The sequence below is a fragment of the Psychrobacter okhotskensis genome (assembly GCF_965638355.1).
Lineage (GTDB): Bacteria > Pseudomonadota > Gammaproteobacteria > Pseudomonadales > Moraxellaceae > Psychrobacter > Psychrobacter okhotskensis.
Genome location: NZ_OZ281822.1, coordinates 1,614,800 through 2,076,172, shown reverse-complemented (window position 1 = coordinate 2,076,172; position 461,373 = coordinate 1,614,800). Strand labels below are relative to the sequence as shown.

At 43.7% G+C, this 461,373-nt stretch carries 355 protein-coding genes, 1 tRNA gene and 2 pseudogenes (1 of these 358 running past the window's edge); 178 read left to right on the top strand and 180 right to left on the bottom strand.

Annotated features, from left to right (window positions below):
* The first annotated feature begins 9 nt into the window (after window positions 1–9).
* From ACSUPM_RS08630 to ACSUPM_RS08600, 7 genes are all read left to right on the top strand, one after another.
* Entirely contained in the window at window positions 10–414 is a 405-nt protein-coding gene (locus ACSUPM_RS08630) for a hypothetical protein (protein WP_025653323.1), read from the top strand.
* Window positions 415–566: 152 nt separating this feature from the next.
* Window positions 567–1,577, top strand: a complete 1,011-nt coding sequence (locus tag ACSUPM_RS08625; RefSeq protein ID WP_227693146.1) for a DUF2931 family protein — start codon at window positions 567–569, stop codon at window positions 1,575–1,577.
* 227 nt (window positions 1,578–1,804) lie between these two features.
* Window positions 1,805–2,206 (top strand): hypothetical protein, encoded by a 402-nt coding sequence (locus ACSUPM_RS08620; RefSeq protein ID WP_156915678.1) that lies wholly within the window; start codon window positions 1,805–1,807, stop codon window positions 2,204–2,206.
* Between the two features lie 116 nt (window positions 2,207–2,322).
* Window positions 2,323–3,090 carry a hypothetical protein gene (locus ACSUPM_RS08615; protein WP_025653326.1) on the top strand — a complete coding sequence of 256 codons (768 nt, stop codon included), beginning with the start codon at window positions 2,323–2,325 and terminating at the stop codon, window positions 3,088–3,090.
* Window positions 3,091–3,445: 355 nt separating this feature from the next.
* Window positions 3,446–4,693: an NAD(P)/FAD-dependent oxidoreductase gene (locus ACSUPM_RS08610; RefSeq protein ID WP_201566241.1), complete on the top strand. Its 1,248-nt coding sequence runs from the start codon at window positions 3,446–3,448 to the stop codon at window positions 4,691–4,693.
* A gap of 75 nt (window positions 4,694–4,768) precedes the next feature.
* Complete coding sequence (locus ACSUPM_RS08605; protein ID WP_025653328.1) at window positions 4,769–5,107, top strand: RidA family protein; 339 nt, start codon at window positions 4,769–4,771, stop codon at window positions 5,105–5,107.
* Between the two features lie 355 nt (window positions 5,108–5,462).
* The gene (locus ACSUPM_RS08600; protein ID WP_025653330.1) at window positions 5,463–5,720 is read left to right on the top strand and encodes a hypothetical protein; all 258 of its coding nucleotides are present in this window, start codon (window positions 5,463–5,465) and stop codon (window positions 5,718–5,720) included.
* A gap of 140 nt (window positions 5,721–5,860) precedes the next feature.
* Here ACSUPM_RS08600 and ACSUPM_RS08595 read toward each other — a convergent pair whose 3' ends face one another.
* Window positions 5,861–6,997, bottom strand: coding sequence for a glycerate kinase (locus tag ACSUPM_RS08595; RefSeq protein ID WP_436879849.1), 1,137 nt, complete (start codon window positions 6,995–6,997; stop codon window positions 5,861–5,863).
* 118 nt (window positions 6,998–7,115) lie between these two features.
* Here ACSUPM_RS08595 and cobT point away from each other — a divergent pair, with 118 nt between their 5' ends.
* From cobT to ACSUPM_RS08580, 3 genes are read left to right on the top strand one after another with little or no spacing between them, the layout of a single operon-like run.
* Window positions 7,116–8,174, top strand: coding sequence for a nicotinate-nucleotide--dimethylbenzimidazole phosphoribosyltransferase (gene cobT, locus ACSUPM_RS08590; protein WP_201566239.1), 1,059 nt, complete (start codon window positions 7,116–7,118; stop codon window positions 8,172–8,174).
* Window positions 8,174–9,061: an adenosylcobinamide-GDP ribazoletransferase gene (cobS, locus tag ACSUPM_RS08585; protein WP_201566238.1), complete on the top strand. Its 888-nt coding sequence runs from the start codon at window positions 8,174–8,176 to the stop codon at window positions 9,059–9,061. The genes cobT and cobS overlap by 1 nt, the downstream gene beginning before the upstream one ends.
* A 35-nt stretch (window positions 9,062–9,096) precedes the next feature.
* Window positions 9,097–9,687: a histidine phosphatase family protein gene (locus ACSUPM_RS08580; RefSeq protein ID WP_201566237.1), complete on the top strand. Its 591-nt coding sequence runs from the start codon at window positions 9,097–9,099 to the stop codon at window positions 9,685–9,687.
* A gap of 35 nt (window positions 9,688–9,722) precedes the next feature.
* On the opposite strand, the gene ACSUPM_RS08575 is transcribed toward ACSUPM_RS08580, so the two are convergent.
* From ACSUPM_RS08575 to ppsA, 6 genes are all read right to left on the bottom strand, one after another.
* Window positions 9,723–9,947: a hypothetical protein gene (locus ACSUPM_RS08575; RefSeq protein ID WP_025653335.1), complete on the bottom strand. Its 225-nt coding sequence runs from the start codon at window positions 9,945–9,947 to the stop codon at window positions 9,723–9,725.
* A 488-nt stretch (window positions 9,948–10,435) separates the two neighbouring features.
* Window positions 10,436–10,951, bottom strand: a complete 516-nt coding sequence (gene rplI, locus ACSUPM_RS08570) for a 50S ribosomal protein L9 (protein ID WP_101210960.1) — start codon at window positions 10,949–10,951, stop codon at window positions 10,436–10,438.
* A gap of 20 nt (window positions 10,952–10,971) precedes the next feature.
* Window positions 10,972–11,202, bottom strand: a complete 231-nt coding sequence (rpsR, locus tag ACSUPM_RS08565) for a 30S ribosomal protein S18 (RefSeq protein WP_025653340.1) — start codon at window positions 11,200–11,202, stop codon at window positions 10,972–10,974.
* Window positions 11,203–11,218: 16 nt separating this feature from the next.
* The gene (rpsF, locus tag ACSUPM_RS08560; protein ID WP_025653341.1) at window positions 11,219–11,623 is read right to left on the bottom strand and encodes a 30S ribosomal protein S6; all 405 of its coding nucleotides are present in this window, start codon (window positions 11,621–11,623) and stop codon (window positions 11,219–11,221) included.
* A 236-nt stretch (window positions 11,624–11,859) separates the two neighbouring features.
* The gene (locus ACSUPM_RS08555) at window positions 11,860–12,846 is read right to left on the bottom strand and encodes an RDD family protein (RefSeq protein ID WP_227691712.1); all 987 of its coding nucleotides are present in this window, start codon (window positions 12,844–12,846) and stop codon (window positions 11,860–11,862) included.
* Window positions 12,847–12,985: 139 nt separating this feature from the next.
* Window positions 12,986–15,370, bottom strand: coding sequence for a phosphoenolpyruvate synthase (ppsA, locus tag ACSUPM_RS08550; protein ID WP_025653345.1), 2,385 nt, complete (start codon window positions 15,368–15,370; stop codon window positions 12,986–12,988).
* A gap of 600 nt (window positions 15,371–15,970) precedes the next feature.
* On the opposite strand from ppsA, the gene ppsR reads away from it, so the two are divergent.
* The 3 genes from ppsR to sthA all read left to right on the top strand — a co-directional run bounded on the left by ppsR (window position 15,971) and on the right by sthA (window position 19,114).
* A complete protein-coding gene (gene ppsR, locus ACSUPM_RS08545) occupies window positions 15,971–16,867 on the top strand; it encodes a posphoenolpyruvate synthetase regulatory kinase/phosphorylase PpsR (RefSeq protein ID WP_025653347.1) in 897 nt (298 codons plus the stop codon).
* A gap of 117 nt (window positions 16,868–16,984) precedes the next feature.
* On the top strand, window positions 16,985–17,392 hold the full coding sequence (locus ACSUPM_RS08540) for a DUF4377 domain-containing protein (protein WP_201566235.1): 408 nt from the start codon (window positions 16,985–16,987) through the stop codon (window positions 17,390–17,392).
* Window positions 17,393–17,470: 78 nt separating this feature from the next.
* Window positions 17,471–19,114: a Si-specific NAD(P)(+) transhydrogenase gene (gene sthA / locus ACSUPM_RS08535; RefSeq protein ID WP_217271548.1), complete on the top strand. Its 1,644-nt coding sequence runs from the start codon at window positions 17,471–17,473 to the stop codon at window positions 19,112–19,114.
* A gap of 270 nt (window positions 19,115–19,384) precedes the next feature.
* Here the strand turns inward: sthA and ACSUPM_RS08530 are convergent, their stop codons facing one another.
* The 5 genes from ACSUPM_RS08530 to ACSUPM_RS08510 form a co-directional block, all read right to left on the bottom strand.
* Window positions 19,385–20,581, bottom strand: coding sequence for an ABC transporter permease (locus tag ACSUPM_RS08530; RefSeq protein WP_025653350.1), 1,197 nt, complete (start codon window positions 20,579–20,581; stop codon window positions 19,385–19,387).
* Complete coding sequence (locus ACSUPM_RS08525; RefSeq protein ID WP_025653351.1) at window positions 20,581–21,891, bottom strand: ABC transporter permease; 1,311 nt, start codon at window positions 21,889–21,891, stop codon at window positions 20,581–20,583. The genes ACSUPM_RS08530 and ACSUPM_RS08525 overlap by 1 nt, the downstream gene beginning before the upstream one ends.
* A gap of 3 nt (window positions 21,892–21,894) precedes the next feature.
* Window positions 21,895–23,094, bottom strand: a complete 1,200-nt coding sequence (locus ACSUPM_RS08520) for an HlyD family secretion protein (RefSeq protein ID WP_025653352.1) — start codon at window positions 23,092–23,094, stop codon at window positions 21,895–21,897.
* Window positions 23,095–23,157: 63 nt separating this feature from the next.
* Window positions 23,158–24,021 (bottom strand): YihY/virulence factor BrkB family protein, encoded by an 864-nt coding sequence (locus tag ACSUPM_RS08515; protein ID WP_201566234.1) that lies wholly within the window; start codon window positions 24,019–24,021, stop codon window positions 23,158–23,160.
* Between the two features lie 130 nt (window positions 24,022–24,151).
* A complete protein-coding gene (locus tag ACSUPM_RS08510) occupies window positions 24,152–25,876 on the bottom strand; it encodes a TolC family protein (protein WP_201566233.1) in 1,725 nt (574 codons plus the stop codon).
* A gap of 626 nt (window positions 25,877–26,502) precedes the next feature.
* Here ACSUPM_RS08510 and glpK point away from each other — a divergent pair.
* The 5 genes from glpK to ACSUPM_RS08485 all read left to right on the top strand — a co-directional run bounded on the left by glpK (window position 26,503) and on the right by ACSUPM_RS08485 (window position 32,611).
* A complete protein-coding gene (glpK, locus tag ACSUPM_RS08505) occupies window positions 26,503–28,107 on the top strand; it encodes a glycerol kinase GlpK (protein ID WP_025651775.1) in 1,605 nt (534 codons plus the stop codon).
* Window positions 28,108–28,376: 269 nt separating this feature from the next.
* Complete coding sequence (locus ACSUPM_RS08500; RefSeq protein ID WP_025651776.1) at window positions 28,377–28,889, top strand: hypothetical protein; 513 nt, start codon at window positions 28,377–28,379, stop codon at window positions 28,887–28,889.
* A gap of 239 nt (window positions 28,890–29,128) precedes the next feature.
* On the top strand, window positions 29,129–30,460 hold the full coding sequence (locus tag ACSUPM_RS08495; RefSeq protein ID WP_025651777.1) for a hypothetical protein: 1,332 nt from the start codon (window positions 29,129–29,131) through the stop codon (window positions 30,458–30,460).
* A gap of 214 nt (window positions 30,461–30,674) precedes the next feature.
* Window positions 30,675–31,703, top strand: coding sequence for an endonuclease/exonuclease/phosphatase family protein (locus ACSUPM_RS08490; RefSeq protein ID WP_025651778.1), 1,029 nt, complete (start codon window positions 30,675–30,677; stop codon window positions 31,701–31,703).
* 215 nt (window positions 31,704–31,918) lie between these two features.
* Complete coding sequence (locus ACSUPM_RS08485; protein WP_025651779.1) at window positions 31,919–32,611, top strand: TetR/AcrR family transcriptional regulator; 693 nt, start codon at window positions 31,919–31,921, stop codon at window positions 32,609–32,611.
* 226 nt (window positions 32,612–32,837) lie between these two features.
* Here the strand turns inward: ACSUPM_RS08485 and ACSUPM_RS08480 are convergent, their stop codons facing one another.
* The 5 genes from ACSUPM_RS08480 to ACSUPM_RS08460 all read right to left on the bottom strand — a co-directional run bounded on the left by ACSUPM_RS08480 (window position 32,838) and on the right by ACSUPM_RS08460 (window position 44,174).
* Window positions 32,838–33,614 carry a hypothetical protein gene (locus ACSUPM_RS08480; RefSeq protein WP_201566232.1) on the bottom strand — a complete coding sequence of 259 codons (777 nt, stop codon included), beginning with the start codon at window positions 33,612–33,614 and terminating at the stop codon, window positions 32,838–32,840.
* Window positions 33,615–33,751: 137 nt separating this feature from the next.
* On the bottom strand, window positions 33,752–39,064 hold the full coding sequence (locus tag ACSUPM_RS08475) for a hypothetical protein (RefSeq protein ID WP_436879848.1): 5,313 nt from the start codon (window positions 39,062–39,064) through the stop codon (window positions 33,752–33,754).
* A gap of 118 nt (window positions 39,065–39,182) precedes the next feature.
* Window positions 39,183–41,351, bottom strand: coding sequence for a beta strand repeat-containing protein (locus tag ACSUPM_RS08470; RefSeq protein ID WP_436879847.1), 2,169 nt, complete (start codon window positions 41,349–41,351; stop codon window positions 39,183–39,185).
* Between the two features lie 66 nt (window positions 41,352–41,417).
* Window positions 41,418–41,882, bottom strand: coding sequence for a hypothetical protein (locus ACSUPM_RS08465; protein ID WP_436879846.1), 465 nt, complete (start codon window positions 41,880–41,882; stop codon window positions 41,418–41,420).
* A gap of 270 nt (window positions 41,883–42,152) precedes the next feature.
* A complete protein-coding gene (locus tag ACSUPM_RS08460) occupies window positions 42,153–44,174 on the bottom strand; it encodes a hypothetical protein (RefSeq protein ID WP_436879845.1) in 2,022 nt (673 codons plus the stop codon).
* Between the two features lie 591 nt (window positions 44,175–44,765).
* Between ACSUPM_RS08460 and aceE the strand changes: the two genes are divergently transcribed.
* Together aceE and ACSUPM_RS08450 are read left to right on the top strand one after the other, a co-directional pair.
* A complete protein-coding gene (aceE, locus tag ACSUPM_RS08455) occupies window positions 44,766–47,579 on the top strand; it encodes a pyruvate dehydrogenase (acetyl-transferring), homodimeric type (protein WP_436879844.1) in 2,814 nt (937 codons plus the stop codon).
* Window positions 47,580–47,604: 25 nt separating this feature from the next.
* The gene (locus ACSUPM_RS08450) at window positions 47,605–49,374 is read left to right on the top strand and encodes a 2-oxo acid dehydrogenase subunit E2 (protein WP_201616271.1); all 1,770 of its coding nucleotides are present in this window, start codon (window positions 47,605–47,607) and stop codon (window positions 49,372–49,374) included.
* 133 nt (window positions 49,375–49,507) lie between these two features.
* Here the strand turns inward: ACSUPM_RS08450 and ACSUPM_RS08445 are convergent, their stop codons facing one another.
* On the bottom strand, window positions 49,508–50,140 hold the full coding sequence (locus tag ACSUPM_RS08445; RefSeq protein ID WP_173239503.1) for an OmpW/AlkL family protein: 633 nt from the start codon (window positions 50,138–50,140) through the stop codon (window positions 49,508–49,510).
* Window positions 50,141–50,787: 647 nt separating this feature from the next.
* Between ACSUPM_RS08445 and ACSUPM_RS08440 the strand changes: the two genes are divergently transcribed.
* Window positions 50,788–51,771, top strand: coding sequence for an ion transporter (locus ACSUPM_RS08440; protein ID WP_201566225.1), 984 nt, complete (start codon window positions 50,788–50,790; stop codon window positions 51,769–51,771).
* 260 nt (window positions 51,772–52,031) lie between these two features.
* On the opposite strand, the gene ACSUPM_RS08435 is transcribed toward ACSUPM_RS08440, so the two are convergent.
* The 3 genes from ACSUPM_RS08435 to ACSUPM_RS08425 all read right to left on the bottom strand — a co-directional run bounded on the left by ACSUPM_RS08435 (window position 52,032) and on the right by ACSUPM_RS08425 (window position 56,935).
* Window positions 52,032–52,679, bottom strand: coding sequence for a TerD family protein (locus ACSUPM_RS08435; RefSeq protein WP_025651789.1), 648 nt, complete (start codon window positions 52,677–52,679; stop codon window positions 52,032–52,034).
* A 116-nt stretch (window positions 52,680–52,795) separates the two neighbouring features.
* Window positions 52,796–53,917: a helix-turn-helix transcriptional regulator gene (locus tag ACSUPM_RS08430; RefSeq protein WP_201566224.1), complete on the bottom strand. Its 1,122-nt coding sequence runs from the start codon at window positions 53,915–53,917 to the stop codon at window positions 52,796–52,798.
* Between the two features lie 165 nt (window positions 53,918–54,082).
* Window positions 54,083–56,935: an ATP-binding protein gene (locus ACSUPM_RS08425; RefSeq protein ID WP_227693153.1), complete on the bottom strand. Its 2,853-nt coding sequence runs from the start codon at window positions 56,933–56,935 to the stop codon at window positions 54,083–54,085.
* 441 nt (window positions 56,936–57,376) lie between these two features.
* On the opposite strand from ACSUPM_RS08425, the gene rsmG reads away from it, so the two are divergent.
* The 10 genes from rsmG to ACSUPM_RS08375 all read left to right on the top strand — a co-directional run bounded on the left by rsmG (window position 57,377) and on the right by ACSUPM_RS08375 (window position 67,717).
* Window positions 57,377–58,054 (top strand): 16S rRNA (guanine(527)-N(7))-methyltransferase RsmG, encoded by a 678-nt coding sequence (gene rsmG / locus ACSUPM_RS08420; RefSeq protein ID WP_374190023.1) that lies wholly within the window; start codon window positions 57,377–57,379, stop codon window positions 58,052–58,054.
* 260 nt (window positions 58,055–58,314) lie between these two features.
* Window positions 58,315–59,088 (top strand): ParA family protein, encoded by a 774-nt coding sequence (locus ACSUPM_RS08415; protein ID WP_037025999.1) that lies wholly within the window; start codon window positions 58,315–58,317, stop codon window positions 59,086–59,088.
* Window positions 59,089–59,350: 262 nt separating this feature from the next.
* Window positions 59,351–60,496 (top strand): ParB/RepB/Spo0J family partition protein, encoded by a 1,146-nt coding sequence (locus tag ACSUPM_RS08410; RefSeq protein WP_201575783.1) that lies wholly within the window; start codon window positions 59,351–59,353, stop codon window positions 60,494–60,496.
* Between the two features lie 91 nt (window positions 60,497–60,587).
* Window positions 60,588–61,328: a MotA/TolQ/ExbB proton channel family protein gene (locus tag ACSUPM_RS08405; protein ID WP_173239498.1), complete on the top strand. Its 741-nt coding sequence runs from the start codon at window positions 60,588–60,590 to the stop codon at window positions 61,326–61,328.
* Window positions 61,329–61,409: 81 nt separating this feature from the next.
* Window positions 61,410–61,841 carry an ExbD/TolR family protein gene (locus tag ACSUPM_RS08400; protein ID WP_025651795.1) on the top strand — a complete coding sequence of 144 codons (432 nt, stop codon included), beginning with the start codon at window positions 61,410–61,412 and terminating at the stop codon, window positions 61,839–61,841.
* A gap of 156 nt (window positions 61,842–61,997) precedes the next feature.
* Complete coding sequence (gene msbA, locus ACSUPM_RS08395; RefSeq protein ID WP_101211435.1) at window positions 61,998–63,785, top strand: lipid A export permease/ATP-binding protein MsbA; 1,788 nt, start codon at window positions 61,998–62,000, stop codon at window positions 63,783–63,785.
* 79 nt (window positions 63,786–63,864) lie between these two features.
* Window positions 63,865–65,055, top strand: coding sequence for a tetraacyldisaccharide 4'-kinase (gene lpxK, locus ACSUPM_RS08390; protein ID WP_201575782.1), 1,191 nt, complete (start codon window positions 63,865–63,867; stop codon window positions 65,053–65,055).
* A gap of 36 nt (window positions 65,056–65,091) precedes the next feature.
* Entirely contained in the window at window positions 65,092–65,907 is an 816-nt protein-coding gene (gene kdsB, locus ACSUPM_RS08385; protein ID WP_350588150.1) for a 3-deoxy-manno-octulosonate cytidylyltransferase, read from the top strand.
* Between the two features lie 166 nt (window positions 65,908–66,073).
* A complete protein-coding gene (locus tag ACSUPM_RS08380; protein ID WP_350588151.1) occupies window positions 66,074–67,210 on the top strand; it encodes a DNA polymerase III subunit delta' in 1,137 nt (378 codons plus the stop codon).
* A gap of 159 nt (window positions 67,211–67,369) precedes the next feature.
* Window positions 67,370–67,717 (top strand): PilZ domain-containing protein, encoded by a 348-nt coding sequence (locus tag ACSUPM_RS08375; protein WP_201566215.1) that lies wholly within the window; start codon window positions 67,370–67,372, stop codon window positions 67,715–67,717.
* A gap of 258 nt (window positions 67,718–67,975) precedes the next feature.
* Here the strand turns inward: ACSUPM_RS08375 and ppk2 are convergent, their stop codons facing one another.
* The gene (ppk2, locus tag ACSUPM_RS08370; RefSeq protein WP_240990777.1) at window positions 67,976–69,055 is read right to left on the bottom strand and encodes a polyphosphate kinase 2; all 1,080 of its coding nucleotides are present in this window, start codon (window positions 69,053–69,055) and stop codon (window positions 67,976–67,978) included.
* Window positions 69,056–69,247: 192 nt separating this feature from the next.
* Complete coding sequence (locus tag ACSUPM_RS08365; protein ID WP_201566214.1) at window positions 69,248–70,867, bottom strand: acetyl-CoA C-acetyltransferase; 1,620 nt, start codon at window positions 70,865–70,867, stop codon at window positions 69,248–69,250.
* A gap of 652 nt (window positions 70,868–71,519) precedes the next feature.
* Here ACSUPM_RS08365 and ACSUPM_RS08360 point away from each other — a divergent pair.
* The 4 genes from ACSUPM_RS08360 (at window position 71,520) to ACSUPM_RS08345 (ending at window position 76,485) form a co-directional block, all read left to right on the top strand.
* Window positions 71,520–72,920 carry a 3-oxoacyl-ACP reductase gene (locus tag ACSUPM_RS08360; RefSeq protein ID WP_201566213.1) on the top strand — a complete coding sequence of 467 codons (1,401 nt, stop codon included), beginning with the start codon at window positions 71,520–71,522 and terminating at the stop codon, window positions 72,918–72,920.
* Between the two features lie 421 nt (window positions 72,921–73,341).
* On the top strand, window positions 73,342–74,253 hold the full coding sequence (locus ACSUPM_RS08355) for a MaoC family dehydratase (RefSeq protein ID WP_025651804.1): 912 nt from the start codon (window positions 73,342–73,344) through the stop codon (window positions 74,251–74,253).
* 87 nt (window positions 74,254–74,340) lie between these two features.
* Window positions 74,341–74,913, top strand: a complete 573-nt coding sequence (locus ACSUPM_RS08350) for a beta-lactamase hydrolase domain-containing protein (protein ID WP_025651805.1) — start codon at window positions 74,341–74,343, stop codon at window positions 74,911–74,913.
* 180 nt (window positions 74,914–75,093) lie between these two features.
* A complete protein-coding gene (locus ACSUPM_RS08345) occupies window positions 75,094–76,485 on the top strand; it encodes a serine hydrolase domain-containing protein (protein ID WP_350588152.1) in 1,392 nt (463 codons plus the stop codon).
* A 51-nt stretch (window positions 76,486–76,536) separates the two neighbouring features.
* Here ACSUPM_RS08345 and ACSUPM_RS08340 read toward each other — a convergent pair whose 3' ends face one another.
* From ACSUPM_RS08340 to ACSUPM_RS08330, 3 genes are all read right to left on the bottom strand, one after another.
* Entirely contained in the window at window positions 76,537–77,784 is a 1,248-nt protein-coding gene (locus ACSUPM_RS08340) for a cation:proton antiporter (RefSeq protein ID WP_201577822.1), read from the bottom strand.
* A gap of 250 nt (window positions 77,785–78,034) precedes the next feature.
* Complete coding sequence (ilvD, locus tag ACSUPM_RS08335; protein ID WP_101211026.1) at window positions 78,035–79,921, bottom strand: dihydroxy-acid dehydratase; 1,887 nt, start codon at window positions 79,919–79,921, stop codon at window positions 78,035–78,037.
* A 185-nt stretch (window positions 79,922–80,106) separates the two neighbouring features.
* On the bottom strand, window positions 80,107–80,895 hold the full coding sequence (locus ACSUPM_RS08330) for a hypothetical protein (protein WP_350588153.1): 789 nt from the start codon (window positions 80,893–80,895) through the stop codon (window positions 80,107–80,109).
* Window positions 80,896–81,123: 228 nt separating this feature from the next.
* On the opposite strand from ACSUPM_RS08330, the gene ACSUPM_RS08325 reads away from it, so the two are divergent.
* The 4 genes from ACSUPM_RS08325 (at window position 81,124) to dusB (ending at window position 87,340) form a co-directional block, all read left to right on the top strand.
* Window positions 81,124–81,567 carry an HIT family protein gene (locus tag ACSUPM_RS08325; protein WP_025651810.1) on the top strand — a complete coding sequence of 148 codons (444 nt, stop codon included), beginning with the start codon at window positions 81,124–81,126 and terminating at the stop codon, window positions 81,565–81,567.
* A gap of 282 nt (window positions 81,568–81,849) precedes the next feature.
* The gene (locus tag ACSUPM_RS08320; protein ID WP_025651811.1) at window positions 81,850–83,895 is read left to right on the top strand and encodes a BCCT family transporter; all 2,046 of its coding nucleotides are present in this window, start codon (window positions 81,850–81,852) and stop codon (window positions 83,893–83,895) included.
* A 231-nt stretch (window positions 83,896–84,126) separates the two neighbouring features.
* A complete protein-coding gene (locus ACSUPM_RS08315) occupies window positions 84,127–86,169 on the top strand; it encodes a BCCT family transporter (protein WP_201606726.1) in 2,043 nt (680 codons plus the stop codon).
* A 133-nt stretch (window positions 86,170–86,302) separates the two neighbouring features.
* Entirely contained in the window at window positions 86,303–87,340 is a 1,038-nt protein-coding gene (gene dusB / locus ACSUPM_RS08310; RefSeq protein WP_427647090.1) for a tRNA dihydrouridine synthase DusB, read from the top strand.
* Between the two features lie 32 nt (window positions 87,341–87,372).
* On the opposite strand, the gene ACSUPM_RS08305 is transcribed toward dusB, so the two are convergent.
* Entirely contained in the window at window positions 87,373–87,762 is a 390-nt protein-coding gene (locus ACSUPM_RS08305) for a DUF1622 domain-containing protein (RefSeq protein ID WP_025651814.1), read from the bottom strand.
* A 211-nt stretch (window positions 87,763–87,973) separates the two neighbouring features.
* On the opposite strand from ACSUPM_RS08305, the gene ACSUPM_RS08300 reads away from it, so the two are divergent.
* Window positions 87,974–88,861, top strand: a complete 888-nt coding sequence (locus ACSUPM_RS08300) for an SDR family NAD(P)-dependent oxidoreductase (RefSeq protein WP_173239484.1) — start codon at window positions 87,974–87,976, stop codon at window positions 88,859–88,861.
* A gap of 173 nt (window positions 88,862–89,034) precedes the next feature.
* On the opposite strand, the gene ACSUPM_RS08295 is transcribed toward ACSUPM_RS08300, so the two are convergent.
* Window positions 89,035–89,427: a hypothetical protein gene (locus tag ACSUPM_RS08295; protein WP_025651816.1), complete on the bottom strand. Its 393-nt coding sequence runs from the start codon at window positions 89,425–89,427 to the stop codon at window positions 89,035–89,037.
* Window positions 89,428–89,672: 245 nt separating this feature from the next.
* Complete coding sequence (locus ACSUPM_RS08290) at window positions 89,673–90,659, bottom strand: SEL1-like repeat protein (RefSeq protein WP_350588154.1); 987 nt, start codon at window positions 90,657–90,659, stop codon at window positions 89,673–89,675.
* Between the two features lie 213 nt (window positions 90,660–90,872).
* Here ACSUPM_RS08290 and ACSUPM_RS08285 point away from each other — a divergent pair, with 213 nt between their 5' ends.
* Window positions 90,873–91,178, top strand: coding sequence for a hypothetical protein (locus ACSUPM_RS08285; protein WP_201578504.1), 306 nt, complete (start codon window positions 90,873–90,875; stop codon window positions 91,176–91,178).
* Between the two features lie 113 nt (window positions 91,179–91,291).
* Here ACSUPM_RS08285 and ACSUPM_RS08280 read toward each other — a convergent pair whose 3' ends face one another.
* The 3 genes from ACSUPM_RS08280 to lipB all read right to left on the bottom strand — a co-directional run bounded on the left by ACSUPM_RS08280 (window position 91,292) and on the right by lipB (window position 93,569).
* Entirely contained in the window at window positions 91,292–91,765 is a 474-nt protein-coding gene (locus tag ACSUPM_RS08280; RefSeq protein WP_350588155.1) for a hypothetical protein, read from the bottom strand.
* Between the two features lie 199 nt (window positions 91,766–91,964).
* Window positions 91,965–92,495: an inorganic diphosphatase gene (locus ACSUPM_RS08275; protein ID WP_025651820.1), complete on the bottom strand. Its 531-nt coding sequence runs from the start codon at window positions 92,493–92,495 to the stop codon at window positions 91,965–91,967.
* 168 nt (window positions 92,496–92,663) lie between these two features.
* Window positions 92,664–93,569 (bottom strand): lipoyl(octanoyl) transferase LipB, encoded by a 906-nt coding sequence (lipB, locus tag ACSUPM_RS08270; protein ID WP_025651821.1) that lies wholly within the window; start codon window positions 93,567–93,569, stop codon window positions 92,664–92,666.
* Window positions 93,570–94,009: 440 nt separating this feature from the next.
* On the opposite strand from lipB, the gene ACSUPM_RS08265 reads away from it, so the two are divergent.
* The 4 genes from ACSUPM_RS08265 to msrAB all read left to right on the top strand — a co-directional run bounded on the left by ACSUPM_RS08265 (window position 94,010) and on the right by msrAB (window position 101,137).
* A complete protein-coding gene (locus ACSUPM_RS08265; protein WP_201578002.1) occupies window positions 94,010–95,491 on the top strand; it encodes a coniferyl aldehyde dehydrogenase in 1,482 nt (493 codons plus the stop codon).
* 361 nt (window positions 95,492–95,852) lie between these two features.
* Window positions 95,853–97,805 (top strand): glycine betaine ABC transporter substrate-binding protein, encoded by a 1,953-nt coding sequence (locus tag ACSUPM_RS08260; protein ID WP_352287984.1) that lies wholly within the window; start codon window positions 95,853–95,855, stop codon window positions 97,803–97,805.
* 18 nt (window positions 97,806–97,823) lie between these two features.
* Window positions 97,824–98,786 carry an ATP-binding cassette domain-containing protein gene (locus ACSUPM_RS08255; RefSeq protein ID WP_201578010.1) on the top strand — a complete coding sequence of 321 codons (963 nt, stop codon included), beginning with the start codon at window positions 97,824–97,826 and terminating at the stop codon, window positions 98,784–98,786.
* A gap of 527 nt (window positions 98,787–99,313) precedes the next feature.
* Window positions 99,314–101,137, top strand: coding sequence for a bifunctional peptide-methionine (S)-S-oxide reductase MsrA/peptide-methionine (R)-S-oxide reductase MsrB (msrAB, locus tag ACSUPM_RS08250; RefSeq protein WP_201578012.1), 1,824 nt, complete (start codon window positions 99,314–99,316; stop codon window positions 101,135–101,137).
* A gap of 109 nt (window positions 101,138–101,246) precedes the next feature.
* On the opposite strand, the gene ACSUPM_RS08245 is transcribed toward msrAB, so the two are convergent.
* Window positions 101,247–102,173, bottom strand: a complete 927-nt coding sequence (locus ACSUPM_RS08245) for an IS30 family transposase (protein WP_350588508.1) — start codon at window positions 102,171–102,173, stop codon at window positions 101,247–101,249.
* 370 nt (window positions 102,174–102,543) lie between these two features.
* Between ACSUPM_RS08245 and pncB the strand changes: the two genes are divergently transcribed.
* A complete protein-coding gene (gene pncB, locus ACSUPM_RS08240; RefSeq protein ID WP_350588263.1) occupies window positions 102,544–103,761 on the top strand; it encodes a nicotinate phosphoribosyltransferase in 1,218 nt (405 codons plus the stop codon).
* A 15-nt stretch (window positions 103,762–103,776) separates the two neighbouring features.
* Here pncB and xseB read toward each other — a convergent pair whose 3' ends face one another.
* The 3 genes from xseB to ACSUPM_RS08225 form a co-directional block, all read right to left on the bottom strand.
* Window positions 103,777–104,022: an exodeoxyribonuclease VII small subunit gene (xseB, locus tag ACSUPM_RS08235; protein ID WP_025653249.1), complete on the bottom strand. Its 246-nt coding sequence runs from the start codon at window positions 104,020–104,022 to the stop codon at window positions 103,777–103,779.
* A 67-nt stretch (window positions 104,023–104,089) separates the two neighbouring features.
* Window positions 104,090–105,622 carry an exodeoxyribonuclease VII large subunit gene (gene xseA / locus ACSUPM_RS08230; protein WP_436879840.1) on the bottom strand — a complete coding sequence of 511 codons (1,533 nt, stop codon included), beginning with the start codon at window positions 105,620–105,622 and terminating at the stop codon, window positions 104,090–104,092.
* A gap of 347 nt (window positions 105,623–105,969) precedes the next feature.
* Window positions 105,970–106,338, bottom strand: coding sequence for a hypothetical protein (locus ACSUPM_RS08225; RefSeq protein WP_201566202.1), 369 nt, complete (start codon window positions 106,336–106,338; stop codon window positions 105,970–105,972).
* Window positions 106,339–106,714: 376 nt separating this feature from the next.
* On the opposite strand from ACSUPM_RS08225, the gene ACSUPM_RS08220 reads away from it, so the two are divergent.
* From ACSUPM_RS08220 to purF, 11 genes are all read left to right on the top strand, one after another.
* Window positions 106,715–107,371 carry an alpha/beta hydrolase gene (locus ACSUPM_RS08220; protein WP_436879839.1) on the top strand — a complete coding sequence of 219 codons (657 nt, stop codon included), beginning with the start codon at window positions 106,715–106,717 and terminating at the stop codon, window positions 107,369–107,371.
* 136 nt (window positions 107,372–107,507) lie between these two features.
* Window positions 107,508–108,614, top strand: coding sequence for a cell division protein ZapE (zapE, locus tag ACSUPM_RS08215; RefSeq protein WP_436879838.1), 1,107 nt, complete (start codon window positions 107,508–107,510; stop codon window positions 108,612–108,614).
* A gap of 210 nt (window positions 108,615–108,824) precedes the next feature.
* Window positions 108,825–109,574, top strand: a complete 750-nt coding sequence (locus ACSUPM_RS08210; protein WP_352288228.1) for a nitroreductase family protein — start codon at window positions 108,825–108,827, stop codon at window positions 109,572–109,574.
* Window positions 109,575–109,722: 148 nt separating this feature from the next.
* A complete protein-coding gene (locus ACSUPM_RS08205; RefSeq protein WP_025653255.1) occupies window positions 109,723–111,039 on the top strand; it encodes an NAD(P)H-dependent glycerol-3-phosphate dehydrogenase in 1,317 nt (438 codons plus the stop codon).
* Window positions 111,040–111,178: 139 nt separating this feature from the next.
* On the top strand, window positions 111,179–111,637 hold the full coding sequence (gene sixA / locus ACSUPM_RS08200) for a phosphohistidine phosphatase SixA (RefSeq protein WP_025653256.1): 459 nt from the start codon (window positions 111,179–111,181) through the stop codon (window positions 111,635–111,637).
* 325 nt (window positions 111,638–111,962) lie between these two features.
* The gene (gene gspL / locus ACSUPM_RS08195) at window positions 111,963–113,267 is read left to right on the top strand and encodes a type II secretion system protein GspL (protein WP_201578094.1); all 1,305 of its coding nucleotides are present in this window, start codon (window positions 111,963–111,965) and stop codon (window positions 113,265–113,267) included.
* A 139-nt stretch (window positions 113,268–113,406) separates the two neighbouring features.
* Entirely contained in the window at window positions 113,407–113,955 is a 549-nt protein-coding gene (gspM, locus tag ACSUPM_RS08190) for a type II secretion system protein GspM (protein WP_101211005.1), read from the top strand.
* A 209-nt stretch (window positions 113,956–114,164) separates the two neighbouring features.
* Window positions 114,165–114,593, top strand: a complete 429-nt coding sequence (locus tag ACSUPM_RS08185; protein ID WP_201578090.1) for a DUF4870 family protein — start codon at window positions 114,165–114,167, stop codon at window positions 114,591–114,593.
* A gap of 178 nt (window positions 114,594–114,771) precedes the next feature.
* Window positions 114,772–115,806 (top strand): quinone-dependent dihydroorotate dehydrogenase, encoded by a 1,035-nt coding sequence (locus ACSUPM_RS08180; protein WP_025653261.1) that lies wholly within the window; start codon window positions 114,772–114,774, stop codon window positions 115,804–115,806.
* Between the two features lie 27 nt (window positions 115,807–115,833).
* Window positions 115,834–116,331 carry a CvpA family protein gene (locus ACSUPM_RS08175; RefSeq protein ID WP_025653262.1) on the top strand — a complete coding sequence of 166 codons (498 nt, stop codon included), beginning with the start codon at window positions 115,834–115,836 and terminating at the stop codon, window positions 116,329–116,331.
* A gap of 318 nt (window positions 116,332–116,649) precedes the next feature.
* Window positions 116,650–118,185 carry an amidophosphoribosyltransferase gene (gene purF, locus ACSUPM_RS08170; protein ID WP_201566198.1) on the top strand — a complete coding sequence of 512 codons (1,536 nt, stop codon included), beginning with the start codon at window positions 116,650–116,652 and terminating at the stop codon, window positions 118,183–118,185.
* Between the two features lie 154 nt (window positions 118,186–118,339).
* Here purF and ACSUPM_RS08165 read toward each other — a convergent pair whose 3' ends face one another.
* The 7 genes from ACSUPM_RS08165 to yajC all read right to left on the bottom strand — a co-directional run bounded on the left by ACSUPM_RS08165 (window position 118,340) and on the right by yajC (window position 126,297).
* Window positions 118,340–118,873, bottom strand: coding sequence for a DUF2058 domain-containing protein (locus ACSUPM_RS08165; protein ID WP_025653264.1), 534 nt, complete (start codon window positions 118,871–118,873; stop codon window positions 118,340–118,342).
* 544 nt (window positions 118,874–119,417) lie between these two features.
* Window positions 119,418–119,774, bottom strand: coding sequence for an AzlD domain-containing protein (locus ACSUPM_RS08160; RefSeq protein ID WP_025653265.1), 357 nt, complete (start codon window positions 119,772–119,774; stop codon window positions 119,418–119,420).
* Window positions 119,764–120,495 carry an AzlC family ABC transporter permease gene (locus tag ACSUPM_RS08155; RefSeq protein WP_025653266.1) on the bottom strand — a complete coding sequence of 244 codons (732 nt, stop codon included), beginning with the start codon at window positions 120,493–120,495 and terminating at the stop codon, window positions 119,764–119,766. The genes ACSUPM_RS08160 and ACSUPM_RS08155 overlap by 11 nt, the downstream gene beginning before the upstream one ends.
* Window positions 120,496–120,886: 391 nt before the next feature.
* Window positions 120,887–122,308, bottom strand: a complete 1,422-nt coding sequence (locus ACSUPM_RS08150) for an MATE family efflux transporter (protein WP_025653267.1) — start codon at window positions 122,306–122,308, stop codon at window positions 120,887–120,889.
* Window positions 122,309–122,543: 235 nt separating this feature from the next.
* Complete coding sequence (gene secF / locus ACSUPM_RS08145) at window positions 122,544–123,812, bottom strand: protein translocase subunit SecF (RefSeq protein WP_436879837.1); 1,269 nt, start codon at window positions 123,810–123,812, stop codon at window positions 122,544–122,546.
* Between the two features lie 9 nt (window positions 123,813–123,821).
* On the bottom strand, window positions 123,822–125,699 hold the full coding sequence (gene secD, locus ACSUPM_RS08140; protein ID WP_025653269.1) for a protein translocase subunit SecD: 1,878 nt from the start codon (window positions 125,697–125,699) through the stop codon (window positions 123,822–123,824).
* A gap of 271 nt (window positions 125,700–125,970) precedes the next feature.
* Window positions 125,971–126,297: a preprotein translocase subunit YajC gene (yajC, locus tag ACSUPM_RS08135; protein WP_025653270.1), complete on the bottom strand. Its 327-nt coding sequence runs from the start codon at window positions 126,295–126,297 to the stop codon at window positions 125,971–125,973.
* A 1,410-nt stretch (window positions 126,298–127,707) separates the two neighbouring features.
* On the opposite strand from yajC, the gene ACSUPM_RS08130 reads away from it, so the two are divergent.
* The 3 genes from ACSUPM_RS08130 to ACSUPM_RS08120 all read left to right on the top strand — a co-directional run bounded on the left by ACSUPM_RS08130 (window position 127,708) and on the right by ACSUPM_RS08120 (window position 133,073).
* The gene (locus ACSUPM_RS08130; RefSeq protein WP_350588275.1) at window positions 127,708–128,982 is read left to right on the top strand and encodes a hemolysin family protein; all 1,275 of its coding nucleotides are present in this window, start codon (window positions 127,708–127,710) and stop codon (window positions 128,980–128,982) included.
* 308 nt (window positions 128,983–129,290) lie between these two features.
* Window positions 129,291–129,785, top strand: a complete 495-nt coding sequence (locus ACSUPM_RS08125; RefSeq protein WP_025653272.1) for a hypothetical protein — start codon at window positions 129,291–129,293, stop codon at window positions 129,783–129,785.
* A 276-nt stretch (window positions 129,786–130,061) separates the two neighbouring features.
* A complete protein-coding gene (locus ACSUPM_RS08120; RefSeq protein ID WP_025653273.1) occupies window positions 130,062–133,073 on the top strand; it encodes a LysM peptidoglycan-binding domain-containing protein in 3,012 nt (1,003 codons plus the stop codon).
* Window positions 133,074–133,253: 180 nt separating this feature from the next.
* Here the strand turns inward: ACSUPM_RS08120 and ACSUPM_RS08115 are convergent, their stop codons facing one another.
* Complete coding sequence (locus ACSUPM_RS08115) at window positions 133,254–134,462, bottom strand: transglycosylase SLT domain-containing protein (RefSeq protein WP_025653274.1); 1,209 nt, start codon at window positions 134,460–134,462, stop codon at window positions 133,254–133,256.
* A 1,034-nt stretch (window positions 134,463–135,496) separates the two neighbouring features.
* Entirely contained in the window at window positions 135,497–136,330 is an 834-nt protein-coding gene (locus ACSUPM_RS08110; protein WP_025653275.1) for a Nif3-like dinuclear metal center hexameric protein, read from the bottom strand.
* 424 nt (window positions 136,331–136,754) lie between these two features.
* On the opposite strand from ACSUPM_RS08110, the gene ACSUPM_RS08105 reads away from it, so the two are divergent.
* Entirely contained in the window at window positions 136,755–138,083 is a 1,329-nt protein-coding gene (locus ACSUPM_RS08105; RefSeq protein WP_025653276.1) for a S1C family serine protease, read from the top strand.
* Between the two features lie 118 nt (window positions 138,084–138,201).
* On the opposite strand, the gene yfaE is transcribed toward ACSUPM_RS08105, so the two are convergent.
* From yfaE to ACSUPM_RS08055, 10 genes are all read right to left on the bottom strand, one after another.
* Window positions 138,202–138,468, bottom strand: coding sequence for a class I ribonucleotide reductase maintenance protein YfaE (gene yfaE, locus ACSUPM_RS08100; RefSeq protein WP_160020842.1), 267 nt, complete (start codon window positions 138,466–138,468; stop codon window positions 138,202–138,204).
* 37 nt (window positions 138,469–138,505) lie between these two features.
* Complete coding sequence (gene nrdB / locus ACSUPM_RS08095) at window positions 138,506–139,639, bottom strand: class Ia ribonucleoside-diphosphate reductase subunit beta (protein ID WP_025653278.1); 1,134 nt, start codon at window positions 139,637–139,639, stop codon at window positions 138,506–138,508.
* Between the two features lie 67 nt (window positions 139,640–139,706).
* Window positions 139,707–140,090: a hypothetical protein gene (locus ACSUPM_RS08090; protein WP_101211035.1), complete on the bottom strand. Its 384-nt coding sequence runs from the start codon at window positions 140,088–140,090 to the stop codon at window positions 139,707–139,709.
* A gap of 40 nt (window positions 140,091–140,130) precedes the next feature.
* Window positions 140,131–140,418, bottom strand: coding sequence for a type II toxin-antitoxin system RelE family toxin (locus ACSUPM_RS08085; RefSeq protein ID WP_436879836.1), 288 nt, complete (start codon window positions 140,416–140,418; stop codon window positions 140,131–140,133).
* A complete protein-coding gene (locus ACSUPM_RS08080) occupies window positions 140,408–140,659 on the bottom strand; it encodes a type II toxin-antitoxin system Phd/YefM family antitoxin (RefSeq protein WP_436879835.1) in 252 nt (83 codons plus the stop codon). The genes ACSUPM_RS08085 and ACSUPM_RS08080 overlap by 11 nt, the downstream gene beginning before the upstream one ends.
* A gap of 827 nt (window positions 140,660–141,486) precedes the next feature.
* On the bottom strand, window positions 141,487–143,253 hold the full coding sequence (locus ACSUPM_RS08075) for a GmrSD restriction endonuclease domain-containing protein (RefSeq protein WP_436879834.1): 1,767 nt from the start codon (window positions 143,251–143,253) through the stop codon (window positions 141,487–141,489).
* 169 nt (window positions 143,254–143,422) lie between these two features.
* Window positions 143,423–145,699, bottom strand: a complete 2,277-nt coding sequence (gene nrdA, locus ACSUPM_RS08070) for a class 1a ribonucleoside-diphosphate reductase subunit alpha (protein ID WP_436879833.1) — start codon at window positions 145,697–145,699, stop codon at window positions 143,423–143,425.
* 514 nt (window positions 145,700–146,213) lie between these two features.
* Window positions 146,214–146,570 carry a YbeD family protein gene (locus ACSUPM_RS08065; RefSeq protein ID WP_025653284.1) on the bottom strand — a complete coding sequence of 119 codons (357 nt, stop codon included), beginning with the start codon at window positions 146,568–146,570 and terminating at the stop codon, window positions 146,214–146,216.
* A gap of 258 nt (window positions 146,571–146,828) precedes the next feature.
* Window positions 146,829–148,748, bottom strand: a complete 1,920-nt coding sequence (gene rpoD / locus ACSUPM_RS08060; RefSeq protein ID WP_025653285.1) for an RNA polymerase sigma factor RpoD — start codon at window positions 148,746–148,748, stop codon at window positions 146,829–146,831.
* Window positions 148,749–149,242: 494 nt separating this feature from the next.
* Window positions 149,243–151,435 (bottom strand): DNA primase, encoded by a 2,193-nt coding sequence (locus ACSUPM_RS08055; RefSeq protein ID WP_025653286.1) that lies wholly within the window; start codon window positions 151,433–151,435, stop codon window positions 149,243–149,245.
* Between the two features lie 532 nt (window positions 151,436–151,967).
* Between ACSUPM_RS08055 and ACSUPM_RS08050 the strand changes: the two genes are divergently transcribed.
* Window positions 151,968–153,599 (top strand): alkaline phosphatase, encoded by a 1,632-nt coding sequence (locus ACSUPM_RS08050; protein WP_025653287.1) that lies wholly within the window; start codon window positions 151,968–151,970, stop codon window positions 153,597–153,599.
* Window positions 153,600–153,951: 352 nt separating this feature from the next.
* Here the strand turns inward: ACSUPM_RS08050 and ACSUPM_RS08045 are convergent, their stop codons facing one another.
* Window positions 153,952–155,187, bottom strand: a complete 1,236-nt coding sequence (locus ACSUPM_RS08045) for an outer membrane protein assembly factor BamD (protein WP_025653288.1) — start codon at window positions 155,185–155,187, stop codon at window positions 153,952–153,954.
* A gap of 815 nt (window positions 155,188–156,002) precedes the next feature.
* On the opposite strand from ACSUPM_RS08045, the gene ACSUPM_RS08040 reads away from it, so the two are divergent.
* The 6 genes from ACSUPM_RS08040 to ACSUPM_RS08015 all read left to right on the top strand — a co-directional run bounded on the left by ACSUPM_RS08040 (window position 156,003) and on the right by ACSUPM_RS08015 (window position 163,983).
* The gene (locus tag ACSUPM_RS08040) at window positions 156,003–157,316 is read left to right on the top strand and encodes an RluA family pseudouridine synthase (RefSeq protein WP_025653289.1); all 1,314 of its coding nucleotides are present in this window, start codon (window positions 156,003–156,005) and stop codon (window positions 157,314–157,316) included.
* A 62-nt stretch (window positions 157,317–157,378) separates the two neighbouring features.
* A complete protein-coding gene (locus ACSUPM_RS08035; protein WP_201566697.1) occupies window positions 157,379–158,395 on the top strand; it encodes a polyphenol oxidase family protein in 1,017 nt (338 codons plus the stop codon).
* Window positions 158,396–158,478: 83 nt separating this feature from the next.
* Window positions 158,479–159,096, top strand: coding sequence for a flavodoxin family protein (locus ACSUPM_RS08030; protein ID WP_101210993.1), 618 nt, complete (start codon window positions 158,479–158,481; stop codon window positions 159,094–159,096).
* Between the two features lie 902 nt (window positions 159,097–159,998).
* Entirely contained in the window at window positions 159,999–161,453 is a 1,455-nt protein-coding gene (locus ACSUPM_RS08025; protein WP_101210992.1) for a cytochrome c, read from the top strand.
* A gap of 206 nt (window positions 161,454–161,659) precedes the next feature.
* Complete coding sequence (locus ACSUPM_RS08020; protein WP_025653293.1) at window positions 161,660–163,261, top strand: flavin monoamine oxidase family protein; 1,602 nt, start codon at window positions 161,660–161,662, stop codon at window positions 163,259–163,261.
* A gap of 89 nt (window positions 163,262–163,350) precedes the next feature.
* The gene (locus ACSUPM_RS08015) at window positions 163,351–163,983 is read left to right on the top strand and encodes a c-type cytochrome (RefSeq protein WP_173240384.1); all 633 of its coding nucleotides are present in this window, start codon (window positions 163,351–163,353) and stop codon (window positions 163,981–163,983) included.
* Window positions 163,984–164,201: 218 nt separating this feature from the next.
* Here ACSUPM_RS08015 and ACSUPM_RS08010 read toward each other — a convergent pair whose 3' ends face one another.
* The 4 genes from ACSUPM_RS08010 to tolQ form a co-directional block, all read right to left on the bottom strand.
* Window positions 164,202–165,428 (bottom strand): translocation protein TolB, encoded by a 1,227-nt coding sequence (locus ACSUPM_RS08010; RefSeq protein ID WP_350588272.1) that lies wholly within the window; start codon window positions 165,426–165,428, stop codon window positions 164,202–164,204.
* Window positions 165,429–165,577: 149 nt separating this feature from the next.
* Window positions 165,578–166,600, bottom strand: a complete 1,023-nt coding sequence (locus tag ACSUPM_RS08005; RefSeq protein ID WP_350588273.1) for a cell envelope integrity protein TolA — start codon at window positions 166,598–166,600, stop codon at window positions 165,578–165,580.
* Window positions 166,601–166,653: 53 nt separating this feature from the next.
* The gene (gene tolR, locus ACSUPM_RS08000; RefSeq protein ID WP_025653296.1) at window positions 166,654–167,112 is read right to left on the bottom strand and encodes a protein TolR; all 459 of its coding nucleotides are present in this window, start codon (window positions 167,110–167,112) and stop codon (window positions 166,654–166,656) included.
* Window positions 167,109–167,837 carry a protein TolQ gene (gene tolQ / locus ACSUPM_RS07995; RefSeq protein WP_025653297.1) on the bottom strand — a complete coding sequence of 243 codons (729 nt, stop codon included), beginning with the start codon at window positions 167,835–167,837 and terminating at the stop codon, window positions 167,109–167,111. The genes tolR and tolQ overlap by 4 nt, the downstream gene beginning before the upstream one ends.
* Window positions 167,838–168,110: 273 nt before the next feature.
* Here tolQ and ACSUPM_RS07990 point away from each other — a divergent pair, with 273 nt between their 5' ends.
* The 4 genes from ACSUPM_RS07990 to ACSUPM_RS07975 all read left to right on the top strand — a co-directional run bounded on the left by ACSUPM_RS07990 (window position 168,111) and on the right by ACSUPM_RS07975 (window position 175,408).
* Window positions 168,111–169,073: an IS30 family transposase gene (locus tag ACSUPM_RS07990; protein ID WP_201583582.1), complete on the top strand. Its 963-nt coding sequence runs from the start codon at window positions 168,111–168,113 to the stop codon at window positions 169,071–169,073.
* 316 nt (window positions 169,074–169,389) lie between these two features.
* Complete coding sequence (locus ACSUPM_RS07985; protein ID WP_025653299.1) at window positions 169,390–170,685, top strand: NCS2 family permease; 1,296 nt, start codon at window positions 169,390–169,392, stop codon at window positions 170,683–170,685.
* Between the two features lie 746 nt (window positions 170,686–171,431).
* The gene (gene putA / locus ACSUPM_RS07980; RefSeq protein WP_436880325.1) at window positions 171,432–174,707 is read left to right on the top strand and encodes a bifunctional proline dehydrogenase/L-glutamate gamma-semialdehyde dehydrogenase PutA; all 3,276 of its coding nucleotides are present in this window, start codon (window positions 171,432–171,434) and stop codon (window positions 174,705–174,707) included.
* Between the two features lie 11 nt (window positions 174,708–174,718).
* Window positions 174,719–175,408, top strand: a complete 690-nt coding sequence (locus tag ACSUPM_RS07975; protein ID WP_101210990.1) for a 1-pyrroline-5-carboxylate dehydrogenase — start codon at window positions 174,719–174,721, stop codon at window positions 175,406–175,408.
* Window positions 175,409–175,551: 143 nt separating this feature from the next.
* On the opposite strand, the gene ACSUPM_RS07970 is transcribed toward ACSUPM_RS07975, so the two are convergent.
* The gene (locus ACSUPM_RS07970; RefSeq protein WP_350588483.1) at window positions 175,552–176,724 is read right to left on the bottom strand and encodes a cupin domain-containing protein; all 1,173 of its coding nucleotides are present in this window, start codon (window positions 176,722–176,724) and stop codon (window positions 175,552–175,554) included.
* A 153-nt stretch (window positions 176,725–176,877) separates the two neighbouring features.
* On the opposite strand from ACSUPM_RS07970, the gene ACSUPM_RS07965 reads away from it, so the two are divergent.
* Window positions 176,878–177,063, top strand: a complete 186-nt coding sequence (locus ACSUPM_RS07965; protein WP_025653303.1) for an NF038104 family lipoprotein — start codon at window positions 176,878–176,880, stop codon at window positions 177,061–177,063.
* A gap of 46 nt (window positions 177,064–177,109) precedes the next feature.
* Here the strand turns inward: ACSUPM_RS07965 and ACSUPM_RS07960 are convergent, their stop codons facing one another.
* The 5 genes from ACSUPM_RS07960 to mnmA all read right to left on the bottom strand — a co-directional run bounded on the left by ACSUPM_RS07960 (window position 177,110) and on the right by mnmA (window position 182,934).
* Complete coding sequence (locus tag ACSUPM_RS07960; protein ID WP_173240446.1) at window positions 177,110–177,757, bottom strand: DUF2238 domain-containing protein; 648 nt, start codon at window positions 177,755–177,757, stop codon at window positions 177,110–177,112.
* 43 nt (window positions 177,758–177,800) lie between these two features.
* Entirely contained in the window at window positions 177,801–179,192 is a 1,392-nt protein-coding gene (gene purB, locus ACSUPM_RS07955; RefSeq protein ID WP_350588485.1) for an adenylosuccinate lyase, read from the bottom strand.
* A gap of 401 nt (window positions 179,193–179,593) precedes the next feature.
* Window positions 179,594–180,502, bottom strand: a complete 909-nt coding sequence (locus ACSUPM_RS07950) for a hypothetical protein (protein ID WP_436879832.1) — start codon at window positions 180,500–180,502, stop codon at window positions 179,594–179,596.
* 164 nt (window positions 180,503–180,666) lie between these two features.
* On the bottom strand, window positions 180,667–181,461 hold the full coding sequence (locus tag ACSUPM_RS07945; protein WP_201577679.1) for a hypothetical protein: 795 nt from the start codon (window positions 181,459–181,461) through the stop codon (window positions 180,667–180,669).
* A gap of 354 nt (window positions 181,462–181,815) precedes the next feature.
* Complete coding sequence (mnmA, locus tag ACSUPM_RS07940; protein WP_436880324.1) at window positions 181,816–182,934, bottom strand: tRNA 2-thiouridine(34) synthase MnmA; 1,119 nt, start codon at window positions 182,932–182,934, stop codon at window positions 181,816–181,818.
* Between the two features lie 392 nt (window positions 182,935–183,326).
* Between mnmA and ispF the strand changes: the two genes are divergently transcribed.
* The 7 genes from ispF (at window position 183,327) to ACSUPM_RS07905 (ending at window position 189,660) form a co-directional block, all read left to right on the top strand.
* The gene (ispF, locus tag ACSUPM_RS07935) at window positions 183,327–183,830 is read left to right on the top strand and encodes a 2-C-methyl-D-erythritol 2,4-cyclodiphosphate synthase (protein ID WP_037025748.1); all 504 of its coding nucleotides are present in this window, start codon (window positions 183,327–183,329) and stop codon (window positions 183,828–183,830) included.
* Between the two features lie 135 nt (window positions 183,831–183,965).
* Complete coding sequence (gene grxD, locus ACSUPM_RS07930; RefSeq protein WP_025653310.1) at window positions 183,966–184,316, top strand: Grx4 family monothiol glutaredoxin; 351 nt, start codon at window positions 183,966–183,968, stop codon at window positions 184,314–184,316.
* Between the two features lie 198 nt (window positions 184,317–184,514).
* The gene (locus ACSUPM_RS07925) at window positions 184,515–185,102 is read left to right on the top strand and encodes a hypothetical protein (protein ID WP_350588353.1); all 588 of its coding nucleotides are present in this window, start codon (window positions 184,515–184,517) and stop codon (window positions 185,100–185,102) included.
* 66 nt (window positions 185,103–185,168) lie between these two features.
* Window positions 185,169–187,067: a tRNA uridine-5-carboxymethylaminomethyl(34) synthesis enzyme MnmG gene (gene mnmG / locus ACSUPM_RS07920; RefSeq protein ID WP_025653312.1), complete on the top strand. Its 1,899-nt coding sequence runs from the start codon at window positions 185,169–185,171 to the stop codon at window positions 187,065–187,067.
* A gap of 216 nt (window positions 187,068–187,283) precedes the next feature.
* On the top strand, window positions 187,284–187,493 hold the full coding sequence (locus tag ACSUPM_RS07915; protein WP_025653313.1) for a ChaB family protein: 210 nt from the start codon (window positions 187,284–187,286) through the stop codon (window positions 187,491–187,493).
* A 109-nt stretch (window positions 187,494–187,602) separates the two neighbouring features.
* Window positions 187,603–188,562, top strand: a complete 960-nt coding sequence (locus ACSUPM_RS07910) for an AEC family transporter (protein WP_201577554.1) — start codon at window positions 187,603–187,605, stop codon at window positions 188,560–188,562.
* A 66-nt stretch (window positions 188,563–188,628) separates the two neighbouring features.
* Window positions 188,629–189,660 carry an ornithine cyclodeaminase family protein gene (locus tag ACSUPM_RS07905; protein WP_350588352.1) on the top strand — a complete coding sequence of 344 codons (1,032 nt, stop codon included), beginning with the start codon at window positions 188,629–188,631 and terminating at the stop codon, window positions 189,658–189,660.
* Window positions 189,661–189,930: 270 nt separating this feature from the next.
* Here ACSUPM_RS07905 and ACSUPM_RS07900 read toward each other — a convergent pair whose 3' ends face one another.
* From ACSUPM_RS07900 to katG, 4 genes are all read right to left on the bottom strand, one after another.
* Window positions 189,931–190,077 carry a hypothetical protein gene (locus ACSUPM_RS07900; RefSeq protein WP_156915630.1) on the bottom strand — a complete coding sequence of 49 codons (147 nt, stop codon included), beginning with the start codon at window positions 190,075–190,077 and terminating at the stop codon, window positions 189,931–189,933.
* A 30-nt stretch (window positions 190,078–190,107) separates the two neighbouring features.
* Window positions 190,108–191,127, bottom strand: coding sequence for an LLM class flavin-dependent oxidoreductase (locus ACSUPM_RS07895; protein WP_025652793.1), 1,020 nt, complete (start codon window positions 191,125–191,127; stop codon window positions 190,108–190,110).
* Window positions 191,128–191,623: 496 nt separating this feature from the next.
* Window positions 191,624–192,556, bottom strand: a complete 933-nt coding sequence (locus tag ACSUPM_RS07890) for a LysR substrate-binding domain-containing protein (RefSeq protein WP_436879831.1) — start codon at window positions 192,554–192,556, stop codon at window positions 191,624–191,626.
* 300 nt (window positions 192,557–192,856) lie between these two features.
* Window positions 192,857–195,049 (bottom strand): catalase/peroxidase HPI, encoded by a 2,193-nt coding sequence (gene katG / locus ACSUPM_RS07885; RefSeq protein ID WP_436879829.1) that lies wholly within the window; start codon window positions 195,047–195,049, stop codon window positions 192,857–192,859.
* Window positions 195,050–195,871: 822 nt separating this feature from the next.
* Between katG and ACSUPM_RS07880 the strand changes: the two genes are divergently transcribed.
* From ACSUPM_RS07880 to ACSUPM_RS07860, 5 genes are all read left to right on the top strand, one after another.
* Window positions 195,872–197,695: an AmpG family muropeptide MFS transporter gene (locus ACSUPM_RS07880; protein ID WP_201577670.1), complete on the top strand. Its 1,824-nt coding sequence runs from the start codon at window positions 195,872–195,874 to the stop codon at window positions 197,693–197,695.
* A gap of 27 nt (window positions 197,696–197,722) precedes the next feature.
* Window positions 197,723–198,583 carry a peptide chain release factor N(5)-glutamine methyltransferase gene (gene prmC / locus ACSUPM_RS07875; RefSeq protein WP_201583599.1) on the top strand — a complete coding sequence of 287 codons (861 nt, stop codon included), beginning with the start codon at window positions 197,723–197,725 and terminating at the stop codon, window positions 198,581–198,583.
* A gap of 47 nt (window positions 198,584–198,630) precedes the next feature.
* On the top strand, window positions 198,631–199,425 hold the full coding sequence (locus tag ACSUPM_RS07870) for a HesA/MoeB/ThiF family protein (protein ID WP_201583601.1): 795 nt from the start codon (window positions 198,631–198,633) through the stop codon (window positions 199,423–199,425).
* 71 nt (window positions 199,426–199,496) lie between these two features.
* The gene (locus ACSUPM_RS07865; RefSeq protein WP_201577932.1) at window positions 199,497–200,849 is read left to right on the top strand and encodes an ABC1 kinase family protein; all 1,353 of its coding nucleotides are present in this window, start codon (window positions 199,497–199,499) and stop codon (window positions 200,847–200,849) included.
* Window positions 200,850–200,951: 102 nt separating this feature from the next.
* Entirely contained in the window at window positions 200,952–202,202 is a 1,251-nt protein-coding gene (locus ACSUPM_RS07860; RefSeq protein WP_201583604.1) for a YbfB/YjiJ family MFS transporter, read from the top strand.
* On the opposite strand, the gene ACSUPM_RS07855 is transcribed toward ACSUPM_RS07860, so the two are convergent.
* A complete protein-coding gene (locus tag ACSUPM_RS07855; protein ID WP_101211969.1) occupies window positions 202,199–202,687 on the bottom strand; it encodes an Lrp/AsnC family transcriptional regulator in 489 nt (162 codons plus the stop codon). The genes ACSUPM_RS07860 and ACSUPM_RS07855 overlap by 4 nt on opposite strands.
* Before the next feature lie 218 nt (window positions 202,688–202,905).
* Between ACSUPM_RS07855 and leuA the strand changes: the two genes are divergently transcribed.
* Both leuA and ACSUPM_RS07845 read left to right on the top strand, forming a co-directional pair.
* Window positions 202,906–204,702: a 2-isopropylmalate synthase gene (gene leuA / locus ACSUPM_RS07850; protein ID WP_025652785.1), complete on the top strand. Its 1,797-nt coding sequence runs from the start codon at window positions 202,906–202,908 to the stop codon at window positions 204,700–204,702.
* Between the two features lie 284 nt (window positions 204,703–204,986).
* Window positions 204,987–205,607, top strand: a complete 621-nt coding sequence (locus ACSUPM_RS07845; RefSeq protein WP_025652784.1) for a hypothetical protein — start codon at window positions 204,987–204,989, stop codon at window positions 205,605–205,607.
* 162 nt (window positions 205,608–205,769) lie between these two features.
* Here the strand turns inward: ACSUPM_RS07845 and accC are convergent, their stop codons facing one another.
* From accC to ACSUPM_RS07820, 5 genes are all read right to left on the bottom strand, one after another.
* Complete coding sequence (gene accC / locus ACSUPM_RS07840) at window positions 205,770–207,131, bottom strand: acetyl-CoA carboxylase biotin carboxylase subunit (RefSeq protein ID WP_025652783.1); 1,362 nt, start codon at window positions 207,129–207,131, stop codon at window positions 205,770–205,772.
* 139 nt (window positions 207,132–207,270) lie between these two features.
* A complete protein-coding gene (gene accB, locus ACSUPM_RS07835; protein WP_025652782.1) occupies window positions 207,271–207,699 on the bottom strand; it encodes an acetyl-CoA carboxylase biotin carboxyl carrier protein in 429 nt (142 codons plus the stop codon).
* 369 nt (window positions 207,700–208,068) lie between these two features.
* Window positions 208,069–209,436, bottom strand: a complete 1,368-nt coding sequence (locus ACSUPM_RS07830) for an MATE family efflux transporter (RefSeq protein ID WP_350588347.1) — start codon at window positions 209,434–209,436, stop codon at window positions 208,069–208,071.
* 652 nt (window positions 209,437–210,088) lie between these two features.
* Window positions 210,089–211,129 carry a hypothetical protein gene (locus ACSUPM_RS07825; RefSeq protein ID WP_025652780.1) on the bottom strand — a complete coding sequence of 347 codons (1,041 nt, stop codon included), beginning with the start codon at window positions 211,127–211,129 and terminating at the stop codon, window positions 210,089–210,091.
* A gap of 195 nt (window positions 211,130–211,324) precedes the next feature.
* On the bottom strand, window positions 211,325–211,798 hold the full coding sequence (locus tag ACSUPM_RS07820; RefSeq protein WP_025652779.1) for an EVE domain-containing protein: 474 nt from the start codon (window positions 211,796–211,798) through the stop codon (window positions 211,325–211,327).
* Window positions 211,799–212,490: 692 nt separating this feature from the next.
* Between ACSUPM_RS07820 and hemW the strand changes: the two genes are divergently transcribed.
* Complete coding sequence (gene hemW / locus ACSUPM_RS07815; protein WP_037025603.1) at window positions 212,491–213,810, top strand: radical SAM family heme chaperone HemW; 1,320 nt, start codon at window positions 212,491–212,493, stop codon at window positions 213,808–213,810.
* 122 nt (window positions 213,811–213,932) lie between these two features.
* Here the strand turns inward: hemW and ACSUPM_RS07810 are convergent, their stop codons facing one another.
* Window positions 213,933–214,073 carry an entericidin A/B family lipoprotein gene (locus ACSUPM_RS07810; protein ID WP_037025595.1) on the bottom strand — a complete coding sequence of 47 codons (141 nt, stop codon included), beginning with the start codon at window positions 214,071–214,073 and terminating at the stop codon, window positions 213,933–213,935.
* 376 nt (window positions 214,074–214,449) lie between these two features.
* Between ACSUPM_RS07810 and ACSUPM_RS07805 the strand changes: the two genes are divergently transcribed.
* Window positions 214,450–215,013 carry a tRNA (cytidine(34)-2'-O)-methyltransferase gene (locus tag ACSUPM_RS07805; RefSeq protein ID WP_025652776.1) on the top strand — a complete coding sequence of 188 codons (564 nt, stop codon included), beginning with the start codon at window positions 214,450–214,452 and terminating at the stop codon, window positions 215,011–215,013.
* 75 nt (window positions 215,014–215,088) lie between these two features.
* Here the strand turns inward: ACSUPM_RS07805 and ACSUPM_RS07800 are convergent, their stop codons facing one another.
* The 4 genes from ACSUPM_RS07800 to tusD all read right to left on the bottom strand — a co-directional run bounded on the left by ACSUPM_RS07800 (window position 215,089) and on the right by tusD (window position 216,669).
* Complete coding sequence (locus ACSUPM_RS07800; protein ID WP_025652775.1) at window positions 215,089–215,451, bottom strand: TusE/DsrC/DsvC family sulfur relay protein; 363 nt, start codon at window positions 215,449–215,451, stop codon at window positions 215,089–215,091.
* On the bottom strand, window positions 215,448–215,777 hold the full coding sequence (locus ACSUPM_RS07795; RefSeq protein WP_436879827.1) for a hypothetical protein: 330 nt from the start codon (window positions 215,775–215,777) through the stop codon (window positions 215,448–215,450). Before ACSUPM_RS07795 ends, ACSUPM_RS07800 begins: the two co-directional genes overlap by 4 nt.
* Window positions 215,778–215,846: 69 nt before the next feature.
* Window positions 215,847–216,170 carry a hypothetical protein gene (locus tag ACSUPM_RS07790; protein WP_201578153.1) on the bottom strand — a complete coding sequence of 108 codons (324 nt, stop codon included), beginning with the start codon at window positions 216,168–216,170 and terminating at the stop codon, window positions 215,847–215,849.
* 64 nt (window positions 216,171–216,234) lie between these two features.
* Window positions 216,235–216,669: a sulfurtransferase complex subunit TusD gene (tusD, locus tag ACSUPM_RS07785; RefSeq protein ID WP_201608585.1), complete on the bottom strand. Its 435-nt coding sequence runs from the start codon at window positions 216,667–216,669 to the stop codon at window positions 216,235–216,237.
* A 733-nt stretch (window positions 216,670–217,402) separates the two neighbouring features.
* Here tusD and glnE point away from each other — a divergent pair.
* From glnE to ACSUPM_RS07760, 5 genes are all read left to right on the top strand, one after another.
* The gene (gene glnE, locus ACSUPM_RS07780) at window positions 217,403–220,252 is read left to right on the top strand and encodes a bifunctional [glutamate--ammonia ligase]-adenylyl-L-tyrosine phosphorylase/[glutamate--ammonia-ligase] adenylyltransferase (protein WP_436879826.1); all 2,850 of its coding nucleotides are present in this window, start codon (window positions 217,403–217,405) and stop codon (window positions 220,250–220,252) included.
* 408 nt (window positions 220,253–220,660) lie between these two features.
* Window positions 220,661–221,590 (top strand): branched-chain amino acid transaminase, encoded by a 930-nt coding sequence (locus ACSUPM_RS07775; RefSeq protein WP_201566728.1) that lies wholly within the window; start codon window positions 220,661–220,663, stop codon window positions 221,588–221,590.
* A gap of 116 nt (window positions 221,591–221,706) precedes the next feature.
* Window positions 221,707–222,543, top strand: coding sequence for a glycosyl transferase (locus tag ACSUPM_RS07770; protein ID WP_201577869.1), 837 nt, complete (start codon window positions 221,707–221,709; stop codon window positions 222,541–222,543).
* Between the two features lie 101 nt (window positions 222,544–222,644).
* Window positions 222,645–223,511, top strand: coding sequence for a glycosyltransferase (locus tag ACSUPM_RS07765; RefSeq protein WP_101211958.1), 867 nt, complete (start codon window positions 222,645–222,647; stop codon window positions 223,509–223,511).
* A gap of 60 nt (window positions 223,512–223,571) precedes the next feature.
* A complete protein-coding gene (locus tag ACSUPM_RS07760; RefSeq protein ID WP_201566726.1) occupies window positions 223,572–224,654 on the top strand; it encodes a glycosyltransferase in 1,083 nt (360 codons plus the stop codon).
* A 16-nt stretch (window positions 224,655–224,670) separates the two neighbouring features.
* Here the strand turns inward: ACSUPM_RS07760 and ACSUPM_RS07755 are convergent, their stop codons facing one another.
* The 4 genes from ACSUPM_RS07755 to ACSUPM_RS07740 form a co-directional block, all read right to left on the bottom strand.
* Entirely contained in the window at window positions 224,671–225,438 is a 768-nt protein-coding gene (locus ACSUPM_RS07755) for a hypothetical protein (protein ID WP_201566724.1), read from the bottom strand.
* An 86-nt stretch (window positions 225,439–225,524) separates the two neighbouring features.
* Window positions 225,525–226,538: an NAD-dependent epimerase gene (locus ACSUPM_RS07750; protein ID WP_201566721.1), complete on the bottom strand. Its 1,014-nt coding sequence runs from the start codon at window positions 226,536–226,538 to the stop codon at window positions 225,525–225,527.
* Window positions 226,538–227,704: a nucleotide sugar dehydrogenase gene (locus ACSUPM_RS07745; protein WP_101211954.1), complete on the bottom strand. Its 1,167-nt coding sequence runs from the start codon at window positions 227,702–227,704 to the stop codon at window positions 226,538–226,540. The genes ACSUPM_RS07750 and ACSUPM_RS07745 overlap by 1 nt, the downstream gene beginning before the upstream one ends.
* A gap of 38 nt (window positions 227,705–227,742) precedes the next feature.
* Window positions 227,743–228,753 carry a Stealth CR1 domain-containing protein gene (locus ACSUPM_RS07740; protein WP_101211953.1) on the bottom strand — a complete coding sequence of 337 codons (1,011 nt, stop codon included), beginning with the start codon at window positions 228,751–228,753 and terminating at the stop codon, window positions 227,743–227,745.
* Between the two features lie 225 nt (window positions 228,754–228,978).
* On the opposite strand from ACSUPM_RS07740, the gene ACSUPM_RS07735 reads away from it, so the two are divergent.
* Window positions 228,979–229,728, top strand: a complete 750-nt coding sequence (locus ACSUPM_RS07735) for a hypothetical protein (protein ID WP_227687645.1) — start codon at window positions 228,979–228,981, stop codon at window positions 229,726–229,728.
* Complete coding sequence (locus tag ACSUPM_RS07730) at window positions 229,644–229,982, top strand: glycosyltransferase (RefSeq protein ID WP_227502373.1); 339 nt, start codon at window positions 229,644–229,646, stop codon at window positions 229,980–229,982. The genes ACSUPM_RS07735 and ACSUPM_RS07730 overlap by 85 nt, the downstream gene beginning before the upstream one ends.
* Window positions 229,983–229,998: 16 nt before the next feature.
* On the opposite strand, the gene ACSUPM_RS07725 is transcribed toward ACSUPM_RS07730, so the two are convergent.
* The 3 genes from ACSUPM_RS07725 to aspS form a co-directional block, all read right to left on the bottom strand.
* A complete protein-coding gene (locus ACSUPM_RS07725; RefSeq protein WP_025652762.1) occupies window positions 229,999–230,799 on the bottom strand; it encodes a hypothetical protein in 801 nt (266 codons plus the stop codon).
* Window positions 230,800–230,925: 126 nt separating this feature from the next.
* Window positions 230,926–231,900, bottom strand: coding sequence for a lysophospholipid acyltransferase family protein (locus ACSUPM_RS07720; RefSeq protein ID WP_350588420.1), 975 nt, complete (start codon window positions 231,898–231,900; stop codon window positions 230,926–230,928).
* A gap of 79 nt (window positions 231,901–231,979) precedes the next feature.
* The gene (gene aspS, locus ACSUPM_RS07715) at window positions 231,980–233,794 is read right to left on the bottom strand and encodes an aspartate--tRNA ligase (protein WP_350588424.1); all 1,815 of its coding nucleotides are present in this window, start codon (window positions 233,792–233,794) and stop codon (window positions 231,980–231,982) included.
* Between the two features lie 507 nt (window positions 233,795–234,301).
* Here aspS and sohB point away from each other — a divergent pair.
* From sohB to ACSUPM_RS07690, 5 genes are all read left to right on the top strand, one after another.
* Window positions 234,302–235,276, top strand: a complete 975-nt coding sequence (sohB, locus tag ACSUPM_RS07710) for a protease SohB (RefSeq protein WP_025652760.1) — start codon at window positions 234,302–234,304, stop codon at window positions 235,274–235,276.
* Between the two features lie 258 nt (window positions 235,277–235,534).
* Window positions 235,535–236,785: an acyl-CoA dehydrogenase family protein gene (locus ACSUPM_RS07705; RefSeq protein WP_350588425.1), complete on the top strand. Its 1,251-nt coding sequence runs from the start codon at window positions 235,535–235,537 to the stop codon at window positions 236,783–236,785.
* Window positions 236,786–236,986: 201 nt separating this feature from the next.
* Window positions 236,987–238,270, top strand: coding sequence for a phosphotransferase family protein (locus ACSUPM_RS07700; protein WP_101211951.1), 1,284 nt, complete (start codon window positions 236,987–236,989; stop codon window positions 238,268–238,270).
* Window positions 238,271–238,318: 48 nt separating this feature from the next.
* Window positions 238,319–239,083 (top strand): histidine phosphatase family protein, encoded by a 765-nt coding sequence (locus tag ACSUPM_RS07695; protein ID WP_101211950.1) that lies wholly within the window; start codon window positions 238,319–238,321, stop codon window positions 239,081–239,083.
* Between the two features lie 340 nt (window positions 239,084–239,423).
* Window positions 239,424–240,125: an SDR family oxidoreductase gene (locus ACSUPM_RS07690; protein ID WP_244951994.1), complete on the top strand. Its 702-nt coding sequence runs from the start codon at window positions 239,424–239,426 to the stop codon at window positions 240,123–240,125.
* A gap of 541 nt (window positions 240,126–240,666) precedes the next feature.
* On the opposite strand, the gene ACSUPM_RS07685 is transcribed toward ACSUPM_RS07690, so the two are convergent.
* The 5 genes from ACSUPM_RS07685 to ACSUPM_RS07665 all read right to left on the bottom strand — a co-directional run bounded on the left by ACSUPM_RS07685 (window position 240,667) and on the right by ACSUPM_RS07665 (window position 247,902).
* On the bottom strand, window positions 240,667–242,367 hold the full coding sequence (locus tag ACSUPM_RS07685) for an AMP-binding protein (protein ID WP_436879825.1): 1,701 nt from the start codon (window positions 242,365–242,367) through the stop codon (window positions 240,667–240,669).
* A gap of 750 nt (window positions 242,368–243,117) precedes the next feature.
* Entirely contained in the window at window positions 243,118–244,815 is a 1,698-nt protein-coding gene (locus ACSUPM_RS07680) for an AMP-binding protein (RefSeq protein ID WP_101211947.1), read from the bottom strand.
* A 417-nt stretch (window positions 244,816–245,232) separates the two neighbouring features.
* Window positions 245,233–246,024 (bottom strand): ABC transporter permease, encoded by a 792-nt coding sequence (locus ACSUPM_RS07675; RefSeq protein WP_025652753.1) that lies wholly within the window; start codon window positions 246,022–246,024, stop codon window positions 245,233–245,235.
* Between the two features lie 390 nt (window positions 246,025–246,414).
* Window positions 246,415–247,272 (bottom strand): ABC transporter ATP-binding protein, encoded by an 858-nt coding sequence (locus tag ACSUPM_RS07670; RefSeq protein WP_201583626.1) that lies wholly within the window; start codon window positions 247,270–247,272, stop codon window positions 246,415–246,417.
* Between the two features lie 9 nt (window positions 247,273–247,281).
* Window positions 247,282–247,902, bottom strand: a complete 621-nt coding sequence (locus tag ACSUPM_RS07665) for a hotdog domain-containing protein (protein ID WP_201608096.1) — start codon at window positions 247,900–247,902, stop codon at window positions 247,282–247,284.
* 204 nt (window positions 247,903–248,106) lie between these two features.
* Between ACSUPM_RS07665 and xthA the strand changes: the two genes are divergently transcribed.
* The 4 genes from xthA to ACSUPM_RS07645 all read left to right on the top strand — a co-directional run bounded on the left by xthA (window position 248,107) and on the right by ACSUPM_RS07645 (window position 252,051).
* The gene (gene xthA / locus ACSUPM_RS07660; RefSeq protein ID WP_201617466.1) at window positions 248,107–248,931 is read left to right on the top strand and encodes an exodeoxyribonuclease III; all 825 of its coding nucleotides are present in this window, start codon (window positions 248,107–248,109) and stop codon (window positions 248,929–248,931) included.
* 68 nt (window positions 248,932–248,999) lie between these two features.
* Entirely contained in the window at window positions 249,000–250,223 is a 1,224-nt protein-coding gene (gene argJ / locus ACSUPM_RS07655) for a bifunctional glutamate N-acetyltransferase/amino-acid acetyltransferase ArgJ (RefSeq protein WP_025652748.1), read from the top strand.
* A gap of 187 nt (window positions 250,224–250,410) precedes the next feature.
* Entirely contained in the window at window positions 250,411–251,337 is a 927-nt protein-coding gene (locus tag ACSUPM_RS07650) for an IS30 family transposase (RefSeq protein WP_160020909.1), read from the top strand.
* Window positions 251,338–251,652: 315 nt separating this feature from the next.
* Window positions 251,653–252,051, top strand: a complete 399-nt coding sequence (locus tag ACSUPM_RS07645; protein ID WP_025652729.1) for a DUF4377 domain-containing protein — start codon at window positions 251,653–251,655, stop codon at window positions 252,049–252,051.
* Between the two features lie 189 nt (window positions 252,052–252,240).
* On the opposite strand, the gene ACSUPM_RS07640 is transcribed toward ACSUPM_RS07645, so the two are convergent.
* Complete coding sequence (locus ACSUPM_RS07640) at window positions 252,241–253,674, bottom strand: L-serine ammonia-lyase (protein ID WP_227692096.1); 1,434 nt, start codon at window positions 253,672–253,674, stop codon at window positions 252,241–252,243.
* Window positions 253,675–254,210: 536 nt separating this feature from the next.
* Between ACSUPM_RS07640 and ACSUPM_RS07635 the strand changes: the two genes are divergently transcribed.
* The gene (locus ACSUPM_RS07635) at window positions 254,211–255,632 is read left to right on the top strand and encodes a solute carrier family 23 protein (protein ID WP_201576598.1); all 1,422 of its coding nucleotides are present in this window, start codon (window positions 254,211–254,213) and stop codon (window positions 255,630–255,632) included.
* A 133-nt stretch (window positions 255,633–255,765) separates the two neighbouring features.
* Here ACSUPM_RS07635 and ACSUPM_RS07630 read toward each other — a convergent pair whose 3' ends face one another.
* Window positions 255,766–256,698, bottom strand: a complete 933-nt coding sequence (locus ACSUPM_RS07630) for a DMT family transporter (protein ID WP_201576599.1) — start codon at window positions 256,696–256,698, stop codon at window positions 255,766–255,768.
* Between the two features lie 286 nt (window positions 256,699–256,984).
* Here ACSUPM_RS07630 and ACSUPM_RS07625 point away from each other — a divergent pair, with 286 nt between their 5' ends.
* Window positions 256,985–258,022, top strand: a complete 1,038-nt coding sequence (locus ACSUPM_RS07625; protein WP_025652733.1) for a WG repeat-containing protein — start codon at window positions 256,985–256,987, stop codon at window positions 258,020–258,022.
* Between the two features lie 125 nt (window positions 258,023–258,147).
* Here ACSUPM_RS07625 and ACSUPM_RS07620 read toward each other — a convergent pair whose 3' ends face one another.
* Window positions 258,148–259,182 (bottom strand): alpha/beta fold hydrolase, encoded by a 1,035-nt coding sequence (locus ACSUPM_RS07620; RefSeq protein WP_173239644.1) that lies wholly within the window; start codon window positions 259,180–259,182, stop codon window positions 258,148–258,150.
* Window positions 259,183–259,209: 27 nt separating this feature from the next.
* Entirely contained in the window at window positions 259,210–259,374 is a 165-nt protein-coding gene (locus tag ACSUPM_RS07615) for a rubredoxin (RefSeq protein ID WP_010201990.1), read from the bottom strand.
* A 329-nt stretch (window positions 259,375–259,703) separates the two neighbouring features.
* Here ACSUPM_RS07615 and ACSUPM_RS07610 point away from each other — a divergent pair, with 329 nt between their 5' ends.
* Window positions 259,704–260,273: an adenine phosphoribosyltransferase gene (locus tag ACSUPM_RS07610; RefSeq protein ID WP_201567728.1), complete on the top strand. Its 570-nt coding sequence runs from the start codon at window positions 259,704–259,706 to the stop codon at window positions 260,271–260,273.
* Between the two features lie 76 nt (window positions 260,274–260,349).
* On the opposite strand, the gene ACSUPM_RS07605 is transcribed toward ACSUPM_RS07610, so the two are convergent.
* Window positions 260,350–260,817, bottom strand: a complete 468-nt coding sequence (locus tag ACSUPM_RS07605) for a hypothetical protein (protein WP_025652736.1) — start codon at window positions 260,815–260,817, stop codon at window positions 260,350–260,352.
* A gap of 108 nt (window positions 260,818–260,925) precedes the next feature.
* Window positions 260,926–261,867, bottom strand: coding sequence for a transaldolase (locus ACSUPM_RS07600; protein ID WP_201576603.1), 942 nt, complete (start codon window positions 261,865–261,867; stop codon window positions 260,926–260,928).
* 661 nt (window positions 261,868–262,528) lie between these two features.
* Between ACSUPM_RS07600 and pheA the strand changes: the two genes are divergently transcribed.
* The 8 genes from pheA to ACSUPM_RS07560 all read left to right on the top strand — a co-directional run bounded on the left by pheA (window position 262,529) and on the right by ACSUPM_RS07560 (window position 272,899).
* Complete coding sequence (pheA, locus tag ACSUPM_RS07595; RefSeq protein WP_025652738.1) at window positions 262,529–263,704, top strand: prephenate dehydratase; 1,176 nt, start codon at window positions 262,529–262,531, stop codon at window positions 263,702–263,704.
* Between the two features lie 249 nt (window positions 263,705–263,953).
* Complete coding sequence (gene hisC / locus ACSUPM_RS07590) at window positions 263,954–265,084, top strand: histidinol-phosphate transaminase (RefSeq protein ID WP_201617640.1); 1,131 nt, start codon at window positions 263,954–263,956, stop codon at window positions 265,082–265,084.
* Window positions 265,085–265,392: 308 nt separating this feature from the next.
* Window positions 265,393–267,741: a bifunctional prephenate dehydrogenase/3-phosphoshikimate 1-carboxyvinyltransferase gene (locus ACSUPM_RS07585; protein ID WP_436880323.1), complete on the top strand. Its 2,349-nt coding sequence runs from the start codon at window positions 265,393–265,395 to the stop codon at window positions 267,739–267,741.
* 289 nt (window positions 267,742–268,030) lie between these two features.
* Window positions 268,031–268,993 carry an EamA family transporter RarD gene (gene rarD, locus ACSUPM_RS07580; protein ID WP_173239647.1) on the top strand — a complete coding sequence of 321 codons (963 nt, stop codon included), beginning with the start codon at window positions 268,031–268,033 and terminating at the stop codon, window positions 268,991–268,993.
* A gap of 80 nt (window positions 268,994–269,073) precedes the next feature.
* The gene (gene folB / locus ACSUPM_RS07575) at window positions 269,074–269,511 is read left to right on the top strand and encodes a dihydroneopterin aldolase (protein WP_436879824.1); all 438 of its coding nucleotides are present in this window, start codon (window positions 269,074–269,076) and stop codon (window positions 269,509–269,511) included.
* Window positions 269,501–270,034 carry a 2-amino-4-hydroxy-6-hydroxymethyldihydropteridine diphosphokinase gene (locus ACSUPM_RS07570; RefSeq protein WP_436879823.1) on the top strand — a complete coding sequence of 178 codons (534 nt, stop codon included), beginning with the start codon at window positions 269,501–269,503 and terminating at the stop codon, window positions 270,032–270,034. The genes folB and ACSUPM_RS07570 overlap by 11 nt, the downstream gene beginning before the upstream one ends.
* 182 nt (window positions 270,035–270,216) lie before the next feature.
* Window positions 270,217–271,473, top strand: a complete 1,257-nt coding sequence (locus ACSUPM_RS07565) for an RCC1 domain-containing protein (protein WP_436879822.1) — start codon at window positions 270,217–270,219, stop codon at window positions 271,471–271,473.
* 139 nt (window positions 271,474–271,612) lie between these two features.
* Window positions 271,613–272,899: an RCC1 domain-containing protein gene (locus ACSUPM_RS07560; protein WP_436879821.1), complete on the top strand. Its 1,287-nt coding sequence runs from the start codon at window positions 271,613–271,615 to the stop codon at window positions 272,897–272,899.
* A 279-nt stretch (window positions 272,900–273,178) separates the two neighbouring features.
* On the opposite strand, the gene cysE is transcribed toward ACSUPM_RS07560, so the two are convergent.
* From cysE to ACSUPM_RS07510, 10 genes are all read right to left on the bottom strand, one after another.
* Window positions 273,179–274,093: a serine O-acetyltransferase gene (gene cysE, locus ACSUPM_RS07555; RefSeq protein WP_436879820.1), complete on the bottom strand. Its 915-nt coding sequence runs from the start codon at window positions 274,091–274,093 to the stop codon at window positions 273,179–273,181.
* Between the two features lie 161 nt (window positions 274,094–274,254).
* Window positions 274,255–274,698 (bottom strand): YtoQ family protein, encoded by a 444-nt coding sequence (locus tag ACSUPM_RS07550; protein WP_201577060.1) that lies wholly within the window; start codon window positions 274,696–274,698, stop codon window positions 274,255–274,257.
* A 103-nt stretch (window positions 274,699–274,801) separates the two neighbouring features.
* On the bottom strand, window positions 274,802–275,641 hold the full coding sequence (locus ACSUPM_RS07545) for an RNA methyltransferase (RefSeq protein ID WP_436879819.1): 840 nt from the start codon (window positions 275,639–275,641) through the stop codon (window positions 274,802–274,804).
* Window positions 275,638–276,024, bottom strand: a complete 387-nt coding sequence (locus tag ACSUPM_RS07540) for an Hpt domain-containing protein (protein ID WP_025651023.1) — start codon at window positions 276,022–276,024, stop codon at window positions 275,638–275,640. The genes ACSUPM_RS07545 and ACSUPM_RS07540 overlap by 4 nt, the downstream gene beginning before the upstream one ends.
* Window positions 276,025–276,251: 227 nt before the next feature.
* Complete coding sequence (gene dnaE, locus ACSUPM_RS07535) at window positions 276,252–279,956, bottom strand: DNA polymerase III subunit alpha (RefSeq protein WP_436879818.1); 3,705 nt, start codon at window positions 279,954–279,956, stop codon at window positions 276,252–276,254.
* Between the two features lie 306 nt (window positions 279,957–280,262).
* Window positions 280,263–281,711 (bottom strand): alanine/glycine:cation symporter family protein, encoded by a 1,449-nt coding sequence (locus tag ACSUPM_RS07530; protein ID WP_025651020.1) that lies wholly within the window; start codon window positions 281,709–281,711, stop codon window positions 280,263–280,265.
* An 89-nt stretch (window positions 281,712–281,800) separates the two neighbouring features.
* On the bottom strand, window positions 281,801–283,297 hold the full coding sequence (locus tag ACSUPM_RS07525) for an aldehyde dehydrogenase (protein WP_025651019.1): 1,497 nt from the start codon (window positions 283,295–283,297) through the stop codon (window positions 281,801–281,803).
* 111 nt (window positions 283,298–283,408) lie between these two features.
* Window positions 283,409–284,290 carry a 4-hydroxy-tetrahydrodipicolinate synthase gene (dapA, locus tag ACSUPM_RS07520; protein WP_201583634.1) on the bottom strand — a complete coding sequence of 294 codons (882 nt, stop codon included), beginning with the start codon at window positions 284,288–284,290 and terminating at the stop codon, window positions 283,409–283,411.
* Window positions 284,291–284,394: 104 nt separating this feature from the next.
* Window positions 284,395–285,642, bottom strand: a complete 1,248-nt coding sequence (locus tag ACSUPM_RS07515; RefSeq protein WP_201583635.1) for an NAD(P)/FAD-dependent oxidoreductase — start codon at window positions 285,640–285,642, stop codon at window positions 284,395–284,397.
* Between the two features lie 131 nt (window positions 285,643–285,773).
* Window positions 285,774–286,760, bottom strand: coding sequence for a proline racemase family protein (locus tag ACSUPM_RS07510; protein ID WP_201567236.1), 987 nt, complete (start codon window positions 286,758–286,760; stop codon window positions 285,774–285,776).
* 375 nt (window positions 286,761–287,135) lie between these two features.
* Here ACSUPM_RS07510 and ACSUPM_RS07505 point away from each other — a divergent pair, with 375 nt between their 5' ends.
* Entirely contained in the window at window positions 287,136–287,951 is an 816-nt protein-coding gene (locus ACSUPM_RS07505; protein ID WP_227687582.1) for an AraC family transcriptional regulator, read from the top strand.
* 10 nt (window positions 287,952–287,961) lie between these two features.
* Here the strand turns inward: ACSUPM_RS07505 and ggt are convergent, their stop codons facing one another.
* Complete coding sequence (ggt, locus tag ACSUPM_RS07500; RefSeq protein ID WP_436879817.1) at window positions 287,962–289,908, bottom strand: gamma-glutamyltransferase; 1,947 nt, start codon at window positions 289,906–289,908, stop codon at window positions 287,962–287,964.
* 261 nt (window positions 289,909–290,169) lie between these two features.
* On the opposite strand from ggt, the gene ACSUPM_RS07495 reads away from it, so the two are divergent.
* Together ACSUPM_RS07495 and ACSUPM_RS07490 are read left to right on the top strand one after the other, a co-directional pair.
* Window positions 290,170–292,224 carry a hypothetical protein gene (locus tag ACSUPM_RS07495; protein ID WP_201616976.1) on the top strand — a complete coding sequence of 685 codons (2,055 nt, stop codon included), beginning with the start codon at window positions 290,170–290,172 and terminating at the stop codon, window positions 292,222–292,224.
* 44 nt (window positions 292,225–292,268) lie between these two features.
* Window positions 292,269–294,002, top strand: a complete 1,734-nt coding sequence (locus ACSUPM_RS07490; protein WP_436879816.1) for a hypothetical protein — start codon at window positions 292,269–292,271, stop codon at window positions 294,000–294,002.
* A 141-nt stretch (window positions 294,003–294,143) separates the two neighbouring features.
* Here the strand turns inward: ACSUPM_RS07490 and ACSUPM_RS07485 are convergent, their stop codons facing one another.
* Window positions 294,144–294,677, bottom strand: coding sequence for a Spy/CpxP family protein refolding chaperone (locus ACSUPM_RS07485; protein ID WP_436879815.1), 534 nt, complete (start codon window positions 294,675–294,677; stop codon window positions 294,144–294,146).
* A gap of 267 nt (window positions 294,678–294,944) precedes the next feature.
* Here ACSUPM_RS07485 and ACSUPM_RS07480 point away from each other — a divergent pair, with 267 nt between their 5' ends.
* From ACSUPM_RS07480 to ACSUPM_RS07470, 3 genes are all read left to right on the top strand, one after another.
* Window positions 294,945–295,631: a response regulator transcription factor gene (locus tag ACSUPM_RS07480; protein ID WP_025651010.1), complete on the top strand. Its 687-nt coding sequence runs from the start codon at window positions 294,945–294,947 to the stop codon at window positions 295,629–295,631.
* Window positions 295,632–295,672: 41 nt separating this feature from the next.
* Window positions 295,673–297,205: a sensor histidine kinase gene (locus tag ACSUPM_RS07475; protein ID WP_436879814.1), complete on the top strand. Its 1,533-nt coding sequence runs from the start codon at window positions 295,673–295,675 to the stop codon at window positions 297,203–297,205.
* Window positions 297,206–297,703: 498 nt separating this feature from the next.
* Window positions 297,704–303,706 (top strand): YadA-like family protein, encoded by a 6,003-nt coding sequence (locus ACSUPM_RS07470; protein ID WP_436879813.1) that lies wholly within the window; start codon window positions 297,704–297,706, stop codon window positions 303,704–303,706.
* Between the two features lie 221 nt (window positions 303,707–303,927).
* Here ACSUPM_RS07470 and ACSUPM_RS07465 read toward each other — a convergent pair whose 3' ends face one another.
* The 3 genes from ACSUPM_RS07465 to ACSUPM_RS07455 all read right to left on the bottom strand — a co-directional run bounded on the left by ACSUPM_RS07465 (window position 303,928) and on the right by ACSUPM_RS07455 (window position 307,235).
* A complete protein-coding gene (locus ACSUPM_RS07465; protein ID WP_201577838.1) occupies window positions 303,928–305,112 on the bottom strand; it encodes a hypothetical protein in 1,185 nt (394 codons plus the stop codon).
* Between the two features lie 537 nt (window positions 305,113–305,649).
* Window positions 305,650–306,858: an aromatic amino acid transaminase gene (locus ACSUPM_RS07460; RefSeq protein ID WP_025652906.1), complete on the bottom strand. Its 1,209-nt coding sequence runs from the start codon at window positions 306,856–306,858 to the stop codon at window positions 305,650–305,652.
* A gap of 164 nt (window positions 306,859–307,022) precedes the next feature.
* Complete coding sequence (locus tag ACSUPM_RS07455) at window positions 307,023–307,235, bottom strand: hypothetical protein (protein ID WP_101210674.1); 213 nt, start codon at window positions 307,233–307,235, stop codon at window positions 307,023–307,025.
* 63 nt (window positions 307,236–307,298) lie between these two features.
* Between ACSUPM_RS07455 and nhaC the strand changes: the two genes are divergently transcribed.
* Entirely contained in the window at window positions 307,299–308,732 is a 1,434-nt protein-coding gene (nhaC, locus tag ACSUPM_RS07450; RefSeq protein WP_201567209.1) for a Na+/H+ antiporter NhaC, read from the top strand.
* 533 nt (window positions 308,733–309,265) lie between these two features.
* A complete protein-coding gene (gene ppc, locus ACSUPM_RS07445) occupies window positions 309,266–312,046 on the top strand; it encodes a phosphoenolpyruvate carboxylase (RefSeq protein ID WP_436879812.1) in 2,781 nt (926 codons plus the stop codon).
* A gap of 534 nt (window positions 312,047–312,580) precedes the next feature.
* Here the strand turns inward: ppc (ACSUPM_RS07445) and ACSUPM_RS07440 are convergent.
* A complete protein-coding gene (locus tag ACSUPM_RS07440) occupies window positions 312,581–313,120 on the bottom strand; it encodes a peroxiredoxin-like family protein (RefSeq protein WP_265088238.1) in 540 nt (179 codons plus the stop codon).
* Window positions 313,121–313,315: 195 nt separating this feature from the next.
* On the opposite strand from ACSUPM_RS07440, the gene ACSUPM_RS07435 reads away from it, so the two are divergent.
* Window positions 313,316–313,972: a TetR/AcrR family transcriptional regulator gene (locus ACSUPM_RS07435; protein ID WP_265088485.1), complete on the top strand. Its 657-nt coding sequence runs from the start codon at window positions 313,316–313,318 to the stop codon at window positions 313,970–313,972.
* 205 nt (window positions 313,973–314,177) lie between these two features.
* Here the strand turns inward: ACSUPM_RS07435 and ACSUPM_RS07430 are convergent, their stop codons facing one another.
* The 8 genes from ACSUPM_RS07430 to ACSUPM_RS07395 all read right to left on the bottom strand — a co-directional run bounded on the left by ACSUPM_RS07430 (window position 314,178) and on the right by ACSUPM_RS07395 (window position 324,210).
* Window positions 314,178–314,831: a DsbA family oxidoreductase gene (locus ACSUPM_RS07430; RefSeq protein ID WP_201567520.1), complete on the bottom strand. Its 654-nt coding sequence runs from the start codon at window positions 314,829–314,831 to the stop codon at window positions 314,178–314,180.
* 48 nt (window positions 314,832–314,879) lie between these two features.
* Window positions 314,880–315,698: a sterol desaturase family protein gene (locus tag ACSUPM_RS07425; RefSeq protein ID WP_436879811.1), complete on the bottom strand. Its 819-nt coding sequence runs from the start codon at window positions 315,696–315,698 to the stop codon at window positions 314,880–314,882.
* A complete protein-coding gene (locus ACSUPM_RS07420; protein WP_025652898.1) occupies window positions 315,691–316,359 on the bottom strand; it encodes a CDP-alcohol phosphatidyltransferase family protein in 669 nt (222 codons plus the stop codon). The genes ACSUPM_RS07425 and ACSUPM_RS07420 overlap by 8 nt, the downstream gene beginning before the upstream one ends.
* A gap of 206 nt (window positions 316,360–316,565) precedes the next feature.
* Window positions 316,566–317,210: an ATP-binding cassette domain-containing protein gene (locus ACSUPM_RS07415; protein WP_350587960.1), complete on the bottom strand. Its 645-nt coding sequence runs from the start codon at window positions 317,208–317,210 to the stop codon at window positions 316,566–316,568.
* Window positions 317,211–317,395: 185 nt separating this feature from the next.
* Window positions 317,396–319,174 (bottom strand): ABC transporter permease, encoded by a 1,779-nt coding sequence (locus ACSUPM_RS07410; protein ID WP_436879809.1) that lies wholly within the window; start codon window positions 319,172–319,174, stop codon window positions 317,396–317,398.
* Entirely contained in the window at window positions 319,171–320,478 is a 1,308-nt protein-coding gene (locus ACSUPM_RS07405; RefSeq protein ID WP_025652895.1) for an ABC transporter substrate-binding protein, read from the bottom strand. The genes ACSUPM_RS07410 and ACSUPM_RS07405 overlap by 4 nt, the downstream gene beginning before the upstream one ends.
* Window positions 320,479–320,692: 214 nt before the next feature.
* Window positions 320,693–322,879, bottom strand: coding sequence for an FAD-dependent oxidoreductase (locus ACSUPM_RS07400; protein WP_025652894.1), 2,187 nt, complete (start codon window positions 322,877–322,879; stop codon window positions 320,693–320,695).
* A gap of 446 nt (window positions 322,880–323,325) precedes the next feature.
* Complete coding sequence (locus ACSUPM_RS07395; RefSeq protein WP_201567505.1) at window positions 323,326–324,210, bottom strand: LysR family transcriptional regulator; 885 nt, start codon at window positions 324,208–324,210, stop codon at window positions 323,326–323,328.
* 186 nt (window positions 324,211–324,396) lie between these two features.
* Between ACSUPM_RS07395 and ACSUPM_RS07390 the strand changes: the two genes are divergently transcribed.
* The 10 genes from ACSUPM_RS07390 (at window position 324,397) to ACSUPM_RS07345 (ending at window position 336,445) form a co-directional block, all read left to right on the top strand.
* Window positions 324,397–325,524, top strand: a complete 1,128-nt coding sequence (locus tag ACSUPM_RS07390) for an alkene reductase (RefSeq protein WP_265088538.1) — start codon at window positions 324,397–324,399, stop codon at window positions 325,522–325,524.
* 77 nt (window positions 325,525–325,601) lie between these two features.
* Window positions 325,602–325,823, top strand: a complete 222-nt coding sequence (locus tag ACSUPM_RS07385; protein WP_201567501.1) for a hypothetical protein — start codon at window positions 325,602–325,604, stop codon at window positions 325,821–325,823.
* 117 nt (window positions 325,824–325,940) lie between these two features.
* The gene (locus ACSUPM_RS07380) at window positions 325,941–326,792 is read left to right on the top strand and encodes an SDR family NAD(P)-dependent oxidoreductase (protein ID WP_436879808.1); all 852 of its coding nucleotides are present in this window, start codon (window positions 325,941–325,943) and stop codon (window positions 326,790–326,792) included.
* 89 nt (window positions 326,793–326,881) lie between these two features.
* Window positions 326,882–327,187, top strand: coding sequence for a putative quinol monooxygenase (locus ACSUPM_RS07375; protein WP_025652889.1), 306 nt, complete (start codon window positions 326,882–326,884; stop codon window positions 327,185–327,187).
* 880 nt (window positions 327,188–328,067) lie between these two features.
* Window positions 328,068–329,219: an acyl-CoA dehydrogenase family protein gene (locus tag ACSUPM_RS07370; protein ID WP_025652888.1), complete on the top strand. Its 1,152-nt coding sequence runs from the start codon at window positions 328,068–328,070 to the stop codon at window positions 329,217–329,219.
* A 133-nt stretch (window positions 329,220–329,352) separates the two neighbouring features.
* A complete protein-coding gene (locus tag ACSUPM_RS07365; RefSeq protein WP_436879807.1) occupies window positions 329,353–330,561 on the top strand; it encodes an acetyl-CoA C-acetyltransferase in 1,209 nt (402 codons plus the stop codon).
* Window positions 330,562–330,616: 55 nt separating this feature from the next.
* Window positions 330,617–332,797, top strand: coding sequence for a 3-hydroxyacyl-CoA dehydrogenase NAD-binding domain-containing protein (locus tag ACSUPM_RS07360; protein WP_025652886.1), 2,181 nt, complete (start codon window positions 330,617–330,619; stop codon window positions 332,795–332,797).
* Window positions 332,790–333,905, top strand: coding sequence for a CaiB/BaiF CoA transferase family protein (locus tag ACSUPM_RS07355; protein WP_227502365.1), 1,116 nt, complete (start codon window positions 332,790–332,792; stop codon window positions 333,903–333,905). The genes ACSUPM_RS07360 and ACSUPM_RS07355 overlap by 8 nt, the downstream gene beginning before the upstream one ends.
* Before the next feature lie 61 nt (window positions 333,906–333,966).
* A complete protein-coding gene (locus ACSUPM_RS07350; protein WP_025652884.1) occupies window positions 333,967–335,652 on the top strand; it encodes an AMP-binding protein in 1,686 nt (561 codons plus the stop codon).
* Window positions 335,653–335,743: 91 nt separating this feature from the next.
* Window positions 335,744–336,445, top strand: a complete 702-nt coding sequence (locus ACSUPM_RS07345; RefSeq protein ID WP_436879806.1) for an IS1 family transposase — start codon at window positions 335,744–335,746, stop codon at window positions 336,443–336,445.
* Between the two features lie 14 nt (window positions 336,446–336,459).
* On the opposite strand, the gene kdpA is transcribed toward ACSUPM_RS07345, so the two are convergent.
* Together kdpA and kdpF are read right to left on the bottom strand one after the other, a co-directional pair.
* On the bottom strand, window positions 336,460–337,557 hold the full coding sequence (gene kdpA / locus ACSUPM_RS07340) for a potassium-transporting ATPase subunit KdpA (RefSeq protein ID WP_227675036.1): 1,098 nt from the start codon (window positions 337,555–337,557) through the stop codon (window positions 336,460–336,462).
* Window positions 337,557–337,637: a K(+)-transporting ATPase subunit F gene (gene kdpF, locus ACSUPM_RS07335; RefSeq protein WP_193005043.1), complete on the bottom strand. Its 81-nt coding sequence runs from the start codon at window positions 337,635–337,637 to the stop codon at window positions 337,557–337,559. The genes kdpA and kdpF overlap by 1 nt, the downstream gene beginning before the upstream one ends.
* Before the next feature lie 243 nt (window positions 337,638–337,880).
* Between kdpF and ACSUPM_RS07330 the strand changes: the two genes are divergently transcribed.
* Window positions 337,881–338,177 carry a hypothetical protein gene (locus tag ACSUPM_RS07330; protein ID WP_201567826.1) on the top strand — a complete coding sequence of 99 codons (297 nt, stop codon included), beginning with the start codon at window positions 337,881–337,883 and terminating at the stop codon, window positions 338,175–338,177.
* 83 nt (window positions 338,178–338,260) lie between these two features.
* Window positions 338,261–338,638 carry a hypothetical protein gene (locus ACSUPM_RS07325; protein WP_201567825.1) on the top strand — a complete coding sequence of 126 codons (378 nt, stop codon included), beginning with the start codon at window positions 338,261–338,263 and terminating at the stop codon, window positions 338,636–338,638.
* Between the two features lie 309 nt (window positions 338,639–338,947).
* Here ACSUPM_RS07325 and ACSUPM_RS07320 read toward each other — a convergent pair whose 3' ends face one another.
* Window positions 338,948–339,832, bottom strand: coding sequence for a LysR family transcriptional regulator (locus ACSUPM_RS07320; RefSeq protein ID WP_436879805.1), 885 nt, complete (start codon window positions 339,830–339,832; stop codon window positions 338,948–338,950).
* 164 nt (window positions 339,833–339,996) lie between these two features.
* On the opposite strand from ACSUPM_RS07320, the gene ACSUPM_RS07315 reads away from it, so the two are divergent.
* Both ACSUPM_RS07315 and ACSUPM_RS07310 read left to right on the top strand, forming a co-directional pair.
* On the top strand, window positions 339,997–341,136 hold the full coding sequence (locus tag ACSUPM_RS07315; protein ID WP_436879804.1) for an alkene reductase: 1,140 nt from the start codon (window positions 339,997–339,999) through the stop codon (window positions 341,134–341,136).
* Window positions 341,137–341,307: 171 nt separating this feature from the next.
* On the top strand, window positions 341,308–341,529 hold the full coding sequence (locus ACSUPM_RS07310) for a hypothetical protein (RefSeq protein ID WP_201576436.1): 222 nt from the start codon (window positions 341,308–341,310) through the stop codon (window positions 341,527–341,529).
* Window positions 341,530–341,686: 157 nt separating this feature from the next.
* On the opposite strand, the gene ACSUPM_RS07305 is transcribed toward ACSUPM_RS07310, so the two are convergent.
* The 12 genes from ACSUPM_RS07305 to urtA form a co-directional block, all read right to left on the bottom strand.
* Window positions 341,687–342,361 (bottom strand): HupE/UreJ family protein, encoded by a 675-nt coding sequence (locus ACSUPM_RS07305; RefSeq protein ID WP_025652879.1) that lies wholly within the window; start codon window positions 342,359–342,361, stop codon window positions 341,687–341,689.
* A gap of 117 nt (window positions 342,362–342,478) precedes the next feature.
* Window positions 342,479–343,132, bottom strand: coding sequence for an urease accessory protein UreG (gene ureG / locus ACSUPM_RS07300; RefSeq protein WP_025652878.1), 654 nt, complete (start codon window positions 343,130–343,132; stop codon window positions 342,479–342,481).
* Window positions 343,133–343,170: 38 nt separating this feature from the next.
* Window positions 343,171–343,986, bottom strand: coding sequence for an urease accessory protein UreF (locus ACSUPM_RS07295; protein ID WP_025652877.1), 816 nt, complete (start codon window positions 343,984–343,986; stop codon window positions 343,171–343,173).
* Complete coding sequence (ureE, locus tag ACSUPM_RS07290; RefSeq protein ID WP_025652876.1) at window positions 343,979–344,500, bottom strand: urease accessory protein UreE; 522 nt, start codon at window positions 344,498–344,500, stop codon at window positions 343,979–343,981. The genes ACSUPM_RS07295 and ureE overlap by 8 nt, the downstream gene beginning before the upstream one ends.
* 82 nt (window positions 344,501–344,582) lie before the next feature.
* Window positions 344,583–346,709 (bottom strand): urease subunit alpha, encoded by a 2,127-nt coding sequence (gene ureC / locus ACSUPM_RS07285; RefSeq protein WP_227687572.1) that lies wholly within the window; start codon window positions 346,707–346,709, stop codon window positions 344,583–344,585.
* A 79-nt stretch (window positions 346,710–346,788) separates the two neighbouring features.
* The gene (gene ureA, locus ACSUPM_RS07280; protein ID WP_025652874.1) at window positions 346,789–347,091 is read right to left on the bottom strand and encodes an urease subunit gamma; all 303 of its coding nucleotides are present in this window, start codon (window positions 347,089–347,091) and stop codon (window positions 346,789–346,791) included.
* A 136-nt stretch (window positions 347,092–347,227) separates the two neighbouring features.
* Window positions 347,228–348,238: an urease accessory protein UreD gene (locus tag ACSUPM_RS07275; protein WP_101211061.1), complete on the bottom strand. Its 1,011-nt coding sequence runs from the start codon at window positions 348,236–348,238 to the stop codon at window positions 347,228–347,230.
* A gap of 163 nt (window positions 348,239–348,401) precedes the next feature.
* Complete coding sequence (gene urtE, locus ACSUPM_RS07270; protein WP_101211062.1) at window positions 348,402–349,100, bottom strand: urea ABC transporter ATP-binding subunit UrtE; 699 nt, start codon at window positions 349,098–349,100, stop codon at window positions 348,402–348,404.
* Window positions 349,101–349,165: 65 nt separating this feature from the next.
* Window positions 349,166–349,972, bottom strand: coding sequence for an urea ABC transporter ATP-binding protein UrtD (gene urtD / locus ACSUPM_RS07265; RefSeq protein ID WP_413786715.1), 807 nt, complete (start codon window positions 349,970–349,972; stop codon window positions 349,166–349,168).
* A 113-nt stretch (window positions 349,973–350,085) separates the two neighbouring features.
* The gene (urtC, locus tag ACSUPM_RS07260) at window positions 350,086–351,156 is read right to left on the bottom strand and encodes an urea ABC transporter permease subunit UrtC (RefSeq protein ID WP_025652870.1); all 1,071 of its coding nucleotides are present in this window, start codon (window positions 351,154–351,156) and stop codon (window positions 350,086–350,088) included.
* A gap of 10 nt (window positions 351,157–351,166) precedes the next feature.
* Window positions 351,167–352,969: an urea ABC transporter permease subunit UrtB gene (urtB, locus tag ACSUPM_RS07255; protein ID WP_201566783.1), complete on the bottom strand. Its 1,803-nt coding sequence runs from the start codon at window positions 352,967–352,969 to the stop codon at window positions 351,167–351,169.
* Window positions 352,970–353,108: 139 nt separating this feature from the next.
* Window positions 353,109–354,419 carry an urea ABC transporter substrate-binding protein gene (urtA, locus tag ACSUPM_RS07250; protein WP_101211103.1) on the bottom strand — a complete coding sequence of 437 codons (1,311 nt, stop codon included), beginning with the start codon at window positions 354,417–354,419 and terminating at the stop codon, window positions 353,109–353,111.
* Window positions 354,420–355,128: 709 nt separating this feature from the next.
* Between urtA and ACSUPM_RS07245 the strand changes: the two genes are divergently transcribed.
* From ACSUPM_RS07245 to ACSUPM_RS07235, 3 genes are all read left to right on the top strand, one after another.
* A complete protein-coding gene (locus tag ACSUPM_RS07245; protein ID WP_051404154.1) occupies window positions 355,129–355,653 on the top strand; it encodes a zinc-binding dehydrogenase in 525 nt (174 codons plus the stop codon).
* Between the two features lie 65 nt (window positions 355,654–355,718).
* Complete coding sequence (locus ACSUPM_RS07240; protein WP_025652866.1) at window positions 355,719–356,024, top strand: putative quinol monooxygenase; 306 nt, start codon at window positions 355,719–355,721, stop codon at window positions 356,022–356,024.
* A 247-nt stretch (window positions 356,025–356,271) separates the two neighbouring features.
* Entirely contained in the window at window positions 356,272–357,888 is a 1,617-nt protein-coding gene (locus ACSUPM_RS07235) for an NAD(P)/FAD-dependent oxidoreductase (RefSeq protein WP_436879803.1), read from the top strand.
* 242 nt (window positions 357,889–358,130) lie between these two features.
* Here the strand turns inward: ACSUPM_RS07235 and ACSUPM_RS07230 are convergent.
* The 3 genes from ACSUPM_RS07230 to ACSUPM_RS07220 all read right to left on the bottom strand — a co-directional run bounded on the left by ACSUPM_RS07230 (window position 358,131) and on the right by ACSUPM_RS07220 (window position 359,759).
* Window positions 358,131–358,206: transfer RNA gene (locus ACSUPM_RS07230), tRNA-Arg, on the bottom strand.
* A 73-nt stretch (window positions 358,207–358,279) separates the two neighbouring features.
* Window positions 358,280–359,107, bottom strand: a complete 828-nt coding sequence (locus tag ACSUPM_RS07225) for a hypothetical protein (protein ID WP_025652685.1) — start codon at window positions 359,105–359,107, stop codon at window positions 358,280–358,282.
* A gap of 91 nt (window positions 359,108–359,198) precedes the next feature.
* Complete coding sequence (locus ACSUPM_RS07220; RefSeq protein WP_201578027.1) at window positions 359,199–359,759, bottom strand: hypothetical protein; 561 nt, start codon at window positions 359,757–359,759, stop codon at window positions 359,199–359,201.
* 360 nt (window positions 359,760–360,119) lie between these two features.
* Between ACSUPM_RS07220 and ACSUPM_RS07215 the strand changes: the two genes are divergently transcribed.
* The 3 genes from ACSUPM_RS07215 (at window position 360,120) to recD (ending at window position 371,622) form a co-directional block, all read left to right on the top strand.
* Window positions 360,120–364,724 (top strand): exodeoxyribonuclease V subunit gamma, encoded by a 4,605-nt coding sequence (locus ACSUPM_RS07215; protein ID WP_436879802.1) that lies wholly within the window; start codon window positions 360,120–360,122, stop codon window positions 364,722–364,724.
* Between the two features lie 92 nt (window positions 364,725–364,816).
* Entirely contained in the window at window positions 364,817–369,319 is a 4,503-nt protein-coding gene (locus tag ACSUPM_RS07210; protein ID WP_436879801.1) for a UvrD-helicase domain-containing protein, read from the top strand.
* 89 nt (window positions 369,320–369,408) lie between these two features.
* Entirely contained in the window at window positions 369,409–371,622 is a 2,214-nt protein-coding gene (recD, locus tag ACSUPM_RS07205; protein WP_350587980.1) for an exodeoxyribonuclease V subunit alpha, read from the top strand.
* 224 nt (window positions 371,623–371,846) lie between these two features.
* Here recD and ACSUPM_RS07200 read toward each other — a convergent pair whose 3' ends face one another.
* Both ACSUPM_RS07200 and ACSUPM_RS07195 read right to left on the bottom strand, forming a co-directional pair.
* Complete coding sequence (locus tag ACSUPM_RS07200; protein WP_201616603.1) at window positions 371,847–372,410, bottom strand: hypoxanthine-guanine phosphoribosyltransferase; 564 nt, start codon at window positions 372,408–372,410, stop codon at window positions 371,847–371,849.
* A gap of 102 nt (window positions 372,411–372,512) precedes the next feature.
* The gene (locus ACSUPM_RS07195) at window positions 372,513–373,181 is read right to left on the bottom strand and encodes a hypothetical protein (protein WP_101211089.1); all 669 of its coding nucleotides are present in this window, start codon (window positions 373,179–373,181) and stop codon (window positions 372,513–372,515) included.
* 352 nt (window positions 373,182–373,533) lie between these two features.
* Between ACSUPM_RS07195 and ACSUPM_RS07190 the strand changes: the two genes are divergently transcribed.
* From ACSUPM_RS07190 to ACSUPM_RS07180, 3 genes are all read left to right on the top strand, one after another.
* A complete protein-coding gene (locus ACSUPM_RS07190) occupies window positions 373,534–375,219 on the top strand; it encodes a carbon starvation CstA family protein (protein WP_025652694.1) in 1,686 nt (561 codons plus the stop codon).
* A 254-nt stretch (window positions 375,220–375,473) separates the two neighbouring features.
* On the top strand, window positions 375,474–375,755 hold the full coding sequence (locus ACSUPM_RS07185) for a cory-CC-star protein (RefSeq protein ID WP_051395134.1): 282 nt from the start codon (window positions 375,474–375,476) through the stop codon (window positions 375,753–375,755).
* 82 nt (window positions 375,756–375,837) lie between these two features.
* Window positions 375,838–376,878 (top strand): ArsA family ATPase, encoded by a 1,041-nt coding sequence (locus ACSUPM_RS07180; protein ID WP_350587982.1) that lies wholly within the window; start codon window positions 375,838–375,840, stop codon window positions 376,876–376,878.
* Between the two features lie 51 nt (window positions 376,879–376,929).
* Here the strand turns inward: ACSUPM_RS07180 and ACSUPM_RS07175 are convergent, their stop codons facing one another.
* Together ACSUPM_RS07175 and ACSUPM_RS07170 are read right to left on the bottom strand one after the other, a co-directional pair.
* The gene (locus ACSUPM_RS07175) at window positions 376,930–378,603 is read right to left on the bottom strand and encodes a DUF3482 domain-containing protein (protein WP_350587983.1); all 1,674 of its coding nucleotides are present in this window, start codon (window positions 378,601–378,603) and stop codon (window positions 376,930–376,932) included.
* 66 nt (window positions 378,604–378,669) lie between these two features.
* Window positions 378,670–380,034 (bottom strand): DUF2868 domain-containing protein, encoded by a 1,365-nt coding sequence (locus ACSUPM_RS07170; RefSeq protein WP_350587984.1) that lies wholly within the window; start codon window positions 380,032–380,034, stop codon window positions 378,670–378,672.
* 269 nt (window positions 380,035–380,303) lie between these two features.
* Between ACSUPM_RS07170 and ACSUPM_RS07165 the strand changes: the two genes are divergently transcribed.
* Window positions 380,304–381,065 (top strand): SDR family oxidoreductase, encoded by a 762-nt coding sequence (locus tag ACSUPM_RS07165; RefSeq protein ID WP_201566801.1) that lies wholly within the window; start codon window positions 380,304–380,306, stop codon window positions 381,063–381,065.
* Window positions 381,066–381,205: 140 nt separating this feature from the next.
* Here ACSUPM_RS07165 and ACSUPM_RS07160 read toward each other — a convergent pair whose 3' ends face one another.
* The 3 genes from ACSUPM_RS07160 to ACSUPM_RS07150 form a co-directional block, all read right to left on the bottom strand.
* Complete coding sequence (locus ACSUPM_RS07160) at window positions 381,206–382,708, bottom strand: bifunctional 2-methylcitrate dehydratase/aconitate hydratase (protein WP_201566803.1); 1,503 nt, start codon at window positions 382,706–382,708, stop codon at window positions 381,206–381,208.
* Window positions 382,709–382,856: 148 nt separating this feature from the next.
* Window positions 382,857–383,483, bottom strand: a complete 627-nt coding sequence (locus ACSUPM_RS07155; RefSeq protein ID WP_101211096.1) for a GNAT family N-acetyltransferase — start codon at window positions 383,481–383,483, stop codon at window positions 382,857–382,859.
* 85 nt (window positions 383,484–383,568) lie between these two features.
* The gene (locus ACSUPM_RS07150) at window positions 383,569–385,422 is read right to left on the bottom strand and encodes an ABC transporter ATP-binding protein (RefSeq protein ID WP_350587985.1); all 1,854 of its coding nucleotides are present in this window, start codon (window positions 385,420–385,422) and stop codon (window positions 383,569–383,571) included.
* A 123-nt stretch (window positions 385,423–385,545) separates the two neighbouring features.
* On the opposite strand from ACSUPM_RS07150, the gene ACSUPM_RS07145 reads away from it, so the two are divergent.
* Window positions 385,546–386,010: a DMT family transporter gene (locus ACSUPM_RS07145; RefSeq protein WP_101211098.1), complete on the top strand. Its 465-nt coding sequence runs from the start codon at window positions 385,546–385,548 to the stop codon at window positions 386,008–386,010.
* On the opposite strand, the gene prpF is transcribed toward ACSUPM_RS07145, so the two are convergent.
* The 10 genes and pseudogenes from prpF to ACSUPM_RS07095 form a co-directional block, all read right to left on the bottom strand.
* The gene (gene prpF / locus ACSUPM_RS07140) at window positions 386,007–387,248 is read right to left on the bottom strand and encodes a 2-methylaconitate cis-trans isomerase PrpF (RefSeq protein ID WP_436879799.1); all 1,242 of its coding nucleotides are present in this window, start codon (window positions 387,246–387,248) and stop codon (window positions 386,007–386,009) included. The two genes, ACSUPM_RS07145 and prpF, sit on opposite strands and share 4 nt — an antisense overlap.
* Window positions 387,249–387,328: 80 nt before the next feature.
* Window positions 387,329–387,589, bottom strand: coding sequence for a Txe/YoeB family addiction module toxin (locus ACSUPM_RS07135; RefSeq protein ID WP_037025847.1), 261 nt, complete (start codon window positions 387,587–387,589; stop codon window positions 387,329–387,331).
* A gap of 104 nt (window positions 387,590–387,693) precedes the next feature.
* Window positions 387,694–387,951 (bottom strand): annotated as a pseudogene (locus ACSUPM_RS07130) (type II toxin-antitoxin system Phd/YefM family antitoxin); the annotation flags it as partial.
* A 100-nt stretch (window positions 387,952–388,051) separates the two neighbouring features.
* On the bottom strand, window positions 388,052–389,464 hold the full coding sequence (locus ACSUPM_RS07125) for an NAD(P)/FAD-dependent oxidoreductase (RefSeq protein ID WP_025652710.1): 1,413 nt from the start codon (window positions 389,462–389,464) through the stop codon (window positions 388,052–388,054).
* A gap of 255 nt (window positions 389,465–389,719) precedes the next feature.
* Complete coding sequence (gene acnD / locus ACSUPM_RS07120; protein ID WP_436879798.1) at window positions 389,720–392,377, bottom strand: Fe/S-dependent 2-methylisocitrate dehydratase AcnD; 2,658 nt, start codon at window positions 392,375–392,377, stop codon at window positions 389,720–389,722.
* Between the two features lie 199 nt (window positions 392,378–392,576).
* Window positions 392,577–393,716 carry a bifunctional 2-methylcitrate synthase/citrate synthase gene (gene prpC / locus ACSUPM_RS07115; protein ID WP_025652712.1) on the bottom strand — a complete coding sequence of 380 codons (1,140 nt, stop codon included), beginning with the start codon at window positions 393,714–393,716 and terminating at the stop codon, window positions 392,577–392,579.
* Window positions 393,717–393,803: 87 nt separating this feature from the next.
* Entirely contained in the window at window positions 393,804–394,436 is a 633-nt protein-coding gene (locus ACSUPM_RS07110) for a DUF2059 domain-containing protein (RefSeq protein WP_025652713.1), read from the bottom strand.
* Between the two features lie 90 nt (window positions 394,437–394,526).
* Complete coding sequence (gene prpB / locus ACSUPM_RS07105; RefSeq protein ID WP_025652714.1) at window positions 394,527–395,417, bottom strand: methylisocitrate lyase; 891 nt, start codon at window positions 395,415–395,417, stop codon at window positions 394,527–394,529.
* 353 nt (window positions 395,418–395,770) lie between these two features.
* Window positions 395,771–397,069, bottom strand: a complete 1,299-nt coding sequence (locus ACSUPM_RS07100) for an NRAMP family divalent metal transporter (protein WP_025652715.1) — start codon at window positions 397,067–397,069, stop codon at window positions 395,771–395,773.
* A gap of 326 nt (window positions 397,070–397,395) precedes the next feature.
* Window positions 397,396–398,445: a LysR family transcriptional regulator gene (locus ACSUPM_RS07095; RefSeq protein WP_025652716.1), complete on the bottom strand. Its 1,050-nt coding sequence runs from the start codon at window positions 398,443–398,445 to the stop codon at window positions 397,396–397,398.
* 256 nt (window positions 398,446–398,701) lie between these two features.
* Here ACSUPM_RS07095 and ACSUPM_RS07090 point away from each other — a divergent pair, with 256 nt between their 5' ends.
* Together ACSUPM_RS07090 and ACSUPM_RS07085 are read left to right on the top strand one after the other, a co-directional pair.
* The gene (locus ACSUPM_RS07090; protein ID WP_025652717.1) at window positions 398,702–399,757 is read left to right on the top strand and encodes a hypothetical protein; all 1,056 of its coding nucleotides are present in this window, start codon (window positions 398,702–398,704) and stop codon (window positions 399,755–399,757) included.
* A gap of 254 nt (window positions 399,758–400,011) precedes the next feature.
* Window positions 400,012–400,716 carry a hypothetical protein gene (locus ACSUPM_RS07085; protein ID WP_201577198.1) on the top strand — a complete coding sequence of 235 codons (705 nt, stop codon included), beginning with the start codon at window positions 400,012–400,014 and terminating at the stop codon, window positions 400,714–400,716.
* Window positions 400,717–400,919: 203 nt separating this feature from the next.
* On the opposite strand, the gene nirD is transcribed toward ACSUPM_RS07085, so the two are convergent.
* Together nirD and nirB are read right to left on the bottom strand one after the other, a co-directional pair.
* Complete coding sequence (gene nirD, locus ACSUPM_RS07080; protein WP_025652719.1) at window positions 400,920–401,315, bottom strand: nitrite reductase small subunit NirD; 396 nt, start codon at window positions 401,313–401,315, stop codon at window positions 400,920–400,922.
* A gap of 104 nt (window positions 401,316–401,419) precedes the next feature.
* Window positions 401,420–404,008 (bottom strand): nitrite reductase large subunit NirB, encoded by a 2,589-nt coding sequence (gene nirB / locus ACSUPM_RS07075; RefSeq protein WP_101211336.1) that lies wholly within the window; start codon window positions 404,006–404,008, stop codon window positions 401,420–401,422.
* A 591-nt stretch (window positions 404,009–404,599) separates the two neighbouring features.
* Between nirB and ACSUPM_RS07070 the strand changes: the two genes are divergently transcribed.
* The 5 genes from ACSUPM_RS07070 to cobA all read left to right on the top strand — a co-directional run bounded on the left by ACSUPM_RS07070 (window position 404,600) and on the right by cobA (window position 414,091).
* A complete protein-coding gene (locus ACSUPM_RS07070; RefSeq protein WP_025652721.1) occupies window positions 404,600–406,111 on the top strand; it encodes a NarK family nitrate/nitrite MFS transporter in 1,512 nt (503 codons plus the stop codon).
* Window positions 406,112–406,113: 2 nt separating this feature from the next.
* Window positions 406,114–408,147, top strand: a complete 2,034-nt coding sequence (locus tag ACSUPM_RS07065) for a bifunctional protein-serine/threonine kinase/phosphatase (RefSeq protein WP_201567763.1) — start codon at window positions 406,114–406,116, stop codon at window positions 408,145–408,147.
* Window positions 408,148–408,220: 73 nt separating this feature from the next.
* Window positions 408,221–409,711 (top strand): NAD(P)/FAD-dependent oxidoreductase, encoded by a 1,491-nt coding sequence (locus tag ACSUPM_RS07060; protein WP_025652723.1) that lies wholly within the window; start codon window positions 408,221–408,223, stop codon window positions 409,709–409,711.
* Window positions 409,708–413,064 carry a nitrate reductase gene (locus ACSUPM_RS07055; protein ID WP_350587989.1) on the top strand — a complete coding sequence of 1,119 codons (3,357 nt, stop codon included), beginning with the start codon at window positions 409,708–409,710 and terminating at the stop codon, window positions 413,062–413,064. Before ACSUPM_RS07060 ends, ACSUPM_RS07055 begins: the two co-directional genes overlap by 4 nt.
* Window positions 413,065–413,179: 115 nt before the next feature.
* Window positions 413,180–414,091: a uroporphyrinogen-III C-methyltransferase gene (gene cobA, locus ACSUPM_RS07050; RefSeq protein WP_025652725.1), complete on the top strand. Its 912-nt coding sequence runs from the start codon at window positions 413,180–413,182 to the stop codon at window positions 414,089–414,091.
* 80 nt (window positions 414,092–414,171) lie between these two features.
* Here the strand turns inward: cobA and ACSUPM_RS07045 are convergent, their stop codons facing one another.
* From ACSUPM_RS07045 to ACSUPM_RS07035, 3 genes are all read right to left on the bottom strand, one after another.
* Window positions 414,172–415,122 carry an EamA family transporter gene (locus ACSUPM_RS07045; RefSeq protein WP_025652726.1) on the bottom strand — a complete coding sequence of 317 codons (951 nt, stop codon included), beginning with the start codon at window positions 415,120–415,122 and terminating at the stop codon, window positions 414,172–414,174.
* A gap of 465 nt (window positions 415,123–415,587) precedes the next feature.
* Window positions 415,588–416,715: a zinc-binding dehydrogenase gene (locus ACSUPM_RS07040; RefSeq protein ID WP_025652727.1), complete on the bottom strand. Its 1,128-nt coding sequence runs from the start codon at window positions 416,713–416,715 to the stop codon at window positions 415,588–415,590.
* 86 nt (window positions 416,716–416,801) lie between these two features.
* Entirely contained in the window at window positions 416,802–417,479 is a 678-nt protein-coding gene (locus ACSUPM_RS07035; protein ID WP_025652728.1) for a glutathione S-transferase family protein, read from the bottom strand.
* 177 nt (window positions 417,480–417,656) lie between these two features.
* On the opposite strand from ACSUPM_RS07035, the gene ACSUPM_RS07030 reads away from it, so the two are divergent.
* Together ACSUPM_RS07030 and ACSUPM_RS07025 are read left to right on the top strand one after the other, a co-directional pair.
* Window positions 417,657–417,845 carry a LysR family transcriptional regulator gene (locus ACSUPM_RS07030; RefSeq protein ID WP_198015451.1) on the top strand — a complete coding sequence of 63 codons (189 nt, stop codon included), beginning with the start codon at window positions 417,657–417,659 and terminating at the stop codon, window positions 417,843–417,845.
* A gap of 46 nt (window positions 417,846–417,891) precedes the next feature.
* Window positions 417,892–418,530 (top strand): substrate binding domain-containing protein, encoded by a 639-nt coding sequence (locus ACSUPM_RS07025; protein WP_350587992.1) that lies wholly within the window; start codon window positions 417,892–417,894, stop codon window positions 418,528–418,530.
* On the opposite strand, the gene ACSUPM_RS07020 is transcribed toward ACSUPM_RS07025, so the two are convergent.
* Window positions 418,506–419,030 carry a transposase gene (locus tag ACSUPM_RS07020; protein WP_201583697.1) on the bottom strand — a complete coding sequence of 175 codons (525 nt, stop codon included), beginning with the start codon at window positions 419,028–419,030 and terminating at the stop codon, window positions 418,506–418,508. The two genes, ACSUPM_RS07025 and ACSUPM_RS07020, sit on opposite strands and share 25 nt — an antisense overlap.
* Before the next feature lie 12 nt (window positions 419,031–419,042).
* Window positions 419,043–419,348, bottom strand: coding sequence for an IS630 transposase-related protein (locus tag ACSUPM_RS07015; RefSeq protein ID WP_350587993.1), 306 nt, complete (start codon window positions 419,346–419,348; stop codon window positions 419,043–419,045).
* Window positions 419,349–419,900: 552 nt separating this feature from the next.
* On the opposite strand from ACSUPM_RS07015, the gene ACSUPM_RS07010 reads away from it, so the two are divergent.
* From ACSUPM_RS07010 to ACSUPM_RS06975, 8 genes are all read left to right on the top strand, one after another.
* Complete coding sequence (locus ACSUPM_RS07010; protein ID WP_025652007.1) at window positions 419,901–420,158, top strand: molybdopterin-dependent oxidoreductase; 258 nt, start codon at window positions 419,901–419,903, stop codon at window positions 420,156–420,158.
* A 501-nt stretch (window positions 420,159–420,659) separates the two neighbouring features.
* Entirely contained in the window at window positions 420,660–421,553 is an 894-nt protein-coding gene (otsB, locus tag ACSUPM_RS07005) for a trehalose-phosphatase (protein ID WP_201578501.1), read from the top strand.
* Entirely contained in the window at window positions 421,550–423,127 is a 1,578-nt protein-coding gene (locus ACSUPM_RS07000; protein ID WP_350587994.1) for a trehalose-6-phosphate synthase, read from the top strand. The genes otsB and ACSUPM_RS07000 overlap by 4 nt, the downstream gene beginning before the upstream one ends.
* Before the next feature lie 18 nt (window positions 423,128–423,145).
* Entirely contained in the window at window positions 423,146–424,228 is a 1,083-nt protein-coding gene (locus ACSUPM_RS06995; protein WP_350587995.1) for an acyl-CoA dehydrogenase, read from the top strand.
* Complete coding sequence (locus tag ACSUPM_RS06990; protein ID WP_025652012.1) at window positions 424,216–425,076, top strand: PIG-L deacetylase family protein; 861 nt, start codon at window positions 424,216–424,218, stop codon at window positions 425,074–425,076. Before ACSUPM_RS06995 ends, ACSUPM_RS06990 begins: the two co-directional genes overlap by 13 nt.
* Entirely contained in the window at window positions 425,060–425,857 is a 798-nt protein-coding gene (locus ACSUPM_RS06985) for a class I SAM-dependent DNA methyltransferase (protein WP_025652013.1), read from the top strand. Before ACSUPM_RS06990 ends, ACSUPM_RS06985 begins: the two co-directional genes overlap by 17 nt.
* A gap of 40 nt (window positions 425,858–425,897) precedes the next feature.
* Entirely contained in the window at window positions 425,898–426,572 is a 675-nt protein-coding gene (locus ACSUPM_RS06980; protein WP_101211586.1) for a glycosyltransferase, read from the top strand.
* A 265-nt stretch (window positions 426,573–426,837) separates the two neighbouring features.
* Window positions 426,838–427,518, top strand: coding sequence for a DUF421 domain-containing protein (locus ACSUPM_RS06975; protein ID WP_350587996.1), 681 nt, complete (start codon window positions 426,838–426,840; stop codon window positions 427,516–427,518).
* Between the two features lie 143 nt (window positions 427,519–427,661).
* Here ACSUPM_RS06975 and ACSUPM_RS06970 read toward each other — a convergent pair whose 3' ends face one another.
* Window positions 427,662–428,567, bottom strand: coding sequence for a LysR family transcriptional regulator (locus tag ACSUPM_RS06970; RefSeq protein ID WP_025652016.1), 906 nt, complete (start codon window positions 428,565–428,567; stop codon window positions 427,662–427,664).
* Window positions 428,568–428,860: 293 nt separating this feature from the next.
* Here ACSUPM_RS06970 and ACSUPM_RS06965 point away from each other — a divergent pair, with 293 nt between their 5' ends.
* From ACSUPM_RS06965 to ACSUPM_RS06945, 5 genes are all read left to right on the top strand, one after another.
* Window positions 428,861–430,564, top strand: a complete 1,704-nt coding sequence (locus ACSUPM_RS06965; protein ID WP_436880304.1) for an L-lactate permease — start codon at window positions 428,861–428,863, stop codon at window positions 430,562–430,564.
* Between the two features lie 65 nt (window positions 430,565–430,629).
* A complete protein-coding gene (dld, locus tag ACSUPM_RS06960) occupies window positions 430,630–432,336 on the top strand; it encodes a D-lactate dehydrogenase (protein WP_436880322.1) in 1,707 nt (568 codons plus the stop codon).
* Between the two features lie 127 nt (window positions 432,337–432,463).
* Window positions 432,464–433,606 (top strand): FMN-dependent L-lactate dehydrogenase LldD, encoded by a 1,143-nt coding sequence (lldD, locus tag ACSUPM_RS06955; RefSeq protein ID WP_068408375.1) that lies wholly within the window; start codon window positions 432,464–432,466, stop codon window positions 433,604–433,606.
* 270 nt (window positions 433,607–433,876) lie between these two features.
* Window positions 433,877–436,657, top strand: coding sequence for a phosphoenolpyruvate carboxylase (gene ppc / locus ACSUPM_RS06950; RefSeq protein WP_436880303.1), 2,781 nt, complete (start codon window positions 433,877–433,879; stop codon window positions 436,655–436,657).
* A gap of 883 nt (window positions 436,658–437,540) precedes the next feature.
* Window positions 437,541–438,227 carry a hypothetical protein gene (locus ACSUPM_RS06945; protein WP_436880302.1) on the top strand — a complete coding sequence of 229 codons (687 nt, stop codon included), beginning with the start codon at window positions 437,541–437,543 and terminating at the stop codon, window positions 438,225–438,227.
* Between the two features lie 130 nt (window positions 438,228–438,357).
* On the opposite strand, the gene ACSUPM_RS06940 is transcribed toward ACSUPM_RS06945, so the two are convergent.
* Together ACSUPM_RS06940 and rhuM are read right to left on the bottom strand one after the other, a co-directional pair.
* Window positions 438,358–439,101, bottom strand: a complete 744-nt coding sequence (locus tag ACSUPM_RS06940) for a zinc-dependent peptidase (RefSeq protein WP_173240290.1) — start codon at window positions 439,099–439,101, stop codon at window positions 438,358–438,360.
* Between the two features lie 110 nt (window positions 439,102–439,211).
* A complete protein-coding gene (rhuM, locus tag ACSUPM_RS06935) occupies window positions 439,212–440,204 on the bottom strand; it encodes a RhuM family protein (protein WP_173240289.1) in 993 nt (330 codons plus the stop codon).
* 312 nt (window positions 440,205–440,516) lie between these two features.
* Here rhuM and ACSUPM_RS06930 point away from each other — a divergent pair.
* The 3 genes and pseudogenes from ACSUPM_RS06930 to ACSUPM_RS06920 form a co-directional block, all read left to right on the top strand.
* Window positions 440,517–442,043: pseudogene (locus ACSUPM_RS06930) on the top strand (circularly permuted type 2 ATP-grasp protein); the annotation flags it as partial.
* Between the two features lie 865 nt (window positions 442,044–442,908).
* Window positions 442,909–443,694 (top strand): transglutaminase family protein, encoded by a 786-nt coding sequence (locus tag ACSUPM_RS06925; RefSeq protein ID WP_025652025.1) that lies wholly within the window; start codon window positions 442,909–442,911, stop codon window positions 443,692–443,694.
* A 69-nt stretch (window positions 443,695–443,763) separates the two neighbouring features.
* Entirely contained in the window at window positions 443,764–444,504 is a 741-nt protein-coding gene (locus tag ACSUPM_RS06920) for a peptidase (RefSeq protein WP_436880301.1), read from the top strand.
* Window positions 444,505–444,721: 217 nt separating this feature from the next.
* Here ACSUPM_RS06920 and ACSUPM_RS06915 read toward each other — a convergent pair whose 3' ends face one another.
* The 4 genes from ACSUPM_RS06915 to yghU form a co-directional block, all read right to left on the bottom strand.
* Window positions 444,722–445,981: a DUF819 family protein gene (locus ACSUPM_RS06915; RefSeq protein WP_025652027.1), complete on the bottom strand. Its 1,260-nt coding sequence runs from the start codon at window positions 445,979–445,981 to the stop codon at window positions 444,722–444,724.
* A 254-nt stretch (window positions 445,982–446,235) separates the two neighbouring features.
* Entirely contained in the window at window positions 446,236–447,900 is a 1,665-nt protein-coding gene (locus ACSUPM_RS06910; RefSeq protein ID WP_201566881.1) for a DEAD/DEAH box helicase, read from the bottom strand.
* Between the two features lie 562 nt (window positions 447,901–448,462).
* Window positions 448,463–449,542: a DUF1176 domain-containing protein gene (locus ACSUPM_RS06905; protein WP_436880300.1), complete on the bottom strand. Its 1,080-nt coding sequence runs from the start codon at window positions 449,540–449,542 to the stop codon at window positions 448,463–448,465.
* Between the two features lie 434 nt (window positions 449,543–449,976).
* Window positions 449,977–450,834, bottom strand: coding sequence for a glutathione-dependent disulfide-bond oxidoreductase (gene yghU, locus ACSUPM_RS06900; RefSeq protein WP_025652030.1), 858 nt, complete (start codon window positions 450,832–450,834; stop codon window positions 449,977–449,979).
* A gap of 344 nt (window positions 450,835–451,178) precedes the next feature.
* On the opposite strand from yghU, the gene ACSUPM_RS06895 reads away from it, so the two are divergent.
* Complete coding sequence (locus ACSUPM_RS06895; protein WP_201577187.1) at window positions 451,179–452,555, top strand: DHA2 family efflux MFS transporter permease subunit; 1,377 nt, start codon at window positions 451,179–451,181, stop codon at window positions 452,553–452,555.
* A 143-nt stretch (window positions 452,556–452,698) separates the two neighbouring features.
* Here ACSUPM_RS06895 and bfr (ACSUPM_RS06890) read toward each other — a convergent pair whose 3' ends face one another.
* The 3 genes from bfr (ACSUPM_RS06890) to ACSUPM_RS06880 form a co-directional block, all read right to left on the bottom strand.
* On the bottom strand, window positions 452,699–453,181 hold the full coding sequence (bfr, locus tag ACSUPM_RS06890; RefSeq protein ID WP_025652032.1) for a bacterioferritin: 483 nt from the start codon (window positions 453,179–453,181) through the stop codon (window positions 452,699–452,701).
* 61 nt (window positions 453,182–453,242) lie between these two features.
* A complete protein-coding gene (bfr, locus tag ACSUPM_RS06885) occupies window positions 453,243–453,731 on the bottom strand; it encodes a bacterioferritin (protein WP_025652033.1) in 489 nt (162 codons plus the stop codon).
* Between the two features lie 415 nt (window positions 453,732–454,146).
* Window positions 454,147–454,338, bottom strand: coding sequence for a (2Fe-2S)-binding protein (locus ACSUPM_RS06880; RefSeq protein ID WP_025652034.1), 192 nt, complete (start codon window positions 454,336–454,338; stop codon window positions 454,147–454,149).
* Between the two features lie 353 nt (window positions 454,339–454,691).
* On the opposite strand from ACSUPM_RS06880, the gene ACSUPM_RS06875 reads away from it, so the two are divergent.
* Window positions 454,692–455,021 (top strand): ArsR/SmtB family transcription factor, encoded by a 330-nt coding sequence (locus ACSUPM_RS06875; RefSeq protein WP_025652035.1) that lies wholly within the window; start codon window positions 454,692–454,694, stop codon window positions 455,019–455,021.
* Window positions 455,022–455,264: 243 nt separating this feature from the next.
* On the opposite strand, the gene ACSUPM_RS06870 is transcribed toward ACSUPM_RS06875, so the two are convergent.
* The 5 genes from ACSUPM_RS06870 to ACSUPM_RS06850 form a co-directional block, all read right to left on the bottom strand.
* Window positions 455,265–455,987: a sulfate/molybdate ABC transporter ATP-binding protein gene (locus ACSUPM_RS06870; protein WP_025652036.1), complete on the bottom strand. Its 723-nt coding sequence runs from the start codon at window positions 455,985–455,987 to the stop codon at window positions 455,265–455,267.
* 96 nt (window positions 455,988–456,083) lie between these two features.
* Window positions 456,084–457,019, bottom strand: a complete 936-nt coding sequence (gene cysW / locus ACSUPM_RS06865) for a sulfate ABC transporter permease subunit CysW (RefSeq protein WP_025652037.1) — start codon at window positions 457,017–457,019, stop codon at window positions 456,084–456,086.
* 1 nt (window position 457,020) lies between these two features.
* The gene (cysT, locus tag ACSUPM_RS06860; protein WP_025652038.1) at window positions 457,021–457,905 is read right to left on the bottom strand and encodes a sulfate ABC transporter permease subunit CysT; all 885 of its coding nucleotides are present in this window, start codon (window positions 457,903–457,905) and stop codon (window positions 457,021–457,023) included.
* Between the two features lie 181 nt (window positions 457,906–458,086).
* Window positions 458,087–459,184: a sulfate ABC transporter substrate-binding protein gene (locus ACSUPM_RS06855; RefSeq protein WP_025652039.1), complete on the bottom strand. Its 1,098-nt coding sequence runs from the start codon at window positions 459,182–459,184 to the stop codon at window positions 458,087–458,089.
* A gap of 243 nt (window positions 459,185–459,427) precedes the next feature.
* On the bottom strand, window positions 459,428–460,564 hold the full coding sequence (locus tag ACSUPM_RS06850) for a sulfate ABC transporter substrate-binding protein (protein WP_025652040.1): 1,137 nt from the start codon (window positions 460,562–460,564) through the stop codon (window positions 459,428–459,430).
* 478 nt (window positions 460,565–461,042) lie between these two features.
* Between ACSUPM_RS06850 and ACSUPM_RS06845 the strand changes: the two genes are divergently transcribed.
* Window positions 461,043–461,373, top strand: the 5' portion of a protein-coding gene (locus tag ACSUPM_RS06845; protein ID WP_436880299.1) for a hypothetical protein. Its footprint extends 197 nt past the window's final position; the window shows 331 of its 528 coding nt (coding positions 1–331); its start codon is at window positions 461,043–461,045; its stop codon lies off the right edge, out of view.

Below are 461,373 nucleotides of genomic sequence, written 5' to 3'. Positions count from 1 at the left end.
GGAGCTACTATGAAATCAATAAAACTATTTACACTCTCTATTTGCACCTTAAGCTTAACCGCGTGTTTTACGCCTACAGGTCAACTCTTTGGCGAGCAAAAAGACTATCTAAAAAATGATCTAGGTCAAATTGTCAACGAATGCACTGACGAGATAAATCCTATGACTGGAGAAATAACTTTTAATGGCGTTGCTAAAAGTAAAGCTAATGCATTTTGGATAAGAAACAATTTGCCTAAGGGTACTTTATACTATGTATGCGAAGGTGCTCAAACAGTCCTGCCTAAAGACTGTCAGGGTAAACCACTGACCACACCTGAGATACGTCGCTACTGGAAGAAATACAATCTACCAGTAGGAACAACTGAATTTAATTGTAGTAGCGGTGTGCCAAAAGTAGCAAATGATAGCTAGGTTTATCAAATTAATCGTAACCGATATGAAGTCTAAAGAGACAGCACATGAAATCAATCCTATTAATCGCGCTCTCCGCTGTCGTTCTCTTATTATCGGCGTGTCTATCATCGCAGGGCAAAACCTTAGCCACCTCTATAAAGGATAAGTTTATGAATGAGCAAAAGACCCCATGGGAAACCTTTATATTTGCACCGCGTCATTATCCAGTAGAGCTGGTGGCAGGTGAATCCTTTTGGATGTACGACAATGGCGCAAGAATAGGATTTACAGCTCACGCAAATGGCGGTTGGCGATCAGCAGGGGCACAAGCAGGTGGTGGATCGATGCTACCTGACGGTATTAATCTAACTTGGCTGTCGCCTACCGAAGGTAAGTACTATCATGTCAGAGCGAGAATACCTAAAGAAATAATTCTACGAGAGTTTAATCGAAAATTAAGTATGGATATAGAAAACAAGTTAAAAACAGAAAAATTTAAGGAGATTCATTTCGCCTTAGCTCCTGGTGGTTTTGTCTCTATGCGCCTTGGCTGGGCACAAGTAGAAGAAGTGGCACAGTTTCAGGCTAAAGAAGTGGACATCTCATGGGAGTACTTCGCAGAGGCTAATCACTTCAATCCTGAGGGATTAAGTGAAGAAAAATATTTAGCAGGCTTTACTGACAAGCTACCTGAGCATATTCAAGTGCAAAGAGCTGATGGCACTGTTCCGTACGATAGATGGAAGGCGTTTAACACCCAAAAGTTTCCTTGGCATTTAGCCACTACGCTTGACTTACATGGTTATACTGAGTTTTTAATAAATGGGAATATGTCGTTCATAGCAAAACCTGAACTTGATTTATCAGTCTATACTGACAAACAAACAGTCCCTGCATGGTATCGAATATACTTTAAAAGAGAGGGCAAGCGTTATAGAGGCAACATCATTGTTACTCAAAACGATCCAGATCAAAGAGAACAACCTGAGGGTGATGTAGAGATATTTAATATCTTTAGACAGTATTTTGCAGAAGATAAAAGACCTGCCGCTTTGGTTATAGATATAATAGACGGTCAAATCGTCGCCTATCTGGACAATGGTATAACTAAAAGAGATCTACCCCTATACGATAGTGACTATCGGGTACTTAAGGATGATGAATATCCTTGGTTTAAATAAATTATGTCTAAAGACAACAGCACTTCTTTTATTAAGAGGTGCTTTTTTTTAGATATTTAACGAATGGCGTGAATCAGACTAAAAAATCTACGTACAATGATAAAATAAAGTCGGGCAAAAAGTTTCAAGGAGGAGCTCATACCAGTTGGTATCCTAAGAATCAATCCGTATACCTGTCAATTTTACCGTACAGTTATCTCTGGTTAACTATTAAAAGGGAATTAGTTGTGAAATCATTTAAGTTAGCATTGTTGTCAGCAAACATAGTTTGGTTATCGGCATGTCTACCTCCTTCTGGAGTCTTTTCAGGAGAACAGACTGAATATCTCACTAACGATATAGGTGTGTTAAGCGAGTGTACAACTCAAACAAGTTGGAAAACAGGAGAACGTCGTTTCAATCCAGTGCCTAAATCGCAAGCAAACTTTTTTTGGAAAGAAAATAACTTACCTAAGGGCACTTTATATTATGTCTGTGAGGGTGATAAAGCAGTGCTCCCTAGGGACTGTCAAGGTAAATCACTGACAACTCCTGAGCTTCGGAGCTATTGGAAAAAATATGACTTACCTGTTGGTTTAAAAAAATTCAACTGTAGTAGTGGTGTGCCTAAAGATCCTAGACTTACCTAATTATATTTATAAAGTAGGTGCCATCGTTGATAGGATATGAACAATATCTTAATCCGTCACGTTAGATCACTCCCAAACTATTTTAGGTCTTTATTTATGAGAGATAAAAAAATCAATTGGACTACGATTATATTTGCACCACGCTACTATATGATTATGCGGTGTTTAAAACGCCAGAGGAATATCGTCTTGTGGCTGGTAGTAAAACGCTAGGCACGCTACCTGTTACAACTGTGCTCATACCTAAACAGTACATTATTTTTGGCGGTAGGCGCTGGCAAGTAGCAGATATAGATATGGATAAAAAAGTCGTCTATGTCGTTGCCGCTAAAGGTGGCGGTGTGCCTCCCGCTTTTGACAGCGGCGGTATGTCGATACATGACCGAGTGCGTCAAGAAATGTATGACATATTAATTAGTGGCGATTATCGTATTGCAGTCGGTGATAAAAAAGTCGATTTCGCTGATAAAATAGCACGCGAGCTGTTCGCAGAAAGCCTTGATACTTTTGATAGGTGTCAACTGCGTCATCGACCACTTATAGACCAAGATGGTAATACTTATATCTTTATGTGGCGCGGTGATAAAATTGTCAACACCTTAGCAGCCCTGCTGATGCAACATAATTTCTCTACTGAGAGGTATGCGGGCGTGATATGTGTTAATAAAACCGATTCAGTGCAAGTTATGAAATTCTTACAAGCGTTAACTCATAAACCTTTGCCAATTGCGACTGAACTTTCCGAGAATGTACCCAATAAGATAATCGAGAAGTTTGATGAATATCTGCCTGAGGATTTACTAAGTATTGGTTATGGTGCAAAAGCCTTTGATATTAATGGTCTCAGTGACTGGTTGCAGCTATTTGCTAAAAACGAGCCGTAAAATGAAGTTGTTTTCTAATTACTTTAAAATTATTTTTTAAGTCTATTTTACCTAGAGTTATATGGTCTAATTGACTATATTAATGAGAAAAATACGAATCAAATGATAAGAAGGTATCTATTTCATTAAAGGTATAACTGATTATCTAAATACGTTTTTTCTTGAAACGATGACGATTTCTTCACTACTCACTACTAACCTTATTCCATTCCAAAATACTTTGTATAAAATCCTATAACCAAAAGTATCTGATAACAAAAAAATCCGTTAGATATGGGTTTATTAATTGTCAGGTTCGCGTTATTATCACCCCCTATTAAGCAAGACTCTACTACCTATCAGGAAAGGATATTCTATGCGCTATGAGGTTATTGTTATTGGTGCTGGTATGGTTGGCACATCGATTGCGTGGCATCTACAAAAGAACGGTTCGCAGGTGTTGTTGTTAGACAAAAAGCTACCCGGGTCAGAGACCTCATATGGCAATGCAGGCCTCATCCAGCGCGAAGCGATTCATACGCATCCATTTCCGCGTCAGTTGACTGAGATGATCAGAGTATTACCCAACCAAGGGACGGATATTCGCTATCGTATCCCAGCTATCTTGCGTTATCATCAAGCGCTATTGCAGTATTGGAAGTACTCTGCGCCTGCGACTGTTAAGCAGATCGAAGCAGAGTGGCAAACGCTGATTGCGCATTGTACCAGTGAGCATCAGAACATGATTACAGCGTCTGGCGCTGATGAGCTTATCACTCGTGATGGTTGGTTACAGCTGCATCGTTCTGAAGAAACCTTTAAAGAAGCAATTGCTTCAGCCATCGCTGCACGTGAGCAAGGCGTTGAGCATAATGTATTGAACGTTGAAGAATTAAAAGCGATGGAGCCTAGCGCTAATTTTGAAGGTTTCGTCGGTGCGATTCATTGGTTGAACTCGTGGCAAGTATCAAACCCAAGCTCGCTTGTAAAAGCCTATGCGAAAAACTTCCAAGACATGCAGGGCACGATAAAAGAGAGTGATGTAAAAGAAATCGTGCAAGACGGTGAAGGTTGGAAAGTCATCACTGATAATGACACTTACTATAGTGATAAGTTGGTGATTGCAGCAGGCCCTTGGTCTAATGACTTGATCAAACCACTTGGCTACAATTTACCCTTGTTCCCGATGCGTGGCTATCATCAGCACTTTAAAGTGACGGATAAAAACAATATCAATCACAGTATGTTTGATATGGATAAAGGCTTTGTCATGGGGCCAATGCAGCAAGGTATTCGCATCACGACCGGTGCCGAGATGACCACAATGGATGCACCAAAGAACTTCGGTCAATTAAAAACGGTATTGAAGTTTGCTCGCAAAATCTTACCATTAGAAGATGCGGTTGAGAGCGAAGCGTGGGCAGGATCACGTCCTTGTATGCCGGATATGAAGCCAGTTATTGGGCCTGCAGACAAGCATGACAAACTATGGTTTGCGTTTGGTCACAGTCATCAAGGCTTTACATTAGGGCCGATGACAGGTCGTTTGGTTGAAGAGATGATTCATGACAAGCCGGTACTGGTAGATGTAGCGCCCTTTAGCGCTCAACGTTTTTCTAACTAAGCTCATATCAGATTAATAGCATATCTGAATAGCTCAACAAAGACTTAAATTCATAAATTGAAGGTATACAATATGATAAAAAAGCTACATAGCAATCAGCGTATGAGTAAAATTGTCGTTCATAATCAGACCGTTTATTTGTGTGGTCAAGTAGGCAATGCGGAAGATGACATCAAAGCACAAACCTTGACTTGTTTGGAAAAGATCCAAACGTTGTTAGAAGAAGTGGGTAGCGACAAGTCAAAACTGCTATCAGTGACAGTCTGGATAAAAGACATGTCGGACTTTGCTGAAATGAACGAAGTATGGGATAACTGGTTTGAGGGTATCCAGCCGCCCGCGCGTGCTTGTGGCGAGTCAGCATTGGCGCGTCCTGAACTACTGGTTGAGATGATAGCCATCGCGGCTGAGTAATAGACTGATTGTAGTATAGGTATGAATAAAGAGGGCATGATAGCAATATCGTGTCCTTTTTTATTTGTCAGATCGCTAAAGTTAAGCGTACTTTCTAACATTCAGTAGTATGAATAAGCCGCTTTTTTAGCGGATTTATTAATATCTATTGTTTTGTGCTTAATGCTTGCAACCTGTACGACGCCAAAGTCAAAGAATATATAGTCAGTGAAAAGTAATATCGATAAGTAAGCTCGATTAAATTTGTTGCACATATGTCTAATATTATTGTACATTCTCTAAGTCAGCTGTTATTATGTTTCAGCAATAAATCTGATAGTTTACTTTACATAAAGATGTCTTTGAGGAGTGCAGTATGGGAATCGTAGGAATTGCTTTATTTTTTATCGCTTTAATTATATGTATAATTTACGGGATTAAGTTGATTATCATTGCCTTTCAAGAGTCGACTGCTTGGGGACTCATGTACTTATTTGTACCTTTTGCTAATTTGTATTTCGTTTTTACCAGATGGGAAAAGACCAAGTCTCCATTTTTGAAAACCTTAATCGCCATCCCGTTATTGATTATAGGCGCTATGCTAATGCCAATGCAGTCAGCTGTTGGATATTAGAGCACGTCCTCAATTAAACCGATAGGGCTCTAAATGGGCGCGCTTTGGAATGAGTAGCGCCCATTGATTGATAGTCAAGAAATTGGCTTTATATTGTTGCTTGCGGTTATCATCGAGTAGTAATTGAGACGTATTAACAGCTACTTCATACTTTGACCCAAGCGTATCGCTGCGGCAATATTGACCGCAGTCGTTTCGATATTTTTATAAGCGTTTTTAAATACCTTATCGATAGAATCTAATTTTTGAATACTAGGCATGACAACATCGAATTGGCTGGTCTGAGCAGGGTTGAGTCCGTCAACGCTACCACAAATAGCAATCACAGGTTTGTGACTAGACTTGGCGAGTTGACTAATACCGCTAGCTACTTTGCCCATAGCAGACTGCACGTCAAGCTTACCTTCGCCAGTAATAGTCAGATCAGCATTTGCAATATGCCGTGATAACTCGACAGTCTCGGCTACGGTGTCAAAACCTGATTTTAACTCAGCTTGGCAAAAGCTCATTAACGCATAGCCAAGACCACCTGCAGCACCAGCACCCGCTATGTCTTGGTAATTCTGATAGCCATGTTGCTCACATACACTCGAAAAATGCGTTAGCGCTTTATCCAAATCATTGATTTGTTGCGGGCTGGCGCCTTTTTGAGGGCCAAATATTGCACTGGCACCCAACTCGCCACATAAAGGGTTGGTGACATCACAGGCTACTTCAAATACTGTCTCCAGCACACTAGTATGGAAGTTTGTCGCATCTAATCGTTGCAAGTTGGCCAGCGCGCCGCCGCCTTGGGCTAACGTATTGTCGTCACTATCATGAAACGTCATGCCAAGCGCCATCAACATACCAAGACCGGCATCGTTGGTGGCACTACCGCCCAGACCGATAATGATGCGTTTAACGCCTTCATCTAAAGCATCCGCAATAAGTTCGCCAACGCCGTAACTGCTGGCAATGAATGGATTTCTTTCTTCAGTCGTTAATAAATGCAGACCACAGGCTTGAGCGATTTCAATTACGGCTGTCTCATTTTTTAATAGCAGGTACTTGGCAGTAATTGGTCGCATGAGTGGATCGTTCACCACCACGTTTTTCCAGCGCCCACCTAGTACATAAGACAATACTGCAGAAGTTCCTTCACCGCCATCTGCCATAGGTAGCAGCTTATAGTCAGCGTCAGGAAACACTTGACTGAATCCAGACTGGATAGCGTGGCAGACATCCAATGCTTCTAGGCTTTCTTTAAATGAGTCAGGGGCGATTAAAATTTTCATGAAATACTCTACGATTATGCAAGTTGGAATTGTGCAATTAGGCCAATCATATCATTATAAATTGGATAATCTGCTACCATAGTCTCCTGTTTCATTTATAACCTTTAGGATGATTGCCTTGACCACCTTTACCGCGCCCACTATTGCCAATATAGAAAACAATGACCTACGTCAGCAGCTACAACAAATTATAGATCTAAAAACCAAACCACTTGGCGCACTGGGTCGCTTAGAGACACTGGCACTGCAATTGGGCATGATCCAAGGGACGCTTACACCGAATATTACCCAACCACAGATTCGAGTGTTTGCCGCCGATCACGGTCTAACCAAGCATGGCACATCCGCGTATCCTAGTGCGGTCACTGCGCAGATGGTTTATAACTTTTTGCAGGGCGGTGCTGCTATCAACGTTTTGGCGCGTCAGCACAATATCGAGCTAAGGGTAGTCGACACTGGTGTAGATGCAGACTTTGCCAGTTCTCCTTTTAAAGACCATCCACAATTGCTCGATTACAAAGTCCGTCATGGTAGCCGAGATGCGCTAACAGAACCTGCCATGACAGATCAGGAATGCTTAGCTGCGCTAGAAAACGGTATGAACGTAGTAAAGGATATGGTTGGCAACCTATTAATTGTCGGTGAGATGGGTATCGGTAATACTTCAGCGGCGAGTCTTTTATTGGCACGATTGGGTAATGTAGCAATTGCTGATTGTATTGGTCGTGGTACTGGTCTTGATGATGCAGGGCTACAGCATAAGACAGATATTTTAACGCAAGTATTAGCGCGGCACAGTGAAGTGCAAGCACCATTTGATATACTTGCGGCATTAGGCGGACTTGAGATAGCCATGATGGCAGGTGCGCTGATTCAGGCCGCCAGTGAACGCCGCATTTTATTAATCGATGGTTTTATTGCTAGTAGCGCGTTGTTGGCTGCTGAGCGCCTAGCGCCCGGTGTTGCTCAATATGCTATCTTTGCCCATCATTCGGTTGAACCGGGGCATGCGCATTTATTAAAGCTGCTGAATGCTGAGCCATTACTCAATATGGGTATGCGCTTGGGCGAGGGTAGTGGGGCCGCGCTTGCATACCCGCTATTGCAGTCAGCTTGTGCCATTATCAATGAGATGGCAAGCTTTAGTGAGGCGGGTATTAGTGAGCAAAATAACTAATGTCAAAGCCACTAAAGCAAGAATCAAAAAAGCTATCAAATCAACCAGAGCCTTCACAGCAGTCATTGTCTAAACTAAGTGTTGGGCAATTTATAAAGCATGAATGGCTATTATTACTGGTTGCCACTCAGTTTTTGACACGATTGCCTGTACCGTCATTCAAAAACTATAATCCGCAGTGGCTACACGAGAGCAGCCGTCATTTCCCCGCAGTCGGTTTGTTGGTTGGGTTACTTTGCGCTGGCGTGTTTTGGCTCGGTAGTATTTTATTTACGCCTCTAGTTGCTGCAGTACTGAGTACGGCTTTTGGGATTAAGCTTACGGGCGCTTTTCACGAAGATGGTCTTGCAGATAGCTGCGATGGTTTGGGCGGTGGTCTGACTCGCGAGCGCACGCTGACTATTATGAAAGACTCGCGCTTGGGCACCTATGGCGTGTTAGGTTTGGTGTCAGCATTACTGCTAAAGATTTCCTTATTAGCCAGCATGTCATTATCGGTGGCTATCGTCGCACTGATTATCGGACATACGGCTTCACGTTTGCTATGTATTAGCCTGCTTGCTCTATTGCCTTATGGCGGTGAGATAGAGCATGCCAAGGCCAAACCTATGGCGCAGCAGCTGACAGCGTTACAAGGATTGTTCAGTAGCGGCTGGTTACTGGTGGCAGGCGTTTTAATGATGGTTATATTTCCTAATGCCATACAGCAGATTGGCATCGCTCAATGGCTATTGGCCTTAGTGTTGGCTTTAGTTGCCACTGAGTATATGCGGCGCTTATTACGTAGGCGTCTGGAGGGCTATACGGGTGATGGACTAGGGGCGACACAACAGCTTAGCGAAGTTGCGATATATGCTGGGTTGGCAGCGGCTATACCTTTTTTATAATTCAAAAGAAATCTTTAGAAAAGGCTAATCAATCAATGGTTCTTTATATCTGGCGTCATCCAAAGCCTATTGCAGCTAATGGGTTTTGCATCGGACAGACGGATATCAATGTCGATAAACGCAAAATTAAGCGTCTGGCTAATAAAATACAGCGCTTTGCCCGTTTGCATCAGTTGCCTAAAGTCATTTGGGTAAGCCCATTACAACGCTCATTGAAAGTTGGGCAGATATTAGTGCAACGAGGTTTTCACTGTCGAGTCGCGCCTGAGCTTGCTGAGATTGATTTTGGCGAATGGGATGGCCGACCTTGGGAGCAAATCGCAAAGCAAGAGATTGATGACTGGTGTGATAATTTTGCAGACTTTGCGCCCGATAATGGGGAAAGTTTGCAGGAGTTATTTGACCGTGTTGAAGGCTGGTTAAATAAAGCTTCAGCCGTACAAGACCACACATCAATACTAGCTGTCGGTCATGCTGGCTGGATAACAGCAGCTAAGATGATTGAAGCTGGACAGAGTGTGCCAAAGATAGCAGCTGATTGGTCTCAACCTGTAAGCTATCAGCAACGTAGTAGATTAGATTTTCATCCAAAAAAACTGGCCATATATGATGACCAGTCCTTGTAAAAAGCTATGATATGTACTCATAAATGAGCGTTTTATTAAGCTATCTTATCGAACCAAGCTTTTTTGCTTTGAGCAGTCATAGAATCGAAGCTGACATAAATACCTTTATCATCTAAAGTCGCATACCAATGATCGTCATTGCTACCCGTTAATAATTGAAAGTATTTATCATTAACGATCCGACCTACCGTATAGGTTTCACCTTCTAAATAAAAGTCATTACCTTGTGTGCAAAGTAACTTATCGTTAGTGCTTATCATATGATCCTGTCTTATCTATAAAAAAGATAGAATTATAATATCAACTTAATCAGTGACAATAAAGAGGCTTTCATAGGGAGTATCTTATTGTTAAGTATATGTTTTTAGGTTATTTGTTGCTGAATACTATCAACATAGACTTTGGTATGACAAAGAAGATTTGAATGCGGGTTTTAGTCAGATATCAGCTGTATGAGGATCGCATCGTTATGGTTGCTTCATCTCTATACTATTAAGAAAACAAAGGAAAGGACAAAAAAAGCCAGCAACATAAGTTACTGGCTCTTTTTTAGACTTGAACTAGGGTGTGTCTTCAATTCACTCGATAGTCATCTAAATGGGCTAAAAATGGCTAAATCTTGCCAAACATCGTCAAATAACTGGTTAATATCCTGATATTATCTACGCTATTTTTCTTGTTTGACGGCAATTTATCTCATTTTTATCGCCATTTTTGAAATGAAGACACGCCCTAGATATTTTGAAGATTACTCTTCAGAATAGTTTTCGTTCTCGTCTTGTGCTTCGTCTTCTTCAGCTGAATCTTCGTTATCACCATCTTCAGAAAGAATGGTCACTAAGATGCTAGCAGTAACGTCATGGTGTAGTTGAATATCAACATTATATTCACCAATTTGACGTAAAGTGCCTTCAGGTAGCTTGATTTCAGCACGGTCTACTTCTAGACCTGAGTTAGTCAATGCTTCAGCGATATCGCGAGTACCGATAGAGCCAAATAGCTTGCCTTCGTCACCTGATTTAGCGCGCATGATAACATTAACATCAGTCAATGCATCAGCACGTTCTTGAGCGATAGCGACTTCTTTAGCTTCTTCAGCTTCAAGCTCAGCACGACGTGCTTCGAACTTTTCAATGTTAGCTTTAGTAGCAGGTAGTGCTTTGCCCAAAGGGATAAGAAAGTTACGTCCGTAACCTGGTTTTACATCGACAGTTTCACCGAGTTTACCAAGGTTGACGATACGCTGTAACAAAATAATTTGCATGAGTCACTCCTAGTTAACGGTTAACCCTGATGGTTGTCAGTGTACGGAAGTAGCGCAAGATAGCGAGCTTGCTTGATAGCAGTCGCCAGCTGACGCTGGTATTTAGTAGACGTACCGGTAATGCGGCTTGGTACGATTTTGCCATTATCACTGATGTACTGTTTTAGCAATTCAACATCTTTATAATCGATGTGAGTGATGCCTTCAGCAGTGAAACGGCAGAATTTGCGACGGCGATAGAAACGTGCCATGAGTATTCTCCTTTAATTAGTCTTCACTGTTGTCGTTGTCGTCATTATCGTTTTCACGACTGTCTGGACGACGAGTAGTTGCTTTGCGTGCGCGTTTTTCATCGGCATTCTTGGCTAACTGCGACTCTTCAGTGACAGCGTCGTCACGGCGCATAACTAGGCTACGAATGATCGCGTCGTTATAACGGAATAATTCTTCAAGTTCAGCTAAAGTCTCACCGTCAGTTTCAACGTTGAAAAGAACGTAATGAGCTTTGTGGATCTTGTTGATTGGGTAAGCCAGTTGACGACGGCCCCAATCTTCTAGACGATGGATAACACCGCCATTGTCTTGAACCAACTTGATATAGCGTTCGACCATGCCGACCACTTGGTCGCTTTGGTCTGGGTGTACAATTAACACCAGCTCGTAATGTCTCATTTGGACTCCTTACGGATTAGTAGCTATTAACCCTATGTTAATAGCAAGGAGATTTATAAGGTAAACTCATTCTCATAAAGAGAGGGTAAGCTTAGGTTATAAAGCGCCGTATTATAGCAGTAGTCAGGCACGAAAACAAAGGTTAATACGCGACTACTGCTAATAAACGAAAAAAGCAACGGCTAAGCGCTGCTTTTCTAATGATATCTGTATTTTTGAGATGCGATATTTTTTGACTATTTGACTTTTGGCTGTTTGACCAATTGACTGCTATCTGCTTTTACCACTAACGTCTTGGCAAGCTTATCATGCCAACCGATGTTTTGCGGGCTTTTAGACGCCATATAATAATGAATGGCAACAATCACAAAGCCTAAGAAGCTGGTGAATGAAAACAATAAGTTGTAAATGATAAACAACAGCAAAGTACGCGTGCCGATAAGCTTAAGAAAAGAAGGCAAGCGGTGCGTGTTCTGATCCACTACTCGAATACCCGTAATCAGCTTACCTAATGATTGACCACGCAAAGTGATAAATACCAATTGTAGCGCAAACAAACCAAAGACCATGACTTGCGATATCATCAATGTGCTACTAGGAAGACTCTCCATCAGCGTCATCGAATATTGATAAGCGGTGTCCATATCTTGAATATTTTGGAATTTGCTATAATCCACATCCATTTTGGTCAATGCCAACACCAGTGGAAAGATAGCTAATAGGTATAATAAGCCATTGAGTGCAGTCGCCAATACGCGCGACATAATAGGCGCAAGCACCACATTGCCAACGACTTTGTCTTTGGCTGTACTTTTCTTATTGGTAGCCGTTTTATCTAAGGACACGTTATTATGCGGTGTATGATGACGGTTGCTTGTCATATCTACTTTCGCATTTTTAGCGTTATCTTTTGGACGTTCAGGCTTGCCATATAGTCTGTCTAATGACACGCTTTTTCCGTCTTTAGCGCTGCTGGTTTCAGCATCTTCGGGAAACACGGTGACATTATTGATAATAGAGTCATTAACTTCAGGGCTGCTGATATTAGCAGGTCGATACGCCCGTTGGTTGTTGGTTAAATTGCCAACTCGCTGCCATTGGTCTAAGCCGTCGTGCCAGATCAAATCATCCAGCAAAACCTCACCAGATGTCAGCATAATATTGAGCTGATCCAAAGTGTATGGACCGGCTTGTACGTTATTTCGAGCTAGGAAAATCTGCATAATTGCCTGCATAGTTAGTCATATATTAAGTCGCTACTGTAAGACATAGTATTAGGGTCTATTCAAGATTTTTCAAATAGACCCTAATGGTTGTATCTTCAATGACTGTGTGAATTACCGCTGTGACTTAAGTTACGGCTTACTTTGCTTCTTCACCAGCTAAGAAGAACCACGTATCTAATACTGAATCAGGGTTCAATGACACTGAGCTGATACCTTGCTCCATGAGCCAGAACGCAAGATCTGGATGGTCTGATGGGCCTTGACCGCAGATACCGATATACTTATCAGCTTTGCGGCAAGCATCAATCGCCATAGACAGTAGTTTCTTAACAGCAGGGTCACGCTCATCAAATAGATGCGAGACGATACCTGAGTCACGGTCAAGACCAAGCGTTAACTGGGTCAAATCGTTTGAGCCGATTGAGAAACCATCGAAGTGTTCTAAGAACTCTTCTGCCAATAGCGCGTTGGTTGGTAGCTCACACATCATGATAATGCGTAGACCGTTTTCACCACGTTTCAGACCATTCTTCTCGAGCAACTCAATCACTTGAGCGGCTTCATCAACGGTACGCACGAATGGAATCATAATCTCGACATGGGTCAGACCCATCTCGTCACGTACGCGCTTAAGGGCTTTACACTCAAGCTCAAAGCAATCGCGGAAGTTGTCAGAGACGTAGCGGCTAGCACCACGGAAACCAAGCATTGGGTTTTCTTCTGATGGCTCGTATAACTTACCACCCAACAAGTTAGCGTATTCGTTTGACTTAAAATCTGACATACGAACGATAACGGGCTGATCCATAAATGCTACAGCTAGCGTTGAGATGCCTTCGACCAATTTATCAACATAGAAATCAACTGGTGAGGCATAACCTGCGATACGCTCATTGATTGCTTGTGATATTTCACGTGGCAAGCTGTTCATATTTAGCAAGGCTTTTGGATGCACACCAATCATACGGTTGATGATGAATTCTAGACGTGCAAGACCAATACCTTCGTTCGGCATTTGGGTGAAAGAGAAGGCGCGATCTGGGTTACCAACGTTCATCATAATCTTAAAGGCAAGCTCTGGCATAGATTCAACAGAGTTGGTCTGTATTTCAAAATCAATCTGACTCTCGTAGATAAAGCCGGTGTCACCCTCAGCACAAGAAACGGTGACGTCTTGACCATCAACCAACAGTTCAGTGGCATTACCACAACCAACGATAGCTGGAACACCAAGCTCACGCGCAATAATAGCGGCGTGACAAGTACGACCACCACGGTTGGTGATGATGGCAGAGGCACGCTTCATGACTGGTTCCCAATCAGGATCAGTCATATCTGAAACTAAGACATCGCCATCTTGGACTTTGTCCATCTCATTTAAGTTGCTAACGATACGTACTTTGCCCGCACCAATGCGTTGACCAATTGAGCGGCCTTCACACAAGATTTTTGCATCAGTTGTATTGATGATATAGCGTTCCATGACATTGCTGTCTTGGCGGCTTTTTACGGTTTCTGGACGGGCTTGAACGATAAAGATTTCATTGGTATCGCCATCTTTGGCCCATTCGATATCCATCGCTTGACCGTAATGCTTTTCAATGGTCATTGCTTGCTTGGCAAGTGAGGTCAGCTCTTCGGTAGATAATGAGAACTGCATACGATCTTGTTTTTCGACATCGACGGTTTTGACAGATTTAGTCGTGCTGCCTTCGTCACCATAGATCATTTTCTTATGTTTGCTGCCTAGGTTACGGCGAATAACCGAAGGCTTGCCATTGGCTAGCAATTTCTTAGAGATATAGAATTCATCTGGGTTCACCGCACCCTGTACGACCATTTCACCTAGGCCATAGCTTGAAGTGATAAAGACGACTTGATCAAAGCCACTCTCGGTATCTAGGGTGAACATCACACCAGCGGCGCCAGTTTCTGAACGTACCATGCGTTGTACAGCAGCAGATAGCGCAACGCCTTCATGCTCAAAGCCTTTGTGCACGCGATAAGAGATAGCACGGTCGTTATAAAGAGACGCAAAAACTTCTTTAATCGCGATTAGGACGTTATCAATGCCGCGAATGTTTAAAAAAGTCTCTTGCTGACCGGCAAATGAGGCATCTGGCAAATCTTCGGCAGTCGCAGAAGAACGTACAGCAACGGCGATGTCTTCGCCGCCACTCATGGTTTCGAATGACTGACGCACTTCTTGCTCTAGATCGCTTGGCAGCTCTTGCTCAATAATCCACGTACGGATTTTTTTACCCGTAGCAGCCAGCTTATTCACATCATTCACATCTAATGTTTTTAGCTCGCTATTGATTTTGTCAAGTAAGCCTGTTTCTGTCAAAAAGCGATTGAACGCATTTGATGTGGTGGCAAAGCCGCCTGGAACGCTGACACCCAAATCAGATAAATGGCTGATCATCTCGCCAAGCGAGGCATTCTTGCCGCCGACCATCTCAATGTCGTCTTTTCCTAGCTGATCAAGATTGATTACAAGTGCTGTAGATTGCGCTGCCATGATAACTCCAGAAAATAAGGTTATTTAGTAAAGATTATAACGGTCGATTATACCCCTATATTTAAAGAATTTCGAGACCTTGAACCAAAAAATTCGTCAAAAAGATACAAATTGTCGGGATTGCTACATAATTTATGGCAGCCGCCTGAGTATTTTACTTTTGAGATCCCTCTAAAATTTTAATATTACTGGCATAGCAGGGTGTCATTATGGTTATTTAAATGTCTAAAAATGAGTAAATGCTGGCCAAAATCGCTTTTACCGTTTTCATACTTATATTTTTCATACCTATATATAAGACACAATCTATAAAATATAAAACACAATCCATAAAATATAAAGTTAGGTTTTATATAGTCGATGAATAAAATCATGCAGCGCAATACAGACCGTAAAGGCGCGGGTGTGTCACTGTTTGCCGACAACATTGATTTCTATTGAGCCGCTATTATGCGTATAATGAAGTGTGCAATGACTTGCATAAATAACCTAACAAATAATTAAAATAGTAATATTGATTAAAAGACGAGCAAAAAGCGACAAGCTAACTCTAGGCCACTATTAGGGTTTTAACCGAGGTGTTAAAGAGGTGTTAAAGTTATGTACTCAAGCAATCTATCCGAACAAGATAAGCCCACGATTCAAAATCATGATGCGTTAAACTTAGACAATTCACAAACCATAAGAAGTGCGTTTTTTATCTCTGATGGTACGGCTATTACGGCTGAGACCCTTGGACGCGCTATTTTAAGTCAGTTTGCCTCAGTGCCTTTTGAGACCCGCGTGCTGCCCTATGTTGATAGCTTGGAGCGGGCTGAAGATGCCGTTGAGCAAATCAACATGGCTTATCAGCGCGATGGTGTGCTGCCTTTGGTGTTCGATACCATTGTCAGCCCTGAAATTCGCGAAAAAATTAACTCAGCAACCAGCTGTAATCTAGACATGTATGAGGGTTTGATTGGGCGTGTCGCTGAAGAGACTGGGGTAGAGCCAGACGGACATTCAGGTCATGCACACGATGATGTCGACTCTGAGACTTATAAAGAACGTATCGACGCGGTTCATTTTGCCTTGGATAATGATGATGGCGCACGTACGCGTCATTATAATGCTGCTGACATCATTTTGGTGGGCGTGTCACGCTCGGGTAAAACCCCAACGTCATTATACTTAGCCTTACAATTCGGTATCCGTGCGGCCAATTATCCGTTGACCGAAGATGACTTGTACGACAACCAATTGCCAAAAGCATTGCGTGAGCACAAAGACAAATTGTTCGGTCTGCTTATTGATACCGATCGTTTGGTCAAAATTCGTCAAGAGCGCCGTGCTGGTAGTCGTTACTCAAGCTATCAGCAGTGCCAGCAAGAGCAACGGGCGATACAAGGGATTTATATTACTCACGGTATTCCGAGCCTAGATGTCTCAGAGATGTCGGTGGAAGAGATTGCCACGCGTATCTTACAGATGACGGGTCTTAAACGCCGCATTGGCTAACGCTAGCGGCTGGTCATACGTCAGCGTTGACCAAAAAAATTTGTACCACTTTATATATGACAGTCTCATCTAAAACCATTTCACTTAAAACCATGCCTTTATCATATAGAGAATATTATGAGTTCACCTTATAAGTCTAGAAAGACACCTTTATTACTTACTAGCCTGTTGTTAAGCGCGGCTACTTTGCTTAGTGCTTGTCAGACGTCACTATTTGCACGCGAGCCGGTACCTGAGCCACGTTATATTCCAACTATCGTGTTGGGTGAAGCGCAAACGCTTACCGTGACGCCAAATCGTGTGGCATGTGCTTCGGCCTTACCGATGCAGTGCCTGCTGGCTAAATCGAGCAAAGATGGTAGCGTGTTTCAGATTCCTTATGATTGGATCGATGATTTTAAACCAAGCCTTGGCACTGAGTATGTGATTAGCGTGCGTCCACAAATAGATGAAGGCAAGCAAAGCTTGACAGGGCATTGGACATTGCAAAACATCCTATCACAACGTATGGTGGGCACTCCTTAGCAGCATGACCATGGCTCATCTAAGCAGTGATTCACTCATAGCCTAAAGACAGATAAATAAAGAAATAAAGAGGACACGATGGGAAGCAAAAAACCAAACGACGCTACCAATGATATCGGTGAAGACATTCATACTGAAGTGTCTAATAAAGAGAGCGGCACAGCGCCGACGCCTGAACGCACAGAAGGGCAAAACAAAAAAGAAAAAATCGAACAAACGCATGAGCAAGTCAACGATGACATCATGCACCATCCTGACTTAGTCAACCCGCTAGATGATACTCGTATTGATGTAAAGTCAGGCTTTACCAAAGACTCTGAGCGTATCAAGGGTGATAAGCATCAGTTTGAATATGATGCGGTGGTATTGGGCGCAGGTCCCGCTGGTGAAGCGGCTGCCATGAAGCTTGCTAAATCAGGCAAAAAAGTTGTAGTCATCGATCCACGTGAGCAAGTCGGGGGCAACTCTACTCATGTCGGCACGATTCCGAGTAAAGCCTTACGCCAATCGGTATTTAACTTGATTAACTTTCGCCGTGATCCGATGTTTACCAAAGCGATGGAGTATCATCAAGTACCGCTAAATAAGGTGCTCGCCAACGCCCGCAAAGTGATACGCAATCAAGTCAGTACCCATACCCGCTTTTATGAGCGCAATCAGATTGAAGTGATTCATGGCTGGGCAAGCTTTACCGACGCGCATACCATCCGTGTCGAACTCGACGAAAATGTCTTTGAAACCGTTACTTTTAATAAAGCCATTATTACGGTCGGTAGCCGTCCTTATCGGCCAGAGATTTTAGACTTCAATCATCCACGCGTTTTTGACTCAGATAAAATCCTGCAAATGGATTATGTGGTCAAAAAAATCATCATCTATGGTGCTGGGGTCATTGGCTGTGAGTACGCCTCTATCTTTACTGGTCTGGGCTATAAAGTCGACTTGATCAACAATCAGAGCAAGCTACTCAGCTACTTAGACAGTGAAATCAGTGATGCGCTAGCGCATGACTTTAGACAATTTGGCGTTCTGATTCGCAACAATGAAGAGATCGATCATCTTGAAACTCACGATGATTGTGTCATTTTGCACTTAAAAAGTGGTAAGAAAATCAAGTCTGATGCGATCCTTTGGTCCAATGGTCGCTCAGGGAATACGGAAGGCTTAAACTTAGAAGCTATCGGCTTAGAAGCCAATAGTCGTGGTCAGCTAAAAGTGGATGATACCTACCGTACTGATATCGAAAATATCTATGCGGCTGGCGATGTGATTGGCTGGCCATCTCTGGCTTCTGCCGCTTATGACCAAGGTCGCTGTGCGGCAGCCTTTATGGTTGGTGATAGTGACGCAGAGCCAGTCTCGAGCGTCCCTACTGGTATTTATACCATTCCAGAAATCTCTAGTATCGGTAAGACCGAGCAGGAGCTAACGGATGAGCAAGTCCCTTATGAAGTAGGACAGGCTTTCTTTAAGCATCTAGCCCGTGCTCAGATCATCGGTGAGCGCACAGGTGTATTAAAGATACTATTCCACCGTGAGACCCTTGAGATATTGGGGATTCATTGCTACGGCAACCATGCCTCAGAGATTATCCATATTGGGCAGGCGGTCATGAAATGTAATAATACTCTTGAGTATTTCGTTAATACGACCTTTAACTATCCAACGATGGCAGAGGCTTATCGCGTCGCGGCACTCAATGGTCTTAACCGCGTTTTCTAAGCGGTAATAAAGACTGAGTTCATAAGTAAGAAAGCGCCTAACTATAATGTAGGCGCTTTTTTTATGTGTTAGGGCGTGTCCTCATTTTAGAAATGGTGATAAAAATGAGGTAAGTTGCAGTCAAACAAGGAAAATAGTGCAGATAATATCGATACATGATGCATTGCTGATATCCATTTTTCTTGCTTGCTGTGCCTGCGCAGACAGAGGCTGCAAAAAATTGATATCAGCAATACCGTTGTGTTTTTAGGATATTTTGACTGTATAAAGCTATAAGGCACTTATTTTTTGTGAGGTGCGCCAGCGAAATAGCAGCAGTAATGCAAAGTAAAATGCCCACAAGCCTGCCAGCGCATAAAAGCTCATAGCGACTTGAGCGATACTCGCGCCCATTTGATTAAGCTGCACAGAGGTATTGATAGCGGGGGTAGTCGGTATCAACCAACGTACAAACTGCAGTATTTCTGGTAGTTGGTCGGCAGGCCAAGGATAGCCACTGATAAAAAATAACGGTAGCGAGCTAAAGATTAAAATTTGCAAACTGCGCTCACGTTGCCGGAACCATAGTCCGAGCAAGCAGCCAAGCGTCGCGACGGTCGGACAAAATAATAGCAAGAATAACAAACTGCCAGCCATGTTTTGTCCGCGTGCATAATGATGTAGCTCAAACGCCCAGCCATAATAAAAGCAGCCGATGATAAAGCTTAGCGTGCTGAGCGCAGCAATACGTCCAAGCCAGCCGCGTATCGTAGTCCTGTGGCGGCGCTGCTCATACCAAGTACCGATCAGCATCGCAGTGGCCATGAGTAACGTCTGCTGCAAGATAATAATGGATACCGCTGGCACTACGTAAGCACCATAACCTTCGGTTTGGTTATATAAAGGAATAATCTGTAGCGGTACGGCTTGGGTGTTTTTGGCAGCGGTAGGCGAATACGCGCCTTTTGCCACGTTTTTTTTCACTTCAATGCCAGCGGATACTGTACTGACCGCTTTTAAAAATCCTAACTGTACGTTTTTATTTAAAATAAAATAACCACCATTACCCAGTACGCTCACGCTAGCCGCTTTACCCGATAGCACTTGCTGTTCAAGGCCACTGGGTATAACCATGTAACCGGCGATTTGATCCGACCATATGGCCTCAATGGCATCTTGCTCATTGACAAAGCGCTGGGTATTTAATTGCGGGCTGGCACTCGCATAACGGACAATTGTCCGAGATAAGTTGCTATTGTCTTTATCGATAATACCAACGGGTACGTGATTGACTACTTCAGTGGAATACGGCCATGGATAAAAGAAGCCATAAATAATAGGGGCGATAATCAACATCAAAACCACGCCTTTATCGGTAAAGATGTCTTTGAGAGTCTGTAAAAAACTGCCCAAGAAGCTCTGTGACGATGACAACGTGGCTGATTGCGCAGGCGTCTTTAGTGGCTTGTTTTTCGGTAATGATGACATTAGCGTGCTCCCCAACGTTCAGGATGTGCCAGTGCGCGTTTGCTTAACACAGCAGTCAGACCCATAGCAATAATGGTCGCTAGTGTTAGTCCGTAAATGATTGGCAGCGATATGGCAACAGGGGCGTTCATCTGTAATTGGGCGATATGTAGTTTTAAATAATGGGTGAGCGGTAGGGCATTTGACCAGTGCTGGGCGCTATCACTAATGGCGATATAAGGAAAAGTGACGCCTGCAAAAGCGTAAGAAGGTGCCGAAATAAAGCCTGTAGATGACAAGCCCATGCGCAACGAAAATGAGCCTAAGGTAAATATGGCTCCCAGCCAAAATGACAGCATCATCAGTAATACTAGACCGATATAAGTGACAATAATTGAAGCGAGAGCGACCGCTTGTTGCGGCGTGGCGAGCCATAGCGCCAATGCGGACCAAATACTGTAAGCCAACATCGGCCAAAAATATTTGCCTAATAAGCCAAATACTAGGACGGCAATACTCACTTGCTGAGTTTTTTTGATCGCTGCTAATGGTTTGGTTGCATCGCTACGGCTTTGCTTATGGTCTAGTGTAGAGACTGTGTCACTGTCTACGAGTGCCGTCAAATCGGGTCGACCGGTATCAATAAAAGTGTACCAGCGTCCGATGCGTCTATCCCGCAACTCGCGTCCAATCGTCGTTGCGCCAATAACCATCGCCAAAATATGAAGCAGCGCAGGAATCACGGTGGAGGCTAAGAACTGCTGATAATCGGTTGCCGCATTAAACAAACTGATGCGCTGAATACTGATTGGTGAGTAAGCAATCGCCGCTTGCGAGGGTGCCATGCCTTGTTTAACCAACCGCTGTATCTCAACGCCAGCAGATAAGGTACCAGCGACAGACTGAACGCTTTTTTGAATGATACCCGAGTGTGTACCATACTGGGCATTTACTTGTAAAATCAGCGGTGCTGGTTTGCTAGACAAAATATTACGCGAAAAATCCTCAGGGATAATCACGACTGCATAAATATCTCGTTGCAGGATTGCCGCTTCAGCAGCGGCGGGCGAGTGATAAAGTTGTCTGACAGTGATATCAGGACTGGCCTCAAGGTAGCGCACAGCGGTATTGGCAATCGGGCTATTGTCTTGATCAATTACCCCAATCGGCAAGTTGGTAATTTGCGTTTGCGAAAAAATCCACCAAATCAGCAGCACCGTGACCAAGGGTATCCAAATCACCATGGCAAAATCCCAAGGATTTTTGGCTAAAAATCGCCGCTCGTACACGGCACTACGTACAAAAGCATCCCTGAGCTGAGCTTTACGCATGGCTTACTCTTGGCTCTGATTGGCAGCGGTTGGATTGATACGGACGATGACACTCATTCCCGAACGAATCCGCGCATCAGGTTTGCTCGGTCGCGCCTTGACCTCAAAGGTACGTACATCAAAGCCATCATCATTATTGGTGGGTCGCCACGTTGCAAAGTCAGACAATGTAGACGTTGCATAGACAGTAAACTGTTTGCTGTAAGGCTTGTCCGCTGATGATAATGCGGGAATAGTACCGGTAAATTGCTGACCAATGGCAAACTGGTTCAAATAGGTTTCAGTGACATTCAGTACCACCCATTGATCGTTGGTATTGACCAACGTTAATAGCGGTACACCTTGACCAATAACTTCACCGGCACTGACTATTACGTTATCCACGATACCAGCAATCGGACTTTTTAAGTTGGCTTCTTTTTTTGCAGCCAGTGCCTCGTCTAACTGAGCATCGACTTGCGCCACTTGGGCGCTAGCGGCAGATTTGTCTTCACTGCGCGCACCTTCCATTGCCAAGTCGTACTGCAAACGTGCGGCCTCGGTTTGATCTTGGGTTGCAAGATACTGGGCATAAGCTTCATCGCGCTTCTGTCTTGCCATGAGACCTTCTTCATAAAGGCGATTGACACGCTGATAGGTATTTTCTGCCAAGTCAGAGGCCGCTTTATTGGCTTGCCACGCCGCCTTTGCTTGGGCAATCTCTTGCGGACGTGCGCCATTTTCGGCTTTGTCCAGCTGACTTTGTGCCATCTGCTTACCAGCCTCAGCCTGATTAATCTTTGCATTAATCTCAGGCGAATCCATCTCAATCAATTGCTGGCCAACCGTCACCTCATCCCCTTCAGTGACCATAATCTGAGCGATACGCCCTGGTACTTTTGCAGCGATGGAGGTTTGCTGCATTTGCATTTGCCCTTGTAGGGTAATGATGTCAGGTTCGCTGCTTTGGTTACTTTTATACAAACCATAAGCGATAACGCCTAAGGCAATCAGCACGAATAAGGCAAGCAACGCCTTTTTTATCATGGCCGACTTATCAGATTTAGGATTATCACGATAAGTAGGCGTTGCCTGTTCTGGTTCCACGTCAGGTATGTCTTCTGCAGAATCGACTGACGGCTGATCATTATGAGACAGCGTTGACTCATCAGTCGAACCAGTTGATTTGCGTGAGTCGTCTGATTCGTTTGGAAATTCAGTCATGACAGTGAGATTCCTAAAGCAATAAAGTTGAGAGTGAAAAGGGTAGGGTAAATTCGTTTTGACCTAGTACACTCGAATAGCATAAGGCTTGGCGTTTTCTATGGTTTCAAAATTAAAAATAGCACCAAAAGCGACAATAAATGCTGAGTAATAAAGCCACAGCATAATGACTACCGCTGCTGAAAGTGCACCAAATTCAGCGCTATAGTTATTAAAGTTTTGCACATAAATCGAAAATAACACAGACAATAGAATCCAGAGAACGGTAGCTAAGGCAGCGCCTGGCACTAGATTTTTTAGCGCTACGGCGTCACGGTTTGGCGCAAAACGATATAGGCTTAAGAAGCTTAAGAATATAATACTAGCCAATATCGGCCATCTACTCCAAAGCGCAATGGTCTTAGCGATTTGCGGAAAAGGAAAATAAGCCGCCGCCAAAGGAATAATAGCGATAGAGGAGATGGCTATAATCAAGACCACAACGGCAGCAAAGGTTAAACTAAGTGCTCGAATGGTGCCCTGTATAAAGCTGCGCTCTTGAGTGATATGAAAGGCAATATTAACTAGGATAATTAAGGATTTTATGCCTTTGGAGCCTGCATACAGGGCTAGTAGCGTCGATACAATCAAACCAAAAGTCAGTTTGGATGCGGTGTTCGAAGCCAGCTCGCTTAAGCGTGAATTAAGAATCTCATAGACAGACTCAGGGATAAACGGACGTAAAAGTGAAATCTGCTCTTGCATCTCAGCAGGTGAAAAAGCGAGACCATAAAGCAGTACAAACACGGCCATTGCTGGAAAAATAGATAAAAAACCAAAAAATCCTACGTTCGCGCAATGTGCCCAAACATTAGAATTGTTTGCTATACGCCATGTTTGAAGCAAGTGCGGTAGCCAATGGGTTACTTTAGAAGTCAGTTTTTTCATAAAACGCTTATTCACAGTAGAGCTAGGGTTAGTAGTATCGTAAGGTCAGTAACAATATAGCCATTAGCCATTTAATCATCATCAGCATAAGCGCTTATCAAAACGCTCTATTACTCATCACACGAGATTATTATTCACTATATAAGGTAGGTAACTGAATATCTGCTGCATTAAGATAGGCGTTAAAGGCCAGTGGCGTCCCGCAACTTTGCATAAGGGCGGCAAGCGCTTGCACATAACTGTTGGCTGCCTGAGCTTGTTCAGTTCGTGCTTTGAGAGACTGGGTTTGTGCCTGCACCACGTCAACCGTTGTATTTACGCCTTCTTGAAGACCTAACTGACGCAAGCGCAATACTTCTGCTGCCAAGTCAACATTGCTCTGTAATGCCTGATAACGTGACTGGGCATTATTGACATCGTGCCAGTTTTTTTCGACCAGCAGTAGTAGATTGTCACTGACTTCAATTTCAGAAAGATCTGCTTGGCGTATTTGTGCATTGCTTGATGCCAATGATGCTGTTTTATCGAGTCCGCCCCATAGCTTCCAAGTGGCAGAAATACCAGCGACCCAACTGGGATCTTTTTCGACTTGTCCGTAGCCGTATAGCATGACGGTCGGCTTGTAACCGGTATCTGATAGCGCATGCAGTTGCTGAGCCTGTGCGCGTTTGGCGGCGACTTTTTGTAACCCCGGATGATTGCTAAGTGCCAAGTCTTGGAAGTAGCTCACATCAGGTAGGGGGCGACTGGAAACAAACAAAGGCGTCGTCGGTTTGATACGATAGTCGGTACGCAATAACCGCTGCAAAGCAATCATCGCAAGGCGAGCATCGTTATTGGCATTGACCGATTCGCTTTTGGCATCGGCTAAGGCAGACTGCGCTTCTAGGCGATCCACACGTGAGATAAAACCTTCTTCAAACAGGCGCTGCGCCATATGGTCGGTCTGCTGCAAGGTATCATAAGCGTCTTCACGCAAGTAGGCGGCAATGATGGCGAGCTGCGCCTTAAAATAGCGCTCAATCAAGGTGTTATAAAGCTCGTTCTTATCGAGTAGGCTATCTGCGACTGCTTCTTGGGTGCGGGCATCGGACGCGCCTGTTAACGCTGTTGTCCGCCCAGCAGTATAAATAGGCCAAACAACGCCAATACCTGCGCCCGTCGTTGAGCCTGAACGATTAAAATCATAAGAATTTGGGAGGCGTTCACCGACCAATTCACCAAAATTTGGCAAATCTGTGGTTGGCGGAGCGGGGATAACGTCATCGACGCCATTATTGATCTCATTGACGATGCCGTTTTTGAGCGATGATAAGTCAATGTCTTCTTCTACATGGTAGGCACTGGCCGATACGCGGGCGAACACCAATGGGTTGTCTATGGTCTTGAGGGCATCAGTTTGAAATTGACTGGCAGCAATAGCGGCTTCATTGGCCGCAAGCTTTGGCGAGACTTGTAATAAGATGTTTTGCGCCTGCTCAAGACTTAAAAAGCTAGAGACTTCTAAAGGGTAGCTATTATCAACCGCTTTGTGCGTGATGGGATCTATCAGTGTGGTTAAATTGCTTTTCTGCTCAATGCCTTTTAGCTCAATGCTTTGGTTATGAATAGTCGTCGCAGTGTTATTGACTACAGATTGATTATCTGCTGGCGCGATGGTATTGGTCTGGACGGCTGCCGTATGGCCAGTCTGCAACGGATTGTCAGCGTCAACGATTTGGGTTACCGTGACTGCTGGCACGTCATTCTGTGGCTCAACGTCATCCACGTTAGCGCTTACTGAGGTGGCGACGGACATCCCCATGAGCATAACCGTAATCACAGCAGTAGACAGAGTTGATAATGCAAATTTCATAAGTCACATAAGCCATTAATTAGAATGCAAAGTTTTTTAAAACAACGCGCTATATTCAGCATTTTGATCGATCACACAATAGCGTCGTTACGCTATTATAAACTATCCGGCAGCCAGCAAATTAATAGCGCTCGAATAAATTTTAAGCAAAAAACATGAATAAAATACGAGAAAAAAGATGAGGATAAATAATAACTGAAATATTGTTGTACGTAATACGAAGCACACTTTAGAGCCACAACCGTGACGGGTCAAGCCTCAGTATCTTGCCGTCGTCTATTGTATAATCAGTGCTGATGTGATAAAGAAATGATTTCGACTTTTATCATAGCGTTATTATTTATTTCCCAACAAGAACATTGTCGTCATCATATACTGAGTTTTTGAGCTGTGAGTGCCTTGATATTGCAGGGATTTTTTGTACTTTGATATTTCGATTTTATTGCTGACGAATCATAATGAGCGCCATGTTTTGACTATTAACCCGATGAATCGGTGCTTAATTAAGCGCGTTAATTTAGTTATAGAAGCCGCTGAAAATAAAAAGAAACCGCTGACTATAAAAATATGAGAGTGATATAAACTATCAACCATAGAATAAATAAGACCAGTAAAGGATATGAGTGATGGCAGGATATATTTTGGCTTTAGATCAAGGCACCACTTCGAGTCGCGCGATACTATACGACGATCATGCCCGACCGATAAAAATGGCGCAACAGCCAACCACATTACAGACACCCAAAGCTGGTTTTGTGGAGCAAGATGCCCAGCAGATTTGGCAAACTCAGATTAGCTGTGCGCATGACGTCATTAACCAAGCAGGGCTGCTCGCTACCGATGTGACTAGTATCGCCATCACCAATCAGCGTGAATCTATTGTCATGTGGGACAAAAAAACGGGCAAACCCTTAGCGCCTGCGATTATTTGGCAAGATCGCCGTACCGCAAACTATTGCAAAACCCTTGCAGCTGAAAGTGCGAGTACTGGTGTTCATAGCGATGAGACGGATGACGGTGATGATATGGCACATCGAGTGCAACGTATCACCGGGTTACGTTTAGATGCTTATTTTAGCGCCAGTAAAATCGCATGGTTGCTGGAAAACCATCCAAAGCTTAGCGTGCGTGCGAGCAAGGGTGAGATAGCTGTTGGCACTATTGATAGTTGGCTTATCTATAAATTGACAGGCGGCGAGCATGTCATCGATATTACCAATGCTTCTCGCACGCTGTTATACGATATTCATAAGCTGGAATGGTCAGAGGAGCTGTGCGCCCGCTTTGCTATTCCGATGAATATCTTACCTAAAGTTTTGCCCTCTGATGGGGATTTTGGTAAGACTAAAAAAGGCTTGTTTGCCAAGCAGATTCCTATTCAGGCGGTATTAGGCGATCAGCAAGCGGCACTTTTTGGCCAAGGCTGCCTCGATGCTGGTATGGCCAAAAATACCTATGGGACGGGCTGTTTTATGCTGATGAATATCGGTCAACAGCCCAAACTTAGCGAGCATCAGCTGTTGACGACGATAGCGTGGCAACGCAAATCGGCAACACTGCGCCCAGACAATTTATCCTTTGATCAAATCGTGCAGTCTGGCAAGCGTATGCTACAGCCGCCCAAAAAAGAAGTCACCTACGCGCTAGAGGGTAGCGTATTTATGGCAGGGGCAATCGTCCAGTGGCTGCGTGATAATCTGGGAATGATTCAACAGAGCGGTGAAGTCGAAGACTTAGCGCGGCAGGTTGATAGTAGCGAAGGCGTGGTATTGCTCCCTGCATTTACGGGACTTGGCGCACCATATTGGCGCTCGGACATCAGTGCAAGTATTACAGGTATGAGTCGCGGCACGACCAAAGCGCATATCGCCCGAGCGGCGTTAGAAGCGGTCGCCTATCAAACCTATGATGTCTTAATCGCTATGCAAAAAGACAGCCCGCACCCTTTAACCGAATTGAGGGTCGATGGCGGCGCTGCCAATAATGATTTGCTCATGCAGTTTCAGGCAGACTTATTGGGCGTCCCCGTACTGCGTCCTAGAGATACAGAAATTACTGCCAAAGGTGCTGCGCTGCTTGCTGGTCTAAAAACGGGGTTATACGATGCGGCCACTATGAAAGCATCTTGGCAAGTCGATCGCATTTTTGAGCCAAGCATGTCTGCTGACGAGCGCGAGCAACACCTGCACAAATGGCAACAAGCGCTTGAAAGAGCATTAATGAAGGTCTAAAAAGAGCGGCAATAAAGCGTCGATTCAATTCTTGCATTCAGTCTGTTTTATTAATAAGTTTGTTTAAAATTACTGAAATGCCTAGGCCAGTGTACACAATCGTCATAAAGATACAGGCTGTAACGCAAGACAATCGAGATTTGGACACAGTTTACATAATCTGCCTATCTGTCTTTGTCCTTAAGTTTCTATACTTTAGATGAATGGAGCAACACTGCTAACTTTCAATCATAAATCTAATATATAACAAATAATTTAAGGAAAATATTATGAGTAACCATGACGGTATTGATCGTAGTGAAGTAAAGCACATGTCTAAAGAGACTAAGCATGACCTAAATGCTGACATCATCACTGGTGAGCCAGGATCACATCCAGTAGGTACAGGCATAGGCGGCATAGGCGGCGCAGCAGCAGGTGCGGCTATCGGTACGATGGCAGGACCACTCGGCACACTCATTGGTGGTGCTATTGGCGCTATCGTCGGTGGCGGTGCAGGTCATGCGGCCGCTGAAGCTATTGACCCAACGCGCGAAGAAGCTTACTGGCGCGCAGAGTATGCGAATGCAGACTATTATAAAGAAGGTCATGATTTTGACCGTGATTTACATCCTGCCTACGCAGTCGGTTACGCCAACCGTGCCCGTTATCCTGCAGATGCTCGCTTTGAAGATCATGAAGCAGACTTAGAAAACTCATGGCATGAAGTAAAAGGTGAGTCACGTATGGAGTGGAATGAGGCACGTCGAGCATCACGTGATGCATGGAATCGTGTATCGTAATATTGGGAAATAGAGAATTTCGGCATCTTAATCAGTACCATCATTTTTATTGATAGCTTAGTCAGTATCATCGATAGTATGACTGATTAACGATACAGTATTTTTATAGCCGAGTTCTTACCCTTGATAATTGCAGTTATATAAAAGCTTCTAGAGTATGCTCTAGAGGCTTTTTTACATGTTGCACCTTTGATAGTTGTGGTAATCTTAACGATGTCTCAATAACCCATAGAGCGACCATGACTGACTCTTCTTCTGAAACGTATGAACTTGCCCCTGATATCGCCAGATTTTATCAAGGCAAGTCTTTACAAGGTCAGCCACCCAGTCTTTGGACATTGATATTGTCTCAGGTTACTACTTGGATATTTGCACGGTCGCTCATGAATGCGGCCGTTTTAGGTTTTTTCTACGGTATCGCTGGTACTTTGGCTTATGGGATGTACTATTTTAGTTTTATCACTGGCGCACATATTGTTGATAGCTTACGATTCAAACATGGTTTTAATAACATACAGACGTTCATGCAAGTCAAGTTTGGGGCAACTGGTGAGCACCTTTATAATGCAGTGATTGGTTTTCGATTAGTGAGCGAGGTATTTAGCAACTTACTGGTGTTTGGGTTTATCACAACCTTGTTCGTGGGCTTTAATGAGAATTATTTAATACTGATTATAGCGGTCGCTACCTTAATTTATTCTTCAATTGGTGGGCTACACACTGCGCTGAAGACAGATGTGGCTCAAGCGCTATTGACGATCTTCGCCATTATTGTTTTAGCGGTTGCCATGTTTGCACATCCCTTGTTTTCTTTTAATGCCATCATTAGCTCCTCCAATTCCGCTGACAACAAGGGATGGATATTAATGATAGTTGCATTTATCCAAATATGGAGCTATCCCGCTCATGATCCTGTCATGACTGACCGAGGATTTTTAGCAGATAGAGCGACTACTAAAAAGTCATTTTACTATGCCGCGCCTATTTCGATGGCTTGCATCTTGTTATTTGGTTTGCTAGGTGTGTTTGCACAGCTGAACAACGCGGGAGGGGTCACTGAAGTGACGCAAACGCTGAACACTCTATTTTCACCAGCGGTAATGATGTTGTTTAGCTTCGCGCTGATTATTTCAGCGATATCGACCTTAGATTCTACCTACGCCAGTGCCGCAAAATTGATAGCCATTGATATGAAACTTGTCAAACCAACTGTAAAAAATGGCAGGCTGATTATGCTAGGGTTTTTGCTGGCAGGCTTGGCCTTCATTGCAACTGGCAGCAAAGACCTATTCGATGCGGTCGCTATTAGTGGTACCGCTTCCCTGTTTTTAGCACCTGTCGTATTTTTTAGCATTTGGTCAAGTTGGGAAGTCAAACCTTGGGCCATTGTAGTCAGCTTTGTATCAGCGCTCATGGCAGGTATTATTTATATGTTAGAAAACGGTGGCTATATTGCAGTGATGGCGCCAGTGTTTGGCGCAGAGCACAAATACGTGCAGCTGTTAGTATTGTGTGTCATCGCTTCTATGATTGGCAGCGCCGCCTTTGTACTGGCTCATAAACGAGTATGATCAACCAATATTTAGTACAAGGGCTTTGATAGAGTGCGCGTTAATAGAGAAAGCGTTCTCTACATTATCAATGAACCCAGTTTTTCTAGCTATGAAATAGTAGGATAAAACAATACGAAACACTACAGATTTAGTGGAGGCGGTCTATTATTATGAACAGCTTGCGTTGTTTATTCATAATAATGCATACTATCCAAATAGCACTAGGAGTTTTATGAGTTACTCTGCCAATAAAGGTAGCGATAAACAGTTTTATATCGCTACTGCCAATTTGCTAAATTTTGCCAATCCTAATCGCATGTATTATGAAAATGCTGAGCCGTACAGTAATAAAGAGTATGAAAGTAAATTGCGTGGCATCAGCGACTTATTAGCAAAAGCCCATGCCGACATTATTGCCGTACAAGAAGTATGGGACAGCGAGGCGCTAGAGGCATTGGCAGTATCGTTAGGATTTAAGCCCGAACATGTGGTTATTCCGCTAGCAAGCAATGACAGTTCGAGTGCTTATACTCAAGGTAGAGGGGCGCAAAATACACCTGCCGTAGGTATTATTAGTCGCTTTGAACAATTAGAGACGACTTTATTAGAGCAAGTGGCGCCAAAGGCGGTGATTGATATTCCTGATATTGGTCCTTATGAGCGTTTTAACCGTCCACCCTTGGTATTGCGAGTAGATGCATTCGGGCAGCCCATTACTATTATTACAGCTCACCTTAAAAGTAAGCGCGCTTTTTTCTTACGAGATGAAGCCGGCAATTTGTTAGAAGATATGGATGACCCCAATATTCGCATTCGTGCCAAGCTTCGTAGCTTATGTATGCGGGCAGCAGAAGCGGCATCTATTCGAATGTTTATCATCGAACGCTTGAAGCATACTCGTGAGCCCTTAATCTTACTTGGTGATATGAACGACGTCACCGGTAGTGTGACCACGCAACTAATGACCGAGACTGGCGAAGTCAATTATGATAAAAGCATGCGTGATGTTGCCTTGTTCGACGCCGCTCGCATTCAAGCGCGTTATGGTTGGATGAAAGACGTGGCATATACCCACATTTATCAAGGTATGCCAGAAGTAATTGATCAGCTGTTCGTTTCAGAGGAATTTTTGCCTGATAGCAAGTTTGCAATCGGTCAGGTTGAGCGAGTTGACTATTTTAATGACCATTTAAAGTGGGATTATGCCGATAGAGTCATCGATCATGGTATTATAAGGGCGAAAATAAAACTTCATTATTAACCCTAATATACTGTTAATCGATACATTATTTTTTAACCCATGCACGTCCCTTGCTTGATAGTGTACAAGCGTTTATGATGCCTCTTCATTGAGCATAGAGCGGTAATATTAGCCCGTATTACCAACTAACAAACAGTCGTTCTTAAATTTAGAATGAATACTGTCCAATGAAGACCATATTTATAAAGATAGGGCACAACATTAAGAGACTTACAATGAGTGAAAATAGAGACGACAAAATTGAAGATGTACTGGTAGATTCGGAACTGGCAAAGAAGCTGGTACCTAATAAATTTAAATTTACCAGTCAGCAAGGTCGCGCGCGCCGTCAAAAGCTATTGATGGGTGCCAAAAAACTGAGTGAAACGCAGTCTATCAATGATATTACCTTGGCTGCTGTTTGCGAAGAAGCTGGCATTCCAAGAGCATCTGCTTATCATTTCTTTCCGAATATCGAAGCCATATTTTTAGCATTGCGCTTTTTGAATGCTATCGAGATTTTAGAGATTTTGACAACTGTAGAAACGGTTGATTACGACAGATGGCAGGGATATTTAACAGCACTTATCGATCGCTGTGTGCATATCTTTCATGAAGATCAGACCAAAGCAAAATTGATCTATGGTACGAATACACCTGATTTTGAAGGTGATAGTTTCGGTGAAGATATGGATCATCAAGTGGTTGAACTGGTATATAAACGTTTAGCAGAACGGTATGAAGTGCCAAAATTTGAAGATATCCAAGATGTTCTTTTGGTCACTTATAGTATTATCAACGCTATCTTTACGGTTTCTTACCGCCGTCATGAGAGCATTACAGAGAAGTATCTGCAAGAAGCAAATACTGCGTCAATTGCTTATCTGCGCTGTTATTTACCAGAAAAGCTACCACGTAAAAACCGCTAATTTATTTTGTGCTAAACGTGGATGATATTATAAAAGTTAACTGAAATTTTAATACAAAAAAGCCGACTATTTATGAGTCGGCTTTTTTAATTTCTATTTTTGTGACGGTCTTTTGTTTGCCTAGGTTCAATAATAACGAAAATATTGACAAGTAGCTGTCAGAAAATATCTAAGATGAGCGACATTTGGTGCCAAAAACACCTTGCTCATTTTTGCGATTGCTAGGTTATTGAGCGATAGAAAACAGTTTTTGCCCTTGGCAAACATCCTCACTCGGATCCAAAGGGGCATATTGCTTGTAATAACGCACGATCAGATTCTCTAAGGCGACGTTAGCTTGCGAATCATGGGCGTTCACATAGGCCTCACGCGCTTGCTCTAGCCAGCGATCTGCCATGCGGAAGTGACTGCCTGACTCTTTTGAGCCACGCTCACACTGATTGGTTGCTGCCCATATTAAAGCCACTTCACTAAATGCCATTTCACGTGGCGCAGTACCAATACCGTCGCTGTCTTTTAAAGCACTCAAAGTTGCCCAAAGATCAGGACGCATCAAAGCAGATTCAGACGGGATATCCTGATATAGGCTTATGTCTTGTGCGGTATCATTTTTTAGCGCTTGCAATATCGTCTCTGCCGACTGCGCTGCGTATGTACCAGCCGGTGAGCGGCTATTAATACTGTCTTGATGAATAGCATAGTTAATCCACGCTTGCGCTTTATACGCTAGATACTGCTGCTGCGCTGTCATGTCTTTTTGCTGATAAGCTTGTAGTTGCGTCAACAGGCAACTCAGCGCTCGTTGCTGCGTACTTTGGTATTTATAAGCAGAGGGTTGTGTCTGCAAATCACCATGGCAATAGTTAGAAGCTTGTAGAGTAATAGCTGGAGCCTCTTTGGCTACTGCCAGCGCTGATGAAGCAGTCGTCAGGAGCAAGACTGCTGCGAGCGTAGTATAGATAGGCTGTTTATTGGTTACAGCTTTGATCGCAGAGTACAACATAATGCGAACCTTGTATAAAGGTAATGAGTGTGGATATTGGTTTTTATTAGCACTGACTTTATAAGCCCTTAATCGATAAAGGACTGTAAATCGGCGAGCAAATTATCATAAGCCATGCCTATGATAATTTGGCTAAATTATAACGTAGAATCGCTGGTTAAACGTTTATTTTTGCGTGGATCTTCACGTTTGAATAAATCTTCATCAAATTTGAAGCGTAGTCTAAAATAAGCGCCTTCTTGCGTGCTGTCATCATAAGCGATGTCTTCATCTTCAAAGCCCATAAAGTTGTAGCCGAGTGATAACCACAGGTTGGTCATCGGGCTGTAGCCAACTTCTGCACCAACCAGATAAGCCAAGTCATCCGCTTGTTTATTCCAGTAAGTACCTGCTTGTAGACCAATATCCCAACGCTCGCTAATGTCATATAAGCCGCGTGCATAGACCGCGTGAGCCGTGTTATCGCTTACGATATTGTCAGCATCATATTCTGTATATTTACCCGCATAGCGACCTGATAACGTTAATGGGCGCGTCGGATGATAGTTGCCGCTCCATGACCAGACAATCGCATCTTTTTGATAGGGATCGTTACCGGTAGCGTTATCATCTAAACGGTACTCAAGCTTGGCAAGCATATCGAGCTGATTGCTATCATAATCACGGTAAGCGGCACCAAGCTGGAAACGATTAATAGTGCGATGACCATCGTCATAATCCACTTGCGAGTAGATATCTTTTGCTAATAGAGTAATGTCATCGGTGTAACGATAAGCAATGCCAGCGCTACCGAGAAGGGTATCACTGGTGTCACCCCAGCGTTTTTCTAGACGCCCTGAAGCCTTGTAGTTTTCTTTGGCTAGGTATTCAACCCCGACGCCAGCTGCAGTTGCCGTACTGTCTTCGTCACCTTCTAAAGACTCAACACGCTCAAATAGTGTGCTTAAGGTCAGACCTTCTTGTACATACCATTTGTTTTTTAGACCGATAGCGGCTTCTGCTTCGCGGGCACTGATCGCATCGCTCATACGGTATTCGCTGTAGACTTTACCGTCTTTCATATAAGTGGCATCGAAGCCTACGACGGTACGCTGGCGTTCTTCTGTATCATCTAAACCGTAGCTACCTGATAAGCTGTTAATTAAGTCATGACGCACATATAAGCGACCTAAGTTACCCAGTGGTGTCTCGCCACCGATAGAGGTTGCATTACGCTCGCTATTGTCAATATCTTGCTCATATTCGGCAAATACCAAAGAGTTATTTAGTTTTGGCAAACGCGCTGTCAGACGAGCGCGGGCAGTCGTTCCCTCGATATCTTTGTCAGCGTTACTGACGCCATTAAGCGCTGATTGATTAATGATGTCATCATTGAATATTGTATCATCAGTAACATCTAGCACATCAGTGGCTGCTTGGGTATTGCGTGAGGCGGCGGTCGCATCTTGTTTGTAGTAGCGCACCCCAATTTCACCAACGATATTTTGACTGAGACGCTGCTCAATGCTTGCTTCTACACCTTCGCGACTGGCCTCTGTTGTATGATCTTCTGTACGTACGCCTTCAAGTTTAAGCGCTGTCTTTTTATCATTCAGAGTGTGAGTGACTTCTACGCCAGATTCAGTACGACCCGCAGTTAGCGGTGATGCGCCAGTGACAAAACCTTCTTCAGCATCATTATAATAAGCTTTGGCACGGGTGTTTGATTTATTGTCGTAATCTAATTCTATACGTAGCGCATCACCTTTGGCATCGCGGCCTTCTAAGAGATCCGCATTAATCTGGTTACTTGGTTGAAAGTTTGGATTTTCTGCTTTGTTTTTGGCATATTCTGCGACCAGTTTTAGCTTATCGTTGAACTTGATAACGCTGTTAACACTCGCGAGCTCTTCTTTATTTAGTGGGTCATCACTATTGACATAGCTGCCACCGATGGCGATTTTGGCAGTCAGTTGTTGCTTGGCTGCAATGCCGCCCACCCAATATTTTTCGCCGCCTTCGTCTACTTCTACGGTAACGCGTAGATAAATAGGGTTGCCTTCCAAATCTTGACTGGCAATCGGCGCTTTTAGGTATAAACTGCGGCTGATAGGGTCGATTTCATAATCAGCAAATCGTGTCAGCGTCTCACGGCGTACGATAAGTCCAGGGTTATTCGCATCGCGAGTAATGACCTCAATGGTTTCGGAGTTCTCTAGTACCGCATCGAAGTCGTTAGCCAGTGGATAAGGACCGGAAATGCCAAGACCACGAGTCTCGTTGACGCGTTGTGATGAGCTGGTTTCGGAGATAAAGGTGGTGATACGGGTATTATTGTCTTCGTATTGAGCTTTGGCACCAGTTAACGTACGATTATACTGACCAAGTTCGATACCTTCATCGTTATCGATCTGAGTCTTGAGATCGCCGTACATGGCAAATGAGCGACCTTTATCTACGCGTACGTAGAGCTTGCTAGTAGACTGGGCGTCAAAGCCTTTTGCCGATGAATCGCCATAGACGGGATAGTATTCGCCTGGATCGATATCACGGAATAGGCGCTCGCCTTTTTTGTCACTGTCATAGGCAAGGGTTAGTAGATAATCACCGCGCACTTTGCCTTTTAGGAACATTGCTGCACGACCAGTGGCTGAATAATCGTCACCGCCAGCAATCTCATTCAATTCTTGCTCAAAAGCCCCTTGAGCATCGGTAATATTACTGCCATCAAAGTCTTTAAGCGATATAGCCCCTTCGACAATACCCACAGCAATCAATGGACGTAGTTTAGCGGTGAACTGTAGCGGAATTACTTGCTTGCTGCTACCAGTATCAATGACTAGTTCACCTTTGCCTGGCGCACTTGGGGCGGTAACAGGTATCAATAACTCGCCACCAGAGACGATAACTTGAGTACCGGCTTGATCTTTACTGGTATCGCTAAGATTAATACGACCAATATTGGTATCGATAGTGATTGGTGTTGAGGCGATATAAGGACGACCATCCCGATCCTTTAAGCTGATAACCACTTGATAGTCGCTAACACCATCTGCGGCAACCAACTGCGCTTGAGTACGATAGTCTATAGATTGGAGATTGTCTGGTGTAAAGACATCAAGCGTCTGCTCAGAGATGATTTTTCCATTAATATCAGTCGCTACAGCATGTAGGACGTTACGACCACGTTTAAGCTCAACGCCATAATAATCAAATGCTGTCACATTTTGTTTTTCTTGCTCAGCAGTTTTACCAATTTTATCTTCTGATACGGCTGTACCATTGGCATATAGCGTGAAATTGCTACCCAGTGGCGCTTGTACTTGTACCATTTGCTTATAAGAATTGAGCTGTTGACCTGCGCTCAGATTAATAAAAGTCACATCGTTATTAGCGACTTCTTTTAGGTATTCTTCTAGCACTTTTTCGACAGGGGGAGCAACAGTAGTCACTTCCATATTTATGTTAGTAGATGGATTGACCATCTCATTAACGATAGCAGAGTCGCAGTTACTACCAAGGTCTAAATCACCATTGATATTACAACCGCTGGCGTCCACATTATCATTGTAGTCGCGATTGTAGTCAGGCTCTAAAGTCAGCTCGGTTTTTACGGCTTGCTCAAGAGTATCATTCTTTGCGCTCACTGATTTGCTACGAGCTACCAACTCTGCGTTCAAGCGTTCAGTGCTATCGCCCATACCACCGACGATAGCGAAATCAGCACGATGTAGCTCACCGTATTTTAAGTCGACAAAACGGCTGCCAGCATCACCAGCGTTACGGTTGGTTTGGATGACCATTTCGGTCGCGTTAGGAATGGTCGTGCGATCAACTTTTAATACGTGAGTTTTGGCACTAACCCCATAAAAGTTATACTTACCTTCAGGATCGGTGACGATAAAGTTACCGTTTTCCATATAGATGCGCACGCCAGCAACGCCTAGCTCGCCATCTTGTTTTTGTTGAATGCCGTCACGGTTGATATCGTGGTATACCTTACCGACGATGATGCCATCAGTATTCATGACGCCGCGCTCAACCTCAATTTTCCACTGCGCTTCTCTTGATACTAGGCTTTGACCTTGCTCATTGCTCGCAACGGCAGTCGCACGGTTGATACCATCACCACCTAAAGAGGTAGCACCGACTAATACACGATAAGTGATTTTTTTACTTTCGCCAACCGCCATGTTACCTAACTTTAAAACCTGATACTTACCATCCGCCTTAAACTCAGTGGTTTGCGTCTGATTGATATCGATATTAGCAGTTTTACCAACACGCACACTACCATCGACGTAGTCAAAACCACGGGGTAAGGCATCTTTTAGCTGAACATCATAAGCGGTAGAGTTGCCGCTGTTGGTTATATTAATGGTATAGCTAACATAGTCACCAAGCTCAGCTGTTTTAACGTCACTTTCTTTGGTCACGACTAAGCTTGGGTTGTCATCAACGATATTGATTTGTGTGTCCAAGTCGTCGATACGTACGGTCAAGTCACCTGCGCTTGGCAATTGCTCAGCGCCAGTGCCGACAGAAGGTGCGATACAAGCGTCTAGGTTGGCAGTCAAGGTATCATTTGCCAACGTCTGAATGATCTTGTCATCAATAGCATTGGCATTACTTTGGGTTGGCGCTGATAGGTGATATTTGCCCGTGCTATTACCAGTCTCTATGCCTTTTAGAGAGTACTTATCACCTGTCAATAATGAAGTAATCGTAACCCATACTTGATCAGGCTTATCTAATTGAACATTACATTGTGCGTAGTTGGCATCGATATAGACGTTTTCATCGATTTGAGAGGTGGTTTTATTGTCATCAAATGTAGGCGTGGTGAAATTGATCTCAGGCTCGACGATAACGAGTTTATCGGTGATATTAGCCGTTATAGAAGGGTCTTCTAGGACAATAGCACCAAGCTGAATCTCGGCAGTATCGTCAGTTTTACCGTTAGGATCTGACAAAGCTTGTACGATAAGCTGGATGCTTTCACTGTGCCCAAGCAAGATCTGAGCACTTAAGTTATTAAAGATAACTTCGCTGTCAGCACTGTCAATGATGCCGTTTTTATTCAAATCTTGATAGATTTTGATGTTAGATAGCGTTGGTGCTACATCAAGCGTCAACTCAACCGTTTGGTTGCTATAGCTGGTATTGCTTAAAACATTGACCCAACTAACTAAAGCATTAGGCATGACTGTCTGTACAGGCTGCTTAGTTAAGCCAATACCATATTCAGGAAGGGCAGAGACTTTGACTTGTACTTGGTTTGAAGTACCATGCTGCTTAACAGCTGCTACGTCATAATCGACGTTTGCTAGATTATCAATGATTTGCACAAGTGGATTGACTGCGGCGAATGCCATATTCGATTGCATAAGCAACATTGCCACTGACAGCGCAGAAATCTTTGCTGTGCACAATGCGGTACGATTAGACGGTGTCATTGTAGATCGGGTCATAAGTCGCTTATCCAATAAAACATAAAGAGGTAATAAGTCTCTAGCTTGAATAATATGTGCACAATTCAAGCTAGAGGATTGAGCTATAAGCAACTTGTGCTGCCTATAACTTCTTCAATTAACGAGCGTTTTTAATCTTAACTTTAAAGGTCAAACTGGCAACGCCTTGAGGAGCCAAAACATCTGTACTAGACATGGTGGCAGTAATAGCACTGGTATTTACAGCAGCAGCACCAATAGAAGAGTTATTAGTAGCAGTAGAAGCAGCTGTATCAGGTACGTAAGTAGCACCAGCTGAGAAGTTAGATAACAAATCCGAAATCGTTAAGCCTGTAATGTTAAAACCAGAAGCTGCTGCTGGATTTGCAGTTTGTATAGCAGAAGACGTATTAGTCGCCTGAATACGATAAATAACACACTGATCAGGTTTTGCATTCTCAATTGCAGTTTGAACAAAAGTAGCTGCAGAAGCGTCAGCATTACAGGCAGCATCTAATGATTGAGATTTCACTAAAGTTAGACCTCTCACATTAGTTCTATCTGTCACTGAAGTAGCAGCAGGTGCACCAGTACCAGCAGGCGTTAAAGTGACGATAGTAGCTTCGGCGCTACCAACAGCTGCCGCATCAGCAACAGTTGCAGGAGTAGTGACATTGCCTGAAGACACTTTATAGTTAATCGCTACTACGCCACCAGTTGCGATACCACCAGGTAATGAAGCAGCATTAATGGTATAGATACCATTAACAGGAGTAATGGTTCTAGTAACAGGTACTGGGTTGGCGCCAGGCGGCGTATAAGTAATACTGACAGGACCAACAACAGGTCTGACAGCTGTATTTGCGGTATCATCGGCAATAGTGAAAGTCAATGGGGCAGCATCTGTACCTTCAGTATCTTGACCGTTGTTAGTAATGTTAGTTGAGTGAGTCACTTGACCAGCAGTACCTGAGGCAGGGGCAATCTCTCTAGTGGTTGAATAGCTTAATACAACTACTCGTCTAGTGAAGGTAGTCGTTGCAGCTGTATCTACACCAGCGCCGTTAGCTTGATCAGCAGCATCAGGCACTCTAGTAGTTTCACTACCAGGAGCAGGTGTTAGTGTATTATCTAAAATGTCATAATCAGTACCGACTGTAGGAGTGTCAGATAACGTGCCAACAGCACCAACGAATTTATCATAAACCGCTACGTTGTTAGTAACTGAACTATTAGCACCAGTGAACTGAGCTTTATCAACATTAACCGTAAAAGTGATAGTGCGACTTTCACCAACTGGCAAGTTGGCGACTGGAACATCGATAGCTCGTCGACCACTGATAGTGGAAATCCTAGGTGTACCAGCGCCACCACTTACGGTCACGTCTGTTGTAGCATTATTAGGCAGAGATAGACCTGCAGGAAGGACATCTCTTATAACAAAATCAGTGGCATCAGCACTATAGTCAGTATTCGCATTAGTTACGGTAATAGTGTAAGCAATCTGAGGAGTAGTCGCTGTCAAATCGACGCTACTAGCCCCTGTTTTTACAATACTAAAAGTAGGCAATCTAACGATCGTTTGGTTTTCATTAACTAATGTAGGAACTTTAGTACCTGTTGTAGTTGCAGTAGTAATAAAGCTACTAGTAGCAGTTAGAGTACCAACAGCAATATCGCCACCAGTACGGCCAGTAGGTGTTAGTGACGTATAGCTAAGAGCTGCTTGTAAACCTGGCAACAGTTTAATATTTCTAGTAGTAGTGTTTGCGCCACCTGTTAAATTGCCACTCTGAGCTTGACCAAGTGCTTGCAATGCATTTGCTTGGTCAGCTGTTAGAGCAGCACCACCTTTTTGTCGAATTACGAAGGCAACATCTGTATTTGCTGGATGAGCATACCCTTGCGTAGGTGTGGCTGTCTCAATATTAGCGTCGTTATTAGCAGTCGTATTGATGTTATAAGTATCGCTCACGTTACCTTCATTTATCAATATATGATTGAAAGTAGCAGTAGCACCTGGAATAGTCGCTATGTTTTCGTTTTTGTCATCAGTAGCACTGTTACCATTAGTAGCGTACAGTATGAAGTTAGCTGTTTCGCTAACATTCACGGTCACTATATTAGAAGTCGCAGTTTGAGTGACCCCTGCAACATTATAACTTGCAGTTGCTACGTTATTAATAGCAGGAGTCGTAGAATTAGTCGTAGATCCTGAAGTTATAGACGCCATAGCGCCAGTCGATAGGCCCATCACTGCGGCGACGCCGACAGCTAGCAAACTATAATTAAAAGTGTTTGATTTCATGTAATGCTCCAGAGTTAAAATTAAAAATTGAAACGTTAAAAGCGTGAAGGTTTAATGTCTATTGAACTAATTAACGGTGGTATTGAGAGCAACGGCAGCTGACTTTTTCGCTGGTAGTAATTTGATGTTCCAACGCAAAGTACGGTACTCAGAGTATGGAACCTTGATCATCTTGCCATCGACTTTGCGCATCAGCGGCATATCAGCATAGTTTTTACCATCAGTGCTGGCTTGTGCGCTTGCAGGCATCGCATCACCAGTAAATGTCATGTTGGCAGGGATAGGTAGCGTCACCATCAAGTCGTTAATGTCTTTATTAATGGTATTGGTATAATTCGCTTTATACTGAATCACAGTACCTGCTGGTGCAGTACGTACTGGTGTATAGACCGTTTTACCTTCCACATTCTTTATGACTTGATTAGCTGTTAGTTCCATTTTTAGAGCGTCTTCAGCATGCGCCATATTTAGTAAAGAGCTAGAAGCTATAGTGGCTAATAGAACATTGCGTAGAATCTTGAAACGTTTCATATAAAATCCTTTCTTATACCGTTGCTATCATTGGGATACAGGTGCTTTGGGCTACAGTGAAACTGTCTATAATTTGATATCAGGATCGTCTGTAAAAAGCATACATTTCCCCTTTAAGCTATTGTCACGTAACCAATACAAATATTCATTATAAAGACGACAAATGGTATTTCGAGATGACCAAACGGTAAAAGCCCCGTCTAAGAAGACAGGGCTTTTTTTGTATTAGAAAAGGAAATAGTAATAATCTAGAGTTGCAATAGATAATAGCTACTGAGAGTTTACAGTACTATCGTATTTAGTATTGAAACGGATAGCTTGGCGACGATTAGAGGTGGAGCTGCCTAAAGAAAAACTGTTGGTTATAACCTTTCCATTATTGCCAATAGCTACTGAATTAGAGGCAAAGGATGGAACACTGTTGTTTTCTCCAATAGGGGTAGGACTGGCTAAAGTAGAAGTCACAAGCGAACCATTAGAGTCTCCCTTACTCTGTAGAATATCCGTAATGACAATATCTGTTAAAGGAACATTACCTCGATTGACGGCCTCAATTCTATAAGCGATACATTGTCCTGGTACGATGTTAGATATCGGTTTTTTACTATATGCAGCGTCAGCATTACCATCGTAATTGACACCAATGGTAGATAAGTCTTTTAAGCTACAGTTATGGACATATTGGCTCTTTATGAGCACTAAAGAGGCATTCTCTTGAATGACATCACCGAAGTTGTTATTTGGATAGTTGTATTGACTGTTAATAATATCTATTTGTCGCACATCGCTTGTCGTGTCTACAGAATAAGCATAATTACTAGGTTCATTCTGAGTGACACAGAATCTTGTGTAACTACCAACTTGTGCAGATGTCAAATTAAAGCTGTAGGTGCCATCACTATTGATATTCACCGTTTGAGGTGAAAATGTGCCACTATCACCTGTACATTTATTTAGAGTAATGGTGTGGCCAGTAGTAAATGGAATACCAGATTCAGTTGGTGAATCATACTTACCGTTAAAGTAAAGGCTATTATTTAGATATGTATCAGATACATCATCTTTGGTTGGAGATGTAATTTTGCCGTTATCATTAAATACGATACCTGAAAAGACATAATTAGATCTATCATTTGTGATTGTACACGTCCAGTTATCTCCGTAAGTTAGCTTGAGGTTTTTTGGGTCTAAAGTGCTAATGGATGTACCATCGGATCTTCTACATGCATATAAGGCAGTATAATCTGCTAAATTTGTCGATCCTGAGACTGCTTCTGTCAATGTATAGGTCTTGGTAGGATTAACCTTGAAAGTTCCTGTAGTACCTGTGCCAGTCGTGACAGTATTATTCGTCCCCGTTGTAGTAACAGAAGTAATACCGCTCGTAACTACCGAATTATCTGCATTGTCTTTAATCTGAACAGTAAATTGATCTGTATTCGTTTTACGAGAAGTCGAAAGCGCTTTTGTGTATGTTAAACGCGGCTGCGGTTGATAGCAGTAGTTATCAAATTTAATTTTAACAATTTGCGCGCTAGGGTCGTTATTAGCAACTCCATTATTAGTGTAATTCAGATCAGTATTGTTTCCATAAACCACCTCCACACCAATTACAGGTTTATCGAAAGATACTGAAACTTTACAGTTCTCGTCTAAACCACTACATGCAATACTGCTTGCTGTAACTTTTTGACGATAGGGCGCAGAATCAGTTATTCCGCTACCTTTTGATTGCAGAATAGGAGATATTTTTCCTGTACTGGTTATTCCAGTTATTGTCACTTGATCAAACCATCTAAAATATGCATTTCTTTGGGAGTCATAACCATAAAGATTAGTATCTATATCATAAATGCTTAAGCTGAGTTTATCTAAAGCTTGAGATTGGTTAGTAAATTTATTATTAAAAGTATAAGAGACAGTACGTGTTGTTTCCTTAGTAGCGTAGTCCTGAGTGAACTGAAATAATGGAACATTATCAGATTGGGATATTTGATAAATATTTGTTGATCCTGGACTTAAGGACCCATTAGTAACTAGTGAGTTTGATGCAATCAAGTAGCTTTCAGTACCTGTACCGTCTATAGTTTGATTGGTTCTAGGATTAGGTGTCACTGAAATAGGAGCTAATCTTTCATAGTCAGGAGCAGAAAAGTTGTCAGCTATAAAGCCAGCATCACAAGCTAGTGCTGCAAAAGCTAAGTAATTAGGCAGCAGTATTAATAGGGATGGTAGAGCTATCCAACGCGTTACTCTTGACTTTAGAGTCGATGGTGTAATAGACGGGTTCATAATAGCTCCAGGAGCAAGAATGGAATTTGGATATGGTTTTGTGACAAGCATAATGTTTAAATGACAATTAATATACAAAAATGAGACGAAAGTCTATTTATAGGGTATGAATAGCAGAAAATTTTTCTTAAATAAATATCTATCTAGAAACCCGAACCGCTACTATAAAAACGATATTGATTTTTATGCATCCAGTAAGGTTGAATAAATACAATTTAGTGAGTGATCAATAGTCATTTTTAAAAAAACTAATCATTATTTATTTAAAAAATACTTGTTATTTATCCATTTCTCTACAGCCATAAACAATTCCCTCGCAAACGCTTATAATAGAGTGTCAAAATCATCCATGACTGAATATACAGGGACAACAGTATGATCTGTTTTGTAGTTTCGTCCATTTGACGCATATGTCAATTCTCAGTGGCACTATTTTGTATAATCTAGCTGTACCTCACCGTATGAAACAAGGGAATGCTTGGACATAGCAAGGAAGTCATAAGTAAACCGATATCTCACTTCACACCAGTATTTAACAAAGCCCTACCGTCTAGATAGGTAGGTATGACTGATATAAAAGGACAAACAAAGATGAATTATTACAAGGATGCCGATAGCACCGAAACACAGGAATGGCTGGCCGCCTTTGAATCTGTGGTTAAACACGCAGACAAGGACCGTGCTCAGTTTCTCCTAAAAGCCTTATACAATATGGCGGTTCAAGAAGGACTGCCGTTCAACAGACTAGACACTGCGTACGTCAATAGTATCGCTGTTGAAGATGAGCCGATGTACCCAGGCGACCTAGGCATGGAGCGTAAGATACGCGCTTTGATTCGTTATAATGCACTTGCTATGGTCATGCGCGCCAATAAAAACGACGATGATCTAGGTGGTCACTTAGCGACATTTGCCTCTAGTGCGACACTTTATGAAACGGGATTCAACCATTTTTTCCGTGCGGCAAGCGATCACTTCGGTGGCGATATGATTTACTACCAAGGTCACTCTGCACCCGGTATCTATGCCCGCTCATTTTTAGAAGGTCGCTTGACCGAGGAGCAGCTTGAGAATTTCCGTCGTGAAGTCGGTGGCAAAGGCTTATCAAGTTATCCGCATCCTTATTTGATGCCCGACTATTGGCAGTTCCCTACGGTATCAATGGGCCTTGGTCCTATCATGTCGATCTATCATGCGCACGTGCATAATTATATGATCAATCGCGGATTGCTCGAAGATGAAGGTCGTAAGATTTGGACCTTCTTGGGCGATGGCGAGACAGATGAGCCAGAAAGCTTAGGGGCTATTTCTCTAGCGGGCCGCGAAAAGCTAGACAACCTAATTTGGGTGGTCAACTGTAACTTACAGCGTCTTGATGGACCAGTCCGTGGTAATGGTAAGATTATTCAAGAGTTAGAATCTGTGTTCCGCGGTGCTGGCTGGCGAGTTATCAAAGTCGTTTGGGGTGGCAACTGGGATACCTTGCTAGCCAATGATGACTCTGGCGCGCTTAAATATCGCATGGAAGAAGCGGTTGATGGTGAGTATCAGTTATATGAAGCTCGTGATCCTGAGTTTGTTCGCACTGAGTTTTTTGGCAAATATCCTGAGCTAGCAGAAGTCGGCAAGTCGTTGTCTGATGATGATATCGCACGCTTAAATCGTGGTGGTCATGACCCAGTGAAGGTTTACGCCGCCTTTAGTGAAGCGATGAAAACTAAAGGTCAGCCAACGGTGATTTTAGCCAAAACCGTGAAAGGCTATGGCTTGTCGGATCAAGCCCAAGCCGTTAACAAATCGCATCAGATCAAAAAGCTGGATCAAGAGGGCTTGATGTACTTCCGTGATCGCTTTGATTTGCCTTTTACGGATGAGCAGCTAGAGACGCTACCGTTTTATCGTCCAGAAGAAAACTCAGCAGAGATGAAATATCTAAAAGGGCGCCGCGAAGCTTTGGGCGGTCATTTACCCAATCGCCGCAGTGGGCATATCCCCTTAAATATCCCTGAATTGTCCATCTTTGACCGCGTATTAAAAGGTAGTAATGGCAAAGAGCAATCGACGACGATGGTGTTCGTACGCCTGCTGGCAGCCATGCTAAAAAACAAAGATATCCAAGATCGAGTAGTACCCATTGTCCCTGACGAAGCGCGTACTTTTGGTCTAGAAGGTATGTTCCGTCAATTGGGTATTTATTCTGCTATCGGTCAAACCTATACGCCAGAAGATAGCGAAGCATTGATGGGCTATAAAGAAGCCAAAGACGGTCACATGCTAGAAGAAGGCATCAACGAAGCTGGGGCGATGAGTGCTTGGATTGCGCTCGCGACCAGTTATTCGATCAACGCCTTACCGATGATTCCGCTATATATCTATTATTCTATGTTTGGTTTCCAACGTGTGGGCGATTTGGCTTGGGCGGCAGGGGATTGCCAAGCACAAGGTTTCTTATTGGGTGCGACCGCTGGTCGTACGACACTGAATGGCGAAGGCTTGCAGCATCAAGACGGTCATTCGCAGATATTGTTCAACGTCGTACCAAACTGCGTCAGCTATGACCCCTGCTTTGGTTATGAGCTGGCCGTTATCATGCATGATGGCTTGCGCCGCATGTACGCAGAAGGCGAGCGCGTCTATTATTACTTGACGCTTATGAATGAAAACTATGAGCAGCCTGCCATGCCAGAAGGGGTGGAAGAAGGTATCAAACGCGGTATGTATTTGCTAGAAGACAATGGCTCAAGTCAGGTTCAGCTCTTGGGTTCGGGCGTTATCTTACGTGAAGTGCAAAAAGCAGCACAGATTCTAAAAGATGAGTTTAATATCACCTCCAACGTCTGGAGTGTGACCAGCTTTAACGAGCTGACTCGAGATGGTATGGCGTGTGATGATTACAATCGCTTGCATCCAATGGACGAAGAAAAGGTGCCTTGGGTCACTGAGCAATTGGCCCAGCACGAAGGTATCGTAGTGGCAGCGACGGACTATATGCGTAACTATTCGGAGCAGATTCGTGGTTGGTTACCTGACAGTCGTCCTTATACCACGCTAGGAACAGATGGTTATGGTCGTTCAGACTCACGTGAGAAATTGCGCAGCTTCTTTAACGTCGACGCCGCTCACATTGTGGTAGCGACGCTAAAACGCTTGGCTGATGAAGGTGAAGTCGAAATGCGCTTGGTCAAAGATGCCATTTCTAGCTTCGGTATCGATGTAGATCATCCACCTGCATGGCAGCAACAGCCTCATTATGATCATTTCCCAGATGCGCCAGCGCCTGATAATGTCAACCCGCATCCTGTCCCTGAGTTCGTTGGGGAAGAGGATGACGAAATCAGTAGTGAAGGCCGTTCTGAAGATCAAGCCGATGCGACTTTACTCAATGATGGTGATGTCAAAGAATAATAACCATAAGACAAGGAGATAAATCATGGACATTAAAGCCCCCGATTTGGGTGTTGATAGCGCCGAAGTCAGCGAAATTATGGTAGAAGTTGGCGACGTCATCGAAAAAGACGACAACATTATTTTATTAGAATCTGACAAAGCCTCAGTCGAAGTACCTAGCTCTGCCGCTGGTACAGTCACTAAAATCAGCGTTGCAGTTGGCGATCAAGTCAGTGAAGGCATGGTACTGATTGAGTTAGATAGTGATACTGGCACTGATAGTGAAGACAGCGGTAATGAGAGCAATGATGCTGAGGCAGATGATCAGCAAGCTCCTGAAAATAATGCGGCAAGTGCGGATAGTGTAGATGCCGAAAACGACGATAAAGAAAAAGCACAGGAAGACGAGCAAGCATCTTCTGTCTCCGATAGCGCTGCTGACTCTGCGCCAAGCTCAGGGAAAGCGACCACTCATGCACTGCCTGATTTAGGTGTGGATGAAGCGCAAGTTTCTGAGATCATGGTGAGTGTCGGTGACATGGTTAGCGCTGACCAATCTATTTTGCTGATTGAGTCTGATAAGGCATCGGTTGAAGTACCGGCACCAGAAGCAGGGAAAATTGAGAAAATACTGGTCGAAGCTGGTGATATGGTTGCCAATGGTCAAGATTTTATCGTCATCATTAGTAGTGGCTCAGAGGCGGATAGTGCCAATAAATCAGCAAATGAATCAAAAACTGAGTCAAAAACCGACAAACAAACCAGCTCAAATGACCAAAAGCAGGCGGCGGCTGAGCCAAAGCAAGCATCTGTAAAAGAGACGTCAACCAGTACACCGACTCAATCAGCGGACAATAAACTGACTGAAACTCAGGTGAATGAGAAGTTGGTCGATGTTTATGCTGGTCCTGCCGTGCGTAAGTTGGCAAGGCAGCTAGGTGTAGATATCAGTCAAGTGACGGGTTCTGCAATTAATGAACGTATCTTAAAAGAAGACTTATTTGCCCATGTGAAGCAAAGCCTGACCAATAAGCAAGCTGCACCTGCTAGTAGTGGCACTGCGTCCAGAGCAAGCCTACCAAGCTTACCTGATATGAGTAATGCAGAAATCTGGGGCGAGACAGAAGTGCAGGATCTGAGCCGTCTACAAAAAGTCTCGATACCGCAGCTCAATTACAATACCTATCTACCACAAGTGACGCAGTTTGACTTGTCCGATATCACTGAGACAGAAAAGCTACGCGGTGAGCTAAAAGGCGGTATGAAGGCGGAAGGTATCGGCTTTACTATCTTGGCATTTGTGGTAAAAGCAACCGCCTATGCCTTGACCCAGCATCCTCGCTTCAATAGTCACTTAAGCGATGACAATAGCCAAATTATCTTACGCAAAAGCGTCAATATGGGTATTGCAGTGGCAACTGATGACGGGCTTATCGTACCTGTCATCAAAAATGTGCAAGACAAGGGTCTTAAACAAATCGCGATTGAGATTGGCGAGCTGGCAGTCAAAGCCCGTGATAAAAAGCTGAGCACCAAAGATTTACAAGGCGCAAGCTTTACCATATCAAGCCAAGGTAATTTAGGTGGGACGGCATTTACACCATTGGTAAATTGGCCACAAGTAGGTATCTTGGGTGTGTCTGAAGCCAGTATGCAGCCACGTTGGAATGAGAGTAGCCAGAGCTTTGAGCCACGCCTCATGCTGCCATTATCTTTATCTTATGATCACCGCGTGATTAATGGTGCAGATGCGGCAGTATTCACCCGATATATTGCGACCTTGCTTGCTGATCCACGCCGTATTTTACTGTAGAGATTTTTGGTTTTTAACCTGTATAAACAATAAAAAGACTGTCTACGGATGGTCTTTTTTTGTGCTTAAATTTTAAGCATAAAAAAACCAGCGATTAATCTGGCTTTTTTATTGGCGATATTTTGACTATAAATTAAAACTGTTTAACGAAAGCGACGCCATATACCCAAGGACTGATGTCGACCTCGCCGATGTCATTACCATTTAGGCTAGCATCTGTTTTGATATCCATATAGCGTGCATCAATACGGAAGGCTTCAGTCGGAGCAAAAGGTATGTCAAGACCGACATGACCGGCTACGCCGACGCTATCATCAAGCTCTAAATCGTTACCATTACCAAGGTAAATTCTTTCTTTAAAGAAAGTTGTATAATTGACCCCCACACCAACAAATGGCTTGATATTCATTGGTAGGTCATAGCCATCGAAATGATATTGTATAGATAAAGTAGGTGGGAGATGCTGAGTTTTTGCATCAATTTTATTGCCATCAGCATCGGTTAGAGTGATGTCGTGATGGAATGGAATCGCCGCTAGCAGTTCGACACCGACGTTATCAGCAAAGAAGTACTCACCGCTGATAGTTGGACGGATATCATCATCAACTTCTACAGAAAGTGTACCATCTGCAAGTGTGCCGTTATTGCTTTTAGGGTCGACCATATGAGCGCCAGCAGCCACAGACCATGTGCCCGCAGGTACGGCAAAAGCAGTGGTCATGGCTAAAAAAGTTGTAGCAGCTAAAACTAGGGATTGTAGTTTCATCGTTTGATTCCTCAACGCAATAATAGGTTATCGATAAGCATTTAATGAGGGATGGCATTAAGTGCTGATACACAATGTTATCATTATAGATTGCCTTGTAACATTGTAACGCTATTGTAGCATTAAAACCATTTTAACAGTAAGGTTTTTAACTAAAAAACCCTTAATAATTTTAAGGGAATGAAAGGTTATGGTGTAAATGACAGGTTCATCAAAACATATTTGTTAAACAGTTCTCGTTACTGTAAGTTAGTAGTCAGTTTTATACGGCTGGTATAAATTAATATAAAGGGACAATTAACGACGACGGATAGGGTGTATTATGCTGGGCTACTGTAGTAACTCGCCGCTGCGCTGCGGACAAGCACGTTCAATGACTTTATTAAACCAAGTGGATTCTTGTTGCCCAGAATGCGGTGTTTTTTTATTGCCTGCTCAAAATCTCAGTCGTCAATTACGTGCCGATGAGCGATTTTTACAATACACCTTTCTTACGACGGGGTTAATGTTGCTGGCTTGCGTCTACATTTATTACGTAAATTTTGTATAATGATACTGCTTTTCATTATGTCATTTAGCGCGATAATCAGGCTTTAATACTTTTATTTCATTATCATAAGATCGGTGTTACACCGTATAGGGACCGCATGCAATTCCAACATATACGGCGCTTGCGTACTTTCGTTTATAACATTTTGCAAAATGATGAGCATGACACGCTTTTTAGCCGCTACGTCGATTATTTTCTGATATTTCTAATCATGACCAACGTGGCAGCCGTGATTGCGGAGTCTGTAGACAGTTGGTACTACCCTTATCAAGATTATTTTACATGGTTTGAAAACTTCTCCATCGTAGTGTTCTCTATTGAGTATCTGCTACGTTTGTGGAGTGTTGCCGAAGCGAAGCCCGATCACACCACTTGGCGTCAGCGTTGGCAATGGTTAAAAAGCCCCTCGGCATTGATTGATTTGGTTGCTATTGTGCCGGCGTTCTTGAACTTCTTTGTCACAATTGATTTACGCTTCTTACGTATTTTGCGCCTCTTCCGTATTCTTAAACTAACGCGTTATTTTGCGTCGATGCGTATTTTATTGGTGGTAATCAGTAAAGAGAAAGGCTCATTTCAAGCCGTTATTTTTATTCTAATTATCATGATTGTGACCGCTTCTAGTGGTATTTATCTGGTGGAGAACCATGCCCAGCCAGAAGAGTTTGAGTCTATCCCTAAAGCCATGTGGTGGGCGGTAGTGACGCTGACGACAGTGGGTTATGGTGATGTGACACCTATTACCAATGCCGGTAAAATATTGGGCGCGATCATTACGATACTGGGTGTCGGTCTGGCCGCATTGCCTGCAGGTATTCTAGCCACGGGTTTGGCAAATGAGCTGAACCAGCGCCGTGAAGAGCTAGAGCAGCACTTTCGTGAGCAACTGGTCGATAGCGATTTTGATTTGATACAGAACCAGATGATGGTAGAGAAAATACGTCGTGAGCTTGAGCTAGATAAGGAGCAGGCGCAAAACATCGTACTACAGGTATTGCGCGAAAAAGAACTGGAACGCCGTGAAAATGAAGTCGATGAGCGGCAAAAGAATTTTTGTCCGCATTGCGGTGAGGCTTTGTAAGTAATATAGTTAGGATATCTTAAAAATGTGACGGTATTGCTGATATCAATTTTTTGTAGCCTCTGTCTGCGCAGGCATAGCAAGTAAGAAAAATGGATATCAGCAGTGCGTGATATATTGATATTACTTTTCACTCACTATATTCGTAGTAATTATTTTGAATTTGCAAAAATCAGAGTTTACAAAAAGGGTGCAACGTTTAGAGAACGTCGCACCCTTTTTTATCACATGAGATTGTGTCCATTATACCTGATTTGATGTTACACGCCTTGTGGAATAGGCAGCGCACGTGCCAATTCATGAGCGACTTGCTGCGCTGCTGTGGCTAAGTCTTCGGCGGCAAGCGGTAGGTTTTGCAATGTCAGATGCCAATCATCTACTTCTCGGCGCAAATGGGCGACCCAAAGCGTAGAGCAATCTCGCGGCAGTTGCTTTAGATTAACCTCAAAACAGCGGTTGCCTTCATCATCACTTAAATGAATCTCACCTTTTTTGACTCGAAAAAAAGCATGACCGTGGTAAGAGTTAGCAAGCAAGGCAATATGGGTGATATGTGCTGGAATCTTGTCCAAGTAGAGTCTGATTTGCTCTTGGTCAAGTGGGGCTAGGTACATTGCTTGGTCGCCACGGTCTTTGCCGTTCAGACTGTCCCCTTGATGGCGTACTGATTCGGCCTTATCGCGTAGCTGTTTGAACCAGACGATATCGCTAATAGTACAGTTATCGTCATACAAGGCGCACGCTAAGTCGATATCAATCGCCCCTTCATTCTTTTTAAAACGCTTCAACATACCTTTGGGTTCAGTCTTGGTAAACTCGTAGTTGAGCGCAAAAAATAACGTGCCCGCATCCAAACCTAATCCTTTTAAACTGTCTGATAGTAGTGGTGACGGGGCAGTGGTCGACATAATATTCCTTGTTATTTTTTGATGATTTAAATGATTTGATATTAACTGAGTATTGCTCCGGATAAAGAGAACTCAAAATAAAGAAGGATCAAATTAAAAAGTGTGCTTTATCCGCGTCATTGATTATCCAAGGCTTTATCCAAGACAGCTTGATATAGCAGCTCAGGTTTGGCATTTAAGAGACCATTGCCAAAACCGCGCAACCACCAGACCAGCTGGGAGGTCAAATTCACTGTTGCCTGAATGGTCAGTGTGTCATCGTCATTCAAGGTAACCGTTTGATCATCGCTAAGCTTGCTTTCAGTTAGGCTTTTGCCCGCTTGTTTGGTGAATTGTAGCTCAATAGGCATATTTTTGCCATGATCGGACAGCTCACGAAATAATGGATGGCTAAAGCCCATACCACCGGCGTCCAAATAACTGTCAAGGTGAAAATTATCGGGAGTCTTTGCGGCAGTTTCTAAAATCTCGACGCTGGCAAATCGATGCAAGGCAAATGTGCGAATGACAGTCTCTGGATCATCCGTGCGAGTTGCCAGTAGGTAAATGATGACGCCGCGTTGAATGATAGCGATGGGATTTAGGATGTATTCACCGGCTTGCGATTTATTGCTACGGGTATAGCAGGCTTTAATTTGTAATTGATAAAACAGCGCGTGGTAAATATTGTCTTTGCTATCCAAGTCAATATGTGGGGCGATTAATGGCTGAGTGGCAGGCTCAATGCGCACTCTGTCTATCCATGAATGGGTGACTTTGCTGTTTTTTAGCTGCCGCCGTGCTAGGTCAAACCACGGAAATAACTCATCTAAAATAACAGGCGGTAATAGCTGGGTCAGATTGGCCTCAACCATATTAAAGGCAACCGCTTGTGAGAGATTCATGTGCGGTAAGCTTTGTAATGGTGCATCATCACGCCAGCGCCAGCCTTGCGGATTGGCATTGTTTTTTTCGATAGGGAAACGTTTCGCCAGCGCATTTAGGTCGCGCTGTACCGTGCGCAGGCTAATATCAAAGCCTGCCATCATCAACTGCTCATAAATATGCGTGGTACCCACCCAGCGATTGCGCTGTAGTTGTGATAACACTTGCCACTGCCGCGCCGTCGTTGCTGCGCCGTGGCGATTATCGCTGCTGTCTTCTGAGACATTGTTGCCCGCAGCCGCTACGCTATTGGCTTGCTCAATAGCATCTGTTTGAGTTTGGAGTAGGTTGGCATTAGCAGGATGTACAGTCATTAAGCGATAACCTTTATGAAGTCACGAGTCAGTTTTTAGGTATCTTTATCGAGTCACTAGCCGTTTATCATCGCAGAAAAGCATCGTAGCGTCTAGGGCATCCCATCAATTAACCTATTGATTCATTAAGTGGTTTTAAATGGCTAAATTTCGCTATACATCAGCCTATATGGCATTAATGGACATTTTGGTATCATCAGTATCCACACTCTGATCGATGCTTTGATTGATACTAGGATCATCATCCATCACAGCTTCATTATTGTCTTTCTTGTTTTTACGTTTCTGTTTTTTTCTCTTGTCTGCTTTTTTCTGACGTTTTGCTTTCTGCTGCTTTTTATCTTTCTTTTTGGATTTTTTTTCGTCAATGTCATCGTCATTGTTATCTTGATTTTCATCCCATAACATCAAACGGCTTAGGACTTTGCCAAACAATGTCTCTTTACGATAGCGACCTTTTTTATTCACGGTATCGATAGGTAGACCAGTCATTAACGTCAGTGCTTCACTTAGAGTATGCACACCATAAATATGAAATTCGCCTGCTTTGACAGCGGCAATGATATCGTCGCGCAGCATGAGCTGTTTAACATTGGCCATCGGAATGACCACGCCTTGCTGCCCAGTCAATTCTTGCTCGCGGCATGCATCAAAGAATCCGGCAATTTTGGAATTGATGCCACCAACCGCTTGCACTTCGCCCAATTGGTTCATAGAGCCAGTAATGGCAAATGACTGATCAATCGGCACATTTGCTAAAGCGGACAATAGCGCACAGCCTTCGCTAACGGTGGCACTATCGCCATCGATATGCGCGTAGCTTTGCTCAAAAGCAAGTGAGGCACTAAAGTTGAGCGCATGATGTTGGCTAAATAAGGCGCGCAAATAGCTGGTCATAATCAGCATGCCTTTGGCGTGTAAGCTACCACCCAAATCCACGTCGCGCTCAATGTCGAGAATCTCACCCGTACCGATATTTGGTTGAATAACGGCAGTCAGGCGGGCGGGCATGCCAAACTCACTATCGGCATAGCTGACCACTGTCAGCGCATTGACTTGTCCGACAGCGCTGCCTGTGGTTTGGATAAGCTGTTGACCGTTTTTGAGCTCATCCCAATAGAGGTCACGCAGGTATCCTGAGCGCTCGTCCATATCATCGATGGCTTGCGTGACATGATGAGCATTGACAATGTTGTTACCGCTCAAACGTGCATGACGGTTGGACTCATGCAATAGCTTAATCAGTAAATCACTGTGCAAACTTAAGCGATCTTGGTCTTCTGCTTGCAGGCTTAAATGCTCGAGTAGGGCGGCTTGTGCACTACGATCAAACGGGTAGAGGTCGGCATAATCAATAATGTCGGCCATTTTTGCGACCAGTGCCAATTCGTGCTCACTGCTGCGAGGCACATCATCATGAAAGTCAGCACGTACTTTAAATACCGCATCAAACTCAGGCTCAAGCTCTAATAGCTCATAATACAAGTCTGCTTCGCCAAGCAAAATCACCTTAGTATCAAGGTCAATGGGCGCAGGTGCTAATGATAAGCTTCCTGTTAAGGTTAGCATCTGCTCAAGACTTGAGAGTTTGATTTTACGCGATTGTAGTGCGCGCTTAAGACCCTGCCATGCATAAGGATGCTCAAGTAAATGACTGGCTTCTAACAATAAATAGCCGCCATTGGCACGATGCAGGGCGCCCGCTCGAATCATACTGACATCGGTGGTCACCGTGCCCAGTTGGGTGATTTGCTCAACATGACCCAATAAGTTCAAATGCGTCGGCAAATCTTCAAAGACAACGGGTGCGCCGCTGTCTGGTGTGTGACTGACAATGACATTGACCGCGTAACGGCTCGGAGTCGTCGCCAGAACTGCCGTCACAAACTCTTCATCATCGCCATTTACGATGCGCTCGACATGCGTAACCATGTCGGCAAATACCGCTTTGAGATAATCAACGACCAGCGGATGACTGGCAAACTGCTCATAAATAGGGGTAAACAAAGGTTGCAGTGCACGACGTGCAATATTGCGATGTAATGCTTCTATGGCGTCATTGGCTTCGTCTTCTAACTGCTCTAAGGCGATGGTCAGCTGACTCAAGCGTTTTTGCATATGGTTCTTTTGCACGAAGTTACTTAGCTCAGCTTCGTATTCACTATTGCCATATTCGTTGTCGTTACCGTCAGTAGCATCTTTGCTAGAAATAGTCGTTTTCTTACTTTCTCCGATTACTGATGTGTTTTGACTGTTGATAGATGTTTTGGCATCTTTATTATCCGCATTATTGTTTTCAGTCGCGACTTGATCGGTTTCTGTTGTCAGTTGGCTTGGATGGACAAACACGGCTTTGTTATCAAAGGAGCGAAACGTCAATGCCAAATCATATTGCTTACCCTCAGCATTGAGCACATCATAAGCCTGACTTTCTTTTTGATGCGTGTCGTTTTTGATGGCTTCAATCTTGCTTTGATACTGGTCGCTACGAAAGCGCTGGCTCAGGCGTTTTTTGGCCTGTTGCCATAGACTATTAACTTGCTGCTGCAGTAGCGAGGCTTGACCAGCAGGAAGGCGCAAGGCGAGCGGTGTGCGTGGATCGGTGAAATTATGTACATAGACCCAGTCATCAGGTGTCGGCGCATCGGCAGCGATACGGGTCAGTAAGCGGCTGATAACGGTGCGTTTGCCCAAGCCATTTTCACCAGCCGCAAACACATGATAGCCACTGGCTTTGATATCCAAAGCCGTCTGCAACGCTTTTAACGCACGCTGTTGACCAAAGCCCACGTCCAAATCTGGCGCGGTACGTGTGTCCGTCGGCAGCTCATCGGCATTGCTATAGCGCTTTAATTGCTCAGCGCTGACAAGGCAGTGCTGTTTTACCTCAGTAAAGAGGGGATGCGGCGTATCTAGTGTTGTTTGCGTGCCGTCTGTCGTTTGGTCGGTCAATTCAGCAATGGGTGTTACCATATTAGTCGTGTCTTTTATATTAGCGTCATTTGATGTTTTGGACATAGGGGCATGTTTCTGTTCGGTCATAGGCGTATGGTGTGTCGTCTTAAAAAATGAATTGTTTTTAAAGGGTAGAGTAGGTATTAATTTTTTTACACAGTTTCTTTATGCTTAATTTTTAATGAGTAATTTTTTAATTGGTAATAAGACATCTTACAAGATATGGCGGTGTTTTAAATAAGTCATTAAACGCAGATTTGTATCATAATTGGATGCGTCACTGAAAATAATCAATAAAAGAGCAACAGATAGAGGGTCAGTTTAATGCCATCAAAGCAGAATAACGCCTCAATAGCCGCGCAGATAGTATAAGATGTCTCACATTGGCGCAATCTGCAACTATTCAATAGGCAGACTGCATGATAAAATAGACGGTTCACATGTCAAAACTGGATAACTCGTTGTATGTCAGCTTCCGCTAAAAAAACTTCATCGCCTGCCAACATGGGTAATATCCATATCGACCCGACTGGCTTTGTAAAGCTTGGCGCGCAATTGCCAGCGCTAGCTAATACCTTGGCACAAGCGATTAATGAGCTAAGTCTACCGTTAAGTGAGACGCAGCAGCGCACGTTATTATTGTACTTAGACCAGCTTTTATTGTGGAATAAAGCGTATAATCTGACCGCTATCACCGATCCAGAAGAGGCGCTGATTAAGCATGTGATTGATTGCTTGGCTATTATAACGCATTTGCCGTCGGGGTCACTGCTAGATATCGGTACAGGGGCTGGCTTGCCCGCCGTAATAATTGCGATTTGTCAGCCTGAGCGGCAGTGTACGGCGCTTGATAGCAATCAAAAAAAGATTCGTTTTATTAAGCAAATCAGTAGCGAGCTGGGCTTGAGCAATATGCAGCCTATCGCCTCTCGTATTGAAGCGCATGAGGCCAGCTATGACGTGGTCACCTCTAGAGCCTTTGCCAGTCTAATCGATTTTGTTGAGGCCGCGCAGCCAAGACTGGCGGATAATGGTTATTTATGTGCGATGAAGGGTAAAGCGCCAAGTGATGAAGAGTTACAAGCGCTAGATAACGACTGGCATATTAAGACCATTAAGCTTAACGTGCCACGTCTGCATGACAGTCGTCATTTAATTGAATTGTCTGCTAAAAATGTCTAAGCTATGAGCACCTTGTAGTCGTGAAACATCGTTTACCTTGATATTTAAATAGCATAATATCTAAAAAAGCCTTATGCAAAGCGAGCCATTTATATTATAAGTATCATGTGTATTATAGTGATAAGAAGCTGAACGCCAAAGATTGCGATTGCTAAAATGACTATTAATAACAGGCAATTATTAAAAGTAGGCAGTCACAGATACATAGTACAGACAGTCGGTAAAATACAGTAAAGACCCTAATTAAATTGAGTGAGTGTATGGAAATCATAGCAATTGCGAATCAAAAAGGCGGCGTGGGTAAAACCACAACGGCAGTAAATTTGACCGCCAGCTTGGCTGCTAAGCGCAAGCACGTACTGCTGATTGACCTAGACCCACAAGGCAATGCGACCAGTGGTACTGGTGTGGACAAAAACGACTTAGCGCTGACGATAGCCGATGTGTTGCTGGATGGTGTCTCGCTATCTGATGCTATTGTTAACAGCCCAGCAGGGTTCGATGTGATCGGGGCCAATCGTGATTTGGCTGGTATGGATATCACCTTAATGAGTAAAACCAACAGTCATGAGCTGTTTAAGACAGCGATGGCAGCGTTGGTCAATGATCAGATCGCGGCTAACAAACCTGCTTATGATTATGTGATTATAGATTGCGCCCCAAGCTTAAACTTGCTGACGATTAATGCCTTGGTCGCCACCGACGGGGTTATTATTCCTATGCAGTGTGAGTATTATGCATTAGAAGGCTTAGCGGACTTGTCGCAAACGATTGAACGTCTAACAGAGCTCAATCCGAAGCTATATATTCGCGGCGTCGTCAGAACGTTATTCGATGCGCGCAATACATTGGCTCGCGATGTCTCTGCTGAATTAGAAGCGCACTTTGGCGATATCATGTACAAGACACATATTCCAAGAAACATCCGCTTGGCAGAAGCACCCGCACATGGCTTGCCAGTTATCGCGTACGAGCGCTGGTCAAAAGGGGCGCGTGCTTATCAAAAATTGGCTGCTGAAGTGATGAAACAGTAATAAAAAAGCCAATAGTTTTGTGTGTATAAGCACCAAAAACTAGTCATAATGGAAAATGACCAAACAGAAAATAGTATTAAACATCGTATTTATTATCGTCAGTCCAAAATAATATCAATACAAGACAACTGAGTGCTAGCGATACATTAGTATGGTCAGCGGGGTTGAGTCTGTAGTGATTTATAGTGGGCAGGCTGTAGCAATGAGTAAGCCGCAGTAACAATTATTTGGCTTTTATTTTAGCGTTAGAGGATAGGTAATCATGGCGAAGAAAAGAGGATTGGCTGCTAATCGAGGCTTGGATGCCTTGTTAGGGTCAATCAAAAAAGAAAAGCAAATTACCGCCTCTGCCTTGCAAGATGATATGGCTGCGCGTGACAACACTGTGCCAGCTGAAGCGCTAGAAGCTGATAGCGAAGAAGCCAGTGCGCCTGCCAAAACTGCTCGCGCCAAAGCCAGTGAAAAACCGGCTGCAAAAACTACAGCGTCTGTCGCGACTGATGGTAGTCGTACCGCCCGCTCGCCGCGTACGGCAAGCAAAATACCTGCCAATAAGTCTCGTGCCGTTGGTACAGACAATAATGGAGCAGAAGACCAAATCAGCTTGGTGCAAATCGATGTGACACGTCTACAAGCGGGTAAATATCAACCGCGCCGTGATATGAGCGAGACTGCCCTAATGGAATTGGCCTCTTCTATCGAGCAGCATGGCGTGATGCAGCCCATTGTTATCCGTCCACTATTAGCCAACGAAGACAAAAGCGAGGCATTCGTCACCCACGAAATCATCGCAGGTGAGCGGCGCTGGCGTGCAGCAAAAATGGCGGGCAAGTCTGTCATTCCTGCCATTGAGCGTGCCCTATCAGATGAGCTGGCCATTGCGCTGGCATTGATTGAAAATATCCAACGTGAAGATTTATCAGTGATTGAGCAAGCCGCTGCACTACAGCGCTTTCATACAGAATTTGGCATGAGTCATGCGATGATTGCCGAAGTCGTTGGCAAAGCCCGCACGACGGTATCGAACCTGCTGCGCCTGAATCAGCTACACGATACGGTAAAAGATCATTTGGCTAACAGTGCCTTAGATATGGGGCATGCGCGCACGCTTTTAGCATTATCCTCAGAACAACAGCCGATTATCGCGCAAAAAATTATCGATGGCGGCATGACCGTACGCGACGCTGAAAAACTGGTCAAATCGATCTTACAGCCTGCACCTAAAGTCAGTCGTACCGAGCAATCTCACTCTCGTGATGCAGAGCGTTTGACACAGCGTTTGACCGACATGCTAGGTGCTGAAGTCAAATTGAAACATAAGAAAGATGGGCAAGGAAGTGTCGAGATATTCTTCCATAGCCAAGATCAGTTAGCCGCCTTGATAAAGCATATAGAAGCGCAAGCTTAAGACGCTGCATAAGTGCGACTACGGCTTAAATGCTTAGATATAGAGCTATCCTTGTAACAACCATTTTATAAGTATATAGAAGAGAGTCAGTATGTGGGAGTTGGTAAAGGCGGGCGGTTGGTTAATGACGCCGATTGTAGTGTGTTCAATACTGGCATTAGTCATCATCATCGAGCGTAGCCATACCTTACAGTTTAATAAAATTGTACCGGGCAGATTGCGCGAACAGCTAATCACCCGCCTACGCGAAAACGGCGATATTGGCCGTACCCAGTTGATGAATGTTAAAGAAAAGACACCCTTGGGTGATATTTTAGCCACTGGTTTGCTCTATCGTCAGTATGGTTTGGACTCGATGACCATGCATATGCAGAATCGTGCCAGTGTGCAGGTACATCAGTTAGAAAAGAACATCAATATGCTCGGTACCATAGGAGCGATTGCGCCGCTACTCGGATTATTGGGGACGGTATTGGGGATTATCTCATCGTTCTTAGCGATTACTGATGGCGCGATGCAAGACCCAACGATGCTCGCCGCTGGCGTGTCCCAAGCACTAATCACTACAGCAGCGGGCATGATTGTAGCTATACCAGCGTTGGTTGCCTATCGTTATTTTCAGCGTCGTATCATTGATATCAACGCCCAGTTTGAGACCCAAGCAGGTCTGATGATTCAAGAGTTGTATGATTATCAATTGCTTGAAAATACTCATAATACTCATTTGAAGAAGCCAATACAGGGTGCATCACCTGCCGAAAATGAAGACAATAAGCATGTAGTGGATGCGCTAAGTTTAGATAATAGTACGGCAGCAACGTCATCGTATTAACAATGGTATGAGTCGTATTCGCAATAATATGAACAGTCGTTCATTAAGAAAATAAGTATTAAGTCAATTAAAGAGAGTGATATGCGCTTTAGAAAACCAACGGTTGAGCCGCTCGAAATTAATCTAACGCCAATGATTGACTGCTTATTATTCTTAATTGTGTTCTTGCTACTGGCGACGTCGTTTAATCATTTTAGTCGCTTAAATATCATTCTGCCCGAAGCAGAAGGTGTGGCACTGACAGAAGAGAAAAACAGTATCGAGGTGGCGGTACAAGAGGATGGCAGTTATTTGGTTAATGGTATTACTCTTGCCAGCAGCAATGAGGCTGAGTTGACCAGTATGTTACAGCAAGAGGCGGGCAGTAATCGTGACATGCTATTTGTTATTGCAGCGGATGCCAATGCTACCCATCAATCAGTGGTGCGGGTCATGGATATTGCCGGTAAGCTGGGTTTTTTAAACCTAAATATTAGTACCGTCGTACCACTCGGTCAGCCTTTGCCACAATAACTTTTACCACAATAGCCTTTGTTTTTGCACCATAATTTCTAATTGTACGATTTAAAAAATGTCAGCTTTGCACCGCTGTTGTATAACATCAAAATCCTATAAAATTGTGCCATCAGCACAGTCCATTCATGTCACAACACCCAAATTGAGGCTTTTATGAGCCAAGCTTATCAACCTGACTCTACAAAAACTTCTACTAAGAGCACATTAGTGTCGCCAGCCAACACGCCTAAGCGCAAAACATTATTGCGTCTACTCAGTTATCTAAAACCCTATTGGTGGGCACTGTTACTAACAGTTTTGGGTTTTTCGATTAACGCCGCGACAGAGATTTGGATTGCCAAGTTACTGCAATATATCACTGATGCCATCAACCAAAACGATCAAAGCAAGCAAGATTTATTTCCGCTTTTGATTGTCGGGCTATTCTTTGTGCGCGGTATTGGTAGCTTTTTAGGTAATTATTACTCTGCTTTGGTCTCTCGTAATTTGGTATATGAGCTGCGAGTGGAAGTCTTTAATAAACTACTGCGCTTGCCAAGCTCGTTTTATCTGGCCAACCCAGCTGGCACCATCTCGTCAAAGCTCATCTTTGATGTTGAGCAGGTCACCGCTGCCAGCACTGATTCGATGAAAACGGTATTGCGCGATGGTTTGACGGTCATAGGATTGATTGGCTTTTTGCTATACAGTAATTGGCGTTTAACCTTGATTCTGTTTGTCGTTTTGCCGCCGATATTATGGCTGATTCGTATCGCCTCCAAGCGTTACCTTAAGCTTTCTAAAGGTATTCAACAGACGATGGGTGATGTCAGTCATATCACCAATGAAGTCATCGGTGGCTATCAAGTGGTCAAAAACTACGGTGGACAAGCGTACGAATCCAAGCGGTTTGATCTGACTTCAAAAAAGAACTTACGCCAAGGCATGAAAGTTGTCATCACTAACAGTATTAACACACCAGCGGTACAGTTACTGATGGCGATGGCCATGTCGGTCGTGGTGTGGCTCGCGCTGCGTCCTGCAGTGATAGATAATATTTCAGCTGGTGAGTTCATTTCTTATATTGCGGCAGCAGGGCTATTGAGTAAGCCGGTACGTTCACTAACTGATGTCAATCAGAAATTGCAAAAGGGTATCGCAGCAGGGGTGTCTATCTTTGCTTTACTGGATGAGCCAGAAGAAGAAGATACTGGCGTGTTAAACCCAGCACTATCTGGTGAGATTCGCTTAGATAATGTCAGCTTGGTTTATCCTGACTCGACGGTGGCCCTACGTGACTTTACGTTGGATATCCGAGCAGGTGAAACGGTTGCACTTGTAGGACGAAGTGGCGCGGGTAAGTCGTCCTTAGTGAACTTACTAACGCGTACCTTATCGACTTCTTCTGGGCAAATTACCTTAGATGGTATGCCGATAGAAGATATTACCTTAGAGAGCTTGCGCGCCCAGATTGCTATGGTCAATCAGCAAGTGGTGCTATTTAATACCACAGTATTTAATAATATTGCCTATGGTGGCTTGGCCAATAAAACCCAAGCTCAAGTTGAGCGGGCCGCAAAAGATGCCTTTGCCCATGACTTTATTGTGAAGATGCCAAATGGTTATCAAAGTGAGATTGGTGCTGAAGGTCTGCAGTTATCTGGCGGTCAACGTCAACGTTTATCGATTGCCCGTGCGCTATTAAAAGACGCGCCGATTTTAATATTGGATGAAGCAACCAGCGCTTTGGATAACGAATCTGAGTATTACATTCAGCAAGCGCTTGATAACGTGATGAAAGATCGTACCACGCTAGTTATTGCCCATCGATTAACCACCATTGAATCGGCTGATCGTATTGCAGTGATGGATGGCGGTCAGATCGTTGAGTTAGGGACACACGACGAATTGATAAGATTGCAAGGTCATTACGCACAAATGTATGAGCGCGATTTTGAGTAAGAGTGTGAAGGGTTTTGCTAAGATTTGAACGACGGGCTGCTGAGCGAGCATTAAGATAATGGAAAAGTGACCAATACCAATGAGCATTGAGACGACAGTGACGCGTGCATGGCAACGTCAAGCCGCTTGGTTATGGCTATTATTGCCGATTAGCTGGTTGTATGGGCTCATTACCATGCTGCGCCGTCAAGCTTATAAGTTTGGATTACTAGCCAGTTACCGCGCCCCCGTTCCTGTGATGGTGATTGGTAATATCAGCGTGGGCGGTAGCGGCAAAACGCCATTAATTATTGCTCTGGTCGACTATCTCCAAGCGCAAGGTATTAAAGTAGGGGTAATCAGTCGTGGTTACGGTGGCGATAGCAGTCAGATGCCAGCCTTGGTCGATGCCGCCAGTCTACCCAGTGTGGTAGGGGATGAGCCTTGTTTAATTGTCAATATGACGGGTGTACCAATGGCGGTCTGCCCGAATCGTAAGCAAGCGATTACTACTTTATTGGCTGCTCATCCAGACCTACAATTAATCATCGCCGACGATGGTTTGCAGCATTATGCGTTGCAACGTGATATTGAATGGATTGTGGTCGATGCAGCACGGGGCTTTGGCAATGAGCAGTTATTGCCGACCGGGTTTTTACGTGAGCCGATGTCGCGCTTGCAAGGCGCCACTGTTATTTACCATGAAGAGCCAAAGACCAGTTCAGCTTCTGATACTAAAAATATCCAACAGTCACAAGCCGAGCGTCTGTCCATGCACCTGCAAGCGGACGACATGCAACTATTGTGGCAACCGGTATTGGCTGACGCTAAAATGACGAGTTTACAAATAACTGATTTGCGACCCTCTGATTCGCAAGTTGGTGATTTTCAATTAACAGATTTTGAAGTAAATAACAAAGCACCTGAAAAGGGCAGCAAAGTCCACGCTGTAAGCGGTATTGGCTATCCGCAGCGGTTTTTTGATACTTTACACGCGCTTGGTTTTGAGGTCATTGGTCACCCTTATCCTGACCATTATGAGTTTAGTATGGCTGAGCTGCTGCAATATCGCGAATATCCCATCGTGGTAACCACTAAAGATGCGGTAAAACTAAGAGCCTTACTATTGCAACTAACTGCTCAACAACCACTAAGTGCTGAGTATAAAGTCCTCATAAGTAGACTTTGGGTATTGCCGGTGACCGCAGTATTGTCGGATAGTTGTTATGATAATTTACAGCAGCAATTAAAAGTTTTAAATATTGATATCTGTAATAGTGAAAAGCCGTAAAGCCTAAAATTCAAATGATTTTTGTAGGAATAAACCATGTCGCCCACCATTACGCCCGCCAAAACGCATATTGTCGTTCCTGCTCGTTTTAAGAGTACGCGATTACCCGGCAAGCCATTATTAAACATTCATGGCAAGCCGATGATTCTTTGGGTCGCTGAAAAGGCACAGGCAGCACACTTCGCTGATGATATGTGTATTGCGACCGATGATGAGCGTATTGCCAAAGTATGTATAGATGCAGGTTTTGATGTGGTGATGACCAGCGCAGAGCATGCTTCGGGGACTGACCGTTTGGCAGAAGTTGCTGCGATTAAAGGCTGGGCTGAGCATGATATTGTGGTCAATATGCAAGGTGATGAACCGTTGGTACCGCCGCTATTATTAGAGCAGGTGAAGGCGCTGTTGGTAGCAGACAATGACAGCGTGATGGCTACTTTATGTGAGCCTATTGATGACCACGAGACTTTTATGCGTCCATCAGTGGTAAAGGTTGTCAGTCAGCATGCTAATGATTTGCAGCGAGCGCTATATTTTAGTCGAGCACCGATTCCTTGCGATCGCGATGTCTTATTGGCTAATGAAAGCCAGAAACAGCCGCCCAAAAATGCTTATCGTCATTTAGGGTTATATGCTTATCGCGTCAGCCTATTGCAGCAGTTTGTGCATTGGCCGCAAACACCGCTTGAAATACTTGAAAGCTTAGAGCAATTACGCGTTTTAGAGAATGGTGGTCACATTGCTATTGCCACCGCCGCTTGCCAGCTACCAGCAGGTGTCGATACGCAAGAAGATTTAGACCGTTTAAATAGCATGAGTTTGGCAGATTTTCAGAATCCTATGGCTAAATAGCCTAAGTAAAAATATGATTTTTGCCAAGCAATATTATTGTGACGCCTAGCAATCGCACTATCTACTAATCGCGCTATTTACCAATTCATCAAACGCAGTTGTTAAATACGGCCGTGGAATATGATCGTGAAACACAGTCATCAAGCATCGCTATCGAGCAAAATTTATGAGTGACCTCACAGAAAATACAGGTGCATTAGATACCTCAGATGGCATTTATTTTGCACCGTTACTGCCGTGGCAGCAAAGTCTGTGGTCGCAGTTGACCAATCGGGTATCAACGTCGCAGCAGTCTTTGCCTCATGCCCTGCTCGCAGCAGGGATGCAAGGCATGGGTAAGCGCGCGTTTGTATGGCGCTTAGTCGCTTGGTTATTGTGCCGCAAGCGCGATACTCATCCATCTGGCGCTTGCGCAGAATGCGAGAGCTGTCAGTGGCTCAGATCCGGTACCCATCCAAGCCTACAAGTGCTTCCTCTCGTCAGTATGCCAGTCAGTGCAGAAAATATAAGCAATAGAGAAACTGCCAATAGTAACGCTAAAGACAAAAAATCTGCCAAAGCCGCCAGCAACAGTGCTCTTAAAATAAAAGTTGATGATATTCGTGCGTTGCAGCCTTTTATTTATCAAGGCGGGCAGGGGATGCGCATCTGCGTGTTAGATCATGCCGAGCAAATGACCGTTGCTGCTGCCAATGCGCTACTTAAGACGTTGGAAGAGCCACAAGCGCAAGTCCATTTATTCTTAATCAGTGATACGCCAGCGCAGCTATTACCCACTATCAAAAGTCGGGTTCAGCAGCTAGCTCTGCAAACTATTGAGCCTGCTAGCGCTGTTGACTATGTCACACAAGCGCTTGGGTCTACAGTTAATCGTGAAGCGGTCGCTACGTCGGCGATTGAGCAGCTTATCCAATTGGCAAACGGTGCGCCTTTAGCAGCAATAGCGTTGGCGCAAGCACCTTGGTACAGTAAGCGCGCGTTATGGCTGACAACATGGCAAGCGTTACGTAGTGGCAAACGAAGTAGCGTGGCAGCCAGCGATTATTGGCAAACCCAGCTGAGTATCGCAGAGTTTATCCAGCTGTCTGAGCTGATGCTGCTTGATATGCGCCGTGTCTGCTTAGGATTGAGCGAGCTGCAAAAAGACATCAGTCTCTCAGTAGCATTAGACACTTATCAACCTACTGACAGTGGTTTAGAGGGCTTTGCGACTAGCCTACAACAGACTAAAATTGCGCTACAACAAAATGTGCAAGAAAAATTCGCCTATGATAAGCTAATGCAAGAGTTGGCCTATCTATAGTCAATCCACCATAGAAAGTAAGTAGAGCATGACTAAGAAGATTAAGATGCTTAATGATCATTTGGTGGTTTGTTAATGTACTGGTCTCTTTATTATTTATTATGTATTATTTATTACTCATAAAAATATCTCAAACCTCATTTATAAAGGAAGCGGACTATGGCAATGCCAGGGCGTGGCGGGATTCTAACCTGCCATATGGAAGATATCGAAACGTTGTACGCCAGCTATTTATCCTTTGTCAATAATGGGGCATTATTTATTCCCTCTGACCGCGTGCAAAAGCTGGGCGATGAGGTGTTTATTGCGGTGACTTTACCCAACTCTAGCGAGCGTTTACCGATGAATGGTAAGGTGGTATGGATTAATTCTAAAGCCCAAAGCGGTCGTCCAGCCGGTTTTGCCGTGCAGATTGGCACTGATATCGCAGGCCAAAGAATTAAAAACGAAGTCGAGCGTTTATTGGCTGGTAAGATTGACAGTTTACAGTCTACTTATACTATGTAGCATGTATATAGTCAGAGCACTTTTAAACCGCTACGGTGTTACCCGCCCTAGATGTACTCAGTGTACTATCTGCGGTCGGTCGCCTTGTAGCGATTCTAAAATTCCTTGACTATATCTATCCATACGCTTATCTGTTGAAATAATAATGAGTTTCAAAATAAATAGTGGGATAAAAAACGCCGCCTTATATATAAGGCGGCATTTTTTTAAGTAAAATAAGGCTGGATTAAGTAAGACTAAGTAAAGAAAAAAGATATGTTAATAACGCGGTGGTACATACATATCGTCTGGAATTGGCTCACGATAGTATTCATCATCACGCTTGCGTTCGGGCAATTCTACTTCATCGCGTGGCACTTCTTTATAAGGAATTTGCTCAAGCAGATGAGCAATACAATTTAATCTCGCCCGTTTCTTGTTATTGCCTTCGACCACCCACCAAGGTGCTTCAGGAATATGAGTACGCTCGAACATGGTTTCTTTGGCCTTGGTATAATCCTCCCAACGCCGCCGTGATTGCAGGTCCATCGGTGAGAGTTTCCACTGCTTAAGCGGGTCATGAATGCGGCTCATAAAGCGCGAATGTTGCTCATCATCAGTAATCGAAAACCAGTATTTGACCAAGCGAATGCCGGAGCGCACTAGCATACGCTCAAACTCGGGCACCGACTGAAAAAACTCCTCATACTGCGCATCCGTACAAAAACCCATAACGTGCTCGACGCCGACGCGGTTATACCAACTACGATCAAATAGGACAATTTCACCAGCGGCAGGTAAGTGCGCCACGTAACGTTGAAAATACCATTGTGATTGCTCACGTTCCGTTGGTGCAGGTAGGGCAGCGACTCTACAAACGCGCGGGTTTAAGCGTTGGGTGATACGCTTAATGGCACCGCCTTTGCCCGCCGAATCACGACCCTCAAATATCACCACAATACGCTCACCGCGAGCCACTACCCAATCTTGTAGCTTGATAAGCTCACGTTGCAAGCGCACCAACTCTTGGAAATAAGTACGCCGATCGAGCTTTTCTTGTGCGCTCATCTCACGGCCATCAAAACGAAAATCGCGCATATAGTCATCGATTTCGTTCTCAAGCTCTTCATCATAGGTATCAATTAAGTCTTCATGCATTCTACGACGCAACGTATCGTCAAAGACTTCTTTGTCGATACGTTCAATAATAGTGGTTTGTTCTAGCTGGTTCTGATCACCGCGTTCTTCCGTTCTTAAAGGTTGGGGGTCAATCGTTGAGAATGTTTTCGTCACATCAAACTCCTCAGGGCTAAAAATGGCTTGCTTAAGCTTTTTTAACAAATACTTTGTCATACCCATAAACGTTACCTTTGATCGGCTAAGTGGTTTTGCAAACCCTTGTTGTTAGAGGTTCCTTAATAATAACAAATACAGCCAACAAAAAAATGCCCTTTAATTAATTAAAGGGCATTTTTAGTTGAAACTAGTGTGTTGGTTAAACAGGTCAACCAACGCATTTATTCCGCATGGTTATTCTTGCTGTTTTTAAGATTACTTCTCTAAGATACAAGTAACGCCTTGACCGCCAGCGGCACAGATAGAGATAAGGGCACGACCTGAGCCTTTTTGATCCAATAATTTAGCAGCAGTGGCTAAGATACGACCACCAGTCGCAGCAAATGGATGACCTGCTGCCAATGATGAACCATTGACGTTGAGCTTGCTACGATCGATAGAGCCTAGTGGGGCGTCAAGACCTAGACGCTCTTCACAGAATTTCTCATCTTCCCAAGCCGCTAGCGTTGATAGCACTTGTGAAGCAAAGGCTTCATGAATCTCATAAAAGTCAAAATCCTGTAGTGTCAGACCAGCGCGCTCAAGCATACGCGGTACGGCATAAGCAGGTGCCATTAGTAAACCTTCTGTCGTGCCAGACTTACCGATGAAATCAACAGCGGCGGTCTCTTGATGGACGATGTAGGCCAATGGCTTAAGACCGTGCTCTTTTGCCCATTCATCCGTACCCAATAGTACACAAGAAGCACCATCAGTTAGCGGCGTAGAGTTGGCGGCAGTCATCGTTGGATTGGCATTCTTTTTGCCAAATACGGGCTTCAATTTACCTAGTTTCTCTAAAGTAGTGTCTGGACGCAAGTTATTGTCGCGAGTCAGACCTTTGTAAGGTGTAATCAAGTCATCAAAGAAACCTTCGTCATAAGCGCGTGCTAGGTTTTGATGGCTATTAAAGGCCAGCTCATCTTGTGCTTCACGGCTAATATTCCACTCAAGCGCAGTGATGGCCTGATGGTCGCCCATAGATAGACCAGTACGTGGCTCACCGTTTTGTGGTGAATCAAGTAAGTCTTTTGGATTTAAACCCATCAGTGCTTTTAGACGTTGTTTGTTGTCTTTAGCAGCACCAAGTTTGATAAGAACTTTACGTAGGCCATCGCCAACTGCGATAGGGGCGTCAGAGGTGGTATCTACACCACCAGTGATGGCTGAATCGATAATGCCAAGGGCGATTTTGTTGGCAGAAGCAAACGTCGCTTGCAAGCCAGTCCCACAAGCTTGTGAGATGTCATAAGTAGGGGTATGCGGGTTTAGAGCGGTGCTTAATGTGGCTTCACGAGTTAGGTTGATGTCACGGCTTAGCTTCATAACGGCACCAGCAACGACTTCACCGACTTTTTCGTCTTGTAGATTAAAGCGCTCAATCAGACCGTTCAACGCAGCGGTTAGCATATCTGTGTTGCTGACGTCTGCGTATGAGCCGTTTGAGCGGGCAAATGGGATACGGTTACCCCCTAAGATTGCGACGCGATTTTGACCTGAAGCAAGTTTGCTCGCGCTTGACTTTTTCGCAGTAGTGGCGGTCTTTTTAGCAGCTGCAGTATCGACTTTATCATCCGTTTCTTTTGCGCTGGCAGTGCTTTTGGTGTTCGTGTTTTTAGTGTCAGTATCTTTTACAGCAGATGTTTTGGCCGTAGTTGCTTTATTATCGGTGCTGCTGGTTTTATTAGCGGCAGTGTCTTTTTTAGCGCTATCTGCTGACTTAGCATTGTCTGACTTGGTATTTTCAGACTTAGCATTGTTTGCTTTGCTATCAGTAGACTTTACGACTGTGCTTTCAACAACAGGGCTCTCAGGGTGATTATTTTTATTACTCATAATATTATCCTTAAAATATTGGCAGAAGAAAAAAAGAAAATAGCCCTTAAAAAGGGTGACTAATCAAAATATATTGCTTAAGTTGCTCAGCAGTATGACTCAGTGATTTAATGCAGTGAACAGATATTATCATTTATTGTACCGTCTAGCTGTGTATCATAAGGCGTTTTTGCTGCCTTACTGTATGTCTTTAGCAAACTATGTGACTCTTATTTAAGCTCAGTAATCTCTCAGTCCACTGATAGCTATAAAGGCAGCCATGATATTTCTTAGAATGATAACTTTCGTAGACTGGCTAGTATTGATTATTAGCATTGCATAACGGCACGTTTGATAATATATTGTTATCGATAAATGCATTTGCCATAACTTATAGGTCTGATTTTAGCACAAGATAGCAATTTTTAAATCTAAAAAAAGAGACTGTCTTGTATACTGGCTTGTTTACAGATTGTTATAGACATTTTTGGCTTTTGGACTTGTTTACTATGTGAGTGTATAGTTAAGGCAGTTTTGTACCCATTTACTAAATATAAATAATTATGATGCTGATGAGTCTTTATACTTGTTGATGTTTGTATGAGTGATTATAAAAGACAAATTCCATTTTTCATTTACTCTTATCTTAACCTTTCGTTATAGGAACTATATTATGTCAGACCGTTATGGTGATTTTGTTCAATCTTCTATTGGTAAAAAAGTCGCAAAAAACTTAGGCTTGCCTATGCCGGTAGAGCTTGACCGTTTTGATAGTGGTCAACCCTTGGTACGCGGTAGCGTATTGGTCGGTCGCGCTGCTGGCGATGACAAAAGCGTGAGTGAGTCAATCGCCCGCATCTTGTCAGACGTCCATGCCGAGGTATTTGTCAATAGCAGCGATGGTATCAAAGATGCGCTTTCTGATGCGGGTGTTGAGGCAAAAGCCAATACGGGCGGCGATGATAAATTTAAAGTCTTGCTTTTTGACGCCAGTAATATCAGTAATGCTGACCAGCTTAAAGAAGTGTATGAATTCTTCCACACCGTTGCTCGCCGCGTAGAACGATCAGGTCGAGTAATCATCGTGGGCCGTACGCCAGAAAACTCGACTGATATCGAAGCAGCATTGGCACAACGTGCGCTTGAAGGCTTTGTGAAGTCAGTTGGTAAAGAGTTTAAGCGTGGTATTACTGCACAGCTTGTCTACGTTGAAGAAGGTGCTGAGCAAAATCTAGATTCGACACTACGCTTTTTCACTTCTGCGCGCTCAGCTTATGTGTCAGGACAAGTCGTACGCGTCAGCAAAGGCGATAACGTCGATGTCGATTGGACACAGCCTCTAGGCGGCAAAACCATGCTAGTCACTGGCGCAAGTCGCGGTATCGGCGAAGCCATCGCGCGCGTATTGGCTCGTGAAGGGGCTCATGTTATCTGTCTTGATGTTCCGCAGCAGCAAGCTGACTTGCAAAAAGTCGCTAGCGAAATTAGTGGCTCTGTCTTAACCGTCGACATCACCAGTGCCGACGCGGGCAAAGAAATCGCAGAAGCAGCGCAAAAGCGTGGCGGTCTAGACTCAATTATCCATAACGCTGGCGTGACACGTGATAAAACCTTGGCAAAAATGGATGAGAAAAAGTGGGACATGGTCATCAATATCAACTTAGGCAGTATCGCTAAGCTGAACCGCTACTTGCTTGACAATGACGTCCTAAAAGAAAACGCGCGTATCGTTTGCGTATCATCTATCTCAGGCATCGCGGGTAACTTGGGTCAAACCAACTATGCCACTTCAAAAGCAGGCGTGATTGGCTTGGTTGATGCCACTGCCAAGCAGTTAGAAGATAACGCTAAGGGCATGACTATCAACGCTGTTGCTCCAGGATTTATCGAAACGCAAATGACAGAAGCCATCCCATTTGCTATTCGTGAAGCGGGTCGCCGTATGAACTCAATGAGTCAAGGCGGCTTACCAGTCGACGTCGCTGAGACTATCGCATGGTTTGCATCTCCTGCTTCTGGCGGTCTAAATGGCAACATTGTACGCGTTTGTGGTCAAAGCTTGCTAGGTGCATAGCCTTGAGTGCATAGTCCTAATTCGTTTGTGGGTATAGGTGATGAATTTGCTCATGGTAAATCCATGATATAACTTACAATTTTTTATGTGCCTCACATATGCTTACGAAAGAATTGCTGATAAATTGTAATAAAGCTGCCCAAGGGTGGCTTTTTTATGATAAAAACACAGGAACTTTATGATAAAAGCACAGGAACCATGAGCCCAATTGATTTTTGTTGGGATAAGCGCCTATACTAGATATAAGGAATAGGTATAAAAAATATCTATATATAACGGCTGCCTTGTATGAAAAATGCTATGTATTAAATATATCGAGCAGAGCGCTTATAACATCACTCAACGGTAAGCTTAATCAACGACTTCATAGCATCTCGAGATGCACTAAGAAAATTAGCTTGAGCCACACTTAGGATTTATTATGTCAGACAAACATTATGATGCGTTGCCAAAAGCGCATACGACTTACGCCAATATCGTAAAAAGCTTATTGCCAATTGGCAATAGTGGCAAAATCAGTAAAGACCAGTTGCCGCAAGCGACCTATTATGTAGATGACTTACACATCGATCAAAGCAACCTTGATGATTACCGCAAGATTTGTGGTTTTGCTGATAATGGCAAAGTGCCTGTGACGTATTTTTCGGTCTTATCGCAAACATTACAGATGAATATGATGGTCAAAGAGCCGTTCCCGTTTGCCATGTTAGGTCTGGTACATGTGGATAATAGCGTGACTCAGTACCGTCCTATCGGTGAGCGTGAGACTGTCGCTATGGCAGTGAAGTTCGATAACTTGCGTGATCATGCTCAAGGTCAACAGTTCGACTTTGTGACGACGGTCAAGTCAGAGGACGAAGTCATTTGGGAAGGAACGTCAACCTATCTGTCACGTAGTAAAAAATCGGACAGTAGCAAAAAAGATAATAAAAGCAGCCCGCGTGCAGTAACGGTGAAGCCAGCAGTGAACGCTGACGGCGTGCATAGCATCTTTGAAGTGCCAGAGGACATTGGTCGTCGCTATGCTTTTGTTTCAGGTGACTTCAACCTTATCCATCTGCATCCATTATCAGCGCGCGCGTTTGGTTTTCCTAAAGCCATTGCTCACGGTATGTGGTCAAAGGCCAAGTGCCTTGCCATGATGGACGAGCTACCTGATGCTTGTACGGTTGATGTGTCATTTAAGTTGCCTATCTTTTTGCCTGCTGAAGTAGAGCTTATTGGCGATCCGGTCGCGCAGCTTGACAATGCAGACGACACTTGTGAGTTTGGCTTATATAGCTCTAAAAACGACAAGCCACATCTGGCGGGTGTTATTAAATTGCAGAAGTGACCGTTAATTAACTGCCAACAAAACGATAACCAGTAAGCTAAGACGCCTTTATCTCAATAGCCACACCTAACGAACACATTTATAACTATGACTTCACAAAATAAAGTAACCAGTACCGTACATTCTGATCGCTCGGCCGCAGCTGATACAGTCGCTGCGAACGATTACGCTGCGACTGACAGCGCTACTATTGACATCAGCGCTTGTGATAATGGTGTCGATCTTGCCACTATTTTCGTCCCTTACTTTCGCCCTGATGCAAATACCATTGTGTGCGGTGCGCTCGATGAGGAAAAAGTGGCGGCTTTGGCCGAAGCTGGGGTTGAGCTAGTCATTAACTTACAACCTGATGACGAGTTGAGCTTTGATGAAGCAGCAGCAGTTGAGCGGGCAGGCATGCACTATGAGCAGCTGGCTATTAGCGGCGCTGCAGATTTAAAGCAGCTTAAGATATTGGCGTTTGATAATATCTTACGCCAACATCATGGCAAAAAAACAGCGTTGCACTGTGGCTCTGGCAATAGAGTAGGTGCAGCGATTGCTCTGCGGGCAGGTTGGCTACGCGGGCGTAAGATGGATACGGCTATGGAGCGTGGTCGCGGTCATGGTTTGACGAAGCTTGAAGACGAAGTTTATAAGCGTTTGTTAGTACCGCGCTAAAGCATGAAGAGAAGTAATAAAAAAGGCGACCAATAGGTGGCCTTTTTTATTATTAAATAATTTATTGGTATTTTATAAATGCCGTAGTATATAAATGCTTAAGATTAAGGCGCTAAGGCGTTTTAAAATCTTGAAGTTTCAATGACCTGTCATAATTATAAAGAATGGAGTAAAGCAACCATGAGCGACAACAATAATAAAACCAATCAAAACCCTAACGATCAAACCGATAGCGAGCTTCAGCAACATTTGCAGCGAATACTTACCGATTTACAGCTTGATGATGCGCCTGCTGGTGGTGCGGTGGTTGTCTATCAGGACGGCAAATGTATCGCACAAGCGAGCATAGGGCTGGCGCGCGCGAATTTGTCATGGAGTCCTGATACTTTATCGCTTAATTTTTCGACGGGTAAGGGCGTATTGGCAACGCTGGTGCATGTATTGGTTGCGCAGCAGTTGCTTGCTTATGATGAGCCGATTGCCAGCTATTGGCCCGCATTTGCTGCCCAGCATAAAGGTGATATTACGCTACGCCATGTTATGTCGCATCAAGCCAATTTATTCTCTATTCAGAGTATTGATGCGGACAGTGAAGAGTTGCTCGATTGGCAGTTGATGCTTAGTAAAGTCGCTGCGATGTCAGTCACTGCACCTGAAGATGCCGAGTTATACGACAGCGCGTATAGTGCCTTAGTCTATGGCTGGGTATTAGGCGGCGTGATAGAAGCGGTGACTGAGCTGTCATTGGCTGAGGCGCTGCGGCATTATTTGACTGAACCACTGGGTATCGCAGACAGTTGTTATTTCGGCGTACCCGCTAGCAAAGTAGACCAAGTGGCGATGCTGGCCAAAAACTTTGCTGGGTCAAATGAGGACAGCTCACAGTTAGGTAATAGGCGTCATAAACCTACGATAAAAGCAGACTCAGCAGAGACATTAAAAACGTATGCAAATCTGCCCAGTTATGGGTGTTGGCAGCAGCACACGTTAGAAAATAAAGAAACGGCAAGTACAATTCAGGGTGATGAGCAAAACAACCTGCCTATTTTAGACACGGCTCATATTAATGGTTTGTATTTCAATACGAGCAAGCTGAATCTAAGAAATTATAAAGCGGCACTCATACCTGCTAATAAACAACCTATTGACTATTACCAGCGTGAGACGTTACAAGCAGCCATTCCAGCGGCCAACGGTGTTGCCTCAGCGCAGGCACTAGCCACTATCTATGCGATGTTGGCTAATGGCGGGCAATGGCAGGGACGCACGCTTATTGATAGCGCCACTTTTGAGGCGCTAGCCAAACCGCAAGTCACAGGGCTAGATGCTGTCATGCCATCGAATATGGATTGGCGCTTGGGTTATCATCGACTACTCAGTATTTGTGCTGATACTCAAGCGAGCTTTGGTCATATGGGTTATAACGGTTCGGTTGCGTGGTGTGATCCTGCGCGGCAGTTATCCTTTGCCTTTATTCATAACTTTGATACCACGATGCTCAACGATGTTCGTCAGTTTGCCCTAACCGAAGCTGTGTTTGGCTTGTTGGACAATAAAATCCTAGCGCCATAAAGATACAGAGTGATCATAATCACTGTTGATTTATCCGTATTGGGGTGAGGGTTAATGTGGTTTTTTCGGCGTCATTTTAAGCAACTTTGTGGCGCTGAGGCCATGGATAAAGATTGAAGCCAGAATCACAATCGAGCAGACGACCCATAATTTGAGCGCATCTTCCTCACCAAAAAAACCTTGATTGAGCGCGTAAGATAAATAATATAAGGTACCAATACCGCGGATGCCCAATGCAGAGATGGCATATTTTTCAGTGTGTGGCAAGTTTAGCCCAGACAGGGCAATGAAGCCGCCAATCGGACGTATCAATAATAAAAAAGTAAAGCTGACGATATAGACACGCCATGTTAGCTCAACACCCGACTGTAACCCTTGACCGAGAAACATCCCAAAAGTGACGAGCACGAGTGACATCAGCAAGCCTTCTGATTGCTCTGCAAAGTCATGCAGCTTGTTATGGTAACTGTGTTCATGCTCTGAACGACGAAAAGCAAATGCTGCGATGAATACCGCAATAAAACCATAGCTATGTACCAATTCTGCTAAACCGTAGGCCAGTAGTGTTAGCGCAATCACCAGATACCCTTGAGAGATGGTGGTTTCGTGGCTGTACTTTGAAAACACCAATTTTGCTAACAGTTTACCGACGATGATACCAACTACCAAGCCTGCGCCAATTTTCCACAGTACGTCATGAGTAAACCACGACCAGAGCATCTCACCAGTAAAATCCTTACCTTCGCTAAAAGCCTCTGCTATTTTAATCGCCAAATAAACAAATGGAAAAGCCAGCCCATCGTTTAATCCAGCTTCTGAGGTTAAGGTGAATCGCGGCGTATCTTCACCGCCTGTGTTCGGTGGTCCGACTTGAATGCTAGAGGCCAATACGGGATCAGTCGGTGCCAGTACCGCGCCCAGTAAGATTGCTGCACCCATACTAAGACCAAAAGCATAATAACCCAAGGCCGCCATAGCAAAGATGCCAATTGGCATAGTGATAAGCAACAGACGGACAGTCGGGCGCCACAATCGCCAAGACAACTTAGTGTCAATCTTGATACCTGCGCCAACCAAAGAGACCAACACCACAATCTCGGTTAATTTCTCGACGATTAAACCATTATCAAGCGGATTTAAAAATGATAATGTCGTCCAATAATAACCCATCAGTAGACCAAAGCTGACTTGCAACATAGGTAAGGAGATAGGCGTGCGCTTAAAGATAATAGGAAACAACGCCCCTAATAAAAAGGTGATGCCACAGACCAATAAGAATAAATTATAGTTTTCAATCATAGGTTTGCTACACACTGTGTCATAGGGTTTAAATTTTTTAGGTTAGAGGGTATTTATTAGCTCATTAATAATGACGGTAAAAATTTTTTATTACCACAAAAAAACGTTATCAGAATAGTGACTACGTTGTTTTTTGGTGAAAAAAAAGCCTGAATACTAAAAAGCCTGCATCACGCAGACTCTTTTAGTATCTAGGCTTAGGATAATTCTAGTAAAAATATTCTAAAAAACGCTAGGTAAGGTTTTTAGCTTAGCGCTCTACTTGGCTCACATCGCGCACCGCACCAGTATCAGCACTGGTAGTCATTGCTGCATAAGCACGTAGGGCAGGAGAAACATGACGCTCACGGCTCACAGGTTTCCAAGCATCGCGTCCGCGAGCTTCCATCGCTTCGCGGCGAATGGCCAAATCGGCATCACTGACTTGCATGTTAATCGTACGATTAGGAATGTCGATATGGATGGTATCGCCTTCTTCAACCAGACCAATGGCTCCGCCTTCAGCCGCTTCAGGGCTGGCATGACCGATTGAGAGCCCAGATGTACCACCAGAGAAACGACCATCGGTGAGTAGAGCGCATTCTTTACCCAAGCCTTTTGACTTCAGATAAGTCGTTGGATACAGCATTTCTTGCATACCAGGGCCGCCTTTCGGGCCTTCATAGCGGATGATGACAACATCACCTGCAACAATTTGATCATCAAGAACGGCGGCGACAGCATCATCTTGTGATTCAAAGAGTCGCGCGCGCCCTGTGAAAACTAAGATGCTTTCATCGACACCAGCGGTTTTGACCACGCAGCCACGCTCTGCAATATTGCCGTATAGTACAGCAAGGCCACCATCGGTTGAATAAGCATGCTGGGCACTGCGGATACAGCCTGACTCACGGTTGACGTCAAGGTTTGACCATTCTTTTGACTGAGAAAACGCCTCAGTCGTGCGCACGCCACCAGGCGCGGCGATATAACGCGCACGTGCCTCAGTATTGTCAGGGTTCATGATGTCCCATTTATCAATCGCTGCTTTCATCGTCTCACTATGGATGGTCGGCACGTCAGTCTTCAATAATCCGGCACGATCAAGCTCGGCTAGTAATGCAAAGACACCACCAGCACGATGCACATCTTCCATATGGTACTTTTGCGAGGCAGGCGCAACTTTTGCCAGACAAGGTACGCCGCGACTCAGGCGATCGATATCTGACATTTTAAAATCAACTTCCGCTTCGTTGGCGGCTGCCAATAAATGCAAAATAGTATTGGTCGAGCCACCCATGGCGATATCTAGGGTCATCGCATTTTCAAAAGCTGCCTTACTGGCGATTGAGCGCGGTAATACCGAATCATCATCTTGCTCATAGCGACGCTTGGCTAATGAGACGATGGTGCGACCCGCTTCTAAAAATAATTCACGACGCAGCGAATGAGTAGCTAACAGCGAGCCATTACCCGGTAATGCCAGTCCTAACGCTTCGGTCAAGCAGTTCATCGAGTTGGCCGTGAACATACCTGAGCATGAGCCACAAGTCGGGCAGGCTGAAGCTTCAATAGCGGCGACATCTTCATCACTAATGCTGTCATCAGCGGCATCCATCATCGCATCGACGAGATCCAGCTTACGAACGGCGCTGCCGTTACTGTCTTCATTATTGTGACTTTTACCGACTGTACTGGCCAAAATTTTGCCCGCTTCCATCGGCCCACCTGAAATAAATACCACGGGAATATTAAGGCGCATTGCGGCCATCAACATACCAGGGGTGATTTTATCGCAATTAGAAATGCAAACTAGGGCATCGGCGCAATGCGCATTGACCATGTATTCAACAGAATCGGCAATCAAGTCGCGACTCGGTAGTGAATACAACATACCGCTATGACCCATGGCAATACCGTCATCTACCGCAATGGTATTAAACTCTTTTGCGACGCCGCCCGCTTTTTCAATCTCACGCGCCACCATTTGCCCGAGGTCTTTTAGATGCACATGACCGGGTACAAACTGGGTAAAGGAGTTGGCAATTGCAATAATTGGTTTGCCAAAGTCGCCGTCAGTCATACCTGTTGCACGCCATAGGGCACGTGCACCTGCCATATTACGACCACCAGTAGAGGTTTTTGAGCGATAATCCATGTGATATTCCTTACAAATAAGCGAGATTTATGAACGTGTGCAGCATCAGCTGTGATGCCGATAGTGTGCTTTTTATGTAGAGTGAGTACTAGTGAATAATACTAATTCGTTACCATACCATTAGCTATGAGTAACTAAAAATAATGGGGCAATAAACAATCGATCAATATGAGACAACATACTCGCTACTCAAGACGCGCTAAGATAGCATCATCAAACCATGGTAACTCGGTTTTGTCAGCTTCTAATTTGGCAATGACCGTCAATGCATGCGTGGCTAATAATTGTTGGTAATCAGCGTTGGCCTCAATAGTCAGTAGCGGCGCTTCAGTTGTGCCATGTTCATCGATACTGATTAAGGTCTGTTTGGTATTTTTATATAGGATATCAACGCGACCAAAAAACTGCCAGTCTTTAAAGGCTGCAGTGATAGCGTCCGCTTCATTCTGTGTATAAATCTGCTGGGTGTCTTTACCAGTATTGGTCCAATGCAAGCGTACCGCCAATTGTAGCGCCTCGCTAAACACCACCAACGAGCCAATGACTTTGACATGCCAAGGGCTAGTTATCAGCGCTTTATCAATACCGATAAATTTCGCCGCCTCAACAGCCGTCATAGGCGTATTAAACTGCGCCAGCAATTTGGGCGTCAGCGGATAAGTTGCTTTGATACTGTCTTCTAGGCTGTCGTAATGATATAAGAATGGCAGCGGCAGATCTTGGGTGATAATCTTCTTAATAATTTTACAGTTATGGATACGCCAGCTGATCGTTTTATCGCTTAGTGCTTCTGCCAAGATAATCGCATTGGAATCTATCTTTTGACTGTTATTATCAACCGCAGATTCGTTCTCTACACCGCTATTATTCATAGCAGGGGTGCCAGTATTGCCAGAGGCAGATTCTGTATTATGAGGGTCTGAATAAGAGTCGTTGGCTGTAAATGAGTGAGTCGGCAAGGTAGGCAAATCCATAAACGTCGTGTCAGCAAAATAGGCTATTAATATAACATTTATAGTAGGCACCTCGCCAATAAATTAATGGCTTCAAGAGGTGAAGGTTTGCTTCGACAATTTGGATGGATAGGCAATTACAGATAGCCATTATGGTAACTTGTGCTTAACCCATAATTCGTCCACTATATGACAGACATTGTATTCAATACTGATAATCAAACAATCAAACAATCAAAGGAAAAAATAATGACACAAGCCAATCAACCGACTAATTATGACGACAGTAATATTTTTGCCAAAATGCTAGACGGTGATATTCCCTATCATAAAGTATATGAAGATGATAAAACGCTCGCCTTTATGGACATCATGCCGCAAGCAGAAGGTCACGTGTTGGTTATCCCCAAGCAAAAAGCCGTTGATTTAGGTGATTTGGAGCCAGAATATGCCGCAGCAGTATTAATGACCTCTAAAAAGATCGTGCAAGCACAGCGTCAATTATTTGAGCGTGAAGGTGTTATCCAGATGCAGTTGAATGGGTCACAAGCAGGGCAGACCGTCTTTCATTATCACGTGCATCTGATTCCATCAAGCATTCATGAGCTAGGTCGTCATGCAGTGACACAGGCAGATCATGGAAAATTGGCTGAGACGGCTAAACAACTTGCTGCAGTGATTTCTACTTTATAAGACAAGAACACCGTTTTATTACTTGGTAAATCAACTTTGCGCGTTAGATATTAAGCGTTTCTTGATAATTATAATTAGGCGGCTAACAAGCGGCCTTTTTTATTGCTTGGTAATAGTCATGTAACATTCGTTAAAGTAGTGTTACAAGTGAAAGGTACATCTGGGGTTGAGGCAAAGAGTGTGGTACAAATTATATTTTGTTGGGCGCACCGGTTCTACATTGTGTTTACCAACAACCTTTATATTTAATAACGCTGCATTAATTTGAGGACATCACTTTTTATGAGTAAATTACCTCGCTCTACCATTTTGCTGCCAGTATTTGTACCAGCCGCCACCATTATGCTGTTATTGGTCATTGGCACAGCGATTAATCCAGTAGCTGCTGGCGAGCTATTTAGTACCGTACTGGCATTTACCACCGATACTTTCGGTTGGTTTTATATGTTGGCAGTTGCCATATTTTTGATGTTTATTATTGCTTTAGCGTTTTCGTCTTATGGCAGTATTAAGCTGGGTCCTGACCATGCCGAGGCTGAGTATAAGTTCCTTGAATGGTTCGCCATGCTGTTTTCCGCAGGGTACGGTATCGCGTTATTGTTCTATGGAGTGGCAGAGCCTGTGTTGCATTTTGCCAGTCCGCCGCTGTCCACGCCGCAGACGATTGAGGCTGCAAAAGAAGCCATGCAAATTGCTTATTTCCACTGGGGTTTTCATATTTGGGCAATTTATGGCGTGGTAGGTTTGTCGCTGGCGTATTTCTCCTTTCGTCATGGTTTGCCATTGTCAGTACGCTCAACGCTATATCCATTAATCGGTGATAAAATCTACGGCCCTATTGGTCATACCGTCGATGTGTTTGCGATTGTGGGTACGATGTTTGGTATCGCTACCAGTTTAGGGCTGTCAGTGGCGCAAATTAACGCCGGTTTAAACTATCTGCTACCAGATATGGTGCCAGTGAATACCACGGTGCAGGTTATCATCATTGCTTTGGTAACAGCCGCTGCCTTGGTCTCTGTGTTAGCTGGGATGGACAAAGGCGTAAAGCGCTTGTCTATCTTAAACATGTTGTTAGCAACGGCATTGATGCTATTTGTCTTCATCGTTGGCCCAACTGTTTTTATACTCAATGCCTTTATGGAAAATACAGGCAGCTATTTGGGTAATATCGTTGAGCGTACCTTTAGCCTGCAAGCCTATCAATCGAGTGATTGGATCGGTAGCTGGACACTATTTATCTTTGCATGGACGATTGCATGGGCGCCTTTTGTTGGGTTGTTTATTGCCAAAATCAGTCGTGGTCGCACCATTCGTGAGTTTGTGCTGGGCGTAATGTTAGTACCAACACTATTTACTTTCTTTTGGTTTTCAGTATTTGGTGATACCGCGCTACACATGATTATGGTCGATGGTTATGATGCCTTGATTAGTGAGGTGCAAAACAACCAAGCGATAGCCTTATTTAAATTGTTAGAAAACTTACCCTTCACTCAGATTGTCTCGTCATTGACAGTAGTACTGATTATTACCTTTTTTGTGACCTCATCTGATTCAGGGTCATTAGTGATTGACTCGCTTGCTGCAGGTGGACGTAGCGATACGCCATGGTGGCAGCGCTCGTTTTGGGTGATCACCGAAGGGGCCGTCGCTGCAGTTTTACTCATCGCGGGTGGTCTAAGCGCGTTGCAAACAGCCGCTATCGTCAGTGCCTTACCGTTTGCGGTCATTATCTTGATTTCGACATTTGGTATGTGGCGCGCGCTACGGATTGAGGGGCATCGCAATCAAAGCTTAGCCAATGACAATCATCTGCCGCCACATCTACTAAAGCTAGACGCGTGGCGTGACCGTATTGATTATATGACCAATCAGCCAACGCGCGATAAAGTGCTGGGTTATATCAAAGGCACGGTTCTATCATCGATGAATGAGGTGGCAGAGAAGTTTGCCGAAACGGGTTGGTTGCCAGATGTTAATTATGATGAGGTCAATGACCGTGCTGTATTGGAATTAAGACGTGGCGATAACGTGGAGTTCTGGTACGAGGTTCGTTTGTCAGAGCATGAGATTCCTGACTACTATACCGAAGATATGGCCAATGAATTACCACAAGAGCATCACCATCGCGCTGAGGTATATCTGCGCCGTGGTGGCCAAACTTATGACTTATATGGGTATCAATCAGAGTCGGTGATTAATGATATTATTGATCAGTTTGAGAAGTACCTACATTTCTTGAATGTCTCGCCAGATAGCTTGCCGTGGCGTATGCAACAACATGATGAAGATATCACGTTGGAGCAGGGCAGTGTATTTGATAAATAGAGCGTTGATCATCCGATAAACAAAAAGGCAGCTGAAAAGTTGCCTTTTTTTGGAGATATTTATGTTGTTTATTACAATTTATTGGCTGATACGCATAGTTAAGGTCAATGTTTGCCTGCCTTATTTAAAAAACACTTAGACAGGCTATTTAAACAGATTATTTGAATAAATGAATGCTATATAACCGTATGACACGCATATCCAATTTCATAATTTTTTAGAGAACATTTTATGAGTAAGTTATCTGGCTCTACTATTTCGATGCCCGTATTTATACCGACAGCGATTGTCATGATATTGCTGGTGATAGGCACTTCGGTCAATCCGCAGCTGGCTAGTGGGCTATTTGAGCAAGTACTGAATTTTACCACTGAGACGTTCGGTTGGTTTTATATGCTGGCAACCGCGCTGTTTTTGATATTTATCGTGGTGCTGGCGTTTTCTCCTTATGGCAGTATTAAGCTTGGCCCTGATCATGGCGAGGCACAATACAACTTCATTGAATGGTTTGCTATGCTGTTTTCAGCAGGCTATGGTATTGCGTTGCTATTTTATGGTGTCGCCGAACCGGTGCTACATTTTGCCACGCCGCCGCTGTCAGAGCCGCAAACTATTGCTGCTGCTAAAGAGGCAATGCAAATTGCTTATTTTCATTGGGGTTTTCATATTTGGGCGATCAATGGCGTAGTGGCGTTGACCTTGGCCTATTTTGCTTATCGTCAGGGTTTGCCTTTATCGATGCGCTCAACGCTTTACCCTATTATCGGTGAAAAAATATATGGCCCTATCGGCCATGCAGTAGATGTATTCGCCATCTTAGGCACTTTGTTTGGGTTGGCTACCAGCTTGGGTATCTCAGTCTCGCAGATTAATACCGGTTTGAACTATTTGGTTCCTAGTATCCCTGTTAATACCACGGTTCAGGTCATTGCCATTACTCTCATTACGGGTTTGGCTCTGATATCAGTATTGGCTGGTATGGATAAAGGGGTAAAAAGACTCTCCATTTTGAATATGATACTGGCAACCACGCTGATGTTGTTTGTGTTTATCGTTGGCCCTTCCGTATTTATTTTAAATGCCTTTATGGAAAATACGGGCAGCTATTTGGGCAATATCGTTGAGCGTACTTTTAGCTTACAGGCCTATCAGCAAGGGGACTGGATTACCAGTTGGACGCTGTTTATCTTTGCATGGACGATTTCATGGTCACCGTTTGTCGGCATATTTATTGCTAAAATCAGCCGTGGTCGTACCATTCGTGAGTTCATCGCAGGTGTGATGCTAGTGCCAACCATCTTTACTTTCTTTTGGTTTGCCGTGTTTGGTGATACAGCGCTAAATATGATTATGGTACAAGGCTATGAGTCATTAATTACTGAAGTACAGAACAATCAAGCGATTGCTTTGTTTAAGCTACTTGAAAATCTGCCGTTTACGCAAGTAGTATCAGCTCTGGCTGTTGTGCTTATTATTACATTTTTTATCACCTCGTCTGATTCAGGGTCTTTAGTCATTGACTCGCTCGCCGCAGGAGGTCGTAGTGATACGCCAGCATGGCAGCGAACGTTTTGGGTGGTGATACTAGGCGTCGTCGCTTCTGTGCTTTTGCTAGCAGGGGGTCTACAGGCGCTGCAAACAGCCGCTATCGTCAGCGCCTTACCGTTTACTATTATTATTTTGATCGCTATGTACGGTATGTGGAAAGCGTTACGTATCGAGGGGCATCGTAATGAGAGTCTGGCGAATGAGAACCATCTACCGCCCCATCTGCTCAAGCTTGAAGCGTGGCGTGCCCGTATTGATTACATCACTGAGCAACCAAGCCGCGAGGCTGTTTTAGACTATATTAAAGGTACGGTCATGTCATCGATGACTGAGGTAGCTGAAAAGTTTAAAGAAACTGGCTGGCACCCTGAAGTAAACTATGATGACACCAATAACCGAGCGGTATTGGAGCTGCAACGTGGCGATGATGTGGAGTTCTGGTATGAGGTGCGTTTATCAAACCATGATATGCCTGACTATTACACGCAAGATGTGACAAGTGGTTTAGAGCAAGCACATCATTACCGGGCGCAAGTTTATCTACGTCGCGGTGCACAAACTTATGATTTATATGGCTATCAATCAGAATCTGTAATCAATGATATTATTGACCAGTTCGAAAAGTACTTAAAGTTTTTACATGAATCGCCTGATAGCTTACCGTGGCGGATGCAAGAGCATGATGAGGACATCACGCTAGAGCAAGGCAGTGTGTTTGATAAATAATTGGTTTAGCTATCAAAACTGAGCATTAATTGTTGCAGGTTTCCCATATGAATAGCTTGCAATAAAGTCAAGAACCCTTAGAATAACGGCTTGTTTTCATTAACTTATCTCAATCAAGAGCAAGCCGTTTTTTATGTCTATTGATTCTCCAGTTTCTTCTGAGTCGTCAGCACAAATCGCCAATGATCATCCTCTATTGCAGCCATTGATGATTGGCGGCTTGACGGTTGAAAACCGTCTAATGGTAGCTCCGATGGCAGGCGTGACGGACAATCCCTTTCGAAGGTTATGCAAGTCTTTCGGTGCAGGTCACGCGGTGAGTGAAATGATCATCGCTGATACCGCGCTTTATGCTCGCAAAAAATCCTTATATCGTGCCAATTTTGATAACGAAATCGCGCCTATTTCTGCGCAGATAGCAGGCGCGGAACCCGATAAATTGGCAGAAGCGGCGCGTTATCAGATTGATAATGGTGCGCAGATTATCGATATCAATATGGGCTGTCCAGCCAAAAAAGTCTGTCGTAAGCTGGCAGGGTCGGCGCTGCTACAAGACGAAGATTTGGTTGCGCGCTTGTTAGATGCTGCGGTAAATAGCGTCAATGCACCAGTGACACTAAAAACGCGCTTGGGTTTTGAAAATGGTCGCGAGAATATCTTGCGTGTGGCGAAGCGAGCAGAGCAGGCAGGCATTGCCGCTATTGCCATTCATGGGCGTACTCGTGAGGATATGTATACTGGTGAGGCGCGTTACGAGTTGATACGTGAAGTCAAAGAGAGTATTAGTATACCCGTTATTGCCAATGGTGATATCGATAGCGCGCAAAAAGCCCAGCGTGTCTATGAGCTGACCGGTTGTGATGCGGTGATGATTGGGCGAGCGGCTCAAGGACAGCCATGGATATTTCGCGATATCGAGCATTTTTTGCGTACAGGAGACATGTTGGCGGCACCGAGTGTGAGCGAAATTAAAGAGATTGTACTGGCGCATTTGCAAGAGCTATATGGCTTTTACGGTGAATACTCGGGGTGCCGAATCGCGCGCAAACACATTGCATGGTATACGACGGGCATTCCAAACTCTAATGCTTTTCGTCAAGCAATGTATGTTGAGGAGAGCACCGTTGGGCAGTTTCGTGTGGTCGAGGCTTTTTTACAGGCTCATGAGTAAGGCATAAATAGCGATTGGCTATGAAGTATTGATTACAACTCATCAGCATGCTCAGTCTTTGATGTTTGTTCAGGCGCAGACTTGGGGTGTTGCCAAGGAAAGCGTCCTTCTAGCTCGACTTGTAGCGATAAGCTTAAAAAAGTTCTAATGAGCACGATAAAACCCAAGACCAAAACGCTACGCAACGTAGGCTCTGTGACGACGGTGGCCATAATGTCGGCGGCGATGAGCACTTCGAGGCCCAATAAAATAGATTTGCCAACCGTCTGTCTGATTTCGATATAAGCGTCATGAGTAAAGCGACCCGTCAAACGAATGGCCCTATAAAATGCATAAAATAGTCCAAAAAGCATAATAAGGACACCAATGACTTCAACGAATTTGGCAATCAGATCAATATAATGAGCTAGCGTTTCTATCAAAAGACAGTCTCCTTTAAGGTGCGTAACATACAAAGGCAATTATAGCTAAAAAACTCGGTAGAGTAAGATGGCAAATTTACTGCCCTTTTGTTATCGGTTTGCAATACTATTTTATAAAATTTTACTGGTACTTTTTCGAGTAATTACAATGTAATTTTGGTATCCTAGAGCTGCACACTATTGGGAATATAATAAACAAAAAGGATTTTTTATGGCTACTCCCTCAAAAAAGGCAATTAGCAAAGCGGTTAAAGACAAACATATCATCATTACTGGTGCTTCAAGCGGCATCGGTGAACGTACGGCCTTTTTACTTAGTGAGTGCGGTGCTCATGTTATTTTATTAGCACGTACCGAAGAGAAGCTAAAAGTAGTAAAAGAAAATATTGAGGAGCTTGGTGGCAAGGCCAGTTATTACCCTTGTGATTTAACCAATATGGATGAGATTGAAACTGTTAGCACGCAAATTTTGGCTGATTTTGGCCATGTCGATGTACTGGTCAATAACGCGGGTCGCTCGATTCGCCGTTCGGTGCATGAGTCTGTTGATCGTTTCCATGATTTTGAGCGTACCATGGACATCAATTACTTTGGCGCTGTCAAAATAGTTCTTGGATTTTTGCCGACGATGATTGAACGCCAAGCCGGTCAAATTGTTAACATCTCATCCATTGGTGTACTGGCAAATAGTCCGCGCTTTGCCGCTTATGTCGCCTCAAAATCGGCATTAGATGCCTTTAGCCGATGCTTGGCTGCTGAAGTGAAAGGCGATAATGTCACGATTACCAATATCTTTATGCCATTGGTACGCACGCCGATGATTGAGCCGACTAAGTTATATCGTTACATGCCTGCGCTGATGCCTGATGAAGCGGCAATGATGGTCGCCAAAGCGATTGTTTATAAACCTAACAGTATTGCCAGTAATATGGGCAAGTTTGCGTCGGCTACTTATTCATTAGCACCAGCGATCAACGTGGGTATCCAATCGATGGGTTATCGTATTTTCCCAAGCACCCGCGCTGGATTGACCACCGATAAAAAACCAAACCTTGCTCAGCGTGCCTTTGCCAGAATTTTACCGGGTGAGCATCACTAAATTGTGTTTGTTACTTATAAAAGAAAAAGGATGCTGCGGTATCCTTTTTTAATGCTTTAAAATTATTCGTAATTTATATGAATGGGTAGGCAGTGGATTTTTTATTTACCATAATCACCGTTATGGGAAAAATGTGTGGTTTACTAGTGAGGATTTTTAATAAACTATTGTAGTTAAATATCTTTAAACAACGGATTTTCTCTAAAAAAATTTATTGATTCTTCATGATTGTAGCTACCAGCTTGCCATAAAACTCGCATGAGGTGATTAAACCTATCAATACAATAATCAATGTCATCTTCGCTATATCTATATGTATCAAATGTCCATGCGACTGTAGAGCTCCTATGAGCACAGACTAGATTATTTATACTATTTCCTAGGTAATAGATATTTCTTGCAAGATTTTTTTCTATCATATTCTTGTCATTCAGGTACTTACTTAACTTTATTAGTGAATATTCAAGATCCCAATATTTATCAACATCCCATGTGTCTTCACTCTCTAAATAATAATGAAAAGAGTCACTATTCCAAAACTTTTCTTCGCATTCATTTATTTCCATAAGCATAATTTCCTGTTTTCTGCATCGAGCTTGCCATTATCAGTGCACCAATATCATCAGTTATAGGAGAAGCTATTTTTTTAGAGTATTGCTAGCATACATATGGCGAACCAATCAGGCGCTTTCACTGGTTCGGTTCCCTAGTGAGGACTTGAATCTTCGGCTGTAGGGTAATGGTCTCAGTATATTAAGATATTTAGGTGGTCACGGTGTACATAACATTGATTTTTTGAGGTCAAACTGACTTAATCTTGATTTATTTTCCTATAGTTATTACAGCTTTCTTGTTGCCCATTTTCACAAGCCTTATTAAACCAGTTCTTTGCTTGAGTATTATCTTGATTAACACCTACACCATCGCGATACATCGCACCAAGATTGTTTTGAGCAGGAGCATATTCTTGATCAGCAGCTTTTGTATACCACTTAAAGGCTTGGGAGAAGTCTCGGCCTACACCGTGACCCATGTAATACATAACTCCAAGATTATATTGTGCATTAGCATTTTCTTGATCAGCTGCTTTTCCAAACCATTTTAGAGCCTGTGAAAAATCTTGTGTCACGCCGTTACCCTGATAATATATTGCACCTAAATTAGCTTGTGCAGGAGCATATTCTTGTTCAGCTGCTTCTGTATACCACTTAAGTGATTGAGGCAAGTCTTGCTCTATACCATTGCCTTCATAATACATTGCGGCTAAATCATTTTGTGCAATGATATATCCTTGATTAGCAGCTTTTGTATACCATTTAAAGGCTTGTGAAAGGTCTTGGTCTACGCCATTGCCTTGGGTATACATTAAACCAAGGTTATACTCCGCTTCAGGAAAGCCTTGATCGGCTGCTTTCGTATACCATTTGATTGCTTCAGCATAGTTTTGAGGGACTCCTTCGCCTTCACGATACATCGCACCAAGATTATACTGCGCCTCAGGAAAACCTTGATTAGCCGATTTCATATACCACTGCGCAGCTTTGGCATAGTCTTGATGAACACCTTCTCCTATATCATACATCCAACCCAAATCGAATTGTGATTCTGCATCGCCCTGTTCGGCTAATTCCTGTACGTCTTCAGCTTTAGTTTCTGTCTCTATTTCCTGAATAGCTGTTTGCCCCTCAGAAGCTTCGTTTTTGGCTTCACTTTGCATTTTTTGACAGCTCGTAAGCGTAAGAGGTAATAAAGCAGTAGAAAAAAGAAGGGCAACTAAATTAGTTTTTTTGAAAATCATATATTTGATTCACTGGTAGAAAAAGTGTTGAATAAGTATATTATCTTAAAGTTTCAAAAGAGCGACTCTCTAAGCAAAAAAATATTGAGAAATTTTTTATTTACTGTAAAGTTTGTCATGAGAGCATGTTCGGTGCGCTATACAGGAATCGAACTCTAAACTGTACACTCACTATTTTTGATAACTTAACAACTGATTTAAGAGAACTATAATATGGATGAAGACGATCTGAGTCTTAAATTTGAGATGCTTATAGATCATATTATAGCTAAAAAAAGTTCTCAGCCTATTCTTAGGGATATTTTTGGTCACTCTAGTGGTGATTGGGTGAATTGCAGAAATTATATAGATGAAAATACATATACTGAAGAATATGAGGGCTTGGATGTATATGTGTGTTGGCTAAATGAGATTAATTCAACTAATGACCAAGGTAGGTTAGTTGCTTTCTTCGAAAATAATCAATTGTATTCTCAAATATTAATATTCAATATGAATACGCTTAAGCTTAAAGCTTAATGAAATTAGGCAGTTTTTAAAGGCATACCCCAAGGGAACCAGATAATTCACCCCTCAAACGTATTAACAGACCACTTAAAATAGACCTCTATAATGGAACCATTTAAAACAGACTAACCAAACGCCCGCCATAACAGCCAAAACAATCCTGCCATCACCGCAGCAATAATCAATAGCCGCTTTGCCCAATGTGGTAAAAGAGGCTTTTCATATCCCAAATCATTAAGTTGGCTCTCTACACCCCTTTGTAGACTTTTGAAACCTTGATCTGCTTGAGTGGTTTTCACACGGTTTTTTATCAGTTTCCCAGCCTCATGTCCGTCTTCAGTTTCCTGCTCTCTATCAAAACTAATGGCGTGGTTGGAGATACCTTGCTTGTTAGCGATGGTATTCAACTTCTGCTGTTGCTTTACCTTCAATGCTGTCTCGTAAGCATCAATTCGAACCTTGGCGTCGTCCATACTGATATTTTCTTCAGCGGCCAAGGTTTTGATAGCCATCACCAGATTGTTTTTCTCAATCATCATGATGACCGCTTTTGGCAGCTTGGCACTGACAGATTTTGAGCTGGGATTGGGGTTAAACATGACTTTCCTTATTGAGGCTTGCTTTATTAGAAATGAAAATAGTTGCAGATAACTTTATAGCTACTGTCGTTTATTATAACCATTTTATAAGCGTGAGATTCAAGCAAAAAAATACCGCAGTCATATCGTGTCTGCGGTATCTTTAAGAGTGCTTATATTTGTGAGCATAAACATCAGCTCATTAGATTATTATTGTACTCTATAGGTCTTTCCAACGTTGGATAGATTCTTTGATCACTTCTTTGGCTTCTGCGACGTCACCCCAAGATTCAACCACTGTTGTACCAGCTTTTTTAAGATCTTTATAGTGGCTAAAATGGAACTGTAACTGGTTGATCAGCTGCTTTGGTAAATCTTCTAGGCTGTTGTAAGCATTGCCTGTATCACGGTCGTCAGCAGGGACGACGACGATTTTGTCATCAACTTCGCCATCATCAACGAATTTCATAACGCCGATTACTTTGGCTTTTAAGAAAATGCCAGTAGGTAAAGGCTGCTCAGTAATGATTAATGCATCAAGCTCATCGCCATCTTCATCAAGCGTTTGCGGGATAAAGCCATAGTTGCAAGGTTTGGCAAAGATTTGTGGATCAACACGGTCAAGCTCAAAAACGGCTAATTCGCGGTTCCATTCGATTTTATGGCTGCTGCCTGTTGGGATTTCTACCACAACGTTGATGATGCCACCGTCGACGTCACCTGCGTCCAAGATTTTATTAAAGTCTGCCATAAAATGCTCCTGTTGCTTTTATATTAAAGTTTGAGGGGTAAAGTTATCTAAGTAGAGGCCACAAATGCTAGCGGCACCTCATGAAAGTCGGCTGCGAGTATAGCAAATTTCCATATCAGTTGCTCGTTATGCTTAAGTCTAAGCAGGCACAAGGTTATGCAAAATAAGCTAAGACTTAGGCGCTACCGGTCGCAATGGGATTTTTCCTGCGTGACGCTGTGCAATATTATCAATCAGCATTTGAGTAACTTGTTTATAGCTTAGCTGCTCAGTCGTCTTTTTGTTGGCTGTCTCATCCAGAGCTGTTTTATCAAGATTGGCTAACTTATTAATTGCCACAAAATCCGCTAAACGTAGCATTTGCATGCCAGCGTAGCCACACGGATTGATGGCGTTAAAAGCCGATAAGTCACAATTGATATTGAGCGCAATGCCGTGATAGCTAAAACCATGTTTAATTTTAAACCCTAGCGAGGCTATTTTTCCTAGCATAATGGCATCCGTTACTGGCAGGGTAGTAGTTTCATTGCTAGTGTCAGAATCCTCGCTATTGTCTGCAGCACACACGTATGAATTATTGTATAAATAAACGCCGGGTGCATCACGACGTGAATGCGCACGGACATGGATACTGTCAAATGAGGCTAAACCTTGCAAACAGGCATTGGTCACGTCCTCAATCGCTTGCTCGGCATGCGATACCAGATTGCGCACACTCCAGCCTATACTGTCCAAATCAAACAACCAGTAAATAACCAGCTGGCCATGACCGTGCCACGTCACTTGTCCGCCGCGATCTGTTTTGATAATAGGGGTGTCAGTCCGTTGCAGGATATGTTCTTCTTTACCTGCTTGCCCAAGCGTGTAGACGTCATTGTGATCGACAATCCATAACTCATCAGGCGTGCGCAAACCTTGCTCTTTTTTGAGCGCAATACGCGCTAACGTGCGTGCTAGCATCGCATCATGGGTAGAGACATAATCGGCTGCCGACAGCGATTTTGTCAGAAGGGTGTCATTAAGCAAGGTATCGTCAAGAAGGCTATCGTGAATCTGTTGCGTTAGGTTTTGCATAAGAGTGACTGTCTTGTTGTGGTCTGGTATAGAGTATTGGCAAATACTGACTGGTAGCGACTGTTCAACGCGCCCCAATATTGAGTGTAGCAGTTTTTAGGATTGCTGCTCAAATTTAAATCCATGCATATATAAAGCAGAATATTGAGGACAGAACAAAGTATTGAAGCATGTTACTTATAAAGTATTACTTAACAGAAGAATCTATATCGTGGGTATTGATGATGGCTGACACGTATCTTATACAAACCCAGCAGTCAATCAAAGAGACTGTTCATTGCTCAATCAATGCGCTACATTAAAGAGTAATGAATGGAATCTTGTTAGTTCTCATAATGATGTGCGCGTATGCGGAGATTTCCGCCAGCGCCTAAATAAAGATACAGAGTTTTAAACCAAATATAGCGTGCTGACTCTAACGCCTATGACAAGGAAGATATATGACAGACAACAATCAAAACACTAATGATCAAGCGTATAAAAACAATGATAAGTCACTTGGTAGTAATAAGTCACATAGTATTGTGACCACTGTTGAAGATATGCAAGCGCAGTTCTCAAGATTACAAGCATTGAGCCGTGCTCAACCAATAAATGATTGGGCGACGCGCGAGACTCAATTAGACAATTTAGAGATGATGCTCAGCGACAATCAACAAAGCATCGCTCAAGCGATCAGCGCTGATTTTGGTTATCGTAGTGAATCAGAGACTCAGTTTGCAGAGCTTGTTCCGAGTTTTACGGGCATTAGCCATGCCAAAAAGCATGGTAAAAAATGGATGAAAACTCGCCACGCCTCTATTTCAGCATTGTATATGCCAGCTCATAATGAGATTCAGCCACAGCCATTAGGCGTGGTTGGTATCATGGTGCCATGGAACTATCCATTATTCTTAGCGGTAGGGCCAATCATTGATGCACTCACGGCAGGCAATCGAATCATGATTAAGATGAGTGAGGCCGCACCGCAGTTCGCGCAAGTGTTTGCCGATCTTATCGCTCATTATTTTTCATCGGATATGGTTTGTGTCGTGCTGGGCGAAGTAGATATCGCTGAAGCTTTCAGTAAGATGCCATTCGATCATCTATTGTATACTGGCTCTACTGCGGTGGGCAAAAAAATCATGGCGGCGGCAGCGCCCAACTTGACCCCAGTTACGCTAGAGCTTGGTGGTAAGTCACCGGTTATCGTGTTGGAAGGTGCCAACTTAGAGGCGGCGGTCAATCGTGTGATGATGGGCAAAACGCTCAATGCTGGGCAAACTTGTATTGCTCCTGATTACGTACTGATTCAGCGCAAAGATCATGAAGTGTTTATTAACCTAGCAAAAGAGTGGATGCAGAAGCATTATCCGAATATCAGCGAAAACCCAGATTACTCGCGTATTATCAATGGTCAGCAATTCAAACGTATCAAAGGTTACTTAGATGCCTTATCTGGTGAAAACATTCATAAGATAACTGATGCAGACTATGATATTGAAACGCGGTTGATGCCGCCGCTGATTATCAGTGAGCCGGCAGCCGATAGTGATGTGATGCAAAACGAGCTGTTTGCACCGATTTTGCCGTTGATGCACTATGATACGCTCGATGATGCGATAGACTTCGTCAATGCGCGTCCGCGTCCATTGGCCCTCTATGTGTTTGGTGAGCGTAATAGCGACATAGAAAAAGTGCGTGACAACACGGTATCAGGTGGCTTGGCTATCAATGAAGTTATCTTGCATGTGGTGCAGCACGACTTACCGTTCGGCGGGGTTGGGCACTCAGGCACTGGCGCCTATCATGGTAAAGCGGGCTTTGAGCGTTTAAGTCATATGAAGCCTGTGTTTGTACAAAACAAGCTCAATGGTATGAATTTCCTATTACCACCTTATGGCGGCTTATTTAACAAAGCCATGGCGTTCATGATGAAATAAGTGTGATGAGATTGGCTGTTTAATAATGATAGCATCTACGTAAGTAGGTGCTATTTTTTGTCCAAAAAACAAAATTTTGATGATTATAGTATTTATTTTTGATGGCTTTATAATATTTTTTATACATAAAGGAAAAGCTGAACCCAGCCAATAGTTATTTATAATCATTCTCATTTGTTGCTACATTTCTTAATATTACCGGACGGTAGTTATGGTAAATTTATATTGCTGATGAGACATAAAGATTGATTTTGCGTGAATTATCAACCCAATGCAGCATTATTCGATATCGATAACCGCATTCAAAAGCTGACTTCAATATCGAAATAATTGATGCCAATAACGAAATATAGGACATCCCATGCGTCAATGGATTGCGTTAAGTTTACTGTGTATAAGTGTGTTGTTGCTGCCAGTGTCAGCATCAGCAGCTTGCGCATCACCGATCAAGTTTGGCGCGTTGACTTGGGAGAGTGGTCAGTTTACGACTGGTATACTCAAATATATTGCCGAGAGCGGTTACGACTGCACGATCGAGGAAGTACCTGGGGCAGGACCCGCACTCGAGACTGCATTGTCGCAAAACGATATCCAAATCATCGGCGAACAATGGGTTGGGCGCTCGCCGATTATGGAGCAGGCCATCAATGACGATAAAGTTGCGGTCATTGGCGATACGCTGCAAGGCGGTGCTACTCAAGGTTGGTACGTCCCTCAATATGTCATGGATGACAATCCGGGACTGCGTCGTTATCAGGATTTGCCTAAGTATGCAGCGTTGTTTAAAGACCCAGAAGATCCTAGCAAGTCACGGTTTATGAATTGTCCGTCAGGCTGGGCGTGTGAGATTTTTAACACCCGACTGCTCAAAAATACTGGCTTAGACGCGGTCTTTAATAATGCCCATCCAGGTACGGGTGCAGCACTCGATGCTGAGATTGCCTCCGCCTTTGAACAGAAAAAACCGTTACTATTTTATTATTGGCAGCCAACAGGGCTCATCGCCAAATACGACTTTGCGCCGCTAGCGTTCCCTGCCCATGAGGATGAGTGCTGGCAAGACTTGTTGTTGGCCGACGGCACCTCGGATTGTGTGTCTGGCTTTCCTGTGTCCCCGCTTAAAATTGCTGCATCGACGCCTTTTATTGATAATAATCCCGAATTGGCAAGCGCTTTTGAAAAAGTACAGTTCACGCCAGATCAGCTAAACAGTGCGATTTTAGAGATGAGTGAAAGCAAGCGCAGTGGTGATGAACAGGCGCTTGAGTTTTTACGTGCCAACCCAAACGTCTGGCAAGCGTGGCTACCCAAAGAAGTCGCTGAAAATCTTGCTGCCAATTTAGGCATCAGTCTAACGGACGATGGCACAGGCAATAGCGGTGTCAATCCATCACTGAATGACGCCACCTCAAGTAATGCCTTCCTAGCATTAACGTCCAGCTTTCCGTCATGGTCCCTTGAGTCACCGCTTAATAAAGCCTTAGCGACTGTAGTCAGAGACTATGGCGATGTGTTTCGGAGTATCAGTAGCGTCACTTTGACCTATTTATTATTACCTATTGAACGTCTATTGACGGTGATCCCCGCATGGTTAATTATTGGTCTGGTGACTGTATTAGCGTGGTTTGGGGTGCGCAAAGTATTGTTTGCTATTGCCTGCGGGGCAGGGCTGTTCTTAATCGGTGCGTTTGGATTGTGGGGCGCTTTGATCGATACGTTAGCGTTATTGATCGTCTCTGTTTTGGTGACAGTGGTTGTCGGTATTCCCATTGGTATTGCTATGTCGGGCAGCAGTCTGCTCCGTAAAATTATTACGCCGATATTAGATGTGATGCAAACCATGCCAAGTTTCGTCTATTTGATTCCCGTGCTCATGCTATTCGGTATTGGTAAAGTACCAGCATTATTTGCCACGATTATCTATGCCTTGCCACCGCTTATTCGTTTGACGACATTGGGTATAACGCAAGTCAATCATGAAATGATCGAAGCGGGGCGCTCGTTCGGTAGCACCCATTTTCAGCTACTCATTTGGATCAAGTTACCACAAGCATTGCCCAGTATTATGGCGGGCATCAATCAGGCAGTAATGATGTCGCTTGCCATGGTCGTACTGGCGTCTATGATTGGTGCGCCGGGTCTGGGAGAAGATGTCTTACAATCTATTCAGACGCTCAATATTGGTCAAGGACTACAAGCAGGTACGGCCATTGTCATTGTCGCGATTATCATTGACCGTATCAGCCAAGCCTTTGGTCAAGGGAAACGCGCGCGGCAAAAAACCATTGAAGCTGGCAAGCGTCCTATCGGTTAAATAATAAAGAGACTACCTATGAATCATATCCAGTTAGAGAATATCAGCAAAATCTATAATGCTAATGAGTCGCAAGCACAATCAGCTTTAAATCTATTAGCAGAAGGTATGGATAGTGTCGCTGTCAAAAAGCAGACTGGCTATTCAGTCGGGCTTTATAATGTTAATTTGGCAATAAAAGCGGGTGAGCTGCATTGCATTATGGGGCTGTCAGGCTCGGGTAAATCAACCTTGATACGCCATCTTAACCGTTTAATTGATCCGACCAGTGGCAAGATATGGGTTGATACCACTATTAATTCCAAGACACTGTCGTCAAAAGCACAAGGCATCGCAAAAGAAAAATCTATAACATCGACTGCTGCTGCACCAGTGAGTGATGCCAGTCCAGCAATTGTGACTCCAACGATGATGGATAATACCAGCTCAAGCGACTCTATCAATATTTTGGAATTGGATGATAAGGGGTTACAACAATATCGCCAGAATACCGTCAGTATGGTGTTCCAGCATTTTGGCTTGATGCCACATATGACAGTCATACAAAATGTGGCTTACGGGTTACGCGTTCGCAAGATGAGCGTGGAAGCACGTCATGAAGTGGCGCGTCATTGGCTTAATGAGGTCGGACTGCCCAATCTAGAGCATAGCTATCCCGATGAGCTATCGGGCGGCATGCAGCAACGTGTCGGGCTGGCGCGTGCCTTAGCGACTGACAATCCGATTCTGCTCATGGATGAAGCGTTCTCCGCGCTTGATCCGCTCATTCGTGCCCAATTACAAGATCAACTGCTTGAACTACAAGACCGTCTCAATAAGACCATCGTCTTTATCACTCATGATATTGATGAAGCGGTCAAAGTAGGTCAGCGTATTAGTATCTTAAATGGTGGCCGCTTAGTGCAAACTGGCACGCCTAGCGAGTTAAGAGACAATCCGGCTGATGACTATGTTGCGCAATTTATGCACGCTAAAGCTTAATAATAAATCAACGTTGGTGGCGTTCTGTCTTTTTTAATTTGCTTTTAAATCAAGATCAAACAGTATCGCTATTTAATGATTGAGACAAAGTCATTTATTTGTTAATGACCATTGTATTTTTGCCCATTAAGATATGACTGCTTGAATTGAGGATATTCCTTAGTTTATCTCCTTATATAAATAGACAATTAGATGCAGACTTGCCTCTAATTACTCTATATCGCCAGTCTTTCCGTGTTGTTAAAAAAATGTAGCAAGGGTATATTCACTATTAAAGTAAACTCCATTAACAGGGTATACTATTAAATTATTCTAACTTATCTCTCCCTATTTTCCCTTGCCTTATTTTTCAACGCCATCGGCTTAGAGCTGAATTTCCTTACTCATATTTTCACTTGGTTTATCCTCTTTTTAGCTCATTTAGATGACCATCGATTGAATTGAGCACCTGCTCTAATAACCTATCAAGAAGATCGTGACCGACTGCGCACGATATGAGTGCAAGACTTCATAAAAAAGGATCCGTTATGCCACATAATAACTTCGACAATGATCACGGCCACAACTCTGGTATGGTAACAAGCTCAAAGCGTCAGCCATCACGTTGGCTCAAAAATGCTAGTGCGCTGGGTGTGACCACAGTATTGAGTGCTGGTCTATTGTTAGCGTGTGGTCAAGTGAGCAGTGCAGAAAGTAAATCGAGTAGTAATACTTCGATTGGTAATAGCAAGTCTGGTAGTGAAAACAATGGTGTGACCAACTCACGCGATATGCTGCCATCTGACATGCTCAAGCAACTACAAGCGTTACCGCAGCTCACTAAAGGTCTGGGTAAAAATGGTGCAGCAGTCATTGATCCAAATAAACCCACTTTAGTTAAATTTTGGGCAAGCTGGTGTCCGCTATGTTTGGGTACACTAGAGGAGACCGAAGAGTGGCGTACCGATCCTAAATTTGCCGACCTAAATGTTGTGACAGTTACCAGTCCCGGTCACCTCAATGAAAAAGCCGATGGTGAGTTCACTACTTGGTATGCAGGCGTTCAAGCAGACTATCCGCAGCTACCCGTGTTGGTCGATAGCTCCGGTGATTTGATTAATAAGCTTGGTGTACAAGTCTATCCTAGCTGGGCAATACTGGACAAAAAAGGCAATCTTGTCCATTTAGTCAAAGGTAATATTACGGCTGAGCAAGCTTATGCGCTGGCCGAAAATGCCAATAATGATTTTGCGGCGCTTAAAAGCGGCAAGGCCAAACTGACAAACGCGCAAGCCTTAGACAATAACAGTAAGATTGAAACCATTAAGCAAAAAGATGGTGTGTACTATAACGATAAAGGTAAGGCGATTAATACCCGCTCAATCTATTTGGCTGGCGGCTGTTTCTGGGGCGTTGAGGCCTATATGGAGCGCGTCGATGGCGTGGTCGATGTGGTCTCAGGTTATGCCAATGGTGATGATGATCAGCCAAACCCAAGCTATGAAGATGTGATTCGCGGTTCAGGACATGCTGAAGCGGTGAAAGTTACTTATGATGCAGATAAGACCGATCTCGACACGATTTTGAAGTATTATTTCCGTGTCGTTGACCCGACCAGTGTAAATAAGCAAGGTAATGATCGCGGTGTGCAGTATCGTTCAGGAATTTACTATACCGATCAAGAGGACAAAGCGGTGATTGATGCCGCACTCAAACGCGTACAAGCTCAGTATAAGCAAAAAGTCGTCGTTGAACATGAAGCGTTAGATAACTTCTATTTGGCTGAGATGTATCATCAAGATTACCTCGCCAAAAATCCAAATGGTTACTGTCATATTGATTTAAGCCTTGCTGATGACAAACCTGAAGGCACAGCACGCACCAAGCTCGCCGCTGTTAGTACGGTTGCCGAGACTTTAGATCCCAAGCGTTATGCTAATTTTGACAAAAATGCTTTGAAGAATACCTTGACCAAAGCCCAGTATGATATTACCCAAGGTGCCGCTACTGAGCGTGCCTTTAGTCATGAATATGACAATCTGTTTGCACCCGGTATTTATGTCGATGTGGTCAGTGGCGAGCCGTTATTTTTGTCTACCGATAAGTATCAATCCGGTTGTGGCTGGCCAAGTTTCACTAAGCCTATTGATATGCAAGTCATTACTCAGCATGAAGATAAAGCCTTTAATATGGTGCGTACAGAGATTCGCTCACGGGTAGCAGACTCGCATCTTGGTCACGTCTTCCCCGACGGTCCAAAAGATCGCGGTGGCTTGCGTTATTGTATCAATGGTGGCGCATTACAATTCATTCCTGTCAGTGCGATGCCGCAATCAGGCTACGCGCCACTGGTTAAGTTGGTCAAATCGTAATTTTCATAGCTATAGTCATTTAATGGTGCTTATTTGCACAGTACAAAAAGACGTTAAGGTTATCCTTAGCGTTTTTTTATATTCCTAGATTAACACACCAAGTGCAACGCTAAGTAATGGAATAAAACACCTGGTTTGGCGTTTTAAACCCTAATCGTTTTCTTGGTCTGTTGTTTAACCTGTCTTCAATGTTTTGAACCTCATCATCAGATACTTGTCTAAAGTCACATCCTTTAGGCAAGTACTCTCTAATCAAGCCATTGGTATTTTCGTTTGTTCCTCGTTGCCATGAGGCATAAGCATCAGCAAAGTAGAACCCACTATAGAGTCTTTGCTTAATGGCTTTATGATCCGCAAATTCCTTGCCATTATCGGACGTAATCGTCTTAACGTGTAGTTTCACTGGAGTTAGCATTACCACCATCGCATCCGCGACCAGATGAGCACTCTTTTTAGTCACTCGCTTCATCTTAACCAAACCTGTCTTTCGCTCTACCACTGTCACGATAGCTTGTTTATGGTTTTGACCAATGATGGTGTCCGCTTCCCAATCACCGATGCGGGATCGCTCTTTTACTACATGAGGGCGCTCATGAATTGATATCCTGTCATTAATACGCCCACGAGTCTCAGTGGTAAGCCTTTGACGATAGGGTTTGGCTTTGCGTCTCAAATATTGCCATAGCCTGCCGCCTTGTTTCTTATCGATCCATAGGTAACGATAGATGCTCATGTGGCTGAGTTTACTATGAACGCCTGCTATTTGTTCAGGACTCCACTGTAACTTAAGTTTATCAACAACCCAGTTCCAGACGTTCAACACAATAGTGAAGGCATTATTTGCTCGCCTCGCTTTAGCGGTGTTGTCTGCATGCTTTGCCCGGTAGCCTCGTAGGCTTTTATTGCGTCTAAGCTCTCTTGATATGGTGCTGGGACTTCTGCCTAACGCCCCTGCTATAAATTTAATACTATGTTGTGCCCCTCTAAGGGCATAAATCTGATATCGTTCCTCTAGGCTTAGATGTGTATAGCTCATGGTTGCAATCTCACTTTGGCGGTGGATAGTAGCTTTGATGCTAGCGCATCTAGGCCTCTTTTTCACCTGCTCTTTGATATTGCACTTCATGTGTTAATCTAAGATTTACCTTTTATACCTACTTTTTATACTAATCTAAGCGGTTGTAAGTAGTCGTTTGGATAGGTAGTCTTTATAAACGTTGCTTGCCCTCGTATGATTTTTGCTGCTAGGCATCGCGATGCCTGCAAAAAACCGCAAATGTGTTTATACTAAATGGTCTTTTAATGTCTCATCATCATTTGTTATTAGAATTTTTGATATCTTTTAGTCGGTATCGCTTAGCTATTGAGCAATATGGATTTTTAACTTTTGCGTTTAAGGTTGTAACATGACGGTCACCTATGCACCTATTATTACCTCGTTGCTTGATAACGATTTGTACAAATTTACCATGCTACAAGCCATGTTACATCAGTTCCCGCAGACCCATGGTGTCTATCGATTTCGCTGCCGTAATAATAATGAAGCGGTCTATCCACTAGCAGACATTAGAGAGTCATTAGAGCATCAATTGGATATGTTGTGTGAATTGCGCTTCTTAGAAGATGAATTGGAGTATTTGCGTGGGTTGCGCTTTATGCGTTCCGATTTTGTCGATTATTTAGAGCTGTTTAAACTTAAGCGCCGTTTTATCACCGTCAGTACGGACAATAAAGGGCGTTTACTGATCGATATAGAAGGGCCAATGATTCAGGCGATGTTCTTTGAAGTGTTCGTGCTGGCTATCGTGAACGAGTTGTATTTTAATGCCTTATCGAGCCCTAGGGTAATAGAGGAGGGACAAAGGCGTTTGGATGACAAGGTTGCGCTGTTGCAGCAGTATGCAAAGCAACAAAACACAGACCAGCCGCCGTTCATCGTCGCAGACTTTGGCACACGTCGACGCTTTAGCAAAAGCTGGCAAGCGCATGTGGTAGAAACTCTGCACAAAGCTGAGCCGAAAGTTGTTAGCGGCACCTCAAACGTTTATTTAGCTAAGCAGCTTGGGATGACGCCGATAGGAACGATGGCGCATGAGTTTATGCAAGCTTTTCAAGCATTGGATGTGCGTTTACGTGACTCACAAAAAGCCGCACTCGAATCTTGGGTACATGAATATCGCGGTGATTTGGGTATCGCGTTGACCGATGTCGTTGGCATGGACGCATTCTTGCGTGATTTTGATCTGTATTTCGCCAAGCTTTTCGATGGTCTGCGCCATGATAGCGGCGATCCGTATATTTGGGGTGATAAAGCCATTGCGCATTATCAAAAACTAAAGATAGACCCGAAGACGAAAATTTTGACTTTTAGTGATGGCTTGACGCTTGAAAAGGCGTGGGAGTTGCATCAATACTTTAAAGAGCGCATCAGAACCAGCTTTGGTATTGGCACCAATCTCACCAATGATATGGGCATCACGCCAATTAATATTGTACTCAAATTGGTTGAGTGTAATGGGCAGCCTGTTGCTAAACTGTCTGATAGCCCAGGCAAGACCATGATCAATAATGATACGTATCTTGCCTATTTGCGCCAAGTTTTCGAGGTTGATGAACCCGAATAGAGAATGAGCCTATCTCTAGCTGTTGCTATTTTCTGTCTTATCTTCTTCAGCAAAAGCGGCATCCAATGCTTGTTGTACTGCATTGATGCGCGTCTCGCAAACGCGATAAGCGGCAATTGATTCTTCCACCGTGGTCATCAAGTTGTCGATATCAGGCTCATCTTGTTGCTGCAATTCAGCCGCATTGGTTTTTAGAATATCGTAAGCTGCCTTAAAGGTTTTTGGGGCGGCTTTTTTGCGCTTGCGAGTAGGGGTAGTCATAGCGTGTCCTAATTTTTAGAGTACAAGTAAGTAAGTAGGGGAGTAATCGTTAGATGTTATTATATGGTTAACTTGGTATATCTGATATTTCTGTCGTGTTCTTCTCAGTATTAACCTCAACAATCTGAGCTTTAGCCTTACCGTCTTTTAAGACGATATGAATGGTTTGCTCAGGGAAGAGCTGTGTGCTGCTGGTGAGTATCTGTTTGTCTTTATCATTAGTCAGCATGGTGTAGCCTTGCTTGAGCACACGAGACGGTCGGTGCAAGAGTACGATATCACGAAGATGGGCGCTATCACGTTGTGCTTGTATCAGCTGCTGCTGCGCGCTCTGCATGATGGTTTTTTGATGGATATCACTGTAGTTATGGGCGCTGGCTAATTGCTGATGTGCAAGGGTTTGCGTCTGTGTGTGTAACTCGGTTGTCAGTCTCGCCGCTTGCTTTACTTGCCGCTGCGCGCTCTGCTGAATACTACGCCACGCATAGTCGCTGTCTTTTTGTAGCGCGGTCAGCTGACCGATGGTACGTGACTGTATTTGGCTCAATTGTCGCGCCGTTTGTTGCTCCGCGATATTGAGTTGACGCTGAGCGGCTTGTTTTATTTGTGTTTGATAATGCAAAGTCTGCGTGACCAGCTGTGCTAAATGCGCCATGATAGCGGCAATTACCTTTGATGGCGTGTCAAAGCTGCTGTGCGCTACTTCATCTAAAATCACTTTATCGCGCTCGTGACCAATACCAACCCAGACGGGGACAGGTTGTTCAGCGACCAATGCCGCAAGCTCGTAATCATTGAGGTAAGCCAAATCTCCCACCGCGCCGCCGCCACGAATAATCACTAATAAATCAGGCAGGCGCTGATAAGTATCTTGGAATCGTTGCTGGGCACTGACGATGGCTTGGCGAATCTCGCTTGGGGCATGATTGCCTTGAAAGGTCGCGTAATGGTAATGGAAGTGACAAGCGCCTGTACTTGCTAAGCGATCAGCATCGGCTTGAAAATCACCTAAACCTGCGGCCTTTTCGGGCGCAATCACGAGGACATGCTCGATATCAAAGGGCACAGGTAATTGTTGATTGAGCTGCAATAAGCCTTCGCCAGTCAAGCGATCGACCATCTCCGCATATTGCCGTGCCAAATCTCCCAAGGTATAGCTAGGATCAATGTCTTCAATCGTAATAGAGAAGCCATATTGTGCGTGAAAGCCTGCGGATACTTTGAGTAATACGGTCAAGTCGCGCTCAAGAGGCATGCCAGTTGACCGCTCAAATTTTGCCAATACGCGGGCGGCTTTGAAGCGCCAGAGATTACCACGGCAGCTGGCGACGACTTTGCCTTCCTCATCTTTTTCAGCCAACTCAAAGTAATAATGCCCACCTTTACTAGACAGATTGCGAATTTCAGCTTTCACCCATACACGGTGGTCAAAGGTTTGCTTGATAACCATCTCAACCGCTGATAAATAGTCACTCAGACGCAGGACCGTGTCTTCCAAATGGTCTTCTTGTTCCGCCAGTTCGGCCTCCAAAGTCGCTAAATCTTTGGCAGGCGCTAATACTTTTGCTGGTTTGGTATTTGAAAAATTGGGTTTGCGCATAATAATAGACCAAGGACTGTGAAAACAAGGGTTCTGAAAACAAATATTCTAAAAAAAAGGTTCTGAAAATAGAGATTTTAAAAACTAAGAAACTGAATAGAATGAGTACAACATTAGATAGGGTAGTTTACCCCAAAAGCGTAGCTACAAAAAGTAAAGCCAGTAAGTCAGCAATCAATATAGTATTTTCATCGCTGACTTACTGGCCAAACCTTATTATATTTTACGTCAAACACCATTTTACGTTACTAAGTAAAAAACTAAGCTACTAAATTGTCTATCAACTTATTCAGTAGACTCCAAGATTTAGTAGAATGATTTAGCAGTATCAGTGAATAATGACTCTCTTATTGGCAACGGAAGTTGATCGTATATTCATAATCATCATCACGTGATAAATCTGGTGAACCAGTCCCAAAGATTGAGCCGATTACTGCACCAGCTTGTCCCACCATACGACCTGTGCGTTCATCTAAAATACCATTATATTTAACTTTGTCTTCAACGATAATGACTTGTTTGCTGCGACAAGTATTCTTGGCACTATCAAGCGCATTTTGCTGGGCTTTTACTTTGCTATCTGCTATGCCAGTGGTTTCGTAAATGGAATTGGCACGTTGAATGACTGGCGATGAAGGCGTGCTCTGGCAGGCACTCAAGACAAGTGCAGTCGCCAAGGTGGCAGTGATGGTGGCAGTTTTGCTAATAGTATTCATAAATGGTTCCTATTTCCTGTAAATTGATCATAAAAAATTAAAGACAAGTAGGGCAAGTGCTCTGTTTATTAAAAGTATTTTGTTTATTAAAAGCTTTGTTCATTAGAAGCCAGTTTCGTCCATGAAGGGACAGAGTAAATCTAACCTATTGTAGTCTTGGGTGTCTAGGCAGTTATTGTGTGCGGTATTACCCTTGTATTACATACTGGCGTTGCAGCCAATCAACATAACCTAATTTTCTAAGCATTCTGAGCCATTATCTAGCATAAAACGATGTGTGCCTTATATAAACCTGAGGCGTACACAGCAAATCACTTGAAATAAAAATCATATCTAGGATAATTGAGGTATTCATTTTTAATTACTAAGTAAGTTTATGCAATTGATTCCTGCTCCTGCTGGCGTGCTCGAAGTTGACGCGCTATGGCAACAAGACAATCCTAACGATCCAAATACTGACACGGTGGCGCTGCTTTGTCATCCCAATCCCTTATTTGACGGTACGATGAATAATAAAGTAGTCACGACGATGTACCGCTTTGCGCGCGATAACGGTATGCACGTGGTACGTTTTAACTTTCGCGGTGTGGGTCAGTCAACTGGTGAGCATGATTATGCTGAAGGTGAAGTGGTCGATGCAATGACCGTGCTACAATGGATTGCAGAACAAACCAATGCGCGTAAGTTATGGCTGGGTGGTTTTTCTTTTGGCGGTTATGTGATTTCACGAGTAGCTGAGCAAGTGCTTGACGCCTCTCATATTTGGGGATTAAGCGATTTTGAGATTACTAAAATTGCCCTTATTGCGCCGTCCGTTGAAAAAAACAATACCAGTGACTTGAGCTTACCAGCCGATAAAACTTTTGAGATTTATGGCAATGCTGATGAAGTGATTGACCCTGATAATATGCAGGAATTTGCAGAGCGTTTAGGTCTGGCAGTCAGTGTCGTGGATGGTGCAGGGCATTTTTTTCACGGGCGCTTGTCCGAGTTAAAAAAATTGTTGGAACAGCACAGTTTTGCTGAGCATTGACAAGATTAAGTGATTGGATAAGATTAAGTGATTATTTATTCTTATTAACTGGTCACACATAGAAATAGAAATAAGTGGTCATTAACATCACACACCTTTTTCTTTATATTTACCTTTTTAAATGATGAGTCTTATTATGAGTTTATCTCCATTGCAACGTTACGAGCAGGCCATCAGCACGGATGAGTTTACTCGAGATGAGCAGCAATATCAGGCCATGAGCTATCTTGATGAGCTCCACCATCAGCTCGTCAACAGCGTAGAACAAAAAAAAGGCATTTTTAGCTTTTTAAAGGCCAAGCCAGTTGCCCCAAAAGGTTTGTATATGTGGGGCGGGGTGGGACGCGGTAAGACCTGGATGATGGACATGTTTTACGACTCTTTGACCATTGATCGCAAGATACGTCAGCATTTCCATCATTTCATGCAGCGCGTCCATCGCGAGCTAAATGCCATCCAAGGTGAGAGTGATCCATTAGAGAAAGTTGCTGATATCATTTACAAAGAAGCCGTTATTATCTGCTTTGATGAGTTCTTTGTCTCCAACGTCTCTGATGCGATGATTTTGGGCGATCTATTTACCATGTTATTCAATCGCGGCGTGACGTTGGTTGCGACTTCAAATATTGAGCCGTCTGGCCTCTATAAAGACGGTTTGCATCGCGATCGTTTTATGCCGGCTATCGCTGAAGTTGAGCGCCATACCACAGTCATGAATATCGACTCTGGTATTGACTATCGTTTGCGCGTATTACAGCAAGCAGAGTTGTATGAATCACCCATGACCAAAGCCAATCACCATTGGCTGGCCAACCGCTTTGCGAGCTTGTCTAATAATCAAAAAATCAGCAATGAGCCTATCACTATCAATGGTCGGCAGATCAAAATCAATGCCCGTACCGAAGATATTTTATTCTGCGATTTCCGTCATTTATGTATGGAGCCGCGCTCCGCTGCTGATTTTATTGAAATCGCCAAACAGTTCAATACGGTACTGGTCAATGGGGTCCCAGCGTTAGATGATGACCTGCGTGATCCAACGCGCCGGTTTATTTATATGGTCGATGAGTTTTATGATCGCCGCGTAAAACTATTGGTTCGAGCAGAGCAGTCAATTCTTGAGCTGTATCAAGGTGAAAAGCTGGCGTTTGAGATTGAACGGACACGCTCGCGTTTGCTTGAGATGCAATCAGAAGACTACTTAAAGATGGAGCACCGTGTTGAAAATGCGGATGCTGCTTAATATAGTTAATCCTTTATAAATTAAATGCGGCGTTAGTCTAGCTTGGTCTACTATTGGTAGGACTTTTATTTAAAAGTATGATTGTGATTTAAAGATAGAGGTTAAGGGCTGCTTGGGTTTTCGTTTACGATTGTCCAATCATATTTATAACGGGATAATCTGCTGAGATAAATAGTGGCAGTCAATATCAATAATAAATAAGGACAAATAATGAATAAGTCTGACGAAAACAACTTTACAAAGGAAAATCAAGCAAAAGATAGTCAAGTGCAAAGTGGTCAAGAACAAGATAGTCAAGCAGAAAACAGTCAAATAGAAAGAAACCCTGCAAAAAATAATGAAAATATCTCTATTAAATCACTAACGACTGAGAGCACGCCATTTACTAGTGAGGAGCTCATTCACTGGATTAATTCAAGACGTAGTGTGGGTAACTTAGATATTCCTGCACCAACGCAAGCCCAGATTGAAGAAGCGATTGAGTGTGCAGCGACCGCACCTGACCACAAAAAATTGCGTCCGTGGCGCTTTATTGTGACTGCCGGTGACGCTCGTCACGACTTGGGGCGTGCCCTTGTCGAAGCAGCAGAGGCAAAGGCCACCGAAGAGGGCGAGATACTCTCTGAAAAAACAGTGAAAAAAACTCAGACGATGCCGCTACGTGCGCCGCTTATTATTACGGTGGTGACTCAGATGCAAGAGCATAAAAAGGTACCGCATTTCGAACAGATGTTAAGTACAGGCGCTGCGGTACAAAATCTGATTTTGGCGTTAAAAGCGCAAGGCTTCAGCACAGTATGGCGTACAGGATTATTGTGTAACGAACCTGCGGTAAAAGCATATTTCGGCGTAAGTGCAGATGATTATGTCACGGCTTTTGTTTATACTGGCACCAGTCCTAAAGGTGAGCACCCACGTAAACCTATTGATATCGAGCCGCTTGTTCGCTTTGAGTCATAACCATACTTGAGGGCTACTGAGCTAAAGACGGTTTTTTATTAAACAATATTACTAATTAAAGAAAATGATTTATGCAACACAATTGGCCTCAGTAGCTGCCCACTAAAGATATTATTACTAATAAGTCAGTCAATACGGATACATGCATATGACAAGCGCTAATGACAACAATACTAACAAAGATAATGCTCAGAATAGTAGCAACGAGAGTAACAAAGCCGCTGACAAACAAAACAGTCTGTTGTCAGGCATCATTGAACGAGCCAGCAAATCTGGTATCGGTCGTAAGAAGCTCAACCCTAGCACGGTAGAGTCAGCAGTCGCAAAAAACATGGCAGAGATTCACAGCAATCCTACCAAGCTGCGTTTGGCGTTCTTAGGTGGTGGTAGTTTTGGTACGGCAATGGCGAACTTAGCCGCGCGTAATGGTTGTGATACCACGCTGTGGGTTCGTAACAAGCGTACCGTTAAGGCCATGACAAAAACCCAGACGAACAAGAAATATCTGCCCGGTTATAAGCTTGATGACCGCCTGAAATATAGTCATGATTTAGCATCGGCAGTCAAAGATACCGACATTATCTTTATTGCCGTACCAGGCTTGGCCTTTCGCGAAACGCTAAAAAATATCGCCCCCTTTATTAGTGGACAGTCTATTGTGTCGCTAACGAAAGGCATGGAAAAAGACACTTTTGCCACGATGAGTGATATTATCAAAGAAGTGTTGCCTGAGGTGAATTTTGGCGTCATGTCAGGGCCTAATCTTGCTATAGAGATTATGAAAAATATGCCATCTGCGACCGTGATTGCGAGTGAGTCTGAACCACTACGTCATGCTGTACAAGCGGCACTGCATAGTGCTTTCTTTAGAGTATTTGCCAGTGATGATATACGCGGTGTTGAGCTGGGCGGGGCGCTCAAAAACATTTATGCCATTGCGATGGGTATGGCTGCGGCCTACGAAGTGGGTGAGAATACCAAAGCAATGATATTGACCCGTGCCTTGGCAGAGATGAGTCGTTTTGGTGTCGAAGCCGGTGCCAATCCACTGACGTTTTTAGGGCTATCAGGTGTTGGCGATTTATACGCCACTTGTAGTTCGGAGTTAAGTCGTAACTACCGCATCGGTAATATGCTTGGTCGTGGTATGAGTATTGATGCTGCCGTCAAAAAACTGGGCCAGACTGCAGAAGGCGTTAATACTATTCAGCAAGTCCATGAAAAGGCGACTAAAGACGGTATTTATATGCCCATTACCCATGCGCTTTATGCGGTTATTTATGAAGATAAGGCCGCGCTGGGTGTGGCGCTCCATTTGATGGAAGCGGGTTTCCGCAGTGATGTCGAATTTGTGATGGCTCATGACCATAGCAACGCTGCACTTACTGCGCAAATGAAAGCTGCCAGTAGTACCTCCGACAATGACAATGACGATGATGTTGATACAGACAGCGATGCTAAATAAAACGATTGTTGGCAACGTGTATTGCTGAAAATGTGTATTGCTAAAAACGTGTAAAGTCAGACAGTGGCAAAGTAGGTCATAGAAAGGCAGTTGATAAAAAGGCAGCTGACAAAAAGCCAGGTTATAGACAAGGAACGCTATGAAAATGATATTAATACGTCACGGTCAGGCAGAAGACGAAACGCGTCCAGACAGCGCTCGTCAGCTGACTGACTTTGGACAGCAGCAAGCCGCGCAAACTGCAAAATATATCACGACCAATTATAAGCCTGATCGTTTTATCGTAAGTCCTTATGATAGGGCGCAGCAAACCCTAGCAGAGCTGCAAGCGCGGGCGCCTACAGTACCAGCGACGGTACAAGATAATATAACGCCTTCTGACGATGCCCATAGTGCGTTGACCGATATAGCAAAGATTGAGGCGCAGTGTCTCGTGGTGGTGTGTCATATGTCTATCGTCGCCAATCTGGCTGCCTTACTAACCGGTGATTATCCTGAGGCGTTCTCTTTGGCAGAAGCACGAGTGTTTGAGATGGATTTTATCATGTCTGGAATGGCAACCGAGGTCAATCGCTTTGTACCTGAGCAACCGTATTGATATCGCTCTTTCATTGGCTATAGTCGATCCTAAATAAAATGGATACGCTATTTCATAACGCGAAACTGGTATAAATTTTTCTGGCTTGGTGTGCCTACGCCGACAGAGGCTGCAAAACTTATATTAAAAACTAAGCATCCCAGTTCCGCTGTATCTTTTCCATATTGGACTGACTATATTTAGTAGTAGTAATATTATTCATCATGACCCTGTTTAAAAATATTAAGATGCTTTAAACATAAACATAAACATAAACATGGTCATGGGCTCTTACAAAACGTCTAAATTTGTTATTTTATGGCTTTGATAATTAAGGACACACTTGGTGTTACATGTTTGGTTAAGAGCGCAGCACAGTCCGCTAGCTGTCTGGCATGAAGACGTACAACAATGGCAGTCAGTTGCTGGCTGGCAACAGTTGCATGATATTTATAGCAGCTATAAATCCAATAGCCATAAAACAGTATGTTTGTACTTTCCATCAAGCCACGTATTACACGTCGATACCGAGCTTAGTGGTGCACAGCTTAAGCAATTGGGTGATACTGGTAAGCAGTATTTATTTGAAGAGATGTCTTTGACCCCTGTTGAGCAATTGGCAGTGCGGCAAACCAGCCTTGCTGATAGTCAGTATTTATACGCGCTGGCGCAGGCTGATATTGAGGCATGGCAGCAAAGTGCCAAACTCGTTGGTATGACTATCGCAGCATTACTGCCCGACTTTCTATTGTTACCAGTGCCGGAAGAAGGTGCAGGGCAGCAAGTCATACTCTATCAAGATGACCAGACGATGCTGCTACGCCAATCATTATATCAAGGAATGGCGGTCAGCTATTTACCGTTGATTTTTGAGCGCTTCCTGCAGCTGAGTGAAGTGATGGTGGTACCAAGCATTGAAGCTTTTGATAGTACAAGTTTTTCAGACCTTGATGCTACAAAGTCTGATCATAGGATTGATTTACAAAAGCCAGTAACGACCAGCGATGTTTCGGCACAAACAGCCGCGCTCATAGGAGCTCATCAGCTGCTATTGACGACGCTAACGAGTACGCCCAAGCCGATTGACAATCCTGACCGTCACGCGCTTAATTTCTTTATCAAATCAACCGATTCGCAATTATCACCTTATCTACGAGTGGCAATGATGGTGGCGCTGTCGGCACTCGTGCTACAGATAGCCACAGATGGGGTGCAGTCTTATCAGTATCATCAGGCGACGGCTGCGACAAAAACAGCGATTGCGGGGCAATATCAGTCTTGGTTTCCTGATGAACGTCTAAACCCGCGCACCAATTTGACCACGCAAATGGCGCCAAAACTGGGTACCAATGGTCAAGCCTCGCCACATATGGCCGTGTTGGCACGCATATCACCACTGATTAATCAGTCCTCTCTAAAAGCGCAAGCTTTGGTTATGCAACCATCCACGCTCAGTTTTACGTTGATTGCCCCTGACCGCGACAGTCTTGATAAATTCGCCAATACCCTGTTCACTCAAGGATTAACGGCCAAGCTAGAGCGGGTAAATAGCAATGAGCAAGGGCAGTTTAGTGGGCAAATTACTGTGAGTATAAATGAAGATGATACGACGCCAGAAAGCGTCAGTGCCGACAAGGCAGCAGCATCTTAAGCTTATTGAGAATTTTTAGTATTTGCTGAGCGCTGTGTTTTGACGATGACCATCCGTAAGGTGCTCACTCAGATGATTGCAATCTACTTACTCAAGATTAAACCCTCCACGATTAACTATTGGCAATAAAGGTTAGAGCATGAAACGATTACAGCGCCGAGCCAAACGTAGCGTGTCTGCGCCTAAAACAAGCGCTTTTTCAGAGCGGGTGAATAGTTATCAAAATGTCCTATCATCACGCTGGCAGGCATTGTCTCCACGCGATCAATTAGCATTGGCTATATTGTCTGCTTTTTTACTGTTATTCGTGGGTGGCTACGGCGGTTATACGGTTCATCAAGCTGCAAGCGATAGCAAAATTGAGTATCAAGAGCAAATTGCTGATTATTTTTGGCTGCGCGCGCAAGCGGGTAAGGTGGATAGCAATGCGACTAACAGCGTCGATGGGGCAGCTGCTATGCCACCTGCCAACAGAGTGAGTGAGCTACTAAATACCTCGGGTATTGCCAATGCGCAAGTGGTTGCGGCTGGTGACGGGGTGCAGCTGAGCTTCACCAATGCCAGTCAAGCGGTTGTGAGTGCAGCACTCGGTAAGCTTAAGCAGCAAGGTTGGCAATTTACCCAACTCTCGATGCAACAGGACGTGACCACCAAAGCTATTGAGGTGCAAGCAACTGTTACTTCTTAACAATGCTAACTGCCTCGCACTGTATATTGAATTTAGCTTCATTGAAAAACACCTCATCCGACACAATCAAAGGTTTATTGAACACTTTAGTGATGAATACTTCCTATACATTATTCTCCTGCACTTAAGCGGATAAGCATCTGCGTCAACAGACTACTATTAAGACTAAGACGTCTGATTATAATATGACCTGTTAAGGATCAAGACACATGATAAATGACAATATAAGCGGCAACATGAGTGACAGTAAACGCCGTTCTTTAACCACTTATAATCACATCACCTATCTATTGTATGTGATCAGTTATTTCACGGCTGGTCTGTTGTGGGTCGTGCCGATTATCATGAATTATGCTAAGCGCCACGATGCGGACAGCTCATGGCTAGCCACGCATTTTGATTGGCAAATTAAGACGTTTTGGTACAGTATCGTCTGGTTTATCATAGGCATTCTTATCATCACGTTTGCTTTGGGCGGTTTTGGTGTCAGCATGTTTGCCGATAGCAGCAATATAGCCATTGGTTCATTTTTATTGGTCAGTATTGGTTTTATTATTATGGGTTTGACCTTTATTTGGCACCTTTATCGTATTGTACGAGGTTGGATTGCCTTAACAGATGGACGACCTGTGCCATAATACGTTCAATCCCATATCATTTATATACAGTGTTTAGCAGCGCTTATTGACTTTTTGGAATAGAAATTTGCTGTATGAAACTTTGGTCTTATTTCTGTTAAGCTGATATAATCGCTGCGCTTAATCTCTTTCGTTTTTCTCATTCATCATTGCTTTTCGAGCAGGGTCTGTCATTACTATGTCTTATGCCTTACTTCGCCCTTTTTTATTTAAGATGGACCCTGAACACGCCCACGAGATGACCTTATCTTTGTTAGATAAAGCCCATAAAGCGCGTGCCTTAGGTTTGGTATATGGTCAGTCGATGCAGCCTACAGACTGTATGGGTTTACAGTTCGCTAATCCAGTTGGCCTTGCCGCAGGGTTGGACAAAAACGGTGATTATATCGATGCACTGGCCGAGCTTGGTTTTGGCTTTATAGAAGTGGGGACGGTCACGCCAAGACCGCAGGTTGGTAATGATAAGCCACGCCTATTTAGAATCAAACAAGCCGATGCCATTATCAATCGCATGGGCTTTAATAATCAGGGCGTTGATTACCTGATTGAAAACGTCAAACGCTGTAAATACAAAGGTAACATCGGCATCAATATCGGTAAAAATGCCAGTACGCCAGTGGAGCAAGCCGCTGATGATTATGTCTATTGCCTAGAGCGGGTTTATGCACACGCTTCCTATATTACCGTCAATATCTCATCGCCAAATACCAAAAACTTACGTGACTTACAGAGTGGTGAAGCGTTAACGCAGCTACTTGATACGATTAAAAACCGTCACAACCAATTGGCAACAGAGTATGGTTTTTATGTGCCGCTGGTTTTGAAAGTAGCCCCTGATTTAGAGCCGCTACAAGTGGATTATATCTCACAGCAGTTGTTAGATTTTGAGATTGATGGTTTGATAGCCACCAATACCACATTGAGCCGCGTCGGTGTCGAAGACTTGCCCGATGGTGACCAAGCCGGTGGCCTATCGGGTCGTCCAGTGAGCCACATCAGCACCCAAATTTTACAACAATTCTCTGATCAGCTGGATGGTAAAGTAGCTTTGATTGGGGTGGGTGGTATCGATAGTGGTGCCAAAGCGGTCAAAAAGATTGAAGCAGGTGCTGATATGGTACAGCTTTATACCGGACTGATTTATCGAGGTCCTGGGCTGGTACAGTCATGCATTCAAGCCATCGGTGGCTATTACGATGCCATGGAAAGTTAGACAACCACTAAAAATGAGGCGTGACATATGAGTGGTCTAGATATTGTGATTGCTATTGTGGTCTTAATTGGCTTATGGCGCGGCTTTCAGGTAGGACTCATTAAGACAGCAGTCGGCTTGGCAGGTTGGTTTATTGCTCTTATTGCTGCCACGCGCTTGGCAGGCTCAGTTGCTCCGCAATTATCAGGTATCGTACAAAACCCTGTCTTGCAAATGGCAACGGCGTTCTTATTGGTCGTAATCATTATCTTAGCGATTATGCATATCGTCGCCTTTGCTTTTTCAGGGGTACTCAAAACCTTACGTCTGGGTATTGTTGACAAGATGGCAGGTGGCGTCCTTGGGGCGGCCAAAAATGTATTGATGGTATTAGTCGTTTTGAGTGTCAGCGCGCCCTTATTGGTAAAAATGCCGCAATGGCAAACCTCGGTGCTTGCTCCTGAACTGATGCCTTATGCGCCAATGGGTAAGGCTTTAGTCTCAGACGTGCTCGGTATGGCTTGGGATCAGGTCAATCAGTCTTAATACGCATAGTTTTTTAGACTTATTCTTCGTTTCTTAAGCCTGTTTTTTAACGTTTTAATACCAAAAATCATAACTGAGTCTTTATAACTTATCCTTGATAAAAAATTATTCGATAGCATTTAGGGTTCATAAATTTCAATTTGTGAATGATTGATGGCTTTGCTGACTGTAGGTCAGTGAGCAAACTGTCATCAAGATTTTAAGCTTAAGCAACATCATCAGGTCAGCGGTAAGAGTAGATGGCTGTTTTTCATAAGCTACTGTCAAGCTTATGCCGTTATTGTGTTACTAATGTGTGGTTCAAAATAGGATATAACTATGTGTGGAGTCGTTGGGGTTGCAGCTCATGAGCCGGTCAATCAGATTCTTTATGATGGCTTAACAATGCTACAGCATCGCGGGCAAGACGCGGCAGGTATTGTGACTTTGCAAGATGGTCGGCTTTATTTACGTAAAGAAAACGGCATGGTACGTGACGTTTTTATGAATCGCCATATGATAAAACTGGTTGGCAAATTTGGCATCGGTCATGTTCGTTATCCAACGGCAGGCACGTCAAGCAGTGCAGAAGCGCAGCCGTTTTATGTCAATTCACCTTACGGTATTACGCTGGCGCACAATGGTAATTTGACCAATGCTGAGGGCTTGGCCAAGTCTCTATATAAAGAAGACCGTCGTCACCTGAATACTGATTCAGACTCGGAAGTACTGTTAAACGTGCTGGCGCATGAGATGCAGAATCTAGGAAAAACCCATCCAACGCCTGCCGAAATATTTGAAGCAGTCACAGCGGTTTATAGTCGTATTGAAGGCGCTTATGGCGTTGTTGCTTTAATCACAGGTCATGGCTTGCTTGCCTTCCGCGATCCAAACGGTATTCGCCCACTTATCTTTGGTGAACGTTTGGCAGCCAATGGCGGCACAGAATATATGGTTGCTTCAGAATCGGTCGCCTTGACTGGCTCTGGCTTCACTATTATTCGTGATGTCAAACCCGGTGAAGCGATTTTTATTGACTTAGACCATCAGCTACATACGCATCAGTGCGTCGAGCAGCAAGAATACACCCCTTGTATCTTTGAATACGTCTATTTTGCTCGTCCAGATTCCATCATGGACAATATCTCAGTCTATAAGTCGCGTCTGCGTATGGGCGAGAAGCTTGGTGATAAAATTCTTGCAGAATGGGGTGAAGATCACGATATTGATGTGGTTATTCCTATTCCAGATACCTCGCGTACCTCAGCGATGGAGCTGGCGCTTAAGATGAATATTAAGTACCGTGAAGGGTTTATGAAAAACCGTTATATCGGTCGTACTTTTATCATGCCAGGTCAGCAGCAACGCAAAAAATCAGTGCGTCAAAAGCTCAGTGCTGTACCGTTAGAGTTTAAAGGTAAAAACGTGCTATTGGTTGATGATTCGATCGTCCGTGGTACTACTTGTCATGAGATTATTCAAATGGCGCGTGATGCAGGTGCACGTAAAGTATTTTTTGCCAGTGCAGCGCCGCCCGTAAAATATCCAAACGTGTATGGTATCGATATGCCAGTGCGTAGCGAGCTTATTGCTTCAGGGCATAGCGTTGAAGAAGTGCGTAAAATTATTGGTGCTGATCGTTTGATCTTCCAAGATTTAGACGATTTGATCGAAGCAGTAAAAGATACCAAATACAGTAAAGTCGAAGGTTTTGACTGTGCGGTATTTAATGGTTGCTACATTACTGGACAAATCAATGAAGCCTATCTTGAGCACCTACAAGAGCAGCGCAGTGAAACTGCTAAGACCGGAAAAAAAGGCGTGCAAATAGTGGCTGATACACCTGTAGATATGATGGGTATAGAAGAGCTTTAAGCTGCTAAATACCTAAATTTTTAAATATAAAAAGGCTGGATTCTTGATAGAATCCAGCCTTTTTTATTGCTTAAAATAAGAGATATCCTTTGAAAAACCACTATTTATGGTAAGAGGTGATATTGGGAATATATATAGCGCTTTATTGGTAGGATTACCACATGAGATCATCTGGAATCACATAAGCGGCATAAGGATCGTCATCTGCTAACTCATTGTCTGAGGTATCGTTAGACACTACCATAAAGCCTTCTAGTTTTGCATCTATACGATCGGCCAAGGGGCGAGGAAGTAGAGCATAGCTTTCTTCCAAGCGTGCAATGACCACGTGACCTGCTACGATTTGATCGTATAGTTTTTGCGTGATAGAGATTTTTTTGACTTTAGTGTCGTCAACGAACTGATAATTGACTTCACCCTTTGTATCAGTGATTTGATGCTGCCTAATCATTTGGACGATATTGGCCTTTAGCATTTTCTCTTCTAAAAGCTGCTGTTTTTCTTGATTAAGCTTTTGATCCTTCTCCAGCTTTTTTGCTTGGGCTGCTGCCAATGCTTTTTTGGCTTCCACATTGGACGCATCACCAGTGCGCTTGGCATGTTCAGATTGCTTGCTTATCTTTTTGGCTTTTTTGCTATCAACCAATCCCGCTTTTAAAAGTTGAGCTTGTAGGGCATTCTTGGCCATAATTCCATTACCTAGATGATAAAAATAAAAATTAAATAGTAGCAAATTTTGCGGTGGCGTGTCGTTAATTCCTCTAATCTGCAAAAGATGGTACTGTTATACAAAATACGATTAATAATGATTAGGGCGTGTTGAACATTCACAAATAGGCACTGCTGATTGCTAAAATGGTTTCATACAAGGCGCAAGTCGACGATAATGTTAATACCTTAGCTAGACTTGCAACGCAGTATGGGGCGATTTTAGCATCAGCCCGTAGGGACAGGACTGTTTTTTGCCGCTTCTGTGTTAAAAATAGACGTTTAGAAAGACTAAACTTAAGATTTTTAACGTTGAATCGCCTAAAAAATAGTCTCTGTCAGTGCCATGGTCGAATGTTCAACACGCCCTAACCATTAAGCCAGTTTGGTAAACAACATTATGATGCGTGACTGGTAAAATTTTTCTTGCTTGCTGTGCCTACGCAGACAGAGGCTGCAAAAAACTTATACCAGTCACGCTGTCTCTTTTTTATATTGACCCGACTATAAGTAATGATTAGCGATTAAGCCAGTTGAGTGAATAACCAAAGCAAGCCATTAATCGCAGCGATGCCGACGATCATGCTCACCAATAATTGACGGCTAAAATGATAGACCAATAATACCAGAAGTAAAGCACCTATTTGAGCCATGAGTAAATGTAACTCTGCGCTTTGCATACCCGTACTTGCTGATAAGTCTTGATAGGAGAGACTGGTTAAAATAAGTAATACCATCACGGATAACGGTAAGCTCTCATTTAAACGGTGTAACCAAGGCGTATCCAGCAGCTTTTTGGGTATCAAGGCGGGAAGGGCGCGCGTAATAAAAGTGACGGCAGCCATAGCAAAGGTGGCAAAAATAAGGTAACTACTGCTCATCGGTGTCTCCTTGTACGCGGCGCTGCATCCACACACCACGGGCCAAAATCATCAGCATACAAAGGCTAATCGCTACCAATAACAGCCAGTTGCTAGTAAACAAAGAGGCAACGGCTAAAGCAATCACGGCAATAGCAATTGGGAAATAGCGCTTGATACTTTGAAACTGCTCATAGGCCAAAATCGCAAACAGACAAACCAAAGCAAAGTCTAAATGTGGTATCAAGTCACTAAGTGTGCTCCCTATCATCACGCCAATCGTACTCGCTAGCACCCACCAGCTTTGGTTAAACAAACTGATCGGTAGGATTAATGCCTGTCGAGACTCATTAGGTAAACTGGTCATGACCGAAAAAGTCTCGTCAGTTAGGGCAAATAAGCAGTATGTTTTGGCCAGTTTTTGTTTCGGTAAGTATTGTAATAACGGCATACCATAAAATACGTGGCGTAAATTAATAGCGGCGATATTCGTGGCCATATTGCCAATCGGTAAACCTGCACTTAGCATGGGCAAACAGGCGTATTGCGCCGCGCCCGCATACAAGACAATACTGAGCATAATCGTTGCCCATATAGGGATACCAGCCACTTGCGCCAGCACACCAAAGGCGATGCCTGCAGGCAGATAGCCCATCGCGACTGGCAGGCTCTTTTTGAAGCCTCCTGCCCAATCATAGTGAGCCGCTTGTTGATGATTTAGTTCCTTTGAATGAATGGTCACATGACATCCTAATTTTCTAACAGTATTGTTTTTTGACTAGGGCGTGTTGAACATTCGACCATGGCACTGACAGAGACTATTTTTTAGGCGATTCAACGTTAAAAATCTTAAGTTTAGTCTTTCTAAACGTCTATTTTTAACACAGAAGCGGCAAAAAACAGTCCTGTCCCTACGGGCTGATGCTAAAATCGCCCCATACTGCGTTGCAAGTCTAGCTAAGGTATTAACATTATCGTCGACTTGCGCCTTGTATGAAACCATTTTAGCAATCAGCAGTGCCTATTTGTGAATGTTCAACACGCCCTATATTTTATAATGAAGGGCTAATTGTTATCCGATAAGGTTAAGAAAGTCCTATTTTTCAGGTAAATAAACCTTTAGGTAATCAATGCTAAACATTGGGCTGTAATTTTTCATAGCTACCAGTTTGATGTGCACGGTATAAAAACCCGCCGAGAATAATCAGCCTTAGCAGCAACAAACACCAAACGCTGAGCCAGATGCCAGTCATGTCCCACTGCTGATAGAGTAGCCAACTCAGAGGGAAAAATACCGCCGCCAATATAAGAGCAGCGTTACGAATGACATTACCCGCTGTTAAACCAAAGAATATGCCATCTAACCAATAAGCGCCAACGCCGACCAATGGTAATAGCACCGCATAAAGATGGTAATCATAGGCGAGTGTGAAGACTGGTTCAATATTGGTCATAAACTTCAAATAAGTTGGCATAGCAAGCCACCAAATCGTACTCAACATGATGGCAAGCCCATAGCTGACTACGCCAGTGCGTTTGACGATAATACGAAAACGTGGCCAATCACGTCGTCCTGCTGCTTGACCACTCAAGGTCTCAGCAGATACTGCGACACCATCGAGGGCAAATGCTGAAATACTTAGTACCTGCAATAAAATAGCGTTGGCCGCCAGAATGACATCACCGCTTTGCGCAGATAAGCGGGTAATCCAAGCAAAGCTCAATGTTAAGATCAGCGTACGAATAAAGATATCTTTATTGAGCGAAAATAGCCTAAGCATTTTATCTTTGGTGAAATGTTGCCGATCAGCAGTAAACAGCGCCGTCCAAGATATTTGTAGATGTTGACGACTTAACCATAGTGCTAATAATACCCCAGACCAAAATGCAATAGTCGTACCTAGCGCTACACCGACCAAGCCCATGTGCATGCCATACACAAAAAATAGCGTTAGAATGATATTAAGTAAGGCGATAAAGCCTTGTTGGTAGAGCATGTAGCGAGTCTTGCCCTGACCCGCAAACCAGCCTATAAAGGCAAAGTTCATTAGCTCAGCGATCACCCCCCAAAAGCGCACATCCAAATAAGTCTTGGCAGCAAGGCCACTGTTAGGATTGGCAGATAATGCTTGCAGACCAAACTCTATTAACCAAGGTTTTGCCAGCAGTAACAGTGCGCCAATGATGAATGCCAACAATAACGCACGTTGCAAAATAGATAGCAGTGGTGAGGGCGCTAGATTCGGCTGTTTTGTCGTACTGCTGATAGCGTTGTCAACATGACTAGCCAATTGTCCCAATGCTTGTGCCGACAGTCCAGATGAGGCGTACTGTAAAAAATTAAAACTGACGAGCAATAAAGACAATAACTGTATGGCCAACCCCATACCAGCAAGCTTAGCGGTGTCATTCATATTACCGACAATGGCAGTATCAATGACGCTTTGAAGTGGCATTGCCAAATTGGCCAACAATACCGGCAAGGCAATAGCGATAATACGCGCGTAGCGAGTATCAATCGGTGGCATAGAGCGTGGCGGCGTAATAGTTGACATAGATGGCTCATTTTATACTTAACAGACAGAGGGTACAGAAAATCATTTTGCTTTCGGAATAAGCAATACATTTGATCGCTATATCGATAATTTATAGAACCATATAAAGATAAAAGCACCTAACACTCATTGATTATGAGTCAGGTGCTTTTATTGGTAGCTCACTTCCGTATAGTGAAAAACGGATTATAAGCTTGTTTGAATACTCTTCTATTTAAAGATTAACTAAGTTGCTTTAAATATTGTCTTGCTCAAACATTTTTGGATCATTAAAGGTCACAATTTCTTCTTCAAATTCAGGCTTAACCTTCACCACGAAATCATCACGAGATAGCCCCATACGTAGCGGGATAGAACTGGCGATATAGGTTGATGAATAAGTACCAGCCAGCAAACCGATGAACAGTGCAACCGAGAACCAATAGAGACCGTCACCGCCCAAGAACAACATGGCTAAAACAACCAGTAATACGGTTGAGATAGTCATAATGGTACGACGTAACGTCTCTGTTAATGATAAATCAATCGTTTGACGCGGCGTAATACCACGGACACGGCGGAAGTTCTCACGAATACGGTCATAGACAACGATGGTATCGTTCAAGGAATAACCGATCAATGCCAGAATAGCTGCCAAAACGGTCAGGTCAAACGGAAAGCCGAATAAGGCAAAGACACCAATGGTCACGATAGCATCGTGGAACAGTGACAGCACTGCACCTAGAGACAGCTTAAACTGGAAACGTAGCGCGACATAACCAAGCATACAAGCCAAGGCCAAGACCAGCGACATAACAGAGTTTAAGTAGACTTCATTACCTACTTGGCTACCAATGATATTTACATTACTGATTTCAACCGTGTTATTAGGCAATGCTAACGCGGCGCTAAGACTGGCATTGAGTCCGTCAATGTTGTCAGACTGAGGTGGTAAGCGAACTAGTAGCTCTTGACGTGTGCCAAGATACTGTACGACGGCATCATCGAAGCCATTGTCGGCCAAGGCTTTGACCACTTCTACTTGCTCAGCCGGCTGCTCGTAACGTACATCTGCTGATACACCACCAGTAAAATCTAGACCAAAATTTAGACCATTAACAGCAATCGCGATAATACTACCAATCACCATGAGTAACGATAAAATAGCCATTGGCTTTTCTATCTTCATAAAGGGGATAGTGCGCTGGTTGCCGACGGCTTTGATACCACCCTCAGCTTGTGCAGCAGCATCCTCAGCGGCATCACTGATCAACTGACTCTGATCAATAGCAGTGCTCGTCTCTGCGGTTTGAGTCGTCAATGCTTGAGAATTTTGACCACCACGACGCGTTTTATTTTTACCCGATGCGGCTGTGGTAGGGTTGTTGGTTTTAGTATTGCTACCTTTACCATCACGACGTGGTTTGTTACGGCGGCGCGTACTGCCACTATTTGAGTCGCCATTTGAGCCATTTCGATCTGGGTTATTCTGTTGTTCTAGGGGATTATTCTTATCGATCGCCATATGTTTCTCCTAACCGATGCTCAAACGTTTGATAGATTTACGTTTACCGTAAGCAATTTGTACCAGAGCACGCGTTACCAAAATCGCGGTAAATAGCGAGCTGACAATACCAATAGCTAAAGTGACCGCAAAGCCTTTAATCGGACCGGTACCAATCGCAAATAAGATAAAGGCGACCAATAAGGTGGTGATGTTGGCATCGAAGATACTACTAAAGGCGCGATCAAAGCCGGCCACAATGGCGGATTTTGGTCGGACGCCATTTGCCAGCTCCTCACGTATTCGCTCAAAAATCAGCACGTTGGCATCGACTGCCATACCGATGGTCAAGACGATACCGGCAATACCGGGTAGGGTCAGTGATGAGCCTAAAATTGACATAATGGCAATGATAATGATGACGTTAATCGCTAGCGCCACGTTGGCAATGACCCCAAACAGACGGTAGAAAATGATCATAAAGGCAAAGACTAATAAGTAACCTACCTGCGTAGAAAACAGGCCTTTGTCAATATTCTCTTGACCCAATGAGGGGCCAATCGTGCGCTCTTCTACAAAATACATCGGTGCGGCTAAGGCGCCTGAACGTAGGAGTAATGCAAGTTCTGCCGCTTCTGCGCTACTATCAAGACCAGTAATACGGAAAGAGGAGCCCAGTACCGCTTGAATATTAGCGCGGTTGATGACTTTGGTTTCAGCATAAGGCGTACGTACTTCGACTGTTTCGCCAGTCGCTGGATCTTCTTCGTAAGTGATACGTTGCTTGTTTTCAATGAATAGCACGGCCATCTGTTTACCAACAGCAGTACGCGTGGCGTTTTGCATCAGCTTGCCACCAGCGCTGTCCAAAGTAATGCTGACTTCAGGTGAGCCGCTCTCATCAATACCCGTCTGCGCGTTAGTGACTTTATCACCGGTGACGATAGATTGGCGCTCTAAAAGTACTGGTGGACCATCAAGCGTCTCAAACGGGAATGCTTCGGTACCAGCAGGAGGAATACCGCCCATATAGTTTTCACTATCTTCAGCGACCATCCGGAACTCAAGGTTCGCTGTGCGACCAAGCACACGTTTGGCTTCTGCAGTATCTTGCACACCTGGCAATTCTACGACGATACGACTCGCGCCTTGTGATTGTACTAAGGCCTCTGTGACGCCAAGCTCAGCAATACGATTGCGTAGGGTCGTCAAGTTTTGATTGACCGCATAGCTATTGATTTCATCTAGCGTGGCATCGTTGTACGCCAAAATCAGGGCAGGGCCTTGGTCATCAATAGAAGACTGTAAACTGAAGGTATTACCCATCGAGCCTTGCAAGACATTTTGTGCACGGTTACGCGCATCGGTATCAGCGAAATGCAGCATGATGCCTTGGTTTTCAGTTTTGATGCCTTTGATCGCGATACGCTCAGCCCGTAGGTCACGACGTACATCGCGGCTCGCACTAGTCAGGCGTTGATCGAGAGCCTTGTCCATGTCAACTTCTAGTACAAAACGAACACCACCGCGCAAATCGAGACCAAGCTTCATCGGCTTAGCACCGATATCACGCAGCCACTGCGGGGTCGTCTGCGCTAAGTTAAGCGCGACCACATAGTCTTCGCCCAGATTCTGGCGCAGTACTTCCTGAGCTTTGAGCTGCTCGACCGGGTTATCAAGACGTACCAGCGCACTGTTGCCTTCAAAGGTACCATCATGATTATTAATTCCAGCCTCTTCGAGTAAGCTTTGAGACTGGGTTAAAATACCATCAGACAGCTGCGTACCTGCTGCGGCACTTGTAATCTGTACGGCAGGTTCATCAGGATAGAGGTTAGGAGCAGCATACAGACCGGCAATGATTAGCACGACGGCAATCAGTAAGTATTTCCAAGCGGGATATTGCATAATCACTTCTTTAGGTTGATAAACTATTGGCGACGCAGGCCACAAGTTAGCAGATGGGAAGTTAGCGATAGCAATGGTTGAGTGCGGTATTTAGCAGTCGTCATCATGCACCATTGCGATCATCCGCGATGATAGTAAAGCGTAAAAGGTAAAGCGAAAAATGACCGTAAATAATGTACGGTCATTTTAAAGTTATTACAACTATTAATTCATAACTGCCATCAATTAGTAACAACTAATGTTCAATCATTATCAGATTTATTAATAACGATTAAACGCTTTCGATAGTGCCAGCTGGCAATACTGAGATGACAGAAGCACGTTGTACTTTGACATCCGTATTATTATTCAAGCTAACAACCGCGTAATCGCCTTCTATGGCTTTGATACGACCCATCAGTCCACCAGCAAAGATGATTTCGCTACCAACAGTCAACGCACTGACCATGGCGCGGTGCTCTTTGGTACGCTTAGACTGTGGGCGAATAACCAAAAAGTAAAAAATGGCAAAAAAAGCAACAGGTAATAAAATTTGGCCAAATAGTGATGCAGCACCAGCAGTTTCGGCGGCATGAGCAGCTTGGATAAATAAAAACATAATTTCTCTCAGTGAGTCATAGATAATAATAAATTAAACGCATAGTAACAAAAAATCCTAGACTTGGTAACTGTTAATCATAGGCTAGGCGTGTTTTTCTTAACGTACTGGTATACTAGGTCGCATCCTCAATTCTAGAGATAGTCATAATGAAGGTTTAAAAATGGCTATATCTAGGCCAACTCCCATCAAATACGCATATACTATCGACAGTATTTGGCTTGTTTACTTAGGGTCTGTTGAACATTCAAATGTGGCACTGGCAGTGGCTATTTTTTAGACAATACGCAGTGAAATTCTTAACGCCTAGTCATTCTAGGTTAGATAATTTCGCCATGTATTGGCAAAAAATAGCCCTGCCCTGAAAGGCTGATACTAAAATCACCCCAAACGTTGTTGTAAACCTAGCTAAGGTCTCGACATTATCGTCGGTTTACGCCTGATTTGATAAAAGGTTTGGGACGATTTTAGCAATCAGCAATCCTAATATTTGAATGTTCAACAGACCCTCACATTTATCTTAATTTTTTAATCATTTTTAAAGAGAGAATGTGCCCTGAGATTTATTTCAGATTTATCGTTATTACAAAAATAGGGGTGCGTCTTATAAGGGTACGTCTTATAAGGTCTAGGAGTTGAATTCGTGCAAACCCTTAGTTATAAACCTCATTAATAAAGTAAGCATTATTAGCGCGCTATCGCTAGCAATATCTGTTTAAAAAATGCTATCAAGTTGAGCAAAGCGCTCAACAAAATGGCTCAAAACAACCTTTTTAATAAATAGTGACTTATTGTGCATTCACATCATCAGTGCTACTATCAAAAGACAATGATTGCCTGTATTTAGTGCACTCTCTATTGAGCCATATTCTGCCCACTATAAAACCGCGACAGCATCAACCTTGTTAACCATACTGGTATAATGCTTGTACTTGATTTGCTTTTATCAATTTATCGATATTATTTTGGATTGACTAGGGCGTGTTGAACATTCGACCATGGCACTGACAGAGACTATTTTTTAGGCGATTCAACGTTAAAAATCTTAAGTTTAGTCTTTCTAAACGTCTATTTTTAACACAGAAGCGGCAAAAAACAGTCCTGTCCCTACGGGCTGATGCTAAAATCGCCTCATACTGCGTTGCAAGTCTAGCTAAGGTATTAACATTATCGTCGACTTGCGCCTTGTATGAAACCATTTTAGCAATCAGCAGTGCCTATTTGTGAATGTTCAACACGCCCTATATAATAAGTGCTAATAGAGGATAAGAAAGCTGCGTTAATTGACCATTTATAAGTACGGTTTAGATTTATCATAGATGGTTTGTTGTCCGATGTGGTTTGCTTATTCTATCTCCCGATTCCTTTTTCTCTTTTATGTTTAGGTTACCTAACTTGTCCACCACTTCTATGTTTATACCTCGTTTGTGTCGTCCACGCGCTTGTCGTAAAGACGCTTCTGCTGAACCTCCCCCGACGATGCGCCATAACCCTCGCTTAGGCTTGGGCATAAAATCGTTGTCTCTGCTAACTGTATTGACCACTTTTATGTTGCCAAAAGCGGTATGGGCGGCTGAAGGCTTAGCAGAACCGACTGCTGCCAGTGTACTGCTGCTTATCTTGTTTGTGCTGATCGCTATTGGCATCTCGTTTATCTGCTCTCTGGCTGAGTCTGTTTTGCTGAGCATGACGCCTTCATACATTGCAGATATTCAAGAAAACAATCCCAAAAAAGGCCAAATGCTCAAGCAGCTAAAAGTTGACAATATCGATCAGTCGCTGGCTGCTATTTTGACACTAAATACCGCCGCTCATACGCTCGGCTCTATTGGTGCTGGTGCACAGGCCACGATTGTCTTCGGCAGTACGTGGTTTGGTGTCTTTTCGGCCATTATGACTTTGGCTATTTTGATATTCTCTGAAATTATCCCCAAAACGTTAGGCACGATGTATTGGCGCCGTTTAAGTGGCTTAGTTGCTTACTTTGTGCGCACGATAATTGTTGCGCTATACCCAGTCATTTGGTTCTCGGAGCGTCTGACTAAGCTATTGGTACGTGGTAAAGAGACCCATGTGTTTAGCCGTCGTGAGTTTGCCGCGCTTGCTAGTATTGGTGAAGAGTCTGGACAAATTGACCCACTAGAATCTCGAATTATTCGTAATTTACTCGCATTTGGCGCTATTAAAGTCGAAGATATCATGACGCCGCGCTCGGTGATGCTGGCGTTCGAAGAAAACAAGACCGTGGCTGAATTGTTGGTTGATCGTCCTAAACTAACCTTTTCACGACTACCGATTTATGATGGTGACTTGGACAATATTACTGGTTTTGTCTTAAAAACAGATATGTTGTTGGCGAAAGTCAATCACGCTATGCATAAGCCATTGACTCAATTTAAACGCGATATCACCTTTGTATTTTCAAAAATGAAATTGTTTGACTTGCTAGAGCTTATGCTAAAGAATCGTATCCATATTGCCATTACCGTGGGCGAATATGGTGAAGTAAAAGGGCTAGTCACCTTAGAAGACGTGTTCGAAACGTTATTGGGTCTAGAAATTGTTGATGAAATAGACCGCGTTGAAGATATGCAGGCGCTCGCACGGCAAATGATGGACAGACGCGTAGAGCGTTTGGGCATGAAGCTGAGCGATGATGAGCAGTATGAAGACAGTAATACATAAGCCATAGCATTACCATTGATGCGCCATACGTTGGGCTTCTGAGTCATGACAGTGCTGTTGACGTATGGTCAGTGCTTTAGAGTAATAAGTGCTGTAGGGTAGTAAAGGTATAAGACGTTCATAGTAAAATGATATTCGCAATAATTACACAGGGTGTCACATGACTGTGAGAATTGAGTGATAGGCTAAAGCCACTATTCGAGTATGCTGTTAACAGTCTTAAACAAACAGCAAAGCGCAATTAAATAGTAAGTAAATGCCAAACGTCAATTAATGACAACAACGAAAAAGTATCGCTAAGGATTATCATGAAACGACTATGGGGAAAAGGGCTATTGGCTCTATTGCTAAAAAGTGCTGGTCTAGCAGCAGTTGTTGCTGTAGCAAGTACGGTCAGCATCACTGCGCAAGCGGCAACCATGACCGAAGATTTGGTGCAAAGCTATGCAGCTGCCATGAAGTCATCAGCGAATAATAAAAGCATCAATCAAGTCGCGCGTCTGGTCTCTGATGATGCGTTGATTTCATTATCAAGAAAAGGCAAATCTACCAGCTTAGACAAAGACGCTTATTTAAAGCTATTACAAAATAGCTGGAATGATACGTCTAATTATCGCTACGATATCTCGGTAGATAATGTTGTTATCACTGGCAATCAAGCTAAGGCAAATGTTACCACCAATGAGAGCTGGGTAAAAGATGGTCGTAATGTGTCATTCGTTACCACCTCGCGCGTCACTCTGACTCTGTCTACTGGTAATGCCGTCCTGCTACGTGCTGTATCACAAGTCGCTATTAACTAAGCATTTAGTACTTGTAATCAATGCTTATAGTCAGTAGTGATGGCTTATCGTTTATATTCAGCGCTGAGCTATAAAAAAGATAATAATCATCCAAAGTTTTAGTAGCTGTACGTCTAAACGTTCGATTTTTACATACGTTTATCATGTCGTCGTGGCTTTTAGAGTAATAGCTGATTATTATCTTTTATATTAGGCTAGTCTTTGTTTAACATTGCATACTATACTAGCCCTCAATATTACCTTATCAATTCTTGTCGTTAGGAAACTTCCAATATCATGTCTACTGTGCTATCAAACTCTCGCTCATTTATTGCCTTACCCTTGACGCTCGCGGTATCGACTTTACTTATCAGTGCTTGTAGTAATACGTCAACGGTAAAAAATAAGGGCATGACCAACAGCTCAGCTGTGGTTACCAAACGTCCTACCACTCAAGCTGCTAAGCCAAGCACGAACGCTGATTATTCAACGGCGTTTTTAGATGCCGAGAGCTTAGACGAGCTGGCCGATTTGTTAGAAGCGACCGACATGACGATGGTTGAAGGTAATAAACTTGCCATTCAACAATACGGGGACTTGTGGAATCGCCTACGTGCAGGCTATCGCATGAACGGTGGACAGCCTGTTTATAACCAACGTATCGAAGGGCAAAAAGGTTGGTTTACTAGCAGACAGGATTATCTAAACCGTTTAACGGCACGTGCCAGTCGCTATCTATACCATACCGTACGAGAAGCTGAGCGTCGTAATATCCCTACTGAGCTTGCATTATTGCCGGTGATTGAGAGCTCCTATGATCCAAGTGGTACCAGTAGTGCCGCGGCCGCTGGCCTATGGCAGTTCATTCCGAGTACGGGCCGTATTTATGGTCTCAATCAAAGCAGTAGTTACGACGGTCGCCGTGATGTCATCGAATCGACCCGCGCTGCATATGACTTTTTGACAGCCCTACATAATCAGTTCGGTAGTTGGGAGCTGGCCTTGGCCGCTTATAACGCGGGTCCTGGTCGCGTGCAAAAAGCAATCGATGCCAATGCGGCTCGCGGTTTACCAACTGATTATTGGTCACTCAGATTACCGACTGAGACCATGAACTATGTACCACGCTTTTTGGCAGTGGCTGAAATTGTGGCAAAACCTGAGCAATATGGTGTCTACTTGCCTGCTATTGCCAACCGTCAGCATTTCCGTAGTGTGCCAGTGAACTATGGCGTTAGCTTAGCTGAAGTATCGCAAGTAACAGGCGTCAGTTACGACGAATTAGAAAGGCTGAATACTGCGCTGACGTCAGCCCGTGTTGATTCCTCAGGCCCGCAGCGTATCATTATTCCGAATGATGTAAGCCTTAATACTGATGCAAAATTAAGCTCATTACGAGGGAACGGTAGTAGTAATGTCATTGCTACGAGTAATACTAACCCGAATGCACCAACGACGCCAAGCTACAATAGCAAGCCGTACACCACCGGCACGTCATTGCCGTCTACAGGTAGTGCACTTGCAGATTATGCAGCGAGCGCCAGTGTGCCTCAGCAAACGACCAGTTATATCTCACCATCAGCCACGCCGACGAGCAGCTCTGTCTATAGTAACAATGCCGCTGTGCGTACTGAGCCACCACTGACCACGGCAGAAACCAACAAAATCAATGCGGAGCTCAAAAGTAGCAACAGTCTACCGACCACCTCTGCGCAGATTACCCAAAATAATACCATTGTCCAAGAGCCACCGCTAAGTAAAGAAGAGCGTGACTTTATTGCCAATCAAATTCGTAACAGTACGGCTGAAACCAACGTCATCAATGCGGATGGTAATATTAATTTATCTGCAGTACAGACGCAGCAGTCTATTCTAGAAGCGCGCGGCGAAGAGAAAAAACTGAGCTTCCCAAAAACCTCAGTCAGTAAGCCCAAGCCACAAGGCGCGCGCACCACTTATACCGTAAAACGCGGCGATACCTTATCAAACATCGCCACTCGTGCTGGTGTAAGCTGGCGTGACATCGCTGAATGGAACCAAATAGATGCTAGCGCTAAGCTACTATCTGGCAGCACATTATATTTATATGATGCTAAAACCATTGAGCCGATAAGTAGCAGTAGCACAAGCGCTGCTAGCCAGCCTGAGAGCTATGTGGTACAAAGCGGCGACACGCTCATTGGTACGGCCAATCGTTTCGGTTTATCAGTGACCCAACTCGCAAGTTATAACAACCTCAGCAGTCGCGCTGACTTGCTGAGAGGCCAAAAGCTGTGGTTGATTCCCGGTAAGGTCACGGCGCCAGCAACGACACCTGCTGCACCATCGACTAAACCAAGCAAGTCGTCGACAGCGACTAAGAACTACAAAGTCAAAGCAGGCGATGGTCTTATTGCCTTAGCACGTCAATTTAATATCTCAACCGAAACCTTAGCCAGTCTTAACAACATCGGTACTACTAACTCTTTATACGTGGGTCAGACGTTAAAAGTACCGGCTAGCGTAGATTTTAATTCTACTAATAGCAGCACTAGTACTAGTAGTTCGACTAGTAGCGCAAGCTCTTCAGTACCAACGACCAACTATAAAGTAAAATCAGGTGATACCTTAATCGGCATTGCCAATAGTGTGGGCGTCAGTGCGGCAGAGTTGGCTGCGGTGAATAGCAACTTCGATGCTAAGGCGCGTCTACAACGCGGTCAAACGATCAAAGTTCCAGCTTCTAAGGAATTGGTTGATCGTCAGTTAAATGACAAGGCGGTCAGTTATAAAGTAAAATCAGGAGATACCTTAACGGGTGTCGCTCAACGTTACAATATTGGTTTGGGCGATTTGGCAGCAGCCAACAACTTAAAAACCAACTCTAACTTGATATTGGGTCGTACGATTACCATTCCTGCTAACGGTAGTGCTCCTGCCAAAGCTACTTCTAGTACTAGTAATCAAAGTACTAGCAACAGCGCTGCTAGTACCACGACCAGTACAGCCAGTAGTGGCAAAAAACTGGGCAATACTGAGAGTTATAAAGTCAAATCAGGCGATGGCTTAATCGCGCTGGCTCGTCAGTTTGGTATTGCAGTCGAAGATTTGGCAGCGACCAATGATCTCGCGACCAATGCTCAGCTACAGCGTGGCCAAACCATCAAAGTCCCTAAAGCAACGGTAAGCTATACGGTTGGTTCAGGGGATAGTTTGATTGGTCTCGCCCGTAAGTATGGGGTGTCGACTCAAGAGCTTGCGGATATGAACAATATAAAAGCTGATACCATGCTACAGCGTGGTCAGCGTCTAACCGTACCAAATCGCTAATATAGTCGCATTTAGTACAGGTTAAAAATCAAAAAAGCTGCTCTTATAAAAGAGCAGCTTTTTTATTGGAAAAGTTTTATACGTATTTTATTCAAAAGCTTTTATTACGAAGCTTTTACTATGAGTCTTCTACTATCAGGCTTTAAAACAGAAGAATCATTAAACCAAAAAGAAGGGTCATTAAACGGTTTGCGTCTTGATAGTTTCAAGATAGCTCCTAATGTTACTGACATAATGCATCGCTTGTCCATAACGGCTATTAGACGCTCTATTTTCAGCAAGGTAGGCATAAACGTTCGCCCAGCTTTTGTCATCGATGCCCTGAGCTCTCAATTTACGCTGAATGCTTTTTACTGCGTTCGGCCCCATATTATAGCCCGCCAGTGCAAACCAAATACGATCGGTTTTGGGTACATCGGCAAAGTCTGATTTCATTTGCTCTAGATAACGCGCACCACCACCGATACTCTCATAAGGGTCGACACGATTAGACACGCCCATCGCCTTTGCGGTGTTATTGGTCAGCATCATAATGCCGCGTACCCCAGTCGGCGATACCGCATTGGCATCAAGATGTGATTCTTGATAGCCCATCGCCACCAGCAATTCCCAATCATGATTGTAGTTGCGCGCTTGCTCTTCAAAAGACGACTGATAATCAGGCAGCTTTTCTGTCAGCGTTTTTTGGAAATGGTCTTGGCTATACGCATCTTTTAACAAGTTCTGATTATAAAAAGCGGCCAGCTTTTGGGTGTTTTGAAGCTTGATACTGTCGCATAGGAAGTAACTGGCTTTTTGTGATAGCGGATCATTGGCTGAATTAAATGTCCAACTGACTTTTGGATGTAGACCGTTTTTGGTCAAACTGGCATCATAGCCGCAGCTAACATTGACAGAAGACAAATTCAGCTGGCTTTTGAGTTGGGTGCTGGCAGTCGTCAACGCCATATCAGCATTACCTGATTTTACCGCTTTGAGTGCGGCTTCTTCAGTCGCATAGGCTTTTAGATCGACGTCCACACCCAGCTCATCGGCATAGGTACGTACCAAATCATAACCAAAGCCGTGCTGAAAACCGTCCGTCGCAAAATAAGTACTATCTCCAGGGACAGCAGCGATGGTCAAGGTGTTCTCCAACATGACATGGTCATAGGCTGGCACCTGCGCACCCATGGTGGTAAAGCTCTCAGCAGGCAAAGAGAGCAGGGCGATACTAGAGACTTGTGCCAGTTTCTTGGTTCTGGCAAAACGACTTGAGGTAACAGGGTTAACGAATGTAACGAGGTTACTTTTAGTGTTCAGTAGGCGTTTGGACGGACGCAGTAAATATGAGATACGGCGTTTGGCCCCTTGCGCAGATACTTTTACACGATAAGTAATACGCTGCATGGATGTCTCCTAATTTTAGCCATCCTTCTTACCGCAAAAACACATACAAACATATGACCATAATATTGACATATATTGATATTGCCTCTTAAATAAAGTCGCATCTCTTAATGGGACAAATGCCACTCTATTTGTTTGACTATAGCGCCACTAGCGTACTCTCTCTAAGAGTTAGTGGGGTAGTTTGTCGTCAGCCAGCTATCGATGCATTATCAAAGTGTTCTAAAATACTATTTTTAAATTGATTTTAAAAACCGGACGCACAACGACGCGAAGGATATAAATCAGATGATTCCTTCATCGATAACTAAATATGGCTAGTGGCCAAACAACTATATGTCAAACACAGGTAAGGTCATGATTAAGTCATTGAGACAAAGACATCGCATAAAATCTTGATATAATAATTTGCTAATTAAGCAAATACATTCATCTGTTTTTACGATGCTAACTTTTATGGCTGGCTATACCTTGAATCACTAGTAATAGGATAGCTGGCTGTTAAAGTTTCTTGTCCAGCAATAAGGGTAAGTAAAATAACCAAGCTTGATAATTTTTATCGCTTCTTATCAAACAGGTGATTTAATACCATCATCGCGACACTAAAAATAAAAAAATACTATGTTGCTAACATATATAGTGCAAGCATAGTATTTCAATGGATAGCGGTTTAAAGCCTTACCACTTATGTAGCATGATAAAGTCTTAAACAACTACCAGCATTATTTTAGTGCCATAACCGGAAGCTGTAATAAATGGGAAGTTTCATGACAAAACGTTCTTTCTTCAAGTACCAATATGCGGTTATATCGTAGATTATTCAAGTTAAGTTAAGAAAAGAGCGATAAAACTTAACAATTAGGCTATAGACGGTAAGAAATCCACTCGTTATCGCTACATTCGCTAAAGTTTTATTAACATGCGTAACAGACTGAATATCGTTTATTCGAATGAGTGCACTGTTTTGCTCATCTTTATAATGACTAATCGTAATGACTAAGACTAAGACTAAGTGTAATGACTGATTGTAAAAGCTAGGCTGGATTATCAATATCAATAAATGTTACTGGTAGTCCAAATTGCTGAGCAATGATATCGCCTAATGCTTGAATACCACCACGTTCAGTTGCGTGATGACCACAAGCAAAATAATCAATGCCTAGCTCACGTGCAAGGTGGGTGGTACGCTCGGATATTTCACCAGAAATAAAAGCATCACAACCCATCAAGGCCGCTTGCTCAATCATGTCTTGCGCGCCGCCTGTGCAAATGCCCACACGCTCGATAAGCCTATCGTTCGGTCGCTCATCATCAGTATTGGTAGCGGTTTTATAGTTGGCCGAAATATGTAAGGGTATACGCCCTAATGCCTTGGTAATTTGAGCAATAAGACTTTGAGCATTCTGTGGCTCACAAATCGCAATATTACCAACAGGGTGCGCCTCATGAGGATAAAGGGGCCCAATAATTGTCATATCGAGCAAGTCGGCAAGTTTTGCGTTGTTGCCAATAACTGGATGGGCATCTAGGGGTAAGTGATAGCCAAGCATCGATATGCCGTGCTGCATTAATTTACGGATACGTCGACCTTTCATACCCGTAATGGGCGCGGGTTCCCCTTTCCAAAAATAACCATGATGCACCACAATAGCGCCGGCGTTATCAGCAATAGCGGCATCAATTAAAGCTTCACAGGCGGTCACACCCGTAACGATACGCTGAATCGGACGTCCGCCATCTACTTGTAGACCGTTTGGCGCATAGTCTTGAAAGGCGCTAGCAGACAGATACTCGTCGCAAAAAGTGGCTAAGCTTTGCGCGGTAACAATTGTATTGGTTGGGACAGTTAAGCTATCATTGGCTGTCATCGTTTTTCCTTGTCGTGGCGTTGTATTGTTATGGCGTTTCATCTTTATCATGTTTCATTTTATAGCGCCAATTTATCAATTTGATTGATTGATTTCGTTGGTCAATGTGGCGCTTGATTAATCATGACTAAAAGCAGATGCCTTTTTATAGTCATCATTTTAACATGGTGGTGTCAAAGAGTAGACAAGGCTAATAACTCAAATGGTACACGATACGTTACCAATTAAAGGCATGGGCGGGTATAATTCGCATACGTGAGTTTGCCTGATTATTAGGTTTTAATCAGTGCTTGTAATCCATATTTGTAATCCATACTTGTAATCCGTTAAGCACAGCCAGCCACTCAATAGTATCTACTTAGCACAAAGTGTCTCATCTTATTGGTCATTGCCTGTTTGTATCAAATTTATAGAGGTTTTATCTATGTCGCCAGCCCCGAACACCAACAACAAGACGTCTCTATTAAAATGGTTACCGTGGATTTTATTACTGTTAGTGCTTGCAGCGTTTATCTGGTTATTCACCAGTATGAAAACGCCGTCAGAAGCCACTTGGGAGCCACCAAGAACCTCGGCTGCTGAGCAGGCAGCGTCGGAACCTGTAGCCGATACGCCAACGCCTATTTCCTCTTATCATAATGCCGTTAGCCGTGCGTCGCAGTCAGTGGTCAACATCTATACGACACAGACCATGGCGGAGCATCCTTATATGGATGATCCTGTGTTGCGCCGCTTCTTTGAGTTCCATGGTGGACCGCCACAAGATCAAGGCCCAACCAACTTGGGCTCGGGTGTGATTGTGTCAGAAGACGGCTTTATCGTCACCAATGCGCACGTAATCGAAAAGGCAGATGAGATTACCGTTGCCTTTAATGATGGTCGTAAGAGTCGCGCTAAGCTTATCGGTACCGACCCAGACAGTGATTTGGCAGTGATTCGGGTCGACATGACTGGATTGACACCGTTAGGCTTCCGTGAAGAACCTATTAAAGTGGGAGACATTGCATTAGCGATTGGTAATCCGTTCGGTGTCGGTCAAACAGTGACGCAAGGGATTATTTCAGCAACGGGTCGTACTGGACTTGGGGTCAATAAGTTTGAAGACTTTATCCAAACCGATGCCGCTATCAATCCCGGTAACTCGGGCGGCGCACTGGTTGATGCGCGCGGTGAATTGGTTGGTATTAATACGGCTATTTACTCACGCTCTGGTGGCTCGATGGGCATTGGTTTTGCTATCCCGACCGCCCTAGTTGAGCAAGTGATGAATGCTCTGATCAAAGATGGTAAGGTCAGTCGCGGCTGGCTAGGTATTGAGATACAGTCGCAGCTTCGGGATCCGACGCAGCTTGAAACCTCGACGGGTGTAGAAGTGCTAAATGTTATCGATAAAGGTCCAGCTGCCAAGAGTGGTCTGCGCGTTGGCGATATCATCCTGACGATTGATGGCGTTGAGATGACCGATGCCAACACGCTGATTCAGTATGTCGCTCGCAAACCACCCAATACTGAGCTAAACGCCCAGATATTACGCCGTGGTAAAAATGCGCAAGTGAAGATACTGTTAGAGGAGCGTCCTGTGCAAGAGCCAGTCGAGCGCCCTGTTATTATCGAAGATGAGACCATGAATGGTCTTGGTCAACCCAACATGCAAGACGGTGGACAAGAGACGCCCATGATGTCAGAAGCCGAGCGTGACCGTATGCGTGAAGAGCTGCTAAAACTGTTTGACCAAGATGGCGTGGCTCAGTAGTTTCTTGGGTCAGAATAATTGGCGCAAGGGCTCAAAAAGATTATTAGCATAAAAAAAGCGCGTTATCTTATGTAGATAGCGCGCTTTTTATTGATCTTAACGTTTTATAAATGAGAGGTTATTTCTCGACTGGTTCGTGGTTGATATAAATCACCCCTTGCACACGGCAGCAGCAGGGTAGGATCTCATCGTCCTCAATCATCGCAAGCGGAGCAAACGGGTAATCGACCGTATGCGAGCTGGCAATGCGCTTGACTCGGCAGCTACCACAGTAGCCTTCCTTGCACTGATAATTGACCTCATGTCCGGTGCGCAACAGTCCATCGAGTAGACTCTCATTATCATGCAAATAGAATTGTTTTTTACTGGTCATTACCCAAGTCATGATAAATCCTATGTAAAAAGCGTAAAGCTACTAAAGCCTAAAGCTCAAAATCATCAAAGTCACTGTCTGATAAGTCCGAATCAATCTGACCGACCAAGTACGAGCTGATTTCGGTTTCTTGCGGTGCGACCTGTACATTGTCAGACGACAACCACGTATTGATCCAAGGAATCGGATTTGATTTTGATTTCGGGAAAGCTGATGGCAAGCCCACCGCTTCCATACGCAAGTTGGTGATGTATTCGATATATTGGCACAGAATATCTTTATTCAGACCAATCATCGAGCCGTCTTTGAACAGATAACCTGCCCATTCTTTTTCTTGCTCAGCCGCCTTGCGGAATATCTCGATGCTTTCCTCATAGCACTCTGCGGCAATTTCGACCATCTCGGGATCGTCACGACCGTTGCGCATGAGGTTTAGCATATGCTGCGTACCAGTCAAATGCAGCGCTTCATCACGAGCGATGAGTTTAATGATTTTGGCATTACCTTCCATCAGCTTACGCTCAGCAAAGGCAAACGAGCAGGCAAACGACACATAAAAGCGAATGGCTTCTAAGACGTTGACCGCCATAATGCACAGATACATTTGCTTCTTAAGTGACCTCAAATCAACGGTGATTTCTTTACCGTTGATATTGTGCGTACCAGCACCGTACAGGCTATACAGCTGCGAATTGCGATACAGCTCGTCATAATATTGAGCGATGTCTGAAGCACGCTCTAAAATGTGCTCGTTTTGCATAATATCGTCAAACACAATACCGGGATCGTTGACGATATTACGAATGATATGGGTATAGCTGCGTGAGTGAATGGTCTCAGAGAATGACCACGTCTCAATCCATGTCTCCAGCTCAGGAATCGATACCAGCGGCAGTAGCACGACGTTTGGGCTACGACCTTGGATAGAGTCGAGTAGGGTCTGGTACTTTAGGTTACTGATAAAGATATGCTGCTCATGCGAGGACAGATTGCCGTAGTCCATACGGTCTTTTGACACATCGACTTCTTCTGGACGCCAAAAGAATGACAGCTGCTTTTCAATTAATTGCTCAAAGATGGGGTGCTTTTGTTGGTCGTAGCGGGCAATATTGACTGGCTGACCAAAGAACATCGGCTCTTTCATGGCGTCATTTGGTGTTTGGGAAAAAATCGAATAAGTCATGGGACTGCCTTTATAAGTGATACGGTTATTAATTTATATGGATTTGACTGGGTTTGCTTGGATTGGATTACAAGTTCTCTAACGATATCTGTTCTGACGTCTGTCCATCATTCATATACGCTTTAAATATCTCGCTCAGCTCCACATCATCCAATGCTTCCAATTCATCGATTGCGCTTTTGCGCAGCGCACTCAAGCCTTCATCATCTGACAGTTGCTGTATTTCTTTCTGTGCGTCTTTTTTGGTCGCTCTCTTTACTGGTTTTTTGGGTGCTTTTGCGGTGTCTTTCTTTGGTGTTTCTAGTGTTGATACAGCGCCTTCGCTTAATTGCTGACGAACTTCCTCGATGTCTACTTCTACTTGTACGATATGCGAGCCGCCATCGTTTAGGTCTGAAAATACGTTAGGGATAAACAAACCACCGTCTTTGATGATTGCGGTATATTGCACGTCTATGACCTCCATCATTTCTATTCTGTCTGTGTTTCAATTATGGTTGGCGCGATACAAGGCTTTCATATACCTTATTGTTTTCTCTTTTGCCTACGGCTAGCACATAAACCACCACCACGTCATCTTTGACGGTATAAACCAGACGATAGCCTATGGTGCGTAATTTGATTTTATAGGCGTCTGTATGTCCTGAAAGTTTCGACGCAGGAACACGAGGATTTAATAAGCGCTGCTGTAATTTTTTCTTAAACTGCTGCTGAATACTGGGCGCTAACTTTTTCCATTCTTTTAATGCTAAGGGATGAAATTCAAGACTATAAGTCATCCAATGTAACCTTTATAGGTGTTTGCCCGTCATTCATTCGGGCGCTAACCGTTTGGCTTAATGCCATGTCGTCCATCGCTTCCATCATGCGCTCAAATACGTCTGTTGAGACTAGGTAAGCTACGGGTTTGTTGTGGTTTAAAATAGCAATGGACTCACCGTCTGACTGCTTAATCAGTGCCGAAGGGTTGTTCTTTAACTCTGAGATACTGGCTGTCTGTGTCGCAAATATCGGTTGCATAATTCATTCTCCGCTAATATTACGCTCTAAATATAGGGCTAATATTAGCACGAAAGATAGGTCTTAATTACTACTAAATTAAATTTAGATACATGAAGTATTTTAGTTCAGTGCTGCTTACAAACAACGTCTTCCAGTACCACAGTTTCATCACTAATTATGTCTAGTATTGATGCTATCAAGTATTCACTAGAAAATTCTCTGATGACTATAGTGTAGGGCGCCCAAAAGTAGTTGCTAAATGGTGAATCTATGACAGTGTTGTCCATAGAAGCTATCACGCAATCTAGTGAAAAGGTAGTACCCGCGTAAACATTGCCTTTGTACTCTAGAAAAAAATCTAAGTTTTCGGATAACTTGTCACTTATTTCAAATGAATGGTGGGTATAAATCCGCAAATCATTTGCATCATATAAAGTATCGGACATGTGGCTTATCTCGTTTAGATCTAGGTTATAAATTGAGTTAAGTTGTAGCTTATCCTGACTTAACTTAGATAAACTATAACTCTCTTATATAATCAGACTCTTGACCATTCCAGCCACACTCTATACACATGCCTTTTTCGAAACGATGACTACAGTTTGGATAGCCATAAAGTTTGTGAGCGCAATTTGGACACAAGCCTGACATCTTTAAGCTATCTTTAAAGTATGATAATTGGCACTCATCACAGGTGCTTTTTGCTCTATTCATGACTTGATTCAAAGCCCAACATTTTGACGTAGTAGGCGTAGAGTACACCTCGCGCACCTTTATACACAATTTCTATATTATCGGTGCGCTGGGCGCACTTTATTTATGCTAATTAGATTTATTAACTACTTTCAAAACCTTTTAACTATATCTGCGATTTTTTTTGGTTTTTCTGCCTTAGTAGTTTCATCTGCTGAACGAAAATATATATCATCTTCATAATAAGAGACTTCTTTCTGAGGGGGGACATTAATTATAATGAGACCTAAACCAAAAAAATCATTATAATCAATGTTAGACAGAACTTGATCCTTCAAAACTTCAGACAATGCAGAGTTTCTTATCCCATCTTTCCATTTAGCAAAGTATTCTTCTACGGTAATATCTAGTACTTTAGCTTCTCGTGATATACCAACAATATATTTCCTACCAACTTTTTTAGCTTCAATTTTATCTAGGTCACAAACTCTATTTTTATCACTTTCATTATCAACAATACCTATAATAATTGTTCCAGTATTATGAGGACCGTTATTGGCTATAGCACATATAGTTTTAATAACTTTAGTAATCATGTTTTCATCGATAGACCTATTATGATCTAATCGGAGTAGCCCTTGTTTAAGCTCATAATTGGGTAGTTCTATTTCAGAACGTCTTATAATGTTTTCTATATCAATATGAGTATGAGCGCCATATATATGATCTAAATTAGCTATATCGATTAAAAAACTAGAAATAAGTCCTTTTATCATGTCGATATTTTTTCTTCTCTCAATTGGAGAGGCACCTTTACGACTTGATTCTATTCTTGTAGACAAATAAGTAAGAGCTTTTCGAGTTTCTGCATAATCAGATATTACTTTTCTATCAGTAACCAATTTCTCATAAAAAGCTATGAACAGAGCTGAGAATGTCGAAGGAAATCCATTCGAAGTAGGTTTTTTAAAAATAATATCTCGAAGTTTGTCACCACTTCCAGATTTACTTACTTTTTCAATTTCTGCTATACAATATTTAAATTCTTCTACAATGCGGTCAGAACCATATACATCTAGTGCGTCTAAAACTCTTTTGCTTTGAGCACTATCATCTATATATATTTTATCTAGAGCGTCTTTTGATCTTGTAAGTAATTCACCACCAACAACTGATGCTACGATATCAGCAATGCATTGTTCGTCCATGCTATCTCTTAAATCAGTTGAACGAAGAATACCTTGTTGCACCCAAAATACCTCTTCTGCTTTTACATCATAGCCATGATTAGACATAGGCAAGTCTATACTAATAGAAGGCATTTGGCTTAAGGGTAAGACATCTAGGGAGTTATCACCTCTAATTTGACAAGCAATAGTTCGTACCACTTCTGAGAAGTCATTCTGAACGCCAGCTTGTCGTCTCTCTTGATCGCTTAGACGATGCCCATAAGTATTTATACGAGCAAATACATCATTAATTTCCGCTTTACTTGCATTTCGCATAATAGAGAGAGCGAGAGTGTAATCTAGTATCAAAGATACTTCATCTCTGTTGAGTAATAACTCTGAATCCGACGGTGTGAACATACCTTCATCAGATTTTGCTTTAGCTGTAGGAAAAAATTCTAAATTGAAGTATTTTCCATCAAGAGTAGAAAACGAATTTTGTATAAAAGATATAATTGCATGAAGTCTTTGAAGGCCATCTATAATTTCATAAGTCCCAGAATGTTCTCGCTCTGCTATTAGTATTGCAGGAATAGGGTACTTATTTAAAATTGATTCTATCAGCCTTTGTTTTTCTTCTAATGTCCACACTAATTTTCTTTGATAACGTCGGTTGACATTTATCTTTCCATCGTTATACCAAGCATAGATAGATTGAATTGATGTAGGTTGAGAAGCTAGTTCTGCCATTTTATTTACCAAAGTAATTAATGTTTATTGTTATATATAAAATTACATTTTTAAAATCCAGTTCAAGAACTTAAAAAACTCATACATATAGAAAGAAGTGACAAGTTTGACCCAAAAGCCAAACCCGCCATTCATCAGAAATTCTATTTAAAGAGCTTCTCTAGCAAACCTAGATCTTACATGCACCGCCAGCACAATCATCTTCCATATCCGCTTGGGCATCGTTCGCACCATCACGAGTGTTGTGGTAGTACAACGTCTTCACGCCAAGCTTATAAGCGTTGAGCAGATCTTTAAGCAATATCTTCATCGGTACACGGCCACCTTCATAACGAACCGGATCGTAGTTAGTATTGGCAGAGATGCTTTGATCGACGAACTTTTGCATGATAGCGACGAGCTTTAAATAACCGTCATTGTTCGGCATTTGCCATAGTAGCTCGTACTGATCTTTTAGGGTAGCAATCTCAGGCACGACTTGCTTGAGGATACCGTCCTTTGACGCTTTGATAGAGACCAGACCGCGTGGTGGCTCGATACCATTGGTCGCGTTGGCAATCTGACTAGAAGTCTCAGACGGCATCAAGGCGGTTAGGGTAGAGTTGCGCAGACCGTGAGTGGTGATTTCAGTGCGTAGCGTTTCCCAATCGAGATGTAGCGGCTCTTGGCAGATTTTATCCAAGTCGGCTTTGTACGTATCAATCGGCAAGATACCTTGCGAGTAAGTTGTCTCATTGAACGCAGGGCACGCGCCTTGCTCTTTTGCCAATTTGTTTGAGGCTTTTAAGAGATAGAATTGCAATGCTTCAAAGGTTTGATGGGTTAGACCATGCGCGCTGTCGTCTGAATAGCGTACACCATTTTTAGCAAGGTAATAAGCATAGTTAATCACGCCCACACCTAGCGTACGACGACGCATACTGCCGTTTTGCGCAGCTTTCACCGGATAGTCTTGATAGTCGAGTAGGGCATCAAGCGCACGGACGATGAGTTCTGCTGGCTCTTCGATATCGCTGACGTTTTCAACTTTACCTAAGTTAACTGCTGATAGCGTACAAAGCGCGATTTCGCCTTCTTCGTCATTGATGTTATCCAGTGGTTTAGTCGGTAGGGCGATTTCCATGCATAGGTTTGACTGACGAATCGGAGCGACCGTCGGATCAAACGGGCTATGAGTGTTGCAATGGTCGACGTTTTGGATATAGATACGACCCGTGCTGGCGCGCTCTTGCATCATTAGGCTAAACAAATCTGCCGCTGGGATTTGACGGCTACGAATGCTTGGGTCATTCTCGTACTTGGTGTATAACTCTTCGAATTTGTCTTGATCTTCAAAGAAGGCATCATACAAGCCAGGGGTATCACCCGGTGAGAATAGCGAGATATCTTGACCTTTGATGAGGCGGGTATACATCGTTTTGTTTAACTGAACGCCATAATCCATATGACGAACACGGTTGTCTTCGACGCCGCGGTTGTTTTTGAGTACCAGTAATGACTCCACTTCCAAATGCCATAATGGGTAAAATAGGGTCGCAGCACCGCCACGGACGCCACCTTGTGAGCAGCATTTCACCGCCGTTTGAAACAGTTTATAAAATGGGATACAGCCAGTATGCTGCGCTTCGCCGCCACGGATAGGGCTACCAAGGGCACGGATACGACCTGCGTTGATGCCGATGCCAGCACGCTGCGATACATAGCGTACGATGGCGCTAGTGGTCGCGTTGATTGAATCTAGGCTATCACCACATTCGATCAGTACACACGAGCTAAACTGGCGTGATGGCGTACGCACACCTGACATGATTGGCGTCGGTAGCGAAATTTTGAACTCTGAAGTCGCATCATAGAAGCGCTTCACATAGCTCATGCGCTCAGCTCTGTCGTAATTGGCGAACAGACACATACCGACCAGCATATATAAGAACTGCGGGCTCTCATAAACAGTTTTGCTGACGCGATCTTGCACGAGGTATTTACCCGCCATTTGCTCAACAGCAGCATAAGCCAAATTCATATCGCGCCAGTGGTCGAGGTATTCTTCTAACTCGTCAAATTCAGCACGGCTATAGTCGGCTAGGATATGTTGATCATATTTGCCAGCGTCAGTCAGTTTTTTGACATGGTCATATAGGTGCGGCGGAGTGAATTTATTATAAGCAATCTTACGCAGATGAAAGATGGCCAAGCGCGCGGCTAAATACTGATAGTCAGGCGTGGTTTCAGAGATAAGGTCAGCGGCAGACTTGATGATGGTCTCGTGAATATCACGAGTTTTGATACCTTCATAAAACTGAATGTGCGACTTTAGCTCAACTTGTGACACAGACACGTTATCCAAATCGTCCGCTGCCCAGGCAATAACCTTGTGAATTTTGTCTAAATCAATAGGCTCTAAACGTCCGTCACGTTTGGTCACTTGGATTTTGTCGATATGTGTCATGCTAGCCTCTTAGATGATTGCTTATATTATTCGCTAAGCGGTTAAGTCCGCGAAACGTTTATTATCAAATGAATAATCAAACTACTAATAATCAATAGCTTAGCAGTGCTTTTTTATGGCAAAAGCATCCAGCTGCTCGAAATAATGATAAAAATCATTGAGCACTACATGTAGCGTATTTATTAGTAGGTAGGCACAATATAGCGGGAAAATTTTGAAAATACTATATTGATTTTAGTAGCAAACTATGTTGCTAAGGGGTGAAAGCGCGTCCAAATTTTGGCAAAGGACGACGGGGCAAGGGTTAGGTGCGAATGACACAAATAATAAGTTTTTTGTAAAAATGGATGGTCGTTTGCTTTTTATTATTTGCTAAAGGGTCGAGTGATAGTTGTGGTCATCACCGTAATAATTCGGATGCAGATTGTACCGCAGACAACAAAAAATCGCCACCCATATGAGTGACGATTTAGACCTAAAAAGGGTTGTTTTTTTCTAAACACGCATTACCTGTTTATACAACCAAGCGTACCGTTTTGGCATCGTCTAGTGAGGCATAAAGCGTATTTACTTGTTCAACAGTGGTTAAATACAGATTGGCACGTACCGAATGAAAACGTCCTGTTTTTGACGGTTTAACTTCCATAGATGCCAAATCAAACTCTGGGAACTGGCTACCGAGGATGAGCTTCACTTCATTCAGCAAATTCTCATGCTCGCCTTCATGACCGATGATGCTCAGTGGGTAGTTCATTGGGAACTCCCAAAGCTCAGGATTTTGCACGTCGGTTTTTTTGCCTTTCAAAATACCGTCATTGGCGACTAACTCGGTCACTTTGACGTCTCTTTTTGGGTTGTTGTTATCGCTCATCATCGTATCCTTATCGTTATTTGAGAATGTCGCTTACATACTGGCTATTTATAATGGCACTTGACCCGTTATTCAAGGGCACTGATACGTATTGAAGCAAATTAGTAGCGCTGAAAAAGAGCACTGCTATTGTTAAAATAAGCTAGCAATACCATAAATGACTATCTTGTAAACACAAAAAAGCTGAGTCATGCTCAGCTTTTTTGATTTGATTCTAAGAATGCTTATATAGTGTTCAGCATTTCCTACTTAGATAAATTAGTCATTTTCAAGGAAAGAGCGTAGGTGCTCAGAGCGTGATGGATGACGCAATTTACGTAGGGCTTTTGCTTCAATCTGACGAATACGCTCACGCGTCACGTCGAACTGCTTACCGACTTCTTCCAACGTATGATCCGTTGGCATATCGATACCGAAACGCATTTTTAGCACACGTGCTTCACGCTCAGTCAAGTTACCCAATACGTCACGAGTGGCTTCACGCAGACCAGCCGCCGTAGCATCATCAACAGGACTTGAGATAGTACCATCTTCGATGAAATCGCCTAGGTGTGAGTCTTCATCATCACCGATGGGCGTCTCCATAGAGATAGGCTCTTTGGCGATTTTTAGCACTTTACGGACTTTGACTTCGTCCATCTCTAAGCGTTCACCTAATTCCTCAGGTGTCGGCTCGCGTCCCATCTCTTGTAATAGCTGACGTGAAACACGGTTAATTTTATTAATCGTCTCAATCATATGCACAGGGATACGAATGGTACGCGCCTGATCCGCGATAGAGCGGGTAATCGCCTGACGAATCCACCAAGTGGCATAGGTCGAGAACTTATAACCACGGCGGTATTCAAATTTATCGACCGCTTTCATCAGACCGATATTACCTTCTTGGATTAAATCCAAGAACTGTAGACCACGGTTGGTATATTTCTTAGCGATAGAGATAACCAGACGCAAGTTAGCTTCGACCATCTCTTTTTTGGCGCGGCGAGCTTTTGCTTCACCAACTGCCATACGACGGGCAACGTCTTTCATATCGTGAATTTTCATATCGAGCTGCTGCTCGTAATCACGAATTTTACGTTGTAGCAAAATCACGTCATCGGTGACTTTTTCTAGCGTACCAGCAAAAGCGGGCTTGCCTTTTAGGCGCTCAATGAGCCAATCAACGTTGGTTTCATTGCTAGGGAAGGTCTTGCGGAACTCATCACGCGGCATACGACCACGGCGAATCACCAAACGCATGATTTGACGTTCTTGCTTACGCACATCATCATACACGTCATGCATGATAGCCATGACTTGGTCTGACAAGCGATTGTTGAGCTTGAGCATCATAAAGCGTTCTGCCAATTGCGCATAGGCTTCGTCGGCTTGTGCGCTACCACGACCATAGTCGAGCAAGGCCTGTTTGGCTTTAATAAATAGGTTTTCGATCTCTTCTAGACGCAAGCGTACTTCTTCTGGATCGATGCCGCCCGTTTCTTCTTCCTCTTCCTCAGCGTCATCAATATCATCAGCGTCGTCATCATCGAGATCGTCTTTCGCATTGGCTTTTGGCTTGATAACAGGCGGGTTTTCTTTTTCTTCTTTGATGCGCTCGCGCTCTTCTTTCGCCGCTTCTTTGGCTTCTTGAGCCGCTATTTTGTCTTCTTCGGTCTCAGGATCCAAAAAGCCGGTGATGACATCAGAGAGTTTTTTGTCGCCATCTTGCACTTTTTGATATTCATCAAGGACGAATTGTACCGTGCCCGGCCAGTATGACATCGCATGCTGGACGTCACGAATACCTTCTTCGATACGCTTGGCAATAGCAATCTCGCCTTCACGGGTTAAGAGGTCAACCGTACCCATCTCACGCATATACATACGCACAGGGTCAGTGGTGCGACCAGGCTCTGTCTCAACAGAGGCAAGCACTGCCGCTGCCTCATCCGCTGCCATGTCATCATCACTTGAATCATCGTTCATCAAGATGTCATCGGCATCGGGGGCAGACTCAAAGATTTTAATGCCAACGTCGGTCAGCATTTGCACGATGTCTTCGATCTGGTCACTTTCGGTAATAGAGTCGGGTAGTTGGTCATTCACCTCGGCATAGGTAAGATACCCTTGCTCTTTACCCATTTGGATTAAGGTGGCCAGTTGAGAGGTGGACTTAGAAACTGACTTATCGTTCATAAATACTCGCTTACTTGCATCGGACATTTTTATAGGGTGACTCGCTAGCGCTCGCTCGGTGCGTTGATCTAATCAATCGATTAATCAAAATAAGGCGTAGGGACAGTCAACAATATCAAAAATGAGTGGATATGAATAAAGGCTCAAAACACTACAATAACGGAGCTAAAAAACTGTTAAAAATATATCAAAAATAATAATTGTTAAAAGTAATACTAAAAATTTGTGCTTAACGATGCACGCTTATAGTCATTTCGTAAGCCATGCTATAAATAGTTAGCGACACAGTTTAACACAGACCAGTGTAGTCAAGCACGAGGTAGTGCATGCTCTCTATCATATTTACTCATTATTTTCGATTCGTATAATGGTTTATTGTTCGTATAATGAATGATAAAGATGGCTTGAGCGATTGGCCATAATCACTAGTAGTGGGGGCAACCACCATACTTTTAAAGGGCTGCCAATTTATAAACCAAAAATAACATCAGATATTAAGACTGCACGGTGACCATCTGCGCCGATTGTTCGGCTTGCTGAGCACGTAGCCAATCGTTCAATAGCTGTGTCTGCTTACGGACAATCGCCAGCTTAATATGATCGGGGTTTTTTATCAGCTCTTGTATCTTTTTCTTCATATTGCGTTCGAGAAGCTGACTGACCAAGTTTTCAATCAGCTCATCAAGGCTCAAAATATTTCTTGTCGTTAGGGTTTTATAAAAGCCGCCCCAGTTACGACTCAGCATCTCTTGGGTAATCGGTTTGACGTTCGACAGGATAAAGTGCGCAGCGGCGTTGGCGTCCTGCGGTAAATAATTGAGGCAGCGCTTGATAGTGCTGACGATATCGAGCAGGGCATCATCTTGCAAGTCTTCCCAAGCAAGTGCACGCAAGATATCAGGCGAGGCTTTTTCCTTGATATGAGCTGGCAGGTTGATGCGGTTGATACCGGCCTGTTGCCAGATCGACTCAATAGGATCTTCAAGCAGTGCACGCGGCTGGAATAAAAAACAAAGCTGCAATTGCTGGCTGATGGTCATATCACCATCGAAATCTAGCAGCGCGTCCCTTGCTTCTTTGTTTTGGCTACGCTTACCACCTAGCTTTTGATAGATATCATTATTTAGTAGGTAACGAAAGCTACTGCCTTTGGGAAGCGCCATGGTTAGTGAACGTACCTGTGACATCAGTTTGGCTTTGCCTTCTACCAAGGTCAAATCATAGCGCTCGCTTAAGTAGGCAAAAATATACTGTGACAGCGGCATGGCATTTTTGATTTGCTCTCGCATAGCGTCACCGCCTTGACTCTTGATAAAGGTGTCAGGGTCATGATTGTTGGGCAGTGTCAAAAACCGTAGCTCTTTATCATCAGCCAGTACAGGCAGAGCAACTTCTAGCGTTCGCCAAGCCGCTTTTTGTCCTGCACTATCACCATCGAAGCTTAATGTCAGGGTAGGATTTAGCGTTAATAATCGCGAGATTTGACTCTCATTAATCGCCGTACCCATAGAGGCAATCGCGCCATAGATACCGGATTGGTAAAGGGCAATTACATCCATATAACCTTCGACCACCAGCCAACTATCCGCACGTTGCTGGCGTGATTCATAATAGCCGTACAGCACATGCTGCTTATGAAAAACGGGCGAGTCAGAGGAGTTGATATATTTTGGCTTCACGTCATCATCGAGCGCGCGACCACCAAAGCCAATGGTGCGACCTTGATTGTCACGAATCGGAAAAATCACCCGATCGCGAAGCAAGTCGTAATCGCGCCCAGATTCTGATTGGCGCACTAAACCAAGCGCTTTTAGACCTTCAATATCTTGCGGGAATTGATGCTCAAGATGCTGCCAACCGAAGGGTGCATAACCGAGACCAAAAGTCTCAAAGATATCTTCAGTAATGCCACGCGATAAGAAATAATGCTTGGCATGCGGATGGATAGTGAGGTTGTGTTGATAGAATTGCTGAATTTGTTCCAGTAAATCGTATAGATTGCCGTCTTTATCTGAGACACTATTGTCACTATGTGAGCCTGCGCCAGCATTGGTATCGGTCAACCATGCAGGTGGAGCGCCATTGTTAGTTGCATCTTGATAGTCGGCAGGATAAGAATCCATTGGATAAGGCGCTGAATCGTAAGCGTCTAGCGGTGGATAGCTGTCGTAGCTGTTTTCATAGTTATGATCGTAGCTACTATCATGATTATTATGGTCATTATAAGTGGGCTGATCTGTATAGTTTTTCTGCTGAGAATCGGTTGCTATGCTTGCTGGTAATTGGTTATCCACTGCTGGCTGAAATTTTGCAGTTTCAGCAGCGGGTGCACGCGAGGCGGGTTTTATAGCAGCTTGTTTTTTAGTACGCTGATAACTAACGTTTTGCTGTTCTTCTTTTGGGACTTCGATGCCCGTTTGTTTTGACAGCTCATTGACCGCTTCGATGAACGTTAGGTTTTCATAATCACGTAAAAAACTGATGGCATTGCCACCGACACTACAACCAAAGCAGTGATAGATATTTTTTTGTGGATTGACATAAAAAGACGGTGATTTTTCACCATGAAACGGGCAACAGCCTTTAAACTCACTACCAGCACGTTTGAGCGTCGTGTGACGCCCAATAATACTGATTAAGTCAGCTTGGCTATTTAATTGTTCGAGAATATGGTTTGGGATACTCATAAGGACAAATATTTTACCACAAGGTCTACATACAATTCATAAATAGGGCTACCAATACCTAAAATAGTTTCAAATAGATGAGAAACCGTTAGTATAATTCGTTTGATTTCTCAATAAAATATCACTGTAGTCTGTTATGACTTTTAAGCCCTTTGTAAATGTCTACTGGCATTTCGATTAAGCCAAGTTACTGATAATTTGTCATTAAACTCGGTGAAATATTGTTACGGAATTGTGTTAGTGTATTCGTTTGAACGCTTCCTCACTGCAATGAAGATTCATTTTAATAGGGAAGTTATTAAGAAAACGGTATGAGTTCAATGAGCCATGGAGTGCGCGTACTTCACGAAGGTTTGCGTAAAAAAGCCATGTCTATTAATTCTGCTGGAGGTAGAGAGCAGTCAAATAATCGGCTCCGCTGACGAACGAGAGCTACACCATATCACTCTAGGCAAACATCTGGACGACAGCTGAGATGGCGATAGTCGCACCCAAATAGCCATGAAAACACCAACCGTAATAGGATTTTATTATGAACGTCCGTAAAGCCACAGTAGCAGCAGGAATGGTCACAACCTACCTGATGCTGACAGCGTGTACAACAATGCAATCTGCGCCGCAAGCAGTACAATCCACGCCGGAAAAAGCCAAAAACGTCATTATGATCATTGGCGACGGTATGGGGCCACAACAAGTTGGTCTACTATTGGCGTACGCCAAGCAAGCGCCAAACTCGGTAATCACCGACGGCACAACAGCCTTTGACCGGATCGCTGCTAACGGCCGTATGGGTATTTCCATGACCCACGCCAACAACAACCTAGTGGTCGATTCTGCCGCTTCCGCTACACAACTGGCAACCGGTAAGCTAGCTGGTGCTGAGATGGTTGGCACGGATAAAGACGGTAACAGCGCAGAAAGTATACTGGAAAAGGCCAAAAAACTAGGCAAATCCACCGGGCTGGTGTCCGATACCCGCATTACCCATGCAACCCCAGCTGGCTTTGCCGCGCACCAGAGCCATCGCAGCTTAGAAAATGAAATTGCTGAAGACCTGCTGAACAATAACGTAGATGTCATGTTGTCCGGTGGTCTGCGTTACTGGATTCCTGAGTCCGTCAATGATGAGCAATCAGCTGTCCGCCAAGAATTGGAAGTGCTGTCCGAAGGTAGCGTCGTTATTAAATCCAAGCGTAAAGACAACCGAAACTTGATCGCTGAAGCACAGCAGAAGAACTATGATTTAGCGTTCAACCGCTCACAGATGGAAAAGGCCGACGGTAAAATACTTGGCTTATTTGCTTATTCATCGTTGCCAAACGGTATTACCGAGCACCAAACTAAGAATGACCCCGCCCGCACCATACCAACGCTAAAAGAAATGTCAGAAAAAGCGATTAATTCGTTGTCCAAAAACGACGAAGGATTTTTCCTGATGATTGAAGCTGGGCAAATAGATTGGGCAGGGCACTACAACGACACTGGCACTATGCTGCACGAAATGCTGCGGTTGAACGAAACACTTAATTATGTATTGGATTGGGCAGAAGGCCGTGACGATACCCTGATTGTGGTAACCGCCGATCACGAAACAGGTGGCTTTGGCTTCAGCTATTCTGCTAATGATCTACCCCACGGACGTGACCTACCAGGCAACGTTTTCAAAGAGCAACAGTTCCAACCGCTCTTCAACTTCGGCGACGTAGCGACCCTCGATACACTCTACGAGCAAAAATCCTCCTACGGCGACATATTTTACAGCCAGTTCGATGCACTAGAAGCAGACCAGCAAACACCTGCCAGCTTAGCTCGCATTGTAAATTCTGAAACTGGCTTTGACATTACAGAAGCTCAAGCTGCGCGCGTACTCGCAACCGAGGACAATCCTCTTTACACCGAAGGCCATCCTTATCTAAGCACCAAAACCGTTCCAAAAATGGACGTTAACGGTGCCTTTTTCGCTTACCAAACTGACGACAATCGTCAAAACCTGCTGGCTCGCGAAGTGGCTGAACAGCAAAACGTAGTCTGGGCCACCGGCACCCATACCAATACACCGGTACTGGTATTTACCCAAGGCCCGGGAGATACTACCGTACCCTTTGGCAAAGTACTGCATCACACAGAAGTAGGTCAACACGCTATGGAAGCACTAGAAGACTAATACATTAATACCTGCCTAAATATTTGACTGGCCCTCGATAATTATCGGGGGCCGGTCTACTTTTAAAAGGCAATGGCGTTAAATAATGAGGGGCTTAATTCTGCTACGTTTATGGTGAGTTGTTAGAGAAGGGTGGTTTGCGAAGGCATAAGCAGTTTTCCCGTAACTGCAAACTCGGGTGTGTTACAGTAGCATTGATACTAATGATGAACAATTATCGATATTAAAAACATAAAATCTATAAAGATATTGTTCAGTATCAGTATGAACAAAAAAAGGCCAACTATCAGTTGGCCTTTTTAAATAACTACAGATTAGCTATATCACTTCAGTGTAAGGCTATGAACGCTAACTATTCAGCTTCTTCTATGACTATATCATTGTCCATTGGTGTTAGACGAATACTATCGCTATTATTCTCATCAGATAGCGTGGTACGGCGCGTTGGGTTGATGTTCTGCGGATCAACATTCGCTTCTCTAGCGGTAGAGCCAGTGCTGGCTTGGTTGGTAACGCGTTCAGAGGACGCCTCAGGCAGACCTAAGCCGACATTGATACCACCAATACGGTTCGTTGGAGAGGTATTTAGTGGTGCATTAGCGTTAGCAGCATTGGCGTTAGTTGCATTGTCATTTGGCAATCGCAACTGATTGGCGTTACGAACGACTTGGGTTTTGGTTGCGCCAGTGTAGTTACCTTGAGAGACTGAGCTGTCTTTGATACCTGAACGGCCAAGCTTACCAAAGGTCAGCTTGTTAAACCAAGTGCGGTCACGCTTGGTATTGAGCTTGACGCGTCCATCACTGGTTAGCCAATTTGGATAGTTGATTTGTAATAGGGTTTTGTACTCTTTGGCCAAGTCGGTTAGCCCTAGCTTTTCATGGCTGTAGGCGAGAATGGCGATGGCTTCGGGTACAGACTCGCTCAGTGGATAGTATTGAAAGACCCATTTGGCACGGTTGATAGCCGCGACATAAGCTTCACGCTCAATATACCAACTGGCCGCACTCAGCTCACTTTCAGCAAACTGATTGTAAATAAAGGTCATACGCTGTGCAGCATCGGGCGTATAAGGGCTATTGGGGTACTTATTAATAAGCTCTTGAAAGTTGGCAAAGGCGATACGCAGATAGGCAGTATCACGCTCAGCTTGATTCAGCTTAAACAATTTAAGGCCTTCAGATGAGCCCTGCATATTGGCCACACCGCGCACGTAATAGGCGTAGCTGACTTGCGGATTAGAAGGGTAGAGACCAATAAACTGATCAGCGCTGGCTGCTGCCAACTCAAACTTACCGCTTTCATATTGGGCATACATCATATCGAGCAGCGCTTGTTCAGCATACTGTCCGGTAGGATAAAAAGTACGCAGATTGGTCAAGTCTTCAATCGCTTGGGTATAACGAGCTTTGTCAATCTGAGCGATGGCATCGTTATAGTAGCCTTGCTCTGACTTCTCGGCGGTTTCGACTGCATCGACGTTTTTATTGGTCAGGTTCTTAAAAGTCTGACAACCCACCAAGTTGACACTTAGCGCAAGCAGGGTGATTGAGGACAGTTTGATAAACGTATTGCCAACAGCGTGCATACTTCTTCTCCGACACAAGACGCATAATAGCAGCGGCGCTATCATGCTATATATAAGGTTAATAATAAAAACGATGCGTAACGCACCAGTTAACGGTTTATTATTGAGTATGCTAATAGGTAAGCCGACTCGTAATCAACATAATTTTTATCAAATACAGTTTTTGCAATGGCTTATTTAATAGTACCAGTTTAAAAGTACATTTTTAAAAATACCGTGCCATAGCATACAGCAAAATAGAGCTTACTTTATAGAATAACCGCGGCTTCGTCTATTTTTTCGTTATCTATTTTGCCGTTCATCTATCTAGAGCGCTTTGAATGGCAGAAGGCCTTCCGTATTTATCTTAGTGTATTCAAGGCCCTACCAGCGGATATATCCTGAACATCTCTGTCTATTACGTTTCAGCTTTGCAGTTTAGCATGAGCCGTCGCAACGAGCGATATCGAATGGCGCTGACATCGACAAATATACAGTAAATTACAGCAACGTCATATTTTAGAGAGTTAATTGTCGATGATTTAGCGATCAAATGATAGGGATAAAATGACAGATAACGCGCAGCTTCTATAGGGCTTGAGCACTTGGCATGCTACACTATGGCACTACTGCCGCTGATTTCTTGACCAAGATAGGTTTTGATGGTCAATGCGAGGCGTTGTTTTTGTTATAGCGCACTATATTTGCCTATAAATTTTTCTTATAAAGTGGTTTATTATAAGTGCTTTATTACTATAAGAAGTGCATTGCTATAACTACTTTATAAAATCATGTCAGGCATTTTTATGTCTAAATCTGTTATGAATAATAATACTATGACCACCCATTTACCACCGAATCAATCGCTAGATACTGATTTATCAGCGCAAGAGCCTTCCATGTCAAATAAAGTTTTAAAAAATAACGAATCATCAGATGCTAAGCCGCTAGAAACTGATGACCGCATAAACGCAGAGACGGTATCCGATGGTTTCATCGCAGACGATACCCTGTCACAAGCGTCAGAAGGTACTGTTTCAGAAGGCAGTGTCTCAAAAGATAGTGATAGACTCGATGACGAGATGATTGAGGACTATGAAACGGATGAGGCTGACGAAGGTATTGATGACAGTGACGACGATGATGATGCTGATTATGAAGCGTCGACTGCAGGGCAAGCGGTACCCGTCGTTATCGATGTAACCTATGCCGTCACCGAAGAACAAGCAGGTCTCCGTATCGATAAATTGGCATCACTGGTGTTTACCGACTTTTCGCGTGCGCAGTTGCAAGGCTGGATCAGCGACGGCAGCTTACTCTATAACGATAGCGTGCAAAAGCCCAAGATTCGGGTCAAAGCGGGCGATGTGATACATCTGTCAACGACGCTGCAGCCGCATGGGGAAGATCAACCAGAAGATATCGATATCGATGTGGTCTATGAAGACGATGATGTCTTGGTGATTAATAAGCCCGTCGGTATGGTGGTTCATCCTGGTGCTGGCAATCAGACAGGTACTTTGGTCAATGCTTTGCTGTATCACTATCCGCAGCAGCATCATCTTCCGCGTGCCGGTCTGGTGCATCGTATTGACAAAGACACTTCTGGATTGTTGCTTATTGGCAAGACCAAACCTGCGCAATTGGCATTGATGGAGCAACTGAAAGACAAGTCTGTCTATCGTCATTACCAGTGTGTCGTCGCTGGCGATGCGGCAAGTCTGCTGCGTCATCGTCGTATTGATGCGCCCATTGGTCGCCATCGCAATCAGCGTACCAAAATGACGGTCATGACTGCTGGTCGCGAAGCGGTCACGCATTTGTTAAATGTGACGGCTCTTAATGACAATTACTGTCTGCTAGATGTGGGTCTTGAGACGGGTCGTACCCACCAGATTCGCGTGCATTTGAGTCATATTACCTATCCGATCGTCGGCGATCGCGTCTATGGTGGTCGTCGTCAACTGCGGGCAGGTCTCACAGAGGCGCAGCGTCAAGCGATTACTAACTTCCCAAGACAGGCATTGCATGCTTATACTTTGGGTTTTGTTCATCCAACGACGGGCGAAGATATCGAAGTCACTACGCCAATCCCTGAAGACATGCAGCAGTTGATGGCTGTGTTAGGTGATGGTTACGATCCTGAATAAATGCTTTTGACTAATTGGCCTTAAGTACGTATTTCTGTGACGAGAGAGATGGTAGAGACGCCATGAAAAGTAAGCTTCCTATGACATTGCTAGCACAACTAGACGATGTGGCGGTTTTTCAGACCGCCGCACTTGCCAATGGTAATAAATGTGCAGCTGATACAAACAGTCAGCAAATGCATGAGCTAGGGCAGGCGAGCTATGGCGCGCTTAATTTGGGCTTGCATGTAAACGATGATGCGGCAAAGGTTTTAGACAATCGCATGCGTCTCTTGACGGCGATTAATGAGAAATTGAACAGCTTGCCATCAACGAGTGCGCAAAATGCTCCTATAAAAAGATTGCATTGGGTCAATCAAGTACATGGCAATGATATTCATCATATCGACGCCACTGCCTTAAGTATGCAACCGCTAGCGGCTGATGCTATGCTGAGTCAGCAGCAGGGTGTTGGTTTAGCGATAATGACTGCCGACTGCGTGCCTATTGTTTTATATCAACCTGCAAGTGGTAAAATTGCCGCCATTCACGCAGGTTGGCAAGGGCTGGCTTGTGGCGTCATCCAAGCAACTGCTGAGCGCTTTACCGACTCAGGGCAAATTATGGCATGGATTGGCGTCTGTATTAGCCAGCAGAATTATGAAGTGGGTAGTCAAGTCCGCGATAAGCTACTGGCAGGTTGCGTAGACAGTCAGTTATTAACGTCAGCAAATATCGAGCGCTTCGATGCGCGCTACGTGATGAATTCTGCAAACCAAACCGGTGATGATAGCCATATTGATACTAGTAAAAATTCGGATGTTAATCCTCAGCGCTTACATAAGACCGTTGATAAACTCGCAAATTATGCCAAAGTAAATGCGGATAAAATTAAGCTAAACTTACCAAGACTTGCCGCTGACCAATTAACTGCTGCTGGTATGACGTTATGTAATGAGTCTGCTATAGGCTGTAGTTACGGCGATGACCGTTATTACTCTTATCGGCGTCAGACGCATTTGCAGCAACCAGCGACGGGACGGATGGCGCTAGTGATTGTGCGCCGTGCTTCCACCCAGTCAGATACTGAGTTGGTATGAATTTGCTAGTCGCTGATCAATACTAAGTACGCTTGAGCCATTTTATTTCTATTTAATTATTTATAGCCATTATTAGAGTTTATATGAATACATCTGCCACAGCATCTTCAACCTCCATAGCGACTGATGACGCAACGAGCGTATCGATTGCCGTCATTTATCATAGCAATTATGGTCATACCAAGCGTGTGGCCGAAGCGATCGTTATGGGTGCGCGCCAACAATTACCAGAAGCTCAGGCAAGAGCCGTCGATGTTCATGATGTCGACTGGGATTTTTTGGATCAGGCAGATCTGCTGGTTTTTGGTAGTGCCGTCTATATGGGTAGCGTGACTGCTGGATTTAAAACCTTTATGGATGAGACCTCACAGCGTTGGTACCATCGCAAATGGGAAGGTAAGTGGGCCGCAGGTTTTGCCAATTCGGGCGGTCTTAGCGGTGATAAATTGGCCGTCTTACAACAGATCTGTTTGTATACCATGCAGCACGGCATGAATTGGATCGGTTTACCCTTGATGCCGACAGGTCATGAATCGCATGATTTAAATCGTCTGTCGAGCTTTTTGGGGCTCATGACGCAATCCCTTGACGGCCCTCCTGAGGAAACACCTGGTAAAGGTGATATCGATACGGCTATCTGGTTTGGTGATCATTTAGCCAAGACCATTATCAAGCATCGACCAGTCATTGCAGTTGGCTAAAGTCAGATTGCCTTTATTAGCATAAATAAGGATTAATTGTCGTAACTGAGACTTGCAATATAATCAGAAATTAACGGCACTATTTCCACTTTGGACTGCAAATTTATCTCCTTTTTATCACCATTATTAAAATCGTGACACGCCCTAATAAATAAAAAAGCAGACATCAATTTGATAGCTGCTTTTTTTTATTGCCATTAGTAAAATTATTTACTAAGGTTTTTAGCGGGTAATGGTTTGACAGGAATGGGGTTTTCGACAAATTGAAAAGATTGGCATGCGCTTAATAGTAGCGCTGCCGAGAGTATGTAGGTCATGACAAAGGATTTCATAATGGTATTTCAGGACACAATTGCCAGCATTAAAAACAGCGTTCATCATAAACAAATTACCGCATTATGCAACGGCTAACCTCATATATACCTCAGTATAATGTGAAGCGTAGACATAGTATGGTTTCTGCACTATGTATCTATTATGTACGCTCGAAATTAAAAATAACAGTCAAAAAATAGAATTATTGAGTTTTATTACTAAAATTTCGTCATTATAAAAAACAGATAAAGCAGTTGATATTTATTAGTAATTGTTTTTAAAAGGAATTTTTTATCGTTGTTAATAATAATATGAATATATGGTTTGAATAATAAAACCCAACCTCTAATGATAAAATCTTTTATTTTTGTAAAAAAATAGGGTGGTTAAGTTACTATTTAAGCAATAACAGCAAAATAGTTTTACATTAGTGGTGAAGGCAGACATTCTACGGTAACTAATCTTCATAGATGCCTCATAGGCAAAGACTTAGATATTGCCAAACAATGAATGGATACTGCTAAATAATAGATATTATGTGCTAAAAATAATTAAAACACCCTAGATGCCAGCTATATGAGGATATTATGAAGCCACTCTCTGTGATGTTATCAATGCTAGCCATTGGTATCACCTCCAGCGCCGTCATGGCTGAAGGTGTCAACCTTCCTAATGCGAGCTTGCCCAACGCAAGCCTACCTAATGTCAGCCCCGCCAATAGTGAGCTTGTCAATCGCGGTGCTTATATTGCTCGCGCTGCTGACTGTATGGCCTGTCACGGCGAGGACTATACCGGCGGGACGGCAATCGAGACCCCCATGGGAGAGATCTATTCCACCAATATCACCCCATCCAAACGTTACGGTATCGGCGACTATACCGAAGCGGACTTAAAGAATGCGCTGCAAAAAGGTCGTGCGCCTGACCATATGCTTTATCCTGCCATGCCATATCCTTCTTACAGCGGCATGAAAGAGGAAGACATCAGTGCGCTGTTTGCTTATTTACAGACGGTACCAGCGGTTGACGAAGCCCCCGAAGAAAAAACGGATCTACCATTTCCTTTTAATATTCGCAGCTTAATGTTGGGTTGGAACTTTCTCAACGTACCGTCTACTGAAAAGCGCGACGGACTGAACGAGACCCAAAAACGCGGTGAATATCTGGTCAATAATCTAGAGCACTGTGGCACTTGCCATACCCCACGTAATAGTACGATGGGTTTTGATAAGAGTATGTACCTATCTGGTGCTCAGCTCGGCAACTGGCATGCGCCAAATATTACCCCAGATGAGTCAAGCGGTATCGGTAGCTGGAGTGAGCAAGATATCGTCACTTATCTGCGTACAGGCGAGCTTGATCAACGTGCATACGCTGGTGGCCCCATGGGTGAAGCGGTCGCCCACAGTACCCGCTACTTAAAAAATGAAGACTTAAGCGCCATTGCGTCTTATCTAAAAGCCGTACCTGCTGTCCAAACCGAAGACAAAGTGTCTGCGGTGGATGTGTCGCGTCTGCCAACGCCAATCAACGAATCTATCACGCATGACTTGCTGGCGCAAAAAGAGTATTTGAAACAGGCAAAAGCGGCAGTAGGTAATGGCAGTAACGCTCCAGAGTCATTATATCTGGCCGCTTGTGGTAGCTGTCATGGTGTTAACGGTTATGGTCAGCCTGATGCTCGCTATGCGCCTATCGTTGGCCTGAGCAGTATCCGCCGTGACCAGCCCGATGCGCTGGTTAATATGATTCTTCATGGGGTAGAAGGGGCAACCAATACGTCGCCTATCATGCCAGGGTTTTCAGACGAGTTAAATAGTGAGCAAATCGCTGGTATTGCCAACTACGTACGGGTGAATTTTGGTGGTCTTGCTAGCAGTGATGTGAGTGCTGATGATGTTGATCGCATCGCAAATACTGGCGTTGATAAGCCTTTCTTGATTAAGTACGCAGGCTTATTGGCGATAATAGGTATTATCGTTGCGATTGCTATCATTGTATTTATCATCCGCGCCATCTTACGCTCTAGACGCCGCGCTTAGTTTGACTATGTTTAGATAAATGGTCGAACAAAGAATTTATAAAGGCGTATTAGACGCTGATTACAGTACGAGAATTAAGGTCAAAATGGGAGTGCATTAAGGCTTGGCAAGACAAACGTTCGATATAAACTGAGCCGATAATAAAAGCAAAATGCCAAAGAACAATGCCTGCCGTTATACACGACGTCTACTTTAAGGACATTATTATGAAAGATATGCTTCAATCACCAACGCGGCGCCAACTGCTCTCGATGATCGGTAAAACCGCAGGTGCAACCGCGATGTATCAAGCGATGACGACGCTTGGGTTTGCTTCTGAATCGAGCTTTAAAGAAACCATGGATCTTAAGGGTGCACCTGCAGGCGCTAGTATTGTCATTCTTGGTGCCGGTCTTGGTGGGTTAACTGCGGCGTATGAGCTACGCAAAGCGGGCTACGATGTCAAAGTACTTGAGTTCCAAAACCGTGGTGGTGGTCGTAGCTGGACACTCAACAGCGGGGACAAATATACTGAGCTGGGTGGCGAAGAAGTGACCTGTGATTTTGAAGAGGGTAATTATTTTAATGGTGGACCGTGGCGTCTGCCCAGTCATCACTATGCTGTCTTTCATTATTGCAAACAGTTCGGCGTCGAGATGCAGCCCTTTATTCAAACCAATGATCGTGCCTATCTGCACCGTACCACTCATTTTGATGGTGTCCCACAGCGTTTGGGTGATGTAAAAAATGATATTCAAGGCCATGTGGCTGAGCTGTTGTCAAAGTCAGTTAACGTTGGTGGTCTTGATCGCTCGGTTAATACTGAGGATAAAGAAAAGCTGCTTGAAGGCTTAAAAGGCTGGGGTGTGCTCGATAAAGATTATCGTTATCGCGCCAGTAATGAGACCAGTAAGCATCGCGGTTTTAGTGTCTTTCCCGGTGGTGGCTTGATGCCTGATGCAAAACCGTCAAAGCCTTTGCCTATCAGTGAAATCTTAGATTCAGGCATGTGGGCGGATATTTATGGCAATCATATGACCTATGGTCACCAACCAACCATGTTTCAGCCAGTAGGCGGCATGGGCAAAATCGGTGATGCCTTTACCCGCGAATGTCGCGATATGATTGAGTTTAACGCAAAAGTAACCAAAATTCATCAAGATGAAAGCGGTGTAACTGTCGATTATGTCGATAGCAACAGCCCAGACGGGGCAACCAAAACCATACGTGCCGATTGGTGCGTGTGTAATATCCCGCTAACGGTGCTGACGCAAATGGATATTAACGTCTCAAAACCGATGAAAGAAGCCATGGCGGCAGTACCTTATGAGACTTCTTATAAAGTTGGCTTAGAGTTTAATCGCCGCTTTTGGGAAGAAGACGAGTGGATATTTGGTGGATTGACCTATACCGATATGCCCATTGCACAGATTGCCTATCCTTCACAGAATATGTTTAAAGATGGTACTGGAGTGCTACTAGGAGCCTATGGTTACGGCCCGACATCTTATAAGTTTAATACTTTGACGCCGCAAGAACGTATCAATGTCGCGCTCGCTTACGGTAAGTATATTCATCCCCAGTATACAAAAGAGTTCCGCGCCGGTACGTCAGTAGTATGGCATCGTATCCCGTGGACGCTCGGTTGTTATGGAATTTGGAATGAATCAACTCGTCGTCAGCATTACGACACTTTGTGCAGCATTGATAACCGTATTGTACTGGCGGGCGAGCATTGTTCACATATTCCAGCGTGGCAAGAGGGCGCTATTTTATCTGGTATGGATGCCGCAAAGCGCCTACATCAAAAAGCAAAAATGCTCGGTTAAATATATTGGTTAATATGGATAACTATAAAAATTCAGAGGCTATCATGGACAATGCAATCGTGAAGAAGGCAATCTTGAAGAAAAAAGTCATGAAAAACATGACACCCAAACTGCTGACTGTGATGTTGCTGAGTGTGATGAGCAGTGCAGCACTGTTAGGTTGTAGTCAACAGTCAGATGATGTAGAGACAGTGGCTAGCGAACAAGAGAAAGAAGGTATCACAACGGATGACTATCAGGCGAGCCGTAATACGGGCGCTTGGGGCGGCGTCTATATGAGTCGTGAAGAGCTTACAGCACCTCCTATCAATATCGTCGATAACAGCTCACTGCCCACTATGGACAATGATCCAAGTATTGCTAAGTGGGACGCAAAGTTTGAAGGAACCAATGGCTTTGTGACAACAGATGGTGCCAAGCTGTATCATGACTCTTGTGCGGCGTGTCATATGCATAAAGGCGAGGGCGCTTACGGTGCAGGTTATTATCCACCACTGGCTAATAACAGCAAAATGCAATCGAAGTACTACATCATTGATATCTTGATTAATGGCTTCCGCGGTATGCCCTCATTCCATGGAATGATGAATAATGAGCAGATAGCTGCAGTGACTCAATATGTGGTCAGCGATTTGAATGGCTTTACCGATACCGTCACTGCCGAGGATGTGGCAGAGCTGCGGCATGCCAATCCACCAGCTGGGGACCCAAGTGATGATTAACACAGTTTAATCTTTTAGCCAGTAATTTTCAGTGAAGCTGTTAGGATATGTTGAATATTCACCAGAAGGCAGCAGTGCCACGGTCGAATGTTTAGCAGACCTTAATATAGAAATTACTCAGCTATTTTTAGCAAACATAAAAAAGCGCCTAATTATGCATTAGGCGCTTTTTTTTATCTACGCTTTTATTAACTCGTAAAGCTTGGGAGCTGTATAAGTTATTTAGGGCTAGATGACCAGACTGGTGAGCGAATAGTGCCTTGTCCAGATTTACCAAATGACTCACCACCATTTAGAGACTTGATGGTCAAGATACCTTTGCCACCTTGAGTAGAAGCATAAACCACGCGTTTACCATTGGGTGAAAAGCTTGGCGCTTCATCGATACCTGTATTGCCCAAATTGGTGGTTACCGCGCCACTGCTATTCATAATAGCGGCTGAGCGACCACTTAAAAAGGCAATTTGTGAGCCATCACTACTAAACTGCGGGCTGGTGGCATAACCGCTACTGGATACTTTGGTTGTACGTCCCGAACCAAACTCGTAACGATAAATCTGTGGTTTATTAAATCCTGCTCGGTCGCTGACGAACACAAAAGATTTGCCATCTGGGGCGTAGCTTGGTTGCACTTCACTGCTTGGCCAATTGGTAATTCGTCTAGGTTTACCACCGCTGGCATTCATCTCGTAAATATCAGCGCTGCCTTCAAAGCTGCTTGAAAACAGTATTTTGCTACCATCAGGTGAAAACGAGGGACTTAAATTGCTACCTTTAAAAGGCGTTAATGCACTAGCTCCGCCGCCACTCACGTTTTGTACATAGATAACAGGATATGACTTATCACGCTGTACAGAGTAGGCGATACGGTTACCATCTGGTGACCACGATGGGGAGAATATCGAACCGGCAACCTCGGTAATGGTCTTGGCGTTTTCGCCATCAGCATCCATCACTTTTAAGCGCGATACTTTGTCTTTACCAGTACCCACTTCTTCGATGTAGGCAATACGCCCGGAGAAATCACCTGGCGTACCAGTAATCAGCTCATAAACTTTGTCAGCGATGACGTGACCGGCGTAGCGCAGGCTTTCCTTATTATTGTCAGCTGTTAAGGTTTGCTTGCCTTCAATCACTCGGCCAGATTTGACATCAACGACTTCATAATCGGTGACTACTTTACCGCGATTACTACGAGTATTGCCGACAACTAGGTAAGGAATACCCATGCTCTGCCAGACGGGTAGCGTGCCAGAAAGTTCACTACTACTGTGCGGCTGCTGCGGTAAATCTTTATTGGTCACCTTTAATTCTGTTTTACTCAAATCATTGAGAATAATCGGTGATAATACAGAATCGCCCGCAAATGGCACGAAAACCACTTGGTTTTGTTGGACTGGAATTTCGAAACTATCCTGTAGTACGACTATTTCTTTGGCAGACAAACTAGTAGAAGCAAGTAAACATGATGCGCTAATACACAGAGTTGTAAGCTTTTTTTTATAAATATACTTGTACAATTTATTCTCCTAAAATCAATAAAGAATCTTGATACTTTTAAAATTTAAGAAATGAGGTTTTTATATACTGAGTTTTATTTAGTTGTTCCAATATATTCTATGCTAAAAGTAGGGTATTTAGGATCGTCAGGACCAATGGGTAATTTCCTAGTAACCCTAGCTGCATCTTCTAGTGCTTTATTATATTTTGGGTTACTTCCTGATGCATTGTAACCAGTTATAATACCACTGCTATCAACAGTAATAGTCAGAGTTGCTAGGACAGTTTGCCCCTTAGCTCCTTCTGGTGATATAAGATTCTTTTTGATTAGTGCTTTTATCTCACTATCGCTAGCACCGCTAGAACGGGCAGGACTACCACCACTAGATTGACCAGACATACTTCCAGATATGGTCGACTCACCATCTTCTGATAAGCTAAAGTTTTTACTGGCACTGCCAGAGCTGCCAGTGTCAATCTTTAAATTTTTATCAGTCGCAGTCGGGCGTGGAATATGAGGCGGGTTATTTTGTTTATGACGGAAATCACCCAGCTGTTTTTGTTCTTCTATTAGCTGTTCTTTTTTGTTTTGCTCTACCTGACCATGCTCTTCTGTCACCGATTCATCTAGCTTGGCTGCCCATTCAGCCATATTACGCTCATATTCTTGATTTTGCTCAAGTATGCGTTGATGCTGCTCTTCACTCATGAGCATCGGACGACTGGCAGGATCGTTAGAGCGGGTAAAGACAGGTACGCGCTGAGAGTTTGACTGACTGGTGCTATCGCTAAAACTTTCTGATGATGGGGTGTTTGATGCACTGCTTGCACCGCTGTCAGCTTGCATAGCACTGGCCGCCGCTGCACGGTTGGCAAGGATTTGCCCTTGCATCTCAGCCAATTGCTCAGGGGATACCATGACCGTCTCAATGCTTTCCACAGTGTCGGTTTTTGTATGTTGATAAGTATAAATAAGTATGCCAATCACCAGACCATGTGCAAGCAAGCTGAGCAGCGTAGGCAGTGTCAGCCCATTGCCTTCAGGTTGGGTCGGCACATAAACAGCAGGCGCATTATTCATGGCAGTGATACTCATGGACAGGGTATTGAAAGACAAGGTTCATCAGATTATTCACTTATTATAACAAACGATACTAACAATAGAATTGATTACAATGAAGGTGTGGGTAAGGGGGCGCCCGTTAATAATCCCACCTTTTGGATACCTGCTTGTTGCAAGCTTGCCATCAAAGTCATGATGGCGCCATATTGATTGTTTTGGTCGGCGTTGATCATCACTTGTAAAGGCTGCGCACCTGCATTGCTGCTCTGCGATTGCAGATTAGACAAGGTATTAATCAGCTCGGGCTCACTAATTGGCAAATCAACATTGTTTTCATAACTGATAAAAATCTCGCCACTGTCAGTTAAAGAGACAATCACGGGTAGTTGACTTTGACTCAAGGTATTGGTTTGCTCTTTTGGCAACTCGACATCGACGCCGGTGATCAACATTGGCGCTGTCACCATAAATATCACCAGTAGCACCAGCATGACGTCGATATAAGGAACGACATTCATCTCCGCATTCAGCGCTTTTTTTTCACGGCGATAAGGGTTTGGTTTCATAGCCCTGTCACCTGACTGGCATTGCTGTTAAGGGCAGTGTCTCTGTCTATCACGCTTTGAGCACTGGTCTCACGCTGGAGCATCCCTGTCATCTCATCGCAGAATAACGCGCGTGAATCGTACAAGCGGCTCGATTTGGCCGTAAAGTGGTTGTACGCGAGCACAGCAGGAATCGCTGCAAATAAACCCATCGCCGTGGCAATGAGTGCTTCCGCGATGCCTGGCGCAACAGAAGCGAGAGTCGCCTGTTCCGTTTGAGAGAGTCCCAAAAAGGCATTCATAATACCCCATACTGTGCCAAACAAACCGACATAAGGTGCGACTGAGCCGATACTGGCTAGGGTCGTGAGCCCAGATTCTAATAACTGCTGCTGACGTCCTAAACCGACCCGCAGCTTACGCTCAACCCCATCGATAATGTCATCTTTTGGCTGGCGTTTTTTGTGCATTCTTAAGTATTCAGAAAACCCGACATAAAATATCTGCTCAAGCCCTTGGCGCTCAGGCGAGCCTTGCACACCTTGGTACAACTTTGCCAAATCTTCACCCGACCAAAACCACGTTTCAAACTGTTGATCAAAGTTCCTAGCCGTACCGAGCCGTGCACTCATACGAAAAATAATCACCCAACTGAGCAAAGACGCTAATAATAACAGCGCCATCACAATCTGTACCAATAGACTGGCTTGGGTAATAAGGTCAATAATATTTAATGATTCAGGCATGTAATGGACTCACGGGTAATTAACAATAACTGGCATAAGCGTCACACGCAGACCAGATAAGACCTCTGACAACTCAAGATGTAGGACAGCAAAGTATCGTTCGTTGCATTCTGTACACTTATATCAACCGACTAGTGTACTGCTAAATGAAGAAAAGGTCATTTTTTTAAAACCTAGATTCAAATAAGAAGTGCAACGTTTTAAAAGAATGAGTTGAAGAGTAAGATGTGCCGTGTTGCATTTCAAACTTCAACTCCTACATATCAGAACGTTATGAAACACTATACACATCTTACCCAAGAGCAAAGATATCAAATATCAGCGCTATTGCAAGCTAAAAAGAGTCTCAGTGAAATAGCTAGAATTATCGACTGTCATAAATCAACGGTCAGTCGAGAGATAAAGCGAAATATAGGACAAAGGGGTTATCGCCCCAAACAAGCCCATCGATTGGCAAACGCGCGCAAAGTTGTGAATAGCTCACAGATCAGCCGCTTTGGCTGGTGCTATATTGAGCATCTACTCAGCAAACACTACTCACCTGAGCAAATCACAGGGCGACTGAGGATGCTGGGTTGGCAAGAGGTCCCAAGCCATGAATCGATATACCAACACATCTATACTGACAAAAAGGCAGGGGGTAACTTACATAGCGCCCTTAGATGTCAAAAGCGTTATAAGAGACGGTATCTGCAAGGCAATGATAGGCGCGGAAAGATAGCGAACCGCTGTGATATCAATGACCGTCCCAGTATCATTGAAGCGCGCAGTCGTATGGGCGATTATGAAGGGGATACGGTGGTTGGTCGTGGACATCAAGGTGTGCTTGTCACTCTAGTGGATAGAACAACTCGAGAGACTAAGATCAAAGCGCTACCCAATCGCAAGGCAGTAGCCGTCACACAAGCTTGCATTGGCATGCTAAAAGGTGAACAGGCGTTAAGTATCACCTTTGATAACGGTAAAGAGTTTGCTGACCATGAAACGATGGCAACAGCGTTGAAGGCTGATATTTACTTTGCTCAGCCTTATCATTCTTGGGAGCGTGGAACGAATGAGAATACCAATGGGTTAATTCGTCAGTTTCTACCGAAGTCAATGCGTCTGGATAACCTATGCATGCACTTAGTTCAGTCGATTGAAGACAGTTTAAATAATCGACCTAGAAAGGTGCTAGGGTTTAGAACGCCTCTTGAGGTAAAATCTAGCTTCGGGTGCGTTGCACTTCAATGTTGAATCCAAGAAAGCTTAAAGCGAAAAAAAAGCGTTTTATTGATAGAGTTATGATTTTTATCGATATAAGGTAGGTTTGCAGGCTAGATTATTCTATAACACGACTATTATCCAATAATAGAATGACAGTACAGTCTTATTTTCGTTTTAAACGCGTAAGGCACGGGTAATGATTGAATTTGTAGCTCAATTTCTCTAAAATATTGCTCTTTGTTACCGCTGCCTTTTGATTATGACGTCGCAACTTGCTTGCTGACGTCATCTTTATTTTAGGCGCCACTAAATTTGTTCTTTCACTAGCAAGCTGGGCGCGACACTTATGAATGCAATTGAACGCTATTTTGGGATCAACGGTGAAAACACCACGGTCAAAACGGAAATCCTAGCCGGTATTACGACCTTTTTGACGATGGCTTACATCATCTTTGTAAACCCCAATGTATTAGCAGAAGCGGGTATGGACAAAGGTGCGGTGTTCGTTGCTACTTGTTTGGCAGCGGCAATAGGCTGCTTTATCATGGGTATTTATGCCAGACTGCCGGTGGCATTGGCGCCAGGTATGGGCTTAAATGCCTTTTTTACCTACGGTGTAGTGCTGGGCATGGGCTATGCGTGGCAGACCGCATTAGGAGCAGTATTCTTATCAGGGTGTTTGTTTATCCTTTTGAGCTTATTTAAGATACGCGAATGGATTATTAATGCCATCCCTACCAGTCTGAAGCAAGGTATCGTTGCCGGTATCGGTGCATTTTTGGCGTTTATTGCTCTGCAAAGCTCCGGCATCATCGTTGGACGTGATGCGACGTTAGTGATGCTTGGGGACATGACTTCATTTCCACCCATGATGGCGGCCTTAGGCTTTTTCATCATTATTGGTCTGGTCTATAAAAAAGTCCCAGGCGCGGTTACCATTGGTATATTGTTCATCACTTTGGTTAGTTTGGTGACGGGGCATACGCAATTCACTGGTATCATGTCGGCACCGCCACCCATTGCCCCAACGTTCCTACAGCTTGATATCGCGGGCGCGTTTGATATTGGTATGATCAGCGTTATTTTTGCTTTCTTATTCGTTGATTTGTTTGATACAGCGGGCAGCTTGGTTGGTATTGCCAATAAAGCAGGGCTTATCGATAAAGACGGCAACATCCCTAATATGGACAAAGCCTTATTGGCTGATTCAACCGCTACGGTTGCTGGTGCCATGCTAGGTACTTCTTCAACGACCAGTTATATTGAAAGTGCGTCAGGAGTTGCTTCAGGTGGTCGTACGGGTCTGATGGCAGTGACTGTCGGTGTGCTGTTTTTGCTCAGTATTTTCTTTGCACCATTAGCCGGTATGATTCCTGCTTATGCCACGGCAGGGGCGATATTCTATGTGTCGGTATTGATGTTGTTCACGCTAAAAGACATCAATTGGGAAGATTTGACCGAAGCCGCACCAGTCGCAGTTGTATTGCTATTAACGCCGCTGACATATTCTATCGCTGATGGTATCGCGCTTGGTTTTATTACCTTTACCGCGGTGAAGTTGATGACGGGTAAATTCTCTGAAATTACAATTCCTGTATGGGTTTTGACAGCGATTCTTTTGGCAAAGTTAGTATTGTTATAAATGTCTGATGGTATGACATTGCCAATAATAGGGTTATTGGTTTTTTAACCTTATTAGTATTTTGAATTTTAACCCTCTTTATTAGTGAGTAATAAGGAGGGTTTTTTTACGTTTGAAAGAAAGTCATTGGTCATAATTAGCGGAAAATATTCGACTCAAAAAACAATTAATAACCAATAGTAAACAAAAAATTATAACTAAAGCGTCATTACCAATAAATTATAGATAACTAATTGTTTTTAAAAGATATAATTATTGACTTAAATCCTAAATATCGTTAGTTCGAAATTTTTTTTCATGATACCATAGCTAGGTTAAGCGCATCACCTCAATCAACGCCGTAGAGGTTTTTCTTACAGTGAATTAGCGCCGTATAAGATGACGGATCTGGGCTCATTAGCGTGATAACTTATGGTTATTATTTTAATAAGGTTCGACCTTGAGCTATCAATCGCACTCCTTTCACTACTGACAAGAAGAAGGCACTAATGCCGCTTAGCTGTTCGTTGTTGCCTTTATATTGTTAACGTAGCCCGTTTAACACTCGAACGACCTACTTAAACGTTTCCAGCTTATGCTGGATTTGCTCGTTTTGCGATGGCGCCGTTTGGTCTTTTGATTATTGTTATGAGCCGCAGTCAATAGTTCCTATTAAATATCGTAGGATTATAGGCAGTAAGCTTGCGCAATCAGTTTTCCTCATGGCCCATTTATCATGGTTTTTAGACGATAGTTATGGAGTTGGTATGAACCCAGTAGAGCAGTTTACCCCGAGAGAGCCGATTTTATTTAACCCGGTCGATATGCTATCGCCAGCCTATATTGATCAGTCCGCAGATGAGTTGTATGCGCGCATCTCACCTTTGTATAGTGTCGATGAGCAGCGTTGGTTGTCTGACTTATTACCACTTGCTAAACCCAGTGATGAAGAGCGTGAGGCGGCTAGTAATCAGACGCGCCAGCTGGTTGAATATGTGCGCAATGATGGCAAAGCAATCAAAATGGTTGATTCGTTATTGCTTGAATACAGCCTTGATACGCAAGAAGGTATTTTGCTGATGAGCTTGGCCGAAGCCTTGATTCGCGTGCCAGACAATTATACCGCTGATGCGTTGATTCGTGACAAGATGAGTGTGGCGGACTGGAAAAAGCATTTAAAAGATGACAATGGTTTTATGGTCAATGCCTCGACGTGGGGCATGATGATGACGGGCCGTGTCGTCAGTATCGACAATAGCACGACTGCTTCAGGATTTTTGGATCGAATGACCAAAAGAATGGGTGAGCCAATGATTCGGGCGGCGATGCAAAAAGCCATGCGTATTATGGGGCATCAGTTTGTCCTTGGTGAGACGATTGAAGACGCCAACAAAAACAGTCAGCCGTATCGTAATAAAGGCTATACCTATTCGTTCGATATGTTGGGTGAAGCGGCGATTACCCATAGAGACGCCGAAAAATACTTTAACGACTATTTGCATGCGATTAAAGCAACTGCCAATGTCAAAGTTCAAGAGGGCATGCCAAAGCCGTCAGTTTCTATCAAGCTGTCGGCACTACATCCACGCTATGAAGCCACGCAAGAAGCTCAGGTGTTGGGATTATTGCGTCAGCGCTGCTTATTGCTGATCGAAGCGGCACGCGAAGTGGATGTGGATTTGAGCATCGATGCCGAGGAAGCCGATCGCCTAGAGATATCTCTAAAGCTGTTTGAATCGCTCTATCGGGATCCGTTAACCGCTGGTTGGGATGGATTGGGTTTAGTGGTGCAAGGCTACTCTAAGCGCGCCGTTGCTATTTTTGCTTGGCTTGCACGCTTGGCAAAAGAAGTTGGCGATCGTATCCCGTTACGCTTGGTTAAGGGCGCTTATTGGGATACAGAGATTAAACTTGCCCAACAAAAAGGCTTGTCAGGATATCCCGTTTGGACGCGTAAAGAAGGCACGGACACCGCTTATTTAGCCTGTGCGCGCTTCTTGTTGTCTGAGCATCTGCGCGGACTTATTTGGCCGCAGTTTGCGACCCATAATGCTCATACTCTGGCATCAGTGATGACCATGAGTGCGCATAGAGATTTTGAATTTCAGCGTTTGCATGGCATGGGTGATGCGCTTTATGACCATATCTTACAAACATACAAGATCCCTGTTCGTATTTATGCCCCAGTTGGTGCGCACAAAGACTTACTGCCATATTTAGTACGCCGTCTGCTCGAAAATGGCGCGAATAGCTCATTTGTGCATCAGTTGTTAGATAAGTCTTATCCGATTGATAAGCTGACGGTACATCCGTATGACAAGCTAGTAGCCAATGATACGTTAAACAATCCGGATATTCCGTTACCTTTAGAGATTTATGGCGATCGCCGTGCCAGCTTTGGTCCCAATATATTTGTAGAGTCGCAGTGGCTATTATTCAAAGCCGCGATTGACAGTCATTTAACAAAGACATGGTCCGCGTCTCCTATCATCAATGGGCAAGCAATTCATGACTCTTCAGTGGATGGTAAAGCTCAGAAGCTTGATAGTCATACAGTGCGTGCGCCGTGGAATCATGAAGTTATCGCAGGCGACGTACAATACGCCAATGCAGAATTGGCGCGTCAAGCCATTGATGCCGCAGTAGCCGGACAAAGCGCGTGGCAAGCAGTGCCAGCGGCAAAACGTGCGGCAATATTGCGCAAAACCGCTGATCTCTACGAAGAAAACTATGCTGAACTGATGGCGTTGTGCCAAGTCGAAGCTGGCAAGACCATGCAAGACAGTATTGATGAGATCAAAGAAGCCGTTGATTTCTGCCGTTTTTATGCGGATGAAGCAGAACGCTTAGACGCAAAAGCGCATGAGTTTACCGATTTATCTGGCAAGCAATCGCGCCAAGTGTATAAAGCGCGCGGCACCTTTGTATGCATTAGCCCTTGGAACTTCCCATTGGCTATTTATACCGGTCAGATTGTGGCAGCACTTGCCGCCGGTAATACCGTTGTCGCAAAACCTGCTGAGCAAACCAGCTTAATCGCGCATTTCGGTGCGCAGCTGATGTATCAAGCTGGGGTGCCAGTCGAGGCGCTACAGTTTGTCACTGGAGCGGGTGAAGTGGGTGGGGCATTAACCGCCGCTGACAATTTATCTGGTGTCATCTTCACTGGTTCGACCCAAACCGCGCAACGTATCAATCAAAGTCTAAATGATCATGCGCAAGCCAGCGGGGAGCTGCCCGTGTTTATCGCTGAGACAGGTGGTCAGAACGCCATGATTGTCGATTCGACAGCCTTGCCTGAACAAGTGGTCAGAGATGCCGTACTGTCTGCCTTTGGCTCGGCAGGTCAGCGTTGTTCAGCTTGTCGCATACTATGTGTACAAGAAGAAGTGGCTGATGAGTTGATTGAGCTACTGCAAGGCAATATGGCTGAGCTAGTCGTGGGTAACCCGCTGTATGCAGCTACCGATGTCGGCCCAGTCATTGATAATGATGCCAAGCAAGGTCTTGAGGCGCATATCGAACGCATGGTTGCTGAGCCAACGGCGAATATCTTGGCGCAGACACCGATGAGTGCCAGCTCGGTTGTGAGTCAAGAGCAGTCTACCTTTGTGTTACCAACCGCGATTGAAGTCAAAAGTATCGACGTGATTGGTGGTGAGCATTTCGGCCCGATATTACATGTGCTACGTTATCAAGCTCGGGATTTAAACAAGCTTATCGATGCTATCAATGCTACTGGCTTTGGCTTAACGTTAGGTATTCACAGCCGTATTGAAAATATTGTTGAGCATATTGAACGCCGTGCCTTTGTCGGTAATACCTATGTCAACCGTAACCAAATCGGTGCGGTCGTAAACGTCCAACCGTTCGGTGGCTGTGGTCTATCGGGCACGGGTCCAAAAGCGGGTGGTCCACATTACGTCGCCCGTCTCATGCAGCTAAGCTCTGAGTCAGTCGCTACTGAGCAAACAAGTGCTACTAAGCAAAACACTGCTACCAATACTAAAACAGAATCACTTACTCAACCAGAAATCGCATAAGGAGCAGCAACATGGCGACTGAATTTAAAAAAAATCATGCCCAGGTTTGTGAAGCTTGGCGATTACTTAGCGCAGTCAATCGCGCCACTTATCTTGAGGCTGCGATACCTAAGCTGGCTTTGCTGACTGGTGATGCCAACAAGGCAAAGCGTCTATTCCATCATTTATTGAACGCCGCGCCCAGTCTGGATAAAGTACAGCGTATGACGGGTGCAACAGGTGAGTCCAACGACTTATATGTCACTGGTCGTGGTAAAACGATGGTCATCGGCGGTGAGTCTGCGCGGGCGATGGCAGTACTTGGACAGCTAATCGCTGCATTACTGATGGGCAATGAAGTGATATTGCATTGTCCTAGTCAGGCTGAGATGTGTGATGAGGCAGCAAAAATACTTTATGACACTGGTATTAGCGATGATGTGCTAAGTGTGGCTAATGATTCGCAAACGATTACGCTGTTATATATTGATCGTCTCGCCCAAGTTGCTGTTGCAGGTAATAACAGTGAAGTACAAGCAATCAGTCAAGAGCTGGCCAATACGGATGGTATTTTGACGCAAGTGATTGCCGTGACCGATATGGAAGGCATGTCAGAGATGCTAACGCCTGATTACCTCCATCGCTTTGTTACTGAGCGGGTAAGAACGATTAATACCACCGCTATTGGTGGTAATGCGAGCTTGCTTGAGCTTGGTACTTAGCCAAGGATTTAAGTAATGTCTGATGTCACAATAAAGACTCTAACTTAAAAAGTAATATGCATTAAAAAACCGATATCTGAATCAATCAGGTATCGGTTTTCTTATGGTTGGATAAGCCAAATTTAATAAAATCGCATTAAAAGCTATTCAGCCGCGTCGATCCATACCCAGCCGTTCTCTAGCCATTCGCTCAAGTCATCTGCATCAATATCCGTCACATCTTGGCTATTTAGGTGTTCGCCATTTGCCAAACGCACCAATACAGCGCCTGCTGCCTCGTCAAGCCCGTCAATGCGCTGACCATTGGCGTATAGCGTGATGCCATCATTAGTCAAGCTATAGAGCAAGCGATTGCTATAGTCAGCTTGCAACGTGGCACCTTCTGCTAGAGCTTGTATCAGCTCATCGGTATCTAACGTCTCTTCTGGCATCAGTGCATCATACTGGCGCTTGCTCACGACTTCAGACACTGCTTGACGAATGATATCGTCGCCGTGCTCAGACTGTAGCATTTGTAATAGCTGATCTTTGACGGCACTAATGCTGCTCGCTTGCAATTCACCTGATGCTTGCAGCGCTTGTGGCAACAGCATTGGGACGAATAAGTCGCTATCGTTGGTGGCGATATCAGCTAAGCTGTCGATGATTTGCATCAAGTTTGGACGACGACAGCCAAAAGAGAATGTCAAGCAATCATCTTGAGCAACCCCAAAATGCGACAGCTTCGGCGGCACATAGAGTACATCACCGGCCTCCAATATCTCATCAAAAATAATCTCGCCCATATCATCAAACAATCGAATCGGCTCATCGGCGACGAACTCAGTATTTTTATCACAGAATTTGCCAAGCTGCCAACGTCTAGACCCAAATCCTTGCGCTAAAAATACATCATAATCGTCATAATGCTTACCAACTGAGCCACCTTTGGGCGCGTATGAAACCATAATATCATCACGTTGCCACTGCGGAATAAAGTCAAAGGCTTGCCACAATTGCCCAAGCTCAGGTGACCACTGTTCCATATTCTGAACCAGCACAGTCCATTGTTCTGGCAAGTTATCAAAATCAGTTTCAGCCAATGGGCTTTTCTTAAGCTTCCATTGTGGCTGGCCTTTTTGCTTAGTTGCAGCTTGGATAAGCAGGCGCGCCGAAGCGTCTTCTTCAAGTGCTAGGCCAAGCATGTCTTCTGGCTCAAACATTCCAATCAATTGCGGTAAACCTTGCTTGATAAGTAATGGTTTTTTTTGCCAATAGTCATTTAAGAATTGCTCAGGCGTAATAGAGTCGGGTAAACAAAGGGAAGTTGAGGTCATTAATACATCCAGATTCAAAGAGAGTTATAAGATTAATCGTGAGGAGTGCTTTATAGGAAGGTTTTAATAGTTTATGATTATCGCCTATCTGATTGCCAGTCTTATTAACGTTAATGGCTACTGTCAGAGCATCCCATCAATCGTAGGAAATTTATGAAAAAATTACATTTTATTGTCATCATCGCTAGCGTGTTTTTACTACAAGCCTGTGTACACAAGATAGTGACCGTACCTGCCAAAGTTGCTTATAAAACCACCAAGGGCGTGGTAAAAGGTACCGTCGCTGTGGGCAAAGCTATCATACCGGGCGACAGTGATGACGACAAAAAGGACGATTAACTTATTCTTTAGCAATCGTTTTGTGTCTGTTTTAAAAGGCTGTTATTTAACGGTTATTGTTAAAGCTACGAGTTTGAATAGAAGCCTTAAATAAAAGAATGCCTGCCGCAATCAGCCCACCGAGGAGCGCTAATGCCATGTCTTTGTGGGCATCCCAAATATCGCCTTGCTGACCATTGTAAGCCTCTGCCGCTTCTGGTGATAAAGTCGCTGCAATTCCCCATTCAAGTAGCTCGTACAGCAGACTCGATGACATATTAATCATGAGGGCGATAGCGACTAAAAGCTTGATGGATGATATCTTAAAGATAGATTTTGAGCTTTCAACCATCGCATTGAACAGCAATAGCCCGTAGCTAAAATGTACGAGCCTGTCATACATATTGCGCTGCCAACCAAACAACTCGTTTAGGCTTATACCAAATAGCCGCTCTGTCCAGTTATCATAAGGCACATACGAATATAGATAGCGTGCGCCTATGATATGAATGAGGAGGAATATTGAGGCAAGGGCATAGGAGCGTGAGCTAATATGCCAGTAGCGATACGCAAACAGCATTAATGCCAAAAACAACAGCGTGCCTAATTGATGGAGTAGGTAGCTTGACCACTCTAGAGGCTCAATGCTTGCCAGTACCATGACGATAAATACCGCTACAGTACTGACAATGACAGAGTTAAAGTTTCGATGCATTTGCACGCTTCTTTAATTATTAGCAATTATTCATAGCTAATGATTAAAGCTTAGCAATCCACTCTTTAATCGTACGTGCTTGCTCAGCTGCATTACCGATATAGGTCGCTGGAGTTAGTTCACGTAGACGTGTTTTATCCGCATCGCTAACGGCTGCTAACTCGTCACTTTCAACGAATGTCAGCATCGCTTCGCGAGTCATGGCATTACCACGAGTTAAGGCTTTAAGTTTCTCATAAGGGTTCTCAACGCGGTAGCGGCGCATCACTGTCTGAATCGGCTCAGCCAATACTTCTTGTGCTTGATTAAGGTCGTCATTTAAGCGCTGTGCATTTAACTCAAGTTTGCTCACACCTTTTAAGCAAGCGTCAAACGCAATCATGCTCTGTGCCAGACCAACACCGATGTTACGTAGTACGGTTGAGTCTGATAAATCGCGCTGCATACGTGAAATCGGCAGCTTTTCACCCAAATGAGCAAGCATGGCATTAGCAACGCCTAGATTACCTTCAGAATTTTCAAAGTCAATTGGATTGACTTTATGCGGCATCGTCGATGAGCCCACTTCGCCGTCTTTTAGGCGCTGCTTGAAATAGCCTAAGCTAATATATTGCCAAATATCACGGTTAAAATCGATCAAGATGGTATTGAAGCGTCTTACTACATCAAACAACTCAGCAATGTAATCATGTGGCTCGATTTGCGTGGTGTAAGGATTAAAGGTCAGCTCTAAACGCTCATTAATGAATTGCTCAGCATGCGTTTGCCAATCAACATCAGGGTAAGCTGAGAAGTGCGCGTTATAGTTACCGACTGCACCATTGATTTTGCCCAACAGTTCAACGTCACCAATTTGTTTGATTTGACGGGCTAAGCGATAAGCGACGTTTGCCATCTCTTTACCGAGCGTCGTTGGGCTAGCCGTTTGACCATGTGTGCGTGACAACATGGGTTGATCAGCATGGGTAATCGCCAAATCAACGATGCTATCTGTGACTTGCTGCATTTTAGCAACGACGATTTCGCGGCTGTCTTTTAGCATTAATGCATATGATAGATTGTTGATATCTTCACTGGTACAAGCAAAATGAATAAACTCTAGGCTATCTTCTAACTGCTGATTCCCGCGAAACTTATCTTTAATAAAGTATTCGACCGCTTTCACATCATGATTGGTCGTCGCTTCGATGTCTTTAATCGCTTGCGCATCCGCTTCACTAAAACCATCAACGATGCTGTTTAAAAAGGCATTGGTATCGGTATCAAACGCCGCCAACTCACCAATCGCGCTATTATCTGCCAATGACTGTAACCAGCGAATCTCAACCGTTACGCGGGCTTTAATAAGCCCGAATTCAGATAAATAAGGGCGTAGGCTGTCAGCTTTAGAGGCGTAACGACCGTCAATTGGGGAGAGTGCGGTAAGGGGAGTCATAGTGATGCCTTAAAATTGAAATAAGTGAATCAATGCATAACCTAGCATGGATATTTTAGTCGCACAATTATACCCTGATTGGAGGTGAAATTTGGATAAAAATGAGGCGTGTTATCAATACTACAGAAAAATTTTTGTTCGAAGAGACTTTAGAGGATAAAAAGAGCTACATCTACTATGGTTTGTAATGACAATAAGATGCCATAACGATAGGTGTTAGGAAGTTTATTCTACAAAAGGATCGCTCAAAGAAAGAAATTACGTAGAAGGCGCGATGACAACGAAGTTGATCCAATTGAATTGAGATAAAGCTATCCTAGCTTGGATTGATCGGCAGTCGATTCAAATACGAAAAATAGAGTTTAGGAGGATCCAAACTCTATATATACGATTAATAAGGGTTAAGGGTTAGAGTTAGTCGCACCGTATTTGGTATTAAAGTAGAAAACTCGTTGAGCTCTTTCTGCAATTGAAAGTATTTTGGTCTTAACTGGAACATCATTTTTGCCTACCTTGGCACTATCGGTAGCGTAGTCATCAGAATTATAGGTTGGAACGGCTAATACTGAGGAGACAGTGGCATTGTTCACTCCAGCTTTTTGTAATGTGTCACTCATCACAAAATTGCTGACGGGCAAATTGGCGCGATTAGTCGGTATTATTCTATAAGCAATACATTGACCGGGGTTGACATTGACCAAGGTATCTTTGCTATATACTAAGTTGTTCTGCGAGGAAGGAAGTAATGTTGAGATACTACAATTATTTAAGGCCTGCTCTTTTTCTAACACTAAGGCCTTGTTTGCTTCAATTACTCTGCCAAAGTTATTGTTAGGGTAGCTATATTTATTGGAGGTAAAGCCAACTTGTTTATTGCCACTGGTAGTACGGATAGGATAGTCACTATTATTATCTTCAATAATACAGACAGAGTTTCTATTACCAATTTCTGTGACGGGTATAGTGAACCGATATACGCCAGCGTCAGCTGTTGTTAATGTTTGGGTGGCATAAGTCGTCGTAGGGTTATCACAATCATTTACTAGCCGAACTCTACTAGCGACGCTCCCTGTTTTAACTAAAACACCTGCTTCATTGCTATCGAATGTACCATTAAAATAATTACTATTACTGCTATAAGGAGCGCCTACCTTGTCTGGGTCAGCAGCGCTATCGCTGATACCACCGTTATCATTAAATACCGTACCAGAAAATATATAATTTAAGGGCTCGCTCTCTACTCCAAAGCTGATCCATTCGTTATACGTCTCACCAACCGTCTCTCCTGTCAAGCCGTTACTACCATTCATGATACCTTCATAAGTTAAGGTAACAGTGCTCGCATTTCTTACTGCCACTACGTAGTTACTGGCACTGTTTTCAATACCATAGCTGATATATTTACCACCATCGGCAATATTTGATGTTAAAGGAGGGTAGGTAGTCTGATTATTAGGGCTGGTTGAAGTCGATTTTATAATGTTTGAAAAGGTTGGCGTCGGCGGTAAAAAGCCAGTGGCACCGCTTCGAACACTGACTTCTCCACCCGTAGTGCTAGGTCTATATACATTACCGCCCTGATTGGTACCGTTAAGAAAGTCAAAACGATAAAAATATAGCTTATTGCCACTATTTTCGCGTAATTGAAATGAGGTTGTGGGTCGTTATAAATAAAGTTATTAGTGTTAGCTGGATCTCTTTTACCCATAAAATAATCCCCCATGGCTTCATAGTAATAGGGAACACTTGGGTTTGTTCTAACACTTGCTTGAACCGCTCGACTGTTTAAAGTGCTTTTAGTAAAATTTAAAGTATGTTGCGCAACCTCTGAGTTACCGCTGGTCGTGTAGCTGGCTTGACCAATCTTAATAGTATGGATAGCCGTGTTGTCATTAGGAGTAATGGTAAAGGTATAAGTAAATTTATCATTGCTGACATTAGTATCTGCAAGGTTGCTAATCTCTATACCATTGGTCCCTGTAGCTGGAAGACCTGTAGGCTTTATCTCAACATTACTTAGATAACCGCGAGTATTATTGTTAATACGTGTGAGCGTAAAACTACCAGTTGCACCTGAGCCAGCAGCTATATAAGTGCCAGAAGCTGTACCGTTTGATAGACTACGGCTGGTTACAGTAATAGTGCCCATATCTTGCGGTGCTGCGTATGCTTGACAAGAACCTATCACAATAATAAAGGCGATAGGATACTTCATAGGCATATTCAAAGTCTTTGCAGAATCAAAGATTGAGGAAAAACGATAGCTCATGAAATATCCTGAAGTAAATTAGACGCACTATTGTAAATACGACAGATGAGAGTATATGTCGCCATATCTATTTATAGCACAATTTCATAGAGTTACCGCGCAAAAACTGACTAAAGGGTAGTATTACTTAGATTAGCGGTAAGTGTGTTTATGTAAGATTTGTTATATAAATGTTTTTAGAGCGTGTTCTCATTTTAAAAATGGTCATAAAAATGAGATAAATTGCAGTCAAACGAGGAAAATAGCGCAAATAATATCGAGATATTAATCAGCTACTTAACGATGTTTGGCAAAAATTTAGCCATTTTCAGCCCATTTAGATACAATCGCTTGGATTGAGGACACGGCCTAGTATTAATTAAGGGTAGAAAGTGGCGCATCGATAGACTCAATCACGCCGCCGCCTAGACAAACCTCATCAATATAGAATACTGCTGATTGACCTGGGGTTACCGCCCGTTGTGGCTCGTCAAATACAGCTCTCACCTCCAAACCTTTATCATCAATAGCAAACACATGACAGGCTTGATCTGGCTGACGATAGCGCGACTTTGCCATACAATGTAAGCCTTCAGCGCTAAATATAGCTGCAGGAGGTAGACCATCGACCCAGTCAAGCTTATAAGCCTGCAGCTCATTGCTCAGCATCATTGGGTGCTCGTGACCTTGACCAACGATTAAGCGGTTTTTATCTAAGTCTTTTGCGAGTACAAACCATGGCTCTTCGGGACGGTCTTTGACCCCGCCAATACCGATGCCACCGCGCTGACCTAAGGTATAATACATAAGTCCATCATGGGAGCCGATAATGTGGCCATCGTCAGTGACGATATCGCCTTTTTGGGCAGGCAAGTACTGCTGTAAAAAGTCTTTAAAGCGGCGCTCACCAATAAAGCAAATGCCCGTTGAGTCTTTTTTATGAGCTGTAATTAAGTCGTGCTCTTCCGCGATTTGACGTACGACCGGTTTTTCAAGCTCACCAACTGGGAACAGGGTTTTGGCAATTTTGTCGCCGCCAACGGCATGTAAAAAGTAACTTTGGTCTTTATTGTTATCAAGACCACGTAATAGCTGCGCGACTTCCATACCATTGTCATTTTTGTAATTCACACTACGACGCGTATAATGACCGGTAGCGATATAATCAGCACCTAGAGTGAGTGCGTAGTCTAAAAACGCCTTAAATTTAATCTCTTTATTGCATAAAATGTCAGGATTGGGTGTACGTCCTGCTTTGTATTCCGCTAAGAAGTGCTCAAATACCCGATCCCAATATTCCATGGCAAAATTGGCGGTGTGTAGCTTGATGCCTATCTTGTCACAAACGGCTTGCGCATCGGCTAAGTCATCCATCGCTGTGCAGTATTCGGTGCCGTCATCTTCTTCCCAGTTCTTCATGAATAGACCTTCCACCTTAAAGCCTGCTTGCTGTAGCAAAACGGCAGACACGGAAGAATCGACCCCGCCTGACATACCGACAATCACATGTTTGCTGCTAGGATTGTCGATATCGGCAAGCGTCAAAGGGCGCTGGGCGCTGAAAGAATCAGAAACGGATATGCTTGAAGTATTTGGCATGACTGACATAGAACGGCTCAACTTTTTATACCTTGTCCAAATTTGAAATAAAGTTTGAAATACCACTGACCTCACTACAACGCCTTTAATAGGCTTAGTAAGTTGACAGGGTTATCTCATCGTTTAGACTTATCTCTTGGACTGGGTATTATGATAAAATAAGCGTCACATTATACCAGTTAATTTAAAACTGGTGGCGAGCTATACGGCCTGACTGCCAGAAAATAGCTTTGAAAATTTAGATAGTGATTGTCAATTATTTTAATCACGCTTAATTTGGAATAACAATGATAAAAATTGGTCAAGGTATCGACGTTCATGCTTTTCATAATAATGGTCAGCAGCAGCAATACGTCATCTTAGCGGGTGTGCTTATTGAGCATAGCCATAGTTTACTGGCGCATTCTGACGGCGATGTAGTACTGCACGCACTCGCGGATGCGCTGTTGGGTGCCTTGGCGCTTGGCGATATCGGTCAGCACTTTCCAGATACTGATGCGGCGCATGCGGGTCTGGACTCGCGAGTATTGCTACGTTATGTCTATAGCAAGGTACAAGCGGCAGGATATATGCTTGGCAATGCTGATATTACGGTGATGTGTGAGCGCCCAAAACTTGCCCCGCACAATCAGGCCATGCGTGAGAATATCGCCAGTGACTTGCAAACTGATATTGGACATGTCAGTGTCAAAGCCACAACGACTGAAAAACTAGGCTTTACCGGTCGGCAAGAGGGCATTATGGCCAATGCCGTGGTATTATTAGTGCCTAATGTCGTCGAAGCCAAATAACGATTGGCTGGACCAGTATATAGATTTTGCTTGTAATACCGTGGCAATCGCCCCATGTATCAACCATATCTTCATAGTACTATTTTGTCATATAAATAACCATTTCAATGAACCGCTTTATCAATAGGAGCTTTTATGAGTGAGCAAACCCCAAATACCGCTGCAAACGATGTTGAACAACTGATCCGTGATCAAATTAAAGACAATAAAGTCATTCTTTATATGAAAGGGACACCGCAGTTTCCACAGTGTGGTTTTTCTGCTAAATCGATTGAGGTACTTACCCAAATCGGTCGTCCATTTGCCTTTGTCAATATTTTAGAAAACCCAGAAATCCGTGCAACATTACCAAAAATTGCCAACTGGCCAACGTTTCCACAATTATGGATTGATGGCGAGTTGATGGGCGGTTCTGACATCATTTTACAAATGTATCAATCAGGTGAGCTTAAGCCGTTGGTTGAAGCAAACAGCCCTGCTGCTTAATATTTACTCGCATGATTAGACTAACTTAATGTCTAAACGCAAAGCGTGATATCAAAGCACAGTGAACCCGAATGACCTTTCTTAATAGATTAAAATGGTTATTCGGGTTTTTTATTGTCTGTGCAATTGATTGTTTTTATAGGTTTTAACCCCATATAGTGTTCAAGATAAATCCAGTTTATATAATAAGAGAGACTTATGAATAATCAATTAAATAATAATGAACTTACTGAACCACAAGTTGCTGATCAAGAAAATGATCAAAAAAATAAGCAACAAGAAGTGATCAAGCAAGCGGCTATCGAGAAGCGCCGTGAACACCTAAAAAATGAATCTACGCGTATTATTGATATTGCGGGCAATGAGCCGAATTCAGCACTTAAATGTATCCATCAGCTCAGTGTGGCAGGCGGTGCAACTGAAGCGACTTATGTGGCCATTGAGCAGCGTGTCGTTGCGGATCAAGACACGGCTGGTGCTTATCACCTAGCATTAATGGCACAAAATACGCCAGATTTGCCGATTGATGCGCGTCAGCTAATTGAATTGGTTGTCAATAAGGGTGATAACGATCAGCGCTTGGCATTACTCAAAAACTTACCACTGCCACCCGTTGAACTGATTAAAGGTCAGATCTTAGCCAGTGATGACGGTGATGCGATTGGGCAGATGAATGCCTACTTGCAGATTAATCCAGAGGGTTATGGTAGTCAGCATATGCTAGGTAGTGGTCACGCAGATCGTATTGTGCCGCTGAGTCCTGGTAATAATATGAATACCGACTAAAAATTGCTATAATTGGTGACTATTTTTCTCTATTTATATTGACGTTATCTGTCAAGCGAGGCATGCATGCAATATCCAAAACATTACGACGTGGTAGTTATCGGTGGCGGTCACGCCGGTACTGAAGCTGCTCTGGCGGCCGCACGTATGGGCGCGCAGACCTTGCTGTTGACGCATAATATTGAGACGCTGGGGCAGATGAGCTGTAATCCAGCGATTGGCGGTATCGGTAAATCACACTTGGTACGTGAGATTGATGCGTTGGGCGGTGCCATGGCATTGGCGACGGACAAAGCAGGTATCCAGTTTCGCGTATTGAATAGTCGCAAAGGCGCTGCCGTTCGTGCGACCCGTGCGCAAGCAGATCGCATTTTGTACAAAGCCGCCATTCGTGAAACGCTAGAAAACCAGCCTAATCTTGATTTATTCCAACAAGGTGCTGATGATATTTTGGTAGAAAATGGTCGCGCGACGGCGGTTGTCACCTCGACTGGCATTATCTTTAATACCGAAACTGTGGTACTGACTTCAGGAACCTTCTTGGGCGGTGTCATTCACATTGGTCTTGAGAACTCAAAAGGCGGACGCGCAGGGGATCAACCTTCGATCAAGTTGGCTGACCGTTTGCGTGAGCTTAAGCTGCCAGTTGGACGTTTAAAGACTGGCACACCCGCACGTATCGATGCACGTAGCGTTGACTTTAGTGTGATGACCGTACAGCCAGGCGATACGCCATTGCCAGTGATGAGTTATATGGGTGATGTGTCGATGCATCCTGAGCAGGTCAACTGCTATATCACCCATACCAATGCGCGTACCCATGACATTATCCGTGAGAATTTAGATCGCTCACCGATGTTCTCTGGCAAAATCGAAGGCGTGGGTCCACGTTATTGCCCATCGATTGAAGATAAGATTCACCGCTTTGCTGATAAAGACAGTCATCAAATCTTTATTGAGCCAGAAGGTCTGACGACGCATGAGCTGTATCCAAACGGCATCTCAACCAGCTTACCATTTGATGTGCAATTAGACTTTATTCATAGTATGAAAGGGTTAGAGAACGCGCACATTACCCGTCCCGGTTATGCGATTGAATACGATTATTTTGATCCGCAAAATCTAAAACCAACGCTTGAGACCAAATCTATTGATCGTTTGTACTTCGCAGGTCAAATCAACGGTACGACGGGTTACGAAGAAGCAGGCGTGCAGGGTTTGCTAGCAGGAACGAATGCTGCACTCGTCACTAGTAATAATAGCGAGTTTGAAACGTGGACACCGCGCCGTGATGAAGCCTATCTTGGCGTGCTTGTCGATGATCTGATTACACATGGCACGACTGAGCCGTATCGTATGTTTACTAGCCGTGCTGAGTATCGTCTATTGCTACGTGAAGACAATGCGGATCAACGCTTGACTGAAACGGGTCGTAAGCTTGGCTTGGTTGATGATGAGCGCTGGCAGGCTTACGAGCAGAAAATGGAATCTATCGCTACTGAGTCTGCTCGCCTAAAAGATATGTGGGCAACCCCTGCCAATGCTCTAGGGCAAAAAGTCACTGAGCAAACAGGCGAAGTACTTAGCAAAGAAGCAACTGCTTTTGATCTGCTCAAACGTCCGCAAATCCACTTTGCCGATATCGCTTCGATTACTGATTCGCAAGTCGATGCACAGGTGGGTGAGCAGATTGAAATTTCTGTCAAGTACGCCGGCTACATTGATCGTCAGCAAGAAGAGATTGATCAAATGAAGCGCTTGGAGAACACCGCGCTACCTGTTGATTTTGATTATAGCATCGTGTCAGGGCTATCAAATGAGATTGTGCAGAAGCTCACGCAAGTCCGTCCTGCTACACTTGCCCAAGCTGGGCGCGTGAGTGGAGTCACGCCTGCCGCCATTCAATTATTAGCCATGACCGTCAAGAAGCAGAAAAAAGTCGCAGCAGCTTTAAATTTGTCGTAAAACATCACTAAAAAAAGAACAATGAATAAAGAATGATAAAAAGAGCTCATAACGTTGTTTAGTTATGGGCTCTTTTTATGGTAAAGCGCCTAACAATATTCTTAACAATTTAAAAACAGCATAATATGGCTCTATTCTGTTTTGAGAACAAATAATAGGTAGAATAGAATGATTAAAGATGATGTCGATAGTCGATTACAGACAAGGAATGCTTTTATGCCTTATGATAAATTATCAGACTTACCGGATGCGGTAAAAGACAACTTACCCAAACACGCACAAGAAATCTTTCGTGCGGCGTTTAATAGTGCGAGTAAACAGTATGATGAGGAGTCACGTTGGTTTGCGACCGCATGGTCTGCCGTTGAGAATGTCTACGAAAAAAGTGCTGACGGTAAATGGGTCAAAAAACCAGACCATAAATAATTATGGGGTAGACGCCTTAACTTTCCACTATTTTGTCCAACCTATAATAAGTACGTGCTCATGGCTTTGACAACATAGCTTTGAGCATATTGCTGATCCGAGCTTATCTATGATCGAAGCCATTGTTTTTGCAATTACCATTGTACTGCCCAACCTTGCGTTAATGGGGTTGGGATTTTTTATGCAAACACGCGGCGAGGCAAGCCAGAGCTTTATCGATCAATCTTCAAACTTCGTCTTTAATTACTGTCTGCCTTGTTTGCTTTTCTTCAGTGTCGTCGATAGTAATGTGGATTATGGCAAGCAAATTACCCTGATAGTTGCTGGTATTTTAGTGACTTTTATTCTATTCATTGGGGCAGAGATTTACGCCAAGCATTTTGTCAGTCGTCCCGTAGATCAAGGAGTGTTTGTACAAGGTATATTTCGTAGCAATATGGCCATTATTGGACTGGCGACAGTTGCCAATGCCTACGGAGAGCGCGGTTTAAGTATTGGTGCGGTATATATGGGTGTGGTGACGATATTATTTAATATTTTAGCTGTGATTACCCTCAGTCGCGTGTCGAAAAGCGTGGACGATACGTGGGTTAGTCGTAGCACCATGATCATCAAAAAACTCTTTACCAATCCATTAATCATCGCTTTACTAGCTGCCTTTGCTTATAAGGCGTTGCCGCTACCACCGATAACAGGTGTGATTCATACGACTGGCGACTTACTAGCGGCCGTAGCATTACCATTAGCACTGATTTGTGCAGGCGCCAGTATTGACTTAAAGTCGATGCTACATCCTTCAGGATTATCCATGCAAGCCAGTATTGGCCGTATCGTCGTCGCGCCAATAATCGCTATCGCAGTAGGATTGAGCTTCGAGCTAACGGGCGTTCATATGGGCGTGCTGTTTTTGATGGCCGCCTCACCTACAGCGGCCGCCAGCTACGTGATGGCAAAAGCCATGGGTGGCAATGATGTATTAGCCGCCAATATCTTAGCGTTTACCACCGTCGTAGGCATGTTTGGCATGGCGATTGGTGCGGCGATGTTACGTGCTTTAGGGTGGATGTAGTGGTTGTTTTAGCATGATAAGATAAGAGAGCAGTTCAATAATAAAATATAAACAGGAGCTATGTTAATGCAATTATTAAATCAAGCGGTAGTGACCGAACATCTTAATATGCAAGCTGCGATTGAAGCGATTGAAACCTTGTTAACTCAGCAAGCAGCACACTCTAATTGGGTTAAAGCACCTGAACGTTTGGTTATCGAGACGTTTAGTGAAGATAAGCTTCACAGTTCAGGCTCGCATTTATCGATGCCAGCCACGATTTATGATGGTGAAAAAGAGTATACCGCTGTCAAGCTCGTCACAATTTGCCCTGATAACCCTAGTCGTGATATGCCAACGACCACCGCTATTATTACCGTCTCTAATAATGATACGGGTGAAATATTAGCGATTATGGATGGTATCTATATCACGCAGGTGCGCACGGCCGCCTTATCAGGTATCGCTACTAAGTATATGACAAAGTCTGACTGCCAAAGTGTAGCTGTCGTTGGCTGCGGCGGCATGGCTTACGAGCAACTGCATGCCGTACTGACAGTGCGCCCCGATATTAAAACGGTCTATTTATGGAACAGAAACCACGAAGGAGCCGAGCAATTTAAGATAAAATTTGCTCGTGATTATGCGCAGTGGGATGTTGACATTCAGGTTTGCAACGAAATCAGTGAGGCTGTTCGTCATGCGGATATCATTAACGTAGCGACCCGTGCAACCGAAGGTTTATTTAGTATCGATCAAATAAAATCTGATGCGCATATCAACGCGGTTGGTGCTTATCAACCTTCAATGAAAGAAATCAGCAATGATGTCATAGCTGGCAGCAGTAGGGTTGTCGTTGATGACTTGGCCGGCAGTCGCCATGAGGCTGGCGATTTGATTCAAGCGCATGCTGCTTCTGATTGCGTATGGACTTGGGATGACCTTAGTGGCGATTTGCAAGCGCTGGTAACGAGCGAGCTAAAAGAAGATACGACTCAGTCTAAAAAAGGCATCACGTTATTTAAATCGGTGGGCGCGGCTAGTTTCGATGCGGCAGTCGCTTTATATGTCGCTAAGCAAGCTGCAAAACAAAACCTCGGCTCATCAGTTGATTGGTGATACGTTTTATAATAGACCAATCAGGGTGTGTCTTCGCTTCAATTTATAGTCATTTAAATGTGATAAAAACGATTAAACGTTGCTAAACGGCGTCAAATAGCTGGTTGATATTTCAATAGTATCTACACTATTTTTCTTGTTTAAAGGCAATTTATTGCATGTTTATCACCATTTTTAAAATGAAGTCATCTTTCGTAAAAGCGCTATATATTTATTAGCAATAAAAAAGCCCTCTTTTCAAATAAGAAAAGAGGGCTTTTGACATTAGCCTTAGTTATCTCTATCGCGCTTATCTTCACGGCGCTGTTTGCGTTTTGGGCTGGTACGATACGTTAAATATCCACCAACAACCATAACGGCGATAAATGCTGCGATGTACAAAAATATTGATGAACCAATAAAAGCAGAGGGTTCCATGACCATAATCTCATTAAAAGTTATCAATAATTATGCAAGTGCCGCTGCCGATTGTAAAGTAAACAAGTTTAGCTCAGGTGTAAGTTCAAGTGAACGCAAACGCGCTGCTTGATTATGAACGTTGGCCGTTACAATCAACTCATCTGGCTCATATTGGGCCAGAAAATTAGCCAGTTTGGGCTTGACCGTTTCAACAGAGCCGATGAACGAGATCGATAGCGCGTTGTCTACCATCATCTTCTCTGCTTGACTCCAAATACTATCCATATCGTGGGTTGGTTTTGGCATTTGCCCTGTTTCACCTCGGCGTAAACGCACAAAGCTCTGCTGTGCTGAGGTAAAGTGATAATGGGCAGTTGCATCGTCATCAGCCAGTAGTAAGTTCGCTGCCACCATCACATAAGGCTTGTCTAAATAGGCTGACGGCTTGAACTGCTCGCGGTAAGTTGTGATAGCTTGACTGAGCATTTGCGGCGCAAAATGCGAGGCGAACACGTAAGGCAGTCCTAAATGTGCGGCCAAGGTCGCACCAAAAAGTGAAGATCCGAGTATCCAGATAGGAATGTTTGATTTGGCGCCAGGGAATGCTTGCACAGGACTGTTGTCAGTTGAATTTCCTAAGAAGTACATTAATTCTTGCACGTCTTGCGGGAAGCGTTCAGCGTCGCTCATCTGCCGACGTAGCGCCTGAAAAGTCGCCCCATCTGTACCAGGAGCGCGGCCTAAGCCTAAGTCAATACGGTCGCCATATAACGCTTGTAATGTGCCGAATTGCTCAGCGATCACGAGCGGTGCATGGTTAGGAAGCATCACGCCGCCTGCGCCAATACGTATTCGCTTGGTTTGACTACCAATATGCGCTAGCAGCACCGAGGTTGCTGCACTCGCAATACCGGGCATATTGTGATGTTCTGCCATCCAATAACGGTTTAAGCCGACTTTTTCTGCAAGCTGTGCGGTCTCAACCGTCTGGGCGATACCTTCAGCAATGGTATGACCTTCAGGAACGGGGGCTAAGTCTAAAAAGGATAAAGGAATTGTGTTACTCATAGATCACCTGTGTTTCTAACGCCGCTTTTTAACGACATTATTATATTTGTATTTGAGGGTGGTAAGGATAAACGGCAGCAGTGCTTATTTGTGAATGTGCAACAAGTTGTGAATGTTCAACAAACTCTAAATAAATAGTGGCTTTTCATGTCGAAACAATATTGAAAGTACAACAAGGCCAGTTCATCGTTGCTAGTGGTGTAAGGTTGCGATGTGCTACCCGTTTAATAGTTATTATGATGGGGCAGTTGCGGGCAATATCAAGGTCAAAAGTTAGAACGATAACAAATCTTAATAATCTAATAGCGTGTACAGATTAGAATATTTAGCCGCTTTTAGTCCATTTAGTCGTGTTGGTTCTTATTGAAGGCACGTCTTTTTAGGCATAAAAATTAACGGCATCGCTATCTATTGATAACGATGCCGTCAGTCTGTACTGTCTGATATTTATTAAAATGTTTACAGCGAGGGTAAAAACAATGATTAAGCAGATAGCCTATTCTGGATTAAATTGCTTTTGGCATAATTTCATAAAAGCGCGCCCGTATTGGCGGATTTCTGCATCATCCCGTACCGCCATCCAACTGGTAAAGCGCCCGAAATGATCCACCGGAATCGCCGTTAAGTTCTGATAATGGCTTGGCTCAAAAGCCATCTCGGCTATAATACCAATGCCTAAACCAAGACCAACATAAGTGCTAATTACATCAGCATCGAGCGCTGCTAAAACAATATCTGGCTCAAGACCTGCATCCGTAAAGGTTTTATCAATCGCACCGCGTCCGGTAAAACCACCATGATAGGTAACAATTGGATAGCTGGCGAGGGTCGGCAAATCAATAGACTCGTGACTGGCAAGCTCATGATCGCTTGGCACAATAACGCGATGCGTCCAGTCATAATAGCGATAACAGCGCAGATAGTTATTATGGAGCAACGACTCGGTTGCAATACCGATGTCAGCTTGCCCGCGTATCACCATCTGGGCGATGGTCTCAGGATCAGCCTGTTGCAAGATTAAATTCACTTTAGGAAAACGTTCTTTAAATTCTTTGACCACTTGCGGCAATACATAACGTGCCTGCGTATGAGTAGTGGCAATGGTTAAGGTACCGACATTGGGGTTGTTAAAGTCGAGGCTTAGATTCTCAATCGTACGGATTTCAGCAAAGATAGACTCGATATGCGGCATGAGCGCTGTGCCCATGGTCGTCAGACCGGTCAAACGCTTGCCTTGACGCACGAATACTTCAGTTTTTAGTTGGTTTTCAAGCGCTGCGATATGCTTGGATAAGCTTGATTGACTGGTGTGCAGTACTGTCGCCGCTTGGCTTAAGTTATAGCCATTAATCACCGTATGCCACACCGTCTCCAACTGCTTGAGCTGAATTTGCAAGTGCCGCTGATTGACCACTACGTCGATTGCCATAACTGAATCCTATTGTATAAATATACAAACCCTGTCTGTATATAAAAGTAAAAACCTACGAATATGCCGTAAGCGACCAGTGTAAATCAAATCTATTATTCTTGTATATAATAAATAGCTATCAATTAATAATAATTGGGAATATAGAAATTGTAATCTAATTGCTAGCGAGTTTTGAAATTTCAATAAAAGTGCATTATTCAAAAAAAACAGCTACCTTCTAAAAGATAGCTGTTTGTAAAGTTTGGATTTAATTATTAAGGCAAACCTTAGTGAACATGTCAAACTGAGCACAGAAGGTTAGTCAGCGATATCAAAACGATCGGCGTTCATTACTTTACTCCAAGCGCCGACGAAGTCATGAACGAACTTCTCTAAATTGTCATCCTGCGCGTATAGCTCAGCATAAGCGCGTAGTATAGAGTTGGAGCCAAACACTAAGTCCACACGGCTCGCTTGCCATTTCGTTTTTCCAGTGCCACGTTCGCGTACTTCATAAAGGTTAGAGGTGTTACGAGCATCGTCGCTGGTTTTGATAGGATGCCAAGTGTTATTCATATCCGTCAGATTAACGAAGAAGTCATTGGTAAGCACGCCAGCACGCTCAGTAAAGACGCCATGTTGACTCTGACCATGGTTGGTATCGAGAACGCGCATACCACCAATCAATACCACCATCTCAGGAGCAGTTAAGCCCATCAACTGAGTGCGATCCAGCAGCATCTCTTCAGGTGATACCGCGTAGTCGCCTTGAACCCAATTACGATAGCCGTCGTGTAAGGGCTCCAAATCTGCAAAAGATTCCGCATCGGTCATTGATGCGTCAGCATCACCGCGACCTGGGTTAAACGGTACTGTAATGTCTACGCCGGCATCATTAGCTGCCTGTTCAAGAGCGGCGTTACCACTCAACACAATAAGGTCTGCCAAGCTAACGTCTTTATCAAAGCCAGACTGGATGCTGGTTAACGTCTCGAGCACACGTTGCAATTGCTCAGGCTCATTGCCTGCCCAGTCTTTTTGCGGGGCAAGGCGAATACGCGCACCATTGGCACCGCCGCGATAGTCTGAAGCACGGAAGGTTCGGGCGCTATCCCAAGCAGTGATAATCAACTCTCGGCGGCTCAAGTCACTGTCTAATATTTGCGATTTTAAAGCTGCAATATCATCAGCGGTTAAGTCAGTATTGCCTTTAGGAACGATATCCTGCCATATGAAGTCCTCGCTTGGCACGTCTGCGCCTAAGTAGCGAGCTTTTGGACCTAAATCACGATGCGTTAGTTTGAACCACGCTTTGGCAAAGACCTCATCGAAGTACTCTGGATCTTGATGGAATTTCTCTGAAATTTCACGATAGATAGGGTCTTTTTTTAGCGCCATATCGGCATCGGTCATGATTGGGTTGCGGCGTACGCTTGAGTCATGCGCATCTAATGGGCGATCTTCTTCACGAATATCGGTAGGCTCCCATTGCCAAGCGCCTGCTGGGCTTTTGGTTAGCTCCCAGTTATGACCTAAGAGTAACTCAAAATAATTGTAATCCCATTGGGTAGGATTGGTCGTCCATGCACCTTCGATACCGCTCGATACCGTATCGCCTGCATTGCCACTACCTTTAGGATTGCGCCAGCCTAAGCCTTGTTCGGCGACATCAGCTGCTTCTGGCTCATCTTCTAATATCGTCGCATCACCATTACCATGACATTTACCAACGGTATGACCACCAGCGGTCAACGCCACGGTTTCTTCATCGTTCATCGACATACGAGCAAAGGTCGTACGCATATCTTGCGCTGTTTTGAGCGGGTCAGGGTTGCCATCGACCCCTTCAGGGTTGACATAAATCAAGCCCATTTGTACCGCTGCTAATGGGTTTTCGAGTGACGCACGATCTTCATCGCTATCGTAACGGTTTTCTGTAGCGGCGAGCCATTCACGCTCAGAGCCCCAGTAGATATCTTTTTCTGGATGCCAGATGTCAGCACGACCACCAGCGAAACCTAGGGTTTTAAAGCCCATTGACTCATAGGCCATGTTGCCTGCCAAAATCATTAAGTCAGCCCAAGACAGTTTATTGCCGTATTTTTTCTTGATAGGCCATAGTAAGCGACGCGCTTTGTCTAAGTTGACGTTGTCAGGCCAGCTGTTCAATGGCGCAAAGCGTTGATTACCAGTGTTGGAGCCGCCGCGGCCATCAGCACTACGATACGTACCAGCCGAATGCCATGCCATACGAATCATCAAACCACCATAATGCCCCCAATCTGCTGGCCACCATTCTTGTGATTCAGTCATTAAGTTTTTCAAATCTTGTTTGACGGCTTCTAGGTCGAGCTGCTTAAAGGCCTCAGCATAGTCAAAGTCCGCACCCATGGGATTAGTCTTTTGATCTTGCTGATGTAAGATGTCCAAGTTCAAGCTGTTCGGCCACCAATCAATTGCTGTAGAAGCAGCAGTAGTGTGTGCTTGATGCATGACAGGACAGCCGCCCATACTAGGGCGCTGCGGCGCATGCGTATGGTCTACGTTTTCACTATGAATCGTCGGACCTTTATCATCACCTTGGTCATAAGTTGTGTTAGTGGCGGCACCATTATTGTTATTGCTTTCATGATCGATAGGGCAACGTGCAGCGTTTGGGGTCGCATTTTTGTCAGCTGAGCTGGGGGGTCGAGTTGGACATTGAATAACTCCTGGGCGGTAGTGAGAGAAAGGAAAAATAGCTAGCTATGGTAATTTTTAGAAGTGACGTTTATTAGTAGTGAAGCTTGCTGATATATGTATGCCTATACGTGAAGCATAACTAAGTACCATGTATTTATAAAACTGATATATAAGAATCATAAGTTTTAAATAACCAATCATAAGCGGTTTTAATTTTTTGTCCTACTCAATATGCTGTAAACGCCATTCCCCCTTATCAATAACGCCACTCGCGTTGATTTCATTCTTTTTATATACAAATAGGTTAATAGTTAACGACTTACTTATTTACTTATTTTTAACATCATAAGAAGCATAAGAAAAAATCAGGATAAATTTACCCTTCATTGCAGACTATCACATTCCATGTGGCGACTGTGAAATAGCATTTTTGACGAAGTGCTGTCTATGATAAGTTAATGCAAAAATATCTAGTCAAGGTAAGCGTTCTCAAGTACCATAATTGAATTTTGTGGTAATGCTCGTTTTGTGCAACGCTGAGCAATTTTTATCAATCCTTGTTAGCGACAGCTGATAGCGGGTTTTTGCTATAAATGATTGATAAAAATTGTGCGTAGTTGTGTTTTTTGTTTCAAGTTTTGGTGAGTTATTATGTCTGCTGTCAAATCTGCTCCGCCAGTCGCGGAAAAATCTTGGTCTGAAGCGTTAAAGTCTTTTTCAGATATTCGTGTCATGATAATTCTTTTTCTTGGTTTTTCAGCGGGTGTACCTATTCTGTTGGTTTTTTCGAGCTTATCATTATGGCTCAGTGAAGCAGGTCTTGAAACAGGCGTTATCACGATGTTTGGTTGGGCTGGACTTGGCTATTCCTTTAAATTTATTTGGGCACCCTTGATTGACTCTATGCCACTACCTTTTTTAACCAAATGGTTAGGACGGCGTAGAGCGTGGATGTTTATCTCCCAACTACTGATCTTGCTGGCAATTTTTACGATGGCAAGTGTCAACCCAGTTGTAGACAATGTACTTTGGTTAATGGCGCTTGGCGCAGTTTTATTAGGCTTTTCATCCGCGACGCAGGATATTGTTGTGGACTCTTATCGTATTGAGCTTGCAGGTGCTGAGATGCAGGCCACTTTATCTTCGATATATGTCGCAGGTTATCGTATAGGGATGATTGTTGCTGGCGCAGGCGCTCTTTATCTAGCGACTTATTTTGGCTCGTCTGAAACGTCGTATAGCTATGAAGCGTGGCGTAATACGTATTATACGATGATGGCGGTTATGTCGGTCGGATTGCTGACGACGTTCGCCATCTATGAGCCTACAGCAGAATCATTGAATCTAAAGAAGCAAAAAAGAAATTTAAAGATTTTTTCTGTTTATGCTGCTTTTTTGTTGATTCCGGGTATCGTCTATGGCGTACCAGTGTTCCTTAGCACTTTTTTCACTAGAATACTAAATATACCTTTAACGTTAATACCTGTTGAATATTTGCCCACGATAAATACGTACTTCTTGATTGTAATGGCATGTGCCCCATTTTTGTTAGTCTATTTTATTTTGAACCAACCTAAAATAGTCAATAAAGTGGCTTCAGCAGTGCAGACACGTAATGATAATATTAGAATATTATTCCTATTTATCTTATCAGTGCTGGCATTCATAGGCGCGTTTATATTGATTGGCAAGATATTTGAGAGCCCTGAAGGCGTATTATTAAAGTTTTTGTTAGAAGTCGTGAGACTACTTGGTAGCTTAGCTGTAGCCATCGTTGTAGGCTATGCATTGATAGCCGTTGGGCTGGCAAAAAAAGCTGTCGCTAAGCAGTTATGGGTAGAGCCTATAGCAGATTTTTTCCGCCGATATGGTAAGCAAGCAATACTGCTGCTATTGCTCATAGGGTTTTACCGTGTATCTGACATAGTAGCGGGTAATTTATCAAATGTTTTTTACGCTAAAATGGGTTTTACCAAAATTCAAATTGCTGATGCGGTAAAATTTCTTGGGTTATTTATGACAATTGCAGGGGGATTTTTGGGTGGTCTTATTGCTCAAAAAATGAAAATGATGCATGTCATGCTAATTGGTGCTATAGCGTCAAGTGCAACTAACTTACTATTTATTTTATTGACCTATCACCCAGGCGATATGAACTATATGTATATGGCAGTTGTTATTGATAATTTGGCGGCAGGCTTTGCTACTGCAGTATTTATTGCCTTCTTATCTGCTTTGACCTCTGTGAAATTTACTGCGGTACAGTATGCGATATTTTCATCGCTAATGACTTTATTTCCAAAAGTATTGGGTGGATATTCGGGTGGTATTTCAGATAATGTTGGCTTCGCAAACTTTTTCTTGATTACTTTTTTAATTGGTATTCCTGTGTTAATACTGATTTATTTAGTTGATAAACATGTCGTTATTGGTAGTAATGACGATCCAGTCGAACCACCTATTAAACTGGAGTAATTAATCCTAATAAGTGAATAAATACATATGACTCATCTAAGTAGTATTAGGGCTATCAAAAATAGTTTAATTGAAGATGTATCCAAATATTGGGTAAGAGCTTGGCTTTTGCATATAATACAAAAACCAAGCTCGTTTTTAATTACTGACGACGACTACCAGCTAACTGACAGTGAGCTTGAGCAATTCAATGCTGGCGTGACCAAGATGCAGCAGGGCACACCTTTAGCGTATTTGACGGGTCAGCAGGAATTTTGGTCGCTGAACTTTCACGTTAATGAACATACCTTAATTCCTAGACCTGATACCGAAATACTAATTGAGCAAGTATTAAATTGGATAAAATCTCAGCCAAAAAGTAGCGATTATGACAATACACCGAAGCGCTTGCTAGATCTGGGAACAGGTTCAGGCTGTATTGCCATTAGTTTGGCGCATGAGTTAAAGCACAATAATTGGCAAACGGTCGCGGTCGATGTCTCAACAGAAGCGCTTAAGGTGGCACATTCTAATGCTGCTATGAATAGGGTTGCCGATGTTGATTTTATACAAAGCAGTTGGTATAGCGAGCTATCCACTGATTGCGAACGGTTATTTGATGTGATTGTCTCCAATCCTCCTTATATCGATGAGGCAGATGAGCATTTAGCACGCTTAATAGCGGAACCTATCAGTGCGTTAAGTGCGCCTAATCAGGGTCTTGCCGATATAGAGCACATCGTACAACAGGCACCGAGATATTTACGTGTAGGTGGGTTGCTAGCGATTGAGCATGGCTTTGATCAAGGAGCGGCAGTACGTCAGTTATTTTTGGACAATGGCTTTAATGCTGTCCATACTGTGCAAGACTTTGGTGGTAACGATCGTGTAACGCTAGGGCAAATTTAATAGTTGGATTTTTTTAACAGTTTTTTAATAATAGGTTTTAAATGGCTATGTCGCATTCATTAAATGCAGGGCAGTTGTTGGATGAAGAGCTGCTGCGTTATGCGCGGCAGATACTACTCGATGGCTGGGATATCAATGCTCAATTACGCTTAAAAGCATCGCGCGTCGTTATGATTGGTGCAGGCGGGCTGGGTTGTCCGGCTTCTGAGACGCTAGTACGTGCAGGACTTGGGCACCTTCATCTGATAGATGATGATGAGATTGAAGCCAGTAATCTGCAACGTCAGACGCTGTTTTTACCTGACGACATTGGCAAATCCAAGGCGCTAGCAGCGGCGCAGATGTTGACATGCATTAATCCTTTAATTCGTGCTCGTGGTACGGTGGCTCGATTGAGTGAAGACAACGCTTATGAGCTACTCGATATGGCGACAGCTAAGCCTGACTTACTGCTCGATTGTACCGATAATTTTGCCACGCGTGATATGATTAATCGCATTAGCGTGCGCTACCAGATTCCCTTACTATCTGCCTCAGCGATTGCGATGCAAGGGCAGTTGGCGTTATATGAGCCGCATCTTCATACCGGCTGCTATCATTGTGTGTTTGGTTCAGTAGCCGTTGATGCCGTAGCTGATGAGCGTACTTGTGCCAATTCAGGGGTACTAGCCAGTACCACGGCCATCATGGGAAATTTGCAAGCCAATGCTGCCTTGCAATATCTGGGATTAACCAAAAATCCACTGACAAACAAGCTGCTGATATGGGATGGTAGTCAAATGCAGCAACGGCTGATGGGCTATCGTCAAGATTCACAATGTCCCGTATGCGCCAGTCATTAGCAATGGCTCAATATTGAGCTTTTGCAATCATCTGTTCCCAAATATTTCTTTTATTACCATAGTTGTTTCTTATGAAAATTCATCGTCCGCATTTATTAAAACATACGTTTAATGTCGTTAATCGTGTTCGCCAGACAGCGAGTGTCGCTGGTCTGTCTGCACTCAGAGTGGCTAAAGGCGAGAAGCCAGATGCCCAACTGCTAAAAGAAACCTTTGAGCAGTTGGGCACGACCTATATTAAAATCGGCCAATTTATCGCTAGTACGCCGTCATTGTTTCCACGTGACTATGTCAAAGCATTTCAGAGCTGTTTGGATCAAACCACGCCTTTATCCTACGCCTATATCGAAAACGTATTGAATGAAGAGCTAGCTGTTGATGGCATGACGCTGGATGATAAGTTTGCTCATATCGACCCAGAACCATTAGCCTCAGCCTCCATCGCTCAAGTTCATGCCGCTCGTTTGCATAATGGCGATGAGGTAGTATTAAAGGTGCAAAAGCCGGGCGTTGAGACCATCATGCAGACAGATTTGGGTGTATTGCATGGCGTCACTAAGTTAGTTGAGCTACTCATGCCATCGATGAAGTTTGCCAGTATTGCACCCATTATTGATGAAATTCGTTTGCGTATGCTGGCTGAGACGGACTTTATCGCTGAGGCGCAAAACATCCGTGATTTTCAGCAGTTCTTAGCAGTATCAGGAAATACCCGCGTGGTGGCGCCAGCGGTCTATGAGGCGCTGACGACCAAGCGCGTGCTAACCATGAGCCGCTTATACGGCGTCTCCATGGTCGATGAGTCGGTAATGCGTCAATATTGTGCTGATCCGGCACAAGTAATGGCAGATACCTTGAATACTTGGTTTGCCAGTCTAATGTTATGCAATAGCTTTCACGCTGATTTGCATGCGGGTAATTTGATGCTGCTAACCGATGGTCGTATTGGCTTTTTGGATTTTGGTATCGTTGGGAAATTAAAAGCGGAGAGTTGGCGCGCCTGTATGGGTATGATGCAAGCGATGCAGGACAACGACTACCAAGCGATGGCACGCCATATGATTGATATGGAGATGACCCATGGCGGCAATCAGGTCGATGTGGTGGCACTGGGTAATGACTTGCAGCGTATGATGAAGACCATTATGGCAGAAGACAAAGCCTTTACCAGCGGTGTGCCTTTCAATAGTAAAGAGCAGGCCGATGAATTGAATCAAATGATGCTAGAGATTGTAGATGTCGGTAAGCGTCACGGTATTCATTTCCCGCGTGATTTTGCCTTATTAACCAAGCAGATGCTCTATTTTGACCGTTTTATGCGCACGCTGGCGCCTGATATGGATATGTTTAGTGATCAGCGGGTACAAATGCTAGGACAGACAGAGGGTCAGTCGAACACCTCAACCACACTGCAAGTGTCTTAAGTTTCAATCGTGTTATTGATTATTGATCAGACACTGCTTTTGAATCATTCACACTGTTTAATACAATGGATTGTGTGCTAACCGCCACAAGCTGGCTCTGTCATGATGACTGCTTTCAAAAGCCGTGCGCTATCAACTATTACCAATGAAACCGCCATCGCGTGCATCGGTCTTTACTGCTTGGCAGTGGTGATGGGTTATGGACGCTTTTTGTTCACTGCGACCCTGCCCGATATCATGGTGCAACTGTCACTCTCGACGAGCATCGCTGGCTGGCTGGCGTCAATCAATTATATTGGCTATTTCATCGGTGCACTCATCGCTATGTTCGTGCCTCAGCGCTTGACATGGCTGATGTTGATACTCTGGACGATGGTCAGCATTGTCACGACGATGCTGCTCATGGTGCCAGAGATGTCGCTAAATACATGGTATGTCATTCGTCTGCTCTCTGGTATCGCAAGCGGCGTGGCGATGATTTTGAGTTCATCATTGGTCATCCAACGCTTTAGTCACGCGCGCCGCTCTGTACTCTCAGCCTTACATTATGCTGGTATTGGGGTGGGGATTAGTGCCTCCGCTATCCTTACTTTATGGCTTTTGACGCTAGGCTATCATTTCGATGTCATTTGGCTAAGCGCTGGTATCAGCAGTTTACCGTTGTTATGGCTATTATTTGCTATAAGACCAAGCCCTTCGCACCCAACCGAATTACCGCGTGATTATCAACGCTCATCAATATTGCAGACTTATGTCAATTTTAAACGGTCGTTGTATGAAGCCTCAGCCGGTCATACCAAGTCGATTGTGTTATTGTCCGCCAGCTATTTGCTAGCAGGCTTTGGTTATATTACGTCTGCGACATTTTTGCCCGTTATGGCAGCGCAGCGCTTAACGACACAAACCTATGCTGGACTACTGATTTGGCTAGTCGTTGGTATTTTTGCGATGTTGTCAAACCCCCTCTGGGGTGCGCTTGCCAAGCGCATTGGTGAAACCAAAACCTTGATGGGCTTAACGTTGTTGCAAGTGCTAGGAATGTGTCTGCCCATATGGGTTGAAGGCAGTGTCGGTCTATATGGCAATGCTATTATTCTAGGCTTAACCTTCGTCGGTATGGTATCGATGACACTCACGTTGATGAAAAACATCAACCCTGCCTACTCAAACTTATTGATGGGTCTGGCGACATTGGCCTATGCGCTAGGGCAGTTTATTGGCCCATTAGTCACAGTGGCGCTGGCGGGGCAGGACGATAACTTTAACGCGGGCTTGCTAGTAGCGGCTATAGGCTTGGTCATTGGGCTGATTTTAATTTACTTTTTTCGCCGCCAATCGCGAATGATCCGTTAAATAACGCTGCGACTAAATACTTCTCGTAACTCAAAACTGGTATGCACTTGAGCGACGCCTTCGATACGATTGAGCCTGTGTAATAAAAACTCTTCGTAATGCGCCATATCGCGTACCCGCACTTTGATCAAATAGTCTTCTGTACGTCCAGTGACGATGCTACAACTGATGACTTCATCAAAACTCTGAACTTTGCATTCGAATTCTTTGAAGCGTTCAGCCGTATGACGATCCATACTGACCGCGATGAATACCGCGAGCGGGTAACCCAGCTTTTGCGCGTCGATTTGGGTATGATAGCCGGTGATGACGCCAGTGTCTTCTAAGCGCTTGATACGGCGTGCACAAGGGGTTGCGGATAAATTGACCCGTTCTGCAAGCTCGGTAATGCTCATCCGCGCTTCAGTCTGCAATAAGCATAATAAGCGCCTATCGGTCTCATCAATATCAGTCAACATAGCGCTTTCAGGGCGACTGTTAGGCATGGCATAATTACTCATTAGTGAAATAATCTAATTATATCTATAAAAACGTATTATTTCACTAAATTGACTCCAATTATAATGTAATAAAGCTGATTTCTATTTCATAAACTTTGCTATTATTAGGCTATAAGTTTTAGTTATCTCGTATGAAAAATACGGATCTAATCAGTAGCCTTACCCGCTAAAATATAAATCTCCATATTATCTAAGGATTGATTATGTCTGACCAAGCCACACGCACTGCAGCCACGCCGAGTGCTAAGATGACACCAAAAAGCACCGCTTTTGATTATAAAAAGTATCGTCCATTTGCGTTTGCGCCGTCACTGCCAGATCGCACATGGCCAAGCAAAACGATTGAAAAGTCACCAATATGGGCAAGTGTGGATCTGCGTGATGGTAATCAGGCTCTGATCGATCCAATGACCATTGAACAAAAAATGCGCTTTTTTGAGACCTTGGTTGATGTGGGTTTTAAAGAAATCGAGATTGGTTTCCCATCCGCGGCGCAAGTAGAGTTTGACTTTGCCCGTAAACTAATCGAAGAAAATCATGTGCCTGACGATGTGACGTTACAGGTTTTGGTACAAGCACGTGAGCACTTAATTGCGCGTACGTTTGAGTCGTTAAAAGGCGCAAAACGGGCGGTGGTTCATGTCTATAATTCAACCAGCCGCGTCCAACGTGAAAAAGTCTATGGCAAGGACAAAGCTGAGATTAAAGAGATTGCTATCACAGGTGCCAAGCTAGTGCAGGAATACGCGGCAAAGTACCCTGAGACAGAGTGGGTGTTTCAATATTCGCCAGAAAGCTTTAGCCAGACAGAGACTGAATATGCGGTAGAAGTTTGCGATGCCGTGTGTGAGGTTTGGCAACCGCAGCATGGTCAGGAGGTGATTTTTAACTTGCCAGCGACTGTCGAAGCATCCATGCCCAATGTCTTTGCCGATCAAGTTGAGTATTTCTGTCGTCATCTTGCGATGCGTGAGCATGTGATTGTCAGTCTGCATACGCACAATGATCGTGGCTGTGCCGTTGCGGCTGCCGAGCTAGGGGTACTTGCAGGTGCAGATCGCATCGAAGGGACGTTGCTTGGTAATGGTGAGCGTACCGGTAACATGGATATCATGGTAATGGCGATGAACTTGTTTAGCCAAGGTATCGATCCTGAGCTTGATTTTAGCAATATGAGCGAAATCGTCCAAGTGGTTAGCGAATGCAATAACTTGCCGCTTCATCCACGTCATCCTTATGTTGGTGAACTGGTCTTTACCGCCTTTAGTGGCTCGCATCAAGATGCCATCAAAAAATCTCTCGATTATAACGAGCAGCACAAAGACCAAACGGATAATGTTTGGGATGTGGCTTATCTACCCATCGATCCGGCGCACATTGGCCGCAGCTATCAAGATGTAGTACGTATTAACAGCCAGTCTGGTAAAGGCGGGGTTGCTTATATCTTGCAACGCAACTATGGCTTTAACTTGCCACGTTGGATGCAAATCGACTTTAGTCGCGTGGTGCAGCAGCAGGCTGAGACAGTGGCGCGCGAACTACAAAATGATGAAATCTTACAAACCTTTGAAGACACCTATTTACGTCAAGGTAGCTTTGAGCTACTCGATTACAGCGTGAACAATAAAGGCGGACAGGTTTATTTTAACGGTCAAGTACAGATGAATGACGATATCATTACTATTGATGGTACGGGTAATGGCCCATTATCCTCATTTATCAATGGCCTAGCGCAGCACACTGGCAAGTCGCTACACATCATCAATTATGCTGAGCACGCCATCAATCCGCAGCACAACAATATTAATGGTGATGGTAACGGTATCGATGATGATACCAATAGCGACAATAAGACCGATGCCAATGCTGCCGCTTATATTCAATTGAATGTCGATGGGGACGTGTATTCTGGTATTGGTACCTGTAGCAGTACGGTATCAGCCATGCTAAAAGGCGCGTTATCTGCCTTTGCACAAGCAATCAGCACTACGACCGCTTAATATCTTAACAGTAGTACATAGTGCGCTCGTAGCGTTAATACTGCACACTCATAACGTCATGATTCTTTGCGATTCGTCAATGAGAGCCATGGCGTTATTGTTTGAGTGGTTGAAACTCACGGAGATAGCAATCACTTAACTTATGATAAGATAAGTAAGGTGTCATTAGATAAGATCTTGGACGAATGGTAAAAGCCAATAGCATAATGTTACTTGTGTTTTTGGTGTCTAAGACTTACGCTAATGTTCGTATTACTCTATTATTATAAATAAAAAGGTTAATTATGGAACCGATATCATTTGCTTCATTTACATTGGCCTCTATTCTGGCCTCCTTGCCAGCGAATGGCGAAGTAGTTAGTAAGCCGACGATTACGACGCATATTAGTCCTGCCATTGCTGGACAATGGGAAATAGATTTAGACAGTAGTATTACCATGACAAAAGAGGCAGAAGCTCGGCAAGCGGCTTTGGCTAATACCCAAAATGGCAAAAGCGACGAGCCAAAAATAACCGCTGGTACAGATGGTGGCATCCTTACCCAAAGCGAAGAGCGTGTCCTAAATATTCAGCCGAACAGCGCTAGCAACTTGATAGATGCTGCTGCGCGCGCCAATCAATGTCGCGAGTTATATAACTTTGGTGCTGACAATGAGATGTGGGCGGTCAGCGGTAAAGAATGGACGTACGGTCGCTATTTGGTCACTCATCGCGAAGAGGGCTTGCCTGTCATTGCCATTAGAACGGTGTATGACAATAATGAAGTAGACTGCTCAGGTAATAAGGTTGACCAGACAGATGAGGCGCTGATAGCGTTTTTGAACCATGATGGCAACCAAATGCAGTGGTGCGCCGACCCTGATGGCAAAGAATGCTTTATGAACTTCAATAGAGTATTGCCATAATTTTTGATTAAGTCATATTGATATACTGAGCTCTAAAGAAGGTTTTTATTTTACATGAGCCCATTAAAGAACCCGCCATCTTAGTAGATAGCGGGTTCTTTAATGGGGATATCAATGCTAATAGCGGTTCGCTTTATTTTTGCAGAAAACGAAAGTTGTGAATTAAGAGGCTGCTTTGGCTTTCTGCGCGGTCAATAATTCTCTTTCTAGATAGTGGATGTTTTGTGCTTCTTGCACAAACTTATCATCCGCTAAAATCACATCACGGTGCATCGGTATATTGGTTTTGATACCTTCAATCACCAATTCATCAAGTGCGTGTAGCGTCTTGGAAATCGCTTGCTGGCGAGTTTGCCCATGACAGATCAGTTTGCCTATCAACGAGTCATAATAGGTTGGTATCTCGTAGCCGGGATAGAGATGAGAGTCAAAACGAACACCAGCACCACTTGGCGCAAACAACTGATTGACGGTACCCGGACAAGGCATAAAGGTCGCTGGATCTTCAGCATTTATACGGCACTCAATCGCGTGACCTTGAATTTCGATCTCGCTTTGACGGTAAGACAAACCATAACCTGCCGCAATCTTTAGCTGCTCAACGACGACATCAATACCCGTAATCATCTCGGTAACTGGATGCTCTACCTGTACCCGAGTGTTCATCTCAATAAAGAAAAACTCGTTATTTTCAAACAAAAACTCAAACGTACCAGCACCGCGATACTTAACAAGCTCGCAAGCTTTGACACACGCTCTTAAGATAGGTTCACGCACATCATCAGGAATATCAGGGGCAGGGGCTTCTTCTAATACTTTTTGGTGACGACGTTGTAATGAACAATCACGGTCATATAGATGGATTGCATTACCATTACCATCGCCCAGTACTTGTACTTCGACGTGGCGCGGATTTTGTAGGTAGCGTTCCATATAGACGGTATCATCACCAAACCATAGCTCAGCTTCTTGCTTTGCCGCCTGTACTTGACCGATAATATCTTCAAAGCGTTCAACCACTCGCATACCACGACCACCACCACCAGAGGCCGCCTTGATCAACAGTGGAAAACCGATATTACGTGCTTGCTCTTCAGCATTATGTAACGTCACTGCTCCAACAGAGCCAGGTACGGTAGGGACGCCTGCTTTTTTCATGGCATTAATAGCAGAGACTTTGTTACCCATCAGGCGAATATGATCCGCATTAGGACCGACGAAGGTTAAGCCTGCCTCTTCAACACGCTCTGCAAATTCAGCGTTCTCAGACAAAAAACCATAGCCGGGATGGATAGCATCAGCACCAGAGATTTCTGCTGCTGTCAAAATAGTATTAATATCAAGATAGCTTTGATTGGCATTGGGTTTGCCGATACAGATGGCTTCATCAACGAAACGCAGGTGCATTAAGTTAGCATCAGCTGTTGAATAAACGCCTACAGTTTCGATTCCTAGCGCTTTACAGGCACGAACAATACGTAGAGCGATTTCACCTCTATTGGCGATGAGCAGTTTTTTTATCATGGGGTCATCCTTGTCGAAGCGGCAGTTAATGATGCAGTCGCTATATCAGTCATCGATGGGCATCATCAAATGCAATGATGGGGTGCGATGACTAATAGCGCAATGTCAATCATAACGATGTAAAGTATGGCGAATCTTATTACGCTTTATAGCGAATGATAGGCTGACCAAACTGTACGACTTCAGAGTTATCTACCAAGATTTCGTCAACGACACCACTTTGAGTCGCTTCAAGGGGATTCATGATTTTCATGGCTTCGATAATACCAAGCGTATCGCCCGCTTGCACTTTTTGTCCGACCTTCACAAACGGCGGATCATTCGGGCTAGGGGCTGAATAATAAACACCGACCATTGGCGACGTCTCAACGCTACCAGCTTTTACCGCCGGTTTAGCGTCAGCTGCGATAGGTGCTACTCCAGCAGCAGGCGCAGCCATCATGGTTGGCGCTGGCGTATCGTAGTGCCGCGTTAGGCTAATATGCTCATCATCTGAACTGATTTCTAAATTGACCAGTTCACTTTCTTCCATGAGGGCGATTAGGGTACGTATTTTTTCAATATCCATAATTTTTATAATGCCTTGTACTAAATTCGAGAAATAGTGTAACGAAATATTGTCTAAGTAATTGCTAATGATACCTAGATTCGCGGCAATGAGCAATCAATGTACAGTTGTTAACTGAGAAATTTTACATATTTTGACGTAAGCTTTTCTTGTGAGTAAGAAATGCTAATGATTTATCATAGTCTATGTGACGAGGTAGCGCCAGTACTGGTTACTAGACGCTACTTACTAAAGACTAAAATTAGATAAAAATGATATAGTCAATCCTATATAAGTTGGATATGGTGTCAGCCTTGCTTAGTCTACTAATTGTAGTACTTTCGCTCGGCTTCCTTGTATCTAAATTATATTGAACCGACTATAGCAACTTTAAGCCCAAAGTATCCTGAGGCGCTTTTGTTGATAGCGTAGACGCAGGGTGAGCAGAATCGAAGATAAGAAAAGACCAGTGATTAAGGCCATCCAAAACCCTTGCGCGCCCACATCGGTGAAACGCACCAAATAGATGCCAAGGGGCAAGGCAACCAACCAATAGCAAAATAGCGTGACCCACATTGGTATTGTGGTGTCTTGCATGCCGCGCAGTATGCCCGCGACATTGACCTGCCAACCATCAAATAGTTGATAAGCAAGCGCAAAGATGAGGAGGTGCATGGCTTGTGCTCTGACTTCTACATTGTCTGTGAACGCCGCTGCCAGTTGTGGGTGAAACAGCCAAATACCCAGCATACACACGAAGGCAATCAGGACAGTCCAGATAAGACCAGTCGCTTGCACATGGCGCAGCGTGAGTAGGTTCTTTTCACCAAAGCGATTCGATATCATAATAGTCAGCGCCATGGCAACGGATATCGGTATCATAAACAGCTGCGAGGTTACCGCTAATGCGACTTGATGCGACGCGGTGGCCAGCTCACCCAATGGACTAATGACAAGAGCGCCCAAGCTAAACAGACTGGCTTCAAAAAATATAGAGATACCAATTGGAATGCCAAGCTTCAGCAGTTTTTTTATCTGCGTGCGATTGGGTCTCGCAAAACCATAAAAGAAGCGCGTGCTGGCAAATTGCTGGCGCTTAGTAAAGCTGGTATAAGTGGCCAATAATAAGACGTTTATCCATAATACCAGTGCCGTTGCGACCCCGCAGCCTGCACCGCCCATTTCTGGCATACCAAACAGACCATGGATAAAGATATAGTTGAGCGGGATATCAGCGAGTAGGCCAATGATACTAATGATTGTCACGGGCTCTGGTCGCCCAAGCGCTTCACAATAACTACGTAGCACGGCATAGACCGCCAGTGCAGGGAAACCAAACGACACCCCATGTAAATATTGCGACGCTATTGGTTGGATATTCTCAGGGACACCCATGATGCCAAGAACATTGGGTGCAAGATTGACAATAATGAACCCAAGAATACCGATGACGCCTGCTGTCCATAAAGACTGCTGGGTGATGTGCGGTACTTGGCTGTGTTTATTTTGTCCGATTGCTTCACCAATGAGAGGGGTAGTGGCGATTAAAATACCTGTCGCTAATAAAAATAATGGTAGCCAGATACCAGAGCCAACAGCGACCGCCGCCAAATCAAGGGCAGAAACTTGACCTGCCATGATGGCATCGACGACACCCAGTGCCGCTTGGCAAAACTGAGTAATCAAGATGGGTAAGGCGAGCACGCCTAAGCGTAAACTGTAGCTTTTAAAATCAGTAAAGGATATTGGCAACGCCATAATTAGCAACTTTTTATGATTCACGGTGGTTAGTGTTGATAGACAAATACTGCCATCAACCACTCAATAGCGAGACAGTAACCGGAGTGTTGTAGCGACGATTAATAAGACGAGAAAGTCTATATAAACTAGGGTCTGTTGAACATTCAAATATTAGGACTGCTGATTGCTAAAATCGTCCCAAACTAGTCGTAAACCGACGATAATGTCGAGACCTTAGCTAGGTTTACAACAACGTTTGGGGTGATTTTAGTATCAGCCTTTCAGGGCAGGGCTATTTTTTGCCAATACATGGCGAAATTATCTAATCTAGAATGACTAGGCGTCAAAAATTTCACTGCGTATTGTTTAAAAAATAGCCACTGCCAGTGCCACACTTGAATGTTCAACAGACCCTAAGTATTAGAATAAAAATATGATACTAAAAGTGAAGACACTCAAATAAAAATAACCCGTCAATCCAAGTGATAGATTGACAGGTCATAAGTAGATAGGATGGTAAAGAAGCCAGACAAGTATGTCAACGTTTTAGGAAGGTTTTATAATGCTGAGCGACATCTATAACATTTATAACATTGTGCCTAGATTCATATAACTGTGCCTAGATTCATATAACATTGTGCCTATATCCAGACTTTTACATGGCTTAGGCCTACAGGGATTCTGGCAAATCTTGTACCACTGCTTGATAGCCGATCAACTTATTATTAGCATCAAATGCTTGCACCACAATAGCGTAGTTGGTTGAGCTATTAGGAATCACAGGTGTAAACTGGGTCTCACGATTGCTCAATACTAAGTTTTGCACGTAACCATTAGCGCCAGACTCGGCTTTATTAACATCAATTTGACTGACCAATAGGTGCTGAGTATTGATGGGGTTTTGCCAAGTGACGATTTTTTGGCTACCATTGCCCGTTACATCGAGGTTCATTTTACCAAGGTCATAATCGAGCGGATAAGTGGTAAAATTGGCGCGATCGCTTAACGTATAAGTCACTTTGCAATTGTCCTCACCGCTGGACAGTTTTTGCCCGCCTAAGCCATCTAGGTATTCAAAACTGCCTTTCCACGGTGAGCCCGCTTGTTTTTCCTCAAAGCTACCTGCAAAAGTGGTGAGCAAGTTTGGTGTCTCTAAGCCTAAGTCACTGACATATTTAACGTCCAAAAACTCCAAGGTATCGAGGCTACCAGTCACTTTGCCAGCGATATAGTTGTCGACTTTTAGCCCTGAGTTGATGCCCAAAGCGTTGTTTTCTTGGCAAGCTTGCTGCTGATAACTAAAGCTGCCATCGACGCTACCCGCACCTTGCTCACTGATATCGAAGTAGACAGCACCAATATCGATGTCATTACTATCACCGTCGTTTAGCTCGATGAAGTGTCCGACATATAAGCCGCCTCGTCCGCCTTCTGGAGTGAGCTTGTCTAAGAAATTATCAAATGATTCCTCTGGTAAAAACACAGATTCTAAAATCTCTGCCATACTTTTTTCGTCATCAGTCAGCTTATCTTCGGCTTTTTTATATTTTTCTTTGACTTTGTCTTCTATACGATCGTATTCGTTTTTAACCTGATCTTCTACGCGGTCGTACTCTTCTTTGACCTTATCGCCATCACTGCCGCAAGCGCTCAGTGTTAGGCCAAACATACTAACGGTTAATAAAGACAATACTAGTTTGGGTGCGCTCATAAACGAGTCCTGATAATTGAAATATGATAGTTATAAAAAGATGAGATATTACTATTGAGTATGGAGATGTTGTTATCTGCTAATAAATATAGCAAAATTTAAACGACGAGCGCAGGGATAAGTGTTAATTGATGTCAGAGAAAGTATACCCAATAGTTACCGCGCAAGATGATCATTATCTGACAATAAATCATCTCACAATAAATCCATATGATCCGACATCTCTATAATAGCGTGCCAGTGCTTGGGCTCTAGAGGAATGACGGTTAGCTGCTGACAGCCCTTTCTAAGCAATAATGAATCCTCAAGTGCAGGCAAAAACTTGAGTTCTAATAAGGGCAATACTTCTATAAACGCTTGCTCAAAGGTGACATCTACCATATACCATCGTGGCTCATCTTCGGTGGCGATAGGGTCGTAGTGACGATATTCCGGATGAAACTGGGTGGGGTCCGGATAGCCGGCTTTACTGACGGTCATGATACCAGCAACGCCAGAAGGCTTGGCGCTAGAGTGATAAAAGAACACCTTGTCACCGACTTGCATATCATCGCGCATAAAGTTACGGGCTCGATAGTTGCGCACGCCATCCCAACCTTCTGTGCCTAAGCGTTGCAAATCGTGAATACTAAAAAACTTTGGGTTTGATTTCATAAGCCAATAGGCCATATCTTGTATTCCTTTATTATTAGCAGTGGTTTATTAGGGTCTGTTGAACATTCAAATGTGGCACTGGCAGTGGCTATTTTTTAGACAATACGCAGTGAAATTTTTGACGCCTAGTCATTCTAGGTTAGATAATTTCGCCATGTATTGGCAAAAAATAGCCCTGCCCTGAAAGGCTGATACTAAAATCACCCCAAACGTTGTTGTAAACCTAGCTAAGGTCTCGACATTATCGTCGGTTTACGCCTGATTTGATAAAAGGTTTGGGACGATTTTAGCAATCAGCAGTCCTGATATTTGAATGTTCAACAGACCCTAGTAACCAATTTTTATCAGTAACGATTATATTGCCTGTCAGATGCCAGTATTAACATGGATTTTGTGAGTGGTTTTGTGAGTTATTTTGTTGTCATGATGCTTTTCATTAAGGCTTCTAACCGTTATCCTAGCGATACTTTTTATAGCTATAGTCAATCCTACATAAGTCAGATACGGTGTCAGGCTCACTTAGCCTACTATTTGTAGTACTTTCACGCGCCTTCCTTGTATCTAAACTATATTGAACCGACTATATAATAATGGCTCAATAATTAATAAGTCTATCTATGCCCAAAACTGAATCTGAAAGCCATTTAAAAGAGAGTAACGGCGTCGATATTATCAATAGCGATGCTCATACGACGGATATAAGCGTGATGGATATTCCGTTAGCGCTCTACATTCACATTCCATGGTGTGTAAAGAAGTGCCCGTATTGCGATTTTAATTCGCATGAGCTACCAGCAGACAGTCAGCTATCGATGTATGAGGAATACGTCGATGCTTTGTTATTGGATGCTCAAATGCAGCAACCATTGACTCAAGGGCGTGAAATTGGCTCGATATTCATTGGCGGTGGTACGCCATCGCTACTGCCGATTGCGCAATACCAGCGTTTATTTGCTGGCTTGCGTGCGTGTTTTATATTCGCAGATGACATTGAGGTTACGATGGAGGCCAATCCGGGTACGCTTGAGCACGCGCCATTTGCTCAGTATTTGGATGTCGGTATCAATCGCTTGTCAATTGGGGTGCAAAGCTTCGCTGCGGATAAACTTAAAACTCTCGGGCGCATACACGATCCAAAGCAAGCATTATCAGCGATTAAGGCGGCACGAAGTGCTGGGTTTGAACGCGTCAATGTCGACTTGATGCATGGCTTGCCGCAGCAAAGCTTAACCGAAGCACTAAATGATATTCAAACCGCACACACTGCTGGCGCGACCCATATCTCATGGTATCAGCTAACGATCGAGCCTAACACGGTGTTTTACCGCAGTCAGCCTATTTTGCCCGATGAGGACAGCCTCGCTGATATTGAGCAAGCCGGTCAGGCATTGCTACTGCAATTGGGCTACGATAATTATGAAGTGTCGGCATGGTCTGGCGCTTCCGATAAGCCGTGCCGCCACAATGTCAATTATTGGCAGTTTGGTGATTATTTGGCGATTGGCGCAGGTGCTCATGGTAAGGTGACTGTTGCTAATAACAAGTCAGATGATAACGAATTAGGTGATAATAAAGATTCAGGCGATAATAAGCAATCAGGTAATCAAGTGGCACTATTAAGCGAAAATACATTTAAAGCGTTAGAAAAGTATGAAGGTCAAAGCAGTGAGTTATTAGCAGAATCAGGTATTTATCGTTTTAGTAAGTCACGCTTACCGAAGGATTATGTCGACTATCAAGATATTACTGACCCATCTAACACCAGCCAGAATTTCCCAAAAATGATTGGTTGGCAGCAGATTGATAGTGATGAGCTGGTCAGCGAATTTATGCTCAATGCACTACGTTTACATGCTGGGGTGTCATGGGCATTGTTTGAGGCTCGAACAGGGCTTTGCTATGACAGTATCGCTGAGCAAATCAATAAACTAATCAAGCAGGGGTTACTCGTGGATGATCGTCAGTATCTAAAACCGACTGCATTAGGCAGCAGATACCTCAACCAAATATTAAGAGCGTTCTTATAATAGAAAACTGCTTATTTTAGATATTCTGAAATGACTACTTAAAAGAAATAATGTAACAAAGCAAAAAAAGGCTTACCAAACAAATGGTAAGCCTTTTAAAAACAAGTCTAATAAATGAATAATTAGATTTTGTTTTGTACGTCTTGAGCACCGCCAGTTACAGCATCGCCAGCGCTAGATACGTCTTGACCTAGACCTTTAAAAGTGTTGCAACCAGTCAATACAAACATAGCCGTCAAAGATGCAATGATTAATTTTTTCATAATAATTTCCTCAAAATAGATAGGTGGTTATAAATAACAACAGCGATGCTAAGCAGTTTGCTTAAGCCTCACTGAAGGATTACAGGATACGACAACAATGTGTGTATATTATCTCGCAATCCAGTAAAGCCATAATAAAGAAAGTTAGAATCTGTGCCCAGTATCAAAATGTAATTTTTGCCAGTAAACTGTAACTTTTGATTACGCTTGGCATATATATTCCATTCAAGGTAATTTTTATATAAAGACAACGAGCGAATCCATTAGCAAAAGCTACTAGCAGTAGTGGGTTGAACGAGCCCGATAGCTAAATCTGTTTATATAGGATTGGCGATAGCACTAAAATAATGATGTTCAGACAATTGATGGAGTGATAATGACTATTCATATCGTGCTGGTAGCACCCAAAATGCCCAGTAATACTGGCAATATTATTCGTTTATGTGCCAATAGTGGGGCGCAGTTGCATTTGGTGAAGCCATTAGGATTTGAGCTTGATGACAAAAAACTACGCCGTGCAGGATTGGATTACCATGAGTATGCCCATCTGCAAGTACATGACGATTGGGCAGCTGCTAGGCAAGCGCTTATAGCATCGGACTGTCATGTCATCACAGCATTGACCACCAAGCTGAGCAAGCCATTTTATGAGTATAATTTTAGTGGGCAAGTTGCTGACAATGAGCAAGATGCGCTGACATCGCCCCCCAATATTGCTTTAGTATTCGGCTCTGAAACAGCAGGATTGGCGGATGATATTCGTGAAAGTATCGGCGCTGATCATTGGTTGCGCTTGCCTATGCTGGCAGATTCACGCAGCTTGAATCTGTCCAATAGCGTGGCAATATGTCTGTATGAGATATGGCGTCAGCAGGGTTTTATGGGTGATGAAGGTCGCAGTGTTGGGTATGACACGCTAACGGTTTATGACCCAAAGTAGCGGCTGATATACTGATTGATTTTTACTGAAAGTCATGCTTTAAACGTCTGAACGCGAGCAGCAATCAGTGCTACTTTATAAGCAATTAGGCGGCTTCGGTAGTCCAGCAAGACGATTGACATGACGGGCGACCAAGCCAGTATTGAATAATTGCTGGAGTTTTTGATTGCTAATATCGTGCTCTGGTAAGGTCTTTTGTAACCACTTAATGAGCGGTCTTGTCGCTGGCGCGTGATTAAACTTAGTAAAAAAGGCTCGCACTTGTTGCAGAATCTCTAGATGTTCCACTGTCAAATTGACATCTAGCGTATTTGCCAACTGCTGTGCAATCGCAGGTGACCAAATAGTGTGATCACATAAATGGCCGTCTTGATCGAGCGCAATATTATCTGCCGTTTCAGCAGACGTGGTAGCGGTAGTAAGGACATCATTAGTCATAAGGCAACCGTCACCACTTTATCAAACTGGCTGTCTTGAGTCAGAGTGACCCATTCATCATCCGTTAGCAGACCGGTTAGCTTGGCCGCTAGGTTGAGCTGCGTAACTATGTTCGGCGTTAGCTGTGCCACATCATCGGAGAGCGCATAAATACCCGCAATACCATCGATATCATTTTCACCTAAAGAGGCATTGAGCCAATCAATAAAAGCGACAGTCGTGCCCAGTAATAAGATACTGTCGCCCGCGTGCCAAGTGCGTGATAGCTCTTCTGTGCTGCGTTCGAGCTTATCCATGCTGCTATGTAATTGGTATAAGGTGGCCATAATGGATCCGATTGTTGGTTATATTTTGATTGGTCAAAGAGAGTGTCATTTAACGATAGTATGATGATATTAAAAAGTGAGTACTTGCTCAAAGTCTTGGGAGTCAATGACCTCAGGCATCAGAGTTAATTGGCTAGCCAAATCGGTTGGCACCATACCGGTGAGCCATCCACTAAATACATCCGCAGGTAGCCACGCCGCTGGCATGTCATACAGCTCAAGCGATTGAATCATGCCATGTAAGCGCGATGTTGGTTGCATTAATAAACCAAAGACAGGGGCATCCAAATAAAGCTGGACGTCGTGACCAAAAGTTGCCAGCGTCAGTGCGAGGGCACAACCTTCATAACTTGCTATTTCTGTCGGTGTCCGCAGCTGAATCAGTAATTTCATGGTTTATTCCAAAGGTTGGTTGTCACAAGCAGTTGTCAAACAGAATACCGTCAATCATGCGTTGCTAGAATTGTATGAGGCGACAGTTGCTTTGCATCATCATTGCCAGCTCACTCAGCCCGACCAAGCTAAATCCTGCTGCTAGATTGTCTCCTTCGAGCTGATGGCGTGTACCGTTTTCGCTATCACTGACGCCGCGACTGAGAGCAGTGCTGACGCAAACAGGTAATGGCAATTGATATTGTTTAGCCAGATTTTGCCATTGTTGAGTGAGGTCGATTTGTTCGGCTGATTGCCAACGTAAGCGATTGGCGGTGTGGGCGCCATCTGCATAAAAAAACACACTTAAGGTAGTCTTCTTTTTAGAAGCATCGCTATCCGCTGTCTCATTATTCATGACTGTGCTCTTAAGATAGGCGCGAGCATAACGTAAGGCTAACTGAGCAAGCGGATGACTGGGATCGGCGGTAACAAGTAGTAGCGGGGTATCTGTAGTCATAAATGTGGTATCGCTATTTAGCAGTTGTTGATAATAAGGATTAGCACTCAATTATTGAAGGTATGGATCAGTATTAGGGTCTGTTGAACATTCAAATGTGGTACTGGCAGTGGCTATTTTTTAGACAATACGCAGTGAAATTTTTGACGCCTAGTCGTTCTAGGTTAGACAATTTCGCCATGTATTGGCAAAAAAAAGACAGCCGGTATACTTTCAAAACCTTCAACAAAGTTTTCTCGATATTTGATTTGCTCATTATTATACCATTCTACGATTTGTTTTTTTCCTCATCAAATCTGTTGTTCAAGTCGTAAAATGCAAAGCCTACTATAGTAGATTCTCAATAAAATAGGTACATGGTGTCGTAACGCAGAACTGAGACACATTTTTCTTGTTTTCTTGTTTTCTTGTTTGCTGTGTCTGTGCTGGCAGAGGCTGCGAAAAATTTGTCTCAGTTTTGCTGTATGATTTTTGAATTGAACTGACTATATAATGGCAGTTCTTTTTGACACTGTTTTGATGAACATGTGCATCAGTCCTATAGCTTGAGATGTTTATTCTTTATAAGATAGCCTTCATCATCAGATAACCTTCATCGGTAGCACGAGTTTTTAGCGCAACTTTCCAAAATGGTAATATGTTTTTTTAGCATAGCTTTGAGCATAAAATTTTCATGCTATTATAATAAAAATGACACTCGCTATAATTTATATTGCAAGGAACGTTTATTACTATGCCATCAGCTGCAACCAATAATAATGACTATCAACCGACATCGGCGCAAATCCAAGTATTGCAGACGGCGAGTGAGTTTGCTTATCAGATTTGGCAGAGCCGAACCGCCTCCTGTCAGACATTTTTACGCAGTTATCCACTTGATCATACCTTAACACGTCAGCAAATTGATGATCTGATACAAGATTATACCTTGGATGAAAACTACCAACTGGCTAATGAAGCCAAGGTCATGAGTGGCCTACGACACTTACGCATGCTGCTGATGATGCGCTGGATTTGGCAAGATGCCCTCGGTATGATTGCCCTCGAGCAATTGACCGATGAGCTGTCTGAGTTTGCCGATGGTTGTATTTCGTTCGCCAAGGAATATACCTATCAGGAGCTGGTGACCCGCTATGGCAAGCCAACCTTCATCAATGAGCAAGGCAACGTTCAAACTGATGACATGGCGATTATGGCGATGGGTAAGCTTGGTGCTCACGAGCTGAACTTATCGAGTGATATCGATCTTATCTTTGTTCATCAAGCCCGCGGCGCTACCGATGGTGACAAAGCAAAAGGCACTCGCAGCATCGATAACAAGCGTTTTATGACCCGGCTTGGTCAAGGGATTATCAAGCTATTGGATAACAATACCGCTGATGGTTTTGTGTTTCGTGTCGATATGCGCTTGCGGCCGTGGGGTGATGGCAGCGATCTGGCTATTCATCTATCCGCCTTGCAAAAGTATTTTTCCTTGCATGGGCGCGCATGGGAGCGTTTTGCATGGTTAAAGGCGCGTGTAGTGGGACAAATAGAGTCGCCATTTTATGACCGAATACAAGCGCTCATTAGGCCTTTTGTCTTTCGCTATTATGTCGATTACAGTGCTTTTTCAGCGCTCAGAGAAATGAAGTCTTTGATTCAGAACCAAGTGGCGCAGCGTGAAGATTTGGATAATATTAAGCTGGGTGCGGGCGGGATTCGAGATATTGAGTTTATCGTACAAGCTTTCCAATTGATTTATGGCGGTCGGCATCCACAGCTACAGGTTAAGTCGTGTTTACAAGCCATGCAGGTGTTATATGAGCTCAAATATTTAGAGCTGTCAACTTATGAGCAGCTGCAAGCGGCCTATCGCTTTTTGCGTCGACTTGAGCATGGCATTCAGGCCATCAATGATCAGCAGACCCAGCGCTTACCCCATGACCACTATTGGCAGCACAATCTCGCCATTACCCTTGGGTTTGAAGATTGGCAGGCATTGCTCAACACACTGAACAGTCATCGAAACAATGTAAATATACCATTTGAGCGCATGGTGACCGAACGTCAGGTTCCCGCTAAAGAAGATACCGAGCTCGAACCAGCTCATCTTGAAGAACAAATTGCCAGTTTGGATCAAGTATTGACAGAAGAGAACCGCGCGCAGTTGCAAGAGTTTTGGCAATCAAAGATGGTGGCCAACTTGAGTGATGAAGCCAGAGAGCGCTTGGATGATGCGTATCCTGTGATTGTCCATGCATTACTCGCCCATCAAGAGCAGCAGCAGCTGGCCAATACCGCCTTGCCACGCTTGATTGCCTTGCTAGAAGCGATTTGCCGCCGTTCTATCTATTTGGTCATGATTGCCGAAAACCCTAATGCCACCATTGAGCTGATACCGATGCTATCAGCCAGTCCTTGGATTGCAAAAGAGCTGGCGCATTACCCAGTGCTGCTAGATACCTTTTTACAGCAGCGCTACCGTCACTTGCCAGACAAGCTAGAGCTGCATGATATCTTGCGCCAGCAGCTACTGCGTGTAGAGCCTAACGACGAAGAAGAGCTGCTTAGCGTATTGCGACTGTTCAAAAAAAATCAGGTACTGGCTGTTGCTGCCAGTGATGTGTTGGCTGAACGGCCAATTATGAAAGTGTCTGATTCACTCACTTATATCGCGGCAGTGGTATTAGAGGCAGCACTTGAGCGCGCCTTTGCAGAGATTGTCAAACGCTATGGCTATCCTATCGGTCAAGATGGTGATCCGGTCACTGAAGCCGATTGCGGTTTTGCGATTATCGGTTATGGCAAACTTGGCGGTCTTGAATTATCGTATTCTTCTGATTTGGATTTGGTGTTTTTACATAAGATAAAAGAGCAGGGAATGACCACGGGTGAAAAATCAGTGAGTGGCATGAAGTTCGCTGCTCGTCTGGTGCAAAAACTGATGAATTATCTCAATACGCAAACTCGTGATGGACGCGTTTATGAGATTGACATGCGCCTGCGGCCCTCTGGTAATGCCGGTATGATGGTGGTTTCTTGTCATGCGTTTGAGACCTACCAGCTCGAAAAAGCTTGGGCATGGGAGCATCAAGCCTTAGTGAGAGCTCGGGCAATATGTGGTGACAAACGAGTGACGGCACTTTTTTGCGATATTCGCCGAGATGTGTTGGCACTACCGCGTACGATTGAGCAAGTTCGTATCGATGTCACGAGCATGCGTATAAAAATGCAAAAACATCTAGGAACCAGTCAATGGCAGCAACAGGCTGGTAAATTCCATTTAAAACAAGATGTAGGCGGCATTGTAGATATTGAGTTTTTGGCACAGTTTGCGGTATTGGCCTATTCGCACGAGCACCCAAGCTTGACGAAGTGGAGCGACAATGTACGTATTTTTGAAGAAGTCGCGGCACTCGGTATTTGGGAGTCACAAGTATGTCAGGATTTGACCGATGCTTATCTACGTATACGCGCTGCTACCCATCAATTGGCATTGTCCGAGCAGTCATTATTGGTTGATGAATCGCTGTGGCAAGAGACGCGGGCATTGGTGCAAGCGCAGTGGCAGCATCTTATGGGTGTAGATTCAACGGAGTAAAAATAGTATTAATGGTCTGCAGTACTGTTTGCTTCCATAAGGTAATACACTCAAATCCAAAATTCTAATATAAAGAAAAGCCATTTAAGCACAAACTAAAACTTTGCATTTCCCAGCATTGCCAGTGATATAATCACTGGCACATCATAATAACTCTATAGTCAATCCTTTATAAATCGGATACGGTGCCAGACTTGTTCAATCCATCTACTCTTGGTAGTAATCTCACTCGCCTGTCTCGTCTCTAGATTGTCTTCAACCGACTAAATCGTAGTCGTTTGCAATAATGAATCTTTATTTTGATAATAAAAATCGATGCTGTGGTGTTATCATATGATGTTGTTAAATACCATTAATTAAAATTTACTCAAAAAAGTTAGACGCCAGCGCTAGCATAAGGACTATAAAATGAATATGGCAACACAAGATGGTAAGCTTTGGATGAATGGCACAATGATTGAACAGCCAGATGCCAAAATTCATGTATTGACTCACAGCTTACATTATGGCATCGCCGTGTTTGAAGGCGTGCGCGCCTATCAAACCGATGATAAGCGTACCGCTATTTTCCGTTTGAAAGATCATACTGAACGCTTGCTTGGCTCTGCCTTTATTTTTCAAATGGAGGTGCCTTTTGATGCGGCTACCCTTGAGCAAGCCCATAAAGATGTGGTCAAGCAGAACAACCTAGAAGAAGCTTATATCCGCCCGCTGATATGGATTGGCGCTGAAAAGCTGGGCTTAGCTGCTCATGATAATAGTATCAATGCGATGGTTGCTGCGTGGCATTGGGGTGCTTATTTGGGCGAAGACGGTATTCAAAACGGTATCCGAGTAAAAACGTCTTCTTATTCTCATCATTTGCCTAACGTCACTATGTGCAAGGCCAAAGCATCGAGCAACTATCCGGTGTCTATCATGGCGAACCGTGAAGTTACGCGTAATGGCTATGATGAAGCGATCATGATGGATTCACAAGGCTATGTCTGTCAGGGTTCAGGCGAGAATTTATTCTTAGTCAAGAACGGCGAGCTCCATACGCCAGACTTAGCGGGCGGGGCATTGGACGGTATTACTCGTCGTACCATTATCCAATTTGCCGAAGATTTAGGTATCAAAGTCACTGAACGTCGTATCACTCGTGATGAGTTTTATTTGGCGGATGAGATATTTATGACCGGTACTGCTGCGGAAGTCACGCCTATTCGTGAATATGATGACCGCACTATTGGTAATGGTGGTCGTGGTGAAATGACTGAAAAGCTGCAAACGCTGTATTTTGATGTGGTTCATGGCCGCAATGAGAAATATATGGATTGGTTAAGCTTTATTGATTAAAATAAAAGTTTATTAAAAAAATATTTAAATCCATCCAAGAAGCTGAGCATAAACGTTCAGCTTTTTTATGCTAATATATTTGTCATATTTATCCATACAATTAAAGTGAGCAGTTTATGCCAATAGACTCTAGTACAGCAGATAATGAAAATATCAAACAAATTATCTGTATTAAATGGGGTACGAAATACGGAGCTGATTATGCCAATAAACTTTATGGCATGGTATCACGTAATATTACCCCGCCGTTCCGTTTTGTCTGTTTTACCGATGACACCACAGACTTACGTCCAGAGATTGAATGCCAGAAACTACCTCCTCTAGATGTGACCATGCCAACCAATACTTTGGGTAAATGGCCAAAGTCGCGTTTGTGGGGTGAAAAGCTAGGGGATCTAACTGGTACCGTACTATTTGTAGATTTAGATGTCATTATTGTAGATAGCCTTGATCCTTTCTTTGAATATGGCAAGCCCGATGATATTGTTTTGTCTTATAATCCAAGCAACCCTTTAGAGCGTTTGGGACAGACTTCCTGTTTTAGATTTCAAGTTGGTTCGCTGATCTCTTTACAAGAAAAATTTAAAGCGGATCCACAAGGTATCGCTGATGAATATCGTTTTGAGCAACGCTTTGTGACACGAAACGCCCCAGGTGGCGTAAAGCTATTTCCAAAGGCATGGGTAGCACACTTTAGGCGCAAGTGCCGCCAACCATTCCCACTTAACTATGTCAAGGAACCAAAGATCCCCAAAGGTGCTCGCATCGTAATATTCCCTGGTGATCTATATCCTACGCATGCTATTGAAGGTAAGTACAATAAAAACGCGGCTAACAATGCTAAGGATCACTTAAAAAGAATCACTGAGCCCAAAAATCTAAAAAGACCACTGCGCCATTTGCGTCATTTTATTTTACCAGTAGGGTGGATAGAAAAATACTGGCGAGAGTAAGTGGAAATTAGAAAAAATAAATAGCAGCCAGACATTCTTTAGCTTAGAGATTAATTTAACCATACTACATTTATAATGTTTACCAGTTAGCAGGTGAAGATATGAAAGAGAATGAAACTATCAGAGTCTTTGTGGGGTGTGATCCTAATAACTGTGATTTAGAGCAGATGATGGTACTAGATTACAGTATTCATAAACATACTAGTGTACCAGTTGAAATAGTGTGGATGCAGTTATCGCGTGATCCTAATAGCTATTGGTATTCTAATCCTGAGACTGGCGAAGGATGGAATACTACTAAATGGGATACCCCGTTTTCAGGGTTTCGTTGGGCGATTCCAGAATATTGTGATTATTCTGGATATGCTATCTATATGGATACAGATGTTGTAATTTTAGATGATTTGTTAAAATTATGGAATCATCCAATTGATGGGAAATCTATAGTAGCGGCTAAGAAAGTTTCTAAAAAAACTCGCATGTGTACCTGTGTATGGGATTGTAGTCGTGCTAAAAGTATTCTCCCTTCAGTTGAGAAGATTATGGAGGATGCTGATAGTCATAAAAAAATAATGGAGATGATAAAAAAGAACCCACGACTTTTAGAACCCTTCAATGACAGCTATAATTGTATTGATGGAGAAAGTTTACCGATAGAAGCTATTAAAGTTTTACACTATTCTGATATGGGCACGCAGTTTAGTCATAAGTATTCATTGAAAAGGATTGAAGAAGAAGGTTCAAAGCATTGGTTCGATGGAGAAGTTTTACCACATCCTAGACAAGATTTAGTTGAGTTATTTGATAGTTATTACAGTGAGGCTTTGGCTAACGGTTATCAATTAGAAAACTATCGTGTAGACCCTTTTGGAGATTTTCCAAAAAAATCCCAGCAGCGTTATACTGGTAATAATGTTACTCGTCCAAAGCTTAAAAAGTCGTTATTTTCAAAGATGTTTAAGCGTTAGTTTATTATTTTACTAACAAATAATAATACAAGTATTTGATTTATTTATAGGTTGTCAGTTATGAAGAAATCCACCAAAATAGTGGTATTAGCTATCAATTGCCTACAAGGTGGTGGTGCAGAGCGAGTCGTACTCACTCTAGGGAAAGGTTTTTATGAGTTGGGTTATGAAGTGCATATTTTAAGGTTTAAACCATTAGTTCAATATGAACTTGATGTAAATCTTAACTATCATGTACTTAAGTTTAAGCCTTATAAACTTGTTCCAGGTAAAGAACGTCGAGACGAGATATTTGCACGTAGAGTAGATAAGTACATTACAAAAAAAATTGGACAACCAGATTTGATATTATCCAATCTTGATCGTTCGGACAGTATTTTTAGTTATAGCAAATTAGAAAATATTGTTTACGTTATACACAATACCGTATCGCTGTTATATAAACTCAAGAAAGAAGAAGATATTAACAAGAAAAAAGAAGAGCTATTGAGAATTTATTCTAAACATCCTTGCGTATGTGTGAGTGATGGTGTGGAAAGAGATTTCATTCAGACCTTTGGTAATATCACACCGACAACAGCAATTCATAACCCTATTGATAGAGACGTTATTCAAAGACAGGCTAATGCCTTTATTCCTGAATATCAAAATTATATTGTTCATGTGGGTAGTTTTAAAGATGCAAAACGTCATGATCTATTGATCCAAGCATATGCGCGAACCGATCAATCTATGCTTTTATTACTGTTAGGTCAAGGCAAGCACAAAAGTGAAGTGGAAAGATTAGTTGCAGAGTTTAAACTTGAAGATAGGGTGATATTTTTAGGATTTCGTGAGAACCCTTTTCCTTATATCAAACATGCTCAGTTCAAAGTATTGACTTCTGACTGGGAAGGCTGTCCTTTAGTAATACCTGAAGCATTGGCTATAGGCACGCCTGTTATAAGTACTGATTGCCCATCGGGTCCAAGCGAGCTACTTCCAAGTAATAATTTAATGCCAATGAGAGATATAGAAGCTATGGCAGATAAAATGAATCAAGCAATGAAAAGCCCTCAGCAGTTCCGCTCGCCCTTCGATGAAGATATGCTTCCTATAAAGATAGCGGAGAAGTATAATACATTCGCAGAAAGTCTAAAATGAATATTAGTGTATATATCTAATCCAACCACCATTTAGACCATTCATCTGTATGTAGCTGTCTTAAGATTGAGAAAGCACTATCATTATTTTGGAGTTTTTCAAATACAGATAGCAATATAGTTGTTGCCAGTTCATCCGCTTTGTAAAATTTACGATAACGCTTGCGCATATTTCTTAAGCTATCGTCAGTGCCGATTCGGAAGTAAGTAAGACCATCATAAAGAGGTAAGTCGCCCTTATAAAGCATATCACTTTTATCATTAAGCACTGGCCTAGGATCTGTATCAATAGGAAGCTGTAAAAAGTTCTTGGTTTCGTACGTTCTTAAAGTGTTAATTAAGGTAATGACATTCATCAAAATCGTTGCTCTAGTGATATCTGTGGAATGATCAATAAAGGTATCACAGGCAGAAACGATCCAGCGTATAGATAAATGCTCTAATAAGTACTCACTTTCAGCGGCCCATAATCGCTCAAATTCAGCAAAGGTTTTATCTCTTTTATACTTACGACGTAATAATATGACCAAGGTATTGTGATAAAAATAAAGTTCTGAATGACCCACCATCTGATGCTTCAAATTGTTTAAATGACTTTCTAAATCTTTACTTTTACGCTCGTCGGTAAGCGCTCCTAAGTCACACATTGACTCATCTATTAATGTGGCTTTCATTTCTGCAAAGCTTTTATTATGGTAATTTTTGAGAATTTTACCAGCATTGAGTCTTTTTTCACTCCTAAACATCAAAGTCAGCTTTCGCTGCCATGCTGATTCTGTAGCCATGCCATAAACTCCATCGAGTGAATATAATGAAATAAGTTTCGAAGATTTTAGCTCTGGAAACTCAGTTCTCTTTATGTCAGTTTGTTTTAAACGCTGTAATAAGCTCTATACCAATTTACAAACTTTTCAATCCCCTCTTCAATATTGGTCTTAGGTCTAAAACCAATATCTTCTACTAGCTCATCAATATCAGCATAAGTAATAGGTACATCGCCTGCTTGCATCGGCAATAAGTTTTCTTTAGCTTTCTTACCGCAAGCGCTTTCAATAGCAGTAATAAATCGGCGTAGGGTGATAGGCTGGTTATTACCAATATTGTATAGCTTATAAGGAGCAGTTGCCGTCGTGATAGAAGAAGTCTGAGAAGAGGGCAGTTTTTCCATTATGCGCATGATACCTTGGATAATATCATCAATATAAGTAAAGTCTCGCTGCATAATACCGTTATTGAAGACATCGATAGGCTCACCTGCCAGTATCTTTTTGGTAAAGGAAAAATACGCCATATCAGGGCGACCGTAAGAGCCGTAAACGGTAAAAAAGCGCAGACCTGTAGTAGGAATGTTGTATAAATGGCTGTAGCTATGCGCCATAAGCTCATTGGACTTTTTGGTAGCTGCATATAAGCTAATAGGGAAATCAACACAGTCTTCAGTGCTAAAGGGCTGCTTGATGTTCATACCGTATACAGAGCTGGAGCTGGCATATACTAAATGCTTTACCTTAGTATGCCTGCACCCTTCAAGAACGTTTAAAAAACCCACCATGTTTGAGTCCATATAGGCGTTGGGGTTTTCAATAGAGTAACGTACGCCAGCCTGAGCACCAAGATTAATGACAACATCAAACTTATATTTAGAGAACAAAGCGGACATTGCCTCACGGTCCGCAAGGTCTAATTTAATAAATTTAAAGGCTTTTGCTGTTGGAAGCTCACTTAGTATTCGCAAACGCTCTTGTTTCAATTCAACTTCGTAATAATCGTTGAGATTATCAATGCCAACAACAAAGGAGTCTTTATCTAAAAATTTATCATTCAATAACGCTTTGATTAAATGAAAGCCAATAAATCCTGCAGCACCTGTGATTAACACTTTCATCAATCGCTCCCAAATAAATCGCGAGTGAAAACCTTGTTCGCTACATCTTCTATATCAGCAGAAAGTCTATTGGCTACGATAACATCACTGATTGATTTGAACTCTTCCAAGTCCTTTATCACTTTTGAGTTAAAAAACTCTTCTTCTTCCAGTACTGGCTCATATACCACGACTTCTATGCCTTTAGCTTTGATGCGCTTCATGATGCCTTGAATAGCAGAGGCTCTAAAGTTATCCGAACCACTCTTCATAACCAAGCGATGCACACCGACAATTTTAGGCTTTCTCTCGATAATTTTATCTGCGATAAAGTCTTTACGAGTCCTATTAGAGTCGACGACCGCTCTAATCAAATTGCTCGGCACCTCGTCGTAATTGGCCAACAGCTGCTTAGTATCTTTGGGAAGGCAGTAGCCACCGTAACCAAACGAGGGATTGTTGTAATGAGTGCCGATACGAGGGTCTAAGCCAACGCCCTCGATGATTTGCTTGGTGGACAGCCCAAACGTCTGCGCATAAGTATCCAGCTCATTAAAGTAAGCCACACGCATAGCTAGATAAGTGTTTGAGAACAGCTTGATTGCTTCGGCTTCTGTCGGCTCAGTAAACAGCAGTGGTACGTCCTTTTTTATCGCCCCTTGTAATAGTAAGTTTGCAAACTGTTCTGCGCGCTCCGATTGCTCCCCGACGATAATTCTAGAAGGATAAAGGTTATCATGTAGCGCTTGGCCTTCTCTTAAGAACTCAGGGGAGAAGATGATATTATCGGTGTTATAGCGCTCTCTTACACTCATAGTATAACCAACTGGCACCGTTGACTTAATAACGATTAACGCCTGTGTATTGACTGATAATACCTCTTCAATCACCGCTTCTACGGTTGAGGTATTAAAATAATTGGTCTTAGGGTCATAATCAGTTGGTGTGGCTATAATGATAAAGTCCGCATTTTCATAGGCTTTTTTAGCATTTAAAGTAGCGGTAAAATCAATGGGCTTGTTTAATAAAAAATCTTCAATATCCTTATCTTCAATGGGGGACTGCTTAGCATTGAGCATATCAATTTTTTCAGCAACCACATCGACCGCGATCACTTCATTATGCTGCGCTAGTAGCATCGCGTTTGATAAGCCTACGTAGCCTGTACCTATTACTGATATTTTCATAATGCATCCAAATAATTGCTAAGCTAGGTTTAAAAGCGTTAGCGTTTAGGTTTGTTTGTATCTGTTAGCACCGAAGAAGGTAAGTAAGCTGAGAATTTATCTCTCATGGCCTGACTGACCTTCATATAAGATTCTGCCTCAAGTAAATCTAAGCTTTGAATACAGCCGTACTTGATAGCATTATCCTCTAACGCGGCTATAAAACCCTTAACACCATCATTATTCTTTAGATAATTAATAGGGATATCAGGCTGCAAATGCACTTCATTTTTTTGAATTTTTAAATGATTCATCAGGGTTATAGGGTTGACTTGAGCTACGTCTCTGAATTTATATTTAATTTGGCTTTCTAAAAATCGTGGATGGCTAAGCAGATAGTTTTGTATTACCTTTTTATCAACGATATGTGGATAATGGTGAATTTCAAAGAACTCATCCATATTCAATATTTTGGCACTTAACATCTGTGCTACGGTGTGGCTTGGTTGTACTGGTGTTGCCAAGAATTTAAATCGAGATTTTCGGAAATTGAGTTTGGCATTCAGAACTGTACTTTTACGCCAATGACCATGAATCACAAGCTTTTCTTTATCCAAAAAATCCTCTATAGCGACGGGCTGATTAAAAAAGAAATCGTCGTTCATATAAATAAAATAATCGGATAAGCCTTCAATATTACTTATCATAGTTTCAATTGAGCGAGTATTGAAAGTAGGCAAAAATTCTTCATAGCCTAAAAATATATCTTTATGATCAATAATGCGTATTTTATCCATGGCACAGATATTTTGTTTGGCAAACTCATCTATAAACGTAGGCTGCTGTTGATCGCTAACAATATAAATATGACGGCAAAAAGGAACGTACTTTAGAATAGAAGCAATATTATAATATATTTCATCATCACTAGCGAAACGGGTGGCAGTTATCGCATCTGAGGCCACTGATTTGCCGGACTTATATTGGTTCCTCTTTGCTTTTAGGATCGGGTCAGCACCATCTACCCAAGCTATAACGATATCCAATTGTTTTTCGTCAGGCAGTTTCATAACTTATCCTATTATTTAATTGGCTTATTGCTAGCATTTCAATCCTTACTATCCCAGGTTTAGATTGATCTAATTATTATTTTTAGCGCCATTATTATCAACGCAATTGATTATTAAAGCGAGGTTATAAAAGGAGATGAGACTAGCATATAAAGCCAGAAGGCTGCAATAAGTAACGTTAAGTCCTTTACTGATATATCCAATAACCAGATCAAGACTCTTACGATGAAACCCATTATTTTACTGATATTAAAAGCACTAGAAGGGCGCGGTGCTGAGCGCATGGTTGCAACCTTGGCAGGTGCCTATGCTGATCTAAATTATGATGTTCACGTACTTTGTCTCGAATATACCCGAGATATGCCATTGGATTCGCGCGTGCAAGTTCATGTAGTGCCATATCACCAAGTGTTTTCTGAGCAAGTATTTGCAGCTGATTCCAAGCAAGCAAATGCTTATAGAGCAGTGGCGCAACGGATAGATGATTATGTGCTCGATAACATAGGAGTGCCAAATCTCATCCTAGCTAGTATATATAAAATCAACTGCATAATGGCGTATAGCCAATTAACAAATATCATCAATGTATTGCATACGGCAGTGTCCAGACAGTTTCAAGAGAAGCTAGTAAGCGATCTGCAAACAACCATTACCCACCTAAAAATGGTATATGGTGCCCATCCATGCAGCTGTGTTAGCGATGGTGCGCGTAAGGACTTGTTAACACTGATAGGCCCTGTGAATAAGACGACCATTTATAATCCTTGCGCTATCGATGACATAAAAAAAGCAGCCACGCAGCCGTTGGCTCTCAGCCAGTTCGGTATTACGTATAAAAAATATATGATTCACGTGGCCTCATTCGATAGTATGAAAGGTCATCATGAGTTATTGCATGCTTACGCCAAAACAGCACGCAGCTATCCTTTAGGTTTGAGGGTTTTGGTTATACCATCGTCGAGGCACAAGCGCTAGGCGTACCGATAATCAGTACAGATTGTCCGTTTGGCCCAAGAGAGTTGTTGCCGGCGCAGAACCTAGTCTCCCTAGGCGATATCGAGGGCTTAGCATCGCTGATGAATCAAGTAACGGCTCATCCGCACAGTTATCTTCAACGACACGAGGTAAGCCGGGCGTTAGTTCTATATTACCTTTCCAGATTTTTACCGAAGCCTCTTTTATTCGTTCAAATGTTGAGTAAACCATCGGCATCGCAAGAACTCGAATAAAGGATTGTTGACAGGGTCACTGCCAATAAGGTATCAGCCAAGGACTTGGCTTTACGTGGCGATACCATTTACCGCCGCCGCCTTTAATGGCATCTGGCGGGTTAATCTCACCATGAAAGACAACAATTTTTGCACCATCAGGCAGCGTAGGCGTACGTACCAAATTAAGAGGAATGGGCGCAATACATTGGTACTTGAAGCTGACGCACCACGTCTTATCCCAATATTCTAAGTGGTGATGCTCACGTAAGTAATTGGATAAATAAGCTTGCTCATGACGAACTTGAGTACGAATAGTCTCAAAGTTACGTTCAAAGTTTGTCAGCAAATCAGGGTAGGTGTTCATCCCAATATTAAAGCGATAAACCGAGCTATTACCAATCATCCGCCATGGCTTTTTCCAGTCACGAATGATGACGACGCTATCATCGTATTTGGCTTTATAAGTAAAAAAGCTATCAATATTATCAACGATAACGATATCGATGTCTAAGAATAAGGCGACACCTTTAAGGCCATATAGTTCTGGCTTAAAAGTGGTGAGTTTCTTCCAACCACGCTCCGGTCCTGCTGGTAAATCCATCTCAGGGATAGGATGACAAATGACCGCAGGGTCGATGCCCGTGCTGTCATCGGTTAAGCAAATCATCTGAAAATCTAAGGTCAAATGGCGATTGACCATATTGTATAGACGGTTGACGTATTCAGGACCGTACTTATCACCCCATTTCATACAAATAATATATCGCTGTCCCGCTCGCGAAGTATCTTTTTTGGTTCTATTTTTTGATAAGTTTTCGGCTACGTCAGTTACCATGGTGTACTCGTATTGATATGAATAAAAAAATATTACATTCAAAATTAGGAGGCATGAAAGTATGAGTCAATGTTAGCACAGCTGTCATTGGCGATATGTTTAAACGTTTAAAAATTTGTATGGTTATTACTGCTGATCATCGTTAGGAAGTTTTTTATGATCATCTTTACTATTAGAAGGCAATGAAGAATGAGACTGGTTGGTACGAATAAAATTTGCCAATACTGTGTCATCAGCGCGATAAGGATTGCCCAAAATAGGGATATGCTTAAAACGTCGATAGCCCCACATATAATGACTGAATTTGTCTTCTATCATATATTGCATTGCTTGATTGAGGGCGTAGGCAGCGACAGACGCATCACGGTTGTAAAGGGCAGGATCATCAAGTCGGTAACAATAAATATCGAAACCCCGTCCGTCGTCACGGCGAATACAAGATAAGCCGACCAGCGCACACTTGGTCTTGCTAGCGAGTTTGGAGGCGAGCGTACTGGTTAAGGTCTCAATACCAAAAAAAGGCACGACAACGCCCCCTGAGGGATCGGGGACATGGTCGGGTAGTATAATACTAAAGCCCCCTTGTTTGAGGGTCTTAAAGATGGCTTTGACACCGCTACCATCAGTGGGTACTAGCGTGGCGTTAAGGCGTGCTCGACCTTGTAGTATGAAGTCGTCGGTCAAATTGCCCTTGGCTGGCTTGTACATGATGGTCGGTGAGCCAAATTGATTAAGCCACGCGTTCATCATCTCCCAGGTACCGAGATGTGGAACGATAGCTAGCATACCATTGGTACTAGCCAGTCCTTCTAACAAAATGTCTTTGTTATGCACATCACGAATCTGAGCGATACTCCACTCAGGTGGCATCGCCCAGCTTTTGATAGACTCGATACTGGTCATAGACTGATGATAAATAATGTCTTTGACTAAAGCCTGTCTTTGATTATCTGGTAGTGCATGGTGAATCAGCGCCAGATTAATATTGACAGTACGCATGATACTCAGACTGGGTATTTTTACGATTACCCAAGCAACAAAACGTGCCAGTATCTGTAACACAGACAGTGGCACGAATTTGAAAATATGATACGGATTCATGACCATTCACATGATAATGAATCACATAGCAAATCAGTTAAAACACATCTGAGCATGATGAGACCATTTATTTAGCAGGTTATTTGGCATCAGCCTGTGCTTTTTCGCGCACACGAATACCAAGATCACGTAGCTGCTTGCTATCAACTTCAGCAGGTGCTTGAGTTAGTGGACACTCAGCAGTTTTGGTTTTTGGGAAAGCGATAACATCACGAATGGAGTCCGCGCCTACCATGAGCATAATCAGGCGATCTAAACCAAAAGCCAAGCCACCATGCGGAGGCGCACCGAATTTTAAGGCGTCAAGTAAGAAACCAAACTTGTCTTCTGCCTCTTGCTCTCCGATACCTAAGGCTTCAAGTACCGCTTGCTGCATATCAAAGGTATTGATACGTAAGCTACCACCGCCAACTTCAGTACCATTTAAGACCATATCATAAGCGATAGATAGCGCAGTTTCTGGGCTGTCTTTTAGCTCTTGTACTGAGCCTTTAGGCTTAGTGAACGGATGATGCATTGACGTCCAGCGACCATCGTCAGTCTGCTCAAACATTGGGAAATCAGTCACCCAAAGTGGCGCCCACTGACAAGTGGTCATCTCAAGGTCTAGACCGATTTTTTGGCGTAGGGCACCGATTGCATCGTTTACGACACTGGCTTTATCTGCACCAAAGAAGATAATATCATTGCTTTCTGCACCAGTACGCTCAATTAAGCTTACCAACACATCGTCGGGCATGTTTTTAATGATAGGAGACTGCAAGCCAGACTCTTTATCGACACCGTTATTGATATTAGCTGCGTCATTGACTTTGATATAAGCCAAACCACGTGCACCATAAATACCGACAAACTTGGTATAAGCATCGATTTGCTTACGGCTGAGTGATGCGCCACCAGGAATACGTAGAGCAGCAACACGACCTTTAGGATCGTTCGCAGGACCGGCAAATACTTTGAAATCAACGTCTTTCATTAAATCGGCAACGTCGACCAATTTTAATGGAATACGTAAGTCAGGCTTGTCTGAGGCATAGTCACGCATCGCTTCAGCGTAAGTCATACGTGGGAAATCTTCAAACTCCACATCCATCATGGTTTTGAATAAATGCTTAATCAAACCTTCGTTAATGTTCATGATTTCTTCTTCGTTTAAGAAAGAAGTCTCAATATCCACCTGAGTAAATTCAGGCTGACGATCGGCACGTAAGTCTTCGTCACGGAAGCATTTAGCGATTTGATAATAACGGTCAAATCCTGACACCATTAACAATTGCTTAAATAGCTGTGGCGACTGCGGCAAGGCAAAGAAGTTACCAGGACGTGTACGAGAAGGCACCAAATAATCACGCGCACCTTCTGGCGTTGCACGAGTCAAGATAGGGGTTTCAACGTCTAAGAAACCATGGTCATCTAAATAGCGACGAATCGTTGAAGTGGCTTTGGCACGGAACACCATGCGCTCTTGCATTTGCGGACGGCGCATATCAAGGTAGCGGTATTTCAAGCGCAAGTCTTCTGATACCGTAGTTTTCTCATCATTCAATGGGAACGGTGGGGTTTCAGATTTTGCCAATACTTCGATTTCTTTCGCCAGTAGCTCAATCTGACCACTGGTCATATTATTGTTTTCAGTACCTTCATAACGGCGACGTACGCGACCAGTAATTTTTAGCACATATTCAGGACGTACCGCATCAGCAGTAGCAAAGGCTTCTGGGGTATCAGGATCCACGACTACTTGCAAGATACCAGCGCGGTCACGCATGTCTAAAAAAATTACGCCACCGTGATCGCGACGACGATGTACCCAACCTACGATACTAATGGTTTGCTCAATGAAGCTTTCGGTTACGGCTCCGCAATATTCGTCTCGGTATTCGCTATGCGTCATAGTGCTTTGCGTCATAATAAGGTTATCCAGTTGTCAGCCCAATTCGAAATACAATAATGCAGCCATTGTTGCGCGATTCAAGCGATGCGCAAAAAAAAGCACAAACAACGCGATTAAGACAAATGGTCATCACGTTGGCTGCAGAAAATATGATATAAACGCATATTATGCCTAAACTGCCTTTGTTATACAACCAGCTAAGTTATACAACTAGCCCAGTCCAATCAAAACACACGAGCGCGTCGGTCTCGAGAGTCGGCATCAAAGGTATTTATTCAGTAACATCTGTATTGGGTTAAATATTGTCATTTTGCTTGAAAATATTGCGAAGCGTGCGCATATCAACCGCACGCTAATAAAAACAGCTATAGTCATTCCACTATAAAAGTATTACAGCGTTGACCTCGCTTGAAGTATCACCTATACATCACCACTCGGTTGCCTTGTACTACTTTTAAATTGAATCGACTATATATAGATATATCTACTGACTTGAGGATTTGTATTATGCTATTTCATCCCCCCAAAAACCCTGTTGAGCTAAAAGTACTACATCTGAACGAAAGCCAAAAGCAACGCCGTGAAGATCTTATGGAGGCCACTCAAGGCAAAGCTGCTCTCAAGCAATTCAAAAAAGCCATGGCTAAAAAAGCCAAGCAAGCGCTAAAAGCCAAAAGTAAGAAAAAAAACGTGGCTGATAAACATCAGGTCTTTGTCCTCGATTTTGATGGTGATATCAAAGCCACGGCGGTCAAGCATCTTCGTGAAGAAATCAGTACGCTCATCAGTACTGCCAATAAAGGCGATGAAGTCGTGGTGCGCCTAGAATCAGGTGGCGGTTTGGTTCATGGTTATGGATTGGCAGCGGCACAGTTGGCGCGTCTAAAAGATGCCGGTCTAAAACTAACGGTCTGTGTCGATAAAGTCGCGGCGAGTGGCGGTTATATGATGGCATGTGTCGCGGATAATATCGTCGCCGCACCATTTGCCATTATCGGCTCGATTGGTGTGGTGTCACAATTGCCCAACTTCCATAAATGGCTCAAAAACCATGACGTCGATTATGAGATGTTTACCGCTGGTGATTACAAGCGTACGGTGACGGTATTTGGAGAAAACGATGCCGAAGATCGCGCTAAGTACCAAGAAGAGCTAGAGCAGACGCATGAGTTGTTTAAGCATTTCGTCAATCGTTATCGTTCAATGCTAGACTTAGATAAAGTCGCCACGGGTGAGCATTGGTATGGTGAGGACGCTGTGCATCTGAACTTGGTTGATAAACTGCAAACCTCAGACAGCTACCTTTTAGAGTTGATGGAAAACAATGAAGTGTATGCGCTGCATTCTCGTCAAAAACCAACCTTTGCTGAAAAACTAGGATTGGCTCAAGCGGCAGAAGCGACACTCAGCATAGCCATCGATAAGCTGCCAGACGCCTTAGCACGTTTTGATTTTAACAGTCGTCTGAATATTCTTAAATAGCTTTAGATATCATCAGGGTATTCAACAGCTGATATTGTAGTCGCTATGTTCTGAATCGTGCATTGTTTGCATTTTGTAAAAGGCGTGTCCTAGCTGGTCGCGCCTTTTTGCTGTTTAATCGTAATTGCTGTGTTATAAATGGTGCATACAAAGCAGAGTATACGTACGTACACTATAAAGTTTTATTCAGTTTTTAATTAATGCTTGATTAAAATAATCAACACAGAAAAGGAAGTCATTATGTCTAACAATACATTGATGTTTACGGCGACAGAACATGGTCAAGCCATGCATGCCAAAGTTAAGGAGTTTATCGAAACCCAAATTGAGCCAATCGAGGCGCAGTTTTGGGCAGATTGTCATGAGCAAAATCCAGATGGTAATTGGAAAAACTGGCAATGGCCAGAGAAGTACGAGAGCCTACGTAAACAAGCGCGCGAAGCAGGCTTATGGAATTTGTTTTTGCCGGACGATATTCTAGGTGCAGGGCTTTCAGTGACCGATTATGCACCGATTGCCGAGTTGACTGGTCGCAGTTTGCTCGCGCCTTATGTATTCAACTGCAATGCCCCTGATAGCGGCAATATGGAATTGCTATGGCGCTATGGTTCTAAGGAGCAGCAAGACAAATGGATGACCCCAATTTTAGAGGGTAAAACGCGTTCGGTCTTTTGTATGACTGAGCCTGATGTTGCCTCAAGTGATGCCACCAATATGCAAGCGACTGCTGTTGTCGATGGTGATGAGATTGTTATCAATGGTAGTAAATGGTGGTCATCGGGTCTGGGTGATCCGGCTGTCGATGTGCTGATTGTGATGGCTTACACTCCTGATGATAGTAAAGGCCGTCATCAACAGCACTCTATGGTACTAGTGCCAGCAAAAACTGAAGGCGTTAATATCGAGCGTATGCTCAAAGTATTTGGTGATTATGATGCGCCGCACGGTCATGGTGAAGTCAGCTTTAATAATGTCCGCGTGCCCGTCAGCCACTTTATTGGTGGACCGGGTATGGGCTTTGAAATTGCGCAGGGTCGTCTAGGGCCAGGTCGCATTCATCATTGCATGCGTTGTATTGGTGCGGCCGAAAAGTCGCTAGAGTTGGCAGTCAATCGCGGTATGCAGCGCAGCGCTTTTGGTAAGCCATTATTACAATTGGGTGGCAACTTCGAGCGTATCGCTGAAGCGCGTATCAAGATTGATCAAGCACGCTTGCTGACACTATACGCGGCGCAGAAAATGGACGCCCAAGGTACCAAAGCAGCACTCACAGAAATCTCTGCTATTAAAGTCGTTGCACCGACTGTGTTACAAGAAGTGGTCGATATGGCGATTCAGATTCATGGTGGTATGGGCGTTTGTCAAGATACCATGTTGCCAAGCTTCTTTGCTCAAGCGCGAGCATTGCGTTTGGCCGATGGCCCTGATGAAGTACATAAAACCATGATTGCTAAGTTAGAGCTAAAACGTCAAGGTTTTAGCCGTCCGTCTAAATCTGCAAAAGCATAGTTATAGTTTCTGTTGTTAGGGCGTGTGTTTATCGGCTTCAATGACGGTTCGCTGAATAGCCATGCATTTAATAGCAATATATTGAACATCCATGTGCTTAACGTAAGAATTAATTAAAAATTCACTATCAAATATCGATAGTGAATTTTTATTACCAACATATTTTATAAATAAAAATGACAACAAGATAAGGAATATCTCATGGCAACTGATAATCATGCCAACAATACTGACAATGACCATCAAACACTTAATAAAGTCTTGGATAAAGGTGGCGAAGTGCGCGAAGGCGAAGAGCTTGACGCACAAGCAGTCAGCGCTTGGCTACGCGAGCAAGGCGTCGATATAAAAGGTGAGCCAACGGTTACTCAGTTTTCTGGCGGCGCCTCAAACTGGACTTATCGTCTACAATACGGCAGTGATGGTGATGGCCAAGATTTAATTCTACGTCGTCCGCCAAAAGGCACCAAGGCCAAGTCAGCGCATGATATGGTGCGCGAATATACCGTGCAAAAAGCCTTAAAAGACGCCTATCCTTATGTGCCAAAGATGGTGGCGTTATGTACCGATGAAGCTGTGATCGGTGCCGATTTTTATGTCATGGAGCGCATGGAAGGCATCATTCCTCGTGCCAATTTGCCAAAAGGCATCGATTTAGATCCTGAGCAAACGCGTGCATTGTGTACCAATGTCATCGATGCGTTGGTCGAATTGCATCAAGTAGATTATAAAGAGCATCCAGATTTGGTCACGCTAGGTCGCGGTGACGGCTATTGTGAGCGCCAAGTTAGCGGCTGGGATAAACGCTACGTCAAAGCAAAAACGCCCAACGTACCAAGCTTTGCACTAGTACGGCAGTGGCTTGGTAAGCATACGCCTGCTGATAGCAAAACCTGCATCATCCATAATGACTGGCGTTTTGATAATGTCATTTTGGCAGCTGATGATCCGACCAAAGTCATTGGTGTGCTTGATTGGGAGATGGCGACCCTTGGTGATCCTTTAATGGATTTGGGTAGTGCCTTGGCGTATTGGATTGAAGAAGATGACAATATCGTCATGCAACAGTCACGCCGTCAGCCCACCCATTTAAAGGGCATGATGACGCGTGACGAAGTCGTTGCCTATTACTTGAAGCAGACAGGGTTAGCGGTAGACAACTGGACCTTTTATGAAGTGTTTGGCTTGTTTCGCTTAGCGGGTATCGTTCAGCAAATTTACTATCGTTACTACCATAAGCAAACAAGTAATCCCGCCTTTAAGAATTTTTGGCTTATCGTCCACGTTCTACACGCCAAATGTCTTAAGCTGATTGCTCAGTATGAAGGTGAGGCACTGTTTAACACTCATGTACAGCCACACCTAAAAGAGATGGGGGTCGACGCTACGACGATTGAGCAGCTACCGAGCCCTGTACAAAAAGTGGTCAAAGGTATTTTGCCAAAAGGCTATTTTGCCAAGAGTACTGATGCTTCTGACGAATAATTGTCTTAAAAGCAGCCGTTTAGTGAATGTAATAACAAGGGATTATTTATGACAACCATCCTTCTGGCACGTCATGGTCAAGCATCGTTTGGGCAAAAGAATTATGATAAGCTCTCAGAATTAGGGAGTATGCAAGCGCAGATGCTCGGCCAGCACTATGCAACGACGCAGCGCCGCATTGACGCTATTTTTAGTGGCAGTTTAGAACGGCAAAAAGACTCGGCGCGGCACTTTTGGGAGAGTTACCAGACCTCTATTAACCATAATGGTAATGATAATGCGCCTCTCTTAGCGGCACTCGATATAAATGAGCCTGACAGCTACATCATTCCGCAGTTTGATGAGTTTAATCACAAAGACGTGTTGGTTAAATCAGATCCTACTTTTGCCAGTAGATCGGCAATTGCTATTGAGATTGCCAAGGCAGAGGTTCCAGCGCGGCGCTTAGCTGAGCTGTTCGATCTGGCGATGCAGCGCTGGCATGCGGGTGATAATGATCATGACTATCTTGAGAGCTGGTCACAATTCAATAGCCGTACTCAACAAGCGCTTGAGCAAATCCGCACGCAAGTCACCAGTTTAAACTTAGATCGCCACAGTACGGTACTGGTCTTCACCTCTGGCGGTGTGATCGCTGCTATCACCGCACAACTGTTGCAGCAAGGTAGCCAGACTGCGTATCAGCTTAATAAAAGCTTGGTCAATACCGGGGTAACCTCTCTTACGCTAAAAGATCAAAGCACACGCCTGATGTCTCTCAATGAATATAGTCATCTATTTGCCGACGGTAAACGCTTCGTGACGTGGCGATAGGTGACCAGACTATTCTTTTAGTCATACACACTGGCTTAAATACATAACCATGACTCAGTGATTACTCATCAGCTGTTAGAATATAAATGTAAGCAATTGATTTCAATACCTCATAAGTACCGTTTTATGAGGTATCGAAGCTATTTCGTTATCGTTATACAAAGGATTGGTCATGAAAAATCAATTAATTGGCTTAGCTACCAAAACCACTAAGCAAAGCCAGCAGCAGATATTGAGTGCTGTGCAACCGGCACGCTATCTTAAAGGCTTGAATAAGCAGCAAGTAGGGCGTGATAAGACCATTTTAATCACGGGTGCCAGCTCCGGCTTAGGCGAGGGGATGGCGAGACTGTTTGCCAAGCTTGGCTACAACCTCGCTATCTGTGCGCGCCGTACTGAGCGCTTAGAGCGTTTGAAGTCAGAACTGATGACCACTTATCCCAATATTCGCGTTGAATATCGCGTATTAGACGTCAGTAATTACGATGCAGTTTTTGAGGTGTTTGATGCTTTTGCCGCCGACTTTGGTGGTATCGATCGTGTGGTGGTCAATGCAGGTGTCGGTGAGAGTCGCCGTATTGGTAAAGGTCGCTTTGAGACCAATCGCCGTACGGTTGAAATTAACTTTATCTCAGCACTGGCGCAGTGTGAAGCGGCCATGAGTATTTTTCGAGCCCAGAATAGCGGCCATTTGGTCGTCATATCAAGTATGTCGGCGATGCGCGGTTTACCGAGACACCTGACCACTTATGGTGCGACTAAAGCAGGGCTCGCTCATTTGGCAGAAGGCATCCGAGCTGATATGCTGTTGACCAAATTACCGATTAACGTTTCTACTATTTATCCAGGCTATATCCGTACGGAAATTAACGAAAACGCTAAGCCGTTACCGTTTGAAGTGGATGTAGATACGGGTACGAAAGCAATGGTTGCTGCGATCGAAGCAGGCGTTCAAGAAGCTTGTGTACCTAGCTTGCCCTGGGCAGTGGTCGGTCATGCCATGAAGCATTTGCCGTTACGAGTGCTCAATAAGTTCAGCTGATGATGTTTTTCTTGACGTAAATTTTGGTAAAAGTAAATTCAGAAAAAAAGCCCTCTATATCATCTGTAGAGGGCTTTTTTTCGCTAATTTTTGGTATAGCAATTTAGGGTCTGTTGAACATTCAAATATTAGGACTGCTGATTGCTAAAATCGTCCCAAACTAGGCGTAAACCGACGATAATGTCGAGACCTTAGCTAGGTTTACAACAACGTTTGGGGTGATTTCAGTATCAGCCTTTCAGGGCAGGGCTATTTTTTGCCAATACATGGCGAAATTATCTAACCTAGAATGACTAGGCGTCAAAAATTTCACTGCGTATTGTCTAAAAAATAGCCACTGCCAGTTCCACATTTGAATGTTCAACAGACCCTAGCAATAAAAATAAAACAGCTTCGTTTTAATCGTTATATAGTGAGTGAAAAATAATATCGAACCATCACGCACTGCTGATATCAATTTTTTTTGCTTGCTGCGCCTGCGCAGACAGAGGCTACAAAAAACCAATATCAGCAATAGCGTCGCGTTTTTTGGATATTTTGACTAAAGCGTTTGTGGGTTATCCAGCATATGCTGCTCACGTAACTTTTGGCGTAATACTTTACCAACGTTACTTTTAGGCAATTCACTCACAAATTCGATATGACGCGGACATTTATAGCCAGTCAAATTATCTAGCGCAAATTCTTTAATGACTTCTTTAGTGACGTTATTGTCGGTAGGAACGATATAGATTTTGACCGCCTCACCTTGATGTTCATCAGGAATACCAATCACTGCACAGTCAATAATACCTTTACAATCTAGCATGACAGACTCAATCTCATTCGGAAAGACGTTAAAGCCTGAGACCAAAATCATGTCTTTTTTACGGTCTAATAAGGTAATGTAGCCTTTTTCGTCCATGCTAATAATATCGCCGGTACGGAAGTAACCGTCGCTGGTAAAGTCATTGCTGTTGTCTTTATTAAAGTAACCTGACGTGACATTCGGCCCTTTGATACACATCTCGCCCGCTTCGTGTAGTCCTACACGTTTACCATTGTCATCGACAATAATGATGTCAACGCTAGGTACGGGTATGCCGATAGTCCCATTGAACTTACGGTCAGTGATGACATTGGCCGTACCTGCGGCCACACCTTCAGTCATCCCCCAACCTTCAACCATCGGGCAACCAGTCACTTCTAACCAGCGTTTCGCAGTCTGCTCAGTAGCAGCCATACCACCAGCTTGTGAAATACGTAACGAGCTAAAATTGAGATCTTTAAAGCTTGGTTGATCCAGCAGGCCTTTAAATAGGGTATTAACCGCAGGAAAAATATGGAACGGTTGTTTTGACAAGGTTTTGACAAAGCCCGGCATATCACGCGGATTCGGTACCAAGATAAAGGTATAGCCTGAACGCATACCCAGTAGGCTTAGCATAAAGGCAAAAATATGATACAGCGGCAAGGCCATGACCATATTAATATAGACTTCGTTAATTTCTGAGGTCACAGGGCGATACCATGCTTCTGACTGTAGCGCCGCTGCTACCACGTTACGCTGAGATAATACAGCACCTTTAGACAGTCCCGTGGTACCACCAGTATACTGTAAGATAGCTTTTTGCTCTAAAGAGGTCTTCTGCTTTTGAAACGGTAAGTTTTTACCTTTTTTAAGGACCTCAGGGAACTTGGTTACCTCGTGCTTAGGATCATCAAGCTTATATTTGGGTACGAGGCGCTTTACCTGACGGATAACTGTATTGACCAAGATACCTTTAAGGCCCATCATGTCGCCCATTTTTGATAGGACAATACGCTTGATGGCTGTCTCATCGATGACTTGCTCCAGTGCTTGAGCAAAATTATCGACCACAAAGATAATTTGAGCACCTGAATCATTCAATTGATGGCGCAGCTCACGACCCGTATATAGCGGATTAATAGGGGTACACACATAACCGGCGCGCAAAATACCAATCATCGTTGGCAAGTATTGCGGGACGTTTGGCATCATGAGCGCAACCACACTGCCTTTAGGAATGCCTTGCGCTTGTAACCATGCTGCAACTGCTAGTGAGGCCTTATCAACGTCTCCATAAGTGTGCGTCACACCCATGCAGATAGACAGGGGGTGCGGACGGAAGCGGTCAAAGCATTCCTCATAAAGTTCTATCAGGTTTTCGTATTGGTCAGGATCGATGGTCTTGGGTACACTTGCAGGATATTGAGCAAGCCAAGGTTTATTCACGGTCATATTTAGCGTCCTTAAATATTAATATAAGTTAAGGTCTTAGAAGAAAGTAGTCACATCCCTGTCAACACCATAAATCATTGCGTAGTAATCAACGCGGTGCTGAGTGCTATCCTAACTATTAACTGACTGCTAACATACGGTGGCCCTTACACAATTTTGTTTAACTACAAAGAATGATGGCTTTTGTAGGATAAACGGCAAATAAGTACATTTAACGATTAAAATGTCACTTAGAAAATATCGTCACGTCTCAATAACCCTTATAAGTTACTTTCAATAAAAACCTTATCAATTAAAACTTTAGAACATCGACTGACATATTTTGGCAACACATTAACACAACTACAACTGAAGTCGATATTATGATAAGCGCACTTCACAGTACATATATAAATTTGATAAATAGAGTGATCTGTGTTGCAAGTCAAAAAACGACAAGCGGTAGATAAGTTAGGATAAGCTGTGCTATATCATAAAAAAATATAATGAAGTAGGGCAACGCTATAGAATACGGTATTTGAGTCACTTATTTTAAAACTAGCGTTACAATATCTTGATGTATTTTTTGAACAGAAGCATACTTTAATGACCGTCATTCACGCGTAAGAAACAGGGCGTTAAATCAAATTTATGAAAATCATCACTATACTGTTTTGAATAGTTGAGCAAAAAAAGCGCCTTACCTTGTAGGTAAAGCGCTTTTTATAATCAAATTTATAGAGCAGTTATATGTGACTGCGTTCAGTTTATTTATAACTGAGGGTGATCCGCGTCATGTTTTTCACGCAGTTTTTGACGTAAAACTTTACCAACGTTACTCTTTGGTAGCTCGCTGACGAATTCGATATGACGTGGACATTTATAGCCCGTCAAATTATCCAATGCAAACTCTTTAATGGTACTTTTGGTGACGTTATTATCTTCTGGTACCACATAGATTTTCACCGCTTCGCCTTGATGATCATCAGGGATACCAATGACCGCGCAATCAAGAATACCTTCACAATCGAGCATGACCGATTCGATTTCGTTCGGGAAGACGTTGAAGCCTGAGACCAAAATCATATCTTTTTTACGGTCTAACAGTCTAAAGTAGCCTTTTTCGTCCATGCTAACGATATCGCCAGTGCGGAAATAACCGTCACTGGTGAAGTCATCACTGCTGTCTCTATTCAGATAGCCTAAGGTTACGTTAGGACCTTTGACACACATCTCGCCAGCTTGGTTGACGCCCACACGATTGCCTTCATCATCGATGACAATCACATCGACGCTAGGGACGGGAACACCAATCGTACCGTTAAATTTACGATCTGTAATGACGTTGGCGGTGCCTACCGCGACACCTTCAGTCATGCCCCAACCTTCAATCATCGCACAGCCCGTCGTCTCAAGCCAGCGTTTCGCTGTCTGCTCAGTCGCTGCCATACCACCGGCTTGTGAGATACGCAATGAGCTAAAATTGAGATCTTTGAAGTTTGGATTATCAAGCAATCCTTTAAATAGAGTATTGACCGCTGGGAAGATATGGAACGGTTGTTTTGACAAGGTCTTGATAAATCCAGGGATATCACGTGGATTGGGTACCAAGATAAAGGTATAGCCCGAGCGCATGCCGAGCAAACTCAACATAAAGGCAAAGATATGATACAGCGGTAAGGCCATGACCATATTGATATAGACTTCATTGATCTCCGAGGTAATAGGGCGTGTCCATGCTTCTGATTGCATAGAAGCTGCCACGATATTACGCTGCGATAAAATCGCCCCTTTAGATAGACCAGTAGTACCGCCTGTATACTGTAAAAAAGCTTTTTGGTCCAAGGCCATTCTTGGTTTTTGTAGCGGTAGGTTTCTACCTTTTTTAAGAACGTCAGGGAACTTAGTGACTTCATGCTTAGGATCGTTCAGCTTGTACTTGGGTACCAGACGCTTAACCTGACGAATAATAGTATTTACTAAGATACCTTTTAGACCCATCATATCGCCCATTTTCGATAGGACAATACGCTTGATATTGGTCTCGTCGATAACTTGCTCGAGCGCTTGGGCAAAGTTATCAACCACAAAAATAACCTGAGCACCCGAGTCATTCAATTGATGGCGTAGCTCACGACCAGTATATAGGGGATTGACAGGCGTACAGACATAACCGGCGCGCAAAATACCAATCATGGTTGGCAAATATTGCGGGACGTTTGGCATCATGAGCGCAACCACCGTACCTTGAGGTAACCCTTGAGCTTGCAGCCATGCAGCAACGGCGAGCGACGCTTTATCAATGTCGTCATACGTATGGGTGACGCCCATACAGATACTCATGGGATGCATACGGAAGCGATCAAAGCATTCTTCGTATAGCTCTACTATGCTGCCATATCTATCTGGATCGATCGACTTCGGCATGCCTGCCGGATATTGGGCAAGCCAAGGTTTATTTAACGTCATAGTCAGCGTCCTTGAGGTTTAATATAGATTAAGGTTTGGTGAGAAAGCAGTCATATCCGTGTCAATAAAACAAATCAGCGCTGACGTGAACCATTTGCCGCTGAGAGCGATAACATCCTTATCTATTGACTGGCTGCTAAGATTTTGTTGCCATTATATATTTTATATCATGATAAAAAGTGGTAAATAAACGAAGCAAACGTATGGGTAAATCCATACCAAAAGATCTGATTGGTACGAAAAACTTCTTATTAATTACCTGTTATATCAACTAGAGAGAATATAATGATACATTTGAGTAACACATTAGCATGAATCTAATTGTAGGCAATATTAGCATGCAAGTACTGAGCAGTACATACAAAAATTAGATAATTAGATTTATATCTGAGGCAAGATAAATAAGACGCATGGTCACTAAGGCAAGGTAAACTGTTGTTTGCTATTAAAAAAACGTCGGTAAATCAGTAACGCACTGATAGTACATCCCAACGTGCTACTAACACAGATCAAGAACATAGTGATAATCTGATAGCGTACCGCTTGAGTAGGATCTGCACCCGCTAGTATTTGCCCAGTCATCATCCCTGGTAGACTGACAATACCAACCACCAGCATAGAGTTTAGCGTTGGGGTCATGCCATTAATAATGGCGGCTCTTATCTGCTCATGCACAGCTTCGAACGGGCTGGCAGAGAGACTCAACATCGTTTCAATACGTCCTTGCTGCTCATGAAAGGCCTCAATCAACTGGTTGCTGGTCAAGGAGATGGCGGTCAAAGAATTGCCTAATATTAAGCCTAATATGGGAATGACGAATTGCGGTGTATACCACGGCTGTACTCTTAATATAAGCATGATTGCGATACTGGTGACCAATACGGCTGATAGACTGACAGCGAGCAAGGTGTCAGTGAATAAACCTTTGTAGCTGCGTTTGACTCGATTTTTGGCTGCAGCACCAGCGATTACGGTCATGATAGTCAGTATGAGTAGGACTTCGTACCACTGTTCACGAGCAAAAATCCATGCCAAAATCAGACCGATAAAGCTGAGCTGAACGATGGTGCGAATAGCAGCTGTTAATAGTGTTTTGGTTAAAGCTAAACGCAGTCGCCAAGAGATGATAAGCACGATAATAATTAAACTGCTGGCAAGCGCAATATCACCATAGGTGAGGAATATTTGCATATCGTCCGTCGCGTTCATAGCGGCTCATTATCAAAGGGGTTTAAGGAGTTAAGGTGTGATGTAGGTCAATAAATATTAGGGTCTGTTGAACATTCAAATATTAGGACTGCTGATTGCTAAAATCGTCCCAAACCTTTTATCAAATCAGGCGTAAACCGACGATAATGTCGAGACCTTAGCTAGGTTTACAACAACGTTTGGGGTGATTTTAGTATCAGCCTTTCAGGGCAGGGCTATTTTTTGCCAATACATGGCGAAATTATCTAACCTAGAATGACTAGGCGTCAAAAACTTCACTGCGTATTGTTTAAAAAATAGCCACTGCCAGTTCCACATTTGAATGTTCAACAGACCCTAAATGCCGTCACTATTGTCAACAACAGCAATAACTGAAAGCTGATGATAATGTTAGCTCACTTCGGTTAAGACGCCTGCTTGCATGTGCCAATGTCTGTCGGCTAATGGCATAATGTCTTGCGTATCATGTGTCACCCATAATACGCTGCGCTGGGCATCACCGCGTAACCAGTCAATCAGTAAATATACCAGCTGAGCTGAAGTATCGCTGTCTAAAGCCGCCGTCGGCTCATCTAATAACAGCACTTGTGGGTTTAGTTGTAAAAGACGTAAAGTGTTGACCAGTTGGCGCTCGCCACCAGATAAATAACTGGCCGCTTGCTGTAAAAAATCAGCGCGGCGTTCGAGCTTAACAAGTTGAGCGATATGCCAGTCGATATCAAAATCAAGGTGCTGATGCGCTTGTAGGCGATAGGGTATTTGTAAATTCTCAAGTACCGTGCCTTCTAGCAATTGTGGTTGCTGAGCCAGTAGGGCGATACGCGCGCGCCACTCAGGCGGCGGCGTATTATGAATACTATGATAAAGGCTGCTATTATCACTTCTATTATTTAACTCTTTATCATTACGCAAACAGACTTTACCGCTGCTCATCGGCAGTAAGCCTGCAAGCACACGCAGTAAAACGGATTTGCCGCTGCCAGAAGACCCTGTCAAAAGGGTCACTTGACCTGCTAATAATGTACCGCTAACGTTGTTTATCAAGACTCTTTTGGGTGTCGATAATATTTGCTTAGAAGAAGCGTTTTTTCTGAATTTGCGCGTCCACTTATCATAGGTGGCAGACAAGTTATTTGTTTGTGCCCTAATAGTGGGCTGTTTATCACCAGTATCGATTAGCGTGATACGCTTACTATGGACACAGATGTCTTTAAATTCAACGATAGGCATGTCATTATCAACGCTCATAGGTCGGCATCATTGTGTATTTATAGGTTGATCAATCGCTTCTTGTAAGGCCTCACGCAGTTTGTTTGGCACACGAATTGGACGCATTGGTGCAGCGCTCGCAACGGCAACATCCGGCTCTGCTCTGACTTGATTTTGCACGCAAGCGATGACGATTTTACCACTACTTAATAAGCTATTATTGGCGTTGGCGTTGTTCTTGGCACTGTTCTTGACGCTATCGGTAGAAGCGTTATCGGTAAGGTTATTATCAGTAGAGGCCTTGTCTGGACTATGACGGTGAATGCTCTGGTAAAAAACGATGCTGGCAGGTTTTAACTCGATTTTATCGACACGCACACTAATGACTTCATCCAGCAGAATGGCTCTTTTATATTGTAAGTCTGCCTGACTCACCACAAAATGCTGTACTTGACCCTCATCAGTCTGTAAGAAATACCCATTTAAACCCAGCTGGCCAAACCAATCGCGGCGGCAGTTTTCAAAAAACACCAAATGATTGGCGTGGTAGACTATACCGCCAGCGTCAGTATGGTTAATATAGACGTTGTAGTCTTTTGCAAATAATGGCGTGATTTGTTTTTTTGTCTTTGGCAAGGTGTTGGCGTTTTTGCTAATAGTGGTTGTCATAACAATGCTCAATAATTATTTTAATAAGTGTTGTGTAATCGGCCTGAGGCGCTCGCTTTCATTTAATAGCCATCGTCCTAATAACAGCTACTCTAGCTTAAGATATCAGGGCACGCAACAGTCAGGCTTGCTTACGTCTGTTATCATAGTGATTTATATACGCGTATCAGCACCGTCTTTTAATCAATCAGTATAGGATAATTTATGACCCGTTTTGTCAGTTTTAATATCAATGGTATTCGCGCTCGTCAACATCAGCTAGAGGCGGTGCGTGAGGTAATCGATCCTGATGTGATGGGTCTACAAGAAACCAAAGTACATGACGAGCAATTTCCTCTAGAGAACATAGAAAGCCTTGGCTATCACGTAGAGTATTTTGGGCAAAAAGGACATTATGGCGTGGCACTCTTGTCCAAGGTTGCGCCTATATTTGTGCAAAAAGGCTTTCCTGGTGAAGACGTTGAGGCACAAAAGCGTTTTATCCATGCGCGCTATGAATTTGATGGTCGTGAGGTTGATGTACTCAACGGCTATTTTCCTCAAGGTGAAAGTCAAGACCATCCGACCAAATTCCCGATGAAACGTGCTTATTATGCCGATTTGATGACCTATATCGATACGCTAAAAGCAGAAGGTCGCTCGCTCATCGTCATGGGTGATATGAATATTGCCCCAGAAGATATTGATATCGGTATTGGTGAAGTTAATGCTAAGCGCTGGTTGAAAAATAGAAAGACCTCGTTTTTGCCAGAAGAGCGTGATTGGTATGCAGCACTAATGTCACGCGAGTTGACCGATACTTATCGTTTGCACTATCCAGAGAGTACAGAGTTGTATAGCTGGTTCGATTACCGCAGTCGCGGCTTCAACGATGACCCTAAGCGTGGCCTACGTATCGATCATATTTTGTGCACCTCAGACCTAGTCGATGACTGCGTTGATGCCGGTATCAGCTATGAGCTACGTGCCATGGAAAAACCCTCTGACCATGCACCTATCTGGTCGGCATTTAAATTAAGCAAACCCTAGGGCGTGTTGAACACTCACAAATAACATTCTATTTATAATCATAAAAACTGGAAAGTAAGGAAGTCACTATGGCTGTTGGAAATGTTGCAGTACCTGATATTATTTATCCTATCGATGGCATTAAGTTAAGTGCGACCGCTGCAGGCGTACGCTACAAAGATCGTAATGATTTGGTGGTGATTGAGATTGCTGAGACGGCAAACAGTGCCGTGGTCACGACTAAAAATACCTTTTGCGCTGCGCCAGTAAGAGTATTGCGTGAGCATTTTGCCAAAGCCAGTCCGCGCTATTTGGTCACCAATACGGGCAATGCCAATGCTGGGACGGGTGCAGACGGCAAACGCCGCGCAGTTGATATCTGTACAGCGCTGGCCAGTAAAGCAGGCGTGGATGTCAGTTCTGTGTTGCCGTTTTCGACTGGAGTGATTGGCGAGCCACTAAACAGTGAGGCGGTCATCGCAGGCTTAGATAAAGCGCTTTCCAGTTTAGCCGCTGATAATTGGCTGGTGGCGGCGAATGGTATCCGTACCACAGACACTGTCCCTAAACTTGCTAGCCAAAAGGTCGACGCCGCAGGTAGCAGCTATCATATTACCGGCATGTCAAAAGGCTCAGGCATGATACGACCAAACATGGCGACCATGCTTGGCTATGTGGCGACCGATGCCAATATTGCGGCTGATTTATTACAAGAGATGCTAAGTGCCATTAATGAGCAGTCTTTTAACCGTATTACTGTCGATGGTGATACCTCGACCAATGACTGTTGCGTATTGATTGCCACCGGTACAGCCAGCGCTGATATGATTGACAGTCCAGAACACCCGCATTATCAGGCTATAGTTTCAGCTTTGACCGAGGTGTTCGTCCGTCTGGCACAATTGATTGTACGTGATGGGGAAGGCGCTACCAAGTTTATGACTGTAAAAGTGACGGGCGGCAAGACGACGCAAGAGTGCTGCGATGTGGCGTACGCGGTTGCACATTCTCCGTTGGTCAAGACCGCGTTCTTCGCTAGTGATGCCAACTGGGGTCGTATCCTTGCCGCAGTGGGTTATGCGGGTATCGAAGATTTGGATACCGAGCAAGTCGATGTTTATCTAGATGAGGTGATGATTTGCCAAAATGGTGGTGTTGCTCCCAGCTATACGGAAGCGGCGGGTAAGACCGTCATGAGTCGTCCTGAGATTACCATTCATATTGATCTGGCACGTGGCGACGCTAGCGATACCGTTTATACCTGCGATTTGTCTTACGATTATGTCAAGATAAATGCTGATTACCGAAGTTAATGATGGTACTAAGTGCTAATTAGCAAAAAGTAGATGGTGAAAAATGGCCGGAGTAATGCTTACTTCGGCCATTTTTTATGTTGCTTAGATTAACACATGAAGTGCAATACCAAATGTGAGGTGAAAAAAAGACCTAGATGCGCTAGCATCAAAGTCTTTATCCACCGACCAAAGTGAGATTGCAACCATAAACTATACGCATCTAAGCCTAGGGGAACGATACCAGATTTATGCCCTTATAGGGGCAGAACATAGTATTAATTTTATAGCGCGGGCGTTAAACAGAAGTCCCAGTACCATATTAAGAGAAATCAGACGCAATAAAAGCCTGCGCGGTTACCGAGTCAATAACGCTCACAAGAAAGCTTGTGCAAGACGATCAAACAATGCGCTCAGCATCATCGCTGACGTATGGGACTGGGTCACAGACAAGCTTAAAGAGAACTGGAGTCCCCAGCAAATAGCAGGTGTTCATGGTGGACTCAGTCATATGAGCATTTATCGCTATATATGGACAAACAAGCGTAAGGGCGGCAGGTTATGGCAGTGTCTCAGACGTAAAGCCAAGCCTTATCGGCAGCGTTTAACTGCTGAGACTCGTGGTCGTATTAATGACAGAGTCTCTATCCATGAGCGCCCCTCCATCGTTGATGCGCGCACGCGGATTGGCGACTGGGAGGCGGATACCATTATCGGTCAGCATCACAAGCAAGCGATTGTCACGCTCGTTGAACGTAAAACAGGGCTGCTGAAGATGAAACGTGTGGATAATAAAACGGCACAGCAAGTATCAGAGGCAATGATAGAGCTCTTAAAGCCAGTGAGGTTGCAGGTTAAGACCATTACCTCTGACAATGGTAAAGAGTTTGCTCAGCATAAAAAGGTGAAACAAAAGCTCTTTAGCTCTTTCTTCTTTGCCGATGCTTATGCGTCATGGCAGCGAGGAACCAACGAAAATACCAACGGCTTGATCAGAGAGTATCTGCCTAAAGGCTGTGACTTTAGACAAGTCTCTGATGATGAGATGCAGGACATTGAGAACAAACTAAATAACAGACCAAGAAAACGCTTAGGGTTTAAAACGCCTATGCAGGCGTTCTATAATATTAATTAGCGTTGCACTTGGTGTGTTAATCTAAGTTGTCAAATAAATATCGGCTTAGACTGTTTTTTAGTACGTTTAACTAACATGAGTTGCAAAAGCTGACGTTACTTTACAAACCAGTTATAGAGGATGAGTCGGTTTGCGACATATACTAGCTCCAGTAAACAATAGACCATACTGCTGAGCGATTACTAGCGTTATTTGGCTGTCTCAATCGATTTTGCCAGTATGGCCCTAAATGCCTACTACGTTTTGAACGTCTATAAATGATTAAAACGAGTTCAAACGGGCGATAATGAATATTAATTAACTGAGGATTGAATAATGAAAAAATTAGCACTTGCTGCGTTGATGACTACTTTTGCCCTGTCAGGTTGTTCTACTATGGGTATGGATAATGAGCGTACGATGGTCGTTGAAGGCCAACCTATGAATGTTAAAGTGATTAACATTCCAAGTTTTGAAGTAGAGATTGCCCCACGTAAAGCGGTTTGTGACCTGACCACCGCCAATGGCACCAAAGTTGAATCAGAGTGCTTACAGTATCGTCAAACTTATCAGAAAAACTATACTACTTTGAATGGTAACATCCAAGGTTTCACTTATGAGCCAAACTATCGCTACATCTTAGATGTACGCCAAGAAGCGGTAACTGACGAAGCCTCTAACGTAGTTAAGCCTATCTGGATCTTAAATGAAGTGGTTTCAAAAACTGCTGAGTAATCAGATGACCTTATGAATTTTTGAACAAGTAAATAGTCTATGTTCAAATAATTTGTAAAATAAAAAAGCCTCTAATGATTTAGAGGCTTTTTTTATGAGCTGTTTTTAATACTGTAATAACGAAGCCAACTCAATGATAATTTGACATAACATTGATTCAATAATGACAATAACAGTCGATAGCGGCTATTAGCATTGGCTATATTTTACGCTGACACCATGAGTCGCAGTGGGAATACGGTTATCAGCATAAACCGCCAGACCACCACGAGCCGTTTCTTTATACTTATCTAACATATCAGCGCCGGTTACTTTCATCGTTTCAATCACTTTATCTAAAGAGACAAAGTGCTGACCATTACCGCGACAGGCAAGACGGGCAGCATTGATCGCTTTTACCGCGCCCATGGCGTTGCGTTCAATACAGGGAACCTGAACCAAGCCGCCGATAGGATCGCAAGTGAGACCTAAGTTATGCTCGATACCAATCTCAGCGGCATTCAAGCATTTGGCAGGATCGCCGCCCATAATCTCAGCCAAGGCAGATGCCGCCATTGCACATGCTGAGCCGACTTCGCCTTGACAGCCAACCTCAGCGCCAGAGATAGAGGCGTTTTGCTTGATAAGGCTGCCAATAGCAGTAGCATTTAACAAAAACTTATAGACGCCGCTTTGGTCGTAGTTGGGCAAAAAGTCACGATAATAGTGCAGGACGGCTGGTATGATGCCAGCGGCACCGTTGGTAGGCGCGGTGACCACTTTGCCGCCATTGGCATTTTCTTCGTTGACGGCGAGCGCATATAAGTCAACCCAATCCATCGCTGCCAATTTATCGGTTTCTGCAATCGGTTGGTTCTTCTCCGCACATAACTGTGAATATAAGTCTTGTGCGCGGCGTCTGACATCTAGACCGCCTGGTAAAATACCGCCACTTTCACAGCCCTGTTTGACACAGTCTTGCATGACGTCCCAGATGCTATCTAAGTAGGCAAAGACTTCTGTCTGTTCACGATAATGACACTCGTTCGCCAGCACCAACTCACTGATGCTCAAGCCGTTTTGACGACACTGTTCTAATAGCTCTGCGGCGTTATTGAAAGGATAGGGCACGCTATCAATGGTAGGGCTGGCATGGTCTTCATCTGGATCAGTGGCGTCTTCTTCGTTAATGACGAAACCACCACCAACCGAATAATAGGTTTGCTGATAACGAGTACCATCGGCCAATACCGCCCGGAGTGTCAAGGCATTGGGGTGATAGGGCAGGACGGTATCATCGTACCAATAAATGTCACGCTCGGTATCAAAAACAATCGAATGAGTACCTGACACATTCAGCTTTTTTTCCGAAAATATCGGCGCTAAGTAGCTGCCGGTTAGCCGTGTATCGATGGTGCTAGGCGTATGTCCTAGCAGTCCCAATAAGATGGCGGTATCCGTTGCATGGCCTTTGCCCGTCGCTGCTAAGGAACCATACAACTCAATCTCAATACTGTCTATAGCCGTCAGTTCTGTTTGCTGCAGAAGTGATTCCAAAAACAAGTTGGCTGCCACCATCGGACCGACGGTATGTGAGCTTGAAGGGCCAATGCCAATTTTAAATAAATCAAAAACACTAATCATAATAAATCACCAAAATTTTATGTGCTTCAGCATGGCTTATCGATTGGCTTTAGCACTGGCATGAAAAATATAATAAACACCTCAAACCAAACACCGATAAGTGTTTAGTTTGGGGTGTTGTCTATGAATGTATGTCTACATGGGACAAATGAATAATAACTTTTATTTGTTACTAAACTCCGTTATGATGCTTGGAGCCAGCGTTTATGTAACATCCTGTAAGTTAGTTGTCGCTAAAATAGGTCATCGCTAAAATAAGTCAGTCAAAAATGACCGAGACGATGGTTCAAGTCGAACGTATCCGACTTTATATCTCTAGCATAACATGGCTATCGTACCAAATAATACTTTTGGTTTGCGACCTTGCAACATAAATGAATGAATTAGCTGATATATGACAAGTGCTATAGTGTAAAGCCTTGCTTCACTATTGTTTTTGGCTATAATCCGCTATTTATTGATATTTTTTCGCTCAGTTTTTTATTGATCCAGTTATTTAGCCTATTATTGGCTTCGCCCACATAGGACAAGCGTGCATGACATCTCCCACCGATCATTCCTCTCAATCAGACAACAGCGCTGATACATTATCTACTCGCAACGCCTTAGAGGCGGCTGGCATTCATTCAGCAGCAGCTACGAGCTACCCAAAGAACCCAGATTTTGAAAATGGTCGTTGGTTTCCAACATGGCGACCTTATGGTGGTGATTTGGATCGTGATCCGGTCGGTATCAATGAGTATCTACCACCGTCAAAAAGTATACTGCTGGGTGTGCAGCATACTTTTGCCATGTTTGGGGCGACGGTGCTTGCACCATTATTAATGGGCTTTGATCCTAATCTAGCGATTTTGATGTCCGGTATTTGTACCGTGATGTTCTTTATGATCACGGGTGGGCGCATGCCCAGTTACTTAGGCTCAAGCTTCGCCTTTATTGGTCCCGTCATTGCTGTCACTGCTTATGCAGGCGTAGGCTTTAATGACAATTTGAATGTCGCTTTGGGCGGTATTATGGCTTGCGGTATCATCTATGCACTGATTGGGCTGCTGGTCATGAAGACTGGGACAGGCTGGATTGAGCGTTTGATGCCACCTATCGTCACTGGTGGCATCGTCATGATTATTGGTTTGAACCTAGCACCAGTCACTATACAAGGGGTGTCTGCCAATCAGTTTGATGCTTGGATGGCCACCTTAACTGTATTGCTTATTAGTGGTGTGGCTGTTTTTACGCGCGGTATGTTACGTCGGCTGTTATTACTGGTGGGCTTAATATTGTCATACGTCGCCTATTTTGTGATGACCAATGTGATGGGCTTCGGTATTCCCATCGATTTTAGCGGCGTGTCTGCTGCTTCATGGTTTGGTCTACCAAGTATCCATTCACCACGTTTTGAGATGGGTGCTATTATCTTAATAGCGCCCGTGGCTTTTATTCTAGTGGCTGAAAACTTGGGACATTTCAAAGCGGTGGAAGGCATGACCAAGGCGCGCGTGACCCCTTATATGGGTCGGGCATTTTTCGCTGATGGCTTAGCGACTACTTTTTCAGCAGGTTTTGGCGGCACAGGCGTCACTACTTATGCAGAAAACATCGGCGTCATGGCGGTGACTAAGGTATATAGCACCACAATTTTTGTCATCGCTGGACTGGTGGCTATCTTGCTTGGGTTATCACCAAAATTTGGCGCAATTATTCAAACGATACCACCGGCATTATTGGGTGGCGCTTCTATCGTGGTATTCGGACTTATCACTGTCGCTGGGATCAAAATCTGGATAGACAACCATATCGACTTTAGCAAAAACAGCAACCTTATCATCGCTGCTGTCACTGTCATCATGGGTACAGGTAACTTTAGCTTGCATCTGGGCGGCTTTGACTTGGGTGGTATCGGCACGGCTACCTTGGCTGCGATTGTGCTTAATGCCTTATTTAATAGACAAAAAGTTTAATCGTCAAAAAGACTGATTTTTTTAATCATAAAATTAAAGAACTTAATATATTGATAAGCAAAAGCCACAATAATTATTGTGGCTTTTATTTGTGATGACACTGCTTTATAAACATTGTTATTTGCTGCGATCTTTATTTATAGTTACGCTTATAAAACCGTGCGAAAAATCGATAACGACGAAGTGCGCGCGGCTTGGGCTTCAATGAACCCAAGTAAATGGCAAACATCGTCAACAGCGCACCGCTCCATTGTAAGGTATTAATCGGTTTGTCCAGCCAGCTATAGTCAATCACTAAGGCGGCAATCGGCTCAGTTAGTAGCAGTAGCCCTGTCAGTGCCAAAGATAGCTTGGGAATAGAGTAGGCAATCAGACCCCAAGCTAAGCACTGCATGACGGTACCATAAATAAGCACCCAGCCAATCTCAGACCACGTATTGGGCAGGATATTGCCCATATCAAACACAAACATCGGAATAACCATCGCCAGCACACCGCCGATACTGATCAGCTGCATCAGCATAAATATGGGCGTGGGTTCGGTATCGTGCGTCTTACGAATGAAAGTCATTGAGGCAGCCAACATCGCCCCTGAGACAATGCCCGTCACAAACCCCCACTTAGCTGCTGTATTTTGCGCAAACTCTGGGCTGCCTATCATCGCCACGCCAAGCATCGCCAAAAACAAGCTGATGAGCTGCAAAATAGATTGTCGTTCATTAAAATATAAAAAGCCAATCGCTGCCAAAAAGAAAATCTGCAAACTATTAAGTAAGGTTGAAATACCAGGCCCCACGGCATAGATGCTCTCATGCCAAAGCGCCAAATCTAACCCTAAAAATGCGCCTGATAATAGACCATAAAAAATAGCGCGTCTCGAACGTGGCAATCGTTGCCCCATGACTCTAGCTAAAATAGCAAAGACCACTCCTGAGATGGCGAGTCGCCAAAACGACATGGCCCAACCGCCGATATCAACGTGCGCGACGATTAGACTGCCTAGACCGAATATAACGCAACCAATGACCAAGCCAATAGGTGCAGAGCGTGAAGCGGCAATAGCCATAGATTGTCCTTAGTTTGGTCACGTGCAAATGGGTAACGATCTGCTGAAAGTTTAGGGTATGCACGATATAATTCAGATACCGACATTGTCGATGTTTTACAGCCAAAATGAAATGGTTGAAACATAATTTATTCTTATGATGACTGTATGTAATAGTGCTTATATCATCGAGTCGCATCCTTACAGGAATAGCATTGGCGCAAAGCCCATGATTTGCTAATCTATCTTTTATCGCTCTTTTAAAACACTCAATATAGTTCCTACTACTTTTAGCCTAGGTTTATTTATGCATCGACAGACTCAATCAAAAGCGCTGCTTTCCCCGATATTTGGATCGCCGCTAAAAGTAACGCGCTACGGTGCTACCATTAGCCTGTTAATCAGTGCGTTATTTATGATGCCGACTGCACACGCCGCCAGCTGTAAAATTCCCAAAAGCTATTATAAAAATGTCTCTTGTACCGCGAGTAACGGTTATTTTCTAGCAACAAAGGACTTCGGTGCACCAGTAGCGTTGCTAAATAGTAAAGGCAAAAAAGTCGTTGATTTATCACGCTATCAAAAAGTCGATGCAGATAAGATAGCTGGTGGCTTGCTACCCGTGCTGCGCAATAGTCACGTCGGCTACCTTAATATGCAGGGCCGTGAAGTAATACCTGCGACCTACGATATGCTAAAGGAAAGTCAGGGTTGGGCGCGCCCAGTATCTGATGGACGTATCGTGGTCAAAAAAGATGGCAATTATGGGGTTATCGATACGGCGAATAAGACCGTCGTGTCGTTTTCTGCGTCAATCAGTGATATTGACGATTATCGTGGCGGTGTGACGCAAGTACGTAAAAATCAAGCGACCAGTTGGTTGGATAAAAATGGCAAAGCCACTAGCAATCCAAATGGTAGTAACAGTAATAATGAGCCTTTGTCCTCGAAGCAAACTGCTAATAATAGCTCTGCTACAGCGCCAGCGCAATCTAGGCAAGCAGTGCCCAATCGTTTTACGACGTTACAACCACGTCAGCAAGATGGTCGATGGGGTTTCGTCGATGAAAACAATGTGACGATGATTACTTATTCATTTGATGATGCTCGCCCTTTTTCAGAAGGCTTGGCTGGCGTGCGTATCGATGATAATTGGGGTTTTGTCAATCTGGGCGGTGAGCTGGTGATTCCTTTTCGCTTTGCTAATAGCGGTGTATCGAGTGGTGACAGTTACCAAGGCAGACCCGCCTTTACCTTTACCAGTGGCAAAGCGTGGATTGGTAACCTAAAAAATGGCAATAAGATGTGTATTGATAAAGAAGGGACGGGTGTCGGTTGCGATTAGGGCGTGTTTAAATTAGGGCGTGTTTAAATGAAAAGATCGACGTAAAATAGCCAGCATAAAAAAGAGCGTAAAACCTACGAATCAATAGTAGGGTTTACGCTCTTTTTTATGGGCAAAAAATAAAACTACTGGTCTAATAGGTGCTTGCTGATTAAATCGACCATATAAGGTTGGTAGTACTCTGGAATATCGTGTGCCATGCCTTCGATTAAATGAAACTTGGCATTCGGAATAGTCTTAGCGACTACGCGTCCTTGCGAAGGAGGCAACAGCCCATCTGCACTACCATGCAGCACAATCGTCGGTGCTTTGACTTGCTTACTAAACCGGCTAATAGAGCCTGATGCTAAGATAGCATTGAGCTGCTGTACAGTGCCAAGCGGATGAAAGTTGCGCTGATAACGTAACTTAGCAATTTCACGCACCATGCGCACGTTGACATGTCCTGGGGTGCCGACTGTCTTCATAAACCAGACACTATGGCGCACGATATCGCGCTCAGAATGACTCTCAGGACGATTGATAAGCGTATACAACTGCTTAGGCTTCGGCGGCTTTAAGAATGCCCGATTGGTGGTGGTAAACATCAAGGCCATGCGTTGTACTAGGCTTGGATAGCGTGCCGCCACAATTTGGGCAATCATACCGCCCATAGAAGCACCAAGTAGGTGTGTCTTACCCAGCTGCAATGCTTTAATCAAACGCGCTGTATCTTCGGCCATATCGGTTAAATTATAAGCAACCTGCGTACTTTTATTAGACAATCCGGTTTGCAAACGCATCATCATTTTTAGTTGGCTGATACGCGGTAGACCATCGATCTGCACCTTAGAAGACAAGCCAATATCCCGATTGTCAAAGCGAATCACAAAGAATCCGGCATCAATAAGGCGCTTGATAAAATTGTTCGGCCAAAATATCATTTGCGAGCCAAGACCCATAATCATCAACAGTGGTGGATGATTGGGATTGCCGCCTGCCTCAACACACAACTCGATGCCATCACCTATATCTATCATCGCTTGATGGAGGTGTTCGCTCAGGTTTGATTCGCGCCATTGGTGTTTGCCAAATCGTTGCCAGTCAGGAGTAGGGTATAGCCCATCCTCTCCAGTGCTCTTAGGCAATGGCGCGTTATTGATATCATTGGATTTTGTCATGAAGTGTCCTAATTAGAGAGTCGTCTACTAAATCTCAAGCATCTCAAAATCAAGCTTGCCAACACCGCACTCGGGGCAAATCCAGTCTTCAGGGATGTCTTCCCACTTAGTGCCAGGCGCAATCCCTTCTTCAGGACAGCCAAGTGCTTCATCGTATATCCAGCCACAGACGATACATTCATAACGTTTCATAAATAGTCCTATCGATCATTACCAGTGTTACAGGGTGTCTTTAGCGCGTCTACTGAGCATTGACGCTCATATTTGGACGGTAAAAACGCCCGTAGTTTAGCATATAACCGGTGTTTTAATAGTTAAGTTTACACTTGTATATTGAGATAACCGCGCTTTTATCAAGTCTGATATGAGCATTTCGTTGATTTAAACGAGTCTATCATTGCTCGTTTGACCGCTATATTACACCAAATTATGTTATAGTAATCGCTACTAATTTCACGGTGATGTCTGTCATTTATCACCGTCACTTATTACCATCTAAGCCATATGAAATAAGGGTTATTATGAGCGTCAACGCCGCCGCTACATCTACTAATACTGAAACTGAGCCGTCTCATACGCTCAATACCGACCATCTGTTTTGGCAGGTTATTCGCACAGTACCAAACTTCCCGAAAGTCGGCATTGATTTTTATGATATTACCCCGTTACTGCGCAGTCACATTAATGCGGTGATTGATGCGCTGCTTGCGGTATTGCCAGATGGGCTGATGGATGAAGTGGACTGTTTGGGTGCAGTAGAGGCACGTGGCTTTGTGTTTGCCAGCTTGCTGGCAGGTCGCTTGGGTAAAGGGATGATTTTGTTGCGTAAGCCCGGTAAGTTGCCGCCGCCTGTTGCCAACAAGGCCTATGCGCTAGAATACGGTAAAGACACGCTTGAAATGCAAAATAACCTGCCTCCTGAGCGAGTACTGTTGGTCGATGATATTTTGGCAACGGGCGGTACGTTGACCACCGCTTATGAGCTGTGCCAATCAGCGGATCATACTGTGGTCGGGGCTTTAGTACTGCTAGACTTGGTTGACTTGCATGGTGAGTTCCCCGTGCCTGTTTATACGGTGCTAAAAGCATAACGTCAATTTTTAAATTGACCATAAAGAAAAAGCGCGCTGATATAAGGTCAGCGCGCTTTTTTGCTATCGATACTTTTTATTTGTCTTGTTGATAACGTTCGCAAGTTTGCTCTACTATTTTGCGCCCGATCGTTTTTGGCGTTGTAATTTTAAAATCCTTGGTGGTCAATATGGGTTTGTCTGATTGCCAAGATTTTATGACTTTATTATCAGCGCCATAATTCACGTAGGCTCGTCGATAGTAACTGGCATCTTTACAAGATATCAATAATTGCTGATCGCTATGGTCTATAGCGCTTTCTTTTTTGCTCTTTTTATCTTTTTTATCCGTCTGTTGTAGCTGCGGCGGATAGGTTCTACGAATGGATGCCAAAATGTTTTCGACATGATGCTCATCTATGATATTGATATCAGAGCTTTCAATAGAGTCGGAATCTAGGCTGAAAGTCGAACCAGAATCAGTCTCAGATATCTCTATCCAGTTTACTGCATGTGCACTAATCGCTAGCGCACTACCTGCTAATACCACTGATAGCCGTCTCATAATCAAGCCTTACTTCTTGTTATTTGAAGTAGGTTATAATAGCTAACTTACTATTAGCAGGCAAATCTCTTTTATTTGCCGGTGTTTAACTGCGCGTTATCGTAACGACTAACTGCGCATCGCAGCCAATGCCTGAGCAAGCTCATCACGCGCACCGATAAAGCCATCGATACCCTTGGGTAGCAAGTCTTGGGTAACGGTATCCTTTTGATAGGCTTGACTGAACTCTTCCTGCGTCAAACTTACTCGAGTCATATCATCTAACGCCATCGACATGCTTGGTGAAAGCTGACGAGGGACTTCTATATCCATCGCTGCCAACTCATCAATGAGATCGGGAGCAATGGTCAACAGATCACAGCCTGCCAATGCCAATATTTGCTCAGTAGAGCGAAAGCTTGCGCCCATTACTTGCGTGTTGTAGCCATGTTGCTTGAAATATTGGTAAATAAGCTTGACCGATTGCACACCCATATCATCAGAGACAGGCACGTTCTGACGGTTTTGTTGGCGTTTTTGCCAATCTAAAATACGACCAACAAAGGGTGATATGAGGGTCACGCCAGCGTCAGCACAGGCAATCGCTTGATGCTGTCCGAATAATAACGTCAGATTGCAGTGAATACCCTGTGTTTCTAGATAACGCGCGGCCTCAATGCCCTGCCACGTCGCCGCCATCTTGATGAGGACACGTTCTGAGTCGACCCCTGCTAGCTGATAGGCCTCCATAAATGCTAGGGCTTTATCGATCGTCGCTTGGGTGTCATATGACAAACGCGCATCGACCTCAGTTGAGACACGCCCTTCGATTAGCTCTAAAATATTACAGCCAATCTTGATAGTGAGCGCATCAATGACGTCGTCTACGTTACCTTGATAGCGACTCATCGTCTCTGAGAGCATAGACTGGTTATCAGGATGAATAAGGGCTTTGGTAATGAGGCTGGGGTTGGTGGTCGCATCGACAGGTTTTAAGCGAGCAATAGCGCTAAGGTCGCCAGTATCAGCGACAATGGTGGTCATGGTGCGAAGCTGTTGTAATGCGCTCATCAGGTATCCTTGTATGAATTAATTAACAGGGTGGTGTTTTAAAATTATTAAGTTTTAAACAGTATCTAGGTTTTAAAAAGGGTGTACGTGTTAAAAGATTGGTTATGTTCTAAAGATTAAATGTATTTAAAAGGTGTTTATGCTTTTGTTAGTGGTGCTAGTTACCATTAGTTTTGAACTGTAACATAGTTTTGAGCCACTGTTCTGCCATATAGTCATTCCACTATAAAAGTATTACTGCGTTAACACCGTTTGAAGTATTAAATATACATCTACACTCGGTTGCCTTGTACTACTTTTAAATTTAATCAACTATAGTTCCCCGTGCATGGCTGCCAAATTGGATAACTGTGCTAATATTTATGACGGTTCGATGCTTTACACGCATTTACGAATGGGCACTGCGCGTAGTTTTTGTTATAGTAGAGCCGGCCAGCACATCTTCTGTTGTATTAACAGAGTAATCCATGAGCCGTATCGGCGAGCAGCGTTAGAATAAAGCGGGCAAAGCAGCCTATGTTGATAAACTGGTTTAGCAAACAGGGACTATCAATATGGTTGGACTCAGTTATCAATAAATATAATTATATGCAAACATAAAAACAGTGATTATTAACAGTTATAAAACTCAGTAATAATATTAGAAAAAGGATGGGCGGTAATGAGTGAGCAGTCACCAGAGCAAAAAATGGACAACCTAAATAAAAGCAGCGCAAGCGATAACTCAAGCGAAAAAGAGTTTTTAGATCAGCTGCGCCACAGTATTGATAGCGTAGACTGCGACATTCAAACGCTGATCAACAACCGTGCCAAACTGGCTCAGCAAGTGGCGACGGTCAAAAAAGAGCACATAGCAAAAAGTCCTACGGCTGAAAAAAGCAATCCTATTTTTTATCGCCCAGAACGTGAAGCTCAAGTACTAAAAGCCGTGATGGCACGTAATACTGGTCCAATCGCTGATGAAAAAATGGCCCGTTTGTTTCGTGAAATTATGTCGGTGTGCTTAGATCTAGAAGCGCCGCAACGTATTGCCTTTTTGGGTCCAGTTGGCACCTTTACTCATGCTGCTGCCCTCAAGCATTTTGGTAAAGCGGCTGATACCGTACCAATGACTACTATCACTGATGTATTCCGTGAAGTCGAAGCGGGGACGGCAATGTATGGCGTTGTGCCGGTTGAAAACTCATCAGAGGGTGTGGTCAATCATACTTTGGATGGCTTTTTGTCTTCTACCTTAAAAATAATAGGGGAAGTTGAGCTGCCCATTCATCAAAACTTCTTGGTCGCTGAGCACACCAAGCTTGACGGTCTCAGCCGTATTTATTCGCATCAGCAGTCACTAGCCCAGTGCCGTCATTGGCTCGATGTCAATTATCCCAATGTGGAGCGTGTCGCTGTATCGAGCAATGGTGAAGCCGCACGTCGACTCAAAAATGAATGGCATTCAGCAGCAATTGCAGGGGATGTCGCAGCCGCAGAGTATGACTTGCATAAGCTTTACTCAAATATTGAAGACAATCCAAGCAACACCACACGCTTCCTTATCATCGGTCACGAAGCGATTGCGCCATCAGGACAGGATAAAACCTCTATCGTCGTCTCAGCTCATGACAAAGCGGGCGCGCTTATCGAAATCTTAAAGCCCTTATCTTATCATGGCGTGTCGATGACCAGTATTGAGACGCGTCCTGAACGTCCTAATAAATGGGCCTATGTCTTCTTTATTGATATGGACGGTCATATCAACGATCCAAATGTCAGTGCGGCCATCAATGATATTCGCCCGTTAGTGAAGGATTTACGTGTGTTGGGTTCATACCCAAAAGCCGTGCTATAGTCAATTCACTATAAAAGTGTGACAGCGTTAACCTTGCTTGAAGTATTAAATATAGCTGTACGCTTGGTTGCCTTGTACCACTTTTGCATTGAACCGACTATAACTATCTGTCCTTGTTGCTCTTTTAAATCGAATCAACTACTTTAAATTGAAGCAATTCTACAGCGCTGGTTTGTGCTTGAAAGACTCGTTAAATTACTCATTAGTATCAATAAATCGTAGATGCGTCATCACTTCTAAGGATAAACCATGCAGACACCTCAATCGACTGAGTCAAATTTATCACCGCTCATACCTGCCTATGACAGTATCTTAGAGCTTGCTCCGTATCAAACAGGCAAGCCGGTGGAAGAGTTGACGCGCGAATATGGCGTCTCAGATGTGGTGAAGCTTGCTAGCAATGAGAATCCAATGGGCTGCTCACCGCAAGTGACGTTGGCAGTGACAGAGCAGCTTAGTCAGCTGGCGCGTTATCCTGATGGTAATGGTTACTACCTAAAGCAAGCATTGGCTGATTTTAATGATGTGAATATCGATCAGATCACCTTGGGCAATGGCTCTAACGATTTGCTCGATATCTTGGCGCGTGGTTTTGTGGGTACGGATGACGCGATCGTCTATAGCCAGTATGCCTTTGTGGTTTATTCGATGCTAGCAAAAATGCAAGGCGCGACGGGCGTAGAAGTGCCCGCGCAGCGTTTTGGTCATGATCTCAACGCCATGAGCCAAGCGGTTCAGGACAATCCTAATACCAAAATTGTCTTTATTGCCAATCCTAACAACCCAACCGGAACACAGCTTGAGCATAAAGCGCTGCGTCAGTTCGTCGCAGGTGTGCCAAGCTCAGTATTGGTGGTATTGGATGAAGCCTATATTGAGTACAGTCCTGAGAGTAATAACAGAGCGCTAATCGAGGATTTTGATAATGTGGTCATCGTTCGCACCTTCTCCAAAGCGTATGGATTAGCAGGTCTGCGAGTTGGCTATGCACTAAGCTCGGTAGCAGTTGCGGATTTATTAAACCGTATCCGTCAGCCATTTAATGTCAGTCGTGTTGGACTGGCGGCCGCCGCAGCAGCACTTGGTGATCAAGATTTCATTGAAAAAGTACGCTTGACCAACGAAGAGCAAATGCGCTGGTTAGAAAAGCAGTTTGATGCTTTAGGGTTGGGTTTTGTTAAGTCTCATGCCAATTTTATCATGGTAGAAATGGACGATGAAAATGCGCTATCGATTAATCAAGCATTACTTGAGCAAGGGGTCATCGTGCGGCCATTGGTAGGCTATGGCTTGCCTACTTGGTTGCGTATCACGGTAGGCGTGGCAGAAGACAATATGCGCCTGATTGATACACTACGCTCTATACTGACTGATGATTAAATCATCTTACAAGGCGTTTATTAAGATTTAGCTGTTTTTAGGCGCTTTCGTTTAGATTGAAGACACACACTATAGTCAAAATATCCTGGAATTGTGACAGTATTGCTGATATTAATGTTTTGTAGCTTCTGTCTGTGCAGGCACAGCATGCAAAAAAAATTGATATTAGTAGTGCGTTATCTATGAATATTATTTTTTACTGACTATATTTAATACGCCATTAAACTTTATAAAATGAATGTCAGTTTATATCACCTAACAAGACGTTCGTTTGTTCAAAGAGAAACGCCGTGAGTTGCCAGCAAAACATTCAAAATGATCAAAATAATAATAGGCAGTCCGCTATCAATACCCAGCCGCCGTTATTTAAGCAGGTTTGTGTCATCGGTCTAGGGCTGATTGGCGCAAGTCTTGCCCAAGCCATCAAAGACCATGGTTTAAGCGCGCGCTTGGTGGCGGTAGATCGACATGCGCCAAGCATCGACGAAGCCATTCAGCATGGTTTGCTAGATGCGGGTAGTGCTATCTTAAGTGACGTGGTATCAGGCAGTGACTTAATTGTCATCGCCGTACCAGTACAAGCGGTGAAAGCCGTGTTTGTCGATATTAAATCCGCTATGGATAATGGTCAGCTTGTGTCCGATTGCATCATTACCGATGTCTGTAGTACCAAGGTCAATATCATTGAAGCTGCCAAAGAAGTATTTGGGGCTTTGCCGACAGGATTGGTACCTGCGCATCCGATTGCTGGTGCCGAAGATTCAGGGTATCATGCGCGGCGTGCCACATTATTTGTCAATCATAGCGTGATTATATGTGAGCTGCCAACGACGGATTCTGCCGCTATTGCTAGATTGCGGCAGTTATGGGAAGCAGTGGGCGCTTCAGTGATGGCGATGTCCGCTGACCACCATGATTCTATCTTGGCGCATACCAGTCATTTGCCGCATTTGCTGGCGTTTAATCTGGTCGAGCAGCTGGCAAGCCATGATGACAATTTAGATATGTTTCGTTATGCCGCGGGCGGTTTTCGCGACTTTAGCCGCATTGCCGCCAGCGACCCTAAAATGTGGCACGATATATTTTTTGCCAATCAAAGCGCCATCGTAAGCGCTCTTGACGAGTATGGCGTTTATTTACAGACCATGCGTCAGCTTATTATTGATAAAGATTCAACCGCCCTGATGGGACTTTTGGGCCGCGCGCAAGCCGCACGGCGACATTTTGGCCATATGTTAGCCAGCACCCCTTATACGGATACTTCTGCTATGTCAGCTTCTTATAATATTACCCCTAGCAATACTGTTTCTGGCACCATCGCGATTCCTGGTGACAAATCTATCTCGCATCGCAGCATTATGCTCGGCAGTCTTGCCACAGGCGTGACAAATGTGACTGGGTTTTTGGAAGGGGAAGATGCGCTTGCCACCTTGCAAGCTTTTCGTGATATGGGCGTGACCATTGAAGGGCCTGATAACGGTAAATTGATCATTCATGGCGTTGGGATGAATGGTCTAAAGCCAAGCAAAACGCCATTATATATGGGCAATTCGGGTACTAGTATGCGGCTGCTGGCAGGTATCTTGGCGGCACAAGCATTTGATAGTGTGTTAATCGGTGATACGAGTTTAAACAAGCGCCCTATGGAGCGTGTCGCAGCGCCATTGCGCGCCATGGGTGCCGTGATTCAAAGTACGGGTCATAGCGGTACTGCGCCGCTAAGTATCACTGGTCGTGATAGTGTCGGACAGCCGCTGCAAGGGGCTGAGTATGATATGCCAGTCGCGTCTGCACAAGTTAAGTCTTGCTTATTGCTGGCTGGACTGTGGGCAAAAGGCACAACGACTGTCATTCAACCTGAAGTTAGCCGTGACCATACCGAACGTATGCTCTCAGCCTTTGGTTATCCTGTGACTGTTGATGGCAATCGCATTAGCGTTGAAGGGGGTGGCACGCTCACAGGCGGTGATATCGCTGTCCCTGCGGATATCTCATCGGCGGCCTTCTTTATGGTAGCCGCTGCTATTAGTCAAGATAGCGAATTGACCTTAACGCAAGTGGGTATTAATCCGACACGTACGGGTATTATCGATATCTTACAACTGATGAATGCTGATATTAGCCTAAGCCATGAGACGCATGTGGGCGGCGAGCCAGTTGCTGATATTACGATTCGCAGCTCAAAACTAAAAGGTATTGAGATTCCAGAATACTTAGTGCCTTTAGCGATTGATGAGTTTCCAGTCTTATTCATTGCTGCTAGCTGTGCCCAAGGTCGTACAGTATTAACGGGTGCAAAAGAGTTGCGCGTTAAAGAATCAGATCGCATTGCCGTGATGGCAGACGGTCTACAAACGCTTGGTATCGATTGCACCGTGACTGAAGATGGTCTAATTATTGAAGGTAAAGGTATTGAAGGCAAGGGCAGTAATGTTGATGTTAATGAGGTTAATAACAGCCAGCCAGTCTTCGGTGGCGGTCAAATTACCTCACATCATGATCATCGTATTGCCATGAGCTTTGCGGTTGCCAGCTTACGCGCATCCAAGCAGATTACCATTGAAGGCGTTGAGACCGTCAATACCAGTTTTCCAGGGTTTGCTGAACTTGCCAATCAAATCGGTATGTCTATTCAAGTGAATAATGGTGTAGCCTAATGCTAAAAACCCTAATAGTTTGATAAGCAGTATTATTGGCTTTTGAGATGTTGACTTCTGGATTTAATGAAGCCAGCAAGGCTGCTTTTTAGCCTTTCTTGACCTTGATATAAAAGTTATTTTCAACGTGGTTATCGTCAGCAATGTGTTGATACTTTAATAGTATTAACGCATTGCTTTTTACTTTCTACCCTATATGTAGTGACCCTGCGCTCTTACCGCTAAGTTTTCATTATTGATAAACATTAGGTGAGGTCGCGCTTTGCTCTAATTTAAGTTGTCCTGCCTTATGACTACTCAAAATGTCGTCAAAAAACCAGTCGTTCCAATCAAAACTACGAGAAGTGGTATCGTCACTGCGCTGATCGCTTTTTGTATATGGGGTGCATTTCCTTTATATTTTAAACAATTGGCCGCTTATAACGCGACAGAAATCATCGGTCATCGCATTGTTTGGACGTTTGCTTGTTTGCTCATCGTTGTGGTCGTGACCAAACGTTGGCAGTGGATAAATACCTTAAAACAAAATCCAAAATGGATAGCCTTGACCTTTTTGTCAGGTATTATTATCGCCACCAATTGGCTCACCTATGTATGGGCGGTCAATCACGATCAGATACTTGAGGCGAGCTTGGGGTATTTTATTGGCCCGCTCGTTGGCGTGGCGTTATCGATGATTTTATTCAAAGAGCGCCTGCGACCTTTACAATGGGTCGCGATTGGTTTTGCGCTATTGTCTGTGGTCATTCAAGTCGTGATGCTCGGTAGTCTGCCATGGCTATCGCTCATTCTTGCCTTTAGCTTTAGTACTTACGGTACGATTCAGCGCCAAACGCCATTGACCGCAGTCGATGCAATGTTTGTTGAAACTACCATGTTGGTACCCATCTTTATTTGGTGGTTTTGGCAAGCGGATGTGGTCAGTAGCCAGCTGAGTTTTTGGTTTACCCCAAATATTTGGTTGCTTATGATAGCAGGTCCCATTACGCTGATACCGCTATTACTATTTAATAGATCGACTAAGCTAGTCGCTTATAGTATTTTAAGTTTTATGAATTATCTGACGCCGACCTTTATTTTCTTCTTGGCGGTGTTTTACTATAAAGAACCTTTTGACTTAAACCGTTTAGCCGTCTTTGGTTTGATTTGGCTAGGACTGTTATTATTCAGCATTGACTTGTGGCGTCATCGCCCTAGTAAAGCATTAAAAGCCGAGCGCTTGCGCGAAGAAGCATTGCAGCAAAGTAAGTAAAAAAACAAAGTAAATAAAATTTTGGGCGAAAGACTTAAATTAAAAAGCTCAGTCAAAAATTAATAAATAAGGATGAGCGCATGTTTCATACCGAATCTGATGTGGTATTTGTCAAAGGCTTAACAGTAGAAGCAGTCATTGGTGTTTACGCGTGGGAGCGCGCTATTACGCAGCCGCTCCTAATTGATATAACGCTTGAAACAGATATTAGTAAAGCTGCTGTTTCAGACGATGTCCATGATGCGCTCAATTACAAAGCGGTCTGTGATGATGTGAGCGAATGGTGCAAAGCGATTAAGGCACAGTTGCTTGAACACCTAGCCGGGCAAATCGCTGATAAGATATTTGCAAGATATGACTGTCAAAAAATAACGTTGAGCATTGCTAAGCCTACCGCTATTGCCCAAGCTGATGCGGTAGGGGTGCAAATAACGCGCTATGCGCCAGCATCAACTAACGAGCTAACTACTAAAGAAGCTGCCGAAGAAGTTAATGACAGCCAAGTCGATGATGCATAAAACATCGTTGCATTTGAATTTGGAAATGCTAACACAATGCTCACCTGAGACTTTGCAGGTGCAGCCCGTGGTAGAGGTAATAGTAGCGCTGGGTAGTAATTATCAAGCAGAAAAATATCTGCCACTTGCTCTAGAGTGTTTGGTAACGCTAGGTCAGATACGGCTATCTACTGCTTTTCAAAACCCTGATTTCACCGCAACCTTAGAACAACCAAAACCTGATTACACCAATCAATGTGTACATCTCATACTAGCAACACCGATGAGTCTGCAGCAACTACAGCAAACCTTTAAAAACCTTGAAGGAGATTGTAATAGATGTCGACAGACTGATTTGAACCAAGTACGGCGAGTGACAATGGATATTGATATTTTGCTAATCAAGTTGGCTGAAGAAAAAAATAGCCTAAGCAATAAATCGACATTTAAACCAACGTCTAATTGGATTGTAATGGCCGATCGCTATCCATTTAAAGCACATGAGGCGGCAGGGATTGAAGAATTGATTTCAACCAAGCTCTAATTTGGCTAGTAAGTGGCCGTATCTTAATCACCATTGTATCTTGTTATCTGAAACCATCGCTGTTCAGTATTCACTCTGCCTTAACCCATCAGTTTACTAGACAAAAATCTAATAAAAACTATGCGATTATCTAAGCAATTGTTAGTATAAGTGACGATGTAATCCTCAAGATACTACTACCTATGCAAAAACCAATGAACCTTTCGAAGAAAAAAATAATCAAGAGTTTAGTAGCAATAATCATTATATCTACTTTACCTGCCTGCGATAAAACGCCTTCCGAGCATCTTCAATCTCTTACCAAAGAGAAATACCCTGTAGCGAATATGCCAGACGAGCCACTAGAAACTCCACTTGAGATTAATATTGAGCCCAAGCGCCTTGCGATGACCAGCTCATGGAGTGCAGGGGTAAAAGACGATGGTACGCTTTGGACATGGGGTACAGATGGTCTACTGCGCGAGACTAAGACAGGACAAGACCCAACGCCTAGGCAAGTCGAGGGCGTGAATGATGCGGTAGCCGTATCAGGTGCGGGTCATATGCTACTACTGAAAGATGATGGCACAGTATGGGGTTGGGGTAGTAACTATCATGGAGAGATAGACCCTAGTGATGGTGACATCTTTATTGAAGAATTGAGACAGATTAAAGGGATTGAGAATGTTGTAGATATCGCTGCTGGTGAAATGGACTCCATATTCTTAACTAATAACGGTGAAGTCTATGTATTAGGCAGTAATGAAGGTGGTTGGGTTAATGAAATCCCAAAGCAACTTATTATTCCAACTAAAGTTCCTAATCTTTCAGATATAATCCGTATTGAATTTAGAAATGGAGTTCTATTAGCGTTAGATAAAAAAGGCGAGTTGTACTCTACAGGAAAATCAGAACGTGCGTTAGGACGTCTTCTCTATCAATCACAAGAACCTGAAATAGAATATCATCCTGCTGCTAAAGTCGCATTACCTAAAAAAACTATCGATTTCTCAGTAACCTCTACAAGCGCAATGGCAGTTCTTGAAGATGGAAGCGTATGGAACTGGGGAAGCAACAGCTCTGATAACCTAGCCTTATCAGATTCTGAAGATATTAAAATGCCAGAAAAAAATCCATATTTACATAAGGTTGTAAATATTGGAATACATGCTGCTGTAACTTCTCAAGGTGACTTATATACTTGGAGTAAATACGGGTTTGGGAAGAATAAAAACTCTATTTCAGCGTATACATATAATAAACCTTTTTTAATAATGCAAAATATTGATCCAGACCAAATAGTTTATGGGTACTTATCATATGCTGTGGTCACAAATGATGGCAATGTCTGGTTTTGGAATTGGAATGAAAATGGGCAACGCGGCACGGGTGAAATTGTAGAAAGCATGGAAAAAGATTATGTATTAACCCCCGAAAAATCACTATTTACGTTAAATTAAACTTCTTAATTATCAGGAAACTTACTATGTCACAGTCCATCAAAGATATCTTTTATTATGCGCTACTAACTCGTGCTGCTTATGAAGACATGGATGAAAATAGTGATAGTAGCTGTTCAAACTAAAAATAAGAGAATCTATGTCTTTTCAAAACCTTACTATGCATAAGTATTCGTCCACACTCTCTGTAGTGGCTTTGATATTATCTTTGACAATGCTGATTGCCTGCGATAAAACGCCTTCCGAACATATCAAGACATTGACCGAAGATAACTACCCTGTGGCAAATATGCCAGACGAGCCACTAGAAACTCCACTTGAGATTAATATTGAGCCCAAGCGCTTAGCCATGACCAACTCATGGAGCGCAGGAGTAAAGGACGATGGTACGCTTTGGACATGGGGTACAGATGGTTTATTGCGTGATACCAAGACAGGACAAGACCCAACGCCTAGGCAAGTCGAGGATGTGAATGATGCGGTAGCAGTTTCAGGCGGTGGTGGACATATGTTACTGCTACGTAAAGATGGCACAGTGTGGGGCTGGGGCAGCAACAGATATGGAGAGATAGACCCTAATGATGACGACACCTTTATTGAGGAGTTGAGGCAGATTAAAGGGATTAAGAGTTTGGTATACATTCATGCAGGTCAGCAAGCTTCTATATTTGTTGATAGCGAAGGAAAGGTGTTTTTTTTAGGGAACAACGAAACAGGTGTTGTTAACGGTAATATTCAGAAAAAATTTAATTCGCCTGTGCTTGTCGAAGGTTTTGAATACATTGTCAAAGCCGAAGGTAGTGCAGGTGCTATCGTCGCTCTGAGTGAGGATGGATCAATTGTTTCATCATCTTCAACATTAGATTCATTAGGTAATCCAAATGCTAAGAAAACCACTATTAGCAATGGAAAAATTTATTATTCACCAGTCATTGTTTCTCTTCCAAAACAGGCAGTTGATTTTACTAAAGGGTACGCAAATTTTGCTTTATTAGAAGATGGTAGTGTTTGGAGTTGGCGTTCGCATGAATGGTCTGCTCAGAAAGAATCTAAAGAAATTTTTATTAAGTCACCAAAAAAAGTAGAAGGTCTATCAAAGGTTGTCAGATTAAATAGTATATCGTCTAATACTATCAATGGTGACCTTTATACGTGGGGTAATTACGTGTATTCATCTAGATCTAGTTCAACCAAAGACTATATTCAAAGACCTATACGGATTGCTCAGGATATAAAAGTTGACCAATATGGAACTGGAGGCTTTGCTGATTATTCTTTTATAGATGATAAAGGCAATGCTTGGATGTGGGGCGATAAAAGCGACAGAGGGCAATGGGGGACAGGCAAAATAACTGAAGATTATATGCCGAAAGAATTCGTACTGAGTCTACACGAATCATTATTCAATACTCATGCTAATAAATAATTAATAACTCTAAAACTAAAGGGAAAATATTATGTCACAGTCAATGAAAGATATCTTTTATCATGCGCTACTAGCTCGTGCATCTTACTCTGAGATGAAAAGCAACGATTTGCTAAGTCAGAATTTGCTAGAAAATCAAGAAGGTTAACCTACCATGTATGCGGACATGGTAGATTTTATCTAATTCCGCTTTGATTTCATTGGTTCTTCACTAAAACCTATATAAGCATTTGTTATCAGTTTATACGGTAACAGTACTGCCTACTTCTAACGATTGTCTTAGCGATTTTTTTCATCATTGATATCTTCTACATCAGCACGACCAATCACATCTAAATCTTCTAAACAAAGCTTGTCATATTCTTTTTTGCAAAAATTAGGATCAATATCACACATCGCTGACTGCAGTTGATCGAGGCGATTCTCTGATTGCTGAATGTGCTCAAGCATTTTAGCAAATGCTTCTGCGACAGGGTCTTGCGAATAGGGATCGATACCATAAGCGCGGAAGGTATTGGTACGTTTCGCGGTAGGGGTGGTATCAGCTGTTTGATCTTCGCTGCTGTCACCTGCTTTCGCGACTTTTTCTTGTTGCTTGGCATCTTGTACTTTTGTCGCGATGGGATTGCCTTTTTCATCGTGATGATCTGAGATCATACGAGCCGCACTACCGACCATCGTAGCGCCTGCTGGTACTGGTTTGACTACCACTGCATTCGAGCCAATTTTGGCGTTTTTGCCGACTGTAAATGGCCCTAAGACTTTTGCACCAGCACCGACTGTTACACCGTCTTCTAATGTTGGGTGACGCTTACCATTATTCCAAGACACACCGCCCAAAGTAACACCATGATATAGCGTCACATCGTTACCAATCTCAGCCGTCTCACCGATGACAACGCCAACACCATGATCGATAAAAAAGCGTCTACCAATCTTAGCAGCAGGATGAATCTCGATACCGGTAATAATACGTGAGCCGTAAGAAATAACGCGAGCAGCGAGCTTTTGGTCATGATTCCAAAGATAATGGGCACCACGATGTAAGACAAGCGCATGGATGCCAGGATAGGTTAGGATGACTTCCAAGCTATTACGCGCTGCAGGATCGCGGGTGAATACCGCATCGATATCTTCTTTTAGGTCTTTTTTGATGCTGGCAAGCGATTTGAACAATTTGGCTGGCAATGACATAAGGCGTCCTATCGTATTTTTAATAACAATCTTTTTAGTTATAGCAGTTTCGCAGTACAAAATATAGCAATGAGTGATAAATTAAAACAGAGTATGCATAGATAAAACGCCAAGCTGTGGCGATTTGTCTACAAACAATCCTATGTGACTATATATGCTAATTAATTATCACTCGTCACATATTTTAGCAGTTCGACAACCTGTTCAGGCGTTTGCGCCCATGCCATTGCAGCCGCATCCACTTCTTTTAGCGGATGAATAATATCTTCAGCATGTAGCGTGATATAAGGTTTGCCCAAAGCGGCGCAGTAGCCCGCGTCAAAGGCGGCGTTCCACTGTTTGTATTTATCACCAAAGCGAATTATGGCAATATCACATTTTTGAATCATATTTTTGGTACGAATCGCATTCACCTTTGATGACTGATGGTCGCGCCAGAATCCATTTTCATTTTTACCCAACACATCACCAGCCGCGTCGCTGGCTTCGTGTTCAGTCACGGCGGAGGTAAAGGTAATAGCAAGACCATAATCCTTCGCACCTTGCATAATTTTCTGCCGCCAGTCGCTGTGTATCTCTCCAGATAAATAAACAGTCCAGTTCACTGTTAACTCCTTTTTATTATTAAACCATCTGATTTGCAATACACTAACACTACTGTTGCCAATGCCAAAAACTCAACGCCCTAAACATTGCGCATTAGAAGCTTTAATCTTTTGCAAGCTTAGCAATTAAAGCGCTTAATAGCTGATATTCTTTTTGATCAAGCTGTAAGCGTGAGCCCAGTCGTGATAGGCGTGACGGTAAAGACTTTAGGTTTTCACTATCGGCCAGTCCGCGCTGCACCATTAGCTCAGTCATACGCTGAGTCAGTTGTTGCAGTTGCTGCTGGGTGATGGCTGGCTCATCCCATTGTTGGCGTAAATGCATGTCCAGACTGTTGATACCGTCGTTATCATTAAGCTTAAGATGCGCTTGGGCATAAGCAAAAATAAAACTGGCAATCACTTGTACAGCGGATGCTACGTTGAGCACTGGATAAGCAGGATTGGCATCGATTTGAATATGATAATCAGCACAAGCCAGCTCTTCATTGGTTAGACCACGATCTTCACGCCCAAATAAGATAGCAATATTTGGCTTATTTGTAGATTGAGTGTTTTCACTCAATTTAGTGCTTTCATTATTATCGGCTACATCGAGAGCAGTTTGCTTATCGATAAAATCAAACATGATTTTGGCAGCTTGCGTGGGTGTCACCACAGGGCGCGGCAAATGACGGCTGCGACTGCTGGCCGCAAATACGAGCTGGCAATCTCCAATAGCAGACTCTAGGCTTGGCGATATCAAGGCTGATGATAATACGTCACTGCCACCAGCAGCATGAGAGACGCTGGTGTCATCGATTGGTAGCTTGGGATCGATGACAGTTAAACGCGACAAACCCATGGTATGCATGGCGCGTGCCGCTGAGCCGATATTGGCAGGCAAAGTGGTATTAACCATGACGACTTGTAGGCAAGAAAGATAGTCATTCACACTACTCATGATTGCCCCAAGCGTTGATTGATTGCCTGTTCAGCACGTTGTAAGGCGACGGCGATATCTTCAATCAGTGCCGCTTGCTCACCGATACGGCGCTCACGGCAGCGCTCTTGTAATTGGCTGCTCAGGTTCATCAACTGGGTCGTACCCAAGTTGGCGCAAGCCCCTTTTAGCGCATGAGCAACTTCGAAACCATTGGCATTATCATTTTTTTGTTGGGCAGCTCGTAACTTTGTGAGGCGCTGGTAACTATCAGCAATATAAACTTGTATCAAGTCGGCAAAGTCTTCTTCTAGCAAGTCACGCATGTCTTCAAATTGTTCGTGATTGATAATTTCTTCATCAGAAGCAGCATTGATAGGATTGTTATTAAAATTTTCAGTCATAAGGGTATGTCCAATATCGTAAAATTAGTGCAGTTCGAATAACCACAATAAACAGTTTAGGGCGTGCCCTCAATTCAAGCGATTGTATCTAAATGGGCTAAAAATGGCTAAATTTTGCCAAACATCGTCAAATAGCTGATTAATATCCCGATATTATTTCCGCTATTTTCCTCACTTGCCTGCAATTTATCTCATTTTTATGACCATTTTTTAAATGAGGACACGCCCTAGCTATAATGAAAATGTAAATTATCTTCGCTAAGCATGTTCTTCAACTGCTGCAAATTATCATCGTTAGGGTAGACGCGCCAATGTTCGGAGAGCCCTACATTAGCAATACCGAACTCTTCGTAAATGCTAAGTCCCAGCGGCAGGCAGTTATCGTTGATTGAGGCGTCGGTATTGCTCAGAGCATTATTGGCATAACTTTGATTAGAAGCGCTTTGACTCATATCACTTTCTAATGCCAACAAATCATTACCGTCTTCGTCATACAAGCTGCCACCCATGGCAGGGTCATAAACGTTATTGTTGCTATTACCTTGCTCGTCCTGCTCGTCATTAAAGGACAAGCGCGGTTTTGGGATAATGTCAGCTTGTGCCGATTTGAGTAGTGGCTGCAAACGTGTCAGTAGGTTAATGTCACTGCCGTGGACTTTAATACTGATTTTTTTCAGCCATCGCAAGCGTGCATCAACCATACTCATGGCATTATCAAGACGAGCAAACAGACGACCGTCACGCTCACGAATACTGCCTTTGATGATGACCACTTCATCCACCTTCAACTGTTCTTTGACGCGGTTAAAACGTTCAGCATAGCAGCTAACTTCAAGGCGTGAGGTTCCATCATCTAAGATAATTACATTACGATTACCAAAGTTAGCGATATCGATAATTAAGCCTGCAAAATAGCAGCTACCGTTGTAACCAGTGTCCGTTAGCTTATCGAGACGTGCGCCTGAGGTATAGCGTTTGATCTCATCCAAATACTCATTGATTGGATGGCCGGTTAAATACAAACCTAAGGTGTTTTTCTCCGCTTTTAAACGGTGCTTATCACCCCAAATTAATTCTGAGGTCATGACCAATGGCGGTGCAGCAACGACACCGTCCATTTCACCAAATAAGTCCATCATGCCGATTTCACGGTTCTGACGGTCTTGTTCAGCGGCTTGTACGGCGCTTGGCAATTGACTCATAAGCGCGCCACGAATCTCGTAAGCTTCATCGGCTGGCAAGTCAGGACGTAGGGTCGCCGCAAAGTCATCAAAACACCCAGCACTCACTAAGGCCTCAAGCGTACGTTTATTGACTTTTTTGATATCGACGCGGCGGCAGAAGTCATATAAATCTTTAAACGGACCTTCACGGCGGCGCGCATCAACGATAGACTCAACGGCACCTTCGCCAACGCCTTTAATCGCACCCAAGCCATAAATGATATTGGTCGGGGTATCGGCGACGAAATGCCATTCACTACGATTCACCGATGGATTAACGACGGTCAAATCAAAGTTTTCACGGCAGTCGTTGATAAAGAACACCACGTTGTCGGTGTTGTTCATATCTGATGTCAATACCGCTGCCATAAATTCGGCAGGGTAGTATTGCTTGAGATAAGCGGTCTGATAAGCAAGCACGCCATATGCGGCAGAATGCGAGCGGTTAAAACCGTAACCAGCGAACTTTTCCATCAGGTCAAAGACACCACCTGAGGTCACTTCATCGATACCTTGCGCCGTGGCACCAGTGACAAAGATATCGCGCTGTTTGGCCATCTCTTCGGGTTTCTTTTTACCCATCGCACGGCGTAACATGTCCGCACCACCCAAGCTATATCCTGCCATGACCTGCGAGATCTGCATGACCTGTTCTTGATAGACAATAACGCCGTTGGTGTTTTCTAATATTGGCTCAAGGTTTGGATGGTCATAGATGACTTCCTCGCGACCGTGTTTACGATCAATATACATCTCTACCATGCCAGCATCGAGCGGACCCGGACGATAGAGCGCACACATGGCGATCACATCTTCGATATTAGTCGGTTGTAATTTCGCCAAATACTTTTTCATACCCATACTTTCAAGCTGAAAGACGGCAGTAGTCTTGGCATCTTGCAATAGCTTGTAGGCTTTTTTGTCATCTAATGGCAAGTCTTCTAACACCAACGCTTCTTTGCCTTCTTTCGCACGACGCAAGTTGATGTTTTCTACCGCAGCGTTAATGACGGTTAAGTTACGTAGACCCAAAAAGTCGAACTTTACCAGACCAACCGCTTCGACATCATCTTTATCAAACTGACTGACACGGTGACCATCGTCATCACAATAAATGGCGCTAAAGTCAGTGATTTTATGCGGGGCAATTAGTACGCCACCGGCATGTTTACCAACGTTTCGGCAGACACCTTCAAGCTTGATTGCCATCTCCCAAATTTCGATAGCATCTTCATAATCCATATTGTCAGGATTGGAGATTAAGTCTTTAAGCTGTGGCTCTTGCTCGAGCGCTTGGCTGAGCGTAATACCGGGGGTCTTTGGAATTAATTTAGACAATTTGCTGGCAAGAAAGTACGATTTACTTTGTACCCGCGCCACATCTCGTACCACTGCTTTTGCCGCCATGGTACCAAAGGTTATAATTTGCGAGACCGCTTCACGCCCATAAGTTTGCGCCACATAATCAATAACACGGTCACGACCTTCAATACAAAAGTCAATATCGAAATCGGGCATGGAGACACGCTCAGGATTTAAGAAGCGCTCAAATAGTAGGTCGTAATGGATAGGGTCGAGGTCGGTAATGTTTAACGCATAAGCGACCAAGGATCCTGCACCAGAACCACGACCGGGTCCAACGGGTACGCCATTGGCTTTTGCCCAGCGGATAAAGTCCATGACGATTAAGAAGTAACCGGGAAAGCCCATGGATAAGATAACTTCCAGCTCATATTCTAAGCGTTCATCATACTTTTGGCGAAAATCGCTCCAGTTATCAGTACGTGCTTCAACGGGAAATAGCTTATCTAATCGATTGTTAAGGCCCCGTATTGACTCTGCGCGAAAAAACGATTCAATCGTTTCGCCTTCAGGGACAGGAAAATCGGGCAGGACGTTAATACCAAGGGTCAAGGTTACATTACAGCGGGTTGCTAAACGCAAAGTATTATCAATTACCTGTGAAATATCATCAAACAACTGCTCCATCTGTGCTTGGGTTTTAAGATATTGCTCATCTGAATAGGTTTGCGGACGATTTTGGTCAGCGAGCACGTAGGAGCCTGCGATACAAACGCGCGCTTCATGGGCGTCAAAATCGTCTTGCTCTAAGAAGCGTACGTCGTTATGAGCAATAATAGGAATATTGTATTTGGCACCTGAGTGGATAGCAGCCTGAATAAAGGTGTCTTCCCCTGAACGATTGGTACGCTTGATGGCAAAGTATAAGCGATCATCAAACTGTGCTTGCCATTCTGTCAGCAGCTCATCAGCTTTTTCTGGCATAGAGCCGACTAGCGCTTGACCCACATCTGACTTTTCGGTAAATAAGACAATGACGCCTGCGGCATGCTCTAAAATATGGCTGCGTTTGATGACAGGCACGCCATGATTGGCAGCGTCAGCGCGTCCTTCAGTGAAGCCAAGCGAGACGATACGGGTAATGTTTTGATAACCCTCGTTATCCATCGCTAGCAGGGTTAGCCGCGTGTCCTCATTCTCCATGATGACTTCGCTACCGATAATCGGTTTGATACCAGCACCTAGGCAGGCACGATAGAACTTCACCGTGGCATAAAGGTTGGATAAATCAGTTAACGCCAGCGCACGTTGGTTGTCTGCCGCCGCCGCTTTGATAAGCGGCTTTATACGCACGATAGAATCGGTGATCGAATATTCGCTGTGAATGCCAAGGTGTACAAATGCCATAGAGGACTCTTACTGATACGATCAAAAGGAAATAGGTTGCTAAGAAAATAAATTTATTATTATCAATGATTTAATTGGTGTTTTAGAGTTAATTAGAAGTGAATAAGACGTCAATAGCCATATTTATTCATTTTAAATTTAGCTGCTAATAATAGCATTATTTGGTACGTACAGCCACCGATTCAAGGGTATCAAATTGAATGGATGGTTTTTGGGAATGGGTTTGATTATAGGAAAAAGCCTTCTATATCATAATGATGTAGAAGGCTCTGATAGGTGAAAGATTTACGATTATTTAGCTAATATTTAACGCTTATCATGTTTATCACTATAAGCTATCCAAAAGTCTGCGTTTTCAACGCCTGCTTTTCTAGGGTCAAAGACAGGATCGAGTCCTAGCTTCATTTGCTCGTCGTAGTCTTTTAACACTTTTAACGCCGTTTTGCTGAGTAAGACGATGGCGATGAAGTTAAGGTAACACATACTGCCGAAACCAATATCACCTAGCGCCCACATAACACCGACTGATTGCATACTACCAGTGAAGCAGATTATTAAGAATATAATTTTTAATATTGGCTTTAGTACTGGATAGCGTAGCTTGCTATCCAAATAGACTAGGGTGGTTTCAGCGATGTAGTAATAAGCAATCAAGCAAGTAAAGGCAAATAAGAAGATAGCAATAGCAACAAAACCGCTACCGAATTGACTAAATACCGTTGATACTGCGGCTTGAGTAAATGCGGTTCCAGCTGCAATGCCAGGCATGTTTTCGACTAAGACCAAGCCTTCGGCAGGAATAACGTTATACATGCCGGTAGACAAGATCATAAGCGCAGTTGCAGTACAGACGAGAACCGTATCAACATAGATAGAAAAGCTTTGCACTAAGCCTTGTTTGGCAGGGTGAGAGACTTCTGCAGCAGCGGAGCTGAAAGTAGCTTCGCCTGCACCAGCAACGTTTGAGAATACAGCACGGCGCACACCCCAAGATATTGCTAAACCAACAATACCGCCAAAGACAGCATCCATACCAAACGCACTTTTGAAAATAAGAGCGAACATAGCAGGTAGGTTTGAGGCATTAAAGGCCAAGACAATAACCATCAACAGAATATAGCCAATTGCCATAAAGGGCACAACCGTGCCAGCAAAACTGGCGATACGTTTGACACCGCCAAAGATAATAAAGGCCAATAGAGCAACGATGATGGCACCAGTTATGACGGGTGGGATATTAAAGGCGGTATTGAAAGAGTCGGCAATGGTGTTGGCTTGCACGCCCGGCACCAAAACACCATAAGAAAGACAAGTGACTGCTGCTACTAGAATAGCGAATGGCTTCATCTTTAGACCACGTTCGATATAGAAGGGCGAGCCGCCACGATATTGATCATCGACCGTATGCTTATAAACCTGTGCAAGGGTAGACTCAATAAAAGCACTCGCACCGCCAAGTAAGCCCATGACAATCATCCAAAATACCGCTCCTGGACCACCCGCTGCGATAGCGGTGGCCACCCCTGCGATATTACCAACCCCAATACGACCTGATAACGCCATACAAAAGGCTTGGAAAGAGCTAATACCTTGGGTTGAAGTTTGCTTATCAAACAACAGTCTAGTCATCTCTTTGAGATAGCGAAACTGGACACCGCGAGTCATCACGGTAAAATAAATGCCGACACCGAGTGCCAAATAAACTAACGCATCGCTCCATATATAGCCGACGATGGTATTAATAATCGCTTCCATGGCCTTACTTCCCTGTAAGTATGTGACTAAAGGCTTAAATCATTTAAGCTGTTGTTTTAATTTATGACTGTACTGACTGAACACGCTTGTTAATTAACTAACCAAATAGTCTTGGTCTGTGCGTATTGTGATAAGGCTTCTAAACCATTGTCACGACCGCCAAACCCTGATTGTTTATAACCACCAAATGGCGTCGTGATATCACCTTCTGAAAAACCGTTGATTGAAACAGTACCTGCTTTAATGGACGATGCCACACGATAAGCGCGCTTGATGTTCTGTGTATAAAAAGAAGCGGCGAGTCCATAGTTGGTTTCATTGGCTAATTTGATGGCTTCTTCTTCGGTCTCAAAACTCGTTACCGCCAGCAAAGGACCAAATACTTCTTCCTTGAACAAAGTCATATCGGCTGTAACATCATCAAAAATAGTCGGCTCAATATACCAGCCACTGCCTAAATCTTCACGAATGTTGCCACCTGCAACGATCGTTGCGCCTTCCTCTTTAGCAGTCTGTAAATAATGTGAAACTTTGTCAAAATGGGCTTTTTCAATCATAGGACCAATGGCAGTATCAGGATCGTAGGGTGAGCCGACCTTCCAACCTTTTAGACCGTTTTTTAGTTGCTCAAGTAGCGCTTGTTTTTGGCTGCTGTGAACTAATAAGCGTGAGCCGCAGCTACAGTTTTCACTCATATTCCAAAACGCGGCTGATAGGATATCGTTAATGGCGGCGTCATCAAGTACGGCATCATCAAAGACTATTTGTGGGCTTTTGCCGCCGCATTCTAAGACGATCTCTTTTAGATTGCTTTGGGCCGAGTATTGTAAGAATAGACGTCCGACCTCTGTTGAGCCGGTGAACGACACCATATCGACATCCATATGCTGGCCGAGTGCGGCACCGACATTTTCACCAAGACCGCAGACCATTTGCAGCGCTTCTTTGGGCACGCCAGCTTCATAGGCAAGCTCGGTTAAACGATAAGCCGATAGAGAGGTCAGCTCAGCAGGTTTAACAATAACGGAGTTGCCCATAATGAGAGCAGGGGCGACTTTCCAAGCGTACATTTGGGCTGGGAAGTTCCAAGGTAATACCGCACCAACGACACCAATGGGCTCTTGCACGATAAGTCCTAAAGCCGCGTTACCTGTCGGCGCGACTTTGCCAAATACCTTATCAGCGGCCTCGGCATACCATTCAAAAGTTTCAATAGTCGCTGGCATGTCAGTGTTTAAGCATTCGGTAATCGGCTTGCCCGCATCCACACAATCTAATGCTGCCAGCTCCTCGACGTGCTCATGCATGAGTGCACACCAGCGCTGCACAATAGCCTTGCGCTCAGCAGGAGCCAGACGACGCCATTCACCGTTTTCAAAAGCATCGCGAGCGACTTGCACGGCAGTATCGACATCATCGCTAGTACCTGACGCAATTTGACCGATAATACTGTTATCAATCGGCGTGTAATTGTCCAAAGTAGCGTCTGATAAGCCATCTGCTGCTATTAAGTGACCCGCCCATAATTGCTGCTGTTTTGCTTTCTCAAATACTTGTTGTTTGGTAGATTGTTGTTTGGTGCTCATTTTTCTAATCCTTATCTGCTAAGTTTGATGTCATCGATTCGAGATTTGAATACGGCATCAAATTTAGCGTGGGTTATCCTTAACATTGTTTTTACTAAGCTGAGCTGAGTGCTATTTAGACAGTAAGGCTAAAAACTCTGCTTTTTCGTCTTCTGGCATGTCAGTTAGTGGCACGCGAACTGAGCCGACATCCATGCTGCCTTTTAAACATCCCGCTTTGGCCTTTTGGTTGTAGTTGCCAGACTCCATAGAATGGATAGCAGGATAAATCTCACTCATGATTTGCTTGGCCTTATCCCAGTCGCCTTGCTGGGTGGCGTTAAATAATGCGACTTGTTCTGCTGGGAAGACGTTCGCTGCGCCTGCGATCCAGCTTTTTGCACCCCAAAAGAAGAAATCAACGGGCTGATCATCACAGCCACAAACCACATCAAAGTCATCAAAATTAGCTTGCAGCATGCGTAGCGCATGACTAAAGTCGCCGCTGCTTTCTTTTACACCGACGATGTTAGGATGCTTAGCTAGATGAGCAACAGTGTCAAATTCAATGGCAACGCCAACACGATCAGGGAAGTTGTACATAATAATCGGCAGCTCACTAGCATCCGCGACTTTTTCGAAGTGAGCGATGATGCCATCTTGCTCAGGTAAGCTATAAGGGGTGGCAGACAGCATCAGGCCGTCATAACCTAAGGCTTTGGCTTGTGCGGCAAGCTCAATAGAGTGGTCAGTCGATAAGCTGTTGATACCAGCAATCAGAGTGACTTTATTTTCAGCGCCTTTATTTTTTGCGGCTGCAGCGATAGTGGTTAATACGAGCTCGCGCTCTGAGGCCGAAAACGTATAGTACTCACCTGTGGTACCGCAAGCGACGATACCGGCTACGCCTTTGTCGATAAAAGCTTCGACCAGTGTCGTTAATTTTTGCGCATCAACGTCGCCGTTATTGTCGAAAGGGGTGACGATTGGGACTAAAATTCCATTTATGTTCATGAGACTATCCTTATTGGTGTTGATATTGATGGTGATTTAACGGGTAATGATTCAATGATGAATCGGTTGATTTTTACTTGGTTCATAACCGTTCGATAAGCACCTTATTGAAAGCGGGTAAGTTGATACGGTTTTGGATCGATAGTATGGTCTTCATCAAAATAGTATTCGGCAATCATTTGCGCACTAACGACAGCTTGCGTTAAGCCTAAATGCTGATGACCAAAGCTTAAAAATACGCGCTCGATTTTGTCGATGACTGGTAAGGAGTCTGCGGTCGATGGACGAAACCCCATCCATGACACGCTATCACTAGCATCTAACGGCGCTTTTAACATAGGCTGCGCTTGTTGTAATAGCATATGTGCACGCTGCATATTGGCAGGCGCGTCCAGTCCTGCGTACTCCACCGTACCCGCCAAACGTAGGCCGTCTTGCATCGGGGTCATGACAAAGCGTCGATCCAAACTCGATACGGGAATCTGTAAGCGCGCGCTTTCATGCGGTAGCATTAAGTGATAACCACGTTCGGTATCTAAAGGGATGTTGACGCCCGTTAATTGCTTGGCCAAGGCTTTAGAGTGGGCGCCTGCTGATAGCATCACTTTGGTCGCTGTCATATCACCTTGACTGGTGGTCAAATGAATACCATCTGCATCATTGGTCGCTGCAAGGACGCGGCAATGTTCAATGACATGACCGCCTAACTGTCTAAAAGTATGGTGAAGCTGATTAATAACGGCTTTTAAATTGGTGATATGTCCTGTATTTGGGAAAAATAACGCTGCTAACTGGTTCTCTTGTAAGGCAGGCTCACGCTCTAATAAATCCTCTTTGCTCAGCAGCTCATTGCTCACATCAATGTCATTGAGACGCTTACCGTGTGCTGTTAATAGCTCAAGACTACTAGGCTTTTCAACCGTTAATAACGAACCCTTTACTTGTATCCAATCGCCCAATTGCCACTGATCAGCAAAGCCTTGCCACGCTTGGAGGCTGTTTTGATTTAAGCTTAACAACGCTTGATGAATCCGCTCAAAGGGCTCAGGGCGCATATTCATTAGCAACTGCATTGCCCAAGGCATCAAACGCGGCAGATAGCGCCAGTCTATGCGCAGCGGTCCAGTCGGATTCAATAACATGGCGGGTACATGACGGAGCATGCTGGCATCAGCAATGGGGAATACTTGCTCGGTAGCGATATGACCTGCGTTACCTAATGATGCGCCTTGACCCACTTCATTGGCGTCCAGCAGTGCGACTTTTACGCCTCGCGCTTGCAATGTCACCGCAGCCGCTAGACCGATAATGCCGCCACCAATGATATGCAAGTCGACGTTTGAGGTAGTCATAATTTTTCTCGCTTACGTTCGTCGATTAAGCACTCTTGATAGTGTTTACGCGTTTATCAATAAATAAGGTCACTTAATAAGTTAAGCCACTTCATAAATCAGGTCATTTCATAAATAATGCTGAGAGCTCATTAAGACGGGATGCCCCATTTAAAAGGATCGTATTCTTGCACAATGAGCGTGGTCTCAGCACAAACATAAGCATGACCACGAATCGTTGGGATAATGGTCTGTGCAGGATAGGCCGTACCAGCTGCATTATTGAGCTTAGTTGCATATTGATAACTGCCAGTGAATACACTGCCAACAACACTTTGTTGGCGCCAGATTTGACCAGGCGCTAAGAGGTCGTCAGCAGCAAGGCAGGCAAGCTTGGCACTGGTGCCGGTGCCACAGGGTGAGCGGTCATAAGCAGCACCTGGACATAAAACGAAGTTTTTACTATCGACTTGGTCATCATCGCTATCGGCAAATAACTCGATGTGGTCAATCTCGCCGCCGTTTTTGCCGGTGATATTAGCAGCGATTAATGCTTGCTTAATTTGCATGGTTACTTGAGTCAATTTTTCGACATTATTTGCTTGAATGTCTTGTCCATGCTCACTGACTAAAAAGAACCAATTGCCACCCCAAGCGATGTCGCCACGGATAAGCCCTAATTCAGGAACGTGAACGTCAACTTGTTTTTTATAACGGTAAGAAGGGACGTTTTGTACACTACAGCTGCCATCATCATGTAAGGTTGCTTTAACCAGACCGACAGGAGTCTCTAGCCAGTGCACGCCTGCCGATATCTTTCGTTGATAAGCCAATGAGACGATAACGCCAATCGTGCCGTGTCCGCACATGCCTAAATAACCAGCATTGTTAAAGAAAATAACGCTCGCTGCGGCTTTAGGATTGGTAGCAGGGAAGAGTAACGCACCGACAAGAACATCATTGCCGCGTGGCTCTAAGATGATACTTTTGCGTAGATGATCGAAGTTTTGTTTGAAGTATTGCAGCTTATCTTGAAGAGTGTCGCCGACGAGTTCAGGAAAGCCGTCATAGACCATACGAGTGGGCTCACCGCCCGTATGAGAGTCAATAATTTTAAAATTAAATAATATAGAAGACATGACTGACGCCCTAATTCATCCGTGAAAAAGTTATATTCCGCTTTTTATGCATGAGACCTAATGGTTTTAAGTTAACAGCCAATAGTTGGTTGTTATTTTCTGAGGTCTATATATAGAGTGGACTTTTTTAGAGAGAGCGTCTTGGTGTTTTCTCATGGATAAATGCGTATTTCTGCATAGTGGCTCGGTGTACACTAGAGAGGTCTGTGCCTAAAAATTGGCAATAAAATAGTCAGTTCGAAATAAAGTCGATACGTTAATAGCTACGTGCTGCTGCGGTAAATTTTTCTTGCGTGCTGTTCGCCAGCGTGACATAGCCTTCGAGTTATGGATGTTTGGCTGAATGTAAAATTGATATGACAGGGATGAGATGCGATGACTGATGTAATAACAGATGTAATAGAAGATACCGCGCTTGCTATGCTTACCACGTCATTGCAGCAGAGTATGACTGTCTATCGTCCTGACAGCCGTGAGGCTTTTATCGGTAATGTCTCATTATTACTACCGCTGCTGAATACTTTGACCAATGTGGTATTTTTTGTGAAAGATGAGCAGGCGCGTTATCAGCTGGCAAACAAAACCTTGTTAAAACGCTGTCAGTTGAGTCAGCACGAAGATATCGTGGGATTTACCACAGAAGAGGTGTTTTCGCATCGACAGAGTAGGGATTATATTTTGCAAGATATGAAGGTATTGCGAGAGGGGAAGTCTATCGTTGATAACTTAGAGCTGCACAGTTATGCGTCCGGTCAGTTAGGATGGTGTATTACCAATAAACTGCCTATCTATAATAAGAGCCAACAAGTGGTCGCCATGGTTGGGATATCGGTCGATATTGATGAAGATAACGAGCGCGTTTTACGTAAACACGCGCGCTTGGCTGAAGTCGCTCAGTTTGTACGAGCACATCTTGATCAAAAAATAAATATCGCCCAATTGGCCGACTTGGCTAATTTAAGCGTATCGCAGCTAGAGCGCACCTTTAAGGCCGTACTGAATATGTCGCCATTACAGTTTGTGCAAAAGCTGCGCTTGGAGTATGCGGTGAAGTTATTGGCTCGTCATGAGGTGTCAGTGACTCAGATATCGTTGAACTGCGGCTACAGCGATCACAGTGCTTTTAGCCGTCAGTTCAAACAATTCACGGGTTTGTCGCCCAGCCAATTTCGCCAAACGCATTTATCATAAAAAAATCAAATCAATACCCAACGACTGCCGCATCGACAATACGTGGATCTGAAGATCCATACACGCCATTTGGGGTCAGCATAATCGATTGCGTTGAGCCCATGGCAGACTGCGGACTGACCTTATGTCCCATTGATTCTAGTTTTTTAATGGTATCGACATTAAGGGCTTTTTCGATACGAATCTCATCAGGCAGCCATTGGTCATGAATACGCGGTGCGTGAGTGGCTTCAGCGATATTCATGTCATGGTCGATGACGTTGGATATGACTTGTAGAACCGTGGTGATAATTCGGCTACCACCTGGGCTACCAGTAACGATGTAAGGCTTGCTGTCTTTGAATACCAGCGTCGGACTCATAGACGATAATGGACGTTTATTGGCTTCAACGGCATTTGCTTCACCGCCTAATAAGCCATAACCATTTGGCACACCCGGTTTGGCAGAAAAATCATCCATTTCATTATTCAATAAAATGCCTGTGCCATCAGCGACAAGACCTGTACCGTAAGAGAAGTTTAGCGTATAAGTATTGGCTATGGCATTGCCGTCTTTATCAACGACAGAGAAATGCGTGGTTTGATCGCTCTCATATGGTAGGGGATTGTTTGCTTTAATCGTCGAAGCTGGTGTGGCTTTGTTTGGATCGATTAGGCTACGCAGTTTATCCGCATAAGCCTGAGAGGTTAGACCACTGGTAGGTACGTCGATAAAATCAGAATCTCCCAAGTACTCAGCGCGATCCGCATAAGCGAGCTGCATCGCTTCTGCCATTAAGTGAATGGTTTGCGCGCTGTTTTGTCCGTATTCTTTTAGCGGATAACCTTCTAAAATATTTAAGATTTGGATGATATGAATACCACCAGAGGACGGTGGCGGCATAGAGACGATCTCATAACCACGATAGTCGCCTTTAACTGGCTCGCGAGCGATGGCTTCATAATTAGCCAAATCCTGTAAGCTCATACGACCACCCGCATCATTAACCGCTTTTACCAATTTCTTGGCCGTTTCACCTTTATAAAAGCCATCTGCACCTTTTGCGGCAATCAGTTTTAGCGATTTTGCCAATTCAGGCTGCTTTAAACGCTCACCGGGTTGATAAGCGCTGCCGTCAGGTTTAAAGAATATCTTTTTAGTGCTTGGCCATTTTTGTAAACGCTCGCTCAAGGCGGTGAGCGACTCGGACAAGCCAGCCGTGACTTCAATACCATTTTCAGCCAGTGCAATGGCTGGTGCCATCACCTGTCCGCGGCTCATCGTGCCATGTTCTTCTAGTGCTTTGAGCAATCCTGCTACTGTCCCCGGTACACCAACCGCTAGACCGTGATAGCGTGATAAATCACTGACAGCATTGCCTTCCTCATCGAGATACATATCACGAGTGGCAGCACTTGGTGCTTTTTCACGATAATCAAGCGCCACGGTCTTACCTTGCTTCGCGTCATAAATCATCATAAAACCACCGCCACCGATATTCCCAGCACGCGGCAAAGTCACTGCTAAGGCAAAGCCAACCGCGACCCCAGCATCAACCGCATTACCACCGTCTTTTAAAATCTTGAGTCCAATATCAGAGGCAAGCGCTTCTTGGGTGGCGACCATACCGTTCTTTGCCCAAACCGGATGATGAATCGCATCTTCAGAATAAATGGCTTGATCGGCATTGGCGTTGTTAATCGTGGAAGTAAGCGTATTGGTTTTGGCTCGTGTAACACGTTTGGTTTCAGACAACACAGTAGGATTATCAGCCATAATAGCGAGATTGATGGCGCTAGTATTAATCGATGTTGGGTTGATGGTAGTTGATTGATTGGTGGTTGGCTCAGCCGCATGAGCAGATAGCGATACTAAAAACGTACTGCTGATTAATAGAATAGCGGTTTTTATTTTTGCTCTGTTTTTAAAGTTATTTTGAGAAGCATTGATTTCATCTTTTGATATTAGATTTTGCATTATAAATTCCTTTTTGAGCAAGTGATGACACGTTTGGTCTGTAAAAATAAGACTGTAAAAATAAAGAGGCTAGAACGTTAGGGCGTGCCTTAATTGACATAATGATTAGCGCCACGTTTGCTAGATAAACAGTCTTATCAAAAATGCTGAAAATTTTTAAGAAATACGTTCTAATCTTACTAAATTGTAACGCATTGTGATATAAATAATAGTGCTAGAATTTATTCGTTATTGTCTGTCTATTTATAAGAAGAAATTACTATGTCATCCAACCATACTCATAAACGCGACCAACAGCGTCACTCTGGCATGGCTCATCATCAGTCATCTGCCCATAACTATAACCACAACAAGCATAATAAGCATTCATATCAGTCGCGCAAATTAACCTTTATAGCAGGCTGCGCATTACTGGTTGGCAGTGCGTTTGGGCTGGCAGGCTGCCAATCAAACCCAGCGCTATCATCATCTGCGGTATCAAAAAGCATGATTGATTTTAGTAGCGCTGATAGCACGCAGAGCCAAGCCCAAGGACGTGCATTTAATGCAAGCCGCACTGCCAAATCTGAGCGTTATCAACAATTATTTGACCAAGACAAATACCCCAATACCGACAATCAAGCCAAATCACATTTACTGGCGGCTATTCGTCAGCATCTGGTAACAGAACATGTGGCAGTCGCGCAAGCCAATTATCAAGCCGCACCTTTTATTGATCCAGATAGCATTGATGCAGGATCTAGTAGCTTGCTTAGAACGATTATAGAAGCTTATGCTTATGAGCCTGACGGCGATTATGATGAAAGTGCTTATGATGAAAGTGATCATGAGGACAGGCAAACTGAGGCTATGGCAGAGTTAGCAGCGGTAAGTATAGAGTCGAATACATGCAATAAAAATGATGACGATGACGCTTATGAAGTCTGTGTTGTAGAGGATATTAACTACGATGAAGACGGCTATGATCAAGACGGTTACAACGAATATGGCTACAATCGAGAGGGTTACGACATAGATGGCTATAATGAATATAGTAATGCAGAGGGCGGTATTCTCTCAGGGGTTTCAAACCTAAAGTCTAAAAATCTGTTAAAAAACTATGAAGCCATACAGATGGCAAAACAACAATCAGAGGCTGTAGAAGGTAGCCAATCATCAACGCCATCTACTGGCGTCATTGGTCAAATGCTGAGTATGTTCCATCGTACGCCTGAACAGATAGCTGCGTCAAATGCTTATCAATATCAAAATTTAACCTTTAATAGTGTCACTCAGTACAAACCCAAACAACGACAACTACAGAGCGTCTATAGCTATGACTATGTGACACCGACGATTAGCTCATCCATCCAGATACCGTTAGCGTTCGATTTTAACCATAGCAAAGTCACGGTAGACCCGTCTGCAATCATGCCTATCGTGGCGCTTGTTAATCCTGACAATACCCCTTTACCTAACCAAATGGCCTCGCATACTGTCAGTTTTGGGTTACCCGAGAGTATTACGGCGCAGCTACCGCCAGCAGTGCTTTATGATGCCGCCATCGCTGCCATACAGAGTAGCATGGCAGAGCTTGCGCCCGAGCACTTTAGCGCGGTAGATATTCGCAGTGATGCCTTTGCCAAAGAAGTCGGGGCGAGGCGTGCGGTAAAAGTCTATTTTGGCAGTAAGCAAAGCGGTGAGATGATTGGCAAGACTTTAAAATACATGACAAAGTCGCTACAGGATTATGTCGATGCCAATCCACAAAAATATCCTGATGGCGCTATGCTAAAAACCGCGCTGGCGAAAGTGCAGCTATACAATAAAGGCTATCAAAGTGCGGATGTGGGCGCGCTATTGCAGCTTATTGAGGCCATCGGTCCGATCTCTTTTAATCAGATAAATTATTATTATTTAGATAGCTCAGATCGCCTGCTTGCTAAGCAGCAGCGAGTAAATATCGGTGGCGATTTGATGGGTTCTACGACCACTGTATTAAACCAAGTACGCTATGATAAAAGCAGCTTTAATAACCACGCACTAACGCCTTTATTGACCGAGTCTTTTGGCGCAAATGCTAAAGCTGCTATCGATGGTAATGCATGGATCGCAGAGCAACGCCAACAAAAAGACAGGCTGCAAGCGGCACGTGATGCCCGCTATGATTATAGTGGTCGCAGTGGTGATTACGATGATGACGACTATGGTAGCGATTATGCGGATGATGATAGCAGCTATGAGGCAGCAGAATATGACAGTGTTGATCGTCAAGATGATAATGATATCGAAGACGATGCCGCAGATGATGCTGACAACAGGGTAGACGATCAATAACGCTATCTTGTCATGTTCAAGCCCATATTTATTAAGGATAAAAAATGAAAAAAGCACATCAAATCATTGCAAGTCGTCTTCCGTCAGCTAGCTTTCCGTCAGTTATCAATAGCCACCGCCTATTTGCTGGTACATTGATCACAGGGGCACTATTATTAACGGGTTGCCAATCTACCAGTCTCGAACAATCTAACGCGATAACTGCTAAGCAAACACCAGCGGCAGCCAAGACAGCATTGGCGACGGCGTTACAAAAACAGCGCCGCCAGTCCTTTAGCTACCATAGCAATTTTGAAATCAGTAACGAGCAACAGTTTAGCGATGTTGATAGCACGCAACTGGTGGCATCAGAATATGTGGATAGCTATTGTGATGATAGCCACGACCAAGCTTATGGGGCCTTATTAACAAAGGCGCAAGCACAGCATAAGGATATTGCAGCGACTGATTATGATGACCAGCGTGAGGCACTTAAACAGTCCTACCTAGCTTGTTCGGCTGCTTATGAGGCATGGAGAGACGCGCACTATGATAGTGAATCCTATGCCATTGATGCGGCAGCTGAAGACGTTGTAGATTCAGTAGCAGAGATGGAAACAACCGCGTCTGATATGGACTCGGCTCGTGAAGCAAGCGCTACGACTGTCTCACCCTATGTATCGCCCTATTATGAAAAGCTATTTAATGAATATGAGAATAAGCAGAGCAAACAAGATATCAAAAAGTCACAATTACTAGATGCTTATGTGCTAAAGCCACTGTCTATCAATGCACAAGGCATTTATCAGCCAATGGCTGGCAAGGCGACTATGCTGGTGAGCGCGCAGTATCAAGCGCGCAATCATCAAAGCAGTATCAATCAGCCAGTTTATATAGATTTTAAAAACGGTGATATTTATCTGTGGGCAGATAATTTTGCGATGCTCAATTCAGAACTGTTAGACGATAAGCTCGGCATAAAGTGGCGCAACAAGTGGTTAAAACTAGCCATTGATGACGGCACCTTACCCAAAGGCTTTGGTAGTGAATTGATAAAAAGCCACTTTGCAGCATTAGATGCCACATTTGATGCTGCACCTGTCAGCCAGTTTGATTATGTCGCCCCTAATACGCTAGCCTCGCTCTCTCCCAAGCTGCCCGCGCATCAGCTACCAGCCATGCTGGCAAGTAATCAAGTCATTCGCCGTGTACAAAGTGCTGAGAGTTATGAGCAGTTTTATCAAGACTACATGCGCATCATCTACGAGCGGCTAAGTCAGCGATATCCAGAACTGGTTAAAGAAAGCGCGGCTTACGAGGCAGGCGACACAAATGCTAAGAAATTTACCAGTAAAGCGTTAGTGCAGCAAATGTTGGCAATGATAAAGAATGACATAGATAGTGGCAGTGAGACAGTAGATGAAACAATGGCAGAGGCAAAAGAAGAGACGAAAGAAGGTACAATACTAGCGAAAGCAGAGACACAGCAGTTGTATGGCTTTGATAAGCGTGGTCAGCTCAAATGGCAGCATCTGCGTAGTGAGCTTCCGAGTGAAACTTCCTCTAATAATATGGTCATGGATATTTTGCAGCAGTATTCCGCTATCAGTACTAAAGACATGGCGTTTCCCAATTTACCAAACGAGGTACAAGTGCCTAATGCCAGTAATAGTATTGATGTGCGCGAGTATGGCAGCGAGTTGATGCAGTATTATCGTGATGGCAATGGTACTGCGATGGGTAAGATGATGTTTAGTGTCATGCCGATGGCTAAAGAGAAGTTCGGGACGATTGAATAAAAGCGGATTAATCGTAGGTAAGTTTAGTTAGTCGTTATTGAAATTAAAACCAAAAAAGCGCACCGTTTATACGATGCGCTTTTTAGTTTTAACACTTGTAAGACATTAACTATTAATACATGTCTCTGTATTGATAAAAGCTTACATGCCTTGATGTGGTTTGCCATGCATTTTACCGTGCTTTGAGCCTTTATAACCTTTAGCCATTTTTTCGGCTTGCAATTTGGCAAGCTTGGCGCGCTGCTCAGCGGTTAATACTTGCGAGATAGCATGTTGAGTTTGTACACGCTCAATAAAGCGTTGTTTGGTTTTCGCCGCTTGCTGGTCAGCTAGACGATTAACGGAGGCTGTATTCAATGTGCTGGCACTGGTCAATGCTTGCATTTGTTGCTGCATTTGCGTACGTTCTGCTTGGTATTTTGTACGGTCAGCTTTACGATCGCCGTGTTGTGCTTGCATGATGGCTTTGATTTGCGCTTGTTGCGTTGCTGTTAGATCTAGCTGCGACATTGGACCTCTCATGCCGTCTTTTTTCATGGCGTTTTTCATGCCATCTTTATGCTGCATTTTGCTGGTCGTTGGTGTGGTATCGGTGGTTGCATTCACACTGGTACAAGCTGTTACGGTGAAAATGCTAGACATTGCTAATACTGAGCCCATTAATAATTTTTTCATCATTATTACCTTAATTTATGGTGCAAACGTTATTGGTTGCGAAAAAGTCAGTTTTTATCTGATCAGCCTATGCATGGTAAGTGTCCCGGATAGCCACTATCCATCATTGCATATCATCAGTATTTGTCGCTGATAGCCGTTATGTTACGACAGTTAAAGGTTACGAACATTTATGAAGTATTAAGAAAGGTAACGTTTATAGCGAATGGATAAGCAATTGACTGATAATATGGCTAATAAAGCGATATAACGCTTAAGGAGACAGATGTGCCACACATATTACTAGGCGATGATGACGAAGAATTGACCCAGTTATTACAAGAGTACTTGCACAACCACGGGGTGACATGCGACTGCGTTCACGATGGTGAGGCGGTCATACAAAAACTTAAAGCGGCGATGAATAATGAGGCTGCTTACGATCTGCTAGTGTTAGACATTATGATGCCAAAAATCGATGGTCTTAGTGTGTTGCGTCAGTTGCCCAATATTAGTGATATCCCCGTGATTATGCTGACTGCCAAGGGAGAAGAGATTGATCGTATTATTGGGCTGGAGCTGGGCGCTGACGATTATATTACCAAACCTTGTAATCCTCGAGAGCTGCTGGCACGTATCAATGCCGTCATTAAGCGCACCAACGCGGCGGCATCAGAACATATGCCGCTACCAGAGAGCCGTTTACATCTGGATCAAAGCCAGCGGCTTTGTCAGATAGATGGCATAGAGTTGCAAGTCACTGGCACAGAATTTGATCTCTTGGTCGCGCTACTCAAACAAAAAGGCGAGGTCGTGAGTAAAGCGTGGCTGTCAGAGCATGTGTTGCAGCGAGAGTTACAGCCCTTCGATCGTAGTCTTGATGTCCACGTCTCGCGACTGCGAAAAAAACTTCAACCTTTCCACGATGAGCCGATAAAAGCGATTCGTGGTAAAGGCTATCAGTTGGTGCTGTGATGACGGACTACTCAATAAAAGCGTCAATATTTAAGATACGCATGACTCTATTTTGGCGTCTATTTTTAAGCTTATTGGTGACGATTTTGATCACCTCGGTTTTATCCATTATGGTGGAGCGCTGGCTCAGTGAAAAAGAGCTGAACGCTCGGATGGATGTGCAGATTGAGCGCTTATTGGTCAAGCGTGAAAAGCTGATTGCAGCGTTAGAAATAGGCGATTTACCCACGGTTAGAGATATGTATCGTCAAGAGCGACGATTGATGAGTCAGATTAGAGTCTACGATGGGCAAGGCGCTATCATATTTCCACGCTATCGGGACAGAGAGGATCAGCCAAAAGATCGGCAAGCACTTGATTATTCTATGGAAACACCGCCGAAACCTAACAATGCTTCATTTGCTCAGCCCGTTAATGAGATGCCCAGTGCTAAGCCGTCTTATTTCGAAAGCATTTTTCAGCCAGTGATGCCTAGTCGGAGAGCTGCGATAGCTGATAGCGATAATCGCCCTGAATTGGCTGACCTGACAGTTGCTTTACCGGATGAGCAGAGCGTTATCATACAGCTGCGTCCCCATCTGCGTTTTGCCGAATTGGTCGCGCTGCAACGCAGTCATTTTCCTGTGCGCTTGTTGCTGATAATTCTCTTTAGTATTTTGGTCTGCTATTGGCTCAGTCGTACCTTGACCCAGCGTATTCGCCGAGTGCAACATACCGTCCATCGCATGATTGATGGTGATTATCAAGTCAATCCAAACTTAACAACGATGGGAGATGATGAGTTAGGATTATTGGGTAAAGACGTGGCCCAATTATCGATACGACTGGCTGATAGCGAGCTGGCACGTAAGCAGATGCTCAGTGACATCTCGCATGAGCTGCGCTCGCCATTGGCGCGTTTGGATGTCGCCACTGAGCTGACGCGGGATTTTGCGCCCAATGCCAGTCGTTATCTCGACCGTATCGATAAAGAGTCGGCACGAATGAATGAGTTGATTGAGCAAATTATCCATATTCAATCGCTACAAATGCAGCAATACACCATCGATAATCTAGAAAGTGAGGCCGTCAATCTCTCTGAGATTATTAGCGACATTGCCCAAGATGTTTGTTTCGAGTTTCAACATAAAAACGTACGCTGGCAATGGCAGCCGCCTAGCTCCTCACTAAAAATATCACGAACGGATTTTTTGACAGAGTGTTGGACCATATCTGGCAATCAAGAACAGCTGCACAGTGCGCTTGAGAACGTCATTCGCAATGCCTTTATGCATACCTCACCAGCCTCTACCGTGATTGCTGAGATGACAGAAGTGCAGATGGACAATAAAACACCTGCTATCCAAATCAGTATCACTGACGAGGGCGGCGGCGTCGAGGATAAGGATGTAGATCGTATTTTTCAGCCCTTTGTCCGCCTCGATTCTGCGCGTCATCGCGAGACGGGTGGCTATGGCTTGGGACTGGCAATCGTCTACGCGGTTGTCATGGCGCACAAAGGACGAATCAATGTTTATAACCGCAAAGATGGCGTACAAGGGCTTGTGGTGCAGATAGTTTTGCCTATCGGATAACACTTATTTAACTATGACTTGTATATAGATTCACACACAAAGTGGTGCTTTAATACACAATATCAGTCAGTAACATATAGGGTCTGTTGAACATTCAAATGTGGCACTGGCAGTCCTAATATTTGAATGTTCAACAGACCCTATACAAATTTGTAATAAGAATATGAATCTGTGTTCAAAAAGCTGGACAATCAAGACTAGTCCATTTCTGATAAGACATTATATTCATTATTATGAATATAATGGACAAACGGTAGTAATTGGCTGATGAGTTGCATTGTTACTCTCTGTATATTCGGTAATACTAATATACAGAGAGTTATAAAAATGTTACAAAACAAAAACGTCTTATTTATTACACAGTCATGCAAGTGACACTCTAAAAAGGTTCATCCATATAAGCTTATAACCCGTTTTATTTTGTTATATCGACTCTCTACAAGATAGATAACGACTCTGATTTTTTAAATCCGATAAGTCTGTAAGGGAGTACACATTATGAACCGCATCTATAAAGTAATATGGAATGAAGCCTTGAATTGTTTCACTGCAGTTGGTGAATATGCTAAGGCACGTGGCAAATCTTCCAAATCTAGCGTGAGTGCAAACGCTACCATCAATACGACACCCAGTCTTTCATCCGTCAATAGTCTGCGCTTAAGTGCCATCGGATTAGGGCTGATAGCGGCTGGTTTTAGTCTTCAGGTGAATGCTGCCTCTTGCCATGCTGCTACAGAAGTAGAATGTGGGACTAATGCTACGGCAAGTCCTCTTCATGGCATTGCTATAGGTAAGAATGCCACAGCGTTCGGAAGTCAGACTATTGCCATTGGCGGAGGAAGTAGCGGTCAACACACCACCGCAATGGGTGAGCAATCTATTGCCATTGGTGCAAACGTTGTGACCAAAGGCGGATCTTCTATTGCCATTGGTGGTGACGATCTAAATGCCGCCTCTCAAGCCAATATTGATGGCACCTCAGCATCTGCAATCAATGGAGGTGATGTCAATACCGCATTCAAAGCTTATACGGGTCGTGACCTTGTTGAAGCGGGATATTACGTTAGAAATACCGAAGCTGGTGGTGCTGCTTCTATAGCGATTGGCTCAAAAGCGCTTTCTAAAGGTGCTTTGTCTACGGCTATTGGCGTACAGTCTTCCTCAGCGGGTGTTGCGTCCTCAGCCTTTGGCATGGGATCGTCAGCAAGCTTAGATGGTTCGGTTGCTTTAGGTGCAGGGTCAACGACTGCCACAAATGCAACCACTGAGTCGACCATGACCGTTGGCGGGGTCACACATACCATTGCAGGTCCTGCGATGCGAGTTGGTGATCAGGTCTCTGTTGGTTCAGTAGGATCTGAGCGTCAGATCAAACACGTCGCTGGTGGAGCGGTGAATGCAAGCAGCACGGATGCGGTGAATGGCAGTCAGTTGCATGCCACTAATACTACCGTTGCCGCTAATAAAACCAAATACTATAGCGTGAAATCAACGGGTGGTAGCAACGATGACAACCTAGGTGCCACGGGTGAAAACGCGATGGCAATGGGTCGAAACGCCAGTGCGACTGGCAGTCAAGGCATTGCCATTGGTAGCGGCGGCAGTGGTCAACACACCACCGCAATGGGTGAGCAATCTATTGCCATTGGTGCAAACGTTGTGACCAAAGGCGGATCTTCTATTGCCATTGGTGGTGACGATCTAAATGCCGCCTCTCAAGCCAATATTGATGGCACCTCAGCATCTGCAATCAATGGAGGTGATGTCAATACCGCATTCAAAGCTTATACGGGTCGTGACCTTGTTGAAGCGGGATATTACGTTAGAAATACCGAAGCTGGTGGTGCTGCTTCTATAGCGATTGGCTCAAAAGCGCTTTCTAAAGGTGCTTTGTCTACGGCTATTGGCGTACAGTCTTCCTCAGCGGGTGTTGCATCTTCAGCCTTTGGCATGGGATCGTCAGCAAGCAAAGATGGTTCGGTTGCTTTAGGTGCAGGGTCAACGACTGCCACAAATGCAACCACTGAGTCGACCATGACCGTTGGCGGGGTCACACATACCATTGCAGGTCCTGCGATGCGAGTTGGTGATCAGGTCTCTGTTGGTTCAGTAGGATCTGAGCGTCAAATCAAACACGTCGCTGGTGGTGCGGTGAATGCAAGCAGCACGGATGCGGTGAATGGCAGTCAGTTGCATGCCACTAATACTACCGTTGCCGCTAATAAAATCAAATACTACAGCGTCAACTCAATCGGTGGTTCCAATGATTTAAACGAAGGTGCAATCGGTTACAATTCCATGGCAATGGGACAGAATGCAAACGCTCAGGGTGATCAAGCCATTGCCATTGGTAGTAGCGGGATTGGACAACAAACGACTGCCAGTGGTCAGCAGTCCATCGCAATTGGTGCCAATGTAGTATCGATGGGCGCATCATCGATTGCCATTGGTGGCGATGATCTAGATGTCGCTTCAAAAACTAATATTGATGGCAGTTCTTTGTCAACATTAAACAGCGGCACAGTCAACGATGCATTCAAATCCTACACGGGTAAAGATCTGGTAGAGAGCAATCAATATGATGTCAATACTGAATCTGGAGGTGCTGGATCGATTGCCATTGGTGCAAAATCACTGTCTACAGGTGATCTGTCTACAGCCGTTGGTGTTCATTCTAACACATCGGGAACCGCTTCCTCAGCATTCGGTGTTGGCGCATCCGCGAGCAAAGATGGTTCAGTCTCTCTAGGTGCAGGGTCAACGACTGCCACAAATGCAACCACTGAGTCGACCATGACCGTTGGCGGGGTCACACATACCATTGCAGGTCCTGCGATGCGAGTTGGTGATCAGGTCTCAGTTGGTTCAGCCGGCGCTGAGCGTCAGATCAAACACGTCGCTGGTGGTGCGGTGAATGCAAGCAGCACGGATGCGGTGAATGGCAGTCAATTGCATGCCACCAATACAGAAGTGACTAATAACAGCACAGCCATTGGTTTAGGCCTCGACTTTACCGGTGACAACACAGCGACAACTGTCAACCGTCAATTGGGTCAGAAGCTTACCGTCAAAGGGGGTGCAACCACGGCATTATCGGACAACAACATCGGTGTTGTTGCAGATAACGTGAGTAACACCTTAACCGTCAAACTGGCGAAAAATATAGATCTAGGTGAGACAGGTAGTGTAAAAATGGGTTCGAGTTTTCCTATAGGGTTTGGTAATACTACGACCCTTGATCGTTCTGGACTCACAACTGGCAATATACTGACGAAGACTACAGTCGATGGCTTAGGTGTTAGAACAGGCAACGCTCTAGTTAATACTACCGTTACTGGTGTGGGAATTGCTGTATCAAGCCCTCTGTCTACCACTCTCATATCTAGCAATGGTCTGACCATTTTAAATGGCCCAAGCATCACCAAAAGCGGGGTCAATGCGGGTAATAAGAAGGTCGTCAATGTTTCTAATGGTACGGTTAGTCTAAATAGTCAAGACGCCATCAATGGTGGTCAGTTATTTAATACCAACCAACAAGTCACCAGCAATACTGGCAATATCTCGACCAATACCACCAATATTGGCACCAACGCTGACAATATTGCTAAAGGCATCAAATTTAATGTGAACGATGTAAGCAGCGGCGGCACGCTCAAAAAAACCTTTGCCTTAGGTGAAGAGATTAAACTTGATACGGACAGCAATTTAACGACCACAGCCTTGGGTAGTGGTGATGGTATAGCCCTCGGCTTGTCTCCAACTTTGACTGGACTCACCAGTGCAGACTTTGGCGGCGTTAATATCTCTACTACTGGCATCAATGCCAATGACACCCAGATCAAGGGAGTAAAAAGTGGTGGTGATACAGTCAGCAATGCGGCAAACATCGGTGATGTACAGATGGCTGCTGCAGGAGCGAGAACCAAAGTGGTTAAAGGAACGAATGTTGCCAGTGTTGATTTTTCAACCGATAGCGATACTGGACAGGACGTCTACACCGTCAATGCCAATGGCGCCAGTGTTTCTACTGCAGATGCAAATGCATTAACAGTAACCGCCAGTATCAAAGATCCTGATACCAATATCACTGATTACCAAGTGGATCTAAGCGAAGGCAGTAAAGCAAGCTTGGGCAAAGCCGATAGCGCGATGCAAACAGTAGTAACGCAAATCAATGGTTCTGATGTCAAAACTCTGAATAAGGACAATAACACAGCCAATTTTATTAGCGGTGACAATATTGTCTTAACCGCTGACGAAGGTGGTATTAAAGTTGCCACTGCTGCTAACTTAGTCTTAACCAGCTTGACCACAGGAACTACCGTTATTAACAATGACGGTGTCACCCTCACAGGCGGCAGTAACCAAACCGTCACGCTCAGTAATAACGGTCTAAATAATGGCGGCAACCAAATCACCAATGTCGCCGATGGATCACTAGATACTGATGCCGTTAATATTAGACAACTAAATGCAACGACTACAACGATAAATAAAGGTCTCGACTTCGATGGTGATACGGGTACTACCGTTAATCGTAAACTTGGTCAAAAACTCACAGTCAAAGGTGGGGATACTATCAATGCTGATCCAGCAACGAAAAACATTAGTGTCACCGCTAATGGAGATGATACCTTGACTGTTAAATTGGACAAAGATATTAATCTTGGTAATACAGGCAGCGTTACCACTGGAAATACTCAAGTTAATAATGCAGGTGTTACTTTATATAATGGTGATAATAACCAAGTAGCACTCACTAACAATGGTCTGAATAATGGCAACAACAAGATTACTAATGTCGCTGATGGATTGTTGAGCGCTACTAGTAGAGATGCGGTTAACGGTAGTCAGTTGTTTAAGACTAATGGTGAGATTGCCAAAGGCATCAAAATCGGTGATGGCAATAGTGCCAACGACCAGCAGTTTGCTTTAGGTGATACCATCAACGTCACGGGTGATAGCAATATTACGACGATGGCCTCGGCAACGGGTGTTCAAGTAAAACTGAATAACCAGCTGAACTTAGGCAATGAGGGTAGCATGCAGATTGGTGATAGCATTATGAACAGCAATGGCTTTACCTTTACTGACAATGGTCCCGGTAGAACGGTTAGACTGAGTAGTGGTGGTCTTGACAATGGTTTTAATAGAATCACCAATGTAGCTGCCGGTATGGCAGACACAGATGCGGCGACTGTGGGACAGTTGAACGCGACGACGTTTGCCTTAGACAGAGGTTGGGCATTAAGTGCACAAAGTGATACCGCTACCATGGTAAAACAGGGAAGCGCTGTTGATATGAACAGCAGAGATGGAAACATTACTATTTCTAGAACGTCGGCAAATGGTGGTGTAGCAAGTCAAGCTGGCCGAGCGGTAGACGCAAATGATATTAGCTTTGATTTAAACCCAGACCTAAATGTAGATAGCGTCACAGCGGGTGACACCGTTATTGACAATAATGGTCTGACTATCGCAGGCGGACCTAGTGTCACCAAAGCCGGTATCAATGCTGCCGATACTCAGATTACAAACGTGATGAATGGTGCTGTCTCTGAAGGTAGTAAAGATGCCATCAACGGTGGTCAGCTCTACGCTCAAGGCACTGGTATCAGTAGTATTATTGGAGGAGATACAGTCTACAATCCTGTAGATGGAACCTTTACGAACAATAATATTGGTGGTACTGGTCAAAATAGTATCGATGGTGCAATAGCTTCTATCAAGCAAGGTGAAGTTATAATCAATGAAAGCATCCAGACCAATACTACGAATATCCAAACCAATACCACGAACATTGCCACCAATACGGCCGATATCGTAACGAATACCACGAATATCGAAACCAACACGACCAACATTAAAGTGAATAAGGACAAAATAGATGCGGGTCTCAATTTTGGTGCAGATAGCGGCGCTACCATCAACAAACCAGTAGGTGATGACAGTGTCCTCACCTTCACAGGTGGCAATAACATCAGCACTACAGCAGCAGGCAGTAGTATTAAGTTTGATCTAAACGGCAACATCAACGTAGATAGTGTCAAGACTGGCAATACATCCATTAATAACAATGGCGTCACGATTGTCGGCGGACCTAGTATGACTGCAAGCGGTATCAATGCAGGCGATAGCCGCATTACCGGGGTTGCCAATGCTACAGAAGCCACAGATGCCGTCAATTTCGGTCAATTAAGTGCACTTGATAGCAGGCTCAATAATAACATGAGCGATCTAGGCTACAAAATTGGTGAAGTCGAAGATGATGCAAACGCGGGTATCTCGGCAGCCATGGCCATGTCTTCATTACCACAAGCCTTTATTCCAGGTAAGTCATTAATCGGCGGTGGTATTGGTACTTATAACGGAGAAAGCGCAGTGGCGATTGGCTTCTCGAAATTGTCCAATGATGGTCGTTGGGTCATGAAGGTAAACGGCACCGCTGATACCCAAGGTAATGCTGGCGGCTCGATTGGTGCTGGTTTCCATTTTGATTAAAGAAATCAAGCGCAGTATCGAATAAAGCAATTCGTTAATCATAAAAAAGCAAGGCATTAGATGTCTTGCTTTTTTGCAACCTGAGAATTCATAAGTTTTTAGAGTGATGATTTGGTAGCCACTATATAATTTTTAACAATGATTTTTTTTCTTTGGCTGAATAGCAAAGCGATAAAAATCCCTCATTTTATGAGGGCTTGTCTATTATCATAAAAGCAATTTTATACTCTGAACATGGCGGCATTTGGGGTCAGTCCGACGTAAGCCATACCGGCTTGATCCATCCAATGTGGCTGAATAATCCCATGCTGTAAAATAGCATGAATGTCTCGATGCGCTCTCTCTATCCTATGTTTTTTATATAGCGAGACCGTACCAGCAACTGCGTAAATCTCCGATATCATGGCTCGGGCTTCTCGTGCTGCCTCACAGGCTGCTGCCCACACATCAGCCAGCTGTATATCGGTAAAGCTGTTTTGTTGCTGCGCTGCATCCCATATTACCTCGACACTATTGTGTAATTGCACGCGCCTAGAGGCCAAAAGTGTTTTGCTCTTAGCGATAGTCGCTTGTACCGCTGCTCGATCACGCAAATCTGGGCTTTTACCGGGCGTTACTTTCTCTAGGCAAATTTGGATTAACTCATCTGTCGCTGCTTTTAAGACGCCCAGTGCCATCGCTGCACAGCCAGCTGCATTAATACAACCAATCGGTAGGCGATTATAGGCGTTGTCGATGGCAACCGGACTATCAAATCCGACCGCATAGTCCGATTTTACAAAAGCGTTTTTAACGACGATATCGTGACTGCCTGTACCGTTTAGGCCGCCAACATGCCAAGTATCAATCACTTCAACATCTTCTTTTGGAATAAAGAACAGTTTTAAATTTGCGCCCGGCCCAAGGGTGGTGGGTGAGCCTTCGGAAATTACCAAGCAACGTAGCACAAACCAGTCGGCCAACTCACACCCTGATACTAATGTCCATTGACCTGAGACCGTATAGCCTTCTGCTGTTTGTTTAGCAACACCTTCAGGGCGAGCTGAGTTGGCATAGACATGAGAGGGGTCACTGTATATTTCCTGCATACTAGGCTCGTCCAAAAATCGTCCAAATGTGCAAGCCAAATGATTGTTCCAAACAATCCATGATACTGAGGCCTCAGCACTGGCCAGCGTCTCATAAGCTTTTAGCGTTTCTACAGGATTGCCTTGCCATCCTCCCAACGACTTTGGCAACCCCATTCTAAATAGTGATAGCGCTGACAGTTTTTTGACCACTATCGGTGCAATTTTTCTACAGGTTTCTGTTTCCTCTCTGGCCGATATGGCTAAATCATAAACATCTTCAGCGGCATCGGATGGTAGAGCGTCTTTATTATTATTTGATGAAGGTGTATCACTCATAATTTTCAACCTTATTTTAATGAATAAAACAGTATGTTGATTTAGAATTAATAAATAAAAATCAATTCTAAATTTGAGATATAACAATGCCTATACCAAGAATAGCCAACAGTTGACCGCTATACAACCAATAATTTGCATATATAAAATATTATAGTCAAATAAATGTTAGAAGCGATCCTGCGATGAAATATTTACAGCACATCGCTCAGTTGTATGTGTCATTGACAGCGCCTTAGCCTGTCATTTTATTTTTTAGTTACTTAGATTAACACATGAAGTGCAATACCAAATGTGAGGTGAAACTGATTTTAAAGTCTTTCTGGATAGAAATACGAATACTAAGAAGCTAGGACGGATGAGCATACTGCAGTGAGCGCTTTAAAATAGTAGTTTTTTAGCATTTAAATGGTCATCGATTGAATTAAAGATGTGCCCCAATGTTATCTAAGTGCAGATGCATTCATAAATGCAAAAAGCCGAGCAATGGCTCAGCTTTTTTAGTAAATAGTTCTATTAAAAATTTGGCTACCAAGCCTAATCGGTTGAGGTTTCTTGTAAGACCTCTACCATGGCATTGGCTACGTAATCAATGTTACTGACGTTTAAGCCTGCCACACACATACGTGAGTTAGAGACTAGGTAAATACCAAATTCGCTTTGTAAGCGCTCGATTTGCTCAACTGTTAAGCCGGTAAAGCTAAACATGCCGTTTTGACGAGTAATGTAATCAAAATTACGCTCAGGTAGTTTGGATTCTAATACCGATTTGAGCTTTAAGCGCATAGCTTTGATACGGTCGCGCATTCCATAAACTTCACCAACCCACTGCTGATATAGTTCCTCATCATTCATGACGATATCAACCACGCGGCCGCCATGGGAGGGTGGACTGGTATAGATACGACGAACAATAAAGTTCAACTGACCAAAGACGCGCTCAGTTTCGTCTACTGTCGGACAAACGACGGAAAGACCGCCAACACGCTCACCATACAGTGATAAGTTTTTGGAGTAGGAGTTACTCACGAACACCGTCAAATTCATCTCAACTGCTTTACGAATAGCATACGCGTCGCTGTCCATATCTTCGCCAAAGCCTTGATAAGCGATGTCCATAAATGGAATTAGCTCACGCTGCTTTATTACCTCTAGCACTTTATCCCATTGCTGCTTTGTCAAATCCATACCGGTTGGGTTATGGCAGCAAGGGTGCAACAACACCACATCGTGTTTATTCAAGGTTTCAAAAAAGCGGATCATCTCATCGAACTTGATGCTACTGCTGGCTTTATCGTAGTAAGGATAACTGCCAACCTCTACGTCACAACCTGCAAAAATAGCAATATGATTGCTCCATGTTGGGTCGCTGACGTAGCACTTCGACTGAGGTAGCCACTGATGTATAAATTCAGCACCAACTTTTAGTGCACCAGAACCCCCGAGAGTCGCTATCGTCGCCACACGGCCCTCAGTCAATACCTGAGCCCCTTTACCAAACAGTAAATTCTGACAAGCGCTACGATGTCCAGCCAGACCTGCCATCGGCAAATAAGGGCGCGGAGAGATTGAATCTGCAATCTGCTGTTCGGCAGTTTTGACGCAGTCTAATACGGGCAATACACCTTCTTCATCGTAATAGATACCGATGCCCAAATTGACTTTATCGGGATTGGGGTCAGCAAAAAACTGGTCCATCAATCCTAAAATAGGGTCACCAGCATAATACTCTACATGTCTAAACATTCTGTGTCCTTACAAAAATATGAGTCTTGCGGACAAAAAGCATAATCCAAATCAATAATTAACTCAACGCAAGATTTATTTTTAGCCCCTTTAGAGACAAGCGCTTGAATTGAGGACGCGCCCTAGAGTTGATAACGATTTAAGCAGCCTGCCAGTGGCTTATGTCAATCACTGTGAAAATTATCGAAATGATCATCAAAATACGACTGTAAAAACTGCTTAAAAGCAATGGTCACTTGTTCAATAAATAGCCCTTGTAAAGTAATAAGTGGAATGTCTACCAAATAAGGTTTGCCTCGCAATGATTTTGTCATGGCCGCGAAGACTGATAGCCTACTGGGTAAATGACGAGGGTAGCAATAATCATTGCAACTCATTAAACTTGTCCAACCCAAAGCCAACCCCAACGCCAGACTTGACTGGCAAGCTAAGGATGTGTGATGCCTCCAAAAATACTTACCCAAATTTCACCGCAATTGGCATTTATGATTTCTGCCGTCGTTATCGCTATTATGGGCGTTACCATGATTGGCTTTGGCTGGGTACCGCATTTATCATTGATACTCGCTATTTGTGTCTTGCTGGGCATTGGTCTGTTCAAAGGCTTGACCTTTGACGATATGCAAGCGCAAATGGCATCAGGTGTCATGCGCGGTATCGGTGCGATATATCTATTCTTCTTTATTGGTTTGATGGTCGCCGCCTTGATGATGTCTGGTGCCATTCCGACGCTGATGTATTTTGGTTTTCAGCTGATATCGCCAGAGTATTATTATATCTCAGCCTTTGTATTAACCTCTATTATTGGTATTGCCTTGGGCAGTAGTTTGACCACGGCCGCCACCCTCGGCGTGGCGTTCATAGGGATGAGCAATGCCTTTGATGCCAATGTGGCGATTGCCGCTGGTGCGGTGGTATCAGGAGCATTTTTTGGTGATAAAATGTCGCCATTATCGGATACTTGTACCATTGCCTCATCGGTTGTCGGCATTGATTTGTTTGAGCATATTCGCAATATGATGTATACCACTGTGCCGGCTTGGATACTGACGGTGATATTGTTTTGGTTCTTCTCTGGGCAAACGGCTGGCTCTGACTTAAGTCAAGTAAGAGTGCTGCAAGGACAGTTAATTGAAAGTGGCTTGGTACATGGTTACGCCGTATTGCCTTTCGTCGTGCTAGTAGGACTGGCGATATTCCGCGTCAATGCCATTTATACCATCATCTGTACCATCGCTGCGGCATTGATTATTACTTACTTACATAGCTCGCCAAGCTTTGGTCAGTTGGGTGGTTATCTGTTTGCAGGCTATGCCCCTGCTGAGTCATTAGAGTTGGGCGAGGTAGGCGGCATGCTATCGCGCGGCGGTGTCCAAAGCATGTTCTTTACCCAAGCGATTGTGATATTAGCGCTCAGTCTTGGTGGCTTGCTGACAGCATTAGGTATCTTGCCAGCATTATTATCAGGTATTAAAGACAATTTAACGACAGCAGGGCGTGCTATTTTTGCTGCTGCCATGTCGGCTTTAAGCATCAACGTACTTATTGGTGAGCAGTACTTGAGTATCTTATTATCAGGAACCGCCTTCCGACCAACGTTCGAGCGTTTAAACCTACACCCAAAAAACCTATCGCGTACCATTGAAGATGCCGGTACGGTGATTAATCCATTGGTACCTTGGAGTGTGTGTGGCGTGTTTATCAGCCAAGCATTGGGCGTTCCCGTACTTGATTATCTGCCTTATGCCTTTTTCTGTTATTTATCGCTACTACTTACAATTCTGTTTGGCTTCACAGGGGTGACTATCAGTCGAATACAGACCCATCAAACTCATAAGAAGACAATCATGTCAGATTCTGCTCCTATGGGTTAAACGCTTGTGCTTATCTCCTATGATTTGATGGTGTTTTTTTGACACTCTGTGCAAATGCTATCTAATTCTAATTATTTTGATTCAAATAAAAGAAACCTCGTAGCGCAACGCTTACGAGGTTTTTTTAAATTCTGAGCAGTTGTATCGTGTTTAAGTGGTTGGTTGAGACTTAATAACAGCGTTATGATTTGCTATTTATATCGAGATAAAAGCGTGGTGTAATTTATGAACATTATGTGGGTTTAACTTTTTTCTATATTTTATACGTTTCTTCCACTAGTTTAGTCTTGCGTACGCAGTGCCTAAAATCTTGTTTATGTTATCGAGGTTTAATGGTTTTGCTAGGGCTAGTGTGGTAAATTGCTAAAGTCGCTGAAATCAAAGCGCATGGTTTGTGGTAGTAAATAACCGTAAGTTAAAAGACCAATATCTTAATTTTTATGATAATAAATAGTTACTTCAGAAGACAATAGAGACATTACCCTCAAAGCAGTGTGACTGCTTTGCCAACTAATTTGATGAGAAGGTCAAGGATGACGATAGATAATAATGTGTTACGGGAACGCACGAGCTTATTAGGCTCTTTCTTAGGGGCTGCGATTTCTCGCCAGTCTGGTGAACAGACGGTACATACCATCGAAAAATTGCGTAAAGGTTTTATCCAACAACGCCGCGAGCCTAACGACGCACAAAAGCAGGAGCTTATTGACTTTATTGCCTCTTTAGACAATCAAGCATTGAAAAATGTCATACGTGGCTTTTCTATCTATTTTTTCTTAGCAAATTTAACGGAAGAAAATTACTTACGTGAGCAGCGTCATAACCTGCGTGCGCAGTCTGAGCAAAGCTGGGAAGGGTCGTTTCGGCGTACGCTGCTTGAATGTCGTGAGCGCAATATTGAACCCGCCCAAATGCAAGAGCTGATTGATCAGCTAAAATTTATCCCTGTCTTTACCGCCCATCCTACTGAAGCGCGTCGCCGTACGACGATGAATCTATTGCAGAGTTTATTCAAGCATAGCGATGCTTTGAATAATCTTCCTGAAAACAGTTTCGCCTATGAGCAAGCGAAAGAACAAACGGCGCAAACCATTGATTTATTATGGTCATCTGATGAAGTACGGACGCGTAAACCTTTAGTCTATGACGAGATCAATAATGGCCTGCATTATTTCAATGCCAGTTTATTCAGCGCCATTCCCAAAGTTTACCGTAATATTAAAGACGCCATTGTTGATATCTATCCTGAGCTAACAGACTATCCCTTACCGGCGTTCATGAGCTTTGGTTCTTGGATCGGTGGTGACAGAGATGGCAATCCCTTTGTCACTCATGACACCACAGAAATGGCCGTATTGATGCATGCCAATACCGTCTTGCGTCACTATCAAGTGTTGATCAAAAAATTGCGTCGTGAACTGATTCACAGCGATACAATTGTCGCTATCGAACCTGACGTGTATACAAAAATTGAAAGTTATCGTGAGCTCGACAGACGAGTCTTTGATTACAATACTGACGATTACAACAATGAGCCGTACCGAAGACTGTTATCGATTATTCTTGCCAAAATAAAATCGACTAATAGCCATATTCAAAGCAAAGGTAGTGATAGCGAGGCTGAAAAAGATGCCTACGCCGACCCACAAGAGCTGTTAGAAGACCTGCGTATTATTCGTCAGAGCGTGAATGGCCATGATACTGCTCATAGCGATGGCTTATTGCTTGACGTTATTCGTCTGGTGAAAACCTGTGGCTTTCATTTAGCCGCGCTGGATATCCGTCAAGAGTCGTCTTATCATAGTGAGGTGATTGACGATATTTTTGCCAGTGCCTCTAATCTGCCAGATTATCAAACTTTGAGTGAAAGCGAGCGCCAAGAGTGGCTGACTCGTTTGCTTGCAAAGCCTGGTACACCGCTCATTTATACTGATAACTTGACTGATAAAACACGTGAACAATTGGCATTGATGAACTCAGTGGCGACATTACGTAAGCTGGTCGGGCAAGAGACTTTTGGCAGTTATGTTATTTCGATGACTAATAATGCCAGTCAATTATTAGAAGTTTTATTATTGATGCGGTTTGCTGGCCTGTGCAGGGTTGATGAGGCAGGACAGTTATCTGCTGATTTGCCCGTTGCACCCTTGTTTGAGACCATTGAAGATCTTAAAAATATTGACAAGATTCTACCTGCCGTGTTGGATAATCCACTGTATCGAGGACTGCTTCAGCACTCAGATAACACCCAAGAAATCATGCTTGGCTATTCAGATTCATCAAAAGATGGCGGTATCATTACCTCTGCATGGCAGCTGTATAGCGCGCAGCAAACTATCAATCGTATCGCTGAAGAATACGGCATCAAAACGCGCTTGTTCCATGGTCGTGGTGGCTCAGTGAGTCGTGGTGGCGGATCAACGCATAACGCGATTGCCGCACAACCAGCGGGTACATTGCATGGAGAAATTAAAGTCACTGAGCAAGGCGAAGTACTCTATGCCAAATATGCCAACACCGACACCGCTGTATTTGAGCTGACCATGGGCATCACTGGTACATTGAAAGCCTGCTCTACCAGATTCGTTGTGCAACCGCCTGAACTACCAAATTATGAAGCACTCTTTGCGCGTTTGGCAGACGCGGGTGAACAGCATTATCGTCAACTGACTGATAATACTGAAGGGTTTTATCAGTTCTACTCACAGGTGACCCCTGTGCAAGAAATCTCTTTATTAAATATTGGCTCACGTCCCGCGCATCGCAAAAAAGGCTTGCCGAGCAAAACGACTTTACGGGCAATTCCTTGGGTATTTGGCTGGTCATTAGCGCGTTTCACCTTACCTGCTTGGTATGGCGTCGGCAGTGCGTTACAGAGCGTTAAAGAGGAAGAAGAGTTAATGAGAGAGATGAATAAGCATTGGCCATTTTTTAGCGTATTTATCAGCAATATCGAAATGGCTTTTACCAAATCTGAGATGAATATCGCTCAGGCTTATAGCCAGTTATGTGACGATGAGGCGTTACGTGAAAAAATTATGCAGGCGGTCATCGATGAGCACCAGCTTACCTCTTCTGGTTTAAATTCCCTGCTTAACCAGACATCGTTATTAGCGCACCAGCAGAATCTTGCCGCCTCACTACAGTGGCGAAACGCTTATTTAGATCCGATTAATTATATACAAATCGAGTTGTTAAAACGTGCCAGACAAAAAGACGTTACAGGCGTCATCAATCATGATGAGCTTGATGTTGAGGATCCATTAATCCGTAGTATTAACGCTTTGGCAGCAGGTTTGCGCAATACAGGTTAATTATTAGAGCGGCATATTCTTCGGTTAAGATTAAATATATAGTCAAAATATCCTAAAAACATTAGGGCGTGTCCTCATTTTAAAAATGGTGATAAAAATGAGGTAAATTGCAGTCAAACAAGGAAAATAGTGCAGACAATATCGAGATATTACCTAGCTATTTGACGATGTTTGGCAAGATTTAACCATTTTTAGCCCATTTAGATTACTATCGGTTGAATTGAGGACACGCCCTAGGGTATTGCTGATATTAATTTTTTGTCGCCTCTGTCTGCGCAGGCACAGCAAGCAAGAAAAATTGATATCAGCAGGGCGTCGTGTATCGATATTACTTTTCACTGACTATAGTTTCGTTGATTAAATATAATCAACCAGTACTGGATTAATAAAAAAATCTTCAAGCTATAGTATATAGAGCTTGAAGTTTTTTATTTTAAGGAGATGCTTTCACTGTTGTACTGAAATAGACAGACAGTCTATTATAAAAACGTGACAGCATTCATCTCGTTTGAAGTATCATATAACCCTCTGCAATCAAACATGGGTACCACGAATAGGGTAGTCGTTTTTTCGAACAAAAGACAATCCGTTGGCAAGGGCTTCAAGCTCAGGTCTGGCAAATGGGGCATTAGAGATGTCAATGATTTGAATCTCTTCTTTAGCATTAATAACGAAGACACCAGGCTCTGCAAAAGGATGATCGGTTTCTTTTTCAGAACGTGGGTCGGAGATATAAAGCCCCAAGGTATTCATCTGCTCAACAGTCAAGCTATAAGCTATTGGAAAGCTGATATCCAGCTCTTCTAAATGCGCCTCTAGCTGCTGTTTACTATCACCTGATACAGCAATGATGTCGACGCCAGCATCAGCGAATGATGATTTTACCGTTTCTAATTGATTGAGATATTTAGTACAGATCGGGCAATGTTTACCGCGATAAACCACCACTAACTTCCAATCGTGACCATTTTCAGGCTTGCCTAAGGTTTTCATTTCACCATCTAACATTGGTACTTGTATGTCAGGGAATTGACTACCGGCGCGGAGTTTTTGAGTATCTTTTGCTTGCATCATATTATCCTTTGAGGTGTTGTATTAATGTGAGTGATGAGGGTTAAAAAACTTATTTAATTATTGGGTAATGAGTGTTTGTGAATAAGTTAGCGTAAACCTTGCTAAGCATTCCATTAAAGGCTGGTTACGCCTACTTTAACTGGACTTGAGCAATCATTCAAGATAAAATTGGCTAATTACTCAAACGATACAGCCATGCTGACTTCATATAGAGGTCATGGCTTTGAGAAGTTGGAAGATATTATGTCACGTACCACACTATACAATCGTCACGAAGCCTTGGAGCGTGCTATACAGCTGTTCTGGCAAAAGGGCTTTCATGCCACTTCCTTAAAAGATATCGAACAAGCTCTCGATATGCGGCCGGGAAGTATCTATGCGGCGTTTGGTAATAAGGATGGGCTGTTTCAAGAAGCACTCGATCATTATGCTAACGCTTCGCTGACTGAGCTTGAACGCATACTCGCCAGCCACGAGTCCCCTTTATTAGGATTGGCGGCTTATATGCGTCAGCTTGGCGGTATCTGTGATCAAAAGATACCGAGTCGAGCTTGTATGTTGGTCAAAAGCTTACTCGAGCTTGGTGCTCGTGAGCAATCAGCATTAGATAAAGTAGAAAAATTACTGGCTGGCATGGAAACACGTTTTACAAAGTGTTTCGTTGAGGCGCAGCGCCTAGGCGAGCTTGATAGTGATCTTGATGCGACTAGGCTGGGGCGACGCTTGCAGGCTGAAGTGATGGGCTTGCGTGCCTTTGCTCAGCGTGATGTTGATAGTGCAGCGGTGCAAGCATTGGCTGAAGATATGGCATTGTCTATAGAAAACATGCGTAATGGCGCGTTTGTTAATTAGACTGCTAACTGGTTTAGGCAAGAGTGATCTTTAGGATAATTAAAAGCTAAGCTGAGAACCAAGCAATATGCAATAAGGTCAATTATCGGTATGAATAAATGAGAAAAGGGCGGCTCAAATATTAAATTTTGAGTTGCCCTTTTTTATATCTGGATTTTAATAACTGATTTTGCCAAATCAATTTTGAAATAATCAAAAATGCGTCTTACTCTGGTAGTTCTGCTAAATGCTGCAAGATACTTTTGAAGTTCTCTACCCCTTGTGCACCGCTAACCAAGTGTTTTTGATTAAAGATAAAGGAGGGCACACTTTGGATACCTTGCTGCCGCCAGTGCTGCTGCGCTTGACGTACTATTTCGGCAAAGCGTTGATCCTCTAATACCGCGAGTGCTTCACTACGATCTAAGCCAATCTGTGCTGCAATATCTGCCAATATATCTCTTTTAGAGAGGTTTTTAGCATGGGTAAAGTGAGCCATGAATAACGCTTGCTTCAACTCATGCATGTGCCCTTGCTGATCTGCCCAGTGCAGCAGTTGATGCATATCAAAGGTATTATAGGTGCGAGTTTCTTCGGTAAAGTTAAACTCAAATCCCACTTCCGCGCCAGCCTCAGTGATTCGGGCACGACTGGCATCAGACTCCTCTCTACTAGAACCATACTTTTTGGCGATATGCTCACGCCAATTTCTCCCTTCACTTGGCGTATCAGGGTTCAATTCGAACGGATGCCAATGAATCTCATGTTCAGTGTCCGTTTGCTTTAGTGCTTCAGCCAACTGTCCATAACCAACGGCGCACCAAGGACAAACCACGTCCGATATGATATCTATTCTAAGTGGAGTTTTTGAATTGGTCATAACGTATTCCTTCCTCATTATTGTGCAGGCTCTTTTATTCAACTGATACTAATCTTTGAATGACTTATTTATAAAGGCTTTATTTTTAAACGGCATCACGAGCAACCCCCATAGCGAGGCGTTCTGTTTGGGTGACGGATATTCTTTTAGCCCGATATCTAGCTTTTCGTCAGGCTTCTGCGCAGCGTCTTTATAACTACCAAAAATCCAATCCCACCAGATAACGCTAAAGCCATAGTTTGAGTTGGTCTCACTGACGCGTTGGCTGTGGTGAATACGGTGCAGAATCTGTGTCATCAATATTAAGCGCAGTGGCTTTTCAAGGGCGGGTGGCAGACGAATATTAGCATGGTTAAACATCGCTAAGCCATTTAGAGCAATCTCAAAAATCAGTACTGCGATGGCAGGGATGCCCAATAAGCTGACGGCAACGAGCTTCACTAGAATGCTTAAAACGATTTCAATCGGATGAAACCTCAGACCTGTACTGGCATCAACATGCGCATCAGCGTGATGGACTTTATGCAAACGCCATAGAATAGGCACGCGATGGAATAATCGATGTTGCCAGTAAATAATGATGTCGAGCAATATTAAGCTTAATATGATGACAACAATGTTTGGTAAATTGACAGTATTGAATAGACCAATCCCATGCTGCTGATTATAAAGCGCCACAGCGGTTAGACCGACAGGCACGGCTAGACGAGCAATAACGGATGACGCAAACACCAAGCCAAAGTTAGCGAACCAGCGTTTGCTGCTTTTGATCGGCGCGGTGCGTGCAGGCATGCGCCATTCAATCAGCATCATGATGACTAAGATGCTAAAAAAGAACCCAAGCCGCCACCATACTTCGTTAGTCATTACTTACCTCTTGAGAGTTTAAACCAGCTGAGCTACTAACATTCGCCTCTAGCTGTTTAAGGGTATGATAGCCACCATGGATACGGGTAAAAATCGTAATCGCGCATGCCGTGGCAAAAATGCTAGCGAGTAGTACAAAGTGCTGTGGCCAAATGCAAAAGGCCACGAACAGCGCAATAGTCTCAGTACCTTCAGTCAAACCGTTTAAATAATAAAAACTTTTATATTTGAACTGTGGTTTATCCAGTTTAAACTTTTCCGCGGCGATGGCAAACGCCAAAAAGCTAGAGCCTGTGCCGATAAAGGTAGCAAGTAATAAAGCGCCAACAATAGCGTTCTGTTCAGGATTTGCCAAGATAAAACCCAGCGGCACTGCTGCATAAAAGATAAAATCAAGCGTAATATCTAAGTAGCCGCCTGCGCTTGAGCTTTGCTGTGCATAGCGGGCAAGCGCGCCATCAAGACCATCCAAAATGCGATTTAATACAATCACCGCAAGCGCGCCATACCACAATTCAAACGCCAGTAATGGTAAGGCTAACATGCCGATTAAAAAGCCCGCCACCGTGAGCTGATCAGCTGTAATACCACGCTTGTGCAATACAACGACCACAGGGGCTAGTATCGGCTTAATCATGGGCGTGAGAAATTTGTCTAGCATGCGCTTGCCTTTTATATGGTAAGTTCTAAATAAAATCGATACGCTAATATCTGCATGCTACCGGAATGAATTTTGCGCAGCCTCTGTCAGCGTAGACACAGCAAGCCAGTAAAAATTATTCCAGTAGCACCGTACCGGTTTTAAAGTGAATCAGCTATACTTTGTTTTGATTTTTAAGTTTTAAATCTAAAAGCATAGGCCTAAAACTATAGCTCTAAATGAATAACTTTACCCTTTGCGGCCTCAGCATCGCTATGATCGTGCGTGACCATGATGGCGGGGAGTTTATGAGTACGAATTTGCTCAAATATCAATTGGCGCGTATCTACTCGCAGCTGGGTATCGAGCTTGCTAAAAGGCTCATCGAGTAGTATCGCTTTTGGCTCGCTGAGCAAGGTGCGCAGTAGTGCCACTCGTGCTTGTTGTCCGCCCGATAGGTTGTCAGGATGGCGATTTCCCATGCCTGCTAATCCAACCTGTGCAAGCGCTTGTTCTATTTTTTCATGGCGCTGTTTTCTATCGCCCATTTTATTATTTTTAGGCATCGCAAAAGCAATATTACCCGCTACCGATAAATGCGAAAACAGTAGGGCGTCTTGATACAGTACCCCAATATGGCGCAGGTGCGTCGGCAGGTGGCTTACATTTTTATCATTTAGCCAGACCTCACCAGTAGCGGTAAAACCATTTGGTAAGGTACCTGTCAGCCAATTCAATAAGCTCGATTTACCACTGCCAGATGGGCCCATGACAGTCAATATTTCACCACCAGCAATCTGCTCGTCTAGGCTTAGTAATAGCTTGCCTTGTCGATATAACTGTAAGTTTTTTATCTGTAAAGATGATTGCATCAAGGACCCTTTTTTGTGTTTTTAACGACTGATATTTTCACAGCTACCTGACTCTTAACTTAGTATGGACGAACGTAGGCTGTGGCTTTAGCCCAGCATTTTGCTTTTGCAAAGATTTAAGCTGGGCTAAAGCCACAGCCTACGCCAACTGTTTCTTTAAAGTGGAGCGCTTATAGATGTTATTTCTAACGAGTGCCACTTTTAAAGAAATACTTCGGCAATACCCACGCCAATATAAAGCCAATTAACGGCAGTGCCATTTGGATGATGGCGTACACCGCACTGGTGCGCCTACTGGCACCATTTGCGAGAGTCACCGCTTCTGTGGTGATGGTGGCGATTCGTCCGCCGCCTGCTAATAATGTCGGCAAGTATTGACCAAAGCTAATCGCCAAACCAAGGGCGATAGCAATTAACAGCGGCGCAAATAATTGTGGCAATTTCACCTGCAAAAATACTTTTGCTGGGGTCGCACCAAGGCTTGCGGCTACATGAGCAAAACGAGGGTCTAGACGCCTGTAGCTACTGGCAAGCGATAAAAACACATAAGGCAGTACAAAAAGCAGATGGGTAAACGCCACATTAAAAAACGCCGTTTGGTTATTTACCAACTGCTGTAGCCATACCAAACCAAATAGAAAGGCAATGCTGGGCACTAACAGTGGTAAATAGATAATGAAACTGGTAAATGTTGAAAGTGGTTTTTTACTTAATTGTTCAGCTTCTAGACATAATAAAGTCAGCACAATGGCAAATACGGTGCTCACGATACCGATTGTGATGGTATTAAATAATGGCGTACCCATTTGCGTAAAGGCACTTTGAAAATGTAATAACACCAATTGCTCTGGCAATACGGCGGGAAAGCGCCAAAAACCAGCTACTGACCACATGACCAGACCAACGAGCGCCAGCAAGATAAAGCCAATCACCACAGTGGTCAACGCGGCGGTGATTTTTTGCCATAATGCATCGGCATAGTGGCGCTTGCCATTTATCAACGTGCTGTTAAAACAAGTTTTTATCGCTCTCTCGCTACCAAGCCACAAGGCGATTAAACCACCCGTCAACGCCAGCTGTAATAACGCGCCCGCCGAGGCCTTTATACGTAAGTTTAAATCCACATCGTTAAACCATTGCATGATAGTAACCGCCAGTGTTGGCGGTGTGTTTGGACCCAATATCAATGGCATCTCTACGCTGGCACTGGCATAGGCCAGCACGGCTAAGATAGGCAAACGTAAAAAAGGATAGAGGACAGGGAGTACGGCTTTAAAAAAGGCAGTGATGGGATAATAACCGAGATTTAGCGCAACTTTATATTGCTGACGTAGCTTTTTACCAAGCTCTGGTTGCGCCAAAGCGCCTAGTGCCATGAGTAATAAAAACGGCAGCTCTTTTAACGTCAAACCTAAAATAATACTGATGCCGTACGGGTCATGTGGAAACATACCGCCTGGCGCCAACTCCCAGCCACTTAGCCACGGTGAAATAAGGCGCGAAAACATACCAGAAGGCGCAATCAAAAAGCCAACCGCGATGGCTGCCGCTGCATGAGGAATGACCAAGATTGGACTCAGCAAACGCTCAATACGGGTCAGCCAAATACTATTAAAAAATGCCGCCAATATCATTAAGGCCATGACAAAAGCGAATAGCGTGCTGATTAATCCAGTAGCGATGCTCAACGCTACCATTTGGATAAGACCAGGCGTCTGCCAAAGATCGTTAAAGCCTTGTAGACCAAAAGTCGTTTGCTCAAGTGCAGGCACCCAGCTAAAGGCAGGTAACAGCACGCTGAGTAAACCACCGAGTACCGGTAATATCAGTAGCAGCAGTAAAAATGTCGGACTCAAGGAGACGGTACGCGTAAATAGATCTGTTTTATAAGGCGCGGTTATGCGAGTGCTTGTTGCGGAATTGACGTTTTTCTTCTCCCTTTTATTGTTAGAATCTTTACTCATGGGCTGACTCCATAACGTGTCTGCCAGCCTTGCATAATGGCATCAACCCAGCTCGGATGTGGTTCATTCACGGTACGTTTTATAGCGTCAACAGGTAGGGCGCTCGGATGCGGTTTGTTAGTCTTGAATAGCGCTTGTTGCTCAGGGTCGAGCGTCGATTGGATGAGTACGGTTTTATCACCCCACACAGCAGGCGTTTGCTTTCTAGCCTGTGCTTCTGGGCTTAGCAAGAAGTTTGCCACTAGCTGCGCGGCTTGTGGGTGGCTGGCGTTATAAGGAATCGCCACAAAATGGGTGTTACTTAAGCTGCCATCGCTCATGGCATAGCTACGAATGCTCTGGGGTAAATCATAACGCTGCACGGCCGCAGGAATTTCAGGCGCGGAAAAGCTAAAGGCTAAGCTAAGTTCAGTATCATCGACCAGACGTCGCATGTGCGCGCCCGTTTGCACAAATTGCTCACCCTTGCGCCATAAGGTGGGATGCAAATCATTTAAAAACGCCCATAAAGGGGCTAATATCATATCTGTATTCTGCTCAGTGGCTGGCAGGTTGAGCTGTGCTTTGATATTTTTGCCTGTATTCGCATCTTGCTGCTCGTGCAGCATGACTAAAGCGTATTTTAAAAAGCTCATGCCTAAAAAGTCAGGTGGCTTTGGATAGCTAAAACGCCCGGGGTTTTGCGCCGTCCAATTGACCAGCTCATTCAGAGTCGTTGGTGGCTTATTCGTTGATAAACTGTCGTAATAAAAGGTCAGCGAGGCTTGACCCCATGGTGCTTCCATACCATTGGTTGGCACACCAAAATCAAAGTTAACGGCAGGATTATTCTCTGGATCGGTCAAAGCAAAGTTAGGCAGCTTGTTCGCCCATTGTTTGAGTAATAACGAATTCTCACTCATGGTGGCAAAGTTTGCGCCATTTATCCAGATGAGATCAACGCTGCCTTTATCATTGTTGTTGGCAGACTTTTCCGCGAGTACGCGACTAACGGCTTCACTGGTGTCGCTCAATTTGACATGAACCAAATTAATATTATATTTGTCATCCACTTCTTCAGCGGCCCACTGTAGATAGGCATTTATTTGCGGGTCACCGCCCCATGCATAGAAGTAAACGTCTTGGTTTTTACCTTGGGCTTCTATCTGCTGCCAAGATGATAAAGTTTGATTAAGGTCATCGGTAGTGGGTGAGGCAGTGCTTGCTGATATGCCAATGCAAACGCTAAGCACCATAGCATAGGTGCTATAGCGGCTTAGATGTTTTAGCGTTGGCAAAGCTAGTAAAGATTTAATAACGTACATTTATGTTCTCGTTATAACCCGTGTTAAACGTCATTCAGTCATATATTCTGAAGAGTGCTGTTGGGATAAATTTTTTGAAGCCTCTGGAGTGACGAAGTCACACAGCAAGCGAAGAAAATTTGTACCAACAGCACTTATTTCTAAAGCAAATCGATCGTCTAAAAGTTGATAAACTAATGAGTGCCAACAGCATTGAGTTTCACTGGAAAGCTAATCACCCTCGACGCCATGTATGATATTTCTCAAGCCAGTTTAATACCGTTTCAGGCGCATGATTGCGTTTCCATTCACCAGCCGCGTATTTATTACCCTCCGCCCATGTCGGGTACATATGAATGGTGCCGAGTATTTTATTCAGCCCTAAGCCATGCTTCATCGCTAATATAAATTCCGGCATGATGTCTCCAGCATGCTCAGCGACGATGGTCACGCCGAGTATTTTATCTTTGCCTTTCGGCGTAATGACTTTGATAAAGCCATCGTTGGCGCTTTCCGTCACCGCACGATCTAAATCTTTAAAGTCATAGCGAGTAATTTCAAAGTCGATGCCTTTTTCAATAGCCTCTTGCTCATTTAAGCCAACGCGTGCGACTTCTGGATCAATAAAAGTCGTCCACGGAATCACGCGGTAATCTACTTTAAACTTCTTTAGATGCCCAAACAAACCATTTACGGCGGCGTACCATGCCTGATGGGAGGCCACGTGAGTAAACTGATAAGGGCCAACGACATCACCAGCAGCGTAAATATTGGGGTAGAGGGTTTCTAAATAGTCATCGGTCTCGATGGTACGTTCAGTTTCAATCCCTAAGGTTTCTAGGCCATAGCCTTCTAAGCGCGCACTACGTCCAACGGCACAAAGCAATTCGTCATATTCAATAGCGATCTCTTGCTTATCTGTACCGCTTTTTTTAACTGTACTGTCGTCTTGCGCTTCAACGATAATAAATTTTTTACCATCGCGAGCTTCACAGCGAATCGCTTGATGCGAGGTTAAGACATTCACGCCACTCTCGACGAGTACTTTGTGTGCAAATTCAGAGACTTCCACGTCTTCTTTTTTCATGAGACGCGCGCCTCTTTCGATTTGGGTAACATTGGAGCCTAAGCGTGCAAAAGCTTGTGCTAGCTCAGAACCGATTGGCCCGCCGCCAAGTACCACTAGCTTTTTCGGTGCTTCTTCTAACTCGGTAAACTTGTTCCAAATAGTATCGCTGGTCACATAGCCGGTTTCTTCCAAACCCGGCAAATCTGGGATAAATGGACGCGCGCCAGTAGCGATAACAATGGAACGTGCGGTGAGTTTTTGCGTGCCGCCATCGTTTAGCGCAATCTCTACCGTCCACGGATCGATGAATTTGGCATAACCTTTTAGCACTTCGACACCCAATTCCGTATAACGCTCGACGCTATCGTTTGGCGCGATATCAGCGATGACTTTATGGATACGGCTCATGACGTTTTTGAATGAGAACTTTGGTGGTGTATTTTCTAAGCCGTAACGCTCAGCATTGCGCATCTGTTCTGCGACTTTTGCGCTTTTAATCAAAGCTTTACTCGGTACACAGCCATAATTTAAGCAGTCGCCACCCATTTCACCCGCTTCGATTAAAGTCACTTTTGCTCGGACGGTGGCTGCAATATAGCTGGTGACTAGCCCGCCAGCACCAGCGCCAATCACAATCATATTACGGTCGAATTGTTTAGGTTTGTTGTAGTTTTTATAGACGCGGCGTTTTTTTAGCATATTTAATATCCCTTTTGCTATTAATGGGAAGAAACCTAACAACGCAAATGAGACAATTAAATTAAACGATAAAATACCTGAAAGGCTATCGATTTTCCCCAACTGTGTACCTGCATTGACGTAAACCAAGGTGCCGGCGAGCATACCAACTTGGCTGACCCAGTAGAATGTCCTTGCTTTAATCGCGGTGACGCCCATCAAGAGATTGATTAAAAAGAAGGGAAATATCGGCACTAAGCGCAGGGTAAATAAGTAAAACCCGCCTTCTTTTTCAACGCCAGCATCAATGGCTGCTAAGCGTTCAGGAAAGCGCTGTTTGATAGAATCACGCAGTAAATAACGTGAGGTTAAAAAGGCCAGTGTCGCACCAATACTAGAGGCAAATGAGGCAACCAGTAAGCCTTGCCATAAGCCAAACAACGCTCCAGCTGCCAAAGTTAGGATAGCGGCACCCGGTAAGGATAGGGCTGTGACTAATATATAGATTAAAAAGAAGCCACCAATGACCAGCCACGGCGCTTGCGCTTTATATTGGTCGAACTGATCCATCGACCCTTTTAAGCCGTCAAGCGTCAATAGTTCGTTGAGGTCAAAGTAAAAAAAGCCAATGACTAACATCAATACGGCTAATATTAAAACTATCTTTTTAATCATGGATTATCCAGCTATATAGTCATGCAAAATAGTCATGCAAAGGGGCGGATGTGGATGACAGCATTTAAAAAAGTCTTACTTCTAGACGCATCGTTATGTCATCAGTCTTACTATAATCTACTTTTTTATTATTCGTCGTTGCATATGGTTTTTTAGTTTGTAGATCAAAATAACTACTCAGACTTACTAGCAGCTGTCTTAAGCTTGAGCTGATAAAGTCTTTTACCCAAACTTAAACCACTCGAATGCCTTATCAAAGATAGGGCAATACATGCAAACAATGTGGTTTAATTTGAGTGAATGCTCAAATGCAAATAAAATGGCTAATATAGGTCTGTTAGGCATTGTAAGGGTTATTGAATGGTTGTTCAAATTTATCTGACAGGTGACAGGTGACAGGTGACAGGTGACAGGTGACAGTTTTATAAAATAGCGATGAACATTTATTATAATTTTCTTAATTGCTCAATTAACCAGCGATGTATACCACTGTCATTAGTACGGGGATGCCAAGCGGCTATTACCTTAAAGGTGGGCGGTAAGGCTTCTACTTTAAGCTCTTTAACTTTATCGTTTGGCAGTAGTCGCGCAGGATAAAAGGCAATCATGTCGGTGGTATGCAGAATATCTGGCACGGCTGAAAAGCTAGGTACTGACATCACGATGTTTCGCTTAAGGCCTTTTTCAGCGAACCATTGATCATGTGAGCCACGCAAGTTGGCACGCGAAGGCGATACCACCAGTTGCGGCTGTGCGGCGATTTGTGTCAGTGTTAGTGCCTCTGTTGCAAAGGTGTTTTTACAACCAGTAATGCATAAATGTTGCTCTTCAAGCAGCGTCACATACGATAAATTATCAGGAATAAATTCGGGAAAGGTAATGAGTAGATCAAGTTCACCTGCCGCAATCAGCTGATTGATGTTATCTGAAGCAAAGTCGCGCACTATCAACCTCAAATCAGGCGCTTCACGGCGCGTTATATTAAACAGTTGTGGTAATAATGCCTGCGTTGCATAGTCAGTTGCGCTAATCGTAAACACACCCTTATAGGTTTGCGGCGTAAACACCTCGGGCTCTAACAACATTTCTAACTGTTTTAATATATCGTCAATCGGTTGCCGCATCGACAGTGCTTTTGGCGTTGCCACCATACTATTACCTTGACGGATAAACAAACGATCATCAAACAAATCCCGTAGCTTACGCAACTGCTCACTGATCGCCTGTTGCGTCAGCCCCATTTTGCGTGCAACTTTTGAGAGATTTTTTAGATCAAGTAATGCCTGTAGCACTCTGAGCTGCTTGATATCGAGCCGATTCATACCATTCATAATTTCATACCATTAATAATTGTATCTTAAACAAGAAACGGTTGTTTCTAATTGTACCTGCAAAACGCTATGCTTACCAACATTGCTTAAGTAGCCACTAAATGAGCTATTAAGCATTAAAACAGGCTCAATACATTCAATAATAAGCCATCAGCTGCTTTAAAAGAGATACTTATGACACAAACTATTCCAGATACAAAGACATTATTTTCCTCTGTAGCACTTGGGCCTTATACGCTCAACAACCGTATCGTAATGCCGCCATTGACACGCTCTCGTAGCACGCAACCTGACAATATCCCTAATGACTTAATGGCCAGCTATTATGCACAGCGTGCGTCAGCAGGCTTTATGGTGACGGAAGGTACGCAGATTGAGCCAAGAGGTCAAGGTTATGCTTGGACGCCAGGTATCCATTCATCAGCCCAAGTTGAAGGTTGGAAAAAAGTCACGCAAGCAGTACATGACAAAGGCGGTATTATTTTTGCTCAGCTTTGGCATGTAGGCCGTGTGTCGCACACCAGCTTGCAGCCTAATGGTGCTCAGCCGGTAGGGCCGTCTGATATTACCGCTGATAACGTCAAAGTATTTATTGAAACAGGTCCAGGTGCAGGTGCATTGGCTGATCCAAGTGAGCCACGCGCTCTCAGTACCGATGAAGTTGGTGAGTTGGTAACGATGTATGCGGCCGCTGCGCGCAATGCATTGGAGGCGGGTTTTGATGGGGTAGAGCTGCATTGTGCTAACGGTTATTTGGTCAATCAGTTTATCTCTGAGCACACCAATCACCGTGATGATCAATATGGTGGGTCGTTGACCAATCGTTTGCGCTTCTTAAAAGAAATCGTCGCTGCTGTCAGTGATGTGGTGGGTGCTGATCGTTTAGGCGTACGCTTTGCGCCATTATTTGCGAGTACGGATGAGACGCGCGTGTATTTAGGCTTGGTAGAGTCAGATCCCCATCATACCTATGTCGAAGCAGTCAAATTGCTTGAGCAAGCGGGTATTGCTTATTTGTCCATTGCAGAAGCTGATTGGGATAATGCGCCTGATTTACCAGACACTTTTTATCAAGCAGTCAGAGAAGAGTTTTCAGGCCGTATTATTTATGCTGGCAAGTACACGGTACAAAAAGCTGTGAACATTTTAGAAAAAGGCTACGGTGATTTATTCGCGTTTGGTCGTCCTTTTATCGCCAATCCTGATCTGCCAGAGCGTATTGCCAATAACTGGCCATTGAATGAAGTAGATCCTACCACGATGTATGGTGGTACTGATGTGGGCTACAGTGATTATCCTTATTACCAAAAATAAATTAGTGAAATAAGACCATTCGTGGTCTTATTTTTTTGCTTATAAACGTAAGTATTTTTATAAGGTGATATAAAGTGATGAGTAAAAATTTTAAAGACAGGCTGATACGCATATTAATAGGGTATGTTGGACTTTATCCGACGCTCTTAATCGTATTAACGCTATTAAAGCCTGTGACCCAAGGTCTAAGTTTGCCCGTAGTGGTGTTGATTGAGACAATAATCCTCGTTCCGCTGACACAAATGGTGTCATTCCCACTAGCAGGCAGGCTTATTGAGCGTTTAAGAAGAGAAAAGTAGAGGTCTTAGGTTACTATTTGAATCACAACATTTTCATTACAATCATCGCCATGACGACGGATACAATATAACGCACTTCTAAAAATCAAATAACAACTTAGACCATAAGGACGGCTCATGACTAAAACTATTTTAATTACTGGCAGCACTGATGGTATTGGTAAACTTGCGGCTTTAAAGTTAGCAGAAGCGGGACATCGAGTGTATTTGCATGGCAGAGATGCTGACAAACTTAACAGGGTCATTGCAGAAGTCAAAGCAGTGTCAACAGGTGCAGCGGTAGATAATATTGATGGATCTGTGGCTGATTTTTCAGATTTAAATGCAGTACGTCATATGGCTGTAGAAGTAAGCGAAAAACTGTCAAAGCTTGATGTGCTGATTAACAACGCAGGGATTTATACCACTGCATCGGCCATGACCAAAGATGGATTAGACGTACGATTTGTGGTCAATTATTTAGCGCCTTACGAGCTGACCAACGCCTTGTTACCGCTACTCAAAAAAACTAATAAAGCGCGCATCGTCAATCTAAGTTCAGCAGCTCAAGCGCCGATATCCTATAAAGCATTTGCAGGAAACGAGCATCTCAATGATAAAGAGGCCTACGCGCAAAGTAAGCTGGCGCTCACGATGTGGAGTATGGACTTAGCCGATACCGTCGCAGGCAATAGTATCAGTGTGATTGCTGTCAATCCAGGCTCGTTACTCAATACCAAAATGGTCGATGCGGCTTACGGACAATATTGGTCCTCAGCAGATAAAGGGGCGAATATCCTAGCGGAGTTGGCTATCTCGGATGAGTTCGCTGATGATACGGGCAAATACTTTGATAATGATATTAAAGATGGGGCACATGGCGATGCTAGAGGCGAGTTCGGTCAACCGCATGCCGATGCTTTAAATAAAGAAGCCATTACAGCGCTTAAACGCCAAACTCAGGCAGTATTAAAATCGATTTCTACATAAGACTTATAGTCAGTCGGATCATTTATTGGATACCATAACAAAGTGAATGCACTCAAAATCATCATAGTATATAAACATAGGAAGCCATTATGAACACGCAAGCAAACCAAGCCATCACCCTCGTTGCCACTATTGAGATCAAACCCGAACACACTGAACAAGCCAAATCTGAGCTACTCAAGCTAACCAAAGCGTCACAAGCTGAAACAGGCTGTATTCAGTATAACCTACATCAAGACAATGCCAATCCTAATAATTTTGTCACTTATGAGGTTTGGGAAAATCAGGAGCTGATGGAGCAGCATGGACAAAGCGAGCATTTTCAAAACTTTGTTAAAGTGACAAAGGATATGATCGATAACTTTGTTATCACTGAGATGACCTTTATCGCGTAAATTTTGCCTAGGGCGTGTCCTCATTTTAAAGATAAGGATAAAAGTACAGTCCTATAGACTTCAAAACTCCCTCAGCTTTAGCTTTTATAAATAAGTGGTTGCAGGGTGGTATGCCATATTTATGCAGTGTAGCTACCACGTAACGAGCATCAAAAAATATAGTACATGCATTGGTAGCTAATAACAAAGTTCAAAGCTCAAAAGCCATTAGCTACCAATACTGCCTCTTCGCTAGCTTTCCAAAAGCAGACTGTCCTTTTATTCTCCTATAGTCAATCCCCTATAAAAAAGTTCCGACGTTAACCTCGCTTGAAGTATCACATATACATCGGCACTAAGTTGCTTTGTAGTACTTTTACATTGGATCAACTACAACAAATACGACATCAGCTTCCTCTGTTTGTAGTTGATGACAGCATTAATGGCTATATAACCAAATCCATATAAACCCGATGTATTCTCGATAACCCTGCTAAGGTATAGATTGCACTTGGTTTCCATGTATGAAAAATATTTGAATTCAACTATATATATCCTAGCCTTCATTGTTCACTCCAACGCTGCGTATTAAGGTTTTATTACACCTCATTAAAAACTGAGTTTTTGATGGTGTGCGGCTGTATGAAATTTTTCTATTTTAATAAAGCCGCACTGACCTTTAAAATAGTATTATAGTGATAAAGTAATATAAATTACCATTGTTAAAATATGGGTTGCAACCGCATACTTACTATTTTAGTATATCTAGCATGGTAAGGAACTTTAAATGAATGGATAGCTTTATATTAAGGTAATTATAATTACCAATAGCGCTATTGAAGTTCTATATAATTTTAAATTAATTGGTTATTACTAAGTCACACCGTCAAGGATAGACAATATGAGTATCGAAAACTTAGCGCCAGATTGGATGACTGAAGAGCGCAAAATGGTATACGAGAGTGCGCTTAAAATGTTTAAAGGTTGGGAACCAAAAGATGAGCAATGGCGAAAGAACGGCATGATTGACCGCGAGGCTTGGGAAGAAGCCGGCGAAAATGGTTTTTTATGTGCCTCAATGCCTGAAGAATATGGCGGCGGTGGCGGTGATTTTCGTGATGAAGTCGCGATTATCTATGCGCAAGCAGAATCTAATCAGTCAGGCTTTGGCGGTATTGTGCATTCAGGAATTGTTGCTCCTTATATATTGAACCATGCTACCGAAGAGCAAAAGAAAGAGTGGTTGCCCAAAATGGCTAGTGGCGAATATATCGCGGCTATCGCTATGACTGAGCCGGGCACTGGCTCTGATTTACAAGCCCTGAAGACTTATGCGGTAAAAGAGGGTGATGACTATATTATTAATGGTTCAAAAACCTTTATTACCAATGGTCAGCATGCCAATCTCATTCTGCTCGCTTGTAAGACAGATCGCGAAAAAGGCGCGCAAGGCGTCTCGCTCATCGTAATAGAGACTGATGGTTTAGAAGGGTTTGCGCGTGGTCGAAATTTGGATAAAGTTGGCCTGACATCCCAAGATACCTCAGAGCTTTCTTTTAGTAACGTGCGCGTCCCGCAAAAGAATCTGCTTGGTCCGATAGAAGGGATGGGGTTTATTCAAATGATGCAAGAGCTACCTCGTGAGCGCTTATTAATCGCCTTGACAGGCATCGGCGCGATGAAATTAGCTATCAATTTGACGCTTGATTATGTCAAACAACGTGAAGCCTTTGGCAAGCCGGTTTGGAAATTCCAAAACACCAAATTCAAAATGGCAGAGTGTTATGCCAATTATCTAGCTGCTCATAGTATGTGTGACTTAGCGATAGATGCCATCATGGAAAAAAGACTGTCTATTCCTCATGCTTCACTAATCAAATACTGGGTCACTGAAAAGCAGTGCGAAGTGATCGATGAATGTGTGCAATTGTTCGGTGGCTATGGTTATATGAACGAGTATCCTATTGCGCGTTTATACGCTGATGCACGGGTACAAAAGATCTATGGCGGTACCAACGAGATTATGAAAGAGCTTGCTGCTCGCTTTATGTAACTCGTTTTGTTCGAGAAGTGCAGCTGGATTTATTTATTGAGGTTTTGATCACTTATAATTCATTCAGCTGACAATTTGATATTTATTAGCAATTATATTTGTTACCCATTTAAAAAAGTAAAAAGGGATTTTTATGACTGAGACCGCTTACATCTATGACAGTATTCGTACCCCGCGTGGTAAAGGCAAAAAAGACGGCTCATTGTATCAAGCGTCGCCTATTTGGCTGGTGCGTGGTTTATTAAAAGAGATGGAGCAGCGCCATAACTTGGATACCAGCTTAGTGGATGACGTTGTCCTTGGCTGCGTCACTCCTGTAGGCGAGCAAGGTTCTGATATTGCTCGTATTGCGGTGCTTGATGCCGACTGGGATCAAAGTGTCGCTGGCGTCACGCTTTCTAGGTATTGTGCGTCAGGGCTTGAGTCCATCAATCTTGCGGCTGCCAAAGTTATGTCAGGTATGGAAGATTTGGTCGTCGCAGGTGGCGTCGAATCAATGAGCCGAGTGCCAATGGGTTCTGATGGCGGTGCATGGTACATGGATCCACGAGTTAACGCCGCAACTGCCTTTGTACCACAAGGGGTTGGCGCTGATACGATAGCCACACTCAAAGGCTTTAGTCGTACTGATGTTGACGCATTCGCTACCGAATCCCATCGCCGCGCTGCCAACGCTTGGGAAAAAGGTTATTTTGATAAGTCAGTGGTGCCTGTCACAGACATTAATGGCATGCTGTTACTAGTTAAAGATGAGACTATCCGTCCGAATACGACGGTTGAGACGTTAGCAGGGTTAAATCCTTCTTTTGTGATGCCCGGTCAGATGGGTTTTAATAGTGTTATTTTGGACAAATACACCACTATCGAAAAAGTAAACCATGTGCATCATGCGGGCAATTCATCGGGTATCGTTGATGGTGCTGCCTTATGCTTGGTCGGTAGCGCGGCTGCTGGCAAAAAAGCCGGCCTTACGCCGCGTGCCAAGATTACCATGGCCGCAGTTATAGGCTCAGAACCTGCCATTATGCTAACGGGTCCAACACCTGCCTGCAAAAAGGCCTTGGATAAAGCGGGTATGCAAGCCTCTGATATTGATCTTTGGGAAATTAACGAAGCCTTTGCCGCTGTTCCTATGAACACCGCTCATGATTTTGGTATTTCTCTTGATATTGTCAATGTAAACGGTGGCTCTATTGCTATGGGTCATCCGCTAGGAGCTACGGGCGCTATGCTAATGACTACCGTACTAGATGAGTTAGAGCGTCGTGATCTTAAAACCGCCATGCTGACGTTATGCGTCGGTGGCGGTATGGGAATTGCGACTATCATTGAGCGCGTATAAACCCTCTATTTAATGCATAAAAATGATAATTTTGAGATCATTTAAAGGATAAAAAATGACTACAAATACAGACAGCATCGATATTATTAATAATCTAGCAAACTTTTCAGCGCAACGTGATGATGACGGTATCGTCATGGTCACTATCGATCAAAGTAATCGAAAAATGAACGTTATCGGCGATGGTTTTACCGACGCTTTTGCCGCTATGACGGACAGTTTTATTAATGATGAGTCTGCTAAAGGCTTGATCCTAACCTCAGCAAAAGACAGCTTCGTTGTGGGCGCTGATATTGATCAACTATCACGTATTGAGACCGCTGAACAAGCGTTTGATTTAGTCGAAGACTTAAAAGGTAGCCTACGTAAACTTGAAACTTCAGGTAAACCTGTAGTTGCCGCTATGACGGGAACGGCTTTAGGCGGCGGGCTTGAGCTTGCATTAGCCTGTCACTACCGTATAGCGATTGACTCTCCAAAAACCAAACTTGGTCTACCAGAAGTTAAGTTGGGTCTATTGCCAGGTGGGGGCGGTACTCAACGTCTACCAAGACTTGTAGGCATTCAAAAAGCGCTTGAGCTGATGACGCAAGGAATTGAGCTACGTCCTAAAGCCGCCTTAGATATCGGTCTTATCGATGCTACTGCCTCTGATAATGATGATATGTTAGCGCAAGCGAAAGCGTGGATCGAAGCCAATCCGAAAGCGCAGCAACCTTGGGATAAAAAAGGCTTCAAAATCCCTGGCGGCAATAGTATGCATCCTAAAGTGGTGCAAGTATTCTCTATCGCGTCTGCGATGGCTAATCAAAAGTCGCACGGCAACTATCCAGCGATTACTCATATCATGTCTTGCGTCTTTGAAGGCTGTATCGTCGATATCGACACCGGTCTCGAGCTTGAGTCGCGTTTCTTTGCCGCTTGTGTGCTATCCCCTGAATCTAGAAACATGATTGGCACCCTTTGGACGCAGCTGAATAACATCAAAAAAGGGCAGTCTCGTCCTGATGGTTTTGAGCACTATAAAACTAAAAAAGTGGGCATTTTAGGTGCGGGCATGATGGGTGCGGGAATCGCTTATGTCAGCGCAAAAGCAGGACTAGATGTGGTACTACTCGATACTGAATTGGCAGGTGCCGAAAAAGGCAAAGGGTATTCTACCAATCTTTTGGATAAAGCGATCACTCGTAAACGCTCTACCGAAGACAAGAAGCAAGCATTACTGGCACGTATTCACCCAACTGTCTCTTATGACGATCTAACAGATTGCGACTTAATCATCGAAGCCGTGTTCGAAAACCGTGAAATCAAAGCCAAGTGTACGCAGCAATCTGAAGCTGTGATTCCAGAATCAGCGGTTTACGCTTCTAATACGTCAACTTTGCCCATAACAGGACTGGCTGAAGCGAGCAAACGTCCGCAGCAATTTATTGGTCTCCATTTCTTCTCGCCAGTCGATAAGATGCCTTTGGTGGAAATCATTGTCGGTGAAAAAACTGACGACGAAACCTTAGCCAAAGCTTTTGATTACGTGCTGCAAATTGGTAAGACTCCTATTGTTGTCAATGACAGTCGCGGCTTTTATACCTCACGTGTATTCGGTACCTATGTATCAGAAGGCGTCGCCATGCTAGGTGAAGGTGTGCATCCACGTAGTATCGAAGTTGCTGGCATGAAAACCGGTATGCCTATGCCGCCGCTAGCGCTACAAGATGAGGTGTCATTGAGCTTAGCCTTGCATGTCATCGAGCAGCAGCAAAAGGATATGGAAGCCGAAGGCAAAACGATGGTGATGCCTCCTTCTTATAATATCCTTAGCGCTTTTGTTAAAGAGCACGATCGCGAAGGTAAAAAGAACGGCAAAGGCTTTTATGAGTATCCAGAAAAAGGCGACAAGCACTTATGGTCTGAGCTGGTGAACTTATACCCAACCACCGCTGAGCAACCATCGCAACAAGATCTTGTGGATCGTTTGATGTTTATTCAAGCCAACGAATCCGCTAAGTGTTATGAAGAAAACGTCGTGCGCTCAGTGGCCGATACCAATATTGGTTCTATTTTTGGTTGGGGTTTTGCGCCGCATCAAGGTGGTACGTTGCAGTTTATTAATTCTATGGGTGTAGAGCAGTTTGTCGCCCGTAGTCGCGAACTTGCCAAGCAATATGGCAAGCGTTTTGAGCCGGCGAATATTCTAGTAGAGATGGCGTCAAGTGGTGAGGTTTTCTCTGATGACTGATTCGATGGCTAATTTAGCTAATGCTATGGATGGCATGAGCGACTGCTTACAAGGATTGCGCGTCATTGACTTGACCCGCAATCTGCCTGGGCCTTTTGCGACACGTTTGCTTGCTGATTTGGGCGCAGAAATCATAAAAATCGAGCCTAAAGGTGGCGATCCTGCTCGCGCTCTAGGTGGATTGTTCGATGCTTTAAATCATGGAAAAACGATTGAAAAGATAGATTTCCGTAATACTGCAGACATCGAGGCTATTAAGGAGCATCTTAAGAACGCCGATGTCATGCTCGACAGCTTCCGTCCCGGAGTGCTCAAGGGTATGGGTTTAGATGCTCAAACCCTACATGCAATTAATCCTAAGCTGGTCATGATATCGATTACAGGATATGGTTTAGCAGACGACAGCGATGCTAAAGCTGATTCCGAAGTTCAAGTTAAGCATAATTGGGCGGATAAAGCGGGTCACGATATCAACTTTATGGCGATGAGTGGCGTGCTGGATCAGCTGCGTACCGCAAAGGGCGAACAAGCCATGCCTAATATTCAGTTTGCAGATTTGGCTGGGGGTAGTGATACGGCTGTCATTGCCTTACTTGCAGCGGTCTTTGCTGCTCAGCGCACGGGCAAAGGTCGACATGTCGCAGTCAGCATGACGCATAGCTTATACAATCATATGATTATGCCTAAAGCTACGGGGACGCTCGTTAAGAGCTTCTCGGGTCAAAATCCGCCACCACACTATGACTTTTTAGGTGGGTTATTACCATGCTATCGCTTATACAAAACTTCAGATGATCGCTACATGGCGGTGGGTTCGCTTGAGCTGAAATTTTGGCAAGGATTATGTGAGGTTTTAGAGCTGCCGCAGTACAAAGATGCTCATTGGCAGCGCGGAGTTATGCCTAATCTGCCAGCTAGTCAAGAAGCTGCTAAAGCGGTTACTGATAAATTTGCCAGTCAGCCGCTTGATTTTTGGCAACAAGCATTTGAGGCTACAGACGTTTGCGCCACTCCTGTACTGACGTTAGAAGAGGCCAAAGCACATCCACTATTTGCCCATCAGGACGAGCATCACTCAACAATAGGATGGCAAGATATCAAAGAATAATTATCAAAGCTGAATTTTGAAATCATTTATTCTTTAAACTCATTACCAAGGAAGGTAAGTTATGGATAAGTTTTGGACACAGGGTTATCCAAAAGGGGTGAACGCCCAAATAGCCCCGCCGCACAGTACCGTGATTGATATAATCAATGATAAGTTAATAGAATATGCTGATCGAGAGTTCTCTAGCAATATGGGCGTTAGCTACTCTTATGCCCAAATTGACCAGATATCATTAACGATTGCCGCGTGGATTCAGAACTTAGGCTTAGCCAAAGGCTCAGTCATCGGTATTATGATGCCCAATGTTCATCAGTACTTGCCTATTGTTATAGGGATCGTTCGCGCAGGTATGGTGACGACCTTAATCAACCCACTATATAGTCCCCGCGAATTGAGACATCAGTTGATTGATTCTGATGCTGCGGCAATTTTTATCTTAGAGCCTTTCTGCAATACTTTAGAAAAAATAGTCAAAGATACTCCAGTCAAAACTGTTGTCATTAGCAAAATTGGCGACATGCTAGGTACAGCGAAAGGGACACTTGTAAACCTTGCCGCTAACTATGTCAAAAAAGCTATCCCTAGTTATCATTTAAAATCTAACGCTAATTATGAGGTCACTAGCTATAAGTCACTGTTAAAAAACGGCAAAAACTTGCCTTACTCTCGCCCTGCTATAAAACCTGATGACTTATTGATGTTGCAATATACAGGGGGCACTACGGGTGTTGCTAAGGGTATTTTGATTAGCAATAAAAACGTGGTGACGGCGACTTATCAGTTCGTTGAATGGTTTAAACCGGTTTATGCGGACGTTGCTGATAACATCCAGATGAATAGTATTATTGCCCTGCCGCTTTATCATATTTATGCCTTTATCTGCTCGATAGTAGGATTGAGCGTAGGTCAACATCTCACCTTAGTCACCAATCCACGTGATATTCCTGGCTTTATTAAGATTCTAGCTAAACGTCCTTTCCACTTTCTTCCTGGCGTCAATACTTTGTTTCAAGCTTTTGTCAATAATCCCGAATTTAGCAAATTAGATTTTTCAGAATGCAAATTGACCGTGGTTGGCGGTATGGCAGCAACCCCTGAGACAGCAAGGCGCTGGCTTGAAGTCACGGGCTTGCCTATTTTAGAGGGGTGGGGAATGTCTGAGACCCTAGGAGTTGGCACTGCCAATCCATTCGATGGCACCGAGTACACTGGCAATGTCGGCCTGCCACTACCCGGAGTCGATATTAGTATCCGTAATGAAGCAGGGGAAATTATCGAATTAGGTGAAGTGGGTGAGATGTGTATCAAAGGCGATAACGTCATCGCTAGTTATCATAATCTTGACAATGCTGGTTTTTTCACTGCTGATGGTTATCTAAAAACTGGCGATATCGCGTCTATGAACGAGCAGGGCGCTATCAAAATTTATGACCGTAAAAAAGACATGATTATTGTCAGCGGCTTTAATGTTTATCCTAACGAAGTCGAAAACATCATTGAAACTCATCCTAAAGTTGTCGAATGTTCTGTTGTTGGTATTGTTGATGAACGGCAAGGTGAATCGGTCAAAGCTTATGTTGTTAAAGCCGATCAGAGTTTGAATGAAAACGAGATAAAAGCGCTTTGTAAAGAAAATCTAGCAGGCTACAAATGCCCTCGCCATATTGAATTCATAACCGAGTTACCCAAATCTACCGTAGGTAAAACACTGCGCCATGAGCTTAGAAAATCAGCGAGTAGCGTTTAAATCCAGTTTTAATATTTGGTGGTGTATCAAAAAGTATGCTGAGGAGATAAAAGGAGGGTGACAGCCAAAGCAAGATGATATATTTAAGGTTATGAAGACACAAATAGATATCAGCTGCCCCGACTGTCACAGTCCCAGTTTAAAGAAAAATGGCATAAAAAGCTATGGTAAGCAAAACTACCAGTGTAAGGACTGCAAACGTCAATTCATTGGTGATCATGCTTTAACCTACCAAGGTTGTCACTCCCAAATAGAAGATAAAATACGGCTAATGACGGTTCATGGTTGCGGTGTTAGAGACATAGCGGTTATGGCCTCAGTCAGTATTGGAAAAGTGCTTAGTACCATAGGCTCATCTGTTTATAAGATCGCGCCTAAGAAGCGCTACTATGAACGCTTAGAGGTTGATGAATTCTGGACTTACGTGTATCGCAAAAAGCGTAAAGTTTGGCTTATTTATGCTTATGACCGTGCTACCAATGAGATTGTTGCTTATGTTTGGGGCAAACGTGACCTAAAAACGGCTAAGAAGTTAAGAGCGCGTCTTAAGCAGCTTACAGTCAGCTATGGCTCTATCAGTATGGACAACTGGGACAGTTTTATAACCGCCTTTAAAAGTGATAACAAACGAATTGGCAAACAACATACGGTAGGCATTGAAGGTAATAACTGCCGTCTTAGACACCGGTTAAGACGAGCGGTTAGAAAGACTTGTTGCTTCTCAAAAAAGCTTGATAATCACTTTAAAGTATTCGATCTGGTGTTCTTTTATGTCAATTATGGCTACGTCTAATGCCAGCATACTTTTTAGAACACCACCGAATCATGCATGGCGTTGACCGCTCCGCACGAAGCGGCAGTGGTAATCGTGGCAAACAATGACGTGGCAACAATGCCGAAACGCACTTCTTTGCCCTCCATGTTGCCGCTCACACTGGCATCGGTCAGACCTTGAACTTGTGACGCCAACCAAGGGTTGCCGGCAAGCTCGCTGCTGACGGTCAAAGAATACATCGCTATGAACAAGATCGTCATAGCACTTAAGATAGCGATACCTTGTTTGAGGTTGCCGCTTATTTTGCCAAGACAAAAACAAAGCGACGTTGGGATAAGGAAGATGGCCAACATTTGGATAAAATTAGAAAAGGGCGTGGGATTCTCAAACGGATGAGCAGAGTTAGTATTAAAAAATCCACCACCGTTGGTACCGAGCATCTTAATGGCTTCCTGCGAGGCAACAGGGCCCAAAGCAATCGTTTGCGATTCACCTTGTAGGGTCTGCACATCGGTATACATGGATAGCGTTTGTATGACGCCTTGGCTCATCAACAGCACGGCTATAATTACCGCTATCGGCAGCAAAATATAAAGATTACAGCGCCATAAATCTATCCAAGCATTACCCAAGTGCGTGGTTTTTTTAAATACTAGACCGCGCATTAAGGCAAAAGCCACTACGATACCGGTTGCGGCTGATAAGAAGTTTTGCAACGACATACCCATCATTTGGGTCAGATAGCTCATGCTACTTTCGCCGCCGTAAGCCTGCCAATTGGTATTAGTGACAAAACTAATGGCGGTATTCATCGCCAAGTCCCATGTGACGCCTGACATATTGGCAGGGTTTAGCGGCAAGTGTCCTTGCACCAACTGCAACACAAATAACCCCAACAATCCAATGAGATTGAATAGCACAATGGCGAGCGCGTACTGTTTCCAATTCATACCAAAAGCAGGGTTGCCCTTGGTATCTTGACCGATCATACCTAGCGTCGTAAAAATACGGGATTCAAGCCGAGAAACAGGGGCTTGCATCCTTTGCAGCAGGTAACCTGATAGAAAATACCCTAAGGTAAATAGAACGATTAAATAAATAACCAGCTGTGAAAGCGCATATATGGTCATTAAAATGCCTCCGGTTTAATCAGTACATATAACAAATAGATGAATAAACCGAGGGCTAGAAATCCTGCAAAAACTTCCATGACACTCTCCAAAAACGCACAATGAACCATGAATAATGAAGATCAGCGATGGTTAGACTGATCTTTTATTACTTCTTTATTGCTTACTTGTTAATAGCAACAGTATGCCGAGAGGGGTATAAAAGTGTTGTCAAGATAACGCGGTGGGGTATAAAGAAAGTATAAAGATGGGTAATATTTTCCCCTACATTATCTTTATAAATACTAAGATAAATAAAAGGACTTAAATCAGGAGCTGAAATCATGAAAGCAATGACTATCGCCGCCATACTTACCGCAATGACAGTCACTAATATCGCCCGAGCCGAGATCTATAAATGGCAAGATGAGCTATGCGATATGCAGGGTAATTTTGACAATAAAAAATATACCGCCAAGCAAATCAAGAATTCACATTTCGTATTGGAGGGTTTAACGAGGGCAAATCTACAAAGCTTTTTTCCACCGATGAATATTAACGATATAGACAACGTATCGAAGACAGACATAACCAATTTAGATAAAGAGTATGAGTCCTCAAGCGTAAAGTTGAGCCATTAGAAGTCGTACCAGCAGCCCAGACGTATAAGCGTGAGCTACTAAAGTCTATTGAAGGCGAATACGTTCATGATAGATTGAGTATTTTGGCTTATATAGATCCTATACAAGCGATGAGATTGAGCCCGCCGATGTGCAAACAGTATCTTGAACCTTTCTTCAAAAACGAAACTGCCGTACAGCGTAAATGGCGGCAGTTCATTGAACAAAGAATTGAGCAGCAAGCCCTTATGCATAGTGATGGCGGTCAGTCATATCGCAAGTTTGCGACCGAGCGCTATGAGGAAGAAAAAGCCAGCGATCCTGCTAATTATGCCAAAATAAGTTTGTTAACCTTTGGTTTTGGTAACTGCGTCAATAATCAGATTTATCATGCTGACTCTCAAAAAGTCTTTAGTCATTATAATCAACTTAATAAAACCCTCTTTGGCAAAAGTATCAAGAGGGTTTGTGATGAGCCGTAAGCGCTTAACTTAAGCTTAGAAAGTTATAGAACGAAGTAGTAGCGGGTGAGGACTTTACGTATAAAAGCAAAGTTGATTTTATGAATACGATTTAGGATAAGCTCACAGAAAACGAGAGTAGCGCGCTCAAAAGTAGATGACTCGCCCTAACTTTTTATAGTAACTTAACTTTTCGACGAATATAAAATCGATGCTATGTTATTTAACAACCGTGTCGTGGTGCTGCTTGATGATCTTGTAATACGCGTGGCTACAGTATTGACTGTCTCATTCAGAATATGCAAGACAAGTAGCTAACAACCCTATACGTTATAATTTTCTTAATTGCTCAATTAACCAGCGATGTATACCACTGTCATTAGTACGTGGATGCCAAGCGGCTATTACCTTAAAGGTGGGCGGCAAGGCTTCTACTTTAAGCTCTTTAACTTTATCGTTTGGCAGTAGTCGCGCAGGATAAAAGGCAATCATGTCGGTGGTATGCAGAATATCTGGCACGGCTGAAAAGCTAGGTACTGACATAACAATGTTGCGCTTGAGCCCTTTTTCTGCGAACCATTGATCATGGGAGCCACGCAAATTGGCACGCGAAGGGGATACTACTAGCTGCGGGTGTACGGCAATTTGCGCCAGTGTCAATATCTCTGTTGCCAACTCATTTTTATAACCTGTAATACATAAGTGCTGCTCTTCAAGCAAAGTAACATACGATAAGTTATCAGGAATAAACTCTGGAAAAGTAATCAGCAAATCAAGTTCGCCTGCCGCAATCAGCTGATTAATATTGTCCAAGGCGAAGTCGCGCACGATCAATTTTAAATCAGGCGCTTCACGGCGCGTTATATGAAACAATTGCGGCAATAATGCCTGCGTCGCATAGTCGGTCGCGCTAATCGTAAAGACGCCTTTATAGGTTTGCGGCGTAAATACCTCCGGCTCTAATAATACTTCCAACTGCTTTAATATCTCGTCAATAGGTTGTTGCAGCGATAGTGCCTTTGGCGTTGCCACCATGCTATTGCCTTGACGAATAAATAGACGGTCATCAAATAGATCGCGCAGCTTACGCAACTGCTCGCTAATCGCTTGTTGCGTCAGACCCATTTTGCGTGCAACTTTTGAGAGATTTTTTAGATCAAGTAATGCCTGTAGCACTCTGAGCTGCTTGATATCAAGCCGGTTCATACCATCCATAATTAATACCATTAATAATTGTATCTTAAACAAGAAAAGGTTGTTTCTAATTGTACCTATAAAACTCTATGCTGACCAACATTGCTTAAGTCGCCAATCAAACCTGAAAACAGGGTGCTTGGCTCAAAGAATAAGCCTATCCGTTTGCTTCAAAAGAGAGTGTTATGAAACAATCTATACCAAATACCAGTACATTATTCTCCTCTGTAGAACTTGGACCTTATACGCTTAAAAACCGTATCGTGATGCCACCGTTGACGCGCTCTCGTAGCACGCAACCTGACAACATCCCTAATGACTTAATGGCAAGCTATTATGCACAGCGCGCCTCGGCAGGCTTTATGGTGACCGAAGGCACACAGATTGAGCCAAGAGGTCAAGGTTACGCATGGACGCCAGGCATTTATTCACCAGCCCAAATTGAAGGCTGGAAAAAAGTCACGCAGGCGGTACATGCCAAAGGCAGTATTATTTTCGCTCAGCTTTGGCACGTTGGCCGTGTGTCTCATACCAGCTTACAACCAAATCAAGCTCAGCCTATCGCTCCATCTGCTATCACTGCCACTAACGTCAAAGTATTTATTGAAACCGGTCCAGGCGAGGGCGCTTTAGCTGATCCAAGTGAGCCACGCGCACTCAGTACAGAAGAGGTGGGCGAGTTGGTCGCGATGTATGCACAAGCTGCTCGCAACGCATTAAAAGCTGGATTTGACGGGGTAGAGCTGCATTGTGCCAATGGTTATTTAGTGAATCAATTCATCTCTGAGCATAGCAATACACGCGATGATCAATATGGTGGTTCACTGTCTAATCGTCTGCGTTTTTTACAAGAAGTGGTCGCTGCCGTCAGTGATGTGGTTGGTGCTGATCGTTTAGGCGTGCGTTTTGCGCCTTTATTTGCGAGTACCAACGAGACCCGTGTGTATTTGGGTCTCGTAGAATCAGACCCGCATCATACTTATATCGAAGCCGTTAAAGTACTTGAACAAGCAGGCATTGCTTACCTATCCATTGCAGAGGCTGATTGGGACAATGCGCCTGATTTACCAGAGCCTTTTTATCAAGCGGTCAGAGCTGAGTTTTCAGGACGTATTATTTATGCGGGTAAATACACTGTGCAGAAGTCGGTCGATATACTATCTAAAGGTTATGGGGATTTATTTGCTTTTGGTCGTCCTTTTATTGCTAATCCCGATTTACCTGAGCGCATAGCCAATAATTGGCCACTTAATGAGACAGATCCTGCCACGATGTATGGCGGCACTGAGATTGGCTATAGTGATTATCCTTACTATCAAGAATAGCAAAGTACATAAACAGTGACTGAGATAAGGCCATTAATACTAATGGCCTTATTTTCATTTATAAATTTGTGACTTGTTGGATATTCACAGACAGTCAATCTTTAAGCGACAATTATTGTTTTTGTCGCTTAAAGGTTTTTCTTTTATCGTTTTATCAATAGGTAGTAGGCAATGAATCAGAATTCCAAAGACAGACTTATACGCATATTGATAGGATATGTCGGACTTTATCCAACGCTCCTAATCGTATTGACGTTACTAAAGCCTGTGACCCAAGGATTAAGCCTGCCAGTGGTGGTATTAATTGAAACGATAATACTTGTTCCACTGACACAGTTGGTGTCTTTCCCACTAGCAGGCTGGGTCATTGAGCGTTTAAGAAGAAATAAGTAATCGCTATGTATACCGTGATTTTGCCAAATAAGTCTCTATCAGACGACAATATCTTGAATTTGTATTTTATAACTTCATTCAAATACTCATGACAGTTGAAGGTATTGCCCTAGCGACTAAAGCGTCTTGTGTTGTTTGGTTTAATTGATGATACGCCCTAACTAAATAGTACAGCGCATAGACCGACAACCGCCATAACGCGTTGAATAATCAAGCTATCTTGCAGGTAATTGTTTAGATAAGTGGCCACGCCTTTGCCGACAGTATATAGACCTAGCATAGCAACAATCATACCTGTAAAGAAGCCAGCGGTATTGCCGTTTACAGGAACTTCGATTGCATGGGCTGCACCGTGGAACATAGCAAGCGCCCCAAAGCCGATTACTAAAAAGTTATACACGGTTTTGACGGACGTCTCACTGCTTTGATTTAATGCACTGTTAAAGTAGCTGCTCATAAGTGCCATGGTTAGTAATACGATAGACAGTACGATACCGTATTCAATAAACAAGCTGTTCAGGCTCACACTTAAACTCATTGCAAAACCTGCTACTAAACCAATTAACAGTGCTACAAAGCCCTTTTTAAAACTGTGCATTTGAGAAAATAGTAAGCCCATACCCAGCGCTAACATAAGATGGTCTAACCCAGTTAAAGGGTGCAACATACCAGATAATATAGAAGTACTAAATGATCCATCTGCTAGCAAGTCGTGTCCAGGGTGAGCAAATGCTAGTGTTGGTAGTAATGATAACAATGCTAAGCCACTAGCCGTTGCAGTTTTGCGAGTAAAATTTTTGCGTATCATAGTTTGTGATGTTTTTTTTGTCATAATAAATCCTTAATTAGTTAACAAATGGATATGATCACTGTCTAATAATTTACTTATCAGTCAGTGGTTTGTATAACATCTCTTTATGCCATGGCATGAGACATTATATGTAGCGTCTTACGCCACACTTATCATGCCTTTATCAAGGATGAAGGCTACAATGTCATCAAGCCCTTCGCCTGTTTTCATGTTACTAAAGACTACCGGCTTATCGCCGCGCATTTTTTTCGCATCATGTGCCATAACCTCAAGCGATGCGCCTACTAAAGGGGCAAGATCGGTTTTATTAATAATAAGTAAGTCAGATTTCATGATGCCAGGTCCACCTTTACGAGGGATTTTATCGCCTGCTGAAACATCAATGACATATAAGGTCAAGTCTGATAATTCAGGGCTAAAAGTTGCTGCCAAATTATCACCACCAGATTCGATAATAATAAGCTCAAGATCTTTAAATTGATTTTGTAATTCGGCGATAGCAGAGAGGTTAATTGATGCATCTTCACGAATGGCAGTATGCGGGCAGCCACCCGTTTCGACACCACGAATACGCTCAGCTGGCATGGCATTATTGCGGGTTAAAAATTCAGAGTCCTCTTTGGTATAAATGTCATTAGTCACCACTGCCATATCGACGTCATCACGCAAGCGTTGACATAATCTTAGTGTTAATGCCGTTTTTCCTGAACCAACGGGACCGCCAATACCTAGGCGTAGGGGAGACAGTGTCGTGTCTGAATGTTTGCTTTCGACTTTAGGTGTCAGTGCCATAAATAAATTTCCTTAAGAAGGGTTGTGTTGATTAGCGATTAAGAGCGAAATAAACGGCTGTATTGCCTTTCATGCTGACAAGACAGTATCGCTAAATTGGGTAAATTAGCGGACATGTGTAGCTGTTTATAAAGTAGATTTAGCTTTAATATACTTACATTAGGTGTGTTGAGCTCTAACGGCATGTCTTGAACTTGCAAAAAGCTTTGCTTGACGCTGGTAGCCAATGGATATACCTGCGTGCTTAATAACTGCTGTAATTGCCAAATGATTCGCTGTCCTGCCATTTGCCCAAGCGGTACCGTTTTAACCGCCGCCAGCACCATATTTTCTATTTGACCAAAGGCGTAAGTAGTCATAGCTTGTACAGGGTTAAATTGCCAATGTGAGCTGATATGGGCAAATAGTGGCAAAAACCCATGTGCGAGTAAGCTATCAGGCACGTTGAGCTCAAGAACATTGTCTAGCCATGCAGATAAAGACAGTGCCAATTGGCTCGACTCATAAACGAACTCTTTGCTTTCACGGCTGGCGTGGTAATCTGCACCTAAAGCATCAGCCAGCTCTACGTCATCAACCATAAGGGCTTCAATCATGAGCGCCAGTAGTGGTAGCTCATAACGACATAACGCCAGTTCCAAATAATCACTCATAAACTCTAAAGTACTGCTTTCGTTATGAATGAGACCTGACTCAATAGCGGGTTCTATGCCTTGCGAGTAGGTATAACTGCCAATAGGCAAGTTACTTGAAGCCAACATCAACAGCCGTCCGGTCACATCTGTATTATTCAAGTTGTTTGTACCTTGTGCTGTACTGGTAGTCTGCTGTGAAGGCGTGGCATGATTAGTCATGAGAGTGACCATGCCTGTGTGAATGATCATGACCATGAGAATGCCCGCCATGATTGCCTTTGTATGCACCAGTTTCTGGCTCAAACGGCGCTTGTACGGCTTGGGTACGTAGTCTAAGTTGATTTAACATTGCTTCTAAAACATGGTCAGGCTCAAAATATAGCGCCTTAGGTGTAATCATTAAAGGAACATGACGATTGCCTAAATGGTAAGCGCCCTTCATGAGATCAAAGCTATTATCGGCAGTCACTTCGATTAAGGCTTGCTTGGCAGCCATAATCTGTATTAAGTTGCCTTGATTATCCGCCAGTACACTGCCATTTTTAATGGTTTCCGTACGCGGTAGATCAACACCAACGGCTTCTTGATGTTGAGTTTCTGCTTTAAACCGGCTACGTTGACGAGTATCAAAATCTAGATATAAAAAGTTTTCTGCCTTTTTATGGCTATCAATCAAGGCTTGCTGTACAGCGTTTAGGTCTGATTTATCGAGGCGTTGCGTATAAATTTTCATAAGTATGTCTATAGTCAGTTAAAACCAATAATTTAAGGTTTTATGTTTGATTAGGGGTCATCACTACTAAAATAAAAAGCAGCTAGAATAAAAAATAGCGCTGTGCCATCGGTAGATATTCAGCAGGCTCACAGGTCAACAGTTCACCATCAGCATATACTTCATAAGTCTCGGGATTGACCTCCATCTGAGGACAGTAGCTGTTAAACTTCATGTCTTGTTTGCGTACTTGACGGATGTTGTGTACGGCTTTGATAACTTTTTCTAATCCTAATTGCTTGTCAACGCCCTTGTCTATAGCAGCGCTTGACATAAAGGTAATGCAAGTCTGCGCTACAGTTTTGGGGAAGCTACCAAACATGCTGCGATAGTGCACAGGCTGCGGAGTGGAAATGGAGGCATTGGGGTCGCCCATAGGCGCTGCTGCAATTAAACCCCCTTTAATGATTAGGTCAGGCTTTACTCCAAAAAATGCAGGCGACCATAACACTAAATCTGCCCATTTGCCTATTTCAAGTGACCCCACTTCATCACTAATGCCATGAGTGATTGCGGGATTGATGGTGTATTTTGCGAGGTAACGTTTGATACGAAAATTATCATTGCCGCTATCAGAGTCAGTAGGACTTAGCATGATATGCTCTGAAGATTGCTCGGTTTTAGCTGATTGATCTGGAGCAAGGTGGCCACGTTGGGCTTTCATCTTATCAGCCGTTTGCCACGTGCGAATAATGACTTCTCCCACGCGTCCCATCGCTTGCGAATCACTACTCATCATGGAGATGGCGCCCATATCTTGTAAGATATCTTCAGCGGCAATGGTTTCTTTACGAATGCGGCTTTCTGCAAAAGCCACATCTTCAGAAATGGCTGGGCTTAGATGGTGGCAAACCATGAGCATGTCGAGATGCTCGTCAATGGTATTAATAGTGAAAGGGCGCGTTGGGTTGGTTGATGACGGCAAAACGTTGGTTTCGCCAATAGCTTTTAAGATATCTGGGGCATGACCGCCACCGGCTCCTTCGGTATGGAAGGTATGAATACAGCGATCTTTAAACGCGCCTAGAGTGCTATCCAAATAGCCGCTTTCATTCAACGTATCGGTATGAATAGCCACTTGCACATCATATTCTTCAGCCACACTAAGGCAGTTATCAATGGCTTTGGGCGTGGAGCCCCAGTCTTCATGAAGTTTAAGACCAATAGCGCCTGCTTCAATCTGCTCCACAATAGGCGCAGGCAAACTAACATTGCCTTTACCTAAGAATCCGATATTCATCGCAATAGAATCAGTGGCTTTTAGCATACTATGAATATGATAAGCACCAGGCGTACAAGTAGTGGCTAGAGTACCTTCAGCAGGCCCGGTACCGCCGCCAAGCATCGTAGTTACACCAGACATCAATGCCGTTTCACACTGCTGCGGCGCGATAAAATGAATATGACTATCGATACCGCCAGCAGTCAAAATTTTACCTTCCCCAGCGATAATTTCGGTAGCGGCGCCAATAGGTAACGTCACGTTAGGCTGAATATCAGGGTTACCGGCCTTACCAATGCCACTGATACGACCCTCTTTGATAGCGATATCTGCTTTATAAATACCGCTATAGTCGACAATCAAAGCATTGGTAATAATAGTATCGGCAACTTGCTCACCTATTAGCTGTGACTGACCCATGCCATCGCGAATGACTTTACCGCCGCCAAACTTAACCTCTTCACCGATGCTAACAATATCAGTACTTTGGTCACTATGGTTAGTCAAATCATACTCGACCTCAAGCCATAAATGAGTATCTGCTAAGCGTACTTTGTCCCCTGTAGTAGGGCCAAAGTGCTCAGCATAAATACGTCTATCAATGCGTTTTTGCGAAGTGTCTTTGGTGGCTTTGACTTTGGCTAGTCCCATGACTTTTCCGGCAAAACCATAAATGTGATGTCTACCGGCGATAGCGACTAGCTCCACTTCACGCGTTTGCCCCGGCTCAAAGCGTACCGCAGTGCCAGATAGGATATTGAGTCGATAGCCAAGCGTCGACTCTCGATCAAAGCTCAGTGCCGCGTTTACCTCAAAGAAGTGATAGTGAGAACCGATTTGAATAGGGCGGTCGCCTGTATTGATTACCGCTACCGTTTGAACACAGCGATTAGCATTTAAAGCCATATCGCCTGCTTTAATCTTATATTCGCCTGCTTTCATCGTCATTTTTATTATCCTTAATTGTCTTACGGCAATGGCTTTATTCGCGTTCAATATCGTTTTATACGGTTTTATAGCAAACAAGCTATACGATGGGATTATGTACCGTCACCAGCTTAGTGCCATCGGGGAAAGTGGCTTCAACTTGGACATCCTGTATCATCTCTGCAATGCCTTCCATGACGTCATCGGTAGAGAGATAAGTGGCCCCTTCACTCATCAGCTGCGCCACGGTTTTGCCATCACGCGCACCTTCCATCAGTAACATGCTGATGTAGGCGATAGACTCAGGGTAATTTAGCTTGACGCCACGATTTTTACGACGTTCCGCCACCATACCGGCAGTAAATAGCAGGAGTTTATCTTTTTCGGTAGGGTTTAATTGCATAAAGCTTCCTCGATAATTATTTTACTTTAAAGGTTATTAACCGTTTTTAACCTTTATAAAGCAAATATTTTAAATAAAGTTATTTCGGTTTGACCAAGCGTAGTTTAAGGATGAGATTAAGTGGAAGCACATAATATTAGGTGTCCCAAATTCTCGGTCGATGAGGCTCAAGCGTGTACCATTTAGACCTGATAAGCTCGCGGACTTGGTAAAAAGATTCAAAGCAGGCGCGCACATCTGACCCCAAATAACGGCAATTAATACCTTGATAATTATGAGTACAGTGAATGGGTAGTGACTGCTGATCGATAAGATGGCGTATCTCGGTAATAGTGGTATCTAAATACTGACCAAGCTTGAGCGGATTATTCTGCAGCTCAGGCGCAATAATCTCTGTGCTAGGTATTGCCCAAAAAGAGCCATGAACATGATGATTGTTTAACCCAAGCGGTGAGGTAAACCAGCGCGTATTGGCTTGCTGGGAGGTGCACTCACTGACCAATAAATTGCCATCACGCCATATCTCTAAGCGGTTGGCATAATAACCATTAGCAAAAGTTTCTTGATACGCTTGCCGTCCGAACACCGCAATATCCCAAGTCAGCAAGCTTGCCGTCTTAGCTAAATAAAAGCGATTGTTGGCATTAGAGACGGAATGATCATAATAAATGCTTTCTTGGGGTAGCCATTCAAGAATAGCGTGGTCATCAAGGCGCGCGTCGATATGTTGTTCTGCGCTGACGGTATCGTTGAAAGTGTTGCTAATAGTATGAGAGCAGGAGCTATCATAAAGGGCATGGTCGGAGACGTTGTTTTTTGCTGATGAAGTACCGTTGGTAAATTTTGCGTTGGGTCTAGAGGATCGCAATGACTTGCGTTGTCCGTACCATTTGCCGGCTCCAGGGGTGGTAATCACCGCGTGACTATTAGAGTGTAGATTAAATGCTAACGTTAAGCGGTCATTATCGGCAATACCAGCAGGAGGATACAACACATAAATATGGCAAATCCCTGTTTGACTGTCAGGCTCAGGATAAAGCGCGCGCTGCACCATTAGCGCACCAGTATGGGCACGATGACACAGCCGAGTTTTAGTCTTATCCGCTAAATGGTCGAAATGGAGCTGTAGCGAGGATTGCCAAGTCAAAATATAATATCCTTAAAACTATGCTGTATGTTGTTAAACCCAATTTTGACTATAAGTTTAACTATAAGTTTAACTATAAGTTTGACTATCACAGCTAGTAAAAATATAGCATGTATTACCTTCTCGAAGCTTTATTTAATACGTAGAATCTAGTAGCTGCTCATTAGATTGCCACCAATTCTTGGATATTATTTTCTGCCATATCACATCCCGCTCCATGAGCAACGACTTGCCCTCGAGAAAGCACAGTATAGTTATCGGCAAGCTCTTCAGCAAAATCATAAAATTGCTCGACCAAAATGATGGCCATATCGCCTTTATCAGCAAGACTACGAATGACTCTACCGATGTCTTTAATAATTGACGGCTGAATGCCTTCGGTAGGCTCATCAAGTACCAGCACTTGAGGCTCAGAGGCCAGCGCACGCGCAATAGCTAACTGCTGCTGTTGACCGCCTGATAGATCGCCGCCGCGACGATGTTTCATCTCGTCCAGCACTGGAAATATATCATATAAGTGTTTGGGTACTTTACTTGCTTTTCGTTGAGAGAATTTAGCCATGCCAATTAGAATATTTTCTTCAACGGTCAAGGTGGAAAAGATATCACGGCCTTGCGGTACATAAGCGAGTCCTGCGCGTACACGCTGTTCAGGCGTCATCTTACTAATATCCTTACCGTTTAATAAAATTTCACCTGATTTGATGGGTAGGATACCCATCAAGCATTTAAGCAAAGTGGTTTTACCGACGCCATTACGACCCAGTACCACGCTACATTCTCCTACCGGGGCGGCGAGGGTGACATCACGTAAGATGTGACTGCCACCGTAATATTGATTTATGGCATTGACTTCTAACATATAAATACCTTTATTCTTTTTTAAGTCAAGTTTAAGAGCTACTATTTATTATCGACCTGAATGTATCATCGACCTAAATAGGTCTCGATAACGGCCTCATTGTTCTGTACTTCACTCAATGTCCCTTCAGCCAAAATAGCGCCATTTGCCAAAACTGTCACTTTCTCACTGATGGCATCAATAAAGGTCATATCATGTTCAACCACGATTAAGGTATGATTCTTTTTAAGGCGCAAACATAACTCAGCGGTATGTTCAGTTTCGGCATCGGTCATGCCTGCCACAGGCTCATCAAGTAAGATAAGCTTTGGTCTTTGCATCAGTAACATTCCAATCTCTAACCACTGCTTTTGACCATGAGATAACAGTCCGGCTGGCTTGTTGATCAGGTCTTTTAAGCGAATCTGCTGTAGCGTTGAGTCAAGTGTGTTTTTTGTGTCAGCATCAATTTTAGTAAACCAGCTTTTTGATACCCGCTTATCTTTGGGGGCCGCTAGCATTAAGTTATCAAGGACGGTAAAGTTTTCAAATACCGTTGGTTTTTGAAACTTACGACCAATGCCTGCTTCGGCAATCTCTTCGGTAGACAGCTTGGCCAAATTATGTACTTGACCAAAAAACGCGCTACCTTTGGTCGGACGCGTTTTACCAGTGATAACATCCATTAACGTGGTCTTACCTGCGCCATTGGGACCGATGATGCAGCGTAGCTCGCCCGTCTCAATGTATAAAGATAAGTCATTGAGTGCACGGAACGAGTCAAACCAGACGCTAACGTCTTCCAAATATAGCGCAATACCATGTCTCATATCTGGACCTGATTTAGGAACAGGATGCGCCAAGCCACCACTATCTCCATAATCTTCAGCCAAAGTAGTGACTGGTCGGGTAGGTGTGGTTTCTGCAGTCGCTATGCTGTTAGCAGATTTAAGAGTCCTAGCTGGGGTATTTATACTACGGTCAGTTTCATTAGGTACTTTTGACATTATTCTTTTTCCTTCTTAAAACGATCGAGTACGCCAATAATCCCGTTAGGTAAAAACAAAGTAACCACCACGAATAGTCCACCTAGAATAAGCAACCAAAACTCAGGGTAGGCCACCGTAAAGTAAGTTTTAATAACATTCACGGCACCTGCGCCTACGATAGCACCGATGAGTGACCCTCTCCCTCCAGCAGCCACCCATACTGCCATCTCGATAGAGTTGACTGGGTTCATCTCGCCTGGGTTAATGATGCCAACTTGCGGTACATATAGAGCACCAGCGATACCAGCAATGACTGCAGACAATACCCAAGCCGAAAGCTTGTACCAAAGCGTGCGATAGCCTAAATACTGCAAGCGATTTTCACTATCACGAATGGCACCGAGCACGCGCCCGTAAGGCTGACTCATCAGATAGCGTAGGCCAAGATATGACACTAGCAGCGCCAAAGCAGTCGTAAAGCACAGCACAGCTCTCGTTGAAGCAGCAGTGATGTCATAGCCTAATAGCGTGGTAAAACCTGTGAAGCCATTATTACCACCGAAGCCTGTTTCGTTACGGAAGAATAATAAGGCGGCAGCGTAGGTCATGGCTTGAGTGATAATCGAAAAATAAACACCTTTGATTTTTGAGCGAAAAGCAAAATAACCAAAGATAAAAGCAACCAAACCGGGAACTAACACCACTAGAGCCATCGCCCACCAAAAGTGTTGAGTGCCTGCCCAATACCACGGCAATTCGGTCCAACTTAAGAAGCGCATAAAGTCTGGGATACCAGCGCCAGCCGTTTCACGCGTCAAGTACATACCAAAGGCATAACCGCCCAAAGCAAAATAAAGACCATGTCCTAAGCTTAGAATGCCAGCGTAGCCCCAGACGAGATCTAGCGCCAGTGCTACCATAGCCAGTGCCATTATTTTACCGATGAGCGTTATCCAGTAAGCAGACAAATGAAAACTAGAGGTTTCAGGTAGTAGATGGAGCCAAGGCAATATCAGTAACACCAAAAAACATAAACCAATCAAAATGGCATTACGTGGGGAATCAGATAATAATTGAGTCAAACGCATTAGGTTCTCCTTAATCCACAAAACGGCCTTTGAGGGCAAATAAACCTTGTGGACGTTTTTGAATAAACAAAATCACAAGAACCAGTAACACAATCTTAGCCATCACAGCACCAATGCCAATCTCAAGCACCGTACCACTGACGCCAAGACCTAAAGATGCCAATACTGCACCCCATACTTGTCCAACACCGCCAACCACGACGACTAAAAACGCATCAATAATATAAGTCTGACCAAGATCAGGTCCGACGTTACCTACTTGCGCTAACGCACAGCCAGCGAGACCTGCGAGACCCGAGCCAAGTCCAAAAGCCAACATATCGATACGGGCAGATGAGATACCAACCGCGCGCGCCATTTGCCGGTTTTGCGTCACAGCGCGCACAAATAGCCCGAAACGAGTCTTTTTAAGTAAGTACACTAGTAGCATAAGAATAATGATCGTAAAGCCGATAATAGCGATACGGTTGAAGGGGAGTACAAGGCTAGAGGACACTTGATAGGCACCGCTTAACCAGTCAACATTGCTGACTTCAACGTTTTGCGCGCCAAATATCATCCTTACCAACTGCATAAGAATCAGACTGACACCGAAGGTTGCCAGTAAGGTTTCAAGCTCCCGTCCATAAAGCGGTCGAATAACGATTCGTTCGATAATCATGCCGATAATGGCACTGACTAAAAAAGCAACGGGTATAGCGGCAACCAGATACCAACCTGCCATACCGGGAAAATACGCTTGAAATAAATTTTGCACCATATAAGTGGCGTAAGCACCAATCATAATCAGCTCACCGTGCGCCATATTGATGACACCCAGTAGCCCAAAGGTAATAGCAAGACCAAGTGCTGCTAATAACAAGATACTGGCGGTACTCATACCAGTAAAGAGATGTCCTATCCAAGTACTGATAGTAATACGTCGCTCGATACTCGTCTCAGCGTCTAACAGGGCAGATTTGAGCACAGGATCGATATCGTCCGCCGCCAATGCCCGTTTGACATCGACTAAGACTTGCGGGCTATCACTATCGGCAAGCACGGTAAGCGCGACAATTTGCTTAGCGACGTCGCCATCTCTAAAATCAATCCTCGCTTGTAAAGTGCTCAACGCCGTTTTGACGTCGACATCTTGCTCATTAGTGGCAGCAGTACTTATGAGCGCTGGATCTAGCTGCTCGATATTGTCCGCTAAAATAGCAACTGCCTGCACACGTTGCTTAGGATCGTCTGACTCAAGCTTAACTTTGGCTTGTCCAAACACCAAAGCTGAGCGCAGAGCATTGGTCAAAGTCACTTGCGCCAAGTCGCTGGGCCATTCGGTGGTTAGCTGCTTAGCAGGGTAAGTAAATAGCTCATCTTCGCTATTTAAGAGATACGTCTGACCGTCATTGCCTTGATATAACTCATCGTTTTTTATCAGCTCAATCAAAGTATCTAGACTCTCAACTGACCCTGGCCACTGATTGAGCATGGTTTGGCGCTTGCCAAAGTCTGCGGCGACAAATTGTTCAATAGCATCCTCTTTACTTATCGTCAGATCAGCTGGCGTAGTTAGAGACTTCTCGTTTTGAGCAAGCAAGCTATCGTCTTGAGCAAGCAAAGTCTTATCATTAACAGCATTGGATGTCGCAGCCACCGTATTAGTAGATACTGCCTCGTCATGACTGTGTGCTATTAGCGTCTCGTGAGCATAAACAGACGATGTGGTAGTGATCAGTAATAGTGCTAAAGATAATAGGGTAATGATAAAAGTCTTATTAGAATAATTGGCTGGCGCGTCACTTTTAGAATAGGAATAATAACGTGACATGATGGCTCCTTTTTTACAGTCAACACTCCTCTAACCTCTACTAAAAAAATGTTTTATCAGTAGAGGTGCTAAAGGGTTGCTGGTATTGATACCATTAAGGGACTAAGGATTAGGGGCTAAGGCTTGGGTGACCACAACCTTATTTAGGAATGTACTGACTCCATGGCTCAGCACGAATGACTTTTGGCGTTTTGCTGATCACATCGAACTGACCATCGGCACGGATTTGACCGATCATGACAGGCTTCCATAAGTGATGATTTTCTTCATCCATTTTCAAGGTATATCCTGATGGCGCGTCAAAAGTCTGACCTCCCATACTAATACGCACTTTATCGACATCAGTAGTACCCGCTTTTTCAACCGCTTGTTTCCACATATTGATACCGACGTAAGTGGCTTCCATAGGATCATTGGTCACAACCTTTTCAGCATTCGGTAGCTTATGATCTAGCGCATATTTCTTATACTTTTTGGTGAAGGCGCTGTTAACGGGATTCTTAACCGACATAAAATAATTCCATGACGCTAAATGCCCTTGTAACAAGCTAGTATCGATACCACGAAGCTCTTCTTCTCCCACTGAGAATGCCATAACTGGAATGTCAGAGGCTTTAATACCTTGGTTGGCAAGCTCACGATAAAATGGCACGTTTGAGTCGCCATTAATGGTAGAGATAACTGCCGTCTTTTTACCGGTAGAGAAGCTTTTAATATTGCTAACGATAGTCTGATAGTTGCTAAAGCCAAATGGAGTATATTCTTCCATGATGTCTTTTTCAGCGACGCCTTTAGACTTTAAGAAAGCCCGTAAAATCTGATTGGTAGTACGGGGGTAGACATAATCTGTCCCAAGCAGTACAAAGCGTTCTGCACTACCGCCCTCTGGACTCATTAAGTATTCAACGGCAGGAATGGCTTGCTGGTTGGGAGCCGCACCAGTGTAAAAAATGTTTTCTGACTGCTCTTGACCCTCGTACTGCACAGGGTAGAACATGAGGCCATTTAACTCTTCAACGACAGGCAGCACTGACTTACGTGACACCGATGTCCAGCCACCAAATATCACATCAACTTTGTCTTGGGTTAATAGCTGACGAGCTTTTTCAGCGAATAACGGCCAATCAGAAGCGGGATCTACAACGACGGGCTCTAGCTGCTTACCTAACACGCCGCCATTGGCATTTATTTCATCAATGGTCATGAGGGCAGTATCTTTTAATGACGTTTCAGAGATGGCCATCGTTCCAGACAAAGAATGTAAGATACCCACTTTGATCGTATCGCCATTTGCCGCAGGGGTAGCAGTAGTCGCAGTTGTTTCAGTTTTTGTTGCTGTAGAGTTGGTTTCAGTATTGGTTTCAGCAGGTTTTTGACAACCAATCAGGCTTAAACTTCCTATAATGGCGACTGCTAATACAGATAAACGTGATGTCAATTTTGAATCGATACGATAGTTTGTATTGATAGGAGTAACAGTGATAAGAGTGGGCAACAAAGACATATATTTCTCCAAAAGATAAAGTAGCAGCTTGGTTAGGCTGAATGAACAGCCCATTCCTAACTACTATTAATACCTCAATATTTGTGCCAACCTAAAGTATAATAATTTGCACCAAAATCGTTCTTAATTAGAGAATATTGTTCTTATTTATGCACCATCATGGATTTATGGTTTTTTATGCACCATAAGCGTCTGGTTTAGAGAACCAAAGCTGTGCATAAAAAACGATTGGGTGGTAAGCGAGGTGCTATTAAGTTTAAAAAGTGTGAACGGATAAGACTTACGCTGTCAATCCTATAGACATTAACTTAGAATATTTCACCTTGAGTCAATATCCAATAAGCCCACCAGTGTATGTAGATAAAGTGACACTATCCAAAATACCGATTGCCTCTTTGCATTGCTAAAAACACTGCTCAGCCTTGCTGATTAGGCGCAGTTTATATATTGATCGGATAAACAACAAAGTATTAATATTGTTCTATAAGTATTTAATAGAGGCAATCATGATCGCTGGACAGAGATCCACATGACAGGCACAGGCAGATAAATTGTTCATCCGTGCCATTTCTATAAAAATAGGTAAATCCTAAGTGCTTATGAAAATAATGTATCGGTACTAGTCGTTGGTGCAGCAAGCGGCGTGGGCTCAATATTGACGCAACTATTAAAAGTGAGAACATCGGCTACTATTATCGGCACCGCTTTAAGAGATGAGAGCGTACAATGGTTTAAAGACTTGGGCGCGGATCATGTGATTAATCACCGTAATGCTTTGTACGATGAGCTGCAAAAGACTGGCATTACTGAAGTAGATTACGTCGTCAGTCTTAATAATACGGAAAAGCATTATGAAGAGATTATTAAGTGCTTAAAGCCACAAGGAAAGCTTGGACTTATTGATGATCCAGTCACACTGGACGTCATACCGCTTAAAATGAAAAGCTTAAGTTTACATTGGGAATTCATGTTTACCCGCTCAATATTCCAAACGCCTGACATGATTAAACAGCATCGTTTATTGATAGATGTAGCAAAAATAATTGATGCTGGCGAGATTAAAACCACCATCGCCCATCATATTGGTACGATAACGGCTGAGCACTTACGAGACACGCATCAAATGTTAGAAAACAGCCAAGCATATGGTAAGGTTGTACTAGAAGGCTGGCCTGTATAAGTTCTTAAAAACAAATGTTTTATACCGTCTAAAACAATCCCAATATTTGAACATAGGAAGCATTTATGAACACACAAGCAAACAAACCACTGACTATCGTTGCCACTATTAAAGCTAAACCTGAGCATGCCGAGCAGGTCAAATCTGAGCTGCTGACACTAACCGCAGCATCACAAGCGGATCAAGGTTGTATTCAATATATCTTGCATCAAGATAATGCGAATATGACTGGTTTCATCGTTTATGAGATTTGGGAAAACAACGAGTCGTTGCAGCAGCATGTACAAAGTCCGCATTTCCAAAATTATGTAAAAGTGACAGATGGGATGGTCGATGAGTTTATCATTACTGAGATGACGGCGATTTCATAAATGTAGCTAATTTTAAGTTTTTAGACGCTACTCAAAATCCATGGTTTTGTTCGATTACATTCGAATCTGATAGAGCAAAATCATGAGATTGACTTATACATGGCTAAGCGAACTACAACATAAAACATTTTCAAACTACAATACAAATCCGTAAATTTACCCTGCCTAAGTAAAATATTTATTCGCTTATTTGCATCAGTACCAGTAAAATGCGCGAATGTTTTTTACACTAGTTTGTGAGTAACCAATGATACGTTTAACTGAAATTAAATTGCCGTTAAATCATGCACCTGAAGAGTTAACAACAGCAATAACGAAAAAACTTAAAATTTCTGCTGAGCAAATAGACGCAGTTGTTATGTTTAAACGTGGTTATGATGCTCGTAATAAGAGAAATATCCAATTAATTTATACGCTAGACATCACCCTGACCGACTCGGATTTGACCAATGATTTACTGGTTCAATTTGAGTCAGACAACCATGTTAAAGCAACACCAGATACAAGTTATAGCTATGTTGGTCGAGCGCCAGAAAATTTAACTGAGCGTCCTGTTGTGATTGGTTTTGGTCCTTGTGGGTTATTAGCAGGGCTTACCCTTGCCCAAATGGGTTTTAAACCAATTATCATTGAACGTGGTAATGAAGTCAGACAACGGACCAAAGACACCTTTGGCTTCTGGCGTCAGCGTAAATTAAACACAGAATCAAACGTACAGTTCGGTGAAGGGGGAGCCGGTACTTTTTCTGACGGTAAATTATATAGCCAAGTGAAAGATCCCAATCATTATGGCCGTAAAGTCATGACAGAATTCGTAAAAGCGGGCGCACCAGATGAGATTTTATTTGTTAGTAAACCGCACATAGGTACTTATAAGTTAGTCACTATGGTAGAAAAAATGCGTGCCGAGATCATAGCGCTCGGTGGTGAAGTCCGTTTTGCTACTCGCGTAGACGACTTGCATATCACTGATTCAAAAGTAACAGGCGTGACACTTAATAGTGGCGAGATCTTAAAAACCAACCATGTCATTCTTGCTGTTGGTCATAGCGCCCGAGATACTTTTGAAATGATCCATGATAAAGGCGTGTATGTTGAAGCAAAACCTTTCTCAATTGGCTTTAGAATAGAACATAAGCAGTCAACCATAGACAAAGCACGCTTTGGTGACAATGCTGGAAACGAAATACTCGGCGCTGCGGATTACAAACTGGTTCATCATTGTAAAAATGGTCGTTCTGTTTATAGCTTCTGTATGTGTCCAGGCGGAACCGTTGTTGCCGCCGCATCAGAAGAAGGCCGTGTTGTCACTAACGGCATGAGCCAATATTCAAGAAACGAGCGTAACGCCAACAGTGCTATTGTTGTCGGCATTGACCCAGAGCGAGATTACCCAAATCACCCTCTTGCTGGTATCGATTTACAAAGACAACTAGAAACCTTAGCGTTTGAATTGGGCGGCAAAGACTACAGTGCACCAGCGCAAACCATTGGTGATTTCTTAAAAGGAAAGCCAGACTCAGAATTAGGCGATGTAAAACCCTCTTACACACCGGGTATTACCTTAACTGACTTAAGCAAAGCGTTACCTGACTTTGCGGTGGATGCCATACGTGAAGCCATTCCAGCATTTAATAAAAAAATTAAAGGATTTTCATCTGACGACGGTTTACTCACTGGCGTAGAAACCAGAACATCGTCACCAATCAGCATTAAACGCAATAAAGAATTCCAAAGCATTAATACCAAAGGATTATTCCCTGCAGGCGAAGGCGCTGGCTACGCAGGTGGCATATTATCAGCAGGGATTGATGGTATTAAAGTGGCTGAAGCTGTGGCAAAATCGATGTTGAACATAGAGTAAGAGCGGCTGTAAATTGTAAGCAAACCCCAATATTAAAACGCTTACTTAGATAAAGACATGTGATCGGTAAAGCCTTTCAAGCTATAAAATATAAAGCTTGAAAGGCTTTTTTTTGCTTTGAAGGTATGCTGTATGAAAATGCATCGTAAGTTATGCAATGTTATGTTGTGATATATTAAGACATTAAAAACCCCAGAGCGTATAGGCTATGGAGTTCTATGATTGCTTATAAGAATGTTTGTTGGTGCGCCCACCAAGACTCGAACTCGGATCGATCGCTTAGGAGGCAACTGCTCTATCCTGTTGAGCTATAGGCGCATTATGGAGGGACATTGTAGAAAAAAGTAGGCATAAAAGCAATCAACAAAAGATAAATAGAAGCACTTTATCCTTACTCGCCATTACTAAGTGCATCAGCGACATCTTCTCCATTGTCGCCTAATGGTTTTTTGGCTTGTGAGGTAGGCCTAAATAAATCGTCAACACTGTTTTTATAACCTTCGATATTGTAATAATCATATTTTTTTAATATGTCTTGCCCCGTACTTGAGAGCAAAAAGTTACGAAAATTAATCGCCACAGTATTATGCGTCAGGATAACACCATCAAGCGCATGCTCATCTTTCAAGGCATAGCTAAAAGAACTCAGACGACGCGCTTCGGCATTGTCTGATGTATTTGTAGCAATGTCTGCTTCGCTAAACAGATCACTTACATTCAGGCTAGCATCACTATCTTGATTGGCATTATCAGTATCAATATTGCTCTGATTGCGCTTGTCTTGAGCATCTTTAAGCTTGGTTTGTAAGGGTAGTAGGCGCTCGCTTGGTAAGATATTATCAGCAATAATTATGTCGGCATGAGTGACAACAGGCGCACTCTCATTGCCATTATGATTGTTATTTGGCAAAGTTAATAGTGCTGTAGAATTGACATAATTTGTGAAAACTTGCACATGAGGATAGCGGGATTCGAAACTTGTGATTACATGGTCTAATGGTATTTGTAGACTGTCTTGTATTTGCAAATACAAGGTACGATCAGCGCTAGTATCGGCATCCTCATCAGTGGCTTCTGCTATCGTCTCACTCTCGCTTGCCAAAATAGGCAGTGGATCCATGTTTTTACGGTTGCTACTCCACAACCAAGTAAAAACGGCGATGAGTATCATCAGCAGTAGCAAAAGCAGGCCAGCCAATAGCAGCTTATAGTCTTTCATAGATTATCGTTCTTATTTTGGTATATTTGATTTAGGCTTAAATGACCTATAGCACATAACTTTTCGGCTAACATTGCTGCTAAAAACTAAGCTATTTATACAATACTTCCTCGACCAAATCCGCTAGCATTTCAGCGAAAACATCCGTTTTTTCTGTTGCTTGAATGCTATCGTTTTGCTTACTTACTTTTTTAGATTCTTGAGTTTGCGTACTGCTGTTCTGCTCAGCGCTATTATCATTATTGGCTGAGGTTGATGTACTGTCTTGCGGCGCAATAGATCTGGTTTCGCTATTTGTAGTCGTGCTTGTCGTAGTATGCGCGGCTAATGGGGATTCACCTATTGTTAATTGGTCTTTTAACCAGTCAAAACCGTGGCTCTCCCACCATGCTTCGAAGCGTGGTAGTGTAATGCCGCGTACTGCCATAGGCAAGTTTAGTGTTCGCAGCTTTTGTGCCAACACTAGATCTTGGATAGCTTGATGACGACTTAGATACAAGGCATCGGGGGAACCTTGATAAGGTTGCCTACGCTGCCACGATAGCTCATCAATTTTCATACGAGGCAATTGCCATAATTCCCCTCGATAGTAGACTACATAGACACGTCGTTCAAGGTGGATAAAGAGGGCATCGATAGGGCGCAGGGGCATAAGATTAAGTTGTCTCGTCGTTAAGAAGCTCATTTAAAAAATCAGCGACATCCGTTGTCGCAGGCTATGTCATCCTTGGTTTATAAACTGGTAAACCACTGGGAACAATGGCACACTAATCGGGTGATGCGATTGGTGGTTATATCAGCTATTAATTATAACTACTTTCAATTGATTTACTATGATTATGCTAGCAGAAATATTACTCAGTAACGACTGCCAAACATGGATTGATGAGTATCGTTTGTGGCATTGTTATTGTACTCAAAGCTTTTATCATTAACGTTGGTGCGCTATTTTAACCCTGTGTTATCTATTAACCCCCTTATTCTTTTATCACTTCAATCAGATTGCCCTTCTATGTTTAAAATAATTCAGTCACACCGTACCGAAAACCTTGTCAATCAACTGCTTGTGCAATATCAGTCTAAGGATCAGCCTGTTTTTGAGCCTTTTATTGTCATTGTACCTTCAATGGTATTGGGCGATTGGTTGGACAAAACCATTGCTAGCCGTGCTGGAATTAGCACGTTGGTGCGTACTAAGTTTTGGGGTCAGTATCAGTGGACCCTCATGCAGGATGTGTTAACCCGTCATAATACGTATTTATTGGCTCAAAATCCTGAAGCGGCAACCTTGAATGTACCAGAAGTGGCGGTGCTGTCGCCCACAGTGATGCAATGGCGCTTGTTTGGGTATTTAACCTATTACCAAGAGGTGATTGTTGCCGATGAAAAGCATCCGGTTAACCCATTATTAGCGTCTTTGATTGATGAGCCGCATGAAGGTGCTCAACAAGGTAATTTAGGACAAGACAATTTAAAACAGAACATGACAAAAGACAAGGCGCAACAAGACGCCCGTATCTGGCAGCTGGCAAGTGATTTGGCAAGAGTGTTTAACCGCTACTTAACCCATCGTGAGGATTGGTTGGCGCTATGGTCGTATAACAAACCTCTGAATGTGGATGAATTAATAGCGGATAAAGATGCATTGTCACTACGCTTTGATAAATATGCGCGTGGCACGCCTGAATGGTTGGTTGAGCATTATGTTGAGTTGGAAGCTGCTCAGCGCTTCTTATGGTCGCATTTATTTGCTGATGTTCATCTACACCGTGTGGCACTTGAGGATGTCTTCTGGTCGGCTTTAGCAGCTAACACCGCGGATGAGCGCGCTCAGTTGCCCAAAGTACTGCGCATTTTTACCATTCAGCAACTGCCACAGACCGAGCTAGATTTTTTGCAGCGTTTATCGAAGTACATGAATATCACGCTATTGCATTACAACCCATCAAAGCTGTTTTGGGCCGATATCGTTGATAAATCTTGGTTACAGCGTCAACAAATTATCAACCCTGAAAGTGTGTTTTTACGGGATTATGGTCACAGTTTACTGTCGCGTTTGGGCAAGCAGTCGCGCGATACCTTTGCCATGCTTGCTAATTTGTCGGGCAATGAGCAGTACCAAGAAGAAATAGTAGAGTGGCAAGATAGCTTCGATGTTGGCGATATTAGCGATGATGGTTTAGATAATGATTGGAATGATGAGTTTGGGACTAGTGTTGATGACAGAGCCTATGAGGAGGCTAACAGTTCTCAAGCTACGCAAAATAGTCCAAGCTTATTAAGACGTTTGCAAAATGACGTTTTAATGCTTGATGAGCAATCGACCCAACAAGCAACGGCCGCTACAGTCTCGCAAGCAGTGAGTCAGCAAATAGCGTCGAGCCTTGATGGAGATAAACAAGAGACGGCTTGGTATGACGATGAGGCTTTGGAGAATAAGCGTTTTGAGAAGAATCGTTTTTGGGCAATCTCTTCGCAAGATAATAGCCTAAGCGTTCATTCGTGCCATAGTTTGCAGCGCCAGCTTGAAGTGTTGCGTATCATGATTGGGCGCTGGTTAAATGAACCTGTCAAAGCGGGTGAGAAAAAACGCCATATCTCTGACATTGTGGTGTTACTACCCGATGTTGAGCGTCATCATGCGCTGATTGGCTCTATCTTTGTCAATGGCAGAGGTCAAGATGGTTTGACCTTGCCCGCCAAGGTAACTGGGGTTGTCGATGCCGATATTCGGCAGCTATGGGACGCGATTATTGGTTTTTATAAATTATTAGGCAGCCATAGTGCCCGTTTTGAAGCGGCTGAAGTCTTAGATTGGTTGATGCTGCCACCTTTGTTTGAAAGTTTTGGGCTGACTCATGAACAAATGAGCCGTGGCTGTGATTTGCTGGTAGAGGCAGGCTTTATCCGCGGGTTTGATGAGCGGCATCTTAAGCAAACTTTGGATAGCAATGATTACGACTACCGCTTTAGCTTTGCGCAAGCGTTAGACAGATTAACATTAGGCTTAGTGATGCCAGAGGCTGAGTTGAGCGATTGTTTATACCCTTTAAATGAAGATGAATGGCCAAGTACTGCATTACCAGAAATGACCTTGCCATTGCCGCAAGTGAGCCTAAATGATGCGTTGATCGTTGAAGCGCTTTGCCGCATTTATACTGGCTTGGTCGCACGACGCAATGACCATACACAAAAAATGAAAGCGGAAGATTGGCTCGATCAGATTGAGAGACAAGTGATACATCGCTACTTTGGTGATGTGGATCAAACGCGTACCATGCGTGCCATCTACAACGCAATGAACGGCTTTAAATCTAGCTTGCGAGCCAATCGTCACTATAGACAGTACGCCAGTAGCGATAGCGACAATAGAGAAGTAGAGCAAAAGCTGGCAGGTGTGGAGCAGTTGCCACTAAAGCTGAGCTTTATGCTAGACAGTATTGAAAACGAGCTTGAAAGCCAGCAGGTCAGTGCGGAGCCGACTGGGGTGATTACCTTTGGTCGGTTTGGTGCGCTAAGAAACGTGCCTTTTGAGTTGGTGGTGATGCTCAATATGGATCTCTCTGAGTTTCCTGCGCGTGATCGTGATAACCGCTATGATTTGATGAAAGCGACCAATTCACGTCGTGGTGACAGAGTTAGTGAAGATGATGACAATGGCGCATTTCTAGATGCGCTGCTGTGCGCGCGTAGTGCTTGTTGGATGTTCTACAACGGTCAGAGTCTGACAGACACTCATGAACACCTGCCAGCCAACCCAGTGAGCGAATTGCTACAGTTCTTGCAAGGTGAAGTACAGTGGCAGGTGAACTCGCTTGAAGACTTAGCAATATTACCAGAGAATATTGATCCCACCACCGAGAGTCTCAAGCGCTATTTGCCTAAATTGATTAAGCAGTGGTTGGTGACTGAGCATCCTGCTCTGCCTTTTCATGAGAGTCTGTTTGAAACAGAAATTGAAGGCAATGATATTTTTGAGCAAGCGTCTATTGATATTGACGTTGATATTAATGGCAATGCAAGCGTCAATGCTCAGGATTCCAGCCCTGTCGATATGATGGATGAATTAAATGTTCTCTTAAATAAAGCCATGCGCAAAACCAAATTGGCGCAAAAAAAGCAGTTTCCGCCTGCGCCGCTTTGGCAGTCAGTGTTTCATACTTTAAAAGGGCGAGTATCTAGTGAGCATGCGCAACTGGTGAGCTTACCCACAAAATCACAATATGAGTCAATCGCTAAGATACTTGGTCAAGGCTTGGGTCAGTTAGGTCGAGTAGACAATCAAACCTTGTCTGCATTGGCTGAAATACTAGCGCTAGATACAGTTGTTGATGCTAGCGATGTCGGTAGCATGACGGAAGCGCTTACCCAAGCGGTATCTGATAGCATATTTAATATTGGAGAGATAGACGTTGAAGGAGTATTAGCGTACCAAGTGCGCCATCCTGCCAAAGCGTTTTTGCGTACTCAAAAGGTGCATGTGGTGCAAGGTGAAGAAGCGCTGTCGCAGCAAGAGCCGCTATTTTTAGACAGCTTGACGACCTATCAAATTAAAGCGCATTTGATTAAAGAGCTAGCGACCGATAATACTATTGCCAATACGACTGATGACAGCGCTAATCAAACCTTAATGTACCAAAAAATCATGCCAGCTGGTGTGGCTCGTCAAACCACGCTACCCAATCAACAACAAAAGCTGCAACAGCAATGTCTAGAGTTCAAAGAGCAGTTAATGGCTGATGGCTTTGATGAGAGTAGTATTATTAACGAAGGTGGAGCAGATAGCGCTACATTATTACAGCTACTGACACCAATCACCGAACACCCTGTTCAGATAGAGTTGGCAAAACTGTTGAATAGCACCAATAGCGAATCAAGCAACCAGACAGATATAGAGGGTATGGAAACACTGCTCAAGCTGTTGCCGAAGATTATTAAGATAAAAGGCTCGGTGCCAATATTAGCATCAGTATCATTACCACCATCATCAGTGCCGCCAGATGCGCATGCCCGCCACACACATCTGCAGGCAGGTAAGACCTATGCTGAGCAATCACCCAAGCAATGGTTAAATATACTGCCCAACTCTGCTAGCCCTAGGCATTTACTCAAATTTTGGTTATCGCACTTGTATTGGCAGGTGGCCAGACGTACCACTGCTGAGCAAGTGGCTCTAAATGATGGTGTGAGTATTTGGCGCTTTAATAAGCCTAGCTCGCAAGTCAAAAAATATGACAAAATAATCGCCTTTAAACTAAGTCCCGTTGTTTATGAAAATGCTGTGATAGAGCTGATGAAATGGGCGATTTTTGGCAAGCTAGTCGGTCAAGTACCCATTACGTTATTGCCAGAATATGCACTCAATTACCTTGATAAGTACCTAAAGTTTGAAGCAAGTGAAGCCGGCAACTATTGGCCAAAACGTGCCGACTTCTCAGATTGGCTAAGACCTAACTATCAAGCAAACACGGTATACGATACGTGCTCTCAGCATGCCATTTGGCAGTACGTACTGCGTGATCAAGATGCGTTCAAAGCATTATCAGCAGCGTTGACTACCTTGGCACGACCATTGTATGAGCCAATGTTTACCGCGTTAATTGACTTAGACGGCTAATTAGAGCGTGTCTTCAATTCATTCTAGTCATTTAGAATCATTAATTTTTGCTCTCTTGCTCTAATAGATAATAATTAAAAGTATCCGCCCTTATGACAGACTTTACCGACCCAACCAGTATCAGTGACCTTTCTACACAGTCTACGCAACCACATTTATTCGATGAGTACTCGGATGAGCTGCCTCACGCCAATCCTATATCTGATCAAAAAGCGGATGTAATACCAGCAGTTGATGTTGCTCTAACAGGCAAGCATTTAATTGAAGCCTCAGCTGGTACTGGCAAAACGTGGACATTAACTGGTATCGTGCTGCGTCTGCTGATTGAAGCGCGGCGTGCGCCAGAGCAAATCATCGCCACGACCTTTACTCGCGCTGCCGCAGCTGAAATGCGTCAGCGTATTCATGACCGTTTGGTAGATTTCTATCAATTATTACAATGGGTCAATAGCCTAAATGCTGATACTAATAATAAAGAGAGTTTATACCCGAACATATTACAAGTCATGCCTGAGAGTGATAAGGATAGACAAGCAGATAACTCAAGTGCTGCCTCAAACGCTGAGGCAGAGAAAACTGACCAGCTAAATCAAGACCTTGCTACTGATAAGCAAGCTACCACTGATAAACGTAAACAAGCAAAAAAATATCGTGAAGATTGGCTAGTCAATCAGGCAAAATATGCGCGCTTAGATGGCATCATGAAAGATCCTATTAACCTGCATTTAATTGGTTATTTATTGGATCATGTCTACAGCTATCCAATGACAGAAGCTATTAGGCGTACCGCGCTGGTGCTAACGACGTTGGATAAGCTATTCGTAGGTACGCTCGATAGCTTGGCGCAAAAATGGCTGACGGAATATAGTAGCGAGACGGGTCATCAGCAAGGCATGGGTATTATTGAAGACAGCAGTATTGAGCAGGTGACTGACAGTATCATTCATGATGAGCTGCGTCAGTTCCAAAGCAGGTTGTATCACGAGGAGCCAAAGCTGTATGCATTGATGGATCAGCAAGGCAAATTGACTGCCGTTAGTGATCATAAGAAGTATGTGACTCGCTCGCTTAACTTTATTTCAGCACCTATTGATGAGATAAGACATGAGAAAAGCTTTGACTTTGTTGCATATGAAAAGCTAATCAAGGAGTTTTCTCAGCTAGATTTAGCAGATATCCAGCCTTATTTAAATCCTGATTATAGAAAAGCTCAAGGGTTTAATGGGCGTTCTAACTTAACCAACCAATTTGATGCCCTTATTGAGGTGCATCAAAAGATAATAGAACATCAGCTGGCATTTACCAATTATTTAAATGAACGTGAAAACAAGATTCTTACCGCATTGCAGGATTCCAGATATCCTAATGAAGACGGCAAGATTAAGAATTTTAATAAAAATAAAGAAAAAGAGCATCAGACCCTATTTGAGCTAGAGACCATTAGTAAATTAATGGCTCTTTTAGATATGGTTGACGGCTTAAATCAGCATATTTTATTGGTATTATCCAATCTTAACCGCCATATCGTGCTGGCGGTACGTGACAGATTGCCCGTTATTTTAGAAGAGCGCGGCGAGACCACCTTTAGTCTGCAAATGGTACGCTTAAACCAAGCATTAACTGGTCGGCAAGGAGAGAAGCTGGCACGTTATATTCGTCACCACTATCCTGTGGCATTGATTGATGAATCGCAAGATATCAATGGCGAGCAAGCCATTATGATTGAAAGTATTTATTTGCCAAAGAACAAACGTAAACAATCTAGCACTAAAAAATCCAGTCAGGAGTTTTTGCTATTGGTTGGTGACCCCAAGCAAGCTATTTATGGGTTTCGTGGTGGCGATGTGGCCAACTATAACTATATGAAAGCTCAGTTTGATAAAAGTGCCCTATGGACGCTTGATATCAACCGTCGTTCAAATGCGGGTGTGATTAACGCACTAAACTGTTGGTTTGGCATGGCTGATGCAACCACTGGCGAGAATACGTTAGCTCAATTAGGCACAGGTATTTATTACCAGCACATCAAAGCTGAAAAAATGGACAATCAGCTGTCTTGGTTTAATGAGTCAGATAAGCTGGACAACGTGTTGGTCACAGAGGTGCTCTCTGCTCAGCCAGTGAGTGTGTTGCACCTGCCTTATGATAAGGACAAAGAGCTTGAGTACGATGAGCATGAAATCACTGCGCGCCATATAGCCACTTTGCTTAACAGTGGTCAGACATTAAAAGGCAAACCGATTCAGCCGAGCGATATCGGCGTGCTGGCACGTGCCAAAAAAGATTTAAAACGGGTGGAAGACGAGCTAGTAAAGCTCAATGTGCCGACCTTGACCACCAGTGATGTCAGCATCTTTGAGACGATTATGGCAGAAGATGTGGCAGCACTACTAAGCGCCATGTTATATCCCTATCGTCATGACATGATTAATCGGGTGTTGACCAGTCATCTGTATGGTCTGAGTATTAAAACTATCAAAGCCATGATGACGGATCATGAGTCAGGAATAGTCGAGGGCAGCAATACCGCGCTAAGCTCCGATTCAAATAGCTTTAATTCTAAAAATACAGCAGCTACTGATAATAAAAAAAGCTATCAAGACTTTATTACTTATCTAAAGGAAGGCGCTCAGCGTTGGCAGCACTTTGGCATATTATCGGCACTACATTACTTGTTAGATAAGAATCCAATGCAGCCGCAAGGCGTTTGGCAAGCGTTGGCTGCTCATCCAGAAGGCGATCGTCATATCATGGATTTGCGTCATGTGATGGATATTATGGCGCAGTATGGTATTGGCATGGGTGAGCATGAGCTATTGGCATGGTTTAGACAACACATAGATGCAGCGCCCAGTAGTGATTGGGCCAAGCAATATCCGCTACCGACAGAATCTGGCGTGCAGCTGATGACCATTCATAAGTCAAAAGGGCTCGAGTTCCCCATTGTCTATGTGCTAGGTATGGGCGATGCCAGTAGGAAGTCAGGCAATAAGGAAGACTATGGGCTGTATCTGTATAACGCGCAACAAGCGCCTTCAGCGTTAGTGCAGCAGTCGATAGATAATCAAGCAATGGGAAATCAGCGCCGTTTCTCACCATTGCAAGGCTCTGCCACTGTCGAGGATTACTATACCAATATCGAGACGCAAGAAGGTTTTGATGAGATACGGCGGCTTGGCTATGTGGCATTTACTCGGGCCAGTGAGCAGCTTTATGTCGTGCTACGAGATCCTAGTAATAAAACAGGGTTTGAGTTAAAGCCAGTGTTTTATTGGTTTGACTCCGAAGAGCCAAAGTTTGAATTGCCTGATAGACTCAAAGGTATCATAGGTATGCTCAGAGGGCATGAAGTTAATGAGTTCTATAACAATAACCGTGCTACCGCTAAAGCAGGCGCATTAACGGAAAATGAATCGCCTAATTTGATTAGACCTAAAACAGAGCCTATTAAGTATGATGATTTTTCAGAAGTTATGAAAACCAACTATTTTTATGGGTGGGCCAAGACCAGCTTTACCGCTTTGGCGCGTCAGCTAGATGAATCAACACAGACAATGGCGGTGATGGATGAGCGTATTGATGATGCGATAGACATCGATATGCCAGAAGCTTCAATTTCGGCTGTACCATCACTGCATAATAACGACTCTCTTGAACAAGCCGGTGAGCTAAATCTCAAGTCAGAAGATGATATCCGTTTTACTTTTGTCAAAGGCGCTAATGCCGGTACATTTTTGCATGAGATATTTGAAAAAATTGATTTCAACAATAAAGCGCAGTGGTCTCAAGTTATCGATAGAGCCATCAGTAGTTATCAGCTGCCGCTGGTGTATAGCAGTGCTGAAACCCAAAGCCGTCGATTGCAAGCAAAGACGCAAGAGCAAGGTAATGACGTTAATACTGATTCATTTAATCTTAACTCAGTAGACGCTAGCAAACATGAGGCGTTGATGGACTGGATTGAAGAGGTCTTAGATGCGCCATTATTGGCCTCCAAGCAACCTTTGCGCTCTATTGATGCAGGTCAACGATTTGCTGAATTAGAGTTTAATATGGGGCTATCAGAGAACTTTAAGGCACAAGATATTACTAGACTCTTTCAGCAGTATTTGCCTGATGAGACCGACAAACATGTCACGCTGGTTGCGCAAAACAAAGCGTATTTGTATCGTTATCTACGCGGTGAAATTGACTTGGTGTATGAGCATGCTGGCATGTATTACGTCGTCGATTACAAGAGTAATTTTTTAGGAAATAGCCTAAGTGATTATGATGAAAACACGCTCAAGCAAGCAATGTCCAAGGCGGGATATTGGTTACAAGCAGCGATTTACCAAGTGGCTTTGCATCGATTCCTAGCTATGCGAATCAGTAATTATGCAGGCAATGAAGATAAATACTTGGGTGCTGTTGAATATGTCTTTTTACGCGGCGTATATGATCCGAACGTTAAAGCCGCCTCGAATGAGTCACAAAATGCTAATAAGTCGGACGGTAGCGAATTAAAGATTAACAGCTCCTATGGATTAGTCACTTGGGATATACCCATCGATTTTATTAAAGCACTAGATACGTTGTTTGGCAGACCAGATTGACAGATTTTGAGTAATGATTGACTGCATGAACATTGTTATACCTTTTAACCAAATCTAAAAAGAGACAAGCATACGATGAGCAATAATCTATGAATAATAATAAGAGCAGGGCGGATATAAGCTTACAAGAGAGCTGGGCTAGTAACCTCAGTAATTATATTTTGCTACGCCGTCAGCAGACGCAGGTAGCCTATAACACAATCGATGATAATTCTGATACTGATGATGGTAGCGCCAAAATAGACAAAACTGAAGACAGTGGGTTATTTAGCGCCTTATTCGTTATGTTGGCGACTCATTTGGAAGAAGGGCATACCGTTTTAACCATTGAATCGGCTGCGAATGAAACACCGCGACAAGGTCATATCAATGGCGAGTTAGTGACGCTACATGTGTGGCAGCAGCAATTGTTAGAGGTGTTAGCAATGCCAATCCTTGCGCTAATCGATACTCAAGTAGACAGCCAATCAGAAGATGATGCTACACCTGAGACGTCGCTATTTGTCTTGTTAGAAACTCTGTTTAACAAGCAATCTCAACTATGGGCACAGCTAACACTCAGTAATCATGAAAAAGAGGTGTTAGATAAACGCTTTGATATGGTGACTACGCTATATCAGTTGTTGAAAAATAGCGACTTTGAATCTTTCGTTCAGTCACTTCATAAGCATACGTTATTCGCCGATGTTGACACCAATACTCAGTGTAACACTAATAAAAATAGCCTAAGCAAAAGTAATCAACCTATTATTTATCGGCTTATTAATAACCAAGAGGCTGATGAGCAAAATACCTCCATCACTTTTTGGTTGCATCGAGCTTGGCAAGCCGAGTTCAACTTAGCAAAAAATATCAATAACATTCTGAATCAGCAAGTCAGCCCTTTACAAATAGCAATACCTGAAAACCTTCATGAGCACCAAGTGAAGGCGATTAATGTCGCTAATAACAACGCCTTTAGTATTATTACAGGTGGTCCCGGCACAGGTAAAACCTATACCGTTGCTCAGTTAGTCATCGCGCTGCAACAGGCCGCAGAGAGTAGGGATGGTGAACATAAAAGTATTAGATTCAGCACTGATAGCGCCAGTCTAGCGTTAGCCGCGCCAACGGGTAAGGCAGCACAGCGCATGCAAGAGTCGCTGCAGGCGGCGTTAGACACAGCTGGTGTTGAGCTACAGTTGCAAGAAGCAAAAACGATACATCGCTTGTTAGGTATTGGTCGGACGGGTAGACCGCGTTACGATGCCCATAACCCGCTTGGCGAAGATATTATAATCGTTGATGAGGCATCAATGCTTGGGGTGGAGCTAGCGAATTATCTTGTCAGTGCGGTAAAGCCTGGTGCAAGGTTGATATTATTAGGCGATGCGAACCAGTTAGCAGCGGTCGATGCAGGCGCTGTATTGGCGGATTTATGCCGTATTCCACTATTGCAATCCATTCATGCAGAGCTGACAGAGAGCCGTCGATTTACGGCAGACTCGGGGATTGGCAAGCTTGCTTATCAAATTAATAAAACAGAGACAGATACCCAAGTTATTTGGCAGTTATTAAATCAAGATAACGCGCTAAGTTTTCAGTATGTTAATAACGTAAACACCCTACAAACAGAAGTGCTTCAAAACAGCAAGACAAAAAATAGCCTAAGCAATAATAAAATTATCTCAGAACTGAATTTGAATTACCAAACATACCAGAACAAAGTAAGAACTCTGTTAGAAAGTCCGATCGAAAAATCCATGCCAGAAACCGTTAAAAACACCATTGCTTCATTAATGAAAATATTCAACCAATTTAGAATATTAACTGCTGGTCATAATGGTGAGTGGGGCGATCACTACATTAATAATATTCTCACTCAATGGCATCTTGCTGAGCTCAAGTTACCACTGGGTCAAAACACATGGTTCCATGGTCGTCCTGTTATGGTGCTGCAAAATAACTATGAGCTTGGATTGTTTAATGGTGATATTGGTTTTTGCTTGCAGACAAGCGATGAAAGAAGTCGATTAGAGGTTTTCTTTGAAAATAAAACGCAGGGGATTGCGGTCAATTTGTTAAATGAAGAAGTGATTGCCACAGCTTATGCGATGACCATTCATAAATCACAAGGCTCTGAGTTTGATCATGTGGCTATTACTTTTGACAATAGTCATGCAAGATTGCTGAGTAAAGAACTTATCTATACGGCAGTGACCCGTGCTAAAGAAAAGGTAACCATTTATAGTACCAAACACGCTTTTGAGAAAGCCGTTCAAACACCCACTGAGCGCCACACGGGTTTGGCATTACAGTTTTAGTTGCCTCGTATAGATAATCAAAATATACTAAAAACGCTATGGTATTGCTGATATCAATTTTTTGTCGCCTCTGTCTGCGCAGGCACAGCAAGCAAGAAAAATTGATATCAGCAGTGCGTGATGGTTCGATATTACTTTTCACTGACTATATTTAACAAACAGTATAGTTAGGCATTAAAAAAGCATCCAAATCGGATGCTTTTTTAAAATTCAAATACGAAGATTTAGACTTTGTCTTCTTTAATGGCGTAGATACCCGGTAGATGACGCAGGTAACCATGAAAATCCATACCACAACCGTAGACATAACGGTCCGCGACATCAATACCAACAAAATCAACGTCAAAACCTTCTACTTTGCGATCATGTTGTTTATTAAGTAGTACGCAAGACTCGATAGAGAGAGGCTTTTCTTTACTCAATTCTTCAACCACTGCTTTTAGAGTAATACCTTCGTCAAAAATATCATCGATCAACAAGACGTGCTCGCCCCCAATGCTGACATCAGGCTTAAACTTCCAATCAAGCTCGTTGGTCCCTTCATTATCACGATAGCGCGAAGCGTGGATATAGTGCATACGATGATAAAAAGTCAGGTGAGTGAGTAGTTGACCGGCTGGGATAAGACCACCGTTCATAACCACCATCACGATTGGGTTTAGACCAGCATAGTGTAGGTTGAGTTGGGCGGCAAGACGCTCATAAGCAGCGGCTACTTCGATACTGCTGATAAGGCACTCTGAGTTGCGCAGGGTTTTTTCGATTTCTTGATTACTAATTTGGGTCATGAGTTGCGCCTTCGATAAAAGTGCCGCCTATTTTAGCAAATTTTAGCAAATTTGCCCAACACTACCGCCTTAATAAAAACATAATAGTTTCTAATGTAGCCGTTATTCAGGCTTTTTTACGATGAATGGGCGATAATAGTCAGCCAAACGGTTTAATGAGGTATCAGGTAGGTCTGGCAATAGCTTGTTCAATGCCATACTCATGCCTTTGTCGATGGCGGCTTTAGCAACTGGCACGGACTTACGTTTAATCATGCCAAGCTTTAGCGTTTCTGCGTAGCGGCTGACAAAATGAGTCAACGTCTCTTCGTTGACCGTTTCAAGCGCAGTTTTAAAGGTCGGTCTATCAACGTGTTCAGGTGTAATGGCGGCAAAACCCTCAGTAATGGTTTTTGCATCGGCATCCGATAATTTAAAGCCAATACGCTTCACGCCTTCATTGTCAATAAAGGTGGCCCGATCTCTTAAAAAATGAAAACTGGGCAATACCTCTTCATTGTTTTCTTTACCCAATAAAATATTGAGTAGGGTGTCTGCTGCACGCTCAATGGTTCCAACGATTTTACGCATGGATGCTTGACGCTCAGGGTTTGGAATAATATCTACCAAGCCAACCAATAAGTTATCAATCAAGTCTCGGGCGGTTTGATGGCTTAGGGCATCGCGATAAGGGTAATAATCTACCTGTGCATCAGTAGCGATAACTTGTTCTGCCTCTTCGATCAGCGCTTTGAGTTTAGGTGAAGGTACGAATCCAAAATAGTGTGTCATTATAACTCCTTTATTTGTTGTTTTTAACGTCTTACCAACGTTACATCCCTTGTCAAATCAGTTACTATTTAAACCTCATGCTAAGCAAAGATTCATCACACTATATGTTGACTAGTGGCGTGTTCTAACTTTACAATGCAAGGTTTTTTTTAGCTAGGGTGTGTCCTCATTCTAAAAATGGTAATAAAAATGAGGACACACCCTAGTAATGATCTGACGGGAGTGCTGTTATTTCCCTAATAACGGGTGATCTGAGTCACTCACCGCCCACTAATCTAGCATATTTTTTATACTTTGCTTTAAAAAGCTTGAACTCATAAGGCTATCTACTACTTGTCTAGGGAGAGATAAGATGAATAGTGCTATTGTACTGTTAGTTGGTGTCGCCGCAATGCTCTGCGGTTATGTATTTTATTCGAAGTTTATCGCCACCAAGATTTTGGCATTGGACAACAGTCGTCCCACGCCAGCGCATACGATGAAGGATGGGGTAGATTATATTCCCACCAATAAGTATGTATTATGGGGACATCATTTTACATCGGTGGCAGGGGCTGCTCCAATCATTGGTCCTGCGATTGCGGTTATTTGGGGCTGGGTACCGGCCATTATTTGGGTGGTTTTGGGTACTATTTTTATGGCAGGCGTACATGATATGTCGGCCATTTGGGCCAGTATGCGCAATAGAGGTCAATCGATTGGCTCTATTGCCGGTACCGTCATGGGTACACGTGTACGTAGCTTGATGATGGTCGTTATCTTTTTATTATTATTGATGGTGAATGCTGTATTTGGCGTCGCTATTGCTAATATGATGATCAAAACGCCCTCTGCCGTATTACCGGTTTGGGGCGCGTTGATAGTGGCCTTTATCATCGGGCAGTGTATTTATCGCTACAAGATGAATTTGGTTTGGGTCTCCATCATTGGGGTCAGTGCTTTATACGGGCTGATCTATCTTGGTCCTATGTTCCCCATTGTATTACCTGAGACTTTTTTAGGTCTGCCTGATAATGCGCTATGGATTATTATTTTATTTGCTTATGCAGCCATCGCTTCTTTATTGCCGGTATGGATGCTGCTACAACCACGTGATTATATTAATGGTTTGCAGTTATTTGTCGGTTTGATTTTATTGTACGCCGCGATTTTTATTGCGACCCCCAACATTGTCGCGCCAGCCATAAACACGGCGCTACCAGTTGGCACACCTTCCTTGATGCCATTATTGTTTGTCACGATTGCCTGTGGCGCCATCTCAGGCTTCCATGGATTGGTAGCTACGGGAACTACCTCAAAACAGATTGATAAAGAAGAGGATGTGCGCTTCGTTGGTTACTTCGGTGCATTTGGTGAGGGCATGCTTGCCCTAGGAGCCATTCTCGCAGCCACAGCAGGTTTTGCGACTCTAGGAGATTGGGAAGCGGTTTATCAAAAATTTGGCGACGGTTCTATCGGTGCCTTTATTGATGGTGGCGCGACCATCTTAAATGCCGGTGTGGGCATTGACATGGTGCTATCTCAGACCATGCTGACTGTCATGGCAGCCTTGTTCGCAGGGACGACTATGGATACTGGGGTGCGCTTACAACGTTATATTTTCCAAGAATTTGGTGAATTTTATAACATCCCCGTTCTTAATAAGAGCGTAGTAGCTACGTTGCTCGCTGTCGGAAGCTGTCTACTGTTGGCATTTGGCGCGGGTGGTATCGACGGTGCTGGCGGTATGATTATTTGGCCATTGTTTGGGACAACAAACCAACTTATGGCGGCTTTAACCCTCATGATCGTTACTGTCATTTTATTACGTAAAGGTAAGCCAGTTTGGTACACCTTGGCGCCATTGTCATTCTTGTTAGTGATGACGGTTTTTGCCTTATTGATTCAGCTCAAAACCTTTTACGTTGATGGTAATTGGCTGCTTATCATTATGGACATCATCATTCTAGTCGCAACGATTTTAGTGACGTTTGAGAGTCTATCGGTATTGCGTAAAGAGTGGACCTTGCATAAAGGTAAAAGCAATATTGAAAAGTAATATCTAGATATAACGTCTAATCACTATTGGAATAGATATACAAAAAAACGCTAGCAGCAACTGCTGGCGTTTTTTGTATGAAATAGGCATGATAGATATAGTTAAAATATCCTAAAATGGCGACGTTATGGCTGATATCAGCAGTGCGTAAGGTATTGATATTACTTTTCACTGATTATAATAAGAAAGACTCACAATACGAGCAATCATTTAAGAAAACGCTGAAAAACAAAAATCTAGTAAATGGGACGATAATGACGACAGATAATATAGAAAACACTCAGCCATGGTGGCAGCGGTTCGTGGCAGGGCTGAATGAGTTTTATCATGCGCCTTATCGCCAGACGATGGCACGTGCTGCACGTGATGAAGAAGATTTCTTTATGCTGCTGATGTTCGCTGAGAGCTTAGGCATTGATAATCCTGCCAGCTTTTATACGTTAGAGCTACAACCATTATTTTTAGAAAACTTCCATGAGTGGCATACCCGCATGGGTATGGATAGATGTCCCTTTGACCACGTTGGTTGCTGCTAGTCATAGCCGTTTTTTAGTTATATCTATTTAGATTAAAGATTCTATTGATTAACAATTAACAATTAATAATTGAGACATGAGTATGGCTTTACACCCTCTACACGGATTAGTAGAACAACTGGCGACGCAACCGATTATATTCGTCGGTGGCAAGGGCGGTGTGGGCAAAACCACGACGGCCGCTGCACTTGCCAGCTATTATGCTGGCCAACAACAAAAAACATTGATTGTCTCAACCGATCCAGCGCATAGCTTGGGTGATGTGTTAAAGGTACGGCTCAATAATGAAAAAACTGCCATCACGCCGTATCTGGACGCCATTGAGCTAAATCCTGATGTCATCGTCGATGCGCATTTTGCTCAAGTTGAGCGCACGATTACCGCCTACGCCAATCCAGACATGATGCCCAAAATTCGTGAGCATCTCAGGCTATCAAAATCTGCCCCTGGTGCCCAAGAAGCCGCTATGCTCGAATCGATGTGTCAGCATTTGGTCGCGGCAGCAGATGCCAATTATGAGCATATTATTTTTGATACCGCTCCAACTGGACATACTTTGCGATTGCTGGTACTACCAGAGATGATGGGCGCGTGGACAGATGGATTACTGTCACAGCAACGGCGACAGGCGAAACTGCGCTCGGTAGCGACACATTTGGACCGTCACAATCAAAAAGACAGCAGCCAGAAAAAAGATAAAACTCAGCCAAATAATATAGCAAATCCATTTGCAGAAAAGAAGTCTGACCGCTGGGAGCAAGCAGTATCCGTGCTGGAGAAACGTAAAGAGCTGTTTCGTCAGGCGGGAGCACTGCTGCATGACCGTCAGCAGACTGCTATTGTATTGGTCATGACCGCCGATGTATTACCATTGGCTGAGACCAAACGTGCTATCGAACAGTTAGAAGACAGCAAACTCACGCCAGCAGCGATAGTCATCAATCAGCTCATAGCACCGGCCCAGTCTGATGAGTTTTGGCGCCATCGTGCTGAGCGCCAGCAGCAGCTGATGTATGATATCGACAAGAGCTTTACTAGTTATCCGCTTTATCCCATTTATCTGCAGCAAACCGACGTACGTGGTACTGAGGCATTAAGTGCATTGTTGCAGCCATTGTCGTAAATGCAACTTTGAAAAACCAAATACATGTTTTATTCAAGCAGAGTTGTCTAACTACTCACGCCTATGTGATTGCAACTTCCCAGAAAGTGACCATGCCATATCGAGTCGCAAACTTTGGGCAAGCTCTGCTTTACCACTACTGAGCGATGACCATTGTGGTTTGCCTCGTGCTTTTTTAAGCTCGCTTGGTAGTTTGTTGGTTGACCATGGCGTCACAGCGTTGTCTACTTCACTGTTATTTTCAGCTGATGGGTCGCTGCCGTCATTCTCACCTTTGTATAATAGTTGCGTGGCATCAGTCGCAGCGTGACCGCGATGGCGTAGGGCAGTGAGTAAGTCTATCGCACGAGTGGCGAGCAAGGTTAAGGTAGCAGGGTCAATGTATAAGCGTTTTACCCCAGTAATCCGGTCAGCAATGCTACTGGTATTCGATAATAACCCACCTGCGATACCGCCTATTGCCGCACCCAAACCCAACGTCGTGCCCAATGCGGCCGCATCAATGCCCAATCCTAATAACGCGCCAGCTGCCGCGCCCGATGTCGTACGAATCCCATAGCTTTTTAGCAATTCAGGGTCAAACGGATCTTGCTGATAGGCTTGTAACTCAAGCGGCGTTGCTGCCACCGCATTATCATAAAATTTATATAAATTAAGCAAATTATGCTGCATCGCGCGCTCACTTTGCCGAACGGCTTCTTGCATCTGCTGCAATACTGGCATCGGGTCATCATCATCACTAATCTCACGCACAAAAGCGGCAACATTCAATAAAAAATCCGCGATGATAATATTGGCCTCATCGTATAGCTGTGCCCAGTCTTCTGTGCGTCTCTGCATGAGCTGTTCTAGCATTTCTGAATGGGTAAGCATGGTCGCAAGATTTTGCCATAAATGCATTTCATCTTCGAACTCAAAAGCGACCGAATCAAAACGGGTAGAGATATGCAGATTGCGTCTTGCCAGCATGGTCTGCCATTCATCAATATTGGCATTTTGGCTATCAGTAAAATTAAACACCGGCATAACAGGTATCGCTGCCCACGATAAAATGGCCAACTCATCTTTGTATTTACCCAATACTGGCTCACGCGCATCGACAACATAAACTGCCATATCACTTGCCAGCAATTGGCGGATAACTTTGGCTTCTTGGCTATAGTCCTCATTGCTACTTAACGCATCACCACCTTGAGCGATATCAGCTGCCAAAAATTGCTGTAGACGTTCAATACCATCGCGACGACTGGCGGTATTGTCCTCCAACCAATCCATCAATCCCGATGCGTCCTCTAAACCGGGCGTATCATATAACGCCACCAGTACTTCGCCGGTCTGACTATCGGTCAGTTGGGCGCGTTCGACATGGCGTGTCGTCGCGGCTTCGTTTTTGACTTCACCAAAATACACGTCACGTAATAAGGTACGCAAAATAGAGGTCTTACCCGTATTGGTATGACCGACCACCGCCAGTTTTAATGGCTCACCGCTGGCTATCGTAGTTTTCTTACTCTCGCGAGTTGTCGAATCTTCAGCCTCATCCATAGTATTAGAATTGGTATCGATGGAAGTGGCGACGCCGGTTATATTGTTAGCACTGGATTTATTAATGTTAATAGGCTGGGTAAGTGCTGTCTTTGAATTTTCTACGTTGATAGGCTCATCTTTTAAGGCCTTGTCGGCGAAGAGACCAACAGGCTCATTCTTCGTTTTATTATTATCCATCATCTGATCCCGTATTATATTTATTAGAGTCTGGTGAAAATTTGAAAAAGTTATTATCATTTTTTATTAAGCAGTATAAGTACTTACCAAGCCAATCTTTCGTGCTGATAGAGCCGTTTGCCATTGTTGATATCGCACATTGTGTTGCAAGTCGTCAGTAGTGTCAGCGTCATCATTAAGTAGCTGCACAATCAGCCCGTCTTTAGCATGAGCCGAAATTTTATCAAGCTTGCGTAGCGTGCCACGGTCAGGCAGTGCTTTGCTATGAATACCGAGCAAGACTTGTACTGGATGGGTCTTTAAATACACTGTTAATCGATCCATATCATCACGGTCATCAACGATGCCAAAATTCTCTATCTCACTACTCTCATTAGTATTGGCATCAAGACCTTTTTGCCACCAGTTATCTTGCTCTGACGGATATTCAAGTAGCGCAACCAGCTTTTTTCCAGCGCTTACAGTTGCCTTTGGAGCGATAGGCGCCGCTACCTCAGTAAAATCGTCGGCATCAACCACATGACGCTGCCAAAAATTTAGAATTTTTTGATAATAAGGCAGCTTGATATCCAAACGCATTTTTTTACGACGGAACATGAAGGCACAAAACGCCCACGCTATCGCTCGTGGTACGATACCGTACATCAGCAAACTACCAATTAACAAGCTTGCCCATTGCCGCGCCACAGACAATGGCATGGCATCTGTCACCAGTCGGCTCTGTACGATAGCGGCATTGTCAGGTACGCCAAATCCGACCATACTGGGCAGCCAGCCAAGCACTTGGGTGAGGGTAATCAGTGCCTGATCGGATAGCAGCGTCGACTCCCAACTAAAGCTATATTGGCGTACAATTAATAAGAATATAATCGCAAAGAGCATACCGGTTAAGGTAGCAAGCCATAGCTGATGGCTAAAACGACCCAAATACCAGCGCATACCACTGTGCTGTAATTGGCGCTCGTACAAGTCGACTGCCGCCTTGGTGACATCGTCCTTACCACGGATAAGATAACTGGGGCTAACAAAACTCGCAAACCAGCTGGGCGACTGACGACCTTGGTTAAGCAAGGTCATGACTAGCCAGCCAGCTAGCATAAGGGTATGAAACCCAAGTAAACAGACCAAGACATAAAAGAAATTGACGACATTGGCTTGTAGTAAGGTAAATAATCCTAAAAACCCCGAGATGCACCACACCACACTCATGATCACCATGATGCCTTTTATGCGTCCATCAATCTTGCCCAATACTCGTGCCAGCGCGCCGTTACTATCGATACGTGAGGCACGGCGATGCAGTTTTTGGACGGGTTTTCCATCCTCATTTTGCAGCTTTTCCGTGATGAGTAGCGGGTCAGTGGCAAAGACATGCTGCTGCGTCTCAAGCGTGCGTACCAGCTCAGTCAATTGATCTTGTGGTGAGAGCATAAAGTGATAATATCCGTATAAAAGCGTTCATTTAGAAGACAATTTTTGATTATTGTAGCGTATATATAATAGCGATTACTGCTGTTATTTTGCAGCGTCACAAACCAATGATAACTAAATAAGCCATTATTCAGCATTTTTGTCATGGTAAAGGTGATAAAAATCAGCCAGAATGCATGAATGAATGATAGACAGGATAGTCATAACCATAAAGATAAGCCATACACTAGGCATGTCCTCATTTTAGAAATACAAAAAAAGGAATCGTTATGAGTACCAAAACTTATCTAATCATCGGCGGTACAGGTGGCATTGGCAGAGCCATGGTGGAGCAATTGGTAGAAAGCACGGCTAATAGTGATAGCCAAGACAGTCTACGTGTCTTTGCGACTTATCATAAAAGCGTTCCTGATTTTGAAGCAGACAATCTCTATTGGCTGCCCATGAACATCTGCGACGAACAGAGTATCAAACAAGCTGCTGATGTCATTAGTCAACAAACCGACCACATTGATTGGCTCATCAACTGTGCAGGACTCCTACATACTGCGACGCAGCAACCCGAAAAATCACTACGTCAGATTGAGACGGATTTTTTCTTAATAAATATGCAGGTCAATGCCTTAGCCGGTCTGCTTATTGCTAAGCATTTTAAATCCTTATTAGCCAAATCTGAACGTAGTAATGACAGTCCTGCTGTTTTTGCCACCATTTCTGCACGAGTCGGTAGTATCAGCGACAATCAGTTGGGCGGTTGGTATAGCTATAGGATGAGCAAGGCGGCGCTCAATATGGGCATGAAAAACTTAAGTATCGAATGGGGAAGGTCGCTCAAAGATGTGTGCGTGGTCGTCATGCAGCCCGGAACCGTCAACACGCAACTGTCAGCGCCTTTTCAAGGCAATGTGGCTGATGGGCAATTATTCTCGCCAGCTTATAGTGCAGAATGCTTATTAGAAGTGCTAAGCCGCATGACGGCTGCGCAATCTGGCAGCTTTGTTGATTGGGCAGGGGAATCTATACCTTGGTAGCGCCAAACGATTGAATATTAAAATTGATTCAATTCAATAGAACAAAATAGGGCGTGTCGTTATCATAATATTAACGGCACGCCCTATTTTGTTGATAAGACAAGGATAAATTAAGCGTAAATCTCTAGGTGAGCAAATGCTTAGTTCGCCATAAACAAGTCCATAAACTCATGCACGGGTGTTTGCTCCAAGCGTTTTTGGTCGCTGCATAACGCAAAAATAGCCTCGCAGCGACTGTCAATAAAACGCGTCGCCAGACTGGCTCGAAACTTGGCTTCTAATACAGGCAAACCTTCTTCACGGCGGCGTTTGTGACCGATAGGATATTCTACAGCGACCTTATCGGTACTGGTGCCATCTTTAAAGAACACTTGAATGGCATTGGCAATCGAACGTTTGCTTGGGTCATGATAGTCTTTTGAATACCGCGGATCTTCCTCTACCACCATCTTGCTGCGCAACTCATCGATCAATATATGATGCTGCTCATGATAATCGTCTTCATAGTTTTCTGCCATCAGATCTCCTGTGAGCAACGGCACAGCCACCATGTATTGCAAGCAATGATCCCTGTCAGCAGGATTGGCAAGCTCGCCTTGTTTTGAGATGATCCGAATCGCTGAATCATGCGTCGTCAAAACGATTTTTTCGATTTCATCAATTCTATCTTCGATACGTGGGTACAAAATAACGGCCGCCTCGCATGCCGTCTGCGCATGAAACTCAGCGGGGAAGCTTATTTTAAATAAGATGTTTTCCATCACATAACTGCCAAAGTCACGCTGGAAGGTAAAGTGGCGCTCGCTTTCGGGTTTAGTGGCTAAGTCTTTATTGGTGTGGCTGAACAACACATCATAAAAACCCCATTGCGGTGCGGTTAATGCACCAGGGATACCCATCTCACCGCGTCTGGTAATATCTACCAAGCGTACGGCACGGCTGGTCGCATCACCTGCAGCCCAAGATTTACGGCTTCCGGCATTGGGAGCATGACGATAGGTGCGTAGTGCTTGGCCATCGACGAGGGCTTGTGAGATAGCCGCCATGATACGCTCGCGCGGTAGGTTATAGAGCTTGGCGACGACCGCAGTTGAGGCCAATTTTACTAAGAATACATGGTCAAGCCCAACGCGATTAAAAGAATTATCTAACGCCAATACGCCTTGAATTTCGTGCGCCATAATCATCGATTCGAGCACGTCTCTCATGGTGAGCGGTGCGCGACCTTGGCTGACGTTTTGCTGACTGAGATAATCTGCGACTGCCAAAATGCCACCGAGATTGTCTGACGGATGTCCCCATTCAGCAGCCAGCCACGTATCGTTATAGTCTAGCCAGCGTACGATGCAGCCTATGTCAAAGGCGGCTTTAATAGGGTCGAGGCGATAATTCGTGCCGGGCACACGCGCACCATTTGGGGTAATTTGATCGGGGCAATCGGGGCCCAAGTGCTTGGTGCATTCAGGGAAACGTAGCGCCAGTAAACCGCAGCCCAGTGTATCCATCAAACAATAACGAGCAGTACTCCAAGCGTCATCACTGTTTTTGGAGTCTTTATCGATAGAGTAATTTAAAACATAGTCGGCAATTTTTTGAATTTCATCGTCATATTCTGGACGGACATTGCTTTCGACATTAGACATAATCGTCACCTCTTCCTTAAGTTAGCTACTTTGTTGACCATTGAGCGTTTACCACGGCCATGGTCATGACTCAAAAGTAGCACAGTCAATATGGAACTGCCAGATTGAATTATGTTAAGAATTTAGCAAAGGTTGACGATAAGTTGTGCTATGTCATTAGATAAATTAAGCCGGCGATAAACATTAGACCTAATATCAATAGCAATAAACTCAAAAACTTAGTGACAATTCCTGAGCCTGATCCTTCAGTGTGCTGTCTTTTTACTTTGCCTTTTTTAAGCAGAGGCAAGGTCATTTTGATATGTTCAATGCCATCTTCAAGATAATGCTCGCCTTCAGGAATGAAGCCTAACGACTCGTAGAAGCTGAGCAAATACGCCTGTGCGGAGATGACGATGGTCTTCTTTGCGTATTTTTTATGACAATATTTAATCGCTTGCGTCATGATTTGACGCGCGACGCCATTGTCACGATGTTCCGCCAGTACCAGCACTCTACCGATAGCGGGCATAGAGCTGGCGGTTTTGCCCGCCGGATGGGCGACAGAAAGATTGGCTTGCAAGGTATTAAACTCAGGCGGGATAATTCTGCAATAGCCAATCAGCGCCTCATTTTGATGGGCGACTAAGTGCAAACAATCAAAATCCACTTCGTCCATGTCTTGATAGGCACAGTTTTGCTCGACGACGAACACCTGCGCGCGTGCTTTTAAAATATGATAAAGATCAACTGAGGTCAGCTCATCAAAGGTTTTTATAGAGAATTCACAAGTCATAGTTTACTGGCTTTTGGCAAATTGTTGGTTAGTAAGTAGAAGATAAAAAGTGTCGCGTATTATACCGCTTTAATCTTATTCTGCATTAACCGTTCAAGGTTTGACTGATCTTATCCAAATTTAAACTATCAGACATGGCGCTAAATATCTCGAAGTACTTGCCATGTTTCTCATACAGCGCTTCGTGAGTGCCTGTTTCGACCACGCGGCCATCTTCTATCACGACCAAGTCATCCGCATCGATAATTTGGGCGATATTGTGTGACACCATAATCACCGTACGGTCTTTTTTGATGAGATCTAGGCTTTTTTTCACTTGTTGACTGGCAATCGCATCAAGGCTGGCGGTTGGCTCATCCAAAAATACAATGGGGGGATCTTTTAAGAACATCCGTGCCAGCGCGATACGCTGCTGTTGGCCACCTGATAATGATTTAGCCGTACTTTCATAGCCCTCTGATAACGATATGATTTGCTCATGAATCGAGGCTTTCTTTGCGGCGACGATAATATCTTCATCAGTAGCATTCATATCGCCATAGCGAATATTTTCACTAATCGTACCTGAAAAGATATGATTGCTTTGCAGCACCAGACCGATATTTTGACGCAATTCATGGGTATCGCAGTCGGCCAAATCATGCCCATCTAAACATATCGTGCCAGCATCTGGCGCGTAAAACTTCACCAATAGATTGATAATGGTGCTCTTGCCAGCGCCGCTTAAGCCCACCAGTGCCGTAATGCGATTGGGTTTAATAATAAAGCTGATATCTTTTAGTGCTTGCGTGCCATTAGGATAAGTAAAATCAACGTTTTTTAGCTCAATGTGACCTTTTAGATTTTTGGTACTCATTCCTGATATGTTTTCGACTTGCTGGTCATCCTCTAATATCTCAAAGAAGCCTTCAGCATAGGTCAGGGCATTATTGATTTGATCATAAATACGATGTAATTGACGGATAGGGGCGGCGACGTTTTGAAACAGCATGACATGGAATAAAATCATCCCGATGGTCATCTGGCCTTTTAATACAAAATAGGACGTCAGCACGATAATCACCACCACGCCTATTTGTTCAATAAAAGTCTTTATCGCGTCATAAATAAAACCAATACTACGAATACGCAGCTGATTGTCAGTCATGTCTTTTTGAATGGTTAAGTGCTTCTCAGCTTCTATCTTCTCTCGCACAAAGGATTTTACTACGCTGATAGAGTTAATCAGCGAAATAACCAAACCACTTTTGGCTTCTCTATAGCCACGCATCTGCCGACGGAAGCCTTGCAGACGCCGAGCTTGTTTTTGGCTAATAAAAAAGTAAATCGGGATAATAATAAGACCGACCAAGCCGATCCAAAAATTGGTCGAAAACATAATAATGAGTGAGACAATCGCACTGGCAAACAGCGGCAGCATATCGATAAAGAAATTTTGCACTAGGCTGGTTAGACTGCTAACGCCATAATCGATACGGGTTTGTAATTTACCGCTGTCATTTTCGCTACTGGTATAAAACGCCATGCGATAGGTCAAGATACGCTCAATGATTTTTTGTGATAAATCACGCGACAGATTGATACGAATCTTTTCACCATAAAAGCGCTGACCAAACGAGATGAATATCGATAACACCTCTTTGGTCAATAGCACCGCACTAATAATACCTAGCATTCGCCAACCCGCGTCCCAAGGATCGGCAAGGGTAGCAATTTCGGTCAAAGTATCAACCGCATAGCGCAGCACAAAGGCATTGACCTGTGCGGTAAAGGAACCAAGTACCGTTAATATCAGTGTTGCAATGATTAAGATTTTATAAGGCGCGGCAAAGACAGCAAGCTTTTTGAGAATATCCCACAATAATGCCCGCCGCTCCGTTTTTTTAAGTGGCGGTTTTTTATCTAATTGCAAATGGCGTGATTGCGGAGGTGTTGGCATAAACGCTTAACTCATGGGTATTAATATTTCACTAAATCTTATTTATATTAAATAATTGAAATAAAGTTTAGTATTATTTAGTATTGTATAGAGACATTTTTTATTTCATTTTGGGGCAGTCATTTGAAAATACTTCCTTACGTCTTAATCAGCCTTTTAGGTGGTGCTATTGTTCCGCTGCAACTGGCCATCGTCAATGCTTTTCGAGAAAGTACACAAGCCTCTCAAATACAATCTACCTTTTATTTATACTTAGGAGGTGCATTAGCTTCTTTAGTGCTGTCGTATGTGATGAGTGGCGGTATCAAGCCGCCAATGATTGAAAACGCGACGTGGTGGATGTGGTTGCCAGGATTTTTGGGCAGCTTTTATATCTTATTCATGTTTATCGCTGCGCCAAAGATAGGCGCAGGTAATACACTGCTTTGGGTGTTTCTTGGACAAATGTATTTTGCCCTTATTCTAAGCCAAACGGGCTTGTTTGGCTTAGCGGTTAAAGCGATAGATATCTATAAAATCGCTGGCTTAGCCTTAGTCACTATAGGCGGGATGTTAATGATATATGGTGAGACGAGAGTTAACGGTTAAAAACAATCCGCTGGTACAAACACTTCACCGACCATGATACGGCGCGCTGAGCGGCTCATCGATACTTTTTTGGCTTGCCAGCGACCATCGACTTGTTCTGTTTTTCCGCCTACGAGTAACGTTCCTGAAGGATGACCAAAGCGCACTTCCATCAATTCGCCTGCACCTGCCGCTTGGTTAACTAGAGTCCCTCGCGTCGTCGCTGCTGCTGCTATGGCAACCGCTGCTGTGCCCATCATGGCATGATGCAATTGTCCCATACTCATCGCTCGTACGACTAAATCAATATCATTAGCATCAACGGCCTTGCCACTAGAAGCAGTATAGCTTTGCGCAGGAGCAACCCAAGCAATCTTTGGAATATGTTGACTGCTTTGTGCTTCATTGACGTTTTTAAACAATCCCATCGCCACGCCACCTTTGGCACGGATTTTCTCAAGCTTCGCCAAGGTTTCGCTATTACTGTTGATATCACCTTGCAGTTCGGTACCCGTAAACCCAAAATCTTCTGCTTTCATAAAAATAGTTGGAATACCGGCACTGATAAAAGTTGCCTTGACGCTATCAGTATTTAAACCACAGCTAGAGACATCAAAATCATCAACTAGGTTGCCAGTGGGGAACATATCGCTTGATGAGTCAACAGGATCAATAAATTCAATTTTGACCTCAGCGGCTGGGAAGGTCACACCATCTAATTCAAAGTCGCCGGTTTCTTGGACTTGTACCTTGCCTTGTTCGTCCATGTAAACAGGCACATGGGCGATGATGGTTTTACCGATATTCTCTTGCCAAATGCGTACTTCGCAAATACCACTCTCACTACCGTCATCAATACTATTAGCAATTTTATCAGCGTCAACCAGCCCCATATTAATGGCACAGGCACCAACCGCAGCGGTTAAATTACCACAGTTTCCCGCCCAATCAATCATTGGCTTGGCGATATTCACTTGCCCAAACAGATAATTGACATCGTGGTCTGCTTGCTTAGCTTTAGACAAAATTACTGTCTTTGACGTACTAGAGCTGCCATTACCTAGACCGTCGATTTGCTTACCATAAGGGTCAGGACTGCCGATGACACGCAATAAAAAGTTATCACGCGACTTGCCAGCGACTTGGCAACGCTCTGGTAGGTCGGATAGTTTAAAGAAAGTGCCTTTTGACGTGCCACCGCGCATGTAGGTGGCTGGGACGGAGATTTGCGGGGCGAAAAATGAAGTTGGTTGGGTCATTGCTAGAAGTCCTTTTTGTATTGTTATAAGATTGGGTATGGCGGCGTCATCAAGTAAACACGAACGAATGGACATGCTCGTTAATAATGATAGCGACACGAAATAATCGTCAAATAGTTATCATCAACGGCGTACACCAACCGATTGGCATCATCGATGCGTCTTGACCAAAATCCGGATAAGTTTTCTTTTAAAGGTTCAGGTTTGCCAATGCCTTCAAACGGATTACGCTTACATTCGGTAATGAGCTTGTTGATGCGCTTGAGTGTTTTTTTATCTTGTGTTTGCCAGTATAGATAGTCCTTCCACGCAGCATCTGTCCATGCTAATTGTTCACTCATGATCAGATCTTTTACGTTTATGAAAGCCTTTGAGATCAAGCATTCTCAATATCACTATCTGTATGCTCATTGTCATCGCTACTACCGTCACTTTTACCACTGCCTTCTGCTGTATCAATTAGTTCACGCGTAACAGTCTTGCCAGCTTTATATTGGGCAATAGAGTCCGCTAAGTGCGCCGCATTGGCAGGTGATTTTAATAAATAAACCGTTTCCATTAGGCTATTATAATAATCGAGAGACATCACTACCGCATCATCCGCATCACGGCGAGTCACGATAGTGGCATTGGCATCGTCATTTACCGTATCTAAAACAGACTTCAAATGCTTTCGGGCTTCTGAAAAACTGATTACTCTCATGAGAGACTCCTATACATGTACAATACATTGTACATGTTACACTATTGATCAGTAGAACTCAACCCATCCTGATTGGGTGAAGCTATTGTGATCACGAATTTTAAAGTTTGGACTCTTTCTTAAGTTTAAACGAATCTTCGTGTGGCTCAATACTCATACGGAAGGACTGCTTTCCGGTAAAAAAAGCAACCATCCAATTCCAAGTCGTCGCCAAACGATTTTTGGCGGTGCTAAGCGACAAGATATGAATGACAACCCAAGCAAACCACGCAATAAAGCCCTTCAAATGCGATCCGTTAATATCAGCAACCGCAGTGAGACGTCCAATCATCGCCATATCACCGCTATGTTTATAATGAAATGCTTTATCAGTTTTACCGCTTAAATACTTACCGAGATAGGTGCCCTGACTGCTCGCCACTTGACCTAACTGGGGATGACCTTTCGGGTACGCTTCATCATGAGTGGCCAGTGCAATATCGCCAAGTGCGTATATGTCGTTATGATTTATTAAACTCAAATGACTGTCAACCAGTAAGCGCTTACCTTGACCATAATCCTCTGTATCGAGCCCTTGTATAAAATCACAAGTGACGCCTGCCGTCCAGATAAGGTTGTGTGTGTGCAGAGTCTGCCCACTTTGTAGGGTAACCATATGACCATCGTAACTTTTTACAGGATCACTAAAGATCAGATCAACTCTGAATTTCTCCATTTGTAGCTTGGTATACTGTTGTGATGATTCACTCATTGGCGCGAGCAACACAGGATCGGCCGTCACTAACGTTATACCGCCGATATTATCTAATAACTCTGGATACTCTTTATGAAGGGTATATCTACGAATTTCAGACATCACGCCTGCCAGCTCAACACCACTAGGACCACCACCAGCGATGACGATGGACAAGTAGGGCTCACGCTCGGCAACGGGCAATGAAGCCGCATAATTAAACTGTGACAGCATGTGGTTGCGGATACTGAGTGCGTCTTTTATGGTTTTCATTGGCAACGCATGCATGGCTAACTCTTGATTGCCAAAATAATTGGTCTCTGCACCCTTTGCAATAATCAAACGGTCGTAAGAAATCTCACCGGTGTCCAGAGTGATGGTTTTATCTTTAGGATTGATGCTTAAGAGCGTACCTTGACGATAGCGGACATTGTCATAATTTGAGATGTATCGACGTAGCGGATAACTGATATCTGATGACGCTAAAAATCCAGCAGAGACTTGATAGATCAGCGGTGGGAAAAAGTGATAGTCATTACGGTCAACTAAGGTGATACGGTCAGCGCTATATTTGGCCAATTGCTCAAGACAACGAATACCGGCAAAGCCTGCACCAATTAAGACGATATGACGGCGGTTATCTGTTTCTGCAGGTAATTTGGTAGGTGATTTTTCAGGTAACTGCGCAGATAGCTTTGAGGATAATGATGCTTGGTGACTGCTCAATGGCTGGTTGTTTTTATTCAGCTTGATTTCATTGTCTACGATAAGAGTGCTCATTATATTTCCTTTTTGTCTTTACAGTAATTTGTGAAATAACAGAAGCTGATGGGGGTCAATAAAATAAGGTAATGATTAGGACAATACGTTGTGAACCAAACCAGTATATTATAAATCAACGGGGTTTGAAACCTATAGCAAGAGAACAAAGGCTGAATTTTGTTCATTAATTTAGCGAAAATAAAAAAAGAGCCACTTTCAAAGTAGCTCTTTTTGTACTTAACGTTTTAAAAGATGTAAATCAAAGGCAAACATCTACGCAATATCTAACGTGCCATCGATAAACTCTTTGGCAAAGCGTTGTAGCATACCGCCGGCGTTATACATTTTGACTTCATCAGCGGTATCTAAACGACAGATAATAGGGGTTTCAGTTTTGCTGCCGTCGGTACGATTAATGACTAGGGTCATCAGCCCGCCAGCGGAGACGTCACCCGTTACATCAAAGGTTTCCGTACCATCAATGTTTAGGGTATGGCGATCTGTGCCTTTTTCGAACTGTAACGGTAGCGCGCCCATGCCCACTAAGTTTTGACGATGGATACGTTCAAAGTCTTCAGCGACGACGGCTTCCACGCCAGCTAAACGCACACCTTTTGCCGCCCAGTCACGGCTTGAGCCTTGACCATAGCCATCACCTGCGATGATGATGAGCGGCTGCTCACGGTTCATATAGGTCTCAATCGCTTCCCACATGCGCATAATTTGACCTTGTGGTTCCACACGGGCCAGTGAGCCTTGAATAACATTGCCTGCTTCATCACGTACCATCTCGTTCAATAATTTTGGATTGGCAAAGGTCGCACGTTGCGCGGTCAAATGGTCACCGCGATGCGTTGCATAAGAATTATAGTCCTCGCTTGGTAAGCCCATGGTATCGAGGTACTCGCCAGCGGCCGAGTCACCCATAATGGCATTAGACGGTGACATATGGTCGGTGGTGATATTGTCACCCAATACAGCCAATGGACGCATGCCTTTTAGCTTATTCATCGCGGCCATTTTACCTTCCCAATAGGGCGGACGGCGAATATAAGTGGTCATCTCGCGCCAATCGTATAAGGGGCTTAGTGCCTTGCCTGTATCTTTTTTGGCTTCATCAAACATCGGAATATAAACGGCATTGAATTGCTCAGGCTTCACAGCTTTGGCGACGATGGCATCGACTTCTTCGTCATCAAACCAGATGTCTTTTAGATAAACGTCGTTGCCGTTTTGATCCTTACCTAATGAATCTTTTTCGATATCGAAACGAATATTACCCGCGATGGCATAAGCGATAACCAATGGTGGTGACGCTAAGAAGGCTTGCTTAGCATAAGGATGGATACGACCGTCAAAGTTACGGTTACCAGAAAGTACCGCCGTGCTGAATAGGTCGCGGTCGATGATTTCTTTTTCGATCTCAGGGTCTAATGCACCGCTCATACCATTACAAGTCGTACAAGCAAAACCAACCACATCAAAGCCGATTTTTTGTAGATCAGGCATCAGTCCAGCTTCTTCTAAGTACATTTTTACCGTTTTTGAGCCAGGCGCTAATGATGATTTTACCCAAGGCTTGCGTAGTAGGCCTTTGGCATTAGCATTACGGGCGACAAGGCCAGCGGCAACCATATTGCGAGGGTTAGAGGTATTGGTACAGCTGGTAATCGCTGCGATAATCACCGCGCCATCTGGCATGAGGCCATCTTCTGGTTCAGGGAGTTTGTCACCCTCACCGTGAGCAATACCTTTAGCAACCAAATCCGTGGTTGAAACGCGAGCATGCGGACGTGAAGGGCCTGCCATATTACGGACAACTGCTGACAAGTCAAATTCAAGCACGCGGTCGTAAACGGCATTTTCCATGCCATCTGCCCATAGACCGGTCTGCTTCGCATATTGCTCGACCAGTTTAATTTGATCTTCACTACGACCGGTTAGGCGTAAATAATCGATGGTTTGCTCATCGATATAGAACATCGCAGCCGTCGCGCCATATTCAGGCGTCATATTGGAGATAGAGGCGCGATCACCAACGGTAAGCGCGCGCGCACCTTCACCGAAGAATTCAATATAAGTAGAGACCACGCCTGCATCACGTAAGAACTCGGTCATAGCCAGTACCAAATCGGTACCAGTAATACCTTTTTGCAATTTTCCGGTTAATTTAACACCAACGTAATCCGGCAAGCGCATATACGATGGGTTGCCTAGCATGACACTTTCGGCCTCTAATCCACCGACACCGATCGAGATAACACCCAACGCATCAACCATTGGCGTATGGCTGTCGGTACCGACCAAAGTATCGGCAAAGGCTACTTGTTCACCGGCTTTATTGTGTACGACTTGGACGACTGGCGACATTTTTTCTAAATTAATCTGATGCATGATGCCGTTACCCGGTGGTACGACGTTGACGTTATCAAAGGCATACTGACACCAGTTGATAAAGTGGAAACGGTCATCATTACGGCGCTCTTCGATAGCACGGTTTTTCTCAAAAGCGTTTTCTTCAAAGCCTGCATGCTCAACGGCTAGTGAATGGTCAACAATCAACTGCGTTGGGACGATTGGGTTCACTTTTGAAGGGTCACCGCCTTGCTCAGCGATGGCGTCACGGAGACCTGCCAAATCAACAAACGCAGTCTGACCTAGGATGTCATGACAAACGACGCGAGCAGGGTACCATGGAAAATCTAGGTCTTGCTTACCTTCGATATGTTGCTTAAGTGCAGCGGTCAAATCCTCAGGTGGGCAACGACGCACTAAATTTTCACACAATACTTTTGAGCAGAACGGTAGCTTGTCATAAGCGCCAGCTTCAATGCTCTCAATCGCTTCACGAGTGTCAAAGTAATACAGGTCGGTGCCGGGTAATGGCTTTTTAAAGGGTTCATTCATCGGTTGTACGAGGGCGTTGTCCATAAGTCACCTTTGGCTGTTGGCTGGTTGGAATGAGGGCTAAAAAAGAATAGTTCTTTTAGCAAAATCATCAAGATAAAAGCAGAGTTTGCTAAAAAAACTTTTAAAGCGTTAGAGGTAAGTATTTGTAGGGTGTGATTCATACATAGTTTTAAAACACGTAAGGAAGACACACCCTGCAAATCATCTATATCAAGAAAAATTAACGCGCACTCATCTCTGGTACTGGACGCAATTCTTCACCGGTATATTCTGCACTTGGGCGAATGATACGGTTATTGGCACGTTGCTCAAACACGTGTGCTGCCCAGCCGGTTAGACGCGAACACACAAAGATTGGCGTGAATAACTTGGTTGGAATACCCATAAAGTGATAGGCAGATGCATGGAAGAAATCGGCGTTACAGAACAGTTTCTTTTCACGCCACATGACTTCTTCACAGCGAACTGAAACAGGATAAAGCACTTCATCACCAACGTCAGCGGCTAGCTTCTCAGCCCAACCTTTAATGACGACGTTACGTGGATCTGACTCGCTATAGATCGCATGACCAAAGCCCATGATTTTGTCTTTACGCGCCAGCATACCCATCATTTCTTCTTCAGCGTCATCAGGTGAGCTAAAGCCTTCAATCATATCCATCGCTGCTTCGTTCGCGCCGCCATGGAGAGGGCCACGCAGTGAGCCAATCGCGCCGGTAATGCAAGAATGGATATCAGATAGAGTAGACGCACAGACACGCGCGGTAAAGGTCGAAGCGTTAAACTCATGCTCTGCATACAAGATAAGTGAGACGTTCATTACTTTTTCGTGTAGCTCGTTTGGCTTTTCACCTTTGAGCAGATGCAAGAAGTGACCACCAATCGTCTCATCATCGGTGTCGGTTTCGATACGCACATTGTCATGAGTAAAGCGATACCAGTAGTTGATGATTGATGGGAATGTCGCCAGCATACGATCGGTTTGATCGTTCTCTTGCGAGAAATCAGTTTCCGTCTCTAGGTTGCCGAGCATAGAGCAACCAGTACGCAGTACATCCATTGGATGGGCGTCAGCTGGAATGCGTTCGAGTACGTCTTTTAGGGCTTGCGGCAGACCACGCAGTTTTTTGAGTTTGGCTTGATAAGCCTCTAGCTCGCTCTGGGTTGGCAAATTGCCATAAAGTAGCAAGTAAGCCACTTCTTCAAAAATACATTTATCTGCCAGTTCTGACACATCATAACCGCGATAGGTCAAACCTGAGCCTGATTTACCAACAGTTGATAAAGCTGTTTTACCTGCGACTTGACCGCGTAGACCTGCGCCTGACAATACTTTTGTTGATGGGTTTTGTGCTGCCATGATGAAATTCCTTTTGTTGGTAGCTTTTTTGGGTTGGAAAGGGAGTGTTTATTACAGTTAATTTATAGTTCACTATATAGCTGAGCGCTACATAGGCTCTGAGGCATCTAAATCGACATTACAACGCTCAAATTCAGCATTAATGGGTACGTTTAATACCTCCATAGCGCTGCCTTCACCCTCAGCATTGTTGATCTTCATATACTTGACACCGAGCGGCGATTCCATAAACGTCTGAATCTTAGTCATCTCTTCTGGTGTAGGGTCAGCCATCGGCGTGGCGATTTCTTCGCCGTTCATAGCCCGCAATTGCTCATTACCAAAAGCAATTAGCTTTTTGCCCACATCTGAAGAATAAAATTCGTTTAGCTCATTTAACTCTGCAGCAGTAAACTGGCTCTTATAAAAAGCATCCATTTCAGCCTTGCCCAAGTCTTTGTCGCGCGACTCAAGACAGCTTACTTGTTCGTCATTGAGCGCACCGCTATTAATAATCGGCGTGAATAGTAGGCTGTTGACAGTATCTAGCGTAATCGTTGTCATGACCAAGTCATCTTGAGTGGCAGGTGCGGTAGCATCAACTTCAGCAGTGCTTGCACCACTGGTGGTGTCGTCGGCGGTTTCTGGTGTTTTATCACAGCCCGTCATGAATAATAGCGCCGCAAGCGTGCTACTCAGTAGTGACGTTTTAAGAGCAGTATTAGCAGTAAAAAATGGCATAAATAACCTAAAAGTAGAAGACGGATTTCGAAAAGATAACACACTCAAAGGTGAGCTATCTTTTCAGTGTTGCCAATAACTAACTCTTAACTACTTATTAGCAAATAGCTTGTCTAGCGTCTGCTCAAACTCATGATAATTTAAGAAATCATACAGCTCCATGCGGGTTTGCATGGTATCAACAACTTTTTCTTGTGTGCCATCAGTTAATAGATGCTGATAAACGTTTAATGCCGCTTTGTTCATCGCACGGAATGCTGATAGTGGGTACAACACCATCTCGACACCCACGCCATATAGCTGGTCAGTGGTGTAAAGGTCGGTCTGACCAAACTCTGTCATGTTGGCGAGTACTGGAATATCTAGTACATCTGTGAACTTACGATACATTTCGATATCGGTTAAGGCTTCAGCAAAAATCATGTCTGCGCCTGCTTCTTGGAAGGCAACAGCGCGCTCTACAGCGGCATCAAGTCCTTCAACAGAAAGTGCATCAGTACGTGCCATAATGACAAAGTCGCTATCAGTTTTGGCATCAAGCGCCGCCTTCAAGCGATCGACCATTTCTGAGATACTGACGATTTCTTTGTTAGGGCGATGACCACAACGCTTTTGGGCGATTTGATCTTCGATATGTACGGCGGCCACACCAGCTCTTTCCATCTTTTTAATCGTTTGTGCGATGTTAAAAGCACCGCCAAAACCGGTATCGATATCGACCAATAGCGGTGTTTCTACAGCGTCAGTAATACGGCGCGCATCTTCTAGGACATTATCAAGGCTCGTCATACCTAGGTCAGGTAGACCAAATGAAGCATTTGCCACGCCCGCGCCAGACAGATATAGTGCTTGGTGACCGACTTGGGTCGCCATCATCGCCGTATAAGCATTGATTGTACCTACGATCTGTAGCGGTTGATTGTTATCATTTTTTTGTTTCATGGCACTGCGGAAGCGGGCACCAGCGGATGATGAAGTCATGTCGTAGTCCTTACGTGGAGGGGTAATCTTATCGTTGTTGCCTTTGATTATACCCAATTATTCAAGCCCACAAAGCAGTGTTTTACGATAATCGTTTAATTTTTATAAATATATAAATTAGTTAAATTAAACCTATTTATTAAATGAATAGCATTATCTATTTTTATGCGGTTGAGGAAGACTATTATTCATAAACCTCAAAAATTGAATTAGGACAGCTGAGGTGTTTTACATTTAGTTACAATTAACTTTGTTTTACTATAACAACGAAAAAGCCCTAGTAGCTGAGCTAAAAGGGCTTTTTTATTAGCTAAAAGCGGCGTTTCAGCCATTCGCTAAATCTTAAAAACCAGTTAACCAAGCATACCTGCGAGGTTGGCTAAGAATAATAAGGCGACACCGCCTAAGAACAGTAAACTTATAATCGAATAAATATTCATACCTGCTGATAGTTTTTGATGGTTTTTCACTAAAGAGTAGTTCAACCAGCCAAAAATAGGCGCAGATACAAAGGCAGATATCATAGCGAACTTCAACATCGCGCCTAACTGTCCGGCGAAGAAGCTGATAATAATTAAGCCACCGCCAATGGCATAGGTCGTCCAAAAAGCAATCTGCTTCCTATTAATCTCGTGTTCACCTTTTAGCAAACGCCAGCACTCAGCATTGGCACGACCGTAACCATCCGCACAAGTAATGGTAGTCCCAAACATGCACATAAAGGCGACGAAGGCGACTAGCAGTCTTGACCATTCACCGATAGTGGCAGTATACATATTGATAAGCTGATCAATATAAGCAACGCCAGCGGTTTGAATCTCTTGACCGGAGCCATACTGAACGAAAACACCCAATGCTAAAAAGAACAACGCTAAAATAGCAGAAACCAAAAAGCCCACATTAAAATCAAGCAAACCTTGTTTATGAGTGGTGTTGTCCGCTTTTCTCTTTGCCGATGTCCACATCGAGGTGATAGCAGCGAACTCAAGCGGCGCTGGCATCCAACCCATCAATGCTACGATAAATCCTAATGTCGCTAAATTCCAAGGAGACGTCGGGATAAAATCAGGCGTCATCACCGTCGGCTTGCCAGCAGCAATCAGGACCGCTAATACGGTTGCGGAGACCAGAGCAATCATAATCCATTTGGTGACCCCATCAAGCAACTTATAATGACCGGCAATCAGAAAAAACCAGGATACCGCAACGATTATGACCGCTAAACTGATACTAGACAGTCCCACGGAAGCTGGCAGCATAAAGCCCAATATTACCGCCGCAAGTAGTGTCACAGCACCGGTACTAATCACCGCAGATAGGATAGATAAGACAAAATAAATCCATAGATAGGCTTTTGAGCGCTTAGCATAACCGGCGATTAAGCTCTCGCCAGTATCATAGACATAATCTGTACCGAAGCGAAAAAACGGATATTTGAAGACGTTGGCCAAAATAATCATAATGGCCAGCTGCCAGCCATATATGGCACCTGCTTGGGTGGATGAAATCAAATGCGAGCCGCCAATAGCCGCTGTCGCCATTAGAATACCGGGACCAAAGATGCGCCAGCTAAATCCTTCTTGCTGGGCAGCAAGGGTATCTTCAGCGCCTTTATTAGGGGTGCTAGGGTTATGGAATGGTGGTGTGGACATGAATACCTCGAGATGGTTAATACGGCAAATCATCACTTTCCTGTGTCAGTTTGCCAGTGATCATTAGAGAAGCGCTTTATACCATTTGCACAGCGCTTATGTTAAAACGCTCAATATAAAACGATTCATTTTGTATCGACTTTAGCATAACGATGCCGTACAGGAGAATGGTTATTAAAATTATTATTACTATTTGTTTGCATGTCCATTCTAGATAGTTATCATAATAAGCGATTACTATCAAGTGTCAGGACTGATTATTTTTTGCGGTTCTTTATACCATAATAACTGGCTAATATCTGATAATTTCAGGCTATTCTTATCATTTACGGCATTGAGGTAAATTTTTGCTGCCGATAAGTGATACCGCGCTGCTCATAGACCTGATAGATAGCGCTTAGCAGATCTGGGATTTTAGGATGTACAAAGTCTTTTAGCGTATGTAAATAGATAGGAGAGGTGACATTTTCGTGAATCAACCGCTGATAGCTGATTTGTTCCGTCCGCACTGTCTGTAGGCTAGCCGGCACTAAAGTAATGCCTTCACCAGCAGCAACCAAACCAAGAGCGACTTGCAAATCACTCACGGTGGTGGTCATAAAGGGAGAGATGCCATATTGAGCAAATAAATGCAGCAAAGGTTCGGTGATTGGCTCATTTATCAGTGAATGCTCGCTGTTAGGAATAGCGTGTGCTGCGCTACTTTTTGCATCAGTTGTGAACGTCGCTGCCGTCGATGTGCGTGATGTTTTGTTTGAGGTTACTAGGGTTTTGGCGACGGGCAAATGCGTTTGGTGATATAGAATCAAGCGATTATTTGCCAAATCTATCAGGCGCTGTTCACGCACATGCGCTAACGGATGCGCTTTAGGCAGCGCCACCACATAGCGCTCATGACGCAAGAGTATCTGTTGAATCCAAGGATCTTGATGCGCAAAACGACCAAACCCCACATCAATCTCACCATGCTTTAGCGCATCCATTTGCTGATACGAGCTGATATCTTTTAGATTAACCTCGATATCAGGGTTGGACTGTTTGAGGGTGGCGATTACTTCGGGTAGTAGACCATATAGCACCGAAGGTACAAAACCAATATTCAATGCTGCGCTCGGCGCTGATAAGCGCTGGGTCATACTGGTGACGGTGTCAATCTCTGTCAATATGGCACTGATTTTATCGTAAAAAAACGCACCGGCTTCGGTCAAGTGTAGTGGTCTGTGATAACGATCTACCAATACCACGCCCATGTCTGTCTCAAGTTGCTTGATGACTCGGCTCAGACTGGGTTGCGATAGTCCTGTCTTGGCGGCAGCGGCGCTAAAACTGCGCAAATCGGCGATAGCAATAAAGGCGTTGAGCTGCTTTAGATCCATGTTGTTATACCTATTACTTTTTTACTCATTGTCTTATTTCTGTATTCATCAGCTACTTAAGAGAAAATAATACGCTATTGGCTATGTTTTGTACCAATAATACGCTCACCTAGCCAAATTATGTTTGAAGCTAAGTAAATGACTAACTATATTAGTGGTTAACGATAGTGTTACAATTTAGCAAGCAATTAGTATCACCCCCTTAATTCTAGCAGTTATCCCATATCAGTAGTATAAACGGGCTTGGTATCATTCTATGAACGACAAAAATAATGACAATAGTGCTGACCTTGAAGAAAAATTGGCTAAAATTGCTAATACCAAGCCACGTAAGCACAAACGCAGCAATAATATCTACGAGCGCTTCATCAATCGTGTTGGCAGTACAGATGAATGTAGTCAGACTGAGGGTAAATCCGACCAATTAACGGCATGGGAAAAAACGCAAAAATCCTCTAGCTATGAGCCTTTAAGTGCAGAAGAGTTACAGTTATTTGCCAGCTCAGAGGCTGAGCAAGAGATAAATGTTGCAGCCTCAAATACCACAACTACAGATATCAGTTTTGATTTTAGTAACGAAGAGTATGTCTTTAACAATAACTCTCCGCTAGAACATAATCAGCAATCATCAAATACAGACTCGTTCAATAACTATCATAGCTATAATTTGAATGAAGATTTGAATGAAGACTTAAACCTCGAACTAGACAGTAATCATATTGAACATACTAATGAGGTAATTGACTTAACATCTACTGATGATACAAGTGCTAATCCAGCTCATGGCGATGACACAATCCTTGAAAATAAGGGCATCGAAAATACAGTCGCTCCCGTTATTGAAGCGATTACAAAACCGCAGGGTAAGCTGGCAAGCAATAAAAAGCCGCTCATTATTGGTGTCGCTCTCGGCACATTATTGGCCGCAATTATTGTGCTCACTTTGAATGCTAGCGGCATTTTATCTGCCTTGACAGAAACGCCTGCTACTGATGCCTCTAAAAATATGGCGAGCGATGTCGAGGACAAAATAAATAATGACATTAATAGCAATGCTCAATCAGCAGCTCAGGCTAAAACTACCTTAAACAAGGCCGCAGTGGTTGATGCTGAGCAATCAACAGCTAGCAATGGCAATCAAACCGCCGCACCGCAAACAAATGCCGCCGCTAATAAAAATAGCAGTACAGAGGAAGAGACAGAGCAGTCAATAGACGCATCTGCTGATGGCTCAAGTGGCGATCCAGCCATTACTTATGAGGACTTTAGGAAAGAGTCGCAACGTACATTATACCGTGAGGCCAATGATTGATAATTTTGAATCATTGGTTGGTTACTGTACTTACCCAAGATTTAGAATGTTCAAAACGCCCTAGCTTAAATAAAATTTTATCAGATATTAAAAAATAAACTTCCGTTTATATAAATTCAATATTTCGTACCGTTTGTCAGTCAGTTATAGCGCTCATACCAAAACAACTTGCATAGCATCAATACATTTGTATTATTGAATGTATTGATGCGGTTATATACCGTTGTTGACAAGGATTGACTTGGTATTGAGCTATGGAAAGTACAGACAAAAAACACGATTTTGATGACAGTTTTAATGAAGGTGTAGAGCTCAGCGAACACCCTGAACACCCTGATAGTGAGCTCAATATCAATACACGCTCGCGTAGTGTTTACGAACAATATTTGAAAAAAACCATGCAAGACATGGTACATGAACCAGAGTATTGCTCAGAAAACCCACCATCAAAAACAGCAGATTGTGATACTTATACTTATCATCCCAATATAACAGCTATAGAGGCCGAGTCTGAGCAAACAACGACTTTTCCACCAATTCTCAATAAAACTCAATCATCCGTAGCAAGCACTACAAAATCAAGTACTACAAAACAACCAATAGGCAAGTCTCACAGCAACGTTAAGCTGGTCATTTTGACGGCGGTATCCAGCGCGGTCATTATTGCTGTTACCGTTGTGATGCTTGATATGAATGGCAGCTTAGTGTCTGCCTTTGATCGTGTAACGTCACTCAGTAAACAAACATCAATGACGAGCGCCAATGCGCCAGTCGTTGAGGCTGAGCCAATGGTAAAGACTCAAGAAAATAAGCATGGCAATAAAAAAGAGATAGACAAACAAAGTATCAAACCGAATACAGCAGTAAAAAATGAATCTGCCAGCACTGAGCCAGCGATTACCTATGAGGACTTTAGGGAAGAGGCAAAAAATACCTTATACCGTGACAGTAAAGAGTAAATCCACTTTTCATACTTACCGTATAGATGCACTTCTATCTTAGTTTGGTATTTGAGTGATAAAGTATTGACTATCATTAGTATAAGAAAATCCCCTTCACCTCTTAGGTGTAAGGGGCTGCAGAGAGTGAGTTTTAATGACCTTTAGTGACGTTATTATTTTATATCAATGGACGCTAAACTAAAAAGGCGCAAAGTCTATCGTTAGGCCATATCAATTTCTATGGTTGTCAGGCTTGAATCTTCTGATAATTGGTAAGTTACCACCACATCATCTTCATCACGCTCTACCTGATAAGTCGCAAGCTTTACCTCTGTATCATCCAAGCATTGACCAGTCACAAGATCAAAGCGCTGCTTATAAATCGGCGAGGCGACATAAAGTATCGACTCTCTAATACCGTCGTCGCTCGTCAGCGTCGTACCGCCGATCAGTCCTCTAGATAGAACGTTTGCTCGACTAAAAGGGTCGTAGTTATCAATGGCGAATAACTTGCCTTCTTTGGTACGAAAAATGGCAATTTGCTTGCCGTCAATAAGCGCGCAAACGCCAGTCTCAGGGAGGATGTCTTGCAGTTTACAAACGGTATGCTGGGTCATGGGATTATCCTTAGCGTTTGACTATGAGTAAATAGAAATCAGACTCTAAACACAGCCAGTTCTAAAAAGTGCTAGCGCTGTGTTTAAAGAAGACAGTAGAGCGTTTAAGCCAATTCGGTCACTTGGATTTTGACTTTTTCAATATCCGTTGCGGGGCGAATCTGCGCGCGTTCATTGACAAAGACCACGTTATCATCTCCTTGTTCACTATTGACAAAATGACGGAAGCGTTTGAGCTTTTCGCTATCGGTAATGGTGGCTTGCCATTCGCAGACATAATTATCGACTAGCAGCTGCATTTGTGCTTCAAGCTCGTCCGCTATGCCTAAGCTGTCCTCAATAATGACCGCTTGTAGATACTCAAGTCCGCCTTCCAAACTTTCACGCCATTTTGAGGTGCGCTGCAGCTTATCGGCAGTTTTGATATAGAACATGATAATACGGTCGATATATTTGACCATCGTCTCGGTATCGAGGTCGGTGGCGAACAGCTCGCCATGGCGCGGGGTAATACCACCGTTACCGCAGACGAATAAGTTCCAGCCGTTTTCGGTGGCGATCATGCCAAAGTCTTTGCTTTGCGCCTCGGCACACTCGCGCATACAGCCTGACACACCCATTTTTATCTTGTGCGGCGAGCGCACGCCTTTGTAGCGATCCTCGAGCCTAATCGCCAGACCCATACTGTCATCCACCCCGTATCGGCACCAGTCATTACCGACACAAGATTTGACGGTACGTAGCGACTTACCATAGGCATGACCGGTCTCAAAGCCAGCGGCTACCAGTTGTGTCCAGATATCAGGCAACTGCTCCATACGCGCGCCAAATAAGTCCACGCGTTGACCGCCGGTGATTTTGGTATATAAGTTAAACTCTTTGGCGACTTGTCCGAGAATGATAAGCTTATCGGCGGTAATCTCGCCGCCCGGTACTCTTGGCACCACTGAATAGGTGCCGTCTTTTTGGATATTACCCAGATAATAGTCATTGCTGTCTTGTAGCGGGGTCAGCTCAGGTTTGAGTACGTAATCATTCCAGCATGACGACAAAATAGAGGCGACGGTTGGTTTGCAAATCTCGCAGCCATGACCACTGCCATGTTCGGTGAGTAGCGCATCAAAGGTTCGAATACCATGCACCCGAATTAAGCTATATAACTCCTGACGGGAGTAGGCAAAATGCTCGCACAAGTCGTTATTGACCTCAAAGCCTAAGGTAGTTAATTGGTAGCCTAAAGTGTCCTTAACCATGGGCGCACAGCCACCGCAGCCCGTGCCAGCATTAGTGACCGCTTTGACATCGCCAATCGAGTAGGCACCATTGTCGACTGCAGCGCAGATAGCGCCTTTGGTGACGTTATAACAAGAGCAAATCGTTGCCGTATCAGGCAGGTTTTCTATACCCATCGTCGGTTTTTCGACATTAGGCAGTATCAAACTCTCAGGATGAGCGGGCAAGTCGATATCATTGAGATACAGCTGCAATAGGTTATTATAATCCTCAGTATCACCAACCAATACCGCACCAAGCAGGCGTTTGTTATCAGCGGTCGTGACCAGCTTTTTGTAAATGCCCTCTGCTGGGTTTTGATACAGATAACTCAATCCGCCCTCTGTAATACCATGCGCATCGCCAATACTACCAACATCGACGCCCATGAGTTTGAGCTTGGTGCTCATATCAGCGCCTATAAATACTTGTTCACTGTGACCTGCGATTTGAGCGGCGCAAATGCTCGCCATACTGTAGCCCGGCGCGACCAAACCAAACACTTTATTGTCCCATACCGCGCATTCGCCAATGGCATAAACGTGCTCAGCATTGGTGCGACAGTGCTCATCAATTAAGATACCACCGCGTGCGCCCATCTCAATACCGCAATCAGGGTTGCTCTTTATAATATCGTCTTGCGGACGAATACCTGCGCTAAAGACAATCATATCGGTATCGAGCGAGGTATCATCGGTAAATTGCATGGTCAGATGACACGCATCAGCGCCGTCAGTATTTGGATTGGCTATTATCTCTTTGGTGTTTTTACCTGTCAAAACCGTGACACCGAGCGCTTCGATTTTACGTTTTAAAATATCACCACCAGCGGCATCAAGCTGAACACCCATCAGCTGCGGCGCAAATTCTACAACATACGTCTCTAGTCCTAAGGTAACCAAGGCTTTGGCTGCTTCTAAACCGAGTAGACCACCGCCCACCACCACACCTTTTTTGACTTTGGGCAATTGGGCAATAGCCAATATCTCATCCAAATCCGCAATAGTGCGATAAACGTGGCAGTGCGGATGATCGCGTCCTGCGATAGGCGGCACAAATGGGTAGGAGCCTGTGGCCAGTACCAGCTCGCTATACTCAATCTGCTCACCATCTTCTGTGGTAATAGATTGGGCGCTTGAGTCAATATTAACAATGCGTTGATTGAGATGCAGTTCGATATTTGATGACTTGTAAGCGCTAAGATCAACTAAATTAAGCTTGCCAGCATCTTTGTGCTCAAAATAGCTGGATAGATAAACGCGGTCATAAGCAGGGCGATCCTCTTCAGCGAATACATGAATCTCAAAACGCTCATGTAGGCCTTGTTCTATGGCGCGTTCAACGAAATGGTGCCCGACCATACCGTTACCGATGACGACTAGCTTAGGCTTACTGGTTGTATTCATTGCTGTGTTACTCATACATTTATCCTCAATAAAGGGTTGTCTAAATATTGCGGTCTAACGGTTGTGACGAAGAGTAATATTTAGTGCCTACCTCCATTACTGATTCAATAACTGTGCCAAGCACCAAAGGTGCGCGCAGCTTCTTCCCTTTATGAGTCGCTAATAATGTGAGGATGAGTGCAGTGCACCTAGTCTGTTTATAAGTAATCAAAGCGCTAAAAGCCCTAAAAGAGATTGGGATAATAAAGAGTGGCTAAAAACGACTACGCTTTAAAAAGTGGCAACAGCGTTCAGTTATGCACCAAAATAGATGACGTGATGCACCATATTGATTACTAATGGCGCTATTAGTATTTTTTATTGATATAACCGAATCAAGATAGTTTTTATTATTAATGAAATATAGTTAATCTTTTCATTAAGGCTTGAATGTCTTTGATAGCAAGGCGTAGACCCTTTTATTGATAATTAGGATATATAACGATAATCACCACTAAGTCTTCTACTGGCACAGCCATTGCACCGCCCTAAGTGTTCTAACTGATAAGTTTTTTCACCATTACTTATTATGACAACTGTAAAGTTAGCCCCTTAAGGAACTCGTTTATGTCATCATCGCCAACCTCTAAATCTGCTGCGCCAACACAAGATAAGCTCAATATTTTCTCCTTTAAAGATAAAAATAAGATTCTACATTTAGGCTGGATCGCTTTTTTCTTAACCTTTTTTGTCTGGTTCAACCACGCGCCTTTTTTGTCTGCCATTGGTGAGACCTTGAATTTGAGCAAAGATCAAATCAAAACTTTGCTGATATTGAACGTCGCGCTCACCATACCTGCCCGCGTCATTATCGGTATGCTGACTGATCGCTTTGGGCCACGACTCATCTACACCGCCATTTTAGCTATTGGCGCGATTCCCTGTTTTACCTTTGCTTTTGCGCAAGATTACAACACCCTTGCCTTGTCTCGATTCTTGCTAGGCTTCGTTGGGGCAGGCTTTGTAGTGGGTATTCGCTTGATGAGCGATTGGTTCCCTGCCAGTGAGCTGGGGACGGCTGAAGGCATTTATGGCGGCTGGGGTAACTTTGGTTCCGCTGCGGCTGCATTGCTACTACCAACGGTTGCTATTGCTGCCGCTGCTATATTAGGCGGTGATGAAGGCTGGCGTTATGCGACGGCCACCTCGGGGGTGGTGATGATGCTGTATAGCGTGATTTTTTATAAGATGGTGCGTGATACGCCCAAGGGTGCCACCTATTTTAAACCCAAAAAATCTGGCGCGATGATGGTGACCTCAACCGGCGATTTTTGGCTGATGATGACCTTTAAGCTACCGATGTATTTGGCATTAGCACTCTTAGCGTGGAAGCTATCACCAGAGGGTGTCAGCTTACTCAGTCAGGCGACTGTGAACATAGTCTATATCGGTCTGACCCTGCTATTTATTTATGAGTTTGTCAGCAGTTACCGCTTTAATAAAGAGGTATTTACGACGCCGGTGCCAAAAGCGCAGCGTTATGATTTCAAGCAAGTGGGTATTTTAAACATTTTATACTTTGCCACCTTTGGCTCGGAGCTGGCGGTGGTGTCTATGTTGCCGCTGTTTTATCAAGAGACCTTTAATCTATCGATTGTCATGGCAGGGGTGCTCGCCTCAAGTTACGCCTTTATGAATCTGATGTCGCGTCCGGGCGGTGGCTGGCTAAGTGATAAGTTTGGGCGCAAGATTACCCTACTGATTTTGACCGCAGGACTAGCAGTCGGCTATGTACTGATGGGTATTGTCGACTCGACGTGGCCGATTGCACTGGCGCTACTCATCACCATGTTTTGCTCGTTCTTTGTACAAGCCGGCGAGGGCGCAGTCTTTGCGGTCATTCCGCTGATCAAGCGCAGTATGACCGGACAATTCGCGGGCATGACAGGGGCATATGGCAATGTCGGCTCAGTGGTTTATCTGACCGTACTCAGCCTCGTCTCCTACCAAGCGTTCTTCTTTGTCATTGCGGCAACCGCCGTGGTTGGATTCATAGCGCTATTCTTTTTAAAAGAACCTGAAGGCGTGATTGTTGAAGAGATGCCTGACGGTAGTTTTGCGCAGATTCAGGTAAGCTAACTATGCAAAAAGATACAACGCTAAACGCTCAAAGTATAGATACAACGAGCCATGACGGTGCGCATGAAGCACTGTGGTGGCTGGATTTTTATACGACAAAAGGACGTAAAGCTGAAAACCAAGACAGCTTGCTGGTGACCACTTGTCTGCCATATCGCAAGATAGCTGAGACTATTGGTATCAATAACCAGCATTATCACGCCCCTTTATTGGTATTGATAGCCGATGGCGTTAGCGCTTGTCAGTTTCCCAAACAGGCCAGTCGATTGGTGGTTAATACGGTGGCTCATCACCTGACTTTAGCGCTTGAAAACACGCTGCTTGATAAAACAGTATCGACAAGCTTTGATGATCATCAAATCGCTAGCCTAATTAAAATAGCGGTGAACAAAGCCAACGATGCGCTGTATTTCCCGCAGGTTCATCAGCGCGTACCGCCTTTGTTGTCCACTTTGTCAGGTCTGCTATGCATCGGCGATCGCATCCATTTATTCCATACGGGAGATTCGCGCATTTATCGTATCGATAGCAATAGCTCGACAGTGCTGACCAAAGACCACCGTATCCATCGTGGTCTAGATAAAGGGGCGCTGTCTGCGGCTATCGGCGCAGATATGTACATTGAGCTGCAGCAGTCGGTGTTTACCTTGCATCAAGAGGAATGTCTGGCACTAATGACCGATGGCGTCTATGAGTCTATTAACGACGCAGAGCTTGAGTTTGAGCTGTGTACAGCAGCACGAGCGCTAGGTACATCAATGGAGACGTCAAAGCTGGCGGCTGATATTTCTATCAGTCAAAACCTATGCGAGCAGGCGTTTAATGACGGCAGTCATGACAATTTAACGATGATAATACTCGGTATAAAGGCGCAATTACTCCATAAAAAAAAGACAGGCGACGGTGATCATACTAACGACAGTAGTGACAATGTAAATAATGACAATGGTAATAATGACCCGTTTGCCCTTCACGATATCTATCGTTATCAGTTATTAACGGGCTTAGAAGTTGGCGCACGGATCGATGGCTTCATAGTCGTTGAGGTGATAGCGCGTACGGCTCGTAGCGAAGTGTATTTAGTCAAGGACGAGTATAAACGGACATTCGTTATCAAGTCCCCAAGCCTAAATACTGTAGCAGATGGCAATTATCTACGCGAGTTTTTAAAGGAGCGCAGCATAGGGCTTAGCCTATCCAAACATAAGCGAGCAGGCGAGAGCGCTTATAATCAAGCTGACCCTAATACCTTTACAGACACGCATAGCGCATCAAATTACAAAGCCGGTTTAAGCAAAAACCTAGCACATAGTGTGTCAGGCTTGCTTCGCTATTATCCTGTGCCTGCCAGCAGTCACTATCTGTATCACTTGACTGAATACATTGAAGGCGAGAGTCTAAGAGCTTTTATTGATCGTCACGCACCGTGTGATGTGTGGCAAACTTATGATTTACTCACCAAGATCGGTATGGCAGTGCGAGTGATGCATCGGCACTACCTGTTGCATCAAGATATCAAACCTGAAAACATCCTAATAAGCGCTGATGGTGCGATCAAACTGATTGATTTTGGTTCGGCAAGCTCCTCAATACTCAAAGACAGCACCAGACCTCCCAACGGCGATCTACATTACGCTGCACCAGAATATTACAGCGATGCACCAAAAGGAGTGCACTCTGATCTATTCTCTATAGCGGTGATTGGTTACGAGCTGCTAACTGGCACTCGTCCTTTTAGCTCGCAAGCACTCATGAATGCGACTCAAACCAACCAGACCTTAATCCTGCCGACCGAACGTTTACGCAAGTACCGTGTACCCGCTGCTAGCCAGCAAGCGTTATTGCGTGCGCTGCATCCTAATACCCAAGCTCGCTACCAAGCGATTGGCGAATTCCTACAGGATTTTAACCCTGATAATGCTAGCAATACTAGTGAGCCTGAACCGCTTATTGTCCGCCGTCCACTACTGGTATGGCATAGCATTTGCTTTATTGAGTTTGTACTCATTTTATCGCTGTTGGCTTATTTCACATAAGGTGAGCTTTAACCAAAAATGATATGACACGCTATATATTTACTACTGTACATTGCAGCTAAGGAATACTCTTATGATGTCGTCATTGGTATCAAATGATCAAGCACCACTTACAACTAAGAACTGCCAGAAGTCCAAAACCACACTACATGCTAGTGCTGACAGTACAGGCATCGTCATCATTGGTGCGGGTATGGCAGGCAGCCGTTTTGCTATTGAGCTGGCGCGCGCCCGGCTGCAAACGGCGTCGGAAAATTCAAGCTCTTTACCGATAACGCTTATCAGCAAAGAGCAACACGTAGGCTACAATCGTATTATGCTGTCCCCTGTACTAGCAGGCGATACCGTGTTTGAGGATACTTATCTTTACGACCAAGCAGAGTATGAGCAGCTTGGTATCACTGTGCTTGCAGGTGTCAGCGTCGATGCGATTGATAGCGCTCAGCAGTTAATAGAATTGGATAATGGGCAGACGCTAACTTATGCCAAGCTAGTACTAGCAACAGGTTCGAGCGCGCGTGTTATTCCTTTTCCCAATCATGATGCTATAGGCGTTCACGTCTTTCGTGAGGTCGCCGATGTTAAGGCGCTCAGCCAGTATGCGCGTCAAGCTAAGATAGGGATCGTCATTGGTGGCGGAGTCTTAGGGCTGGAGGCGGCTTGTGCATTAACCGCACAGGGGGCGTCGATGACCGTTGTACACATGGATGACTATGTACTTAACCGTCAACTTGATTTGCCTGCTGCTACCTTATTGCAAGCAGAACTGGTCTCTCGCGGTATCAGGCTAGAAGTCTCGGCTATTACCGAACGTATAGTGACGACAGCCAGCAAGGTCTGCGGGTTATTGCTACAAGACGGGCGCACCTTGCCTGCTGACTTTATCGTAATGGCAGTAGGCGTCGTGCCAAATGTAGCACTGGCAAAGGGCAGTGATCTTGAGGTCAATCGCGGCATTATCGTTGATAATTATATGCGCACTAGTTGCCCCAATGTTTATGCTATTGGCGAATGTGTGGAGCTGGACGGTGAGCTGTTTGGGATGGTCGCGCCCGTCAATCAGCAAGTCGATACTTTGGTTTCTGTATTAAAGGGCGCTTTATTAAAAGATACTGTATTAGAAAAAACCCTATCAAAAAATACTGTGCTTAAGGACTCTGTGTTAAAAGACGAAGGGATAGTAGTTAACAGCTCAGAGCCCAAAAAAAACTGGCAGCCCTTTATTAGCAAACCTTTATCATTAAAACTAAAGGTATCTGGTATCAGTGCTTTTTCAGCAGGACAAGTTGATTTTGATGAAAGTGATGCCTTAAATATAGAAACCATCACCTATCAGCAAACCAGCATCAACCACTATCACCGCCTCTACTTGCGAGACAACAAGCTCGTCGGCGCGGTACTCTACGGTGAGGTAAATGAAGGCGGTTTTTACAGTGAACTGGTTAACAGTAGCACTGATATTACAGCGATAAGAGAGCATTTAATCTATGGTGCGGCCTACTGTGATTTGAATACCCTAAATTCAAGCAATATAGCAAAGGATGCAGTAGAGGAAGTCTTATGAATGACAACCTCAGCGAAAAGACTCTAAAGGTTTCTAAAAATACCCAAAACATGACAAGCCAAGTCATTGCGACGCAAGATATAAGTGCAACCACAAACCCTACTCAAATAACGCCACTAGGCGCTTTAAACAACCATTCGGTAACGACCATTCGTACCACTTGTCCTTATTGCGGCGTCGGCTGCGGGGTTTTAGCTCAGGTTGATACAGCTGGCACTATCAGTGTAACAGGCGACCCTGAGCATCCTGCCAATTTTGGCAAACTGTGCTCAAAGGGCAGTGCGCTGGCACAAACGCTGGGAGTTGAGCGCCGATTGACTGAGCCTTATTATCAAAACAAGCTGATGTCTATGCAACGACAACAGGCTATACCAATAGCGCCATTAGATATAGCTTCTAGTAATAAAGCTATAAACGCATCTGCGACAAAAGCGCTCATAGAAAATACGGATTGGGACACGGTATTAGAAGATATTGCTCATCGCCTAAATGACACCATTGCCAAGCATGGTCGCGACAGCATTATGTTCTATGTCTCAGGGCAGCTATTGACTGAAGATTATTATGTCGCCAATAAATTTATCAAGGGCTTTATCGGTAATAACAATATCGATTCTAACTCCCGTCTATGTATGTCATCAGCGGTGGCAGGACACAAACGTGCGTTTGGCGCTGATATCGTCCCCAGTAACTACGAGGATTTGGAAGCTTGCGATTTATTGGTGCTAGTCGGCTCCAATATGGCTTGGTGTCACCCTATATTGTTCGGGCGTTTCCTTACTGCCAAAAAAGCGGATGCTCATAAAAAACTTATAGTCATTGACCCGCGCCGTACTGACTCTTGCGAGTTTGCAGATTTACATTTGCCTATCGCTGCGGGCACCGATACGCATTTATACAATGGACTACTGCATTATCTTAGCGAGCAAGAATGCGCAGATGAGGCTTATCTTGAGTATGCGAGCGGTGTTGATGACGCTTTGAGTGCGGCTAAAACATGGAGCATTGAGAAAGTGGCAAGCGCTTGCCAAGTCAGTATCCAAAGTATTCGCCAGTTCTATCAGCTAGTCGCTAGCCATGATAAGACAGTGACCGCGTTTAGTATGGGCGTCAACCAGTCCAAAAGCGGCACTGACAAGGTCAATGCCATTATCAATACCCATCTACTGACAGGGCGGGTCGGCAAAGTAGGGGCTAGTCCGTTTTCACTTACTGGTCAGCCAAACGCCATGGGCGGGCGTGAGGTCGGTGCGCTATCCAATCTATTAGCCGCGCATCTAGAGTTGAATAACAGCGTACATCGGCAATGGGTAGCTGACTTTTGGCAAACGCCGCAGCCTATAGCACCAACAGCGGGTATCCAAGCTTGCGATGCTGAAGAGGCGATTTTGGATGGACGTATCAAAGCCATTTGGATTATGGCGACCAATCCTGTGGTGAGCTTACCTGAAGCCGACAGATTTCGCCAAGCGCTCGCTCACTGCGATTTGGTTATTGTGTCTGATTGCTCGGTAGACAGTGATACGGTGCACTGCGCGGATATTGTCTTGCCAGCGCAAGGTTGGGGTGAGAAATCAGGTACAGTGAGCAACTCTGAGCGGCGTATCTCACGCCAACGCACCTTGATGCCTGCGCTCGGTCTTGCCAAGCCCGACTGGTGGATACTCTCGAAAGTCGCTACGCGTATGGGGCTGGCAGGCTTTAATTATCAGCATCCTAGCGAGATATTCAATGAGCATATAGCCCTGACTGCCTTTAAGAATGATTTTAGCCAGCCTGCATCTTCAACCAATCAACCGCGCTATCTGAATGTAGCAAAAGATTTGTCAGTGATGCATGTTAGCTCAAAGCTAGATAGTCATCATAAGAGCCAAAAGACCATCTTACCTTTCTTAAGTCATGACGACTATGAAACCATGACGCCCTTTCAATGGGGCGGTGCGCGCATCGTGCCCCTGCAAGCCAACCTTATCGCTATCACGCCAGCCGCCAAGGCCAGCTTGCCCAATCTGCATCAGTATCGCTCAAAATCAAAAGTGAATAATAAGAAAAGCGATAACAGGAGCGCTACTTCTGAGTCTGATAGTGATAAATTACTGACGGTACCTCTACGACTAATTACCGGCAGACTACGCGATCAGTGGCATACCATGACGCGTACGGGACTGGCGTCGCAGCTCAATCAGCATGAGTCAGTACCGACGCTAACCCTGCATCCCGATGATGCCAAAAAACTCAGTATCGATAAGGATGATTATGTGCAGTTGCATCCTCGCTATGAAAGTAGGGAAAAAGATAGTGAGTCGATTGATGCAAATGAGCATGCTAAGGTACTGGCACAAGTCGCCATCAGCGATAGTATGCGCATCGGTGATGGCTTTATGCCGATGCACTGGAGCGATGCTTTTGCTAGCTTTGCCCGCGTAGGTACGCTCATTCCAACCGTAGTCGATCCGCATTCAGGGCAGCCTGAGCTTAAAAACTCAGCCATTTTTATCAGTCGCGTACCGATGCAGACGCTTGGCAAGATTTTGGTGCATCCTAATCTCCAAGACGCCATGCTGGTGCACTTGCAGGCTATAAACAGTCGTCTTGCGCAACAACAGCGAGCCCAATTATCAGAGCAAGCATCGTTTTCAAATTTAAATACAGAGAATGATTCGTCCTATTTAGTATTGCCAGCGCTGACATGGAGTATCAGTCGGCAAGTAAATAGTGTCTTAATTACTTTAGCTAGTCCAATTAATAACGTTGTCGAACAATTACTCGACCCTAACTTTTGGCAACAGTTTATCGACACCTATCAACATGATCTAACAGATAAATTGTTGCTTAATAGCGCTTTTACCCTTAATCAATTGGCAGGACAACTGCGCTTTATCTCAACGCAATCGGATACGAATGGTGTAGAGATAGATGGTCACGCATCAGATATTACAAGCGCTACGAAAGATAACGTCCAACTACTGCTCGCGGTTTACTTCGCTCCAGAAGTGACTCAACTACCGAGCAGTCATTGGCTCGATAGCTGCTTTGCCAGTACCGAGGCGATACCCGTTGATCAGCGCTATAAGTGGCTGCTCGCAGGTCGTCCAGCCACAGGTTATATCGACCCAGGTCCATTGGTATGCTCGTGTATGGCAGTCGGAGAAAACATCATTATTAATGCAATTACCAATGAGCAGTGTCGTAGCGCGCAAGCGGTTGGCAACGCTTGCCGAGCGGGTACCAACTGTGGCTCATGTATCGGTCAGATTAATGAATTGATCGCACAGTACGCGCATAGTACGCGCCACTTATGCAAACTTAGAGAGGCAAATGGCACATCACTTGCAACTGATAAGTACTACTAATGGTAAGTCAGTTACCGTTTAAAAGGACTGTTATCAGGGCAACCAAGTCATTCAAGTTATTTGTTCGTCAAGTATTCACTTTGCTGTATTCATACTGTTATTAGGAGCTATCGCCATGAGTCATTCATCTGTATTTGTTCCAAACCTTGCAACCCATAATTTGGCGAATCAAAATTGTGCTCAAAATGCTAATTCATTAAATAGACAAGACTCTGTATGTACAGGCGTAGTCTATTTAGTTGGCGCAGGCTCGGGTGATCCTGAGCTATTAACGCTAAAAGCCTTGCGTGTGATGCAGCGGGCAGACGTCGTGCTCTATGATAGTTTAGTCTCGGAGGATATTTTAGATATGTGCGCGCCGAGCGCCGAAAAGATATTCGTCGGTAAACGCAGATCCAATCATGCCTTACCGCAAGAAGGCATCAACGAGCTACTCGTTAAGCATGCGCTGGCAGGCAAAACAGTCGTCAGACTCAAAGGCGGCGACCCTTTTATCTTTGGGCGCGGCGGTGAGGAGCTCCAAGAAGTCGTGCGCCACGGCATTCGCTTTGAGTCTATCCCCGGCATCACGGCCGCCAGTGCCGCTGCGAGCCGAGCAGGTATCCCATTGACCCATCGCGATCATGCGCAGTCTGTCAAGTTTGTCACTGCTTGCAAAAAGGCAGGCGCGCCTAACAACGACTATCATGAGCATCTAGATAGCACGCAAACGGTGGTGTTTTATATGGGTTTGCATCGGTTAGATGAGATGACTCAGGGATTGATGGCTGCAGGTCGCGACAGCGAGACGCCTTTTGCTATTATTAGCCATGCCAGCTTACCCACGCAGCAGTTACTTATCGGCACGCTTGGCAATATTTCTAGTCAGCAAGCGAGCGCGAATTTGCCAACCCCTGCGCTTTTAATTATGGGCGATGTGGTGACCTTATATCATGAGTTTGCCGCCTACAATCTTGGCGCTTTGGGTAAAAGTGTATTTGCTAACATTGAAAACACTGTAACGACTAAAATTACGGAGGTAACTTAATCAGCTGTCCTGCACGAAAACAGTGCGTAGACAAAAGATAATAATAGTATCGGCATTCATGATTTTTTATTAATAGTGGCTTAAGTTTTAGCAGCTTTTCTTCCCAGTCCCATCTTCACATTTGCCAATATCAGTCCGGATAAAATGAGCGTCATCGCCAGCATTTTCCACCACGTTACTATCTCTCCTGTGAACAGCACTGAAGTTGCCATACCGAATACAGGCACCAGTAGGGCAAAGGGCATAACCTTAGAGGCTATATTTTGCGCCAGTAGATGCGCCCATAGTCCAAAGCCAATCAGGGTTGAGATATAGACAATAAACCCAAGCGATAGCCAAGACTTAATCGATGCCTGCGTAAATGTCGCAAGCTGCCATGCTTCGGTCTCGAATAGTAGAGATGATAACGTCAAAATCACACAAGCGATCAGACCGCCCCATACTACCAGTGCTAGCGCAGACAGTGCCGATGTCTTATTTGAAGCTTTATTATTGCTATTAATAGGCGAGGTAGTAGAGGTGTTACTAATGCTTTGCTGCGTTGAGGCTTGTTTTGAAGCAATATTGCCAAAGCTCCAACCTATGGCCGCAATCAAGATACAGATAAAACCAATCAAAGGCATATCACCGCCGAGATTGAGTGCAATGACACCCAGTCCTAGCACACCGACCACCATACCGATGATTTGCATGCGACTCACCGCTTCACCCAGTATGACAAAAGCCAGTAATACGGTGATAAAAATCTGAACCTGTAGCAATAACGCCGTCAATCCTGCCGATGCACCCAAATGCATGGCGGTGAATACAAAGGCATATTGCATGACAAAGGTACCGATGGCATAAATAAATAGCGTACGGTTGAATTTAGGTGGCTTGAGGAACAAAACCAACGGCACGGCAGTAAAGAAAAAGCGTAGGGCAGTGAGCATTAGTGGTGGAAAGCTTTCAAGCGCCCATGCAATAAAGGTAAAATTCACACCCCATATAAAGGTAACCAATACGGCTAAGGCAATGTGGATTGGGGTCATCAGATTATCCTAAATAATGATTATTAATTGACATTAAATTGTTGAGTTTGGGCGTGATGGAATTGACCAGTACAAATACAGCCTATGCCGTTATGCTGCCGTCAAAGTTTACAGTTAAACACACTAATCCTTGTTTAGACTCTAAATCGCAATCAATCGATTATACTCAAACTAGGGCGTGTCCTTATTTTAAAAATGGTGATAAAAATGAGGTAAATTGCAGTCAAACAAGGAAAATAGTGCAGATAATATCGAGATATTACCTAGCTATTTGACGATGTTTGGCAAGATTTAACCATTTTTATCACCATTTAGATTGCTATCGGTTGAACTGAGGACACGCCCTAGAGCGACTTAAGAGCTTATCACTTCCCTTAATAGTCAATAAAAAAGCAGACATCATAATCGATATCTGCTTTTTTGTATTTCAAAGTCGCTTTTTAAGTCATTATTTTTAAGCAATGATCAGTCCTGAGGTTTGATTAAGTACTTCTCACCAGTGGCTTGTTTACCATAAGCGGCGATTGACTGTAACTGCAACGCTTCTTGTAGCGTGACTTCATGCGTATAGCTGCTGGCAAATGTGGTGGTAATTTCCTCTGCCACACGCTTGCGCATCGACATAACCGTTTCAGTGCCCAGTTTGGCGAGCGCATTGAATAATAGGAATCCATTAACACCCCACGCAAAGCCAAAGTTACGATTTAGGGTAATAGGACCACGGTTTAATGCCCCATAAATATACGCTTGTTTAAAAGTGGTAGAACCGTAAACGTTGTATTCTTCTACATCAGCAGTGATAGCGGCTTCCATACAGTTCAGAATATCGCTGGATAATTGACCGCCGCCGATAGGGTCGAATGAAATCGTGGCACCTGTTTCGACAATCGCTGCGGTTAAGTCCGCAATGAATGTATCACTGCTTGAGTTGACCACATATTTTGCACCCATATCACGTAACAGTTTTTCTTGCTCTTCCTTACGTACGATATTGATCAAATCAATACCATCAGCCATACAAATGCGGTTAAGCATTTGTCCAAGGCTAGATGCCGCTGCTGCATGAATGATGGCTTTGTGACCCTCAGCACGCATGGTTTCGACCATTGCCAGTGCGGTAAGTGGGTTCACAAAAGACGAAGCGCCTTCTTTAGCAGTCGTGCCTTCTTTTAATTCCAAGCAGCTTTTTACATTGACACAGTGATATTGACGATATGTACCGCCGCCAATCACAGCAACCATTTTGCCCATTAGTGCTTGTGCGGCTGGCGATGAACCCGCTGCGACCACCGTGCCAGCGCCTTCGTTACCCACAGGTGTGTCTTTATTCACACGTGTTTTCAGTGCTGGCATGAACTTTGCGGGAACATCAGCGGTAACGATAGGGTTTTGCTCAGTACCTGATTGTACGGCGGTTGACATGTCAGCCGCGCTAAACATCACCCCAAAGTCAGAGGGGTTTAATGGTGCCGCTTCAATACGAACGACGACTTCATCGGCACCAGGCTGCGGCATCTCAACATTTTGTAAAGATAGCGTTAATTTATTGTCGTCACTGATGGTTGAAACCAGTTGGATATTTTTATCAGTCATAATTTTTGCTCCTGCAAATGATGCGTGGCATCACTGCTTTGATTGATATGGGCTGTATTTTAGTCTTAATTGTATTCTCAGCTACATTATTTAGATTGGGCAGCTTGTATTTGAGCTTTCACGTGTTGCATAAATTTGGGCATATTTGCTAAGCGATCTGCCTCTACTTTTTGGGCAATGTCAGATTGACTCATCTTATCATTCCATTCTTTCATGCCGGGTATCTCTGCCAGCACATCCCAGTCAAGTTGGGTTGCGGCAAAGGCATTGACGATTGTGTTTACATAATGAACATAAATATCAGCCATCGTGAACTGTTCACCTGCAATCCAAGGTGAAAATTGACATAGACGATTTAAGGCAGTTATGCCTCGAGTTAATACTTGGCGTACTTCTTCTTTGACAGCGTCAGGGGCGTTGGTGCCTGAAAATACATAAGGAATCAGGCGGCGGCTTGGCAGTTCAAAATAGAGCTCCGATATTTTCATGATTTGACGGACAGCTGCACGCTCTGTCGCAGATTCAGGATAGAGCGGTATAGCAGGGTAGGTCTCTTCAATAAAATCACAAATAACACTCGATTCTGAAAGAGTAACGCCCTCATCTGTTGTGATAGCAGATACTTTGCCCACTGGGCTGACGCGTAGTAACTCATCGCTACCAGCGAATATAAGGTTTTCTTGGAATGGCAGTTCTTTATACAAAAGAGCATATTTGACTATATTGTAATAGTTGCTCGCAGCAAAACCGTGCAAAGTAAGCATAAATTATTATTCCGTTATTAACGTGAAGGTTGCTTTTAGTTGTAGTGCTCAAGCTAAACATATTATTCCTGTTTTTTAATAGGGTGATATATAGCGTAAAATGTGAATCACTATTGCTTTTAAGACAATAATAGAGTCAAAACATTCAAATATTGATGTTTATATGATAATAATTGAATATTTATTGAATGGAGACAAGGATTCGATCAACTGCGTGCGATACGATATTTTAGTAAAGTCGTCGAAACAGGTAGCTTTACTAAAGCGGCAAAGGTGTTCGATGTACCGCCATCCTCATTATCAAGACGCGTGTCGGATTTGGAAAAGAGTTTGGGTGCGACACTATTAAAGCGTTCGACTCGTTAAACTGACCGAAGTGGGTCAAGTTTATTATAACGATGTGCAGCACATATTGAATCAACTAGAGCAAAGCAAAGAGACCGTTCGTAGCTATCAGACAACGCCAATGGGGCGTTTACGCATCAGCGCAATGGTGGGTTTTGGCGAGAAGATATTGCTGCCTGTGTTGGATGATTTTAGTGCGTTATATCCTCAAATTGTGCTCGATGTCAGTTTAAGTGATGAGCGATCAACACTTGGACGCGATGATGTCGATATTGCGATTCGCGGTGGTTATGCACCAAATGAGCGGGTAATTGCAAAACGTCTTATGGATAACAGTTTTATTCCAGTCGCGTCACCACATTATTTGGAAGTACATGGCGTACCGAATCATGCACTAGAATTAAGAGAACATAAGGGTCTTTATTTTAAGACGCCATTAGGAATGACGCCATGGTTATGTCTTATGGATGATCAGTGGCATGATGTCTCAGGACCAGTGGTAGCAATTTCAAACAATGGCCCATGGCTGGCAAAAAAAGCCTGCGCGGGCGACGGTATTCTAATGTCAACGCGATGGGCGTTGGCTGAATATCTTGAATCGGGCGCATTACAAGAGCTTAAGTTTGAACATCCATTAGCAATCACTCAGAATTCTGAGATGGCCGTTTATTTGTTATATAGTCACTGCACTACAAAAGAGTTATGATTTGGATGAATATCATAAAACAATTTAGATAAGTCATTTTCCATCCAGCCTTGGCGTAAAAACTTCACTTGAGCCCATTTTTTCTCGATGGGATTTAAGTCAGGACTATAAGGTGGTAAGAATAGAAGCCTGTGACCATGCCTGTTAAGCAACTTTTGAACGCGCTTATGAAAGGTCGCATTATCCATAACGATGACACATTTTTTCTTAAGCTTTGGTATCAGCGTGAACTTGCACCAGTGATAGAAAACCTCTTTATTGATGTTGGTCTTTAAGCAATCGAGTGCAAACAGCATTTTGCCATATAGCGCACCAATCACGTTGGTTCGCTCTTTGGCTTGCCAGTTGTAACTGCCAATGCAGGGGCTACCAATGGGTGCATAACCACAAGGACGCATCGTTTCACTCTCAAAGCTACTCTCATCCATGTAGACAATAGCAAACCCTTGAGCGATGTAGTGGTTAAGTTTTTTAGGTAGTGAGCCCTCTTTAGTGGACAAGCTTTGGGGTGCTCAAGTGTCTTTTTTTTTGCTAATACCAATACGTTTTAAGGCTTTGCTGATGCCTGTTGGGCTACAATTAAAACGCTGTGCTCGCTCATAGTGATAATCGTCAGGGTGGTCTTTGACATCTTGAGCTAGGGCTCCATCCTCTATTTTGTAGGGCTTAATATATCGGGTGGTTTTACTATGAAGACGCTTTTTCCACTTCTGGATAGTCGTTGGACTGATATCATAGAAAACAGCAGCTTCGGCAAAGGTCATGCCCTCATCTAAGCTTTTTAAAACTTGTTTGCGAAAATCTAGGGAGTAAGTCATAGTTGTTTATAGTGGTAATCGTTTAGTTGATTTATTTTATAACATTTTTGTGGTCATCCGACTATAGTGTGTTAAAAAGCATGCTAAGAAAATAGATGAAGGATGAAAACTGTGCTCGAATAAGACCACGGTGTACTTTGTCAAACACAGTTCGCAAAGCATGTGCTCAAGTTATACAAACTATTAAGACTGCTAACTGAGCCAACAGACTATCTATAGTATTAATTATTCAGTCTTACCCAGACAATCTTAATCCATAAATAAGGATGTATTATGAGTAAGTCTGATCAAAATCCTAATACTGCTGTCAATAAGCATAATACCCCTTCGATTCGTGATCCACTTGAAGAAAAAATCACCCCCGGCAACAGAGTTTGATGATCTTGCAGTAAATGAGTTCGCCGGATATCAGTTGCGCATTGATGATGGATTGGTCGAACGACCAAGCGAATACTCCCTGGATGAGTTACGGGCGATGCTGCAGCAGGAGCAAATTACAACCCATTTCATTTCTGCATTCAAGGTTGGAGCGATGTCGCTAAGTGGACTGGCATGCCAATGCGCCATATACTCGACTTGGTTCGTCCGATGCCGAAGGCGCGCTACGCCGTCTTCTACTCTCTCACTGAGGGCGCTCATGGCGGCGTCTACTACGACTGCCACAAAATGGAGAATATGCAGCACGAACTGACTATTCTGGCCCTCGATATGAATGACGATCCACTCAGTGTTCTACATGGCGCGCCACTACGACTGCGGTGTGAAAACGAGCTTGGTTTCAAGATGGTTAAGTGGATTACTGCAATTTAATTTGTCCATGATTTTTCCCATCTCGGCTCAAGTCAAGGTGGTTACAATGAGGACCATGAATTTTATGGCTACAAGATGCCGATTCGATGACGGAAGCGCTCAATGAAGCAGTTATTCCAGCCTTGTATTAGTCAACTATATTTCAATAAATGTCTTTTATAAGTTGTCTAATCTATAGTTGATGAACAGAAGTCTTAGGTGGTTTAGTGTGAATTGTAATCGGTTTAAATATGGTAGTTTAAATGCTTTCTTAAAAAATAAAACATAAATAGCAATCATGTTTAGTGAGTTACAGAACTCACATCAAACAGCACACTCCAGTCACTAGATTTTTACTGTGGCTATGGCACACTTCTTATTAAATTCAATGGCTTAGTATTAGACTTTTTTAGGTCCATATTAAAAATATATTAGAAACCGCAACGGCTTTTGATACGCAAATTATTTCGAATGTATGGCATATTTGTCTGAAACATGACGCTACATTAAAAAGGAAGAAACGTGACTTCAGGACGAAGCCCCAGCATAAATAGGGAACCTATCTATATCTCGCCAGAAAAATTTGCTGACCATTTATTCCATCAGCAAGAGTACTGTTTGTTTCTAGATATAGATGGCACGTTAGCCGATTTCACACTTAATCCTAAAAACAGCTTCATCCCAAATGCAACCTTAATACTTTTACAAAAGATACAAAACCATGGCGTAAAAATTGCTGCCGTGACAGGACGCAGTTTGGCTGAAGCAAAGCAAATGCTGTTTCCTTTAACATTACCAATCGCAGCAACTCATGGATTAGAAATAGCGTTTGATGATGATAGTATTAGTAACGATGAAAATATCGTATCTATTGATACCATCGAGCTTGCGACAATAAGGCAGGCTATCATTCAATCTTGTAGACCCTACAATAATCTTATCATAGAAAAAAAGCCCTATTCCGTTGCGCTCCATTTCCGAAAAAATCATGCTTTGGCCGATGTGGCTTATACCATCATGACAGAAACCTTAAAAACTCATAATAATTGGTCATTGAAATCCGGTAAATATGTATGGGAAGTAGTGCCGAAAGGAGTGAGTAAAGGCACAGCCATTCTAACCTTATTAGAAAAAATACAGAGCCCTAAGCCTCTTTTTCCTATTTTTATTGGTGATGATATTACTGATGAAGCAGGATTTGTGGCTGTACAAGGTGACAGTAAATTGCTAGAAGACGACTCACAGTTAATAAAAGGGATGGGGATTAAGGTCGGTTGTGAGCCTACTCATGCCAATTACTACGTCCATGACACTCATGAGGTGACTGTTTTACTAGATAGCCTTTTAAGCCTTTGCCAACAACATAATGAGTTAGTAAAAGAAACCGTGAGAGTGAGAGGGAGACACGTGGTATGAGCCGCTTAATCGTCTTGTCTAATCGGGTCAAAATGCCTGATAACAACCCAATGGCAGGTGGACTTGCAATAGCACTGCAAGACGTATTAAACGGAAAATCAGTCGTTTGGATGGGCTGGAATGGTGAAATTGTCGAGCGCTATAATGATGATTATACTAATGAATTTAGTAGTATCAAACAAACTGCTTTATCAGGCGCTGATGCGCCGTGTGCCAATATATTCATCACTTATATGACCACTGCACTTACCACTGAGCAGTATCAGCAGTTTTACTGCGGCTTTGCCAACAATGTACTGTGGCCATTATTGCACGAGAGAACTGATTTAATTAGTCAAGCGCCAGAGGATTACGCAGGCTATCAAACGGTAAATCGCCTTTTTGCCAAACAATTAAAGAAGATTATTGAGCCTGATGATGTGATTTGGGTGCATGATTATCATTTTTTAAGTGTGGCATATCATTGTAGGCAGCTGGGTATTTGCAATCGTATCGGCTTTTTTTTCCACATCCCCTTTGTCTCATTACCTTTCTGGCAATCACTTGATAAAAGCAGTGAGCTCATTAGGCATCTTGCTCATTATGACGTGCTTGGTACACAAACTCAGCAAGGGAGAGCCAACTGCTTTGCTGTATGCAATTATTATTTAAAAGATTTGCTAATAAACGTCTTACATGCCCCGCAAGGTTTTAGTACCTCTACTCAGTCAAAAAATACGCAGGTTATGCTTAACTTAGGTCTAAATTATCCTCACTATTTGCGGATTGATGCCTATCCAATCGGCATAAATGTGACAAGAATACAGCAGCAAATTAGCCATTTATCCTTGCAATATGCTAAAGCCAATCAGAATATAAACACTATAAAATCTGCTGCCCAAAAAATTATTGCGGTGGACAGAATCGATTACTCAAAAGGGTTGTTAAAGCGTTTTTCGGCATACCGCGATTTTTTACAGCAAAATCCTTTATATCAGAATCAGCTGACGTTAGTACAAATTGCCTGTCCTAGTCGCCTAAATGTGCCTACTTATCAGCGTCTCTATGACGATGTGAAAACTGCTGTTAATGATATAAATCAACAGTTCTCACTCAGCAAGTGTAGAAATGATATTTCTGAAAATGAGAATACTATGGGTAGTTGGCAAGCGATCAACTATTGTGAGAGTGTCATAAGCCACGAGACGTTAATGACCATATTTTGGCAAAGTGATATCGGCTGGGTCAATTCGCTTAAAGATGGTATGAATCTGGTTGCCAAAGAATATATTGCCGCACAAAACCCTGACAATCCTGGCGTGTTATTGCTCTCACGTTATGCAGGAGCGGCCGAGCAAATGCAAGCCGCGATTATTATCGATCCACATAAGCCAAAAAGTATGACAGAGGGTTTAGGCATTGCTTTGACGATGCCGTTAGATGAGCGGCAGTCGCGCTATCAATCGCTGCTACAGGGACTACAACAAGATGACTTACAGGTTTGGCAGCAGAATTTTTTAAATGATTTGTATGATGTCAAAAAGCATCAAACGGATCGCTTGAACCCTATCTCAGTTCCAATATCTGACTCATAAGGATAATTAGGAGGCCTCATGTTACTGCTAAATGCAAAAAACTCTTTATTATCAGAGATTAAAGCCAGTATAGAAAATAACTTGCTGGCTGATAATCAAGCCATTAGTACACTTAGCTTAACTGATACTTTACGTCATAATATCTTAAAAACCTTAATCACCTATAGCGATAAAATCCCGCATCCGGCAAGTGGCGCTAGCCCTATAAATAGTGAAGTCTCAGGTACGTTGAGCCGTTGGCAGATTCTGGCCTATGTGGCAGGGATTGATTTAACGATTGCAAAATGGTTTGAGTCGCACTTGGATGCGCTAAGCATTTTACATGAAGTAGGCTACGATAAAGCGGATCTAGGGTGGTGGGCTGTTTGGGCAGCAGAAGGTAATCCTATAGGTTATGAGCAAGGAAAAGTCAGTGGTACCAAAGCGTGGTGTTCAGGGGCCAATATGGTAGATCATGGACTCATAACGTATCGTAATGCCAATGATCAAGCGCAATTGCTTGTCGTAGATATGAGGCAATCTGGTATTGAGATTGATAACGAGGAGTGGCAAGCGGTAGGGATGAAAGCCACTGATACAGCGACATTACAGTTCCATGAAGTATCGGCTATTCAAGTTGGGAGAGCCAATGAATACCTAGAACGGGTGGGTTTTTGGCATGGGGCGGCAGGCGTTGCGGCTTGCTGGTATGGAGCAACGTCTTACCTAGCAGACTATTTAATCAGTGCTTATCAGCAAAAGCCAAACGATTATAAAGCCATGTATTTGGGTCAAATTAGTACGGCATTGGCAGTTACTCAGAAATATTTTCATTATGTTGCTGATTTAATCGATAGTCAGCCACAGATCAGCCATGAACTTGCCATACGCCAGTTAAGGTCACAAGTTGAGCAAGTCGCTCGCCAAGTAGTGGAGGTTGTCGGACAGGCATTGGGCGCAGCGCCATTTTGTCGCAATGCTCATTTTGCAAGATTGTCAGCGGATCTGCCCGTGTTTATCCGCCAAAGCCATGGCGCTTTTGACTTACAGAAAATCGGTGAGTTAACTAGCGTTTTAGCCAATGAGTTAACAGACAGGCAGGATAATATATGGCAACTATAGTATCTATTAACACTACAAAGCTTATACCCAAAGATGATGCCGTCGCGAATGCTGCTATTTTTGAAGGTAACCATCCGATCGTGGGTGACCGTGTTATTGAAGGTGATGGCACCAGTCAAGAAGCTTGGCAAAATTGGGTAGGGCTGCAAGATTTGACTCAATTGGAGATTACAAAAAGCTTTACGCCCTATCAACGAGTCTGCATCTTCGCCCCGCATCCTGATGACGAAGTACTAGGCTGTGGGGGTCTGTTGCAACAACTGGCAGCAAATGGCAATCCTATTGTTCTTATTCACGTGACCAATGGCACACAAAGTCATCCGAACTCGCAAATTTATTCTCAAGAAAGCCTTGATACTATCCGACCACAAGAAAGTGTTAAAGCGCTGGAAGTATTGGGTGTGGCTAATCAGGTCACGACTATGGCTCTAAATTTAGCAGATGGCAATGTCTTTGCCCAACAAGATCAGTTTCACCAAGAATTATCCGCAATTATTCAACCTGAGGATATTTTAATAACCACTTTTATAAATGACGGACATCCTGATCATGAGGCAACTGGACAAGTGGTCGCTTCATTTGCCAAGCAGCAGCACCTAGCTTGTTATCAAGTATTAATTTGGGCGTGGCATTGGGCAAAACCTGGCGATAGCCGTATCCCTTGGCACTGTGCAATGAGAGTTAATTTAACCACTGAGCAATTACAGCGTAAACTCCAAGCCATCACCTGCTTTAAAAGTCAAATTACTGCAGATGACAGCACGGGAAGCCCACCAATCTTATCGGCGAAAGCGATTGCTAGAATCAGCCAACCTTGGGAAGTCTATTTATATGAGTCACACCCCTAAACCTAAGCCACCAATGGATATCAGTAACTTAGTCGATAGTTTAGAGTATTCTAAAACTGTCTCCGCTGACGGTACTGCTATTAGCAACCAATTAGCTGCTTATTCAGAATCGTATTTTGACGCGTTATATAATGACAATACCGATCCATGGCAGTATCAAACTCGTTGGTATGAAAAACGAAAACGTGATATGTGTCTAGCGATACTGCCGCAATCTCAATATAAGCATGGCATTGAATTAGGCTGTGGCAACGGCGTACTGAGTGAACTATTGGCTCAACGTTGTCATGCTTTGGTGAGTATTGATGGCAATCAGCAGGCGGTGCAACTTGCTAAAGAGCGCTTAGCAGAGTTACCTCATGTTAAGGTGATACAAGGGGTTATTCCCAATAGATTATTGACTTTAAAAGATGCCCTTTGGGATACTTATCTTTTATCGATTAGTACACCTGTTAATGAGCCGCCCTTTGATTTAATTGTCATTAGTGAGATTTTATATTATTTATCACCCAATGATATTGACACAGTAATCGCTTGGACTGAGCAAAACCTTGCTGTAGGCGGTACATTACTATGCTGTCATTGGCGGTATGCTATTGAGGGTTTCACGATGACAGGTGAGACCGTGCACCAGCGCTTGCACGATGTTTTTAATTTCACAAATAATGAGAAGCATCAGGTTACGTTCACTCATCAAAGCAAAATAATAGACAGCGATTTCTTATTAGATGTTTGGCAACGCTCCCCAAGCTCGGTAGCTATGCAAGAAAACTTGGTATGACAAAGTGTAGCATTCAGCAAAATAGGCAAAGGTAGGAGATATGAGAATCGGTATTGTAATTCCTGCTCATAACGAGGCGATGACTATCGCTAAATGCTTAGCATCAGTGCAATCTGCTATCGATCAATTACCTTCAACCATTAAGGCGTACCCGCTGGTGGTCCTCGATAGTTGTACTGATGATACGCAGAAATTGGTTAAGGCCACGGGCGTTGATTATCTATGCTGTAACTATCACTGTGTGGGACAAGTGAGAGACATTGGAATTCGTTATGCGATCGAAAATGGTGCGACATGGCTTGCCTGTACAGATGCTGATTCAGTTGTGCCTATGGATTGGTTGGTACAGCAAATTGAACATATTATCTATCAGCCGACTGATATGATTTGCGGCGTGGTAGACATTGATAGCTGGGCACATTTGACGCCGCAAACGCGCGAAGATTATATCGCTCATTATCAAGATAGGATGGGACATCGTCATATTCATGGGGCAAATTTAAGTTTTAACAGCGAGGCTTATTTAGCTGTTGACGGCTTTACGCATCTGCCATGCCATGAAGATGTGGATTTGGTTAAAAAGTTTGAAGACCAAGGCTATGCTATTACTTGGAGCAATCGCGTTCGTGTGCTGACCAGTAGCCGCTTGAAAGCTCGGGCGACAGAAGGTTTTGCAGTGTTTTTAGCTAATCTAGAAAACAATAATTTATATTAATATACTCACTATCAGATTTTACTTACTTATTACTGAATGTGGATATACTTCAAAAATATTAATTAGAAATCCTGTCAAACAAGCTTAATCGACAGCTTACAAACCTCAGACAGCTATATTCATACCAGTAAGTGCGTAAAGTTTAAGAAGGAGGGAGAGGCGTCTTACCTCAATACCTTCAAACTAAATCTTCTTCAACATCATAAAAACTAAAGCATCTTTAATCTAGATCAGGGTCTAGACATTATACACAGGGAGGTAATTAATGGATTGGGCTAGTATTTTTATCTATGACACGACTTGGTCGTTTGCCGCTGAAATCGTCATACGTGTGATAGTGATGTTTGCTATGATTATTTCGTTTCTACGATTCACGGGTAAACGAGGCATTCGCCAACTTTCTATTTTTGAGTTAACTATTATTCTATCACTGGGATCTATCGCTGGTGACCCCATGTTCACTAAAGATTTGCCGCTTATTCAAGCTGTGCTTATCATGGGTATTGTGCTGCTACTTTATAGATTGTGTACTTGGGTTACCGCAAAATATAAGGTTTTTGAGAATTTACTAGAAGGCAAAGCTACTTATATCGTTGAAAATGGCTTGTTTGTACTTGAAGATGTTAAGAAAGATAAAATGTCTCATGATGAGTTCTTTGCTGAAATGCGTCAATATGGCGTGCGTCATTTAGGACAAGTAGAGACAGGATTGCTCGAAACAGATGGTGAGTTTAGTGTACTATTGTTTCCACGCAATGAGACCCAGTATGGGCTACCTATTTTCCCCAAAGAGTTTCAGGCAGCGAAAACCATAGAGAATGGGCAGCCCTACGCTTGTATGCATTGTGGTTATGTGAAATATATATCAGATCTAAATGAAGAATGTAGCCGTTGTCAACACTCAGTAGGTTGGGCTAAGGCTCTTAGTACTAAGATCGTAAATTAAATTCGGCAGAGGCTATCCTGAATTCTGTGTAACTGCTTATTCTCCTGTTATTGGATTATAAGCAGTTACACAGTTTTTAGGAAAGGCTCTATTAGTTTTTTATTTCATTCATCTTTTTATAGACATCAAAACAGGCTTTTTACTTAGCAGTAGTAAGCCTGTTTCCGATGTAATGAGTCTCGCAAATGTGCAACGAGCAGTTTTAACTTTTGATCTGGTTGCCTGGCCTTAGGATATACTGCATACATGCCCAGTTCCTTTCGTGTAAACCGTTGCAAAATCTGAGTAAGTGTATGTTGTTGTATCTCCTCATGGACCAACGCTTGGGGCAAAAAAGCAATGCCTAAATCGCTGAGCGTGGCTTGTTTAATCGCACTAAGATGATTGCTATGAAACCTACCATGGACAGGCATTAATTGCTCTGTGCCGTCTATACATACTGGCCATATGTTGTTAGAGGTATTATCTAACTTATAGATTATGCACTCATGATTGTCTAATTCTTCAGGGGTTTGAGGCGTACCATATCGCTTTAAATAGTCTGGCGTCGCACATATCACCCATCGGCTATCTATAAGACGTCTTGCAATGAGCGATGAGTCTTCAAGCTCAGCGGTCCTTATTGCCAAATCAAAACCTTCTTCTATCAAGTCAACCAAGCGATTGGTAATTTGTAAATCCACCGATATTTCAGGATGTTGTTTACAGAATTCAGCAATAGATTCGCTCAATATCAAATTTGCAGAGACCACAGGCAGGGTTATTCGTATGGTGCCTTTCATATCCTCGCTGTAACCCGTTACTGCATCTTCAGCTTCCTGAAAGGCATGTTTAGCAATTTTAGCTTTGTCGTAAAGCGTCCTGCCGGCATCGGTTAAGCTCAACTTTCTAGTGGTTCTATAAATGAGTTGAGTATTTAAGTTCTCTTCTAATCTTGCAATGCGCTTGCTCACTACTGAATTGGTTAATGATAGCTTTTCAGCGACTTTAGAAAATGACCCTTCCTCAACAACTTGGACAAATAAAACCATATCGTCAGCTTTGACCATACTTGTGCTCCAATTGGCGTAATGCGGATTAGATTATAGCAAAAAAGGAAAATAACATTGTCCATTGATGCAATATATCAATTAATTAACAAGGCGTAGACTATTTTAGGGCTTTTTGAACATGGGCCATAGACTGTCGCAAGTCGTGCTCGGTTTTGTCTACAAGACGGCTTGGATAAATTAGCAGTCCCTGTTTGTGAATGTTTAATACAACTTAGTCATCATTGAGTCGTCAAAATAAAGGCTGCGATGACTTGGTTCAAGGAAGATCACACAATCAAAAGGATGTAATTTTGAATCAAACAATATATGGGCTGTTGGCATTACTGCCAATCGTTCTCTGTGGTATTTTTCTTATAGGCTTGCAATGGTCGGCCAAAAAAACAATGCCAATTATTTTAGCTGTTACCGCTGCGCTTGCCATTTTTATATGGGATATGACGCTTAACCGAGTGTCATCATCTATTATTCAGGGTTTGGTGATAACTGTCTCGGTGTTGTGGATTGTCTTTGGTGCTATTTTTTTGCTGAATACATTGAAAAATACTGGTGCAATCGCCGTTATCCGTGCTGGGTTTACCAATGTATCGCCAGATAGGCGTGTGCAAGCCATTATTATTGCATGGTGCTTTGGCTGCTTTCTTGAGGGTGCCTCAGGTTTTGGTACAGCTGCCGCTATTGCTGCGCCTTTGCTGGTGGCGATAGGATTTCCAGCGCTGGGTGCAGTGTTGATGGGCATGATGATACAAAGTACACCTGTATCATTTGGTGCGGTCGGTACGCCTATCGTTATTGGGGTAAATAATGGGTTAGATAAAGCGGCCATTAGCGCTCAACTGGCACAAGAAGGACTACAGTGGGGCGACTTTTTACAACTGATTACCAGTCAAGTCGCCATTATTCACGGTGTCATTGGTACGTTTATGCCACTTTTTATGGTGATGATGCTCACCCGCTTTTTTGGTAAGAATAAAAGCTGGAAAGAAGGCTTCGCTATTTGGCCGTTTGCGATTTTTGCAGGCTTGGCATTTACAATCCCTTATATGATAACCGGTGTTTTTTTAGGGCCAGAGTTTCCTTCACTGGTCGGAGGTTTAGTTAGTATAGCCATTGTTGTAAACGCTGCTAAAAGAGGGTTTTTAGTCCCAAAAACAACTTGGGATTTTGCGCCTCAGAAAAACTGGCCAAGCGAATGGATGGGTAAACTGGTGGTCAGTAAAGAAGATGTGACGCTTGATTTAACCAGTAAAAAGATGTCTGCGGTTATGGCGTGGTTCCCTTATTTACTCGTTGCAGTCTTACTGGTGTGCTCAAGAGTATTCGCTGGATTTGAATCCTTATTAACCAGTGCAACGTTAGATTTTACGACGGTTTTAGGAGAGGCAGATGTAAGCGCTAGTTTTAGTCCTCTGTACTTACCTGGAGGCTTGTTAGTAATAAGCGCCTTGGTTGCCGCTGCTCTGCAAACCAAAAAACCAGGTAGTGCACTAAATAATGCCTTTAAAGAATCAACTAAAACGGTCTTAGGAGCTGGTTTTGTACTGGTTTTTACGATTCCAATGGTCAGAATCTTTATCAATTCAGGGGTAAACTTATCAGATGTGGCGAGTATGCCAGTCGCCAGTGCCGAGTTGTTTGCGGGTACTTTTGGCAATGTTTTTCCATTGATTAGTGCAACCATTGGTGCTTTAGGTGCATTTATCGCAGGCTCTAATACCGTATCTAATATGATGTTCAGTCAATTCCAATATGAAGCCGCCATGAGCTTACATATTTCACCTTCTCTAATCATCGCGGCGCAAGCGGTTGGTGCCGCAGCCGGTAATATGGTTGCCATACATAACGTGGTGGCTGCATCAGCAACGGTGGGTTTACTTGGTATGGAGGGCGCCACACTTAGGCGTACTATTTTACCCACCATATACTATGTGTTGTTCTGTGGCATCATCGTCATGGCCGCCATTTACATTTTTGGTTTTCAAGGGCCCTTAGCATGATGAATGACACACAATCACAAGATAAGGAGCATCATATATCTTCGTCAAATCGCGATTCTCAAGGCATGCTTAGTGCTGATCAAGTACTAGACAAGCTAACACAATTACTGGGTGCTAGTAATGTACAGGCTGATCCAGAGAAAAATGAGCACTATAGAATGGGGTGGCGCTCTGGTGGTGGCAGTGCCTTAGCCGTTTTATTTCCGCAAACACTGCTGGAGATTTGGCGTAGCCTAGAAGTATGCGTTGAAGGCGACTGCATCATTATCATGCAAGCGGCTAAGACAGGTCTGACTGAAGGCTCAACACCGAGCGGTAATGACTACGATAGACCAGTTGTGGTGATTAATACGCTTGCAATGAACCAGTTGTATTTGGTGAATGACAACGAGCAAGTGATCAGCTTGCCTGGTGCGACATTGCATCAGCTACAAAGTCAGCTTAATGCTGTCAATAGAGCGCCTCATTCCGTCATCGGTTCCTCGACGTTAGGCGCGTCTATTATTGGCGGTATATCTAATAACTCTGGTGGGGCTTTGGTCAAAAGAGGGCCCGCCTATACCGAGCTTGCGTTGTTTGCCCAAATAAACGAACAAGGACAGCTGGTATTGGTTAATCATCTAGACGTCGAATTGGGCGACACTCCGGAAGAAATACTCACTAACTTACAAAATGGTAATTTTGATAAAAGAGAATTACCTGATAGTGGCAAGCTCGCATCTGACAAAGAGTACATCGCCAGAGTAAAAGACGTTGATGCAAGCACGCCCAGTCGCTTTAATGCGGACAAGCGCAGACTGTATGAAGCCAGTGGCTGCGCTGGCAAGCTTGCGGTGTTTGCAGTACGTCTTGACACTTATCCAATAGCGGCAAAAGAGAAAACCTTTTACATAGGCACTAACAGTGTGAGTGAGCTTGCACAGCTCAGAAGGCAGATACTATCAAACTTCGACAATATCCCTGAAGTGGGCGAGTATATGCATCGTGATATATTTGATGTCTCCGCTAAATACGGTAAAGACACGTTCCTAAGTATTAAGCATCTCGGCACAGATGCCTTACCTAGATTGTTTTCTATCAAAGGCGCTATTGACGCTAAATTTCATAAGTGGTCATGGATGCCAAAGCATTTTACTGACAAAGTCATGCAGTTCATCGCTACTCTATTTCCAAAGCATTTACCGAAGCGCATGATTGAGTATCGTGAACAATATGAGCATCACCTAATCTTAAAAATGAGTGATGAAGGGATAGCAGAGGCACAGGATTTTCTGAAGACCTTCTTTGCTGCTTCAGACACGGGTAACTATTTTGAATGTAGCCAGGAAGAGTCAGAAAGCGCGCTTTTAAATCGTTTTGCGGCAGCCGGTGCCGCATTACGCTATGAAATCATACATGAAAAAGAAGTTGGTGAGATATTGGCATTAGATATTGCCATACCGCGTAATGAATTAGAATGGCTTGAAACCCTACCTGAAGAAATTGAAAAACACTTAGAGATGAAGCTGTATTACGGACACTTCTTTTGCTATGTGTTTCATCAAGATTATATTTTGAAGAAGGGCAGTGATGCACACCTTGTTAAAAAGATGATGTTAGAGCTATTGAGCGCACGCGGAGCCAAATATCCTGCTGAGCATAATGTCGGGCATCTATACGAAGCAGAGCCTGATTTGCAGAATTTCTATAAAAGCCTAGACCCAACCAATAGCTTTAATCCCGGCATCGGTAAAATGTCGAAAACCAAACGTAACTGCTCGTGCTGTGTGTAATAGTGAGTGTGGGTTGAGCTTGCCGCTTCAAAAATAAGCCAATTGCATCCATCGTTTAGCACTAATCAATAAATAATTAGAGATTCAAAAATATTACATAGATATTTAACAGAATAAGGGCAAGCATATGATTATTTCATCTCCAAACGACTACAGGGCTGCTGCCAAGCGCCGACTGCCACCATTTCTATTTCATTATATAGATGGCGGTGCTTATGAGGAATATACCTTAAAACATAATGTTGAAGATTTATCAAAAATTGCCCTTAGGCAACGTGTACTAAATGATATGTCACTGCTTAGTCTCGAGACGCAGTTATTTAATGAAACTCTGTCTATGCCTGTCGCGTTGTCACCCGTGGGTCTGACAGGTATGTATGCCCGCCGCGGAGAAGTGCAGGCCGCTATGGCAGCCGATCAAAAAGGCATTCCGTTTACCATGTCGACAGTTTCGGTTTGTCCGATTGAAGAAGTAGCGCCTAAAATTAACCGTCCGATGTGGTTTCAGCTTTATGTATTAAAGGACCGAGGTTTTATGAAAAATGCCTTGGAGCGTGCCAAAGCGGCGGGGTGTTCGACCTTGGTTTTTACGGTAGATATGCCAGTACCAGGGGCACGCTACCGAGATATGCACTCTGGTATGAGCGGTAAAAATGCTGCTATGCGCCGTTACTTACAGTCTATGACGCATCCGCAATGGGCATGGGATGTAGGGCTAAATGGCCGTCCGCACGATCTGGGCAATATCTCTACTTATTTAGGTAAGCCAACAGGATTGGAAGACTATATAGGCTGGCTAGGTAATAACTTTGACCCCTCTATTTCTTGGAAAGATTTAGATTGGATTCGCGAGTACTGGGATGGGCCTATGGTCATCAAAGGTATTTTGGACCCAGAAGATGCCAAAGATGCGGTGCGTTTTGGAGCCGACGGCATAGTCGTATCGAATCATGGTGGGCGACAGCTGGACGGTGTTTTATCCAGTGCACGTGCTCTGCCTCCTATTGCTGATGCGGTGAAAGGAGAGATTAAAATTTTAGCCGACTCTGGTATACGTAATGGCTTAGATATTGTGCGTATGTTGGCTTTGGGCGCTGATATTTGCATGCTAGGGCGCGCTTTTATTTATGCTTTAGCAGCGGATGGCGGTGCAGGGGTAAGCAATTTGTTAGAACTGCTAGATAAAGAAATACGCGTCGCAATGACCTTGACTGGTGCCAAAACGATTGCTGATATTAATTCTGACTGTTTAGTAAAGCTGGAGAATTAAACTTGAAGCCGTTAGTTTAGTCATCAATCGTAATAATGAAACTCATAATATTGTTGGCTGACTAGGGATAGACAGATATACCATTACAGGAATGGCTGACCCAGTATCACCAAAAAATAAATGATTAATACATAAAGCTAGCAACGTCTTGGCTGATGAGAAGCGAGAGCTTCGAGATCCACATAAACAGGTTAAATGGCTTACACCATAGAAAACCTACATTTAAGACCGCACGACTATATTTGAATGAATTTGATCAGGAGATCAAGGATGACTATTGATAACGACGTACTACGTGAACGCATCCGCTTATTAAGCTCATTTCTAGGAGAGGCGATTTCTCGGCAAACGGGCGAACAAACACTCAACACGATTGAAACCCTACGCCAAGGTTTTATCCAGCAACGCCGGGCGCCTAACGCAGCGAACCAGCAACAACTCATCGACTTTATTGCCTCGTTAGACAACCAAACCTTAAAAAATGTCATCCGCAGCTTTTCTATCTATTTTTTCTTAGCCAATCTAAGTGAAGAGAATTACTTACGAGAACAACGTCAAGCCTTGCGTATGCAATCGGAACATAGCTGGGAAGGCTCGTTTCGGCGTACCCTGCTTGAGTGTCGTGAACGTAATATTGAACCTGCCCAAATGCAAGAGCTCATAGATCAACTCAAATTTATTCCTGTCTTTACCGCACACCCTACTGAAGCGCGTCGCCGCACGACGATGAATATCTTGCAAAGTCTATTTACTCATAGCGATGCCTTAAACAATCTTAATGAAGACAGTTTCGCCTACGAGCAAGCGAAAGAACAAACGGCGCAAACCATTGATTTGTTATGGTCATCTGATGAGGTGCGTACGCGTAAGCCTTTGGTTTATGACGAGATAAATAATGGTTTACACTATTTTAACGCCAGTTTATTTAATGCCATTCCCAAGGTTTATCGTAATATTAAAAAAGCCATTATCGATATCTACCCAGAGCTAGCGGACAACCCATTACCAGCGTTTATGAGCTTTGGCTCTTGGATCGGTGGTGACAGAGATGGTAATCCATTCGTGACTTTTGAGACCACAGAGCTTGCTGTATTAATGCATGCGGATACCGTGTTGCGTCACTATCAAGTGTTGATCAAAAAATTGCGTCGTGAACTGATTCACAGCGATACAATTGTCGCTATCGAACCTGACGTGTATACAAAAATTGAAAGTTATCGTGAGCTCGACAGACGAGTCTTTGATTACAATACTGACGATTACAACAATGAGCCGTACCGAAGACTGTTATCGATTATTCTTGCCAAAATAAAATCGACTAATAGCCATATTCAAAGCAAAGGTAGTGATAGCGAGGCTGAAAAAGATGCTTACACCAATCCGCAAGAATTGTTAGAAGATTTACGCATCATTCGGAAAAGTGTCAATACTCACGATACGGCACATGGCGAAGGCTTATTACTTGATATGATTCGTTTGGTCAAAACCTGTGGCTTTCATTTAGCCGCGCTGGATATCCGTCAAGAGTCGTCTTATCATAGTGAGGTGATTGACGATATTTTTGCCAGTGCCTCTAATCTGCCAGATTATCAAACTTTGAGTGAAAGCGAGCGCCAAGAGTGGCTGACTCGTTTGCTTGCAAAGCCTGGTACACCGCTCATTTATACTGATAACTTGACTGATAAAACACGTGAACAATTGGCATTGATGAACTCAGTGGCGACATTACGTAAGCTGGTAGGGCAAGAGACTTTTGGCAGTTATGTTATTTCGATGACTAATAATGCCAGTCAATTATTAGAAGTTTTATTATTGATGCGGTTTGCTGGCCTGTGCAGGGTTGATGAGGCAGGACAGTTATCTGCTGATTTGCCCGTTGCACCCTTGTTTGAGACCATTGAAGATCTTAAAAATATTGACAAGATTCTACCTGCCGTGTTGGATAATCCACTGTATCGAGGGTTGCTTGCGCACTCAGATAACACCCAAGAAATCATGCTTGGCTATTCAGATTCATCAAAAGATGGCGGTATCATTACCTCTGCATGGCAGCTGTATAGCGCGCAGCAAACTATCAATCGTATCGCTGAAGAATACGGCATCAAAACGCGCTTGTTCCATGGTCGTGGTGGCTCAGTGAGTCGTGGTGGCGGATCAACGCATAACGCGATTGCCGCACAACCAGCGGGTACATTGCATGGAGAAATTAAAGTCACTGAGCAAGGCGAAGTACTCTATGCCAAATATGCCAACACCGACACCGCTGTATTTGAGCTGACCATGGGCATCACCGGTACATTGAAAGCCTGCTCTACCAGATTCGTTGTGCAACCGCCTGAACTACCAAATTATGAAGCACTCTTTGCGCGTTTGGCAGACGCGGGTGAACAGCGTTATCGTCAACTGACTGATAATACTGAAGGGTTTTATCAGTTCTACTCACAGGTGACCCCTGTGCAAGAAATCTCTTTATTAAATATTGGCTCACGTCCCGCGCATCGCAAAAAAGGCTTGCCGAGCAAAACGACTTTACGGGCAATTCCTTGGGTATTTGGCTGGTCATTAGCGCGTTTCACCTTACCTGCTTGGTATGGCGTCGGCAGTGCGTTACAGAGCGTTAAAGCAGACGAAGACTTAATGAGGGAGATGAATAAACATTGGCCATTTTTTAGCGTATTTATCAGCAATATCGAAATGGCTTTTACCAAATCTGAGATGAATATCGCTCAGGCTTATAGCCAGTTATGTGACGATGAGGCGTTACGTGAAAAAATTATGCAAGCGGTCATCGATGAGCACCAGCTGACCTCTTCTGGTTTAAATTCCTTGCTTAACCAAACATCGTTATTAGAGCACCAGCAGAATCTTGCCGCCTCACTACAGTGGCGAAACGCTTATTTAGATCCGATTAATTATATACAAATCGAGCTGTTAAAACGTGCCAGACAAAAAGACGTTACAGGCGTCATCAATCATGATGAGCTTGATGTTGAGGATCCATTAATCCGTAGTATTAACGCTTTGGCAGCAGGTTTGCGCAATACGGGATGATTGCTAGAGAAGTACATTCAGATACCTAAATACATTACTTTACTCTAATCAACTTAGGAAGGTTGAAGAAGTGTAGGGTTAACTAATTTAGACATTCAGCTATACTAGTAGCTGAATGTCTGTATGAGGAACTAATCTTTATCTTTATAAGAAACGTTATGACAAATGATAATAGATGGAATAAGTCAGTTTTTAGTAGTTCCTTTGAGCTCTAGATTACGGATGCAGATGTGGGTGAGTTTCTATCGTCAGGCTGCCTAACTAAAATATATCAAGTTTGTTTATATAGATTTGACTATAGGGGTCAATAATTTTAGAGGCTAAAGATAAAGATCAGAACATGACAATTGCTTTGATAATACTTCAATACAAAGCATGTGGGAATCACCGAATAGCAAGTTGGTGTACTGGCAAGATTTGAACGCATTATTGGTATTAATAAGTACATTGAGCTAAATCAAAAATACACTATAGTCCAAAAATATTTAGGCGTACAAAACTATAATAGATAGTGAAGTAGGTCAAAGTAAGAACCGAATAATAAGTTGTAGACTATGTGTTGCTATTGAGCTAGAAGGCATTAAACAGATATCATGAACTCAACACCACACAGCCATCATTTAACATAATATACATTATGCGAAAACAAACCAACGGTTTGAGGGAGATTGGATTAAACCAATTATTACAGTTCATGCTGACTATATTTGCTAACTTAATCTCAATGGTTGCTTTGAATATTGCTTTGAACAATGAGCCGCTATGTATTAACGAACATCACAACCATTATTAATTTATATCTACACAAGTCATTATCTAATCGAACGATCTCTATCTAAAAAATAATTCCAATACCTAATGTTATTACGATAAGGATATTTTTATGATGCCGTCATCTCGTTTTCATATGCCTCAGTCTTATCTTTATAAACGCTCAACCGCTACAAGTATGGCATCAATACTGATGGCCACACTTATTGTCACTGGCTGCCAATCGTCTGCTGAGTCCAGCGCGACCATCTCTAATCCGCAAACCAGCAACGCATCATCACAAGTGCTCTCTGATATGAGCCAGCAGACACTCAGACAGCAAGCGCTACGTATCCAGCGTGCACTCGCTAACAATGACTTTGCTCGTATCACGGATGATATCCATCCCACACGTGGCGTCAGGTTCTCCATGTACGCTTATGTACGCCCTGAAACGGATAAAACCTTTAGCCGTGAGCAATATGCACAATATCTGCAACAGTCAAAAATTCGCTTTACTTGGGGCGAACTTGACGGTACTGGCGACCCATTAGTGATTCCGCTGCCAGAATACTTAGATACTTGGGTTGATGCCAAAAAGTACAATGATAGCGCTGTCAGCATCAATGAGTTTCGTCGTAATGGTAATACCATCAATAACTTAAAAAAAATCTATCAAAAATCCGATGTTGTTGAGTTTTATTATAAAGGTAGCGAAGAGTATGATGGTATGGACTGGCGTGTATTGCGTTTAGTGTTTGATAATTATCAAGGCAAACGTTATTTGGTGGCTATTGTTAATGATCAGTGGACGGTCTAATTAGATAATAAGCACATGATTTAATTATTAAAGATTAAAAAATGGCAGTGTATTCTGTATGATGCACTGCCCCTTTTGTGTTTACACTGTTATATATTCATTTTTTAATATGTAATATATTTAACATCAACTACATCGGTGTTTGCTTAAAAAACTTGACCATAATCTCATAGATATCTGGATATGCGTCGACCAACTTTTCTGGCGTCTCAAAAAACACTTCGCTGAGCACCGCAAAGAACTCAGCGGGATTGGTCGCGCCATATCGATCCAGTCCTGACTTACGATGCGTTTGAAAATCCTCAAAATCTCGCGCCATAACCTCCGTCCAGCGCGCAGGATCCATGCCGGGTTGCAATGGTGGAAAGCCATTAGCACGGCCATTGAGCATATCGAGCTTATGGACAAACTCATGAATGACGACATTGTGACCATCGCGTTCGCCTGAATGCTTGGCATCCTTCCATGACAGAATGACCGGTCCACGCAGCCACGCTTCGCCGCTACGATGTTGGCTGCCTTCATGGACGATACCGAACTCATCTACAGTGGTACTGTCACTTTTGTAAGAACCGGGATAAATGATAATGGACGACCAGCCAGCGTACCATTCTAGACTTAGATTCAATATCGGCAAACAGGCTTGTAAGGCAATGGACTGCCTGACTGCATCTGTGATTTCAAAGCCTTGTGCGCCCGTAATGGATTTATCATCCAAAAACAACGTCGCCAACTCAAACAAACGAGTCATCTCGTCCTCGTTTAAGTGCTCAAGTATCACAATACGCTTGGCAGCCTGCATCCAGTCCGCCTTAGTAAAGTCACTGTTATCGAGTACGCGCTGATTGTGCCAGTCTTTTATTATGCTAAACATGCGTTGTTTTCCTTAAAATTGATTATCAAGCGTTGTTGTTATAATGATAACTGCAAATATTCATAGTTAGACTTATCTTTTGTAGCGCTCATGGATGATATCTCTGTATATCAAGCCTCTAATGACAGCATATTCATAATCAATTTAATCAACGTCTCTTTTTGATTGGGATCAGACTCAGCGACCAGTAAGGTTAAAGCAGCAAGTCCCGTGTTATTAATGACCATTTCCCCACTTTCATTGAGCAGCCGCTTATTACGATGTAAAAAATCCACGAATAAAAAAGCACCACTGCGTTTATTGCCATCGGTAAAGGGATGGTTCTTGACCATAAAATACAATAAATGCGCCGCTTTACTCTCGATAGTCGGATAGGCAGGCTCGCCAAACACGGTTTGCTGCAAATTGCCCAGTACACTGTCTAACCCGTCACCGCGAGGCTTGGCGAATAGCTCAGTTGCCTCACCGCGTGATATTAATTGCGCTTTTAAATTATTTAGTGCGCTCATCGCTTCAGTTAGGCTAGGCAATACACCGCCCTCCTGCCCTGCTGGATCGTCAAGCAAGCCTTCATCATAGCGTTGTAGCCATAAAAACGTCTGCGTATAACGGCTGATAATCTCAATTAAGCCGCGCCCTTCATCAGTATTCAGCTCAGGGCTTTGGGCTGTTTTTTTGATTAAGTTTAACGCTTGCTGGAGCTCGGCAGAGTTTTTATCGAAGCGTTGCTGATTGAGCGTATAGCCTTGCACTAAGTATTCACGTAAGCGCTGGGTCGCCCATATACGAAACTGCGTGCCTTTTTTAGAATTAACCCGATAACCCACAGAAATAATGGCATCTAGATTGTAAAAGCGAATGTTGCGTCGCACTTGTCGGTTTCCCTCTTGACGAACTACCGAGGATTGCTCGGTAGTTGCTTCGGGGTCGAGTTCGCCTTCTTTATAGATGTTTTTTAGGTGCAAACCAATCGTATCAGAGTCTTTTTCAAACAATGTCGCCAGTTGCGCTTGTGAGAGCCACAAGGTGTCGCGCTCTAGACGAATCTCAATTTGAGTTTGCCCATCATCTGCCAAATAAATCTCGAACTTCTTTTCATCCATGTTGCTCCATCCTCTTAAATGGGTTTATAAGGGTTTGTTCAGATGAGCACTTCATATAAGTACCATCGCTAGTGAACCCTTAAGAAAGCAAGATATCGCTGTTTTTTGCGGCAGTTAAGTTATTGTTGTGTTGTATTTTAACGGTGACAACTTTAAAAAAGTCACAGGCTTGTTGTGCATAGGCTCGTAGACGCGCTATAGTCAAGACAAGGCACAGGCTACATATTGGACGTCTTGCACCTGCCGATCTGCCTATCATAACCCGTGTATGCGTCATAAATAATAACTTTACCAAGGATGCGTGAGGTATTTATGAACCAACAATCACTTCAATCTCAAAGCCAAAATGATGGCCAAAGTCAAAGCCAAGATCAAATGGCGACTTCTCCTAACCCAACCATAAGTAAGAGCCACGCAAAAGACAAGCAAAAAAAGCGACAGTGCTTCGATGAATTACAAAACGAAAAGGGTGAATATCGTCCTGCAGCTAAGGCTGTCGGCGACTGGCTAGACAACATCAGTATGGATGCGCTCAACCACCTGAACGAGCAAGCAGAAAATATATTTTATCGTAAGGGCGTGACTTTCACTGTCTATAGCGATGCCAAAAACATTGAGCGGATGATTCCTTTTGACATCATTCCACGCATTATCTCCGCCAGCGAATGGCAGCAAGTAGAAGCTGGCTGCAAGCAACGGATTACTGCGCTCAATGCCTTTTTGCATGATATCTATCACGATCAAGCCATTATGAAAGCAGACATTGTTCCTGCCAGCTACGTCTATGCCAGTGGTTGCTATGAGCCATGGATGATGGGCATTGAACTTGATAAGCCTATCTACTCGCACATCAGTGGTATCGATCTCATTCGAGACGAGACCGGTCAATTCTGTGTATTAGAGGACAATCTTCGCACGCCATCTGGCGTCTCCTACATGCTGGAGAGTCGCAGTATTTCAGAGACTCTATTAGCTGATTTGTTCGCTCATACGCCCGTATTAGGGGTTAGCGACTATCCGCAGCGTCTCAAATGCTGTCTTGCCAGCTCAACCACCAAGTATGATCCACAAATTGTTATCTTAACCCCCGGTCGCTTCAACAGTGCTTATTATGAGCATGCTTTTTTGGCGCATGAGATGAATGTACCACTGGTACACGGCTATGACTTGGTGGTTGAGGACAGCAAAGTCTACATGCAAGGTATCCGTGGTAAGGTACAAGTCGATATCATTTATCGCCGAATTGATGACCCTTACATTGATCCCTTGGCATTTCAGTCCAACTCAATACTAGGCGTGTCGGGTCTGATGAGTGCTTACCGCGCTGGTAATGTGGTCGTCGTCAATGCGCCCGGCACTGGTGTGGCAGATGACAAAAGCTTGTACCCCTTTGTGCCCGATATGATTGAGTTCTATTTGGGTGAAAAGCCCGTCTTGCCCAATATCGAGACCTATCAGTGCCGCAAGCCTGACGAGCTAAGCTATGTACTAGACAATCTAGACAAGCTGGTGGTCAAAGAAACCCAAGGCTCCGGCGGCTATGGCATGCTCATAGGGCCAACCTCTACCAAACAAGAGATCAGCGACTATCGCAAGCGTCTGCTCGACAACCCCAACGGTTTTATTGCGCAGCCTACAATTTCATTATCTACCAATCCCACCGCTGTTAGTGATGGTATCGCCCCGCGCCATATTGACCTGCGCCCCTTTGTACTCAGTCATGGCGACGGTTCGGTCGATATCGTACCGGGCGGTCTTACTCGTGTGGCGATGGTCGAAGGCTCGTTAGTGGTCAACTCATCACAAGGTGGTGGCATCAAAGATACTTGGGTCGTCGATGACAGCAGTTTAGAGAAGAGATCTTCAGACAAGCGTAACGCGCCAGCTTCGAGCAAATCCGCCTTGGCTAATGGGCAGGCGGATAAGTCTAACAATCTAGCACTGAGTGCTGCTGGTCACGCCAGCTACCACAATCGCATACAGCCTATCGAAGCGGGTTTTGAGGACCTCGATGATGCGCCAATGATATTGCTGCTGTCGACCAGTAGTCATTTGATCTGGCTCGGTAGGTATAGCGAGCGACTCTACTACTACGACAGCCTAATGAAACAGTTGATCAAAGGTGACCTAAAAAAATCACAAATACAGCACTTAATCAGCCATTTAGGCTTTGCGGCAGAGGCGAATGAGCCGCTAAAAGTAATGAAGGCACAAATACTTTATGACTTAGAGCAAAAAAGAATCCCTAGCGTGGTCCAATCCATTGAGACCAATGTGCAAGAGGCCAAAGGCGTGATTGGCAAAGATACTGCAGAGCTGTACAACCTCATTAAACGCTTATCAAGTGCCGGTACTTATCGAGCAGCGACGCTACAGCTATATGCCTGTAATGCAGCAATGGAACAAGAGCACCCTACCGTGACGTGTTTTTGGCAATTAGGTCGGTATTTTGAGCAATTAGAGCGTGCAGTCCTACTCAATGAGGACACCACCGAGATTAGTCTTGGATTTAAGTATTGGATTAATCAGCTGCCAGAAAACACGCGCTGGCGTGAACTGACTCGCTTGACCAATCAGATGATCAAATCAAAGCAATTTAGCGACTTTAAGCTCATTAGCCGAGAATTCAACATCATATTACAGCAAGGTGTATAGCGTTTAGCTTAGTAAAATAGACAAAAAGCACCTTAAAGAGGAAAACATTATGAAACTTCAAATAAGTCATCAAACCAATTATTACTACGGCGAGCTGGCACAGCGCAGCGTTCAGTATATTCGTATGACGCCGATGCAATTACCGCATCAAACGATTCATAGGTGGGATGTGATGCTGCCTAAAGTTGCCGTCAATCAAAAAGACGGCTTTGGCAATGACTGGCTAACGCTTAGTCGTAATGAGGCACACAATAACTTGCAAATGCAGGCGTCCGGCATTGTCGAGATCAATACCGATACCGAGCGATTAGAGGACATGGACAACGTCCCCTATTTGCTATTTACGGTACAAAGCCCATTGACTAAGTGTTCAGAGGCGATGCGCGCCTTTGCTGCCCCTTATCTAAAAGACCCGACCCATGACAGCCTTAAAGCCATGGCGACTGAGCTATTGACCAAAATGCCTTATATAAAAGATGCCACCCACGTGGGAACGACGGCAGCCGAAGCCTTTGATATCGGCGCTGGTGTGTGCCAAGACCATACCCATGTATTTTTAGGCTGCTTGAGGGATCAGCATATCCCAGCGCGTTATGTGTCAGGTTATCTATACGATGACACAGAGAATCATATGGCTAGCCATGCTTGGGCAGAGGTTTGGCTAGAGGGCTACTGGTATACCTTTGACATCTCAAATCTGCTGTTCCAGCCAAGCTCGCATGTGTATGTCGCTATTGGTCGCGATTACTTAGATGCCGCACCAGTACGCGGGGTAAGGATGGGCGGCGGCTATGAGAATCTTTACAGTCAAGTTTTGGTCTCAAGATTGTCATAGTAATAGATGCAGTCTATCTATCAATAGCAATATCAATATCGATTCTGCTTATTGAGATAAGGATTTCTCATGACTTACTGCGCTGCTATTCGTCTAAAAGACGCGATGGTTTTTGCGAGTGACACCCGTACCAACGCTGGCATTGACCATATCTCGACGTTTAGAAAACTCTACCAATACGGCGTTGAAGGCGAACGTTTTATGGTACTACAGACCGCTGGCAGCCTTGCTACCTCACAAGCGGTCTTTAATAAGTTAAAAACCGATATCAACCTGCGTTCTGAGAGCAGCTTACATACCGTCGCGACACTGTTTGACGCGGCGCAAATGGTGGGTGAATGCATGCGTAGTATCATGACTCATGCTCAAAGCATCGCTAACGATAGTAATAGTAGCACCTTTACCAGCTCGTTTATATTGGGCGGGCAAATCAAAGGCCAGCCTCCTGAGCTATATATGATCTACCCAGAAGGCAACTGCATTAGAGCCACGCAAGATACGCCGTTTTTTCAGCTGGGTGAGAGTAAATACGGCAAGCCCATTCTCGACCGCTCGGTTAAATACGAGACAGACGTCAAGCATGCGACCCAAGCCCTGATGTTGTCATTTGACTCAACCATTCACTCCAATCTGTCTGTAGGTATGCCCATAGATTTGTTGATTTATCAAAATGACAGTTTGAAGATGCCCAAGGGTCACCGTATCGAGCAAGACGACGAATACTTCAACGACATCAGTCGTCAGTGGTCGGTTGCACTACGTAATACCTTAAGTGAATTACCTGAATGCCCAGCAGATTATTGGGAATAGAAAAATGATTGGCGCAGATGAAGGCTTGATAGTAGTAATGAATCAGAATAGATAGACTAAGATCAATATTACTTTTCACTGACTATATCAATAAAAAAAGAGAGGGCTTGGTCAACAAGCATTCTCTTTTTTTTGGAAATTAAGCCGTTAATAAATGCCTCACATACAGTACCCAAAGCTACATTTATGGTTTATGTACACTAAGGCTTGTTAGCGCTCACCCTACCACTAGCCGCATCATCTGTGTACTGATATAACCACCAAAGGTGCCCACCGCATAGCCTAAAATACCCAAGAATACGCCAACGGGCGCCAGTGAGGGGTGAAATGCCGTGGCGACAATCGGTGCAGAAGACGCGCCGCCGGTATTGGCGTTAGAACCCACTGCTAAAAAGAAAAATGGTGCACGAATGATTCTAGCGACAATAAAGATAATCACCACGTGAATACTCATCCACAATAGACCAATGAGTAGCAAGCGCCACTGCGAGACAATACCGGCGAGATTGATTTGCATACCGATAGCAGCAATCAATACAAAGATAAATACCGTACCAATTTTGGAGGCACCAACATGATCAAGGCGACGAATTTTGGTAAAGGAAAATACTACCCCTATTAAGGTGATAATCACCACCATCCAAAAGAATGAGCTGGCAAAGCTGTATTGTACTGCCCAGCTATAGGGTGCAAAGAAGCCTGCTATCTGCCCGCCGATAAAGTGCGCCACTCCAACCATCGCAAAACACAAACCAAACATCACCATCAAATCATTTAAAGTCGCCGGACGGGCATGATCACGCTCGTAGCTCTCTACAGCGGCGATGACCTTATCAATACTACTGGTATCAGCCCGTAAAAACTTATCTATCTTAGCGCTGTGCTTGGCCATGACCAAAATAGCCAACAACCATAACGACGCATTGGTAGTATCGACCAAGATCATCATGCCAAACAAATCATCACTCACGCCAAACAATTCCTTCATCGCCGCTTGGTTTGCTGCACCGCCTATCCAACTACCCGCCACCGCCGAAAAGCCGCGCCATAGAGTATCGTCGGTAAACATCTCAGGTGACACCCATTTAGCAATGCCTAAGCTAATCGGGCCACTGATGACAATGGCGATACTGGCGGCAAAAAACATGGCAATGGCCTTCCAGCCAAGCCCCAATATCTTTGGCACATCCATTGATAGGGTCATCAATAGCAAACTTGCTGGCAACAAATAAGTGGCGGTAAAGCCATAAATCTGTGAGCCAATGCCGTCAGCAAAGATGCCAAGGCTGTTTAGGGTTGCTGGGATAAAGCAGCACAGTACAATACCCGGCAATACCGCATAAAAACGTCGCCAAAATTTACCCGGTAATCCTTGAGTATAGAACACCAATCCGATAACCGCCATAATGACGCCAAAGGCTACTGGTAAACTGTCTACCTTTAATTGAGCAATGGTTAAATGAGAAATGTCGAGCATCAAATGGCTCCGCAGCACACGATAAGTAAAGGCTTGTCAGTATAGACAAGGCAAAAAAGACCTGCAAGCAACGATTGACTACAGAGATAGCTTTTGTTTGTTTAAACTGCTCACCAATACTCATTGGCTATAGATAGAACCACCACGCACAAAAAAGCCAGATAACAAGTATCTGGCTTTTTTACGCTATTTTATCCGATCAAGTCAGTGGCTATTTTATTAATAACCTTTATTAATCATTAAATATAACGGTATTACGAGTTGTTGCTACGGTTGCCACCGCTTGAACGACCTTGACCACGGCTATCAGCACGACCAGCTGGGCGACCTTGGCTGCCACTTGGACGACCACGACCCGTTGCAGCACGCTCACCGCGTGGAACGCCAGTGCTATCACCACGGCTAGGAGCACCAGTGCGCTTGCCTTGATACGGCTTGCCACCTGAACGCTCATTTGGCTTGCCAGATGAATCACGTGGCTTACCTTGATAACCGCTGTCATTGCTAGCGCGTTGACCAGTTGGTGCGCTGTCGCTTGAACGACCACGAGCATTAGCAGGATTTCCTTGATAGCCACCGCCTGCGCGACCACGGCCTTGACCGTTACCGCCGCCACTTGAGCGTCCGCGACCACGGCCACGACCATTACCTTTGTTTTCGCTAGGTACATAAGTCTTCTTAGGCTCCATACCTTCGATGATCGATACTTCCATTTTGCGATCTAAATAACGGTTGATCGCGTTTAGCTGTGGACGATCATCCATGCTACATAGGCTGATGGCAATACCCGTACGACCGGCACGGCCACAACGACCGATACGATGCACGTAGTCTTCTGTTTGACGTGGTAAGTCGTAGTTAATGACGTGCGATAGTGCTGGCACGTCAAGACCACGAGCGGCAACATCCGTTGCTACTAGAATTTTGACTTTGCCGTTACGCAAGTCTTGAACGATACGATTACGCTTGCTCTGTGGCAAATCACCATGTAAGAAGCTGGCTTTATGGCCTTGCTCTTGTAAAGATTTGGCTAATTTTTCAGTACTACGTTTGGTCGCAGCAAAGATGATGACTTGTTCCATCTCTTTATCGCAAACAATTTTGTCAAGCAAACGGTTTTTATGATCAAAATCATCACAGTAGTATACTTTTTCTTCGATATGCGCTGATTCAACTTTGATTGATACACGCTCAGGGTTTTTAGTGAAGCTGGCAGCGATTTTACCTACTGGGCCATCCCAAGTCGCTGAACACATAATCGTCTGACGATCAGTCGGTGCTGCGCGTAGAATGTCGCTGATATCATCAGCAAAACCCATGTCAAGCATACGGTCAGCTTCGTCAAGTACCAAGACTTCTAGGCTTGATAAGTCAACGCGACCGGCATTGATATGGTCGAGTAAACGACCAGGGGTTGCAACGATAACTTGAACGCCTTTTTTCAAAGCAGTAATCTGACCATTGTAAGGAGCGCCACCTACTAATGGTACGCAGAATAGACCACGCATATCTTTAGAATAAGTACGTACGCTATCATGTACTTGCTGAGCAAGTTCACGCGTTGGCGTTAGGATAAGGGCTTTGGTTAATTTGTCAAAGCTAGTCGCACGGCTTAAACGGTCAAGTACAGGGATAACGAAAGCGGCTGTTTTACCACTACCAGTTTGCGCTGACAATAATAAGTCACGACCTGCTAGGGCAAAAGGAATGGCTTGTGCTTGAATAGGGGTTGGGTTGGTATAACCACTGCGATCAAGTGCGGTCAAAATCGGCTTGGCAATACCCAGATCAGTAAAAGTGACTTGATTTTCGTCAGAAGCGTCAGCGTCAGTAGAAGCTGCTTCATTAGTAGTCGTGTTTTGAGTGGTGTCTTCGATAATGCCATTTTCAGCGGCGATTGCAGATAAGATGTCAGTCATGAGAATCCTTGGTAAGTATAAGTTGCTGTAAATTCAGCAAGCTTGATGCATACCACTGATAACCGTTCACCACGCAGCTTTTATTAAATCACTATCAAACCATATAAAATAGCTGATAATCAGAAGCCAAGCCAATAAAGCTTCACTTCTTTAATAAATGCGTTCGTGCTGTCTGACGTATTTTGGTGGTAGTGCCGAGTGTCTCATCCTTGTTTGCTAAAAACGCATTATCGATGCTTTGTCCAAAGCAGATAAAGGCAAGTAACAACCAATCTATCCCATACATGGGTTAGTAGATAAGATATGAGTCAAAAATAACTGATATTTATAAAATGTTATTTAAGTACACAAAATCATCGGCAACAATTACTTATGGTCATCCTAGACCCAAAATCGCAGGCGATGTTATCAATCTCATAATTCACGCTAGTCAATGCTAACGTGGCGACGCAGTATAGCACAGTAAAAACATTATCTGTATCTATTTTTATATTTACTATCAAAATAAGCGCTATCTTCTTAATAATGCAGTGTTTAATAAAGCATTAATATACATAAGCTGCTAGCGTGACATTTTGACTTCTGTTACGTAAGTTGGCATTTGCCATGCCCCGCCCGCTTCCACCATGCGACATAGCCCAGTGGTGCTTTCATGGCTTTTTTCAAAAGCTTTACCGGTCCATACCCAGTCAGTTTTAGATAAGCAGTCGCCAATTGCGCGACCTTTCTGTACGGAAGTAATTTTACCTTTGTCGTAGTCAGTCGCACTAGTGGTGACCAAGGTCGGCTTATAAGGCTTCGTGTCATTGAGTACCCAGATGCCCATGCCAGCGTTATAAGCCCCTGTCCAGCACTCGTGTTGCGCCAACAACTGCGTACTGTTTAGACGGCTGACGCGCCATGAGTTTTTGTCAGACAGGCTTGGGCAGTCGCTATCCGCGTCTCGCATGGTGCTTTTCATCATCGCTGACAACTGCGAGGATCTCATGACAAACTTTTTATTGCTGCTGGGCGCAGCATTAGGGTTTGGTGCGACAAAACGCAGTGACGGTGCAGCCTTAGGCGGTAAGACCGTACTGTTTGGCTTCTTAGCATCATTACTACGGACAAAAGCACTCGATGTGCCTACGCGACCTTGGGCTTCATCGGCCTTGAGCATAACCGAACTGGCGCCTTTATCAGACAACTGCCAGCGTGAGTTGCGTAGTACCAGCTCAATCTTGCTCGATTTAGTCAAAGCCTCCAATAGGGCGCTCACCTGCGCTGAGGTCAGCTCAGCATTGCCCGCTGCAGCGGAGAAAGGTTTGGTTTCACCCAGATCCTTGCCGTCGATAAACAAGGAGATGCGATGGCGATTGCCCAGTTGCATCAGAGCTTTGGCAGAACTTTCTTTAGCCCCGCCAAACTTGACCTGACCATCTACGCTGGCATTGGCCCCTGCACGGCGTATCAACAAGACAGAGACGGGTAATTCACTATTGTTTTCTGCTTGGTATCCTGCCAGCCGGCAAGTACGGGTATTATCACAAGCAACCTGCCAGTCTTGACTGGTAAATTCAACGGCCGCCGCATGGCTCATAGCGCTCAACGACGTGATAGTAAGTGCGGCAAGTATGGGTAACAAAGTTTTATTTTTAGACATCAATGTGGTTATCTTTATTGTTTTTTTAACTTTAGTTTTAGAGTGAGTCATATTTTTTACGTTACAATTTTTATGAGTATGGGTATAGCGGTAGGCATCATGGTCAGTCGACACTAATGGCGCGCTTAGAACGTTATTATTCTTCATAGTCGTTACTCATTAATAGAAGAATTATAAACACCTGCCCTTCAAGACGGTGGCCTGTTATCTTAACGTATCAATGTTTCTATCTGTTGTACTAATGTACCATTGTGTAAACATAGAAGTATAGTATTAATTCAACTATCGATATATAAAGATAGCACTATCAATATGTTAAAAAATAACAAGGCTGATAAGCAACTTGCCTATCAGCCTTGTATTACAGCGTCATTGTTTTTATTTTTCTAATATCATTCTTATTTTTCTAACAACGAACCATGAGGGACAATCACTTAATTGATTGGTTTTAGCGCTAGATCGACTGCTCGTTTTACTGCAGGACGTTTAGCAATGGTCTGTGCCCAACGCTGCACGTTTTTATAATTATCAACTTGTAAGAACTCAGCGGCTTCATACAGCTTGCCAAGTACCAGTTGTCCATACCATGCCCAGATGATCATGTCGGCAATATTATAGTCTGCTTCGTCATTGCCACACATGTAGACGTTGTCTTTTAGATGTTTATCGAGTACGTCAAGTTGGCGCTTGGTTTCCATGGCATAGCGATTGATGGGGTATTCCATTGGTTCTGGCGCATAAGCATAGAAATGACCAAAGCCGCCACCTAAGAAAGGTGCACTACCCATCTGCCACATCAACCAAGACAGGCAGTCTGCTCTGGCCTTACCAGAAGATACGGGAACAAACTGACCGAACTTTTCTGCTAAGTATAATAAAATGGCACCGGACTCAAAAAGCGCAATAGGCTCGCCATCATTGTTTTTGGCAGCATGGTCAACCAATGCAGGTATCTTTGAGTTTGGATTTATCGCCACGAAGCCTGAGCCAAATTGATCGCCTTCCGAGATGTCAATTTTATAGGCGTCATATTCAGCGCCTTTAACATTCAGCTCAGCCAGCTCTTCTAATAGGATGTTTACCTTGACACCGTTTGGGGTATTCAGTGAGTACAGCTGTAACGGTGCATCGCCTACTGGTAGGGCTTTATCATGGCGCGCGCCAGCTGTTGGACGGTTGATACTAGAGAATTTGCCACCATTCTCCTTGTCTTGGGTCCAGATTTTAGGCGGTGTATAAGTGCTTTTATCTGTATTATGGTTGGCAGTTGCTTGATTATTATCATTACTCATAAAACATCCTATTTATTATTGTGTGCAAAAAATTGTATGTAAAAATACGGTTCTACGAAACATAGTCAATGAAAGATACTAGTGATATAAAGCTGGCAGGTAAAATTGATGTAAAACCGACTATATACGTGTTCTACTATAACGGCTCTATGCCGACTTATTAAAGTCCTGTCGTGTAATTAATGTAGTGATTTTTAGGATAAAAAATCCTTTGGTTACTTTGCTCATCTTTAACTGCGCTAGCGTTGTTTCTATACTACGCGCAATTTAATGGTTTTTAGAGATGAGCGGCTCATAAACGTAATTCTTGAATACCCATAACCTTAAGATAAAGTGATGTCAGTATGGTAACGCTAACTCCTACCCAGAATAAATACCTGCCCTATGTGCTAGCGGTGGCGCTGTTTATGCAGATTTTAGACGCCACTATCTTGAATACCTCACTACCGCAAATGGCACAAGCGCTGGGTGAGTCGCCACTTAAGATGCAGTGGGCCGTTATTAGCTACGCTTTAACCTTGGCTATCTTTATTCCTATCAGTGGATTTTTGGCCGATAAATATGGTACGCGGCGGGTGTTTTTATACGCTATCGTTATATTCTGCGTGGGCTCTATACTGTGTGCTGCATCGCCTACCCTAGATTTTTTGATTGGTTCGCGCATTATTCAGGGTATCGGTGGCGCGATGATGACGCCGGTTGCCCGTTTGATACTGGTCAAGTCGTATCCCCGCAATAAGCTATTGACCGTCATGAATTTTGCAGTGATTCCCGCATTGGTAGCGCCGTTAGTAGGACCCGTACTCGGTGGTTATATCGTGCAATATGCCAGCTGGCAGTGGATATTTTTGATCAATGTACCCATGGGTGTTTTTGGTTTTATCATGGGCAAAAAACTGGTACCTGCTTTATTTGAAGATACCAAGCATTTAGATTGGACGGGTTTTTTATTGTTTGCGGCAGCAGCTTGCGGCTATACCCTCGCTGTTGAATTCGGCTCACAAACAGGTCGCGGGACTTATGGCTTGGTGTTAGCGTTCTTCTCGACGGCGTTGATAGGCGCCTATGTCTGGCATGCCAAACGCCGTCATGCGCCGCTCTTTCCATTGAGCCTATTTGATATTCGCACCTTTAAGATTGGGATTACGGGTAACTTATTTACGCGCTTGGGTATCAGTGCCGTACCGTTCCTATTACCACTATTACTACAAGTGGTGTTTGAATACTCACCGTCGCGTGCAGGTTGGCTACTGGCGCCTATCGCGGTTGGGGCGATTGGCATCAAGCCTTGGGTCAGTCGAATTATCCAGCGTTATAGCTACCGCACAGTACTGGTCTACAATACATTTTTTATGGGCACACTCATCATTATGTTGGCGCAGTTTAATAATGCCTCACAGTGGCTTTGGTTCATCCCTATTTTGACCGTGATGGGTGCTTGCAACTCTATGCAGTTTAGCGCGATGAACACCATTACCATCGGTGATTTAGAAGGTGTGCAAACCAGTAGCGGTAACAGTTTGATGGCCGTTAATCAGCAGCTAGCGATTAGCTTTGGTATTGCCTTTGGCGCTGCGCTACTCAACCTACTACGTGAGCGGTTTGAGCTTGATACCTTGGCTGCCTTTCAGACGACGTATTGGATACTGGGTATTTTAACCATTCTCTCAGGATTGTATTTTTTACGTCTCAAACCTGAAGATGGTCGCGGTCTGTATTAGGTCGTGCCCTAAATTCAAAAACTGAAGACACTTGATGTCATAAGACACACTCATAAGTGCTAAACAAAAAAAAGCCAGTAGAGGTTTGAACGATATCAAACCTCTACTGGCTTTTTGATTGATGAGTGACTGTTGATGAGTGACTAAGGTGCTTTGTCATCATCCATTTGCGATTGGATATAATTCTCTACACCAACGTCTTTTATCAAGTCTTCTTGAGTCTCTAGCCAGTCTTGATACTCTTCATTGCCATCTTTCAGTTTTACCACTAGCTGACGAGATACATAATCACGGTGAGTCTCGCACAGGGCAATGGTATCGGTCAGGATGTCGAACTTCTGCTTTTCTAAGCGTAGATTACAGTCAATCATTTCAGGCACATCTTCAGCGATAAACATTTTGCCATAATCTTGCAAATTCGGTAGGCCGCCTAGCAACAAAATCCGTGCAATCAGATCATCAGACCACTTCATTTCCGCTATAGACTGTTTGTAGAAGCTCTCATTCAGCGCTTCAAGCCCCCAATGACGTGCGATACGCGCATGCAAAAAATACTGGTTAATAGCGATTAATGACTGGCCAAGCACTTTATTGAGTGCACGAGTAACGTCTTTATCCCCTTTCATAATTTCTCTCCCTTTATCATTACCTAATAAGTTAAATGTCGTCTATAGCTATCAATAGCCATCAAGCCAGATGAGGGGATACCTCAGCCATTTGACTTTGTAGGTAATTTGGCAGACCAATCATATCGATAAGACGCAGCTGCTGCTCAAGCCAATGCGCATGATCTTCTTCCGTGTCTTTGAGCTGCTCGACCAACATCTCGCGCGTGACGTAATCATGCTCTTCTTCGCACAGCGCAATACCGTCTTTTAAATGCTGCTGTACTTGATACTCTAAATCAAGGTCAAGCTGTAGCATTTCAGGAACGGTGCTGCCGATATTGATACCGTCAACCTGCATTTTTGGCGTACCGCTTAACATTAGAATACGACGAATGATAGCCTGTGCATGCAAGGTCTCATCTTGCATTTCGTGGTTGATACGGTCGTATAATTTACCGTAATGCCATTCAGCATACATCTCAGAGTGAATAAAGTACTGGTCACGAGCCGCAAGCTCACCACCTAACAGAAAGTTTAAATAATCAATGACTTTTGGGCTACCTATCATCACATGCACTCCTATATTCGTCTGGCAGATTACATTCATAATAATGCATATATTAACAGTATTATCAGTAAACTGCTCAGTAAAGTTAAAAACAACAAAAATTCTTCCAAAGCAAGACATATATAGTAGCATATAGGCGCTATATGGCTTGTAACGTTATGAACTAAGAATAAGATGCTAATTGAGAATCATAATTAGCCAGCTTTTTTTTGCAGCGGCTAAAGAGGTATGTGAGTAATACAGAGAGAGTTCAGCGCGATATATACGAATGGCAATGGCCCTACCCTTTATAACTGTTCGCTAACTTTTTTAGCTGAGTTAGAAAAGGTAAGCCTGATAACATAAGCCTGGGTATTTGCAATGAAAGGCAGGTACTTGTGATGCACAAGCCTAAAAGGCACTTATCTAATAGCCGTTAGACGGCGTAAGCTAAGACATCCAGCTTGGCATGGTGTTCATCAAGGTAATCATTGACCATCGGCTCACAGCAACCACAGCACGTCGCAACATCAAGGGTATCTTTTAGACCGTCAAGGGTATCGATACCGGCAGCAATGGCGGCTTTGATTTGCTTTTCTTTTACGTCGTTACAGATACATACGTACATGTGCTGGCTCCTACGATGGTTACTATATGTCTTGCTGATGCACTTAAAGGATTAAAGAAAAGCTTTTTGAACGGATAAGTTACTTAACATTCAATACTTTATCTTGTTAGTCGTTATAATAACGATAATTATTACCATTTGCAATAGCATTAGCCTATCTGTTTATCATTAATGCACCACTAGAGAGTTTGGGTATGAATTCATGTAACTGGATATAGATAAACGTGTAACCGATTATACTTAACGGTACTAAAATGACGACGAAGTGTAATTTTGCTCATTTTTTAATCGATTTAATAAGCAACTGCTGTTATATTGAACCCCTATTAACGAAGCTCTATTGGAATTATCCTATGTCTGATAATAATTTTACGATACAACCTATCGAATTGTTTAAGGTTTTATCTGATCCGACGCGCTTAAAAATCTTCCAAATCTTATTCAAAAAAGAAGCACGCTGTGTGGGCGAATTGGTAGAAATATTGGATCAACCACAGCCAACCATCTCGCGCCATTTGAACCATTTAAAAAAACTGGGCATCTTAAGCTGTGCTCGCGATGGTACCTGGATGTGGTATGAAGTAGCCGATGATCTGCCTGACTGGTGTCAAGATATCTTGGATATCACCTATGAGCAAACCTCACTCAAAGACTTGAACCTAAATATGTCAAAACTTGCTTAGAGGCTACTCATTCAGTTAATAGTTGCTGAGTTTACTATTAACTGGACTATTACTTAGTCATTGCCCTGCCCTCTACGTTGAAGCCCATACATAATTTAAGCCATAAAAAAAGACCTACATCAGTAGGTCTTTTTTATATGCAAACGATAGTAATTGCACACCATGCTTATTCTAAAAACAGCTATAGTCTTTTGAAAATAGCCCTGTGAAAATAAGACTTAAAACAGGTGGATTATAACCCTTCTATACTAAGTCTAAGAAATCACTGACAAAGGCGTTAGCTGGATGATGTATCAACTCTTCTGAAGTACCTACTTGCTCAACATGGCCATGATTCATCACCACAATCTCATCAGACACAGCGCGGGCTTCTTCTTGATCATGGGTGACCATGATACTGGTGATACCCAGCTCATGATGAATGTCTTTTAGCCAAGTACGCAACTCCTTACGTACCTTGGCATCAAGCGCACCAAATGGCTCATCCAATAGCAACAGCTTTGGTTTTACTGCTAAGGCACGTGCCAGCGCAATACGCTGACGCTGACCGCCAGATAATTGATGCGGATAAGCATTAGCGATTTGTGGCAGCTGTACTAATTCTAGAAGCTCTGCCACTCGCTTATTGATATCCGCTTTGCTTGGTCGCTCATTCTTGGGCAATAACGTTAAGCCAAAGGCGATATTATCGGCGATGTTTTTGTGGCGAAATAGCGCATAGTGCTGAAACATAAAGCCGATATGGCGTTTTTGCACAGGCGTATGGGTAACGTCCAACTCATCAAACAATATCTGCCCCGAGTCCGAATACTCAAGCCCAGCGATGATGCGTAACAAGGTTGTTTTACCGCAGCCAGAAGGCCCTAATAACGTTGTCAATTTACCTGTAGGTACGGTGATATTGATATTGTCTAAGGCAGTAAAATTGCCAAACTTTTTATTAACGTTCCTAATCTCGATGCTCATAATAGTGTCTCTTATTATATCTTTTGTCTTATCGTAGCAGATGATTTCGATTATTGTTTTACTAGTCGCTGTTTTATCAATCACTACTTTAGCCGCTTATACGCTGTCATCTGCGCGCTTTGCTACGGTGGCATTGGCACTCACTGGTAGCTCAGGCGCGCTCGCTAGCCGTTCAGATTTGGCAAACTTGCGCTCTTGTACCTTGGTCATGACTTGTTGTATCAATAGCGTCACTAACGCCAGTGCGGCAAGTAAGCTTGATAAAGCAAAAGCGGCGGTAAAGTTATAATCATTGTAAGCAATCTCAACCAAGAGCGGCATGGTATTGGTCTCACCGCGTATATGACCTGAGACCACGCTCACGGCACCGAATTCACCCATTGCCCGAGCGTTGGTCAAAATCAAACCATAGAGCAATGCCCATTTGATATTGGGCAAGGTCACATGCCAAAAAGTCTGCCAACCGGTGGCACCCAAAGTAAGCGCGGCCTGCTCCTCACTATCACCTTGAGTCTGCATCAGCGGTATCAGCTCACGTGCCACAAAGGGAAAGGTCACAAATAACGTGGCTAACACAATACCCGGAACGGCATAAATAACCTGAAAGCCCATGCTCTCAAGCCAGCCACCAACAGTAGAGTTAAGACCGAATAACAAGACAAACATCAAACCGGCGACCACTGGTGACACCGAAAACGGCAAATCAAGCAAGGTCGTGACCAGCTGCTTACCTTTGAATTGATAACGCGTCACGAGCCATGCAATTGCGATACCCATCACCATGTTAATTGGCAACACGATAGCGGCGGTAATTAATGTGAGCTTAATCGCTTGCAGCGCTTCTGGATCGACCAGCGAGGCAATATACAACTGCCAGCCACCTTTAAAGGCTTCATAGAACACCGCAAATAATGGTACTACTAGCATGATAACCATGAATAAGACAGCGATGCCAATAAAGGTGCGCCGTATCCATGGGGTATCTTTGGTTGCTGGGTTGCTTTGATAGTCGTAGCTATTGGATATCTGCATCTTAGCGAGCTCCTACACGGCGCGACAGTTTCCACTGTACAATGTTGATGGTCAATAAAATCACAAATGAAATCATCAGCATAAATAACGCCACGGCAGAAGCACCTTGGATATCGAACTGCTCAAGCTTACTAATAATAATGAGTGGTAAAATTTCAGACTGCATCGGAATATTACCCGCGATAAAAATCACCGAACCATACTCGCCAGTCGCACGGGCAAACATCATGCCCGCGCCCATTAATAATGCTGGTAACAGCTCTGGCAAAATCACCTTACGAAACGTGGTTAAACGATTTGCGCCCAGTACCGCGGCCGCCTCCTCAAACTCAACCGATAGCTCAGCCAATACGGGCTGCACGGCACGAACAATAAATGGAAAGCTGACCACCACTAAAGCGAGCCAAATACCGATAGGCGTAAAAGCCACCTGAATGTCGAACTTATCAAACCATTTACCAATCAGGCCATTCGGCGCATAAAGAGTGGCCAGAGAAATCCCAGTGACAGCGGTTGGTAGTGCAAAAGGCAAATCAACCAAGGCATTGATTAAGGACTTACCCCAAAATTCATAACGCACCAGTACCCAGGCGACCAGCGTCCCAAACACCATATTGGTGAGCATGGCTAAAAACGACATCCACAAGCTTAATTTAATAGCAGCAGTTACTTGCGGCTGGGTAATGGTTTCCCAAAAGCCCGTCCAGCCCATTTGGGTTGTAGTATAGGCCATCATAGCAAACGGTAGTACCACTAATAACGACAAGCTAAAGACGGTAATGCCCATGCTCAGACCAAACCCTGGCAGCACATTGCGCTGACGCAAACGGTTCAGCCAGCCTTTTTTTGGCAAAGGTTTGCTGCTCGAAGATGGTGTTGCACTCATAGTGATGTCCTATTGCCTATCTGATGGTACTTATCGTAAAGACCACGTTTTATCAAATGTATTATTAGTCCGCTTACGGTATAAAGGACATAGCGCGGGTGCCATGTCCTTTATATGATTGGACGTTACTTTAGAACTGCTAAGCGGGTAACGACAGTACGTTTAAAAGCAAGCGTATTGGTTACTGCGGGGCATTAATCGCTAACTGATCGAATACACCACCATCGCCAAAGTAAGTACTCATGATCTCATCCCACGTACCAAAGGCATCGTTCGGGCGAAAGGTTTCAACCGGTGGTAATTTGTCACCGTTTTTATCAAGGACGCTTTTTACGCTAGGACGTAAGTAAAGGTCAGCGGCCAATTGCTGAGCAGGCTCGCTCCATAAGTAATCAAGATAAGCTTTTGCCGCGTCAGTGGTGCCTTTTTTATCAGTCACAGCTTTGACGATCGCAACAGGGCTTTCTGATTTGATAGAGTATTTAGGATAAACGATGTCAACTTGACCCGCACCAAAATCAGTGGCCGCAAGGTTGGCTTCGTTTTCAAAGGTAACTAAGACATCACCAATACCGCGCTGAACGAAGGTCGTCGTCGCTGCACGCCCGCCATTCTCATAGACTTTGACGTTTTTTAGCATGTCTTTTACGTATTTTTTCGCTGGTGCTTCTTCGTTATTAAAGGCGTGTAAGCCATAACCATAAGCCCCTAAAAATGCATAGCGACCATTACCGGTAACTTTCGGATTGGCCATTACAATCTCAAGGCCATCTTTGGTCAAGTCTTCCCAATCATTGATACCTTTTGGGTTGTCTTTACGCACCAAAAATACGATAGTACTGGTAAAGGGCACAGCGTTATCTGGGAATTTGCTTTCCCAATCTGACTCAACCAAGCCTTTTTTCTCAAGCAGCTCGATATCTGAGCCTTGATTCATGGTCGCGACATCCGCTTGCAGACCATTAGCAACCGACAGGGCTTGCTTACTTGAGCCACCATGTGACTGCTTGATTAGGATATTACTGTTTGGGTTCTCCGCTTCATAATGTTCAACGAACAGCGGGTTGTAGTCTTTATAAAAGTCGCGTGCCACATCATAAGAGACGTTTAACAGCTCGATATTTTGACCTTCTGCAGCTGGCGTGCCATCAGCATTGGCCGTCGTATCGGTCTGCTCGCTGTTGCTACAGCCCGCGAGTCCAAGTGTCAGTGCCACGCCAGCAATGCTTAGAGCACTTAGCGCTTTGTTTTTTTGTTGATAACGAGCTGCGTCAGTCATAAATACCTCAGAGATGTCTGTTTGTTATGTTGTGCAAGTATGCTAACAGCGCCATCTTATTATGTTTAATGATGAATATGTGTATGTTATTGCCAAAATGGAATAACCAAGTCATATAAATAAATTTATCAATAACTTATAAGTGGTTATCTCTTGAGGCATACCACTTTTTATGACGTCTGCCTGCTGTCGAGTGCTGGCTAGCTGTAACGATCTAATCAAATGCGGTATTACAGTTAGCCATTACTCTACCCGTGCCAACTGATCAAAACGCCCACCATCGACAAAGAATGTCTCCATAATCTGAGCCCAAGAACCGAAAACTTCGACTGGCTCAAAGGTGTCAATATCAGGCAATGTGTCTTTGTGCGCGGTCAGCACCTGCTCATTACTAGGACGCATATACATTTGTGCCATCAGCTCTTGTGCTGGCGTGTCCCATAAACCCTTAAGATAGGTATTAGCTGCCTCAGTTTTACCGCTTTTTTCGGTGACCGCGGTCACCACGGCAACAGGGTTTTTAATCACAATCGAGTAGCTCGGATAGACGATGTCGACTTTTCCTTTCGCAAACTGCTTCGCGGCCAGATGTGCTTCGTTTTCGGTAGTGACGAGCACATCGCCAAGGCCGCGCTGGGTAAAGCTGGTCGTCGCTGCCCGTGCACCATTGTCATAAGTGACAACGTTCGCCAGTAGCTTTTGGATAAAATCATTGGTTTTGGTTGGGTTCTGCGGGCTTTCGTTAAACTGATGTAGCCCATAACCATAAGCGCCCAAAAAGGCATAACGCGCCGTACCACTGGTCTTTGGATTCGGGATGACCACATCGATACCATTACGTGCCAAATCAGACCAGTCTTGAATGTTTTTTGGATTGCCGTTCCGTACCAGTAGCACCATAGTGCTGGTATAAGGCACGGCATTATTAGGTAGTGCTTGCTGCCAGTCGGCTGCGACTAAGCCTTTTTCGACCAGCAAATTCATATCGCTTTGTTGGTTTAAGGTCACCACATCAGCTTGCAAACCACTGGCAACCGACAAGGCTTGCTTGCTTGAGCCGCCATGCGACTGATTGATATTTATTTTACTGTCTGGATGCGTTGCCTGATAATCCGCACTGAATAAAGCATTGTAGTCTTTATAAAAATCGCGTGACACATCGTAAGAGACGTTAAGCAGGCTGATGTCTTTTTGCGCACTTGCGGACTTATCTGTGTCGTCTTGTGTGGCTTGCGTAGGGCTACAGCCTGCCATTAGCATTAACGCTGTCAACGCGCCGCCTATGATAAGGGTGCGAGGTTGCGCACTTTGAGACAGTGAAACGCCAGCGCTAGTGCTGATGCGCGCTGAGACTTTATTGATAGTACTATTGGTTTGCATAAATGCTCTCTGTATTTTTAAATTGCGTATTTTTTAGTTTCGATGCGACCGTTTTTATTAAAATACTTATGACGGTCTCAACTGCCATTGCTCGATGAGCTTGGCTCTCTGAACTGAATTTTTAACGTAGCTTATTGGCCAATTTATTAACTGGCTTCTGTGGATAATGAGAGACATGCTAGCAGCTTGTTTTATGAACGCTTAGTGACAAATCAGCTTATCGAGTGCTGAACTTGGCATAAGCAAGCAGTTGTATTTGTTTCATGACTAATCGAGCAGTTAATCTAAGAAATAAATGAGAACAGCTTTAACCTCTAGGGGGTTAAGAGCGTTATGCTACCGACTGTGGCATACTATACGTAGCCAACCAATCGCCTCGATCGGTCAGTACTTATGCTCCGTACTTATGCTCCGTACTTATAGTCAGCATCTGTCATCAGCCATACCTATCATTCACTTAATACCAAGGTGCCGCCCTATGATTCAATACCAACGCCGCTCAGTATTTTCTACTGTCTTAATTTGTGCCAGCACCGTTCTTATTAGCGTTACTGGCTGTAGTTATAGCGATCTCAACCAGATGGATAACACCGTGAAGAGTAAGGCTACAGCTATTGTGCAGACACCTGCGGTACAGAAAATCGTTGGTGACTATGCTTCAAACGGCTATGCGACGCGCAAGCAAGGCAGTGATTGGGTGGGCGTCATAGTGAGAGCTGATGGAGCGGCAGATATTGCCATAAAGGTGCGTGCCCGCAGCGATGTCAAAAAACCAACGTGTCAGTTTGACGCTAAGGCGACGTTGCTAG

Excerpts from the sequence above, each read along its gene's own strand:
- ispF (WP_037025748.1), top strand. The coding sequence starts at position 183,327 with ATGATAAAAATTGGTCAAGGTATCGACGTTCATGCTTTTCATAATAAT.
- ureG (WP_025652878.1), bottom strand. The coding sequence starts at position 343,132 with ATGGCACTGACACCTAAAGTCGAAAGCAAACATTCAGACACGACACTG.
- ACSUPM_RS06980 (WP_101211586.1), top strand. The coding sequence starts at position 425,898 with ATGAGAATCGGTATTGTAATTCCTGCTCATAACGAGGCGATGACTATC.
- ACSUPM_RS07215 (WP_436879802.1), top strand. The coding sequence starts at position 360,120 with ATGTTTAAAATAATTCAGTCACACCGTACCGAAAACCTTGTCAATCAA.
- ACSUPM_RS08315 (WP_201606726.1), top strand. The coding sequence starts at position 84,127 with ATGAGTAAGTTATCTGGCTCTACTATTTCGATGCCCGTATTTATACCG.
- nrdA (WP_436879833.1), bottom strand. The coding sequence starts at position 145,699 with ATGACACATATCGACAAAATCCAAGTGACCAAACGTGACGGACGTTTA.
- yfaE (WP_160020842.1), bottom strand. The coding sequence starts at position 138,468 with ATGACTTGGGTAATGACCAGTAAAAAACAATTCTATTTGCATGATAAT.
- ACSUPM_RS08065 (WP_025653284.1), bottom strand. The coding sequence starts at position 146,570 with ATGAGCGATAACAACAACCCAAAAAGAGACGTCAAAGTGACCGAGTTA.
- ACSUPM_RS08340 (WP_201577822.1), bottom strand. The coding sequence starts at position 77,784 with ATGATTGAAAACTATAATTTATTCTTATTGGTCTGTGGCATCACCTTT.
- ggt (WP_436879817.1), bottom strand. The coding sequence starts at position 289,908 with ATGCAAAATCTAATATCAAAAGATGAAATCAATGCTTCTCAAAATAAC.
- ACSUPM_RS07365 (WP_436879807.1), top strand. The coding sequence starts at position 329,353 with ATGACTGAGACCGCTTACATCTATGACAGTATTCGTACCCCGCGTGGT.
- ACSUPM_RS08275 (WP_025651820.1), bottom strand. The coding sequence starts at position 92,495 with ATGGCAGACTTTAATAAAATCTTGGACGCAGGTGACGTCGACGGTGGC.
- ACSUPM_RS07965 (WP_025653303.1), top strand. The coding sequence starts at position 176,878 with ATGAAAAAATTACATTTTATTGTCATCATCGCTAGCGTGTTTTTACTA.
- secD (WP_025653269.1), bottom strand. The coding sequence starts at position 125,699 with ATGCAATATCCCGCTTGGAAATACTTACTGATTGCCGTCGTGCTAATC.
- ACSUPM_RS08085 (WP_436879836.1), bottom strand. The coding sequence starts at position 140,418 with ATGACTTATAGTCTTGAATTTCATCCCTTAGCATTAAAAGAATGGAAA.
- leuA (WP_025652785.1), top strand. The coding sequence starts at position 202,906 with ATGTCTGACCAAGCCACACGCACTGCAGCCACGCCGAGTGCTAAGATG.
- ACSUPM_RS07830 (WP_350588347.1), bottom strand. The coding sequence starts at position 209,436 with ATGGCGTTGCCAATATCCTTTACTGATTTTAAAAGCTACAGTTTACGC.
- ACSUPM_RS07015 (WP_350587993.1), bottom strand. The coding sequence starts at position 419,348 with ATGACTTACTCCCTAGATTTTCGCAAACAAGTTTTAAAAAGCTTAGAT.
- dusB (WP_427647090.1), top strand. The coding sequence starts at position 86,303 with ATGTCTATTGATTCTCCAGTTTCTTCTGAGTCGTCAGCACAAATCGCC.
- xseA (WP_436879840.1), bottom strand. The coding sequence starts at position 105,622 with ATGCGCAAACCCAATTTTTCAAATACCAAACCAGCAAAAGTATTAGCG.
- ACSUPM_RS07745 (WP_101211954.1), bottom strand. The coding sequence starts at position 227,704 with ATGAAAATATCAGTAATAGGTACAGGCTACGTAGGCTTATCAAACGCG.
- recD (WP_350587980.1), top strand. The coding sequence starts at position 369,409 with ATGAATAATAATAAGAGCAGGGCGGATATAAGCTTACAAGAGAGCTGG.
- ACSUPM_RS07495 (WP_201616976.1), top strand. The coding sequence starts at position 290,170 with ATGTCATCCAACCATACTCATAAACGCGACCAACAGCGTCACTCTGGC.
- ACSUPM_RS07775 (WP_201566728.1), top strand. The coding sequence starts at position 220,661 with ATGAATATGGCAACACAAGATGGTAAGCTTTGGATGAATGGCACAATG.
- msbA (WP_101211435.1), top strand. The coding sequence starts at position 61,998 with ATGAGCCAAGCTTATCAACCTGACTCTACAAAAACTTCTACTAAGAGC.
- tusD (WP_201608585.1), bottom strand. The coding sequence starts at position 216,669 with ATGACTACAGATACCCCGCTACTACTTGTTACCGCCGATCCCAGTCAT.
- ACSUPM_RS06945 (WP_436880302.1), top strand. The coding sequence starts at position 437,541 with ATGATGCCGTCATCTCGTTTTCATATGCCTCAGTCTTATCTTTATAAA.
- katG (WP_436879829.1), bottom strand. The coding sequence starts at position 195,049 with ATGGGCGGCTGTCCTGTCATGCATCAAGCACACACTACTGCTGCTTCT.
- ACSUPM_RS06970 (WP_025652016.1), bottom strand. The coding sequence starts at position 428,567 with ATGGTCAAAGCTGACGATATGGTTTTATTTGTCCAAGTTGTTGAGGAA.
- mnmG (WP_025653312.1), top strand. The coding sequence starts at position 185,169 with ATGCAATATCCAAAACATTACGACGTGGTAGTTATCGGTGGCGGTCAC.
- ureC (WP_227687572.1), bottom strand. The coding sequence starts at position 346,709 with ATGACGATGAAAGCAGGCGAATATAAGATTAAAGCAGGCGATATGGCT.
- ACSUPM_RS07090 (WP_025652717.1), top strand. The coding sequence starts at position 398,702 with ATGAACGACAAAAATAATGACAATAGTGCTGACCTTGAAGAAAAATTG.
- ACSUPM_RS07855 (WP_101211969.1), bottom strand. The coding sequence starts at position 202,687 with ATGCCTAACAGTCGCCCTGAAAGCGCTATGTTGACTGATATTGATGAG.
- ACSUPM_RS07570 (WP_436879823.1), top strand. The coding sequence starts at position 269,501 with ATGATGCATAAAACATCGTTGCATTTGAATTTGGAAATGCTAACACAA.
- ACSUPM_RS08540 (WP_201566235.1), top strand. The coding sequence starts at position 16,985 with ATGAGTTCACCTTATAAGTCTAGAAAGACACCTTTATTACTTACTAGC.
- ACSUPM_RS06875 (WP_025652035.1), top strand. The coding sequence starts at position 454,692 with ATGTCTGATAATAATTTTACGATACAACCTATCGAATTGTTTAAGGTT.
- grxD (WP_025653310.1), top strand. The coding sequence starts at position 183,966 with ATGAGTGAGCAAACCCCAAATACCGCTGCAAACGATGTTGAACAACTG.
- ACSUPM_RS08520 (WP_025653352.1), bottom strand. The coding sequence starts at position 23,094 with ATGACTGAATTTCCAAACGAATCAGACGACTCACGCAAATCAACTGGT.
- ACSUPM_RS07085 (WP_201577198.1), top strand. The coding sequence starts at position 400,012 with ATGGAAAGTACAGACAAAAAACACGATTTTGATGACAGTTTTAATGAA.
- ACSUPM_RS07320 (WP_436879805.1), bottom strand. The coding sequence starts at position 339,832 with ATGGATGGTATGAACCGGCTTGATATCAAGCAGCTCAGAGTGCTACAG.
- ACSUPM_RS06910 (WP_201566881.1), bottom strand. The coding sequence starts at position 447,900 with ATGACTGACATCTTATCTGCAATCGCCGCTGAAAATGGCATTATCGAA.
- ACSUPM_RS07515 (WP_201583635.1), bottom strand. The coding sequence starts at position 285,642 with ATGACTACCTCAAACGTCGACTTGCATATCATTGGTGGCGGCATTATC.
- rhuM (WP_173240289.1), bottom strand. The coding sequence starts at position 440,204 with ATGGATGAAAAGAAGTTCGAGATTTATTTGGCAGATGATGGGCAAACT.
- ACSUPM_RS08205 (WP_025653255.1), top strand. The coding sequence starts at position 109,723 with ATGACAAGCGCTAATGACAACAATACTAACAAAGATAATGCTCAGAAT.
- ACSUPM_RS08030 (WP_101210993.1), top strand. The coding sequence starts at position 158,479 with ATGAATACATCTGCCACAGCATCTTCAACCTCCATAGCGACTGATGAC.
- pheA (WP_025652738.1), top strand. The coding sequence starts at position 262,529 with ATGAGTGAGCAGTCACCAGAGCAAAAAATGGACAACCTAAATAAAAGC.
- ACSUPM_RS08400 (WP_025651795.1), top strand. The coding sequence starts at position 61,410 with ATGCGCTTTAGAAAACCAACGGTTGAGCCGCTCGAAATTAATCTAACG.
- ACSUPM_RS08495 (WP_025651777.1), top strand. The coding sequence starts at position 29,129 with ATGACTGACTCTTCTTCTGAAACGTATGAACTTGCCCCTGATATCGCC.
- ACSUPM_RS07350 (WP_025652884.1), top strand. The coding sequence starts at position 333,967 with ATGGATAAGTTTTGGACACAGGGTTATCCAAAAGGGGTGAACGCCCAA.
- ACSUPM_RS08350 (WP_025651805.1), top strand. The coding sequence starts at position 74,341 with ATGACTTCACAAAATAAAGTAACCAGTACCGTACATTCTGATCGCTCG.
- ACSUPM_RS07560 (WP_436879821.1), top strand. The coding sequence starts at position 271,613 with ATGTCTTTTCAAAACCTTACTATGCATAAGTATTCGTCCACACTCTCT.
- ACSUPM_RS08300 (WP_173239484.1), top strand. The coding sequence starts at position 87,974 with ATGGCTACTCCCTCAAAAAAGGCAATTAGCAAAGCGGTTAAAGACAAA.
- ACSUPM_RS08475 (WP_436879848.1), bottom strand. The coding sequence starts at position 39,064 with ATGACCCGATCTACAATGACACCGTCTAATCGTACCGCATTGTGCACA.
- ACSUPM_RS07790 (WP_201578153.1), bottom strand. The coding sequence starts at position 216,170 with ATGAAATTACTGATTCAGCTGCGGACACCGACAGAAATAGCAAGTTAT.
- ACSUPM_RS08040 (WP_025653289.1), top strand. The coding sequence starts at position 156,003 with ATGACCACCCATTTACCACCGAATCAATCGCTAGATACTGATTTATCA.
- ACSUPM_RS07065 (WP_201567763.1), top strand. The coding sequence starts at position 406,114 with ATGCAAAAAGATACAACGCTAAACGCTCAAAGTATAGATACAACGAGC.
- glpK (WP_025651775.1), top strand. The coding sequence starts at position 26,503 with ATGGCAGGATATATTTTGGCTTTAGATCAAGGCACCACTTCGAGTCGC.
- ACSUPM_RS08115 (WP_025653274.1), bottom strand. The coding sequence starts at position 134,462 with ATGCAGCGTATTACTTATCGTGTAAAAGTATCTGCGCAAGGGGCCAAA.
- accB (WP_025652782.1), bottom strand. The coding sequence starts at position 207,699 with ATGGATATTGAAAAAATACGTACCCTAATCGCCCTCATGGAAGAAAGT.
- ACSUPM_RS07410 (WP_436879809.1), bottom strand. The coding sequence starts at position 319,174 with ATGAGTAAAGATTCTAACAATAAAAGGGAGAAGAAAAACGTCAATTCC.
- ACSUPM_RS07180 (WP_350587982.1), top strand. The coding sequence starts at position 375,838 with ATGGCTTTACACCCTCTACACGGATTAGTAGAACAACTGGCGACGCAA.
- ACSUPM_RS07800 (WP_025652775.1), bottom strand. The coding sequence starts at position 215,451 with ATGACTAATGATGTCCTTACTACCGCTACCACGTCTGCTGAAACGGCA.
- kdpA (WP_227675036.1), bottom strand. The coding sequence starts at position 337,557 with ATGACCATATATGCGCTTTCACAGCTGGTTATTTATTTAATCGTTCTA.
- ACSUPM_RS07400 (WP_025652894.1), bottom strand. The coding sequence starts at position 322,879 with ATGATTAAAAAGATAGTTTTAATATTAGCCGTATTGATGTTAGTCATT.
- ACSUPM_RS06895 (WP_201577187.1), top strand. The coding sequence starts at position 451,179 with ATGGTAACGCTAACTCCTACCCAGAATAAATACCTGCCCTATGTGCTA.
- purF (WP_201566198.1), top strand. The coding sequence starts at position 116,650 with ATGTGTGGAGTCGTTGGGGTTGCAGCTCATGAGCCGGTCAATCAGATT.
- argJ (WP_025652748.1), top strand. The coding sequence starts at position 249,000 with ATGGCTGTTGGAAATGTTGCAGTACCTGATATTATTTATCCTATCGAT.
- ACSUPM_RS07615 (WP_010201990.1), bottom strand. The coding sequence starts at position 259,374 with ATGAAACGTTATGAATGTATCGTCTGTGGCTGGATATACGATGAAGCA.
- ACSUPM_RS07305 (WP_025652879.1), bottom strand. The coding sequence starts at position 342,361 with ATGACAAAAAAAACATCACAAACTATGATACGCAAAAATTTTACTCGC.
- cobS (WP_201566238.1), top strand. The coding sequence starts at position 8,174 with ATGTCAAAGCCACTAAAGCAAGAATCAAAAAAGCTATCAAATCAACCA.
- ACSUPM_RS08485 (WP_025651779.1), top strand. The coding sequence starts at position 31,919 with ATGAGTGAAAATAGAGACGACAAAATTGAAGATGTACTGGTAGATTCG.
- nrdB (WP_025653278.1), bottom strand. The coding sequence starts at position 139,639 with ATGACTTATTCGATTTTTTCCCAAACACCAAATGACGCCATGAAAGAG.
- ACSUPM_RS06855 (WP_025652039.1), bottom strand. The coding sequence starts at position 459,184 with ATGACTGACGCAGCTCGTTATCAACAAAAAAACAAAGCGCTAAGTGCT.
- ACSUPM_RS08445 (WP_173239503.1), bottom strand. The coding sequence starts at position 50,140 with ATGAAACTACAATCCCTAGTTTTAGCTGCTACAACTTTTTTAGCCATG.
- ACSUPM_RS07600 (WP_201576603.1), bottom strand. The coding sequence starts at position 261,867 with ATGAGCGCATTACAACAGCTTCGCACCATGACCACCATTGTCGCTGAT.
- nirB (WP_101211336.1), bottom strand. The coding sequence starts at position 404,008 with ATGAGTAACACAGCAATGAATACAACCAGTAAGCCTAAGCTAGTCGTC.
- ACSUPM_RS08575 (WP_025653335.1), bottom strand. The coding sequence starts at position 9,947 with ATGATAAGCACTAACGATAAGTTACTTTGCACACAAGGTAATGACTTT.
- hisC (WP_201617640.1), top strand. The coding sequence starts at position 263,954 with ATGCAGACACCTCAATCGACTGAGTCAAATTTATCACCGCTCATACCT.
- ACSUPM_RS08360 (WP_201566213.1), top strand. The coding sequence starts at position 71,520 with ATGTCAGACCGTTATGGTGATTTTGTTCAATCTTCTATTGGTAAAAAA.
- ACSUPM_RS08380 (WP_350588151.1), top strand. The coding sequence starts at position 66,074 with ATGAGTGACCTCACAGAAAATACAGGTGCATTAGATACCTCAGATGGC.
- ACSUPM_RS07890 (WP_436879831.1), bottom strand. The coding sequence starts at position 192,556 with ATGGCAATCGACGTAGTGGTCAATCAGCGGCACTTGCAAATTCAGCTC.
- aceE (WP_436879844.1), top strand. The coding sequence starts at position 44,766 with ATGAATTATTACAAGGATGCCGATAGCACCGAAACACAGGAATGGCTG.
- ACSUPM_RS07985 (WP_025653299.1), top strand. The coding sequence starts at position 169,390 with ATGAATGCAATTGAACGCTATTTTGGGATCAACGGTGAAAACACCACG.
- ACSUPM_RS06880 (WP_025652034.1), bottom strand. The coding sequence starts at position 454,338 with ATGTACGTATGTATCTGTAACGACGTAAAAGAAAAGCAAATCAAAGCC.
- ACSUPM_RS06850 (WP_025652040.1), bottom strand. The coding sequence starts at position 460,564 with ATGCAAACCAATAGTACTATCAATAAAGTCTCAGCGCGCATCAGCACT.
- ACSUPM_RS07200 (WP_201616603.1), bottom strand. The coding sequence starts at position 372,410 with ATGACCCAAATTAGTAATCAAGAAATCGAAAAAACCCTGCGCAACTCA.
- kdpF (WP_193005043.1), bottom strand. The coding sequence starts at position 337,637 with ATGGAAGTTTTTGCAGGATTTCTAGCCCTCGGTTTATTCATCTATTTG.
- ACSUPM_RS07220 (WP_201578027.1), bottom strand. The coding sequence starts at position 359,759 with ATGCCCCTGCGCCCTATCGATGCCCTCTTTATCCACCTTGAACGACGT.
- ACSUPM_RS08345 (WP_350588152.1), top strand. The coding sequence starts at position 75,094 with ATGAGCGACAACAATAATAAAACCAATCAAAACCCTAACGATCAAACC.
- ACSUPM_RS08045 (WP_025653288.1), bottom strand. The coding sequence starts at position 155,187 with ATGCACGCTGTTGGCAATACGTTTATCAAACTGTCCTCAATCACCCTG.
- ACSUPM_RS07420 (WP_025652898.1), bottom strand. The coding sequence starts at position 316,359 with ATGCTAGACAAATTTCTCACGCCCATGATTAAGCCGATACTAGCCCCT.
- kdsB (WP_350588150.1), top strand. The coding sequence starts at position 65,092 with ATGTCGCCCACCATTACGCCCGCCAAAACGCATATTGTCGTTCCTGCT.
- ACSUPM_RS07895 (WP_025652793.1), bottom strand. The coding sequence starts at position 191,127 with ATGAGTAACACAATTCCTTTATCCTTTTTAGACTTAGCCCCCGTTCCT.
- glnE (WP_436879826.1), top strand. The coding sequence starts at position 217,403 with ATGCCATCAGCTGCAACCAATAATAATGACTATCAACCGACATCGGCG.
- ACSUPM_RS08290 (WP_350588154.1), bottom strand. The coding sequence starts at position 90,659 with ATGATTTTCAAAAAAACTAATTTAGTTGCCCTTCTTTTTTCTACTGCT.
- ACSUPM_RS08580 (WP_201566237.1), top strand. The coding sequence starts at position 9,097 with ATGGTTCTTTATATCTGGCGTCATCCAAAGCCTATTGCAGCTAATGGG.
- ACSUPM_RS07475 (WP_436879814.1), top strand. The coding sequence starts at position 295,673 with ATGACTCTATTTTGGCGTCTATTTTTAAGCTTATTGGTGACGATTTTG.
- rsmG (WP_374190023.1), top strand. The coding sequence starts at position 57,377 with ATGGGTAATATCCATATCGACCCGACTGGCTTTGTAAAGCTTGGCGCG.
- ACSUPM_RS07505 (WP_227687582.1), top strand. The coding sequence starts at position 287,136 with ATGACTGATGTAATAACAGATGTAATAGAAGATACCGCGCTTGCTATG.
- ACSUPM_RS07135 (WP_037025847.1), bottom strand. The coding sequence starts at position 387,589 with ATGAGTGAACAATTAGCATGGACAGATGCTGCGTGGAAGGACTATCTA.
- aspS (WP_350588424.1), bottom strand. The coding sequence starts at position 233,794 with ATGACGCATAGCGAATACCGAGACGAATATTGCGGAGCCGTAACCGAA.
- msrAB (WP_201578012.1), top strand. The coding sequence starts at position 99,314 with ATGCCACATAATAACTTCGACAATGATCACGGCCACAACTCTGGTATG.
- pncB (WP_350588263.1), top strand. The coding sequence starts at position 102,544 with ATGACGGTCACCTATGCACCTATTATTACCTCGTTGCTTGATAACGAT.
- ACSUPM_RS07095 (WP_025652716.1), bottom strand. The coding sequence starts at position 398,445 with ATGGATCTAAAGCAGCTCAACGCCTTTATTGCTATCGCCGATTTGCGC.
- ACSUPM_RS07315 (WP_436879804.1), top strand. The coding sequence starts at position 339,997 with ATGAAACAATCTATACCAAATACCAGTACATTATTCTCCTCTGTAGAA.
- prpB (WP_025652714.1), bottom strand. The coding sequence starts at position 395,417 with ATGACTTCATCATCCGCTGGTGCCCGCTTCCGCAGTGCCATGAAACAA.
- ACSUPM_RS07880 (WP_201577670.1), top strand. The coding sequence starts at position 195,872 with ATGTCTGCTGTCAAATCTGCTCCGCCAGTCGCGGAAAAATCTTGGTCT.
- ACSUPM_RS07010 (WP_025652007.1), top strand. The coding sequence starts at position 419,901 with ATGCCAATGCGCCATATACTCGACTTGGTTCGTCCGATGCCGAAGGCG.
- ACSUPM_RS08450 (WP_201616271.1), top strand. The coding sequence starts at position 47,605 with ATGGACATTAAAGCCCCCGATTTGGGTGTTGATAGCGCCGAAGTCAGC.
- ACSUPM_RS07150 (WP_350587985.1), bottom strand. The coding sequence starts at position 385,422 with ATGCCAACACCTCCGCAATCACGCCATTTGCAATTAGATAAAAAACCG.
- ACSUPM_RS08160 (WP_025653265.1), bottom strand. The coding sequence starts at position 119,774 with ATGAGCAGTAGTTACCTTATTTTTGCCACCTTTGCTATGGCTGCCGTC.
- ACSUPM_RS07370 (WP_025652888.1), top strand. The coding sequence starts at position 328,068 with ATGAGTATCGAAAACTTAGCGCCAGATTGGATGACTGAAGAGCGCAAA.
- ACSUPM_RS08500 (WP_025651776.1), top strand. The coding sequence starts at position 28,377 with ATGAGTAACCATGACGGTATTGATCGTAGTGAAGTAAAGCACATGTCT.
- ACSUPM_RS08375 (WP_201566215.1), top strand. The coding sequence starts at position 67,370 with ATGGCAATGCCAGGGCGTGGCGGGATTCTAACCTGCCATATGGAAGAT.
- ACSUPM_RS08365 (WP_201566214.1), bottom strand. The coding sequence starts at position 70,867 with ATGAGTAATAAAAATAATCACCCTGAGAGCCCTGTTGTTGAAAGCACA.
- ACSUPM_RS07810 (WP_037025595.1), bottom strand. The coding sequence starts at position 214,073 with ATGAAAAAATTAATCATTGCATCTTTGACGGCTATGTTTGTATTGACT.
- ACSUPM_RS07415 (WP_350587960.1), bottom strand. The coding sequence starts at position 317,210 with ATGCAATCATCTTTACAGATAAAAAACTTACAGTTATATCGACAAGGC.
- ACSUPM_RS07645 (WP_025652729.1), top strand. The coding sequence starts at position 251,653 with ATGAAAAAATTAGCACTTGCTGCGTTGATGACTACTTTTGCCCTGTCA.
- ACSUPM_RS08425 (WP_227693153.1), bottom strand. The coding sequence starts at position 56,935 with ATGTCCAAAACATCAAATGACGCTAATATAAAAGACACGACTAATATG.
- ilvD (WP_101211026.1), bottom strand. The coding sequence starts at position 79,921 with ATGGATTATCGCTCAAAAACCTCTACTGGTGGTCGTAATATGGCAGGT.
- tolR (WP_025653296.1), bottom strand. The coding sequence starts at position 167,112 with ATGAAACCAAACCCTTATCGCCGTGAAAAAAAAGCGCTGAATGCGGAG.
- ACSUPM_RS08175 (WP_025653262.1), top strand. The coding sequence starts at position 115,834 with ATGAGTGGTCTAGATATTGTGATTGCTATTGTGGTCTTAATTGGCTTA.
- ACSUPM_RS08525 (WP_025653351.1), bottom strand. The coding sequence starts at position 21,891 with ATGCGTAAAGCTCAGCTCAGGGATGCTTTTGTACGTAGTGCCGTGTAC.
- purB (WP_350588485.1), bottom strand. The coding sequence starts at position 179,192 with ATGACTCCCCTTACCGCACTCTCCCCAATTGACGGTCGTTACGCCTCT.
- ACSUPM_RS08595 (WP_436879849.1), bottom strand. The coding sequence starts at position 6,997 with ATGAAAATTTTAATCGCCCCTGACTCATTTAAAGAAAGCCTAGAAGCA.
- ACSUPM_RS06985 (WP_025652013.1), top strand. The coding sequence starts at position 425,060 with ATGAGTCACACCCCTAAACCTAAGCCACCAATGGATATCAGTAACTTA.
- dld (WP_436880322.1), top strand. The coding sequence starts at position 430,630 with ATGCTTAGTGCTGATCAAGTACTAGACAAGCTAACACAATTACTGGGT.
- yghU (WP_025652030.1), bottom strand. The coding sequence starts at position 450,834 with ATGAGTAATGATAATAATCAAGCAACTGCCAACCATAATACAGATAAA.
- ACSUPM_RS07470 (WP_436879813.1), top strand. The coding sequence starts at position 297,704 with ATGAACCGCATCTATAAAGTAATATGGAATGAAGCCTTGAATTGTTTC.
- ACSUPM_RS07100 (WP_025652715.1), bottom strand. The coding sequence starts at position 397,069 with ATGTCCACACCACCATTCCATAACCCTAGCACCCCTAATAAAGGCGCT.
- putA (WP_436880325.1), top strand. The coding sequence starts at position 171,432 with ATGAACCCAGTAGAGCAGTTTACCCCGAGAGAGCCGATTTTATTTAAC.
- ACSUPM_RS08210 (WP_352288228.1), top strand. The coding sequence starts at position 108,825 with ATGAATAAGTCTGACGAAAACAACTTTACAAAGGAAAATCAAGCAAAA.
- xseB (WP_025653249.1), bottom strand. The coding sequence starts at position 104,022 with ATGACTACCCCTACTCGCAAGCGCAAAAAAGCCGCCCCAAAAACCTTT.
- cysW (WP_025652037.1), bottom strand. The coding sequence starts at position 457,019 with ATGCAGATATCCAATAGCTACGACTATCAAAGCAACCCAGCAACCAAA.
- zapE (WP_436879838.1), top strand. The coding sequence starts at position 107,508 with ATGAGTTTATCTCCATTGCAACGTTACGAGCAGGCCATCAGCACGGAT.
- ACSUPM_RS07190 (WP_025652694.1), top strand. The coding sequence starts at position 373,534 with ATGAATAGTGCTATTGTACTGTTAGTTGGTGTCGCCGCAATGCTCTGC.
- rpsR (WP_025653340.1), bottom strand. The coding sequence starts at position 11,202 with ATGGCACGTTTCTATCGCCGTCGCAAATTCTGCCGTTTCACTGCTGAA.
- ACSUPM_RS07720 (WP_350588420.1), bottom strand. The coding sequence starts at position 231,900 with ATGAATCCGTATCATATTTTCAAATTCGTGCCACTGTCTGTGTTACAG.
- ACSUPM_RS08555 (WP_227691712.1), bottom strand. The coding sequence starts at position 12,846 with ATGCAGATTTTCCTAGCTCGAAATAACGTACAAGCCGGTCCATACACT.
- ACSUPM_RS07060 (WP_025652723.1), top strand. The coding sequence starts at position 408,221 with ATGATGTCGTCATTGGTATCAAATGATCAAGCACCACTTACAACTAAG.
- ACSUPM_RS07045 (WP_025652726.1), bottom strand. The coding sequence starts at position 415,122 with ATGACCCCAATCCACATTGCCTTAGCCGTATTGGTTACCTTTATATGG.
- ACSUPM_RS07235 (WP_436879803.1), top strand. The coding sequence starts at position 356,272 with ATGATACGTTTAACTGAAATTAAATTGCCGTTAAATCATGCACCTGAA.
- ACSUPM_RS07035 (WP_025652728.1), bottom strand. The coding sequence starts at position 417,479 with ATGCTTACTTTGCACGGTTTTGCTGCGAGCAACTATTACAATATAGTC.
- ACSUPM_RS06975 (WP_350587996.1), top strand. The coding sequence starts at position 426,838 with ATGGATTGGGCTAGTATTTTTATCTATGACACGACTTGGTCGTTTGCC.
- ureE (WP_025652876.1), bottom strand. The coding sequence starts at position 344,500 with ATGAAAATTTATACGCAACGCCTCGATAAATCAGACCTAAACGCTGTA.
- ACSUPM_RS07385 (WP_201567501.1), top strand. The coding sequence starts at position 325,602 with ATGAGTAAAAATTTTAAAGACAGGCTGATACGCATATTAATAGGGTAT.
- ACSUPM_RS08120 (WP_025653273.1), top strand. The coding sequence starts at position 130,062 with ATGTCTACTGTGCTATCAAACTCTCGCTCATTTATTGCCTTACCCTTG.
- ACSUPM_RS07870 (WP_201583601.1), top strand. The coding sequence starts at position 198,631 with ATGTCGCATTCATTAAATGCAGGGCAGTTGTTGGATGAAGAGCTGCTG.
- ACSUPM_RS08080 (WP_436879835.1), bottom strand. The coding sequence starts at position 140,659 with ATGCAACCGATATTTGCGACACAGACAGCCAGTATCTCAGAGTTAAAG.
- ACSUPM_RS08125 (WP_025653272.1), top strand. The coding sequence starts at position 129,291 with ATGAAACGACTATGGGGAAAAGGGCTATTGGCTCTATTGCTAAAAAGT.
- accC (WP_025652783.1), bottom strand. The coding sequence starts at position 207,131 with ATGATAAAAAAACTGCTCATCGCCAATAGAGGTGAAATCGCTCTACGT.
- tolQ (WP_025653297.1), bottom strand. The coding sequence starts at position 167,837 with ATGCCTGAATCATTAAATATTATTGACCTTATTACCCAAGCCAGTCTA.
- lipB (WP_025651821.1), bottom strand. The coding sequence starts at position 93,569 with ATGCAAAACCTAACGCAACAGATTCACGATAGCCTTCTTGACGATACC.
- ACSUPM_RS07395 (WP_201567505.1), bottom strand. The coding sequence starts at position 324,210 with ATGAATGGTATGAATCGGCTCGATATCAAGCAGCTCAGAGTGCTACAG.
- ACSUPM_RS08035 (WP_201566697.1), top strand. The coding sequence starts at position 157,379 with ATGAAAAGTAAGCTTCCTATGACATTGCTAGCACAACTAGACGATGTG.
- mnmA (WP_436880324.1), bottom strand. The coding sequence starts at position 182,934 with ATGTCAGGCGGGGTCGATTCTTCCGTGTCTGCCGTTTTGCTACAGCAA.
- bfr (WP_025652033.1), bottom strand. The coding sequence starts at position 453,731 with ATGATAGGTAGCCCAAAAGTCATTGATTATTTAAACTTTCTGTTAGGT.
- ACSUPM_RS08625 (WP_227693146.1), top strand. The coding sequence starts at position 567 with ATGAATGAGCAAAAGACCCCATGGGAAACCTTTATATTTGCACCGCGT.
- ureA (WP_025652874.1), bottom strand. The coding sequence starts at position 347,091 with ATGCAATTAAACCCTACCGAAAAAGATAAACTCCTGCTATTTACTGCC.
- ACSUPM_RS07960 (WP_173240446.1), bottom strand. The coding sequence starts at position 177,757 with ATGCATCGAAACTTTAACTCTGTCATTGTCAGTACTGTAGCGGTATTT.
- prpC (WP_025652712.1), bottom strand. The coding sequence starts at position 393,716 with ATGGCAGCACAAAACCCATCAACAAAAGTATTGTCAGGCGCAGGTCTA.
- ACSUPM_RS08610 (WP_201566241.1), top strand. The coding sequence starts at position 3,446 with ATGCGCTATGAGGTTATTGTTATTGGTGCTGGTATGGTTGGCACATCG.
- ACSUPM_RS07310 (WP_201576436.1), top strand. The coding sequence starts at position 341,308 with ATGAATCAGAATTCCAAAGACAGACTTATACGCATATTGATAGGATAT.
- ACSUPM_RS08405 (WP_173239498.1), top strand. The coding sequence starts at position 60,588 with ATGTGGGAGTTGGTAAAGGCGGGCGGTTGGTTAATGACGCCGATTGTA.
- ACSUPM_RS07750 (WP_201566721.1), bottom strand. The coding sequence starts at position 226,538 with ATGAAAGTGTTAATCACAGGTGCTGCAGGATTTATTGGCTTTCATTTA.
- ACSUPM_RS07770 (WP_201577869.1), top strand. The coding sequence starts at position 221,707 with ATGCCAATAGACTCTAGTACAGCAGATAATGAAAATATCAAACAAATT.
- ACSUPM_RS07755 (WP_201566724.1), bottom strand. The coding sequence starts at position 225,438 with ATGGCTACAGAATCAGCATGGCAGCGAAAGCTGACTTTGATGTTTAGG.
- rpoD (WP_025653285.1), bottom strand. The coding sequence starts at position 148,748 with ATGAACGATAAGTCAGTTTCTAAGTCCACCTCTCAACTGGCCACCTTA.
- ACSUPM_RS08105 (WP_025653276.1), top strand. The coding sequence starts at position 136,755 with ATGTCGCCAGCCCCGAACACCAACAACAAGACGTCTCTATTAAAATGG.
- ACSUPM_RS07405 (WP_025652895.1), bottom strand. The coding sequence starts at position 320,478 with ATGTACGTTATTAAATCTTTACTAGCTTTGCCAACGCTAAAACATCTA.
- rpsF (WP_025653341.1), bottom strand. The coding sequence starts at position 11,623 with ATGAGACATTACGAGCTGGTGTTAATTGTACACCCAGACCAAAGCGAC.
- ppsR (WP_025653347.1), top strand. The coding sequence starts at position 15,971 with ATGTACTCAAGCAATCTATCCGAACAAGATAAGCCCACGATTCAAAAT.
- ACSUPM_RS07640 (WP_227692096.1), bottom strand. The coding sequence starts at position 253,674 with ATGATTAGTGTTTTTGATTTATTTAAAATTGGCATTGGCCCTTCAAGC.
- ACSUPM_RS07825 (WP_025652780.1), bottom strand. The coding sequence starts at position 211,129 with ATGAGCGCACCCAAACTAGTATTGTCTTTATTAACCGTTAGTATGTTT.
- ACSUPM_RS06915 (WP_025652027.1), bottom strand. The coding sequence starts at position 445,981 with ATGCTCGACATTTCTCATTTAACCATTGCTCAATTAAAGGTAGACAGT.
- ACSUPM_RS08255 (WP_201578010.1), top strand. The coding sequence starts at position 97,824 with ATGAATCATATCCAGTTAGAGAATATCAGCAAAATCTATAATGCTAAT.
- ACSUPM_RS08460 (WP_436879845.1), bottom strand. The coding sequence starts at position 44,174 with ATGAACCCGTCTATTACACCATCGACTCTAAAGTCAAGAGTAACGCGT.
- ACSUPM_RS07765 (WP_101211958.1), top strand. The coding sequence starts at position 222,645 with ATGAAAGAGAATGAAACTATCAGAGTCTTTGTGGGGTGTGATCCTAAT.
- ACSUPM_RS08180 (WP_025653261.1), top strand. The coding sequence starts at position 114,772 with ATGTCTTATGCCTTACTTCGCCCTTTTTTATTTAAGATGGACCCTGAA.
- ACSUPM_RS06995 (WP_350587995.1), top strand. The coding sequence starts at position 423,146 with ATGTTACTGCTAAATGCAAAAAACTCTTTATTATCAGAGATTAAAGCC.
- ACSUPM_RS07485 (WP_436879815.1), bottom strand. The coding sequence starts at position 294,677 with ATGAAAAAATTATTAATGGGCTCAGTATTAGCAATGTCTAGCATTTTC.
- xthA (WP_201617466.1), top strand. The coding sequence starts at position 248,107 with ATGACCCGTTTTGTCAGTTTTAATATCAATGGTATTCGCGCTCGTCAA.
- ACSUPM_RS07915 (WP_025653313.1), top strand. The coding sequence starts at position 187,284 with ATGCCTTATGATAAATTATCAGACTTACCGGATGCGGTAAAAGACAAC.
- ACSUPM_RS07905 (WP_350588352.1), top strand. The coding sequence starts at position 188,629 with ATGCAATTATTAAATCAAGCGGTAGTGACCGAACATCTTAATATGCAA.
- ACSUPM_RS08220 (WP_436879839.1), top strand. The coding sequence starts at position 106,715 with ATGCAATTGATTCCTGCTCCTGCTGGCGTGCTCGAAGTTGACGCGCTA.
- ACSUPM_RS07975 (WP_101210990.1), top strand. The coding sequence starts at position 174,719 with ATGGCGACTGAATTTAAAAAAAATCATGCCCAGGTTTGTGAAGCTTGG.
- ACSUPM_RS08130 (WP_350588275.1), top strand. The coding sequence starts at position 127,708 with ATGTTTATACCTCGTTTGTGTCGTCCACGCGCTTGTCGTAAAGACGCT.
- ACSUPM_RS08280 (WP_350588155.1), bottom strand. The coding sequence starts at position 91,765 with ATGTTTAACCCCAATCCCAGCTCAAAATCTGTCAGTGCCAAGCTGCCA.
- ACSUPM_RS07805 (WP_025652776.1), top strand. The coding sequence starts at position 214,450 with ATGACTATTCATATCGTGCTGGTAGCACCCAAAATGCCCAGTAATACT.
- ACSUPM_RS08265 (WP_201578002.1), top strand. The coding sequence starts at position 94,010 with ATGACAGACAACAATCAAAACACTAATGATCAAGCGTATAAAAACAAT.
- ACSUPM_RS08410 (WP_201575783.1), top strand. The coding sequence starts at position 59,351 with ATGGCGAAGAAAAGAGGATTGGCTGCTAATCGAGGCTTGGATGCCTTG.
- lldD (WP_068408375.1), top strand. The coding sequence starts at position 432,464 with ATGATTATTTCATCTCCAAACGACTACAGGGCTGCTGCCAAGCGCCGA.
- ACSUPM_RS07530 (WP_025651020.1), bottom strand. The coding sequence starts at position 281,711 with ATGGAAGCGATTATTAATACCATCGTCGGCTATATATGGAGCGATGCG.
- ACSUPM_RS07070 (WP_025652721.1), top strand. The coding sequence starts at position 404,600 with ATGTCATCATCGCCAACCTCTAAATCTGCTGCGCCAACACAAGATAAG.
- ACSUPM_RS07240 (WP_025652866.1), top strand. The coding sequence starts at position 355,719 with ATGAACACACAAGCAAACAAACCACTGACTATCGTTGCCACTATTAAA.
- ACSUPM_RS07360 (WP_025652886.1), top strand. The coding sequence starts at position 330,617 with ATGACTACAAATACAGACAGCATCGATATTATTAATAATCTAGCAAAC.
- prmC (WP_201583599.1), top strand. The coding sequence starts at position 197,723 with ATGACTCATCTAAGTAGTATTAGGGCTATCAAAAATAGTTTAATTGAA.
- ACSUPM_RS08295 (WP_025651816.1), bottom strand. The coding sequence starts at position 89,427 with ATGGAAATAAATGAATGCGAAGAAAAGTTTTGGAATAGTGACTCTTTT.
- sthA (WP_217271548.1), top strand. The coding sequence starts at position 17,471 with ATGGGAAGCAAAAAACCAAACGACGCTACCAATGATATCGGTGAAGAC.
- ACSUPM_RS08110 (WP_025653275.1), bottom strand. The coding sequence starts at position 136,330 with ATGACAGCCAATGATAGCTTAACTGTCCCAACCAATACAATTGTTACC.
- cobA (WP_025652725.1), top strand. The coding sequence starts at position 413,180 with ATGAGTCATTCATCTGTATTTGTTCCAAACCTTGCAACCCATAATTTG.
- ACSUPM_RS06990 (WP_025652012.1), top strand. The coding sequence starts at position 424,216 with ATGGCAACTATAGTATCTATTAACACTACAAAGCTTATACCCAAAGAT.
- ACSUPM_RS08320 (WP_025651811.1), top strand. The coding sequence starts at position 81,850 with ATGAGTAAATTACCTCGCTCTACCATTTTGCTGCCAGTATTTGTACCA.
- ACSUPM_RS07865 (WP_201577932.1), top strand. The coding sequence starts at position 199,497 with ATGAAAATTCATCGTCCGCATTTATTAAAACATACGTTTAATGTCGTT.
- ACSUPM_RS07345 (WP_436879806.1), top strand. The coding sequence starts at position 335,744 with ATGAAGACACAAATAGATATCAGCTGCCCCGACTGTCACAGTCCCAGT.
- folB (WP_436879824.1), top strand. The coding sequence starts at position 269,074 with ATGTTTCATACCGAATCTGATGTGGTATTTGTCAAAGGCTTAACAGTA.
- ACSUPM_RS07170 (WP_350587984.1), bottom strand. The coding sequence starts at position 380,034 with ATGCTCTCACCACAAGATCAATTGACTGAGCTGGTACGCACGCTTGAG.
- ACSUPM_RS07950 (WP_436879832.1), bottom strand. The coding sequence starts at position 180,502 with ATGAATGGTAGTAACGGCTTGACAGGAGAGACGGTTGGTGAGACGTAT.
- ACSUPM_RS08430 (WP_201566224.1), bottom strand. The coding sequence starts at position 53,917 with ATGACTGTACATCCTGCTAATGCCAACCTACTCCAAACTCAAACAGAT.
- ACSUPM_RS06870 (WP_025652036.1), bottom strand. The coding sequence starts at position 455,987 with ATGAGCATCGAGATTAGGAACGTTAATAAAAAGTTTGGCAATTTTACT.
- ACSUPM_RS07665 (WP_201608096.1), bottom strand. The coding sequence starts at position 247,902 with ATGACAACCACTATTAGCAAAAACGCCAACACCTTGCCAAAGACAAAA.
- ACSUPM_RS07000 (WP_350587994.1), top strand. The coding sequence starts at position 421,550 with ATGAGCCGCTTAATCGTCTTGTCTAATCGGGTCAAAATGCCTGATAAC.
- ACSUPM_RS07970 (WP_350588483.1), bottom strand. The coding sequence starts at position 176,724 with ATGACCTCAACTTCCCTTTGTTTACCCGACTCTATTACGCCTGAGCAA.
- acnD (WP_436879798.1), bottom strand. The coding sequence starts at position 392,377 with ATGGACAACGCCCTCGTACAACCGATGAATGAACCCTTTAAAAAGCCA.
- ACSUPM_RS07990 (WP_201583582.1), top strand. The coding sequence starts at position 168,111 with ATGAAACACTATACACATCTTACCCAAGAGCAAAGATATCAAATATCA.
- ACSUPM_RS07330 (WP_201567826.1), top strand. The coding sequence starts at position 337,881 with ATGAAAGCAATGACTATCGCCGCCATACTTACCGCAATGACAGTCACT.
- nirD (WP_025652719.1), bottom strand. The coding sequence starts at position 401,315 with ATGACCCAGCATACCGTTTGTAAACTGCAAGACATCCTCCCTGAGACT.
- rarD (WP_173239647.1), top strand. The coding sequence starts at position 268,031 with ATGACTACTCAAAATGTCGTCAAAAAACCAGTCGTTCCAATCAAAACT.
- ACSUPM_RS07610 (WP_201567728.1), top strand. The coding sequence starts at position 259,704 with ATGAGCGTCAACGCCGCCGCTACATCTACTAATACTGAAACTGAGCCG.
- ACSUPM_RS08330 (WP_350588153.1), bottom strand. The coding sequence starts at position 80,895 with ATGGATTTGCCTACCTTGCCGACTCACTCATTTACAGCCAACGACTCT.
- ACSUPM_RS08510 (WP_201566233.1), bottom strand. The coding sequence starts at position 25,876 with ATGAAATTTGCATTATCAACTCTGTCTACTGCTGTGATTACGGTTATG.
- ACSUPM_RS07860 (WP_201583604.1), top strand. The coding sequence starts at position 200,952 with ATGATGACTGCTTTCAAAAGCCGTGCGCTATCAACTATTACCAATGAA.
- ACSUPM_RS08325 (WP_025651810.1), top strand. The coding sequence starts at position 81,124 with ATGACACAAGCCAATCAACCGACTAATTATGACGACAGTAATATTTTT.
- ACSUPM_RS07055 (WP_350587989.1), top strand. The coding sequence starts at position 409,708 with ATGAATGACAACCTCAGCGAAAAGACTCTAAAGGTTTCTAAAAATACC.
- ACSUPM_RS06920 (WP_436880301.1), top strand. The coding sequence starts at position 443,764 with ATGACTTACTGCGCTGCTATTCGTCTAAAAGACGCGATGGTTTTTGCG.
- ACSUPM_RS07165 (WP_201566801.1), top strand. The coding sequence starts at position 380,304 with ATGAGTACCAAAACTTATCTAATCATCGGCGGTACAGGTGGCATTGGC.
- ppc (WP_436880303.1), top strand. The coding sequence starts at position 433,877 with ATGACTATTGATAACGACGTACTACGTGAACGCATCCGCTTATTAAGC.
- ACSUPM_RS07175 (WP_350587983.1), bottom strand. The coding sequence starts at position 378,603 with ATGGATAATAATAAAACGAAGAATGAGCCTGTTGGTCTCTTCGCCGAC.
- ACSUPM_RS08435 (WP_025651789.1), bottom strand. The coding sequence starts at position 52,679 with ATGTCGACCACTGCCCCGTCACCACTACTATCAGACAGTTTAAAAGGA.
- ACSUPM_RS07195 (WP_101211089.1), bottom strand. The coding sequence starts at position 373,181 with ATGACACACTATTTTGGATTCGTACCTTCACCTAAACTCAAAGCGCTG.
- ACSUPM_RS07670 (WP_201583626.1), bottom strand. The coding sequence starts at position 247,272 with ATGAGCGTTGATAATGACATGCCTATCGTTGAATTTAAAGACATCTGT.
- ACSUPM_RS07430 (WP_201567520.1), bottom strand. The coding sequence starts at position 314,831 with ATGACCAATTCAAAAACTCCACTTAGAATAGATATCATATCGGACGTG.
- dnaE (WP_436879818.1), bottom strand. The coding sequence starts at position 279,956 with ATGGCATTTGTACACCTTGGCATTCACAGCGAATATTCGATCACCGAT.
- cysT (WP_025652038.1), bottom strand. The coding sequence starts at position 457,905 with ATGAGTGCAACACCATCTTCGAGCAGCAAACCTTTGCCAAAAAAAGGC.
- ACSUPM_RS07945 (WP_201577679.1), bottom strand. The coding sequence starts at position 181,461 with ATGAGCTATCGTTTTTCCTCAATCTTTGATTCTGCAAAGACTTTGAAT.
- ACSUPM_RS08165 (WP_025653264.1), bottom strand. The coding sequence starts at position 118,873 with ATGGCCAAGAATGCCCTACAAGCTCAACTTTTAAAAGCGGGATTGGTT.
- ACSUPM_RS06925 (WP_025652025.1), top strand. The coding sequence starts at position 442,909 with ATGAAACTTCAAATAAGTCATCAAACCAATTATTACTACGGCGAGCTG.
- nhaC (WP_201567209.1), top strand. The coding sequence starts at position 307,299 with ATGCCTCCAAAAATACTTACCCAAATTTCACCGCAATTGGCATTTATG.
- ACSUPM_RS08020 (WP_025653293.1), top strand. The coding sequence starts at position 161,660 with ATGAAAGATATGCTTCAATCACCAACGCGGCGCCAACTGCTCTCGATG.
- ACSUPM_RS08530 (WP_025653350.1), bottom strand. The coding sequence starts at position 20,581 with ATGTCATCATTACCGAAAAACAAGCCACTAAAGACGCCTGCGCAATCA.
- ACSUPM_RS08515 (WP_201566234.1), bottom strand. The coding sequence starts at position 24,021 with ATGAAAAAACTGACTTCTAAAGTAACCCATTGGCTACCGCACTTGCTT.
- ACSUPM_RS07695 (WP_101211950.1), top strand. The coding sequence starts at position 238,319 with ATGACAACCATCCTTCTGGCACGTCATGGTCAAGCATCGTTTGGGCAA.
- ppk2 (WP_240990777.1), bottom strand. The coding sequence starts at position 69,055 with ATGGGTATGACAAAGTATTTGTTAAAAAAGCTTAAGCAAGCCATTTTT.
- sohB (WP_025652760.1), top strand. The coding sequence starts at position 234,302 with ATGCTATTTCATCCCCCCAAAAACCCTGTTGAGCTAAAAGTACTACAT.
- ACSUPM_RS07110 (WP_025652713.1), bottom strand. The coding sequence starts at position 394,436 with ATGCCATTTTTTACTGCTAATACTGCTCTTAAAACGTCACTACTGAGT.
- hemW (WP_037025603.1), top strand. The coding sequence starts at position 212,491 with ATGGATATTCCGTTAGCGCTCTACATTCACATTCCATGGTGTGTAAAG.
- ACSUPM_RS07525 (WP_025651019.1), bottom strand. The coding sequence starts at position 283,297 with ATGAGCACCAAACAACAATCTACCAAACAACAAGTATTTGAGAAAGCA.
- ACSUPM_RS07210 (WP_436879801.1), top strand. The coding sequence starts at position 364,817 with ATGACAGACTTTACCGACCCAACCAGTATCAGTGACCTTTCTACACAG.
- ACSUPM_RS08480 (WP_201566232.1), bottom strand. The coding sequence starts at position 33,614 with ATGTTGTACTCTGCGATCAAAGCTGTAACCAATAAACAGCCTATCTAT.
- ACSUPM_RS07630 (WP_201576599.1), bottom strand. The coding sequence starts at position 256,698 with ATGGCTATTGCCGCTTCACGCTCTGCACCTATTGGCTTGGTCATTGGT.
- ACSUPM_RS07125 (WP_025652710.1), bottom strand. The coding sequence starts at position 389,464 with ATGAGCACTCTTATCGTAGACAATGAAATCAAGCTGAATAAAAACAAC.
- ACSUPM_RS08465 (WP_436879846.1), bottom strand. The coding sequence starts at position 41,882 with ATGAAACGTTTCAAGATTCTACGCAATGTTCTATTAGCCACTATAGCT.
- ACSUPM_RS07040 (WP_025652727.1), bottom strand. The coding sequence starts at position 416,715 with ATGACTGATAAAAATATCCAACTGGTTTCAACCATCAGTGACGACAAT.
- secF (WP_436879837.1), bottom strand. The coding sequence starts at position 123,812 with ATGGCGATCGATAAGAATAATCCCCTAGAACAACAGAATAACCCAGAT.
- ACSUPM_RS08225 (WP_201566202.1), bottom strand. The coding sequence starts at position 106,338 with ATGAATACTATTAGCAAAACTGCCACCATCACTGCCACCTTGGCGACT.
- gspM (WP_101211005.1), top strand. The coding sequence starts at position 113,407 with ATGAAACGATTACAGCGCCGAGCCAAACGTAGCGTGTCTGCGCCTAAA.
- ACSUPM_RS07725 (WP_025652762.1), bottom strand. The coding sequence starts at position 230,799 with ATGGTAACTGACGTAGCCGAAAACTTATCAAAAAATAGAACCAAAAAA.
- ACSUPM_RS07680 (WP_101211947.1), bottom strand. The coding sequence starts at position 244,815 with ATGACGTTAAATAAACCTTGGCTTGCCCAATATCCGGCAGGCATGCCG.
- ACSUPM_RS07375 (WP_025652889.1), top strand. The coding sequence starts at position 326,882 with ATGAACACGCAAGCAAACCAAGCCATCACCCTCGTTGCCACTATTGAG.
- ACSUPM_RS07435 (WP_265088485.1), top strand. The coding sequence starts at position 313,316 with ATGCTGACTTCATATAGAGGTCATGGCTTTGAGAAGTTGGAAGATATT.
- ACSUPM_RS08630 (WP_025653323.1), top strand. The coding sequence starts at position 10 with ATGAAATCAATAAAACTATTTACACTCTCTATTTGCACCTTAAGCTTA.
- ACSUPM_RS08490 (WP_025651778.1), top strand. The coding sequence starts at position 30,675 with ATGAGTTACTCTGCCAATAAAGGTAGCGATAAACAGTTTTATATCGCT.
- ACSUPM_RS06905 (WP_436880300.1), bottom strand. The coding sequence starts at position 449,542 with ATGTCTAAAAATAAAACTTTGTTACCCATACTTGCCGCACTTACTATC.
- ACSUPM_RS07700 (WP_101211951.1), top strand. The coding sequence starts at position 236,987 with ATGGCAACTGATAATCATGCCAACAATACTGACAATGACCATCAAACA.
- ACSUPM_RS07685 (WP_436879825.1), bottom strand. The coding sequence starts at position 242,367 with ATGACCGTGAATAAACCTTGGCTTGCTCAATATCCTGCAAGTGTACCC.
- rplI (WP_101210960.1), bottom strand. The coding sequence starts at position 10,951 with ATGCAAATTATTTTGTTACAGCGTATCGTCAACCTTGGTAAACTCGGT.
- ACSUPM_RS08245 (WP_350588508.1), bottom strand. The coding sequence starts at position 102,173 with ATGAGCTATACACATCTAAGCCTAGAGGAACGATATCAGATTTATGCC.
- ACSUPM_RS07155 (WP_101211096.1), bottom strand. The coding sequence starts at position 383,483 with ATGACTTGTGAATTCTCTATAAAAACCTTTGATGAGCTGACCTCAGTT.
- ACSUPM_RS07690 (WP_244951994.1), top strand. The coding sequence starts at position 239,424 with ATGGCGAGACTGTTTGCCAAGCTTGGCTACAACCTCGCTATCTGTGCG.
- ACSUPM_RS08355 (WP_025651804.1), top strand. The coding sequence starts at position 73,342 with ATGTCAGACAAACATTATGATGCGTTGCCAAAAGCGCATACGACTTAC.
- ACSUPM_RS07295 (WP_025652877.1), bottom strand. The coding sequence starts at position 343,986 with ATGACTAATCATGCCACGCCTTCACAGCAGACTACCAGTACAGCACAA.
- ACSUPM_RS08285 (WP_201578504.1), top strand. The coding sequence starts at position 90,873 with ATGGATGAAGACGATCTGAGTCTTAAATTTGAGATGCTTATAGATCAT.
- ACSUPM_RS07465 (WP_201577838.1), bottom strand. The coding sequence starts at position 305,112 with ATGAGTGATACACCTTCATCAAATAATAATAAAGACGCTCTACCATCC.
- ACSUPM_RS07510 (WP_201567236.1), bottom strand. The coding sequence starts at position 286,760 with ATGTCTTCTATATTATTTAATTTTAAAATTATTGACTCTCATACGGGC.
- ACSUPM_RS07675 (WP_025652753.1), bottom strand. The coding sequence starts at position 246,024 with ATGAACGCGACGGACGATATGCAAATATTCCTCACCTATGGTGATATT.
- yajC (WP_025653270.1), bottom strand. The coding sequence starts at position 126,297 with ATGTTTTTATTTATCCAAGCTGCTCATGCCGCCGAAACTGCTGGTGCT.
- ppc (WP_436879812.1), top strand. The coding sequence starts at position 309,266 with ATGACGATAGATAATAATGTGTTACGGGAACGCACGAGCTTATTAGGC.
- ACSUPM_RS07425 (WP_436879811.1), bottom strand. The coding sequence starts at position 315,698 with ATGACTAACGAAGTATGGTGGCGGCTTGGGTTCTTTTTTAGCATCTTA.
- sixA (WP_025653256.1), top strand. The coding sequence starts at position 111,179 with ATGAAAATGATATTAATACGTCACGGTCAGGCAGAAGACGAAACGCGT.
- ACSUPM_RS07160 (WP_201566803.1), bottom strand. The coding sequence starts at position 382,708 with ATGTCTAATGTCGAAAGCAATGTCCGTCCAGAATATGACGATGAAATT.
- ACSUPM_RS08050 (WP_025653287.1), top strand. The coding sequence starts at position 151,968 with ATGAACGTCCGTAAAGCCACAGTAGCAGCAGGAATGGTCACAACCTAC.
- ACSUPM_RS08150 (WP_025653267.1), bottom strand. The coding sequence starts at position 122,308 with ATGTCAACTATTACGCCGCCACGCTCTATGCCACCGATTGATACTCGC.
- ACSUPM_RS07910 (WP_201577554.1), top strand. The coding sequence starts at position 187,603 with ATGATCGAAGCCATTGTTTTTGCAATTACCATTGTACTGCCCAACCTT.
- ACSUPM_RS08055 (WP_025653286.1), bottom strand. The coding sequence starts at position 151,435 with ATGAGTATCCCAAACCATATTCTCGAACAATTAAATAGCCAAGCTGAC.
- ACSUPM_RS06940 (WP_173240290.1), bottom strand. The coding sequence starts at position 439,101 with ATGTTTAGCATAATAAAAGACTGGCACAATCAGCGCGTACTCGATAAC.
- ACSUPM_RS07795 (WP_436879827.1), bottom strand. The coding sequence starts at position 215,777 with ATGGCCACCTTATACCAATTACATAGCAGCATGGATAAGCTCGAACGC.
- ACSUPM_RS07925 (WP_350588353.1), top strand. The coding sequence starts at position 184,515 with ATGAATAATCAATTAAATAATAATGAACTTACTGAACCACAAGTTGCT.
- urtC (WP_025652870.1), bottom strand. The coding sequence starts at position 351,156 with ATGCGTTTGACTCAATTATTATCTGATTCCCCACGTAATGCCATTTTG.
- ACSUPM_RS08075 (WP_436879834.1), bottom strand. The coding sequence starts at position 143,253 with ATGGCAGAACTAGCTTCTCAACCTACATCAATTCAATCTATCTATGCT.
- ACSUPM_RS07185 (WP_051395134.1), top strand. The coding sequence starts at position 375,474 with ATGACGACAGATAATATAGAAAACACTCAGCCATGGTGGCAGCGGTTC.
- ACSUPM_RS07545 (WP_436879819.1), bottom strand. The coding sequence starts at position 275,641 with ATGAGTAGTGTGAATGACTATCTTTCTTGCCTACAAGTCGTCATGGTT.
- ACSUPM_RS07740 (WP_101211953.1), bottom strand. The coding sequence starts at position 228,753 with ATGAAACTGCCTGACGAAAAACAATTGGATATCGTTATAGCTTGGGTA.
- ACSUPM_RS07490 (WP_436879816.1), top strand. The coding sequence starts at position 292,269 with ATGAAAAAAGCACATCAAATCATTGCAAGTCGTCTTCCGTCAGCTAGC.
- ACSUPM_RS07635 (WP_201576598.1), top strand. The coding sequence starts at position 254,211 with ATGACATCTCCCACCGATCATTCCTCTCAATCAGACAACAGCGCTGAT.
- ACSUPM_RS07460 (WP_025652906.1), bottom strand. The coding sequence starts at position 306,858 with ATGTTTAGACATGTAGAGTATTATGCTGGTGACCCTATTTTAGGATTG.
- ACSUPM_RS07605 (WP_025652736.1), bottom strand. The coding sequence starts at position 260,817 with ATGAGACGGCTATCAGTGGTATTAGCAGGTAGTGCGCTAGCGATTAGT.
- urtE (WP_101211062.1), bottom strand. The coding sequence starts at position 349,100 with ATGTTAGAAGTCAATGCCATAAATCAATATTACGGTGGCAGTCACATC.
- dapA (WP_201583634.1), bottom strand. The coding sequence starts at position 284,290 with ATGAACATAAATGGAATTTTAGTCCCAATCGTCACCCCTTTCGACAAT.
- ACSUPM_RS07735 (WP_227687645.1), top strand. The coding sequence starts at position 228,979 with ATGAAACCCATTATTTTACTGATATTAAAAGCACTAGAAGGGCGCGGT.
- urtB (WP_201566783.1), bottom strand. The coding sequence starts at position 352,969 with ATGTCACGTTATTATTCCTATTCTAAAAGTGACGCGCCAGCCAATTAT.
- lpxK (WP_201575782.1), top strand. The coding sequence starts at position 63,865 with ATGAGCATTGAGACGACAGTGACGCGTGCATGGCAACGTCAAGCCGCT.
- ACSUPM_RS07625 (WP_025652733.1), top strand. The coding sequence starts at position 256,985 with ATGCATCGACAGACTCAATCAAAAGCGCTGCTTTCCCCGATATTTGGA.
- bfr (WP_025652032.1), bottom strand. The coding sequence starts at position 453,181 with ATGAAAGGGGATAAAGACGTTACTCGTGCACTCAATAAAGTGCTTGGC.
- ACSUPM_RS08260 (WP_352287984.1), top strand. The coding sequence starts at position 95,853 with ATGCGTCAATGGATTGCGTTAAGTTTACTGTGTATAAGTGTGTTGTTG.
- ACSUPM_RS07900 (WP_156915630.1), bottom strand. The coding sequence starts at position 190,077 with ATGGAACCCTCTGCTTTTATTGGTTCATCAATATTTTTGTACATCGCA.
- ACSUPM_RS07440 (WP_265088238.1), bottom strand. The coding sequence starts at position 313,120 with ATGATGCAAGCAAAAGATACTCAAAAACTCCGCGCCGGTAGTCAATTC.
- ACSUPM_RS07225 (WP_025652685.1), bottom strand. The coding sequence starts at position 359,107 with ATGAAAGACTATAAGCTGCTATTGGCTGGCCTGCTTTTGCTACTGCTG.
- ACSUPM_RS08440 (WP_201566225.1), top strand. The coding sequence starts at position 50,788 with ATGCAATTCCAACATATACGGCGCTTGCGTACTTTCGTTTATAACATT.
- ACSUPM_RS08600 (WP_025653330.1), top strand. The coding sequence starts at position 5,463 with ATGGGAATCGTAGGAATTGCTTTATTTTTTATCGCTTTAATTATATGT.
- cysE (WP_436879820.1), bottom strand. The coding sequence starts at position 274,093 with ATGTCATTGCCAGCCAAATTGTTCAAATCGCTTGCCAGCATCAAAAAA.
- ACSUPM_RS08185 (WP_201578090.1), top strand. The coding sequence starts at position 114,165 with ATGATAAATGACAATATAAGCGGCAACATGAGTGACAGTAAACGCCGT.
- ppsA (WP_025653345.1), bottom strand. The coding sequence starts at position 15,370 with ATGGCAGCGCAATCTACAGCACTTGTAATCAATCTTGATCAGCTAGGA.
- ACSUPM_RS07845 (WP_025652784.1), top strand. The coding sequence starts at position 204,987 with ATGGAACCGATATCATTTGCTTCATTTACATTGGCCTCTATTCTGGCC.
- ACSUPM_RS08015 (WP_173240384.1), top strand. The coding sequence starts at position 163,351 with ATGAAAAACATGACACCCAAACTGCTGACTGTGATGTTGCTGAGTGTG.
- ACSUPM_RS08470 (WP_436879847.1), bottom strand. The coding sequence starts at position 41,351 with ATGAAATCAAACACTTTTAATTATAGTTTGCTAGCTGTCGGCGTCGCC.
- ACSUPM_RS07820 (WP_025652779.1), bottom strand. The coding sequence starts at position 211,798 with ATGGCCTATTGGCTTATGAAATCAAACCCAAAGTTTTTTAGTATTCAC.
- ACSUPM_RS07455 (WP_101210674.1), bottom strand. The coding sequence starts at position 307,235 with ATGAGTTGCAATGATTATTGCTACCCTCGTCATTTACCCAGTAGGCTA.
- ACSUPM_RS07355 (WP_227502365.1), top strand. The coding sequence starts at position 332,790 with ATGACTGATTCGATGGCTAATTTAGCTAATGCTATGGATGGCATGAGC.
- ACSUPM_RS07540 (WP_025651023.1), bottom strand. The coding sequence starts at position 276,024 with ATGACTGAAAATTTTAATAACAATCCTATCAATGCTGCTTCTGATGAA.
- ACSUPM_RS07380 (WP_436879808.1), top strand. The coding sequence starts at position 325,941 with ATGACTAAAACTATTTTAATTACTGGCAGCACTGATGGTATTGGTAAA.
- ACSUPM_RS08415 (WP_037025999.1), top strand. The coding sequence starts at position 58,315 with ATGGAAATCATAGCAATTGCGAATCAAAAAGGCGGCGTGGGTAAAACC.
- ACSUPM_RS07705 (WP_350588425.1), top strand. The coding sequence starts at position 235,535 with ATGTTTACGGCGACAGAACATGGTCAAGCCATGCATGCCAAAGTTAAG.
- prpF (WP_436879799.1), bottom strand. The coding sequence starts at position 387,248 with ATGACCCAACCAACTTCATTTTTCGCCCCGCAAATCTCCGTCCCAGCC.
- ACSUPM_RS08025 (WP_101210992.1), top strand. The coding sequence starts at position 159,999 with ATGAAGCCACTCTCTGTGATGTTATCAATGCTAGCCATTGGTATCACC.
- ACSUPM_RS07565 (WP_436879822.1), top strand. The coding sequence starts at position 270,217 with ATGCAAAAACCAATGAACCTTTCGAAGAAAAAAATAATCAAGAGTTTA.
- ACSUPM_RS07760 (WP_201566726.1), top strand. The coding sequence starts at position 223,572 with ATGAAGAAATCCACCAAAATAGTGGTATTAGCTATCAATTGCCTACAA.
- ACSUPM_RS07620 (WP_173239644.1), bottom strand. The coding sequence starts at position 259,182 with ATGACAAAATCCAATGATATCAATAACGCGCCATTGCCTAAGAGCACT.